The organism is Saccharopolyspora antiqui (assembly GCF_052246905.1).
GTDB lineage: Bacteria > Actinomycetota > Actinomycetes > Mycobacteriales > Pseudonocardiaceae > Saccharopolyspora.
Map to the genome: position 1 here is coordinate 341008 of NZ_JBQQBO010000001.1, position 461373 is coordinate 802380.

Below are 461373 nucleotides of genomic sequence, written 5' to 3' on the forward strand. Positions count from 1 at the left end.
TGTCGACGGCTTCCGCGATCTCGTCGTAGCCGAGATCGAACACCTCGCGCAGCACGAACACCGCCCGCTCGGTCGGCGCGAGGGTCTCCAACACCAGCAGCATCGCCATCGAGACGTTGTCGGCGAGCTCGACGTCCTCGGCCACGTCGGGCGCGGTCAGCAGCGGCTCGGGCAGCCAGGGGCCGACGTAGGACTCCTTGCGCCGGTCGAGGGTACGCATTCGGTTGAGCGCCTGGCGGGTGGTGATCCGCACCAGGTACGCACGCTGGTCCCGCACCGTGTCCAGATCGACGTCCGCCCACCGCAGCCAGGTCTCCTGCAGGACGTCCTCCGCGTCGGCGGCCGAGCCGAGCAGTTCGTAGGCGACCGTGAAGAGCAGGTTGCGGTGGGCGACGAACGCCTCAGTAGCGGGGTCCGGGCGGCCGTCCTCGCTCATGGGTGCCTCCTGTCTCGGCGGTTTGCCGGTGTCAACCACGAGACACCGGACCCCACCGAGTTGTGACAGCGCCGGTGCGTGACGCATGTCGCGCACCGACATATTGACCGGACTACGGCGCGACACACCTGCGTGTCGGCGGTGGTGACGAGAACTCTCCCGATATGAGTCGTGCAGCCGAGTTGGAGGAAGCTGCATGGTGCTACCGGTCGATCCCGAGCGCGAGATCGACACGCTGCTTCTGCCGCAGTGGGGACGCGTCGCGCCGGTACCCGATGCCGTCGTGTCGTTCGTCGTGCTGGACGACGAGGGCCGGCCGATCGATCCCGTGCGGCGGTTTCTGCGTGACTTCGTTGCCCGTGGACGCCGACAGGGCAGCGTCCACAGCTACGCCTACGCGCTGCTGCGGTGGTGGCGCTGGCTGATCGTGACCGAGGTTGAGTGGGACCAGGCGACGACCGGTACCAACCTCGGACGGTGCGGCACAGCAACGCGGTGTTGCGCGCGTTCTACGAGTTCTGGATCGACCGCAGCGAGGGTCCGCTGATCAATCCGGTGCCGCAGGAGCGGAAGAACGGGCGGCGCCCGAACCCGCACCACAACCCGCTGGAGCCGTTCCGGCCGCAGGGCAGGCTGCGCTACAACCCACCGGTCCCCAAACGCCGGCCGCGGGTGATCTCTGACCAGCGCTGGGCGGCATTGTTCGCGGCACTGCGATCGGACCGGGACCGCGCGATCGTCGCGATAGTGATCAGCAACGGTGCCCGTGCGGCCGAGCTGCTGGGCATCCGTCTCGCCGATGTGGACTGGGGCGATCAGCTGGTCCGGGTGCGCCGCAAAGGCACCGGCGCCGAGCAATGGCTTCCGGCCAGTGCGGAGGCCCTCGTCTGGCTACGCCTGTACCTGGATCAGCTCGGTGAGCTGGACGCGAGCGATCAAATCTGGTGGACCTTGCGCCGGCGGCGCCGAGCCGGCGGCCCACTGGGCCGACAGCCCCTGAACTACGACGCACTGCGAGCGGTGTTCCGACGGCTCAATGAGGCGCTGGGCACGAACTACACAGCACGACCTGCTGCGCAAAGCCCACCCGCCCACGGTCGTGACCGACGAGGACGCCGCCACCCTCGCCCGGGACTATCCGCAGCTGGTCGCCGGGCTCGGCCTGGATGACACGGTGATCACCGAGCTCGTCGGCGGACAACGCGATGTGTTCACCGCGGCCTGCGCCGACCAACTTTCCGGCCTGCACGGCCCGAAAAGGCAAACCCTGCCCGGCCCGGCCGTGGGTCTGCCTGCTCTGCCCGCTGGCGGTGTTCGCGCCCCGGCACGCGGCGAACCTGTTGCGGCTCAAGGCGTTCTTCTCCTGCCAGTGGCAGCAGATGCCCGCCGGCCAGTTCATGGCCGTGTTCGGCCCTTACTCCCAGCGGATCGGCGACGTGCTGGACCGTTTCGCCCCCGCCGTCGTGGCTCGTGCTTCTGCCCAGATCGGCGACCGTGATGACGAAGTTCCCCTGCGCCCGGAGGAGTCCACTCGATGACCACCGCATTCGGCTTCGGGCAACGCGGCTCAGTGTTCGCCGGCCTGGACATCTGTGATCAGGCTGGCTTGACACTGCCCGACGGGACACATCGGCCGGTGTTCGAGGACGTTTTCTGGGATTTCACCGCGGTGATCGGCTTGCCGAACCAGATGTCCAAGGTCAGCCGCCGGTTCGACTTCACCGCGATCACCAACCCTCGCTGGCAGGTGGTCGCCAAGGAGCAGATCACGGCCATGCTCGCCCCCAGGCATGAGGCGGTGATGCCCTTGCCACGCGCCTACCGGACTCCGCTGCACCTGCTGACCGCGGCCGCGCGCCTGGCCGAGCTGACCCGGTTCCTGAACTGGCTCACCGACCAGGGCGTCACCAGTCTTGGCGAGGTGGACGCCGACCGCTGCGAGGCATACCTTGCCCACCGGCGCTACCTGCTCGACGAGAACGGCCAAGTCGTCGGCGAACGCAGTCCCGCGACCCGCCGCGCCGCCGCCCAGACCGTCGTGGACCTCGTCAACCATCGAGAGCTGTTCAGCGGCGATCGCGTTCCCGAGGACCTACAGCCCTGGGGAGACGCCGCCCCGTCGGTCGTCGCCGAGATGCCCTGCGGCCACGGCCAGAACAAAACCCCCGCTACAAATGGTTCCGCAATTGGGTCAACGGGCCAGCCAGCCAGCGCCTCGGTCTGGCTCCCATCCCCGAAACCCCAGTCAGTCTTCGGGCTCTACGTCGCACGCTGGCGATCGAGCTGGCCTACCGTCCCGGGGGCCTGCTCGCCGCGAAACTGCACCTCAAGCACATCGTGACGGCAACAACGGAGGGATATGCGTCTCGACCGGGCGGGGCGCAAGCCGAGCTGTTGGCTGAGGTCAACAAGCACGAGACCGAGCGCAACCTGGATCTGGTCTGGGCTGAGTTCCGCAACTACCAGCAAGGCATCATGCCCGCTGGGCCAGGGGCTCACGAACTGACCGAGTTCTTCGCCCACATCGACGGCAAGCTCACCACCAGTGAGACGGGGCCGCCGAAAACCCAGCGCAGCGACCGGGAAGTGCTCAACCTGCTCACCAGACGCGCCCAGACACTGCACTTGGGCACGGCCAACTACTGCTGGTTCAGCGACCCGTCCCGGGCGCTCTGCCTGAAACTCGCCGGCACCCCGAACGCCGACCGGCCCCTGGCCGGTATGTGTGACTCCGCGCGCTGCCCGCAAGCCACCCACCACCCCTGTCACCGGCCGGTCTGGGCCGAGCACGCCGCGCAGACTAAGACTTTCCTCGGCAGCCTCGGACCCACCCGCAAGACCGAACGAGCCCGCCTGCAAGCCGATTTCAACCGAGCGCTGGGCGTCCTGGACGCAATCGACACCGCCATCAACCAGACCAAGGAATGACATGCGGATCACCGCAGCACAGCGCATTGCCAACGAAAACCGCATCCGCGCCGCCATCGACCGGCTCCTACGCGGTGAGATCCGATCCGGTGGCCGATGCGACATCAAAACCCTCGCCACCGAAGCCGGGACCGCACCGCCTTCTACGGCAACCGCCCCTACGCGCACCTCAGAGTAGAATTCGAACAACGCTTGCGCGCGATGCAACAGGCTGGCGACATCCCGGACCCCCGCGACGCGCAGATCTTGCGTCTCAAAGCCGACAACCGCGCACTCAGCGAGCGACTCGCCGAGGCCACCGGCACGATCGACGAACTCACCGACTTCCGCGCACAAGCCATCGCGCGCCTGGCCGCCCAACACGAGGAAATCACCCGCCTACGTCAGGCGGCTGACGACGCCAGAACATCGATCACACGCCTGCCGCGGCGAAACGCGGTCATCGGTCCCTGCTGAAGAGGCGCCGAGGACCAAAACCACCAGTACGACAGGCAAATCCAACCCGAACCAACAGAATCGAGCCGACAATGACATGGTCGATACCACGAATCACCATCGGCGCTGAACGCCGTTTGCTCGAAAGCATGCTCGACCGCAACCGGGCCGAATTAATCAACACGGTGCGCGGCTTGTCCGAAGAAGACACCCGCCGCCGCCTCGTTGCGTCGATGACCACGCCGATCGGATTGCTCAAGCACGCCGCAGTCGCCGAACGGATCTGGTTCCAGCACATCCTGGCGGGCCTGCCCAAGAGCGAATGCGACGGCGGCGCGACATCGGGCGACGCCAGTTTCGTCGTCGACGACAACGAGACCCTGGCCGACGTGATCGCCGAATTCGAGCGCGTCAGCGAGCGTTCCCGCGCGATCGCCGCCGACTTCAACCTCGACGAAACCCGGACACACCCCCGCCTCGGTGACGTCAACCTGCGGTTTATCTACCTGCTCTTGATCGAGGACTTCGCGCGTCACGCTGGCCACGGCGACATCCTCCGCGAGCAGATCAAGCATCCCGCTGCGCCCACCCCCGACGTTTCATAACAGCGATAGCTGGGTGATCTGTGTCACGCCATCCAGGCAGAAAAGCAACACACGCACTCGTTTGCGTCGCACATCCGTGCGGCGCAAATCGAGGCAGCTCAATCGCCACACGAACCCAGCCGCACACGGCGACTGCGAACACAAGCCGAATGCTGGCCACGGACCTGGTGAACAACGGCCTGCCCATCCATATCGGTGCGGCACTACTCGGACACTTGAACCTGCAAACCACTCGCGGATACGTCGCCGTGTTCAACGAGGATGTCGTACGCCACTACCAGGAATTCCTCGACCGCCGACGGCAGTCACGATCAGTTGATGAGTACAAGCCTGTTACTGACAGCGAGTGGTCCGAATTTGAGGAACACTTCGACCGGCGAAAAGTCGAGCTGGGCGGTTGCACGCGACCATACGGTTCCCCTTGCCAACATGAGTATTCGTGTTTACGTTGCCCCATGCTCGCCATGCACCCGAAAATGCTGCCACGGCTCGACGAGATCGAAGAAGACCTGCTTGCCCGCCGCGCCCGCGCCGAGCACGAGGCATGGCTCGGTGAGGTGGAAGGCATCGACCTCACCCTCACCTTCCTCCGACAGAAACGGGAGGAGACCAAGCGGTTGGCCCGGGTCGCACCAGTTGACCTGGGCCTACCAACGATCACCGCGTATGGATGACCGGCCCGGCTGGATCCCTCGAATGCACTGCGGCGGCGGTCCAGCCGACGGCATCATTGAACGCCCTCATCGCGGCATGAGCGGACGTTGAGAAACATGACGACAATTGCCCGTCGACAAACGATGTGTTGGGCAAGGCCCAATGGGCGATCGGGAACATCAACGGTCAGCGGACAAGAATTGAGACATCCATCCCGTTGCACGATGCGGCATTTCATGGCCTGTGCGGGTGGAGTTGGCCCACTGTCGGCGCTGTGACCTGCGGTGGGCCACCTTCGGTGGTAGAACGAGTGCGCGACTTCGTCGGTGAAGGTGGCCCGTTCGGCCTCCCTGTTGCGCGAACCGGAATTTCGTGTCCTCTGTGGCAGGCCGATAGCTTCGGATTCATGGAGTGGAGCTTTCAGACGGCCGAAGAGCTCGTTGCCGCGTTGCGCGCCGGTGCGGTGACATCGGTGGAACTGACCGACGAGGCGATCGCCCGTATCGAGCGCGACGACAAGGTGATCAACGCGATCTGCGTGCCGGACTTCGACCGCGCGCGGGCCGCCGCACACCGTGCCGACCAGGCACGCACGCGTGGTGAGGACCGGCCGCTGCTCGGCATTCCGGTGACGGTCAAGGAGTCGTACAACATCGCCGGGCTGCCCACGACCTGGGGCATGCCGCCGCACCGGAACTACATGCCGGCCGAGGACGCGGTACAGGTGTCGCGACTCAAGGCCGCGGGCGCGGTGGTGCTCGGCAAGACCAATGTGCCGTTGGGGCTGCAAGATATACAGAGCTTCAACGAGATCTACGGCACCACCAACAACCCGTGGGAGCACGGTCGCACGCCGGGCGGATCCTCCGGCGGGTCGGCGGCGGCCCTGGCGTCCGGGTTCGGCGCGCTGTCCATCGGCTCCGACATCGCCGGCTCGCTGCGCACCCCCGCGCATTTCTGCGGCGTCTACGCGCACAAGCCGACGCTCGGACTGGCGGCTAACCGCGGTATGGTCCCGCCGTCCGAGCCGGCATTGCCGGCCGACCTCGACCTCGCCGTCGTCGGTCCGATGGCGCGCACCGCCCGCGACCTCACGCTCCTGCTCGACGTCATGGCCGGACCGGACCCGCTGACGCTCGGCGTGGCGCACCGTTTGGCACTGCCGCCCGCCCGCCACGAGCGGCTCTGCGATTTCCGGGTCTTGGTCCTCGACGAGCATCCGCTCATTCCGACCGGGTCCGCCGTGCGGGCGGGCGTGAACCGGGTGGCCGCCGCGCTCGTCGACGGCGGAGCCCGAGTCGAACGGCACAGTCCGCTGCTGCCCGACCTGGCCGAAGCCGCGACGCTCTACATGCAGTTGCTGATTTCGGGCTCCGTTGCGCGTTTTCCCATCGAATCGCACGAGCAGCTGCGGACCCGCGCCGCCGGACTGAGCGCGGACGACCAGAGTCTTGACGCCGTGCGGCTGCGCGCCATGGTGTTCAGCCACCGCGACTGGATTGAGGCGAACAACCGCCGCGAGGTCCACCGCCACGGCTGGCGGCAGCTGTTCGCCGAGTTCGACGCCGTGGTGTGCCCGATCACGCCGACGCCCGCGTTCCCGCACGACCACAACCCCAATCCGTTGGAACGGCGCATCGACATCGACGGCGTCGAGTACCCGTACTTCGACCAGCTCGTCTGGGCCGGCCTGGCCACCATGCCCGGCCTGCCCGCCACCGCCATACCCGCGGGCCGGTCCCCCGAGGGCCTGCCGGTCGGAGTGCAGCTCATCGGTCCGATGTTCGAGGACCGCACCCCGCTGCGGCTGGCCGAACTGCTCGAAGGCCCGCATCATCGAGGCGAAACGCGAAGGCTGGCTGGGCGAGGTCGAGGGTCTGCAGGTCAGCTACAGCGGCGTCAAGGACAAGCTGGCCCAGATTGACGCCACCCTCCAACGGAAAACCGCCGCGACCGAGCTCGGCATGCCATCTTTCGATCAAGTTGCCGGACGATCCGCTTCCACGACACCACGCAACGGAAGAACTGGTTCAGGGAAGCCCAGCGGCTCTGAGCCACCGTGACCGGATTTCGCTAGCCTGACCTTTCCCTAGCTCTTGAATGAGAAGGTTGGACCGTGGCTGTGTTCGAGGACCGGTACGTCGCCCACTCCTGGGTCGAGCGGAACGGGAAGCTGCTGTTGCTACGCAGGCGTGTGGGCCGGTATCTGGGCGGGCGGTGGGATATCCCTGGCGGAACCGTCGAACCTGGAGAGCAGCCCGAAGACGCCGCCGTGCGCGAGACCCTCGAAGAGGCCAGGCTGCGGGTGGCCATCACCAGCCAGCTCAGCCATTACACCAATGTGGACACCGAGGGACGACCACTGCGCTTTCACACCCTGACCTACCGCGTGGTCGAGCAAAACCACAGCGACGTCGTATTGAGCGAGCCTGAGCACGACAAGCATGTGTGGCTTTCCCTGGAAGAGGCGGCGAGCTTGCCCCTGGTATGGCATGTCCAGGCCACGGCTCAGTCGATCCTCCAACAGGAACTTTGAGGCATTTGCCTTAGTTCAGAGAAGCTTGTGTCAGATGCTCACTCCTTCGGCCTGACCCGTCCCAACGGGCACGGCTGGCCGAGATCCGCGACAACTTGATCGCCCGAATCGCCGAAGCCGAGCGGGAGGGCTGGCTCGGCGAGGTCGAGGGTCTCCAGGTCAGTCTGGCTGGTGCCGAGGAGAAGCTCCGCCAGCTCGATAGGGGCCACGGGCAGCATACGGCCGTAGACCTTGGCATCCCCACCACGCGTGGTAATCGATGAACCCACGAAGGTGGGCTTCTGCATGGCCCTCAACCAAGATCGAGAACAGGTTCAAAGAAGCGTGCATCAAACGCCCTTCAGAACACGATCAAGTGCCGCCCGGCCTGCAGGTCCCCAGTTCGGCTTGCCGCCGGGAAGGCCCCGATCTCCGTTCTGTCCCATGAGCATCAGGAAGAGGCTCTTCATAGCGGCCAGCCCGCGGGCGCGCCGGATCGCCGCCTCGTCTGCATGCGCGTACATGTCGAAGAACCGTGAGGCCGTGCCCGCGGGTAGCAACACCCATGCGGCGGCGAGGTCCCACGCCGGGTCGCCGGCGAATATGTCACCGAAGTCGACGATGCCCGAGAGCGTTCCGTCCGAGACGACGACGTTCGCGGGATGGAGGTCGCCGTGCACCCACACCGGCAGGCCCTCCCACGCGTGGGCCGCAACGGCGTCGTCCCAGACGGACCGGACGTCGGCAGCGATGTCGTCGGGGGCAACGGCCTGGAAGAAATTCTCAAAGCCGTCCGTGCAGTTCCTGGGATGGGCGCCGCGGTCCGTAGCGATCGGCGCCTCGGCGGGCGCCTCCACATGGAGCGCCCGGAGGAAGCCCGCCAGCGCGTCGGCCGCGTGGGCGCCGCGGCTGATCGAGCCGTGGTCCAGCGGCTCGCCGGGAACCCACGTCATCACGGTCCAGTGTTTGGGGAAGCGCTCGGACGGTTCGCCGAACCGCACCGGGGTCGGTACTGGGAGCGGCAGGCGCGGGGCCAGCACGGGTAGCCACCGCCGCTCCTTGAGCTGGAGCTCCGGGGTGGGGTCCATGCGCTGCATGCGCACGGCCAACTCGTCCCCGAGGCGCCACATTTGGTTGCCCCAGCCGCCCGCCACCTCGCGGATGGCCAGCCCTGCAAGGTCTGGATGTTGCTCCTGCAGCAGGTCGCGGACCAGGTCTGCGGTGATCTCGATCTCGGTGTCGGTCATGCGAAGTCACAGTACCGAGGCGGCAGGGGGAGCGGCTCTCGCTCTCCGGAACATCTCGCAGTGATTCCGCTGGCATCACTGATTCGGTTTCAGAGAGCTGCAGATCAGGGGCTTTGGGGCGGACCGGCCCCAAAGTTCAGAGAAGCCTGTATCCGCTGTCCCATGCTGCGCATGGAGCCCCGGCAGCGAGCCCGGCTGGTGGAGATCGCCCGCAACCTCACTGACCGTATCGCTGAAGCGGGCTTCTCCAGGGACTCCAGGTCAGCCTGGAGGCGGCGCGCACGAAACTAGCCTCGCTGGACAGGCTGGCCCGCAACCGCACCGTCGCCGGTCCTGTCGACATCGGCATGGGAATAGCGCGGTCAGCCGCGCCGCCGCCGGGGTTTGCTCTTCGCCGTGGTGGGCGATCAGCGTGTACCGGGTCGCGGCCTCCGTGCGGGCTTGCAGGCCGGTCACGGTCTTCAGCAGTGCGGGGTTGGCGAGGTAGTGGTCGGCCGCGGTGGTGGCGAGCTCGGCGATGCGGGGGTCGTCCGGTTCCCAGTCCGCGGCTTCGGCTGCGCGTTCGGTCAAGGCGACGAGCCGGGTGTCGTCGAGAGCGTGCTCGAAATGGGTGAGGTAGTCGTCGAAGCCTTCGGGGACCAGGGCCTTGGCCAGTACCCAGCCCTCCCTGGTGGCCGCCACCTCGTGCGCGGGGAATCCGAGGCCGAGCATCCGCTCCAGCAGCGCCACAGCGCGGTCGGGCAGCAGCGCACGGTCACCATCGGCAAGCCGGTGCAGCGTGTCACGCCGCGCGATCAATTCTTCGATCCGTTCGGTGAGCTGCCGCTCGACGTCGGCGAGCGCGGCGGCGAACCCCGCAGCGTCGGCGTCGAGCAGGGTCCCGATCTCGGCCAGCGGCACCCCGGCGGCGGCCAGTGTCCGGGCCTGCACCAGCCGCAACAGGTCGGCCGATCCGTACCGCCGGTAGCCGGAGTTGTCGCGTTCCGGCTCCTCGACCAGGCCGAGCTTGTGATAGTGCCGCACCGTCTTCACTGTGACGCCGACGAATGCCGCCGCCTGCCCGATCGTGACCCCGTTCCTCATCTGCTCAGCTTGCCTTGTGCTCGTCGAATTCGGCGACTACGCAGACCGCAGCCGAGCATGTGGACGGGCCACGCCGAGCTCGTTGAGCTCGGCGTGGCCCCGGCTCGCGTGCTGCCTGATGCACGACCGGAAGGGGTCTCGCCCACACCGAAATAACCGGATCCGGGTGAACGGGACTCTGGCCCGGTAGATCCGGGTGAACGGGACTCTCACGGAATTCGGAACCGGGTCGAGGCGTACGGGTCGCAGGTGCTCAGTCCGTCGGCTCAGCCGGATCGGCCTGCCCGCCGCAGAACACCTCGTTGACGAGCCTTTGTTGGGCGTTCTGGAATGCTGTTCCGATGGACAAGTCGGCGTCGTCCACGCAGTTCAGCGCGGCGGTCACGGTCTTGCTGCCGTCGGGTGTGCTGAACATTAGCGCCGAGTGGCCCACGGAGGCGCCGTTGTGGGAAATGACGGTGCCACCGGCGTCCGTGGTCAGCACGAACACTCCCAGGCCGTAGTCCATGTTCGGGATGCCCGTCGGGTGCGGGGTGCACATCTCGGCCAGCAGCGGGGCCGGCAGGAGCTGGCCGCCCAGCAGCGCGGAGATGAACGTGGCCAGGTCCTGGGTGGTCGAGATCATGTCCCCGCCGCTGGAGACCCAGGAGGGGTCCTGGCGGGTGATGTCGATCGTCTTCTGCTCACCGGCGTCCTCGTACCGGTAGTAGGCATGGGCGTACGGCTCGGGGATCTCCGCGCCGTCCGGCACCACGGTGCCCGACAGCCCGAGCGGCCCCAGGATCAGCCGCTGCATCTCCTGGGCGAACGAGCGGCCGGAGACCTTCTCGATCAGCAGCCGGGCCAGCGCGTAGTTGGTGTTGGAGTAGCTCCAGCCCGTCCCCGGCTCGAACCGCGCCGGCCTGGACAACGCCAGCTCCACCAGCTCCCGCGGCCGGTAGGCCTTGAACCGGTTGTCCAGCCACTCTTTGCCCGTGGTGCTGTAGGGGATGGGGATCCCCAGCACGACCGTCCCGTCGTCGTAGACCTCGCCGGTGTAGTTGAACAACCCGCTGGTGTGCTGCAACAACATCCGCACCGTGATCCGCTCGTCCAGCCCGAACTCGGGCAGGTAGCCATTCACCGACGTGTCCAGCCCGACCTTGCCCTCGGCCACCAATCGCAGCACCAGCGTCGCGGTGAAGGTCTTGGCGTTGCTGCCGATCCGGACATACCCGTTCGTCGGCGGCTTCGCGGTCCCGTCCAGTTCGGCCGTCCCGGCGCTGCCGACCCACTCGCCCCGCTCGTCGTGCACGCGCAGCGACACCCCGATGAAGCCGGAGTCGACGATCTCCTCGATCGCCTTCCGCAGCTCCGGGCGGTCCAGCCCGGCAGCAGCCGCCGGCGCAGCCCCGCTGTCCGCACTGGCACTCCCGGCGACGTCGAGGGCGGCGGTGATCTTGCGGGCCATCTCGGCCATGGTTGGGCTGGGCCTGTCCTGGTGGGTCTGGGCGGCTTCGATGGCGAGCAGGACGGTGTCGCGGAAGTTGTCGGCCTCGGCCGGATCTTGCTGGTTCAGCAGGCGCATCGCCGCGGTCAGGGCCGGCAGCACCTGGTCGGCGAGTGCGGCGGCGGACTTGCCCTTCAGATCGATGTCCTTCGACTTCGCGGCGAGCACGTGCCCGAGCAGTCCGGTCGCCGACGCCAGGGCGATGCCGCCGTCGGTGGCGATCTTGACAGGCTTGCTGGCGGCACCGGCGGCGGCCATCAGCGAAACTGCGCCATACGCGGCGGTTCGCAGGGTGCTCCGGTCCTGATCGGTCAAGGTGATGGACATGCGGTTTGCTCCTTCGACTCTGTTGTTCCTGGCCGGCGCGACGAGCTTCCGGCCTGACCCAAGGTCAACCTCAACCGTGATCTATTCCACAGAGCCCAAGATCACCGCCCGTGACTACTTCCATGCTCCAGGCGGGCAAGCAACACACGACGCCGCCGAACTGGCCGAGTTCGAGGAAGCCGCGCTGCACCCCGAAGCCTCCGAGCACGGCCAAGCTCCGCCCGGCAAGCAGGCGCGGTTGCGGGTAGTGGATCGGTCGTGATCGAGTCGTTCTCGTGGGATCTGCTCGTCGGCATCGCCGCCGCGCTGCCGCTCGCATGGCTGGCTTTGGTCATCGTGCTGCGCCTGGTCCGCCGACTCGCCGCGGACAAGACCCTGCCGCGCGGGGTGCGCGTCTGGCTCGGCCTGCTGCTGGCCTACCTCGGATTCCCAATCGATCGGCGTCACCGCCGTGCTCCGCGGGGTCGTCCGCCTTGCAGGCTCGACGCCGTCCGCGCATTGGCCAGGCATCGACCACGGATTCGCCGTCATCGCCAGCCTCACCGGACTCAACCATCCGGCGCGATGACCGAACCGGTACTCACCGCGCTGGCCGCCTCGGCCGCCGCGTTCGCGCTCGTCCTGATGTCGGCGGTCGCCCGCTTCGGCGTTGGGTGCCGTTGCTCCCGGCGTCCACCGTCTGTTCGGACTCCACGCTGCGGTTCCGATGCCGACACTGACCCAGTTGCCCACCAACGGCTCTCCGGTCTGTGGCTCAACCGCCGCGAGCTGCGCTGGCCACTGATCGGCTGGTTAGCTCTCGGCGGGTGCCCTTGCGCCGTCGCCGGTGGACTCCTGCTCGCCCACACCCTGCTCACCCCGCTCAAGTGGGTTCTCGGGGTGTTTCTGATCGGCGTGGTGACCTGGCGTGCGGTGCAGCGGACACCGCGCCCGCCCACCGAACCGGGCTTCGCCGCAGTCGAGGCCGCATCTGGAATTGGGGCGGCGCTGCTGGGCTCGGTCTGATCGTTGACCGCGTCGTTCTTCCTCGCCGTCGGCTTGACCCGCGCGGCCTACATCGACACCGAGGCCGCCAGCGCGCGGGGATCTGCTGACCGGCCAGGTCTGGCTCGACGGCGCCGTGCTCACCCCGGTCCCCTGCCTGGGGCCTGGGCGGCAAGAAGACCGTCGGCCGGATCAAGCAACCTCTGGTTCGTCCCGCTCATCGAGACCGGTCTGCTTACTGCGGGCGCGCTCTTGCTGATTGGCCTCAGGACAGGACCTTTCGGATCGGCTACATAGGACAGAGGGATAGTCCAGTAAAGGTGCTGTCACAAACTTCGCGTCGTCGGCATCTCGTGTTCGAACAGTTACCCCGGATAGGAGCGGGACGCGATCGCCACTCCCGCTCCAAGACGGGAGTCGCCTACAACCTCAAGGAGAAACCCCGTGAACCTTGCGCTGTGGATCGTTGCCGGACTGCTGGCCGTCGTCATGCTGGTCGGCGGCACCTTGAAACTGTTCGTGCCGAAGGAGAAGCTGGCCTCGGCCCCCGCCGGGGGATGGATCGGCGACGCCAGCGTCGAGTTCGTCAAGACCCTCGGAGCCGTCGAGGTCCTGGCGGCGGTGGGCATCGTCCTGCCTGCCGCGGTCGGTATCGCGCCGGTTCTGGTGCCGGTGACGGCTGTCTGTTGGGTGTTGCTGATGATCGGCGCGATGATCACGCACCTCCGCCGTCACGAGAGCAAGGCGGTCGTGGCGAACCTGGTCTACCTCGCCATGGCCGCCTTCGTGGCGTGGGGCCGCTTCGGTCCCGAGTCCTTCACCGGTTGACCGGTGTGCGGTCCTGCGAGGTGATCCCGGGAACGCGGCAGGGCACCTTTCGCCAAGCGGGTTGGCGAAAGGTGCCCTCGGCTCGTCACTTGATGCCGCGACGACCAGTTGGGTCGGGTCAGTCGGCGTGTTCGGTGGCTGCGGCCTGCGGGATCGGTTCGCCGCGCGGCGGGATCTTGTCGGCCTCGGCCGGGTCGACGGTGTTCAGGGAACCGTCCGCCGCGCTGGTGGCGATCGCCAGCATGGACCGCAGCGCCGAGTTGATCTGCGCCTGCTCGTGCTCGGTGCCCATGTCGCTGAGCTCGATGAGCACGCTGCCGCTGCCGAGCAGTCCGTAGCCGTTGCGGGCGATGCCCTCGTAGTCGTCGCCGGGGTACTGCGACACGATGGCGCCGCCATCGGTCATCGACCGCTGCGCCACCACCGAGATCTGCTTGGCCAGCGCGACATCCTCGGGCGTCACACCCGGGTTCGTCGGCCACAGCAGCGATGCGTTGATCTCGCGGCCCTGGTCGTCGAGGTAGCGGCCCTGCATGTGGTAGTCGACCACGATCTGCGGCTGGAACCGCGCGTATTCGCGCTGGATCAGACCGGACTCAGTGGACGGGTTGTCCTCGGGTGCGACCGCCGGGTCGTGGTAGCGGTTGATGTCGTAGCCCTTGCCCGCCTCGCCGTACTCCGGGTCCGCGTCGGGATCGTAGTTGTACCGCCAGTTGTGCTCGTGGCCGTCGGGATTGGCCCGCACCACGATGTCCACGGTGACCTGCGACCGCAGCCAGCGCTGGTGGCTGCTCTGCCCGACACCGACCTGGCGCAGGAACTCCAGCGCCGCCGGAGTGCCGAGCGGCTCATCACCGTGCTGCTGGGTGATGTAGAGGATGCGCAGCGGCCCCTGGCCCACCCGCGCGCTCCACACCGGCCTGCCCTCATTGGACTTGCCGATCGGGGAAACCTGGATCGTGCCCCGGCTCCGCCACTGGAGTTCCAGCAACTCCCGGGCGAGCTCGGCGGTGCTCGGCCTGGGGTCGAGCTTGCCTCCCTGCGGTGCGGCCTGGGTAGGCGTAACGAGCCCCAGCACCGCGAGTGCGGTGACGAGGGCAGACAGTAGCGCGATGCGCATCGACTTCGCCATGAGGCAGGAGTTTGCCCGTCGCACGGGCGTGAAACAAGATCCGTTCAGCGCAATGAACCTGGGTTTAACACGACCAGGTCAGGCGGATGGATGCCGGTGCTCGCCGCAGTTTTCGTAAGGAGTCCTATTCGGACTTTCCCCGACGACTTCGCTCGCCGGACGCGTCAGTCCCGTTCGGCCCCATCTTGTGCGATGGGGCCGGTTTTGGATTCGACGGTGCGCTTGGCCCAGGAGATCTCCACCTTGCCGGTCGGTGTTCGGGGCAGGTTGGGCAGCAGCACGATGTGGCGCGGCACCTTGTACCCGGCCAGGCCGCGGCGAACCCAGTCCTGGAGCTCCTGCTCGGTCAGCGCACCGTTCGGTGTCGCGACCACGGCCGCGACCCGCTCGCCCCAGGTCTCGTCCGCGACGCCGACGACAACACCATCGGTCACGTCCGGATGGGTCAGCAGGGCGTCCTCGACCTCCTGCGGGTACACCTTCTCACCACCGGTGTTGATGACGCCAGATCCCCGACCGAGGAATCGGATGGCACCGTCGGCGTCGATCTCGGCGAGGTCGCCCGGTATCGCGTAGCGAACCCCGTCGATGGTGCGGAACGTGGTGGTCGTCTTGGCGGTGTCCTTGTAGTAGCCCAGCGGCATCGGGCCGCGGTAGGCCAGCACGCCCGACTCCCCGCTGCCCGGCGCGATCGCCCCGTCGTCGGAGCCGATGACCTTCGTGGCGGGCACCGGGAAGAAGCGGGCTGGCAGGTCGGCGACGGACGAGGTGATCGCGAAGGCGAAGGGGCCGCCTTCGCTGGAGGCGATCGCGTCGGTGATGGTGACGTCGGCGCGTTCGTGCAGGGCGTGTTTGAGCCGATCGCCGAACGCCGTGCCGGAGCTGAGGACCGACCGCAGCGAGCCGAGGTCGTGCGGTGTTCCGGCCTGCTCGGCGGCGATCAACTCGTCGACCAGCGGCTGGCACACCGCGTTGCCCGCGACGATGATCCGCCCGACGCGCTGTTCGGCCACGGTCTCCCAGACGTGCCGCGGGTTGAGCCTGCCGCGGCGCACGGTGACGATCCGGGCGCCGACCAGCAGGGCGCCCATCGAGTTGAACAGCCCGGTGCCGTGCATCAGCGGGACGATCGGCATCGTCGCCAGGGACCGACCTCCCTCGTGCGCCGCGACGGCGATCTCGACCGCCTCGTCCAGCGTCGCGGGCAGCGCGGCGACACCGAGCGGCTGGAAGATCGCGACCGCGATCGAGTGCAGCAGGTCGGACTGCCGCCAGATCACGCCCTTCGGCTTGCCGGTGGTGCCGCCGGTGTACATGAAGATCTGATCCGACCCCGGACGTTCCTCGGGCGGACGCGGCGGGGTCGCCGCGAGCAGGTCGGCGAGTTCGGCGACGTCAGGCCCCGGCCGGTCGGCGGGAGCCGCGCCCACCCGGACCAGCAGGCGCAGGGTCGGCACGTGCCGCGCGGCGTGCGTGACGTTCGCCGCGAGTTCGCCGCTGAACACGAGTGCTGCCGCGTCGGCGTCGATGAGCAGCGCGGACAGTTCGTCCTGGGTGTAGCGGTAGTTCGCGTTGATGGGGGCCGCGCCGATCTTGAGCGCGGCGAACACGGTTTCGAGGTATGCGGCGCCGTTGTACTGGTAGCAGGCGACCTTGTCGCCGGGGCCGACGCCGCTGTCGGCGAGCGCCGCGGCCAGCCGCGCGGAGCGTTCCTCGAACTCCGCGTAGCTGTAGTCCCGGCCGGGTTCGGAGATGGCCACGGCATCGGGCAGCCTGCGCGCCACGGCTTCCCAGATGGTGCTGTAGGAGACGTCCATCGGATCAGCACTCCTCGCGGATCAGCGGATGAACCTCGTCCCCGCTATCGAACGCGGCGAAATCCGGGCCGAACAAGGCCTTGTGCTTGAGCGGCTGCGCGAGAAGTGGCGGCGGGACGTGCTTCAGCCGGATTCCCCCACCACCGCGCCGACCGGCACCGGCCGCATTCTGTCCACTGTGGAATATCCTGGCCCGGCGGCTGGTGTCCATATCGGCGCTCCTCGTCGAGTCGATCCGACAGCCGTGTTCCATCGTAGGAATCCGGGGAAGCCGCCGACACGGCCGCTACGACCGAGCTGCCTGGGCTATCAGCCGCACCGCGACCGTGACAAATGACGTAGATCTGGGCCAGGTCTTCCGCGTGGCGGGCTTTTCTGATGACGCCGGATGACTCGATGTGCATGCTGGTGGCCAGCGGTGCCCCGTCGGTAGCCGCTTGCCACGCCCTCGGGGGAGCACGACATTGCTCGGAGGTTCGGAAATGTCCCGCGACGCGACGCCGGAGTCCGTCCGCGTGCTCATCGTCGATGACCACGCGGCCGTCCGGCGCGGGATCCGAACTTACCTGGAGGTGCTCGGCATCGTCGTGGTGGCTGAGGCGGCCGATGGCCACGAAGCCCTGCACGAGCTGGAAGTCATGGCCGAGCGGGGCGAACTCCCCGACGTGGTGCTGCTGGACCTCGTCATGCCGAACATGGACGGCGCGACCGCGACGGCCCGGATCACCCGCCGCTGGCCGCAGATCCGGGTGGTGATCCTGACCAGTTTCGGCCAGCAGGAGCGGATCCAGGCCGCGTTGTCCAACGGGGCTGCCAGGTACCTGCTCAAGGACGCGGAACCAACCGAGGTGGTGGCGGCGATCCGGGAAGAGGCGTTCCCGGATCCGGTGCTCGCCCAGCGGCCGAGCAGACGGGACCGTCCACCGCACTGAGACGCCGGAAACCACCGGATGAACCGCACAACCCGCAGTCAGCGTTGACGAAGGGGACGGCGATGCCGATGACCGGCACCCAGCAGGGCCTGCGCGGCAAGCCGGTCAGCGTCGCCGGGTGAAACCGCCTTCGGGGACGGCCGGGGCCGTCCCCGGGGGGCGCTACTTGCGTTCCTGCGGGTGGGTGGCCAGTGCCTCGACGGTCACGTCCATCCACTTCCACATCGGCAGCGAGGTCAGCGCGTCGTGCAGCGCGGCCGGATCGTCTGCCTCGTACAGCCCGACGGTGGCGTTGCGGCCGGGAACCCGCCAGAGCCGCTTGAGGATCCCGGCGTCGCGGAGCTGCTGCGCGCGTTCGCGTTCGCCCTTGCGCAGCTGCTCGCGGGTCTCGTCCGGGGTGTCGGCCGGGAGGAGGTTCTCGGTGCGGACCAGGAATTCCATCATCTCTCCAGGTTCTCGGTGCGCCACGTGCTCGGCGCGGTCGGGCCGATGATCAGCACTGCGGCCAGCCCGGCTCGACCGGCCGCGGCACTCACGATGCCTGCACCTCCAGCAGCAGTTCCGCCAGCTCCTCGGGCGCGGTGACCATCGCTTCGTGACCGGTGGCGATGTGGTGCACCGGCCAGCCGCGGGCCGCGGCGCGCTCGGCGTGCGGCTGGAACACCCGCATCCAGTCGGTGCACTCGATGAAGGCCGCCGCAACGCCCTCCCCGGCCCCGGTGAGCCGCAGCGGTTCGGTGTAGGTGAGCCATGGATGGGGCGTCAGGCGAGCGGTCAACCAGTCCACATCGGACTGATCGGTTACCCCGAGCACCTGCAGGGAACGCACCGGGACGAGCCAGCCGAACCCCGGCCCGGACACCGACTCCCGGTAGTGCCCGGCCACCTTCTCGGGCAGCAGGTCGATCGCGGCGTCCCCGTCGTCGCCGATGAATGCGTCGAGGTAGACGCGCTTGGCCAGGCGCTGCGGGATCCGGTCGGCGACGCCGGTGACGACCTGCCCGGCGTAGCTGTGGCCGACCAGCACGACGTCGTGGGCGTCGTAGGCCTCGATGAGCGCCACGACGTCCTGGACGTGCGTGCCCAGCCCGACCGACGGGTTGAGCAGGTGCGCGCGGTCGCTGAGCCCGGTCAGCGTCGGGGCGTGCACCTCGTGACCGGCCGCGCGCAGCGCGGGAACCACCCGCTGCCACGCCCAACCGCCGTGCCAGGCACCGTGCAGCAGAACGAAGGTGCTCACGCGGCCACCGATCCCTTGCCCTCGTCGCCGAGGTTCTCGAACAGCGCCAGTCCGGCGGCGGTGTTGGAGGCGGGCACGTGGTAGGTGTCGGTGATCCGCGCGATGTTCTTGTTCAGCGCGCCCCGCATGACCAGCCACATGATGAGCTCGATGCCTTCGGTGCCCGCCTCGCGGATGTAGTCCTCGCGGGTCAGCGCGGCGAGTTTGTCCGGATCGGACTCGATCGCTTCGAGGAACATGCGGTCGAACTCGGTGTTGATCAGGCCCGCGCGTGCTCCGGCCAACTGGTGCGACATACCGCCGGTGCCGAACACCGCGACCTTCAGGTCCGGCGGGAACGACCTGATCGCGCGCCCGAGCGCATGCCCGAGGGCGTAGCAGCGCGCAGCGGTCGGCTGGGGGTACTGGATGACGTTGACCAGCACCGGGACGACCGCGCATGGCCAGGCGTCGCCCGGCTCGGGGCAGTAGATCGACAGCGGGACGGTCAGCCCGTGGTCGACGTCGAGCTGGTGGAAGGTCGCGATGTCGAAGGACTCGTCCATCAGCTCCCGGATCAGGTGCTCGCTGAGTTCCGGAGCGCCGACGACCGGCGGCACCGGTCGGCGGCCCCAGCCCTCGTCGGCCACGTCGTAGGACTCGGCGGTGCCGATCGCGAAGGTCGGCACCAGGTCCAGGTCGACGGCGTTGGCGTGGTCGTTGTACACGATCACCGCGACGTCCGGCCGGTGCTCGGCCATCCACGTCCGGGCCGGTGCGATGCCGTCGAACAGTGGCTTCCAGTACTCGTCCGCGGTCTTCTCGTTGTCCATCGCGGCCCCGATGGACGGTACGTGGGAGGTCGCCAGACCCCAGATCACCTCAGCCAAACTTCCGCCCTCCCGAGCGCAGCGCCGCCGCGAACTCCTCCGTCGTCATCCCGGTGAACACGCCACCGAGGTACTGCATCGACTTCTGGTCCATCATGGCGAGCTTGAACGTGTAGAAGATGGACGCGCCGAGATCTAGCATGCCGGTCCAGTCGCGATCGAGGATCGCCTGCTTCTGCTCGGCGGAAAGCCCGTACGCATCGCAGTAGGCGGCCTCGTCCTCGCTGAACCGCTTCCGGTTCTCGGCGTGCTTCAACGACCCGCACATCCGGTTGAGCGCCAGGCCCTTCCGGTTCTGCGCCAGGTCTAGGACGTAGTTGTCTTGAGCCTTTCGCATGTCGCCTCCCTCACGGAATCCAGTTCGAGCACACGTGCATCGGGCGCCCGGGCCGGTGCCCAGCACCCGTCGCGGCAGCGGTGTTCGCCCACGACCGATGTCCCGGAGTCGTCGTACCCGGTCCGCCAGGCTCGATTCCGTCGAAATGGTAACCGCGGTAACCAGATTCGAGAACGTCGTCGAGCCGCTCCCCGGAACAGCGGGCTGGGACATCGGCCTTCGGCCACGATCATGGGAACGGCTCCTCACTCGCCGTCGGGGCGTCCGGCTTCGTGGTCCCGGGCCGCCCTGATCGTCTGCGCGAGCAGGGTGGCGATGGTCATCGGCCCGACACCGCCGGGTACCGGGGTGATGAACGAGGCCCGCCGCGCCGCCGCCGCGTACTCGACATCGCCGGTGTTGTCGGCGTAACCCGCGTCGACCACCACGGCTCCGGGCTTGATCCACTCGCCTTTGATCAGCTCCGGCCGGCCGACCGCGGCGACCAGCACATCGGCTTCGGCGACGTAATCGGCCAAGCCGGTCGTCCGGGAGTGGCAGTAGGTCACCGTCGCGTCGCGGGCCAGCAGCAGCATGCCGACCGGTTTGCCGAGGATGGGGCTGCGCCCGACGACGACGGCGTGCTTGCCCGCCAGCGGCACCTCGTAGGCGTCCAGCAGCGCCATGATCCCGCCCGGTGTCGCCGAGTGGAAGCCGCCCTCGTCGAAGGCCATCATCGCGAACGAGGTGCGCGTGACACCGTCGACGTCCTTGGCCGCGTCGATCGCCTCGAACGCCGCGCGTTCGTCGATGTGCTCCGGCACCGGGTGCTGGAGCAGGATCCCGTCTACCGCTGGATCCTCCGACAGCTCCCGGATCCGGCTCACCAGCGCGTCGGTCGTGGTGTCGGCGCCCAACTCGATCCGCCGGGACCGCATGCCGACCTTCGCGCTGCGGTTGGCCTTCATGCGGACGTAGGTGTGCGATGCGGGATCGTCGCCCACCAGCACCGCCGCCAGCACCGGCACCCGCCCGTGCGCGGCGACGAACTCCGCCACCTCCTGCTGCACGCGGTCGAGGATCGTCGCCGACACGGCGCGTCCGTCCAAAATCTGTGCGGTCACTCGTTCTCCTAGAACACGACTGTCGTGTTGCCGTCCCTGATGACGCGGTCGTCGCAGTGCCAGGCCACCGCCCTGGACAGGACCAGCCGCTCGACATCGGCGCCCTTGCGCTGCAGGTCGCGCGCGGACTCCTCGTGCGACACGCGGATGACGTCCTGCTCGATTATCGGCCCCTCGTCGAGGTCCTCGGTCACGTAGTGCGCCGTGGCACCGACCAGCTTCACCCCGCGTTCCTTCGCCCGCTGGTACGGCCCGGCGCCGATGAAGGCCGGGAGGAACGAGTGGTGGATGTTGATCACCGGCACGCCCAGCTCGGTCAGGAAGTCGCCGGAGACGATCTGCATGTACCGGGCGAGCACGAGCAGGTCGATGTTGCCCTTGAGCAGGTTGAGCTGCTCCTTCTCGGCAACGCCCTTCTTGTCCTTGTCCACCGCGACGTGGAAGAACGGGATGCCGAACTGCCGCACGTCGTCGCCCAGATCCGAGTGGTTGGAGATGACCATCGGGATGTTCATGTGCAGCTCGCCGCGCCGCTGCCGCCAGAGCAGATCGAGCAGGCAGTGGTCGGCCTTGGACACGAAGACCGCGACCCGCTTGCGGCGCTTGGCCTCGACCAGCCGGTACGTCAGGCCCAGGTCGTCGGTCAGCCGCTGCTCCAGGATCTGGTTCAGCTCGCCGAACCGCGTGGACAGGTCGGGCAGGTGGAAGACCGTGCGCTGGAAGAACCGACCGCCCGCCGGGTCGCTGGAGGACTGGCCCAGCGCGACGATGTTCGCGCCTTGCTCGGCCAGCACCGTCGACACCGCCGAAACGATGCCCGGCCGGTCCGCGCCCTGCACGATCAGGCGCCCGTAGTCCTCGGCGGAGATGTTCTCGGTCACAACCGGTCATCCTTCTTGGCGACTGAGGCCAGCAGTTCCTGCCGCCAGATCTCGGTCCTGCGGAGTTCGTTGAAGGTGAAGATGTGCAGTCCGCGGATGTTGGTGCGGACCTTGGGCGCGGCCGTGCCCAGCTGCTTGGCCAGCTTCGTCGGGTTGTACCCGCCGGGGAGCAAGAACCGCCACAGCAGGCTTTGCTGCTTCTGCAGGAAGCGCGCCGACTGGCCGAGCCCGATACCCGCCGAGATCCGCATCAGCTTCTGCCGGTTCACCGGCCCGGGAATCCCAACGTACACGGGCAGTTCGACGCCCGCACCGGCGATGCCAGCCGCCCACGAGCTCGTCGTGGTGGCGTCGAAGCAGATCTGGGTGAGGACGCGGGTGGCCAGCGGTGCCTTCTGCTTCAGCGCCAGCGCGATCGCCTCCTGCGGGATAACCGAGTGCCCTTCCGGGTACCCGCCGATGCCCACCTCCTGGAATGGGTGGTTGGCCGCCTCCATCGCCTGCAGCAGCGAGAACGCGTCGGCGAAGGCGCCGACCGGCTTCGGCGCGTCACCGCCGATGACGAAGACCGACGTCACCCCGGATTCGCCGAGCCGGGCCATCACGTCCCCGACGTGCTGGGCGTCGACGAACAACCGGGCAGGCAGGTGCGGTGCGACGCGGTAGCCGTGCCGCACCAGGCGCTCGGTGAGGTCCAGCGTGGTGTCGATCCCCTTCGCCTCGGTCACCGTGACGGTGAGCGGGACCGAGGTGGGCACGTGGTCGAGCACGTCCTGCTCGGTCTTCTTGAACGGCATCACCTCGTAGCTGATGTTGTGCACCAGGTCCGCCAGATCGGAGCGCCGACGCGAGCCGTCGGCGACCTCCTTGCGGGAGTTGGTCATTTCTCCTCGATCCCGTGTACGAATGCGGAAAGGTCAGGATTTGCGGTAGGAATCGCGGACTTCCCGGACATAGGGCGCGGGCGCGACGGTGGCCCGGATCTCGACCTGCCGGTGGCGCTCGACCGCTGGTTTGCCGGAGTTGGGCTGCTCACCCCATTCGCGGTATTCGCGCATTTCGGGACCGGAGATCGCGGGCACCGCAGTGGGAATCCAGCCCGACTCCTGGTCGAACAGTGCGCACGAGGTGCGCCACGCCTGCTGCTCGGAGCGCCAGTTGGTGAGCTCCGGCGCGACGGGGAACGTGTGGGGACGCACGGCCGAGTTGCGCAGCAGCTCCACCGGCGACCCGACGCGCCGGATCGCGGCCTCCAGGCTCTCAACACCCATCACGTGGACTTCCTCCCGCAACCGGACCCGTGCACCGAAGGGGCGGCGTCGACAACACCGCCGCTAGTCAGTAGAGCCGAACGGGGCCCGCGTTTTCCTCCGGCATCGAGGCCGAGTTGACCGCGACAAATGACCGAGGCGCGCAGGCGGCTTGCCGTAGCACCATGTCAGCCACCAGCGACTTCGCCCCGAATCGCCTGCGGCGGAAGCAGCCTTGCCCGCGGTGCCCGCCATGTGCACGATGCGGAGATCGTCCAGCCGGATGGCCCGTCGACCAACCGCCGCGCCGGTCGTGGCTGCCGCCGCCTCCCCATCGCGTCGAGCCGGTCGTGCTGCGTGCTCACCCGAATCACGCTATTGACACCGGTGGAGCCGCCAAAACAGGCTGATGTCGGCTCTCGTGAGGTCAATCCGCTGGCCCCAGGTGAGTCAAATGACGTAGGGCAGAGCGGACTGCGGGACCTCACAACACGCCTCCGCGGCTCCTACTGTCCTTGCTTGAGTGCCGATGACGATCCGAGGAGATGTCGCCAATGAGTTCGTTACTGGTGGTCAGCGCCCATGCCGGTGATTTCGTCTGGCGAGCGGCGGGCGCGATCGCTCTGGCCACCAGCCGTGGCCAGCGGGCAAAGGTGCTTTGCCTGAGCTTCGGCGAGCGCGGTGAGTCGGCCAAGGCCTGGCGCGAGGGCAAGTCGCTGGAGCAGATCAAGGAGATCCGGCGCGAGGAGGCCACGAACGCGGCCAACGCGCTGGGCGCGGAGATCGAGTTCTGCGACGCCGGGGACTACCCGCTGCGCGAGTCCGACGAGCTGATCGACCGGATCGTGCGCGTGTACCGCGAGGTGGAACCGGCGGTCGTGCTCACCCATCCGCTGGTCGACCCCTACAACCAGGACCACCCCGCCGCGGCCCGGATGGCGTTGCAGGCGCGGGTGCTGGCCCAGGCAGTCGGCTACGACGCCCCCGGCGAGCCGCTCGGTGCGCCGCCGGTGTTCTTCTTCGAACCGCACCAGCCCGAGCAGTGCGACTTCAAACCGAACGTGCTGCTGGACATCACGCCCGTGTTCGACCTCAAGCGCAAGGCGATGGAATGCCTGCCCGCGCAGCAGCACATGTGGGACTACTACACCGATCTGGCCAAGCGCCGCGGCGTGCAGGTCAAGCGCAACGCGGGCCCGAACCTCGGGCTGCCGCACAACACGATGGGCGAGGCGTACATGCGCCTGTACCCGCAAGTGACCGAGGAGCTCGCATGAGGACGGTCGTCGTCACCAACCCGCCCCGCGCCGCCATCGAAAAGGTCGACAAACTGGCGGAATACGGCGTGGCGACGGTTCACGAAGCGCTCGGCCGGACCGGGTTCCTGGGGCCGAAGCTGCGTCCGGTGCACCTCGGCTCGCGCATCGGCGGCACGGCGGTGACCGTGGTGTGCTGGCCCGGCGACAACCTGATGATCCACGCCGCCGTCGAGCAGTGCCAGCCCGGTGATCTCCTCGTCGTCACCAGCACCTCCCCCAACAGCGACGGCATGTTCGGCGAACTGTTCGCCACCGCGCTGCAAGTTCGCGGGGTGCGCGGCCTGGTCACCGAAACCGGTGTCCGCGACGTCGCCGACCTGCACGCCATGGGCTTCCCGGTGTGGACCTCCGCGGTGAGCGCCCAGGGCACCGTGAAGGCCACCGCCGGTGCGGTGAACGTGCCGATCACCGTCAGCGGGCAGCTCATCCGCCCCGGCGACGCGGTGCTCGCCGACGACGACGGCGTGATGGTCGTGCCGCGCAACGACGTCGACCGCGCACTCGACGCGGCACAGGCCCGCCTCGACAAGGAAGAGGCGACGCGGCAGGCCTTCCGCAGCGGCGAACTCGGGCTCGATCGCTACGGCCTGCGCGCCAAGCTGGAAGAGCTGGGCGTCGAGTACGTCACCGCCGAGGAGTACGGCCTCTGATCCGTTTCTTCCCCGGCTCGAAAACACGCAGCCGATCAAGCCACACCAGCGAATAAGCCACGTCATCCACCCCGGCCCGCACAGCCCGAGGCCTGGGCAATCGCCAATGACGTAGTAGGAGAACGGAAAACACATGAGCGCGAAGAACCTGCAAGACGTGTTGGACCAGGCCGGAAACACCGTCGACCTGCTCCGCAACTCGCAGCTCGGGGCATACATCTACCCGGTGGTCCCGGCGGAGTTCACCAACTTCCGCCGCGAGGTGATCGCCTGGAACGAAACGGCGGTGCTGTTCGACCAGACCCACCACATGGTCAACCTGTTCATCTCGGGCCCGGACGCGCTGCGACTGCTCTCCGACACCGGGATCAACAGCACGGCGAAGTTCCCGGTGGACACCGCCAAGCAGTTCGTCCCGGTCTCCCCCGAGGGCGGCGTGATCGGTGACGGCATCCTCTTCCGGCTGGCGGAGGAGGAGTTCGTCTTCGTCGGCCGCGCCCCGGTGGCCAACTGGCTGACCTTCCAGGGCAGCAAGGGCTACCAGGTCGACATCCACGAGGACCAGCGCTCCCCCTCCCGGCCCTACGGCAAGCCGGTCACCCGCGACCTGTGGCGCTTCCAGATCCAGGGCCCGAACGCGTGGCCGGTCATCGAGAAGGTGCACGGCGGTCCGGTGGAGCAGGTGCGCTTCTTCCGGATGGGCCACCTGAACGTGGCGGGCGAGCGGGTCCGCACGCTGCGCCACGGCATGGCCGGGGCGCCGGGCCTGGAGATCTGGGGGCCCTACGAGACCTACGACAAGGTGCGCGACGCGATCCTGGAGGCGGGCCGGGAGTTCGGCCTCGAACCCGCGGGCGCGCGGGCGTATTCGTGCAACACCCTGGAGTCGGGCTGGATCCCCTCGCCACTCCCGGCGATCTACACCAGCGAGGAACTGCGCCCGTACCGCGAGTGGCTGGGCGCGAACAGCTACGAGGCGACCAACGCCCTGGCGGGCAGCTTCGTGTCCGACAAGATCGAGGACTACTACCTCAATCCGTGGGAGCTCGGCTACGGCTCCTTCGTGAAGTTCGACCACGACTTCGTGGGGCGCGACGCGCTGGAGGCGATCACGCCGGAGACCCAGCGCCGCAAGGTGACGCTCGCCTGGAACGCCGAGGACGTCGCGAAGCTGCTGGCCTCCCCCGTCGACCCGAACGGTCCCGGGTACCAGTTCTTCGACCTGCCCAACGCCAACTACGGGTCGTCGAACTTCGACTCGGTCGTGGACGCCGACGGCAACGTGGTCGGGCTGTCCCTGTTCACCGGGTACAGCGCGAACGAGCGCACCGCGCTCTCCCTCGCGACGGTCAACCCGGACGTCCCGCTGGGTGCCGAGGTGAAGGTGGTCTGGGGCGAGCCCGACGGCGGCAGCCGCAAGACGACCGTCCAGCCGCACGAGCAGTTCGCGGTGCGCGCCGTCGTCAGCCCGGCGCCGTACTCGGCGATGGCCCGCGAGACCTACCGGCCCGGCTGGCGCACCGCCACGGCCTGAGGCCCGGTCCGGACGGGCGACAACCCGCTGCGGGTGGGACGGGCGATTTCGCGCGAAAACGCCACCCACTCACCACGGGAAGCGCCGATTTCGCGCGAAATCGGCGCTTCCCCGCGACATTCGTCGGCCGATACCGGCGCTGCGATCCGCATACCATTCCGCGGTCGGAAACTTGCCCAGTCAACGAAGACGGGAAGCCAGCAATGAGGACCAAAGCCGCCATCATCCGCGAACCGGGCAAGCCGTGGGAACTCGCGGATCTTGAGCTCGACGCGCCGCGCGACGGCGAGGTGCTGATCAAGTTCGCCGCCTCGGGCCTGTGCCACTCCGACGAACACCTGCGAACCGGCGACAGCACCTGCCGACTGCCGATCGTGGGCGGGCACGAAGGTGCCGGTGTCGTCGAGGAAGTGGGTCCGGGAGTCACCCGCGTCCAGCCCGGCGACCACGTCGTCTGCTCGTTCATCCCGGCCTGCGGTACCTGCCGCTACTGCTCGACGGGTCACCAGAACCTCTGCGACCAAGGCGCTCAGATGGCCACCGGGATGCTCTCCGACGGCACCTTCCGCTTCCACGACGACGCCGGTGCGGACCTCGGCGGCTTCTGCATGCTGGGCACCTTCGCGCAGCGCGCGGTCGTCTCCCAGGCGTCCTGCGTGCGGATCGACGCCGACATCCCCTTCGAAGTCGCCGCACTCGTCGGCTGCGGTGTCCCGACCGGATGGGGCTCGTCCGTCTACGCCGCGGGGGTGCGCACCGGCGACACCGTGGTCATCTTCGGTGCCGGTGGGGTGGGGTCCAACGCGGTGCAGGGCGCGCACTACGCGGGCGCCCGCTACATCGTGGTGGTGGATCCCGTTGCGTTCAAACGGGAAAAGGCACTCGACTTCGGCGCCACGCACGTCTTCGACAACGCAGCGCAGGCCCACGAGGCGGTCGTCGAACTCACTCGCGGGCAGCTGGCGGACCACGCGATCTGCACCGTGGGCGTGCTCACCGCGGACGTCGTTTCGCAGGCCACCGCGATCGTCGGCAAGGGCGGCCAGGTCACCGTCACCGCGGTGGGCCGCAGCACGGACACCCAGATCCAGCTCGCGGCCAACGGTCTGCTGGTCGGCTACCAGCGGCGGGTCCAGGGCCACGTGTTCGGGATGTGCAACCCGCTGCACGACATCCCGCGCCTGCTGGAGCTGTACCGGCTCGGCCGACTCAAGCTCGACGAGCTGATCACCCGCCGGTACACCCTCGACGAGATCAACCAGGGATACCAGGACCTGGAAGACGGCAAGATCATTCGCGGGGTCATCCGCCACGAGGCGTGATCGCCAGAACCGGACTGCCGCAGCGGTGCACGTGCCAGTTCGAACCGGGGCGCGGCGCGAACACCGCACTGCTCTCGAAAGCTAAAGCCAGCTCCGGCGACCATCGATCGCACTCGCTGATCCACGAGGTGCCGCAGCCCGGAAACGGCGCCGTGCAACAGCAACCCGAAGGAGGCCGACAATGGCCGTCGGCAGCGTGGCAGAAGACCATCGGGACGACCGGCGAATCCGCACCCAACGGCGCAGGATCCTGGTATCCGGCACCATCGGCACCACCGTCGAGTACTTCGACTTCCTGCTCTTCGGCCTGATCGCGCCGGTGGTCTTCGAGGAGCTGTTCTACCCGAAGACCAACGCGCTGGTCGCCACCATCGCCGTCCTCGGCACCTTCGCGGTCGGATATCTCGCCCGACCGCTGGGCGGCATCGTGTTCGGGCACTTCGGCGACCGCATCGGCCGCAAGCCGGTCATGTTCATCACGCTGATCGTCATGGGTGCCTCGACCACGCTCATCGGCCTGTTGCCGACCTATGCCGCGATCGGCGTCATCGCACCGATCCTGCTGGTGCTGCTGCGCTTCACGCAGGGAATCGCGCTCGGCGGCGAAACCGTGGGTGCGGTCATCCTGGCCACCGAGAGCGCGCCGGAGGGCAAGCGCGGCGGATACGCCGGGGTCATCCAGATCGGGGCGGCGGCCGGTTCGGTACTGGCCTCGCTGGGTGCCGGTCTGGTCGCCGCGATGCCCGCCGACGACCGGATCGAATGGGGCTGGCGGATCCCGTTCCTGCTCAGCGCCGTGCTGGTGCTGGTCGGCGTGTACGTGCGCGCCAAGATCGAGGAATCGCCGGTGTTCAAGCAGGCCGCGGCGCAAGCCCCGCGCAAACTGCCGCTGATCGCCGCGCTGCGCGAGGAACCGAAGGCCTGCATCACCATCTTCCTGTGCGTGATCACCGAAACCAGCATGCTGCAGATCTTCACCGTCTACGTGCTGGTCTACGGCGCCCAGGAACTGCACATCGCGAACTCGGTGATGCTCATCGGCGTGCTGATCGGAAACGTCTTCGGCATCGTGACGAACCCGCTGTTCGGCCGGATCTCGGACTTCGTCGGCCGCCGCGTCATGATGGCAACCTCGCTGATCATCGGGGCGCTCTACGTCGCGTTCGTCTTCTTCCCGCTGCTGGAGACCGGCAACAACGCGCTGATCATCCTGGCGATCGCGATCCCGCCCGCGATCATCCAGACGATGCTGTTCGCCACCGAAGGCAGCTTCTACACCGAACTGTTCCGCAGCGCGACCCGACGGTTCTCCGGCCTCGGCTTCAGCCGCCAACTGGGCGGCGTCATCGGCGGCTTCTTCCCGTTGATCGCCGCCGCACTGCTGGCAGCCACCGGCACCGTCTGGTCGGTCGTCGGCTACTACGCGGCCATCTCAGCGATCTCCCTGCTAGCCGTCCTGACAGCCCGAGAAACCAACCGCGAAACCCTCGCCTGACGCTCGGCGGACAGCTCCGCCGGGTGCACGGAGCAGGCGCTCCACCGCTGCCGAATCAGAATCCTGGCCATCAGCGGCGATCACGTCCCTAGCGGTTTCCGACATGCCCGCATCATCGCGCATTCGCACATCTTCGTGGCTCGGGATGATCGAAACGGTCCTTCATCGGGATGAGCGGAGTGCTTGCGGAGTCGCCCGTCCCGCGAAGTCCGTGACCGACAAAAGGAAGTAGCCACCGCGACCTGGTGATAACACACCGCAGAAAGGAAATTTGCTTCACATCGACCGCAGAACAGGACATCATGGTGATAGGTGCTTGACCAATACGCGCTGGACGCGAAGGAGCAGACGTCACCATGAACTTCTCGGTTGACGCCGAAGCAGGCGTCGCGTCGGAACTCATCGACCTCGGAACGATTCCGCTCTCAGAGCTGCGGACACTCGACCATGCGGCGCTGCATCAGTCGTTGCGGCACGTGGTGGAACGAGCTGCGGACATCGGGGCAACGGAATCTAGTAGTGGCCAAGGTAGCGGCGAGAGGGTCGACTGACGCCACGGTCCTCGCACTGCGCGCTCGTTCCGGTTCGGCACACCGTGTTCAACCGTCGAAGGAGTAGCCATGCCGGTCGGCCGCGAAACCGCCCCGGACGACTTCGAACTCCACCGCCTGTCCTGGGCCGACTTCGATGACCTCGCCCGCGGCAAAGGCGGTGGCCGCACCATTCGCCGGTTGCGCCGCGCCGAGCGCAGTCGCCGGTTGCTCCTGCTGCGAGCGCTGGTGGACGACGTGGCCAAGGTTCCGCATCTGTGCGGACCACTGCCTTCCCCGGAATCAGCCTGGGAACTGCTGGCGCGCGTCCAAGCGGAAGCGCCCAAGGTGCTTGATCTCGTCCTCGCGCATCCCTACACCGGAAGTTGGGTCGGCTACACCACGCGCTTGTTCCACCACCGAACCACCGGCGTCTGTCCACTGTGGGTGCACATCGGACACGTGCACGCGATCGCGGCCGCGGCGGCGATCCGGGCGGGGCTGCGGTTCCGGACTTCGGTGCCGGTTTGGCACGGTGGCGCGATTCTGCCGACCCTCGGCCTGGCCCGCCTGCCCTCGGAAGCGCCGCACGCCGTGGCTGACGTGGAGGGCGAGGTTGGGCAGGCGGTGGAGATCCGGAGCGGGACCACACGTGTGCACCTGCCGCACGACCACCGCGTGGACGCCCCGGGATGGTGGGGCATGCGGCAGGTCTCGATTCGGGCGCACGACCAGGTGCTCTCGGTGCGGCTGGACGACATCGATCCCTACCGGGGGATCTACGAACCGGTGCTGCCACAACGGCTCGGCACTGACGAGGTGGCATCCTGGTGGAGGCTGCTCACGGATGCCTGGCACCTGATCGTCCAACACGTACCCGAGATCGCCCCGGCCCTCCGTGCTGGTCTGGAGTCACTGGTGCCTCGCCCGGCCGTGCCGTTCCGGATGCCGAGCGCTTCCACCGGAGAAGCCTTCGGCAGCGCGATCGTCGGGCACCCCGACGACGCCGTCGCGCTGGCCGCCACGCTCGTCCACGAGTTCCAACACATCCGGCTGGGCGGACTGCTCCACTTGACGCGGTTGCGGGAAGAAGACCCGCAGGAGAGGTTCTACACGCCATGGCGGGACGATCCGCGCCCCCTGGCCGGAACGCTGCAGGGCGTCTACGCGTTCTTCGGCGTGACCATGTTCTGGCGAGCGCTGGCGCACGCCAGTCCCGGATTCGCCGATCGCCGCGCCGCATTCGAGTTCGCGTACTGGCGCAACGCCACCTGGCGCACCCTCCAGGTGCTGCGGGACGATTCAGCTCTGACCACGGCGGGGCACCGGTTCGTCAACGGCATCGCCGAGCGACTTGGTCCGTGGCAAGACGAGCCGCTTCCCGCCGAGGCGGCCGACACGGCTGCCGCATTGGCGGCGGATCACTACGCCGGATGGCGAATTCGACACGTGCGGCCGCATCCGGAGACCGTTGCGGCGGTCGCCGAAGCTTGGCTGGCTGGTCGGCAACGCCTGGCCGGGATCCGCGTGACCAGCGACCGAACTCCCACACCTGTGCCGGATGGCGCCTGGTCGCAGGCACGGATCGACCTGACCCGCCTTGGCCTCGTCCAAGAGTCGGGCGACACCCAGCACACGATGCCCGAAGCATGGTCGACCGTTCCAGATGCCACACCGGCGGATTTCGCGTACACCAGTGGTCGTCTCGCCGATGCCGCACGCGGCTACCGGGCGGAACTGGCCGCGGACCCGGACCGCCCGGCTTCCTGGATTGGGCTGGGCCTTGCTCTGTCGGGACTAGGCGTGCGGCCAGCCGCACGGGCGTTGCTGACCTGTCCCGAACTGGTCCGCGCGGTGGACCGGCGGATTCGAACCGGCGCGGCGCGCGTGGCCGCGCCGGACGAACTCGCTGGCTGGATCGGACGACTCCTGCCCTGAAACCTGGGCCATACGCCAAATCACAGCGGCGCGGGGTCGATGTCGCAGTCAGCTCGATTGCCGCTGACCGCAGCCAGCACGGCCGGATGCGCTTCACCGAGCACTCTGCGGTAGCGGCTCAGCACGTCGGCATGTTTGGACTCCGCCTCTTCGGCGCGATCCGCGGCGCGGAGGTCGAGAGACAGGTTGTGGGTGGCCGCGATCGTAGTGGGATGATCGACTCCGAGCGCCAGTTCCGCTCGTTGCACCATCTGGCCGCTCAGGTTCAGGGCCGTCTCGACCTCGCCGAGCGCCGCCACGTCGCTGGCCAGGTTGATCGCGGCCACCAGGGCGTGCGGCTGATCCGGGCCGAACATCGTTCGAAACTGCTCGGCGGATCGTTCGTCGAGTTGCCGTGCGCTGCCCGGCTCACCGAGCAGTCGGAGCGTCACCGCCAGGTCGACGGCCGCGGAAAGGGTGTGCGGGTGGTTCTCCCCCAGGTTGCGGCGGAACCGGTCGAAGGTGTCTTCGTTGAGCCTGCGAGCGGCCTGCAGCTCACCGGTCTGCCGGAGATCGATGGAATGCGATATCGCACAAACCATGGTGTTCGGGTGATCAGCGCCATAGCGGAAGCGGAACCGTTCCAGCGCATGCCCGGACAGTTCCAACGCTGCCTGGTGGTCACCGTTCTTGCGGGCGGCGATGGACAACTGGTGCTGGCGTTGCAGGGTTATTGCCTTGTCCTCGCCGAACAGTTGCCGACAGCGGTCGGCGAGGCGTTCCAGTTCGCCATGCGCCCAGGCGTAGTCGCCCAACTCAAGACGGTCCAGAATCAACCCGGCGTACGAGTGGTTGGCCGGGGCGCTGTCGAAGCCGCGGACCTCAACCTGCCGCCGAGAGGTGTCCTCGTCCAACTCCCGCGCCCGACGGTAGTCCCCGGACAGTCGCAGGCTCACGGCCAGATCGTGCGCGGCGCCCAGGGTGACCGGATCGTCCTCGCCGTAAAGCCCCTTGGCCTTGCGGTAGGTTTCGTCGTTCATGTCCCGGGCTACCAAGAATTCACCCTTGGCCTTCAGGTCGAACGCGACGCTGAGCTCCGCGACCAGCGTTTCCTCGCTGTTCTCACCGGAGGTCTGCTGGCGCAGGGCCAAGGTTCGCTCGTTGAGCGCCGCAGCATCCGCGTACCGGCCGAGGGTCCACAGGTAGAAGCCCAACCTGCCAGCCACTTGGAGCAGCTGCGAGTCGGTCTCCGCCAGCGTCTCTGACCACACGTCGATAGCACGCTGGCCCAGCGCCGCGCACTCCTCGTGGTCGCCCCAGAAGTACAGGTACTCGATCAGGTCGATGACCAGCTGCCGCACCCAGGGGTCATCGCATTCCAGGATTTCCGATGCGTACGCGTGCGGCAGGATGGCTTGATATCTCGGCCATTGCGTCGGCGCGGCCGGGTCGTTCGGATTGAGGTTGGCCAGCAGCAGATGGGCACCGTGCCGCATTTCCGCTCGGCGCTGCGGTGACATCCGGTCGCGGAGGACCAGTTGCACCAGCCGGTGCAGCTGGAGCGTGTCATTGCGATGGTCGATCTTCGCCAGGCCGAACCTGTTGATGTCGCGAATAGCTCGACCGAGCCGGATCGGATCGCGCAGCGCGGCGTCCAGCTCCGGCGAGATCGACGTGCCGCGAACGCCGGTGAACAAGCTGCGGGAAATCGGTTCCGGCGCGAAGAACGCGCACACCTGCAAGAGTTGGTGCGCAGCTGGGTTGCGGGACTCCAACTGGTCGAACGAGACGTTCCAAGCCGCGGCGAGCGACACCTCGTAGTCGTTGGTGGCCGACGCGTCGAGGATCTCGGCGACCTTCTCGTCGAACACCCGCAGGTATTCGCTGATCGGCATGCCGGTCTCCGCGCGCCAGGCGGCGGCTTGCGCGATGGCCAGCGGCAAGTCCCCCAGCTTGTCGGCCAGCGCGTCGGCCTCCGCATCAGTGATCTCCGGGCCGCGGCTGCGCAACAACTCCTTGCTTTCCGCCCTCTCGAACAGTGTGACCTCCAAAGGGCGAGCGACTTCGGCCCAGTCGGGATTTCGGGATGTGATCAAGATTTCCCCCGGCCCGTTGGCCGGGAAGAAGGGGCGTACCGCCTCCGGGCTCTCGGCAGCGTCGAATACCAGCAGCCATCTTCGAATGGGGTGACCGCGCCGGAGCGCCTCCCGCACTGCGGGCACCGCCGTGTTGGCTTCGGCGCTTCCGGGCAGGCGCAGCGCCTTGGCCAGTTCGGTGAGTCCGGCGCGGATCTGGGACGACTGCCCGGCCTCGACCCACCACACCAGGTCGTAGTCCCGCAAGTGGCGGTAGATGTACTCGACGGCGAGCTGGGTTTTGCCGATGCCGCCCATGCCGTGCAGCGCCGCGGGGAGGATCGCGGCGGCGCCGCCAGCCGTCAGCCGATTGTCCAACTCCGCAAGCGGCTCCTCGCGGCCGGTGAAGATCGGATTGCGCGGCGGTATGTCACCCCATATCGGCGGGACGTCATCCGGCTGCCGCTCGCGGAGAATTCGGGCGGCCACAGTGGATGGTGGACTGGCCGGATCCTCCGCGCCAGTCGCAGTCTCGCCCATCTCGGTCGACGCCACCACCCGCAGCGGCGAGTCGTCCGAGGCGCGGACCGATGGTTGTGGGTCATTCGTTGATTCGGTGCTCTGAATCGCCATCGTCTCACTCACCGTAGTTCCATTGCTACTGAAAGTATCGGACGCCGACGTGGTTGAACTGAGACCGCCGGTTTCCTCCGAAGGAGTGGCTTCTACTTGAGAGCGTTCTTCACCGAGGAGGGCTTCGCTCAGCTTTTGCGCGCGAGCGAGGTATGGACCGGAAAGAGCACGCATCAGAGTCCGCTCGATCTCGACGGACGCTCCCGGCGATGGACCGGGGATCGGCGTCGCGTCCGGATTTCCCAGGGCGTCGCGGAGTTGGCTGGCACCGACGAGGCGATCGGCAAAAGCATCAGCGACGAGACGCACGACGTGCGCCGTCTCCGAGCGGCGTCCGCCGCTGAGCAGGATTTCCCGGACTGACTGGTCGAAATCGAAGGCGGCGGTCTCCCAGCTTTCCGCGTCGGCACCCTCGACCGGCTGGAGCAGTCCGCTGGTGAACACCTCGGCCACGTGAGCGGGATCGGAGCCCGGCACGAGTTCGGCCTGGACCAGCCGGGCGACCGGCACGCTGACGGGCACCGCGGCCAACAAGGTCGCGAGCCGGAAGGCCTGCGGGGATGCCGTGCTCAGGAAGCTCGTGACGCGCTGCCGAGGCGACGGGGCACCGTCGCTCTCAGCACGGGCAGGGGCTTGGCCCTCGGTCGGCTGTGGCGAGCGAGCACGGGCGAAAACCACCATCGCGTTGGCGGATTGCGTCCGGGCGCCTGCGACCAACTGCGCCCAACGGGTCAGCCCGCTCGTTTCCAGTTCCAGGATCGGCACGGCGACCGCGTTGGCCGGAACTGGGTCGGGGTCCAGCCATGCGTCCGGTAGCTCCACCGTCCACTGTCGATTCGGCGCCACCGCGCGTGTCGCGGTCACCCTCGCGCGCTGCGGCCGCAAGCCGCCGCGGCGCCAGAGCCGCTGCGGCAGCAGATGTGCGACGGCCACCGACATCGACTCACCCCACTGCGCGAGCAGCGGCGAGATCAAACCTTGTCGCCAGCATTCGCCGACGCCGTCGGTGAGGATGAGAACGACCCGTCGACCAGACGAATCGTTCAGTTCGGCAGGGCTGCGGATGGGCGTTTCCGCTGTGCCGCCGCGCAACCGCGGGGTTTGGCGGGTGTCCAGCACGCGTCGCTGGATCGAGCGGAACGCGCCGAGCCGTTCCAACGAGGTGACGACCGCGTTGATCGTCGACCGCCACAGCGCCATGGACGGGCTGGTGTCCACGACCAGCGTCAAATCCAGCCAGCGCGTCATGTTCGGCCGGGTCATCGGCAACCACAGCCCATCTTCAACGGCCCGCTCCGCGGTCGCCTCCTCGTCGAGGAGCGCATCCTCCGCGTGCGGGGATGGAACCTGGCGTTTGAGCGGCCGGAGCGCGCGGGCGATGTTCGGCCCGGCGGCCGGTGGGCTAAACCTCGGTCGTGCGGTGTTGTCGAGCCGAATGGTTGTGCCGCTGACGGGTTCCGACGTCTCGGCCGACCGACTTGCCGTCGACCCGGCACCGACGTTGTCGTCGTGCTGTGCGGCGGTGTGCTGTTCAGAACTGTAGCCCGCGTCGTCGCGCTGGCTGGACCGCTGTTCGGTCGATAGTGGGTCGTGGCGGCCTGATTCGACCGCGGGGTCCGGGCGTTCGACGTCCGGCGGGCCTGGATCGCGTTGTTCTTCGCCAGGGGGTTGGGCGAGGTCGTTGCCTCGGTGTCGTCCCCAGGCGTACTGGGTGGCGGCGGTCAGCCAGACGGCATCGGCGACATCGGACCAGACCAGGTCACCGGCTGCGCGGCTCGGGGTGGCCGCAGAGTCGCCGGGCATCCGTCCCGCCAGCTGGGCGCGACCTGCCGACTGCTCGTCACCTCCGGCGCGCACGTCACGTTACCGAGTTCAGTTGCCGCCACAACGCGTCCAGCAGCCGCGACCACGAATCGTCGTCGTCGCGGTAGGCGCCTGAGGTCGCCAGGTAAACCGCGTCCAGCAGTTTGTCGGCGGGCAGGCCGCCACCGTCCGCGGCGCGGTCGAGGAATTCCTGGACCATCCGCTGCCGCTGCTCGTCATCGGAACCGGCCAGATGCGCCGCCACCATCGCGGCGAGTTGCTCGGTGTTGGGCTCCCTGATCGTCAACCGGAGGCAGCGGCGCAGGAACGCCTCGGGGAATTCCCGCTCCCCGTTGCTGGTGATCACGACCATCGGAAAAGCACGGCAACTCACCCGGCCGTCGACGACGGTCGCCGTCCTACCGGGGTCATCGGCCAACACGGACACCTCAGGTGATCGGTCCCGCATCCGCTCCAGTTCCGGAATGGTGAACTGGCCGTCCTCGAAGATGCTCAACAGGTCGTTCGGCAGGTCCACCTCGCTCTTGTCCAGCTCGTCGATCAGCAGCACGCGAGGGAGTTCGGCGGGCAGGAATGCGGTGCCCAACGGTCCGAGCCGCAGGAATTCACCCACCGGTGGTTCGGCGACGGACATCGCACGGTCCGCGGTTGGCGGTGGGGTGTCGGCGTCCACGCCCCACCGCGCCAACGCCTGGCGCGTCGCGGCCGCCTGCGCGCGTCCTATCGCGTCGTAGGCGTACAGGCCCGCTTTCAACTTGGTGCTGCTGGTGATCGGCCACCTCAGCACCCGGCCGAGTCCCAGCTCCCGGGCGATGCGGAAGGCCAGGCTCGACTTCCCGGTGCCGGGTCGGCCGGTGACCAGCAACGGGCGGCGCAAGTACAGCGCCGCGTTCACCATGTCCACCTCGTGCGGGTCGACATCGCGGTCGGACAGGTGCGACTCGGCACCGAGTCGCCGCCGGGCCTCACCGTCGTCCGGCGGGGGTGCGTCGCGGTCGGCCAGCGGGCCGCCGCGGAAATCCCGCCAGGGCGGCGGAGCGGGCAGCAGTTCGGTCAGCCGGATGTCGCGCAGCGGTCGGCCGGTGCCCCGGTAGATCCACCAGCCCGGCGTGCCGAAACTCGGCGACTGCCGCTGTGCCGCGCCGCCGTCGTGGTGCTCGTCGATGTCCATCGGCCTAGCCCGCGAGTTCGTCGAGAGTCAGCAAACGTCCCGGATCATCCCACAGCACAACCATTTCCTGCACCGCATTCACGTCGAACGGAGTAGGTGAAGGTGAATCGAGATGCGCATCCCGCCGGAGGGTCTGGGTCCGGATGGCCAGATCGCCCAAGCCACCCTCGTCGGCCAGCCATTCGACGATCGCCCGCAAGCTCGCCGAATCCGCGTCGCGACGATGCCACAGCACGGCTGGCAACCCGGACTGCAGCGCGGAAATCAACTGGTCACCGCTGCGGGGCTCCGGGCGCGGCGCAGCGGTGAGCACGATCGCCGCGCACCGCTGCTCCCGCTCCAGCACGGCGGCGACGGCGTGCGGGTTGTCCGGACTCGCCGGGCGGGCGAAATGGACCTCCGCCGTCCACGGATCGTCGCGCAACATCTGCCACCGCCGGTTCCACACCCGGTGCCAGTGATCCGACCTCATCCGTTCCAGCGAACGCACCACGACCGGGTAGTCCAGGCACAGCGGACGGGGAACCCCGGACTCCTGCTCCTTTCGCCACAGGTGGACGGGAAGGTTCAGCAGCGCTCGCGGCAGAACCACCTCCAGGGCCACCGTCCCGGCGTGGCCGCGCCACGCGCGCTCGGCGTCGATCACCAGCTCATCGACCCGCCGCTCGATCTCGTCGACCCGGACCGTTCGGATTTCGCCGCGCGCGGGTGGCCATTCTTCCGGATCGTCCTGCCGCCAATGGGAAATCACGAAATGGTCCGGGTCGATCCCGTCGTGTTGCACGACGATCATCAGGTGCAGCCGGGTACCGGCCGAGATCGGCTCGGAGCCAGCCTCCCGGAGCTTCGCGAGCTCGGAGCTGAGCTGGAGACGCCTGGCCTGCGCGTCGTTCCACTCCCGAAGCCGAACGCGCAGCGCGCTGTCGCCGACCTGCCGCGCCAGGAGTTCGACGAAGGACAACGCTGGCGGGAAACCGTCCGCACCCGCGTTGAAATCCGCCAGGTGCGCGAGGACATCCCATGCACTCGCGTCGGGCGGTGCGGGTGGCACGCCGGGACCAGCGGCTCGGCGCAACAGCGTGGGTAGTTGCGGGACGACGACCTCGTGCAGCGAATCCCGCAGCTGGTTCAGCTCACTGGCGGGCAACAGGTCGAGCACGCCCTGCGGTGTGCTCGACTCGGTGGAACTCACCGCGTCCACTGACCGGGCGGCATCGAACAGGCGCAACCACGCGACGGCGCTGGTTTCCTTGACCACCACGGAAATCTGTCGGAACAGGTCGGGCTCGGCCGCGTGGTCCTGCTCGATCACGTTCCGGAAGAAGTCTTCCGACGCGATCAGGGCCAACGCGCTTCTCGTGCTCGCCAACGACTTCTTCGCGTCCTGCGCGTCGAGGATGCGGGCCGCGAAATTGATCGCCGGGCTGACCTTGCCATTGGGACTCAGCCGGACATCGCCAGCGTGCAACGCGACCCTGAGTTGCATGACCGCCGCGGCGGAATGCACCGCGTTGTGCCGGCGCAGTCCGGCGAGCAGCCTGTTCCACAGCTGATCGGCCAACCGAATCCTGGGGATCTCCGGTGGCACCAGGATTATCTTTCCGTCGCCGCGATCCTCCACCTCGCAGGAACTCCATCCGACGCCTGCCTCGTCGAACGCCTGCTCCAGCAACTCCTCAAGACTGCGATGCACAGCTAGCTGACCGAGGGACTTCCGGCGCGAATCGCTGAAGCTCGCGACATCGACCAGCACGATGTTCCGGAATTGTGCCTCTGAGTACTGCGGCATGAGACCCCCTCCCAACCCGCGATACCCGTGCGCCGTTTCCCCCCGCGACTCCCATCAGAACTGGCAACGGCCCGGCGCAACACATCGGCCTACTACGCACTGTATCGCGACAGTAGGCCCTTGGAGATGACCCGTTTGATCTTCGGTCTGGCGGTGCGCATGCCTCCGGGTGGTCCATCGACGTCTGCCGCCTGCTCGTCAAGCGGCCGGGCGGCGGCGCGCGGAAAGCCACCTGGCGGCACCACATTCCACCAGTCGAGCAAGCTGCCGCTGAGCAGCTCACTCCGATCAGCGGTGGCCACTACTCCTGCCACGCCGTGATGACCGCTATCACCGCAGCGGCCATCACGCTGGCGAGCGCCACCTTGATCACGCCCTCGGGCTGGAGGTGCACCAGGAGAACGATCAGCGCCCACACCTGCACGACGGTGAACATCGCGCTGTAGAACAGCGTCGTCGGGCTCCGCCTCCGACGATGGCGCCTGGCGGTCTCCACCCCCGACGCGGCGGGCACCGACGTCGTACCTGGAGCATCCGGGCGAACGCGGTGCGACGAACGGCTTCTCGTCATGTCCGTCAACCTCCTCCTCAAAAGGTCCATGACAGACATGTACGGCAAACCGCCGCCGCCTAGTGCGTCACCTGACTCATTCGCCGAAAAGCGTTCGAGGATTCAGGAAACGAGCCGCTTCAGCTCCTCCAGGCGGAGGATCGTCACCTGTCGGCGCCCCGTCTTGATCAGACGTTGCCGCCGCAAGGCGGCCAGCACCCGCACCACCGACTCGCGGGACGCCGCGACCAGACCGGCCATGCTCTTCTGGGTGAGTGGTATCGAGATCGTGACCCCGTCCCCCGCCGTCACCCCGTACCGTCCCGCGAGGTCGACCAGCAGGGCCGCCACGCGTTGTTCGACCATGCGACCGCCGTGCTCCGCCCGTTGGTGGCTGATCTCCCGCAACCGCTCCACGATCACGCGCAGCACCGTCCACGCGAGCCGAGATCTGGCCTGGCACAGCGCGGTGAACCGTTCGGCGGGCACGACGATGGCCTCGACGGGATCGAGCGCCCGCATCGTCGCCGAGCGCGGTTTGCCGTCCAACGCCGCGAACTCCCCCACGATGTCACCTGGACCGCGAACGGCGAGCACGCCTTCGTACCCGGTGGCGACGTCGGTGACGATCTCGATGCTGCCCATCAGCAGGACGTAGACGTGCCGGGACGAATCCCCCTGCCTGCAAAGAGATTCACCTGGCTCGAACCTCCGAACCGTGCCAGCCCGCCGCATCAGCGCCTGCTCGGCCGGATCCAGCATCGCCCAGAACGTGCCGCGGTGCGGGCTCGGCTGGTCTTGAGGTTCGCCCATACCCGCCCCTGTCAGGAATGATCTCGGTATACCAAGAATGCTCATTCCGCAGGCATCCAACAACCGTCCGAAAGCGGTCGATGAAACGCAGGTGGCGGCCCTCCGAATGGCGGTCTCCTGGTTCGGCTGCGCTGGAAGGGGAGTGCGCAACCGGGCCGTGGCTCGGTTGCGCACTCGGCTGCGTGGTCAGGCCAGCTGAGGGCCTGGTTTGCCGTTCTCGATCACGAAGCGGGCTCGGTCGCGGATCGGGGCACCGGCGGTGTTGACGTAGTCCACGATGCGGTAGTCGGCCGTCCACTCCGTGGCGGTGATGACGTTGCGGACGTAGCCGCGATTGCGGTTGATGAACTTGATGTGCGGATTCTCCTGCAGCTGGACCAGATCGCCGGCGTTCTGGTCGGTCCCGTTGCCGCCCGAGGTGATGGACGTGCCGATCAGTTCGCTGCCCACGGTCGCCGAGGCCGGGTCGTCGAAGTCTGCCTTGATGTCCGCGGCGTAGTTGGCGTGCACGTCGCCGGTGATCACCACCGGGTTGGACGCCTCGGCCAGCCGGTCGCGCACCAGGTTGCGCTCCACCAGGTAGTTGTCCCAGGCGTCGTCGCTGAAGGAATCGGCGTCGCCCGCGGTGAAGTCGCGCTGCGAGAAGAACACCTGCTGCGCCAGGACGTTCCAGCGCGCGGTCCGACCGGCCAGGCCGCGCAACAGCCACTCGCGCTGGTCGGCGCCCAGGATGGTGCGCGAGGGGTCCGCCCGCTGGTCGGCCGGGACCTGGTCGCTGCGGTACTGGCGGGTGTCGAGCAGGTGGACGTCCACCAGGTCACCGAAGGTCAACCGGCGGTGGATGCGGATGCCGGGGCCTGACGGCCGCTGGGCGCGGCGCAGCGGCATGTGCTCGTAGTAGGCCTGGAACGCTTGGGCGCGGCGCTGGCGGAAGACCGCCGGGTCCTGGTCGGGCTCGGTGTCGACCTGCGAGATGTCCCCGGCCCAGTTGTTCTCCACCTCGTGATCGTCGAAGACGACCGCCCACGGGAAGGCCGCGTGCGCGGCCTGCAGGTTCGGGTCGGACTTGTACTGGCCGAGCCGGGTGCGGTAGTCGGCGAGGGTGAAGATCTCCCGCGCGGGCACGTGCGCGCGCCCGATGCTGCCTGCCGCGTCGCCCTCGTAGATGTAGTCGCCGAGGAAGGCGACGAGGTCGAGGTCTTCCTCGGCCATGTGGGCGTAGGCGTTGTAGAAGCCGTCGGGGTAGTTCTGGCAGCTGGCGAAGGCGAACGAGAACCTGTCGAGGCGGGCGCCCAAGCGCGGGGCGGTCTTCGTGCGGCCGACCGGGCTGAGCTCGCCACCGGTCCGGAAGCGGTAGAAGTACTCGGCGCCGGGACGCAGCCCCGACACCTCGACGTGCACCGAGTGCGCGGATTCCGGCCGGGCGAGCTCAGCCCCAGCGGCCACGATGTTGCGGAACTTCTCGTCCGCGGCCACCTGCCACTGCACCGGAACGATCCGAGCGGGCATGCCGCCGAGACCGTCTTCGGCGAGCGGTTCGGGAGCCAGGCGGGTCCACAACACCACGCCGTCCGGCAGTGGATCGCCGGAAGCCACCCCGAGCGCGAACGGCGCACGGATCGCCGGACCGCCAGCCCCGGCGGGGGCGGCGTTCGCCGCGGCACCGAGACCGGTGGTGCCCAGCGCTGCCGCGCCGATGGCGGCCGTTCCGGCCAACAGGACCTGGCGGCGGGACGGGGTTGATTCACGGGGGTCGGAATTCTCTGGCATGTGCCACCTTTTCGGCAGTGTGCTCCGGCCCCGGAGGGCTTCGGCACGGAGGAGGAAAGGCGGACAAACGCTAGTTTCGCCAGATGGACGGCAGGAGAATCGCCGTTGATCGCCCGATGTACCAACGGGATAGCTGCGGGGGCGGCGCAGCCGCGGCGCTATTCGAACCGCACGTCGGCGAAATCGATCGACACCATCAACGCGTCGAAGTCGGGACGGCCCGTGTCGTCGCGCAGGTAGGCTCGCCGCTTGGTCGGCAGGCGGATGCCGTCGGCCTCGACGTAGTCGTGCACGTACTGCGCGGCGGAACCGCCGCCGACCAGTTCGCCCTGGTAGTCGTGGCGGCGCAGCAGGAAATCCGCGCCGAAGTAGAGATCCTGCACCGCGCTGTGGCTCACCACCTCCGGCGGGAACGTCGCGCGCAGGCAGCGCCAGGTCTCGCCGTCGGCTTCGAGCGGATCGGCCTCGACCACCGAGAACCCCGGCATGGCCAGCAGGAACGGAGAGGTCAGATACGTCCACACGGCGTAGCCGTTGAAGAACGCCCGGTGCAGCGGATCCCACGAGGTGCCCGAGCCGTGCCCGGCGAACGAGGACGCCGGATCGAGGCGTTCGGCGACGACCCGCCCGTCCAGCTTCTCGATCGCCACCCGATGCGGGCTGAAGCTGGTCCGCTGGTCCGGGGCGCCGAACGGCTGGACCGAGGCCCACTGCCGGTGCAGAGCGACGGTCATCCGCCGGGGCGCCGGATCCTGCGGCTGGCCTTTCTTCCCGAACAGCTGACCACCGGTGACGATCGACGCGCGCACCGACGACAGCTCGTGCCACCGACGCACACCACCGTGCGCGGCGAGAACCGCATCCAGCAGATCGGTCATCCCGGTCTCCCTCGGTCCGAGCAGGCGTTCCACCAGCATCAAGTCGCGGCGGCCGCCCGCACTGTCAGTCTTTGTATGCAACTTACCAGTTCAACGACGTGGTTATGGGATACCCGGGGACGTTCTTCCAGCACGACACCCCAGCTGGCGTCGGCCAGCCGGGGTGTCGGCGCATCAGTTCGTCAGCGGCACGGGAGACGCGGTCGTCAGGGCGCGCCGCAGCGGTAGCTGGCGGCCGCATCGGGGTCACCGTGTCCGAGATACCTGGAGACCCGCGGGTAGCGGCACAGGTCGCGGGTGGTGGTCTTGCCCGTGGTGTCGGTGACGGCGGCGGGCAGGGTGTCCGGCGCCTGCTCGTGTTCGACCCAGTTCACCAGCGCACCGAGCGCGTCGGTGGGCACCGGACCGCTGCCGCCACCGCAGTGCGCGACGCCCGGCGCCAGGAACAGCCGGTAGAAGCTGTCGACCCGGTTGGTGCCGCCCATGGCCTGCGTCACCCGCTGGCGGTAGTCGATCGTGCCCTGCGGCGGGATCAGCGTATCGGCGAGGCCATGCCAGCTGATCATCTTCCCGCCCGCCTTCCGAAACGCGGAGAGGTCCGGATCGTCGGTGCCGATGATGCCGTTGTACTCCTGCTGGGACTGCTGGAAGAGCTCGGTGAACCGGCGGTAGGTGATGGTGGCGGTGTCGAACTCGGGCTGCCGCTCCAGGAAGGTCTGGACCCAGTTCTTGGCGATCGGGAAACCGGGTGCCGACATGGTTCCGTCCGGAGCGGTGACGGTGGCGGCCAGTCCGCCGAAATCCGCCCCCTTGGGCAGTCCGTACCACAGCGGCTGGGGTCCGTCCCAGATCTTGCGGACCACGTCGGCGTCCGCCGCCGAGATGGTCACCTGCTCGCCGTCGCAGACGATCGTCTTGCCGATGAGCTGGCGCGGGTCGTAGTCGCAGGTCTGCGGTTGGCCGATGATGCCGTCGGCGACGCCGTCGCGAGCGTCGCAGGCCTGCACGGCCGCGTCCTTGAACGCGGCGAACTCGCAGGCGGTGGGAAAGTTGTGTTCCTGGTTCATCACCACCTGCGGCCACAGCGTGGCGACCGCGAACCGATCCCAGTTGATGGCGGGCGCGTAGGCGAGGATGCCGTCGAAATCGTCGGGATAGCGCTGGGCCGCCAGATAACCCTGCCGCCCGCCCGTTGAACACCCGTTCCAGTACGAGTAGGCAGCTGGACGGCCGTAGAACTTGGCGGTCACCTCCTTGCCGACGACCGCCAGGTCGTGCTGCGACCGGGAGGCGAAGTTCTGCAGCAGCGGGAGGTTGACCTGCCCGTCCGGGGTCAACGCCCACGCACTGGTGTCGAGGAACGACAAGGTGACACCCGCGTCGGTGGACGCCGCGGCATAGCCGTTGCGCACCGCGGCGACCAGGGACGCTCCGAAATCGCCAGCCGCGTAGCCGCTGCCGCCGACCGCCTGGAAACGGCCCGTCCAACCGGTTTCCGGCAGCAGGATCTTGACGCGCGCGTGGTCGTTGGCGCCGGGATGGTTGAGGGTGACCGTGATGTCGCAGTACGCCGGGACGCCGGTGATGGGCGGCGGCGGTGCGGGCGCGGGCGGCTGGACCGGGAACGTCACGGTGCCGCCTTCCTGCCGGATGGCCGTCACCGACTCCACGTCGGCGCCGGGCGGGGCGGAGACCGACATGGCCGAACACGCCCGAGGTGCGGAACTCGCGGAACTCACCGCGGCGCAGGCCGACAGCGGCAGCAGCACGGGCAGCAGCGAAAACGCTGCGATGAACTTGAGAACACGTCTCATAATTGTCCTATTTGGATGGTCAGGCCGCTTGCGGTGCAGCCCGCCCGAGTGGCGGATGTGGTTTCCGGCAGTGGCTGCCCGGTGGAGGTCAGCGCCGGATGACTTCCCTCGCGAGGAACTACTCGACGCCGCAGCGCCGGGTTCAACAGGTCGATCCGATTACGGCGGTCCAGCGGGCTGGTGCATGCTGCGTTGGCGGGCTCATGAACCGATCGTGATGCCGCCGGAGGACCGCAAACATGTACTCCTGATCCCAGGATCCGCCACGCGGCATGCGAGCTGGATCGCGGCATCGGCAGATGCACGGATCCGGCCAGCCCTCGTCGCCGATGCCGGGACGCGGCTGGCGGAACACCGCTGGCCAGGGGTTCACCAACGATCCGGAGGAGAGTGGACACCGTGGACCGGGCACGGCTCGCCGACTTCCTGCGCTCCCGACGGGAGGCGCTGCAACCCGAAGACGTCGGGCTGCCCCGCGGCGGACGGCGCCGGACGGCCGGGCTGCGCCGCGAAGAAGTCGCCGTGCTGTCCGATATGTCCATCGATTACTACATCAGGCTCGAACAGCGACGCGGGCCGCACCCGTCGGAGCAGATGCTCGCCGCGCTCGCCCGCGGTCTGCGCCTCTCCCTCGAAGAGCGCGACCACCTGTTCCGCCTGGCTGGTTACGCCAACCCGCTGCGCGCCGCGCGCACCGAGCACATCAACCCGGGGATGATGCGCATCTTCGACGGTCTCGAAGGCGCAGCCGCCCAGGTCGTGACCTACCTCGGGGAGACCTTGCGGCAGACCCGGCTGTCGGTGGCGCTGCTGGGCGACGAGACCGCCTACACGGGGTTCGCGCGCAGCCTGCACTACCGGTGGTTCACCGACCCGGCGGCGCGGTCGATCTACCCCGAGGAGGACCACCCCAGCTACACCAGGCTGATCGTGGCGAACCTGCACCGCATGTACACGCACGACGGCAAGGAATCCCGCGCGGCCGGGATCGTCGACGCCCTGCTCACCAAGAGCCCGGAATTCGCCGCGATCTGGCGCGAGCACCCGGTCACCGACGCGTACTGCCCGCCGAAACGCATCCAGCACCCGCGGCTCGGCCTGCTCGAACTGCACTGCCAAACCCTGATCGACCCCGACCAGTCCCAACTGCTGGTGGTCTACACCGCGTCGCCGGGTAGCGAGAGCCACGAGAAACTCCAACTGCTGTCCGTCGTCGCCGACCAGCGCGAACCCAGGCGGTGACGTACACCGACAGCGTCACCCGACGGTCGCCGAGCTGCTCACCGGCTACTAACGTGGCTGCCGTGCCGCACCGGTCCACGCCACAACCACCGTCTCGCCACCAACCGCTCCCAGGCTCGGCACCGGGCCAGCGAATGCGAGTGGCGCGATGCTGAACAGGAGAGCGTTCTCCCGCGTCTTCGCCGCCGCGTCGGCTTCGGCCGTCACCGGCTGTTCGACGACTCCCGCCGCGGCGCCGTCCTCCGCCAGCACGACGGACCCACCTGCTCTCGGCCCGCTCAAACACGTTCGGACCGATGTGCTGGATGTCGCCTACTACGAGGCCGGGCCAGCCGACGGCGAGGTCGTGACTCTCTGGCACGGATGGCCCTATTCCATCGACTGCTACCGCGACGTGGTTCCCGAACTCGTCGAGCGCGGATTCCGCGTGATCGTCCCCTATCTGCGCGGAAACGGCCCGACGCGGTTCTTGCGCGCGGACACCGTCCGATCTGGACAGCAGGCCGCGCTGGGTCAGGACGTCATCGCTCTGCTGGACGCACTGCACATCCCCCGGGCCGTTTTCGCCGGATACGACTGGGGCGGTCGCGGCTGCTGCGTCGCGGCCGCGCTGTGGCCGCAGCGGTGCGCCGGTCTCGTATCGGTGAACAGCTACCTGATCCAGAACCTCGACGCCGCACTGACACCGGATCCTCCGGCCGTCGAATCCGCCCACTGGTACTTCTTCTACTTCCTCAGCGAGCGCGGCCGAACCGGACTGGCCAACGACCCCGAGGAAATCGCCCGGGTCGTCTGGACCAGGAACTCGCCGACCTGGCATTTCACCGAGGGCGACCTCGACCGCGCGGCGGATGCCTTCGACAACCCCGACTACGTCGACGTCGTACTGCACTCCTACCGACACCGCCTGCTGGCCGCACCTGGTGATCCCGGCTACGACCACTTGGAGGCGCGGCTGCTGGCGCAACCGCCGATCACCGTTGCGGCCGTCACCCTCGACGGCCTGGCCGACGGGAGCGTGCCCGCCACCGACGGCACCGCTTCGGCGAAGTACTTCACCGGACCGCGCGTGCACCACCAGATCCCGGGGGTCGGGCACAACCTTCCGCAAGAAAACCCGCGAGCATTCGCCGCAGCCGTTGTCGAGGTGACCGCACTCCGATGAGACCGCAGCCGAAAAATCCACTGATCCGCTGGCTGGCCAAAGGCGCCGTGGTCACCACGGGCGTGGTGATCGCCGCAGCCTGTTCCGCACCGGCCCCGCACCCCGCCAGCCCGCCCGGCGCCAGCCCCGCAGCGGCGAGCGAGTCGAGTTGGCCACCGGCGCCGGTGGTGCCGCTGCCGTCCCAACCAGCCCCCTTTCTCGTGGTGGACACACCCCTGCCCGACCAGCTGGCGATGGGCTTGGCCGTGATCCGCTACCGCGCCGAGAACCTGCGCATCGTCGCGGTCTACGGCCCGAACGCGCTCGACGTCTCGCCGCGGATCGGCCACATCCACGTCACCGTCGACGGCGCGGCCTGGCACTGGGCGGACGGCAGCGGCGAACCGCTCATCATCCAGGGCCTGCCACCCGGCCCGCACCAGGTCTTGATCGAACTCGCCGATCCCACGCACCGGATCATGGACCGCAAGACCGTCGATTTCGTCATCCCACCGCGCGACGGCAATCCCCACTGATTTTCCGAAAAACCCTAACCCGGAAGAGGAAAGACCCGCATGTCTGAAACCACCTACACCGCGGTCGTAACGTCCACCGGAGAGGGCCGCAACGGCGGCCGCGCCATTTCCGACGACAGCCAGCTCGACGTCCAGCTCGGCATTCCGAAGGCGTTGGGTGGCGCGGGCGCGGGCACCAACCCGGAGCAGCTCTTCGCCGCTGGGTGGGCGTCCTGCTTCGCCGGTGCGGTCAAGCGCGTCGCGGCCGGGAAGAAGGTCGCCCTGCACGACCTCGCGGTCATCGCGGAGGTCACCCTGCACCACGACATCGACGCCGACGAGTTCCACCTGAGTGCCGCCTTGCACTTGGAGCTGACCGGGATCGACCAGCAGACCGCGGACGAGCTCGTCGCTGGCGCGCACCAGGTCTGCCCCTACTCGAAGGCCACCCGGGACAACATCCCGGTCGTCCTGGACGCCACCGTCGCCTGAACCCGGCTCAACCCCCTCGACGCCGCCCCGGTGTCGAGGGGCGAAGGACTTCGCCGAACGTTCACGGAAGCGGCTGAGCCGCGAAAAATTTTGGCGCACAACGAATTCGTTGCGCCGTTCGGTTAGCGATTCGCGGTTCCAGCGCGTCGCCGCCGGACCGCGTTGATCGCGCTGTCGAGCGCGACGAAAGCCACCAGGCTGATGCCGAGCACCGCCAGCACCCAACTCAGCGCGACGGCGGTCAGCAGGACGAGAGCCACGGCCTGGCGCGACAACTGCCGCCACACCGGGGGCGGCAGGGAGGCCCACTTCCCCCGGTACGGGTTGTGCACCCACCACATGCGATAGCCCAGTCCGATCAGGACGAGGAGCCCGATCGCCAGCACCGCCAAGAGGAGTTGGTTGGCCAGTCCGAAAAGGGTGCCGGTGTGGAACTCCGCGCTCAACGTGGTCAGCTTCGCCGCCAAGGAGTAGTCCTCCCAGCCGATCCGCTCGGTCACCTGTGCGGTGTAGGGGTCGATCGCGATGCTGTCCCGCTGGATGGGTAGCCCCACCGAGCGTTCCGCGATGGTGAACACGCCGCCGTCACCGTTGGGTGGAGTGACGATCACCTCACCACCGAGTCCCGCGGCCCTGGCCACGGCCAGCGCGTGGTCGATGCCGATCCGCGCGGGGTTCGCCGCCGCTGGAAACGTCGGCGATGCCAGCAGAACCGGGGACGACCCCAATGGGATCGAGGGCAGCTCTGGTGGAATCGAGGGCAGCAGCGGTGGAATCGTCGGCAGCAGTGATGGGCGTTCCGGCTCTCGCGAAGGAGTCTCCGGCGTCGTCGGTTCCGGCGGGGTCGTGCCGGGTACCGTCGTGGTTTCCGGCACCGACGGCGGCGCTTCCGGCACGCTCGGCGGCGCTTCCGGTTTCGCAGCGGAACTTTCCGGGACTCCCGCTACTACCTCCGGTGTTGACCGCGGGGTTTCCGGTAGCAGCGGCGGCGTTACCGGAGGCGGGACTTCCGGCATCGCCGACGGACTCGTCGGTACCCGCACCGGTGCCGCGGTGAGCGTCGGCGCCCGGAAGTGCAACGGGTTGGCCGCCTGATCCGACCTACCGCCCGCGTACTGGGAAATGGTCAGGCCGGTGGTGCCGAGGATGAGCAAGCCGACGGCCAACCACAGCCCGAGCGGTCCGTGGACGCCGCGCAGCCGTGCCCATCGCTCGGTGGCTCCGCGCTGCGTCGGCACGAGCAGCTCACGCCACGTCACGCGCTTCCGGCGACGCGGCTGGGCGAGCCACAGCACCAGGCCGCCGAGGATGATGAGCGGCAGCCAGCTCGCGGCCAGCTCCGCGTACAGCCGACCCGGCTCGCCCAGGTGCAGGTTGCTGTGCAGCTTGCGCAGCCAGACATTGGCGGGCAGCAGATCGCCGACCGTGGTCAGTTCGCCGTTGATGTAGTTCGTGTACGGGTCGACGAACACCGTCCTGCCCTCCGCGCCGTCGCCGGTGCCCCGCAGGCCCGGGACCGACAGCACGACCTGGGTGGTCCGGTCCGGCCCGGACGGCGTGCTGACCGACCGCAGCGCGCCTTCCGGGTGCGCCACCAGCGCCGCCCGCACTTGCTCCGACACCGGCCTCGGAGAGCCGTTGGGCTCGTTCGCGTACAGCTGGGAGTGGTACAGGTCTTCGTGGATCTGCGGGCTGACCGCGTAGACGAGTCCCGTCAGGCACAACACCACCAGGAACGGTGCGACCACGATCCCGGCCAGGAAATGCACCCGACGAGCGAGCAGCCGGACGGCCGTGGCCGCGCTGCTGCGGGGCTGCTTCGCCCTGACTGCGCCGCCGGGCGGGCGGGTTTGCCGATCGGTACCGGGCGAGGACACGGCATCTCCTTGGGGATGTCGAGCAGGCGGGCTGGGGCTGGGTACGACGTCAGGCAACGCCGACCACGCCGTAGAAGGTCTGCTGCTTCCCGTCGGCCGACTGGGCCGTCAGCGCTAGCTCCCACTGGCCGCTGCTCGGCAGGTGCACCGAACCGGCCGAGTAACCCGCTGCCACCTTCCGGAGCGAGACCGGCACCGGCTTGTCGGACTGCGTCGGCGGGTTGAACACCGCGGTGATCGTCAGGTCGTCCTTGACCTCGCCCGCCGGGTCGAACGCCGAGACGTGCAGCTCCCTCTCCCCGGCCGCCGTCGGAACCACGATCAGGTCAAACGAGCCCTGCCCGTCCCGTCCTCCGGTGTCGAACGCCAGCCGGGCAGGCGGTGCCTGTTGCCGGTCGGTGACCGGTTCGGCCTGTGCGATGCGGCTGGGCTGCCCGATGCCGAGCATCGTCGTCGCGGCCACGATCGCCGCGGCAATTCCCGCTTGGACCAGCACCATTCTGCGCAATCGGCTCGGCAATCCGGCGGTCGCGGCACGCTTGGCGCGGCGTTGTTTCGCTGCGCCAACGGTTTCCGGTCCGAGCGGGCGCCCCATCCACCAGCGTCCGACCAGCCCGATCCAGGCGAGCACCAGGACGAGCGCGATCTTCGCGACCCAAAGCCAGTCCGCAGGGGTGCTCATCGTGGTGAATCCGCCGACTTGCTGCCAGATCTGGTAAGCGCCAGTGGCCATGAGCACACCCGTGCACACCAGCGCGGCGCGTGCGAACCGCGTCCCGATGGCGCGGAGGTCGGCGACCACGTCCTTGCGCCGCAGCACCGCGGCGAACATCACCAGCCCGCCAGCCAACACCGCCGCAGCGGTGAGATGGACGGAGTCGACGACGACCGAAAGCGGCACCAACGGCCCCACCGCGCTGTGGCTGGCGAAGCTCCACGTGGCCGCCAACGCCGCCGCGCAGCCCAGGACCGAACCGCCGCCCAGCGAGCGCGAGCGCGCCGTCTGCGCGGGCGCGCTGGACATGAACTGCGCGAGACCGATCCCGACCAAGGCGAGCACGGCGAACCGGGCGAGCAGCGTGGCGCCCATCTCGGACTGCAACGTGCCCACCAGGAGTCCGAAGTGGATGGATTCGGTCAGCGGTGCGTCGGCCGCGTAGGGCCCATAAGTCACCGCGACCGCGAGCGTGGCCGCGAAAAGCCCGAACCACGAGTACGCGACGAGCCGACGAGCAGCTGTGCTGTCAACAGCATTCGGCCAGACGATCGCGACGAACGCCACCGTGCCGACGAGCAGCGACAACGCGGCGAGCCCGCCGAACTGGGCCACCGCGTAGCAGATCGTCGCGACCGCGCTCGGCCCGGCGCCGAGTTGTGGGGCATCCGGCACCGGGCTGCGGGATGCCAGGTCGAAGGTGAACGTTCCGCCAACCGAGCCGAGCTGGTTGGTCGGCACGCGCCACGCCACGTGGTACGTACCGGCGTACTTCTGCTTCGGGATCGGCACCGAGATCGTGTCCGCGCGGCCGTCCGGGTGGGTGGGCCGACCCGGGTCGAACTGCCGGTCGTAGGGGTCGGTCATGCGTACCGTGGCCAGCCCCGCTGGAACCGGCCGGTCGAACCTCAGCAGCAGGTCGTCCGGCCGAGCCGTCGCGCCAGCGCTCGGGGAAGTCGACCGCAGCACGGGAACATCGGTGGACACCGGCGCTGCCACTGCCAGCAGCACCCCCCAGCAGGCCAGCACCAGCAGCACCCACGCGATCGTCCCTCCGGTGACGGCCGACCTGCGGGTGCCCGTTCTCCCGGTTCGGGGGCGTTGTTCAACGAGCGTCATCGGTCAACCACCTCCACGGCCTTCGGGGACGCCACGTCATCCGGTTCGCTCGTCGGCAGGGCTTCCGCTTCTGGTGCGGGTGTTGGGCGTCGACGCCGGTACACCCAAAGTCCGACGAGCGCGACGACCGCGGCGCCGCACGCGAGAGCACCCAGGCCGCTGTTGGTGTCGTCCCCCGTCTCCCCGGCCTGGGGCCGATCCGCTGGTCCTGGTGGCGGGGCGCCCAGGTCAGCGGCCACCGGCGGAGGCGGAGCACCGGGCGCGGCTCCCGAGTCGATGACGATCACCGGAGCACCGGGGGTGGTCCGTCCGCCGTCGTTGGTCCAGCGTTCGACGGCACCGTTGCTGAAGGTTTGCGTCGCCTCGAACACCATTCGACCACCGGTCGGCAGCGGACCCATCGTGATGAGGAAGGGTTCGAATTGGCGGGGTCCGACAGATCCACCTGTCAGGACGATCGAACCGACGACCTCGTCGATCACCCGATCGCCCACCCTGACCGGCGGATCCAGCGGACGGGGTGTGATGGTGGCCGTCCAGCCCTCGACCGGGACGACCTCGACGAACGCGATGGGAACGTCGCGGGGAAAAACGAGTTCCAGCCGGTTGCTCGTGGTATCCGACCGCTCGTTGGCCAGCCGGAAGGCGAAAGTCTCGGTACCGCCGCCCCTGGCGGTGTCGGGCACGATGGAGACCCGGGCCGCGGCGGATGGGGCCGAGCCGAGCGTGGTCATCAGCACCGCCACGAGCAGCCCGGCCAAGCGGGTGGGGAAGCAATTCGGACGATGAGCCATGGGATCTCCCGGGATGTCGCAGCCCGGGACCGGGCGAGGAAAACCCGGCCCCAGGCGCGATTTCACCTGCTGTCGTCAGATGGTTCGAGGCAGCTGAGTTGTTGCGGAATCAACTCAGCCGATCGGGTTCAGCTGCTGCGGAGTCAGCTTTTCCCGCCATCCAGCAGGAATCTGTTGCGACCAACCGTTGTAGACCAGCGGAATCGGCAACACACCTTGTCCGCCCATCCCGGCCTGCCCGGTGAGGGTGTCCTCCATCTTGGTGTCCGCAGTGGGTTCGAGCACCAACTGACCGGCGATGGTGGCATCCGAGATGTTGCCGTCACCGTTGGGATCGACGTCGATCACCTGCGCCGCGTCGGAGAACTTGTTCGACACGTAGGCGTAGTAGCCGCCGCCCTGCTTGGCACCGAAGTTGATGCCGTGGCAGCCAGCGTTGCACCCGAGTTCCTTGACCACCGTGTCGGTCTTCGGGTCGATGACCGAGATCGTGGCGCTGAAGGTGTTGGCAGCCAGCAGTGCCTTGCCGTCCGGACTCACCGGGAGCTGGATGGTGAGGCCACCCCACGGCTTGTCCCCGTCACGCCCCGAGACCGGGTCGTAGTTCTCCCACAGGTCGATGCTGGCGTTGTGGACCTTCTTGCCGTCCTGCACGCAAGCGTCCTCCGCGAGGGAGACGCAGGAAATGCTCGCACCGAGGAAGTCCGCCATGTAGAACTTCGACTGATCCGGCGTCATCCCGGTGGCGATCGGCAGCTCGCCGGTCGGTTCCTTGCGGTACGTTCCCGTCGCGTTGTCGATCACGCTGGCGTCGTAGGGATTGACGTTCGGTGTGACGGTGGTCTTCCCATCCCCGCTGAGCCAAAACGCGTGCGGATGCTGCGGCGGCTCGTTGGAGGGTCCGACCGGGATCCGCCGGTCGATCTTCGTGGCACCCGGCGAGAGTTCCACGACGTCCGTCCCACCGTTGATGGCGACCTGGACCTGGTCGGTATCGGTGCGGGTCATCACGTGGGAGGGATCCGGTCCGACCTCGATCGTGCGCAGATGTTCACCGGTGGCCCGATCGAAGACGGACAGCTCGTCGTCGAACCATTCCGTCTGGTACAGGTACTTGTAGTCCCGGTCCGTCCACATGTTGTGCGGGTTGTTCATGTTGATGCTCGAACCGGAGATCTTGCGGTCGATCGTCCAGTTCTCGACATTGATCTTCGTGGGCGCACCGACCTTGCTCTTGCCCGCGTACTCCTCCATCTGGGTGTCTATCCAAACTTCCCCCACACCAGGTGTTTTCGGTGGGGTCAGCTGGTCCAACGTCCTGGGGTACTCGAACTTCTTGTCGTAGTAGGCATCCAGGTTGGGCACCAGCAGCGGGTTCCCCTGCTCGTCGTACTGCAGGATCGGTGCTGGCGGGAACACCGGGTTCCACTCCGTCGGTTGGCTGTTGCTGAAGTGCTGCCAGTTGTCCGGCACGGTGGCCGTGAAGAAGATCCGGACCAGCTGCTGGATGACGTCCGCGCTCGACGGAACGGCCAGGTCCCGCGAGTTGACCTGGAGCTTCTTGCCGAAGTCCAGGCCGATGGTCAGCGGGTCGTCGACCACGGTCGCACCGAGCATGTACGGGTGGATCGTGCACGCCCAGGCGTACAGACCCGGCTCGGTCAGCTGAGTTGAATCCTCCCCTGCGAAGGCGCCCATCTGCTCGAAGAAAGGTGCCCCCTCCGGCCAGATCAACGAGGTGATGTCGTGCAACGACTCGTTGTCCGGCTGGGCGATCGCGAAGTTCGCGGTGATGGCTGGGCCCTTTTCCGCGAACATCGCCAGATCGTTCAGCGCCCGCTGGAGGTCGAGACCGACCGGCAGGCTGTTCAGGTTGATCGGCGCGTCGACCGGGAGGTTCGCCACCTCGGCCTGGAACTGGTTCAGCAGCCCCGCGGCCTGGGCGGCGTACGGCCGTGCCTCCGGTTCGGCGGCGGCGAGCGACTGCACCGCTGCCAGGGTGCTGTCCAGGTTGAGCGCATCGGCCAGGCTGGCCCCGGTCTGGCCCAGTGTCGGCGCCGACCTCGTCGGATCCTGCACCAGACCGGTGAGCGAGTCCACCAGGTTGACGTTCATCAGCCCGGCGGACTGGGCCGTGGCCTGGCTGCCCAGGGCGCCCCCGTCCGGCAAGCTGGGGACGATCCCGCCGTCCAGGGCCGACGTGCCGACCCGCGGCAACTCCGCGACCGCGAGCGACTTGCCGCCGAAGAGTTCGAGTCCGGAGTCGAACCAGTTGCCGTTGCTGTCGTTGAGGGTGAAGGTGATCGGCACCGGACCGACGCCGACCGGCAGGGCGGCCACCGGCGTCGCGGCGACCACCGTCGAGACGGTGGCCACTGCGACGCCTACCGAGACCACCGTGGTGAGGCGGAATCGTCGGCGCCCCGGGGGAGCGTTTGAGGACATGTGATTCCCTTCTGTATCCGTGCGATCTCCAGATCGCCAGCGGATGTTGCACTTCGGAAGGCGTCACGCACCGGCGGGACTTCCCCCGAACCAGCCGTGGTTCCGACCCGCCTCGAAGTGCGCCGCACAACAACGCTGCCCCGAAACGGATTAAGGTCGAACTCCGCGGCCATCCCTGGCACAACACGCGAATTCCGACGTCAGCGGTCGGCTACCAACGGCACCGTCCGAACAAGTCGAACGCAAAAATTAGAACATGATCATCGTTAAGGAACCAGATACCCAAGTAAACCGACCGTAAAACGCCGCTCACAACACAATTCGCTCGCCCCGTGAGAAACTGCGCAGATAACCGCTCGACATGCGTTTCAGCAAAATACTTCCCAGCCGTGCCGCGAACGAACGGCGCGGAATGTTGGCAATGGCGACCGGCACCGCGAAATGTCCGGTCAGGACACGAGAAGAGCGGCCTCGTTCGATTTGCGGCGCGGGCATTCCCAGCGGCGGTAGGTATTTGCGATCCAGGCGTTGACAGCTGGCTTGGCTGATTTCCGCCGATTTATCGACGGCGCGTGTTCGCCGGACCTGCGCGATTGAATCCCCACTTCGGAACGAGCGTCCCGCGAAGCGCCCCTTTTCCGCCGCTAACGCTCGGACCGCGACACCCAAGTGCGGACCAACTGCGCGCTCACCAGGGCGAGCAACAGCGCCGCCAGCAGCGCCACCAAGGGCGGGCGCTGCGCTTCCGTGGGCAACGGCTCCGCCCGTCCCGCCGACAGATCGGCCTGGGAGTTCAGCACGTCGGTTTCCCCACCACCCGCGCCGCGCGCACCCGGCTGGAGAACACCGACGACGGGATTGTCGGGCAGGAACCCGAACTGCCACGTGCCGGTGAGTGGAACGCCGAAGCGCACGACGTCGCCGCTCGACGAATCCGACGACGATCGCGGCGCATTCCAGTGCGCCTCATTGGACGGTGGCGGCGAGGTCGGAGGCCCCGGCGGTGGTGAGGCCGGGGGCTGCTCGCCACCGCCGGGAGCTCCCGGCTGGTCACCCCGGACGACCATGCCGCACGCCGTGCTCAGCGCCGAATGCGCGACGGGGATCAGCGGATCGAGAACCGGTGCCAGGGCTGGGATCTCCCGCAGCCGCGCGATGGCCGCGTCGGCGATCTGGGTCCCGGAGAACACCACCTCACCGCCTGCGACGGTGCCGATGGGGATCGGCGGTGCGGCGTTCCACGCCTGGCGGAACGGCTCCTGCAGGCCACCGAGCGGATCCAGCGGGCCGAGGGCTCCGGCGATCGGATCGGCCACCGCACGGGGATCCAGCAGGACCCCCTGACCGGCCACGCCGTCCAGGACCGCCGTGCAACTCGCGGCGATCATCGGGTCGGCGGCACCCGCGGCGCTGGCGGGCTCAGCGCTGAAGCAGGCGATGGTCACCGCGCCGACTGCGAGGTAGCGCCTGGTTCGCATGCGGTTCGCCTCCTGGTGCGAGCTGGGACGGATTCTCGACTTTCTCTCAGGTGTGCCGCGGCCCGATGTGGAACCCTCGGGCGAGGAGAAAACGGCTCCCTGGCATGGTGGCATGCCCGACCGCTTCTTCCCAGTGGCTCGAAAATCGTTGCCGCACTCGGGTTTCGTCCATGTTTCCAACCCCCGACGCGTGTTCTGAACTGGTCCTCAGCGATTTCCGGCACGAGTGGACAGGATTGGCTTCGATCATCGATCCGACGACCGCCGAGCAAATAGGTTACGGCCGCACCACGCCGCGACACCGACGGAGGGCGCACCCGGTGGAACATGTTTGCGTTTCCGGAAATCCCGACTCGGCGCACAACAACGAACCAGTCCGCGGAGATCCTCCAACACATTTAACAACAGCGTGACACGAATGAGGTTGGTCCACGCCGATCGAATTCGGCAAGCAGCCGTGGCGGTTCATTCACCGCCCAACACGATGTGCGAACCGCGAAAGGTGTGGAAACTGCGGCCGATCGCGAGTTCAGCGCGTCGCCACATGCACGACTACGCCCTGCTCGACGGTCCTCCAGTGCCCGAGCAGTTGCGATTGTTCAGTCGGCCACATCCGCACTACCACGGTCACCTCGCTCGCGAGTTGCACGCGCAGCCGTTTGCGGAAGTCGGCCAGCTGCTCGCCGTCGAAGGGGCGATCACTGAGCCGGAAGAACAGCACACCGCGATTCGTGACCGCCACCAGTGCGTGCAGTCGATCAGGCCCCACCAACGGGCGCGGGCACGTCCACGCCATCCAGAGCACTTCGCGGCCGACCAGGCCTCGTCGAGACTCGTCCTGCCCCGGCGCGAGTTGGTCGGATTTGGCGAGCAGTTCCCATCGGGACAGGTAGTGGTCGATCGTCGCCGGACTGAGCGTGATCGCGAACCGCGCGCGGATCAGATCGGCGACCGCCCGCCGGGTCCACAACAGGTGCGGCAGGCCCAACTCGTCCGGTGAACTGGCCGCGGCGGTCTCAACCACCCACTCCTGCTGCGCCGTGGAAAGCGCCAACCGCTCCCCGCGGCGGCGGCCCCGGCGCCGCGGGCGAAACGCCTGTTCGCCCTTCTCCTGGTAGGCGCGGACCCAGGTGCCAACGGTCTTCCTCGAAACGCCGAACGTGCGCGCGACGTGCGATTGCGAAACGCCGGACTCGACGGCGGCGACGACCTGGCGGCGAAGCCGCTCCAGCGCCTCAACCGGTAGGCTGCGCGCGCCTGCCTTGATCACGCTTGGGTGCTGGTCCATCCGGCATCCAGTCTCCCGGGGGTCAACGCGCGCCGACCGGAATCCGCACGACGGCCTGGTCGATTTCGGAAGTCCGCACCGTGACGGCGAGTTCCCACTGACCCGGCATCGTGATCGGCACGTCCGGCGAGATGGCGTGGGTGCCGCCGATGACCTGGAGATCGACGGGCAGCGGTCCGATGGAACGCGTCGGCAGTCGGAGTTCCGCACGCAGTTCGGGAACCTGCTTCGGTCTCCCGCTCGCGTCGAACACCGCGAGGTGCACCTCGTTCCGGCCCACCGCGCCGGGTGTCACCAGCACCGCCAGCTTGCCCAGGCCCTGTTCGCCACCACCGGCGTCGAACGGCAGCATGCCGCTGACCGGCCCGACGCGGGTCGGGATTTCCGCCGCCGCACGCATCCTGGCGAGTTCGGCGGCGGCGGGTTCCGCGCTCACCAAGGACACGGTCACCCCGAGCACCGCGGCGGCGAGTGCGAGCTCCACCGCGATCAACCGGCGGAACCTGCCGACTTCGCGAGCTTCGGGCCCGCTGCGGGCTCGCCGCTTTTCCTTGCGGCTCTGCGGTTTGTCGGCGACCGCGACGGCGTCGAACCCGTAGTGCCGACGTACCCAGTTGCGGGCCAACGCTCCCATGCCCACGAGCAAGACGACCACACCGAGCTTCAGCGCGAGCACCGCGCCGTAAGTCGTACCGAACAGGGCGGACGGCGTGCCGACCTCGCGCCATGCCTGATAGGTGCCCGTCACCACCAGGACGCCGACGCAGACCAGCGCGGTTCGGGAGAACCGGGGGATCGCCATTCGCATGCCCACCACGTCGTCCGAACGCAACAAGACGCCGAGCAGCACCGGCAGACCACCGAGCCAGACCGCCATCGCGAGCAGGTGCGTCGCGTCGACCGGCAATGCCAGCACGACCTGGACGCCGCTCGCGCTGTGGCTGGCCAGACTCCAGGTCACGACCAGCGCGACAGCACCGACGAGCACCAATCCGGTCCGCAGGCGCTGGTTTCGGGCGCCGTACTGGGCGAACGGCGCGCGCCGCCGCACGTGCACCAGTGCGGCGGCGACCAGCCCCAGCAGCCCCAGTCGCACGACGAGCACCACACCCATCCGACTGCCCAGGGTCGAACCGAGCAACGCCGGATCGGCGAGGTCACCGATGGATCCGCCTGCGGCGTACGGCCCGTACGCGACGAGGGCACCCGAGGTGCCCGTGAGCAGGATTCCCCAGGCATTCCAAAGCAATCGGCGCACCCCGGCCACCGCCTCGCCGCCCGGCCAGCACGCCGCGACGAAGAAGGCAGTACCCACCAGCAGCGCGAGTCCGACGTACGCGAGCCAGCGGGCGATGCCGTACAGCACCGATACCGCGCCGCTGGCACCACCGGTGTCCGGTCCCGCACCGGACGCGACGCCGCCCGTGACCTCGCCGACGCTGAACGCGAACGCGCCCGGCACCGGATGAGCATCGGCGGACACCACCCGGAAGGCGACCGTGTACGTCCCCGCAGCCAGTTCGGTCGGCAACCTCGCCGCCACGACATCGCGGCGTTCGGGCGGATGCGCCGGTCGGCCGATGCCCGCGACCTCGGCGCCACCTGGCCCGATGAGCCGGATCTCGGCCAGGCCGATGTCGACGGGTTCGTTGAACTGGAGGGCGACCTCGTGCGGCGCGGTGGCGAGCACCTCGAAGTTTCCCGGCGTGGTGCCCAACAGCACGGCGTGTGCCGAGGCGGTGCCGGGATTGGTGATCAGGAGGACCAGGAGCACGCCAAGAACGCCGAGCAGTCTTCGCAGTTCCACGGCAGTCCCTACACCCGCACCGTTTCCTCCTGCTCGGCTGTGGCCGCTCGCGCTCGCGCAGGCTTGCGCCTGGCAAGAGCTGCCCAGCCGAGCCCGGTCAGTCCGGCGAGGAGCCCGGCACCGCCGAGCAGACGGGCCGGTGTGTCCGAAGTGGACTCGGCGACGGCAGGAGGCTGTGGTTGCACCACCGACAAGGACGGCGCCGGGTATTCCGGCTCGGGCTGCCCCGCTGCCTCGGTGTCGATCCACCGGACAACCGCACCGTCGGAATATGTTTGCAGCGACTTGAAGACGAGCGGGCCCGCTTCGTGCGGCAACGAGCTGATGCTCACCGGAAATTCCTGGAACGTGTCCGGGGCGATCTGGCCGCCCTCCCAGACGATGGACGTCACCGCCTCGTCGAGGGTCCCGTGCTCGGTGCTTAACGGTGTGCTGAGCTGTTGCTTGTGGACGGTGACGGTCCAGCCGGGAACGGCCTGCGGCGTGGCGGAGGCCAACGGTCGATCCGCCGGGAAGTTCACTTCGATTCGCACCGTTGACGCGTCATCGCGTTCGTTCGGCACGCGGAAGGACACCGTGGACCGCTCACCGGCCACCACGGTATCCGGAGTGACCGAGACGTGCGCCGAGGCGGTGGGTGACAGCAGAAGCGCTGCCAAAACGCCGATTCCGACGGCGATGGCGAGCTTGCGGGAGCTGGGCAGAGCGGCGGAAGACATGGGAGCTCCTTCAGTGTCGTGCGAAAACCCCGGCCGGATGACAGCCGGATGCGAAGGGGATTCGACAGGAGGCGGGTGCGGTGTTCGTCGCCGTCACTCCGATGTCTTGGCGGGGAGCTCGGAAGAGGTCGCGGCCCAGCGGAGGGCTGGCGCCGGAAGCGCCCGGCCGGAAAACAGGTGCTGCAAATGCGGTGCGAGCATGCTGTTCCTTTCTGCGTTAAAGACCGAACAGCGACCGGTTCCCTCCGGTCGATCAAGGTGGCGGAACCTCGTTCGGCGGCCGCCCGCGACGGCGGAAGTCGCGGTCCCGCTATTACGGCCGGTATCCGTGTCGACCAGATGGCTGGCACATAACCGCCGCATCACGAGGTATTAATTCAACCTGCCTTCGCCGTTTTTTCGGCGGTGAATTCGACATATTATCCGGGGGCTTCCGCAATTGCGGGCACGCATATACCGGACACCGGAATGCACTTCCCGAACACCAGAAAAGAGCTGGTCAGAGCGCCACGACAGCCGCCCGAAGCGCCCCGGAAGTGTTACCTATTTGCCCGTCAGCCATTTCTCGGACACCTCCATGCGTGCCGGTACGAGCACTTGTCCGGTTGTTCCACGGCACGTCCGCGAACTGCGCGAACACCGCCACCACCCGATGTATCCCGCATGTTAACGCGTGTTCAAAAATCGGCCATGCGGCGCGGAACTCCGCTGGTCAGAAGCACAGCGTTGTGCCACGATTGCGCTGCCGAACAAAGCAACCGCTGCCACATCGGCACGCTCACCGACCGAGCGGACGGCGAGCAGCGGAAAGCCACTGAACGGCATTCAATCCCGAGAAACCAGGATGATCCTGGTTTCTCGGGGTGATTCTGGGCGCGCTGATCACGATCTGCGCACCGGCGTGAGTTCTCGCTGAGGAGGCGTTGATGACTGCGGGTGTCCTGTCCAGGACCGAGGTGGAGTTAGAGGTCCTGCTCGACCGGAAAGAAGTTGTCGCCGACGACGTGGTGCGGCTGACCCTGCGCCACCCGGCGGGAAAACAGCTGCCCGAATGGGAACCGGGTGCGCACCTGGATCTCGTGCTGCGCGAGGACCTGGTTCGCCAGTACTCGCTGTGCGGTGACCCGGCCGACCGTTCGGTGCTCCAGGTGGCGGTGCTGCGGGAATCCGCTGGCCGCGGCGGTTCCGGGCACGTGCACGACCGGCTGGCCGATGGCGACGTGGTGCGCATTCGCGGTCCCCGCAACCACTTCCGTCTCGTCGACGCCCAGCGGTACCTGTTCATCGCGGGCGGAATCGGGATCACCCCCATCGTGCCGATGGTCGCGCAAGTCCAGGCGCGGGGCGCGGACTGGCGGCTGGTGTACGGCGGTCGGTCGCGCACCTCGATGGCGTTCCGCACCGAGCTGACCGAGCACTACGGCGACCGGGTGAGCGTGTGGCCGCAGGACGAGGCCGGACTGCTGGACCTGGACGGACTGCTCGGGCGACCGCAGGAAGCCACCGCGGTCTACTGCTGCGGTCCGGAGCCACTGCTGGCCGCGGTCGAGGAGCGCTGTGCGCGGTGGCCGCTGGGCACCCTGCACGTGGAACGGTTCTCCCCGAAGACGAGCGCCGACACGCAGCAGAGCATCTCGTTCGACGTCGAGCTCGCACGCTCGGGGATCACCGTGAAGGTGCCGAAGGACAGGTCGATCCTCGAAGTCGTCGAGCAGGCTGGCGTTCCGGCGTTGTCGTCCTGCCGGGGTGGCATCTGCGGTACCTGCGAAACGCCGGTGCTCGACGGCATTCCCGACCACCGTGACTCGCTGCTCACGGACGAGGAACGAGCCGCGAACGACACGATGATGATCTGCGTGTCGCGATCGTGCAGCGACCGGTTGGTGCTGGACCTGTAGGAGGAGACCGGGCTTCCACCATCCACAGCGGACACTTTTGGGAGTTCTGGTCACCCCGGTCGAACCGCAGCGTTTGGTGTCCCACCGGAGTGCGCACTTTCGGCGCGACGTTCTCACAGGTTCCTCATGGCGCTTTTCATAGGTTCCCCACAGATATTCGGCCGCTCCCCGGCTACAGTGAGGGCGGCCCTGTAATGCGGACGGGGTCACCAATGGGGTCCAGCGGGCGGGCGGAACGCCCGCTGGACCCCGCGACACCTGCGCTCGGCAGGTGAGCGATTCTCCGGTGCAACAGCCGTGGCGACCGAATTCTCGGGTCTCGCGCAGTTCCCCGCGGACCGGTGCGGCAGGATTTTGGATCTTCCGATGGAGCGACATGGTGGCACGAGCACGGCACATCTGCCAACGCCACCGACCAGCAATCGGCGCCGCACGGCAATATTCGTTCACAGCGGAGAAACACAGCGCCAGGACAACCATTTTCGCAGCTCGCGGGCTCACGGAGGTTAACCGCGCGCCGAATTCGCGACGACGTTCCGACGGCCCCATCCGATATCGAAATAATGATCGGTGACGCAAATAGGTGACACGTGGCGAGCAGTGGGCACCGCACCTACCTCGGGCCGCTGAACAGTGCCTTCACCGTTCCTGATCAGGTCGGATCGATCGCCGCCGCCGACACCTCTATCCGTTCCGGAAAGTGCTGGAGCACCGCGCGAGAATGGGCCCGTCACCGCCAGCAGAAACACGGGGTGAATCTCTTGTGATGCACAGTTAACCAACGGGTCGCGCGGCCGAAACGGGTGGCATCCGTAATGTCCGTGCCGCGATGTTTCCGCCATCGCGGCGGATGGTTCGCCCTCGACAAAAGAAGAAGGGAACGCGATGCGCGCACCGCATTTGCAGCGCACGTTCAACTCCGCAAGATTCAGGCCACGCCGATCCCAGTTCGCGCACGCCTCTGCGACCGCCGCCGTGCACACCAGTCAGCCGGTGTCCACAGTGCTCAGTTCGAGGAAGAACGCGCCCGCTGATTCCAGCGGCCGCCGAACCGGTGGTCCGGTCGTTCGAACAGACGCCATGCGGGCGGTGTCCCCGACGCACCAGCCACGGCTGTGGTCTGCGCACCACAAGTGATCACCCATTCACTCACGGATGCCCGGCGTTGACCGGACATCCGGCAGACTTCGGGGCTTGAGCATGATGACCACACGTGACGCTCGCAATCTTTCCCCGGAAGCGCTGGAAGAGTTGCGCAGGCGGGCCGTGGCCGCAGTCGAATCGGGATCCTCCCGAACGGAGGTGGCGCGCCTGCTCGGGGTGTCCCGCAAGACGGTCGGGGCGTGGATGCGGGCCTACCGGCGAATGGGCGAGGAGTCCTTCCGCCCGAAGGTCCGCGGTCGGCGACCGGGTGAGCAGCTCGCGCTGTCCCCGGCGCAACAGGCGTGGACCGTCAAGGCGATCGTCGCAGGCACCCCCGACGAGCACGGCCTGCCCCACCTGCTGTGGACCCGGCAGGCCGTGGCCGAATTGGTGAACCGCGAGTACCGAATCCTGCTCAGCCCGGCCACCGTTGGCCAGTACTTGGCGCGCTGGGGCTTGATCGACGAGCCCTATCTGAGGGAAATGATGCGCGCTCGGGTGACGGCAGTGGTACCGCGCCAGCGGGATGTGGCGGCCGAGGACGAGGCGTGGATACCGGAGGCCGAGGTGCTCTGGGTGGCCTGGACGCTGCCGCGCGCCGTGCCCGAGCAAACCGGAGCCACTCGGAAGAAGAACCTCCTGACCGGGTTCCGGAACTACTTCGGCGACGTCAACGTGCTGCAGGCGATCTCCAATCGCGGCGCGGTGTTCTTCCAGGCCCGGGTCGGACCGTTCGACTCGGCGCACAGCGAGGGATTCCTGGTCCGGTTGATGGATCAGTTCGGACGCCCGCTCAACGTGATCATCTGCCGGTGGCCCGCGCAGCACCACGGGATCCTGCGGGCTTGGCCGCGGCGGCATTCGCGCCGGATCTCGCTGCGCTTCACCCTCAACTAGTCCCCCGTCAGAGGTTCTCGCCTCGTTCCAACGAAATCGGCCGTGTCAGAGCTCGTGGGTGGTTGTTCCGGTTTCCCGGGGTAACCACCCACCTTCGCCGCCACGGGCGGGCGCCCACCCGCGGCGTTCCCGCGCAGGTTGGCAGTTGCTTTTCCACCAGCGAACTGTTTGGCGCACAAGGGATTTTGGACATGAAATCAGACAACTGGTGCCAAACCCGTTGAAATCAGGTCATGTTCGGTTGATCCGCTCGCGAGCTAGGCTTGGCGTCGCAATGGGTGCACGGAAGGTTTGCTATGCCTGAGCTTGCGCGTCTTCTCGGCGCCGATGATCCCGTGGTGCGTCGAGGCTGGATCAGCGAGACCCTGGTCAGCACCTTTGCCGAGTTGATGGACCGGGATCCGGCCGCATTCCGGACGAAATTCCGAAAAATGGCCGCCGACCCGTTCGCCTTCTACCGGGGCAGCGCCTGCCTGTTCTACGCCGACGTGGTGCGCCTACCGGATCCGTGGGCGGACGAGCGGACGAGTCGCGTGTGGATCCAGGGCGACTTGCACGCGCAGAACTTCGGCACCTACATGGACGGATCCGGTGTTCTCGTCTTCGACGTCAACGATTTCGACGAGGCGTACCTCGGGCATTTCACCTGGGATCTGCAGCGCTTCGCGGCGAGTCTGGCGCTGCTTGGGTGGAGCAAGGCCCTGCCCGACGCCGACATCGTCGACTTCGTGGCGCGCGCTGCCGCGTCCTACCTGGACCAGGTGCGGATCTTCGCGCGATCCGACGGCGACTCGCGGTACTCGCTGCGGCTGGCGACCACCGAGGGAACGATCCACGAGTTGTTGCAGCAGACCCGGTTGAGCAGCCGGGCCGCGATGCTGGACCGGATGACCGAAGCCGAGGGGTACGACCGCCGGTTCCGGGGCGGCGCCGGGGTTCGGCGGCTCGACGCAGCCGAACGGGAGAAGGTCGAGGCGGCGTTCCATCGGTACCTGGACACGATTCCGGTCGAGAACCGGATGCGCGATGTCGCCTACACGGTCAAGGACGTGGTCGGCAGCAGCGGGTTCGGCATCGGCAGCGCGGGCCTACCCGCGTACAACATCCTCATCGAGGGGCCGACCGAGGCGCTGGAGAACGACACCGTGCTGTCGATGAAGCAGGGCAACGTGGCCGCCCCGTCACGGGTGGTGACCGACGAGCACATCCGCGACCACTTCCGCCACCACGGCCATCGCACGGCGGTTTCGCAGCGGGCGTTGCAGGCGCACGCGGACCCGCTGCTGGGCTACACCGAGATCGACGGCGTCGGCTACGTCGTCGACGAACTGTCCCCGTACGAAGCGGATCTGGACTGGCAGGACCTGACCGAACCCGAGGAGATCCTCCCGGTGCTGGACTTCCTGGGCAGGGCGATGGCGAAGGTGCACTGCGTCTCGGACGCCCAGTCGGACAGCAAACTGGTGCAGTTCCAGACCGAGGAAGCGATCGCGTCGGTGGTCAGCGGGCGGGAGGAGGAGTTCGCCGCCTGGCTGGCCGACTTCGCCCTGCGCTACGCCGATGTGGTGCGCGACGACTACCGGTTGTTCGTCGACGCGTTCCGCAACGGGGAGATCGGCGGCGTCAAATCCACCGCTGGCGTCGCCTGAGCATCCCTGCTCGGCTAGCATACCGCTCCGCCGGGTTTTGCCGTGCGGTCAGCGGGTTTCCAGCCGCCCGTCCGGAGTGACCTGGTCGGCGCGGGTTGACGGAGCGGCGCACGAGTCGCGCACCAGGAGCCTGGTGGGCAGCCGGACGTGCGGCTCGGCGAGCTCGCGCCCGGCGAGCACCTCGACCAGCATCTCGATGGCCCGCTGCCCCATCAGCTGGATCGGCTGGTCGACGGTGGTCAGCGCGGGTTGCGTCATCCGGCTTTCCGGCACGTTGTCGAAGCCGACGATCGACAGGTCGGCGGGCACCCGCATGCCCAGCGTCACCGCGACGTCCATGGTGGCGATCGCCGACAGGTCGTTCGCGGCGAAGATCGCCGTCGGCGGCTGCGGCAGTTCCAGCAGCCGCCGGGCGGCGTCCCGGGTCGTCTCCTCGTCATACCCGGCGACGCCGATCAGGTCCGGGTCGGGGGTGATGCCCGCGGCTTCCAGCGCGCTGCGGTACCCCTCCTCGCGCCGCCGGGCGGACTCCAGGTCGCGCGGCGGACGCCCGAGGAAGCCGATCCGCCGGTGGCCGAGGCTCAGCAGGTGCTCGGTGGCCAACTGGGCGCCGCGGAAGTTGTCCGAGTCCACCGTCGGCACACCCGCCCCGCCGACGCGCGGGTCGACGGCCACCACGGGTGCGCTGGATTCCGGCGTGAGCACGGTCGGCGTCACCATCACCGCCCCGTCGATCAGCGTGCCGGACAGCCGGGACAGGTAGCGGCGCTCCCAACCCACCTGGTCGGTGCCTTCCCGGCCAGCCGAGTAGACGACGAGTTCGTAGCCGGTGCCCTTGATCGCTCGGGCCGCGCCCTTGAGCAGTTCGGCGCTGAACGGCTCGATGTCCCAGACCAGGATTCCGATCACGTTCGTGCGGTGGTTGCGCAGGCTGCGCGCCACCAGGCTCGACTCGTAGCCGAGCTCGTCGATCACGGCGCGCACCCGTTCGACGGTGCTGGCCGCCACCCCGTGGCGGTCGTTGAGCACCTTGGAAACGGTCGCCACCGACACGCCCGCCTTCGCGGCGACATCGCGGATGGTCACACGGCTATTCCTCACACCGGAATCCTACGCGATGTAGAACGTTATCGATAACGTTGTCGATAACGATTGACAGTGCGTCCGGGAACCCTGCACGATGTTCGCGAATCGAGGCGAGCCGAGTCCTGTTCGCGGACACCCGGCCAACGGAAGCGCCTCGCGCACCGGCGGTGGTCCGCGCGGCGCGCCACGTTTCCCTCGGCCGGTCCACATAGGACTCCGCTTCGCCAGCGAGAGGCAAGGCACCGATGCCAGTCCCCTGGGCTCCGGGGCCGCGCTACGACTACGCCCCGGGCACGCCGCTGTGACCGGGGCAGGGAGGCGGACAGCATGAAGGCATCGCGCAGGACCGTACTCGCGGCCGGTTTCGCCGTGCTCCTGACGGGCGCGGCCGCCTGCGGCACAGCCGGGCCGCAGGCGGGCAACAGCGCCAGCGGAGCCGCTTCCGCGTGGATCATCAGCGGCGTAACCGAGCAGGCCTTCCGCAATTCCTTCAACGCCTGGAACAACGCCCAGCCGAACCGGCAGTTCGGCATCCAGGCCTTCGCCAACGACCCGTACAAGCAGAAGATCCGCACCGCGGTCGGCGCGGGCGACGCGCCCACCCTGATCTACGGCTGGGGCGGCGGCGTACTGAAGTCCTATGTGGACGCCGGTTCGGTCGAAGACCTCACCGACCTCGCCGCCGATCCCGCGCTCAAGGACCGCTTCCTGCCCTCGATCGCCGCGACCGGGCAGGTGGGCGGCCGGACCTACGCGCTGCCGAACAACGGCGTGAAGCCGGTGATGGTGTACTACAACAAGGACCTGTTCGCCCGCATCGGCGCCCAGCCCCCGAAGACCTGGGGCGAGGTGATGGCCCTGGTGCCGAGGTCCAGGCCGCGGGGATCGCCCCGTTCACCGTCGGCGGCCAGGCCAAGTGGCCGCTGCTGCCCTGGCTCGCGTACCTGGTGGACCGCATCGGCGGACCCGAAGTGCTCGACGACGTGGTGGCCAACAAGCCCGGCGCCTGGTCCGATCCGGCGGTGCTGGAGGCGACCCGCAAGATCCAGCAGCTGGTCAACGCCAACGGTTTCGTCAAGGGCTTCTCCTCGATCTCCGCCGACAGCGGGGCCGACGTCGCCCTGGTCTACACCGGCAAGGCCGCCATGAGCCTGGGCCTGCCCGCGACCTACCAGACGATCCAGACCGCCGATCCCGACTTCATCACCGCGGGCAAGCTCGGGTACTTCCCGTTCCCGGCCGTCGAAGGCGGCGCGGGCGACCCGGCGAACGTGGTGGGCAACCCGACCAACTTCTGGTCGATCTCCGCCAGCGCCACCGAGCAGGAGAAGCAGGTGGCCCGCGACTACATCAAGAGCAACCTGCTGGGCGAGCAGTACGCCGCCGATCTGCTCGCCGTCGGCAACGTGCCCCCGGTGGCCGGGATCGAGGACGAGATCGCCGCGTCCAGCGATCCGGCGTACTTCCGGACCGTCTACGAACTGGCCGCCAAGGCCCCCCACTTCCAGCTTTCACTGGACCAGGCGCTCAGCCCCGCGCAGGGCGACGCGCTGCTGACGAACCTCCAGCAGATCTTCCTCGGGCAGATCACCCCCGAGGAGTTCGCGGCCAACATGAACGCCACGATCAAGAGCTGAAGGCGGATTCGACGTGTCAGTCCTCAACCCCGGCGGGCCCGCGATCCGCCGCACGAACTCCAGCGCGAACGGCCTGCTGGCGTTGCCAGCGCTGGCGTTCTTCGTCGTGTTCGCCCTCGTTCCGCTCGCCGGGGCGGTGGTGCTGAGCTTCGTGCGCTGGGACGGGCTCGGCGCGATCAGCTGGGAGGGCCTGGGCAACTGGACCAGCGTGCTCAGCGACCCGGTGACCAGTGGCGCGCTGCTGCTCACGTTGAAGATCATGGTGGCGTCATGGCTGGTGCAGACCCCGATCAGCCTGCTGCTCGGGGTTTTCACAGCCGGAACGCAGCGCTACCGAGCGGTGCTCGCGGTGCTCTACTTCCTGCCGCTGCTGCTGTCCTCGGCGGCGGTGGCGATCGCCTTCAAAGCCGTCCTCGACCCGAACTTCGGACTGGGCGCCACGCCGGGTCTGAGCGTGCTGGCGCAGGACTGGCTGGGCGATCCGGATCTGGTGCTGTACGTGGTCGTCTTCGTCATCGCCTGGCAGTTCGTGCCGTTCCACACCCTGCTGTACCAGGCCGCGGTGCGGCAGATCCCGGACTCGCTCTACGAGGCGGCGACCATCGACGGTGCCGGTCGGCTGAAGCAGTTCCGCTACATCACGCTGCCGCAGCTGCGGTACACCATCGTCACGTCCTCCACGCTCATGGTCACCGGTTCGCTGACCTACTTCGACGTGGTCTTCGTGCTCACCGGCGGCGGGCCCGGCAACGCCACCCGGCTGCTGCCGCTGGACATGTACCTCACCGGGTTCACCGCAAACGACATGGGAGCCGCCAGCGTGCTGGCCGTCATCCTGGTCGTGATCGGGCTCGGTCTGGCGTTCGTGCTGACCAGGTTCTCCGGCTTCGCCCGGATGAGCAGCGAACAGGAAGGGCTCTGATGGCCGTCCCGACCACCGCCGTCGCACCGGGGCGTTCGTCCGCGCGCCCGGGCGCCGCGCGGCGCAGGCGCGGCGTGCGCCAACCCCCGAACGTGCTGGCCGGTCTCGGCGGATTCTGCTGGCTGGCCGTCATCATCGTGCCGATCTACTACGTGGTGATCTCCAGCCTGCGCTCCGAAAGCGGCTTCTTCGCCACCAATCCGCTGGCCCCGCCGACCAGCATCTCGCTGGACAACTACGCGCTGGTGCTGCGCAGCGGCTTCGGCCAGTACTTCCTCAACAGCGTCATCGTCACCGCGGCATCGGTGGTCGTCACCGTCGCGCTGTCGCTGATGGCGGCCTACGCCGTGGTGCGCGGGCAGGGCCGGTTCGTCCGCACCGCGTTCTCGGTCTTCCTGCTGGGCCTGGCGATCCCGGTGCACGCCACGATCATCCCGCTGTACTACATGATCACGCGTGCGCACCTGTACGACAGCCTGCTCGCCCTGGTCCTGCCGTCGATCGGTTTCGCGGTGCCGATCACCGTGCTGATCCTGGCGAACTTCATCCGCGACATCCCGAAGGAACTGTTCGAGTCGATGCGCCTGGACGGCGCCACCGACCGGCACGTGCTGTGGAGCCTGGTGCTGCCGCTGGCCCGGCCCGCCCTGGTGACCGTCGGCATCTACGACGCGCTGCACGTGTGGAACGGCTTCCTCTTCCCGCTGATCCTCACGCAGAGCCCGGACAAGCGGGTGCTGCCGATGGCGCTGTGGACGTTCCAGGGCGAGTTCACCGTGAACGTCCCGGCCGTGCTGGCGGCCGTGGTGCTGTCCACCCTCCCGATGCTGGCTGCCTACGTCCTCGGCCGCCGATACCTGGTACGAGGCCTAACAGCCGGTTTCAGCAAATGAGGTCTCCATGAACTCATTTTGCTTCGCGGTGCGGGCGGCGGTGCGAGTGCCGTAGGTGGGATAAGCGGCTGCGCCGCTTCAAAAACAAGACCAAAGACCGGCTCTGACAAGCCCGCCGCGCCGCGCGGGACTTTCCCGAGGAGTGATCGAAAGACCATGCACGACAAGTCAGCGATGGTCCGCGTCGAGGGCGACCACCTCGCCACCGCCGCCGGTGGCCCGGTGCGGCTGCGCGGGGTGGGGCTGGGCGGGTGGATGAACATGGAGAACTTCATCACCGGCTATCCGGCGACCGAGGAGTTGCAGCGCAAGGCCCTTCGGCGGGTCCTCGGCGAGAGCGTCTACGAGGCGTTCTTCGACCGCTTCCTCGACGTGTTCTTCACCGACGACGATGCGCGCTTCCTCGCGGAAATCGGCATGAACTGCGTCCGGCTGCCGTTCCACTACCGGCATTTCGAGGACGACGACCGGCCGATGGAACTCAAGGAGGATGGTTTCCGGCTGCTGGACCGGGCGATCGAGACCTGCGCCCGCAACGGCCTGTACACGGTGCTCGACCTGCACGCCGCACCCGGCTTCCACAACCAGCGCTGGCACAGCGACAACCCCACCCACCGGTCGTTCTTCTGGACCCACCGGCACTTCCAGGACCGCGTGGTGCACCTGTGGGAGGCGCTGGCCGACCGGTACAAGGACAACCCGTGGGTCGCCGGGTACAACCCGCTCAACGAGCCCGCCGATTCCGATGGCGCGGCGATCGGCCCGTTCTACCAGCGCCTGCACACCGCCATCCGCGCGGTCGACCCGGACCACGTCATCTTCCTCGACGGCAACCGGCACGCCACCGACTTCGACCTGTTCCGCGAGCCGTGGCCGGGCACCGTCTACACGGTGCACGACTACGCGCTGGCGGGCTTCGCCGACAGCGGTGACTACCCGGGGATCTCCCGCGGGCAGTACGTCGACCGGGACTACCTCAAGTCCCGGTTCCTCCAGCGATCCGAGTACATGCGCCGCACCGGCACCCCGATCTGGGTCGGCGAGTTCGGGCCGATGTACGGCGGTGTCCCCGACCGCGACGACGCCCGCTACCGGGTGCTCGCCGACCAGCTCGAACTCTACGACGAGCACGGTGCGGGCTGGAGCCTGTGGACCTACAAGGACATCGGCCTGCAGGGCATCGCGCACCTCACCCCGGATTCCCCCTACCTGCGGCGGATCGCGCCCGTACTGGACAAGAAGGCACGACTGGGCGTCGACGTCTGGGGCGGGGTCGACACCGGCGTGCGGCACATCCTCGACCCGATCGAGAGCACCTTCGCCAAAGAGTTCCCGGACTTCGACCCGCTGCCGTTCGGGCCGCAGCAGTGGATCCACGTGCTGGTGCGGCACATCATGCTCGCGGAGCCGATGGTCGACGACTTCGCCCGCTGCTTCGAAGGCATCGACGAGGAGCAGGCCCGCGCGCTGGCCGACTGCTTCCGATTCGACCGCTGCGCGCAGCGCTCCCGCCTGGTGGACCTGCTCAAGGAGTACGTGTGAAGATCGACAGCATCGAGACCCTGGTGCGCGGCCAACTGGCCATCGTCCGGATCCGCACCGAAGACGGCGCCGAAGGCATCGGGCAGACCGCCCCGTACGAGGCGGCGACCAGCGCGCACGTGCTGCATTCCATGGTGGCGCCGCACTTCCTGGGCAAGGATCCCTGGGATGTGGAGGCGCTGGTCGACGAGTGCCTTCGGGTGCACTACAAGTTCCCCAGCAGCTTCCTGCACCGGGCGCTGGCCGGGGTGGACACCGCGCTGTGGGACATCCTCGGCAAGGTGACCGGCCAGCCGGTGTCCAAGCTGCTCGGCGGGCACGCGCGGACCTCGGTGCCGATGTACGCCTCCAGCATGCGGCGCGACATCACGCCCGAGGCCGAGGCCGAACGCCTGCAACAGACCATCGCGGCAGAGGGCTTCCGCGCGGTGAAGATCCGCGTGGGCGATGCGATGGGCCGCGACGTGGACGCGGCCCCCGGTCGAACCGAGCGGATCATCGCGCACACCCGCGAAGTCCTCGGCGACGGCGTGGACCTGTCGGCCGACGCCAACGGCGGCTTCTCGGTGGGTCGCGCGATCCGGGTGGGCCGGATGCTGGAGGACCACGGCTACTTCCACTTCGAGGAACCGTGCCCGTTCCCGGAGATCGAGCTCACCGCAGAGGTGGCGGCGGCGCTGGACATCCCGGTCTCTGGCGGCGAGCAGGACATCTCGCTGCCGCAGTTCCACCGGATGATCAGCGGGCGCGCGGTCGACATCGTGCAGCCCGACATCGGCTACCTCGGCGGCGTGTCGCGGGCGCGCAAGGTCGCCGTGTTGGCCGAGGCCGCTGGCATTCCGTGCACCCCGCACTGCGCGAACGACTCGCTGCTCCAGGTGTTCACGCTGCACCTCGCCGCGGCGATGCCAGCGTGCACGCAGTACCAGGAGTGGAGCATCGAGCGCACCCCGTGGACGCAGGAGGTCTACGAACCGGTGCTGCGCGTCGTCGACGGCGCCGTACCGGCCCCCACCGCACCGGGCTGGGGTGTCGAACTCCACCCGACGTTCGTCCGCGAGGCGCAGCGCACCACGTCGAAGCGGTGAGAGCTCCCCGCCACCAGCGCGGAAAACCGGACGCGCTGGTGGCGGGTGACCGGCCGGAATGCGAGTGCCCCGGCACGCCCGCACCGGGAATCCGGGCGGTGCGCCGGGGAACTCGCGCTCGGTCGGCGGATTTTCGCGTCACTGCATGGTTTTCACCACGTCCAGCGCGCCGAGTCGGCGCGGCGCGGGCGCCAGCTTGGTGGTGACCGCGGCGGGGTCGCTCGGCCGACGGTGGTGCCAGTCGGTGACCGCCTGGTAGGCGGCCCCGACCGACAGCAACCGGTCCTCGGCGAACGGCATGCCGCCCAGGACGGTCCCGATCGGCAGGCCGTCGGAGGTGAATCCGATCGGCACCGCGAGCTCCGGCAGGCCGAGGATGTCGAACGGCACCGGCCCGGTCTGCACCACGACGTCGCACCGCGCGAACAGATCGGTCAGCACCCGGTCGAGCAGCAGGAGCTTGGCGCGCTGGCCGATCAGGAACTCATCGGCGCCCAGCAGAGCGCCCTGCAACCAGCCCAGCACCGACACCCCGAACTTGCGCAGGTCGTCGGCCAACTGCGGCAGGAACTGCTCACTGCGCTCGGGCAACCGGACGTTGTTGAAGACGTCGCCAGTCAGCAGCTCCCACTCATCCGGCAGCGGGACCTCGACCACGGTCGCGCCGGGGATGTTCCCGAGGGCGTCGAGGAACGCCGCGCGGGCTCGCGCGGTTTCCGTGTCCCCCGGGGCGTAGCCGGGAATCACGCCGATCCGGGTCGGCCAGCGCAGCTGGACCTGGCCGCGCTTGGTGACCGGCGTCGCCGCGCTGATCAGGTCGGGAACCGCCGGTAGGCCCTGGGTTCGGGGGTCGTCCGGGTCGGCTCCGGCCATGGCGGACAGCATGATCGCCGCGTCGAGGGCGTCCCGGGCCAGCGGGCCGGGGTGGTCGCGGGTGTAGCTCAGCGGGACGATCCCGTGCAGCGACACGCGGCCCATGGTCGGCTTGAGGCCGGTGAGGTTCTGCGCGTTCGACGGCGCGGTGATCGAACCACCGGTCTGGGTTCCGGTGCCGGAGGTCGCCAGGCGTCCGGCGACGGCGGTCGCGGTCCCCGTCGACGAGCCACCCGGGTCGACCTCGGGTCGGGCCGGTGCCCAAGCGTTGACCGTGGTGACCTGACCGTCCGGGGTGGTCGCCCGCGTGGTGGCCAGCGGACCCATCTGCGTCTTGCCGAGCACGATCGCGCCAGCCGCCTTCAGCCGCGCCACTGGGGTCGCGTCGTAGGGCGGGATGAAATCCGCGAACAGGTACGAGTTCGCCGTGGTGCGCGTTCCGGCGGTGAAGTAGTTGTCCTTGATGGCCAGCGGAATGCCGTGCAGCGGGCCGCGCGGTCGCTGCCGCCCGGCCGCCCGGGCCTCGGCCAGCGCCTGCGTCTCGCGGACGACGTTGAACGCCCGGTAGGTGCCATCGTGGGCGTGGATCCGGTCGAGGTATGCCGCGACCAGATCTTCGGGGCGTAATCGCCCTCGCCTGATCAGCGTGGCCGCCTCGGCGATGGTCAGCTCCGTGGGATCGGCCAGCGCTGCCGCGCGCGGCTCCACGTCGGGGGGTGCGGTGGGGGTGTCGGTGCTGGGCGCCGCCTCGGCGATGGCGGGCAACGCCACGGCTCCGGCGACGCCGAGCGCGGCGGTGCGGGCGAGAAAACCACGCCGGTCCACCCGCTGGTCGAGAGGTTCGTTCACGAGCGGGTCCAGGCGGTCGCGATGGACGGGTAGAGCTGTGGTGGCGCCACCTGCTGCGCCAGCGCGGCATCCGCGCCGAATCGGTAGGCGGCCAGCGGCAGAACGGTGGTGCGCATGAAGGAGCGCAGGCTTTCCAGCGCGGCGTCCCGGCCGGGTGCGCCGGTCTCGGGGTCCGCTTCGGTGCCCGGCGGCAGTTGGGTGAGATCGATGCCGAGCAGCGCCAAGCGCGCTTGGATGAGGGTGTCGAGTTCGTCGTCGGTTGGCGTCGCGGGCGCCATGCGGAACCTCCTCCATTCGGGGATTGCCAGCCTTGGCCGCCAAGATTTCGATCATGAATACGAAACGTTGCGACAGAGTAAAGTCCGTGCACGCGCAACAATCTCGGCAGTCGGAGGACATCGCGCGGCCCGGGAACTGGGGGCGATGTCCGGTCTGGGTGTTGGGCCCAGTTTCGGCCCGGGGTGCCCGTGCGCGAGAATCCCCGTTTTGATGCAACGGCCGCTCACGAGCTGCGGAGTGCACAGTGGAGTGTCAGTGGTCTTCCGGGTCGGTCGTGGTTTGGCAGGTTGGGGCTTGGTAGGTGCTGAACCGCAGGTACACGCCCAGATCGGCGTGCCGGTGCGACGCGATCGTGCGGTAGCTGAGCAGTTCCTGCAGTCCGGACACGGTTTCCAGTGCGGCGGGCGCGATCGAGTGGATCAGTTTCTGGTAGGGAATCGGATCGATGCCTTCGGAGCGCATCAGCGCGGCGATCCGGTCGTGGGCCTCGGCGTCGGATCGGGCGTTGTCCGGCAGGCGCAGGTAGAGGTTGGCCTCCTCGGGACCGGAGCTGCCCGAGCGGAACGCGAGGCAGGTCAGCGGTTCGTTGTCGATGGTGGTGTCGTGACCTCCACCGTAGATGGCCCGCCATGCGGATTTCGCCCGCTCGGTGTCGTGGCGGTGCGCGAGCGCGGCGATGAGGTCCATTTCGGACTGCCGCATCGGGTGGTGGCGGAAGTAGACCTTGACCCGCGCCCGCGCCCGCTCGTCCAGGTCCAGGCCGACGAATTCCATTTCGTGGCCGCGCTGGGACAGTTCGGGAAGGCGTTGGAGGACCGGATTCCAGGCGGCGACCATGTTGAGCCGACGCATCGCCTCGGTCACGACTTCGATGGCGCGATCCGGGCCGTGTGCCTGCGGGTTGAGGTAGACCTTGTAGGTCGGTGGGTGCGGCGGTTGCCAGGCCAGCGAATGCCACACGGTAGGCCGGTTCGGCAGCGGGCAGTCGGCCAGGAAGAGATCCGCGACGGCGTGAAACCGGTCCAGCGAAACACCACGGGTCTCGGCGAGGCGGTGGGTGAGCGCCAGTCCCGCTTCCTGGCGGCTGCGCGGAGTCGGCTCGGTTCCGAGCGATTCGAACAGCACGCGCAGCTCCGCGTCGCCGCCCTTCCAGCTCACCGACATCTCGGCGGGAAAGCCGTCCGCGGAGACGAACGAAGGGGGTGCGCAAGCCGAACCGATCGGCTGATCGCCCCACGGGGACAGCACGGCATCGAGTTCGGAGACTGATCTGTCGACTGCAGAGCTGGCGAATCCCAGTTGATGGGACATCTCTCTCCAGTGGCCGGTGAGGAATTCGGCGAAGGACAGCTCGGATACGCTGTAGATTCCCCATCTTTTTGTTACCAGGGGCACATCGTGATGACTGGACACTTCCCCGACCTCCATAGTGGGACTTACGCTGGATCAAGTCGGCGCAGATACATCATTAAATATCGCATTCGATTTGAGCAACCTTGACTGATCGTTACAGAAGAGGTGGGCTTCATGCGAAATTCGGGGGAACCACAGCGAAATCAAGACTCCAACAGGGGCCTGCCCGGTGAAGTTTGCGTTATCGGCGCCGGATTCTCCGGACTCGCCGTAGCACGCGCACTGCGGAGCCGCAATGTTCCATTTGCATGTTTCGATCGAGGCGTAGATTTGGGCGGCGTGTGGTGTTTCACGGGCGGAAGCGAGTCCGAACGCTCCCCCGCGTACCGATCCTTGCACCTGAACACCTCGGGTGCGGTGACCTCGTTCAGCGGTTTTCCGATGCCCGCGTCGTACCCGCCGTACCCGCGGCACGACGAAGTTGCCGCGTACCTCCGCGATTTCGCCGACCACCACGGCCTGACGCGGCACATCGAGTGCCGAACCGAGGTGACCGCGATCCGCGCCGAGCCGGACGGGACGTGGCGGGTGACCGCCCGCGACCGCACCGGCGGCGAAAACCACCGCCGTTTCAGCCACGTGGTGGTGGCATCGGGATATCAATGGGAGCCGAGACTCCCGGATCCCGCGATCACCGGGAGTGATTCATTCAACGGCGAGATCATCCACTCGGCCGATTACGTCGACCCCGCACCGTATTCCGGAAAGCGCGTGCTGGTGCTGGGCTTCGGGAATTCGGCCTGCGACATCGCGGTGGAACTGTCCCGTGTGGCCGAAAAGACGACGCTGGCCTGCCGCCGGGGCGCGCACGTGGTGCCCAAGCAGCTGATGGGCATCCCGATCGATGAGATCGCCGCGAGCCGCTGGTGGTCCTGGCTGCCTTTTCCCTTGCAGCGCAAGCTCATCGAGGTGCTGCTGCGGATCATCCGCGGACCGATCACCTCCTACGGAATCCCGGAGCCCGACCATCGGGTGCTGGAGGCCCCGGTCACGATCTCCGACGAGTTGCTCAGCCGCATCCGGCACGGCGCCGTCGCGGTGAAACCGATGATCGACCACTTCGGTTCCGCGCGGGTGCACTTCGCGGACGGCACCGCCGACGCCGTCGACGCCGTCATCTTCTGCACGGGATATCGCGTGTCGTTCCCGTTCGTGCCGCCGGATTCGGTGTTCTCCCGCAGCGGTCAGGTCGCGCTGTACCAGCGGGTGCTGCCGCCGCACCACCCCGGGTTGTACTTCGCCGGGCTCATCCGGCCGGTGGGCGCGATCACCTACCTCGTCGAGCAGCAGGCCGAGTGGATCGCCGAACTGATCGCGGGCGAGGCGGCGGTGCCGTCCACCGATGACATGGCGTCGGAAATCCACACCCATCTCGACCGGGCCGCCCACCGGTACGGCACCGCGGCGATCGACTCCATCCACGTCGACGTGCCGACCTACCTGCGCGCGATCCGCCGCGAGCGCAAGGCAAGCCGACACCGTCGGCGAGCACGACCCAACTCGGCCACCCGCCGTTCCCGACGCGAGAAACGAGTTCCGGCTTGAGTTCGCCGAAACCCACGGTGGATCTAGTCGGGCGTTCCGGTGCGGCGGACGTGGTCGATCGCGTGCTCCAGGATGTTGATCAGGACGGCTTTGCTGCTTTCGCGATCACGCGCGTCGAAGAGCAGCACCGGGATGTGGTCGTCGAGATCCAGCGCCGCGGCCACCTTCTCCGCGGTGTGCCGACGGGCGCCCTCGAACTCGTTGACCGCGACGATGAACGGGATCTGCCGGTCCTCGAAGTAGTCCAGGATCGCGAAGCTGTGGTCCAGTCTGCGCGTATCCACGATCACCACCGCTCCCAGCGCACCGTCGCAGACCGAGTCCCACATGAACCAAAAGCGTTCCTGGCCGGGTGTTCCGAACAGGTACAGCCGCATGGCTCCGCTGTTGAGGCTCACCCGGCCGAAGTCCAGCGCGACGGTCGTCGTCTTCTTCCCGTCCAGGCCCGCCAGGTCGTCCACATCGACGCTGGCCTCGGTCAGCACCTCCTCGGTCTGCATGGGCGGGATTTCCGAGAGGGTTCCGATCGCTGTCGTCTTGCCGACCCCGAACCCACCACCGAAGACGATCTTCGCCGACTTCGGCATTTCGGGGACAGCGGCCTGCTCCTCAGAGACCACGGACACCGTCGAGCACCTCCTGTAGAAAGTCCAGGGCCTTCGGGGAGCTCGCCTGCTCGCCGGTGCCGACCGTGAGGGTGCCGCGCTGGGTGAGGTCGCCGACCAGCACCCGCGCCATCAGGATCGGGATGTCCAGGGCAGCCGCGACTTCGGCAACCGAAAGCGGCTGCTCGCACAGCGCGATCACGGCCAGATCCTGGGCCGACAGACCAGGTTGGCCGCTCGCACCGGATTTGGCGACCACCTGGGTGGACACGTCCAGATCCATGCCAGCGGACTGGGTCCGCCCGCCGGTTCGCATGTAGGGCCGCACCAGCGGCCCCGCCGCTTCGTCAAACCATTCGTTGTCCATCATGCGTGCCCTTTGGGTTGCTCGTCGCCGTTCCCGCGCGGTGGTGTGCTCAGGCGTTCGCCGACGCGCTCGACGAGTGACGCCATCTGCTGCCCGATCATCTCGACATCCACCGCGTCACCGGCGAGGACCGCCAAGCGGGTGCCGTAGCCGACCTCGGCGAGGAACAGGAACGCGTAGTCCATCTCGATGATGGTCTGCCGGACCGATCCGCCGTCGAAGCTCGACCCGGTTTTGGTGGCCAGGGCCTGCATCGAGGCGGCCATGGCCGAGAGCTCTTCGGCCTTTTCCTCCGGCAGGCGTTCGGACTTCGCGACGCACAGCCCGTCCGCCGACAGCAGGACGCTGTCGCGGACGCCGACGACGTTCCGGCCGAATTCGTCCAGCAGCCAGCTCACATCGTTGCTGCTCATGTCATCCTTCGTGGTTCTGGGATTCAGATCCGTCGCCTAGGCCCCTGCGTGCGCCGCGGTAGAACGCGTAAGCGCGCGTCGATGGCTGCGTTGGCCGCTGGTCATCACCGACCTCGGCATCCGGCGATCCGGTCCGCTGCTTGCGCTTGCTCAGGTTCGTTCCTCGCCTGCGCCTGGGCAGCTCGGAATCCAGGTCGGCGTCCGGCAGCTGCTCGTCCTCGCCCGTGCTCGCGGGTGCGGGTGCCGCCGTGCGGTCGCGGGGGCTGCGCTGCCGGCTCGTGGCGCTGGCATCGCGCGGTGGAAAGGAATCCGCGAGGGCATGCCGTCGTGCCTCGTGGGGCGCCGCGGTTTTCCAGTCCGCGCCCGCCACCACGATGTCCTGCGGGAGTTGCACCGTGGCGACGATGCCGCCCCGGTCGGCGGCGCGAAGGGTCACGACGGTTCCCCGGCGACGCGCGAGCCGAGCGACCACGAACAGTCCCAGGCGCGCATTTCCCTGCAGGGTGAACGTGGCGAAGTCCGGTGGGTCGGCCAGCATGGCGTTGGCCTTGTACAGGCCTTCCTCGCTCATGCCCAGGCCGCCGTCCTCGATCTCCACGAGCACGCCGTTGCCGGTGCCCTTGGTGCTGACCCGCACCTGCTCGTCGGGCGGGGAGAACGTGGTGGCGTTGTCGATGAGTTCGGCCAGCACGTGGATGGTGTCCGTCACCGCCGGACCCTGCACGGCCACGTGCGGCACGGGGTCGATGTGGATTCGGGGATAGTCCTCGACCTCGCCAGCCGCGGAGTAGAGGATGTCGACCAGGGACACCGGATTGCGGTACTGCCGACCCGGTTTGCGGTCGGCCAGGATGCTCATGTTCTCGGCGTGCCGCTGCTGCTGGGTGGTGAGGTTGTCGATGAGCAGCAGCTTGGAGAACCGGTCCGGGTCCTTCTCCTCGCGTTCCACGACATCGATGGCCTCCAGTGCCCGGCGGGTCAGCGCCTGGTGGCGTCCCGCGATCCCGGCGAACACCTTCTTGATGCCCTCTCGGGCCTGGCTTTCCTGCACCGCGGCGTGCACCGCAGCGTTCTGCGCGATGTTGAACGCATCGGCCACCTGGCCGATCTCGTCAGGCCCGAAGTTCAGTTGCGGAAGCTCGGCTTCGACGTCGACGCGCTCGCCGCGCTCCAGCCTGGACATGATCTCGGGCAGCCGTTCGTGCGCGAGCCGCAGCACGGCGTCCTTGAGATCCGCCAGGCGGGTGACCAGGGCGCGATCCACCAGTTTCCGGGAGCTGCGCAAGGCGAATCCGATACCGAGGAGCACGGCCAGCAGTGCGACCAGGCTGCCCACCAAGACTCCGGTGAAGCGCGCGTTCCCGTTCGCCAGGCCGAGTGCGGCGCCGTGCTCGGCCTGCGCTTTCGCCAGGTCGATCAGCTGGGCGGCGACCCGGTCGGTGCTGTCCTGCCAGTCCTGTTCGGACATCGGGAAGTCGCGGTCGTTGGTCGCGCCGCGGATGAGCAGGGCGTTCTCGAAATCCGTGACGCGCTGCCAGTCGCCGCTCCCGATCAGCTGGCCGTAGCGGGCCTGGACGCTGTCGGATGCGAACGGCAGCGCCGTCGCCAGCCTGCCGTGGTAGGTCCCGACGAGATGGGCGAAATCCAGGTACTCATCGGGTGTGAGCCGCCCGGACGCCAGCGCGCCACCACCCAGCGATGCCACCCGGGACATCTGGTCCGCCGCACGGAAGATCTCGGTAGCCGTGATACCGGCTTGACCGGCCTCGGCATCCGGGACGATCCGCGCCTGCGTGTCGAACAGCACGGCTCCCGCGTCGAGCAACGAGTTGTAGTACCGGTAGATCTCTTCCCGGGCCGCCAGACCGACCTGCACCTGGGCGCGTTCTCGCGGCAGATCGTCCAACAGACCGATTAGGACACCGACCTGGGTTTTCACCTCGATGGGCGTCGCGCCCGATGCCGACAGGGAATTCAGCTTCGCCGTCAGCGCCGTCACGGCTTGGTCGGTCTCACCGCGCTGCTTCTCCAGCGCGGTCGGATCCGCACCGCCGCCCGTGAGGGTGCGCATGGTGAGCTCGCGTTCCCGCTGGATCGCCACGAGGCTCTGGACAGCCGGGATCGAGGCGTCCTGCACTTCGACCGCGACCTCGCGGACGTAGAACCCGTCGGCGATCTCATACGATGAGAACACCATCCACATGAGCAACAGGATCACGCTGGGTGCGATGATCAGGCGCGTGAGACGAGAGCGGATCGTCCGGTAATCGGTCTCGGTCGTTGACTTCACAATGCCCCATTTCCAGCGCGCGCCGATCCGGCCAGGGCAATATCACCCGCGGCATCCCAGCTGCGCGATGTCCACTCGCCGAGCCCCGAGGATCTCGTCGTGCCCCGCACCGCGAACGCGACTCGCTGTCGCGACTGGACTCGTTGGAGTGCAGCGATTCTGCGTCCCATGGCCTCTTACGTGTCACAACGTGATCGAAGTTCAAACAATCGGGCTGAGCGTAGCACCGGATGATCATCACCTCCGCCACACGGGTGACCCCTGAAGTGACCGGCCGCAATGCCGACCAACCCGACCGGAACCAAGCCCGCCAAGCGGCCGGAGACCCCGACCAACGCCCCGACCGCTCCCCGCGTCTACCTGGATCGGGGCGAAGACGGGGCGCCGGATCGACGAGCCGACCTCGTGCCGCCTGGCGGCATGTTCCACCGCCGTTAACGCGAGGTCACGTTGCCGGAGGCCCCGGTGACCGGAGCGTCGATCGACGCCGGTGCATTGAACGTGCCACGGCACCGGCTCGATCTCGAACCGCCCGAGTTCACCATGCGGATCGAACTGCCCAATCAACGAGTCCACTTTCGACGGAGGCGCGAGTAGCACGAAGCGGGCGAACGGTTGTGACGTGATCGATTGGTGGTTTCGCGCGCCCCTCGACAAAGTCGACGATTCGTCCACATCGGACGTTATCGTGATGTGCGAGAGTGTGGCGCATTCCGCACCAGAGGCACCAACCGCCGACTGAGGCCGCTCGGAATCACCGTGGCGCGAGGGCGGTTGCGGCTTCCGCGGTTGCTTCGAGCAGCTCCTTCGACGGATTGCCGCTCACGGCCTCGGTTTCCGCGATGGTGATCGTCTTGCCGTTCGCCTGGGAGTCGTAATGGTGTCCGGTGAACCGCACGTCCGCGAGGACCGGCAGGATGTCCCCGGTGTCGTGTTCGTCGATGAGTCGCCGGAATTTGCGGGCATCTGCGGCCGTTGCCATCTGGACCTGGGAAACCAGCACCGACATGGTGTTTCCGCCCTCGTCGCTGACCTGGAACTGGACCCGCCGCAGATTCCGGCAAGGCGTGCGCGCGAAGAACTCCTGCACCTCTCCGAAGGAGAAGGACCAGCACTCGACCGCGTCGACCGCCTCCTCGCGGGCTTGGCGCAGCCTCAACTGCCGCCACGCCTGTCTCGATGTCCCCTGCCGCGCAGTGGTTTTGGCCCTAGCGAGGTTCGATTGGATGTTGCGGACCACGGCCGACTCGGCGGCTGAGAGAGCTGTCGAACCACCTGCCGAACCGCTGACCGCTGTGGTGGCACCAAGGCCGCCGGAGGCGGATAGCGCCAATGCCGTCCCGGCCGCGACCGCGACCGGCCCGCTACGTCCTTTCGCCTTGTGGATGGGATGAACCGTTCCGTCTGGGCGCGTTCGAAAACCGTCCGCCATCGCGCTCCCCTCACTTCCGATCAGCTACGTGCCGACCATCCTGAGCATGCGACTGCGTTCTGTGAACAAGACTGACGCAAGGTCGCTTGCATGGAGCAGTGACTCCACTCGAAAAGATCAGTGCGGCGTCAACTGTCCGTAGCTCGTGCGCCGAGCTGTCGCAGGAAATGGCGTCTGGCGCGATGAGGGCCCCGAACCACGGGACTGGCGAAGGTCTTGTCGGAAGCCGGATCCCGGATGTGATATCAGGGGTTCGCGCAGTTCAACATCGCCGCAGGTTCAACAATCCCGCTCCATCGACGGCCTTCCGCACGGCAGCGGCGGCTGCCCTACTGAAGGTTGATCGCACACGCCGTCCGACCGGCGGATGGAAGGGGACGGCCTGATATGACACCAGGCGAATCGCTCGCCCCGACATCCGCACCCGGCTTCGCACGCGAGCGCACCGACCGGGCCAGTCGCGCGTCGGAACGCGCATCGAGCACCGAAAGCGCTCGCGTGCGCCAGCTCGCCGCCGCCACGACCGTGCGGACCTCTTGATGGACGCCCGAACCGTGTTGCTCGCCGCGCCGCGCTCGCGGCGGAATCCGATCTGGTACTGGTGGTCGGCTCGACCGAGCCCTCCGGCTGGCCGACGAACCGGACGGCTCGGATCGGCGCGCAACGCCATGAACAGCGTGGTCATCCGGCCACAGCTGACCGACGTGTTGGTGACAGGCGTACTCGCGCTGATCCTCAAGGCGGTCGACGCGCGGTTGCCGGTCCTCCCGCTACGGCGCGGCATCCACCGCGACAGCGCTCCCGCCGAGAGGATCTAGGGGCTTGAGCGTGGCGGTCGTTACGGACTGGGGAGTTGTTGGATCGGGGTGGGTTTGCCCAAGTAGTAGCCCTGACCTTTGTCGCAGCCGAGGCGGCGGAGGAGGTCGAGCTGCTGTTGTGTTTCAACGCCTTCGGCCACGACGTCGACGCCGATCGCGTGGGCCATGCCGACGATGCTGGTGACGATGACTTCGAGCTCCTCGCTGTCGGCGAGATCGGTGACGAACGACCGGTCGATCTTGAGGACGTCCATCGGCAGGCGGCGAAGCTGCGCCAGCGATGAGTTCCCGGTCCCGAAGTCGTCGATCGCCAGGTACACGCCGAGTTCCCGCAGTGCAGCCAGCACTCGTGCGGCTGCCAACGGGTCCTGCATGATCGCGTTCTCGGTCACCTCCAGGCAAAGGGCGTGGGCGGGCAGCCCGGACACGGCGAGCGCTTGCTGCACGATCGACTGCAAACGCGGATCTTCGAGTTGGCGCGGCGAGAGGTTCGCGTTGAGGTGCAGCTCCGACCCGTGCCGCTGGCGTTCGGCGGCGAGTTGGCCGGTCGCCGTGCGCAGCATGTGGGCGCCGATGGTGTTGATCAGCTCGCTCTGCTCGGCGAGCGGGATGAATTCGCCCGGCGAGACCGTCCCGTGGACCGGGTGCGTCCACCGCAGCAAACCCTCCACGGCCACCATGCGATCGGTGCGCAGATCGACGACCGGTTGGTAGGCCACCCAGAGCTGGTTGCGCTGCACGGCGTGGCGCAGGTCCTGTTCGAGGACCATGTGCCGCTGAACGCGTTCGCGGAGCTCCACGCCGAAGAACGCGTACCGCCCGCCACCCCGCGTCTTGGCCCGGTACATGGCCACATCCGCGTCGCGCAGCAACTCTTGGCCGGACCGGGCGTCCGCCGGTTCGGCCACCACCACTCCGATGCTTCCGTTGACGTGCAACTGCCTGCCCTGCACGTGGATCGGCTCGGTGAGCGCGCCGAGCAGGCGTTCGCTGAACTCGCCGAGCGCGTCGTGGCCGGTTTCGCAGCGGGCGACGACGACGAATTCGTCACCGCCGAGTCGGCCGACCAGGTCCGCGTCCCGCGTCGCGCGCACCAGGCGCTCCCCGATGGTGCGCAGCACGTCGTCACCGGCGCCGTGGCCGAGGGAGTCGTTGATGAGCTTGAAGTTGTCCAGGTCGAGGAACAGCACGGCCATCGGTTGGGTTCGCGACCGGCCCAGGTGCCGCAGGACCAGCGTGCGGTTGGCCAGTCCGGTCAGCGGGTCGTGGGTGGCCTCGTACTCCAGGCGCTCCCGGGCGGCGCGGCTCTCGGTGATGTCGGTGAACGAGCTGACGACCAGGTGCGGCGGGCGGTCCTGCGGATTCAGCGCGCGGGAGTTGACCGCCAGCCACACGCTTCGCCCGTCCGACCGCTGGAAGCGGACCACTCGCGAGTTCTCCGGCGCGCCACTGCGCCGCGTCGACATGGCGAGGTGGTTGTCCGGTCCGAGCGCATTCCCGGCTTCGTCGAACACCGGCCAGGAGGTCGGTGCGGAACCGATGAGCTCGGCCGCGCTCGCGCCGAGGATGCGCCGCGCGGCGGGGTTCGCCGACTCGATCCGGCCCGTCGAGCCCACCACCACGACGCCTTCGTCGAGCGCGGCGACGACGGTGGCGAAATCCTGCTCGGCCCGCCGACGCGCGGTCTCGTCCGCGCACACCAGAACGAAACCGGACTCCATCTCGGCGGCCGAGATCCGCACCACGAGGGCGGTGCCGTCGCTGCGCCGATGCCGTGCCTCGGTGACGCCGCCGTCAGCGGTCAGTGCTTCGGGCCGCAGCGGGACGCCCACCAGCTCCGAGACGTGCCTGCCCAGCGCCTGATCCGCGGGCACCCCGTAGACGGCTTCGGCGGCCGGGTTCCAGCTGGTGACCACGCCTTCCCGGTCGGTCGCGATGATCGCGTTGTTGACGTGCTGCAGCAGGGCCGCCTGGTAGCGCAGCGTCGCCTCGGCGGCTTTCTGGACGGAGATGTCCCGGCCGATGACCTGCTGCGCCGGGCGCCCTTCCCACGTCGTGCGCACCGAAACCAACTCCACGGGGACCGTGGTGCCGTCGACGCGCCGCAGTTCGGCTTGGGCTCGCGGGGTGGCCGCACCCTGGGTCGTCAGCAACCTGATCCGCTCGCGCATCGGGGGGATCGACTCCGGAGCCACGAAGTCGGTGACCCGGCGGCCGAGGAGCTGCTCGCTGGACCCGGCCCCGAGGATGGTGCCCATGGCCGCGTTGGCATACCTGATGATTTCGTCCTGGTGGACGCAGATCGCGTCTGGGCTGAGCTCGACGAGCAGCCGGTACCGGTCGGCGAGGTCGGTCAGCGCCTGCCGGTCCCGATGAAGTCCGGTCATGTCGCGGACCAGTCCGATCAGGCCGCCGGTACGTCGACTCCCCAGCGGTCGGGCGTGGAAGTGCAGGATCCTCGTTTCGCCCTTCGCGGTGACGATCGGCTGTTCGAGATCGAAGTCCCGCCACACCGCGGTCTCCTGCGCGACCACCAGCCACGGTTCGACGAGCTCGCGCAATCGGTTTCCGATGGTTTCGTCGGCTGCTTCCGGCATGCCGAGCAGCACGTCCATGCCGGGCATCCAGGTGACCTCGTCGGTGGTGAAGTCGAACGTCCAGCCAACCGCGCCATAAGCGGACAACGCGAGGTCCAGGAATTCGCGGCCGACGGCGGAACCGCCCGGGAACCCGCCGTCAGGATCAGCCTCCATGATCCGTCCAATGGCCGGGCCGCGCGCACTTGATCAGCGGGTGGACTGCCCGGTCATGGCCGTAGCACCGCGTCACCACCCCAGTCGACTTCCCATAAGTACTGGTCATCAACCCTGCGCACCGGGCACCCCGAGCCGCGGCTGATCAATGGTGAAAAAGCCGAGAAATGCGATCTTCACTCTTTCGTGTTAACAAAACGAGAACGCGAACACATTTCGTAGCAATTTGCCGAATTGTTCTTCACTCTAACGGGGAATTGAATCAAGATTCCCGTGACGGTGAGTAGTTCGATCTTAAAGGCCGCCTGCGTGTTTTCGATCGAGCCGAGCCGAACCGCGGCGATCCGAACCGCCACAGCCACCGGCAAGTGGTGGATCGAAACGATCACAACCCGAGGAGGGAGAGGAATGCGGGCACAGCACTGCGGAATCAGCGGCATCGGCGCGGTGACCGGATACGGCTGGGGTCGTGAGGCCCTCTGGGACGGCTTGGCCACCAGCAAGGTAGCCGCCCGCCTGATCGACGGGCACGGCCCCGACCGGGACCAGGCGGCGTGGGTGGCGACCGTGCCCGAGGGCGGTGACGAACTGGACGGGCCGAGCCGCTTCGCCAGAGCCATGCGGGCCGCGGCGCGCGAAGCGATCACCGACGCCGAGCGCCGGGGCTGGCGGCCCGGGCGGCGGGTGGGGCTGCTGCACGCGGCCGTGCTCGGGGACGTGGACCTGTGGCGGGACTTCTACGCCAAGCACGGCGCGGACGTGTCGAAACGCGACTACCTCGCGCTGATGCCCTCCACCCCGGTGTCGACGTTCATGCAGGAGTTCGGCTTCCACGGCCCGGCGATGAGCGTCTCGGCGACCTGCGCCTCCGGCAACGCTGGCCTGCTCACCGCGAAGGCCTGGCTGGACGCCGGAGTGGTGGAGGACGTGGTGTTCGTGGCCACCGACCTGTCCTCCACCCCCGAGATCGTGCTGCACTTCCAACGGCTCGGGGTCACGGTCACCGACGTCGAACCGCTGCGGGCCTGCAGGCCGTTCCAGGACGGCACCCAGGGCTTCATCATGGGCGAGGCATCGGTGGCGATGGTGCTGTCGAAGCGGACCCCGAACCCCTACCTCCACGTGCTCGGTGGCGCGATGTCCCACGACGCCCACCACGTCACCTCGATCGACCCGAGCCGGACCGAGATCACCCGGTGCTTCACCGAGGCGCTGGCGAACGCCGGGGTCAACGCGTCGCAGGTGCGCTACCTCAACGCCCACGGGCCGGGCACCGCACAATGCGACCGCGCCGAGACCACCGTTTTCGACGAACTGCTGCCCGCCGACGCCGAACTCTTCTCCGTCAAACCACTGGTCGGCCACTGCATGGCCGCGGCATCGGCGGTGGAGATCGCCGCGACCGCACTCGGCTACGACCGCGGGCTGCTGCCCGCCCCGCCGGTGTTCGGCCCGGGGCATCCCCGGCTGCTCAACGGCCCCACCCCGCCGGTCGACGGGCTCACCTTGAAGTCGTCGCTCGGCCTGGGCGGGCACAACTCAGCGGTCGTGCTCGCACCCCCGGCCTGAGTGGCAACGGCCGCTGCCACTCACGACCGATGGCCGCTCGCCGAGGCGCCCTGCTTGCGTCCGACGATCCACCACAGGAGCGGGCCGAGGAACGGCGCGCAGAAGGCGAAGATGATCCAAACCAGCTTCATCCCGCCGCTCTGGCTGCTGCCCAGGATGCTGATGAGCGCGCCGAGGAAGAAGACGACGTAGGCCAGGACGACGAGACCGGTCACGACGACGGCCGAAACTCCCCAGACCTGTTCGGTGCCGGGGGCGACAACGGTGGCTGCCAACGGAGAAGGCATCGGTGGGTTCCCTTTCGGTAGCGGGTGGAGGCGATCAGCGCGGTTTCCCGTCGCTGCTGTTGTAGATCAGCGTCGCCGTCGTCGGGGTCAGCGCACATCAGCTCAGCAGGTCGTCCTGGGTTATCCGGAAGTCGTAGTTCCGTCAGCCTGGAGGCTGATCTTCGGCCGGTGGCACCCCGAGGCCGGTCCGGCGGGATCATCGGCCCGGTCGGCGAAGAACGCGCCGCTGGGCGGATGCCCAAAACTCCCGCTGGGCGGATGCCCAAAACTGTTGTGCGGCAAGAGACATTTGTCGTAGCAAGCCTGTGACACAAGCAGCTGTGATCGCGATCGCGGCATGTGCAACGGTCGTCGTCAGGCGGTGTGGCGCGGTGCGCTGATTCCGCGCATCCGGGCCGAGCCCGGGTGTGCCTGGTTGCCGTTCGACACCGGTAGTCGTCTCCAGAGAGGTGGACACGGTCGAATGCGGTCACATCGACATTTGCGTTCTCCCCGGCACAGGGCTGTCGCGTTCGTCGCGGCGTTGGCGGCGGGCGCGGCCGCCATCACAGCCGCTGGCGGCAGTGCCGCTGCGCAGCAGGAATCAGCACCCAACACCCCCACCCGGTCGTGCGGCAGCCTGACCGAATTGGCGCTGCAGAACACGACCGTCGATTCGGCGATCGAAGATCCGGGAGACGCCAGCACGCCGCCGTCCTGCCGAGTCACGCTGACCGTCGCCGATCCCACCGATCAAGGCGCCATCACCGTGTGGGTCTACCTCCCCACCAGGACTTGGAACGGCCGGTTCCAGGGCGTCGGCGGCGGCGGATTCCTCGGTGGCGATCCCGCGCGCCTGATCGATCCGCTGCGAGCCGGATATGCCGCGGCGGCAACCGATACCGGCCACGCGGGCAATTCCGCGGAATTCGCGCTGGACGGCAGCGGCCGCCTCAACTGGCCCGCCATCCAGGACTTCGGATACGAAGGCATCCAGGACATGACGGTCACGGCCAAGGCGGTCGTCGCCGCGTACTACGGGCAGCATCCGGCCTATTCGTACTTCAACGGCTGCTCAACCGGGGGTCGGCAGGGCGTGATGGAGGCGCAGCGCCATCCCGACGAGTACGACGGCATCCTCGCGGGCGCACCCGTGATCAACTTCCCGGAGATGCAGACCGGTCAGATGTGGGGCCAGGTCGTGATGCTGGAGCAGCACAACCCGGTCGCGCCCTGCAAGTTCGAAGCGGCGGTCACCGCGATGGTCGACGCGTGCGACGCCCTCGGCGACGGGGTGCGCGACGGCGTCATCGGCGATCCGCTCGGCTGCGAGTTCGACCTCGGGACGCTCGTCGGCCGAGAAACACCGTGCGGCACGATCACCGCGGCCGATGTGGACGTCATGCGCAAGATCGGCGAAGGGCCGCGGCGCGCCGACGGCGAGCCCCTCTGGTACGGGCTGGCTCCCGGCGCACCGTTCGCGGGCCTCAACGACACGGTCGAAGTGGACGGCCGACTGGTGGGCGCGCCGTTCGACTACGACCTGTGGTGGTTCGGTCTCTTCCTCGCCCAGGACCGCTCCTTCGACTGGACCAGCCTGACCTACGCGTCGTTCGAGGCGTACTTCGACCAGGCGGTCCAGATGTATTCCGAGGTGCTCGGTGCCGCCAACCCGGACCTGTCGGCCTTCCAGGCGGCTGGCGGGAAGATGCTGCTGTGGCACGGAAAAGCCGACTTCGGCGTGCCGTTCCAGGGCACCGTCGACTACTACCAGCGGGTGCAGGACCGGCTCGGTCCGGGCCAGACCCAGCAGTTCCTGCGGCTGTTCCTGGCACCGGGTGTCGGCCACTGCGGCGACGGCGCCGGTCCGGCGCCCGCCGATCCGCTGGGCGCGCTGGTCAAGTGGGTGGAGCACGGCAAGGCCCCGAAGACGCTGGAGGCCACCAGGGTCGACGACGGCGGCCAGGTCACGCAGACCCGCCCGATCTGCGGGTACCCGTTCGTCGCCCGCTGGACCGGCCGGGGCGACGCGAACGATGCGACCACCTACCGCTGCGCGCCGGACACGCAGTTGGAGCGCCCGAAGGCATGAGTGCCGGTGAGAACCGGTGTTTTCACTCACGCCCCCTCCCCCGGCCGCGAGCCGATTTCCCGGCCGACGCACCCGCACAGCGGTGTGCGTCCGGCCGGGATCGGCGCCCCGAGCACCAGCAAGTGTCCGGGTTCGCACCCGTGACAACGAGGACGCGAGCGGGAAAGCTGGGATGGCATGAAGCGACTCGACGATGCCCCGCTGAGCGCGTTTCACGTGCGGGTTTGCCTGTACACCATCGGCGGATTCTTCTGCGATGGCTACATCCTCGGCTCGATCGGGCTCGCCCTGCCGCTGCTGTCCGCCGAGATGCACCTCGGTGCGTGGTGGGAAGGGCTGCTCGCGGCTTCCGCGCTGATCGGCATCTTCGCCGGTGCGGCCATCTTCGGTCCGGTCACCGACGCGATCGGCAGGCAGAAGATGCTGGTCGCCGACCTCGTGCTGTTCGTCGTCGCGTCGGTGCTGCAACTCTTCGTCACCGGTCCGGTACTGCTGCTCGTGCTGCGCCTGCTGCTGGGCGTGGCGATCGGCGCCGACTACGCCATCGGCCCCGCGCTGCTGTCGGAGTTCGTGCCCCGCAAGCAGCGCGGTCGCCTGTTGGCGAGCATGAACGCCACCTGGACGGTCGGATTCGTGGCCTCCTACGGGGTCGGATTCGGCCTGCAGGCCGCACTGGGGCCGGAGGCGTGGCGGTGGATGCTGGCCAGCAGCGCCGTGCCCGCCTTCAGCACGCTGCTGATGCGACTCGGCACACCGGAATCGCCGCGCTGGCTGATCAGCAAGGGCCGCGTCGCGGAGGCCCGAGCGGTCGTGACGAAGTACTACGGACCCGACTACGAGTTGGACGAGCCCGCCGATCCCGCCCGGCGGGCGAAGTACCGGGAGCTGTTCTCCCGCAAGTACCTCGGCCGCACCGTGTTCGCCGGGATGTTCTGGTTCTGCCAGGTGTTCCCGTACTTCGGCATCGGCACCTTCCTGCCCAAGATCGTCGAGGCGTTCGGCATCGGCGACGACCGGTTGGGCGAGGTCCTCTACAACCTGCTGCTGCTGTGCGGCGCGATCTTCGGCTGGTTGATCATGGATCACATCCGGCGCCGGTCGTTCGTGATCTGGTCCTTCGTCATCGTCGGCGTCGCGCTCCTGGTCCTCGGGCTCCAACCGGAAGCATCGCTGTGGCTGCTCATCCCGGTCTTCCTGGTCGTCGCCTTCGTCATCTCCGCCGCCGCGGACCTGGAGAGCGTCTACCCGTCGGAGGTGTTCCCCACCGAGGTGCGCGCCTCCGGCGTCGGCATCGCCTCGGCGATCAGCAGGGCCGGAGCCGCGATCAGCACGCTGCTGTTCCCGACGATCTTGAACGAACTGGGCATCGGCCCGACGATGCTCATCCTCGCCGGAGTCGTCGGCCTCGGCGTCGCGATCTCGGTGCTGCTGGCGCCGGAGACCCGTGGCGTCGCGCTCGACGAGGCCGGTCGAGCACCGGAAGCAGCCGCCAGGAGCGAGGAGGCAATGCCGTGAGCTATGACGTGATCGTCGTCGGACTCGGCGGGATGGGCAGCGCGGCCGCGCACCGGCTCGCCGCCCGCGGCCAGCGGGTGTTGGGCATCGAGCAGTTCCACGCCGCCCACGATCTGGGGTCCAGCCACGGAAATTCCCGCATCACGCGCCTGGCCTACTCCGAACATCCGTCCTACGTGCCGCTGATGCGCCGGTCGTACGAGCTGTGGCGGGAAGTCGAACGCGAGTCGGGGCGGCGATTGCTCACCATGACCGGGGCGGTGATGCTCGGTGATCCGGATTCGAGCGTGGTCTCCGGCGCGCTGCTCAGCGCCCAGCAGTGGGGGCTGCCGCACGAGGTGCTGGAGCCCGCCGAGGTGCGCCGCCGCTTCCCGACGTTGCACCCGAGGGACGACGAGCTGGCCGTGGTCGAGGACAGCGCCGGGTTCGTCCGACCCGAGCAGGCCGTGCTGGCCCACAGCGATCTCGCCACGCGGGCCGGTGCGCGGCTGCACTACGGCGAGCGCGTCATCGACTGGACCACCACCGCGAGCTCGGCGCAGCTGACGACGGATCGGGGAACCTACGTCGCCGACCGGCTGGTGTTCTGCCCCGGTGCGTGGGCCCCGGAACTGCTCGCCGACCTCGGGATCCCGCTGGTGGTCGAACGGCAGGTGATGCACTGGTTCCAGCCGCGCGGCGGTGTCGACCGGTTCGAGGACCACCCGGTCTACCTGTGGGAGGCCGATCCCGAGCACATCGTCTACGGCTTTCCCGCGCAGGACGGGGAGGAGTGCGTGAAGGTCGCCTTCTACCGGCGGCCGGGCATCACGACGCCCGACAGCATCGACCGGACCGTCCACCCGGCCGAGGTCGAGGAGATCGCCGCCTACCTGGCCGATCGGATCCCCGGGCTGGCCGGGCACCACCTCCGCTCCAAGGCCTGCATGTACACGCTCACTCCCGACCACCACTTCGTGATCGGCCCGCATCCCGGACACCCGAGGGTGGTGGTCGCGTGTGGATTCTCCGGGCACGGGTTCAAGTTCGTGCCGCTCGTCGGCGAGGTGCTCGCCGACCTCGTCGTCGACGGCGCGACATCCCACGACATCGCCCTGTTCGACCCGACCCGCGCGTTCACCACGCCCTGACGCATCCCTCGGATGGTGTGCGTCAGGCTCGCCTGGGGGTCTGCCTGTGATGTTTTCCACGGCGTCGGTCGGTAAGACCTGCCGCAGGCGCTGCCACCAACCAAATCAGCGGCCCGCCCGTGCGGGTCGCGGCACAGTCATGAGGAAGGGAACGCGATATGTCCGAGTCGGACATCGACTTCTACTTCGATCCGGTGTGCCCGTTCGCCTGGATGACGAGCAAGTGGGTCCGGAAGGTCGTGGCACAGCGCGACTACGCGGTGGACTGGCGGTTCATCTCGCTGCGGTTGATCAACGCCGAGGTCGACTACGACGCCCACTTCCCACAGGGGTACGAGGCCGGTCACACCGCCGGTCTGCGGCTGCTGCGGGTCGCGGCTCGCGTGCGGGCCGAGCACGGGCGAGCCGCGGTGGGGCCGTTCTACCAGGCGATCGGCAGCCAGGTGTTCGACTCCGACGTCGCGGCCGACCTGGAACCAGCACAACGGGGCAGCCGCGGCTTCGTCGAGCCGCTGCTCGCGCAGATCGGGCTGCCGGTGGAACTCGCCGACGCGCTGGACGACAGCGGCTGGGACAGCGAGCTGCGCGCCGAGACCGATGAGGCGTTGTCCTTGACCGGTAAGGATGTCGGTACGCCGATCATCCACTTCGGACCGCCGGAGGGCACCGCGTTCTTCGGACCGGTCATCAGCCGACTGCCCAGCGATGCGGACGCGGTTCGGCTCTGGGACCACGTCGTCGGGCTCGCGTCCTTCCCCGGTTTCGCCGAACTCAAGCGCAGCCTGCGCGAGCGGCCCCAACTGCGCAGCTTCGGCGTCCGCGACGAAGAAGTCGGCAGGCAGGAAGACTGGCACGGCGGCAGCCGACGGTTGAAGAAGTAACGCCGACCGCCCGAAGAAAGGACATATCGCGCGTGGCCGAGACGTTCACCGTGCGGCGCGACGGGCGGTGGCGCCTGCACACCCCGGACGGGCATCCCTTCCTTTCGATCGGTGTCGTGCACGCGGACGACACCAACCTGCGGATGGAGCACAACGCCAAGATCTTCGCCCAGCGCTACGGCGGATCACGACATCGCTGGATCCGCGAGGGCCTGGTCCCGGAGCTGACCTCGTGGGGCTTCAACACGATCGGCTGGACATCGGAGTACGTCAGCGGAACCGGCCTCAAGGATCCGTGGGACGAGCCCTACCGCGACCTCACCGACGCCGTGACCGAAACAAACCAGCGGTTGGTCGCCGAGTTCCGGTAGCCGCCCGCCCCGGACGTCGCCAGCGGCCGGTGGCGTCACCGGCCTTCGGGTCCCGGTGGGCCCTGCCGGTCGTGCGCGGGTCGCGGCCAGCAGGCTCGCCCACTCGATGGGGTGATGTGGTGCGTGGCGCGGGTGACTCGGCGGTGGTGGCATCGAAAGATGTCGGGCGCCGATGTTCCGCTGGCCGGGGCGTCGAGTGCCCGTTAGTTCCTCGCCAGGACCAGAACTCGGGCATCTCGTCGCAACGTGCCCGGAGCCTGTTCCCGAGCACCGAGGACTTTCCATGCAACCCGTTCGCACCGGTGTGGGAATCGAAGTGCGGCCGGTTCACCACCGGGTGCGGGCCGCATTCGTCGAACTGCCCTACCGACTCCATCGCGGTCACGGCACGGACGATCCTGTTCGGCACGCACCCGGATTTCCGGGGCCAGGGCTTGAAAACCGCGCTGCTGCTCGCGTCGCTGCGCGCGGGACGGCGGCTCGGCTTCGAATCGACCGAGTGCTCCTGGGCGCTGGAGGACAACGAGCCGGTCAACAGCGTCCTCGAATTCGTCGGAGCCCAACCCGCCAAGCGGTATCGGCTCTACCAAACCGACCTATGACCCCGCACGCGCTGGAGCCGCTGGGGTGTTCCGGTGGCGGCGCAGGAAGAGCACGGTGATCAGCATGGCGATCAAGTTCCTCGTGACGGGCGCGACCGGATTCATCGGCCGCAGGCTGTGCGAACACATCGTCGACCGCGGCGACACCGCGATCGCAGCAGTCCGACCAACTTCGCCTCGCCACGTGCTCGCGGGCATCGGTGCGCAGCTGGCCGAGGTGGACCTGCGAACCGGCGACGGGCTGCGCGAGGCGTTGTCGGACGTGGACTGCGTCATGCACCTGGCCGATGTGGTCAAGGCGTCGGATCTCGCCGCCTTCCGAGCAGGAAACGTGGCGACAACTCGCCTGCTGGCGCAGACCCTGGCCGGACTGGCACATCCGCCCCGGCTCGTGGTGTGCTCCTCGCTCGCCGCGGCTGGGCCCGCTGCCGCGGGCATCCCGCGAGCCGAAGCGGACCCCGTCCGACCGGTGTCCTGGTACGGGCGGAGCAAGCTCGCCGCCGAGCAGGCGGCTCGCGTCCACTCCGATCGCGTCCCGACCGTGTTGGTTCGTCCAGCCATCGTCTACGGCCCCGGAGATCCGGCTTTCCTCCCGTCCCTACTCGCGATGATGCGATTCGGAGTCGTCCTCAAAAGCGGCAGCGGGCAGCGCGCGTACTCGCTGATCCACGTCGACGATCTCTGCCGGGTCCTGCTGGCCGCTGCCGAGCGCGGGCGGACCGTCCGGACCGTCGATTCCGCCAGCGGGGTCTACTTCGCCTCGGACGGCTTCCCGTATTCCTGGGACGACCTGTGCGGCGCGGTGGCCTCGGCGTCGAGCCATGCGCAGCCGCGGACGGTGTCGCTGCCGGTCGCGGTGGTTCGCGCCGCGGCCGCCATATCCGGAATCGTCGGGCGCGCGCGGGGCGAGGTCTCGTTCTTCAACACCGACAAGGTTCGGGAATTGCGTTGTGCCGACTGGACTTGTGCTTCCGACAAGGCGCACCGGGAGCTGGGGTTCGTCCCGGAGGTATCGCTTTCGGACGGTTTGGCGACGGTCCTGGGCACCGCGACGCCGGTACCTCCTCACCAGCGCCGATGATCACTCCAAAGAGGACATCGGAGCTGCCGGATGTCGCGTCGCCCGCGATATCTTCCAGGCTCCGTCATCGATCCCGATAACGGAACGTCCGGAGATCCGTAAGCGGGGTTCCAGAACTGGACGTGCCGGACCTCGGCGGGTTGGCGCGGCAATCCGATTTCTCCGCTAACGCCGACATGCCGGTGGAACTCGATCCCGAACAGCCCGCGTTGATCCAGTTCAGCTCGGGCACCACCGGCGCGGTGTCGCGACGAGCCAAGGGGCCGATTCCGCCGAGGTGACGCGCATTTCAGCGCACGCCAGCGCGGGCCGCGGCGAGGGCTGCGGCGGCGGCGCGATCTGCCGCGGCCTCGTCCAGCGGGGCACCGGTGTTCAGGAGCGCGTAGTAGAGCGGGGCCGATACGGCGGCCACGACCCGGTGCGGATCCGTTCCGGGCGGGAGTTCGCCGCGTTCGACTCCGTCGGTGACGCAGCTGGCCCATTCCGCGATGCGGACCGCGTAGAAGCGGTGCAGCGCCTGGGCGGCTTGGTCGTTGCAGAGCGAGGCGGCGATCAGGGCCTTGAACAGGCGGCCCTGGCGGGGGTCGGTGAGGGTGCGGACGACCAGGCGGCCGTTCTCCCGCAGGTCGGTGTCGACGCTTCCGGTGTCGGCGCGGGGCGAGGACTGCTCTGCCATGGCTGCCAGGAGGTCGGCGGCGAGGACGCCGGGGGTTCCCCAGCGGCGGTAGACGGTGGTCTTGCCGACCCCGGCGACGCGGGCGATCTCGGCGAGATCCAGTGTGTCGAACCCGCCTTCGGCCAGGGCGTCACCTGCGGCTTCGAGTACGGCCTCACGGACCCGAGCGGTTCGTCCGCCGGGGCGGAGCGTGCCGGGCGGTGGCGTGCCGGTCATGTCTGACTCCTAGTTGACAGCGATCCTTATCGGAACCGCAGTTCCCTTACGGTCGCCAACGGTGCTACGGTCATCATCGTAACGGAACAATGGACCCATTTAGAGCGTTGACTCGCTCGTCCTCCGCTCGAACCTTCGCATCCCGGGGTTGGAAAGGATCGCCCTCCCATGTCCACAACCGAAGTCGCGGCACCGGAAACCGCCGATATCGCGGCCGCAGAACTCCCACCGAAACAGCTGACCGGCCGCCTCAAGGTGGTGCTCGCGGTCCTGCTGGTCGCCCAGTTCATGCTGGCCGTCGACTTCTCCATCCTGAACGTCGCGCTGCCCGCGATCGGCGACGGACTCGGCTTCAGCCTGGCGAACCTGCAGTGGGTCGCCACCGCGTTCGCCCTGTCCGCGGCGGGATTCACGCTCTTGTTCGGCCGCATCGGGGACCTGATCGGCCGCAAGCGGATCTTCCTGGGGAGCCTGGCGCTTCTCGGGCTGTCCTCGCTGGTCGGCGGCCTGGCAACGGCCCCGGCGATCCTGATCGTCGCCCGCATCGCCCAGGGCCTGGCCACCGCTGCCGCCACGCCAGCCGGACTGGCCCTGCTCACCACCGCCTTCCCCGAAGGCCCCCTCCGCCAGAAGGCACTCGGACTCAACGGCGCCCTGATGTCGGCCGGGTTCACCACCGGCGCGATCCTCGGCGGCGTCCTGACCGACCTGCTCTCATGGCGCTGGGCCTTCTTCATCAACGTGCCCGTCGCCCTGGTCGTCCTGGTCATCGCCCCAGCGGTCATCAGGGAATCCCGTCCCCAGCAGCGTCCCAAGATCGACCTGCCTGGCGCGCTGTCGGTGACGCTGGGCCTGCTCGGCGTCGTCTACGGCCTCACCCAAGCCGGTGAGCACGGCTGGACGGACGCGCACGCGCTCACCGGGCTGCTGGTCGGGGCCGCCCTGCTGGTCGTCTTCGCCTTCGTCGAGCGCAAGTCCGCCCAGCCGCTCGTCCCGCTGCAGGTGTTGGAGAAGCGCACCGTCGCATGGGGAAACGTGCTGGGGCTGCTCGCCTTCGTCACCGAGACGTCCCTGGTCTACCTGCTCACCCTCTACATGCAGAAGACCCTCGGCTTCTCCGCGCTGACCGCTGGCATCTCCTTCGGCGTCCTGGGCATCGGCACCGTGGTGGGCGGGCTGCTGGCCCCCAGGGTCATCGCCCGAACCTCCACCCTGACCACGCTGATCGCCGGTGGCGTGCTGCAGGCCGTGTTCACCGCCGTCCTGCTGCTGCTCGGTGACACGGCGGCCTCGATGGCGCTGATGCTGCCCGCGACATTCCTCGGCGGCGTCGGCAACATGCTCGTCATCGTCGGTTTCATGGTCACCGCCACCACCGGGCTGCCCAACGACGAGCAGGGCCTGGCCACCGGCCTGGCCTCCATGTCCCAACAGGTCGGCATCACCATGGGCACCCCGATCATGTCCGCGATCGTCACCGCCACCACGGCAGGCATGGCGACCGCTGCGGCGATCCTGCACGGCGTCACCGTCGCCATCGCCGCGAACGCCGCCCTGGTCGTCCTCGGCGTCCTGATCGCGGCCACCGCCCTCCGCCCCCACCGCACCTGACGCACGGCAATCCCGGCAAGGTGGGTGGCTCGCGAGGCCACCCACCGTCCGGATCGCCTGGGACCACCCGCACCTGCGCGGCGCCACCGTCGGCGAGTGGCCCCTGAACGCCTTCGACCAGGACCAGGCTTCCGAACTGATCCCGGTGCTGCGCGCCATCGCCGGAGCCGACCTGCACAACCTCGTCTTCCAACGCGACTGGCGCATCGTTCCCGCCCTCCACGAAAACCGACCTCGCACGTGAGTGATCCGAAAGAACCGCCGATCATCGCAGCTGGCGGTAGATGACCTCAACACCGATTCGGCAGCCGTCCATGGTGGAATGGACACCGGACCGCTTGCAGCTGGCTGGAAGGGAACGGGCCTGGTTCACTCATGGACTTCGACGAACTCGACCTGCTGCGCCGCAGCGACCCGGCGTGGAAGCTGTTGCGCGCCGACAACGCGCCACTCGTGCTCGGGTTCCTCCGGAAGGTCTTCGTCGAGGACAACGCACGTTCGATTTCCGCCGCTGAGCTGATCAGCAGACTGGACGACGAGCTGTACGCCCTCAACGAGCGGCTCGGCGACCGCACGTTTCCCAAACCTGCCAAGGCCTATCTCGACGACTGGGCCGCACCGGAGAACGGCTGGCTGCGCAAGTACTACCCACCCGGTTCCGACGAAGTGCACTTCGATGCGACTCCTGCCGTGGAGAAAGCCTTGACGTGGGTCGATTCACTGCGTGAACGCTCCTTCGTCGGCACCGAGTCGCGGCTGAACACCATCTTCGAACTGCTGCGGCAAATGGCCTACGGGGCGGAGACCGATCCGGACGTCCGACTCGCCGAGCTGCACCGACGCCGCGCCGCGATCGACGCCGAGATCAACCGGGTCGAAGGCGGTGACTTCGCCGTCCTCGACACTCCCGCCCAGCGAGACCGCTACCAGCAGTTCGCCACGACAGCCCGGGAGCTGCTGGCCGACTTCCGCGAGGTCGAGGCCAACTTCCGCACCCTCGACCGCGCGCTGCGCGCCCGAATCGCCGGGTGGGCGGGATCCAAGGGCGAACTGCTGGACGACGTCGTCGGCAATCGCAACACGATCGCGGATTCCGACCAGGGGCGCAGTTTCCAGGCGTTCTACGATTTTCTGCTCTCGCACGAACGGCAGACCGAGCTGGGCGAGTTGCTTGAGAAGGTGCAATCCCTCGACGCCATCGGGGAGACCGACCCGCGCATGCGGCACATCCACTACGACTGGCTCGACGCGGCCGAACGCACCCAGGCGACGGTGCGGCTGCTGTCCGAACAGCTCCGGCGCTTCCTCGACGACCAGGTGTGGCTGGAGAACCGCCGGGTCATGGACATCCTGCGCAGCATCGAGTCGACCGCGCTCAACCTGCGCGAGCACCGCGACCCGGCCATCACCTGCCAGCTCGACGCAACAGCACCGACGATCGCGCTGCCGTTGGAGCGCCCGCTCTACACGCCGAAGGCGAAGGTCCCGCTGGAGAGCACCGGCATCAGCGCGGCTGATGCGGATCTCGACGCATCCGCGCTGTTCGAGCAAGTTCACGTGGACCGCGAGCGCCTGTCCGGGATCGTGCGCCGCGAGCTGCGCAGCCGCAGCCAGATCGGACTCACCGCGGTGCTCGAACGCCAGCCGCTCGAACAGGGCATGGCCGAACTGGTCTGCTACCTCTCCCTCGGAGATCCCGCCTTCCAGGTGGTTTTCGACGAGACCAACCGCGACCAGGTGCACTGGATCGACGGCAGCGGCGCGCACCGAGTCGCGACCATCCCCCGCGTGACCTTCACCCGCGTCACGACCAGCGACAAATCGGTCGGTGGGGATCTCTAGCATGGCCAAGATGACCACATTTCCGCGCCGCGATGAACTCGACCTGTCGCTGGTGGTCACGCACCTGATGAAGGGCGTGGTGTACGCCGACAGCCACGAGAAGGTGTGGCGCCACCTCCTGCCGTTGCAGGCCCAGGTGCGCGACTACGTCGGCGTCATGGGCCTGACCATCGTCGTCGACGAGGCCGAGGGTTATGCCTTCCTTCGCTCGAAACCGGAAGGCGAGACCGACGATCGGCCCATCCCCCGGTTGATCCCGCGGCGCGCCCTGTCGTTCCACGTGAGCCTGCTGCTGGCGCTGCTGCGCAAGAAGCTGGCCGAGTTCGACGCCTCCGGAGCGGAGACGCGGCTGATCCTGACCAGGGACCAGATCGCTGAAATGGTGCGGTTGTTCCTGCCCGAGAGCAGCAACGAAGCGCGGCTGCTCGACCAGATCGATACCCAGATCGGCAAAGTCGTCGAGCTCGGCTTCCTGCACCGGATCAACGGCCAGGACGCCGCGTTCGAGGTTCGACGCATCCTCAAGGCGTTCGTGGACGGGCAATGGCTGGCCGAGTTCGACCAGCGGCTCGCCGAGTACACCGCCCAGCTCAGCAGCGCAGCGGAGGACTGATGGACGGGCACTCCAGCACCAGCGGACTCGACGTGACCGACCTCGCTGGCTACCGACTTGAACGCCTTGAGGTCTACAACTGGGGCACCTTCGACCAGCGGGTGTGGGTCTTCCGCCCTGACGGCCGCAACAGCCTGCTGACCGGCGACATCGGCTCCGGCAAGTCCACGATCGTCGACGCGATCACCACCTTGCTCCTACCCGCCCACCGCATCTCCTACAACAAGGCGGCGGGAGCCGAGGCGAAGGAGCGCAGCCTGCGCTCGTACGTGCTCGGCTACCACAAATCCGAACGCAACGAGGCGACCGGGGCGTCCAGACCGGTCGGGCTGCGGGATCGGCGGTCGTTCTCGGTCATCCTGGGCGTTTTCACCAACCACGGCTACGAATCGACCGTAGCGCTGGCGCAGGTGTTCTGGTTCCGCGACGCGTCGCTCGCCCAACCAGACCGGTTCTTCGCGACGGCGGACCGCGATCTGGCAATCGCGAGCGACTTCGCCGACTTCGGCGGCGACATCGCAACCCTCAAACGTCGGCTGCGCAAGCAGGACGTCCGCGTGCACGACCACTTCCCGGCCTACAGCAGGGATTTTCGCCGCAGGCTCGGAATCGACTCCGAGCAGGCGATGGAGCTGTTCCACCAGACGGTGTCGATGAAATCGGTCGGCAACCTCAACGACTTCGTCCGCTCGCACATGCTTGAGCCGTTCGACGCCGCTGACTGGACCGACAGGCTGGTCGACCACTTCGACGACCTGGCCAAGGCGTACGACGCCGTTCGCAAGGCCCGCGAGCAACTCGCCCAGCTCGATCCGCTGCTCGCCGACTGCGATGCCCACGACGAATTGGACGGGCGGATCGCCTCGGCCAGGGCCGAGCGCGACTCGTTGCGGTACTACTGCGCCGACCGCAAATCAGCGATGCTCGCCGCCAGGATCACCGCACTGAGCAACGAGATCGGGACGCAGCAGTCCGCTCTCGAACAGGCGAAGGGCGACCTTGAGCGGCTTCGCCGCAGGCAAACGGACTTGGTCCTGCGGCGCGCGGGCTGTGGGGGCGACCGGCTCGCGCAGCTCGAAACCGAGATCGCGACCGAGGACAAGGTGCGCGGCCAGCGGCGAGAACGGTTCGACCGGTACGACGCCCTGCTGCGGGAGGCCGGGCTTCCCGCGGTGGCCAACGCCGAGCAGTTCGCCGCGCGGCAGCGCGGTGTCGGCGACAACCGGGACAACCTCGACGAAGCACAGGCCGACCTGCAAAACCAGCTCACCGACATCAACGTGGCACGCCACGAGCTGGGCGCCGAGGCCGCGGAACTGAATGCCGAGCTCCGCAGCCTGCGCGAGCGGCGCAGCAACATCCCCAAACGCAGTCTCGACGTGCGCGACACGTTGTGCGCGGAGCTCGGCGTCGATTCCACCGCGTTGCCGTTCGCCGGTGAGCTCATCCAGGTGCGGGACGACTGCGCGGAATGGGAGGGTGCCGCCGAGCGCCTGCTGCGCGGCTTCGGCCTGTCCATGCTGGTTGCCAATGACCACTACACCGCGGTTTCCGACTGGATCAATGGGCGGCACCTCGACATCAAGTTGGTCTACTACCGGGTCCACGACCGGCCCAGCACCGCCCCGCCGACCCCGCTGTCCGACCGATCCCTGTTCAGCAAGCTGGAGATCAAGGAGTCGCCGTTCTCGGCCTGGCTGGATCGTGAGCTGACGCACCGCGCGGACTACGAATGCGTGGCGACGATGTCCGAGTTCCGACGCGCGGCGAAGGCCGTCACCAAAGCCGGGCAGATCAAGGGCGCCCGCGGCAGACACGAGAAGGACGACGCCCGCCGAATCGACGACCGCCGCCACTACGTGCTCGGCTGGGACAACCAGGCCAAGATCGACACGCTGCTGGACCAAGCCAACCGGCTGCATCGCCGACAGCGCGAGCTGGACGAACGCGCAGCCTCGGTCGGCGCGGAGCTGACCGGCAAGCACAAGCTCGCCACGACGCTGACATTGCTCGCCGAGTTCGGCCACTTCAGCGAGATCGACTGGCAGGCTTCGGTGAACCGCGTCGCCGAACTGAACGAGGAGAAGCGGCGCCTGGAGCAGCAGTCCGACGAGCTGAAACAGCTGACCACCGAGCTGGATTCCGTCGGCGAGCAGATCACGGCATCGGAAGCGGCCCGAGAGGCCGCGACTTCGCTGATCGGCGAGCTCCGCGGCAAGCGCGGTACAGCGGAGGAGCAGCTGCACGGCGTGCAGCGGACCCTCGCGGAGCCGGGGTGCGAACCGGCGAGGCGTTCCTTTCCGCTGATCGACGAGCGCGTCGGCAGCAGGCGCCTGGCCACTCCGGAGGACTGCGATGGCTGTCAGATCGAGCTGAGTGGTGAACTCAGCGGCGAAGTCGACAAGCTGACCGGACGGCAGGCCAAGGTGGCCAACCGGGTCGTCGCGAAGATGGGCGATTTCCGCAAGGCCTATCCGCTGGAGACCGCCGAATTCGACGACTCGGTGCAATCCGCGGGCGAGTACCGCGCGATGCACGACCGGATTGCCCGCGACGACCTGCCGCGGTTCGAGTCGGAATTCAAGACCTACCTCAACACCAACACGATTCGCGACATCGCGGGCTTCCACTCGCAGCTGAACAAGCAGGCCGAGCTGATCAAGCAGCGGATCGAGACCATCAACGACTCGCTGGTCGACATCGACTACAACCCGGGGCGATTCATCCGCCTCCAGCCGCACCCGACGGTCAACGTGGAGATCCGCGACTTCCGCAAGGACCTGCGCGAATGCACCACCGGATCGCTGGGCGGCGATGACTCCGACCAGTACTCCGAGCTGAAGTTCCTCCAGGTCAAGGCAATCGTCGAACGCTTCAGGGGACGAGAGGGCCAGACCGAGGCCGACCGGACGTGGACGCGCCGGGTCACCGACGTGCGCAACTGGTTCACCTTCTCCGCGTCCGAGCGGTGGCGTGCCGACGACACCGAGCACGAGAACTACACCGACTCCGGCGGCAAGTCCGGCGGTCAGAAGGAAAAACTCGCCTACACGATCCTGGCCGCATCACTGGCGTACCAGTTCAAGCTGGACTGGGGCGCCCAGCGGTCGAAGACCTTCCGCTTCGTCGTCATCGACGAGGCCTTCGGTCGCGGGTCCGACGAGTCCACCCGGTTCGCGCTCGACCTGTTCCGACAGCTCGGTCTGCAACTGCTGATCGTGACCCCGCTGCAGAAGATCCACATCATCGAGCCGTACGTGGCGGCGGTCGGCTTCGTGGACAACCACAACGGCGACAGCTCGCGGTTGCAAACCCTGACCATCGAGGAGTACCAGCAGCGCCAGCTCGCCCACGCCATCAAGACCGCGTCGGCTCCGGGCGGCTGAGATGGCCGCGTCCGGTTGGACCACGCCCGCCGATGTGGTGCGCAAACTCCGGCGACGGTGGGAGCGCGGCGAGTTCCTGTCGCAGTTCACCTCGGGTGTCCCCTGGGAGCCACTGGGTATCGGCCTGCGCGGGCCGAGCGCGGGCGATGCGGCCGCTCGCTTCGAGGAGGTGCGCTCATGGGTCGAGCAATGGCGACACGAGCGACGGCTGCGCATCGAGATGAAGTCGGTCGGCGGCCGAATCATCGGCGCCAACGAGATCCCCGCTCGCGCCTGGATAGACTCGTTCGACCAGTTGTGGGCGGTCCTCGGCACGCAGCGCGAGGTGCGCGGGTTCACGGACCTGCTGGCGGCCACGAAGCCGCTCGCACCAGCCATCGCCGACTGGATGATCAGCAAACCGATCGGGGTGCTCCAGCACGCCGACGAGTGGACCAGCCTGGTCAAGACCGTGCTGTGGATTGATGCGCACGCGCACCCCGACATGTACCTGCGCCAGGTCGACGTGCCTGGCGTGGACACCAAGTTCATCGAGCGACATCGCACGATCCTGTCCACCATGCTGGATCGGCAGCTCCCCGAGCAGCGGATCGACCGCGCCAGACCGCCGTCGGACTTCGTCGGCCGCTACCGGTTCCGCAGCAAACCCGCGCATGTCCGGTTCCGACACCTCGGCGAGAACACCGGTTTCAGCGAGCTGTCCGTCAGGGTGTCCGAACTCGCCGATCTGCCGCTGGACGCGCACACGGTGTTCGTCGTCGAGAACGAGGTCACCTACCTGGCCTTCCCACCGGCGGAGAACGCTGTCGTGATCTTCGGCGAGGGATACGCCGCGACCCGACTGGAGTCGCTGCGCTGGCTGGCCGACAAAGACCTCGTGTACTGGGGCGACATCGACACCCATGGTCTTGCCATCCTGAACCGGCTGCGCCGCACGTTCAGCCATGCCCGATCCATGCTGATGGACCGCGCTACGCTGCTGGCGCACGAAAGCCAGTGGGTGCGTGAACCGAGCCCCACCATCGAGCATCTCGAAATGCTGCTGCCACCCGAAGCAGCGCTCTACACCGATCTCGTCGACGACGCCCTAGGCCCCGCAGTCCGCCTCGAACAAGAACGCATCTCCTACGCCACCATCCAACAAGCCGTCGGTTGATCATTGATTTCGGATCGCACGGTACGAGCTCGCTGGGAGCGCTGTGCTTCACGGGTTTTCGGTCCAGAAGTTGTCCAGCTTTTCGCAGATGAAGTCGGGTTGCTCTTGGAACACCCAGTGGCCGCATCGGTCGATGACGCCGCCTTGCGCGTTTTTCGCGATGGCCTTGGCGCTGTCGATGCAGTGCGATCCGAAGGATGATCGGCCGCCCCACGCCATCATCGGCACTGTCAGCTGCTGCGCGGCCAATTCACCGGTTTGCTCGGCCATTTGCGGGATGTACCCGTAGAGGTTGAGGCTGGCGCGCAGGTTGCCCGGCTGGGCCATCTGCATGGCGTAGGCCTGGATTTCGGATTCCGGGACCGCGGTTGGATCGTAAGCGAAATCTCGGAAGAAGTGCCGCAGGTACTGCTCTTCGCGTCCCTCGACCAGGAAACGCGTGATGTCCATGTTCATGTGCATTCCGAGGTGCCAATACGCGACTCGCGGATCCACGTAACCCGGGTAATCGAGGCCGAAGAACGGCGTTTCAATCGTCGAGAGCGACGAGGCGCGATCGGTCGCCGTATAAGCGAGGGCAACAGCGGACGGTCCGCCGAGATCATGACTCAGAATATGAAAACGGTCCACGTCTTCGGCGTCGAGCAGGCCCAGCATGTCGGCCGCGATCGTTTTCGGCTCGTAGCCGCTGAACGGCTTGTCGCTGTCGGCGAATCCCCTCAAGTCAGGAGCGATGAAGCGATATCGGTGACCCAACTTCTCGATTGTGATCAGGTACTCGCGGTGCGTTTCCGGCCAGCCGTGCAGGCAGAGCACAACTGGCCCCGATCCAGCGGTGATGTAATGGAGCCGGACCCCGTTGGTCTCGGCACGATCGTGTTTGATGTCCATCAAATCCCCCCACACCGCATGAATGACCTCGATCTCGCCGCGGTCGGTCTCCCACCTCCCCACCGCATGCGAACCCCCGCTGCGGCGCCGCCGGTCAAATCAGTGTCGCACCGGGACGAGAAGCCTGCCAATGCACCAGGTTGAGTTACACCGGTTAGATTTCCCCGCCCGAAAAACCTGATCTTGAGGCCAACCGCTGGATGACCGCGGGTGTCCCGCAATCGGACCCGTCGAATGTGCTGATCGATGCAGTCCATGCTGATCACCGACAGCCAGTCCACGCACTCGGGGCAGGTCAAACGCACCTCGGAGGCACAAACATCAGCGTAATGTCTCCCAAGTGCCCGATCTTCAAGCAGACGAACACGTGCGCAGGTGCAGTGCACGAGTGCGCCTCGCGGATGGTCTCGGCACCGCTTTCTTCGTCGCCCCGGGAATCCTCGTCACGTGCTCGCACGTGCTGTTCGACCGTGCCGGTGGGCGAATCGCCGAGGACGTGCTCTGGCGCGGCGTGTCCTGGCGACTGGACTACGCACGAGTCGTGCGGTCTCGCGATCTCGACCTCGCGTTCATCAGCACGGATTTCGGCGCGACCCCCCATGTCGAGCTCGCCGAGGACCTCCAGATCGGCGACCAGCTCTACTCCTACGGATACACCAGGGATTTTCCCGATGGTGACTCGCTCACGGTCAGCTACGAGGGCCCGACCCGGGACGAAATGCTGGACCTGAAATTCAAGGCTGGCCAGGTCGTGCCCGGCATGAGCGGTGCGGCGCTGCTGAATCTGCGTTCTGGCGCGGTCAGCGGCATGGTGACCCGAACTCGGGACCGCCGCATCGACCTGGGCGGTCGGGGCATCTCCGCGAGCGCCATACTTCGCGAGCTCAAGGCACATCAGGTGCCGTTGGGACAGGCGGCCGCGCACGAGGACCGGGAGCGAATCGGTCGCCTGCTCGCATCCTTGCAGCAGGCACGTCAACGCCGCACCGTCGCCGGGTCGCGGACCTTGCGGTTCCACGACCTGTTGACCCAGCCCGGCCTGCTGGCCGAGGCACGCGGGCTGCCCAACGACCGCCACGCCACCCAGCCCATCAGCCTGGCCGAGACCGTGATAGCCGAAGCGCGGGAGGAGACCGACGCGGGTGTTTCCAGCCGACGCCTGGTCATCAGCCCGCCGGGGATGGGCAAATCGACGTTGGGGCAAGTCGTGGTGGCGCGGCTGACCGAGCAGTTCACACGATCGGCGAGCCCCACGATGCCGATCTTGGTCGACCTGCGCGACTACTCTGCGGAGATGCGCCACCCGGACTTCGCTACGGACGCGTGGCTACGCGCGTTGCTGGCCAGGATCTGGGGGCAACGATCGTCGGCGGCGGGGAACTGGGACAGCGAAAAGGGATTCGGGCCGTTCCCGATATTCCTCGTCCTCGACTCGCTCGACGAACTGCTCATCGGCCACGAGGCCGGGGAGATCCAGGCGGTGCTGGGGCGCGACCTGTTCCGCAGGGCGAATCTCGTGCTGTGCAGATCCGACTTCTTCGAGCGGTACCTCGTGATGACGCCCTTCGCCGCCGACTTCTCCGTGGTGTCGTTGCAGCCGATGGCCCAGGGCGAGGTCGAAGACCACGTCGCCGCCTACTACCGGATGATCCGGGCGAACGACTGGCGTCGGCCGACCGCCGACTTCCACGCCCACCTGGCGCGAGTGCCGGAACTGAAGATCATCTGTCGAGTGCCGCTGCGGCTGAACATGGCGTTGGACCTGTTCGAGCCGGACGGCGGCGGGCTGGAGGCCGCACGCGGACTGCTCACCCTCTACCAGCAGTACGTGCGCATGCTCCTCGCCAACGAGGCGGCCCACGTCGACAGCCTCCTCACCTGGGAGGAGAAACAGCGACTGCTCAAAGAGGTCGCGTGGCACTTCTACGACGAGGGCAACATGGGCGGACTGCGTGCCCCACCGTTCACCCCCGACGAACTGGAGCAGTTCCTCACGACCGCGGCCACCCTCCCCTCGCGGGGGAACGTGGCCCGAATCGCCGAGGACCTGCGCACCCGCAGCCTGCTCACGACCGGAAGCGACCCGAGCACGTTGCTGGCGCCCGGCGCGTTGAACTTCACGCACAAGTCGTTCCAGGAGTACCTTGTCACGTCCTACGTCTTCGACACGACGCGAGACGACGCCGATCGGACCGCAGTCGTGTTCCGGTCCAACATGTCCCCGGAAGTTTCCGAGTTCCTGAAGGAGTACATCACTTGGGCGCGCGAGTCCCCTCGCCTGCTGAACTCGGTTGCCGAGAACATGATGCTGGCCTACGACATCAACCGGTTCTCCCCCGACCGCCGCTGCGATCAGGACAATCACGTCAGCCCGGAGCGGGCCCGAATCGCCCGCGTGCAGCTGAGCTACTACCTCGGCAGCATTCGTCTCCCGTCGGTCGGCGATTTCCTGCGTGCCGCACTCGACACGGAACGGGACCCGTTGACCCGCAGGTCCATCGCACTGGGGTTTTCCTTCGGCGGGGACAGCAGCTTCCTCGACGACTACATCGCGATGCTGACCGCGGAGCGGCGGGCGGGCGGCGCGTGCCCGGAGAACGACGTCAACATCGGCTTCCACCTGTCGCTGTTCGGCGACCAGCCGCTGCACCCGCTGCATCCCGACGTCGACCAGGGAATCGCGCGATGCGACCGGACCGTCGCCCGACTGTCCTACCAGCTTGAGACGGAAACCGATCGCGGGAGCTGGCGGTTGAACCTCTACACCCTGGTCGACCTGTTCACCCATCGACCCGTGTCGCATCGGTCGTTCGTCGACGCGGCGCGGGAGAACACGTCCGCGTTATGGCGGGCGGTGGCGCGGCTGCGCGACGATGAGCGCTGTCGCGGATGGCCGGAGATCGAAGCGTTCGCGGCGGTTCTGCACGCCGTGGACGAGGCACAGTGACATCGCGCGCTGAGAAGACCATCTGGTAGCGAACAATCGAGCACAGCCTCAGGGAGAGAGTGGCATGAACTTGATCGGCCGGGTCGCGTTGGTCACGGGTGGATCACGCGGCATTGGACGTGCGACCGCGCTCCAACTCGCGAAGCGCGGAGCCGACGTCGCGCTGCTGTACCTGAAAGACGCCGACAGCGCCGAGCAGGTCGTCACCGAGATCGAATCCCTCGGTCGCAGGGGCGTGGCCGTGCGGGGGGACGTCGCCGAGCGCGACACCTTCGAACGACTCCGCGACGAGCTGACGTCGTCGTTCGGACAGGTCGACATCCTCATCAACAACGCGGGTGCGATCCTCCAACCCCCGGCGTGGGACGCATCGGGGGGCGACGTGACGGCCCGTACGATCAACATCAACCTGTTGTCCGTCATCAATGCGATCGAAGTGTTCGCACCGCCCATGGTCCGTTCCGGCTGGGGCCGGATCGTGAACATCACGACCACGTACTCGTTCAACGGGTCCGCGCCGGTCCTCGCCTACACGGCCGCGAAGGCCGGGGTCAACGCGGTCACGACCGCGATGGCCGCCGAACTCGGCCCCAGCGGTGTGCTGGTGAACGCCGTCGCGCCCGGCAACGTGGACACGGACATGACTCGTGCGGCTGGCAAGGACGTCGTCGACTGGGCGGTTGGCACGACGCCGGTCGGACGGCTGGGAGCACCGGAGGAAATCGCCGAAAGCGTGGGCTTCCTCGTCGAAAGCGACTTCATCTGCGGTCACGTACTCGTGGTTGACGGCGGTCAACTGCTGCGCATCTGATCTATCCAGGCACGACTCTGTCCGGGCACGACGTCCACAGCCGGAAGGTGGAGCTGACAAGTGAGCGAGAAACCGGGGATCACCGTTATCCCGTCCAACGACGCCGAGGTCCTCGACTTCGCGGACGAGAACATCAGCGGCATCCTCCTGTCGAACAGCCGATTCGGTTCCTCGACCGTCGCCTTCGTGGCGCCCCACCAGAAGCAAACCCTGCACGTGCATGCCCGGCCGGAAAACGGCATCGAGGTGATCTACCTCTACGAAGGGGTTTTCCGGCTGGCCACCGGCGACCACGCCGAGCAACTGTCCCGGGTCTACGACACCGCGGTGGACGGGCCGGTCTACCTTGAGGTGCCATCCGGCACTCCGGCGCGCATCGAGAACTGCGGCGATACCCGCGTTGCCTTCTTCACCGTCTTCACCCCGCCCTTCGAGCTGGGCGAGATCCGCTACCTCGAAGAACCGCCCGCGTGAAGCAGACCATGAACCTCGACGGGAGTGGTGCGGAAATCGTTGCGGTGCGCCTGGCAGACGGACGGACCGTCCAGGTGGAGGTCGACGCGCGCGGCGGTGAGGAAGAAGTAGCCGGTCGCGCGTTCTCGATGCCAGCGATGCTCGACGACGTGCGCGAGTTGTGCCGGGCGGTCGGGAACGCGGTGGGTCCCACGGTGGTCAGCAAGACGACCGTCACCTTCGGAGTCACCTTCAGCATGGAGTCGGGCAAGATCTTCGCCGTGCTGGCGAAGAGCGGAGTCCAAGCGAACATGTCGATTTCGATGGAGCTGACCGCACCGAACGACGGCGAGGAGACTTCCTAGAGAAGGTCGCGCAGCGAGCTCAGCACGGCGTTCTGCTGGTCGTCCGACAGGTACGGCCTCGCGTACGCCGCCGTTTCCGCCTCCTCGCCGAGGATCAGCGAGATACCGCTGACCGAGCCGGAAGTGAGGGCGAGCGTCGCGGCGAAACCCGTGCTGTCGACCGTTGTTTCGTGGAAGACGCCCGCCTCGATGCAGTGCGTCTCGCCTGCCGTCACGGTGCGCCGTTCGCGCTCGGCGATCTGGTACGCATCGCCGGACCGCTCGATGATGTCGGGTCGGCCGGGCTGGTACCTGATCAGGAAGCCGCGGAGCCAGCTCTGCGCTGAACCGGCGACGGGTGCGGCGTCGTACAGCACATCGGTGTACACCCCGGCCAGCACCCGGCTGGCCAGGTGCCATTCGTGGCAGTGCACCGAGGGGTGCTTCGGGCGGGCCACTCGCTCGATGGTCGGCCAGATGTGCAGGCGCAACCGGCCGCCGCCCGGCATCGTCCCGAGGTGGAACACCGCGAACCCGTTCGGATGCCACTTGGCGCGCAGCGCCGCCGCTCTGTCCAGCAGGGCACCACCCTCGATGTCCACATCGTCCAACTGTTCCGCGGCTAGGCGGGAGAAGGATGCGAAGTCAACGGTTTCCGGCACATCGCTGGAAGACATCCAAGAATCCCCAATCTCTTGTTGTGCGGTCGAAAGCCGTGCGGGTTCCGGCCTTGATCACGCCCTCCTCGTCACCATCATTTCGCCGATGAACAGGTAATCCAGCCCCATCCGCAGGAAGGCGTTGACCGCGTCGTCCGGGCTCTCCACGATCGGTTCTCCCGCGGGATTGAACGAGGTGTTGAGCAGCACCGGGACGGACGTGCGGCGACCGAACGAGGTCAGCAGGGCGTGGAAGAGCGGGTCGACGTCGGGACGAACCACCTGCGCCCGCGCCGATCCGTCGACGTGCACGACGCTGGGCACGAGGTCGCGGACGTCGGGTCGGACCGGCACGCTCATCAGCATGAAGTCGAGCGGGGATCCGGCCTGAGCCAGCTCGGCCGGTTCGACGTCGAACCAGTCGCCCGCGTGCTCGACGGGCACGGCCGGTGCGTACGGCCGGAACGCCGCTCGCCGCTTGATCGATGTGTCGAGTCGGATTTTCGCTTGCGGCGTTCGGGGATCCGCCAGGATGCTCCGATGTCCGAGGGCGCGTGGCCCGAGTTCGCTACCACCCTGGAACCACCCGACGATCGCGCCGTTCGCGATCACCTCGGCCGCGACGTCCGCGACGTCGGTGAGCTGGCACGCGCTGATCGTGTCCGAGTGGCGCCCGAGCGCGGCACGGATCTCGTCCGGGGAGTACTGCCGACCGAGGAAGGCGTGCGTCATCGTCCACTCGAAAGGCTCGGACGTCAGGTGGTGGTGGGCCCAGAGCGCGTTGCCGAGGCCCTGCCCGACATCGGAGGAGGCCGGTTGGACGAACAGCCGACCCGGACCGAGCTCCCGCGCCAACCGGCCGTTGGCCACGCAGTTGAGGGCCACACCACCGGCCAAGCAGACAGCGTCGTATCCCACCTCGGTGATGTTGTCGCGCACGATCTGGACGAGGGTCTGTTCCAACGAACGCTGCGCGACGTGCGCCACTTCGTGCTGCAGGTCGACGGGTTGCGCGCAATCCGGGAAGCCTCGATCGGGAAATCCCGGTGTGCCGACCGACGGCCACTCCGCCTGCTGGCCGTTGCGGCCCACCTCGGCGCGGAGCCAGTCGCCGACCGCGCTCGGTTTGTCATCGTTGCGCTGCGCTATCGCGCTGACGATTTCGCCGTCGACCTGCCGGAACAGCTCCACCCCCGACAAGCTGCCTCGGCCGAACGCCGCGAGCGCCATCGTCTGGCCCGCCTCGTGGTACCTGCCCAGCCCGAGCCACCGCGTCACGTACGCGTAGGCGGAACCGAGTCCCAACACGTCCGGCCCTGCGGCGTAGCGACGACTCGGCGAGATCGCGACACCACCGTTGCCGCCCGCCGTCCGGTGGCACCGGAAGGCAGAGGTCCGTTCGACCCGGTTGCGCCAGTAGTCGGGGTGGGTCCGAGGGCCGATGATGTTGCCCTCGTGGTCCGCGACGACCGAAAGCGAGGCACCGAAGGGGCTGGCGAAGAAAGCACTGGCCGCATGCGAAAGGTGATGAGATGGGCACACCGTGATCTGGTCGGGGCCGATGTCGAGCCCTTCGTCCCGCAGCAGGGCCGAAGCCGTCTCCGCGGTGGCAGGCGTGTCACAGCAGTTGCTCACCACGACGTGGTCGATCTCGGCGAGATCCGCCTTGGCAGCCGAGAGGCAGTACTGAACCGACCGCGCGACGCCCGGCGAGTGTTTGCGGCGGGTCAGCCGCTCCTCGGCGATGCCCACCACGGGTACGCCGTCGACCAGCAGTGCGCTCGCACCGTCGTCGAGTGGGCGGCCATCGGATGTTCGAGTCAGGTTCAGGCCGAGGATCTTCATCCGGTCCTCTCACGAAGCGCACTCATCTGGCGAGGAGCAGGCCAACGGTGCTGGCGCTGAACCGCGTGACGCGCCGGGGGACGAATCCGACCCGGGCAGCGGCGCGCACGAACGACTCCGGCGACCGCACGAGATCGACGACTTCAAGTTCGCGGTAGCGGCGAACCACGGCGTACCCGCCATCGACGGTGGTGCGCGCGACTTCACCCGCGTGACGACGGTCAGTGGCGTACGGCACGAGGAGTGCGACGGTGGCCTCGGGCCGCAGTTTCCGCGCGAGGTCGTGGAAGAAACCGTCGAGATCGGCGACGTGGCACAACGACAGAACAGCGCAGACCAGATCGAACGTTTCGCCCGCGTCGAGCGCGTCGAGACAGCCGTGCCGCAGGTCTCGTGCGGGTTGGTGTCGCCGACCCGCGCGCACGCTTCGGATGGACGGGTCGACGCCCACCGCCCGGCGGGCCCCGAGCCGCATTGCCTCGGGCAGCAGCCATCCCGTGCCAGCACCGTAGTCGAGCATCCGGGCGCCGACCCAACCGTCTCCCACCAGGCTGCGCAGCCTTTCCCAGTGCGTGGCACGCGAACCCGCACCGGTAATGCTCGTTTCGGTCTCCGTCCAACCGGATAGCTCATCGCGATCGTACTGGTTGGGATCGGTGGCGCGCGTGAACAGCGATACCATGTTCGAGTTCGGTGACATCGGCTCTCCCCACCACAAGTGGTTGCGCCGGTCCTCAAAAGGAGGGTTCAAATGTCGTCATTCCGCGAGAAAATGATAGCGGCAAAAGTTGTCTCTGCCAATATCCGGCGGTATGCCGACACCTCGATCGCGACGGACTATCTCGCGGAAGACCACCATCGAACCCGGCAGTCGCGCATGATCGACCTCGTCCGGCGGACGGCCCCGCAGCGCGGTGCGGCGCCGAGGGTGCTCGAAGTTGGCGCGGGGGCGCCGAATCTCGCACGCGCGCTGCGCGACCTCGGGTACCGGGTGACGGTCTCCGACGCCGATGTCCGGGCGCTCGCCGAGCTGGTACCTCCCGATATCGACACCCTTTCGTTCGATGTCACCGAACCGTGGCCTAGTTTTGCGTCGAAATTCGACGTCGTTGTCGCGGGCGAGTTGATCGAGCACCTCTTCGATCCGATGTCATTTCTCGACAGTTGCCGAAACGCGCTCGCCACCGGCGGACTGCTGGTTTTGAGCACGCCCAATCTCGCCGCTGTCCAAGACCGCCTGCGATTCCTTTTCGGAGCGAGTCCCCGGCATATCGACCCGACTCATCCCTACCTGCGGCTGCACATACGCCCGTTCACGATGGACCGGCTGGACGCGTGCCTGCGCCACAGCGGTTTCGAGCTGGTCCGATCGACCAGCAACGGCCTCGTGTGGCGCGTCGGCCATCGAGTTCTGCGCAGTCGACTGCTCGGTCGGCTGCTGCCGACCCTGGGCGATGCCCTCATCGTCGCCGCGCGGGCCGTCGACTGATCGTCCACATTATGGGAATGATTTCCCGATATGTGGTCGCGCATGTAGGGTTCGCCGCATGCGCTGGGATCCGCCGTTCTACGACTGGCAAACCGAGGTACCCGTGGCTGGGCCGTCGCTCGTGGAGCTGCTGAACCCGCAGCCGGGCGAGCGCGTGCTGGACATCTCGTGCCGCACCGGTCGGCTCACCGCCGCGCTCGCCGATCGCGGCGCTGCCGCCAAGGGAATCTGCGGCGATCCGGGGAAGATCGAGAAAGCGCGCAGCGCCTACCCGAACGTCGAGTTCGGCGCCACCAACATCTACGAGTTCGCCACCGACGAGCCGTACGACGCCGCGTTCTCCTTCGCCGCATGGCATTGGCTGCCCCGGCCAGCCGACGCGCTCGTGGTGGTTCACCGGGCTCTGCGGCCTGGCGGACGCTTCGTCGTGGAGATGGGCGTCGCCGGGAACTGGGCCGCCTTGATCGAGGGCTTGCAGGTCGCGGCCGACAAGCTCGGGCTCCCGGATCCCGTGCTGCCGTGGCAGCAGCCAACCCCGGCCGCCCAAGCCGCCTTCCTGGAGTCGGCAGGATTCCGAGTCCGGCTGATGGAATACGTGGACCGACCGGCACCGTTGGCCGATGGCGCAACCGGTGTGTCGGACTGGTGGCGGACGATCGGCGCGCCAGTGCTGAGGACCTACCCGCCGGACCGCGTGGACGAACTGCTCGCCGAAGCCACCGCATTCAGCCGGGACGCGCTGACCAGGCCCGATGGCACGTGGTTCGCAGACGGCGCGCGCCTGCGGTTCCGCGCCGAGGCGATCTGAAGTCCTGGCCGAAACGAACGCCCCTTGTCTGCCGCCGTTGCGGCGTCAGCGCGTCGCGGAGGAGGCCAGGAAGTCCGACTTCCGCGCGCGGCGCGTTCGGCGCCAGAAGGCGGTCGTGGTATCCGGCCAGAGCATGGTATTCCGACCCGTCCGCGGGTGCTGGTACCAGCTGTGGCAACCGCCGGACTGCCACACGGTCGCCATCATCCGGTCCTGAACCCAGTCCAGAAACGTCTGCTGCACCTCGGGCCGGACCTCGAACGCGTCGGTGCGCTGCCGCATCCAACGCAGGCAGCGCACGATGTAGCGGGCCTGCGCCTCGATCATGAAGATCTGCGAGTTGTGCCCGAGGCCGGTGTTCGGCCCGGCCATCACGAACATGTTGGGAAAACCGGAGACCACGGTGCCGAGGTAGGCTTCGCCGCCGTCGCGCCAGGCGTCGGTCAGCGACCGCCCGTCCCGGCCGAGGATCTCCACCCGGGTGATGTTGTGGTGCGCGTCGAACCCGGTGCCGAAGATGATCACGTCAGCCACTGCGACCGAGCCTTCGACGTCGACCACGGCATCCGGCAGCACCTCGGCCGCACCCGCCCGAACGTCCACATGGGACCGCGTCAGCGCGGGGTACCAGTCGCCGGAGATGAGCAGCCGCTTGCAGCCGATCGAGTAGTCCGGGGTCAACCGGGCGCGCAGGTCAGGATCGGGGACCTGCCTCGCCAGCTGCCGCCGGGCGAAGGCGGTGGTCTTGGCCATCTCGGCGGGATCCCGCACGAATCCGGCCGCACGCGCCTCGTGGCGCCAGAAGAGCCGTTCGCGGACGTACCAGCGGTAGGGCGGGAACCAGCGGGCGAGCCGCCGGTGCCGGGCGTCGAAGGCACGATCGGCCTTCGGCAGCACCCACGGTGGCGTCCGCTGGAAGACCGTCAAGCCCGCGACCCGGTCCACGATGGCCGGTACGAACTGGATCGCGCTGGCCCCGGTCCCGATCACCGCGACCCGCTTGTCCGCCAGGTCGACGTCGTGGTCCCAGCGCGCGGAGTGGAACACCGGGCCGCGGAAGGTCTCGACACCGGGCAGCTCGGGACTGGCCGGATGGTGCAGCAGTCCCATGGCGGTGACCAGGTAACGAGCCCGGTACCGCTTTCCATCCACTGTGGACACTTCCCAACGGTCGCCGCACCAGCGGGCCCGCTCGACCCCGGCGCCGAAGTCGATGCGGTCTAGCAGCCCGCGCCGGTGCGCGAACTCGCGCAGGTAGTCCAGGATCTCGCCCTGACCGGCGAAAAGCCGCGTCCAGCCGGGCTTCTGCGCGAAGGAGAACGAGTACAGCGGCGACGGGATGTCGCAGGCGCAGCCGGGATAGGTGTTGTCCCGCCAAGTGCCGCCGACGTCATCGGCGGCCTCCAGGATCCGCAACGACCCGATCCCGGCCCGGTCGAGCAGCGCGGCCACACCCAGCCCGCTGAACCCGGCGCCGATGATCAGCACGTCCGCATCAGTCATCGGCGGCGAGGCTCCGCTTGAGGACCTTTCCCGAGGGGTTGCGGGGTAGCTCGGCGACGAACCGGAACTCCACCGGAACCTTGTAGTCGGCCAACCGCTTCGCCGCATGTGCCCGCAGGTCCTCCACCGTGGGCGTAGAACCGGACCGAGGCACCACGACCGCGCGGACCCGCTCGTCGAAGAGCGGATCCGGCACCCCGACGACGGCGACCTCCGCGACGTCGGGATGGGTCGCCAGCGCGTTCTCGACCTCCAGGCTGTAGACGTTCTCGCCGCCTCGGATGATCATGTCCTTGAGCCGGTCGAGCACCCGGACGTGGCCCTCGGCGTCGATCGATCCCACGTCCCCGGTGTGCAGCCAACCGTCCACGAAGGTCTCATCGGTGGCCCGTGGATTGCCCCAGTAACCCGCGGTCACCACCGGGCCGCGCACGCACAACTCCCCGATCCGGTCCCGGAGATCCCGGGGCGGCGCCCCGTCGACGGAGATCGCGAGCTCGACACCGGAGACCGCCTTGCCCGCACTCCACGGATGGTCCTGGTACTCCTGGCCTTCGACGTAGGTGACGATCGACGTGGCCTCGGTCAACCCCCACACGTTGGCCAGCACGAGATCGGGCAGCTGCTTCGCCACCTCCGCCGGGAAGGTCTCCGGCACCGGTGATCCGCCGAGCACCACCAGGCGAAGCGCGGACAGGTCCGCGGTCTCCATCCGCTCCAGGGACAGCAGCAGGCGCAGCATCGCCGCCACCCCCGCGAAGAACGTGATCCGCTCGGCGATCAGCAGCTCCAGCACCGGTTCCGCCCGGAACGCCGGAATCAGCACGCAACAACCACCGGCCGCGATGAATCCGATGAACTGCGAAACCGTGCCCGTGGCGTGGAACATCGGCGCCGCGATGAGGGTGCGCTCCCCCGGCGCCGCCCCGAGCCGTTCCCGCACGGTGCCCGCGTTGAACAGCAGGTTCGCGTGCGTCTGCATCGCACCCTTGGGTCGGCCGGTCGTGCCTGAGGTGTACAGCAGGTGCGCGACGTCCTCGCACCGCCGCGCGATGCCGGGCGGTGCGCTCGGAACCTCTCGCGGGGTCGCGAAATCCCGGATCGCGATCGCACCGGAGGGCAGCCGCGCGGCGAACTCGTCGTCGGTCAGCACGAACCGGGCGCCGCTGTCGCTGAGCACGTGCTCTATTTCCGGTGTGGTGAGCCGGTTGTTGACCAGGACCGCGATGGCGCCGGAGAGCTGGATGCCGAAATAGCCGACCGCGTAACGCCATCCGTTGGGCAGCAGAACGGCGACCCGGTCGCCGGGTTCGACACCGAGCGCGGCGAGCCTGGCCGAGGCACCGGCGGCGTGGCGCAGCATGGCCGCGTAATCGAGCCGCCGCGCGCCGTCGACGAGCGCTTCGCGGTTGGCGTGTTCGTCGGCGACTTCCAGCAGCAGTTCGGCGAGGTTGTTGGTCATCGTCCCCTCAGCGGTGCAGGCCGGTCCGGGCGAGCCCGGCGCCGCCGTCGAGGCGAAGCGCTTGCCCGGTGGTGTATCCGGCGGCGGGTGACAGGAGGTAGAGCACCGTGCCGACGACTTCGGCCGGGGAGGCGACCCGGCCCATCGGCACTTCGGCGAGCATCCGGTCCCGCACCGAGGCGGGCATGCCCAGCACTTTCGGCGTCGCGATCAGTCCCGGTACGACGGCGTTGACCCGGATTCCATCGCCCGACCACTCCGCCGCCAACGTCCGCACCAGTCCCAGTACCCCAGCTTTCGCCGCGGCGTAAGCGGATTGGCCGGGCAGACCGTCCTGCGCCGCGGTGGACGACACGAACACGATCGAGGACCGGCGGCTGTCGCGCAGCGCCGGAAAAGCGGCCTGCGCAACGGCGAACTGGGCGACCAGGTTCACCGCGACGTCGCGGTGGAACGCTTCGAGAGGGAAGGTACCGGCGCGATGGATCGTGTCGACGACACCAGCGGCGCCGACCACCGCGTCCAGTCCCCTCAACTGGGCCACGGCGTCGGCGACCGCCTTCCGGGCGGCCTCGGGATCGGCGAGGTCCGCCGTCAACTCGGCCTGCTCCCCGGGCCGGTCAACTCCCACCACGTCGGCTCCGACCTCGACCAGCGCCGCGACCAGGGCCCGCCCCAGCCCGCCCGCCGCACCCGTGACGAGAACCTTCATCCGTGGCGCGGGCAGGGGTGACCAGGCCGGACTTTCGTCGGTCATGCGCCGAATCCCCCATGTCGATCGAATGATCGACACGAACACTAAAGGTCACCCCGGCGGGCGTCAAGCGATCTTGCCGAGGCAGACTCCGAGAGATCGCGGCACCGGAAGGGGGAGATCGTGGCCAGGAAGCGCTGTCTCGACGAGGGTCCGGTGCTGCGCGGGAAGATCATGGAACGCGCCAGCGAACTGTTCTACGAGCGCGGATACGCCGCGACGTCCATCCGCGACATCGCCGAGGCGGTCGGCATCTCGTCGTCGACGATGTACCACCACTTCACCAACAAGCAGGAAGTGCTGCACGCGATCATCGCGAACTTCATGGCGGATTTCGTCGCGGCGACCGTCCCAGTCCTGCGGGACCAGGGACGCACACCGACCGAACGGATCCGCGAGGTCGTGGCGCTGCACCTGAAGATCAGCGACGAGCGGCGGCCCGAGCTCCTCATCGGCAACCCGATCCGCTACGCGCTGAACCCGCGACAGCAGCGCGACGGCATCGCCGCGCAGACGCAGTACCACGACGCGGTCCGCGCCGTGATCGAGGAAGGCCTCGCCACTGGCGAGTTCGAGGTCGCCGACGTCGACCTCACCACCATGGCCATCCTCGACATGCTCAACGGCGTACGCGAATGGTTCCGACACTCCGGCCGACTAACCCTAGACGAGATCACCGACCACTACACCACAACGGTACTGAAGATCCTCACCACCACACGCTGAACAACCCTCCACCAGTGCGACTCTCCGACGCCCGAGGCGATTCGGCCGGATGGGCGTGCTGCATGTGCTGAGATGCGGGTAGCGGAGATGTGTTGTCGCCGGACCGTTCGGACGCTGTCGGGGGTATCGCTGTGCTCGAACCGTTGCGGCATCGCGACTTCCGTTACCTGGTGGCCGGTCGCACGATCACCTATCTGGGTAACGCGGTCGCGCCGGTGGCGCTGGCGTTCGCGGTGCTCGACGGGTTGGGGTCGGTTGTCGAGCTCGGCCTGATCGTCGCCTGCCGGTCGGCGGCCAACGTGGTGCTGCTGCTGTTCGGCGGGGTGCTCGCCGACCGGTTCCCTCGACAGCACGTCCTGATGGGATCGAGTCTGCTGGCCGCGGGCAGTCAAGGGTTCCTGGCGGCTGCGGTGCTGCAGGGATTCGCCTCGGTGCCGCTGCTGACCTGGCTGAGCCTGATCAACGGCGCGGCGTCGGCGGCTGCGCTGCCCGCTTCCGCTGCGCTGATCCCGCAGACGGTGCCCGCCGACGCGCTGCGCCCGGCGAACGCGCTGGCCCGGATGGGCACTACCAGCGCCGTGATCGTGGGCACGTCGGGAGGAGGACTGCTGGTCGCGCTGACGAGCCCGGGTTGGGGACTGGCCGTGGACGCCGCCGGTTTCGTCGCCGCTGCCGCGTGTTTCGCCGGTGTTCGGGTGTCGTCTGTCGCCGAGCGCGGCGCTTCGGCTTGGGCGGAGCTGCGGGTCGGCTGGCGGGAGTTCCGCGCCCGGCGGTGGGTGTGGTCGGTCGCGCTTCAGTTCCTGGTGGTCAACGCCGCGATCACGGGCGGGATCAACGTGCTCGGACCGAAGATCGCCCAGGACTCCATCGGGCGAGGCGCGTGGGGTCTGGTGCTGGCCGTGCAGATGGTCGGCGCACTGTGCGGCGGCATTCTCGCGGCCCGCTGGTCGCCCCAGCGCACGTTGCTGTTCGGATGCGCCGTCATAGCGGTGGAAGCACTCCCGCTAACCGTGCTCGCCGTCTCACCCGTGCTCTGGATGCTGACGTTGTCGATGTTCGTCAGCGGGATAGCCATCGAACAGTTCGCCGTGGCTTGGGAAATCGCGCTGCAGCAGAACATCCCCGCGGAACGGTTGGCACGGGTGTACTCCTACGACGCGCTCGGGTCCTTCCTCGCAGTGCCCCTGGGCGCGGCACTGATCGGTCCGCTCGCGCAGGGCCTGGGCGAACGAACCGCCCTGCTCGCCGTCGCGTCGTGCATCATCGTGGCAACCGCTGCCGTCCTGACCGTTCCCGAAGTCCGCCGCCTGCGCTCAGAAACCGGATGATGAAACGATGTTCGCGAGGCGGATCAGCATGCGGAGCGTGACGCGGTATGGATGAGTTTCTGGTGGAATTCTGCCAAAGCGGGACATTCGGACCGCTGACCTTGGGCATGTCCCCATCGGACGTGGTGCGGCGGATCGGGGAACCCAGACGCGTCAAGAACGGGCAAGGCGATGATTGCTTCCAGTGGTACCGCTACTGTCCGGCTGAACTCAGCAGGAACCGAGACTCCCCGCTTGAACTGCTAATGCGGTGTTTCAGCAGGGAACCCAGGACCCGACGCGGGGCCGGACTGGACCTCGTACTCGCCTCCATCAGCATCACATTCAGCGGCGGTGAACCGCTGATCCTGCCGGATGCGATCACCCGGACACCCATCGCATCCGCTGCATCGCTGCAACTGGCTGAAGCACACCACATCCTGACAAAGCACGGCGTCGAAATGACCCGCGACCACGAACAAGTCCTGAGGCGGCCCCTCAACGACGCACTCGTCCGAGTCGTCAGCGACGGCGACGGCTTCGTGTCCCAGATGAACCTCGGCTGGTTCCCCAGACCCGGCGGCTGGTTCTACTCCGAAGAAAACCTGGCGGGCAACCGGGTAACCGGCCCCCCGGAGCCGTAGCTCCAAACGCGCGTCATCGGCACCAACCCGGGCCGACGAAGGCTTGGGGGCACCGCCAATCGGCGGCTGTCGCGTTCCGGGCGACGCGACGAGTCCGCCAAGAGGGATCGGTCCTTCTGCGGTTTACCCGGCTTCAACCGGTTGTTGGGGTCGGCGTCCCGAAGCCAGCCATACGGTGAACGGTTCTGCCCGGTCCGGTTCGAAGAGCTCCGGTAGTGGACGTTCGTGGCGCACCAGTTCGGAGCCGACGTCGGTCACGTCGGGGATCCAGCCGTGCCGGGCGAACCAGTTGGCGGGTGGCTGCGCCGGACCGGACTTGAACAGGCTGATGACGAGTTCGGCAGCCGACACGTCGTCCGGGTCGGTCATCGCGATGTCGTCCAGGTGCGGAATGCGCGAGAAGTAGTCGATCGCAATGCGACTGCCCGGTGCCGACAGGGCGGCGATGCCTTCCAGGAGTCGATCGCATTCGGGCGCGTCCAGGTACATCAGGAGGCCTTCGGCGAGCCAAACCGTCGGCTCCTCCGGCCGGAAACCGGCTTCGAGCAGCGCGGCCGACCAGTTCTCACGCAGGTCAACCGCCACTGTCGTGCGCGCGACCCGGCCACCGGGCGCATTCCCGTCCTCGGGTCCGCTCTCCAGCAGCTTTCGCTTGAGGTCGAGGACCGGCTGCGTGTCGATCTCGAAGACGTTCGTCCCGTCCGGCAGCTCCAGCCGCAGGGCCCGTGCGTCCAGACCAGCGGCGAGGATGCAGACCTGCCGCGCCCCTTCTGCTGTGCCAAGGGCGACCTGGTGGTCGAAGAACGGCGTCCGCCCGGCGAAGTAGGCGCTGAACATGTTCCACAAAGCCGACGACTCGTCGTCGCGGGCAGGTCCCACCCGGGGCAGCTGCGATCGCGTGGACACCGCTGCTCCCGCCAGGGTGTCGAGGAATTCACCGGCATGCGGATCCGCGAAGAGCCGGTCTGCCCTCCGGCTCTCCTGCGCCCGAGCGTAGGCGGTGATGAGCGCGGTCCAGCCGACCCCGGCGGGCAACTCAAGTGACGTCATACTGCGCACTTTAGGAGATCCGATCTCGGGCGCGCACCCATCGTCGCCGAGTCGGGTCGATATACCGGCACAACCGCGCAAACCCGGCCAAAAGTCCACAACGGACAGTTGGCCGCCGACATGGACGAACGGGAATCCACCGGCCCGCACCCGCGCTTGCGAATCGAAACCGGTTGTCCACCAGCAGATCGGCGCTGGCTAGCGCAGTTCGACCTGGTCGCGGTAGGGGTCGAGGCGCGAATCGGCCGGGCTACCGCCAGGATGCGTGGCCGTGTGCGAGCCCGATCCGCTGCGCGACGCGACGATGAACTCACCTGCGCTGCTGGCCCGTGTCCTCGACGCGCTCGCTGCGGGTCGTGCGAGCGCTTGCGCGTACCGGGCTCGGTTCGGTCTGGGATGAGCTGACGGCGGAAGGGGCGTCGGGTTGTGGCGCCGGACGGCTGCCGTTGCTCGATGCGCTGTCGGTCTCAGCCGAGGTGGGTTCGGTGTAGACGAACTTGCCGCCGCGCAGTGCTGAGGCGAGTGCGGCGATCAGGCAGGCGGCGATCGCGAAGGCGAAGGCGAACCGCAGGCCTTCGGCGAAGGGACCGGAGATCAGCTCCGGGAAGAAGCTGTGACCGGTGAGATAGGCGGCGTGCCCGGCCGGGAGTTGGCCCAACACCTGCGGGCCGAGCAGCGACTGGATCGGGTTGTAGCCCAGCAGCGACGCGAACAGCACACCGACCGGCGGCAGTTCGGCGAGCCGGTTCGCGGCATCGGCGGGCACGCCCTGCGCGACGAGCCCGGTGGTCAACGTGTTCGGCAGCGAGCTGGCCAGCCCGGTGATCATCAGGGAGAAGAAGATGCCGATCGAGAGCACCATCGCCGCGTTCTGGAAGGTGTTGCTCATCCCGGCGCCCGCCCCGCGCCGGTTCGGCGGCAGGCTGTTCATGACCCCGGCCCGGTTCGGCGATGCGAACACACCCATCCCGATGCCGTTGATCAGCAGCGCCAGCGCGAACTGCCAGTAGCTGAAGTCGACCGGCAGGACGAGCAGCCATCCGAAGCTCGCGGCGGCGATGATCATGCCGCCAGTGGCGAACAGCCGCGCCCCGAACCGATCGGACAGCCAGCCCGACACCGGGCCCGCGATCACGAAACCGATGGTCAGCGGCAACATGTAGATCCCGGCCCACAGCGGGGTGGACTCGAAGCTGTACCCGTGTTGCGGCAGCCAGATGCCCTGCAGCCAGATGATCAGGATGAACATCAGCCCGCCACGGCCGAGGGCGGACAGCAGACCGGCTAGGTTCCCGGCGGTGAACGCCCGGATCTTGAACAGTCCGAGCCGGAACATCGGGTCGGTGGTGCGCACTTCCACCACGCAGAAGATCGCCAGCACCACCGCGCCGCCGATCATCGCGGCCAGCACCCACGGGTTGGTCCAGCCCATGGTGTGGCCACCGTAGGGCTGGATGCCGTAGGTGATCCCGGTGAGCACCGCGATCAGGCCGATCCCGAAGGTCAGGTTGCCCCACCAGTCCACCCGCGCCTGGTGCTTGATGCCCACGTCGTGCAGCTTCCAGTACGCCCACAGCGTGCCGAACACCCCGATCGGCACCGACAGCAGGAACACGACGTGCCATTCCAGCGGCGCCACCAGCCCGCCCAGGATCAGCCCGATGAACGAACCCGCGATCCCGGCGACCTGGTTGAGGCCCAGCCCCAGACCTCGCTGGTTGGTGGGGAAGGCATCGGTGATGATCGCGTTCGAGTTCGCCATCAGCATGGCTCCGCCGATGCCCTGTCCCACCCGCATGATGATCAACCACAGCGCCCCGGCCGTGCCGTGCATCCAGGTCACCGACAGCAGCACCGAGAACAGGGTGAACACCACGAACCCGGAGTTGTAGATGCGAACCCGGCCGAACATGTCGCCCAGGCGGCCGAAGCTGACCACCAGCACGGCGAGCACCACCATGTAGCCCATGACCAGCCACAGCAGCAGGCCGGTGTTGCTGGGCGCCAGCGGGTCGATCCCGATGCCTCGGAAGATGTCCGGCAGGGCTATCAGCAGGATCGACATGTTGATCGTCGCCATCAACACCCCGAGCGTGGTGTTCGACAGCACGATCCACTTGTAGTTCGGGTTGGCGGTGGCGATCGCAGCCCGCGCCTCCCGCCGCTGCACCCGCTCCGACGCCATCGACATCGCTCGCGCACGCTCCCCTCGCCCCAGCAATCTCATTATCCACGCTAACCTTATTGGTTGCTTCAGGCAACTATTGACCTTGGAGTGGGCGAACCGCCCGGTCCGGTCCCGATCTGCTGATCAGCGGCTGCGCGCCGCGAGCTCCCTGGCCTCCTGCCGTGAGGAGACGGTCGGCCGGGAACCCGGCATCGGCCTGCCCGCCGACTCCGGGGTGAACCAGATCGCGATGCCGCCGACGATTCCGGCCACCACCAGCAGCACCGCCGGGATGATCTTGCTGCCGGTCGCGGTGATCAGGGCCTCGGAGATCAACGGTGTGGTCCCGCCGAACAGCGCGACCGAGATGTTGAAGGCGATCGACAGACCGCCGTAGCGCACGCTCGTGGCGAACAGCGCGGGCAACGTCGAAGGCAGGGTGCTGTTGAAGCACAACAACATCAGCCCCTGCAGCGCCACCCCCACCAGCACCGGCAGCACAGCGCCCAACTGCACCAGCAGGAAGGACGGGAAGGCGAAGACCACCAGCAATCCGCAGCCGACGAGCACCACCGGGCGGCGGCCGAAGCGATCGGAGAGCCGTCCAACGAAGGTGATCGCCACCATCATCGCGGCCATCACCACCAGCACCAGGAGCAGACCGTGCGTTTCGCTGTAGCCGAGCACCGCGCTCAGGTAGGTCGGCATGTACGAGGTCAGCATGTAGTTGGTGACGTTGAAGGTGAGGACGAGCCCGATGCACAGCAGCATCGCCCGCCACCAGCGGACGATGATCGTGCGGAGCTCGCTACCCTGGCCTGCTTCCCGAGTCGAGGCCATCCGGGAGTACGCGGGCGTCTCCTCCAGCTTCAACCGCAGGTAGAGGCCGATCAGCCCCAGCGGACCGGCGATCAGGAATGGGATTCGCCAGGCCCAGCCGACCACGTCCTGCTCGGGTAGTGCCGTGGTGATCGCGGTGACCAGGCCCGCCCCCAGCACGTAGCCGGTCAGCGTGCCGAACTCCAGCCAACTGCCCAGGAACCCCCGCCGACGGTCCGGCGCGTACTCCGACAGGAAGGTCATCGCGCCCGCGTACTCGCCCCCGGTGGAGAAGCCCTGCACCATGCGCATGATCAGCAAGAGCACCGGCGCCCAGACACCGATCGTCGCGTAGCTCGGGATCAGGCCGAGGCAGCACGTCGCCACCGCCATCATGATCATCGTGGTCGCCAGGACGTTGCGCCGCCCGACGCGGTCGCCCAGCGGTCCGAACACCAGCCCGCCCAGCGGTCGCACCAGGAACGCCGCGGCGAAGGTGGTGAACGTGGCCAGCAGCTGCACGGTCGGCGTCGCCTCCGGGTAGAAGACCTTGCCGAGGGTGGCCGCGAGGTAGCTGTACACGCCGAAGTCGAACCACTCCATGGTGTTGCCGATCGCCGTCGCGCTCACCGCGCGCCGCAACGTCGGCGCCTCCACGACGGTGATGTCGGCCTCGGTCAGCACCGCCCGCCGTCGACGGCCGGGGAATCGGCGGCGACCGCGGTCCTCGGACGAGCCCTGAGCGGACATGTCGACCCTGCTCCCGTACCGGACCTGGCATTGGCACCTGGTCCCGTCGTACCGCTGGCCCGCAGGCGTGTCCACTCGGGCACGGGACAGCTCGCGTACGCGCCACCGCTCGACACCGACTGGGGGGCGAGTTCCGCGCCCGGCGAATTACCCGGTGCCCGGGGTGATTCGCATCCGGGTTTGGAGCTGGTTGTTGCCCAGTTCGACCGCGCGGGTCCAGGCGGCGCGGAGCTCGGCCAGGTCGGCGCGGGACAGCAGGGCACCCACCACGGTGTCCGCGCCAGCGACCAGGACGGCGCCGGAGATGTCTCGGGCGAGGGTGCGCGCCGCGGGGTCGCTCAGCTGGGTCGTCGCCAGTCCGGCCAGATCCAGCGGGATCAGCGATTCGACCGCGTGCCAGATCCCGGCGTCGATCGTCCCGGCCAACACCGCGCGTGGGATCGCGGTGAAGTCGGTTTCGACGAACTCGTGCTCGGCAGCCGGGAACTGGGCGCGGGTCAGGCGGCGGTGGTCCTCGGAGTGCGGGTCGATCCCGATGCGGTGCGAGGGCCCGGTGGCATCCCGGCGCGACACGACGACCAGACTGCCGTTCTCGTAGTAGGTCCCGGGCCCCAACTCGACGCGCACGTGCCCGGTGTCGGATTCCGGCATCAGCACGTGCGCGGCACCAGCCGAGACGACCGCGACATCGGCCGCCGCCTCGTCGACCGCGTCCACCCGGCCGCGCGCCCCGCCCAGGAAACCGATCGTGGTGGTGGCCCCGATCCGGCCCAACTGCTCGGCCAGCGCGTGCGCCACGCCCTGCGCCTCCACCGGACCGGGCGGCGGTAGCAGGATGTGCACTGGCGGCAGCTCGGCCGACCGCCACAGCTGCGCGGGATCGGCGGCGGTGACGAAGGTGCCCTGGTGGCCGCGGGAGACCAGGTCCACCGCGTTGCTCAGGCGCAGATCGCGCAGCGCCTTCTGGATCGTGCCCGATCCCACGCCCAGCCGCTGTTGGTACTGCATCGTGGTCGGCAGCCGACCACCGACGCCCATGCGGAGGATGTCCCTGGCGATCGCGGCGACCGGGGGTGTTTTGGCCCGCTCAGTCGTTGCTTCCATAACCAGCTCACCTCGACGTGATCTTAGAGGTTCCGCAGATCGGCGCGCCTGGCGCCCGGAGCTCGTGAGCGGTTGTTCCGGTGAGAACCGGCCACTCACGACCACCGAGCCCCAACCTGCGCGCCCGCTTACTTCCCGTTCCCGAACGCGTTTTTCGCGGCGGCGCGGGAGTCTCGACCCTGCCGATCCCCGACCGGACAGGCACTCATCGCCCCGGACTCGCGACCAGCTCGGCCGGGGTCCTGCCCTCGTGCACGACGGCGCCCAGCGCGGTCAGGACCGCTGCGGGGTCGGGTGCGCGGAACACCCGGCGGCCGAACATCACACCGCGGGCCCCGGCCCGCATGGCGTCGTGCGCCAGCCGCACGGTGGCGTCGAGGTCTTCGCCGCCCTTGCCACCGGCCAGCAGGACCGGCGCGTAGCAGGATTCGGTCACCTGCGCGAACGACTCCACATCGCCGGGCCACAACGCCTTGACCAGGTCGGCCCCCAGATCCGCGGAGATCCGGCAGTACATGCTCATCACGTCGGCGGACAGCGCTTGCGGGTCGTCGCCCTCCAGCGCGGAGCGCGGTTCGATGATCAGGCCGATCCCCAGCCGCTCGCAGTCGCGGGCGATGCGCGCGTTGCGCTCGATCTCCGCCCGCTCCAGCGCGGTGTCCCGCTGCCCGAGGTAGAGGTAGGTCATCACCGCGTCGACCCCTGCGGCGGCGACCGCGTCGAGGTCGGACAGCTGCGCGAGCACGCCCTCGGCACGCCCGTCCTTGCCGGGTGTGTAGATGCGACGGGCGTGGTTCTTCCAATCCAGGTGCAGCACCAGCGCGGGCCGGTCGCGACCGACGAAGGTGTCCTCGACGTTGCGGAGCATGCCGGGCGAGACCATCACGCCGTCGGCCGCCCGCAGCCGCGCGAACACCCGCTCGATCTCCACCCGGGTGCGCAGACCCGCGGGCGGACCGCTCATCACGCCGTGCGAGGCGGCGACCACGACCGCATGCCCGGTGTCCGGGCGTACCAGGCGGCCCAGTCGGATCTTCTTACCGGTTCGGGCGTCCATGGCCATCCACCTCTCAATATGCAGCTTGCGGCTTACTGCATAATAACCTAGGGTCGAGTCGCAAGCACTGTCAAACGCCGACTTCTGCTCGGGTGAGGGGACGCCATGGGCGACACCGCAGACATCGCAGCAGCCTCCGCCGCGCTCGTGGCCGAGGTGGGAGAACACGCGGTCCACACCGATCCGGACCACCTTCGAGCGGCCAGCCACGACACCTGGCCGATGTCCACCAAGTTGGACCGGCTCGGCGAACACCGGTACCTCCCGGACATCGTGGTGCGGGCCAGCGCGGACCGGGATGTCCCCGCGGTGCTGCGCATCGCGACCGCGCACGACCTGCCGGTGACGGTGCGCGCGCTGGGCTCCTCGGTCACCGGACAGCCGCTGCCCGCGCGCGGCGGCATCGTCCTGGACATCACCGATCTGCCCCAACGCTACGAACTGGACCCCGAGGACCTGACCGTCGAGGTGTCCGCCAGCTACCCCGGTGGCACGCTCGAAGACGAACTGCAGGCCCAGGGGTACACCCTCGGCCACTCCCCGCAGTCGCTGTACCGCTCGACCGTCGGCGGCTGGCTGGCCACGCTCGCCACCGGCCAGTTCTCCTCCTACTACGGCGGGATCGAGGACCTGGTCACCGCCTACACGGTGGTGCTGGGCACCGGCGAGACCGTTCGGCTGGCCGCCTCGCCGCGCGCCGCGATGGGACCCGACCTGCGGCAGCTGTTCCTCGGTTCGGAAGGCACCCTGGGGGTGATCACCTCGGTGCGGCTCAAGGTGTTCCCGCTGCCGCGGACGCGCCTGCTGCAAACCTTCGAGCTGCCTTCGGTGGCAGCCGGTATCGCGGTGATGCGCGAGCAGGCCGCCGCCGGACTTCGGCCGTTCCTGCTGCGGCTCTACGACCCGACCGAGGCATCGCACGCGCTGCGCGATGAGGGCGTGTCCACCCCGGTGCTGTTCGCGGGCACCCAGGGTCTGTCCACTGTGGCCGGTGCGGAGCTCGACGCGCTGACCGAGATCGTCACCGAGCACGGCGGAAAGGCGCTCGGCCCAGCCGGGGCGGAAGGTTGGATGGGCCGCCGTTTCGACTTCTCCACCGTGGAGAACCTCCTGTCGGTCGACGGCGGGTACGCCGAGACGATCGAGGTCGCGCACACCTGGCGGGGCATCCTGCCGCTCTACGACGACCTCACCGCGGCGCTCGCACCGCTGGCAGACGAGGTGCTCGGCCACTTCTCGCACGTCTACACCCAAGGCACGTCCCTGTACGTGATCCTGCTGGGCAAGTGCGACTCCGACGCCGAAGCGGTGCGGCGGCTGGAGAGCATCTGGGCCACCGCGATGGCGGTGTGCCTGCGACACGGTGCGGAACTGTCGCACCACCACGGCGGCGGACTGGCCCGCTCGCCCTACACCCGGCGTTCCCTCGGCTCCGCGCACCTGGTGCTGCGCCGACTCAAGAGCGCGCTGGATCCGAACGGGACCCTCAACCCCGGCAAGCTCGGGCTCTGACCCGGCCAACACCACTGGAGGCGGGAACAATGTGGTTCCTCGGTGTGGACATCGGCACCACCCACATCAAGGTCGTCGGCGTCACCGACGCCGGTGCGCCCCTGCCAGCCGCCCGACGGCGCACCCCGGTGTCCGAAGAGGACGGTCTGACCTTCCACGACGGCACGGCGATCTGGGCGGCCGTGGCCGAACTGATCACCGGCTACGCCACCGGACCGGCCGTCGCGCACGGTCCGCTGGGCGGGCTCAGCGTCGCGACCCTCGGCCAGGAGGAATCCGTGGCCGTGGACGCGACCGGCGCGATCGTGCACCCGTCCCTGGCGTGGTGGCAGACCTGGCCGGAACCCGCGCTGTCCGCCGAGACCGCCGAGTACTTCGACTCCTTCGAGCACTACCAGGTCTCCGGCCTGCGCTACCGCCCCATCCAGACGCCGGAGCGGATCGCGCAGTTGCGCCGATCGCGCCCCGAGGTCTGGCGGCAGGTCGACAAGTGGGTCGATCTCGGCAGCTACGTGCTGTGGCGGTGCACCGGGGCCTGGGCCGCCAGCACCACCCAGATCACCCACAGCCAGCTGTTCGAGGTGGCCGACGCCAGACCGCACGAACCCAGCATGAACGCGCTGGGCGTGAGCCCGCGCCTGTTCGCGGCCCCGATGGAGCCCGGCGGGATCGTCGGCGAGATCTCGCCCGCCGCACTGCCCGACGTGCGGCTGGTGCCCGGTGCGCCCGCCGTGATGGGCGGGCACGACCAGGTGTTGGCCGCCTACGCCGCCACCACCGCCGGGCGGGGTCGGCCGGTTGGCGCGTTCGATTCGATCGGCACTTCGGAGTACCTGATGGTGCTCGCCACCGAGCACTCGCCGCAGCGGCCCGGATACGACCGCGGGATCGACATCGAGCACGCCTGGCGCGACGGCGAATACCTGCTCGGCTGCGCCGTGCCATCGGGCAAGGTGCTGCAACTGCTCGCCGACCTGTTCTTCGGCGGTGACTTCGAGCGGATCTTCGCCCTGCTGGACTCGGACGACCTGTTGGACTCGGACGATCCCCCGTCCACGGCCCTGCCCGAGGTCACCGTCACCACCATGAGCGGAGCCGACCGCGGACTGCTGTCCCTGTCCGGAATTCCGGCGGAAGCCACCCCGACCGCCGTCGTCCGGCACTGCGTGGACGTCCTCGCCGACACCGCGCTCGCGGCGCTGCGGCTGATGCAGCGGCTGGCCGACGCGCCGGACGGGGACATCGCGCTGCTGGGCTCCCTGTTCGGCCGCGCTGAGATGGTCGCGCACCGGCGTCGGCGCTGGGCGCGGTCCCTGGTCGTCAGCGACGTGCCCGAAGCGGTCGCAACCGGAGCGGCATGGCTGGCCCGCGCGACGGCCACCGCGGGCAGGAGGTCGTCGTGACCGTTGTCATCGCCTCCCCGAACACGGCTGTCGAACGCCTGCTGGTGGTGCGCCGCAATCGGCCCGGCGAGGTCCACCGCCTGATCCGGGACGAGACGCTGGCCGGTGGCAAACCGGTCAACGTCGCCCGCGTGCTGGGTCGGCTGGCCGCGACCGACGACACCGGCACGGCCGCGAATCCCTGGCTGGCCGGTTTTCTCGGCAGCGCCACCGGCGCGCTTGCCGCCGCCGCGCTGGAACGCGAAGGCCTGCACGGCACCTGGGTCAGCACCCAGACCGACACCAGGATCTGCGAAGTGCTGGTCGACCTCGCCGACCCGGGCGGCGCCACCGTCTACAACGCTCCCGGCGCGCCGATCAGCGCCGCCGAACTGGCCGAACTGAACAGCGCGATGACCACCGCGCTGCCCACCGCGGCGGCGCTGGTGTGCGCGGGCAGCGTCGCGCCCGGTGTGCCGGTCGACCAGTACGCCCGGTGGGTGGCGCAGGCGCACCGACACGGCGTGCCGAGCGTGCTCGACGCCACGGGCGAGCACCTGCGCGCTGCCGCGGCCGCCGGACCTACCGTCGTCAAGCTGAACCGGACCGAACTGCTCGCCGCCGCAACCGATCCGAATGCGCTGCTGCGCGACTGGTCGGCCGCAGGCGTGCGGGCCGTGATCATCACCAACGGCGGCGGCCGCACCTTCGCCGTAACCCCGCGGGGCTGCTTCGCGGTGACCGCGCCCGATGTTGACGTCATCAGCGCCGTCGGCTCCGGCGACGCCTTCGCCGCCGGGCTCGTGCACAGCATGCTCCACAGTGGACACGACTGGCCCGGGCACCTGCGCGCGGCGGCGGCCTGCGGAGCCGCGAACGCCACCAGCGTCACCGCGGACCTCCCGCCCGAAGCCGACCTCGCCCGGCTGCGCGCCCGCACGCGCGTCACCGAGTTGGATCCGGCCGAGCTGGCGAACGCGCTCGCCAGCGACATCCACCCCTGAACTTCCCCGGTATCGCCGCAATCCACCGCATCCACGCCGAGATGGAGACTTCCATGGCGAACACCACGAACCCCCACCAAACCCGCACACCCGCCCGAACCGGCTCCACCACCGCCGTCGTGTTGATCACCCTGGTGACGGCCGTCGGCGGCTTCCTGTTCGGCTTCGACAACGGCAGCATCTCCGGATCGGTCAGCTACCTGCAGGACCGGTTCGCGCTCACCGCTGGCGGCATCGGCTGGGTCACCTCCAGCATCATCGTCGGCTGCATCATCGGCGTGATCACCGCCGGGCGACTCAGCGACGCCATCGGCCGCAAGAAGGTCCTGCTGGGCGCATCCATCATCTTCGTCATCGGCGCACTCGGCGAAGCCCTGGCCCCCAGCGCCGGACTGCTGGTGTGCGCGCGCATCCTGGTCGGCATCGGGATCGGCACCGAGACCACCATCGCTCCGCTGTACATCGCCGAGGTCGCACCGGCCCGGCTGCGCGGTCGGCTGGTGTCGTTCAACCAGCTGTTCAACACCATCGGCAACCTGGCGATCTTCTCCATCTCGGCGCTGATCGCCAACGCCCACAGCGACCAGTGGAACACCGATTACGGATGGCGGATCATCTTCGCAACCGGGGTGGTGCCCGCCGTGCTGTTCCTGCTGATGCTGCGATTCATCCCGGAAAGCCCCCGCTGGCTGGCCCGCCGACAGCGCCAGGACGACGCGCTGCGAGTGCTCACCCGGGTGCACGGCTCGCCCGAGCAGGCGAGGCAGGCGCTGGTCGAGCTCAACGGGACGCTGGATCCCGGACAGCGTCCGAAGGTGTCGGACCTGTGGAAACCCGGCTTGCGCAAGGCGTTGGTGATCGGCTTCGGGGTCGCCCTGTTCCAGCAGATCACCGGGATCAACGCGGTGTTCTACTACGCACCCGAGATCTTCAAGTCCGCCGGATTGGGCACCGACACCGCGATGTCCAGCACCGTCCTCATCGGGGTGGTGCTGGTGCTGGCAACGATCGTGTCGATGTGGCTGGTCGACCGGGTGGGCCGCCGTCCCCTGCTGCTCAGCGGCGCAACCCTGATGATGGTCTTCCTGGCGCTGATCGGCTTCCTGTTCCGCGCCACCCACCCCAACGGCACCGCGCTGCTGATCGCCCTGCTGGCCTACGTCGCGGTCTTCGCGGCGTCCTTCGGCACCGTCACCTACATCATCATCGCGGAGATCTTCCCCACCCACATCCGCGGTTTGGCCGCCTCCGCCGCCACCTTCGCCCTGTGGGGCGGCAACTACCTGGTATCGCAGTTCTTCCCGGTCCTCGTGGCGAACATCGGCCCGTCCACCACGTTCTTCATCTTCGCCGCGATCTCCCTGGCCGCGCTGGTCTTCACCGCCGCCCTGGTCCCGGAAACCAAGGGCCGAACCCTGGAACAACTGGAAGGACAGCTGCGCCACGCGCAGGTTTGACCGGGGTCATCTCGGGGTGCGAGACCTCGGTCGCCGCGTGCGCGTGGTCGCCGTGCGGTCGGTTAGTGTCGCTACCGTGAGCACCCCGCACGTGGAGGTTCCGGTCGGTATCAGGGCCGGTGAATGGAACACGGTGGCACCGGAACGCACCGTGCTGGTGGTCGCGCACAACGTCACGACGATCACGAGGCTGTTCGACGTCCTGCCGATCTTCGAAAGCGATTTTCGGGTGCAGGTCGTCGTCAGCTGGAGCGGTTCGGATCCGTTCCGCCACGGCGTCAGCGAATTGCTCAACCGCAGTGGGATGATCGTGATTCCCTGGGACCAGGCGAAGCACACGAAATTCGATCTGGTCATCTCGGCGAGCCACCACGGGGCGCTCACCGACCTCAGCTCACCACTCGTGATCTTGTCGCACGGGATCGGATACACTAAATACTCGCCCGGAAACCGGAAACCGGAAACCGGAAACCGGAAACCGGAAACCGGAAACCGGAAACCGGAAACCGGAAACCGGCAGACCTTCGGCCTTTCTCCGCAATGGGTTCTCTACGACGGGCGGCCCTTCGCCAGTGCGCTGGTGCTGTCGCACGACGAGCAACTCGATCGGCTCGCCGCAGCAGCACCCGAAGCGCTGCCGGTGGCACGGGTCGTCGGAGATCCCTGCTACGACCGGATCGTGGCCAGTGCCGAACAGCGTGATCGCTACCGGGATGCGCTGGGCACCGGTGACCGCACGCTGGTCATGGTGTCGTCCACCTGGTGGTCCAGTTCGCTGCTCGGGACGTGGCCGGGGTTGATCCGCCGGTTGCTCGCGGAGTTGCCGATCGATTCCTTCCAGGTCGTGGCCGCGCTGCACCCGAACACCTGGCACGGCCACGGTCCGGGGCAGATCCGGTCCTGGTTGGCCAACTGCCTCCGTTCCGGTTTGACGCTGCTACCCGAGCTCGATGGTTGGCGATCCGGTTTGGTCGCCGCCGATGTCGTGATCGGCGACCACGGTTCGGTCACGGGATACGGTGCGGCGATCGGAGTTCCCACCCTGCTGGCGGCGTTCCCCGATGATGACGTCGCGCCCGGCTCACCCATCGCGGCGCTCGGCGAGGCGGCACCGAGACTGGATCCCGCGGTCCCGCTGCGACGGCAGATCGAAGCCGCGATCAGACGGCACGCTCCCTCGGCGAGCGCGGCCGTTGCACAGCTCGTCACCTCCGCGGCGGGCGAGGCCCTGCACCGGCTGCGGGCGTTGTGCTACGAGCTGATGAGGCTGCCGGAGCCAGCAGACGAACTCCCGGTGGCTCCCGTTCCCAGCACCGCGGTTCCCGCCGAGGATCGGGCACCGTCGCTGCTGGCGTTTCGGGCCGAGCACGTGGTCGACACCCGGACTCGGACTGTTCGGTTCGTTCGCCACCCTGCGGAGCTCACCCGTGGTGGCCCCGAGTTCGCCGCCCCGGCCGAGCAGCCGGACACGCACCTGTGCTGCCCCTTCGACTATCCACTTCGGACGATTCGGCGCGCTGCCGCAGTGCTCGTGCGGCAGCGCGGCGACCTGCCGGAGCAGGCCGAGGGCTGGTTGTCGGACACCTTCGAACGCAACCCGTCCAGCCAGGTGGTCGCCGTCCTCGACGAGCGGTCCTGCACCGCGCACCACCGCGACGGCACGCGGATCGCGCTGCGGGCCGAGCGCCTACCGCCCGATGTGCAGGCTTGCGCCGCCTACGCCTGGCTTTCCGCCACGGACTCGACGCTGCCGGTGTCGATCACGGTCGAGCTCGACGAGCGACGGCACCGAGTCGACATCGAGGCGATCTGAGCAGATCACCCGCGAAGCTCGTCGGCGACGGCCCGCCATGCCTTCGCGTCGTCGGGCCTGCCCTCTATGTCCGCGATGCGCGCCAACTCCTCGGCCGCCTCGATCGCCTTGTCGCGCATGGACCGTTCGCGGAACGTGGCGAATGCCGATTCCAGCAGCGCAATGGCCTCGCCGCGACGGTCCAGCCCGGCCAACTCCCGGCCCAGGTCGAGGCCGGTGCGCGCCAGGTTGATCGGCTCGTCGCGTTCGGCGAAGTACTCGTGCGCGACGTGCAGCGCGGCTGCCGCTTGCTCGTGCTCGCCGAGCGCGCCGGAATTCCGGCCGACGTGCATGGCCAGCAATGCGCGTGCCCGCTGTTCGTGCACCGGATCGCCCATCAACGGCACGGCATCCGCGGACTGCCGCAGCGATTCGAGCGCACCGGCACGATCCCCGCGCGCCTCGCGGGCCAGTCCGTGCCACTCGTACACGCTCGCGAACCCGGGCTCGTACCCGGTCTGCAACGCCAGCGCCACATAGCGATCCGCCGCATCCGGTTCGCCACAGCGTTCGTGCAGCCCCGCGAGATCGCGATGGAGCTGCCACGCTTCGCCCGCCTCGGGACCGCGTTCCAGCGCCCGCTGATACGCGTCGATCAGTTCGGTGCACTGGCGGGTCTGGTAGCCGAAGGACCACAGCGCCAACGGGAACACCGCGGTGAGCTCGTCCTGCGGGTGGTCGCCGTCGGCGGCCATGGCGGCGATCATGTTCGGCCATTCCACCTCGGCCTCCGCCCACGCCCGGCGCTCGTCCGCGCTGGCGTAGGCGGGGTCGATCGCTTGGTAGTGCTGCTGCGCCCCCAGCGGAATCGGCCGGTGCGACAACGTCTTGTCCAACGCCACCTGCCTGCGGCAGTACCACCACCGCGCCCTGTGCGCGGTCGAGGCGATCTCCATCGGCGAGAAGGTCGCGCGAGCCCGGTCCTGCGCGTGCGCGCGCACCAGGGAGTGGAACCGGTACCGGCCCTCGCCGTGGCGTTCCAGCACGTAGCGGCGCGCCATCTCGCGCAGCAGCCGCACCGCGTCCGCTTCGCTGACGCCGAGCACTTCTGCCGCGACACCGGTTCCGAAGTGCGGTCCGGGCAGCAGGGACAGCAGCTCGTAGGCGCGCGCCTCGTCCGGTTCGAGCTCCTGGTAGGTGGTTTCGAACACGCGCAACACCGGACGATCGCCTTCGAGTTCCAGTGCCTCATGCGGTTTGGTGCGCAGCAGTGCGACGAGGTAGTCGGCGGGCGCGTCCGGTTCGCTGAGGTTGGCCGCCGCGATCGACAGCGCGAGCGGCAATCCCTCGCACACCTCGCGCACCCCGCGCAGCACGTCGGGTTCGATCTCGCCGAGGCGTTCTCCGGCGATCAGCGTGATCAGCTGCTTGGCGTGTTCGTCGCGGAACGGCCGCACCTCGACCGGGGTGAAACCCCGACGGCGCAACGCGGTCAACGGCCGCCTGGTGGTGATCACGACCGCCGCGGTCGGCGAGTCGAACAGCAGCCGCTCGACCTGGTCGGCGCGCGCGACGTCGTCCAGGAGCATGAGCACCTTCCGGCCAGCCAACCGCGAACGCAGCTCGGCGAATCGGTCATCGGCCCTTTCGGGTATCTCGTCACCGGTGTAGCCGAGCTGGCGCAGGAAGGATCCCGCGACTTCCTCGGCGCTGGCTTCCGCGTCCGATCCGCGCAGGTCGTAGTAGAGGTGGGCGTCCGGGTACTGGTCGGCCACCTCGTAGCAGGCCTGCACGCCGAGGGTGGTCTTGCCGACGCCCTCCGGCCCGGTGAACACCCGCAGCAGCGGGGCACCGCTGGCGATCGCGGCCTGCGCGTCGGCGGTGAACGCGCCGATCTCGTCTTCGCGGTCGACCAACAACACCGGTCGCATGGGCAACGACCGGGGTCCCCGGGACTGCTCGCGCACAGCGGAGTTCCTTCCGTCATGATCGGCCGACTGATCGGGACCCTATCGGCTCATGACTGCGAACGGTGAGCGGATCGCTACGAACCGCGAGCCGCTTGCACGAGCGTCCGCGCGGCCAACCGCGCGGTGTCGCCCCGCCGGATCCTGACCTGCACCTCCTCCAGTGCGGATCGCGTTCTGGGATCGGCGGCGAGTTGTTCGGCGGCTTGCCGCGCCGAACCGCGCAGCCGGGCGCCGAGTTCCAGTCCGACCAACCGCCGCGCCGTGGCGCGCTGCTCGCGGTTGCGGGGGGCCAGCAGCATCGGCACCGCCTCGGCGAGCGCCTCCTGAACCGAGTTCATCCCGCCATGGGTGAGGAAAACCGTCGTCTCCGCGAGCAGCGCGCGCTGCGGCAACCAGCGTCGAGCCAGCACGTTGTCCGGCAGCGGACCGAGTTCGGCTGGGGCGAGATGGCCGGTGGCCATCCGCACGGTCCACTCGCTGTCGGCGAACTCCTCGACGATCGACCGGAAGAACGTGGCCGTCCGGGCGAAAACGGTGCCCGGCGAGACCAACAACAACGGCCCGGGCAGGCTTGGTGCGCACCGCTGCGCGGGTGCGAGCAGGGGTCCGACGAAGTGGAACCGGTGGCCGAACCGGTGCCGCCGGGGTTGCAGTTCAGGCAGGCTGTTCACCAACACCGTCCCGGCCAGCCGCGGTGAACGGGCGTGCGTGGGGCTGAACCACACCACCGGGATGCCCAACCGCCGGGCGGCCTTCGCCGCCGCGGGCACCGCCGGATCGACGACGACCGCCGCCGGGCGCCGGGCCCGGAACTCCGCCGCGCAGCGCCGCGCGAGCGCCCGCAGCGCCACCGCGCGCCCCGACCGCACCCGAGCCAGCCGGGCCAGTTCACCTGGTCCCCACCTGGGCGGTGACCACACCTCCGATTCGCGATCCGCCGGAACCGCCGACGCTCCCACCCCGGCGATCCGGGCGGCGAACCGCGCTCCCGCGATCATCCGCACCGGCTCCCCCGCGGCCACCAACTCGGCCGCCACCGGCAGCATCGGATGAACATGCCCATCCGCCGAGTACGGCACGAACACGAACCCCGCCACCCGCCACCTCCCCTATCGTCTGCAGATCATGAACGCGACAATCCCGTGGTGGGGATCCGGCCTGTTCACCGTCGTCGGTGCTGCCGTCACGAGCATGATCACGCTGGTGCTGGGACTGCTCAACCGCCGAAGCGAACGGCGCAGGCTTTCCCGGGAGCGGAAGGTTGCCGACTACCCGGAGCTGGTCTCCGCCGCGAGCACCCTCGCCGAACTCCCGGTCTGGCCAGCCGAATCAGCGGATCCGCGCGCCCAGTACGACGAGCTCCACTCGCTCGCGCAACGGATCGCGTTCTTCAGCCCGCAAAAGGTCACCGGCACCCTGCCCGAACTGCTCAACGCCGGTGATCACCTCGTCAAGGCCATCACCGACATCCGGGCCGACAGCCGACCCGTCCACGGCAACAACGTCGACCAGCGGTACGCCGAGCGGCACGGCGCGGCGGTCAACCGGCTCGACGAGGCGATCAACGCCTTCGCCACGGCGGCCCGGACCGATCTGGAGATCAAGACGCCCTACACGCTCGTCCGAGCCGACCGGAGCTGGTCCGCGCCAGCCGCGAAGAAGCGTCCCAGCGCCTCGACCAAAAGTCCTAAGTAGACATTTCACGGCGCGAGCGGCTCGCTGAATCCGCGTGGCCGATCGGATTCAGCGAGCGCGCTGCGTTTTCCGGGACGGAAGTTCAGTGTTGCGATGCCGCGGCCGGGGCGGGCTGCGTGGCGTCGTCGGCGGTGCGGGCGTCGGTCCGGCGCTCCAGGGTGGCGGAGAAGACGGCCAGCACGAGAGCGGAACCGGCGAGCAGGGCGCCGACCCAGTTGGGCGCGGTGTAGCCCAGTCCGGCGTCGATGACGATTCCGCCGAGCCAGGCGGAAAGGGCGTTGCCGAGGTTGAAGGCGCCGATGTTGGCCGCCGAGGCCACGGTCGGGGCGCCGTGCGCCTGGTCCAGGACGCGCTTCTGCAGCGGCGGCACGGTGGCGAAGCCGAGCCCGCCCACCAGGGCGATGGTGACCGCCGACAGGATCTGGCTGTGGGCCGTGAGGGTGAACAGCGCGAGCACCAGGGCGAGTCCGCCGAGCGAGACGTAGAGCATCGGCATCAGGGCGCGTTCGGCGAACTTGCCGCCGAGCAGGTTGCCGGTAACCATGCCCAGGCCGAACAGCACCAGCAGCCAGGTCACCGAACCCTCGGCGAAACCGGCGACCTCGGTCATCATCGGTGCGATGTAGGTGATCGCGGCGAACACGCCGCCGAAGCCGAGCACGGTCATCGCCATGGCCAGCAGCACTTGGACGTTCTTGAAGGCGGCCAGCTCGTGGCGCAGCCGCACACCCGCGGGCTTGGGAATCTCGGGGACCAGCTTGATGACGCCGAGCAGGCCCACCACGCCCAGGGCGGCGACGAGGACGAAGGTGACGCGCCAGCCGACCGACTGGCCGATCAGCGTGCCGCCCGGCACGCCCACCACGTTGGCGATGGTCAGCCCGGTGAACATCAGGGCGATGGCGCTGGCCTTCTTCGCTGGCGCGACCAGTTCGGCGGCGACCACCGAGCCGATGCCGAAGAACGCGCCGTGCGCGAGCGAGGCCACGATTCGGCCGATCAGCATCACACCGAAGACCGGCGCGATCGCCGACAGCAGGTTGCCGACCACGAACAGGCCCATCAGCAGGATCAACATCTTCTTGCGGGACACCTTGGTGCCCAGCACGGTCATCAGCGGCGCACCGAGCACCACGCCCAGCGCGTAGCCGGTCACGAGCAGGCCGGAGGTGGGGATGGAGACCCCGAACTCCGCCGCCACCTGGGGCAGCAGCCCCATGATCACGAATTCCGTTGTCCCGATTCCGAAGGCCCCGATGGCCAGGGCGAGCAGGGCGAGAGGCATGAGAGATCACATTCTCCGACGAGGCGGGGCCGCGCTCTCCGACATTGCAGGCGCACCTTACGGGCATAGACAATACTTGCGCTCGCACTATATTGCAAACGACGTCAATTGCGGCCGATGCTCTATCCTGGGTCCAGTCGCCCCGAACAGAGGAGCCACGCACCCATGACCGCCACCGACCCCTCCCTCACCGCCCTCGCCCAGAGCTGGTGCGCACTCTCCCTGCTCCACGGCAAGATCGAGGCCCACATCGAGCGCATCCTGCAGGCCGAACACGACCTGAGCGTGCGCGAGTACTCGGTGCTCGACGTCCTCAGCCGCCAGCACGACGGCGAGGGAGGCCACCTGCAGATGAAGCAGGTGGCCGACGCCGTCGTGCTCAGCCAGAGCGCGACCACTCGCCTGGTCACCCGCCTCGAAGACCGCGGACTGCTCTCCCGCTACCTCTGCCCCACCGACCGCCGCGGCATCTACACCGACGTGACGAAAGCGGGACTCGCACTGCTGGAAGCGGCCCGGCCCACCAACGAAACGGCCCTGCGCGAGGCACTGGACGAAGCCGCGCGGCACGCCGAACTCGCTCCGTTCGTCAGGGCGGTCGAATCGGCCCACGGCGACTAGCGCACGCTGACCCTGTTTGCACTAAGCAGCGTACGCAACTATTGTTGATGCACGTAAGGGGTGTGCGCAACTAAGTGGCGCGGCAGCCATCGAAGGCCGCCGGAGCGCTCGGCCACCGCACCCCGCCGACAACGCTCATCACCGCAACAGGAGTCCACCGTGACCGCAGTCCCCAACATCGCGCTCAACAACGGCGTCGAGATTCCGCAGCTGGGCTTCGGCGTCTTCCAGGTACCGGACGACGAGACGACCGCCGCGGTCACCGCCGCACTCGCGGCCGGTTACCGCTCCATCGACACGGCCGCCATCTACGGCAACGAGGCAGGCGTCGGCCGCGCCCTGGCCGCCTCCGGCATCGCCCGCGAGAACCTGTTCATCACCACCAAGCTGTGGAACAGCGAGCAGGGCTACGACACGACCCTCAAGGCATTCGACGACAGCCTGGCCAAACTCGGCCTCGACTACGTCGACATGTACCTCATCCACTGGCCGACCCCGGCCCGCGACCGGTACGTGGACACCTGGAAGGCCATCGAGAAGCTGGTCGCGGACGGCCGCGTGCGCACCGCCGGTGTCTCCAACTTCCAGCCCGCGCACCTGCGCCGCCTGCTGGACAGCAGTGCGCTGGTCCCGGCCGTCAACCAGATCGAACTGCACCCGCGGCTCCAGCAGGCGGAGCTGCGCGCCTTGCACGCCGAACACGGCATCGCCACCGAGGCGTGGAGCCCCCTCGCCCAGGGCAGGCTGCTCGACGACCCGGCGCTGGCGGCGATCGCCGAACGGCACGGCAAGTCGGCCGCGCAGGTGGTGCTGCGCTGGCACCTGCAGCTGGGCAACATCGTGATCCCCAAGTCCGTCACGCCCGCCCGCATCCGCGAGAACATCGATGTCTTCGACATCGTGCTCTCCGACGACGAGATGACCGCGATCGCCGCGCTCGACCGCGGCCTGCGCGTCGGCCCGGACCCCGACACGGTCAACTGACCGGCCGCCGCGGGCAGTTCCAGGGCCAGCAACCGGTTTTCCGGGCGAGCACTGGAACTGCCCGCCTCCCGCGCTGGCTAGTCCTCGCGGCTGACGCGGATGGCGATCTTGCCGCGGACGTGCCCGGTTTGGTTCAGCCGCAAGGCTTCGGCGGCGTCTTCCAGGGCGAAGCTCTGCGCGACCGGGACGGTCAGTCGGCCAGCATCGGCGAGGTCGGCGAGCACCTGCAGATCCGCGCCGTTCGGACGCACCCACACAACAAGCCCACCGGCCTGCTCGACCGAGCCGTCCGCGATCGAGCCGTGCCGACCGCCGTCGCGCAAGACCGCGCGGGTGGTCTCCAGCACGCCTCCCACGAAGTCCGCGACGACATCCACCCCCTCCGGTGCCAATGCCCGCACCCGCTCGGCCAGCCCTTCTCCGTAGGTCACGGGCTCCACGCCGAACGAACGCAGGAACTCGTGGTTGCGTTCCGAGGCCGTGCCGATGACCCGCGCGCCGCGTGCTCGGGCGAGCTGCGCGCCGAGCGAACCCACTCCCCCGGCCGCGCCGTGGATCAGCACGGTGTCGTCGGCGCTGGCGTTGAGCCGGTTCAGCAGCTGGTAGGCGGTCAGCCCCGCGAGCGGCAGCCCGGCGGCCTGGTCCCAGTCGAGCGCGGCGGGACGGCGCGCCACCGCACGTACCGGCACGGAGATGAACTCGGCGAACGTTCCATCGTGGACGAAATCCTTGCGGGCGTAGCTGATGACCTCGTCGCCCGGCTGGAACTCCGGCGTGTCGTAGCCGACGGACTCGACGACACCCGAGACGTCCCAGCCGGGCACCACCGGGAAGAACGCCTGCATGACTTCGTCGAGGTAACCGGCCATCAACTTCCAGTCCACCGGGTTGACCGCCGCGCTGCGCACCCGGATCAGCACCTCGCCGGGCCCAACCTTCGGCATCGGCCGATCGGCCAAGGCCAGGACGTCCGGACCGCCGTACTCTTCGTAGATCATCGCCTTCATGCCTCAACCCAACCCGAGATTCTCGCTCGACATTCCGTGAAACACCTCACCCGATCAGCCGGGAGCGAGGAACCCGGTTCTCACCGGAACAACCCCTCACGACACCGCTTGATCGGCGAAACCGCCCTTGGGGTCGGTCATTTCGAGATCTGTACCGTCCGGGTCGTTGAAACCGGGTGGCGCGCGTACCGTGGCACGCGCCCGCGGTGAACGCAAGCGGAAAGACCCTTCGCGCAAGCACCCTCGGGGTCCGCGAACCACGCCGCGCGGAATTCTCGGCCATCGACGCGCATTCCAGTCATCACGGGTCGCCGGTGTCTTCCGTGGAGCCTTGGGATCCCGCAGCAGACACCGGCGCAACATCGCGCATCCCGCACTGGCCGGAAACCACCACGGCTCGTCCTCGCGGGGCGGCGCCGGTGGGTCAGCTGACCGGAACCGGCGCGTCGGCGGCGATGATCTCCTGCTCGCGCAGCGAATTCCAGAAGGCGGTCGGAACATCTTCGGCGAGTGCGCCGAGATCCTCGGCGATGCGGGCTTCGGCGTCCTGGATGTTCAGCGGGGCGACGGCAGTGGTGGTGCTCATCGGGGATTCCTCCTGCGAAGTTGGGACTGGGCGAGGGGATGTCGTCGACCCGCCGTTAATGCAAACGCCTCAAAGCGACAGCCCCTGGCGGGTGTCGTGCCGCCGAGCCGACCTGGCAGTACTGGCGGCTGGCGGGATCAACGCCGCACTGTCCACGATGGACCCGGAGGACAGCTGGCAACAGCACGCGGCGGACACCCTCAAGGAGAGCTACCCGCTGGCGCACCCGAAGACGGTGCGGATCGTGACGGAGGGCCCGGCCCGCGGTATCGAGGACCTGGTGCGGTCTCGTGAGTGATTGTTCCGGTAAGAACCGGATTTTCACTCACGAGCAAATCTGACGCCGCAAAGCAGTGGATTGCCCACTCCGGCAACATCACGCTGAGTGCCCCCGCGCTGACCATCTGCTCACAGCCGACACCTTGGACGACTATCCAAAGTAGATGCTGAGCACCACGGCGACTTCCGCGTGCCACGACTGGCCGCACTGCCGGGTATTGACAGAGTCTTTCGCATGCCTCATTGTTTGTTCGCCCAACGCACATCTGTACGTCTGTCGCACAGGAGACAAAGGTGTCGATGCGATCACTGCTGCGCAGCGCATTCACAACGAAGCTCTACGTAACCGTTCTCATCGCGATCGCACTCGGTGCCGCGCTCGGCCTCGTCGCGCCCGGAGTCGGCGCCGCACTCGAACCGGTCGGTACCGGGTTCATCTCGTTGATCCAGATGCTCATCGCGCCCGTGGTGTTCTGCACGATCGTCACCGGCGTGGCGTCCGCAGGTGAGCTGACCTCGGTGGGACGGGTCGGGGTGAAAGCCCTGGTCTACTTCGAGGTCGTCACGACGATCGCGCTCATCGCCGGTCTGGTCGTGATGGACGTGTTCGGGCCCGGTCGCGGGCTCAACGCCGATCCGAACGCGCTGCAGGTATCGGGTTCCGCGCAGAAGTACCTGCAGAGCGGCGAGAGCCAGCACTGGTACGACTTCCTGGTCAACATCATCCCGCACAGCGTGGTCGGCGCGTTCACCGAGGGCAACGTCCTGCAGGTGTTGCTGATCGCGATCCTGTTCGCCATCGCCATCAAGGCGCTCGGACAGCGCGGCGAGCCGTTGGTGCGCGGCATAGCCCGGGTCGGCGACGCGGTGTTCGGCGTGGTGAAGCTCGTGATGTACCTGGCGCCGGTGGGTGCCTTCGGCGCGATGGCCTACACGACGAGCAAGTTCGGGATCGGGACGCTGACCAGCCTCGGCAGCGTGATCGTCCTGTTCTGGGCGAGCGGCATCGCGTTCGGCCTGCTGGTGTTCGGGTTGATCGCCCGCATGTGCGGGCTGCGGATCCTCAAGATCTACCGGTACTTCAAGGACGAGCTGCTGATCACGCTGGGGACCTCGAACTACGAGGTGGTGATGCCGCAGCTGATGCGCAAGCTGGAGCACCTCGGCGCGCCGAAGCGGATCGTCGGGCTGGTCGTGCCCGCCGGGTACGCGTTCAACGGCGATGGCGTGTGCCTCTACCTCGGCTTCGCTTCCCTCTACATCGCGCAGGCGTTCAACGTCGACCTGTCGCTGTGGCAGCAGATCGCGCTGCTGGCGGTCTTCCTGATCACCTCGAAGGGCAGCGCGGGAGTCGCCGGTGCGGGCTTCGTCATCCTCGCGGCGACGCTGTCGACGACCGGGGTGGTCCCCGTCGTCGGGATCATGCTGATCCTGGGCATCGACCGCTTCCTGTCGACCATGCGCGGCCTGGTCAGCCTGTCCGGGCAGATCATGGGCAGCATCGTCGTCGCGCGCTGGGAACACTGCCTAGACGCCGACCGGGCGCGTGCGGTCCTGAACCGCGAACCCGTCGCGCCCCTGCCGAACGCCGAGACGCCCGCCGACGACGTTGCCAGTCGCGCAGGCGACCCCCGCTGACCCCGCCTCCTCGAAACGAAAGGAACATCGATGGCACGCCTGGACTACCAGAGCGGCGACGGCGAGATCGCCGACCGGATCCGCGAGCGCCGCGGCGGGCACCTCACGCCCTTGGACCAGATGCTGCTGCACAGCCCGCCGATCGCCGACGGCTGGAACAGCCTGCTCGGTGCGGTCCGCACCCGCGTCGGCCTGCCCGCCGACATCCGGGAACTCGCCATCCTGCGCGTCGCGGCGGTCAACGGCGCCGACTACGAGTGGAACGCGCACGAACCGATCGCGCACGCCGCGGGACTGACCCGAACCGGCGCGCTCCGCACCGACGCAACCGCCGACGCCGCCGCGGCGCTCACCGCACCCCAACGCGCCGCGCTCGCCTACACCGATGCGATGACCCGATCCGTAGCGGTACCCGACGAGATCTTCGACGCCCTGCGCGAGCACTTCAGCGACCAGCGCATCGTCGAGCTCACCGCGACGATCGCCGCCTACAACATGGTCTCCCGGTTCCTGATCGCCCTGCACGTCGGAAAGCAGGACGAACCGGGCAACCGGAACGGAGTGGTGGCATGAGCAGCCCTGTGTCAACCTCAGTCCTCCTCAACCGCACCCCAGGGGACCGTGACGCAAACCAGCCACCAGAAACCACGCAACGGGAGATCGGGCTGGACGCAACCACCACTGTGAATCGCGGAGAGGCGGACCGGGCATGAGCGGTCGTTTGGCGGGCAAGGTCGCGATCGTCACGGGCGCGGGCAGCGCCGGGCCGGGCTGGGGCAACGGCCGGGCGACCGCGGTGGTCTTCGCCCGCGAAGGCGCGAAGGTGCTGGTCGTGGACCGCGACACCGATCCGCTGCGGCCGACCTTGCAGATGATCTCCGACGGAGGCGGCACCGCGGTGGCGCACACCTGCGACGTCACGGACTCCGCGGCCGTCGCGGGCATGGTCGAGGCCGCCCTCGGCGCGTTCGGCCGGGTCGACGTGCTCGTCAACAACGTCGGCGGATCGCGCCACGGCGGGCCCGTCGAGCTCGACGAGCAGACCTGGCACGCCCAGCTCGACGCCAACCTCTCCAGCGCCTACCTGGGGTGCAAGCACGTCATCCCGGTCATGGCGGAACAGGGCGGCGGCGCGATCGTGAACATCGCCTCCACCTCCGGGCTGCGCTGGACCGGCTCGGCCCAGGTCGGCTACGCATCGGCGAAAGCGGGCGTCATCCAGCTCTCCAAGGTGGTCGCGGTGCAACACGCGCCGGATCGGATCCGGGTCAACACCGTTGTCCCCGGCCAACTGCACACCCCCATGGTCGAGGCCCGGCTCGCCGGTCAGCGCACCGGCGGCGACGTCGACGCGCTGCTCGCCCAGCGCCAAGCGCGCATCCCGCTCGGCTTCATGGGCGACGGCCGCGACACCGCCCACGCCGCGCTGTTCCTCGCCTCCGACGAAGCGCGGTTCATCACCGGCACCGAGATCGTCGTCGACGGCGGCATGACCGCCCGCTGCGACTGAACAGGAGGACCCGATGAGCACCCCCGCCAACCCGGGGCCGCATCCGTCCCCGCACGCCCCGACGATCGACCTGCCCGCGGGCGCCTGCGACTCGCACTGCCACATCTTCGGGCCCACCGACCGGTTCCCGTACGCCCCCGACCGCACCTTCACGCCGCCCGAAGCACCGCTGGCGGATCTGCGGAAGCTGCACGACCTGCTGGGATTTCGCCGAGCGGTGATCGTCCAGTCGGCGGCGCACGGCGCCGACCACGCCTCGCTGGTGGCCGCGCTGGCCGAAGGCGCCGGTCGTTACCGCGGTGTCGCGCTGATCCGCCCGGACACCAGTCCCGCCGAGGTCGCCCGGTTGCACGATGCCGGGGTGCGGGGCGCCCGGCTGCACTTCACCCCGCATCTCGGACCAGCCCCTTCGCCGGAGGCGGTCGAGGCGATCATCGAGCTGGTCCGGCCGTACGGCTGGCACATCGCGCTGCACGTGGCCGACGACGGGATCGCCGAACACGAGGACTTCGTCCGGTCGCTGCCGCTACCGGTCGTGATCGACCACATGGCCCGCGTCGACCTGCGGCAAGGCCTCGAATCACCTGCGGTGACAGCGCTGCGGCGCCTGTTGGACACCGGGCGCATCTGGGTCAAGCTCAGCGGCGCCGACCGCCTCGCCACCGCGCCGCCGGACATGGGTGACTCGGCCGCGCTCGCCCGCTTGCTGGCCGAGACGGCGCCCGAGCGGGTCGTGTGGGGCACCGACTTCCCGCACCCGAACACCCACGGTTTCGTGCCCGACGACGGCGACCTCGTCGACCTCCTCGCCGAGATCGCCCCCACCGCCGTGCGGCGGCAGCGCTTGCTGGTCGACAACCCCACCGAATGTTTCGACTTCCCGCGCTGAAAACCTGTTTTCGAGTCGCCTCGTGCGGCGCTGGCGAGGAACAACGTTCGTCGGCGCCGCGACGTGGCGGTAGATTTCGCCCGGCGGCGCAAGGTGCAAGACGATCAACGGGGGAGCCAGGAGTGTCACGCGAAGACCCGGATTTCATCGACTCCGTCGACAAAGCGTTCCAGGTGATGATGGTCTTCTCAGCGGAGCATCCGGAGCTGAGCATCAGCCAGGTCGCCGAACTCACCGGCCTGACCCGGGCCACCGCGCGGCGGCTGCTGCTCACCTTCACCCGGGTCGGTTTCGCCACCCAGCAGGACCGCCGATTCCGGTTGACCTCGAAGGTGATGCGGCTGGGCTACGGGTACCTGTCCGCCTCCCCGTGGTGGGAACACGCCGAGTCGCACATGCGCAGCCTGTCGAACTCCACCCGGGAATCCTCTTCGCTGGCGACCCTGGACGGCACCGAAATCGTCTACCTGGCAAGGGTTCCGAGCCCCCGGAGCGTGTCGATGACGCTCAACATCGGTTCCCGGCTACCGGCTTACCCGACCTCGCTCGGCCGGGTGCTGCTCGCCGCGCTCCCGGACGCCGCGATCGACGACTACTTCCGGGAAGTCGACCTCAAGGCGCTGACCCCGCAGACGATCATCGACCCCGGTGAACTGCGCGAAGCCCTGATGGCGGTCCGCGAAGACGGCTTCGCCCTGATCGACGGCGAACGCGAAGAAGGTGTCCGCTCGGTCGCCGCGCCCGTCCGGGACCGCGACGGCGTCATCGCCGCGCTCAACATCTCGGTCAACGCGGCGCGCATGTCGGCCGAAGAACTCCGCGAGCGGTGCGCTCCGCTGGTTCGCGAGCACGCGGACGCCATCACGGCCGAGATCATCCACACGTAACGGCGGCTACGCCGGGCAGCAGCACTCCGCGCAAGACCAGCGCCACAGGGAGAACCGATGGCTGAAGGCATGCTCTTCGTACTGTCCGAACCCGCACCCGGCCAGGAATCCGAGTTCCACGACTGGTACGACACCGAACACGCACCCGCCCGAATGGGCATCCCGGGCATCCGCACCGCACGCCGGTACCGCGCGGCGGACGGGCAGGCGCCGAGCTGGCTGGCCACCTACGAGCTGGCTCTCGAAGTGCTGGAAACCGAGCAGTACCAGCGGTTGCGCGCCGAACGAAGCGCTCGGGAACGCGCGGTCATCGCCACTTTGACCACTTTGGACAGACGTGTCCACGAGCTGTTGGCGGACCACGGCGAGCAGACCTCGCAACCCGCGCCGACGATCGTGGCCGTTTCCGTGACGGTGCCGACCGACTTCGAGGCCGAGTTGACCCGGTGGTACGAGCAGGAGCACATCCCGCTGCTGCTGGCGATCCCGGGGTGGCAGCGGATCCGCCGCTACCGCAAGGTCACCGGAGCAGGACCGGCGTTCCTCGCGCTGCACGAGCTCACCGACCCGGCGGCCTTCGCCACCGAGGAATACCGGACCGCGACCAACACCCCGTGGCGCAGCGAGATCTTCCAGCGGATAACCCAGCACGAGCGCCGAACCTTCACCTTCCACAAGGAATTCCACCAGCACGCCACGGCATGACGCACTACCCGGACCCTCGGTGCGTTTGACCTCGGCCCGGGCGGGTAGGAAGGCATCATGACGATGTCAGTGCGAACCGCCGGGCCAGCAGACCACCGCCGGATCATGGAATTGCTCGACAGCGCACGCGGGCTGGAGTTGTCGCCGGAAGAACGCGCCAAGCGCGGTTTCGTGCAGGGCAGCTTCGACGAGCGGAAGCTCGCGGCGCTGGAAGCCACCACGGGCGTCTACGTCGCCGAGAACGATGGCGAACTGGCCGGATTCGCGATCACCTCCCCCGCCGACGACCACGACGGCGGTCCCCCGCGACTGACGGTCGACGCAGCCCGCGCCGCTGGCCTGACGAGCGATTTCTTCCTCTACGGACCGGTCGTCGTGGACCCCCGCCACAGCGGCAAAGGCGTCCTGCGGCTCCTGCTCGCCGCGGTGGACGCCAACCTCGCCGACCGGTACGCCCACGCGGTGCTGTTCGTCGAGCACACCAACGAGAAGTCGATGTCCGTACACCGCCACCTCGGAATGACCGAACTGACCGAATTCACCAACAACGGCCGAAATTACGCGGTCTTCACCTTCCCCACCGGCACCTACACCCCCTGACCTCCCCACCCGGCTTCACCCGATGAGGCCGAGGTGAAGGGCACCTTTCGCCAAGTAAGTTGGTAAAAGGTGCCCTTCACCCCTCACTCGAACGAGGAACGGGACGCGGTTCGTGGTGCGCTTGGGGGCGGCGCGGCTCGCTGGTTCCGCCCGCGGTGGGGACCGGGGCAAGTTCTTTGCCCTGCGCGTTCCATGGCGGTTACTATCTCCACTAGGTGAATAGTCCTATATTGGAGGCCGACCGGTGAAGTTCGAGTACCTGTTGCTCGGCCTGTTCGCATTGCGCCCGCACAGCGGATACGACCTCAAGAAGTGGCTTGCCGGGGGCGGGAAGTTCTTCCGCTCCAACTCCGACCAGAGCCAGATCTACCGCCTGCTGGCGCGAATGGAGGGCAACGGCTGGATCACGCACAAGGTCGACCCGCGGGAGAAGCGGCCCGACGCCAAGCTCTACAGCATCACCGACGACGGCCGCGCGGAGCTGCTGCGCTGGGCCCGCTCGACGTACGTCCCGCCGTCGCGGTTCCAGGACGCCGACTTCCTGGTCCGCTTCGTCTTCGGCGGCATCGTCGATCCGGTCGGCTTGCGCGAGCTCATCACCACGGAACTGCAGGCCCGCAAGGACCAGGTGGCGCGGTACCGGGGCCGCGACCGCACCCAGCAGTACATCAATCCCATCCCCGAGGTCGACATCGACCGGGCGAACCTGCTCTTCGAGCTGTCCCACATCCGCGGCATGGCCGAGATCGACGCGTGGATCAACTGGCTGGAGGAAATGCTGGTCGCCCTAGACGCCGCGCAGATCACCAATCCGGCCGAGTGAGGAGAAGACCCCGCGTATGCGCGCCATCATGCTCATGTTCGACACGCTCAACCGCCGGTTCCTGCCGCCCTACGGCGCGACCGGGGTGCACGCCCCGAACTTCACCAGGCTCAGCGAGCGCACCGCGACGTTCGACACCTGCTACGGCGGCAGCATGCCGTGCATCCCGGCCCGGCGCGAGATCCACACCGGGCGCCACAACTTCCTGCACCGGTCGTGGGGCCCGCTCGAACCGTTCGACGACTCGGTGCCGGAAATCCTGTCCCGGCACGGGATCTACCCGCATCTGGTCACCGACCACCAGCACTACTGGGAGGACGGCGGCGCGACCTACCACAACCGCTACCGGACCTACGAGTTCTGCCGCGGTCAGGAAGGCGACAAGTGGAAGGGGCACGTCGCCGACCCCGACATCCCGGACACCATCAGCTGGCGTTCCGGCGCGACCTGGCGGCAGGACTGGATCAACCGCCAGTACCTGCGCGACCCGGCCGACCACCCGCAGACCCGCACCGTCGACGCGGGTCTGGAGTTCCTGGAGACCAACCGCGCCGAGCGGAACTGGTTCCTGCAGATCGAGTGCTTCGACCCGCACGAGCCGTTCTTCAGCTACGACGAGCACCGGGCGCACTACCTGCACGACTACGCGGGCGAGCACTACGACTGGCCGGACTACCGCAGGGTGGCCGAGGACGAGCGAACGGTGCGGCGCGTCCGAGCCGAGTACAGCGCGCTGCTCACCATGTGCGACGCCTCGCTGGGCCGAGTGCTCGACGCGATGGACCGGCACCAGATGTGGGACGACACGATGCTCATCGTGTGCACCGACCACGGACTGCTGCTCGGCGAGCACGGTTGGTGGGGCAAGAACGTGCAGCCCTGGTACGACGAGAACATCCACACGCCGCTGTTCATCTGGGATCCGCGCAGCGGGGTGCGCGGGCAGCGCCGGGCGAGCCTGGTGCAGACCGTCGACTTCGGACCGACGCTGCTGGACTTCTTCGAGGTGCCGGTGCCGGAACTGATGCGGGGCAGGCCGCTGGCCGACACCATCGCCGTGGACGCGCCGGTGCGGGAAGCGGGCCTGTTCGGCATGTTCGGCGGGCACGTGAACGTCACCGACGGCCGGTACGTGTACATGCGCGCGCCCGCGACGCCCGCCAACCAGCCGCTGTTCGAGCACACCCTGATGCCGACGCACATGGCGAGCCGGTTCGCACCCGAAGAACTCGCCGACGCGGAGTTGGTGCCACCGCTGCCGTTCACCAAGGGCGCCCCGGTGCTGCGGATCCCCGGCCGGGCCTGGGGCAACCCGTACGCGTTCGGCACCCTGCTGTTCGACCTGGAAACCGACCCGGGACAGCGCAATCCGCTCATCGACGACGAGCTGGAGCTGCGCATGGCTGGCCACCTCGTGGCATTGATGCGGGCCGCCGACGCGCCGGAGAGCCAGTTCGAGCGGCTCGGACTGCCCGCCGAGGGGCCGGTCACCGAGGATCACCTGCAGGTTCGGGCGCAGCGCGAACAGGCGGCCGCGTCGCAGCAGGAGCTGCCCGATGCGGCCGAGTTCGCCGGTGCCGGGCCCAACGTCACCACCCCGGTGCGGGAGTTGCTCGGCGAGCAGCGGACCCGGGAGGTCGTGCTCCGGCACCTGCCGATGCTGGCCAATCCGGGCTTCGCCGAACGCGTGGCCGGGCGGTCGCCGTGGCAGCTGGCGCTCACGACACCCGGCCTGTCGGCGGACGCGCTGCGGTCGCTCAACGCGGAACTGGTGGGCTGACCCGGCTCGGGCCAGCCCATCGGCCGGGTCAGGTGGCCAGCGCGCGCCGCGCCTTCCTGCGCGCCGCCTGCGCCGCCGGGTCCGGCACGGGCGCGGCGAGCAGCAGCCGCTTGGTGTAGGGGTGTTCCGGCTCGGTGGTGACCTTCGTGCCGCCGCCAGTCTCGACGATCTCGCCGCGGTACAGCACGGCCACCCGGTGGCTGATGTGGCGCACCACGGCCAGGTCGTGCGAGATGAACAGGTACGCCACCCCGGTCCGCTCCTGGATGTCGATCAGCAGCTCCAGGACGCGCGCCTGGGTGGACAGGTCGAGCGCGCTCACCGGTTCGTCGCACACGATCAGCTTCGGGCTCAGGGCCAGCGCGCGGGCGATGGCGATGCGCTGCCGCTGGCCGCCGCTGAACTCGCGCGGCAGCCGCTCCCCCGCACCGCCGGGCAGCCCGACCGAATCGAGCAGTTCGGCCACCCGGGCGCGCGCCTCCCGGCGGCCGGTGCCCGCGGCGGTCAGCGGCTCGGTGAGGATGTCCTCGATCGTCATCGCCGGGTTCAGCGAGCTGTACGGATCCTGGAACACCCCCTGGATCCGCGAGCCGAGCGCACGCCGCTGCTTGGGCGCGAGCGCTGAGATCAGCTGCCTGTCGAAGGTGATCGTGCCGCCGGTGACCCGCACCAGGCCGAGGATGGCGCGCCCCAGCGTGCTCTTCCCCGACCCCGACTCGCCGACCAGGCCGAGGCATTCGCCGGGCGCGATCTCGATCGACACGTCGTGCAACACCTCGACGGGTGGCTTCCGGAAACCCTTGCGAGGAAAGGAAACACCGATCCCGTCCACGGTCAGCAGCGGTTCGCTCACAGCTGGCTCCTCTCACCCGCGCCCGCCGCCAGCGGCGCGCGGGCGGGCATGTCCTCGACGTTGGCGTCCAGCAGCGACCGCGTGTAGGGGTGCTCGGGCGTGGCGAAGATGGACGCCACGTCCCGCTGCTCGACGATGCCGCCCTCGCGCATCACGGCCACCCGGTCGCAGATGTCGGCCACCACGCCGAAGTTGTGCGTCACCAGCAGCATCGCCATGTTCCGCTCCCGCTGCAGATCACGCAGCAGGTCGAGCACCTCGGCCTGCACGGTCACGTCGAGCGCGGTGGTGGGCTCGTCGGCGATCAGCAGGTCGGGATCGCACGAGACGGCACCGGCGATGAGCACGCGCTGCGCCATCCCGCCGCTGATCTCGTGCGGATACTTGGCGAACGTGCCAGCCGGATCCGCGATGCCCACCCGCTCCAGCAGTTCCAGCGCCCGGCGCCGGGCCTGGGCGCGCGGGATGCGCAGGGTGGCCACCATCGGTTCGACCAGCTGCGTGCCCACCGTGAAGGCCGGATCGAGGTTGGACATCGGCTCCTGCGGCACGTAGCCGATCCGCCGACCGCGGAACCGGCCGCGCTCCCGTTTGTCCAGAGTGGACAACTCGGTGCCGTCGAAGCGGATCCTCCCGGCGACGACGGTGCTCTCCGACGGCAGGAGGCCGAGCACGGCGAACGCGGTCTGCGTCTTGCCCGAACCTGATTCGCCCACCAGGCCGAGCACCTCGCCCTTGGCGACCCCCAGCGACACGCCGTGCACGACGGTCTTGTCACCGTAGGCGATCGTCAGGTCGCCGACTTCGAGCAGCCGCCCCGAATCCTCTGCGGCCGTCCTGGTGGGCTGCGCCGCGGCGGTGGTCCGCGCGAGCTTGGGCCGGTCCTGCACCGCGTCGCGCAAGCCGTTGCCCAGCAACGCGAGCGCGGTCACGGTCACCGCGATCACCAGGCCGGGCCAGATCACCAGGTACGGGGCCGAGTAGATGTTGGCGAACGCGTCGGCCAGCATCTGGCCCCAACTCGGCACGTCCTGCTCGCCGAGGCCGAGGAACTGGACGCCGGTCTGCATCAGCACCGCGAGCCCGGCGCAGATCGCGGCCTGGATGATCACCGGTGCGCGCACGACCAGCAGCACGTGCCGCGCGATGATCCGCGCGTCGCTCAACCCGGAGATGCGCGCGGCATCGATGTAGAGCTCGCCGCGCACGTTGCGCACCGCCGTGCGCACCAGTCGGAAGAACGACGGCGAGATCAGCACGCCGAACACGGCCATGATCGCGATCGTGTTGGGTCCGATCGCGGCGATCGCGGCCAGCAGGATCACCATCCCGGGCATCGCGATGATCATGTTCGAGACCCAGTTCGCGGCGGTGTCGAAGGCCTTGCCGAAGTATCCGGCGACGAGCCCGCTGGGGATGCCGATCAGCATCGCCACGACGGCGGTGACGAGTGCGCCCAGCAGGGTTTCGCGCCCGCCGTGGAGCAGCCGGGACAGCACGTCGCGGCCCGCGCCGTCACCACCGAGCGGATGTCCGGCGCCCGGGGATGACCGCGCGATGCCTGGGATGACGGTGTTCGGGTCGTAGGGCGCGAGCAGCGGCGCCAGCAGGCTGACCGCGATCACGGCGAACAGCAGCACCAGCGCCGTGGCGCCGAGCGGGTTGCGCAGCAGCCGCGCGGTGACGCCGTGGCGGGGCGGGGCGGTGGGCATCGGGGAAGTGGTCACTGCGCACGCACCTTCGGGTTGAGCCAGCCGATGGCGATGTCGATGGCGAGGTTGACGACGATCACGACGAGCACCATCAGCACGACGACACCCAGCACCTGCGGACTGTCGCCAGCGACCGTCGCGTCGAGGATCATCGAGCCGACCCCGGGCAGCGCGAAGACCTTCTCGATGACCACCGTGCTGCCGAGCAGGTTGATGAACTGCAACGACAGCACGGTCAGGGCGTTGGGCGCGGCGTTGCGCAGCGCGTGCCGGAAGATCACGCTGCGTTCGGGTAGCCCGCGGCTGCGCAGCGTGCGCACGTAGTCGGCCTCCAGGTTGATGAGCAGGGCGCTGCGGATCTGCTGCGCGGTGGCCGCCACCGAACTCAGCGCGATCGCCACGATCGGCAGCGTGATGGACAGCGCCCAGCCGCCCAGCGAGCCGGTCATCGGCACGTAGCCGGTGGCCGGGAAGAACTGGTTGTCGACGGCCAGCCACAGGATGAGCAGCAGCGCGAGCCACACACCCGGCATCGCGAACCCGGCCACGGCCAGGACCTGCACGATCCGGTCCACCCAGCCCCGCCGCACCGCGGCCAGCACGCCCAGGCAGATCGCCAGCAGAGCGGTGATGACCACCGAGCCGATCGCGATCGACAGCGTGACCGGCAGCCGGTCCAGCAGCGCCGTGGTGACGCGGGTGTTCGACAGCCAGGACGTGCCGAAGTCGCCGCGCAGGGCGTGGGCCAGCCAGTCTCCGTAGCGGACGAGCGGGCTGCGGTCGAGGCCGAGTTCGGCCATCTTCTGGGCGATCTGCTCCTGGGTGGCGGTTTCGCCGAGCAGCGTGCGCGCGATCGACGTACCGCCAGCGGCGAGCAGGAAGAAGGCCACCGTGGCGATCGCGAAGACGAGCAGCACACCCGCGATCAGCCTGCGCGCGATGAAGACGAGCACCGGATTGTCCTTTCGCGACGGTGTCAGGAGGCGGGTCGGTAGTTGTAGATCGACGGCACGATCTGCAACCGCTGCGCCGTGACCTCGACCTTCGGGGCGGAGAAGTAGACCGAGTCCGGGAAGTAGGCCGGTGCGAACCACGCCTTGTCCACGTACAGCTGGGAAAGCTTGTGGTATTCGGTGTTCCGCGCGTCCCCGGTGGCCTGCCGCACCCGTTCGATCTGCGCGTCGATGTCCGGGTCGTCGACCTTGAGCGGGTTCCAGGAGGCCTTCGGCGAGCCCCAGAAGTTCACCGCCTGCCAGGGTTCGCTGGACTGCAGCTGGTACCAGACGACGGCGTACTTCCCGGACAGGTACTCGGAGTTCGTCGCTTGGACGGGCACCTGCACGTAGTCGACCTCGATGCCGACCGCGCCGAGCAACTGCTTGAGGATCGGCGCCACGTTGGGGTACAGCGGCATCGGCATCGGCAAGGTGAAGCCGTCTGGATAGCCCGCTTCGGCCAGCAACTGCCTGGCCTTGGCCGGATCGTAGGGATAGGCGTTGTCGAGCGCGGGGTCGGCGGCGCCGGACTGCGGGTTGAACGGCTGGGCGGTCTTGCGGGCCGCGCCGCCGGTCATGATCCCGATGATCGCGTCGCGGTCCAGCGCGTAGTTCATCGCCTGCCGCACCCGGACGTCGGCCAACGCGGGCACGATCTTGCCTGCCCGGTCGAAGATGAACAGGCCCTGGAAACCGGGACCGGGGGTGTCGGTGACGGTCAGCCCGGCCTCGCGCGCGACCGCCGCGGTGAGCGGATCGCCGAAGCTGGCGTCGACCTGGCCGGAGCGCACCGCGTTGAGCCGCGCGGTGGTGTCGGTCATCGGCTTGAGCACCAGCTTGTCGTACGGGAACGCCTGCGGATTCCAGTAGTGCGGGTTTCGCACGTAGGTGTACTGGACCGTCGGCGTGGTCTGGGCGGGATCGAGCAGGTACGGCCCGGTGCCGACCGGAGTGGTCTTGAGCGTCCCGGCCTCGATCGCGGCGGGGCTGGCCATCATGCCGCCCGGCATCGCCAGCTGGTGCACGAGCCCGGGATCCGGCCTGCTCAGCAGGATGTCCACATCGGACGGTGAGTTGACCACGATGTCCTTGATCGAGGCGAATCCCGTGGCTCCCGTGCCGGTCCCCTTCTTGGTGGCTGCCAGGTTGGCCTTGACCGCCGCGCCGTCGAAGGGCTGGCCGTCGCTGAACTCGACGCCCTGGCGCAGGGTCAGGTGCAGCACCGTGTTGTCGGCGTTGTAGCGCCACGACGTCGCCAGCATCGGCTGGTACTCGCCCTGCGGGCTGATCTTGAGCAGCGAGTCGTAGACCGGTTGGTAGAACTGCACGTAGTGCGCGTCGCGGGAGTCCGCTGGCGCGAACGAGTTCACGTCCACGGCGGCCGCGAGCGTCAGCGTGGTCCCCTGCGAGGTGTCCACCGGCGCCGAGGCGCAGGCGCTCGCGGCGAACAACGTCGCCGCGAGGCCTGCCACCGCTGCGCGGAAGGACCAGCGATTGGGCATGCGTACTCCTTCGTACCCCGAAAAGCTGGCCCGAGTGTAGAGGCCAATCAACCTATGTGAAAGTGCACCTAGGTCCAGAATCGTCACGAAGCGGTTTCAACGGTGATCCGAACCGAAGACCGGAGGTCACGGCTGGACCGCCCGACCTGGAGGATGTACTCCCCCGCCGGAATCCGCCAGATGCCAGCGGACTCGTCCCACATTTCGAACGCCCGCTGCGGGACGTCGACCGCCACGGCGGCCGCAGCGCCGGGATCCACCTCGACCGCCGCGAAGCCCGCGAGCCAGCGGACCGGCCGGTCCTGGCCCGGCGCCGTCAGATAGGCCTGGACCACCTCGCGGGCGCGACGCGCACCGGTGTTCACCACCGGGACGGTGACCTGCCGCGGTCCTGTTTGGACGGCGTCGCCGTACTGCCAGGTCGAATACCCGAGTCCGAAGCCGAATTCGCGGGCCGGGACGCGGCCCAGCCGATCCCAGCCGCGGTGCCCCACGTCCAGTCCCTCGGCGTAGTCGACCACGCCGTCGACCGGGATCGCGTGCGGCACCGGCACATCCGCCGCGCGCGCGGGCAACGTCCACGGCAGCCGCCCGGTCGGCTCCACCGCCCCGGTCAGCACGTCGGCCAGCGAGCCACCGGCTTCCTGCCCGGGCAGCCACCACCACAGCGCCGCCGGAACCTCGTCGAGCCACGGCAGCAGCACCGGCGCACCGGCGTTGACCACGACCACGGTCCGATCGTTGACCTCGGCGACCCGCCGCACCAGGTCGTTCTGGCGGCCGGGCAGGTCGAGGTGCGGCCGGTCCCAGCCTTCGGACTCGGTCTCGTCGTTGGTGCCCACCACGACCACCGCTACGTCCGCCCGCCGCGCCGCGGCGACCGCCTCGGCGATCTCGTCCTCGACGCTCGGGCCGGGTTCCTGGTGGCGCACCTCGACGTGGGCGAACCGGACGAACGAACCCGGCGTCACGGCCTGGACCTCGGCGATCACCTCGACGTCGCGCGGCTCGGTGATCTCGACCGCGGTGGTGACGCCCTCGGGGTGATTGGCGGACGAGTCCAGTACCACCTCGGGGCCAGCGATCCGCTCGCTCTCGCTCAGGGTGCGCCCGTCGACCGAGACGTGGTGCCTGCCCACCGGCGCCACCTCGACGAGGTGGTCACCGGGTGCGGTCGGCCGCAGCGTGGTGCGCACGCGCACGGTGTCGGCCGCGTCCGGCAGCTCGGTGACGCGCCCGGACCACGGCGCCGATTCGGTCCGCCGCTGCACGACCGATCCGGCGGCGTCGAGGACTTCGATCTCGAACGCCCCGCCGTCGAACGCCCCGCCGTCAAGCAGCGGCAGGTGCCGCCTGGTCGTGCCGCCGCGATGCGCGGTCACCTCCGCATCCGGGAAGGCGCGCGCGATCTCCGCCAGCGGCGAGGCGACGTGCGGCGGCACGACGTGCGCGCTGCCGCCGCCCTGGACGAACGGATCGAGCGCGTTCGCGCCGATGAGCGCGATCCGCTGGATGTCCGGGCGGAGCGGGAGCAGGGAAGTCTCGTTGCGCAGCACCACGGTCGCGCGGGCCGCCGCCGAACGCAGCGTCGCGACGGTCGCCGGATCGTCGCCCGAGTTCCGTGGCGCGGCAGGCGGGGTGCCGTCGAGCGCACCGACGCGTTCGGCGAGCCGCAGCAGCCGACGCACCTTCTCGTCGATCGCCTTCTCGGGCACTTCCCCGCCGCGCACCGCGGCGAGCAGGTGCTCGCGCCACGGCCCGCCCGGGCCGGGCATGACCAGGTCCAGGCCGGTCCGGGCCGACTCGACCGTGGACTTGGTGGCCAGCCAATCGCTGACGACCACACCGTCGAAACCCCACTCGCCCTTGAGCACCCCCGCCAACAACCGGTCGTGCTCGGTCGCGGGCGAGGACTCGACGCCGTCGTCCACGGCGTTGTAAGCGGCCATCACCATCCACGGCTTCCCGTCGCGCACGACCTGCTCGAACGGGGCGAGGTAGACCTCGCGCAGCGCGCGCGGCGCGATCCGGGCGACGTAGCTGGTGCGCTCGGTCTCGGAATCGTTGCCGACGAAGTGCTTCACGCACACCCCGACGCCCTCGGCCTGCACCGCTTCGACGAACGCCGTGGCCATCCGGCCGGACAGCAGCGGATCCTCGGAGAAGCATTCGAAGTGGCGGCCCGCGACCGGGGTCCGCTGCAGGTTGACCACCGGCGCGAGCACCACGTCCGCGGCCTTCGCCACGGCCTCGGCGGCCATGATCCTGCCGAGGTCGGCGATCAGCTCGGCGTCCCAGGTCGCGGCCATCGCGGAGGGCGCGGGCAGCTGCGCCGAGGACAGCCGCTGCTCGGTGACACCGCGGACACCGATCGGACCGTCCGAGACGGTCATCTGCCGCAGGCCGATCTCGGGCAGCGCGTACAGCTTCCACGCGGTCTCGCCGGTCAGCAGGCGGACTCGGTCCTCCAGGGGCAGTCGTGCCAGCAGTCGTTCGATCCGTTCTTCGCTCATTCTTCGGACTCCCGCGGGTCGAGAACACTTACTTACAGGTTAGTAAGTGATTCGCGTAGGCTAGCCTGGCGGGGCTGATCCACCGGGAAGAGGAGGTCACGGCAGTGACGGACGGGGCCGGGCGGACGCGCGACACCAAGCGACGGGCGAAGCAGCGGACGCATGGCGCGGACGCGCCGCCCGCCCGCGGCAGCGCGGTGACCGAACCGCCTGGTGACGCCACCGCGCCGCGTGCTCACGTCGCACAGGCGGACAAACCGCGCACCGGCCCCAAACGGCAGGCCCGGACGGCGCAGCGGCGGGAGGACGTGCTGCGGGCCGCACTGGCGGTTTTCGGCGAGCGCGGATTCCGCAACGCGTCGCTGACCGAGATCGCGGAGCGCGCGGGGATGACGCACGCGGGCGTGCTGCACCACTTCGGGTCGAAGGACCAGCTGCTGCTTGCCGTGCTGCGGTATCGGGACGGCCAGGAGGTCGCCGGAGTGACGGGCCGGAGCAAGCCGCACGGCGCGGAGCTGCTGCCGCATCTCGTCCAGACGGTCGGGGAGAACGAGTCGCAGCCGGGCATCGTGCAGGCGTTCACAGTGCTGGCGGCGGAATCCGCCACGGAAGGGCATCCCGCCCAGAGCTACTTCCGCGACCGGATGGCGGGCCTGCGCGCGGCGATCGCGGCCGGGCTCGCGGAACGAACCGGCCGCGACGCCGCCGACCCCGAGGTGATCGATTCCGCCGCGGCGCTGATCGCCGTGATGGACGGGCTGCAGATCCAGTGGCTGCTCAGGCCGGACGCCGTCTCGATGCCCCGCTCCGCGAAGCTGGTGCTCGACGCCGTGATCGCCCACCTCGCCGACTGACCAGGCGAATTCGCCCGCACCGCAACGCGGCCGGGTCCGCTGGCCGACCGAGCAGTGGCGGGACCGTTGCCCCTCCAGATAATCGACTACGCCGCCGCTGGCGGAAGCCACTCCGATCTCGACGAATACGACAGGGTGATGGCCGCCGAGCTACAGCCAGACTGCGTTGCGACCACACCCAATCGACTCCCGCGTGAGGTGGATCAGTTCTCGGGATCTGGCCACGGTCTCCGCACCGGCTCAGTCGAACAGGCGGCTGGCCGCAAGGATCGAGCACCAGAACAAGATCCCAACGGCTGAGAACCGCCGTGGCTCCCCGCAGCCGATGCGGGCTTCACACGCTGCGCAGCACCGAGACGACGGTGCCCAGCACGACGGCGTCGTCACCGTCGATGACCTCGTAATCCGGGTTGCACGGCTCAAGGTGGACGTGGCCGCCGCGGCGGCGATACACCTTGACGGTCGCCTCGCCATCGATCATCGCGGCGACGATCTGGCCCGAGTGGGCCTCGGGCTGCTGGCGCACCACGACGATGTCGCCGTCGCAGATCGCCGCGTCGATCATCGAGTCACCACGCACCCGCAGGCCGAAAACGTTGCCCCGCCCGGTCAGTTCGCGCGGCAACGTCAGGATGTCATCGACGTGCTCTTCGGCTGAGATGGGCGTCCCTGCCGCGATGTCGCCGACCACGGGAACGGTCACCGAGTCATCGGCGGTCTCCCTCGGCTGGGTCTCCGACAGGAACATGCGCACGTCGATGGGCCGCGACATGGTGTTGCTGCGCCGGAGAAAACCCTTCTCCTCCAAGCTCGCCAGGTGTTTCGACACCGACGACGATGACCGCAGGCCGACGGCATCACCGATCTGCCGAGTGCTCGGCGAGTACCCGTACCTGATCACCCAGTCCCGGATCGTGGCCAGGATCAGCTGCTGGCGCAGCGGCAGGGTCGAGGTGTCCAAGTGCTCGAACGCATCAAGATCGTCGTAGGCGGCCACCCACCGAATGCTAGAGGTCGCTGCCCACGACCACGCCACCGACACGCACGGCCAACCACGTGGAGCTTCGCGCTCACGACGCGGGAACCCGGATGGCGGCGAAGACCAGGTGTTGCCGGAGGCGGAATCCCAGTGCCTCGTAGAGCCGGATGGCGCCGGTGTTCGACGCGACCGCGTGCAGGAACGGCGTCTCGCCCCGCGCGTGGATGCTCGCTGCCAGCGCGAGCACGAGCCGCGTCGCCAAGCCCTGCCCGCGAAACGCCGGATCGGTGCACACCGCGCTGATCTCCGTCCAACCCGGCGGGTGCATGCGCTCACCGGCCATCGCGACCAGCGCACCACCGCGCCGGATGCCCAGGTAGGTGCCGAGTTCGTGGGTGCGCGGCAGGAAGGGCCCCGGCTTGGTGCGCTCGATCAGGGAGTGCATCTCCGGAAGGTCGGCGGCGGTCAGCCGCACGGCCTCCGCGTCGGCTGCGCCGACCACGCGCTCGTCGACCAGCTGCACGCCCGGCAGCCGCTCCAACACGTCCCAGCCCGGCGGGGGCGTGCGCGGCCGACCAGCGAACACCACCGTGCCGCCCGGTCCGGCGAGCTCGGCGACGTCGCGCCAGCCGTCGTCGAATTCGTCGGTGACGGCGACGAACGGCGCGACGTCGGCGGAATAGCGCAGCACCTGTCCACATCGTTCGGCGAACCGGGCATGCGGACCGGTCAGCGAAGCCCACACGGGATCGTCCAGCGGCGAAGCGTTCACAGCCGCCCAGCCAAGCATTCGCGCTCTCCCCCGTCCTCCCATTTTCACCAGGTGGGACACCGGCCGTGCCGAACAATCCGGCGCTGTCGACGATGCGCTCCGGGGGCGATGCACTCCGGACGGTAACCGTTCGATCGCCTAGCGGAGTTGGAAACCCCGCTCGTGGAAGGCGTCCCGCAGCCGGTCGCGGCCGCGCAGTCCCGCGACGCTGCCGAACCGGGCCGCGACGCGCTTCACCCAACTCGATTCCAGACCGGCCGCGGCGTAGAAGTCGTTGAGCAACGCCTCGTAGCGCTCGACGTGCGGCGGCTGGACGTCGAGGTCGTAGCGCTCGTGGTGCAACACCGCCTGCTGCGGCAACCGCGGCTTGACAGCGGTCCGCTGCGCCGGATCGGGATGGCCGACGACCAGCCCGAACAGCGGGAACACGTTCGACGGCAGGCCCAATTCCGCCGCGACCTCCAGCGGTCTGTTGCGCAGCGCCCCGAGGAACACCGTGCCCAACCCCAGGGATTCCGCGGCCAGCGAGGCGTTCTGCGCCGCCAGCGCCGCATCCACCACCGCGACCAGCGCGCTCTCCAGGTAGTCCGCGCCGTCGGTGGCCGCCGCCAGTTCCTCGGTGACCCGCCGCGCCCTGGCCAGATCCGCCAGCCAGACCAGCAGCACCGGGGCGTCCACGACGTGCTGCTGACCACCGGCCACGTCCGCCAATCGCGCCCGCCGCTGCGCGTCGCGCACCACCACGACGCTCCACAGCTGCAGGTTGCTGGAGGTGGGGGCCGATTGGGCGGCAGCGACCAGCGCCGAAATCGTCGCATCCGACACCGGATCGGGCAGGTAGGACCGCACCGACCGGTGCGAGAGCTGGGTGGCGAGCACCTCGTTCCACACCGCGAACGCATCGGGGGCGGCTTCCGCCCCGTAACGACCGCGGTAGCCGACTTCTGACGATGCCGCCATGGAGACTCCAAACAGGTCCGCGAACACCGCGACACTAACCCCGAGCCAGCGGAACCTGGGCCGCCTCCCAACCGGCGGGACGAGCGTGATCAGGCGGTTCGCGCGCCGATGAACCGGATCGCCTCGTCACGCCAGTCGAGATCTCGATCGCCGAAACCGGCACGGCGGTCGCTGGCGGCTCAACCAGCCGCTGGACGACGTGCGACGGTGAGGACCCCGGTGAACGCACCGAGGAACGGAGCATTCCCCGCCGAGGCGGCCTGAGCGTCGAGCCAGGAGTGGAGTTCGGCAGGAGCGGTTTCCTGGTCGAGAGCAGTGCGCAAGGTGTCGTGCACGATCGCGCGCCACACGGTTTCGTTCACGCCGAAGGCGTAGGGGGTCGCCGTGATGTCCACCAACCCGCGCGACGCGAGCTCGACGGGGATCTTCCGGCCCGCCCAGGGCTGCGGGAGCGCGCGCTCAAGCACCGCTTCCAGCGCGTGCACCACGTCGTCGTCGCCGTGTCCGGTCGGCAGGATGTTCCCGCCGTAGTCGAGTTCGAACAGCACGAGTCGTCCACCGGGGCGCACCAGCTGGACCACCAGATCCAGCACCTGGCCGAACAGCGGGCCCGGCGAGTACATCAGCACCCGCTCGGACCGGACCACGTCGTAGGCCTCGCGCGTTTCGAAGTCCTCCAGCGCGGCGTGCACCCAAGTCAGGTTCGACACCGAGGCCGCCCGCGACTGCGCGGTGCCCAACAGCTCCGCGTTCTTGTCCAACCCGGTGAACTCGACGGCCGGGTGGTCAACGGCCAGCCGCGTCACCTCGGACCCGATACCGCACCCGGCATCAAGCACCCGCATGCCCGGGCGGAGCTCGACCGCCGCACGCATGGCCTGCCGGACGGCGCGGATGCCGGGCAGCCGGTCCACCTCGTCCAGGAACCCGGTCAGCGCGGCCGAAACACCGAGCCGCGGTTCGCGAAACCCGTCGTGCAGGTCAGAGCCAGACTCGTGCACAGCCACTCTCCCATCGGCGCTGCGGAACGAATCCGCGCAGGGGCCCGACGAACTCACGCAATCCTGCCACGACCAGCGCACCCGTGGCGCGAACCGCGCGGACCAACCGCCGCCCACCGATGCCGAGGCAGCTCCCCCATTTCGACGGCCTGGGCCGAACGGCGGTGCTGGAGAGCACGAATTCGGGGCCGCGCTCGGTGCTGCGGATCTGGACAGCATCTCGGTCGGCGAGAGATCCGCCGGGCCGGAAAATGCCCGCTGGACCGGTGATTTCACGCCGGGCCAGCGGGCTCTCAGCTGTGTCGGACCGTCAGGATTCGAGCTTTCACCCGCCTTGGACGTCCACTGGAGACGGTCGCCGCGGACTGCACCCCCACCGACAACGTCTACTTAGGACAAATGAGTCGAGAAGATACGGAGGACGTTGCCACCGAGTATTGCGCGGGCGCCGCCTCCGCTGCCGCATCCGAGTGAATTTCACCCAGTGGTGGCCACCCTTTTGTCTGTACTGGCGCGGGAAATGCGCCCATAGACTCGGGCACCGAATCCGGTTGGAATTCCAGATCATCAGGCGGGAGAACATTTCATGACAGCGCAGCACGAGATCAAGCCTGTTGATCTGATATCTCCTACGCGGCAACAATTTCAGCATTCCCGAGAGGAGACCAGAAAATTCGCCATCGGGACTGTGCCAACGCGGTGAGGTCGCACATCCCGTGATGCGACGGTCCGTCCGGTCCGATGATCCCCGCACGACCCAGCACGAACGTCACGGGGGGTTTCGCCGGTCGAAGAAGCCCTGAAACTCACCCACCACGAGCGAGATCACCGACTGGGAGGTTCGTGACGTGTCGTCACCCGTTGCCGAAACGTTCTTGTCCCTGCAAACCGAAGCGGCGCGGCTGCTCGCGACCACGACGAAGACGCCGCCGCAGATGCAGTCCATCAGTTCCCGGAACCTGCTCAAACAACTCCCGTGGGTCACCGTCGCCAGTGGCACGTACCGGGTGAACCGGCGGCTTCAGATCAAGGTCGGCCGCGGCCGCGTGTCCTTCATCCAGGACGGCGCCGACGTCCGCATCGTTCCCCGCACGCTCACCGAACTGGCCGCGCTGCGGGGCTACACCGACACCGGTGTCCTGGAACGTCTCGCGGGCCTGTTCGTCGCCCGTCAGGTCACGCCCGGTGAGATCCTGGCGGAAGAAGGCCGCCCGATCCGGGAAGTGTTCGTCGTCGCGCATGGCCGCATCGAACGCCTCGCGACCGGCGAGTACGACACCGTCGATCACCTCGGCGTGATCACCGACGGGGACCAGGTCGGCGACGAAGCCATCGGAGCCAGCAACCCCACCTGGTCGACGACGCTGCGGTGCGCCACGGCGGGGACGATCATGGTCCTGAACTGGAACGCCCTGCTCGAACTCCTCAACAACGAAGCGACGCTGCGCACGCACCTGGTGGACTTCGCGCGGCGTCGCGCGCTGCCCCAGAACCGCCGAGGCGAAGCCGAAATCGCCATCTCCGCGGGCCACCAGGGCGAAGCCCCGATCCCCACGTCGTTCGTCGACTACGAACTCGTGCCGCGCGAGTACGAGCTGTCGTTGACCCAGACGGTCTTGCAGATCCACACCCGCGTCGCCGACCTCTACAACGACCCGATGGACCAGGTCGAACAACAGCTCCGGCTCACGGCGGAGGAGATCCGCGAGACCCAGGAGCACGAACTGCTGCACAACCCGGATTTCGGGCTGCTGCACAACACCTCCTACGACCAGCGCATCGCCACCCGCACCGGCCCACCGACACCCGACGACATGGACGACCTGCTGGCGATGCGCCGGTCGACGGACGCGTTCTTCGCACATCCGAAGGCGATCACATCGTTCCTGCGGGAATGCAACCGGCGCGGGCTGACGGTGGATGCGACCACGCTCGAAGACGGCTCCAAGGCCCTGGCCTGGCGAGGCATCCCGGTCTTCCCACTGGGCAAGATCGGCATCAACGACCGCAACGCCACGACGATCATCGCCATGCGGCGCGGCGAGCAGCGGCAGGGCGTGGTGGGTCTGCAACCGGCCGCGCTGCCGGACGAGGTGCAACCCGGTTTGAACGTGCGCTTCATGGGCATCACCGACCAGGCCATCCTGCGCTACCTGGTCACCGCGTACTACAGCGTCGCGCCCCTGGTCCCGGATGCGATCGGGCTGTTGGAGCACGTGGAGATCGGCCGGGAGTCCTGATGATCGAGCTCATCGGACACGAAACCCCCGTCCCCGCCCGGCAACCGCACACCGACGGCGCCCGGGGCACGAGCGCGTGCACGGCACCGGGGCGGCAGCGGACAACGACCATCCTGCACTGCCCGCCACCGCCGCCCGAACGCCCGCAAATCGCCGCGGAGATCAACGACCGACTCGCCGCCTGGCTCGGTGCGATCGGCCTGGGCAGCGCGGAGAACATCGCCGGTGTCTACGCGCACGACCCGGGCCGCGGCATCACGTTGTGCCACCCCGGTAGCGAGGACGTCGAGCGCATGACGGCGGCGGGGAAGATGATCGTGGCCGAGACCGCCGTGGACGACTACTTCTGCGAAACCAACAGCCACCGCGCTGCCGACGACCAGACGACCGGGCCGAACCTGTCGCTGGCGCAATCCGCGATCGACGCACCGTGCCTGACGTCGACCTACCAAGCGCGGTGGGAGAAGCACCGCGACAACTCCCCGGTGCTGCGCGCCCAGCACGACGCGTTCAACGACCTCAAGCAGATCAGCAGTCCAGCGCAGGCCCAGCGCATCCGCCACGACATCGCCCAGCTCTACCTGGGCTACAACGCCGAAAACGGGTGGCGCACGATCAACCGGCTGCCGCCCGCCTGGCAGTACCTCGCCAACCGGCAGATGAACTCGTTCCGCCCCTGCCTCACCCTCACCGACGTCCTCGACGGCTACGAAATCCCGGCGGAGAGCTACGCCCACCCGCTGGTGCAGGACTGCACCGCGCGGGCGGCGCTGATCGCCACCCTGCACAACGACCTGGCCTCCTGCGAGCGGGAGATCCGCGAGCACGGCCTGCCGTTCAACCTCCCGGCCGTGCTCGCCGCCGAGGAGCGCATCCCGCTCGACGAGGCGTTCATCAAGGCGTGCGATGTCCACAACGAGCTGATCCAAGCGCTCGAAGAGGACACCGAACGCGCCGCGGCCGCACTCCCGGATCCAACGGTCGCCCGCTACCTGCTCGGACTGTGGTCCTGGATAGCGGGAAGCCGCCACTGGCACTTCACCACCGCACGCCACACCTGACGAAGGGACCAGGACCATGGCCGAGTCAACCCACCCGACCACCGCCACCATCAGCGTCTACCAGGGAAGCGTCGCGGACTACTGGAACCGGGAGGCCAACCCCGTCAACCTCGAACTCGGCAAGGTCGACGGCTACTTCCACCACCACTACGGCATCGGCGACCCCGACTGGTCGGTCACCGACGGCGACCCCGAACGCATCACCGAGGAACTGCATCGCTTGGAAACCCTGCAGGCCGAACTCCTGCTCGACCACTTGGGACAGATCGATCCCGACCAGCGGGTCATGGACGCCGGATGCGGACGCGGTGGCTCCAGCTTCATGGCGCACGACCGGTTCGGCTGCGCGGTGGACGGCATCTCGATCTCGCGCAAGCAGGTCGACTTCGCCAACGCCCAAGCCCGCCAGCGCGAAGTCGCCGACAAGGTCGCGTTCCACCAGATCAACATGCTCGACACCGGGTTCGAAACCGCCAGCATGCAGGCGATCTGGAACAACGAGTCCACCATGTACACCGATCTGTTCGACCTCTTCACCGAACACGCCCGACTGCTGGCGCGCGGCGGGCGGTACGTGACGATCACCGGCTGCTACAACGATGTTTACGGCCTGCCCTCCCGCGCGGTCTCCAAGATCAACGCGCACTACATCTGCGACATCCACCCCCGCTCCGGCTACTTCCGCGCGATGGCCGCGAACCGGCTGGTGCCCCGCGCCGTGGTGGACCTGACCGACGCGACCCTGCCCTACTGGTACCTGCGCGCCAAATCCCCACTGGCGACGGGGATCGAGGAGACGTTCATCGAGGCCTACACCGCCGGTAGCTTCCAATACCTGCTCATCGCCGCCGACCGCGTGTAGGCCAGCGCGGTGGACCTGGACGAAATTCGTGCGGAGGTCAACGCCACCCGCACTCGACACCGACCCGCCGATGCGCCGCGCGCCATCGGAAACCGAGCAGTGGAGCGTGACCGATGAGCAAACGGGTGCTACTCGCCGCCCCGCGCGGCAGCTGCGCCGGAGTTGACCGCGCCATCGAAACCGTCGAGAACGCCCTCGCGCTGTGGGGTCCGCCGGTATACGTGCGGCATCAGATCGTGCACAACACGCACGTGATCGCCGCACTCGAAGCCAGGGGCGCCGTCTTCGTCGACGACCTCGCGGCGGCGCCGGAGGGGGCTCGGATCATCTTCTCCGCGCACGGCGTGTCGCCCGAAGTGCACACCGCCGCCGCCTCCCGACGGCTGGAGGTGATCGACGCGACGTGCCCGCTGGTGACCAAGGTGCACAAGGAGGCCATCCGGTTCGCCGACGACGGGTTCACCATCCTGTTGATCGGGCACGCGGGCCATCAGGAGATCGTCGGCATCATGGGCGAGGCGCCCGAGTCGATCCGCCTCATCGAAACCGAACGAGATGCCGCCGCGGTTCGGGTGCCCGACCCGGAACGCGTGGTGTGGCTGTGCCAAACCACTCTCGCGGTCAGCGACGCGATGGAGATCGTCGGTGTCCTCCGGCGCCGCTTCCCCAACATCGCGGATCCGCCATCGGACGACATCTGCTTCGCCACCCAGAACCGGCAGAACGCCATCAGGGACATCGCAGCGGACTGCGACGTGGTGCTCGTGGTCGGCTCGGCCAACTCCTCCAACTCCAGGCGCCTCGTCGAAGTCGCCGCGGCCGCCGGGGCTGGTGCCGCGCACCTCGTCGACGGCGCGACCGAACTCGACCCGACCTGGCTGGACGGGGCGGAAACGGTCGGGGTGACCTCCGGAGCGTCCGTCCCGGAGATCCTGGTCGCCGACCTCATCGACCGACTGGCCGCGCTCGGCTTCGATCAGGTCCAGGCGCTGGAGGGCGTCCCCGAACCGGGGCGCTTCGCCGTCCCGCGCGCTGTCCGCGCCACCAGCCTTCCCGGGGCTTGAACCGCCCGTCTTTGATCTGGTGAAGCGACGGAGCGCGAGTTCGGAGACAGGCGCTCAGACCCAACCGCCGGTGCTGTGCAGCGGGCCGACGACTCGTTCGATCCGGTCCGCGACCTGGCGCAGCGCCTCGATGACTTCGAGCTGGCGTTGGTCGGTCAACCGGGCGATCGGGATGGAGGCGCTGATGGCGTCCGTCGGCGTGTCCGCGTAGCGGAGGGCGACGGCGAAGCAGCGCAGGCCGACGGTGTTCTCCTCGTTGTCCACGGCATAACCGCGCTCGCGGGTGGTGGCCAGGTCGGCGTCGAGCGCGACGCGGTCGGTGAGGGTGTGCGGGGTGAGCGGGGTGAGCTCATCGGGGATGTGCGCGTCCCGGTCCGCGCCCTCCCGGCTCGCGAGGAGGACCTTGCCCAGCGCGGTGCTGTAGGCGGGCAACCGGCGCCCGACCCGGCTGTAGGGCCGGAGGTACTGGCTCGACTCCTTGGTGGCCAGGTACACGACGTCGTGGCCGTCGAGGCGGCCGAAGTGGAAGGTCTCGTCGAGCTGCTCGCGCAGCTCGTCGAGGTACGGCGCGATCAGCGGCAGGTACGGGTCGGTGTCCAGGTAGCTCGTCCCGGCCAGCAGCGCGCGTATCCCGATGCCGTAGAAGGTTCCGGTGGTGTCCGCGCGGACCCAGCCGTATTTGGCGAGCGTGCGCAGCAGCGCGTGCAGGCTGCTGCGGGGGACGCCGAGCGCCTCGCTGAGCTCGCGGAGCCGCGCCGGACGGTTCTGCCGTGCGGCCAGGAACTCCAGAACCTCCACGGTCCGGGCCGCGGACTTGACCTCGCGGACCCCGCTGTCCGATCCGTCGAGCGCCTGGGCCGACTGTGCTGCCATGCGTCCCCCTTTCCGGATCACAGGGTAGCCATTCTGCTGGATGGCCGTCCACATGCGCGGATGGGTGCCTCATCCGCGCTGCCGCATCGACATCAGCTGCGATCGGCGCGGCTGGGTCCGGCCGGACGCGGCCGTGCTCAGGCCCGCGCGGCCGGAACGCCAGCCGACGCCTCCGGATCGGCGACCAGCGGGTGGTGGCACTCGGCGCCGTGCCCACCGCCATCGAGGCGCAGCGGCGGCGCCTCGGCCGCGCACACCTCCGTCGCCTTCCAGCAGCGCGTCCGGAACCGGCAGCCCGACGGCGGGTTCAGCGGCGACGGGATCTCCCCGTCGAGCACGATCCGCACCGGCTTGCCGTCCCGGTCCAACGACGGCGCCGCCGACATCAGCGCCGCGGTGTAGGGATGCCGGGGCCGGTTGAAGACCTCTTCGGTCGTGCCCGACTCCACGATCCGGCCCAGGTACATCACCACCACCCGGTCGGCGACGTGCCGGACCACCGACAGGTCGTGCGAGATGAACACGTAGGACACGCCCAGCTCCTGCTGCAATTCGGCGAGCAGGTTGAGCACCTGGGCCTGCACCGACAGATCCAGCGCGGACACCGGCTCGTCGCACACCACGACGTCGGGGTCCAGGGCGAGCGCCCGGGCGATCCCCAGGCGCTGCCGCTGCCCGCCGGAGAACTCCTGCGGGTACCGGTCGGCGTCGCCGGGCCGCAGCCCGACCAGCTCCAACAGTTCGCGCACCCGCGCTGCGCGCTCCCGCGAGGTCCGGTACATGCCGCGGTGCGTGCGCCACGGCTCGGCGATGATCTCGCCAGCGGTCATCCGGGCGTTGAGCGAGTCGTACGGGTCCTGGAACACCATCTGCACCCGGCGCCGCCAGTCGAGCAGTTCCTTGCCGGACAACGTGAACGGGTCGGTCCCGCCGAACCGGACGGTCCCCGAATCGGGGCGATCCAGCATCAGCAGGGTCCGAGCCAGCGTCGACTTGCCGCAGCCGGATTCGCCGACCAGGCCTAGGGTTTCGCCGCGGCGGAGGTCGAAGCTCACGCCGTCGAGAGCACGCAGCCGACCGGTGCGGCGGCCGCTGCGCACCGCGAAGGTCTTGGCGAGGTCGCGGACCTCGACCAGCGGATCAGGCACCGGACACCTCCGAGGAGTAGAAGCAGGCGGCAGCCCGGCCCGCCCCGGTCTCCACCAGCGGCGGCCGGGACTGCCGACAGCGGTCGCGCACCAGCGGACACCGGTCCTGGTACACGCAACCGGCCGGGATCGCCGCGAGTTCGGGCGGGGCGCCGCCGATGGAGCGCAGCGGTTCGCCCGGCCGGACGTGCTCGGGGACCGAGTCGAGCAGCCCCTTGCTGTAGGGGTGGCGCGGGTCGGCGAAGACGTCGTCGACCGGACCGGTCTCCACCACGTTGCCCGCGTACATGATCACGACCCGATCCGCTTCCTCGGCGACCAGCGCGAGGTCGTGGGTGATCAGCACGACCGCCATCCGGTGCTCCTCGCGAAGTTCCTTGAGCAGCTTCATGATCTGCGCCTGGACGGTCACGTCGAGGGCGGTGGTCGGCTCGTCGGCGAGCAGCACGGTGGGGCTCAACGCCACGGCCATCGCGATCAGCAGGCGCTGCCGCATGCCACCGGAGAACTGGTGCGGGTAGGAGTCCACCCGGGTCTCCGGCTCGGGGATGCCGACGCGGGCCATCAGCGCGATGGCCCGCTTGCGGGCGTCCTTGCGGGACAGGCCGCGGTGGATGCGGAAGGGCTCGGCGAGTTGCGTCCCGACCGGGTAGACGGGGTTGAGCGCGGTCAGGGCGTCCTGGAAGACGATCGCGATGTCCGGCCCGGCCATGGCGCGGCGGGTCCGCTCGTCGGCGGCGACGAGGTCGGTGCCGTCGACCCGGACCGCGCCACCGGTCACGTTCGCGACCGGCTCCAGCAGTCCGACGGCCGCCCGGGCCGTCATCGACTTGCCGCAGCCGGACTCGCCGAGCAGGGCGAGGGTTTCCCCGCGCCGCGCGCTGAAGCTGACGGCGTCGACGGCGCGCACGGTGCCCGCCGGGGTGCGGATGTCCACGGTGAGCCCGTCGACCTCCAGCACCGTTTCGGTGACGGTTTCGGTCACGCTGGCACCCCCTTCGGGCTGCGGGGCTTGCGGGCCGCCGGGCTGGTCAGCCGCCAGCGCTGCGCCGGGTCGGTCGCCAGCCGGACCCAGGCGGAGAGCACAGTCGCGGACACGGTGGTGATCACGATCGCGAGGCCGGGGAAGAACGACAGCCACCACGCGGTGCGCAGGTAGGTGCGGCCTTCCGCGACCATCAGGCCCCAGCTGACCTGCGGCGGCTGGATCCCGATGCCCAGGAACGACAGCGAGGACTCGGCGAGCGTGACGTAGCAGAAGTCCAGGGTCGCGACCGTCAGCAGGGTGGGCAGGATGATCGGGAACACGTGGCGGCGGATGATCGCGCCGCTGGGCGTGCCGAACGTGCGCGCCGCGTCGACGAAGCCGCGCCGCTGCAACTCGGCGGACTCGGCGCGGGCGGTGCGCAGGAACACCGGGATCCGGGTGATCGTCAGGACCAGCACGATCGTCGCGATGCTCGGGTCGAAGACGTAGAGCACGACGACCGCGAGCAGCAGCGACGGGAAGCTCATGATCACGTCCGCGATCCGCATCGCGAACGTCTCGCGGCGCCCGCGGTGGAAGCCCGCCCACATCCCGATCGCCGACCCGATGATCAGCGCCAGCAACACGGTCGGCAGCGCGATGGCGAAGGTGGTGGCGCTGGCGACGACCAGCCTGGCGAGCACGCTGCGACCCAACGGGTCCGTGCCGAGCAGGCCGAGCCAGCCGAGCTCGAAGCTCAGCGGTGGCCGCCGGGCGAGCGAGAGGTCCTGGCGCCGCGCCGCGCCGCCGAGCAGCCAGGGCCCGAGCACGGCGCACAGCGCGGCCAGCACCAGCACGCCCGCCGACACCGCGGCGACCCGGTCGGCCAGCAGCAACCGGCTCAAGCGCGGGGTGCCGCGGTTCGGGGTGGGTGGTCCGGAAGCGGGGGTGGGCGGCGTCTCCGGCGCCCGTTCGGTGTTGGTCATCCGGGGGGCTCCTCTACACCGGGGTGAAGTCGCGGACGCGTGGGTCGAGCAGGGCGTAGCCGATGTCGATGACGATGTTGAGCGCGAAGATCGTCACCGCCGTGAGCAGTACCGCGGCCTGCAGGACCGCGAAGTCCCGCTCCAGGATGGAGTCGATCATCAGCTTGCCGATGCCGGGCCAGCCGAAGATCGTCTCGACGATCACCGCGCCGTTGACCAGCGACACCGCCAGGTCACCGGCCACGGTCAGGGCGGGGGCCGCGGCGTTGCGCAGGGCGTGGTGGGTCACGACCCGACGGCTGCCCGCCCCCTTGCTGCGGGCCAGCCGGACGTACGGGGCGGACAGCGCGGACACCATGGCCCCGCGCACCACCTGGGTGAGCACGCCGAGCGGGCGGATCATCAGCACCAGGATCGGCAGGATCCAGGACAGCACGCCGTTGTCCACACCGGAGGTCGGCAGGATGCCGAGCACCACGGCGAAGATCCACACGCCGGTGACCGCGATCCAGAAGTCCGGCACGCTCGCCGCCGTCATCGACAGGAACGACGACACCCGGTCGGCGGGCGAGTTCGGCCGGTAGGCCGCCCAGCTGCCGACGACGACCGCGCCGAGCACGGCCAGCGCCACGGTGACGACGGCCAGTTCCAGGGTGTGCGGGAAGGCCCGCAGCGCCATCTCGGCGGCGGGTTCGTCGGTGCGCAGCGAGGTGCCGAAGTCCAGGTGCAGCACACCCCACAGGTAGTCGAGCAGCTGCTTCCAGACCGGTTGGTCCAGGCCGTGGGCCGCCGCGAACTCGGCCCGCTGGGCCGGGGTGGCCGACTCCGGCAGGTACAACGAGGTCGGGTCGCCGGTGAGCCGGGCCAGCAGGAAAACGCCCAGCAGCACGGCGAGCAGGGGGATTGCGCTGCTCACCACCCGCTTGCGGAGGAAGGTGATCATTTGGTGGTCCTCGGCGTCATCTCGGCCAGCCGCATCTCGTCGCCGGTCGCCGAGTTCGGCGTGTAGTCCACCGAGGGCGAGCGGGCGAGGATGCCGCGCATGTGGGCGATGTAGGCGTACTGGGCGATTTCGCGGGGCTCGTCGACGAAGACCTTCGCCAGGGCTGCCTGGCGGGCATCGCCGGTGAGCGCCTCGGCGGCGTTGATCTCGCGGTCGAAGTCGGGCGTGCCGTACGAGCTCTGGAAACCCTCGCTCTTCAGGTACTGGTCCATGCTGAACGCGGCGTCCCCGGCCTGGTTGCCGTGCTGGATCACCAGCAGGATCGGCCCGGTGTTCGCGGGGAAGGGCCGTTGCTGGTAGGTGAGCGCCTCGGACGTGTCCATCATCTGGATCTGGACGTTCAACCCGGCCAGATCCAGCTGGTACGCGATGGCCTGCACCACCTGCTCGATGCGCGGGAACAGCCCGGTGCGGGTGATCAGCCGGATCGGCGTGGTGGTGTCCACACCGTCGGCGCGGGCGGCGGCGACCAGCGCCCGCGCCCGATCCACGTCGAACCCGACCGGTGTCAGGTCCGGGTCGTGGCCGATCACGCCCTCGGGCACCAGTTGGGCGGCAGGTTGGCCGTCTCCGTTGAGCAGCGCCGAAATGATCCCGTTCCGGTCGATCGCCAGCCCGATGGCCTGGCGGACCCGGACGTCGTTGAGCGGCGGCTCGGTGGCCTGGATGCGCAACGCCGTCGTCTCGTTGTTGGGGTACGAGACCGCCAGGTCACCGGCGCCGTCCTCGGGTCCGAGTCCGGTCGAGATGTCGGCTTCGCCGTTGACGACCATCGCCGCGCGGACGCTGGAGTCCGAGCGCCACTGGTACTCGGCGTGGGCGTAGGCGGGCGGCGTGCCCCAGTAGTCGGGGTTTCGCTCCAGGTTCAGCCGGGTTCCGGCGTCCCAGCTCGCGACGCGGTACGGACCGGTCCCGATCGGGACGCGCACCTTGCCCGCCGCGTTGGTGCTCGTCGGCACCATCTCCACGAAGGACACCCGCAGCGGGAGGATCGGGTCGGGTTCGGGCGTGGACACCGTGAGCGTGGTCGGATCCGGCGCGGCGACCTGCAGCTCGGTGTCGCCGAAGACGTAGCCGTCGACGTTGCAGCCGAACGAGCCGTTGACCGCGCGATTGATCGAGGAGGCGGCCGCCGCGGCGTCGAACGGGGTGCCGTCGGAGAACCGGACTCCCTCGCGGATGTGGAAGGTCCAGGTGGTGGGGGTGGTTTGGACCCAGGAGGTGGCCAGCAGCGGTTCCAGGGCGCCGGTGGTGGGGTTCCGCTCCATGAGCGGCTGGGTGATGTTGGACCGGACGACGACACCGGTCGCGGTCAGCGAGGCGTCGCAGGGCTCCAGCGTGGGCGGCTCCTCGGGCAGCACGATCCGAACGGTGTCGGCGGGGTCGGTGCCCGCGGCGGAACCGGAGCACCCGGCCGCGGCCAGGCAGAGCACGGCAGCGAGCGCTGCGAGCACCGGCGTGCCCGCCCTCGGACGCGGCGCGGCTCTCCGTCGGGCAGAAGTCATCGTTGGTCCTCCGCGCACGGGGCAGGAAAAGCAAAAGACTGTCCACGTATGCAGACAGTGCGTGAATACGTGGACGTACGGTAAAAGCGGCAACAGCAGCCGTCAAGACCGTACACATATGAAGATAGTGTTCTCATTCTTGACGATCGGCTGTTAACGTGAGCCCACCCGGTGAACCCATGGCCGGAACCGATGCCCCACAACGAGGAGTCGTACCGCAATGACCAGCGTGAAGACCCGCTTCTCCCCTGCCGAGCTGCGCACCGCGCTCGGCTCTGGACTGCTCTCCTTCCCGGTCACCCACTGCACCCCGGAGTTCGAGTTCGACGAGGCCGCGTATCGCCAGCACGTCGAGTGGCTCGGCGGGTTCTCCGCTTCCGGACTGTTCGCGGCTGGCGGCACCGGCGAATTCTTCTCCCTCACCGTCGCGGAGGTCGCGCGCATCGTCCGCGCCACCGTCGAATCCGCGCCGGACGGGGTGCCCGTGGTGGCGCCCGCCGGATACGGCACCGCGACCGCGGTCGAGATGGCCCGCTCCGCCGAGGAGTTGGGCGCCGACGGCGTGTTCCTGCTGCCGCCCTACCTCACCGAGGTCGACCAGGAGGGCTTGTACCGGCACGTCGCCGCCGTCTGCCGGGCGACCTCGCTGGGCGTCACCGTCTACCACCGGGCCAACGCGCGGTTCACCGCGGCGACGGTGGACCGGCTCGTCGCCGAGTTCGACAACCTGATCGGGTTCAAGGACGGGATCTGCGACATCGACCTGCTCGCCCGGCTGCACGCCACGCACGGCGAGCGCCTGCTCTTCGTCGGCGGCCTGCCCACGGCCGAGACCTACGCCCTGCCGTACCTGGAGTTGGGCGCGACCACCTACTCGTCGGCGATCTTCAACTTCGCCCCGGCCTGGGCGAGCGCGTTCTACGCCTCGGTCCGGGCGCGCGACCGCGCGGACGTGTACGCGCGGCTGTCCGAGTTCGTGTTGCCGTACCTGGAGATCCGCAACCAGCGGGCGGGCTACGCGGTGTCGATCGTCAAGGCGGGCATGCGGGCCGCCGCTCGCCCGGCCGGGCCGGTCCGGCCGCCGCTGACCGACCTGACCGAGACCGAACTGGCCGCCCTGACCGAACTCGTCGAGAAGGTGATCTGAGCGCCTGTCCTCGACCTCGTCTCGCGTGCCGCTTCGGGTGGCCGAGTTGGTGCCGACTGACCGGCCCGGGATCCCGCCGCGGAAACCGCGCCTCCCGCGCGGGAGGCGCCGGTCGGACGTCGCTCAGCTCACCAGCGGGGCTTCGTCAGCTCGTAGGTCGGATCGATGCGCTTCATGTAGCCGGTGTCGTCCCGGTTGCGGATCCCGCTGCGCAGGTACTGCTCGTGCAGCGCACCCAGCTTGTCCCGGTCGAGTTCCACCCCGAGCCCCGGCGCCGTCGGAACCGCGACGGCTCCTTCGGTGAAGGTGAGCACGCCTGGTTTCACGACGTCCTCCCCCGGGTCCTTCCACGGCCAGTGCGTGTCGCAGGCGTAGGTGAGGTTCGGAGTGGCCGCGGCGAGGTGCGTCATCGCGGCCAAGCTGATCCCCAGGTGGCTGTTGGAGTGCATCGACAGGCCCATCCCGAAGGTCTCGCAGATCCCGGCGAGCAGCTTCGAGCGCTGCAACCCACCCCAGAAGTGGTGGTCGGAGAGCACGACCCGCACCGCGTTCTGCCGGATGCCCGGCTCCAGATCGGCGAAGCTCACCACGCACATGTTGGTGGCCAGCGGCATCGGCACCTGGCGCGCCACCGCCGCCATGCCCTCGATACCGGTGGTCGGGTCCTCCAGGTATTCGAGGATCCCGTCGAGCTCCTGGCCGACCCGGATCGACGTCGCCACGGTCCACGCGCCGTTCGGGTCCAGCCGCAGCGGACGGCCGGGGAACGCCTCGGCCAGCGCTTTGATCGCGGCGATCTCCTCGTCCGGCGGGAAGACCCCGCCCTTGAGCTTGATGGCGGAGAAGCCGTAGTCCGCGATCATGCGCTTCGCCTGCGCGACGACGCCGTCGGGGTCCAGCGCGGCGCCCCAGGCGTCCGGCTCGGCATCCGGGTGGCCCGCCCACTTGTAGAACAGGTAGGCCGAGTAGTCGACCTCGTCCCGGACCGCGCCGCCGAGCAGCGCGCTGACCGGCAGCCCGGCTGCCTTGCCCTGCACGTCCAGGCACGCGACCTCGAACGGCGAGAGGACGGCGTCGGCGGTGCTGGAGTTGGTGACCATGCCAGCCATCCCGTGCCCGCCGGTCGCGGTGTCGCCGTCGAGGGAAGTCCGCACCTGATGGGCGAGGCCGTTGAGGTCCCACACGTCCGTGCCGGTGACCAACTCGGCGGCGCGGCGGAGGCGGTTGAGGTGCTCGGCGTCGCCGTAGGTCTCGCCGAGGCCGGTCAGGCCCTCGTCCGTGCGAATCTCGACGATCGCGCGGATGGCGAACAGCTCGTGCACGCCGACCGCGTTGAGCAGGGGCAGGTCTTTGAACGCCACCGGGGTGATCTCAACGGCGGCGATCCGTTGGCTGCTGGGCACGACAGCTCTCCTCGTTCTCCTGGAATGGTTGGACAGGATGGCTCCGGCGGTGTCGTCGGCGTCCGAAGAGGACGGCGTTGCTGCCACAGCGGTCGGACCCCGCCCACGAACTCCGGCGCGACGGTGAGGTCCGCGCTGGTAGGCGATCAGCCACCCTCCGCTCGTCTTCATATGACTTGGCTCGTCGAATCATCGGTCGTGGTCCGCGAACCAGGACCGCTGCCGCCGAGCGTTGAGTTCGATCCGCTGGCCGCACCCGAATCGTCGAGCTGCCAGTGCTGCGGCCGGAAGATCGCCATCAGGCCGCGAGAGACCTCCCGGGCACGTGGTCCGACGCCGGTCGCCTCGCCAGGAGACCTACGGCTTTCTCCCCACTCCGCCGAGGATCAGGCGCTCGATCAGCGAGGTTTCCCGCATCTGCGGGCCGTTCGGCCACCAGTCGTGCAACTCCACGAGCCCCGGCTCCAGGAGTTCCAAACCATCGAAGAACTGCGAGATCTCCGCGCGCGTGCGGTACCGGCCGGTGCCCATGCTGGATTCCCGCCAGCGCAGTTCCAGTTCGCGGGCCAGGTCGTGGCCTGCGGGGTGCTCATCTGCGGGATCCCACCAGTGGGTCAGGGCGACGTAGGATCCGGCGGGCAATGCGTCGATGTAGTGGCGCATGACCGCAGCCGGGTCCGCATCGTCATCGACGTGGTGCAGCGTGGCGCACTGGATCAGCGCGAACGGCCGGTGGAAGTCCAGGTGGTCCGTCACCCCGGGCGAGGCGAGCAGGTCCGCTGGCCGGGTCAGATCTGCTGTCACGAAGTGCGTGTGATCGTTTTCCTCCAGCAGCGCCCGGCCGTGCACGGCGACGATCGGATCGTTGTCGACGTAGACCACGGTCGCGCCGGGGTTGCGGTGCTGTGCCGTCTGGTGGGTGTTCTCCGCGGTGGGCAGCCCCGAGCCCACATCCAGGAGCTGGTCGATCCCCGCGTTTCCCACCAGGTAGTTGATCACTCGGATGAGCCAACCGCGAATCGCGGTGGCGACCTTCTCACCCTCGGGGGCGATCGCCATGATCGCCTCGTAGACCTCGCGGTCGACCTCGTAATTGTCCTTGCCCCCGAGGAACTTGTCGTAGACGCGAGCGATGCTGGCCCTGGTCAGATCGATCGGTGGCGGCGCCGCCTGGCCCTTGTTCGACGGTAACGTCACGACATGCTCCTCGATCATGGTCGGCTCAGTCCATCGCGCTCGCCGCAGCGACGCCCGACACCATAATCACCAAGCGAAACACTGCCAACGGCAGGCAGGTGGGCCAGTGGAAATACGTTGTTGCTCTTGGCAATCGAGCTGAACCCGGAGCGGCCGGTGACCTCAACCGCAGCCCACATCCATCAAGACCCGGCCTCCGGCGCCGAGCGGCCGAATGATTTCGTACCCGAATAGACCAATCCCCCGGCACAACCACACGGCTCCCGACTTCGCTTCGCGGTGCTGTCGATTGCGGGTGGCCTCGTGCGCCGTAGTTGGTGAGGGTGTCGCCACCGATGCCCGAGCGCAGGTACCGGCGGAGGAAATGGCAGTCGTCTCGGCCGCCGGAGGCGTGATTCCCGTTGCGGGACAACCTCTGCGGTCTCTCGCGCGTCTGATTGTGGACAGGATTGGCTACCGAGGGAGAACGAGCGTTGATGCGGACGGCGAGTGCGCGGTTCCGGCTGGTCAGCGGTGTTGGCGGTGCGGTCGTGGTGGTGACGGCAGCGGCGGGGATCTCGTGGGCTCAGCCGGGCGGTCCACCGATGGCAGCGGCACTCCAGTGCGCGGTCCACGAGTTGCCCCTGCCGAACGGTCACAGCGCTGGAACGGTGCGGGGGGCCTCGCCGGACGGGGTGTCGTTGGTCGGGGCCTCGAACGACGGCGGTTCCGGTGGCGCGGCCGTGATCTGGCGCGACGGCGAGGTCGCGGAGATCGTCGAAGGCGCGCCCGGAGCCTTGGTCGACGTGAACAGCAGCGGCGTCGCGGTCGGGGATTCCGTCGATGACCAGCAAAACCACCACCCGTGGATTCACCAGGGCGGTGAAGTCCGCGAATTGACCGGCGAGGGAACGCCGTGGGCCGTCGGCGAAGACGAGCGGATCGTCGGGAGCAGGCTCAAGCCCACCCCGAACGGTCCGCCGGTCGCCGTGCCCGCGGTGTGGGAGCCGGGCGCGAACGATCCGGTCGATCTGCCCATGCCAGGCGAGCAAACCGGGCGGGCGAGCGACATTTCCGCCGACGGCACCATCGTCGGCACCGTCGCGCAGGACGCCTACGTGTGGCGTCCGGATGGCACCCACGGTCCGTTGAAGCGCCCGGACGGCATTCCCGCAGCGGAGGGTGTTTCCGCCAGCAGGATCGGCGGTCCGTGGGTGGTCGGTTGGACGATGTCCGCGGGCGTGGTGCGTTGGAACCTGGACACCGGCACCGTCGAGGCGGTTCCGGGACTGCAGGCCGCCGAATCCGCCAACCAGGCCATCAACGACGGCGGCGCCGTCCTCGCCAAGAACGGGTACGACGCGGTCGCGGTGGCCGATGGCGTGTTGACGACGTTGCCCGCGCTCAGCGGTGACCGGCCGATGAGCTACCCGTCCTCGATCAGCCCGGATGGCCGAATGGCCGCGGGCACCGCCCAATCCAACAGGAACCCGAGCCCGGTAACCGAACGGCCGGTCTACTGGACCTGTTCCTGACCTGGCCCAGAAGTCCGAGACGCGAAAAGCGACCGACCAGCAGCCCGAACGGCTCGTCTCCTCGATGGGAAGGCGAGCCGTTCGGGCTGAATCTCTTGACAGCAAAACCAGCGACGCGAATCCGCTGACCAAATCCGTCGGGATGCGGCGCTGAGCGGGTGCGATTCAGCGCGATCCGCTAAACGAAGGTTTCGGGATTGCCCCACCCGGCAGATGGGGTTAGCGCTACGTCGGTGCGGGGGACCCCACTCGACGAATCCGGGGGAATTCTCCATCGGCACCGGGGGACTCTTCGAGCACCTTTTGGGGCGGCAGTTGAACAAAGGCCGTCAGCCAGGACGATGCTCGCGGCCTTCGATAGCAAATCGAGTGAGCACCATGAGCTTTGACATCGCGAAGAAATTCCTCAGCGCGACGGTGGCGATTTCCACGTGCGCGCTGGCTCCGGCCACCGCGCTGGCCGCGACCGGTCCGGAACTACCGGCGTCCACAGTGCACAGCACTACCTACCGCGCCAGCGCAGCAGATCCGGACACCGGCTCCGGTGCGGCAACCCACGGTGACGGCACCAGCGAATCCACATCTACTGACGACACCAGCGGGACCACACCCACTGACAGAACCGGCGAAACCACATCCACTGACAGCTCCAGTGAGACCACACCCACCGACGACCCCGGCGACGGCGCGCCGGAGAGTGGGACCGGCGGCGACGGTTTGGGCTCCGGCTCAACCGGGCCTGACATCGATCCGGGGTTCAAACAGCCCGACGCGAGCTCGGCTGAAACCGACGGCACCAACCCGAGCTCTCCTCGGCAGGACAGCCTCTTGAGCTGACAGGTCATATCGGCAAGTACCCGGCATATGCCGTAGCAGGCGCCTACTCGATCGCCTACATCACCGGGGCGGTGTACTTCGTGATCATTCCGAGCTATATCGCCGACGGGGTCAGCGAAGCCGCGAGCTGGATCGGTGATCAGGCCGATTCGGCGTGGGATTGGCTCAGCGATGGCTTTGGTGGCCTCTTCGGAGGCAGCTACGTCCCCACTGCCGGAGATGCGCTGACCGGAGTCGGAGGCGCGGTAGCGGACGCGGGAGAGGCAATCGTGGACGGGGCCGGAGATGCCCTGGACGCAGTCGAGGACAACATGCCCTGGAACTGGTAATCGCCGTTTCGGCTCCTAACAGATCCGGTCGCGGGAAAGCTGGGCTGCGGGAGGGCGCACTTCCGGCAGCCCAACTTTTCGCGAGGTTGACAGGGGCTTCGCAAGTCCACAGTGGAGCATTTAGGCAGCTGGATCGATCGCCCGGCGGACAACGCAGATCGCTTCGACCAGCTCGCCGACGTCTCGGATCGCCGCGAACAGATCAACCCGAGACCGGTCCGCTGTGTCGACTCAGGTCGCTGCGCGGCTCGTCGCGTGCCGCGTCCGCACGATCGGGACCGTCCGCCGCGCCACCGTCGAACAGGGCGGCCGCGCGCGCGGCGCTGCCCAGCGCCCAGCTCCCGGTGCTGAGCAGTCCCAGGACCAGGATGCCGACGCCGAGTCCGCACACCAGCCACCACACGCCCCGCTCGGCGCTGGTGAACGCCATCCCACCGCTGGCCAGGGCCGATCCCACGATCGTTCCGGCGATCGCGACGCCCAGGGTGGTACCGGTCTGCCGACCGGCGGAGGCCAACGAGGCGGCCACCCCGGCCATCGAGCGCGGCATCCCGGCGACCGCCGTGTTGGTGATCGGCGGGTTCACGGTGCCCAGGAAGATGCCGAACAGCAGGTAGATCGCGAGCACGACCGGCAGCGGAGTGGCCGGTCCGAGCCAGCTCGACGCGGCGCCGCCCAGCGCCAACGCGCCCCCGGCGACCACCAGCGGCAGTCGAGGACCGTGCGAGCCGATCAGCCGACCGGTGAACGGGGAGAGCACCACGACCAGCACCCCGACCGGGAGCAGGCACAACCCGGCCGCTAGCGCGGCCATGCCGCGCACGTCCTGCAGGTATTGGGTGGTCACGAACAGGAACGCGCTGAACCCGCACAGGCCGAATAGCGCCATCAGGATCGCCGCGCTGAACGGCACGCTGCGGAACAGCCGCAGCTCCAGCAGCGGGTCGACGCGGCGCGGCTCGTAGCCGAGGACGCCCAGCACGCTGAGCACGGCGACGGCGAGCAGACCGAGGATGACCGGCGAGGTCCAGCCGAACGACTTGGACTCGATGATCGCGTAGACGACGCTGCTCATGGCCAGGATCACCAGCGTCTGGCCCACCGGGTCGAACCGGCGCGCCCGCGCGGCGCGGGACTCGGGCACGAACAGCGCGGTGCACACGATCGCGGCAGCCACGATCGGCACGTTGATCCAGAAGATGGCGCGCCAGCCGAAGCCGTCGACCAGGGCGCCGCCGAGGATCGGCCCCAGCGACAGCGACAGGCCGGACATCGAGCCGAACACGCCGATGGCCCTGGCTCGCTCGGCGGGGGCGGGGAACGTGGTGGCGACGATCGCCATCGCCACCGGATTGAGCATCGTGCCACCGACGGCCTGCAACGCACGCGCCGCGATCAACCAACCGATGCTCGGCGCCAGGCCGCACAGCAGCGAGCCGAGCCCGAAGGCGGCGAGGCCGACCTGGAAGACGCGTCGACGGCCGACCCGGTCGGCGGTCGACCCGGCCAGCACCAGGAAGCTGGCCAGCACCAGGGTGTAGGCGTCGACCGTCCACTGCAGGCCGGACACCGAGGCGTGCAGGTCGCGGCGAATCGTCGGCAGCGCGACGTTGACGATGGAGATGTCCATCACCACGACGACCACGCTGGCGCAGCAGATCGCGAGCACCAGGAGTCGGCGGCGTCGGCTGAGCTCGCCGATCGTGGTCTTCGGCGGCATTGAAGCAATCATGACCGCGACGCTATGTTTTAGAGCGTGCTCGAAGTCAAGCCGCAGCCAGAACCCACGCCTGCCAGCCCCCAGGCTGGCCTGAGCATCGCCGAGGCCGCCCGCCGCACCGGGGTCAGCGTGCACACCCTGCGCTACTACGAACGCGCTGGGCTGGTCGTCACCACCATCGACCGCACCACCAGCGGTCGGCGGCGCTACCACCAGCTCGACCTGGAGTGGATCACCGTCTGCACCAGGCTGCGGGCCACCGGCATGCCCATCAAGACCATCCGGCGCTACGCCCAACTCGTATCCGCCGGGCGCGGCAACGAGCAGGAACGGCTCGCCCTCATGGAGGCCCACCGCGCGGAGGTGACCGCCAAGATCGCTGAGCTGCGGGAAAACCTGGAGCTCATCGACCACAAGATCGACGTCTACCAGGGCCGCCTCGCCGCTGGCGACGCCGACCAGCTGTGGGCGCCGAACCGCCGAGCGGATGCTCGCTGAGCAACCGCAGCACAGCACTGATGTGAAAACCCCGGCGCGCCGTTGAGAACCCGATATAGCTCACAGCGGGGCCGCGCCCAGCCCGCACGTTCCATCCACTTTGGACAGCTGGCAGGCGGCACGCAGATCGGGGTCGGGCAGTGCGTGGTCATGAGTGAAAATTCCGGTTCTTACCAGAAAAACCCACTCACGAGCCCCAGGACCACGAACTCCGATCTGCGCGGCTTCAAAACAGGGAACGTCCCTGAAATCGCCGCCGCGACGCGATGAATCGCGCAAAGCGCTGCGGGGACGGGAAATCCGTGGAAAACGGCAACCCAACGCTGCCCGGACAGCTCCGACTCCGTCGCCGTCCGCACCCCTTCCGCACGGCTCTTGATCGGTCTAGGGTGCCCGCCAAGAGCGCTCTCACGCCTTTTTGTCCGTCTCAGGCTCCGCCTGGAGGTGCTTCTTGCCATGAATCCCGTCCCACAACGCCGTGGACGACGACGCCGATCACCGTGGCTCGCCGGTTTGGCCACGCTCGCCGTCGTTTCCGCCGTCGCGCCGAGTGCTGCGGCCGTCTCCGGCACGAACACGGCGCACGACGACAGCCGCGCACCGGCGGCCTGCGCGGGCTCCGACACACCGGATTTCGGCCCGAACGTGCGCATCTTCGATCCGAGCATGTCGCCGGAGAGCATCCAGGCGCAGCTGGACGCCGACTTCAACGCGCAGAAGGACACCCAGACCGACCAGTTCGCCGAGGATCGGGTGGCACAGCTGTTCAAACCGGGGAGCTACCAGAGCACGGTCAACGTCGGCTACTACACCTCGGTGGCCGGTCTCGGCCTCAACCCCGGTGACGTCACCATCAACGGCGACGTCACGGTCGACGCGTTCAACGAGTCCGATCAGGGCAACGCGACGCAGAACTTCTGGCGGTCGGCGGAGAACCTCGCCATCAACCCCAGCAGCGGCACCAACCGCTGGGCGGTGTCGCAGGCCGCGCCGTTCCGCCGCATCGACGTGCACGGCGGCCTCGCGCTCCACCCGGCCAGCTACGGCTGGGCCAGCGGCGGCTACATCGCCGACACCAGGGTCGAGGGCCAGACCGAGTCGGGTTCCCAGCAGCAGTGGTACACCAGGGATTCCAGCTACGGGAGCTGGTCGGGCGCGGTCTGGAACATGGTGTTCTCCGGTGTTTCCGGCGCACCGGCCACCAGCTTCCCGACCCCGCCGGTGACCACATTGGACACCACACCGGTGTCCCGGGACGTGCCGTACCTGTACGTCGACGCCGAAGGCAAGTACCAGGTGTTCAAGCCGGACCTGCGCACTGGCGCCACCGGACCGAGCTGGGCGTCCGGCAGCACCCCTGGCACCTCGGTGCCGATGAGCCAGTTCTACGTGGCGAAGCCCGGCGACACCGCGGAGACCATCAACAACGCGCTGTCCCAGGGCTGCAACCTGTTCTTCACGCCCGGGGTCTACCACCTCGACCAGACGATCCAGGTCTCCAATCCCGACACCGTCGTCCTAGGCATCGGCTACCCGACCCTGATCCTGGCGAACGGGGTGACCGCCATGCAGGTCGCCGACGTGGACGGCGTCCGGCTCAAGGGCCTGCTGTTCGACGCGGGCACGACCAATTCGCCCACCCTGCTGACCGTCGGGGAGGAGGGCTCCTCGGCCGAGCACGCCGCGAATCCGACCACCGTGCAGGACGTGTTCTTCCGCGTCGGCGGTTCGATCGCGGGCAAGGCGACGACGAGCATGGTCGTCAACAGCAACAACACGATCCTCGACCACATCTGGGCCTGGCGCGGTGATCATGGCAACGCGGGCACGGTCGGTTGGACGGTCAACACCGGCGACACCGGCGTGATCGTGAATGGCGACGACGTGCTGGCCACCGGCCTGTTCGTGGAGCACTACCAGAAGTACCAGGTGATCTGGAACGGCCAGCGCGGCAAGACGATCTTCTTCCAGAACGAGATGCCCTACGACGTGCCGGACCAGCCGTCCTGGATGAACCCCAACGGCGTGAACGGGTACGCCGCATACCAGGTCGGCCCGGACGTCACCGCGCACGAAGCGTGGGGTCTGGGCAGCTACAACTACTTCAACGTCAACCCGTCGGTCAACAGCTACCACGCGTTCGAGGTGCCGGACACCCCGGATGTGCGGTTCCACAGCCTGCTGACCGTGTCGCTGAACGAGCAGGGCAGCATCACCCACGTCATCAACGACACCGGCGCGACTACACCACCCGGAACCCAACCGTCCAATGTGGTCACTTATCCGTAAGGTGGCCGAGCAGTACCGGATTCGAGCAGGGCTTCGGCCTTGCTCGGATCCATCATTTCGGCGCGACGATACCGCCCGTCCCCGGCAAATCCGATTCACTCGCCAGTGCTGGCGAAAAGGCATGTGGCGAGAAGGGGACAGCCGCCGAGCATCCGGTTGACTTCGCGGCCGTTTCGCACGACGCTCGCTTTGAGAGCGCTTTCCCCAGTCCCGCAGGGATTCCCCGATTTCGGAGAGCGATCATGCCCACAACCGCACTGCCGCGGCGTTGGCGCCGCGGCACCCTCAGCCTGCTCACCGCTGCACTGCTGGCGGCCGGTTCCGTCACCGCCCTGTCGGCACAAGCCGCCGACGGACGAGGGTCGGCCCCGCCGCCGGAGGAGTTCTGGGGCGACACCACGAACATCCCACCCGCGCAGAACGTGCTCATGGTGAAGGTGCTCAACCGCACCAACGGCAAGTACCCGGACGACCAGGTGTACTGGACCTTCAACGGCGAGACCCACTCCATCGCCGAGCAGCCCTACCTGGACATGCCGGCGAACTCGGCCGGGCGGATGTACTTCCACCTGGGCTCGCCGGACAGCCAGTACTCCGACTTCATCGAGTTCACCGTCGGGCCGTCGACGTTCAACGGCAACACCACGCGAGTCGACGCGTTCGGGCTCAAACTCGCGATGCGGCTGCGCGCCCACGACGGCTTCGACGCGCAGTTCGGCGAGGACTACGAGACGTTCCAGGAGGACCGGGAGGCCACCTTCCAGAAATTCCGCGACGAGGTACCGGAGGAGTTCAAACAACTGGCGGATGTGGAGGCCCCGTACCGCATTCCCGCGCCGGGCAGCGCGCCCGCGTTCCAGGAAGGCGGCCAGTACGCCAACTACTTCACCGACTACGCGAACTCCGTCGGCGTGAACGAAACGACGCAGAACATCTTCGGCTGCGCCGGATCACTGGCGGGCGACCCGCAGATGTGCGCGGGGCTGAACCGGCACGTCGCCGAGTTGTCACCGGAGCAGCAGTTGGACCCGGCGAACTTCTACCAGTCCGCGCCTGCCAACTACTACGCAAAGTTCTGGCACGACCACAACATCAACAACCTCTCGTACGGTTTCCCGTACGACGACGTGGCCGACCAGGCGTCGTACGTCTCGCGCGAGAACCCGCAGTGGCTGCTGGTCGCAGTCGGCTGGTGACAGCCCGGGGCATGCCTTCGCCGCACGCGAGGGCATGCCCCGACGCTGACCTCTCGATCACGGCCGCGTTTCCGCTCCAACTGACCAGTCAGTCCGCACAGCGGTGCAGCGGCATGTTCAACGGCGACGGCCGGGTTCCGACTACTACCGCGCTCCTGACTTGGCTGCTGCTGTGCGGACGGCCGGTGCGACCTGGTCGGTGAAGGCCCGCAGGCTGTGGAGCGCCTCGTCGAAGGTCATGTCCCCGAAGAACGCCGACATCTCGAAGTAATTCGCGCCTGATGTTTCGACCTGGTGCACGACCTGGTCCCGCACCGAATCCGCGGTCCCGACGCACGCAGCGCCGCTGGCGAGGGCGGGTTCGGTCGCGAACGCCCTGTCGAACCGGTGGTCGCCGTTGCGGTGCCACAGATGCGTGATGCGCTCGCAGAACATGTCGTTGGCGCGCCCGAAGATGTCCCGCGCTCGCTCCTCGCTGGAGGCGATCACCACGCTGCCCGAGATGCCAGCACGCGGTGCCGTGACGTGGCCGCCCAGCCGGTCTTCCGCGAGCCGATGCGCCTCCCAAGCGTCCCAGTAGGTGCGCAGGGTGTCAGCGATCGTGCCACCGTTCCACCGCCCGACGAAGTTGATGGCGTTGCGTCCCGCCCATTGCGCGGTCGCGGAGTTGCTCGACGCGTACCACAACGGCGGGTACGGGCGCTGCACCGGAAGCACGGACAACTCGGCGTCGTAGGAACGCAGCAGCTGACCTTCATGACGCATGCGCCCGGTGCGCAGCGCGGTGGTCACCGCCTCCAGGGCCTCGGCGTAGATCGGCTTGGCCTGCGCCATGTCGATCCCGAAGATCGCCAGCTCGTACGGACTCACCCCCGACCCGACGCCGAAGTCGATCCGCCCACCGGTGAGCTGGTCGAGGACGGCGATTTCCTCGGCGAGGCGGAACGGGTCGTAGCTGGGCAGCACGTTGACCAGGGCGCCGATGCGCATGCGGCTGGTCCGCTGGCTCAGCGCCGCGAGGAACAGGTTCGGCGAAGGGCATACCGACAGCGGCGTGCCGTGGTGTTCGGTCACGTGGTAATGCTCGATTCCGAGCCGTTCGGCCTCGGTCGCGAACCGCAACCTGTCGTCGAGCACCTCACCGGGCGTGGTCTGGCCGAGGTCGAACGAATCGAAAATTCCGAACTCCATGGCCACCGCGCTCCTCTCGGATCAGGCGCCGGACACCCGGGCCAGGCATCCAGGGTGGCAACCGCTCCGGGATTCCTCGATCTCCGCTTTCCGCTACCCGGAAGCCGTCGTGTAAGCGCGTGGCCAGCGATGCCGCCTCGTCGAGAGCACTCACACGTTTGGGTTATATCCGATGAGTCGTCTTATACGCAGAGTGCTCGGGTTCACGCTTCACGAGGTGGACAACTGCCCCGTCGCATGTTGAGACTGGATACCAGACAGCCGATGACTACGTGTCGTGATTGCGCGGCTGTTCATATTTTCGATCTGTGCTGTATCGATCCAGGTGCTATCCCGCCCCCCCCGACGCGGGATAGCACCTACCGCAGCACCAAGACCCACCACCGCTTACCCGAGAGGAGAACTGTGCCCATCGCGCTGCTCGCACTCGCCATCGGCGCCTTCGGCATCGGCACCACCGAGTTCGTCATGATGGGCGTGCTCCCGCAGGCAGCCGCCGACTTCGGCGTATCCATCCCGACCGCCGGAAACCTGATCTCGGGCTACGCGCTCGGTGTCGTGGTCGGGGCGCCGATGCTGACGGTGCTGGGCGCGCGACTGCCCAGGAAGGCCGTGCTCATCGGGATGATGAGCCTGTTCACCGTCGGCAACGTGCTCTTCGCGCTGTCCCCGAGCGCCGAGGTTGGCATGGTGTTGCGGTTCCTGGCCGGGTTGCCGCACGGCGCGTTCTTCGGCGCCGGCGCCGTCGTGGCCGCCGGTCTCGTCGGCCCGGGCAATCGCGCCAAGGCCGTCTCGATGATGTTCATGGGCCTGACCCTCGCCAACGTCGTCGGTGTGCCGCTGGGCACGCTGCTCGGCCAACAGGTCGGCTGGCGAGCGACGTTCGCGGTCGTCGCGGCCGTCGGCGTCGTCGCGGTCGCCGCCATCGCGCGGCTGGTGCCCGAGCAGGGGCGGCCGGAGCCGGAACAGGCCACGATGCGCGGGCAACTCGCGGCTTTCCGCTACCCGCAGGTGCACCTGGCGCTGGCGATCGTCACCTTCGGACTCGGCGGCACCTTCGCCTGCCTGAGCTACCTGACCCCGATCCTCACCGACGTCTCCGGGTACTCGCCGACCAGCGTGACGCTGCTGCTGGTGCTGGCCGGGCTGGGCATGACGGTGGGCAACTTCCTGGGCGGCCGGGTCGCCGACAAAGCACTCATGCCGGGCCTGTACGCCGCGCTGATCGGGACCGCCGCCGTACTCGGCACGTTCACGATCACCTCCGGCGACAAGGCGGCCGCCGCGGTGACGGTCTTCGTGATCGGCGTCGTCGGCTTCATGGTCGCGCCAATCATGCAGTCGCTGGTCATGGCGAAGGCCGGTGGGGCACCGATGCTCGTGTCAGCGGCGGTGCAGTCCGCCTTCAACATCGCGAACTCGATCGGCGCCTACCTGGGCGGTCTGGTGATCGCCAACGGACTCGGGCTGCTGTCGCCAACCCTGGTCGGCGCCACGCTGGCGGGCATCGGCCTCGTGCTCGCCGTCCTGGCGGGCACCCTGGACCGCACCACGCAGCGCAGGTCGGCCGCCACCGACCGGGCCGCCGGGACAGCACCCGAACCCGCAGCCGTCCCAGCCTGACGGAACCGACGTCCGACCTCCGGCCAGCTGTCGGGCTGGTTTCCTGCGCTGTGCCACGTCATTCGCGATCGAGCACGTCGCGGGTGCTGTGCCGGACGACCAGGTTCGGGATGAGCGCGATGTGCGCCGAAGCCTCCGGCGCCGCTGATCCGCTCGCCGCCGCGAGCAGCCGGACCGCTTCCGAAGCGATCTTCTTCCTGGGTTGGTCCACTGTGGTCAGCGGTGGCTCGCCGAGCCGGGCGAACTCGATGTTGTCGTAGCCGGTCACCTGGACGTCGTCGGGCACCTCGATGCCGCGTGCCCGGCACGCGCGGGTCACGCCCAGCGCGATCAGATCGTCGGCGCACACGATCACATCGGGCATCCGCTCCGTCGCGGTCAGCCGCTCCAGCGCCGCTTCGCCCCAGGCGATGCTGTATTCGCCGAGCAGCAACCAGTCCTCGCGCACAGTCATCCGCAACGCCGCAGCGCGCTGCTGGAAACCGGCCAGCCGTCGTTCGGTCGACGAATTCGTCAACAACGACCCGACGAACGCCGCCGAGCGCGCCCCCGCCGCGTGCACGTGGTCGACCACCAGCCGCATCGCCGCGATGTCGTCCACCCCCACCCAGTCGGTGCTGGTTCCGCCGACGTAGCGGTCGAGTTGGACCAGCGGAACCGCCCGCGCCGCTTCGAGCACCGCCGGAGCGCTGTCGACGCCGTGCGTGGGGCTGACGATGATCCCGTCGACGTTGCGGGCCACCAGCGACCGCAGCCGCTCCGCCTCGATCGCCGGATCCGAACGGGCGTCGCAGAGGAACAACTGCTTGCCCGATCCGCCGAGGGCGTGTTCGACGTTCTCCACCAGTGACGTGAAGAACGGGTTCGAGATGCTCGGCACGACCATGCCGATGGTGTCGGTGCGGTTGCTGCGCAGCGCCCGACCGATCGAGTTCACCGAGTACCCGAGCTCGGCGGCGGCGCGCTGCACCCGGCGGACCGTCTCGGCGGCGACCGGGCGGGACCCGGTCAGCGCGCGCGAGACGGTCGCGGTGGACACCCCGGCCCGCGTCGCGACATCGGCGATGGTCACCCCATGCAAACGTTTACCTCTCCCTAACCAACCGAGAACCCGGTTGTCACGATCCAGGGAAAGTCTCCCTTGACCGCCAACGATTTGATCCATACCGTACACCTTCATCTCGATGCAATCGATTGCATCACCACCGCTCCGGTTGCCACGTCTCGTAGGGAGTTCCCGATGACCTCAACCCCTCCCGGGGTGTTCCCGCCGAAGCCGAACGCCGTGGCGGAGCTGTTCGGCACGACCAAGGTCGTGATCGGGGTCGTCCACCTGCCAGCCCTGCCCGGCAGCCCGCACTACGCCGGTCAGCCCATCGATGAGATCTCGACGTTCGCCGTCGAGGAGGCGCGCGGCTACCTCGACGGCGGCTGCCACGGCGTGATCGTGGAGAACCACTGGGACATCCCGTTCCTCAAGCCCGGCGAGCACGGCTACGAGACCGCCGCCGCGATGGCGGTCGTCACGGCGCGGGTGCGCGACGCCGTCGATCGCGCCGTCGGCGTGAGCGTGCTGTCCAACGCCGCCGAGTGCTCGATCGCCTCGGCGTGGTCCGGCGGGGCCGGATTCGTCCGGGTCAACCAGTGGGCCAACGCCTACATCGCCAACGAGGGCTTCATCGAGGGACAGGCGGCGCGGGCCACCCGCTACCGCAGCCGGATCGGCGCGAACCCCGTCAAGGTGTTCGCCGACGTGCACGTCAAGCACGGCGCGCACGCCATCGTCGCCGACCGGTCCCTGGCGGAGCAGACCGAGGACGCGGAGTTCTTCGACGCCGACGTGCTCATCGCCACCGGTTCGCGCACCGGGGACGCGGCCGCGCTCGACGAGGTGGTGGGCATCAAGGAGCACACCCGGTTGCCGGTGGTGATCGGTTCCGGCATCACCGCGGCCAACATCGGCGAACTGCTACCCGCCTGCGACGGCGTGATCGTGGCTTCCTCGTTGAAGGACAACGGGCGCTGGTGGGGTCGGGTCGACCCGGCGAAGGTTCGCGAACTGACCGCCGCGGCGCGGCGGGCCGGGGCGGAGCTGCCGTGATCACCTTCTGCGGATACGCCAACAGCGACCTCACGGTCAGCGTTCCGGCGCTGCCCGCCGCGGGCAACCGCGTGCAGGCCACCGCCATCGATCGCGGCGACGGCGGGATGGCGGCCAACGCCGCCGTGGCCGCCGCTCGGATGGGCGCCGACGTCCGCTTCGCCGGAGTCGTCGGTGACGACCCGCTCAGCGATGCGTTCCTCGCCGCGCTCGTCGCCGACGGCGTGGACGTCACCTGGACAGCGCGCACCGGAGAACTCACGACCTCGGTCATCCTCGTGACGCCCGACGGCGAACGATCGATCATCAGCCAGGACGACGCGATAACCGCGGAACATCTCGCGGCGGTGGTCGCCCGCACCGCCGGGTGTCAGAACTCGTGGCTCTACCTCGACGGATACCGCTTCCCGTGGGCTGCGTCGGTGCCGCACGGCGGGCGCACCATCGTCGATCTCGACGGCTGCACCCGAGCCGACGGCGCACTGGCGGCGCTCGACGTCGCCGACCACGTCATCGCGGGCCGTACCCTCGCCGGTGAACTGCTCGGCGACGACTCGGAACTGGCGCGAGCCGCCGTCCGGACCTCGACCCACCTCGTGGTCACCGACGGCGCACGCGGTTGGCGGATGTACGCACCCGACGGGACCGAGCACGAAGGTCCAGCCCTGCCCGTGTCGACGGTCGACGCGACCGGCGCCGGTGACTGCTTCGTCGGGGTCTACGCCGCGGAACTCGAACGCGGCATCACCCCGGTGGACGCGGCCCGCTTCGCCGCCGCGGCAGCGGGCCTGTCCTGCACCGAACCCGGCGCCCGAGCGGGCCTGCCCAGCAGGGACGCCGTCACCGACCACCGCACCGCACTGGTCAACCCGAACCCGGCAACAAGGAGTGTCCGATGAGACGAACGTGCACGGTCCTCGTCTCGCTCGCCCTCGTCATCGCGGTCGGCGGCTGCGATTCGGCGGTGCGGCAACAACAAGCGGCCGAGCAGCGCGCCGCCGAGCAGGGGCCGCCGCCACCCGCGCGGATTCCCCAAGCCTGCCAGGTGAACGGCCGGACGCCGAAGATCGGCATCATCACGATCAACCTGCAGGCGCTGTTCTTCAACCAGATCAACACCGGCGCGCGGCGGGTGGCCGACCAGGTCGGCGCGCAGGTCCAGATCGTCAACGGCAACGACGACTCCACGGTCCAGGCGAACGCGATCGACGACCTGGTGGCCAACGACTACGACGCCATCATCGTCGACGCGGTCGACACCGACGGGATCAAGCCCGCGATCCGCCGCGCCAACGCCGCCGGTGTTCCGGTCGTCGCGGTCGACGCGACGGTCGACGACCCGGCGGTGTCCGCGCAGGTCGGCACGGCCAACGCCGAGGGCGGCAAGCAGCTCGGCGAGGCGCTGCTCGGGATCTCGGGCGGGCAGGGCGAAATCGGCGTCGTCAGCGCGCTGGGCAGCACGATCCAACTGGAGCGGCAGAAGGGCTTCACCGACGAGGTCACCGCGCACGGGATGCGCATCGGCACCGTCGTCGATGGCCGCAACGTCCAGGAGAACGCGCAGGCCGCGTCCGAGAACCTGCTCACCGGCAACCCGAACCTGCCCTACGCGTACGCCACCGGGGAGCCCGCCCTGATCGGCCTGGCCGCCGCCGTCGGCAGCCAGGGCCGGACCGACCGGATCAAGGTCGTCGGCTGGGACCTGTCCGCCCAGGCCATGGACGGACTGCGGGCGGGCTGGATCAAGGCGGTCGTGCAGCAGAACACCTTCCAGTTCGGCTACGAGTCGATGGCCGCGGCGATCGACCTGGCCTGCGGGCGCCCGGTACCGCGCGACATCCCGGTGCCCACCCAGATCGTCACGCCCGAGAACGTCGCGCAATACGCCTACTACCTGGAGCGCTGATGGCACCGGACACATTGGTCGAACTCCGCGACATCACCAAGTCGTTCGGCGCGGTGCAGTCGCTGCGCGGAGTGGACCTGACCTTGCGGGCCGGGGAGGTGCTCGGGCTCGTCGGCGACAACGGCGCCGGGAAGTCGACGCTGATGAAGGTGCTCGCCGGGGCGCTCCAGCACGACGGCGGCGAGATCACCGTGAACGGCCGCAAGGTCCGGTTCGCAAGCCCTGCCGACGCCCGGCAGGAGAAGATCGGGATCGTCTACCAGGACCTCGCGCTGTGCGACAGCCTCGACGTCGCCAGCAACCTGTTCCTGGGCCGGGAGCCCCGGCGCGGCCCGTTCCTGGACCGGCGCGCGATGCACCGGATGGCGGCCGAAACGCTGTCGAACCTGCACGTGCGGGTCAAGTCGACGTACCAGGAGATCGGCGCGCTCTCCGGCGGGCAGCGCCAGGCCGTCGCTATCGCCCGCGCGGTGTCGTTCGACCCCGCCGTGCTGATCCTGGACGAACCCACCGCCGCCCTCGCCGTCGCGGAGGTCCGCTCGGTGCTGGCGATGATCCGCGACGTCGCCAGCCGGGGCGTCGGCGTCATCCTGATCACCCACCGCCTGCAGGACCTGTTCGAGGTCTGCGACCGAATCACGGTCATGTACGAGGGCCGCAGCGTCGCGGACGCACCGGTGTCCGAACTCGACATCGAGCGACTCGTGGCCATGATCACCAGATCCGACACCGAGGAGGTGCAGCCAGCTTGAGCGCGCACGTCGATACGGCACCACGAGCGGTCACCGCCGATAGCCCGTCCTGGTGGGAGCGGGTGAACAAGGCGACGTTGGCGATGTTCGGCGTCACCGTCGTGCTCTTCCTGGCCTTCGGGCTCGCCGCACCGAACTTCCTCACCTTCGACAACCTGTCGAACCTGGCGACCCAGGTCGCCATCACGCTGATGGTCGCCGTCGCCATGACGTTCGTGATCACGACCGGTCAGATCGACCTCTCGGTCGGTTCCACCCTCGCCTTCGTCGCCGCCACCACCGCGCAGCTGCTGGAAGCGGGCTGGGACTCGTCGGTCGTGATCGTGATCGGGCTGGCCGCGGGACTGTTCTGGGGTGCGGTCAACGGCTGGCTCTCGGCGTACCAGAAGATCCCGCCGTTCATCGTCACGTTGGCCGCCATGTCGGTGATCCGCGGTCTCGCGCAGCTGTCCACGCAGGGTTTCTCGGTGCCGATCGACAAGCGGTTGTTCGTCGCGCGCATCGGCGAAGCGAAGTTCCTCGGATTCTCGGTGCTCGCCTGGATCGCCCTGCTGACCGTCGTGATCGGTGTCGTGCTGCTGGCCAGGACCCGGTTCGGCAGCTACATCACCGGGATCGGCTCCCAGGAGGAGTCGGTGCGCCGCGCCGGGGTGAACACCAACCGGATCAAGATGATCGCGCTGATGCTCACCGGGCTCGCCGCCGGAGCAGCCGGGATCCTCACCGCCGCGCGGCTGGGGTCGGGGTCCGCGAACTCCGGCGAAGGCTTCGAGCTCACCGTGATCGCCGCGGTCGTGCTCGGCGGCACCAACCTCTTCGGCGGTCGGGGCACCATCACCGGCACCATCGTCGGGGCCGTGATCACCGGGATGATCGCCAACGGGTTGACGCTGCTCGGGGTGAGCCCGTTCCTCACCCCGATCGTGACCGGGCTGGTGCTCATCCTCGCGATCTGGGTCAACCTGCGGGGCCGCAGCCTCGCGCAGCTCGTCGGGCACCTGGCCGGTAGATCTTGAACACCGAGGTCATGACCGTCACCGGTCCGGTGCCCAGTAGCGAACTCGGGCTCACGCTCAGCCACGAGCACCTGGTCAACGACATCCGGCCGGTGGTGGCGGAGCCGAGCGATCCGGACCTGCGGTTCCTCCGGGAAGCGAAGACCTCGGCGGACATCGCGTGGTTGCTGCGCGAGCAGCCCTACTCGTGCCTGGACCACTGCGTCCTGGACGAGCCGGAGCCCATGCTCACCGACCTCATGGCCTTCGCGGCCGTCGGCGGGAAGGCCATTGTGGACGTCACGCCCGCGGGCATCGGCCGGGATCCGCAGCGGTTGCGGATGTTCGCCGAACGCACCGGGCTGCGGATCATCATGGGGTCGGGGTGGTACCTGCAGCGGTTCCACCCGGGCCACCTGTCCTCGACCGGCGAGGCGGACTTGGCCGCCGAGCTGATCGGCGAATTCGGCTCGGGCGCGGGCGAAACCGGGATTCGGCCGGGCGTGATCGGTGAGATCGGCGTCTCCCCCGATTTCACCGCCGACGAGCAGAAGGCGCTGCGAGCGGCGGCCAGGGCGCAGCGGGACACCGGTGTGCCGCTCTACGTCCACCTGCCGGGCTGGCAGCGCCGCGGCCACCAGGTGCTGGACATCGTCCTCGGCGAGTACGGCGTGCGCCCCGGCGCGGTCGTGCTCTGCCACCTGGATCCCTCCGGCACCGACCCGGACTACCAGAACTCGCTGGGGGATCGCGGTGTCTGGCTCGAATTCGACATGATCGGCATGCCGTTTCGCTACCCCGGCGAAGGTCAGTCCCCCGCGCCCGAGCAGACCGCCGTCGCGGTCGCCGAGCTCATCCGGCGCGGGCACGGCGACCGGCTGCTGCTCAGCCACGACGTGTTCCTCAAGAGCATGCTGACCGCCTACGGGGGCAACGGGTTCTGCTACGTGCCCCGGTTGTTCACCCAGCGGCTCGTCGAGCACGGCGTTGCCGAGCGCATCGCCGCCGACCTGTTGCGCACCAACCCGGCCCGGCTGTTCGAGTCCGCGGCCGATCGAAAGGAGTTGTCGTGAGCCGCGTCCTGATCGCAGGCGAGAGTTGGGTGACCCATGCGACGCACATCAAGGGCATGGACACCTTCACCACGAGCTCGTACGAGGTCGGAGCAGAGCAGCTGCGACGGGCGCTCGAAGCGCGCGGCCACGACGTGGCGCACCTGCCCGCGCATTCGGTTCCGATGGAATTCCCGGCGGATGATCGGGAGTTGTCGCAGTACGACGTCGTGATCCTCTCCGACATCGGAGCGAACTCCATCCAGCTGGCCCCGGCCGTGTTCGAGCGCGCCCAGCGCGGTGCCGACCGGTTGGCGGCCCTGCGGGCGTGGGTCGGGGGCGGCGGCGGCCTGCTCATGATCGGCGGTTACCTCTCGTTCTCCGGAATCGAGGGGAAAGCCGCCTACCGCAACACCGTCCTGCACGACGTGCTGCCGGTCGAACTGCTCCCTGAAGACGACCGGGTGGAGCTGCCCGCCGGAGCGCAGGCCATCGTCGAAACCGCCGACCACCCCGCGCTCGGTGGTGTCGACACGCCGTGGCCGCACCTGCTCGGCTACAACAGGGTGCTCGCCCGACCCGGCTCGACGACGCTGGCCACCATCAACGGTGACCCGCTCGTCGTTGTCGGCGAGCACGGGAGGGGGCGAGCCGCGGCGTTCACCTCGGACTGCTCGCCGCACTGGGCGCCGACCGCTTTCTGCGAAGACTGGCCCGGTTACGGCCAGGTCTTCGGCGGTCTGATCGAATGGTTGGCCCGGTGAAGCGTTCGTCCTGGCTCGTCGAATCAGCTGCCGACGCCCTCGCCGAAGCGCTCGACGTGCGGTTCGTCCGCGAGGTCTCCAACGGCACCATCGGCGACCAGCCCTACGCGAACTACCTGGAGATCGAGGAGTCCTTCGTGGCAAGCGCGTGCCGCCTGCACGGTCTGGCGGTGTGGCACGCACCGTCCTGGGCCGCGATGCAGCGCCACGCCCGGGCGGTTCACGGCCTGACCACGGAGCAGTCCGAGTACTTCCGGACCGCGCGAGCGGCCTGGCCGGTGGCGGCGCGGCTGGACGACGCCGCACGCTGCCGCGCCGACCAGCTGTCGAAATTCGCCCTGTCGGCCGCGGAAATCGGCGGCTACGCGGCCGTGGTGACCGTGATGTTCGCGGCCGAACACCTCTACCGCACCTGGTGTTCTCGCGCCCTCGCGCCACCGGCCGGACCAATCGCCGCCGGACCGATCGCTGACTGGGTGGCGCTGCACACCCGCGCGCCGTTCACCACCCAGGTCGACGCACTCGCCGCCGAGGTCGACGACCTGCCCGGCTCGGTGCCGGGCGATCGGCTGCAGGAATGGTTCACCGGGATGCTGCGAGCGGAAATCCAGTTCCACGACGCGATCTACGGGCCGTAGCCGTCGGAGTCCCGCGCTAGCGGTGCGGGCACGGTCAGCATCGCGGGGCCGAGTCGCAGGCGGCCGTCGTCGAGCGGTTCGCGCCGCAGCCTATGGTTTGCGGCCCACCGCGCCGGCGGCGTCCAACGGCTGGCTCGTGCCGGGCTGGTCGGCGTCGGCTCGCCAGTGATTGATCGCGACCAGGCCGGGGTCGACCAACTCCAGCCCGTCGAAGAAACCACCCACCTGCTCCACCGAACACAGCCGGTACGGGATCGCGCCGCTCTTGGCGTACTCCGCGGCGGCACTGCGGGCGGTCTCGGTGACGTTGGTGTTCTCCCAGAGGATCAAGTAGCTGCCGGATGGCACCGCCGCCATCACCCGACGCGTGATCGACACCGCGTCCTCGTACTCGGCGACATGTCCGAGGACGCCCATGAACATCACCGCGATCGGCTGCGAGAAGTTCAGGATGGCGCGGGCATCGGAGATGATCGACTCGGGGTCGTGGTAGTCGGCGTCGATGCAGCTGGTGACGCCCTCGTCGGTGGTGTTCATCATCAGCGCACGGGCATGCGTCAGCACCAGCGGGTCGTTGTCCACGTAGACGATCTTGGAGTCGGGTGCGACCTCCTGCGCCACCTCGTGCGTGTTCTGCAGGGTCGGCAAGCCGGTGCCGATGTCGAGGAACTGGCGGATACCGGCCTCGGCGGTCAGCTGGCGCACGGCCCTCATCAGGAACTGCCGAGACTCCTTGGCGATCGACACGATCTCCGGCTGGAACGCGATCCACGCGTCGCCAGCAGCACGATCGACGTCGTAGTTGTCCTTGCCGCCCTGCCAGTAGTTCCAGATCCGCGCCGACTGCGGCGCGTCGTAGTTGATATCAGCCATTGGCTACCACCCCGATTTTCACCACGGTCACCCGCATACCGTAGCGCGTTGCTCCCACGCGGTGGAAAGCGTTCAACGCCTGCGGAAAGGCACTTCGTCCGATACGTCCCGTCCAATGTGGACAACAGCGGGGCGGTCAGCGGATCCGCCGTCCGGTCTCCGCGCAGGAGTAACCGCCGAGGGCTTCGACGGTGGCGCGGAAGTCCTCGCGTTCGAGCAGCTCCCACAGCGGCGCCAACAGTTCTCCGGACAGCTCGCTGGTGCGCAACACCAGGTCGTAAGGCTCCCGGGCGACCGGGACGAAGTCCAACCCGAACGCGCGGGCGGCGGCCAGGATCCCCATCCCGGCGTCCGCCCGGTCGGCGGCGACGGCCGCGGCGACGGCGAGATGGGTGTGTTCCTCCCGCGAGTAACCGGAAACCGCGGCCGCGTCGATGTCACGGCGGTTCAGTTCGTGATCCAGCAATGCCCGGGTGCCCGCGCCGCGCTGCCGGTTGACGTAGCGCAGCCCCGGCCGGGTCAGGTCGTCGACGCCGGTCAGGCCCAGCGGATTGCCCGGGGCGACGATGAGCCCCTGATCGCGGTGCACCAGCCGGACGACGGCGACATCGGAGTCCGCCCCGAAAAGCCTGTCCACGTAAGGCAAGGTGTACTCGCCGGTCGACGGTTCCAGCAGGTGCGAGCCCGCGATGTGGCACAGCCCGTCGCGCAGCGCCACGAGCCCCCCGAGCGAGCCGACGTTCGAGGAGGCCAGCGTGATCAGCGGATCGGCCGCTCGCAGTTCGGACGCCACCAGATCCAGCAGCAGGTCGTGCGAGCCGATCGCGACGATGGTGCGTCCGATCTCCCCGAGCCCGCGCAGCAGTTCCACCCGGACCTCGGCACCGGCGTGGTGACCTTCCAAACCCGCGGGCACGACGAGCAGGCCATCGGCGCGCACCAGCGAGGTGAGCACCCCGGCGCCGCGCGGCAGCGGGGTGGCGACCACCTGGTCCTGCACGCGGCCGAGCCGGACCCGGACCCAGTCGTCCATGCCGATCGCGGAGGGCAGTTTCCGGGCCAGGCGCGCGGTCGTGAACGGGCGTTCCCGAGGTGCGGCGCCCTCCAGTTCGGCCAGCAGCGGGGCGGCGAAGATGTCGAAGGTGAGCGCTGCCGACACCGGGTAGCCGGGCACCCCGAGCACGGGAGTCCCGGGTTCACCGGCCACGGTGCCCAGCACGACGGGGTGACCGGGACGCACCGCTACGCCGTGCACCGCGACCGAACCCGCGCTGGCGACCACGCGCGCCGTGTAGTCGTCGCGGCCCGCACTGGAGCCCGCGATCAGCAGGACGAGGTCGGCCTCGGCCGCGGCGGCGAGAAGCGCGGCGGTGATGGCTTCCGGGTCGTCCGGGATGATGTCGGTGACGCGGGCGTCGCAGCCCACCTCGCGCACCTGCGAGGCCAGCATCAGCGAGTTCGTGTCGAGGATCTCGCCGGGAGCCGGTTCGGTCCCGATCGGCCGGATCTCGTCGCCGGTCGGCACGATCACCACGACCGGCGCGCGGCGGACGCCGAGTTCGGTGACCCCCGCCGCCGCGCAGGCGGCGACGTCGACCGGCCGCAGCCGGTGGCCTTCGGGAAGCAGCAGCTCGGTGGCGCTGATGTCCTCTCCGATCGACCGGACGTGCTGGTACGGCGGGACGGCGGCCCGCAGCTCGGCTTCGCCCGCATCGGTGCGGTGCACCTGCTCGCGCATCACCACGGCGTCGTAGCCCGGGGGCAGCGGGTCGCCGGTGTCGACGACCTCGAAGTCACCAGGGGCGAGCAGCACCGGGGTGGTCTCGGCCGCGCCGACGGTGTCGGCGGCCCGAACCGCGATCCCGTCCATGCCCGCCGAGTCGAAGGCTGGCGAGGATCGCCGCGCCCACACCGGCTCAGCCGTCACCCGGCCTACCGCGGCGGCGACCGGTACGCGCACCACGTCGACCCGGGCGGGACAGCCCGCCGCCGCCCGTGCGTCCACCCAGGCGGCAAGGGCCGCGGCGGCGGGGACGTCCGAGACGAAGGGGCTGTTGGCGGTCATGGCGTGAGTATCCACGCGGGCTGTGCTGGTCACGAGGCGCTCCGTCGGCCTGTCATCGGTACAGGGTGATCTCGACCTCGGTTCCCGCGTCCAGGCCGGTGGCGGGCTCCGGGATGATCAGGTAGCCGTCGGCGCGGGTCAGCACCGACAGCAGGGCCGACGGGCCGAACAGCGGCTCGGCGACCCCGTCGCGAACCCTGACCTGGACCACGTCGAGCCGCCCGGCGGCCGAGGCCAGGTCACGCGACAGGCGGGCGCGGGTGTTGGGTTCGGGCGGCGGCGACTCGCACCCGGCGACCAGCCGCAGCAGCGGCACCCCGACCTGACCGAACACGACCAGCGCGGACAGCGGATTGCCCGGCAGCCCGATGAGCGGGGTCCCGCCGCATTCGGCCAGCAGAGTGGGTTTTCCCGGTTTGATGGCCAGCCCGTGGCACCAGACCGCACCGATGGCGGCCACCGCGCCCGCGGTTTCGTCGCGGGCGCCCACCGAGGAGCCCGCCGAGACGACGACCAGATCGGCGTCGGGGAGCACTTCCTCCAGCCGTTTCCGCAGGGTGCCCGGCTCGTCGGAGACGATGCCCGCGATGACCGGCTCGCCGCCCGCGTCGGCGACCAGTCCGGCCAGCGCCGAAGCCGTGGCGTCGCGCACCTGACCGGCGGCGAGCTCCGCGCTCTCCGGCGGAACCACCTCGTCGCCCGTGGAGATGATCGCGACGCGGGGCCGGGCGTGCACCGCGACCGTGGTCACCCCGGCCGCGGCGAGCAGCCCGAGGTCGGTGGCCCGCAGCGGCCGACCGGCGGGCACCAGCACGGCACCGACCGCGACATCCTCGTCGGCACGCACGAGACCACCACCCGGCGCGACTGGCCGGGTGATCTCGATCGTGCCCGGCATCGTCTCGGCGGTGTACTCCACCATCACCACCGCGTCCGCGCCTTCGGGCAGCACGCCCCCGGTCGGCATCGCGACGCAGCCACCCGGCCGGACCGCGACCGCGGGGGCGGCGCCCATCCGCACCGCGCCGAGCAGGTCGAGGTAGCTGGGCAGGCCGTCGGACGCGCCGTAGGTGTCGGCGGCCCGGACGGCGAAACCGTCCACAGTGGAGCGGACGAATCCGGGCAGCGCGGACCGCGCCGGTACCGCCGCGGCGGGAACGCGGTGCAGTGCCTGCGCCAACGGGACGTTCTCCACCGGAGTGCGGTGGGCGGGCCGAAATCCCGCAAGGGCCTCGGCGACGGTGCGGGCGGCGAAGAACTCCCGCCCGCTCAACTCCCCGACTGTCCCTTCGGGTCCGACTGGTCGCTGGCCGAGCCGTTGTCCATGCGCAGCACGGAAACCACCGGCCCGAGGGCGACCTGCCCGAGGCCGCAGATGGAGGTCTTGCGCATGGCCTCCTCCAGCTCCAGGATGCGTGCGCGCTGCGCGTCGTCGAGGGTCGACGAGCCCGATTCCAGCACGCCGCTGAGCAGGCTGTGCGCCTTGGTGGACCCGACCCGGCACGGCACGCACTTGCCGCACGACTCGTTGCGGAAGAAGCGGAGCACGTTCGTCGACGCGGCCAGCAGATCGGTGCCCTCGGCGAGGACAACCAGCGCGCCGGAACCGAGCATGGTGCCCGCCTCGGCGAGCGTCCCGAAGTCCAGTCGCAGGTCGAGCTGGTCGGGGCCGATGAAGTTCGACGAGGCACCACCCGGCTGCACCGCGGCGATCGCGGCACCGTCGCGCACGCCACCAGCCAGGTCGATCAGCTCCCGGACGGTGGTGCCCATGGGCACGCAATAAACGTCCGGGTTCTCGACGTGCCCGGACACGGCGAAGAACTTCCAGCCGATGGAGTCTCCGACGCCCTGCTCGGCCCACCACTGCGCGCCGCGCTGGACGATCACCGGCACGTCGGCGAAGGTCTCCACGGAGTTGATCAGCGTCGGGCGGCCGTGCAGGCCGTAGTTGCCGGGGAACGGCGGCTTGTTCCGCGGCTCGCCGCGGTGGCCTTCCATGGCCTCCAGCAGCGCCGTCTCCTCACCGAGGATGTAGCCGCCCGGCGAGACGAAGATGTCGAGCTGCAGGCGACGGCCGCTGCCGCACGCGTCCGCGCCGATCACGCCCGCCTCGCGCAGCGCCGCGATCTCCTCCCGCAGCACGTGTTCCTCGGGACCGTACTCGTGGCGGATGAACACCCAGCCCTCTTCGGCCCCGACCACCACCATGCCGATCAGCAGGCCCTCCAGCACCAGGTGCGGCTGGTCGGCCAAGATCTGGCGGTCCTTGAACGTGCCCGGCTCGGACTCGTCGGCGTTGCAGATCGCGTACTTGACGCTGCCCGGTTCGGCGGCGGCGACCAGGTCCCACTTGCGTCCGGTGGGGAACCCTGCACCACCCATCCCCCGCAGCCCGGATGCCTGGAGCGTGGCCACGACCTCGTCGGTGGTCAGTTCCCCGGCGAGCAGCGCCCGCAGGGTGGCGTAGCGCTGCTCGACCCCGGAGCCCGCCGGGTACGGATCGTTCGGCCACGGCTCGGTCCGCTCCGTCCCGGTCGGGGCCGCGTGCCCCACCCCGGTACCCCGTGCGGCGGTAACCAGATCGTCGACGTCGGACACCGACGCCGGGTGCTCGTTGACCGCCAGCGCCGGGGCGATGTCGCAGCGTCCCAGGCAGGAGACCTCGACGACCTCGACATCGGTCTCGTCGCCGTAGCGCTGTCGCACCTCGGCGACCCGGTCCGCACCGGAACGCAGCCAGCACGACAGGTCGCGGCACACGTGCACCGACACCTTCGCCGGGGGCGTGGTGCGGAAGTGCGGGTAGAACGAGATGATGCCCTCGATCTCGTACCTCGGCCGCCGCACCTCCCGCGCCAGCTCCTCCAGCTCCTCGCGGGGCAGCCAGCCCAACCGCGCCTGGATCGCGTTCAGCGCTGGGATCAGCGACGGTCCGGGGAACTTCCCATTGCGTCCCTCGACACCGGGCACGCGGCGGGGCGGCACGTACGGCGCCCGCTCCGAACTCAGGGTCATGCACTAACTCCCAGGGTTGATGAGTGCTGCACGCCGTGTGCCGCGCCCAGCGCCTCGACCTGAACAGCACAGAACTTGAACTCGGGGATCTTGCCGACGGGGTCGATCTCGTCGATCGTCAGCAGGTTCGCCGCCGCCTCCCGGAAGTGGAAGGGGATGAAGCAGTTGCCGAGCTGCTCGCGGTGGGATATCCGCACCTGCAGTTCGATGGTGCCGCGCCGCGACCGCACCCGAACCCGTTCGCCGTGCGACAGGCCCCGGTCGGCGGCGTCCTTCGGGTGCATGTACACCTCGGGCACCGGCGAGATCGAGTCGAGCGCGAAGGACCGTCGGGTCATCGACCCGGTGTGCCAGTGTTCGAGCAGCCGACCGGTGTTGAGCACCAGCGGGTACTCCGCGTCGGGCAGCTCCTTCGCGGGCAGCCACTGCGCCGGTACGAGGTGGGCGAGGCCGTCGTCGGTGTTGAAGCGCTCGTCGAAGAGCACCACGGTCCCGTCGGAGTGCTCGGGGTCGTTGTTCGGGTAGAGCTTGCCGGACCAGCCGAGGTTGTCGTGCCGCAGGTTCGCGTACGACGGCATGAGCTCGACCATCTCGTCGAACACCTCGCTCGGCGAGGAGTAGGACCAGTTCAGCCCGATCCGCTGGGCGATGTCCTGAACGATCTCCCAGTCCACCCGCGCCTGGCCCGGCGGGTCCATCACCTTGCGCCCGAGCTGCACCCGGCGGTCGGTGTTGGTGTAGCTGCCTTCCTTCTCCAGATAGGAGGAGGCTGGCAGGATCACGTCGGCGAACTCGGCGGTCTCGGTCATGAAGATGTCCTGCACGACCAGGAAGTCCAGCGATGCCAAGGCCTTGCGCACCTTGTTGATGTTGGGGTCGGACAGGAAGGGGTTCTCGCCCAGCATGTACATGCCGCGCACCCCGTCCGGCTTCAGCACCGAACCGATGATCTCGGTGACGGTCAGGCCGCGGTTCGGGTCCAGCGAGGTGCCCCACGCCTCCTCGAACCGCCGCCGCGTCGCGTCCTGGTCCACCCCCTGGTAGTCGGGGTAGAACATCGGGATCAGCCCGGCGTCGGAGGCGCCCTGCACGTTGTTCTGCCCGCGCAGCGGGTGCAGTCCGGTACCAGGCCGACCGACGTTGCCGGTGATCGAGCACAGCGCGATCAGGCAGCGGGCGTTGTCGGTGCCCGTGGTGTGCTGGGAGATCCCCATCCCCCAGTAGATGACCCCGGCGCCAGCCTCGCCCCAGACCTTGGCGACCTCGCGGATCAGGTCCGCGTCCACCCCGGTGATCTGGGCGGCCCGCTCCGGCGGGTAGTCGGCGACGGTGCGGGCCAGTTCGTCGTAGTTCGAGACCCGGGCCGCGATGAACTCGCGGTCGATCAGGCCGAGGCGGATCACCTCGTGCATGATCGAGTTGTAGAACGCCACGTCCGTGCCGGGCTTGACCTGGCAGTGGTAGTCGGCGTGCTCGGAGACCGTGCTGGCCCGCGGGTCGACGTAGACGATCTTCGTACCGCGCCGCCGGGCCTGCTTGAAGAACGAGCTGGCGACCGGGTGGTTCGCGGTCGGGTTGGACCCGGTGATGATCACCACGTCGGCGTTGGCGACATCGCCGTAGGTGGTCGACACCGCGCCGGAACCGACGCCCTCGAACAGCGCCGCCACCGACGAGGCGTGGCACAGCCGGGTGCAGTGGTCGACGTTGTTGGTGCCGAAGCCCACCCGGATCAACTTCTGGAAGAGGTAGGCCTCTTCGTTGGAGCACTTCGCCGAACCGAAACCGGCGATCGAACCGGGGCCGCCCGCGGCGTGGATCTCCATCAGCCGTCGGGCGATGAGGTCCAGCGCCTCGTCCCAGGTGGCCTCGCGGAAGTGCGGCAGCACCTCGTCGTAGTCGACGAGTCCGCCCGGCTTGCGCCGTCCGTCCCGGCCGGGCTTGCCGCCGCTGCGGTTTCCGCCGCCATCGGCACGGCCGCGGTCGTTGTCGCCACCGGCATTGCCGCGGACGTCAGCGGACAGCGCGCCCTTCGGGTAAGCCGACTCCTCGCGGATCAACGGCACGGTGAGCCGCTGCGGCGAGGCCGCGTAGTCCCACCCGTAGCGGCCCTTGACGCACAACCGGCTCTTCGAACCGGGCTGGTCGCGGCCTTCGGCGAAGGCGATCGCACCGCGCGAGCGGTCCACGTAGTAGGTCAGCGCGCAGCCGACACCGCAGTACGGGCACACGCTGTCCACCGCGTCCAGCTGCTCGCGGGGCTGGATCGGGATGTTGTTGATCGGCTTGTTGGTGAGCGCGCCCGTCGGGCAGGCCTGCACGCACTCACCGCAGGTCACGCAGGAGCTCGCGCCCATCGGGTCGTCGAAGTCGAACGCGATCTTGGTCGAGTAGCCCTTGCCGGAGCGCCCGATGACGTCGTTGCCCTGGATGTCGTCACAGGCCCGGACGCAGCGGTCGCACAGGATGCAGGCGTCGTGGTTGACGTCGATGACCGGGTTCGACGAGTCCTGACCGCGGCCGGAACCGCAGGGCAGCTCGGTCGTCTCGCGGGCGACGTCGAAGCGGTCGGCCAACTCCAGCAGCAGGTTGTCGCCGGTCTTGTTCTGCTTCGGGTCCTCGGCGCGCGGCGGCTGGTCGGAGACGAGCAACTCGGTAAGGGTTGCCCGGCTGCGTTCCAGTTCCGGCGTGGAGGTCTTGACCTCCATACCGTCCTCGCACGGGCGCACGCAGGACGCGGCGAAGGTTCGCGCGCCGGTGTCGACCACGCACATCCGGCATACGCCGACGGGGTCGTAGCGTTCGTTGTGGCACAGCACCGGAATGTCCACGCCGACCTGCTTCGCGGCGTCGTAGATGCTGGTGCCTTCCGGGACCGTTACCGTCTGACCGTCAATCGTGGTCGTCACGGTCCGCACGGAAGTGATCGGCTCCTCGACAGCCGTCATCGGAACCCCCGTCGTTTCGAGCGGTATACCTCATACAGCATACACACGTGCCTCAACCGTCACTAGGCGCCGCGTCGCGGCGCCCGGCTGGTGAAACCTCAAGCAGGAGATCCGCCAGATCCGCAGTGGGCACGCGACCTGCCTCGTCCAGACCTCGGGCGAGGTAGTAACCGGCCACCATGGACCGCAACCGGTCAGCGCTGAGCGCCGCACTACGACCCGACGCCAACTCAAGCGGTGTCTCCAACATCCGCGCGGGAAGCGTGTCGTCGGCCGCGGTCGCGCCCTCGCGCAGGTTGAACGCGCGCTTCGCGCGGACGATCCGCCGTGCGGTGGCGCGCAGCTCCTCGGAGTCGACCTGCCAGCCGGTGACCAGGCGGAGCAGCTCGGCCCACTCGGTGAACGGCTCGGTGAAGACCCCGCGCAGGAACTTGCACAGGATCATCGAATCCATCACGGCCGCCCGGTCCTCGGTACCGATGGCGGCGGCGACGTGCGCCGCGCCGCCGTCGAGGCGGTCCACCTCGCCGGACAGGTCGGCCTCGTAGGCTCCGGACCGGTTGTGGTCGGCGCCCCTGGCGTTCACCGCGAGGCCGAGCGCCATGGACTGCAGGCTTCTCGGCTCGTAGCCGGGCAATTCCAGGCCCTTGACCTGCGGAGCGAAGTCGATCGAGTCGTGTCCGACGATTTCGGCCGCACGGCGGGAGCCCTGCGCGAGCAACTCCCCCAGGCCCGGCGCACGGGTTCCGATCGCATCGAGTGCCCGCAACAGCGCCGCACCGTCGCCGAAACGCAGCCACGGCGCGTCGATGAGGCCGCGCTCGACGCACTCCATCGCCCAGGCGATCGTGCCGCCCGCGGAAATCGTGTCGAGACCCAGCTCGTCGCAACGCGCGCTCGCGGCGAACACGTCGTCCGGATCGGAAACACCGCACAGCGGACCGAGCGCGAAAACGTTCTCGTACTCCATCCGCTGGCTGCCACCGCCCTTGCGCGAGTAGATGTGCTCGCAGCCGATGGAACAGGACGCGCAGCTGTTGCGGGCCACGCCGCGCATCTCGTGCAACTCCTCGGCGGCCAGCTTCGGTGCCTCGTCGAACGTCGCCGCGGTGAAGTTGCGCGTTGGCAAAGTGCTAACCGCGTTGAACGCCAGCAAATTGGCCAGCGTGCCCAGTTCCCGGTACTTGGCGGTGGCCGGACCGAAGCTGCGCTTGCGCAGCTCGCGGGCCGCGGCGAGGACGCCCGCCTGGTCGGCGACGGACACCTTCGTCGCCGCTCGCACCAGCACTGCCTTGATGTTCTTCGCACCCAGCACCGCACCCAGGCCACCGCGCCCGGCGTGCCGACCGTCGTGGCTGATCGTCGCGTACCGCACGCCGCGCTCACCGGCCGGACCGATCGCCGCGGTGCGCCAACCACGGCCGAAACGCTGCCGTACCGCCGATTCCGCCTCGGCGGCGGGCAATCCGGCGAGTTCCGGAGCAGGTTCGAGACGCACCCCGGCACCGTCGATGAGCAGCACCGACAATTCGTCCGCGCGCCCGCGGATCACGATCGCGTCGTGCCCGGTGAGCTTGCCGGAGATGGCGAACTGGCTGGACGCGAGCGCGTCGGTCAGCAGTCCGGTCAACGGCGACTTCGCCACCACCGCGAACTTCGCGCTGGTCGTCAGCGGAGTCCCGACGAGCGAGGAGAACACGAACGCCAGCGGGGCTTCGGGGGCGAGCGGATCGCCCCCCGGCGGTGCGAGCCGATGCATCAGCCAAGTCCCCAGGCCCACCCCGCCCAAGTAGGACCGCAGCACCCGCTCGTCGAGCTCGAACGGCGTGCCGGTTGCTGTTCGCCCGCTGACCTCGGCGATCAGCGCCTGCCCGAAGAAACCACCCGGTGCCATATTCGAAACTCTAAGCCCGCGGCGCGACATACCGGTCGTTCAGCCGCCCGCGTCCGCCGACAGGAACGCGACGGTATCCCCCGCCACCAGCGGCAAAAGCGCGTCGCGAGTGACCTGGTCGCCGTTGAGCGCGGCCACGATGTATCGATCCAGCGCCAGCTCCACCGACGCCGCTGCCGCACCGAGCGTCGCCGCTCGCACCTTGCGGGGACGGTGCCTGCCACCGCGAGCGAGAGCACCGAAGCACTCGACGACGATCTCCGGTGCCGGACGTTGCCTCGCCGCCGCGTAGTCCGCCGGGGTGTTGGCGTTCACCACGGACTCCAACGTCGGGTCATGCCGCGCGAGTGCGGTGTCCGCCAACAGTCGCGCGTCGTCGAGCTCCGCCACGTCGCAATGCTTGAACAGCATGCCGGGACGAAGTTCGCCTTCGGCGAGGAGATCCGCGATCAGCCCGGACAGCGCCGTCCGGTACCCGGCCGCCAGCGGTTGGCGGAAACCGCGTGCCACCGGCAACAGCATGTCGGCCCCGGTCTCGGTCAGACCGCGCAGCACGCGCCGGATGAAGTCCGGGTGCAGGAACGGCATGTCCGTGGAACAGACGAACGCCGTCTCTGCTTTGTCCTCGACAGCCGCGAGCCCGGCGGCCACACCCTGCATCGGGCCAAGCCCTTCCACCGGATCCTCGACAACACCGACCCCAGCAGGCAACGCGGGCAACTCCTGGCCGGGCGCGGCCACCACGATCACCGGGCCGTCCACCGTCCGGGCCAGCACCGCGGCGGTGCGGTACAGCAACGTCGATCCGTGCCATTCCAGCCCGGCCTTCGGCCTGCCCATTCGCGTGGAGCGCCCGCCCGCGAGCACGACACCTGCCGTAGTCTGCACGCGGCGATGATAGGCCAGCGCCGAAGTTCACCGCCGTCGCCGAAGGATTCGCCGCTTCCCCCAACGTTTTCCGATCAGGCCGAGCTGGGGATCGCGCAGATCGAATCAGCGGGGAGCGTGACCGTGACCTCGGTGCCCGCCGGGGGCAGGCGGTCGAGGTCGCGGTGCAGCACCATCGCGGTGATCAGCGGTGTGGTGTCCAGCAGCACGCGGGCGAGCGGGAGCGTCGGCACCACCTCGCGGACGCGGGTCCGTGCTCGCAGCGCGGGCGCCTGCTGGTCGTCCGCATCGATGCGGACGTCCTCCGGCCGGTAGTACAGCGTCTTGGTCGCGTTGTTCGGGGCGAGGTTCATCCGCAGCTCGCCGACCCGGCAGCCGTCGGCGTCGCGGTCGACCGGGCCGAGCTCGGTCCAGCCGAGCAGCCGCGCGGCGATCGCGTCGGTGGGGTGCCGCGCGACGTGTCCCGTCGCGCCGGTCTGGCGCAGTGTGCCAGCGGCGATGATGGCGATGTCGGTGGCGATTCCCAGCGCCTCGTCGCGGTCGTGGGTGACGTGGACCGCGGGCACCGCGAGCTCGCGCAGGGTGTCCCGCAGCACCTCGCGGAGCTCTTCGCGAACGGGTTGGTCCAGGGCCGAGAGCGGTTCGTCGAGCAGCAGGGTCGCGGGCCGGGCGGCGAGCGCGCGGGCCAGTGCGACGCGCTGGCGCTCCCCACCGCTGAGCGATCGGGGCGACCGCTTCGCGAGGTGGGCGATGCCGAACACGTCCAGCAGGTCGTCGACCTGCCGACCGCGGCGGTTCCCGCGCAGCGACGGTGCGAAGCCGACGTTGTCGCGAACGGACAGGTGCGGGAACAGCGCGGCGTGCTGGAACACCACGCCGATGCGGCGTCGCTCCGGTGGCAGTCCGGTGATGTCCTGGCCGTCGAGGAGCACGCTGCCGCTTCGAGGGGCGCGGAAGCCCGCGATGGTCTCCAGCAGCACGCTCTTACCGGCACCGGAGGGGCCGAGCACGGCCAGCACCTGTCCGGCCGGAACGGCCAGGTCCAGCGGACCGAGGCGGAAGTTGCCCGCCTGGGCGAGCAGTCCGGAGACCGACAGCACGGCTACCTCCTGGCACGTTCTGCGCCGGTGACGAGCCAGCCCGACGCGAGGGTGCGGAAAACCAGGAACGTCGCCAGCGCCACGACGAGCAGCAGCACGGCCGCCGCCGAAGATTCGTCGAGCCCGGCGGACAGGAAGAGGTCGTAGATGGCGACCGGCGCCGTGGCCGGGTAGTAGGCGAGGATGGCGACCGCTCCGAACTCGCTGATCGAGCGGGCGTAGACCAGCACGGCACCGGTCAGCACGCCCCGCCACGCCAGCGGCATGGTGATCCGCCGGAACGTTTGCCAAGGCGTGGCTCCGAGACTCCGCGCGGCGCGTTCGACGTCGTGGTCGAGGGTCTCGAACACGACGCGGGCGCTGTTGACCGCGAAGGGCGCGCTGACGAACAGCATCGCCACCACGATGCCGAGCTGGGTGCCGTAGAAGGACACGCCGGTGGCCTCCAGCGGGCCGCCGATCCAGCCCGTGCGGCCGAACACGAACAGCAGCGCGATCCCGGCGACGGTGTGCGGAATGGTCAACGGCAGGTCGACCACCGCTTGCACCAGCGCCCGGCCGGGGAACCGGTGCCGGGCGAGGAGGTAGGCCAGCGGAACCCCGAGGACGGTGGCGATCACGGCGGTGACGGCCGCGGCTTCGACGCTCAGCAGCAGCGCGTCGCGGATCTGGGCGTTGGCGATCGCGGCGTTCAGGCTGCTGGGCGGGCTGGCGGTGACCAGTCCGAGCACCGGCAACAGGATGAACCCCAGCAGCAGCCCGCTGGCCAGCCACACCAGCGCCGGGAACGCCCCGGCCGACAACCGCGCGGCGAGGCCGGTCACTCAGCCTCCGGGCAGCGTGGTCGGCTTGGTGACCGCGGCCAACGAGCCGGGCAGGTTCGCGCCGCCGGACACGGCGGGGTTGACCACGGTGAAGCCGTTGTCGCTCATGATCTGCTGTCCGGCCGGGCTGAGGACGAATTCGATGAACCGCAGCGCCGCCGTCGGATTGGGTGCGTTGGTGGGGATCGTCAGCGCGTACACGATCGGCCGACCGGTTCGGACCCCGGAGGCCGTCGGCAACTGGACGGCCTCGTACGCCGCGGCCTGAGCCGGGTCGGACAAGTCGATTTGGGCGGGAAGATCGATGAACCGCAGGTCGTGCTGCAGCGCGTCGGAGCGGTAGATGCCCAAGTAGTCGATCTGCCCCGAGGTCACGGCGGGCAGCAACTGGGTCTCGGTGCCGACCATGGTCTCCGGCGGGGAGTTGGCCAGCACACCGGACGCGAGATTCGGTGCGCCGTAGTAGTTCTGGGCCAGGTTCAGCATCTGCAGCACCTGGTAGCCCGACGGGTCGGTGTCCGGGTTCGACCGGCCGATGCGCACCCCGGGTCGGGACAGCACCTGGTACCAGTTCTCCGGGGTCAGCTCGGCGGCACCCGCGCTGCGGTCGGTGTAGGCGAAGGTGATCCGGTTCGAGGCGAAGCCGACGTACCAGTCGGCGAACCTGGCGCCGTCGTCGGCTTCGAACATCTCCGACGGGATCAGCGTGTAGTCGGCGACGCCGACCACGTCGACCGGTGTGCCCAGTTCGGTCGCACGACGAACCACCTCGACGCTGCCCGCGAACCGGGACTGCACCGTCACGTCCGGGTTCTGCGCCTTGAACGCGTCGATGACCGCGCCGAAGGGTCGCGCCAGGGTGCCCGCGCCGTTGACGACGAGCGTGCCGGACACCGGTCCCGCCTGATCGGCGCCTGGCGACGACGGCGAACCGCAGGAGGCCACCAGCGCGGCGGAGCACAGCAAGGACAGCACTATCGTCGAACGGAAACCGCGCCGCATGCCTGACTCCTTCTGTGGCAGCACAGATGCGGTACAAGGCTAAGCGGCAATGGATCTTTAGGACAACACCGGATCTTGAGGACAACACCCGATGACGCGCTACCTCGAACTCAGCGCCGAAATCGCGCGGGCCATCCGGGCCGGGGAGCTGGCGCCGGGCGCGGAGTTGGCGAGCGTCCGCGACCTGGCGCAGACCCGGTCCACCACGGTCGCCACCGCGAGCCGCGCCTACCGCCATCTCGCCGAGCACGCGGTGATCCGCATCGAGTCGCGTCGACGTGCGACGGTCAGCCCGGACGGTCCGATCGCCGCCCAACGCCTGCTGGACGGCGCGCTGGTGTTCCGGCTCGCCGGTAGCGATGATCCGGCCCTGGACTGGCTGTTGCGCCACGTCGGCGAAGCGGTGTCGGTCGTCCCCGCGCCCGGCAGCCTGCAGGGCCTCACCGCCGTGGCCAAGGGCACCGCCGATGGCGCCACCGTCCACCTGCGCCACCACTCCGGCGTCTACAACGCCCCGTTCGCGCGGGCGGTCCTGCGCGGTAGATCTCCGACGCTGGTCCACCTGTGGCGCCGCGAGCAAATCCTGCTGCTGCCCGCGGGCAATCCCCGTGGCATCACGGACATCCGCCAGGTCGGTGGCCTGCGCATCGCCAAGCGGAGTCCCGGCACGGGCACCAGGATGCTGCTGGACGACGTCCTCACCACCGCCGGGCTGTCGCCGGATGACATCCCCGGCGCGGAACTGGGCTCGCACCTGGAGGTCGCGCTCGCGGTCGCCACCGGCGCGGCGCACGCGGGCCTCGCCGTCCGCGCTGCCGCCGCCGACCTCGACCTGTCGTTCCTGCCGGTTGCGTGGGAGGACTACGACCTCGTCCTGCCAGCGGCGGCTCTCGGCGCCGCCGCCCCGCTGATCCACGCGGTGCGGGACCCCGCCGTGGCGGACGCCATCACCGGCTTCGGCGGCTACGACCTGTCGCGAGCCGGTGCCATCGAGGAACTCGGCGGCTGAACGCCTGCCGAGAGGGCCCGCGGTGATCGCTGGCTTTTCCAGACAGACCAACGGAGACGAAAAATGCGGTGGAGTGGGCGCGCGGGCCCCGCCCGCCCGCCCACTCCACCGTCCCCCTGCCCCCCCGGGCTGATGGCTCGCTAGTCGTCGAAGCGACCGGCGACCATCTGCTCATCGAAGCCGATCGCGTCCAGATCAGCGTCGCCGTCCGTCCCCCTCCGAAGCTTCACCGGACCACCCCTCGTCAGCCTTCGACACCAGCTACACGCATGCCCGCCGGAGGACGGTTCACCGAACGTCCGTGACCGCGATCACAAAGCAAGCGGAACGCGGGACCGCTACGGCGGCGGGTGCCAGCGCGGGATGTCAGGTGAGTGCGTGTGCAGCGCGGTAGCCGAGAAGCGAATTGACCTTCTCCGCCCCGCGCATCACCATCTCGGCCAGGGTCTCCTTGGCGTCCTCCTGGAAACGCACCTTCGGGATGGTGAGCGTCAGGCTGCCGACGGCGATCCCGTCCGCGTCGAGAATCGGCGCCGCGATGCCGCGGGAGCCGGGAATCTTCTGGCCGCGTGAGAACGCCCAGCCCTGCTGCCGGATGAGCTCCAGCTCGCGCCGCAGTGCGCTCGCGCTGGGCGGTCGCTCACCCGTGCCGGGGGCGGGCGAGCGGTCGGCCAGGACGGTGTCGATCTCCTCCTCGGGCAGGAAGGCCAGGATCGCGCGGCCGGAGGCGCCCCAGATGACCGACGCCGGGGAGTTCAGCTCGATCCGGTACGACAGCGGATTCGGGGAGGTGTGCTCCGCGGCGTAGATCATCTGACGTCTGCGGGGCAGGTAGACGCCGAGCAAGCAGGCTTCTTGGCTGCGCTGCACGACTTCGGCCATGATCGGTCGGGCGAGCTTCACCAGGTCGCGTCGGCTCGTCAGCAGCGCACCGAGCCGCTGGTATTCCACGGTGGGACGCCATCGCCGCGTCACCGGGTCGGCTTCGAGCATGTCCTCCTTCGCCAGCAGGTCCAGCAGGCGGTGCACCGTGGGACGCGGCAGTCCCACCGTCTCGGCGAGCTCGGCGACGCTGATGTCCTCGCCTGCTTCGACGACGGCGCGCAACACCGCGACGACTCGGGCGACGGTCCCGGTGGGCGCGACGGAATCGGTTCGCATAGCGAAATATCTTATCACTCAGCGGACACCAGACGAGTCGCTCACCCGATTGACAACCCCTCGTCACGGACCTACTTTGAACGACACCAAGTCCACTGAACGATGAGCGTGTCCACTCAGCGGACACTCGATCAGAGTTGATCGTAGGAGTCGAGCGAGATGACCTCAGCCCCACCGGCCAGCGCACGCCGGACACGACATCGGGCGGCGCTTGCCGCCGGTGTCGGCAACTTCATGGAGTGGTTCGACTTCGCCGTCTACGGCTTCTTCGCGCCGACCATGGGGAAAGTGTTCTTCCCGGACAGCAGCGCCACGATGGGTCTGCTGTCGTCGCTGGCCGTGTTCGGCGTGGCGTTCTTCTTCCGACCCGTCGGAGGGCTGGTCCTCGGCTCGCTCGGCGACCGCCGCGGACGGCGGCTCACGCTGTCGGTCTCCGTGCTGATGATGGGCATCACGACCACCCTCATCGGCGTGCTGCCCAGCTATCAGGCGGTCGGCGTGCTCGCACCGGTGCTGCTGGTCGTCTTCCGCTGCTTGCAGGGGTTCTCCGCGGGCGGCGAGTGGACCGGATCGTCGGCGTTCCTGCTGGAGATGACCCCGAGCCACCAGCGCGGCCTGTTCGGCAGCGTCATCTCGGCGACCGCGGCGCTGGCCACGGTCGTCGGCAGCTTCGTCGCGCTGCTGGTGCAGTCGCTGGTGAGCGCGGAAGACATGGTCTCGTGGGGCTGGCGGATACCCTTCCTGATCGCCGCGCCGCTGGCGCTGATCGGCCTCTACGTGCGGCTGAAGCTGGCCGAGACGCCGGTGTTCGAGGAGCTCAAGGCGCGCGGTGAGGTGGTTGACAAACCGCTGCGGCGCGCGGGCAGCCGCGATCTCAAGCCGGTCCTGCTCACCCTCGCGATCGCCGCGGTCCAGGGGCTGGGTTTCTACTACCTGGCCACCTACGTGGTGAACTACCTGTCCCAGACCGTGCAACTCTCGCGCACCGACGCACTGGTGCTCAGCGCGATCGGCCTGGCCGTCTACATGGCGCTGTGCCCGGTCGCCGGGGCGATCTCCGACCGGTTCGGCCGCCGCCGGGTCAACCTCACCGGCAGCGTCGGCTACATCGTGCTGGGACTGCCCGCGTTCGTCCTGATGGGCCAGGGCGGCGTGGCACCGGTGCTGCTCGGCATGCTGCTGCTCGTCGTGCCGCAGTCGCTGGTCAGCGTCACCACCGTGGTCATGCTGGTCGAACTGTTCCCGGCGGCGACCCGCTCCAGCGGCAGCGCCACCGGGTTCAACATCGCGCTGGCCTTCATCGCCGGGCCGGGACCGTTCGTCGCCAGCGCGATCGCAAGCGCCACGGGCAGCAGCGTGTGGCCAGCGTCTTACCTGGTGCTGGTCGCCCTGATCGCCACGGTTTTCCTGTGGAAGCACCTGCCCGAGACCGCGGGTCGGCACATCGGTGCCGATGAACACGTTGCGCAACCCTGCCGGGTACCGGAGGTGAGCTGATGACCGAGGACACCTACGAGGTTCTCGCGGTGCGCTTCGCGACCCGCCAGACCGTCGCGAGCCAGGTCTACCTCAACTACCACGTCTACGGCGAACCCGACCGTCCACTTGGGATGGACTACTTCTTCTGGGTGCTGCGCGGCACCGAACGCACCATCATCGTCGACACCGGTTTCACACCCCAGGTCGGTGACCGCCGGGGCCGGACGATGACCTGCCCGGTGCCCGAGGCGCTCGGCCGACTCGGCATCGATCCCGCCGGTATCGACCAAGTCGTGATCACGCACGGACACTACGACCACACCGGTAACATCGACCTGTTCCCGCGTGCGGAAATCCTGATTTCCGCACGGGAGCTGGACTTCTGGACCGGACCCTACGCCCATCGCGTCCAATTCGGACACTCCGCCGAGCCACCCGACATCGTGGCGATCAGCAATGCCGACCGGGACGGGCGGGTCACCCGGCTGCCCGAGCGGCACCAGCTCGCACCGGGCATCGAGCTGCGGGAGATCGGCGGCCACACCCCCGGCCAGTTGGCCGCGCTCGTCCGCACCGACGGCGGCACGGTGGTCCTGGCATCGGACGCGGTGCACTACTACGAGGAGGTCGAGCTCGACCGGCCGTTCCTGGTGGTCGCCGACCTTGAGGCGATGTACCGGGGGTTCGACGAGCTGGCGGCCCTCGCCGCCGAACCCGGCACGGTGCTGCTGCCAGGCCACGATCCGCTGGTGCTGGAGCGGTTCGAGCCGCTGGACCCCGCCGACCCCGGCTTCGCCGTCCGGGTCCGGCCCGACGCGGAAAAGGAGGACCGATGAGCCGTTCGCTGCAAGGCAAAGTCGCGGTGGTGACCGGCGCCGCCCACGGGATCGGCGCGGCGAGCGCACACCGGCTCGCCCGCGAAGGCGCCAGCGTGGTCGTGGTCGACCTCGACCACGATGCCGTCCGCGAGCTCGCGGACGAACTGCCCGGCCCGGCGGTCGCCGTCGCTGGTGACGTCTCGCGGGAGGAAGACGTCGAGCGCTACGCGCGGGTCGCCGTCGAGGAGTTCGGCCGCCTCGACCTGCACCACCTCAACGCTGGCATCGTTGGGGCGTTCACCGAGCTGCCCGATCTGAGCGTCGACGACTTCGACCGCGTCCTGGGCGTCAACCTGCGCGGGCCCTTCCTCGGCGTGCGCGCGGCGTTCCGCCGGTACCGCACCCAGGGCGGGGGTGGCGCGATCGTCATCACCGCGTCGATCGCCAGCCTGCGCGGCAGCCACGACCTCCTGCCGTACCAGGCGTCCAAGCACGGGGTGCTCGGCCTCATGCGCGCAGCGGCGATGTACGGCGGCCCGATGGGCGTGCGGGTCAACGCGGTCGCGCCCGGCCTGGTCCCGACCGGGTTGTTCAGCGCCGCCCGGGGCGAGTCCGGTGGCGGGGACGACATGATCCGCCGCGGCACCACGGTTCCGTTGCGCCGCACCGGGACCCCGGACGAAATCGCCTCCGTGGTGGCCTTCCTGCTCAGCGATGACGCCGCATACGTGCACGGCGAAGTCGTGTCCGTGGACGGCGGATCCGCGATCGTCAGCACCGTACGGCCGTCGGGCGGCGCGGGCGCCTGGGACACCACCGCCGTGGACCGACGGGAAGAGGGAACGGAGACAACATGAGTACGCCACGAATTGGCGTGATCGGGCTCGGCAACATGGGCGGCCGCATCACCCGCCGCATCGTCGACAGCGGGCAACCGGTGATCGGCTACGACCCGGTGCCGGGACGCGCCGACGCGGCGGGCGCGACCGCCGCGTCGTCGATCGCCGAGGTCACCAACGCCGCCGACCACCTGCTGCTGTCCCTACCGGACAGCACCGTCATCGAGAAGGTCGTGCTCGGCGACGACGGTGTGCTGGCCAACAGCCGGGACGGGCAGATCGTGGTCGACCTCAGCACCGCGGCGCCGTCGTCGACCGTGCGGCTGCACGCCGAGTTCGCCGAGCGCGGCGTCGAATACGTCGACGCGGGCATCTCCGGCGGCGCGGCGGCCGCCGAGAAGGGCACGCTGACCCTGATGGTCGGCGGCTCCACCGAGGCGCTGGCTCAGCTGGCGGAGACGCTGAAGCCGTTCAGCGCCAAGGTGATCGCGATGGGCGCCAGCGGTGCCGGGCACACCACCAAGGTGCTCAACAACTTCCTCAACGCCGTCAGCCTCGCCGCCACTGCCGAGGTGATGGTGGCCGGGCGCAAGGCAGGTCTCGACATGCACCGGCTGCTGGAAGTCCTCAACTCCAGCAGCGGCGTCAACTTCGCCACGCTCAACCGGTTCCCGCACATCGTGGACGGCGACTACCTCGAAGGCGGGCTCACGAGCACGCTCATGATGAAGGACGTCGTGCTGTACGTGAACCGGCTGCGCGAGCTCGGCGTGCCCGCGCTCAACTCCCCCGGCCCGATGGCGAGCTTCGGCCTGGCCAACGCACTCGGCTACGCCGACCAGATCAGCAACCGCGTCGTCGACGCGATCGGCGATGCCGCTGGCGGAATCCGGCTGCACGACGAGGAGGCGCGGTGAAGCTCATCCACGGCAGGCCCGAGAAGGGTGCGACCGAGCAGCGGGGCGCGACGTTCGACGGCACGGTCTGGGCCGATCCGGTCCTGCCCACGACAGATGGCGTCACGATCAACTCGGTGTTCTTCACCCCGGGCGCGCGCACGCACTGGCACCGGCACGAACGCGGCCAGATCCTGCAGGTGACCACCGGCAGCGGTTGGGTGTGCAGCGAGGGCGAAGCGCCGCAACGACTTCAGCCCGGTGACGTGGTGTGGGTGCCGCCGGGCGAGCGGCACTGGCACGGCGCGAGCACCGGGTGCGCCCTCGCGCACGTGGCCATCTCGCTCGGCACCACGGAGTGGGAAGAACCGGTGGACGAGGACGAATACCTCGGCGCGCAACGGCAGTGAACGACGAAGGGAAGACCGGACATGGACCAGGCACGATTCGACGAGGGACTCAAGGCGCGGAAGGAAGTGCTGGGCGCGGACCACGTTGAACGGTCGCTGGCGAAGGTCACCGAATTCAGCAGGCCCGTTCAGGAACTCGTGACCGAGTACTGCTGGGGCGAGGTGTGGACCCGCGAAGGCTTGGAGCGCAAGACGCGCAGCCTGCTCAACCTCACGATGCTCACCGCCCTCAACCGGATGCATGAACTCGCGGTGCACGTCCGAGGGGCGGTGCGCAACGGCTGCACGCAGACCGAAATCCAGGAGGCGCTGCTCCAGACGGCGATCTACTGCGGTGTGCCAGCCGCGTTGGAGTCGTTCCGCGTCGCCGAGCGGGTGCTGACCGAACTGCGGGCGGAAGGGATCGACGTCCCGTGACCACCCCACTGGCCCCCGGCGCGGTGCTCGGCTTCATCGGGCTCGGCAACATGGGCACGCCCATGGTCCGTCGGCTCGTCGAAGCCGGTTACACCGTCCGGGGTTTCGACACCGACCCGGCCGCACGCGACCGCATCGCCGGACTGGGCGCCGAACCGGTCGCCGAACTGGCCGCGGTCACCGAAGGCGCGGCCGCGATCCTGCTCATGCTGCCGAGCTCCGACGTCGTGGAGCACGTGCTCGACGAAGCGGGACTGCTCGACGCCGCCACACCCGGCACCGTGCTCGTCGACATGGGCTCGTCGCGCCCGCACTCGACGCGGATGTTGGCCGACCGGGCAGCAGGCCGAGACCTGCGAATGGTCGACGCACCGGTGTCCGGCGGAGTCGGCGGCGCCGAAGCGGGCACGCTCACCATCATGGTCGGCGGTGCCGCCGAGGACGTGGCGCGGGTGCGCCCGCCGCTGGACTGCCTGGGCGGCAAGGTCACCCACGTCGGCGGTATCGGCGCGGGCCACGCGCTCAAGGCGCTGAACAACCTGATGTCGGCCACCCACCTGCTGGTCAGCTCCGAGGCACTGCTGGCAGGCCGGGAGTTCGGCCTCGATCCCGCCGTGATGCTGGAAGTCGTCAACGGCTCCAGCGGCCGCAGCGGGTCCACCGAGGCGAAATGGCCGAATTTCGTGCTGCCCGGCACGTTCGATTCCGGGTTCGGCCTGCGCCTGATGCTCAAGGACATGCGGATCGCGGTCGACCTCGCCGAGGAGACCGGATGGCCCGCGCTGCTCGGCGAGGCAGCGGTCGAACTGTGGGCCAAGGCGGCTGAGGAGCTGCCCGCCTCGGCCGATCACACGGAAATCGTGCGGTGGCTGACGGACACGCACGAGGGAAAGGAAGAACGAGCATGACGTCGACGGGACTGACCGAGCACCAAGAGGAGCTCAAGGCCGAGTTCATCCGGGTCCGCGGGACCTGGAGCGACGCGTGGCAGAGCATCCTGCGGCTGGACCCGGACTTCCTGGCGGCGTACCTGAAGTTCTCCGCCGTGCCGTGGCGGAAGAACCACCTCGACAACAAGGTCAAGGAATTCATCTACATCGCCGCCGACGCCGCGGCGACCCACCTCTACACACCCGGTATCCGCCAGCACATCCGGGCCGCCCTGGCGTTCGGCGCGACGCGGGAGGAGGTGATGGAGGTCCTCGAACTGACCTCCACCCTCGGCATCCACGCGGCCAACATCGGGGTGCCGCTGCTGCTGGAAGTGCTCGAAGAAGAGGGACTGCGCACCGGGCCGAAACCGCTGGACGAGAACCAGGAGCGGATCAAGGCCGAGTTCACCGAGAACCGCGGCTACTGGCACTCCTTCTGGGACGGGATCTTGGAGGTCGACCCGGAGCTGTTCGAGGCCTACACCGAGTTCTCATCGGTGCCGTGGCGCACCGGTGTGCTCGAACCCAAGGTGAAGGAGCTCATCTACACGGCCTTCGACGCCTCCGCCACGCACCTGTACGTCCCAGGTCTGAAGCTGCACATGCGCAACGCCGTCCGCTACGGCGCGACGCAGGAAGAGATCGTGGAGGTGCTGGAGATCGTCAGCGTGATCGGCATCCACGCCGCCACCGTCGCCGTACCGATTCTCGCCGAGGAGCTCGAACGCGCCGAACAAGCTTGACCGGGGACTGTTTCGAGAAACGACGTTGATCAGGTCGTGCCGAGGAGTTGGTGGGCCTCGGCATCCGGATGCTCACAGCGCGGGGTCGAACTACTACAATCCGATGCGCCAGATCGGCCGTCTTGGGCAAAGGATTGTCGCCATGAGCGAGCAGGACCCGTTCCTCCCGCAAGGAGTCGACCTCAGTCGGCCGAGCGTAGCCCGGGTCTACGACTGGTACCTGGGCGGTAACGCCAACTGGGCCATCGACCGCGAATTCGGGCAACGCGTGCTCGCCGAGTTCCCGCTGCTGCGCCCCATCGCGATCGCCAACCGGCTGTTCCTGCACCGGGCCGTGCGCCAGCTGCGCAAGCAAGGCATCCGGCAGTTCATCGATATCGGCTCCGGCGTGCCCACCATGGGAAACACCCACGCCGTCGCCGACGAAGCCGCCCCGGACGCACGGGTCGTCTACGTGGACAACGAACCCGTCGCCGTCGCCCACTCCCAAACGCTGCTCGAACAGCACGGCGACCCCGCTCGCCACGCGGTCATCAACGCGGACCTGCGCAATCCCGAGCTCCTGTGGCAACGGGCGATCGAAACCGGCGTACTGGACTTCGAAGAGCCGATCGCGCTGCTGTTCATCGCCGTTCTCCACGTCATGCAGCCAGGCCCGGACGGCACCGACATCTCGCCGACGGTCCTCACGCGGTACCGCGAGTTGCTAACACCCGGTTCCTACCTGGCCATCTCGCACATCACCGACGACGGGGTGCCCGAGCAGATCTCCGGAAAGCTCGTCGAACTCAAGAAGCTGTACGACACGGCGAGCAGCCCGGTGATCTGGCGCTCCCGGACGCAAATCGGCGAGCTCTTCGGAGACTTCCAGCTCATGGAGCCAGGAATGACCTGGACACCCCTGTGGCACTCCGAAGACAGCAGTCCGAACTCACCCGAGATCGACTTCAGGACCCCCGAGGAGTCCGTCATCTGGGCAGGAGTCGGCCGCAAACCCTGAACCGCCGGTCGCGGACGGGCAGCATCCGCAACATGAACCACCTTCACCTCGCGACGGCCCTTCGCCAACGGATCGGTCAGGGCAGTGGTTGCAGCAGAACCGAGTAGCTGTGCGGTTGGTCCGGGCGCACCCGGTACTGCTCCTGCACCGGCACCGGGGTGTCACCGAGGCCGGTCACCGCGGCACTGACGTGCAGGTTGACGAACCCGTCCCGGCGCAGCTGCCAGCCGAAATCGGTGCGTTCGGTGTTGGAATAGCGGTTCACCGCGACGTTGAACGCGTCGCCGGAGACCAGCAGCCCGCCGTCGGTGGCGGACAGCGCCGCCCACGAGGTCTCCGTTTTCACGCCGTTGTCCTGCGGCGGCAGGAAATCGAACCATTGCGCGTCCACCGACCCGGACCAGCGGCCGAGGTGCGCGGAGTTCTTGCGGTCCGGGTAGGACTCGCCCGGTCCCCTGCCGTACCAGTCCAGGGTGGCGAACGATTCCGGTACCCGGAGCGAGAAACCGATCTTCGGCAGCCAGGGCAGTGACCGCAACCGCTCGCCATAGGCCGCCACCCGGTGATCCAGCCGGATCCGCCCGGCACCGTCGATGGTGTAGGTCCACCTGCTGGTGAAGCCGTTGTCCGCTACGTCGGGGGCGGCCGAATCGGTGTCGATCACGACCCGGACCTGTTCTGGCGCCGGTTGATCGACCTGGACGGATCGGGTGGTGGTGCGCAGCCGGTCCAGCCCGACGGCGCGGAACTGCGCCTCCGGCTCGATCCCGCTCCATTCGCTCCACTCGTTGCCGATGGGCGCCCGGAACACGTCGAGCTGGGGGCCGCCGACGAGCCGCTCGACCCCGCCCGCGTTCAGCGACGACAGGGTGCCAGCCTGCCGGTCGAAGGTGTAGTTGAACTCGGCTCCCCGGACCGTGATCGCCGCATCGGTTTGCTCGAAGGTGGGGTTGGCCGCTGGTGGGGCCGGATCGACCGGTGGCGGCGGAGGTTTCGTCCCACCGGCGCGGAGTTGCTCGGTGGCCACGACATGCCCGGCGGGGATGCTCGGAGCAGCCACCTTCAGCGCCGCGTCCAACACCAGGAACCGTTCGGTCTCACCGGCGGGCGGGAGATCGAGGGCGACCTCCGCCGCACCGCCCGGCGGCACGTCGACGTCGATCGGGCCGCTGGCGAGTTCCCGACCGCCCTCGACCAGTTTCCAGCGCAGGTCGTACGCGGTGGTTGGCAGCGTGTGGTTGAGGTTGCGGACGACGAACCGGCCGACCCCGGAGTCCTCGAACCGGATCGGGGCGTGGCTGTAGGCCATCTGCGCCAGTTCGGGCTGCGGAACCCGGTCGGCGTTGATCACCCCGTTGGCGAGGAAGTTCGACGATCCGTAGTCGAGGAACTCGCCCCGCTGTTCCTCGACTTCGAAGTCCAGCGCCAGCACGGCCTCGCCGCTGGGGTCAACGCCTGCTGCGATCCGTTCCGGCGCCAGCGCCACGTCGTACACCCGCGCCGAGTCGACCACGGCGTGCGCGGTGCGGCCCGCGTACTGGTCGCGGTGCTTCTCCTGATTGCGCCCGACGGAGACGGTGTACATCGTGTTCTGCGCGATCTCGCCGCGGTACGGCTCCGTGGCGACCTGCTCGCCGTCGATGAACAGCCGCACCTGGGAACCGTCGTAGGTGCCGGTCAAGCGGTGCCAGTTCCCCCACCAGTCAGGCGGCACGGCGACCCGCGCGGTGTGCCAGGAGTCGTTGCCGTAGACGAAGAACTCGACGTGGTCCGCATCCGGCATCTGCAACGCCCACTGCTTGTCGCCCTTGGTCAGGAACGCCGCGGAGCCCGCCCAGGACAGCGGTTTCACCTGGATGTCGAGGGTGACGGCACGGCCGCCGATGTCGAGCTTCGGGTCCCGGTACGCCTCCGCCCAATCGTCCAAACCGGACAGTCGCAGGCCGTTGCCGTCCGCACCTGGCACGGTCACCGGATTCCCGCCCAGGTGAGCGGGAAGGTTGTTGCCGGAGGAATCCGGGGAGATGCGCAGCGGCCGCAGCAGGCCCTGATCCACCCAGTCCCACACGAAACCGCCCTGCAGCGACGGTTCCCGGCGGATGGTCTGCCACATGTCCTCGTAGTGGCCGAGGCTGTTGCCCATCGAATGCAGCCACTCGCCCATGATCACCGGTTTGGTGGTTTCCCGGGCGATCTCTTCCAGCGACTGCGGTGACGGGTAGCGCGGACCCCAGATGTCCGCGAAAGGCGCGTCCCCGTCCGGGACGTTGGACTGGTGGTACAGCGGCCGGGTCGGGTCGGTGGCGCGGGCGTGTTCGGCCATCGCGTAGTGCGCCTCGCCGAGCCCGGCCTCGTTGCCGGTGTCCCAGAACATGACGCTCGGGTGGTTCTTGTCGCGTTCCAGCAGGGCGTTGAAGCGGTCGGCGAACGCCGACTGCCATTCGTCGCGGTCGGCGAGGCAGTCCATGCCCGGTTCGGTCGCCTCGCAGTCCTCCCGGTAATGGGTTTCGATGTCGACCTCGTCGGCCAGCAGCAGGCCGTTGCGGTCGGCCAGCCGGTACCAGAACGGGTCGTCCGGGTAGTGCGCGGTCCGCACCGCGTTGACGTTGTGCTGCCGCATCAGTGCGACGTCTTCGCGTTGCCGTTCGCGGCTGACGGTGCGACCGGTTCGCGGGTCGTGCTCGTGCCGGTTCACGCCGCGCAGGTCGACGCCTTTCCCGTTGAGCAGGAACTGTTCACCGCGAACCTCGACTTCCCGAAAGCCCACCGGTTGTTCGGTGACGTGGATGAGGTTGCCGCGGGCGTCGAGCAGTTCGACCACCACCGTGTACAGCTCGGGTGTTTCGTCGCTCCACAACCGGGGTTGCGGGACGGGCGCGGTGAGTTCGACCGCCGCACCGGCGCCCTCGATCTCGACCTGCCGACCGAAGCTGGTCACCGCTGCCCCGGCCGGGTCGTGCAGGGTGGCCCGCACGCTGTGCGGACCGCTGCTACCGCCGTCCACGCGGCGTAGTTCGACGCCAAGTCGCAGGTCGGCGTTGCGATAGCGGTCGTCGAGGTCGGTGCGGACCGTGATGTCTTCGAGGTGGGTGCGGGGCACGCTGTAGAGCTGCACGCCGCGGAACATCCCAGCGAGATGCCAGAAATCCATGTTCTCCAGGTAGGAACCGGAACTCCACCGGTGCACCTGGACGGCGATGGTGTTCGTGCCTGGTCGCAGGTGCCTGGTCACGTCGAATTCGGCAGGGGTGTAGCCACCCTGGTCGTAGCCGACGTATTGGCCGTTGATCCAGACGAACCAGCCGCTGGTGACCCCTTCGAACCGGAGCAGCTGGCGTCGCCCGTTCCAGTCCTCGGGTACTTCGAAGGCCCGCAGATAGGCGCCGGTCGGGTTGATGTCGTCGGGAACCCGTGGTGGATCGTAGGGCGCGATCTCGGACGGGACGTTGCGGTAGATCGGCCGGTCGTAGCCCTGCTGCTGCCACACGCCGGGAACGTTGATCTCGCCCCACTGCTCGGAGTTCCCGCCGGTCTGCCAACCGGACGGGAGGTCGCGGTAGTGGTCGGCGTACTGGAATCTCCAGCGCCCGTCGAGGGAGCGGGTCCAGGGGGTCGGGGTGTCCGCCGGGGCGTCGGTGTCGTGGCGGGCGCCGTCCAGGGCCTGCTGCGGACCGGCGTAGGGGCGCAGCAGCGCGTGCTGGGGTTCCTGGTTCTCCCCGGTGCGCCGCGGGTCTTCCAGGTAGGACTCGATGGTCGCGGGATCGAGCGGGCCGTTGATCTGCTGGGCCTGGGCCGCGGTCAAAGGCAGTCCACCGATCACGATCGCCACGGCGGTGGCGGCGACCAGCCTCCGCCGGGCAGTCCACCGGGACTGGCCTTCGAACCGGCTGCCACGTCCGCCGACCGACATGGGCGCCTCCGCTCGCGCACACGACGGTGCATCGTGTGCTTTGTTGTTCGAAAACGAACGCCGATGTCGGAGTTTGTCCGGTCGCAAAGGGAAGATCAATGAATTGTGGGCGAATTGCCCTGAACGGCTCATGCGGGCGATGCGTGCCATTGGTCGCCCCAGGTCGGCCGCAGCCCACCGGCGCCACAACCGCATCGAGTAACCTTCCGGATGGGTCCGAACGGCGCATTGCCGTGGCCCACGCCGTACTCGGGCCAGCCGACCCCACGGAACCACTCGGCACATCGCGGTTTACGAGGAGAGAGCACCGTCCATGAACGCCGTACGCGGAACTTCGGTGGACATCCCCACGCCGGATGGCGTCGCTGACGCCTACCTTGCCCACCCCGACACCACCGGGCCCCACCCTGCAGTTCTGTTCTACATGGACGCCTTCGGCCTGCGTCCCCACTTGATCAAGATGGCCGACCGGCTGGCCTCGTCCGGCTACACCGTCTTGGTGCCCAACGTCTTCTACCGGCACGGGCGCACGCCGGTGATCGAGGTGCCCGAGTTCATCGACCCCGGCCAACGCCCCGAGATCTTCCAGCAGATCGGCCCGCTCATCCAGGCGCTGACCCCCGAGCTCGCGATGCGCGACGCCGGGGCCTACCTCGATTGGTTGGCCACCCGCCCCGAGGTGACCACCGGGCCGGTCGGCATCACCGGCTACTGCATGGGAGCGGTACTGGCCCTCCGCACCGCCGGTGCCTACCCCGAGCGCGTCGCCGCCGCGGCGGGCTTCCACGGCGGCAACCTGGCCACCGAAGCCCCCGACAGCCCGCACCTGGTCGCCGACCGCATCACCGCGGAGCTCTACTTCGGACACGCCGACCAGGACGCGTCGCTGCCCACCGCCCAGATCGACCGCCTCGACGAAGCACTCACGGCGGCAGGTGTCCGCCACCGCTGCGAGGTCTACCAAGGCGCCCACCACGGCTACACCCAAGCCGACACGGCCGCCTACCACCCCGAAGCAGCCGAACGCCACTGGACGGCGCTCCTCGACCTGCTCGACCGCACCCTCCGACCCACCGCGCAGTCGTAGCCGATCGCGGGGCGCGGCTGACCGTTCGGTGCGCGGCCCGTTCTTCCGGTACAGCCAGGCGGAAGTGCCGCTCACCGGCTGTCGAGCTCGTTGTTTCGGGTGCCCTTCGCGGTACGGACGCGGCTGATCAGGAGTGGACGACGACCATCTTGCCGCGGGCTTCGTTGGCTTCCATCACGCGATGCGCTTCGCGTACTTCCTCGAAGCCGAACACCCGTGATGGCTTCGCCTTCAGGCGACCGGCCGCGACCTGTTCCGCGATCGTCTGCAGCGGCACGTCGGAGAGCGGGAAACCGGGGGTTCCGAACACGAAGCTGCCGAAGAAGGTCAGGTACACGCCGCTTGCCATCTGCAGCAGCGGGTTGAAGTCGGCGATCGGGTCGAGACCGCCCAGCCACCCGGCCAAGCATGCGCGGCCGCCCCGGCGCAGCAGGGCGAGGGAATCGAGGATGGTGCTGTTGCCCACGAGGTCCAGCACCGCGTCGAGTTGCTTGGCCTCGGCGATCCGTTGGGAGAGCTCCGGGCCCTCCAACTCGGCGCGCTCCGCCCCGAGTTCGCGCAGCATCGCGAACCGCTTCGGGTTGCGGGTGGTGGCGATGACCCGAGCACCGGCGTTGACCGCCAGGTTGAGCGCGGCCTGACCGAAGGAGGAGGTCGCGCCCCGGATGACCAGTGATTGCCCCTGCTCGATCTCCAGATTGCGGAACAGGCAGGTCCAAGCGGTGGCGTAGGTTTCCGGGATGGCCGCGAGTTCGGCCCAGGGCAGGTCGGATTCGATGAGTGCGACATTCGACACCGGTGCCCGGGTGTATTCGGCGTAGCTGCCGTTGATGGTGCGCCCGAGTCCGCCCATCAGGGCCGCGACCTTGGCGCCGACCGGGAACTCACCGCCGGGGCAGGATTTCACCAAGCCGACGCATTCGATGCCGCTGACCTCGGCGGCTTCGGCCCATTCACCTCTGCGCAGGTGCATTTCAGCGTGGTTGATGCCGAACGCCTTGACCTCGATGACGACGTGCCCGGCCGTTGGCTCCGGCTCCGGAATTTCTTTGTAGACGAGGCACTCCGGCCCGCCGAACCGTTCGATGACGATAGCGCGCATGACATCTCTCCAAGCGATGGGTCGCCCGACTACGACGCGAAAGTGGTCTTGCGGGTTGCTTGGTCGCGGGTTGCCGCGTCGAGGAACTCGCGGATCGCCGCCGCGATCTCCGCACGATGGGTTTCCAGCGCGAAGTGCCCGGTGTCGAAGAAGCGGATGTCCGCACCGGGGATGTCGCGGCGGAACGCTTCGGCCCCTGGCGGCAGGAAGAACGGGTCGTTGCGGCCCCACACCGCGAGCAACGGCGGCTGGTGGGTGCGGAAGTACTCCTGGAAGACCGGGTAGCGCGCGACGTTGCTGGCGTAATCGAGCAGCAGGTCAAGCTGAACCTCGTCGGCGCCGGGACGCGCGAGGTAGGCGTTGTCGAGCGCGTACCCGTCCGGGGAGACGAAGGCCTCGTCGGGAACACCGTGGGTGTATTGCCAGACCGTGGTCTCCGGGGCCTGGAAGACGCGGACTGCTTCCCTGTTGGCCGCCGACGGATCCTGCCAGTAGGCCCGGATGGGGTTCCAACCGTCGCTCAATCCCTCGACGTAGGCGTTGCCGTTCTGGGAGATGATCGCGGTGATGCGCTCCGGGTGCCGCACGGCGATCCGGAAGCCGACCGGCGCCCCGTAGTCGAAGACGTAGATCGCGAAGCGATCGAGGCCGACCACTTCGGTGAACCGATCGATCACATCGGCGAGGTTGTCGAACGTGTACGTGAATTCGTCGCGCGCGGGCATGTCCGACTGGCCGAACCCCGGGAGATCCGGGGCGATGAGGTGGAAGCGATCGGACAGCAGCGGGATGAGTTCCCGAAACATGTGACTCGACGTGGGGAACCCGTGAAGCAGCAACAGCGCGGGCGCGTCGGATGCCCCGGACTCGCGGTAGAAAACCTTCTGACCATCGACATCGACGGTGCGGTACGTGACGGCATTCATGATGATCTTCCTCGCAGACGTAACCAGATGAAGTCGTCGCTCTGGTTATGGAGATCGACAAATAACCCCAGCAAAAGATCTAGTGGGGTTACTCGATGATTCTTGTGGCATGGCGTCACCGAAGACGGCACGGCGGCGGGATCCGCGACCCGGCGGCCACGTTCCACTTCGATCCGCCGACCCAAGCGCAGCGCACGAATACCACGCTGTCATCACTCCAGGGTATTCCGGCATCCTCCTCTCAGCTCACCCCCGCGCGGAGCGCGACGTTCGCCAGGTTGCCCACAACTAACCGCCTCCAGCGACACTGGCAGGTTACTGCCCTAGAAGTAACTCCTCAAGAGTCGGTGAGGAGGTTATTCTGATCGGGACGTTCGTCGGCACGTCGCGAAGGTGGTTCAGATGGCTCAGCACCCCCCGGCCCTGTTCGTCGCCGAGTCCCGAGGCCTGGATTTCCTCAATTCGATCGCCACCCCGGCAGGCAAGGAGTTCGACTGGATCGACAGCGGCGATGGGCTCCTTGCCTGGCTGGAGCAGGCAGACCTGGTGCCCAGCGACGCGCTCGAAACGCTGCGGGGGCAGGCGATGCCAGGCGAGCTCGACCGGGTGGCGGCACAGGCGCGAAGCCTGCGGGAATGGTTCCGGACCTTCGTTCGCGACCGCCGGGGCAGGCCGCTGACCGCCGACGACCTCCAGGACCTGGAGCCGTTGAACCGGCTGCTCGACCGCGACGAGGGTTACGGGCAAATCGTCGCTCGGGACTCGGCCGAAGACACCGGCCTTGAGTTGCGGATGATGCGGCGGTGGCGGTCACCGGAATCGCTGCTGCTGCCGATCGGAGCGGCGCTGGCGAAATTCGTGTGCGAGGAGGACTTCTCCAACGTGAAGGCCTGCGAGGGCCCGGCGTGCAGGCTGATGTTCGTCGACCACACGCGAGGTCGTGCGCGCCGGTGGTGCAGCATGGCGATGTGCGGCAACCGCGCGAAACAGGCCGCGCACCGAAACCGACGCAGAACACAACGCACCCCCGGCTGAACGCCCGCGATCAGCCGAGGGTGCGAACTATTCGCGACGGTCCTCCGTTTTCCCGTGCTACGAACCGAAAATCCCGAGCTCCACGATGCGCGAGTAGTCGTTCGCGCCGTTGCCCGCCAGCGTCAGGATGCGCACCGCGGTGGTCTGCACCGGGTTGAACGTCGAGCTGACCAGGCCTTCGCTGTTCCCGCGCACCGACGCCACGGTCTGCCATTCGGTGCCGGAGAGCACCTGCACGTCCCAGTCCTTCAGGCCGTTGGTGGCCGCCGGGTAGCGCGTGGAGTTCAGCGTGTAGAGGTCGGCCCGGCCGACGGTCTGCGGCGCGTCCCACCGCACCTCGTACCAGTCCGGCCACACCTTGGAGTTGCCGTCGTTCCAGCCGGTCGACGTGGACCAGTGCTCCGAATCGGCGTCACCGTCCACCGCGCCGCAGACCCGGAAGTTCTGGTGGGTCGAGGACGCCGAGACGTTCGTCGCGGACATCGCGAGGTTCCCCGGCACCTCCGGGCTGCTGGCGGTCACGGACACCGGCAGCGTCGCCGTCGATCGTCCACTGCGGACGGTGATCGGATATGTTCCGGTCGCGGTGCCCAGCGGCGAGGTCACCGGGATGACCACATCGCGGGTGTACCCGGCTGGGAGGTAGGTCGAGATCGCGTTGCGCTGCAACTGGAGTTCGCGCGGCGCGGACAGCGCGGCGTCGGCGTAGACCGCCTCCCGGGAGGTGTTGGTCAGCTTCACCGTGAAGCTGCCGCCGTCGCACTGTCCTGTTCGGATGTCGAGCTGAGCCGGATCGGTCGCGACCGTCACACCGCCGTCGCGGTCGCCCTGCGCCAGCGCGCGGAGCGGTTGAGCGACCGCCACCACCGCGAGCACCGCGGCGATCAGAGCGAACAGTCGGGCGTGACGGCGAACCATGGCGAAAACACCCATCGAATTACCTCTGTGCTCCTCGGGGCATGCGGGTCATGCCGGTTGCAGACCGGGATTGGCGCGCTCGGACACGAACGACGCACGGGTGGACAGCGGCGCGTTCGGCCGTGAGATGTACGGGATGACGAGGTAGTCGGCGCGCATCAGGTCCCGGTCGAGCTCGCAGCGCACGTACCCGCGCTGGAAGCTGTTGAACTTGATGTGCGGATTCGCCGCGAGCTGCAACGCGAGCTGGTCGTTGCTGTCGGAGCCGTCGCCGCCGCTGGTGATGGAGGTGCCGACCAGTTCCACGCCGAGTGTCGGGGAGTTCAGGTCGTCGAAGTCCAGCTTGAGATCGGCGGCGTAGTTGGTGTGCGTGTCGCCGGTGATGACGAAGACACCCTTGATGTCCCGCTGGCTGATCTCGTCGAACAGCTGCTGCCGCTCCGCGGTGTAGCCGTCCCAGGCGTCCATGTTGACCAGCGGCGGGTCGGTGAGGCTGTTGCGCTGCTTGGCCACCATCACCTGGTTGGCCAGCAGGTTCCATCGCGCCCCGGAACCGGCCAGGCCGTCCGCCAGCCAGGTCCGCTGGGCGGCGCCCATCAAGGTCCGGGCCGGGTCGTCGGCCTCGGTGCAGCCAGCCTTGACGCCGTCACCGCAGGACTGGTCGTCGCGGTACTGCCGGGTGTCGAGCACGCTGACCCGCATCAGGTCGCCGAAGTCGAACCGCCGGTAGAGCTGGGCGTCCGGTCCCGCCGGTTCCTGCAACGGCCGCAGCGGCATGTGCTCCCAGTACGCCCGGTAGGCGTTGGCCCGCTGCACCAGGAAGTCCTCGACCGGCTTGTTGCCCCGGGAGACACCGGCCGCGTAGTTGTCCTCGACCTCGTGGTCGTCCCAGGTGACGATCCACGGGAAGGCCGCGTGCGCCGCCTGCAGATCCGGGTCGGACTTGTACAGCGAGTACCGCAGCCGGTACAGGTCGAGGGTGTCCGGCGCGACCTGGAAGATGTCCGGGATCTCCAGCGCGGCGTCGTTGCGGTTGCCGCCGACCGGGTTGATCGCGTTCTCGTAGATGTAGTCGCCCAGGAAGAAGACCGCGTCGAGATCCTCGTTCACCATGTGGCGGTAGGCGGTGTAGAACCCGTCCGGGTAGTTCTGGCACGACGCGACGGCGAACCGCATCCGCGACGGCTTCGCCCCCGCTGCCGGTACGGTCCTGGTGCGCCCAACCGGGCTGAGGTACTTGCCCACCTTGAACCGGTAGAAGTACTCGCTGGCGGGCTGCAGGCCACGCACGTCGACGTGCACCGCGTGCCGGTATTCCGGCCGCGCGGTCGCCGTTCCGTCCCGCACGACCTGCCGGAACCGGTCGTCCCGGGCGACCTGCCACTGCACCGGGACGTTGCGGTCGGGCATGCCGCCCATCGGGTCGAAGATCTGCGGGACGAGCCTGGTCCACAGCACCACCGCGTCCGGCAGCGGATCACCGGAGGCGACCCCGAGCGTGAACGGATCCGACCGCACGGACGCCTCGTCCGCGAAAGCCGTCGATGAAATGGGCAGGTTCGTGCCGAACGCCACCGCCGCCGCGGCACCGGTGAGCGTGACGAAACGGCGGCGGGTGACCGCCGCGGCGCGCCGCACCTCGTCGTCCACACCCGTGAAATCTCCAGAACGCAACGCCCGACCTCCCGCGAATCCCCTGCTACAGCGGCAAGATTCGAACAGCGCGACATTGCGCACGGGCGACGGGACGACGACCAGCAGCCGACTCGACCGCTAACAGCGAGCACCGGAGTGGTGCGGATCACCGGCCGCGCGGCTTTCGGGTTTCTGCCGGTCACCACCCGGATTCAGGCGCGTACGCAGCGCGATCGGAGATCAGCGACACAACGATCTTTGAAGCCCCAGACCGCCGAGCCCGAATCCACCGAGATCTGTCACCGGCTCCAAAGCCGATCCCCATTGCGGCTCGCCTAGCGCGCCGTAGGCGAGTTCCTCACGCGCCTATCACCTGTGCTGCCGGGTGGCGTCGGTTTTGCACGCACGTGGTTTTGTTGGTCTTGATCACTCCATCTAGCGATCGAATATTTGTTCGACCAGTGGGATAGTTGTGGGTATGGAACCGATGACGTTGGTGCCGGAGTCGACCGTGGACGAGCCGGGTCCACAGTCGACGATGGTGGCGTGCTCGGATGCCGAGATCCGTGCGGTGATCCGCGAGACCGAAGCGGCGATGCGCGCGGCCATGGCAGCGCAGTTGCGGGCGATCGCCGAAGCCGAGCGTCGTGGTCTGTACACCGACAGCAGTGCCCGCAAGACCGAGGTGTGGTTGCAGGAAATGCTGAACATCTCACCCGGCGAAGCACGCAGCCGCACGCTGGTCGCACGCCGCGCCACCCCGCACACCACGCTGTACGGCGAGACGTTGCCCGCTGACCTGCCCGCCACTGCCGAGGCGATCCACACGGGTGCGATCACTGTGCAGCACGCCCGCGTCATCATCGACGCCATGGCCCGAGTGGCACCGATCTGCACCTTCGACCAAGAAGCACAGGCCGAAGCGATGCTCGCCGGGTACGCCACCGAGTTCCCACCGCACCACCTCGCCCAGCTCGCCGAGCGACTGCGCTACCACCTCGACCAAGACGGCGCCTTCCACGCGGAGGAGACCCAGCACCAGGTCCGCGAACTGCACTACGGCTCGACCACCGACGGCATGATGATCATCAAAGCCCGACTCGACCGCGAAACCGGCGCGAAGTTCACAGCCACACTCCAACCCCTCGCCGCCCCACGCCCCGCAGAAGACGGCACATCCGACCCGCGAACCCCGGCCCAACGCAACGCCGACGCGTTCGACGCGATGCTCGACATCGCCGTGGGCTCCGACCGACTGCCGCGAGCCGGGGGACAGCGCCCACACTTGGCGATCACCATCGACTTCGACGACCTCCAGCGCGGCCTGGCCTCCGCTGGCCGCGACGGCCTGCCCGGCACCATCACCACCACCGGCCAGCCCATCACCGCGGACAACGCCCGTCGGCTGGCGTGCGACGCCGAAATCCTCCCGATACTGCTGGGCAGCGACGGGGTACCGCTGGACGTCGGACGCACCGAACGCACCGCACCCCCACACATCCGGGCAGCACTGCTGCACCGCGATGACACCTGCGCCTTCCCCAGCTGCGACCGCCCGCCGGGCACCCCCGACGCCCACCACATCGTGTCGTGGATCGACGGCGGCCCCACCACCCTCACCAACATGGTCATGCTCTGCGGCCACCACCACCGAGCCATCCACCACCAACACTGGCACATCACAATCGAGCACAACCGCCCGATCTTCATCCCACCGTCCTCAGTGGACCCGACCCGAACACCCAGACCCGGTGGCCGACCACACCACCAACAACACACCACCCTCCTCCGCCAAGCGATCCCAACACCACGCCAACCGGAGACCACCCCCACACGCCCATAACCAGGAGGTTGGTGTCGTGAGCGCGAAAGCGGGCTGGAGCCATCGAATTCGTGCGCTTGTTGCGAGCGCCGCCAATTGCAGCAGATGTGAATGCGCGACCGTCGCCGGGCATGTCAGGCGGACAGCGGTGTCAGGACAGGAAGTTCAGCACCGCGTCGACGAACGCGCCCGGATTCTCCTCCGGGATCCAGTGCGCCGTGCCTGGCACGCGCACGCCGGTGACGTCGTCGGCGACCTCGCGCGCCATCTCGGCCATGAGCTCGCCGGTCGTGCTGGTCATGCCGCCCATCGCCAGCACCGGCACGGCCAGCTTGCCGTTGCGCTGCAAGGCGGCGCGGTTGTCCGCGGCGTCCTGGTCGAAGGAGCGGTAAACCTCAAAACCGGCCCGCATCGCGCCCGGTGCGGAGTACGCGTCGACGTAAACGTCGAAATCCTCCGGGGTGATCGCCGACGGATCGGCGATCCGGGCGTTGAAGAACGCCTGCAGGTAGGCGCGTTCCCGCCCGGCGACCAGCATTTCGGCCACGTCGCGGGCGCCGTGGAAGGCGAAGTGCCACACCCGGGGATCGACTCGGATCCGGTCGAACACGGCGGTGCCGGGCAGCGCGCGTCGGCGAGGACGAGGTGGGAGACATCGTCGCGGTAGGACTGCGCGTAGGCGTAAGCGACCATCAGGCCGATGTCGTGGCCGACCAGCACGACCGGGCCGTCCACCCCGAGGTGCTGGTGCAGCAAGGTGTGCACGTCCGAGGCCATCGTCCGCTTGTCGTAGCCGCCGACCGGGCGCCACGACTCCCCGGCACCGCGGTAGTCCGGCGCCACCACCCGGAAGCCCACCTCGGCCAGCGGCCCGATGACGCGGCGCCACTCCCACCAGGTCTGCGGAAAGCCGTGCAGCAGCACGAGCGTGCGCGGCCCCTCCCCCGCCGCCGTTACCCCCGCCCCGGCCGTCACATGGTGCAGCCGCAACCCGGGTTCGATGTCGGCCATCCCGTGCACGAGGTCCGCAGGGCCACTGGACACGTTAGTTCTCCCATCGCTCGTCCCAGCAAAGCAACCGCCGGGCCCGCGCGGGCCCGGTCGGCAGCCATTGCGAGCCAACACCCCGCCGCTCACACGCATTCCCGCGCAGCGCACCCGGTGGGTTCAACAACCCGGCTGTGCGATGCGACCTGCGGGTTCGGTGCGGGCGCCCAAGGTGGACAGACGCTACTCGCTCTTGGCGGGGAAGGGATCGGAACGGGCGGGCTCCGTCGTGGCGCTCGACCCGGTGCGCCGGTTGCGGTGGCCCAAGTACAGCACGATGATCGCGGAGATCAGCATCGGAACGGCCTGCGCGTAGAACAGCGCGCTCGCCGACCAGCCCGCCGTCCAGGCCGCACCCACCACCAGCGGCCCGATGATCCCTCCGACGCGGCCGATGCCCAGGGCCCAACCGACGCCGGTGGACCTGACCGCTGCGGGGTAGAACATCGCGGCCAGGGCGATGAGGCTCTTCTGCCCGCCGCTGACGCTGCATCCGATGAGGAACGCCGAGAGCAGCAGGACCCACAGCGGCGAGTTGAACGCCAGCGCCATGATCACGAGGAAGACGGTGCCTGCCAGGTACAGGATGCCCAGCGACCCGTAGGCGCCGAGCCGGTCCATGGCCGGGCCGACGAGGAAGGCGATCACGATGCCGCCGACCGTGGTCAGCGTGGTGGCAGTGACGACGGTCGTCAGCGGGTAGTCCAGGTCGGTCATGATGGTCGGCAACCAGCTCTGCAGCGCGTAGAACTCGCCGAGGTTGATCGCGAACACCAGCCACAGCAGCAGCGTGCCCAGCACCCATTCCCGCGAGAGCAGCTCCCTCGCCTTGACGCGGCCGGCGGCCGCCTGCTCCGTGACCGCGAACTCCGGCCGCGCGTCGCGGGGCAGGCTCCGGTCGATCCGGCAGCAGTAGCGGTAGGCGCGTCCTGGATTTCCGCCCCGCCCGATCAAGAAGGTGAGCGACTCCGGCAGGAACTTGACCATGATCGGGACGAGGACCAAGGGTGCGAGTGCGCCGACGAGGAAGACCGAACGCCAGCCGTGCACGGGAATGAGCCACCCGGACACCAACCCGGCGACCACGAAACCGAGTGAGAATCCGCAGTAGATCGCGAGGACGAAGCTCGCCCGGAAGCGTTTGGGGCTGTACTCGGCGGTCAGTGCGATGGCGCTCGGTGCGGCCGCGCCGAGACCCATCCCGGTGATCAGCCGGAGTACCACGAGTTCCGTGACGCCGGTGGACCAGACGGAGAACAGGGTGCTGACCGCGAAAACCGTCGTGCCAGCGATGATCAGTCGCTTGTGGCCGAAGCGGTCGGACAGCGGGGACAGCAGCAGGTAACCGATCATCAGACCGACCAGGGCGGCCGAGAAGATCGGCCCGAGCAACTGCTTCGACACGCCCCACTCCTGGGCGATGTGCGGCGCCAGGTAGTTGATGGACTGCGTGTCGAAGCCGTCCAAGAACATCACCAGCCCGGTGAGGCTGATGGCGCCGTACTGGAATCGGCTGATTCGTCTGCCGTCGATGAACTCGGGCAGGCTCAGCGGCTGCGTCGATGAAGACACTGGAACCTCGTTTCGGAAAACAGCGGGGAGGAGGGAGATTTCGGCAGGTCGTCGAGCTCGGTGGTCGCCGCGGGAATGGCCTGGGCGCCTGTTCACGCGGTCGCGAGCGAGCCCGCTGCGGGGATGAACGCGTCGGCGTGGAAGTGCTCCGCGGGCAGGCCCGCTCGGCTCGTGAACGTGGTGAGCGCGTGCGTGGTCATCGCTTCGCTGCCGCAGGCGTAGACCCGATGGCGCCCGAGATCGGGGTGGTCGGCGAGGACGGCCTGCTGGACCCAGCCGGTGGCGCCACGCCAGCCGGGCGCTGGGCGGGACAGCACCGGGGTGAATCGGAACCAGTCGTGCCGGGCGGCCCACTTCTCCGGCAGTTCGCGCAGGTAGAGGTCTTCCGCAGTGCGGCAGCCCCAGTAGAGGTGCAGCGGCCGGGTCTGCCGCCGGGCGATCTGGTCCAGCACCATCGACTTGATCGGCGCGAAGCCCGTGCCGGTGGCGAGCAGGATCACCGGGGCATCGGCGTCGTCGAGGACGAACTCGCCGAAGGGCGTTTCGACCGCGATGATGTCGCCGCGGCGCAGCTCACCGACGATCTGCTCGGAGAACCGGCCGCCCGGCTCGGTTCGGACGTGCAACTGCGCGGCATCGTTGTGCTGGGGGGAGTTCGCCAGGGAGTAGGGCCGGGTGTCCCCGTCGGGCAACGTGACGTTGAGGAATTGGCCAGCCTCGAACGGGGCCCGTCGGCCGATCGGGAACCGCAGGTCGAGCACGGTCACCCGAGGTGCGGGACGGCGGATGCGGTGGACGATCGTAGTGAGCGTCTTCCGGCGCGGCGGATCGCGGCGTTCGATGCGACGCGGCTCGATCTCGACCGGTCCGAGCGGTTCGGCCCGGCACAGCAGCACGTTGCTGGATGGCCCGCTGATCGTGCCGCGGCCCCGCACGGCGAGTTCGCCCGAGCGCAGCCCGCCGGTGCACGTGGTGCACACGCCCTTGCGGCACGAGTACGGGATCGACCAACCCGCGGTCTCGGCCGCTTCGAGCACCGTCTGGCCCGGCTCGCACGGGAACTCGATTTCGGTGCCCGCGACGGTGATCGGCTGGGTCATGCCGTGCTCTCCTTCGAAGGTTGGAACAGCCGCAACGCGCGGATCAGCGCGGTCGGGTCCGCCACGCCGCGTCCGGCGATGTCGAATGCCGCGCCGTGCCCGACGCTGCAGAACGGCACCCCGGCCCCGATGGTCAACGCCGTGGCCGTCCTGCCAGCCAGCAACTTCACCGGGACGTGGCCCTGGTCGTGGTACATGGCGACGAATCCGTCGTAGCCGCCCGCGGTGAGCAGCACGTCCGCGCCGACGGGTCCGTCGACCGACAGGCCGCGTTCGGCCAGTTCGGCCACCGCCGGAGCGGTGATCCGGTCGTCCTCATCGCCGAACAGGCCACTCTCACCGGCATGCGGGTTGATGCCGAACACGCCGATGCGGGGTGCGCCGACGCCGAGCGCCACCAGCGCGTCGTGCAGCGCGCGACCCGCGGCGCCGACCAGGTCGGGCGACAGCCGACCGATCGCGTCGGCGAGGCTCTCGTGCAAGGTGGCGTGCACGATGCGCAGCCCGCCACCGGCGAGCAGCAGGAACACGCGATCTTCGGCCACCCCGGTGAGTCGGGCGATCAGCGGCGGATAGCCCCGGAACCCGATGCCAGCGGCATGCACCGCGGTCTCGGAGTGCGGGCAGGCCACCACGCCGCGGAAACCACCGGCGAGCGCCAGGTGGACAGCCCTCGTCACGTACTCGATCGTCGCCGCACCGGCCTCGGCGCTGACCACGCCGGGCAGGTGCTCGCCCGGCGGGAGGTGGTCCACATCCACCAGGTAGAGCACGCCGTCCTTCGCGGGGGCATCCGGCGAGTAGTCGCGCAAGGTCATGCCGTGCTCGGCGGCCAGCGGCTCAAGCACGGAACGGTCACCGACCAGCACGGGCGCGTCGCCCGCGCAGGACTTCGCCGCCTTGACCGCGATCTCGGGGCCGATCCCGTTGGGATCGCCGATCGCGAGCAGGGTCCGGTCACCGCTCATAGCGGCAACGCCAGCAGCGTGTCGATCTCGGAGCTGTCGCAGACGACGACCCGTTCGCGCAGCAGGGCTTCGCCGTCGTCGATTCGGTAGCGATCCACGTAGCGACCGCTGGCGAAGATGTCGGTCGGGCCGTGCCCGGTGATCCGCAGGACGAGGAACGAGGTTTCGCTTTCAACGTCGTCGCCTGATTCGGCGACGACGGCTGGCTGTCCCAGCATGTGCCGGTAGCTGTGCGGCTCGTAGATGTTGGCCTCGCGCAGCGCCGACACCCGGTCCAACAGCATTCCCCTGCTGTCGGCCCAGATCAGACCGGCGGGCAGGTTGCGGCGGTAGTTGTCGGCGGTGGTGACGCGGTAGCGGCAGTCTTCGGTGAAGAAGTCGGGCCAGTCCTCCAGCGCCCCGTCGTCGATGCAGCGCACGTAGCGTGCCTGGGCCCGCGCGATGATGACCGAGTTGTCCATCAGGCTTCCTCCTGCCCGGCGTGCGGGATGCGAACGCGCTCGGGGTGGCGGTTCTCCCCCTCGTAGCGGTCGGGCGCGCTGTCGGTCAGTTCGAATCCCATGGCGTCGCGGTAGGCCTTCCAGAACCCGCGAACGGAGGCTTCGGTGACCCGGCTCTCGCTCGACGTCGGGCTGTCGCCGCCCATCTGCAGGGTCGCGTACTCGCTGCTCGCGCCCGCGATCCCGCGCTGCACGAACCCACCGATCCCACCGTCCTCCATGGACACGTACCCCGCGGGGCCGACCAGGTTGGACTGCTTGAGGCGGATCAACCGCTGCTCCTCGGTGTCCTCCTCGAAGCCCAGGTACGTCCAGTTGAGCTTCGTGCGGTCGATCGAACGGGGCAGGATCTGGCGCACCGCCACCGAGTTCTGGATCTGCTGCAGCACGAAACCGGGGAACACCGACAGGATCTGGAGCGTGATGTCGTCGCCGACCTCGCTGAACCCGGCGAGCATCGACGGGTCGGCCAGCTGGTACTCGCTCTCCGAGCGGATGTTCTGCTTGCTGTACTCGCTGTCGCTGACCGCCGACCGGTCGATGGCCGAGTAGCTCACGTGGTGTCCGCCCGAGGGATCCACGATGATCCCGCCGCGCTGGGACAGGCGGTTGATCCCGAACGTGGTGAAGAACAGGTGCAGGATGCTGGCGTGGTAGGAGTCCTTGACGTTCTCGACGTAGAGCTTCCAGTTGTTCGGCAGCATCTGCGTGAACCGGCCCAGCACCACAGGTCGTCGCCCGCCGAGCACCCGGTCGATCCGGTCGAGGATTTCCTCGCCCAGGTACTCCTCGATTTCGGGGACGTCGTTGGAGAGGGTCCCGAACACGAGCCCGTGCACGATCGCGAGCCGTAGCTTGCGCGGCCCGTGCTTGGCCATGCAGAACTCGGGTGGCATGCCGCCCTTGCCGTTGACGCCTTCGGAGAACGCGACTGCGGTGAGGTCGCCCTGGAGGTTGTAGGTCCAGGCGTGGTAGACGCAGGTGAAGTCCTGCGCATGGCCGTGGTCGGCCATCGCGATCAGCGCACCGCGGTGCGCGCAGCGGTTCTCGAACGCGTAGACCTCACCGTCGACGTCTCTGGTCACCAGGACCGGCTGTTCGCCGATGAACGTGGTGCAGAAGTCGCCCGGCTCGGCGAGCTCGGCCTCCAAGCAGAGATAACTCCAGTAGGGGCCGTGGAACAGCCGGTCGTGCTCCTCGCGATAGATCGCCTCGTCCTGGAAGACCCAGTAGGGCACCCGCGTCAGCGATCTGGGCCAGCCGCGATCGCGTGTCGACTCAGCGGTCGTACCGATCAGGCGATCCATGGACCCTCCCTCTCCTCGACAGCCCGAACGAACCCTGCTATCGTTCGATATCCGAACACATGTCTGCTGTGCGAACAGTGAAACCGCGTCCCCGCGGTCGTGTCAAGCCGTCGAGAGGAGCGCGCATGCCCGCACCGGAGGGAATGGCCGGGCTGGCCAAGGGCTTGGCCGTGCTGGAGGCGTTCAGCGGCACCACCCCGAAGATGACCATCAGCGACGCCGCTCGCCTCACCGACCTCAACCGAGCGGTCGCCCGCCGATGCCTGCTGACCCTCGTCGAGCTCGGCTACCTCACCTACGACGGCAAGTACTTCCGCCCCACCCCCAGATTGCTGCGACTCGGCGACACCTACCGCGAGAGCGCGGCTCTCCCGCAACTCGCCCAGCCGCACCTGGCGGCCGTGCGCGAACAACTCGGGGAATCGGCATCCCTCGCGGTGCTCCAGGACGACGAATCGCTGTTCGTCGCCCGCAGCGAGGTGATGCGGATCGTCAACACCGGTGTGCGGGTCGGGTCGAGCCTGCCCGCCTACGCCTCGGCGACCGGTCACGTCCTGCTCGCCGGTCTCCAGTCGGAGGAGTTGGAGTCCTATTTGGACCGTTGTCGTCCGGAGGCCCGCACATCGAAAACCCCCGTACGCCAAGAGGAAATCCGGCAGCGCATCGAACAGGCCCGAGCCGAACTCCTCGCCATCACCGACGAGGAACTGGAAGTAGGCCTGCGCTCCATGGCCGTGCCCGTGCCGGACTCCAGAGGACGAGTCGTCGCGGCCATGTCCATCAGCACCACAGCGGCACGCGTCTCAATCGACCGCCTCCGCACCGACTTCCTACCAACACTCCGCGACCACGCCCAACAACTCGGCCGCATCCTCTGACCCGATGAGGTCGAGGTGAAGGGCACCTTCTACCAAGTAAGTTGGCGAAAGGTGCCCTTCACCTCTCACCCGAATAGGGAACCTATGCGCGGATGGTGAAAGCAGTCGCCACGGCGGCCGGGCGCTGCTAACTTGCCGCCGTGGATCTCTTCTCGCGCTCTTGGGCGGCGTTGCGCACGGCGGTCGCCGGACTCCCGGACCAGGACTTCGAGCGGCCGTCCGGCTGTACCGGCTGGCTCGTGCGGGACCTGGTGTGTCACCTGATCATCGACGCGCAGGACGTCCTGATCACCCTCGTGACCCCCGCCGAAACGGAACCGACCCGGAACGCGGTGACCTACTGGGACGTCGTCGAAGCCCCGACGGGCGATGACCCGCTCGACGCACTGATCGTCCGGCTGGCCGCCGCGTACGAGGACCCGCGGCTGCTGAAGTTCCACCTCGACGACGTCGGCTCCGCCGCCGGTCGCGCCGCCGAACTCGCGAATCCGGGCGTCCGGGTCAGCACCCGCGACCAAGTGCTCACCGTGGGCGACTACCTCTCCGCGTACGTCCTGGAGTGGACATTGCACCACCTCGACCTGATCGCACACCTCCCGGACGCCGCCGAACCGCCCACCGAAAGCCTGGCTCGTTCCCGCGAAATGTTGGAAGAGATCGCCGGGACCCCGTTTCCCGAGTCGTTGTCCGACGAGGACGCGCTGCTGGTCGGCACCGGGCGCCGGGTCCCGACCGACGTGGAGCAGGCCGAACTCGGCGAGCTGGCCGCGAAACTCCCGCTCGTCCTCGGATGATCGTCTGGCTGAACGGGACCTTCGGCGCGGGCAAGACGACGACGGCGCGGGAACTGGTCACCCGACTTCCCGATTCGCGGATCTTCGACACCGAACCCCCCGCCTCACCCTCCCTCGCTCGATGGCGCCGAGGCGGGCCAGAACTTGCTCGGCGATGGTGCGCGTCGACCTGCGCCGCGGTGAGGTGGTCGAAGACCAGGTCGGGCTGCTCGGTCGCCGACTTCGGCAGCGGGATCGCGGTCCGCTACGGTTTGCGCGCGACGCCGCCGAACTCCCATGTCTTCTTCTGTCCGGCGGGAATGACCGGCAGGTGCTCGAACGGGGGTTGGAGCGAGTGCAATTCCGAGGCGGGCTCAGGGCGCCAGGTCGCGATGTCGACCAGGCCCGGTTCGAGGATCTCCAGACCGTCGAAGTAGCGGGCCACCTCGGCGGGTAGCCGCATCCTGCCCCATTGCGACCGGCTGGTCATGAACTCGGTGAACTCGTCGGCGATGGCCTTGTCATCGCTGACCACGTGCGAGATCACGAGGTAACTGCCCGCGGGCAGCGCGTCGAGCATGCGGGTCACGACCTGTTCGGGCTGGGCCGCGTCAGGCAGGCAGTGCAGCACGGACACGTAAAGCGCGGCGACCGGCTCGTCGAAGTCGATGAGTTCGCGGGTGCTTTCCGCGGTCAGGATCTGCTCCGGCTTGGACATGTCGGCCCGGAGGACGACGGTGTTGCCGTTGTCCGCTAGCAGTGCCCGTCCGCGAGCGAGCACGGTGGGATCGTTGTCGACGTACACAACGCGCGCGTTGGGATCGACTTCCTGAGCGACCTGGTGGACGTTGCGCTGGGTGGGCAGGCCACTGCCGTTGTCGATGAACTGCCGAATCCCGGCCTCGGCGGCGAGATAGCGCACGACCCGCTGGAGGAAGGCCCGGTTCTCCAGCGCGAATTGGATCGATTCCGGGTAACTCCGGGTCATCGCGTGGATCGCCGCCCGATCCACGTCGAAGTTTTCCTCGCCGCCGAGCATTTAGTTGTACATGCGGGCGATGCTCGGGACGGATGCGTCCACTGATGGCGGCGTCGCCGTGTCGTCCCCGTTTACCGGCATGAGGAATTCCTCCCAGCCTGCGCGAACTCATCCTGGAGCTATCGCATCGTCCTGATCAACCGAGATCGGCGCAGTGCCCCGGACGAGGCGATCCTGAAGCAGTCGATGTTAGTCGACCAGCGATGTCGCACGGCTGTTCATCGCACCAAAAAGACCGAATGGCCGATGCAGCGCGGCGGCGGTGCCCCATTCATCCCGATGACGGGTGGAGTCGTGCTCACCCGCCAGCGCGGTCCGGGCGGCTGGACTTGCCCGCGTCGTCGGACTCGGTGGCGTCGAGGCGGGCCATGACTTGCTCGGCGAGGGTGCCCAAGACGTCGACCTGCTGCGCGGTGAGGTGGTCGAAGACCAGGTCGCGGACGGTGTTCACGTGGGCCGGAGCGGCCCGCTCGATGGCGTCGCGTCCGGCTGGGGTGAGTGCGACGAAGGCCCCGCGCGCGTCGTCCGGGCACTCCTGGCGCTCAACGAGCCCGCGCCGTTGCATGCGCGCCAAGTGGTGGGACAGGCGGCTTTTCTCCCATTGCAGAGCGTTGGCCAGCTCCAGCACCCGGGAGCGCTCGTCTGCTCTGTCGGTGAGTTGCACCAGTACGTCGAAGTCGGTCAGCGACAGCCCGGAATCCGCCTGCAGTTGCCGGTGCAGGCGAGCGGTGAGGCGGGCGTGCATGTCGAGGTAGCCGCGCCAGGCGCGTTGTTCGTGTTCGTTGAGCCAGCGAGGGTCGGTCACGCGGAACAGTCTAGGCGAATAGTTGACACGTCACCATTGTTTGTTCTAACTTATGGATGACACGTCAACTACTTGGAGGTTCCGATGACCACCACCGCCGACTACACCCAGCTGACCGGCGAATACGCACTCGACCCGGCGCACACCCGGATCGGGTTCGTCGCTCGGCACGCGATGGTGACCAAGGTTCGGGGAGCGTTCAACGAGTTCAGCGGCACCGCCCACCTGGACGGGGAGAACCCCAACCGATCCTCGGTGCAAGTGACAATTCAGGCGGCCAGCATCGACACCCGCAACGCCGATCGCGATGGACATCTGCGCAGCAGCGACTTCTTGCAGTTGGATGCGCACCCGGAGATCACCTTCCGCTCCACCGAGATCGTCTGGACCGGCGAGAACGCCTTCGACGTCACCGGCGACCTGACGATCAAGGGCACCACGCGGCCGGTGACGGTGCCGTTGACGTTCGAAGGTCGAGCGACCGACCCCTTCGGCAACACCCGCGTGGGCTTCGAGGGCTCGACCACTATCAACCGCAAGGACTTCGGGATCACCTGGAACACCGCGCTGGAGACCGGCGGGGTGCTGGTCAGCGACAAGATCGTGCTTGAGTTCGAAGTCTCGGCGATCAAGCAGAGCTGACCCGACGGAGTTCTTCCCGACTCGAAGAGAGGCTGTCATGACACTGTCGACCAGTGGGCTGCACCACGTCACGGCCATCGCCGGCAACCCGCAGCGAAACGCGGAGTTCTACCTGCACACCCTCGGGTTGCGGCTGGTCAAGACCACGGTGAATTTCGACGCGCCGGATGTTTACCACCTCTACTACGGCGACGAGTCCGGCCAGCCGGGCACGCTGCTGACGTTCTTCCCGTTCGGCGAGGTGTCACCTGGTCGACGCGGAACCGGACAAGCCACCAACACGGCCTTCTCGGTACCGGCGGCGTCGATCGGCTGGTGGCAGCAACACCTTCGCGACCTGGGTGTCGAGGTCAGCGAGGTCAGCGAGCGCGACGGTGAACAAGCGCTGATCTTCCACGACCCCGACGGGCTCGAACTCGGCCTGGTCGCGCACCCCCAAGGAGATCCGCGTGCGCCGTGGGACAACGGGATCATCCCGCCGGAGCACGGCGTCCGCGGGCTGCACTCGGTGACGCTGTCCACGGCCAGCGAAGACGGCACGGTCGCGATGCTCGCGGAGTTGGGCCTGCGGTCAACCGGGCGAGAGGGCAACCGGCTGCGCTTCGCCGCCGGTCAAGGCGGCCCGGGAAACATCGTGGATGTTCTGGTGAACCCGAACGCACCACGTGGCCTGGTCGCTGGCGGTACGGTGCACCACGTCGCCTGGCGCGCCCCGGACGAGGCAACCCAGCAGCAGTGGCGCGAGGAACTCGTCGAACGCGGTGTGCAGGTGACCTCGATCCTGGACCGCCAGTACTTCCGGTCCATCTACTTCCGGGAACCCGGCGGCACGCTGCTGGAGATCGCCACCGACCAGCCCGGTTTCGCCGTCGACGAACCGCTGCTGGAACTGGGCCGGGCGCTGAAACTGCCGCCCTGGCTGGAGCCCAGCCGCGAACAGATCGCGGCGAACCTGCCGAAGCTGTCGTTGCCGGTTGAGAACAATCCCGCACTCGCCGGAGGGAGCACGACATGACCGGCACGCTGGACCGCCCGCACGTGTGGCTGCCGGGCGCCTCGCACCCCGAGGAGCCACCGTTGCTGCTGCTGCACGGCACCGGCGGAGACGAGCACGACCTCCTGCCGCTGCGGGAACACCTCGCGCCCACCGCGCCGGTGCTGTCGGTACGGGGGTCGGTGCTGGAGAACGGGATGCCCAGGTTCTTCCGCCGCCTGCGGGAGGGCGTGTTCGACGAGCACGACCTCCGCGCCCGCGTCGACGAACTCGCCGATTTCCTCACCACAGCCGAGCAGGAGTACGGCGTCGAACCGGGCAGTTGGCGCGCGGTCGGATTTTCCAACGGCGCCAACATGGCCTCCGCCATGCTCCTGCAACGGCCGTCAATGCTGGCCGGGGCTGTGCTGCTGGCCGCAATGGTGCCGTTCCGCGATCCGCCGACCGCGGACCTGGCGGGCAAGCGGATCGTCATCGCCAACGGGCGGCGCGACCCGATGGCCACCCCCGCTGGCACGGAAGTCCTCGCCGGTCAGTTCCGGGACCGAGGTGCTGACGTCGTGGTCATCGCCCACGCTGGCGGCCACACCATCGACCCGCACGTGCTGCCGCGCATCGCCGAATCTCTCCGCGACCGAGCCGGACGAGCGGGCTGAACCCGAATCGCCGACGGAAAAGCCAACAACGATGGGCGAAAAATGCGGCGGAGCCGGAGCGCGCCCCCGCGCACGCTCCGGCTCCGCTTTTCCCCCTACCCCCCCGGATAGTTGGCTTATTCGTCGCCGAAGCGAATGGAGACGACCTGCTCGTCGAAGCCGATCATGTCCAGGTCGGCGACGCTGTCGGTGATCACGGTCGACTCGCCGGTGCAGTTCGGCCCCTTCCAGAGCTTCACCGGACCACCGCTGAGCTGGATCGACCGCACCAGGTCGGGCTGCGGAACCTCGACGCATCCCGGCCCGGCCACCCCGAAGGAGCCGTTGGGCTCGCTGAAGTCCTTGCCGCTGTCCAAGATCGCGCTGCCGTCACCGAGCCGCACCGCCGACTCCGGCGCACTGGACTCCTGGCCGGTCTCGCCGCCATCGTTGTCCGACACCACCTTGCCGCCAGTGGGCGAGACGGCGAACCAGGTTCTGTTCACACCCTGGCCGTTGATGTCGCCTGGCTTCTCGTCGCCTTTGAAGGTGTAGAGGCCCCAGCCGTTCAGGGTCAGCTGAAGGGTATCGTCAGCGCGTTTCAGGACGCCGACCTCTTCTGCTGGAACATCCTTGACGAAAACCCGCGAGCTCGGTTCGACGAGCACCGGTCGCCAGGTCTTGGCGCAATCACCGTTGCAATTGGACTTCGGCGGGTTGTTGTCGTCCTCGTCGAAGCGGTACAGCGTCCTACCCGCGGCGTCCTGCACGATCGGGCTGAGCCCTCCGGCGGAGCCGCGGGTGAGCTGCACCCACCGCTTGGCCGGTTTGTCGTCGCGCGGCCCCGCGTACATGTCACCCGTGGTCATGTTCGCGCCGTTGTCCCGCGCCGTACCGGTGAAGAAGCCGACCGCGGAACGCAGGTTCTCCGCGGGCCCCGTGTCGCCGAGCGCGGCGCCCAGCCCGTCCGCCGCGCCGCACCCGGTCAGTGCCGCAGCGCCCGTCGCCATCAGGGCAGCAAGAATCGCAACTCGTTTGCGGAGCATTTCGGTTTCTCCCTGTGAGAGCCGGTTTCCCGGTTCGTCGTGAAGCCTTTGACACCATCCACACGGACCCCACCGGGGGGCGGTTCACCGGCCATCCGTGATCGCGGTCACAACATCGTTCGGCAATTTCCGCTGCACGCAAGAAAAAGCGCCTCCCGTCTCTCCAGTCCAAAATGGAGAGACGGGAGGCGCCCGGGTACGACCGCTACAACGCGGCGGATACGAACTGGTGCCCGTCGGTGTTCTCCACGAGCACCGACGACACGTTCGCGGGATCGATCGGAGCCGAACCGTCGAGGTTCACGCCGTCCTTCTCGGCCTTCTCCGACACCACCCAGCCGCCTGCGACCTCACGGCTGCCGTCCTTGCCTATCACCACGAGCCGACACTTCTCCCCCGCCGGGATACCGGCGACCGACGCGTTCACCTGCACCCAGCCGGCTGCTGGGGTCATGCGGAACGTGAGCCGCGCACCGGTGGCGGAGTTCGTGCCGCTGGCGAAGCGGATTCCCGCCTGCTCGTTCGTCGGCGCGGACGTGGGAGGCGCGGCGAGGTGCGGACTGGCGTCGTCCCCCGACCCGCCGATCAGCACGCCCGCCCCCAAGGCGGCGGCCGCGACCAGCACCGCCGCCGCCGACGTCAGCAACCGAGTGCGCCCCCGCGCACCGGAGGACTCCGACCGCATCTGCCTCAAGGTGCGCTGCAGCAGCAAGTCCGCGTCGTCCGGCGGCCCGTCCAGCAGCGCCTCGGGCGGCAGTGCTCCGAGGAACTCCTCCATCTCACGCAACGACTCCACCTCCTCCCGGCACTCCGCGCAGGTCGCCAGGTGCTCCTCGACATCCCGCCGCTGCGCCACGTCCACGTCGCCGGTGACGAACGCTTCCAGGTCGAAATGGTGGTTCTGCGACGTGCTCATCACGCGACCCCCGCCCCGAACTGGTGTGGCTGGAAATGTTCCCGCAGTGCGCGCAGTCCGTAGTACGACCGCGACTTCACCGTTCCCGGTGGTATTCCCAGCGCTTCCGCTGTCTCCCCGACGGACCGACCGTGCAGGTAAACGTGTTCCAGCACCTCGCGGTGCTCGGGAGACAGGTTGTCCAAGGCCGCCATCACCACCATCGTGTCGACCACCCGATCCGCGTGGTCGCCATCCACCGCAACGGTGGTGGGTGTCTCGGCCACTTCCGTCGGTCGTGCGGCGCGCGCTCGCACCTTGTCCGTGACGAGGTTGCGCACGACGGTCAGCAACCAGCCTCGTACCGAGCCTTTCCCGTTGACCAGGCTGTCGGGGTGCCGCCAGGCGCGCAGCAGCGCCTCCTGCACGACATCCTCCGCGGCAGCACGGTCACCGAGCAGCCTCGTGGCATACGCCAGCATCGCCTTGCCGTGCTCCTCGAACAGCGAGCGCACGAGAGCCTCGTCGGCGACCTGCTGACGATGACGGGTCCTCAACCCGGCCATCCATTACCACCCTCCTGAACCCCACCGATGCGGGATTTCCTCACCCCCGCCCGGCACACGGACGGCGGCGACATTCGGTTCAGCGCGACCGGCGGCCAACAACGAATGTGACCGGAGCCACTATCAGACGTTGCAATGGCGACCGCTGTTCACGCAGTCCACAACCGTCGCCATCGACTCCTCCGGCAGCACGTCGATGTAGAAGGCATGGTCGGTGACCGGACTGTCGAGCTCCTCCGGAAAGGTGTCGATGGCGTAGTCCTGGCCGGGCGGCACGGTGTAGGAGAGCTCGATGCGCAGCCGCGGCACCGGGAACGTGCCCTTCGGACACGCGCCGCTCGCAGCGGGGAACACCAGGTGCGACCGGTGGTCCGCGCTGTCCGTCGTGCGACCGTTCCAACAACTCGGAAAGTCGAACACGCGCACCACCTGTTGCCCCGGCGGACATCGGGGGTACTGCCTGCCGACGTACCCGCGCGTGCCCGAACAGCTCCACTGCACGTGCTCGGTGCCGACGCCGCCGCTGGTGTAGCCGTGCGGATTGCCGCTGCCCGCTCGGAGGAAGGGCGGCATCGGCACGACGTTGTTCACCGGGTTGCCCTGGTACTCGATCAGCACAGCGTCGGGAACCAGGATCTTCCCGTAGGCCCCTGGGCCGGTCTTCCCGCCGGGAATGCGCAGGACGGGCCAGAAGTAGGTCGACTTGTCTCCGGTCCCGCACGTGGTTCCAGCGGCGGCGAGGCTCTCATCCGTCGAGAACGCGTCGGTGGAGACGTTGCCGACGTAGTCGTGGACGTGGTGCGCTCCGCCGACCATGCCGGGACTGATCACGACGTTGTCGGAGTTGTGCCTTCCGTCCTGGTTTCGGCCGCAGTCGACGCGCCAGGAGCCGGTCGAACCACCGGGCCGCGCCGCGGGTGCTGGTGGTGCCACCGGGAAATCAGTGATGTCAGTGAAGTAGGCCGGGTCCACCGGGTGGTTCCCGTGCTCCGAGGCGTGCGACCGGTGCCTGGATTCCACCAGCGCCTGATAACCCACCGCGCCGAACACAATCACGGCGATGCAGCCGACGGCGGCGAACGCGATCCAACCAGGCGACCAACGTCGCCTGCCCGTCAGCCCGGCGGGCACATCCTCACGCCGCACGTGCACCGCGGTTCGGACGACCCGGCACGGCCGCCGGAGCATCGGGTTCCGGCAGGGCGACCGGGATTACCGTGATGACGCTCGGAAATCGTCCGGTTACCGTCCGCAGCGACTCCCGCGGCTGGCCGACCAGCGCAACGCACGCGCGCGCAGGAAGCGGCGCGCCTGGTCCGCCACCGCTGACGATGGCGATTTTTCCGGCCAGCGGGCGAGGAAGACCCTCGGCTGCATCAGCCATCAGTAGAAGCCAATCTTGTTGCGCATCAACGCCGTGGCGATGCGAGCGACGCCGACCGTCCTCGCAACCGCTCGGCCGCTGCCCCGACGGGCGCGAGGCTAGCACCTGAAGCACGAGCCGACGACCGGGCGTCCCCAGCGCCCGCCGCAAGTCACACCGTCTTCGAGACCGCCGATTGGCCGACCAATGATTCCGGCAGCGACGGCCTCTGCTCACCTTCGCTGGCGCGGAACTGGCCGGTGCCGCAGTCGGTGGTGCTGGCGCGGCGAGCACCTTCCAAGCGATCGCAGGACGCGCTGGCGTCGGTGTGGCCGTTCGAGGTGCGGTTCAGCGCAGGGCGGTTGAGCGAGCCGTGAACAGCAACCGCAGCGTCAACCAGGCGTTGTTCTTCGACGCCGAGATCGGGAACCCGTTGGGAGCGACGGACTCCGCGTCGAGGGCCTTGTCGAGGTTCGTGGTGGTGCCGAAGGAGAACTCACCGATTTGGTTCGTCCAGTCGCGAAGCTTGACCAAAGGGCTGCCGTAGACCGGTAGCGACCCGTCCGGCTCCGGGTGGATCCGCAGCGACGTGTAGGTCGCGCGGGCGAGCGGCGTGGCGCTTGCATCCGGCGTTACCTCGTAACCGCTCTCGGCTGTGATCGGCGCGTCCTTCACGAGTTTGCAGCCGTTCTGGGAGAACTCCTGGACCAGTGCCGGAGATGCCTTGGTCCCGTTCAGGAGGTGCTTCTTGCTCGCCGGGATGCCGAATCTCGGCGAGGTTTCGGCATCCGCGTAGACGTTCAGGTTGGCACCGGCCTGGCGGACGCGGTAGCTCCGCGGCGCGCCGGGATCGGTGCAGGCACCGTTGTTCAGCTTCCAGCCCTGGCGCGAGATGAGCTGCGGGCTGTTGCCGAGCGGATGGCCCGCAGCGGCGAACTTGGGTGCGAGCTGGCCGATGCCGCTCTGGGTGAGGTGCTGCTTGTCGTTCGGTGCGAGTTCGAACAGGGGGACTCCGAGGTCCAGCGCCACGGCCGCGTCGAGCAGCAGGACCGCGGTGAACTTGGCCTCGGTGAAGTCCGTTCCGAGCAGGAGCGCGCCCTCCAGGGAGCAGGGGCGGTGGCTCGCTCCCTGCCCGAGGGTGCTGCCGCGCAGTTTGGCCTGCACCAGCACGGTGGCGGACAGGTCTGCGCCGGACAGCTGCGCCTGGCTGAGGTCGAGGCTCGCGAGGAGACCACCGGCGAGGCTGGCGTCTTCCAGATCGGCGTGGGCTAGCGTCGCGGGCGCGCCGAACCAGGCGATACCGCGCAGGTCGGCGCCGACGAGCACTGCCTTCGTGGCTTTCGTGCGTCGGCAGACCGCGCCACGCAGCACCGCTGGGCGCTGCCGCTGCGTCGATCGGAACACGTCGATCCCGCCGCTGCGGAACACGAGGTCGTACGGGCCTGCGGGATCGGTGATGCGCCAGCGGGCGCCGCTTCGCACGACCGCCACCGGGGACTCCGGCTTGAGCTGCGCGGAGTGCTTCTTGAACTCGTCCTGCAGCGCCTTTTGCGGGTACGGCTTGGTGTCGAGGTCGGACTTGAAGCTCTCCGCGATCTGGAAGAGGAAGGTCCGCGATCCGAGTTGGGCTCGGCTGAGGTCGGCGTCGGTGAGATCGGCGTGGGCCAGGCAGGCACCTTCTCCTCGGATGTCTTGCAGCGAGGCGCTTCTCAGACTTGCTCCGGGCGCGATGACGTCGGTCAGCACGGCGCCGTCCAACTTGGTCTTGTCCAGGTTCGCGTCGGCCAGGAACGCCCCGGCGAGGGTGGCTTGGTTGAGGACGAGTCCGCTGAGGTTCGCCCCGCGCAGGTCTGCGCCCGCCAGGTTGGCCCCGGTGCAGTCGAGCGGGGTCGGTTGGCCCCCGAGCGTTGCGCCGACCGCCGAGCACTTGGTGAGGATGATGGACCGGGCCTGTTTCGGGGCGCCCCAGCAGGCGCCGTCGAGCTTGGCGCCGGAGAGGTCCGCTTGGTCCAGGTCCGCTTCGCGGAACGTGCTCTTGGCCAGAATCGCGTTGCGCAGGACCGTTTTCGCGAGGGTCGCCTTGGTGAACGTCGCCCCGGTGAGATCCGCGTCGGTGAAGTCCGCCGAGCTCGCGTCCACTCCGGTGAAGTCCGCATTGGTCAGCGGCGCACCGCGCAGGTCGTAGCCGCGAGCGGTCTTGCTGCTCTGGATCACCGTGAGCGAGGGCGTCACGACGGTCGGGGTGAAGGAGCCGCTGGTCCCCTCGTTTATGTTGAGGATGCTCCTGTCACCGCCGTAGGAGATGTCTTTCCAATTCGTCCCGTCGTAGACCTGCCAGGTCGAGCCCGCCGGGTTTCCGCCCAGCTTCAACGCGGATGCCTTCGCCGCGCTTTCGTCCAGCAGCAGCCATCCGGTGTCGGGATCCAACATCACCCAGTACTTCGCGGCGATCTGGACGTAGCAGTTGCCGTTGGGACCGGTCAGCAGCATGCAGAGCTCGTTGGGTCCGGCGGCGCTGGCGCTCATGGACGCGACCCGCTTCTTCGGCTGCTTCGACGTCAACACCGAGAGATATTTCGACGTTGTCGAACGGAACGTGCTCTTTCCACCGAACATCGCCTGCGACACGGACACAGCTGGTTTCCTTCCACCCGCCGATCGAAGTCAGGAACTCACCGCCGCGGATCACTGCTTGTACTGGACGTTCGCCCGGATCGCCACGTACTCCTGCTGAATGCTCAGATTGGCGCTGCTGAAGAGGAACTTGAAGTCCTTCATGATCGGGATGGGCGCACCCACCTTGCCCATCTTCTCCAGGATCTCCCGATACTTGGTTTCTCCGGACACCGGCCAAACCGTCTCTCCGAAACCCTTCGCGTTGAACTTGGGGATGGTGGTGGACAGGAAGTCGGCTTTGAACTTGGCCGCGGTGAACTTGTACTGCAGTGTCTGCACCTTCTGGTCGTTCGTGACCCCCAGCTGAAGCCCCTGCAAGACATCGTCGCGCTTGACCTGGAAGACGAGGTTGGGCAGCGGATTCTGTCCGGTTTGCACCGTCAGGGTGAACTTGAGATCGCTCTTGACGGCCATTCCGGGAGCTTTGGAAGCCTCCTTGATCTTGCTCAGGTACTGCGTCAACTTGGCTTCGGCAACGGTCTTCTCCAGATCGGCCACATCCACGTAGGCGTCGCCAACCCACCCGTCGAGCGTTGAATGCGTGTTGGTCGGCAAGGACGTCTTCAACGAGGCCACGACGGTGCCGGTGAAGATCCACACTTCCTGGAACTTCGTCCGGGGCCAATCTTGCGGATCGATGTCGGCGTGCATCACGTAACCCGCGTTCGCGTACGGCTTGAACCCGATGACGTTTTCGTACGTCTTGCACTTGAGGACGTATTCGTTCGGATGCAGGTCCTGGGGCTTCAGGCTCTTGTTGAGCAGCCCGGACTTCCAGTAGGCCCAGTGCAGGGCGTCCACCTCGTAGTCGCTGACGTAGACGTGCAGGTGCTCGGGGTCGGCAACGGTGGGCAACGGGACCTTGTTCGGCTTGGGCTGGGGGTACTCCGTCCCCTTGTAGGTCACCCTCCCCAGGACCCCGATCTGGATGCCGTTGTTGTTCGGGAAGGTGATCTTGTCGTCGCCCAGCCCGAAGTCGTACTTGATGTCCGCGGTCAGATTCCCGCTGGCCGGGATCGATTGCAGGAGTGTTTTGACCTCGTTGGTGAGCAGCTTCTTGAAGTCGATCTTCGTGGCGGCCTTGACCGTTCGCTCGTTCACCCCGCCCGAAATGAGTCCCCACTTCTGCATCTGAACGGCACTTTCTTTCGGAATGTTCGGCTTCAGACCTTCCGGGACGACCGTGGTATCAATCACTTTCAAGTCGTAGGTGTTGCTCGCCGATTGGTACTCGAACTTGGTCTTGATGGTCGCGGTGAGCTTGTCGTAGCGCGGCTCGTACTTGACGTCTTCGCGCTTCATCGGCATATTCGGGCCGCAACCCTTTTGTCCGCAGTTCATGACCTTGTAGTACTCGTCCCACCGAAACTTGATTCCGAAGTTCTTGGCCGACAGCTTGATGGCGAAGGTGCCGTCGGCCTCCTGAATGATGTCGTCGAGCTCGGGGTTGAAATCCTTCATCTCCCCCTTCGAGAGCTTCACCTTGAACTCCGTGTAGTGGTTGCTGAACCCGATTCCGGTCGCGGTGAAGTCCGGGATGGGAATCTCGGCGTCCTCCGGTTTGATGGACTTGAGGTTCGACGTCAAGTCCTTGGTGACCTTTTCCGTGAAGAACTTGATCCCCGGTTTTCCGATCGCGAGCGTCAGCGCCTGCATGGCAAATCCTCCAACAGCAGAAAGGGAAGCTCGATTCAGCGGTGTCAGGCGGGCACGGCGTAGACCTGGATTCCGTCCCCGGCGCGGTAGGCGTGGTAGATCGTCGTGTTGTCCTTTACCTGCCAGGAGCCCTCTTTGTCCTTGACGATGACGTAGGCATCGTTGCTGAGGCTGATCCCCTTCTCCTTGAACGCTTTCGCGACCTCACCGATGTTCTTGTCGTTGAGGTGCTGCTGCGCCGACAGCGGCAGTTCGAACAGCGGCGGGGTGGGTTCCCACGTCGCCAGCCCCGGTTGCGGGCCTTGTCCGGTCCGGGCCAGCTTCTCGAAGTTGAGCGCGAACAGGTTGCGGAACTCGTCGACCGCGATCTTTCCCGCGACGATGTTCTGCGGCTTCTTGGTCACGTTCTTGTCCGGTGTGCGGCAGACGAACTTCCCGTCTGGTCCGTAGATGTCGAGCAGGTAGTCCTCGCTGTTCAAGCCCTGGTTGAGCTGGGCGAGGACGTAGATGTAGCCGCGGTTTTCGACCGCCATGTCCAGGTACAGCGCCGAGATGGCGCCCTGCTTCAGGGGGAAGTAGGACAAACAGGTCTGCACCAGCGTCTTCCCCGGCTCGGCGGTGGACGGCGTGAGCCGCCACGCCTGCCCCTTGTCGTGGTCGATGACCAACCACTGGCGGCCCGGCTGCTCGGTCCGGACCTCGACCTGGGCCAATCGCTCGTTGACGGTGAGCGCGGTGTCGTTCTTGCTGATGTGCCAGGCGCGTCCGCGCGGATCGGTGATCTGCCAGGATTCGCTGGTTTTGAGGACCGTCAGCTTGGTGTTCTGCTGCGGATCGGTGGGGGCGTCGTTGTCGAAGGCCAGCTCGATCCCGAGCACGCTGAGCGCGATGTCAACGGCGTTGTCCGGCGAGATGCTGCCGCTGTTGAGGGACGTTGTCAGCTTGGCGTCGGTGTCGGAAACAGCGCCGACGGACAGCACGCCCGCGTCGATGAGCTTCGACTCCAGGACGGCAGGGACCTTGCCGGTGTCCAGGTCCGAGCTGACGTCGCTCGTGTTGAGGCTGAACAGCGGCTCGGTGGGGGTGAAGGAGGGAACCGGGTTGCCCTTCGTGTCGAAGGCCTGGACGCGGTGGTTCTCGGACTCCAGAACCAGGATGCGACCGTCGGGGGTGACCGAAAGCGCCTTCGGCCCCTGCATGAGCCCCTGCCGCAGGCCCTGCCCGGACACCACGAGCGCCTCGGGAGCCTTGTTGTCGTCGACCGCTGCGGACGGCAGTTCCAGCAGGGCGAGCTTGTGCTCCCGCCACGAACAGCCGATCACCATGCGGTTCGGGTGGATCGCGAGCGCGTCGATGTTGGTGAGCGGAAAACGCCCCCAGCTCTTGGGGTTTCCGCTCAGCCCCATACCGCTCTTGCCGTCTCCCAGCAGGACCTGTCGCAGGTGCATGCCGCCATCTCGGGGGTCGAGGATGAAGTTGGTCTGGTCGATTTCCTTGGGTTTGGCCGGGTTCGGCTGCGGCGAGTAGGCCACTGCGGGCTGAGCCGTGAAACCGAGGTCACTGGTCTGCAGCCGTGACGCCGGGTCCGTCAGCGCGGAGATGTTCTGCACCCGGTAGAGCTGCTTGTTGCTGACCGGTTGCTTTCGGTTGTCCGGGTGAACGTTTTGACCGGACGCCCGCCATGCGTAGCCGAGTTGGAAACCCGTGTTGTTGATCGTGAGCCCCACGAGGTCGCACAAGGTGCCGGAGTCACCGCAGTCCAGCCCTTTCCGGGTCGTGCTGGCCGGGTCGCCGGTTTGCCAGGCGAGCTTGCCGCTTTGCTCCACGAGGCGCTGCTTGTGCACGTACTGGGTATCGGGGGCCAACGGCACGAGACGTTCCGTGATCGTCTGCTCACCGAAGTCCAGCTCGGTGTTCTTGTTCGGTTTCGCGTCGACCCAGTCGCTCTGCCATGAACCTGCCAGCCAGCCCTTCTCGCTGTAGACCCCGGCGATGATCCGGCACTTGCCCCCGGCGGGCACCTTCTTGAAGGACACCTTGATGGGCGTGTTGTTGGTCGTCGCCGACATCGATCCGGTGACCTCGTGGTTCGTGCCGTCCTTGTACTGCAACGTCACCTGGTATCGCCGCGCCACCGAAGGCCAGACCGCGGTTCCCGGATTGCCCGCCTCGCCGTGCCTGGGGTCCGGTTTGAGCGTGAGGGAAACGTCCAAGGCCCGGGTGATGCGCACCCGCACGCAGGCGGGCGAGGACAGCACCTCGCCGGTCGTGACCGCTAGATCAACGGCGTTGATACCCGCGGTGATGAGCTGCATCGCCCACCCGGCCGGGCCGAACGCCTTCGTGAACGCCGCGCTGCCGAGCTTCGCCGCCAGGTAGATGCCGAGTTTTTCGGCCGCTTTGGTGGTGGCGAAGCTGAGCACGAAGTTGCCGAGCCCCAGCAACATCTGCTTGGTCAGCCCCAGGGCGTACCCGGCCAGGACCCCGCCTCCGGCGATCGGAAGGCCGAACGTGATCGCGGCTTTGGTCAGGGTTTCGTCCTTCAGGATCTTCTTGAGAATGCCGCTGTTCTTGAACGCGGCACCGGCCACCATGAACACGATGGGCAGCCCGTACTGCCACAAGCCCGTCAGGATGGCACCCCGCCAGCTGACCTCCTTCTCCCAGTCGGTGCTGCCGAGACTGCCGAACAGCAGCTCGACCGAGGTCGCGCCGTTCATGTCGAACTTGAGCTCGGTCGGGCTCGTCGGAATCGGGACCCCGAGCAGCGAATCGGTGGCCGACACCGAGCAGAGCGTGGTCAGGTTCCCCTGCGGCTTGCCGTTGGCGTCGTAGAGCTGGTAACCGGCGTACAGGGTCCGCAGGTACGAGTTGTAGGCATCGATGCGGAACTTGTCGGAACCGTCGATGCTCAGCTTGGCGAGGTCGATCCCGTGGTGGTTGGTGCGTTCCTTGATCGTCCAGTGGTAGGCCGTTCCACCAGCTTCTTCCACCGCGTCCGCAACATCCCCCGACTCGGCGAGAAGGCCGTATCCCCCACTCGTGCTCGTGCTTGCCGCACCCACCACGACGGTGCTGACCGTGCCCGCCTCGCGGCGCAGCGCGCTCGTACCAGGCGTCGGGGTCCAGACCTTGTTGCGCAGCCGGAGATCGTCAGCGGCGGTTCGACGCGCACCGCGGCTGGCGGCTGCCGCGGCGTTGAGGACGTTGTCGGCCAACTTGTAGGTGTAGAGCTGCTGTCCCGCGGCGAACTCGCCCACCTTGATCTCGGACTTGACCTTCTCGCCCTTGGGGTTGGTGCACTCGACGGTCTTGGACCAGTTCGCGCCCGCCTTGGTGATCTCGTTGGCCAGCAGCTTCATCGCGTTGTACTGGTTGGGGTTGACCTCGGCCCCGGGCTGGATGTGATCGTCGAGCACGATCCGCACCGTGCCCGGCCGCACGCTCGCGATCTCCGGATGGTGCGCGACCAGTGCTCCGGCGGTGCTCATCGCGGTGATCACCTGTTGGCTCTCGACCAGGCACCGGACGACCGCCGCCGGGTCGCTCGGGAACGCGGTGATGCCCAGCCAGTTGAGCCTGCCGTTGAGCAGCACGGCGCGATCGTCCCCGGGCAGTGCCGAGATCCCCGGGTCTGCCAGCACACGGGCGTAGTGCTCGTGCAGCAGATCTCGCGGGAGGAGAACTCCCATCGCGATCACGTCGTCCAAGTGAACTCCGGCCGGGCCGGGGCGGACCACGTGGACGAACCCCACCGCGTCGCCGTCCAAGTGGTGATCATCGATCTCGGCGAAGTGGGACAGTCCGGGACCCGGGGTCTGGTCGGGAGTCAGCGGAACATCGAGCATGGACAAAAGCGGGTGATCGTCGTGGGCAGCCTGGAGAGTGGTGTTGCCGTGGGCCTCCAGCTCGTATTCGGTCCCCTGCACGGAGACGCGAAGATCGCTGGTGTCTGCCAGATGGGTCAGATCGAAGTGGAAGCGGACCACGCTAATCTCCTTGCGGCTCGAACACGGAGCAGGGCAGCAGAAAACTCCGGCAATTCGCATCATCGATCGATGAGGACAGGTCGTCGGGGAAACTCACGGCAAGTCTCAACATGGCACACGCAGCGAAGATCAGCAGACCCACACCGAGTCCTTGACCGACACGAGTGAGAAAACGGGCTGACTCGGGAAATTCATATTAAGGACCCGTACAACAACGACTCTCGCGAAAAGAATTCAGAACGCGACGCAAAGGTCCGACGCACCCGATCGAAATCGCCAACTACGTCTACGCATTCCTCCCACTCGCCCCCGAAGCCGCGACCATCGCGCTGGCCTGTCGACCCGGGTGCTCGCCGCCCCGCCGCACGACGTCGCGCGAAGGCGGTCCGGCGGGGGTTCTCGAACTAAACGACAATGGTTATCATTGTGTTTTAGCTTGCTGGAAGACACGAGGGGGGCGGGCATGGATCGGCAGCCACGTCGCAACGGCGCAGACGTCGCCGGGTTCACGGTCGTGCTGTGCGACAACTGCGAGCACGGTGGGGATCTGCCCGTCCTGTCGAACCTGCGGGAAGTCATCCGCCGCTGCCCCCACGGCGTGCTGATCCGAGCCCGCTGCCCGCTCGGCCGCCTGTGGTGCCACACCAGGAAAACCGCAGGACCATCCGCCGGGCACGTCGTCCTGGTGCAGCCGTGCACCAGCACCCGCAGACCGGTGGGCGCGGTCATCCCGGTCGGCCCGGTGCGCAGCACCGAAGACCTGGCCGCGCTGGCCCGCTGGCTCGAATCCACCCCGCTCAGCCCCGCCGAGCTCCCCCGGCGGCTGCGTGAAATCCCGCGCCACACCAACTCGAACTGAAAGCACAGCGAGGAGTCTCGTGACCGACGAATACGCCGAATCAGCGGAGTTCATCGATATCCTGATCGGCCCGCACTGGAACCACCTCGGGCCCGCGCTGACCGATGCGATCAAGGACATCGGTCCGGGCACCGGGCCGGTTGTGGACATCGGCGCCGGTAGTGGCCGCGGAACCGCTGTGATCGGGGATGCGCTGCCCGATGCCGAGATCTTCGCGGTGGAACCGTCCGCCGGAATCCGCTCGGCACTGCTGGCCAAGGTCAACGCGCACGACGCCCTGCGCTCCAGAGTTACCGTCCTGCCGGAAGAATTCCTGGACAGCCGCCTGCCCGACCGCATCGGCGTGGTGGTCGCGATGAACGTCATCGGCCACTTCTCCCCCGCCGAGCGGGCCGAGATCTGGTCGCTGCTGGCCCGGCGGCTCGCACCGAACGGACGCGCGGTGCTCAACCTCCAGCCCCCGTCCGACCCCGTGTCCGTACCCGACACCCTGACCAGCACCGTCCACATCGGACGGCGGAGGTACGAGGGCTGGGCGCGGGCCGAGCCCGCCGAAGACGGCACGCTCACCTGGCACATGACCTACCGCACTTTCCAGGACGACGAACTCGTCGACGAGCGCGAGGTCAGCTACTCCTGGCACCCGATCTCCGAACCGCAGCTGCGGGCAGAACTCGACCAGGCGGGTTTCCGCCTTCTCGCCCTGCAACCGGCGGATCTCGGCATGTACGCCATCACCTGGACCGACGCGTAGCACCCCGGCGCGGAAAGCCGGGGGCAGCAGCCCTGCCCCCGGCACCGTTCACGCCAGGCCCTCGGCGTTGCCGAGCGCGGCGACCTGGGAGCTCATCCACCGCAGGTAGCTCTGCCCGGCGGGCAGGGTTTCGGTCACCGTGACCACGGGAATGCGCGCTCGTTCGGCGCGCACGCGAAGTCCGACGGTCACCGCGGATTCCGTCTGCGGGTTGAACAGCAGCGCGGTGACTTGCCGCGCATCCAGCGCGTCCTGGATTTCGGCGACGGCCGCGGCAGGTGGATCGTTGCCGACCTCCACCGCGTCGACGAAGCTGTCCGGCGTGATGTCGCTGAGCCCGGATTCCTCGATCAGGTAGAACGCGACCGGCTCGGTGGCGACCACTTTGGCGCCCTGGCGCGCGGTCGCGATTCGGTGGGCCTGGTCGTCCAGTTGTCCCACACCGGCGCGGAAGCGCGCCGCGTTCGCGGTGAATTCCGGCGCTTTCGCGGGTTCCAGCTTGCTCAGCTCGGCCGCCACCTGGTCGGCCACGGCGTCGACGGAGCGGAAGTCGTACCAGAAGTGCTCGTTGATCGAGTGATCGTGGGAGTGACCGCGGTCTTCCGCCGACTTCGGCTCGACCGCAGGTCGCGCCGGTTCGTGCGCGAAAGCGGCGGCTTCCACGGTCGGCTTGCCGCGCGGGCCCGCACCCAGGATCTTCTCGACGAACTCGTCATACCCGCCGCCGTTGAACACCACGAGATCAGCCTCCGCGACCTTCGCCGCGTCTTCCGGACTGCTCTCGTAGGCGTGCGGGTTGACGACCGGGTTGCTGATCAGCGGCTGGACGTCGACGGCGCCCCCGCCGACTTCCCGCACGACGCTCGCCCAGACGTTGGTGGAGGTAACGACGACGAGCCTGCCATCGTCGGCGCCAGGCGCGGGTTGGGTGCCACCGCATCCGGCCAGCGCCAGAACCGCACCAGCGGTCACGACGGCCGCGGACCTGCGACGTTCCCGGATCCACATGAAGTTGCTCCTCGGATCTTGATCCCCCAGTGAACGGTTTGCACCCCGAAGCCTATATGAAAATGGTTGTCGTTATCATCTAGGCTGTGGTTGCCGACGGGTGCGAGGTGCGATGAGCGAAGCGTTGAACCGACTCCTGGGACGTTCGAGCCGACCCGACCCGGCGCGCGCGGACCAAGCCGCGGAAATCGCCGACCTGGTGCGCGTCACCCTCGACCTCGCCCCGCAGGCGGCGGTGACCGTCCAGCAACTGGCCTGCGCCGAGCCCGGATGCCCGCCCATCGAGACCAAGATCGCGGTCCTGGGCGATGGTTCGGGGCGCCGCTGGACGATTCACGCCCCGATGTCCGAAGTGGACGAACAGGCCGTCCGCGAAATCCTGACCACCCAACCCGAAGGGGAGAACTCACCACGATGAGCATTACCGACGCCCGAGTACCAGTCACCGTGCTCACCGGATTCCTCGGATCCGGCAAGACCACGCTGCTCAACCGGATCCTCACCGAGCACCACGGCATGCGCATCGCCGTGATCGAGAACGAGTTCGGCGAAGTCGGTATCGACGACGGCCTGGTGCTCGACGCCGAAGAAGAGGTCTTCGAGATGAACAACGGCTGCATCTGCTGCACCGTGCGCGGCGACCTGATCCGCATCCTGGGCGCGCTGCTCAAACGCAAGGACCGCTTCGACGCGATCCTCGTCGAGACCACCGGCCTCGCCGACCCGGCCCCGGTCGCGCAGACCTTCTTCGTCGACGACACGCTGCGCACCCGGCTGCGCCTGGACGCGATCGTGACGGTGGTCGACGCCAAGCACATCATCGCCCACCTCGACGATGAGAAGCCCGAAGGCACCGAGAACGAGGCCGTCGAGCAGCTCGCCTTCGCCGACCGGGTGGTGCTGAACAAGACCGACCTCGTCGGCGCGGCCGAGACCGAGGAGGTCCGGCGCCGGATCCACGGCATCAACGCCGGAGTGCGGATCCTGCCCGCCCAGCACGCCGACGTCGATCTCAGCGACGTGCTGGGGGTGCACGCCTTCGACCTGGACCGGATCCTCGCGGACGAGCCGGAGTTCCTCATCGACAGCGATCACCAGCACGATCTCTCGGTGACCAGCGTGGGCATCGAGGCCGACGGGGCGGTCAACGTCGAGAAGCTCAACGAGTGGCTGGGCGCGCTGCTCGGCGAGCGCGGCGCGGATCTGTTCCGCAGCAAGGGAATCCTGAACCTGGTCGACTCCGAGCAGCGCTACGTCTTCCAAGGCGTGCACATGCTGCACGACGGCGATCTCGGCGCGCCCTGGCGGGACGGAGAACCGCGGCGGAACCGGATGGTGTTCATCGGCCGCAACCTCGACCGCGAACAGCTGGAACAGGAGTTCCGAGCATGCCTGGAACCGGATACCTCGGGAGCGTCCGCATGACCGCGCTCGCGAACAATTCGTCGCTGCGGCCCCGCTGGCAGGTCGAAGTCGGTGAGCCCGTGGTCGCTCTCGACGTGCTGCCGGGCGGCCCCAGCACGCCGGATTCCCTGGTGGCCGGTGGTTCCGAAGGCGTGCTCCGGGTCTTCGACCCCGACGGAACGCTGCGATACGAGCGGGACCTCGACGACGCCCTGCTCGCCATCGCCGCCAGCCCGGACGCGACGCGGATCGCCGCGCTGGGCATGGGCAGCCTGCGGCTGTGGGGCGCCACCGACGGCGCGGTGCTGCACAGCGAGGGCGCCGGGTGGTCGGCATCGGCGGCATGGGACAGGCGCTCGCAGTACCTCGCCGTCGCCGACGGCCGACGAGTTCGGGTGCTGGATCGCTCCGGCACGACGCGCTGGAGCTCCGCGCCGCTGACCAGCACCGTGACCAACGTGCTGTGGCCCCGGGGTCGCCGTCGCGTCGCGGCGTCGACCTACCGGGGCGTGACGATCTTCGAGCCGGAAACCGGCCGGATCACCAACACCCTGGACGCGCCGGGGGCGATCTCCGGGCTGACCGCCGCGCCGAACGGGCGCTGGGTCGTCGGCGGCAGCCAGGACGCGACGCTGCACGGCTGGAAGGTCGCCGACGGCTCGGACTTCCGGATGTCGGGCTTCCCCGCCACGGTTTCCCAGCTGGCCTTCGAAGACGGCGGCCGGTGGCTGGCCTGCGAATCCGCGGAAGTCCTCACCTGCTGGGACTTCTCCGGTGCCGGACCGACCGGCCGTCCCGGTGTCGTGCTGACCGGCCACCAGTCCGCGGTCACCGCGTTCGCCTGGGTACCGGGCCACCGGCAGACGCTCATCAGCGGCGACCAGGACGGCAACGTGCTGGTGTGGCGAATCGGCCCCGCCACCAAACCGGGCCACGAACTCCGCCCGGTCGGCGGGGCCCGCGACGACGACCCGGTCACCGCGATCATCGTGGACCACACCGGCCCGGCAACCGTCTACATCGGACGAAGGTCCGGCCGGGTCGATGCCCTGGCCATCAGCTGACCCGCATTGGCACGGTTACCTGGCGTTGACCGCTCCGCGACGCTGCGTTAACATCCTAAGCCGTTCAGCGCGTGAGAGGTTGTTCACACATCTGAATACGCGAGGTGCTGTTGTGCTCCGCTTTCCGTTCTCCCGCTGGCATGTTCTCCTCGCTGTCCTGTCGATGCTCTTGGTGCTCACCGCACTCTCGCCGACGACGCCACCTGCCGACGCGGCACCCGGCGGGCGCGAGCACGTCGATCTCAACGCGGACTGGCGATTCACCCGCACCGATGTTCCGAACGCGCATGCGCCGACCTTCGACGACCGGCAGTGGTCGACGGTCACCGTGCCGCACACCTGGAACGCCGAAGACGGCCAGGACGGCGGCGGCGACTTACCATCAGATCCCGAATCCCCACCTGTGGCAGGGAAAATCCGATCCGTACCTGTACCGCGCCATCGTCGAGGTGATCGACGCCGACAGCGGATCCGTCACCGAAGCCGTCACCAACCCGCTGGGCCTGCGTTCGTACCGCATCGACGCCAACTTGGGATTGTTCCTAAACGGTCGGCACGTCCCGCTGCACGGCGTCAACGCACATCAGGACCGCCTGGACAAAGGATGGGCGGTTTCCGCGTCCGACCGGGTCCAGGACTTCGACCTGATGGACGAGATGGGCGTCAACGCGCTGCGAACCGCGCACTACCAGCAGGCGCCGCAGGTGTACGAACTCGCCGACCAACGCGGTTACCTCGTGTGGACCGAGGTGCCGTTGGTCGACGAGATCACCGACGGCGACGCGTTTCGCGCGAACATCCAGCAGCAGCTCGTGGAAATGGTGCGGCAGAACTACAACCACCCATCGATCCTGTTCTGGGGCATCGGAAACGAGCAGCGGACCAACGACGCGGCGACGAACGAGGTCCTGGACGGCTTGGCGGGGCTGGTGCGCAGCGAGGATCCCGACCGCCTGTCCACCTACGCGACCAACCAGGGCGACACCGACGAGCTGGCCAACCACACCGACGTCATCGGCTACAACAAGTACTACGGCTGGTACGACACCTCGGAGCTCGGGCCCGGCGCGTGGGCCGATCAGCTGCACGCCAAGGATCCCGGCCGAAGGATGAGCATCAGCGAGTACGGCGCCGGGGCGAGCGTGCTGCACCACGAGGAGGATCCCGAGCCCCCGGTGACCGACGGCGAATGGCATCCCGAGGAGTACCAGAGCCTCGTCCACGAGCAGTCCTGGAAGGAGATCGCGAGCCGCCCCTTCCTGTGGGGGACGTTCGTGTGGAACATGTTCGACTTCGCTTCCGACGGCCGCGCGGAAGGCGACACCCCGGGGCGCAACGACAAGGGTCTGGTCACCTTCGACCGGGCCACGAAGAAGGATTCGTTCTTCTGGTACAAGGCGAACTGGACGACCACCCCCTTCGTCCACCTGACCAGCAAGCGGTGGACCAACCGCAGCGATGCCACGACGACCGTCAAGGTCTACGGGACGGTTGATTCGGTGACCCTGACGGTCAACGGCGTCTCGATGGGCGCGAGGACGTCGTCGGACCACATCTACACCTGGCCTGACGTGCGGCTGTCGACCGGGGCGAACGACGTCGTGGTCACCGGAACCCGCGACGGGGCAACGCACACCGACACCGCGACCTGGTACGTCGGCGAGTGATCGTCCACAAAGGATCGATGTGCCCGCGCGGCGGCCGCGTCTCCAGAGCATCATGGCCGTGGTGATCTTCCGCTGCCCGGCTTCGTGCTGTTCGACTTATCGCCCACCATGGTCTGGGCGCTGAAGACCCGTCTCAACCGGGAGGATGCCATGAACGCCCATGCGGACCGAGCCGAAGCCGAGCTGACCGTCGACCCCGCCTTCGCGGTGGGCGAGGTCGATCCGCGCCTGTTCGGCTCCTTCGTCGAGCACCTGGGCCGATGCGTCTACACCGGACTCCACGAACCGGAGCACCCCACGGCTGGCGCGGACGGCCTGCGCCGGGACGTGCTGGAGCTGGTGCGTGAGCTGGGTGTGACGCTCGTCCGGTACCCGGGCGGCAACTTCGTGTCCGGCTACCGGTGGGAGGACGGCGTTGGACAGGTGGCCGAGCGGCCGCGCCGCCTCGACCCGGCGTGGCGCTCGATCGAGACCAACGAGTTCGGGCTCAACGAGTTCATGCGGTTCACCGAAGTCGCCGGTGTGGAGCCGATGATGGCGCTGAACCTGGGCACCCGCGGTCCGCAGGAGGCGCGCGAACTCCTGGAGTACTGCAACCACCCCGGCGGCACCGCGTGGTCGGAGCTGCGCCGCTCGCACGGCGTGCCCGAGCCGCACGGAATCCGCTTGTGGTGCTTGGGCAACGAACTGGACGGACCGTGGCAGCTGGGCCACAAGACCGCCGAGGAATACGGCCGGGTCGCCGCCGAGGCAGCACGCATCATGCGGATGACGGACCCGAACGTCCGGTTGGTCGCCTGCGGCAGCTCGAACTCGTCGATGCCGACGTTCGCCGCGTGGGAAGGCACCGTGCTCCAGCATGCGTACGAACACGTGGACTACGTCTCGTTGCACGCTTACTACGAAGAGGTCGACGGCGATGTGGACAGCTTCCTAGCGTCGGCCGAGGACATGGCGCACTCCATCGACTCCGTGGTCGCCACCTGCGATCACGTCCGCGCGAAGCTGCGCAGCAAGAAGCGCCTCCAGCTGTCCTTCGACGAGTGGAACGTCTGGTACCGCAGGCGGCGGGATCCCGCGACCGAGCCGGCGTGGGAGATCGCCCCGCGCCTGCTGGAGGACAGCTACACGGTCACCGACGCGGTCGTGGTGGGAAGCCTCCTGGTGACCCTGCTGCGGCACTGCGACCGGGTCGCCGTCGCCTGCCTCGCGCAGCTGGTCAACGTGATCGCTCCGATCATGACCGAGCCCGGCGGCGCGGCGTGGCGGCAAACCACCTTCTACCCCTTCGCGGACGCGGCACGGCACGGACGGGGCCGGGTGCTGCGAACCGAACCGCGCTCCACCCGCCACGAGACCGCGGATTACGGCGAGGTCGACCTGCTGCACTCCGCCGCGGTGCAGGAGGACGACGACACGATCACGCTGTTCGCCGTCAACCGCAGCACCAACCGACCGCTCGACCTCGTCGCCGACCTGCGCGCGGCGGGTGCCTCGCGCGTGCTGGAGCACCGCGTGCTCACCGACACCGACCGCCATGCCCGCAACACCGCGCGGCAGCCCGACCGGGTCCGGCCAACGCGGCTCACCGGCGCGAGCATCGACCGCGGCGTCCTCACCGCAGCGCTCCCGCCGCTGTCCTGGAACGTCCTCCGCATCACCGCCGCGACCTGACCGCTGGTGCGGCGTTGGCCCCACGACGTCAGTGCGAGTCGGCTACTGGTCGGAGGTCTCGCGGGCGCGAACCTCCGGCGCGCCGGTGTCCTCGGCGCGATTGTTCTTGCGCAGCTTGGCCTTCCTGCGGCGGCGTCGGGAAACGACGATCACGACGACGAGCCCGCACAGGGCGACGACGAGCAGCAGCACCCAGGTGATGGCCCAGGCGTGCGCCGTGGTCTCGACGGCGGCGAGGGGGGCGGTCGAGCCCGACGCGTCGGTGAGCAGCGGGACGAGGCTGACCGTCCCGGTGAGCAGCAGAGTGGGAGCCACGCCGTGGACCGGCGCGGAGACCTTCCAGGTGTCGCCCGGCAGCAGCTCGGGCGAGTCGTCGACCTGCTCCGAAGAGACGCCCCAGAGCCCGAAGGGGCCGGAAACGGACGCTGCTTGCCGAGCCTTGACGATGGCGTTGCCGGTGTTGCGGATCGTGTAAGTGACGGTGGCGTCGCCGTCCCCGACCGGGTTGGGCGTGCCCGGGTAGTGCACGCGCAGGTCCTCGACCGACAGGCCCGGGTTGAGTTCCCCACCTACGCGCAGCCGGATCCGGATGCCGCGACGTTGCTCCACGTTGCCCCGATCCCCAGCACCGGCCTGCGTCAGCGAAGTGACGATGCCGCCCATGTGGTCGCCGGGCGTGGCGTTGTCCGGAAGCGCGACGGTGAACGGCACCTCGACGGTCTCGCCGGGCTGGATCGTCAGGTGGTCTCGGCCCGGGTGGACCCAGGCGCCCACACCGGTTGACGTCGCGTCCTTCGGGACGAGGTCGAGCTGGCCCGCGTCGGTGGTGAACGCGTCGGCGGCGTACACGGCCAGGTCCAGCGGCGTGGTGCCGTGGTTGACGACCACCAGACCGTCAGCGAGCTGCCCGCCCGGGTTGAGGGTGTAGCTGTAGTTCTGCCGGTCGGCCCCGAAGTCGTTGGAGCCCGTCCGGACCGTCCATGGGACGTCGCCGTCCGCCGCCGAAGCGGGTCCCGCCCCCAATCCGACGAGGCTGATCGCAGCCAGCAGCACAACGGCGGCGGCGTGGACGAGGGTTCCGGCTGATGTGGTCGGACGCGGTCTGAACGGGTGCATCTGGTGATCCTCGGGCAGTTCGGGAGCGGCGGGATGGAAAACGCGCGGTGGGGTGGGCACTCGACGGTGCCCACCCCACCGGGTGGAGCGGCCGGATCAGCTCAGCGCGGTGAGCGCGGGAGTCCCGGCGCCGCTCCTCGGTCGTTCTACTGAAGCCAGGCGGATTCAGCAGGGGCGGGCGCCTGCGCACCGGCCTGGTTGCCGTGGTTGCCGTTGTTGCGGTGGATCACAACCTTGTCGACGGCGGAACCGACGGGCTGAGCAGCGCTGGCGCCGCTGTTCGGGCCGCACCACGACTCCTGGCCCAGCTCCACCGCGGCGTTGGGGGCATCGCAGGTGCCGCTGCGGAGGTTCTCGACGACGAGCTTGTCGCCGAGCACCTGGACCTTCACGTAGGTGCGGACGTGCTCCTGGTTCTCGACCGAGTTGGCCCAGTGGCTGTTGGGGTTCAGCGGGTCGGGGCCGTAGTTCGGGTCCTTGGTCGGGTCCGGAGCGGTGAGGTCGTAGTACTTCGAACCCGACGCGGAGTTCGCCGTCACGTAGATGACGCCGCCTGGGCCCTGCTGCACCTGGGTGGCACCGGGCTGCTCGTCCGGGTTCGCCTTCTGACCGTTCTTGATCACGTAACTACGGGAGTAGCTGTGGTCGTGCCCCTGCAGGACCAGGTCGACGCCGAGCTTCGAGAACGCGGTCGGGAAGTCCTGGCGGCGCAGCTGGTTGTCGCCGTCGTTCGCGTGCGAGGCTGGCGAGTAGATCGAGTGGTGGTAGACGAGCACCGTGTGCTCGGCTTCGGCGCCGTGCGCGTTGATGACGTCGGTGACGTAGCCGATGTGCGCCGCGTCAGCGCCGTTGGCGTAGGCGTTGCTGTTGAGGTCGATGAACAGGACGCCCTTGTAGATGTACCAGTAGTCGCCGCCGGACCGGGTGTCGGGGCTGCCGTTGTAGAACGGCGCCGAACGGTCGGTGTTCGGGGTCCAGAAGTGCTGCTCGTAGGCCTTGCCGCCGACGTCGTGGTTGCCGATGGTGGCGGCCCACGGGTACTGGCGCAGCTTGTCGGGGGCGAGGAACGCGTTCCACTGCGTCTCGGTGTTGGCGGACTCGACCTGGTCGCCACCCGAGACCAGCAGCTCCGCGTTCGGGTTCGCCGAGAGGGCGACGTTCAGCGTGTCCGCCCAGCCAGCGCCGTCCTTCGCCACGTCACCGGACGAGCCGATCTGCGGGTCGCCGAAGAACAGGAAGTCAAAGTTGCCCTTGAAGTCCTGCGTCTTGAAGGAGTACGCCGGGGACCAGCTGTCCGCGGTGCCGACGCGGTAGGAGTACGAGGTTTTCTGCTGCAGGCCGTCGATCGCCGCGTGACCGTTGAAGCCGCCGTTGACGCTGTTGGCGGCGATGGTGGCCGGGAAGGTGACCGCGTCCGCGGGGAACTGGCCGTCGACGAGCTTGGCCGTCGGAGCGATCTGCACGACCTGCGGGGTGCCGACCGAGGAGTACCAGCTGACGACGCGCTGGGCCTCGGTGGCGCCGACGCCCAGGACGATGCCGGTCGGCGTCGCGGCATCGTCGGCGTGGGCCGCGGTCACCAGGCCGCTGCCGAACGCCACGGTGACACCCATGACTGCCGCGACGGCGCCCCGAGCGACGCGTCGTCGAACAGGCCCGGAGACCTGTGTCGAATTGATGAACTTCATCGAGTTTCCGCTCGTTCCGAATCGGAGTGATGTTGAAAAGCGTTGCCAGCGTTAACGGCGTCGATGTGGTCCAGGTGAATTTGGACGGTCGGGCGGGTTGCGCGAGCCGGAAGACCGGAAGTGTCAGACTCCGAGAACGCGCTGCACGAACCACGCCAGGCCCATCGCGCAAACACCCGCTGCGATCACCCCGGTGGTCCACCGCGCCGCGACCGGTGCGCGGCGGCGCAGCAGTGCGAGCAGCGGGAAGACGGCCGCGATGATCGCCAGCTGCACGACCTCGATACCCACGTTGAAGACCAGCAGCGACCACAGCAGCGACCACGACCAGGCCGCCTCGATCCCCAATGCCCCGGCGAAACCGAGTCCGTGCACGAGACCGAAGCAGAAGGTCACCGCCAGCCGGGTCCAGCCCACCCGGTCCAAGCTGAGGTGACCCGCCGTCCCGAGATCGTTGGTACCCCGCCAGAGCCGCCACAGCGGCCAGCCCGCGACGACCGCGATCGACAGGGCGATGACCGGTTCGACGAACGAAGCGGGCACCCGCACGAAACCGAGAGCGGCGATGATGAAGGTCACCGAGTGGGCGAGCGTGAACGTCGTCGCCGCCAGCACGATCTCGCGCAGCCGGCGTGATCCCGCGATCAGCGCCAACAGGAACAGGATGTGGTCGAGCCCGGTGAGCAGGTGCTCCGCTCCGAGCCGGAAGAATTCCCAGAACCGCTCGGGCAGGGATTGCTGCGTGGAAAACGATGGCTGCTGCGCGTCGAGGGCGGCGCTGCCGGATTTCAGGTCGAGGTCGTAGGTGACGATCGTCTTGGTGTCGCGCACGTAGCCCTCGGAGTCCGGGAACAGCCCGCTGCGCACCTCGTGCGCATCAGCGGATTCCGGGCACCGGTAATCGAGGATCAACTGCGCGTACGGGACGCCGTCGCGTTGCTCGATCGCGAAGTCGCCGTCCTGCGCCGGGGTGCACGCCGCCCCCGGAACTGCGACGCCGAAGCGCTCGGTCACGTACTTGACGACCGAGTCGGCGTGCGCGTCGAGCGCGGCGGCCTGCGCGGCCGAGTCCCGAGCCTCGAACGCCGCGTTGCCCTCCCGGAAGAGCGGATCATCCCGCTCGTAGTCGGCGGCCGAGACGACGAGCAGGTCGTACTCCAGCCCGAGTTCGACGCGGACGTGCCCGGTCTCGGCGGAGGTGACATCGACGTAGGCGGTCGAGGTGAAGCCGTGCGCGAGAGCGGGCACGGCGTTCAGCACGACGGCCGCGGCCGCGACAGCGGTCGCGACGACGACGTGAGCACGACGTCGGAGAAGGCGCGGCATGAACTCCTCTTCCTGTTGTCCGACCGCAGACTGCTCCAAGTAGGTGAACGAATGGCGGTCCAAGAACGAACAAGCGGCGACCGGATCTCGACGGAGACACGCAGCGCATCGCAATCGGCTGGCAATCGGGGTAGGAAGGAGGCGACCTTCTCACCACCCCTCGGAGGACGATCTCCTTGCGCTCGCGACTTCGAGTCGCCGGGACGCTGGCCGCGGCAGCCGCGGTCGCCGTGCTCGTCAGCGGATGCGGCTCCCCCGACGACTGGTCCCGACCGCACGCCAAGCCCACCCCGGTCGGCGCCCTCGGCCCCGGATTCGTCGACCCCGCCGCACCGCCCACCCCGGAGGCGACGATCACGCCGAGCCCCGGCTCCTGGACCGGGGTCCATCCGTCGCCGGGCTACCGCGTGGTGCTGCTAACCGCAGGAGACGACCCCCAGACCAAGACCCTCGTGACCGCCGTGACGGAGTGGGCCGAGGCGGAGCACGTCAGCCTCAAGACCATCACCGCCGCCGGGTCCGAGAAGTTCATCCCGAGCATCACCCAGGCCCTCGACCTGGCGCCCGACCTCATCATCAGCGCGGGCAACGACCTCATCGATCCGCTGGCCATGGTGACGCCCAACCACCTCGATCAGCAGTTCCTCGTCGTCGGCGCCGAATTGGCCGAACCCACCGCGAACGTCACCGCGGCAGACTGGGCGGGCGCTTCCTACCGCGGTGAGGGTCTCGGCATGTCCTCGACGTACGACCCCGACTCGTTCACCCCCGAGCGCACCGCAGCCGCCGTCCGCGCTGGCGTCGCCAGCGTGCTGAACGGCCTGACCGGAATCGTCATCTGGCTCGACTGAGAAGGCGCGCCGGGAAGGCGATTCGCATGACCACGGCCCTCGACGATGTCCGCGCGCTCGACGAGCAAGACCTGCTCGGCCGTCGGATGTCGGGGCGCGGACGTAGGGTTCGATGAGTTCACGACGCGGATGGGGTCGATACGGTCATGGCTGCACAGATGCTTGAAACTCCCGAGGTCGACCTCGTCTACGACGTCCACGGCCCGTTGCCCACCGCTGACGGGCGCCCACCGCTGGTCATGATCGGCCAGCCGATGGACGCCACCGGATTCCGCGAGTTGGCCTCGCACTTCCCCGACCGCACCGTGGTCACCTACGACCCGCGCGGCCTCGGCCGCAGCACCCGCAAAGAAGGCCGGATCGACCACGACCCCAGGATCCAGGCCACCGACGTGCACGCCGTCATCGAGGCGCTCGGTGCGGGCCCGGTCGAGATGTTCGCCAGCAGCGGCGGTGCGGTGACCGCACTCGCCATCGTGGCGGCATACCCCGACGACGTGACCACCCTGGTGGCGCACGAACCGCCGCTCATCCCACTGCTCCCCGACGCCCGGGCCGTCGAGCGCGCCCAGACCGGTATCCGCGACGCCTACGAGAACAGGGGCTGGGGTGCGGGTATGGCAGCCTTCATCACGATGACCTCGTGGCAGGGCGAGTTCACCGACGACTACTTCGCGCAGCCCGCGCCGGACCCCGCCGCGTTCGGAATGCCCACCGAGGACGACGGCTCCCGCGACGACCCGCTGCTCTCCGACCGGTCTTCGGCGGTCACCAGCTACCGACCCGACGTCGACGCGCTCGCCGCGGCGCGCACGCGGATCGTGATCGCTGTCGGCGAGGAATCCCGGGACGTCCTCACCGGACGCACCGCGGTGGCGACGGCCGAGCTGCTCGGCCAGCAGGCGGCGGTGTTCCCGAGCCACCACGGCGGCTTCCTCGGCGGCGAGTTCGGCTACGCCGGGCAACCCGAGGCCTTCGCGCGCAAACTCCGCGAAGTCCTCGACGACGCCAGCTGCGATCAGGGTCTGTAATGGGAACGGTGTTTCCTCGATGGCATCGAACACACCGCATGATCGTAGTGAGCAGAGACCCCGCGTAGATATGGCCGAAGTGCCAAGAAACTGCCAGTAATCGATCACTAAAGACGTGCGCCAACGACAAGCAACGCGTCTTTCAGTTCCTGCTTTTATGCAGGTGACGGCAGGTGGGCAAACAACACCAAGTGTCGGCGACCATGGATACGAGATCAGAAGGTTTGGTGTTCGCGTCTGTTCCAGCCGGTCGGAGTTGGCGACGGCCGGAGCTCGCAGGATGTCGGGTTCTAGTGCACTTTAGGTGCACAAAACAATGTAAAAATTCCGAAGGCTCTCAAGATCATTACGGGACAGGATTCAGGGACTTGAACCTTTTCTACTCAGCTGCTGCCGAAGCGAAGCGCGGGATGCGCGCCTCGCGGTTACCTCGGCTCGCCGAGCTTGGCTGCAACCTGCCGCGCAAGGTCACGAGTAGTCGCCTCGTGCTCGGCTTGTGGAAGGTAGTCGTTGCCGAAGCCGCGACTTCCCCATCCGCGGTATTCGACCGTGACGTGGGCGTTCGCACAGCGGAAATCGACGGTGGCCACCTGGCTACCGGATGTCGGCTCCGGTCTGCCCGATCGGAAGCCGTGCCGGGACTCATCACAGATCACATCCGGCGGCTTGTCCGGAACCTGGCCGACGCGCCCCTTCATCCGATACCCGTCCTCCGCGGCACGGATGTCCGGGTCGCCGTCCTCGCTCACCGACACGCGGACAGTCACGCCGATCACCGCGTTCGCCGGAGGACTTCCCCATCGGGGCGGGTGGAAGGACTCCCATTCGCAGGTGCTGGACCGGGTCGTGTCCGTGTCTCCTGTCTTGGCGGTATTCGGGAACTGGACGGCCTCCGGACCGAGCTGCCCGACGATGCTGTGCTCCGGCAGCAGCGAGCAGGCACCCGGATCTTCGCGGTATCCCTTCGCAGGCTGCGAGCACGACGTGAGGAACACGACCATCCCGGCGAACAGCACGCCGAACCGGATGCCGCGCCCACCGACTGCGTATGCCCTCAGCTTGCTCATCGGAGCCACGCCAGGGGCCCCTCGTCCTCGTCCGGAAAGCCGCGCCGGGCAGCGCCGGGTTCGCGATGGTCTTCCGCCTCGTCCTCGAACTCCAGGTTCTCGGCCTTCCGACGCGCCTTCCTGGTCGCCTCCTGGAACGCCTGGATCAACCGCGCCTCGTCGCCTTCCAGAACACTGCCGGGTGTGATCCGGCAGCGTTCCGTCCTCCCGAGCGCATCCACCCACACCGTGATGTTCCGCGACGTCCCGGAAAAGCTCCCCTGCAGCACGGCTTCCGGATTGCGACGAGCCTTTTCGATGTTGCTCTCCAGCTGCCGCATCGCCTGGGCGAGCCGGTCTTCGATATCCATAGCCATGGCCCTCGATTTAAGCCAGCACCGTCAGTTCTTGATCGTCCGCATGACGACCGTGCACTCGTTGACGACTGCCTCAGCAGCCTTCTGGCGATCCTCGACCGCTTTGATCTGCGCTCCGGCGTAAGCCACCAAGGCCACCAGCGCACCGACGATGGCGACGATAATGCCGATCACCTTAGTCACAACCGGCTCCGGAGCGACGAGCAACGCGGTCAAGATTCCACCAATCGAAGTAAGAATCCCTCCTACCCCGGCAATCGTGGTCATCACATCGCCGACGGACTGCTCGAACTTGTCCGCCATGCCCGTCAGCGCCTTGGTGAGCTCGGCCAACGGTTGGGAGACGTCGTCCAAGGTGTTCTTTGCCTTGTCCGCCGCCGAGTTGAAGGCGATGAACGCTTCACCTTCCCAGCCGTTTTCGATGTAGCTCTTCGCAGAGACCTGTTGCGCTCTTGCGCCGCGTGTCACGTCTCGGCTACTACTCGTGACATGGTGACTGTCTGCGAGAGGTCAGAAGCTACGAGCGCTTTCACCGCTGCCACAACAGGATTCGCCGAGCTGGTAGCCAGAGTCCTGCCAAAGACCCGCAACGGCCGCAACGTCGTCTGAGCACCGGAGCGACCAGTGTCGATGCTCCAGGAAGACGCTTGCCAACGACACATGGAGAAGGTCGCACCGTACGGGCGATGGCCGACTTTTCACATTGTTTGCTGTTTCGCAGCTCCTAGCGCACTCGCTGCCTTGGTGAGGTTTGTCGACGGGTATTCGATTAGGCAGACGGGACGACACGCGGACGCCCCACTCATGACGATCGTCCTGAACGTCGCGGTTCACCAGTCAACTGTGCGCAGGTAGTCGTAGCCGACCCTGGCGGTCCGCAGCGGGTCGGTTGGGTTGTCGTGTTCGACGATGTACTCGCCGACCCGTGCGTGGTCGAAGATCGCCGGGAAATCGATGGTCCCGGTTCCCGGATCGGTCATGCCGCCGTCCTCGGCGCGGTCCTTGACGTGCAACTGGCGGATGCGGTCGCGGTTTTCGTCGATCAGCGCCAGCGCGTCCTGCCCCGCGTGCACCGCCCAGTAGATGTCCAGTTCGAAGTGGACTAATTCGGGATCGGTGCGCCGCAGCAGGATGTCGTACGGGCGTTCGCCGTCGACCGGGGTGAACTCGTGGTCGTGGTTGTGGTAACCGAGCCGCAACCCCGCCGCGCGGCATTTGCGTCCCGCGTCGTTGAGCTGGTCGGCGAAGTCGCGCCAGCCGTCGGCGGTGCCGAATTCGGCGAAGGGGACGACGAGGAAGCGGTGGCCGAGGGTGCGCGCGTCGTCGATCAGCGCGTCGATGTCGCCTTCCAGTCCGGCATGACCGGAACTCGCCCGCAAGCCGCAGTCGTCGAGGATCGCCCGGAACTCGGCCGGACTGCGACCGTGCGTGCCAGCGGTCTCGACCACGCGGTAGCCGATGTCGGCCAGCTGGCGCAGTGTTCCCGGGACGTCCGCGTCCAGCAGCGAACGCAGGGTGTAGAGCTGGATGCTGATGGCCTTCGGTGGGATGCGGCCCGGGCGCGTGGCGCCGACGCCGGACACACCGGCAGCGGCGAGCAGGGCGGCGGTCTGCAACAGGGTTCGACGGGGCAGTGGCATAGCTCGTCCTCTCGGGTAGCTCGGTTGTAGAACTTGCCTTCTCAGTTGATCCCCGACAGCTGCAGCACCAGGTCGTGCACATCGGTTGCCGCCAATCGGCCGGTGCGTTCCACATCGGTCGGGACGCGGGGATCGGAGCACAGCAGGACCGGGCCGTCGTCCGGGTCGTCCGGAAGGCGTCCGTGCGAACCTCGGACGAAACGGCCGTCGAGCGGCACGACGTTCATCGCGTAGCGCAGACCGGTCTTCTTCTTGAGCAGGTTCATCGCGGCCTTCGCCCGCACCCAGCGGTCGTCGGGGTCGAGGAACAGCTCGGCGGGGTCGTATCCGGGTTTGCGGTGGATCTCCACTCCTCTGCCGAAATCGGGTGCTCGCTGGTCGTCGAGCCAGTAGTAGTAGGTGAACCAGGAGTCCGGCTCGGCGACGGCGACGAGGTCACCGGCTCGCGGGTGGTCCAGCCCGAAGCTGGCCTGTCCCGCGCGGTCGAGCACCTCATCGACACCCGGCTGCGCGGTGACCAGGTCGCGGACGCGTTCCAGGTCGGCATCGTCGCGGACGTAGAGGTGCGCGACCTGGTGGTCGGCGACGGCGAACGCGCGCGAGGTCCAGGGGTCCAGGTATTCCATGCCAGCCTGGGTGTAGACCTCCAGCATGCCTTCCTGGCGCAGGGCTCGGTTGAGGTGCACCTGTCGGCGCACCGGGGTGATGCCGTACTCGCTGAGCACCACGACGGTCGCCCCGGCGCCGCGCGCATCGGCGAGCAGTCCGGCCAGTGCTCGATCGACCTCGACGGCAGCCGCGCGGGCTTGCGGGCCGTGCGGGCCGTACCGCTGCAAGTCGTAGTCCAGGTGCGGGATGTAGCACAGCAGCAGATCGGGCCGGTGGCGGTGCAGGATCCGGCGCGCCGCGGCGACGATCCACCGGGTGGAGGTGATTCCGGCGGTCGGACCCCAATAGTTGAACAGCGGGAACGCGCCGAGCTCCGCGGTGAGTTCGTCGTGCAGTTCCGGCGGGCGGGCGTAGCAGTCCGGGGACTTGCGGCCGTCGGCGTGGTAGATCGGGCGCGGCGTGATCGTGAAGTCCGTGGTCGCGCCCATCGCGTACCACCAGCAGACGTTCGCGGCGGTGTAGCCGGGACGGCTGCGGCGCGCGGCTTCCCACACCTTCTCGCCACCCACCAGGCCGTTGTGCTGCCGCCACAGGAAGACCTCGCCCAGTTCGCGGAAGTACCAGCCGTTGCCGACGATGCCGTGCTCGGCGGGGGTCGTGCCGGTCAGGAAGGTCGACTGGACACTGCACGTGACCGCGGGGAGCACGGTGCCCAGCTCGGCCCGCCAACCGTCTTGGGCGATGGACCGCAGGTTGGGCATGTGGGTGAGCAACGCCGGGGTCAGGCCCACGACGTCGAGCAGTACGACCGGTTTCACCGGACCTCCAAGGTGTCGAGGAGCCGCTGGGTGAAGGAGAGCTCGGCGGCGATGCCGTCGGCCAGGTCGTCGGGCTGTTCTGGCAGCACGTTCCAGGTGTAGGTCTCCACCTCGATGTCCGGCCGCCGATCCGGCAGTGCGGCGAGGGCAGCCCGCAGCACGTCGGTCGTCGGGCGCAACGCGGAGTCGGCCGCCCAGTGCACCGGTACGTGGAAGTGCACGCGCCACGGCCCGGTCCCGGGAAGCTGGTCGAACGCCTGCGGGAGGTCGTCGGCGGCGAGGATCCCGTCGGTGGAGCGCTCCCGCACCTGGTGCAGGTAGCGGGGTTCGGCGTAGCGGGCGAGTTCGTCCCGGGCCGCGACCGGGTCGTCGACGTGCAGCGCGGCCGACGCCTGGACCTTGACGATGTCGATGCCGCTGGCCGCGATCGCGTGCACCGTCGCTGTCGGGTCGGCGAACGACACCGCGAGGTGGCAGGTGTCCAAGCACAGTCCGATGTGGTCGGTGTCGCAGCCCGGCAACCAGTCCAGCGCGTCGGACACGCTGTCCAGCAGGCACCCGGGCTCGGGTTCGACGGCGAGCCGGATCCGCCGACCAGTCCGGCCTGCCAGCATGCGCAACTGCGCCGCAGCCTCGTCCAGGTGACGGCGGGCCGCGGCCTCGTCGCGGGCCGACCAGGGCTCCCGCCACCCCAGCGGGAGGGTCGAGATGCTGCCGGAGCTGCCTTCGGGGAGCAGCGCGGCCAGCACCTCCGCGCAGTGCACGGTGTAGCGCAAGCGATCCGGTTCGGTCCAACGCGGCTGGTACACCCGGTGCTTCACGACCGGATCGTGGAATCCCCGGTAGGGAAAGGCGTTGAGGGTGACCGCGGCGAGCCCGTGGGCGTCCAATTCGGACCTCAGCCTGCGCAGCGCCGCGCGATCGGTGGCCAGTTGCTCGGCCAGGTCCGCAGCCAACCACAAGCCCACGCCGAGCGTGTCGACGCCGAGGGCGCGGCGAGCGGGCGCGGCGAAGCGCGCGAGTTGTGCGCAAACCCCGGGGAGGTCTTCGGCCGGGTGGACGTTCGTGCAGTAGGACAGCATCGCCTCACCCCTGGGGCCGGGCCCCGCGCAGCACGGAGTTGCCAGCGAAAGTCGTTGTCTCGGCGGCGAATCCGGGCAGCGGATCGAGGTTCAGCCGCCCGCTCTGCCCGTAGAAGGCGACCGGATTGCGCCACAGCACCTCGTCGACGTCGGCTTCGGTGAACCCCGCGCGCAGCATGGCGTCACCGGTGGCGCGGGTCTTCAGCGGGTCCGAACGTCCCCAATCGGCAGCGGAATTGACCAGCACGCGGTCCGGGCCGTACTCGCGCAGCAGCGCGACCATGCGTTCCTCGTCCATCTTGGTGTCGGGGTAGATCGAGAAACCCATCCAGCAGCCGGTTTCCACCACCAGATCGATGGTGACCTCGTTGAGGTGGTCGACGAGCACCCGCTCCGGCGGCAGCCCGGATTCGCGCACCACATCGAGGGTTCGGCGGGTGCCAGCCGGTTTGTCGCGGTGCGGGGTGTGCACCAGAACCGGCAGGTCGGCCTCGACGGCCAGTTGGAGCTGGTGGGCGAACGCGTCGTCCTCTTCCGGCGTCATCGAGTCGTAACCGACCTCGCCGACCGCCACCACGCCGTCCTTGGCCAGGTAGCGGGGCAGTACGTCGAGCACTTCGCGGCAGCGCGGATCGTTGGCCTCCTTGGGGTTGAGCGCGATGGTGGCGTGGTGGCGGATGCCGAACTGCGCGGCGCGGAAGCGCTCCCAGCCGATCAGCGAGTCGAAGTAGTCGGTGAACGATCCGACGTTGGTGCGCGGCTGGCCGAGCCAGAACGCGGGCTCCACGAGCGCGCGGACCCCGGCGGCGTGCATCGCCTCGTAGTCGTCGGTCGTTCGGGAGGTCATGTGGATGTGCGGGTCGAAGATGCGCATCAAGCCTCCAGGAGTGCGTGGGCGTCATCGGGCACGCTGCGCCCGGCGGCGCGGCGCTCGGCGGCGAAGTCGGCGACCATCCGGCGCAGTTCATCGTCGGTGCGCCGCGGCCAGTCGGCGACGGCGGCCAGCGGCACACCGGTGAACAGGCACTTGAGCACGCCGTGCCGCCACGAGTGGTCGTCGAGGTGCTGGGCGAACGAGCCCAGGGCCGCGGCGATGAGCCGAACGTCGTTGGTGCGCAACGCGTCTCGCACCAAGTCGACACCAGTTTCGACGAGCTCGGGTGACGCGTCGAGCTGGCCCAGCGCGCGCAGCACGCCGCGGCGTTCGGCGTCGTCGCCGTAGCGGTACAACGTCGCGATTTCCGCCGCGAGCCGGTCGGGTTCGGTGCTTTCGGCGAGGGTTCGCAGCAGCTGCCCGCGTGCCCGGTCGTCGACGGTGCCGTGCACCAGCCCGTGCGGATCGGTCCGGTGGACGGGATGGCGGCCGACGTGGCGACCAACCGCCGGGAACAACGTCGCGATGCGCACCGGGTCCCGATGCACCTCGGCGAGCGCTTCGGCCAGCCACGGCTGCCACGCCTGGCGCAGGGCGTCCATCGCGCGGCGGGCGACCTTCGGGGCAGCGTGGCCGTGCCTGGGGAGTTCGACGGCCGCGAGCCCGGTGAACCCGACCTCGTCCAGCGCCCGCAGGGTGTCGACCAGGTCGAGTTGTCCCGCGCCGAACTCAAGGTGCTCGTGCACTCCGGGCCGCATGTCGTCGAGCTGCACGTGGACCAGCAGGTCGCGCAACCGACGCGCGCATTCGGCAGCGGTGTCCTGTTCCACCGCGACGCAGTGGCCGACGTCGAGCGTGATGCCGAGCGGCTCCGGATCACCGAGCCGCCTGCGGACCTCCAACGCGTCGTCGACGGTTTCGACGAACATGCCGGGTTCGGGCTCCAGCCCGAGCCGCACGCCGCACCGCCCGGCTTCCTCGACCACGCGGGCCGTTCCGTCGGCCAGCTGCCGCGCCGCCGCAGCAGCGTCCACATCGGACGGTCGGATCCCGGACCAGAACGACACCACCTCCGCGCCGAGGTCGGCGGCGATGCGCACCGCCAGCCGCAGGAACTCCACCCGGCGTCCGCTGTCCGCCGAGACCAGCGTCGGGTGGTGCTTGACGTGCGGATCCAGCAGGTAGCGCGCACCGGTCTCGACCACCACCGACAGGCCGAGCCGGGTCAGCAGGGCGCGCATCCGGCGCACCTGTTCGGCCAGGTCCTCGGCGAACGGATCCAGGTGGTGGTGGTCGAGGGTCAGCGCCACCCCTTCGTAGCCGAGGTCGGCGATCAGGTGCACGGCGTCCACCAGCCGGTGGTTGGCGAATCCGTTGGTGCCATAGCCGAAGCGCAGTCCGGTCACGTCGCCGACACCTTCCTCCCGAAGTACCGGACCGCTGGCAGCACCGCCGCGAGCAGCGCCGCCGATCGGATGTCGCGGCGTGCGATCAGGGCGATCTGCAGCGGAACCATGCCGTGGATGCCAGCCCGGGTCGCGTCCCGGACGTTGCCCGCCACCGGATTCCGGTACGCGCGGAGCTGGGCGGTCCCGACTTGCGCCGCGTACAGCACCGACGCGCCGAGTGCGGCGATGCGGTGGCGGCTGGACGCGCAGTCCCCGGCGGCAGCCACCGCCGCGGTCAGCGCTGTCGTGCCCAGTGCGGCGGCGACCGTGCGGTGGTCCGCACCGCTGACCTCGCCGCGCGACAGCGCGGTCACCGAGCAGGTGTGCGCCGCGAGGACACCCGCCGCTGGCCACGATTCGCGGGCTCCCCCCGCGCCGAGCAGCACGTCGAGTCCGCGGCACGCGGCCATCGCGGCGGGACCGGCCGCACCGCCTTTGAAGGCCGTGTCGTAGCCGATCACGGCGGCGGCCAGGGCCGCTGCCAGTCGTCCTTCGGCCCGCCCCGCGGTCGCCCCGGCGATCAGTCCGCAGGATAGGAGCACCGCTGCGACGCCGAGCGCTTCATCCGCGCTGACCAGTCCGGAGGGGATGGGCCGTTCCGGGCGCTCCACGGCGTCGAGTTCTCGATCCGCCCAGTCGTTGAGCGCCATCCCGGTCCAGTAGAGCGCGACCGAAGCCACCGGCAGCAGCACGCGGCGCCCCCGCAAGGGCCGCCCTGCCGCCATGGCGCCGACCGCGGTGTCGCCCAGCACCGTCAGCGCGGCGGGGGCGCGGGTCAGCGCGACCAGCTTCCGCAGCCGGTTCATCGATGCCCCCGCAACGCGGCGGTGGTCGTCCGCACCCACTCGTGCAAGGTGCGCACCTGGTGGTCGAATCGGTGCTCGGTGGAGCCGAAGGGGTCCTTGAAGAAGCACGCCAACGCCGTCAGCGGTCCGCTCTGCCCGGCGTGGTGCGCCAGCGCCACCAGCCGGGTCAGGTCCAGCACCAGCGGGGCGGCCAGGGCCGAATCGTAGGCCGACCACGTCAGTTGCAGGGTCACCGGCGAGCCGAGGAAACCTTCGGCGTGCACGTGGTCCCAGGCGACCTTGGTCTGCCCGAGGTCGGGCACGTTGTCGATGTGCAGCGGCGCCGTCACCTCGCCACCGAGCAAGGCGTGCAGGCCGCGGGACTTCGACTCCAGCTTGCTGGCGGCCGTGGTCGGGTCGGCGAGCGTCGCGCCGTCGCCGCCGCCGAGCAGATTCGTGCCCGCCCACGAACGCACCGCGAGCGCGCGCTCGGTGAACATCGGCGCGAGCACCGTGCGCAGCAAGGTTTCGCCGGTCTTGCCGTCGCAACCCGCATACGGCAGACCACGTTCCTCGGCCAGGTTCCGCAGCGCTGGAACCGTGATGCCGGTCGATGGTGTGAATTCCACGTACGGGCAGCTGGCGCGGACCGCAGCGTAGGCCGCGACGACGCTGGCCGGAACCGCGTTGCCGCCGGACAACGCGGATTCCAACCCGGCGACGTCGTGGATCTCCGCGCCGTCCGGCCACGGCGGCTCGGTCGAGGCGACGTTGACCACCACGACTCGCTCCAGCGCATGCCGACGGGCGAACGCCGAAACTTCCGCCGCCAACCGCTCGGCGACGTCGAGCTGGCTGCGCCGCCGCGCTGCCGGGTCGTAGCCATGGCGCAACTCCGACTCCACCACCGACAACTGCTCGCCGAGCGCCGCGACCACGCCAGCGGGCAACACCCCCGCGGCCACGAGGGCCTCGGCGTTCTTGTGCAGCTCGGCACCGGAGATGTCGTGACCGCCGACGACGATTTCGTCCCAGTCCGGCAGCGGCACCGAAGCGAAGGCGGGCAGCTCGGTGACGCAGCCGGTCGGCCGCACCAATCCCGACCGCAGCGCGCAAAGCCCGACGATCGTCGTGGTCGCCACCGATCCCCGCGCACCGATCAGCCACAACCCGGTGCGGCCCGGCCCTGATGCACCGTCCACGTGGTCACCTCCTGGAGCCTGTTTCCAAACGCGTTTTGCGTAGCGGTGCAGGTAGGTGCGGTGGTCCGCTACGCGCGGACCACCGTCACGCGATCAACGCGGAACGTCGCCTTGCGCTCGCGCCGACGGGTCGTCCGGTGGAACGGGTTCGGAGACCCCGGCGCCAGCGAAGTGCAGCGCGTCGAGTTCGAACAATTCAGCACCTGCGCCTCGGAACACGAAGAACAGCGGTCCTGAGTTGCCCGGATTCGTCACCGGAATTGGCTCCAGGTCCAGGTAATCGCCACCAGTGGTGGGCACCTGGACGGTCTGCAGCAGCTCCCCGTCCGGAGCCCCGGCGCGGACCTCGATCGATCCGCCCGGCCCGGCCGCCGACACCCGGTAGCCGATGCCGTCCACCCCGGTCAGGTTCACCGGGTCCAACGAGATCCAGTCGCCTTCCTCGATCGCGCCGACCTTGCGACCACCGGCGGCTGCCGGATCTTCCACCACCTGCACGCCCTCGGAGCCGGCGAAGAACTCCGCCTGCTTGTCCTTGGGCTGCAACAGCACCCGGCCGCTGCCGGTCACGGGCGGCAGTCCCTCGGCACCGTCATCGGTGTATTCGGCGGTGATGACGCCGAAGACGTTGGCGTCCAGGCCGTGGCCCTCGTCGGCCGGGGTTTCGATCACGCCCTCGCAGCCGCTCTCCTCGCTGAGCGGGTGCGCGTGCGAGTCGTGGCCGAGCGCGTAGCTGACCTCCACCCGCGAGCAGTCGATCTGGCCGTCCTCGGCGTCGGTGACGCTGATCCGGAACGGCACCTGCTCGCCGAAGGCGAAGGCACCACCGGTAGGCGGCAGCTCGACCCGGACCTCCGGCGGCGTGTTGCCGACGACGATCTGCACGCTGGCGTACCCGGTCTTACCGGTCGGATCGGTCACCGCGAGCCTGGCGGTGTAGGCGCCCCGCTCGGTGTAGGTGAACGACACGGGTCCGGCCGTGGTCGAATCCACCGTGCCGTCACTGGTGAAGTCCCACGCGTAGCTCAGCTCGCCGCCGTCCGGGTCGGTGGTGCCCGCGGGATCGAAGTTGACCGTCAGCGGCGCCTGCCCGGAAGACGTGACGTCCGCGTTCAACTGGACCCGCGGGGTCTTCGCGCCCGGGCTGTGCTCGATGCGGTACAGCGCCGAATCGTCCGCTCCGCCGAAGTAGCTGGACCCGTAGTCCAGCACGTACAGCGCACCGTCGGGACCGAATTCGAGGTTCATCGGGCGGATCAGCTCCATCGACTCGAAGAAGGGCCGGATCGCCGCCAGCTGCCCGTCCTCCGCCAGCTCGAACTCCTTGATCCAGCCCCGATCCCACTCGTAGTTCAGCACCTTGCCGTCGTAGTGCTCCGGGAACTTCACCGGCGAGTCCGAATTCGGGTCGAAGTGGTACACCGGTCCGCCCATCGGCGATTCCGGGCCGGAGCCGAGCTCGGGGACGGAGTCGTCGTCGTAGGCCAGCCAGGCGGGTTGCACCGGCGGCAGGTCCACCAGCCCGGTGTTGTGCGGGCTCTCGTTGCGCGGTGCCGCGCAGTCGAACGGCTGCCCGGACTGGCCGGTGCCGAAGTCGTAGTCGACGAACGGCTGGTTGTCGCCGATGCAGTACGGCCAGCCGTAGTTGCCCGGCGCCTTGATCAGGTTGTACTCCACCGTGCCGCCGGGGCCCCGGCTCGGGTCGGCGGCACCGGCATCGGGCCCGTACTCGCCGAGGTGGACCCACCCGGTCTGCTTGTCGACCGCGAACCGGAACGGGTTGCGGAAGCCCATCGCGTAGATCTCGGGACGCGTTTTCTCGGTCCCCGGCGGGAACAGGTTCCCGTCCGGGATGGTGTAGCTGCCGTCCGGTTCGACGTGGATCCGCAGGACCTTGCCGCGCAGGTCGTTGGTATTCCCGGCGGAGCGCTGGGCGTCGAACGCGGGGTTGCGGTCCGGCCGCTCGTCGATCGGGGTGAATCCGTCCGAGGCGAACGGGTTGGTGTCGTCCCCTGTGGACAGTAACAGGTTGCCCTGCGCGTCGAAGTCGATCTCACCACCGGCGTGGCAGCACATGCCGCGCTGCGTCGGGACCCGCAGGATCTCCTGCTGGGTCGCGAGGTCGAGCGTGCCGTTGTCGGCGAGCTGGAAGCGGGACAGCACGTTGTACCCGTCGAAGGGCGCGAAGTCCTCGGCCGTGCCGGTCTCCGGCGCATCGCCCTCCGGGGTGTCCAGCGGCGGTGCGTAGTACAGGTACACCCACCGGTTGTTGGTGAAGTCGGGGTCGATGGCGATGCCCTGCAGGCCGTCCTCGTCGTGGTTGTAGACCGGGATGTCGGCGGCCAGCGTCGTGGTCGCCTCCGGCGTGGTGAGGAAAACGGCGCCGTCGCGGGAGGTGTGCAGGACGCGGCGGTCGGGCAGCACCGCCAGCGCCATCGGCTCCCCCGCCTTGGCTTCACCCATGGCCAACGCGATCTGGTCGAACGCCGAATCGGGTGGTGGTTGTGCGGCGTGTGCGGTGGGAACGGTCAGGGCGGCCGCCGTGACGACCGCGGCGGCCGCGCAGGCCGCCATTCTCAAGGAAGGCACCAGGTCACTCCTCGTCGCTCGCATACCCGGCGGATCTGCCGGGACGACTTTCAGCTCGCGCGGATTGGTGTCGTGAGTGCGAAAGCCGGTTGGAGGCCGCTTTCGCACTCACGACCCCACCGTCGCTACCTGCACCGCGGCGCAAGCCAATTTGCGCTCTCTCAGCAGGGGGCCTGCCCGAGGGCGGTTCGGATGCCGCCGAGCAGGTGACGCAGGAATTCCGGTTCGTTGAAGGACTCCACGGTGTGCCCACCGCCGGTGTAGTAGGCGCGTCCGGCGTCGACGGTGTGGCACCAGGCGATCGGGTGGTCACCCATCGCGCCTTCTCCGGGGTCGTAGCTGGATTCGTCGAGAGCGGCCAGCACGTGCACGTCCGCCCGGGGATTGGTGGCGAAGTTGTACCACTCGTCGGTGCGGGGCCAGTTCAGCGGCAGGTGCGCGGTGGAGTCGTGGTCGTGGTCTTCCACCCGGACCGTGGCGGATTGGATCTCCGGGTGGCTCGCGAAGTACGCCCCGACGAGTTCGCCGTAGAACGGCCAGTCGTACTCGGTGTCGGCAGCGGCGTGCACCCCGAGGTAGCCGCCACCACTCCGGACGTAGCGCTCGAACGCGTCCTGCTGGGCGGGGTCGAGCACGTCCCCGGTCGTCGACAGCCACACCACGGCGTCGTAGCGGGCCAACTCGGTATCGGTGAACCGCGACGAGTCCTCAGTGGACTCCACGGTGAAACCGTTGTCGCGACCCAACTGCTCGATGGCCGCGATGCCCGCTTCGATGGAGTCGTGCCGGTATCCAGCGGTCTTGGAGAACACCAGCACCTGTGCTTGCTCGGGTCGGCCCGGCTGGCTCGCCCAGCCCGGGATGGTCATCGCTCCTACCGCCAACACGGCGAGCGCCAAGCTCACGATCTTCACCTGCGGCCTCCTCTCAAAAACCTGTCTTCGAACTCCTTCTACGTAGCGATACGAAAAACCCGTCCCTGATCCCGCCGCCCAAAACGGGCGCACCCCCGGCTCGCCCCCAGATCTTTCGGGGTGAAGGGCACCTTTGACCGGCTATGTGGGTAAAAGGTGCCCTTCACCCACCACCCCACAGAGCGAACCCGGACCAACCCCGCAGGGCGGGGAAGATCGCATTCGGATCGGTCACGAGGCGAACCCGACGTCGAGGTACTGGTCGACGTTCGCGCCGGTCACCACTGCCGAATAGGTCGTGATCGAGCGCGGCACCTCGTGCTCGGCCAGGTCGGACATGCCCCGGGCCTGGCCGAGCAGCCGCGCCAGCGCGATCGCCGACGAGCACATCGAGGGGTTGTAGAGCACCGTCGCCTGCACGACGCTGCCGCCCGCCTTGATGCGGTCCATCATCTGCCGCGAACCCGCGCCGCCGACGAGGAAGAACTCGTTGCGGCCAGCGGCCTCGACGGCGGCCAGCACCCCGATGCCCTGGTCGTCGTCGTGGTTCCACACCGCGTCCAGGCGCGCCGCGGCCTGCAGCAGGTTGGTGGCTTGCCGCTCACCGGTTTCAACGGTGAACTCGGCGGCGACCCGGCGGGAGACCCGCAGGCCGTGCCGGGCCAGCCCGTCGCGGAATCCCGCGCTGCGTTCCTGGGTCAGCGGCAACGAGTCGGTGCCCGCGATCTCGGCGATCACCGGGTCGGCGACATTGCGGCGCCGCAGTTCGGCCGCGATGTAATCGGCGGCGTTGACCCCCATGCCGTAGTTGTCGCCGCCGATCCACACCCGGTAGGCGTCCGGCGAGTCGAAGACGCGGTCCACGTTGATCACCGGGATCCCCGCCTGCATGGCGCGGCGGGCCACGTCGGTCAGCGCCTTGCCGTCGGCCGGGAGCACCACCAGCACATCGACCTTCTCGTTGATCAACGTCTCGACCTGGGCGATCTGCTGGTTGACGTCGCTGCTGCCCTCGGTGGGGCGGAAGGTGACGTCGGGCAGCGCCTCGGCCTGGGTCCGGGCGTTGGTGGTCATCGCCGCCATCCAGCCGTGGTCGGCGGCGGGGGCCGAGAACCCGATGGTCACCTGCCGACCCGGGGTGGCGTTGTCGCCGCCGGTGGCGACGGTCGCCGGATTCTGCTGCTGCGGTGGGTTGTTCGCCAGGCACCCGCTCAGCAGCGCGGTCGCGCCGAGCGCGCCGGTGCCGAGCAGGAACCCGCGACGAGGAGTTGCGGACATGGCGGTCTCCAGGGGGAGGTGGATTTCAGTGGAGGGAGGTGCGGCGGCGAGTGCGGGCCTGCAGCAGCACGGCGAACACGATGATCGCGCCCTTGGCGATGTTCTGGATGTCGGTTTCGAGGTTGTTGAGCGTGAACACGTTGCTCAGCGTGGTGAAGATCAGCACCCCGAGCAGGGTTCCGGTCATGCTGCCGCGGCCACCGGAGAGCAGGGTGCCGCCGATGACGACCGCGGCGATCGCGTCCAGCTCGTAGTACAGGCCGTTGGTCGAGGCCCCGGAGGTGGTGCGCGCCACCACCATGATCGCCGCGATGGCGCAGCAGAACCCGGCCAGCGCGTAGACCAGCGCGGTGTGCCGCCGCACGTCGATACCGGCCAGCCGGGCGGCTTCCGCGTTGCCGCCGACCGCCAGGGTGCGGCGGCCGAAGGTGGTGCGGTTGAGCAGGATCCAGCCGCCCGCGAACACCGCGGCGAAGATCCAGATCAGGACCGGCACCCCCAGCAGGTCGGCCTGGAACACCGCGCCGAAGGCGGGATCGTCCACCACCTGGGTCTGCCGCCCGCTGATGCGTTCGGCCAGCCCGCGCGCGGAGGCCATCATCGCCAGCGTCGCGATGAACGGCACCACCCGGCCGTAGGCCACCAGCAGTCCGTTGACCAGGCCGCAGCCGGTGCCCACCAGCAGCGCGCAAAGCACCATCACGACCACCCCGTAGGACTGGGTGGCCCAGGTCGTCATCCACACGCTGGACAGCGCCACGATCGAACCGACCGACAGGTCGATACCGCCAGCCGAGATCACGAACGTCATGCCGACGCTCACCACCCCGATGGCGGCGGCCAGCCGCAGCACGGTGGAGATGTTGGCCTCGGTGAGGAAGGCGTCCGGGCGGGTCGCGTAACCGACCACGCACAGTCCGATGAGGACGACCGCCAGGGCGGTCAACCTGATGTCGGCGCGCGCCCACCAGCGGCCCCACCAGCGACGGCGTCGCGACGGGTGCGTCGCGGCGGCTGCCGCGAGGGTCGGCTCGTTCATGCCGCGGCCTCCATGACCAGGTCGAGCACATCGGATTCGGTGAGCTCACCGGCAGCCGCGGTGCGCACCGCCGCACCGTCGCGCAGCACCAGCACCCGGTCGGCCAGCGCCAGCACCTCCGGGATGTCGCTGGAGACGACCACGATCGCGATCCCGTCGGCCGCGAGCCGCCGCATCAGCGCGTACAGCTCGGCCCGCGCTCCCACGTCGACACCGCGCGTGGGTTCGTCGAGCAGCAGCACCCGGCAGCCGCGCAACACCCACCTGCCGATCACGGCTTTCTGCTGGTTGCCACCGGAAAAGGCGGCGATCGGCCGGGCGGGCTCGGCGGGCCGCAGCTGCAACTGCTCGGTGATCTGCCGCGTCTCGGCGGTCTCGGCGGCGCGCCGGATGAAGCCGAACCGGCTGAAGTGCGGCAACGACGCCAAGGTCACGTTGGCCGCCAACGGCATCTGCGGCAGCAGCGCCTGGCTCTTGCGTTCTTCGGGCGTCAAACCGATTCCCGCGGCCACGGCCGCCGGTACGCTGCCCGACCGGACCCGGCGCCCGGCCACCCGCACTTCCCCGGAATCGGGCGTGCGCGCGCCGAAGATCGCCTCCAGCAGTTCGCTGCGGCCGCAGCCGACCAGACCGGCGAGACCGAAGATCTCGCCAGCGTGCACGGTGAAATCCACGTCCGCGAATTCGCCGCGGCGGCTCAGCCCGCGCACCTCCAGCACCGGCTGGTCGGTCGCCGAGCTGCCGACTTCCGCCACTTCCGGCGGTGCGCCGCCGGTCATGAGCGCGACGAGTTCACCGGTCGTGGTGTCCGCGACGGGCAGCCCGGTGGCGACCGTGCAGCCGTCCTTGATGACCGTGACCCGGTTGGCGATGCGCCGGATCTCCGCCATGCGGTGGGAGATGTAGATCACCGCCACCCCGTCCGCGGTGAGCTCGCCGATGACCCGGAACAGGTTGTCGACCTCGCCCGCGGACAGCGCGGCCGTGGGCTCGTCCATCACGATCAGCCGCGCCCGGTGGCCCAGCGCCCGGGCCATCGACACCAGCTGCCGCTGCGCGGCCGACAGCGTGCCCACCTCGCGATCCGGGTCGATTTCCGGATGCCCGAGCCGGGCCAGCAGTTGCGCGGCCGCATCACGGGCCTGGCCGCGGCGGCTGAAACCGGCGGTGGCGCGCTCGTGCCCGAGGAAGATGTTCTCCGCGACGCTCAGCCCGGGAACCAGGTCCAGCTCCTGGTACATCGCCGCGATCCCCCGCCGCAGCGCGGCGGCAGGCGAGGCCAGCTCGATCACCTCGCCCTGCCAGCGGATCGTGCCGCCGTCCGGGGTGAGCGCCGCGGACAGCACTTTGATCAGCGTTGATTTGCCTGCCCCGTTCTGCCCGAGCAGGCAGTGCACTTCCCCGGCCCGCACCCGAAGGTCCACCCCGTCGAGCGCGCGAACGCCCGGGAAGAGCTTCACGATGCCGGTCATCTCCAGCAGGTCCGGCTGGGTCATCTCGTCTCCTCCACCGGTAACCACCTGCTGTGGTGGGCGGCGCTGCGCTGCACCGCGTCCAGGACCCGCTGCACCCGCAGTCCGGCGGCGAAATCCGGACTCGGGGTGGTGCGGCTGGCGATCGTGGTGACCAGATCCCGCAGCTGGTGGGTGAAGGTGTGCTCGTAGCCGAGCAGGTGCCCCGGCGGGTACCAGGCGCTCAGGTACGGGTGGTCGGGTTCGGTGGCCAGGATGCGCCGGAATCCGGCGGTGCCAGCGGGTTCGGTGGCGTCGTGGAAGGACAGCTCGTTCATCGACTCGAAGTCGAACGCGAGGCTGCCGGTGCTGCCGTTGATCTCGATGCGCAGCCCGTTCTTGCGCCCGGTGGCGTAGCGCGTCGCCTCGAAGGTCCCGAGCGCGCCGTCGCGGAACCGCGCGGTGAACACCGCCGCATCGTCCACTGTGACCGGTCCGAGGCGGTCGGCATCGCCGACCAGCGGGCGTTCCGGCACGAAGGTGTCGACCAACCCGCAGACGCTGATGATGTCGTCGCCCAGCAGGAACTGGGCGAGGTCCACCAGGTGCGCGCCCAGGTCGCCCAGCGCCCCGGAACCGGCACGTTCGGCCTGCAACCGCCAGGTCAGCGGCGCCCGCGGATCGACCAGCCAGTCCTGCAGGTACTGGGCTCGCACGTGCCGGATCCGCCCCAGCCTGCCCTGCTCGATCAGTTCTCGGGCCAGCGCCAACGCGGGCACCCGCCGGTAGTTGAAGCCCACCATCGCCTGGATCCCGCTGCGCCGCGCGCGATCCGCCGCTTCGGCCATCGCCACCGCCTCAGCGACCGAGTTCGCCAGCGGTTTCTCGCACAGCACGTGCTTGCCCGCTTCCAAGGCGCTGATGGCGATCTCGGCGTGGCTGTCACCCGGGGTGCAGATGTCGACCACGTGCACGTCGTCGCGCAGCAGCACGGCCTTCCAGTCGTCGCTGGCTTCGGCCCATCCGAAGCGCGCCGCGTCGTCGTGCACGGCGCCCTTGCGCCGCCCGCACAGCACCACCATCTCCGGTCGGGCCGGGAGTTCGAAGACCCTTCCCACGGTTCGCCACGCGTGCGAGTGGACCGCTCCCATGAAGGCGTGGCCCACCAAGGCGACACCGAGTGTGTTCATCCCGTCCTCCTGCCGTTGTTCATGCGGGGCTGACGCCGAGCACGTGATCGCTGATCAGTCCAGCGGCTCCGACGATTCCGGCGCGCTCGCCCAATTCCGACAGCACCACCGGGAGACTGCTGGTGGCCAGCGGCGTGGACCGCCGGTACAGCTCGCTGCGCACCTCGGCGAGCAGCGGGTGCCCGAGACCGGCTACGCCGCCGCCGACCACGATCAGCGCGGGGTTGACGAAGTTCACCAGACCGGCCAGCACCCGGCCGAGCCGCCGACCGCCGTCCCGCACCAGTCCGAGCGCCTGCGGGTCACCGGCCCGCATCGCGGCGTCCACCTCGCGCGCGGTGAGCACGCCCCGCTCTCCGAGGAGTTCTTGCAGGCCAGGGGATTCGCCGCTGCGGGCGAGCGCGGTGGCGTCGCGGGACAGGGCCGCACCGCTGAACCACGCCTCCAGACAACCGGTCCGGCCGCAGCTGCACACCGGCCCGGTGTCGTGCACGGCGATGTGCCCGATGTCCCCGGCGCTGCCGTTGCTGCCGCGCAGCACCCGGTTGCCGGTGATGATCCCGCAGCCGATACCGGTGCCGATCTTGACGAACAGGAAGTCCCGCACCGAACGGGCCAGCCCGCAGTACATCTCGCCGAGGGCCATCACGTTGACGTCGTTGTCGACCAGCACCGGGCAGTCCAGCAGTTGCATGAAGTGCTCGCGCACCGGGTAGCGGTGCCAACCGGGCATGATCGGCGGGGAGACGGTGAAGCCGTCGCGGAAGCTCACCGGTCCGGGTACGCCGATGCCGACGCCGTCGAGTGCGGGCAGGTGCCCTTCGGCGCGCAGCTTGTCGATCGCATCCGCGGCGCGGCCGAGGATCGGCTCTGGTCCGTCCTTGATGTCGATGGCTTCGCTGGTGTGCGCGACGAGTTCGAGCCGACCGTCGGTGACGCCGACGTCCAGCGAGGTGGCGCCGATGTCGACGCCGATGAACCGCAGCCGCCGGGACAACCGCACGAGCCCGGATCGCCGACCGCCCTGCGACGCGGCTTTGCCCGCCCGTTCCACGAATCCCAGCTCCTGCAGCCGGGCGAGCTCCTGGCCGATCTTGGAGCGGGAAAGCGATACCTGCGCGGCCAGTTCAGCCGCGACTTGCGGTCCGTTGAACCGCAGGGACGTGAGCAAGCGGGCCTGGTGGGCGTTCTCCGGTTGCACCGACTACTCCACTTCTTGCACGGAGCGTATGAAGTCGGTCACAGAGTAGGGGAACTGTTTTCCGCGCAGTCAAGTGAAATCCGCGAAGTCGCCCGGATGTCTGCTGCCCGACTGGCGGCACCGCGCACGACCGTTCGGAGTCTCGCCGCACGCTCGCGAAATCGCCAACGGATCCGCTCCACTCCGCTGCGCCGCGACCGGAATATCCACAATGGACACGGCGTAACGCTGCGGATACACCGTTTACCGGAAGGATCGCATAAATCGGTCAAATGCCCCATTGAACCTACCGGCCACTGCCCCGAACAGCCCCAACACGACGCGTCCGAACGACAACCGCGGCGTTCCCGGAAAACATGCCGATCAAGGGCGCCGAATTGCCGCCCGCGATCAGCGGAATTCCGGCCCGGCATCGCCTTCGGCCGGTGCGACGCCGCGACGACGAGCGGCTCATGGCCCGCGCAGGCCATGAGCCGCTCACCGCATCAGGTTCGGCGTTGTCACATGGACGGTTTCGGCAGGCGACCGGTGTGATCGCGCGGCGACCGGGGCAGGTCGACGACGGAGGCAGTACCGTCGGCGCCGGTCGCGACCGCGACGATGTTGCCCACCTGCGACACGATGTCGTGCAGGTTCTGCTCGAACACCGGGTCGGTCACCTCGGTGGGGTTGTCCGGCGCGAAGGTGAGCACCGGCGTGTGCACGTGACCGCCGCGCAGCTGCACACCGAGGGCATCTCGCAGCAGGGTCGTCCGGTACGCGATCTCGTTGGACAGGTAGGAGCCGCCACCGCCGGCTCGCGCCGCCGAGCCCGGCGTCGGGCCGTCCGGCTGGTCGACCGGTTCCGTCTGGCCCGCCGGGATCTCGGTCACCTCCGTGTTGTGGTACGCGGGGAACCGCCCGGTGTCCGCCCGCACGATGTCGGCGTATGCCTGGGTCGTCGGCACGAACTCCGGCGCCGGAGTGACGGTCGGGATGCCCGCCGGAACGCTGATGGTTCCCAGCCGGGTTTCGTCGTTGTTGTCGGTGCCCTCGTGCCAGCGCCCGTTCCAGTGCTCGACGTCGAAGCGGTCCGGGCGGCCTTGGCTGACCGTGACGAAGATGTCGACCTGGCGCGGTCCGGGCACCAGGTGCGGCAGGAAGGTCTGTTCCACCATGCCCTGTTCGAACGGGGTCCACAGGACGGGGAACATCGCGGTTTCGATCCGGGCCGGACCGGAGTCGGTCATCACGACGGTGCCGTCGAGGGCGAGCGCCGAAGCGCCCGACGGGTTGCTCCGCCGGATGTCGTCGTTCAGCTGGAACGGGTCGAAACCGCTGACCAGGACCCGTTTGATGCCGTCGCCCCGGGGAAAGTCGATCGAGGTCTGCCCACGCGAGTGCTGTTCCAGCGACCAGAGCAGGGCGTCGCGTTCCCCTTGCGCCAACGAGAACTCCGACTTCCACTGCCGCAGGGCCTTGCTCATCGTCAACCGCGCCCAGTACAGCGGGCGATCGTCCCCGGCGGGCAGCCCGCCCGCGGCCGGTCCCTGGGCCTGCGCCACGGCACGTGTCCAGAGCCGGTCGCCCTCGATCGCGATCAGCTTCTCGGCCTCGGTCTGGTTGGTCACCGCGCAAAGTTGCGCCGCGAACCGGGGACCGACGTCGTCGAACCCGCTCGCGCGCAGGATCTGCTGGGGGACATCCGCGGTCAGCCGCTGTTCCTCGACGGTTGGCTGGACGCTGGGATCAGCGCAGTCCGCTCGGGGTGCCGCGGCCAGCGCCGCGGGCGAGAACAGCGTCAGGGTCGCGAGCATGGCCGAACAGGTTGCGCCAAGGCGAATCAACGGTCGCACATGAGGTCCTTCCGCAAACCTCGGGCCGATGATCAGCCCGACCAACGGGCTCTATTTGACCTGAAAGATCGACACAAAACCAGGCTCGACAACACCTGAGCCCTCGCCAACCAGCCAAAGAGGGACTTACCAGGCAAATCACCGGTCGATCTTGGGCATTCAGAACCCTGCTCGCCGTTCTCGCGCCGCTGAACAATGCCCCCATGCCGGGCCGAGTGGTCGGGGCCAACGGGAAACGCAAGCCGCTCCCCGCCGCCATCGTTCCCGCTGTCCCCTGTGGACGAGCACCCGATCGCGCTGGGAGGGAACTAGATCATCGAACACGCCGTTGAGGGATCATGGGCGTTGCCGAGGTGATGACGTGGCGCGGGGACCCGGACCGGCTGCGCGCGAAACTCGCCGCGCAGCCGGGCATGCGCACGGTGCGCCGACCTGTTACGCCGGATGGCCGTCGCGAGTTCGACTTGAGCTACATCCGGTGTGGACCGCGCACGGACCATCCGGTGCTCGTCATCCCGGGCGGGCCCGGATTGGCCTCGGTGTGCCCGTACCAGTCGTTGCGCGCCAACGCCATCGCCCGGAATTTGGATGTGCTCATGGTGGAGCACCGGGGTGTCGGACTGTCCCGCGAGGACGCCGACGGCGTTGACCTGCCGCCGTCGGCGCTGACCGTTGACCAGGTGGTGGCCGATTTGGCCGCCGTGCTCGATGACTGCGGCGTGCGGCGGGCCGTGGTGTACGGGTCGTCCTACGGCTCCTACCTCGCGCAGGGATTCGGTGCCCGCCATCCCGAGCGGGTCGCCGGGATGGTGCTGGACTCCCCGATGCTCACCGCCCAGGACGGGCAGACCGCGCGAACGAACCTGCGCCGACTCTTCTGGCAGGGAGCCGAGCCGCACACCGCTGCGGTCGCCAGGAAGCTGCGGGCTCTCGTTCGCGACGGCGTGGTGCCGACCGAGGAGACCGGCACGGCAGTCCAAGTCGTATACGAATTCGGCGGCATCCAACACTTGGAGCGGTTGCTCGACCTGCTCGGGTCCGGGCGCGGGCGGCGGACCTGGAACTGGCTGGCCGGGCTCGGTGTCCAGGAGATCGGCCAGGTACACCGCTTCACCATGGAGCACGACCTGGTCGGGGTGATCTCATTCCGCGAACTCGGCTACCAGCCGGACCCGGACGGACTCGCCCTGGATCCGAATCTGGTGTTCCTCGCACCGTCGGAAGCATTCCCGCCGTTCGAGGGCGAACCCTACGACTTACCGGCCGAGCTGCCGCGGTTCGACTGGCCAACGGCGGTGATCTCCGGCGACCGAGATCTGCGCACGCCACGTCCGATTGCCGAGCGCATCGTCGACTTGCTGCCCGACGCGGTGCTCGTCCCCCTGGCCGACCTCGGCCACAGCGCCCTCGACACCCACCAGCTCGCGGCCCTGCACGTGACCCATGCCGTTGCCAACCGCACCCACCGGCGACTGCCCCAACTCGCGGAACGGATCGGCGCACTGCCTCGACGTGGCACGTCCAGGCTGCTGGGAACATTGCTCGGGGCCCGGCTCGCCACCGAAGGACTGCTGCCCGCACGCAGCCAGCCGCAGGCGCACGAATGACGCCCAGCAGGGCCGGACAGGTGCTCGCCGATCGGCGCAACCGCAGTCGCCAGCGCGAAGCGACGCAAATCACAGCCAATTAGCACGGCGCGAACTGTGATGACTGCCACTCGATGAAAGGCCAGCGCGGTCCTTTTCCCCAGCATCCTGATCCATTTCCGGGTAATTAGTCCTCAACATCCCGGGACTTTATCCCCTACGGCGACAACCCACCCGTAAAAATCAGCCGATCGACCCGATATTTACGAATAACAGCCCGACGATGCGGGAATGCTTTGGCGGTCTAACTGCGTTAGACGCGCTGCGAGCTCCCATTTCCCCAGCGCCGTGGAGGCTCAGAGCTCGCGTCGATAAACATCTCCACTCGTAGGACAGGGGAACTGAAATGCGTAGGATTGCACGAGCAATGGTTGCATTCGCACTGGCCGCTCCGCTTGCGCTGGGAATCGGCGGAGCCGCGTCGGCCGCCACAACAGCCCAGCTGGGAGCACCGGCGACGCTGCTACTCGCCGACCACGGCCACAGTCACTCCCACGGACACAACGACGCGGGCAAGACCGATAGCAGCGACAGCTCCGGCGGCCACAGCGGGGTGGATGGATAAGTTGACACAGCAACGGACCGCAAACTCCTCGGTGCGCAGTCCGCACGAGCAGCCGGTCCGCGCTGGTTTCGTTTTTGCGCATCCCCACATCACCCACGATGTGGGGATGCCCATGCCATGGGTGACTGGCGCCACATCGAATCGGATTTCAACACCTGTTCGACAATTTCACGGCACCACCCACGGCGAAACATGAGCAATTCGGCCAACCGATTGGAGATCTCTCCACGGCGCCGAGACGCCACATTCGAAGCGCGGTATTCACCAATCCGAATTGCTGGCGCATCCGAGCCCAAATCCGGGCAACCGGGACATTCTCAGACAATCGGCGCGCCCGGTGGCCCAGCTCCACCCGCGCCAACTCGTGTTCCGGTATGCGCTGGCGATTCGGCGCGGTCAGCTCGATTCGTCCGCTTCGGGTTCGTCGGTGAACTCGGCCTGCTGCTTCGCCCGCCGGTGCGCGGACGCGAGGCGTATCGCGTAGAGCAGGGCGCTGGCCGCGAACAGGCCGAGGGTGATCAGCAGCCAACGGGCCAGGAAGGGTGCCTGGGTCTGCCCGGTCGCTGCGAGGTAGGTCGGGGCGCCTTGCTGGATGATGCCCGGGAGGAACAGCAGCAACAGCAGGCCAGCCGCCAGGATCGGGACCCGGATGTAGTTCACCGGTGACACCCGGGGCCGGGGCGTGCTTCGCGACCGGTGCACCGCGCTCGTCAGCGCGCGGTCGCCGAGGGCGTACAGCGGGAAGAACACCAAGTCGTGCAGGATGATCGCGGCCGCGAACCAGACGAGGATGCGCACCAGCAGCGGCTCGGCCAGGAGTTGCCAGAAGACGTAGCCGGTGAGCGCGAAACAGCCCAGCAGGACCACCAGGTGCAGCGGACCGGCGCCGTAGCACCGCGTCCAGCGGGCGAGCAGGCGAGACATCTCAGCCGCCCCGGAATTCGATCGATCGCACCCACTTCGTGTTGTGCACACCGGGTAGCGCCGGGACGATGACCCGCGCCGGATAACCGTGGTCGAGGGAGAGATCGACTCCGTTGACCCGCAACGCCAGCAGGGAGTCCGGGTCGAGGACCTGGTTCGCTTGCAGGGTTGCCTGGTTGAACGCTCCGGCCTGCTCCACCGACCGCACGTGCGCGCTGCCGGGTTGCGGCACGCCGACGAGCACCGCCAGGTCCCGGAGCCGTACGCCGCTCCAGGTTTGGACCGTGGACCACCCCTCGACGCACGCGATGGGCAAGGTGGCCGAGTGTTGCGGCAGCGACAGCAGGCTTGCCCGGTCCAACGCCAGAGGTCGCTGGCCGCCGACGAGCGCTATCCGCCAACTCGGGCCGACATCGCGAGGATTGATCGCGGCTGCGGCGGCCGTGCGATTGACCTGGAAGTCGTTCGGGCCTTGCCCGCGGGAACGGCCACGCGGCAACAGCACCGCGAAGCTGCGGGTGATGCCTCCGATCGTTTGCCCAGCGGTCACCACCGCCACCAACAGCGCACCGCCGCCCACCAGCAGCAGCGCACCGCGTCGGCTGAGCGTGGCGTCGGCTGGCTCGGCGGCGACCAAACCGTTCTCGTCCTGGTGCTCCGGGCGCGTCTGGGCGCGCGAGGTGCGCATCTCCGCGCGGAACGACCGCGATCGCAGCGCGGTGACCATCCGGGGCAGCTTCACGGCCACGTGGACCACGAAAGCACCCAGGAACACCCACGCGCCGAAGTAGTGGGCGGTGTAGAAGCTGAACCCGAAGACGTAGTCGTACTGGATGTTCAGCACGCCCGTGGCGATTTGGAACAAGATCCCGCCGACGAGCAGCAACAACGACAGCCTCTCGACGACCTCGGCCGCGGACCGAGCGGGGGGCCACGCGAACAACCTCGGCACCACTGACCACAGCTTGGCCAAAACCACCGGAATCAGGACCAGCCCCAGACCGACGTGCACGCCCTGGGTCAGGCGGTACAGCCAGGACGGTCGAGTGGGCCAGTCGAAGTAGGGCAGGTGCAGCCAGCCGACGTTCGCGGGAATCGCCTGCCCGAACCGAGGTCCGTAGGCGATGTAGGACAACATGCCCGTGACGATGACGATCGGCAGACCCACCAGGAGCACGGCGCCGAACACCGATGTCAACCACGGGCCGCGCAGCGGGCTGCGCCACAGCCGCGACCTTCCCAAACCCGGCGGACGATGCCGCTCCAGCAGCCGCCACAGCCCAGCGGGAAACCCGTACGAAGGCTCGGCACGACGCGCCTGGTCGGGCTCGGCGTCCACATCAGGAGGCGGCACCGCGAGATCGGGTGGAGTCTCGGCGGCAACGGGCGGCCCATCCTCCTGCGGCCCAGCCTCCTTCGGCCCATCCTCCCGCGGCCCAGCCTCCTGCGGCCCAGCCTCCTGCGGTGCAAGGGGCTCGTTCGGTGCTGCGCCATCGTCCGCGCCAGGTGGCTGCTCGTCGGCTGGAGGTGTGGTCACCTGCGCCACCCCCTTGGCGTTGAAACCGTCGGCACGTACCGCGTGCGCGGAGCAGGGCCAGCTGCGAAGGGCGTACCGGCGGAGGCCGAAACGTGCTTGCGTGCACAAGGGTAGGGCGATGCTCGGCTCAGCACTCGCCGAGCAGTCACAATCCCGATGCACGCGGCGCCCGCCCCACGGCCGAGCGGTGGCGCGCACGGCCCCGCGGACCAGCCACGAGCGCTGCGCGGGCGGTCGCGAGCACGATGCTCCTGGCCACGTTGCGCCGCCCGATCAGGAAGGGCACTCGGGTCTGCCCGGTTGCTGCGAGGTAGGTCGGGGCGCCTCGCTGATAGATCTGGTGCGAGTGATCGGCACCGGGCACGGCGGTCCGGCGCTGCGGGCGAATGCCTGGTGGGTCAAGCGATCAGGACGGCGATGACCTCGCCCTCATCAACGGTGCCACCTTCGGTCACCTTGATCTCCGATACGGTGCCGGATTCGTCCGCGACGACCGGGATTTCCATCTTCATGGATTCCAAGATCGCGACGGTGTCGCCGGGCTGCACCGACTCCCCCGGGCTGACGACGACCTTCCACACGTTGGCCGTGATGTCGGCGACGATTTCGGACATGGGCGCTCACCTCTCCTTCGACTGGATGCGGGTGACGATGTCAGTTCCGTAGTCGCCGCTGGCGAACTCCGGGGTCGCCAGCAGACGGGCCAGGAAGGGCAGGTTGTGCTTCGGTCCGCTGATCCGGAAACCGGCAACCGCGGCAGCGGCTTTCCGCAGCGCTTCCGCGCGGTCGGCGCCGTGCACGATCACCTTCGCCAGCAACGGATCGTAGTGCGGCGTCACGGTCGTGGCCGGTCCGTATCCGGCATCCACCCGCACCTCGGGGTCGGCGGGCGGTTGCCATTCGGTGATGGCGCCCGGACCAGGCAGGAAGCGCACCGGATCTTCCGCGTTGACCCGCAGTTCGATCGCGTGGCCAGTCGGAACCAACGCTGCCACGTCGACTGACGGAGCCAGCCCGGCGGCGATCCGGAGCTGCTGCTCGACCAGATCGATGCCGAAAACCCGCTCGGTGATCGGATGTTCCACCTGCAGCCGGGTGTTCATCTCCAGGAAGACGAACTCCGCACCGGAGACCAGGAATTCAACCGTTCCGGCATTGCGGTAACCGACCGCCTCGCCCAGCCGAACAGCGGCGGCCAGCATCCGCCGCCGCAACTCCGCGGGGAGTCCCGGGGCCGGTGTTTCCTCAACCACCTTCTGGTTTCGTCGTTGCACCGAGCAATCCCGCTCGCCCAGTGCGAGCACCCGCCCATCCGCCAGTCCGAGGATCTGGACCTCGACGTGGCGGGCGCGCGGGAAGAACCGTTCCACGATCAGCTTCGGACTGTCGAACATCCGTCCGGCGAAGGCTTGCAGCCGCTCGAACCCGGCACGCAAAGCCGCCTCGTCGGCGACCTGCAAGATGCCCGTCCCCCCGCCGCCCGCCGCAGCCTTGAGCATCACCGGATAGCCGATGTCGGCGGCGATGGCCACTGCCTCCGCCACGTTTCCCGGTGGCTCGGCGCTACCTGGGGCAACGGGAACGCCAGCCCGCATCGCGATGTTGCGAGCGTTGACCTTGTCGCCCAGTTGATCGATTACGAAGGGGTCCGGGCCGACCCACAGCAGTCCGCTCTCCTGCACTTGCTGCGCGAACTTGGCGTCCTCGCTGAGGAAGCCGTAGCCCGGGTGCACCGCCTGACTCCCAGTCCGCCGCGCCGCGTCCAGCAGCGCGCTGATGTTGCAGTAGGAAGCGGCTGGCGGGGCCGGGCCGAGGTGTACGGCCTCGTCGGCCTCGCGCACGTGCGGCAAGTTCTCGTCGACATCCGAGTACACGGCCACGGTGCGGATTCCCAGTCGCTTGGCCGTGCGGATGATTCGTCCAGCGATCTCGCCGCGGTTGGCCACCAGCAAGGAATCGATCATCAGGCCCCTCCGGTCGACGCGGGGTCCCAGGACTCCAATGCCGTGGCCAATCCGACGATCTCGATGTCTTCCTCGGCGAGCCGCTCGCGCACCCGGTGCGCGACTTCCAGCACGTTCGGCATGTCACCGTGCAGGCACAGCGTGGGTGTCAGGACTTCGAGTTCCGAACCGTCCAATGCCTTGGCGCTGCCGTGCTTGACGATGTCGATCGCGCGGCGCACCACGTCATCCGGATCGTAGGACAACTTGGCGGACTCGACGCGGGGATAGCCGTCCGGCTGGTACTCCAGGTCGATGTATCCCTCGTAGACGACCGTCAGCCCGTACTCGGCGGCCAACCGCTGCGGCCAGCCCTGCCCCACGATCACCACGAGATCCTTGTTGTAACCGGCGACCGCTTCCAACAGCGCTCGCGCGTAGTCCTCGTCCCGCCCGCACATCGCGTAGAGCGAGCCGTGCGGCTTCACGTGCCGCAGCACACCACCCTCGGCCCGGACGAAGGCGTCCAGCGCGCCGATCTGGTACAGCACGTCATCGCGGAGGTCCTCCGCGGCGATGGCCAGCGGGCGGCGACCGAAGCCCCGCAGGTCCGGCAGCGCGACGTGCGCACCGATGTCCGCGCCCGCGGCGACAGCGGCGGCGGTGACCCGGTGCATGATGCGCGGGTCACCGGCGTGGAAACCACACGCGATGTTCGCGGTCGGCACGAGCGAGATCAGCTCTTCGTCGGGACCGAGTTGCCAGCGCCCGTATCCCTCGCCCATGTCGGAGTTGATGTTGATCTTCCAACTCATGACGCCTCCATGCCATATTCAAGCCAGATCGGCCGCGGTGCCCACGCCGCGGGCGGCAACGTGCAGCTCGTGCGCTTCGTCGGGGTCGACGGCGCGGAACCGCGCGACTTCGCCGGGACGAAGCTGGGCGAGCCGGGAAAGGTCGGGACTGATCACGGTCGCGATCTTGGCGTAGCCGCCGAGGCTGGGGCCGTCCACACCCATCACGATCGGTTCCAGCCCGCTGGGCACCTGGATGGATCCGATGCAGATCGAATCGTCGACGATGTTGGACGGATCGGCTCCGGCCTGCTCCACCAGATAGTCCGGCCGCGGCTGGAAGTGCAGCGCCGGTCCGATGAACCGGCAGCCCATCCGGTCCGATGTGGTCGACAGCTCCCAGTCGGTGTCCAGGAACGTTCGCACGCTCTCCGCGGTGAACAGGTAATCCTGCGGCCCGAGCACGACGCGCAGTTCCGCCGGTGTGGCGTGGACCGGAATTCGATCCGCGCGGATGCGCCGACCCGAGAGATCCGCCAGCGCTCCCGCCGCCCCGATGGGCAGGATGTCCCCGGCCTTGAGCACCCGCCCGTCGACACCGCCGATACCGGCCCGCACGTTGGTCGAGCGGCTACCGAGGACCGGCGGGACATCGATTCCGCCCGCCACCGAGAGATAACCTCGCACGCCGTGCCGCGCCACCCCGAAGGAGATCTCGTCGCCAGCGCGGACGCTGATCGCGGTCCACATCTCGATCGGTTCGCCGTTGACCGCCGGTTGCATGTCCGAGCCGGTGACGGCGATGACGTTGTCCGACAGCACCTTCAGCCTCGGACCGCGCAGCGCCATCTCCAATCCGGCGGCTCCCGGATGCCCACCGACCAGGACGTGGTCCCCCACCTCGTTGCCCACCAGCAGATTCGCCAACTTCAAGGCGGTCGCGTCGAAGGCGCCCGACGGCGGGATGCCCTCGGCCAGGTGGCCACCGCGGCCGAGGTCCTGCACAGTGGTCATCACACCAGGCCGAACCACTTCGAGTTTGCCGTTGTCAGGCATGGTCTTCCTCCAGCCGGTGCACGCCATCCTCGATCTGGTACTCGTAGGTGCCAGCCTCCACCTGGGCGCGGATGGCGTGGTACTGGTCGCCGTCGATGGCCACGTACCGGTGCCGGTCGCCCACTCGCGGCAGGACTGGCCCGGCGGCGAACACGGCATTGCGTTGCAGCGGGTCGAACAGGTCGAGCGGGGTACGCCCCAGCAACTGGTAACCACCGGGACTGCGCACCGGGTAGTACGACGTGATGTTGCCCGCCAGGCACACGATGCCGGGATCTGTCCACTTGCGAGGCCGCTCGTACTTCGGTCCGGACAACCGCATCTCGCCCAGCGGCACGGCCTGGTAGGTGCTGGGTTGGAAGCCCACCGCGGACACCCAGTGCAGCACGCCGGTGTGCCGGGCGATCACCTCGGCCGCGGAAATGCCGTGGGTCTCGGCGAGGTACTCGACGTTGTTCGGCACCCCGTGTTCCCGCGCGCAGTTCTGCGACCACGGGTCGTCGTACCAGATCGGGATCGTCAGCAGCCTGGAGGGGAACTCGGTCAGTTCGGCGAGGTCGTCGAGCAGTTCGGTGATGAGGGTTTCCAGATCGCGGCGGCGGATCCGCATCGGGTCGTAAACCACGCCCAGCGATCGATGCGTGGGCACGGTTTCCCGCACTCCAGCCACCTCGGCCGCCCGCAACGCGCGTTGCAGTGCGAGCACCCGGAAGTTCAGGGCGAGGTCGATCCGATCACCGAATTCGACGGCCAACTCCAGGTCGCCGAGCGATCGGAACACGGCACGTTCGTAGCCCATGCGGTCCGCTCCTTTCTCCTGCTGCTTCACGCTGTCGTCACGCTGGCTTCTCGGATCCCTTCGAGTCGGCGCCGTTGGTGACCGCGACAACCGCCAGGTGCCGCCTGATCTCGTCGTCGGACGGCACGAACGACTCGGTCTTGCACCGTTCCCCGCAGGTGCGGTGCGCACCGCAACACACCGAGCACAGCACGTGGCTGTCGGTGACCGGGCAGGTCACGAGGTCCTGCCGCATGACACGTTCCCCGCAGTTGCCGCAGGGCAGCATGTTCTCGTCGTGCTCCATCTCCTCGTCGGTTCGGGAATGGTCGTCGATCCACTTCGGATCCGGTTGCCGGACGAGCCGACGCATGCGGCTGCCGGTGAGCCACTCCACCAGAATCGGCCCCAGAAATCCAACCCCGAGGGCCACCACATCACCGAGCAGCGCCCCGGATTCGGAGGTCGGAATCCCACCCAGCGACAGGGTCGCGCCCAGCACCGCGCCGACCAACAGGCTGATCAGCGCCGGAAATCCCCAGCTGGCCAGATATCCGCGACGGTGCTCGACGTGCAGCGCGCTGCGCCGCTTCGGCCTGATCACGCAGATGTCGGCGATGAGCACGCCGAGCCAGGCCAGGCAGAAGATGCCCATGAAGCTGACCACCGACACGAGGTGCTCCTCGACGTGGAGGACGGCGCCGATGAACGCCACCACGCCGGTGATCAGGACCCAGAACCGCCGACCGGGCACCCAGTGCAGGATCCGCGCGGCGAAGTTGGCCAGCGACAGCGACGCGCTGTAGTAATTCATGTTGTTGATGCGCAATTGGGTCGCGACGACCCAGATGATGCCGAACATGCCCAGCAGACCGTTGATGTAGTCGCCCGGGTTGTCGCTTCCGGTGTAGAGCGCCAGCGTCGCGCCGATCGGGAACGAAATGAGGTAGACCGCGGCGATGACCACGAACGGTCCCACCACCATGGCGCGTTTCACTTCGGACTTGCGGATGAACCGGGAGAAGTCGCCGGTGCCGAGCACCTGGATGACCACGTTGGGCAGCAGGGCACCGAGCGCACCCGCGAAACCGATCATGCTGAAACCCGGCGTGCTGAAGGAGTGTTCAGCGGTTCCGTGCTGGATTCCCGCGATCAGCAGCCAGAACAGGCCGATCACGAAAATCGGGCTCAGCCAGCGCTGCACGAAATCGTTCTGGGTGAACCCGTACCAGCAGATCGGCACCGAGATGAAGGCGCAGACCAGGAACCACGCCCAGGAGGGCAGCACCGGCCATTGGGCATGCAGGGCAGTACCGAGGTAGGCGGCCTCGATCGCCGCGTACATCAACCAGTTCATCCCGTAGATCAAGGAAGTGACCGCAGAGCCGAGGAAACCGAACCCGCTGCCGCGGGTGATCAGGTCCAGGTCGAGGCCGGTCATCGCGGTGACTCGGGCGATCACCGCGGAGCCGAGCCAACCGAGCACGGTGGCGACGCCGAAGGCGGCCATGGCGGAGGGAAAACCGAACAGCAGAGCCAACTGTCCGCCGAGGGCCAGGAAGAACACCGACGAGGTCAGCCCGCTCAACGACATCGCGAAACTGAGCGAAGGGCGCTTCCAGTGCTCCGGAACCTTGCGCAGCGCGTAATCCTCAGCTGCCTCGCGGCGGGCGTCGGCCCCCTTGGGAATCAACGAAGCCTTGTGATTCGAACGGGGTGTGCCCGGTCCTTTCGCTTCGGCGCTGGGTGATGTCGACATGCTACCTCCGCGTTGTCTGCCGACCCGGGGTGCGCGGACCGGCAGTACTAGGTTCGGTTTCCGTTGTGGCGGCCCTGTTGCCGATTCATTACTTGTCCATCGGGTGTCAGAGCTGGCTCGCCGCCGCGTCCAGCGCCTCCACCACCGCGTTCGCCAAGATCTTCAAATCGGCTTCGTCGGTGACGAACGCCGGTGACACCTGCAACGCCGATCCGGCGAGAAAACGGGTCAGCACACCGCGTTCGCGGAGCTCCGCGATGATCTGCGCGGGCAGTCCCGGCTTCGATTGGACCGCAGCCGGATCGAGTTCGATTGCGGCGAGCAATCCGACGCCGGAACGCACTTCGTTGACCAGCCCGTGGCCGGACAGCGGTGCCAGGGACCGGGTCAGCTGCTGCTCCAACTCGCCAACGCGGGGCACCAGGCCCTCCCGCTCCAGGATGTCCAGATTGGCCAGCGCGGCGGCGGCGGCCGTGGCGTGGCCGGAATAGGTGTATCCGTGCCGCCAGAGCACGCCGCGACGGGTGAAGAAGGGCTCGGCCACACCACCGGAAACGATCACTGCGCCCATCGGCAGGTATCCGGAGGTGAGTCCCTTGGCGCACGTGATGATGTCGGGTTCGAGGGCGAATCGGGTGCTGGCGAACCACTCGCCCAACCGGCCGAAGCCGCAGATCACTTCGTCGGCGACGAACAGCACGCCGTTGCGGCGGCAGACCTCCCTGGCGGCGGTCAGGTAGGACTGCGGCACCGGCCGAACACCACCCGCACCGATCACCGGCTCGCAGAAGAACGCGGCGACGCGGTTCGGTCCGATTCGCCGGATTTCGGCGTCGAGTTCTTCCGCTGAGTCGTAGGCGACCCGAACCACGCTCGGCAGCAGTTCGGGGTAACCGGCGTGATTGTCCGAAATTCCGGCCAGCCCGGTCCCGCCCACGTGCATCCCGTGATAGGCGTGTTCTCGGACGATGATCACGTTCCGGTCCGGTTCGCCGCGTTCCACCCAGTAGCGCAACGTCAGCTTCACCGCGGTGTCCACGGAATCCGAACCGCCGCTGGTGAAGAACACCTTGGCATCGGGTACTGGCGCGAGGGCGGCGATCCGGTCGGCGAGGTCCAGCGTCGGGCGGGTGGCGAAGTCGCCGAAATTGGAATACGCGCACAGTCGGCGCAGCTGCGCCGCGGCAGCTTCGGCGATCTCCGCCCGGCCGTATCCGACGCTGCAGTACCAGAGTCCGCCCGCCGCGTCGAAGTAGCGCCGCCCGAGTTCGTCGACCACGTAGGCGCCAACGCCGGAGTCGATGACCAGTTCGCCGGTGTCGCCGATCGACGCCATGTCCGCGAACGGATGCCAATAGCTGCCCATGTACATCCGCGCCTCCAAGTCACTCCGGGTACACGCCCGGACACGAACAGACGTCTTCGGTGGTCTTCTGCGCCGCTTATGTCGAGTTCGTCCGCTGTGTTGCTGCCCTAGGGACCGCCGCGGCACCGCGGCGGCCCGCGTCGCAGCCGAACACCACGGCCAGGACCGCACTCCCGTGCTGGTCACCTGCCGCAGCGTGCTGTGCGGGTGTCGAAATCCAAGCAACCCGGAGGACCACAAAACAAGAGGTGGATGCCCTGCCTGGGCACTGTTAAATTGTGCTGGTGCACAAGTCCTCGATCGACGGCGCCCGCGGATACGAGGCATCCCTGACCCAAGCCGCGCACGCCATGCTCGCCCGGGTTTCCGAGCTCGGCGACATGGCCGCAGCGGAAACCAGCGCCAGCGAGCCTTCCTACCGGGAGCTGGTGCCCGCGGAGGATCTGCGACGAGCGTGTCACGAGACGGTGACGCTGCTGCTGACCAAGCTCGCGGGGCTCGACACCGCCGAGTTGGACGGCGTGCTGGACGATCTCGGTCGGCGGCGCGCTCGACAGGGAGTCGGCCTGGACACCCTGCTCCGCGCGTTCCGCATCGACTTCCGGATCGTCTGGGAACTCCTGATCACCTGGCTGGAGACCCGTCCACCCAAGGTCCAGCAGTACTGGACGGAGTTCGTCCTGCCGCTCTGGCACGTGGTGGACGAGATCTCGGTCCGCATCAGCGAGGTGTATCGCGAGGCGGAGGTCGAACTCTCCGATGAGCGCGAACGCGACGTGCGGTCGCTGTTCGAGGAACTGCTGTACGGCACCGGTCCCGTGAGCACGGTGGCCCGCAAAGCGGCATCGCGCTACGGACTCGGCGAGCACGGCCCGTACGTCGTGGTTCGAGCGGACCGGCATACCGAACCCACCCGGCCCGAGGGTCCGCTCCGGGAGAACGGGGCGCATTCGGTCTGGTCGCTGGACAGCGACGTGCTGACCGGAATCGTGGCGCTGGAGAAGAACCCGCAACAGCTGGCCGACTGCCTGCGCCGGGTCCTGCGCACCCGGGCTGGGGTCAGCCCGCCCTATCTGTCGCTGCAGGACACCCGGCGCCAGGTGTGGCTGGCCGACGCTGCCCGGGATTCGACGCATCCGGCGAGCTGCGACGTGGTGTTCGCCGCTGACGACATCCCGTCCCTGTTCGTCGGCGGCGCTCGCGAGATCAGCGACCACCTCGGCGCCACCCTGCTCGACGGCCTCGCCTCGATCAAGGAATCCGAGCGCCAGCGCCTGCTGGAGACGCTGCAGGTGCACCTCGAAGGATCGGGGTCGCCCACGGAGACGGCGCGACGACTCTACTGCCACCGCAACACCATCCTGAATCGCCTGCGGCGCTTCGAAGAACTCTCCGGGCTCGACCTGACCCGCCCGAAAGATCTCGCCACCGCCCTGCTGGCGGTCCGGTCGGTACGACGTCTCGGGCTGGACAGCGCGGGAACGTCCGTCTGACGGAATGAGCAGCCTGCCCGTTCACATCAATTGACGTCCTCGCCTGATCGACGAGACCAATCGTGGAATACCGTGCGAGGGGCTATGGTCGTGCTTCGATGATCAGGTTGAAGGACGTCTCCGCAGCTCGCCGGACGCGTGTGAAACCGGCATCGTGAAGGAGCTCGGTCAGCCGCGTTTCGCCCGCCTGGGCACCCAGCGCGGTGCGTGGTTCCTCGGTCATCGAGTGCGCTACGCAAACCACCGTTGATGCCGTGTAGTACTGCCGACCGACCGGGTTGAGGTTGTCCTCGACGGTGTCGCGGGCATAAGGCTCGACGAGCAGGAACGTCCCGTCCGGCTTGAGCGACTGGCGGATGTGCTGCGCGGCGCCGAGCGGGTCTGGCATGTCGTGCAGGGCGTCGAAGACGGCGACGAGATCGTACTCGGTGCCCGGGAAGTCGGCGGCTGCCGCCACTTCGAACGACAGCCGGGCTGCGAGACCGGCCTCGGCCGCACGTGTGCGCGCCAGGTCGACGGAGCGGTCGTGGTAGTCGAAGCCGGTGATCTTCGACATCGGATACGACTCGGCGAGCAGCAGCGTCGAGGCGCCGTGGCCGCAGCCGACGTCGGCGACCTTCGCGCCAGCTGCCAGCTTCGCGTCCACCCCATCGAGAGCGGGAATCCACGACGACACCAGGTTCGCCAGGTACCCCTGCCGGAAGAACCGCTCGGTCCCCTCGAACAGCGCAGGATCGTGTTCGTGCCAGCCGAAACCTGTGTTGGTCCGAATCGCGTCGGTGATCCGCTCGACGTTTTTCCCCGCGGCCACCAGGGCACAACGACCCCTGCGAAGCAGGAGCTCGCCGTGACGGCGGTTACCGGCTCGGGACTACCGGTGCTCGTCGGGGCCGGTGGTGCGCTGCGTCGAGGGACGAAGCCGCAGCGCGGGGGTGACCACAACGGCCTCGGTGGGCGTCGCGGCGCCAGCGAGTCTGGTGAGCATGAGTTCGACGGCCTGCTCGGCGAGCCCTTCGTGGTTGAGGTCCATCGCGGTGATCGGCGGATCGGACAGCCGTGAATGTTCGGAGTCGGTCAATGCGGCGATCATCAGGTCGTCCGGCACGCGGAGCCCCTGGGCCGCGGCGACTTCCGCGGTGATCGCCGCGAAGTCGCTGGTGGCGACCACCACCGCCGCCGGGCGTTCGGGGCCCGCGAGCAGTGGGCGGATCACCGCTGCCGCACCCTCGGCGCTGAGTCCTTCGCTGAGCGGCTCGGTGCGCGCCGTGCGGCCGTGCCGTTCGCACCAGGCGAGATAGGTCTCCCGGGTCCGTCGGTTCCAGGCGTTGTCCTCGGTTCCGGTGAGCAACGCGATGTCCCCAGCGCCTTGATCGCGGAGGTGGTCCAGCAGGGCCGAAACCGCCGTGGCGTAGTCGAGCCGAACCGCCCAGGTGAACTCGGGCCGTTCCGGGTCTTCCTCGATGGTGACCGCTGGGACGCCCCGGCGGAGCAGCTCGGTCAGCACCTCATCCGCGCCGTACGGATGGGCGACGATGCAGCCGTCCATCGGCACGCTGGCCACCGACGGGTCGTGCAGATCGGGTACGTGGATCAGACCGACCTTGCGGCGCAGCATCTCGGTGGCGACCGAGCCCACCAACCGGTTGAAGGTCTCGGCGCGGTCCGGGGTGCCGACGAGGGCGAAGCGGGGTCGGAGGATCAACCCGATGATGCCGGAGCGTCCGGTGCGCAGTGAGCGAGCGCTCGGGTTCGGGTCGTAGCCGAGTTCGGCGGCCGCGCGGAAGATGCGGTCCCTGGTGGCCTGGGAGATCGGCCTGCTACCGGAGAACGCGTGCGAGACGGTGCTGATCGACACCCGGGCCCGTTCGGCGACGTCACGAATGGTGGTGGCGCGCTTGGCCGTCCTGCCGTCCAACGGTGTCCGCTCCCTCCACTTCCCCGCTCGGTCGGTCCAGTATCGCCTACCCGCGCGTGGCGCCGCGAGGCATCGTCGTGTGTGCGAAAACCGGCTCCACCGGGCCTTCGCACTCACGACCGCTCTTGACATCGATCGACCGCACGCGTTCGATGTGGCGAATCGTCAAAACGTTTTGACAAACGGAGGCGTGATGGCACCTTCATCAGGCGGCTCGGGCCCGGCCGATGTCGGTCGCTCCTCGGCCCGCGGGTCGGTGGGCCAGGTCTTCGACGAGATGTCGGTGGGTCGGGCACATGTCGTCGCCGGTTCGGTGTTGTTCATCGCCTTCGTCGTCGAAGCGTGGGAGCAGGTCGGCCTCGTCTACGTCTCGGACGGCATCGCCGCGGAATTCGGTGTCGGCGATGCCCAGCTCGGGTGGGCGCTGTCGGCCGTGGCATTCGGAATGGTGCCGGGCGCGTTGCTGTGGGGCGGCTTCATCGACAAACTCGGCCGCCGCAAGGTGGCGGTAGCCAGCTTGCTGGTCTACGCGGCGCTGGCGTTGCTGGCGGCGTTGTCGCCCTCGTTCTGGGCGTTCCTCGTGCTGCGGTTCCTCTCCGGTGTCGCATTCGCCGGTGTTTACACCGTGACGTTCCCGTATTTCCTGGAACTGCTGCCGACCAGGTGGCGTGGTCAGGGCGCGGTCGCGCTGTCGATCGGATTTCCGGTCGGAACGCTGCTGTGCATCGGGGTCAGCCAGACGCTGGGCGCGGTGAGCTGGCGCGCAGTGGCTGTCGTGGCCGCACTCGCCGGGCTTTGGGCCTTCGCCATCCTGCGGTGGGCACCCGAATCACCGTACTGGCTCGCCAAGCAGCAACGGCACGCCGAGGCCGCGCAGGTGCTTCGCCGATTGGGCGGCGCGGTCGCCGCGGACGCCCGGTTCGCGGTCGACGACAGCGGACCGAGTGGCGACATCCGGAGCCTGTTCAGCGGCGGGGTGCGGCGTCGGTTCCTGCTCCTGCTCGTCGTCTCGTTCACCTTCAGCTGGGGCTACTGGGGTTTGCAGACGTGGCTGCCGGTGCTGTTGCAGGGCAAGGGGCTCAGCGTCTCGGACGCGCTGTGGTTCGTCGCGGTCACCCAACTGGTCTCGGTACCCGGCTATCTGCTCGCGGCGTGGTTGACCAGACGATTCGGCCGCAAGAGCATCTTCCTGGCGTTCGTGTTCGCCTCGGCCGCGGGCGGCGCGCTGTTCGGCTTCGCTACCGGCGCGGTCCAGATGTACACCGGAAATCTCATCCTGGCGTTCTTCTCGCTCGGGGCGTGGGGCATCTGGAACACCTGGTCCGGTGAGGCTCTGCCGACCGGTCTGCGCGGAATCGGCTATTCGTGGGTCACGGCGGCGATCCTGCTGGCCAACACCGTCTCGGTACCGGTCATCGGCGCGCTGATGGACGGCGGCGTGGCGTCCTCCCTCACCATCGGCTCGATCATGGTCTTCCTGGTCATCGCACTGCTGTCCGCCATTCCGATCCAGGAGACCGAAGGTCGCGCGCTCGCATGACACCCGCACCGCGGTTTCTGCCCAGTGGCAAGGAGTTTCCATGACATACCGGGTCGCCATGGACATCGGCGGCACGTTCACCGACGTCGTCGCCTACGACGCGGCCGCGCGGCGGGTCCGTGCGGGCAAGGTCCTGACCACACCCGACGATCTGGCGCGCGGGGTGTTCGAAGCGCTCGGGGGGTTCCGGATTCCGTTCGACGAGATCGGTTTCTTCGTGCACGGCACGACCCAGGGGCTCAACGCGCTGCTGGAACGCCGGGGCGCGAACGTGCTGATCATGACGACGCGCGGGATCGGCGACGTCTACCAGATCGCCCGCGGCAACCGGGAGCGGCTGTTCGACCTGCACTACCGCAAACCGACCCCGCTGGTCGCGCGCAACGCCATCGCCGAGGTCGGCGGGCGCTTCGACGCGGCGGGCGCGGAACTGGAGCCGCTGGACGAAGACGCGGTCCGACTCGTGGCCAAGCGGGTGCGCGAGGACGGCTTCGACGCCGTGGCGGTGTGCTTCCTGTTCGCCTACCTCAACGGAGATCACGAACGGCGGGCCAGTCGGATCCTGCGCGAGGAACTCGGCGACGACGTGCTGGTCGTCCTCTCCCACGAGGTCGCACCGGAGTGGCGCGAGTACGAGCGGATGTCGACGACGGTCATGGCGGCATACACGGGGCCATCGGTGCACCGGTACCTCGACAAGATCGAGGCACGTTTCGCCGAACGGGGCCTGCACGTCCCGGTGCACGTGATGCAGTCGTCCGGCGGCCTGGTCAACGCCGACTTCGCCCGGCGGCACCCGCTGCAGACGCTGCTGTCCGGTCCGGTCGGCGGCACGATGGGCGGTGTCGCGGTCAGCAAGCTGCTGGATCGACCGAACGTCATCTGCATCGACATGGGCGGCACCTCGTTCGACGTCTCGCTGGTCATGGACCACGAAGCGGACGTGTCCCAGGACGGGGTGTGCGAAGGCTTCCCGCTGCTGATGCCACTGGTCAACCTGCACACCATCGGCGCGGGCGGCGGATCGCTCGCCTACGCCGAGGGCAACGGACTTCGCGTCGGCCCGGAGTCGGCGGGAGCGGTTCCCGGACCGGCTTGCTACGGGCGGGGCGGTACGCGAGCCACGGTCACCGACGCGAACTGCGTACTCGGCAGGGTCGATCCGGATGCGTTCGCGGGCGGCGGGATGCGCCTGGATCTGGCCGCGGCGAACCGCGCCGTCGCCGAGCTCGCGGGCGAACTCGGCATGGACCCGATCGAGCTCGCCTCCGGTATCTGCGACGTGGGCAACGCCAAGATGGCGCAGGCGATCCGCACGCTGACCGTCGAGCACGGCCGCGAACCCGCGCAGTTCGCGCTGCTCGCGTTCGGCGGCGCCGGGCCCATGCACGCGGCGTTCATCGCACAGGAGATCGGGGTGTCCGAAGTGGTCGTTCCCCGGTTCCCCGGCGCGTTCTCCGCATGGGGCATGCTCGAAAGCGACGTCCGCCGCGACTTCACGATGCAGTTCTTCGCGACCAACCAGACCCTCGACACCCCAGCCCTGTCCGCGGCACTGGACACGCTGCACGGCCAAGCAGTCGAGGCCCTGACCGAACAGGGCATCGGCGAGGACGACCAGTTCGTGACCCACGGCATCGACATGCGCTACGAAAGCCAGGATTACACCCTCACCGTGCCGATCTTGGACACCGACGACGTGACCAGCGGGGAATTCGTCGACGTGATCGAGCACCGCTTCGCAGCCGCGCACCACAAGCGCTACGGACACGCGACTCCGGGCGCCCCGGTCCAGTTCGTCACCATCCGAACGACCGGCCACGGGCGGGTCGACCGAGCCTCCGCTGAAGTCGGTCGCGCTGCGGAGACCGAGCCGGAGCCCGTCATCCGCGAAGTCGTGTTCGACGGCAGAGCACTGCCCACGACGATCGTCGCGCGGTCCGCGCTGCCGGTCGGCGCACGGCTTGCCGGACCTGCCGTCGTCCACGAGGAAACGTCGACCACGGTCGTCCCACCACGCGCGGAACTGCGGGTCGACGACAACGAGTTCCTGATCATCACCCTCGCGCCGCAGCCCGAAATGGAGCAGTCATGACACCCCCTGTGTCAACCTCAGTCCTCCCGAACCGCACCTCAGGGGACCGTGACGCAAGCCAGCCACCAGAAACCACGCAACGGGAGATCGGGCTGGACGCGACCACCACTGTGAATCGCGGAGAGGCGGTACTGGAGGCGGAACTGGAGGCGGACCAGCCATGAACATCAGCCCGGTGACCACCGAGATCATCCGCTCGGCGCTGATCCAAGCCGCCGAGGACATGAACACAACCCTGATCCGATCCTCCTACACACCAACGATCTACGAGGGCAAGGACTGCGCGGTCGCACTGCTCGACCGCGAGCACCGGGTGCTCGGCCAGTCATCCGGACTGCCGATCTTCCTGGGCAACCTCGAAGAGTGCTCCCGACGCACCGAGATCGAGTTCGGTCCGCAGGTGTGGCAACCCGGCGACGTCTGGGTGCTCAACGACTCCTACATCGGCGGCACGCACCTCAACGACTGCACCGTGTACGCCCCGATCTTCGTGGCCGACGAACTCGTCGGATTCGCCGCCTCACGCGCCCACTGGATCGACATGGGGTCGAAAGACCCGGGCGGCTCGATGGATTCGACCTCCATCTACCAGGAAGGGCTGCGCATGGGGCCGACCCGGATCGTCGCGGGCGGCGAGGAATGCGCCGACATCCTGCGGCTGATCGCGACCAACGTGCGGTTCCCGGACGTGACGCTCGGCGACATGCGGGCGCAAATCGCCTGTGCCCGCATGGGGGTTCGGCGGCTTGGCGAACTGTTCGCCAGATACGGCGCGGCGACGATCGCGCAGGCCCGCGAGGAGATCTTCGCCCAGACCGAACGCGTCGAACGGCAACAGGTGGCCGAGATTCCCGACGGCACCTACGAGGCCACCGGTTACCTCGACAACGACGGCATCGACCTGGACACACCGCTGAAGGTCACAGTGCGGATCATCGTCGACCGCGATCGCATGATGATCGATCTGACCGACTGCGCCGACCAGACCACCGGACCGGTCAACTGCGGCCGGGCACAGGCGATCTCGGCCGCTCGCGTCGGCTACAAGCTGCTGATCTCACCCGCGCACAGCCTCAACGGCGGCGCCTTCGCCCCGCTGGAAGTCGAGGTCCGCGAGGGCTCCATGCTCGGCGCACGCGAACCCGCCGCCTGCCAGTACTACTACTCCAGCCTCGGCATGCTCATCGACCTCATCGTCAAGGCACTCGCCCCCGCGATGCCCGACAAGGCCGCGGCCGCCAGCTACGGCGACTCGATGATCGTGCAGTTCGCGGGTGAGAATCCGCGCACCGGAAGGCCTTTCGTCACGTTGGAGGCGACGGTCGGCGGGTGGGGCGCGTGGCACGGCGGCGACGGCGCGACCGCATTGATCAACAACGTCAACGGCTCGCTGTGCGACCTGCCCATCGAGGTTTTCGAAACGCTCTACCCCGTGCGCGTCAGCGAATACCGCATTCGACCGGACTCCGGCGGCGCGGGCGAGTGGCGCGGCGGCAACGGTGTCGTGCGCGAGTACGTCATGGAAGCCGACCAGGACCTCTCGCTGTGGTGGGAACGCTCCACCACCCCGGCTTGGGGACTCGACGGAGGACAACCGGGCGCCCCGCCTCGCGTGGTGCTCAACCCCGGCACCGAGCACGCACGCGAAATGCTCAAGGTCAACAGCCTACGAGTGCGCAGGGGCGACGTCCTGCGATGCGAATCCGGCGGCGGAGGCGGCTTCGGCGAACCCGCCGAACGCAACCCCGCCGCGACCGAATTCGACCTCGCCCAAGGTCTTGTCACACAACAGACCTGAGCAACTTGGCGCGCGACCTGACGGCGGGCGCTAGTCGGGCGGTCGTGGGTCGCCGGTCATGGCGAGCGGATCGCACCACTCGGCGAACTGCTCGCGGGAGACGCCGTGCCGGGCGGCGACCGTCTCGACTTCCTCGTCGCTGTCCAGCGCGTCACGGGTGATGGCGGCGGCCGCGGCGTAGCCGATGTGCGGTGACAGGGCGGTCGTGAGCATGATGCTCCTGGCCACGTTGCGCGGCCCGATCTCGGTGGCCTCGATGCCCCGGATGCACTGGCGCGCCAGGTTCGACGCGGCCGACGCCAGGAGCTGGACCGACTCCAGCGCGGCTGCGGTCACGACCGGCATCATGACGTTCAGTTCGAGGATGCTGCCCGTCTGCGAGAAGCGGAGCGTGGCGTCGTTGCCGACCACCCTCGCCACGACCATGGTCAGCGACTCGATCACCGATGGCGGCACCTTGCCCGGCATGATGCTGCTCGACACCCGCACGTCCGGGACTCGCAGCTCGCCGAGCCCGGCCCGGGGGCCGGTCGCCAGCAGCCGGATGTCGCAGCCGATCTTGTGCAGGGCGAGCGCGGTGGTCGTGACGGCGGCGTGCGCGGAGAGCACGTCGTCGAGCGTGCTCTGCGCGCAGAAGTGGTTGTCGGTCTCGACGAACTCGATTCCGAGCTCGTCCGCGAGGTGGGCGCAGGTCCGGCGGGCGAACTCCGGGTGCGCGTTCAGCCCGGTGCCGACGGCCGTGCCACCGAGCGGGAGCACGGCCAGTTCGCCCAGTGCGCGCTGGAGCCGCTGGCGGGCTCCGGCCAGCTGGCCCGCGTAGCCGTGGAACTCCTGCCCCAGGCGCATCGGCGTGGCGTCCTGCAGGTGGGTGCGCGCGACCTTGAGCACGTCCCAGAACGCGAGGGCTTTGGCCTGCAACTCGGCGTGCAGTTCCTCGATCGCGGGGAGCAGTTCGTCGCGCAGGGCCACCGCGGTGGCGACGCGCATCGCCGACGGCACGACGTCGTTGGACGACTGGCAGCGGTTGACGTGCTCGTGCGGGGCGACCTCGACCGAGCCGTCCTGCTCGGTCGCCAGCGCGGCGATCACCTCGTTGGCGTTCATGTTGCTGGAGGTGGCGGAGCCGGTCTGGTAGAGATCGACCGGGAACTGGTTCCACATGTCGCCGACGAGGAGCCGATCGGCCGCGGCGACGATCGCATCGGCCTGAGCGCCCGTGATCAGTCCCAGCTCACCGTTCGTCCGGGCCGCCGCCCGCTTGAGCCGCACGAGGGCGGCGAGGAACGGCGTCGGCATCTGCTGGCCGCTCACCGGGAAGGCGCGCAGGGCGTGCTCCGTCGCCTCCCCCCACCGCGCGTGGTCACCGGACGAGATCGCATTCACCTGCTGTCAGCCTTTCAATCCGGACATGATCACGCCTTGCACGAAGTACTTCTGGGCGAGGAGGAACACGACGAACACGGGAACGATGATGATCGTCGCGGCCGCCATCAGGCCCGGTACGTTGCTGAAGAACTCCCCCTGGAAGAGGGCCAGAGCCACCGGAACCGTCTGCAACTCCTGCGAGTTGAGGAAGATCAGCGGACCGAGCAGGTCGTTCCACGAGTCGACGAACGTGAACAGCGCCACGGCCGCGAGCGCCGGTTTGGCCAGCGGCAGCATGATCCGGCTGAAGATCGTGAACGTGTTCGCCCCGTCGATGCGCGCCGATTCCTCCAGTTCCTTCGGGATGCCGAGGAAGAACTGCCGCATGAGGAAGGTGCCGAACACCGGCGTCATCGCGCGCGGGACCCAGAGGGGGAAATGGGTGTCCACCCAGCCGTACTCGCGGAAGACGACGTACTGCGGGATCAGGTAGACGATGTGCGGGACGAGTGCCGAGGCGAGCACGACCACGAAGATCACATCGCGACCGGGGAACCGCAGGCGAGCGAACGCGAAGCCCGCCAGCGACGCGACGACGAGCAGCCCGGCGACGTTGAGGAAAGCCAGCTTGACGCTGTTCCAGAAGTACGTGGGAAGCACCTCCAGCGCCGCCCAGTAGTTCTCCGCGGTGGGGTCGGCCGGGATGACCGACGTCGGCGAGGACAGCGCCTCCGAACCGGTCTTGAGCGACGTCGCGATCATCCAGATCAGCGGGAAGAGGAACCCGAAAGCCAGCGTCGCGAGGAACAGGTAGTAGACACCCAGCAACACCTTCTTGCGTTGCAGCACCTGGGACAACGTGCCCTGGCCGGGCTTGGGGATCGCGCTCAACCGTAGAACACCCACTTCCGCTGAAGTCGCCATTGGAGCGCGGTGAGCGCCGCGATCACCAGGAACAGCAACCACGCCATCGCCGAGGCATAACCCAGTTGCCCGGCCCCGAACGCGGTGTTGAACAGGTGCAGCAGGAACACGTCGGTGTCGTTGCCCGGTCCGCCCTTGGTCAGCGCGTACACGATGCCGAAAACCTGGAAGCTGGCCACGAATTGGCTGATGCTGACGAAGAACAACGACGGGGTCAGCAGCGGCACCGTGATCCGGGTGAACCGGCGCCATCGCGAAGCCCCGTCCAGGCTCGCGGCCTCGTGCAACTCGGTGGGGATGGCCTGGATCCCGGCCATCAGCACGATCATCGGGTAGCCGACGCTCTGCCACGTGCTCGCGATGATGACGGCCACCATCGCCCACGGCGAGGTCACCAGCCAGTCCGGCCCGGTGATGCCCAGCCAACCGAGCATGCCGTTGACCGCGCCGTCCTCGCCGGAGAACAAGCGGAACCACACCATGCTGATCGCCACGACGTTGGCCACGTACGGGACGAAGAAGGCCAGCCGGAAGACCACCATGACGCGGCGCTGCGGGCTGACGAGCGCGGCGAGCACCAGGGCCAGCGCGATGGTCAGGGGAATCGCACCTGCCATGTAGACGAACGTGTTCACGACCACCTGGTGGAACATCGGGTCGTCGAAGAGGAGTTGAACGAAGTTCTCGAACCCGACGAAGGTCGGTGGTGTCAGGCCGTCCCACTCGGTGAAGGAGGCCACCGTCGTCGTGATCATCGGATACGCCTGGAAGACGGCGATACCGATCAGCAGCGGGGCGACGAACACGAATCCCGTGACCGCCTCCTGGACGCGGTCGGGGCGGCGGGATGCGCGTTTCGCCATCTGGGCGGGAGGAGGAAGCGACGTAGCCATCGGTTACCTGATGATCTCCTCGATCTGGGGCCGGAGGCCGCCCAGCACTTCCGGCGCGGTCGCCTGGCAATTCCGGACGTCGTCGAGGGCTGGCCGGTAGACCTCAAGGGCCTGTTGCGCCGCGACCACCCGACTGGGCAGCACCGCGTTGTCGGCGGCCTGGAGCACCAGCCCGAGGCTTCGCGGCATCTCGGTTCCGCTGGCCGTCGTCCGCTCGGCCGCGGAGCGCAGGCCGGGAACGAACGCACCGTCGTCGGCGAAGAACCCGGCGCCCGGCATCGTCGTGAGGAATTCGAGCAGTTCCCAGGCGCCCTGCTTGTTCGCGGCGGCCTCCGGAATCGCGAAGACGATCTGGTTGCCGTAGGTCCGCTGCGTGACGTTGCCGGGAATCGGGGCGATGTCCCACTCGAAGTCCTGCACGTTCTCGCGGAAGTAATTCACGAAACTGGAAACCCGCTGGATCATGCCGACCTGACCGGCCGCGAACAGTTCCGCGCCGCGGCCGCTTTGCTGGAGTTCCGACCACCGCGGCTGCGCACCGTACGCGCAGGTCAGGTCGGCGACCCACTGGAAACCGGCGGCATCCGCCGGGTCGGCGAGGGCGAACCGGCGGCCGTCGGCCGACCAGCGGCCCGTGCCGCCGTTGTTCACCGTGTAGATCATCTCGAAGCCGGAGTCGTCCAGCACGCAGGCGCCCCAACGCTTCCCGGGAATGGACAGGGCGCGCGCGGCGGACCGGAAGTCGTCCCACGTCCAGCCGTCGGCGGTCCAGGTCGTGGGCGGTAGCGGAACCCCGACCTGCTCGAACATCGTCTTGTTGTAGAAGATGACGCGGGGCTGGATCCCGAGGCTCCAACCGGCCACCGATCCATCCGGCTGGCGGGTGTTGCCGAACACGGCCGGGAAGTAGTCGCTCTCCCGCAAGCCGCTGGCCGCGATGAAGTCCCGCAGGTCGTGCAGGCGCCCGGTCCGGGCGTAGGACGCCACGAAGTCATCGTCGATCCGGATGAGATCGGGCGGATTGCTGGCGCCCAAAACGGTTCGGGTCTTCACCCAGTAATCGCTGCCGGAGGCGGCGAACTGGTACTTGATGCGCTTTCCCGAGGCCTTCTCGAACGCGGCGAACACGTCCGAGTAAGCGGATCCGTCGAGCGCCTCCCAGTTCATCACCGTGACCGTCGAGCCGTCCGAGGCCGCAGGCCTCGCGCAGCCTCCCAGGGCCACGGCCGCCGCGGTCCCGCCGATACCGGCGATCAGACTTCTTCGGCTGAGTCCTGTCATGCCGTTCCCACCCCACATCGTCGTGCAGTTGGCCACGCCATGGCCCGCTCCGGCGCCGACCCGGCGGACCGCCGAGTACCCGCGCCGAGGCGGACGATCGATAGTTGTTGACAACGTTTTCAAACCGGGCCGACGAGACGTCTCCGCGCAGCTGTGCCGGATCAGGCTCGTCGGAGGTCATGGGGCGCCCGCGCAGCGCTCGCCGTTCCGGTCGATGCTCGACACCTGCCGGGTCGCGCCCGCCAGGAACGAATCGAGGATCGTCACACCCCACCCCGGGCTGTCGTCGAGCTCGATCGCCCCGTCGCGCACCACCGGGATCGGCGCGTAGATCTGGGCGTCCTGCTCCTGGTCCTCGATGCTCCACTCCTGGAACTGCACGCACGCCGGGCTCGCCGTCACGAGGTGCGCGGTGAAGATCTGGACCATCGAGCGGTTCGAACTGTGCGGCGTGCAGGGGATTCCCGCGATGTCCGCCATGTCGGCGACCCTCCGGGCGCGGGTCATGCCGCCGATGTAGCAGACGTCCGGCTGGATGACGTCGACCAGCCGCTCCGCCACCATGCGCCGGATGATCTCCATCGAGAACTCCTGCTCACCCGCGCCGATCGGCAGATCGAGGTGTTCCGCGACGTAGCCGATGTTGTCCAGCTCCCAGCTGGGGCACGGCTCCTCCAGGTGGTAGAAGCCGTGGTCCTCCAGGAAGCGACCCATGCGGACGGCCTGTCCCGGCGAGTACGCGCCGTTCGCGTCGCCCGCGAGATCCACTCCGTCGCCGAGAACCTGGCGCGCCAGCGGAACGAGCGCCCGGGTGCGGCCCTGGAAGACCTCCGCGTCGCGCCCGTTTCGGACACCGATCTTGATCTTCCCGCCCTTGAAGCCGTACTCGTCGATCAGCCGCCGCAGGCGTTCGACCTCCTGCTTCGGGTCCGTTTCGCGGCTCATGCTCGACGCGTAGACGGGGATGCGGCGGCGGGCGCGGCCGCCGAGGAGGTTGAACACCGGCTGCCCGGTCGCCTTGCCCTGCAGATCCCAAAGCGCGGTGTCGACGCCGCTGAGCGCGCGGAACAGGAAGGTGCCGAGGTACTTGTACTGGGCCCGGATGCACCGGTCGACCAGCACACCGAGTTCCCACGGGTCCTGACCGAGGAAGTGCTCCGCCACGAGGTTGTGCAGGACGTGCGCCGCGATGTCCGGCTGCGCCGGGGCGGTCTGCCCCCAACCTTCCAGCCCGTCGTCGGTCGTCACGTGGACGACGCACACCCGGCCGCCGACGTAGGTCTCGATCGAATTGATCCTGCTCATGACTCGACCGGCTCCCGCGTCGTCGGAGTGGCCCGCAGGCCGGTGCGGCCGAAACGAATGCGTTGCATCGCAGCGTCCCTTCAATCGGCGTCCTTGCCGCTCGCCACGTCGATCCATATCTAGTCAATCGATTGAGCAATCTAGGTACGCCATGTCGCTCATGTCAACAACCGCTTGTGCCCAGGGCCATTCCGGCTCCCGCTGGCGGCTACGATGAATCAGCACGTCGCGGCCAGGTCGACGCGTGCACCCACCACCGCACACGACGAGCGCCCGGAAGGAACACGCATGGTCGAGGGCCGGCCGCCGAAGCCGACCCGGCGCAGCACCATCGCCGACGTCGCCGCGCGAGCGGGCGTCGATCGGGCGGTCGTCTCACGGCTGCTGAACGCGGATCCCCGGCTGAGCATCCGGGACAGCACCCGCCAGCGAGTGCTCGACGCCATCGAGGAACTCGGTTACCAGCCGAACGCCGCGGCTCGAAGCCTGCGCACCGCGCGCACCCGCACCATCGCGCTGCTCGTGCCGGACTACATCAACCCGGCCTACGGCGAGATCATCGAGGGCGCGGAGGCTGCCGCCGCCAGGGTCGGTTGTTCTCTGATGACCGCGTCGCTGCAGTCCGCCGACGACAGCTTCGAACGCTACGCCGAGCGCCTCGGGCACGGCCGCGTGGACGGGCTGCTGCTGGCCGCCGGGGGTGTGCACGGCACACCCGAGGACGAACTGGAGCGCCTGGGCCTTCCGTGGCTTTGCGTGAACCGAACCGGCCCCGGTCGGCGCCGCTACGTGGTGCTCGACGACGAGCGCGCCGCAGCCGTGGCCGTCGAACATCTCGTGCAGCTCGGACACCGCGGGCTCGCCTTCATCAGCGGCCCGCAGGACAGCGACTCAGCGCGTCGACGCCGAATCGGCCACCTCAAGGCGATCAAGGCCGCCGGATTGGCGCGGGGACCCATCGTCCGCGGAAACTACACACCGCGCGGCGGTGCGGAAGCCATGGCGAAGATCCTCGAAGCCGAGCAGCGACCCACCGCCGTGCTCGTCGCGAACGTCGCGTCCGCGACCGGCGCGCTCCACACCGCTCGCCGGATGGGCGTGCGGGTTCCTCAGGACATCTCGGTCATCGCCGTGCACGACCTCACGGTCGCGCCGTACCTGGACCCACCGCTGACCACCGTCCGAATGGCACTCGACGGTCTCGGCGCCCGAGCGGTCGAGCTGCTGCTCGAACGATCCGCGAACGCCGAGATCCGCGAGACCGTGCGAGAGCCGACGGAGCTCGTCATCCGCGAGTCCACGGCCCCGCCTTCCTGACGCGGGGCTCGAAGTCGACAGGAAGCGGCGCGCCAGCAGGCTCTTGTCCTTGCGCAGTCGACGGTCCCGCGCCCGCGAACGTCAAGAACCGGTGGCAACACCACAATGGATGGACCGCACCGCTTGCGGCCAGAAACGGGTTGTATCCGGCAAAACTTCGGAACTCAGCAGCCAACCGCCGGACCCGAGAACCAGAAGATAGACCTCGCGCGGACAATCGCAGTCGGGCGCCCCCTGACGCCCCGCCCCGCTCCAACGGTGGTTTTCTCATCACCGGACGCATCCGGGATCTCTTCGGAAGGAACGACTTTGAGCAGCACCGAGACCGCCCCGCCGCGCTGGAGCGACCAACCGGGTCCAGCCACCGCCGAGGAATGGATCAGCCGCGCGCGCGAGGTGGCCACGATCCTGGCTGCCGACGTCGTAGCTCGCGACCGGGCCGCCGCCACCCCGTACGACGAGGTGCGGCTGCTCAGGGACGCCGGGCTGGTCACGCTGCTCGGTCCACCCGAATTCGGTGGTGCCGGGCAGAATTGGGCCACCGCCTGCCGGGTGGTCCGCGAGGTCGCCGTCGGCGACGGCTCCATCGGACAACTGCTCGGTCACCACTACGTTTGGTCGTGGGCGATGCGACTGGTCGGCACACCCGAACAGATCGCCGAGGTCGAGCGGCTCTACACCACCAACAACTACTTCTTCGGCGGCGTGGTCAATCCCCGCGACAACGAGCTGACCATCAGCGACGAAGGCGAGACACTCGTCTTCCGCGGCAAGAAGTACTTCTCCACGGGCAGCAAGATCTCCGACCTCACCGTGCTCGAAGGCGTGCTGGAGACCAGCGGCCACAAGCTCTTCGCGATCGTGCCTTCGAGGCAGGACGGCATCGTCTTCGGCGACGACTGGGACAACCTCGGGCAACGGCTCACCGAGTCCGGCAGCGTGGAGATCAACGACGTGCGCGTGCCGTGGTCGGCGGCGGCCGGATACGTCGACAAGCAGTTCCAGCCGTCGGCCTACGGCACGCTCCACGTGCCCGCGCTGCACCTGGTGTTCGCGAACTTCTACCTCGGCATCGCGCAAGCCGCCCTGCGCGCCGGAGCGTCCTACACTCGCCGACACACCCGCCCCTGGCCTTACGGCGGGGAGAACAAGAATTCCGGGACCGAGGAGCTCTACATCCTCGACGGGTACGGGGACCTGCAAGCGAAGCTCTGGGCCGCCGAGGCACTGACCGACAGCGCGGGCGCGAATCTCGCGCGGTTGCTGCACGCCGATCGGCGATCCGTCACCGCTGAGCAGCGCGGCCAAGCCGCGGTCCTGGTCGCCGCCGCGAAACAACGCGCCATCGATGTCGGATTGGAGACGAGCACCCGCATCTACGAACTCACCGGGGCCCGCGCCACCGCCAGCTCGGTCGGCCTGGACATCTACTGGCGAAACCTGCGCACGCACAGCCTGCACGACCCCGTCGCCTACAAACGCGTCGAGGTCGGCCGCTACACCCTCCTCGGCCAACTCCCGGAACCCACCCCGTACACCTGATCCGACTCCGCCCGGCCGCAGGCATCGGTGCACGGCCCCGTTGTTCTCGTAGGCGATGAGCGGATCGGTGAATTCGTCCACAAAGGCCTGAAGATCCGGATCGTCCCCCGCCCGCACCGACGCGATGTTCGGCACGTCGCTTCGTCGCTGAGCCGGGCGGTGATCGTTGACACTTCAGCCAAACACCCGTAATACTACGGAAACACAATTCCATATTACGAAAGAAGGGCCAGATGCAGCGCAGACGGAGCACCGTCGCTTTGGGACTTGTTCTGGCAGCATTCGCCTTGGTCGGCACGCCCGTGTCCGCGGGTGCGGCGCCGAAGGCGCATGCCGAGCCCTTGGAAACCACCGATCACTACGTGGTGCACACATCCGAGATCCCCGTGATCAAGGGCCAGGTCGACCACATCTACGTGCAGCAGACCCGATTTGCCAAGGACCAGCGAGCCACCCGCGGCTCCATCGTGCTCGTGCACGGCGCGACATACCCGACCGAGACCGCGTTCAACCTGCGTTACCAGGACTACAGCTACACCGATTTCCTTGCCCAGCAAGGCTTTGACGTGTACACGATGGACATGGAGGGCTACGGCCCCTCATCGCGCCCGTGGCCGATGGAAGATCCGTGCAACCTCAGCGCGAGCGACCAGCAGCTGGTCGGTCCGGTCACCACGCAGCCCTGCGGCGACCCGAGCTACGCCCAGGTGCTCAGCACGAACCAGGCCGAGTGGAGCGCGCTCGACTCGGTGGTCGACTGGGTCCGGGCCCGCGACGGCGTGGCCAAGGTCAACCTCGTCGGCTGGTCGATGGGCGGCATGCGCACCGGCGGCTACGCCTCGTCGCACCCGGACAAGGTGAACCGGCTGGTGCTCTTCGCACCCGCGTACTCGCCCACCTCGCCCGACGGGCCGCCCGCCGAGCAGCCGGACGGAGCGCCGTACACGGTGTCCAACCACGACCAGTTCCTGACCCGCTGGAACGCCGAGGTGGACCTGACGCAGTGCCCCGGCCAGGTCGATCCGGGCGCGCAGGAGCAGATGTGGCAGCAGAACCTCGCAGCGGACCCGGTCGCCGCGACCTGGGGCGAGGGTTTCTTGCGCCGCCCGATGTCGGTCAACACCGGGTGGAACCAGCCAGCCGCGGCCCGGGTCGGCGCCCCGACGCTGCTGATCGCTGGTGACCTCGACCGCACCGTCCCGCCGGAGTCGGTGTACCAGCTCTACTCCGACCTCGGTTCGCGGGAGAAGCTGTACTTGCAGGTGCACTGCGGTTCGCACTTCATGCTCGCCGAGTCGCAGTACCGGATGCTCCAGCAGGTGACGGCGGACTGGCTGGAGCAGCAGCCGATCGCGGGTCAGCGCACCGGCGTGGTGCAGTCCGCACAGGTGGTCGGCGGCCGCTGAACGACAAAGTCGTTGTCGCAGTCCGGAAAAGTAGTCCACAAGAGACGTCTTCCTGCGAAGACCCCCGGCGCAGCTCGCTTTCGTTCAGTGCACCGCAACGCGGTTCGCGGTATCACATCCCGCCCATTTACGTCCCGCTCCCCGCTGTAGCGCCCCCCAGACGGCCGCGCATCACAACGACCGGGGCAAGCTGGATGTAGCCCCTGGAAGCCGCCCGGGACCTGCCACATCGGGCGCGGCTTTCTCGTGCACCTCCGGGAACGTGCTCGAACGCGAAGCACTGGGTCAGGGGTGCGCGAACCGTTGCGTCGCAATGCCTTGCCCGGCTGGGCCGGTCGGATCGTTACCGGACCGGGAGCTGGGACGATCAGCGCAAGCGCCGCTGCGACGAATCGCAGCGCGGCGGCGACCTGATGGCCCAATTCTCCGACGACGACCTCGGCACCGACAACACCCTGCCAAGATCCGAACACCAATGGACGCTTGACTGCACCGACCAATCATCCAATGATCCCTCTGCTCAGTTCCCCGCCGATGCGGAATGGGTGATCCCGGCGATGAACGAAATATCCGACCCGGAGGAGTCGAACTCCCCCAGGTCTGGCTCAGACCTCGCAAGCTCCTCGCGGCGAAGCGCGCTGAAGATGTTCGGCCTCGGCGGCGGTGCCGTCGCTGCCAGCGCCCTGCTGGCCGCCTGCAACGGGGTGCAGGACAGCTCCGGTGCGGCGGGCGGCGCGTTCCCGCAGACCCCGCCGTGGCGGTTCGTGTTCATCAACCACGTCACGACGAACTCCTTCTTCGTGCCGACCAGGACCGGCATGGCCGACGCCGCCAAGCTGCTCGGCATCCAGGCTCCACAATGGACCGGATCGACGGAGGGCAACGTCGCGGAGATGGCCAACGCCTTCGCGACCGCGATCAACAGCAACGCCGACGGCATCGCGGTCTCGCTGACCGACAGCAACGCCTTCGTCGACCTGACCAAGCAGGCGCTGGCCAAGGGAATCCCCGTCGTCGCCTACAACGCCAACGCGGCCAACAACTACGCTCTGACCTACGTGGGCCAGGACCTGTACCACTCCGGCTTCCTGATGGGGCAACGCATCGCCAGGGACATCACCTCCGGTGACATCCTGGTCGGCATCTCGCAGCCCGGCGGCAACAACGTGCAACCACGGCTCAACGGCATCGTCGACGCGCTGAAACAGCACGCTCCGGCGGTCAACGTCATCTCCATCAACACCGGTGCCGAGCAAGCCGCCGAACTCAACGCGATCACCGCGGCCTACGACGGACATCCCGGCGTCCAGGGGATCTACGCGGTCGACGCCGGTAGCACCGCCTCGATCGCACAACTGCTCACCAGCCGCGGCCAGCAGGGCAAGGTGCACGCCGGGGGTTACGACACGCTGGCCGACACGCTCAAGGGCATCGACTCCGGGGCGCTGGACTTCACCATCGACCAGTCCTCGTACCTGCAGGGATTCCTGTCGACGATGTACCTGTACCTGTTCCGGATTTCCGGCACGCTGGTCTTCCCGCCGTCCACCGACACCGGTCTGGTGTTCGTGACCAAGGAGAACGTCGGACCCTACGTGTCGGCCGACAGCAAGTTCGAGGGCGGGTCGAAGAACGAGCTGGTGCCCATGCCGCAATCGATCCCGCTGCCGTCGCCCAACCAGTGACGCTCCTCTGCTGTCCGGACTGGAGGTTCAATGACGGACGCGCCCGCGCGGCACCGCCGCTCCGGCCCCGCAGCCGACCAACCACCCGCCAGCGGCGAAAGCCCGCTCGCCCGGTTGATCCACATCCGCGAACTCAGCATCGTGCTCGTCACGATCGCGGCGGCGATCTACTTCAGCCTCACCAGCGGCCCGGGCTTCAACACCGTGAACAACTACCAGACGATCGCGCAGTACCTCGCGCCGTGGGCCATCGTCGCCGCCGGTGAGGTGATGCTGCTGATCTGCGGCGAGATCGACCTGTCCGCGGGCTTCGTGTTCACGCTCTCGCCGTTCGTGCTGATCCTGTTCGTCAACAACTACACCCCACTACCGCTGGCGCTGCTCGCAACGCTGGTGGTGTGCGCGCTGATCGGCATGACCAACGGCCTGATCCACACCAGGCTGAAAATCCCGTCGTTCATCACCACGCTGGGCATGGCGTTCCTGCTGTGGGGCCTGTCGCTGATCATCTCCAACGGTTCACCGGTCGCCGCACCGAGCGGGAGTTGGGTGACGAACGTCTTCGGTGGCTGGCGGTGGTCGGAGCTGCTGTGGTGCCTGGTGGTCGTCGCGGTGATGCAGATGGTGCTGTCGACCACCAGGTTCGGGATCTTCGTCAAAGCGGTCGGCGGCAACCCGGTCGCCGCGGCCGAATCCGGGATCCGCACCGCGCGGGTGAAGGTGATCAGCTTCGCGATCGTGAGCACGCTCGCGGGACTGGCCGGGATACTGCAGGGCATCCGGGTCGGCTCGTTCGATCCGACCAACGGTGGCTTCAACACGATGTTCTTCGCGGTGGCCGCGGCGGTCATCGGCGGCACCGCGCTGCTCGGTGGTTCCGGCACGGTCATCGGCGCGCTCTTCGGCGCCCTGCTGCTGGGCCTGGTCTACGACGGGTTCAACCTGACCGGCATCAGCGCCAACGGCTTCTACGTCGTGCTCGGCGTCGCGATCCTCGTCGCGATGGCGCTGAACGTGTACCTGGCGCGGCTGCGCGGACGCTTGAACGCCGCTGCGCGGAGGCGCCATGAGTGACGACCTTCCGCCGAGCGAGCAGCCGACCGGAGCACTGGAGCCAGGCATGACTGACGAAGTGATGCGCGTCGAGGACATCGGCAAGCGATTCGGGCCGGTGAGCGCGTTGCGGGGCGTTGATCTCGTGGTGCGCCGGGGCGAGATCCTGGGACTCATCGGCGACAACGGAGCCGGGAAGTCAACGCTGATCAAGATTCTCACCGGATACCACCAGCCGGATTCCGGTCGCCTGCTGTTCGAGGGCGAGCCGATGCAGTTGAAGTCCGTCACGCATGCGCGCTCGCTGGGCATCGAGACGGTTTTCCAGGACCTCGCGCTGGTCAACGATCTCCCGGTGTACCTCAACCTGCACCTGAACAAGGAGCTGACCCACAAGCCGCTGCCGTTCCTGCGCCGCGCCGAGATGAAACGCCGCGCGCGCGAGGCGCTGGACGCGATCGGGATCTCGATCCCGTCGGTGACCGCCGAGGTCGGTCAGCTCTCCGGTGGGCAGCGGCAGGCAATCGCGGTGGCCCGGTCGGTGTACTCCAGCGACGTCAAGCTGCTGCTGCTGGACGAGCCGTTGGCGGCGATGGGCGCGAAGGAGGGCGGGATGATCCTGCGGCTGCTCACCCAGCTCAAGCAGCGCGGGGACATCGCGATCATCCTGATCGCGCACAACTACGCCCAGGTGCTCGACATCTGCGACCGGGTCAACCTCCTGCAGCACGGCGAGATCACCTTCGACAGAGCCGCGAAGGACACCTCGGTCACCGAGCTGCTGGAACGGGTCCACACCGAGTACAAAGTGGACACCGCATGATTCTGTTCGCCACACCGTAGAAGCACTCCGGGCGCACGATCACGTCGGGTGTGCTCACCGAGGTGTTGCCGCTGCCCATGTTCGCATCAGCAGTTCGGCCGCGTCGACGATGACGTCGTCGGAGATCTCGTCCGGGAAGAGCATTCGCTGGACCATCAGCCCGTCTTCCAGGGCGTGCACGATCAGGGCGAGGAATCCGGGGTCCGCGGGGGGCTCCTTGCCCAGCGAGGTGAAGGTGGACTCGATGCTGTTCGCGTGGGCGTCGAGGGCCACGCGTTCCCGTTCGGCCAGCTGCGGTTGGAAGGAGGGGTTGCGCAGCGCGTACTGGATCAGCTCGATGCGCAGTGACAGCCACCCGGCGAGGTGCTCGGCGCGCGCCTTGTGCCACTCGCGCAGCGCCGCGTAGGGGTCCGGCCGCTGCGCGATGTCCTTCACCTCGTCGAGTTCGTGCAGGGTCCGCTGCTTGAGCAGTTCGACCACGAGCTCGTGCTTGTCGGTGAAGTTGCCGTAGAACGCGCCCCGGCTGTAGCCGGCCCGCTCGGCGATCTGCTCGACCGACGTGCCGTTGACACCGCGATCGGCGAAGAGCTCCGCAGCGGCGGCCAGCAGCAGCGTTCGGGTCTGCTGCCGTCGTTCCGCCTGGTTGAGTCGCTTCCGCATCACTCGACCAGTTTCTCATGAAATTCAATGGTGTCTTTATATACAGATCTGTATTTTTCTGAAGCATGTGGAAGATGACAGCTCTGCAACACGCCGCTGCGGTCCGCTCGGGCGAGATCAGCGCGGTCGACCTCGTCGAGGCTCACCTGGAGCGGATCGCCGAGGTCAATCCGTGGGTCAACGCCGTGACCGCCGTGCTGGGCGACAACGCCCGGGCGACCGCAGCGGACATCGATCGACGGCGCGAGGCCGGGGAACCGCTGGGCCCGCTCGCCGGTGTTCCCTTCACGGTCAAGGAGAACATCGACATCGCCGGAGTGCCCACCACCCACGGAGTCCCGCGCTTCCGGGACAACGTGGCCGGGGCGGACTCCCCATCGGTGGCGCGGCTTCGAGGGGCCGACGCCATTGCGATCGGGCACAGCAACATGCCCGACCTGACGATCGGCGGCGGCTTCACCAACAGCCAGTTGTTCGGGGAAACCGTCAACCCGTGGGGCACGATCCGAACACCGAGCGGCACCAGCGGCGGCGACGGCGCGGCGGTCGCCGCGGGGATGGCGGCGATCGGGCTCGGGAACGATTCCGGAGGATCGGTTCGCGGACCAGCGCTGTGTTGCGGGATCACCGCGCTGAACCCCACCTACGGTCGCTTTCCCGTCGAGCACAAAGTAGGCGGCCGCGAACCGACGCTCGCCTCGCAACTGTTCCCCAAGGACGGTCCGCTGGCCCGTTCGGTCGCCGACCTGCGCGCTGCGTTCGAGGTGCTGGCGGGCACCGACCCCCGCGATCCGCGCGCCGTGCCAGCCCCCCTCGACGGACCGGATCTGCCCCGGCCGCTGCGGGTCGCGGTGGTGGCGGACCCGGGCGGCTTCGGGGTGCATCCACTGGTCCGGGACGCGGTCGAGAAGGCCGCCGGAGTCCTGTCCGACGCCGGATACGCGACCGAAGTCGCCGACGTACCCAGGATGGCCGACGGCATAGCCGCATACCTGAAGATGATCAGCAGCGAGTTCGCGCTGGTGTGGCCGCGCATCCGGCCGCTGCTGACCGAGGACAGCGCCCGGCACATGGAGCTGAACATCCAGCAGCAACCGCCGCTCGGACTCGGGGACTACCTGCAGGCCACCGCCGACCGGCACGCGATCATCCGGGACTGGCTGCACTTCCTGGCCGATTACCCGCTCGTGCTCGGCCCGGTGACCACCGAACCACCGGGAGACGCGCCTGCGGAGTTGGACGCCGAACAGAACGCGCGCATGGCCGTCGCGGTCCGCCTCTGCTCGGTGACGACCTTCGCCGGACTGCCAGCCGTGGCCGTGCCGACCGGAACCCACGACGGAATCCCGCAAGGGGTCCAGCTCATCAGCCGTCCCTTCCGCGAAGACCTGTGCCTGGCCGCTGCCGCCGAGATCGAAGCCGAAGTCGGCGTCCTCACCCCCGTCGGCTGAACCCATCTCGGCGGTAAATCCTGGCGTGTGCCGCCTGGCAGGCCGAAGGGGTGCGGAATCGCTGGAAACTCCGCTGCCACCCCGAGGACGCGGGCCGCTCGATCAGTACGACGCGCTGAAGCGACGGCTAGGTCGGCACCACCGCCGAGAACGGTTCGCCCGCGGTGAGCCGGGTGACCACCTCGGTCCGGCCGCCGCCGTGGGCGACGAGCGCGGTCGGGGCCGCCTCACGGCGGGTGGCCCCGACCGCCCGGCAGCCAGTTCACCGGCGACGGCGCGGCCCGCGTCCACAGTGGACGATGTGAACCGTCGGCCGACGTCATACCTGGGTCCGGCTGCGGTCGTCCGCGGAGTCGCCCCGCGCCTGCGCGCGGCGTCGCGCCAGGGTTCTGCGGAGCATCGGCAGCAGCGGGATGAGCAGCAGCAGGACGATCACGGCCAGCAGCGCCTGCGACGCACCGCGCGTGACGAAGATGTCGAAGCTGCCGCGGGAGATGATCATCGTCTGCCGCAACGTCTCCTCCGCCAGCGGGCCGAGGACCAGGGCGATCACGAGACCGGCGACCGGGAAGCCGAAGACCCGCATGAAGAACCCGAGCACCCCGCAGGCGAGCATGATGCCGACCTCGATGATGCTGCCGTTCACGGTGAACGTGCCCAGCACGCACAGCACGACGATCACCGGCGCGAGCACCCGGAAGGGCACCCGGGCGATGCTCGCGAACGCCGGGATGCAGAAGATGTTGATCAGCAACAGCATCACGTTGCCCAGGTACATGCTGGCGATCAGACCCCACGCGAACTCCGGGTTCTGCTCCATCAGCAGGGGTCCGGGCTGCAGGCCCCAGATCAGGAACCCGCCCAGCAGCACCGCGGTGGCGGCGGAACCGGGCAGGCCCAGGGTCAGCAGCGGCACCATCGCCCCGGCCGAGGCCCCGTTGTTGGCGGCCTCCGGACCCACCAGTCCGGCCATCGCACCCTTGCCGAACTTCTCCGGTGTCTTGGACAGCGACTTCTCCAGGCTGTAGGACATCAGCGACGCCACGGTCGCACCGGAGCCGGGCGAGGTGCCGACGAAGAACCCGAGGATCGAGCCGCGCAGCATCGGCGCGGTGGATTCCCGCGCCTCGGACCTGGTGGGCCAGAACCCCTTGGAGCGAGCGCTGACGTTGAAGTAACCGAGCTTCTCCAGGTGTCCGCCGCGGTAGAGGCTGTAGAAGATCTCGCCGAGGCCGAACAGCCCGATGGCGACGGGGATGAAGTCGATGCCGTTGATCAGGTCGGAGGAGCCGAAGGTGTACCGCTGCTCCCCACCGCCGACGTCGACACCGACGGTGGCGATCCCGAAGCCGAGCAGCGCCGAGATGGCGCCGCGGAGCCGGTTCTTGCCCACCACGACGATCAGGGTGAGCAGACCCGCGACCACGACCAGGAAGAGTTCGGGCGGACCGAAGCTCGACGCCACGGACGCGGTCACCGGAGCCGCGACGCTGATCAGCACCGCACCGATGGTCCCGGCGACGAACGACGCGACGGCCGCCATCACCAGGGCGGCTCCGGCCCGACCTCGCTTGGCCAGCGGGTAGCCGTCGAACGTGCTGGCCACGGTGGCCGACTCACCAGGGGTGTTGATCAGCACCGAGGTGATCGTGCCGCCGTACATGGCGCCGTAGTAGACGGCGGCCAGCATGATGATGCCGCCGACCGGGTCCAGGCCGAACGTCATCGGCAGCAGGATCGCCAGGCCCGCCGACGGCCCCAGCCCGGGCATCACGCCGACAACCATGCCGATCAGCACACCGGCGGCGAGCAGCAGGATGTTCTGGATCGACAGGATCGCGAGGATCCCCTGGCCGAGATCGTTGAAGACATCCACGTCGTGCCCCCTGATCCGGGTCTAAGTGCCCTTCTTTGATCTTGTTCTTGAGTTCGAAGGCAGGTTCTTAGAAAGCGGGCAGGATGCCGCTGGGTAGGCCAGCGTTGAGCGCGACCTGGAACAGCAGGTACAGGCCGACCGGCAGCAGCACGGCGACCGCGATGTTGCGGATCGGGTGGCCCCGGTCCAGCAACGACAGCGTCGCCAGCAGGAAGATCCCCGAAGCTGCGATCGCGCCCAGCGGGAGCAGTGCCAGGACGAAGACGACGCCCGCGCCGACGAACACCAGCAGCGCCTGGGGATGGCGACCTGACGTGGCGCCCGCGCCGTCGTCTTCCTCACCGGGCCGCAGGCTCCGCACCGCGGCGACCACGCAGAGCGCGATCGTGCTGAATCCGATGATGCGCGGGAAGAATCCGGGGCCGATCCGGCCGGCCGCGGTCCGCCACTGCATCTCCATGGCCATCAGGGTGTAGCCGACCATGACCACCACGAGCAGCCCGAGGAAGACCGTCAGCGCCGTGGCCCGCAGCGCTGGTTTGGCCCGCTCGGTCACAGCACGCCCTTCTCGGTGAGGATCCGCCTGAACTCGTCGGAGGTCGTGGTCAGGAACGTGCCGAAGTCCGCACCCCAACGCAGGTCTTCGGTGAGGTAGTTCGACTTCAGGTACTCCTGCCACTCCGGCGTCGCGACCACTGCCTTCATGGTGTTGATCCACCACTCCTGCGCGAATTGCGGCGCCTCCGGCGGGAGGATGAGCCCACGCGGCATCGAGGGCAGGCCCGCGAACCCGAGCGACTCCCCGGTGGGCACCTCGGGCAGCGCTGGCAGCGGCTGCTTCCCGCTGAACAGCAACGGGCGGACGGCGTTCGCCTTCACCTGGCCCAATATCGAGCCGGGGTTCGAGACCATGCCGTCCAGTGCGCCGGACAGCAGTGCCGTCTGCATCTGGCCCTCCTCGTTGAAGGGCACGTAGTCGATCTGGTAGCCAGCCGTGTCCGCGAGGATCGCGTGGATGATGAAGTCCACGTTCACGGTGCCGATGCCGCCGACCGCGACGGTCCCCTTCCGCTTGGCGAAGTCGACCCACTGCTGCCACGAGGTGATCGGGCTCGTGCCGGGGACGATGAACAACGTGTCGTCCGTGGCGAACAGGCCCACCGGGGTGAAGTCCTTCGGCGTCCAACCGGTGTTGGCCTGCAACGGGGTGGTGATGAACGATCCCGAGGTGGTGGAGATCGCGTAGCCGCTGCCTTCCTGCCTGCTCAGGTAGCCCCAGCCGGTGGCACCGCTGCCGCCCTCGCGGTTCTGCACCACGATCTTCCCGCCGGGGTACAGCCCCTTCTCGTTGATGATGTCGACCATCGTGCGGGCCATGATGTCGTTGCCACCGCCCGGACCGAAGGCGACCGTCCAGTCCAAGTCGTCCGAGGGGTAGTTCGCGGCGGTTTCGTTGGAGTTCTCGGCTGTCCCGCAAGCGGTCAGCCACGCTGCGACCGCCAGAGCGGCGAGGAGTGCTATTCCCTTACGCATGTCGAACCCTTCCTCCACGGTTGGGAAACCTGATCGGTCTGTCCGAGCGGTCGGTCATGCCAGGGTTGGGCCTGCGGCCTGCACCTCCGGGGTGGGGACGTCGAGGCGGTACCGCGACCCGGTGGACGAGGCGAATCGGCAAGCCACGTCAGGACCAGGTGAATTCGGGGGCGCGCTTGCCGAGGAACGCCGCCACGCCTTCGGCGTAGTCCGCCGTGTCGAACGAAGAGTTGCGCAGCTGCGTGGTGAACTCGTCGTCCGCCACCTGGCCGGTGAGCACGCGCCCGACGATCGTCTTCGCGCTCCGCACGCTGAACTGGGCACGGCTGGCGATCAGGTGCGCGAAGTCGTACGTCATCCCGGCGAGCTCATCGGGCGTGGTCAGCTCGTCGACGAGGCCGAGTTCGAGGACCTTCTGCCCCTGCATCTGCTGACCGGACATCAGGATCCACTTGGCCCTCGACGGGCCGACCAGGTCCACGACCCGCTTGGTGGATTCGAGGCTGTAGACCAGGCCGAGCTTCGACGGGGTGATCGCCATCCGCACCCGGTCGTCGGCGAACCGGAGGTCGCAGGCCAGGGCGAGACCCGTCCCACCGCCGATGCAATAGCCGTGGATCATCGCGATGGTGGGCTTCGCCAAGCCTTCGATGGCGCGCTCCGCGGCGGCGACCCGCTCGTTGTAGGACCTGGCGCTGCGCGCATCGCCGCGGACCTCGCGGAACTCGCTGATGTCGGCGCCCGAGGCGAAGGACCGCTCACCAGCACCGCGCAGCACCAGCACTTTGATCTCGGGGTCCTTCGCCACCGCCTCGATCACGTCCGGGATCGCCTCGTACATGCCGAGGGTGATGGCGTTGTGGCTCTTCGGCCGGTTCAGGGTCATGGTGGCGACAGCACCATCGTGCTCGACGACGATGTCCTCGGTCATCTCTCAGCTCCTCGGCAGGTCGGGGTGGGCGTCGAACAGGACGCCTTCGGCGAACAGCTCGTCGATCGATTCCTGGCTCATCCCGCTCTCCGCGAGCACCTCGGCGGTGTGCTGTCCGAGCCAGGGCGCCGGGCCGCGGACGGCGAAGTCGAGGTCGCTGAACTTCACGGGCGGGCCGATGGTGCGCATCGGGCCGATGATCGGGTGCTCCAGTTCGACGATCATGTCGCGCGCCCTTACGTGCGGATCGACGAGCGCTTGGTCGTAGGTCAGCACTTGCCCACCTGGAACGCCAGCCTCGTCCAGCACCGCGATCCACTCGTCGGTGGTGCGGGTGCTGGTGATCGCCTCGATCTCGTGCTCCAGTTCGTCGATGTTGGCCATCCGGTCGGGCAGGGTGCGGAATCGCGGGTCCTCAAGCCAGTCCGGACGGTCGAGCACCTCGATCACGAGTCGTTTCCACAGCCGATCGTTCGCGGCGCCGATGGTGACGTAGCCGTCGGCGGTCCGGTAGGCCTGGTACGGCGTTGAGCGGCGGTGCCGGGTGCCGGTCGGCTGGGGCACCTCACCACCGCCGAAGAAGGCGCCGGATTCCCACACGGTCCAGGCCAACGCGGCGTCGACCAGGGAAATATCGATGTACTGCCCCTGGCCCGAGCGCTGCCGCAGCAGGTGCGCGCCGAGGATCGAGTAGATCGCCGTGGCACCGGCGGCCAGGTCGTTGATGGCGATGCCGACCTTGGCCGGTTGTCCGTCCGGCGCGCCCGTCATGCGCAGGAAGCCGACGGTGCCCTGCGCCATGATGTCGAAGCCGGGCCGGGTCTTGTAGGGGCCGGTCTGCCCGAAACCGCTGATCGAGCAGTAGATCAGGTCGGGCTTGACCGCCCGCAACGCCTCGTAGCCGATCCCGAGGCGCTGCGCCACGCCGGGCCGGAAGTTCTCGATCACCACATCGGCGTCCCGAACCAACTCGACGAAGATCTCCCGGCCCCGATCGGTCTTCAGGTCCAGGGAAACGCTCCGCTTGCTGCGGTTGGGCATCGTGAACGGGTAGCTCTCGCCGTTCACCTTGGGCGACATCCGGCGCGAGTCGTCCCCGCTGATCGGCTGTTCGAACTTGATCACGTCTGCGCCGAGTTCGGCGAGCACCATCGTGCAGTAGGGGCCGGAGAGGAAGCGCGTCAGATCGAGGATGCGAAAACCGTCCAGAGGGAGCATCGAATCTCACTTTCCCGCTTTGTGGGATACTATGCCGCAAAGCAGGAAGAGTAGGACGGTCGACGCCGCATGGTCAATGATTCGATGCAACAGATCGGAAACACGGAGGCGTTTGAATGACATCTGGCGCGACCCCGCATCGCTCAGACCGCAGCTCGGTTCAGTCCATCGACCGCGCAGTCGCGATCCTCCGGTGCTTCGACGTTCGCCGCCCCGATCTGGGCATCAGCGACCTCGCCCGCCGCACCGGGCTCTCGACCAGCACGGTGCACCGCCTGCTGCTCGCGATGCAGGACAACGGGTTGGTGCGCCAGACCGCCGACCGGCGTTACGCGCTGGGGCCGCTGGTCGTGCAACTCGCGCGCAGCGGCGGGATTCCGGACACGCTGCGGGACGCGGCGATGCCGGTGCTGCGCGGGCTTCGCGACGTCCACGAGGAAACCGCAGCGGTGCACGAACTGCTGCCATCCGCGCAACGGGTCGTGGTCGAGCAGGCGGAGAGCCACCACGAACTGCGCCGGACCTACACGGAGTTCGGCATGCCGGTGCCGCTGCCGCAGGGCGCGCCCGGCAAGGTGCTGCTGGCCTTCCTGCCCTGGGACCAGCAGATCGCGGTGCTGGCCGAACCGATCCAACAGATCACCCCGCAGACCATCACCGACCCCGAGACGCTGGCCGCGCAACTCGCCGAGACCCGGGTTCGCGGCTTCGCCATGTCGATGTCCGAGCGGACCCCGGGAATCCGGACGGTGGCGGCCCCGATCTTCGACTTCAGCGCTCGCGTCGTCGGTTGCCTCAGCATCTCGGGCCCGGAGATGCGGATGCCGCTGAACCGGATGGAACAGCTCGGCCCGGAGGTCTCCGCCGCCGCGTGGTCGGTGTCCGAACTGCTCGGCGCGACGCCCGAGGAGCGCGATCGCTGCACGGCGCGGGCTTCGGCGTCAGCCCGGTGAGCACGTCGACACCGGCGAACCTGTGGTCCATCGGACCCTCGGTCTTCCTGCCCACGTTGCTCTTCGGCATCGGGCAGGGTGCGATCGCTCCGGTCGTGGCGCTGTCCGCGCGAGACCTCGGCGCCTCCGTGGCGACGGCGAGCCTGGTGGTCGCGGCCACCGGACTGGGACTGGTGGTGGGCGACATCCCCGCAGGTGCGCTGACCGCGCGAATCGGGGAACGCAAGGCCATGCTGCTGGCCTCGGGGCTCGCTTCGGTGGCACTGCTCGCCTGTCTCACCGCGCCGGCCGTTTGGGCCCTGGCACTGGCGATCGGGACGACCGGGCTGGCGTCGTCCGTCTGGGCCCTGGCCCGGCAGGCTTATCTCAGCGACGCCGTACCGCTGCAGTTGCGAGCGCGAGCGCTGTCGACGCTCGGCGGCTTCCAGCGGATCGGCATGTTCGTCGGGCCCTTCCTGGGCGCCGCGGCGATGGGCGTCCTCGGCACCGACGGGGCCTACTGGGTGCACCTCGTCGCGGTACTGCTCGCGGCCGTCGTGCTGCTCCGGCTGCCGGAGCCCGAGCAGCTCCGGCCGTCCGGCCCCGGAACCGTCCGGGCATCAGCACCTCCGACCACGCTCGGTGTCATCCGCGCACACCTGCCGATCCTGCGCACGCTCGGCACCGGCGCGCTCCTGCTCGGCGCGGTCCGGGCATCCCGTCAGGTGGTGGTCCCGCTCTGGGCGCAGCACGTGGGGCTCGACGCGGCGACGACGAGTCTCATCTTCGGCCTGTCGGGCGCTGTCGAGACCCTGCTGTTCTACCCCGCCGGTTTCGTGATGGACCGGTACGGCCGGAAGTGGGTGGCGGTCCCGTCGATGCTCATCCTGGGGACCGCGCACCTCCTACTCCCGCTCACCCACGAAATCGTCGCGTTGGCCTGCGTCGCGATACTCATGGGTGTTGGCAACGGGCTAGGCAGCGGCATCGTCATGACCCTCGGCGCGGACGCCTCTCCCCCGGTCGGGCGCGCGCAATTCCTCGGGGCCTTCAGACTCTGCGCCGACATGGGCAACGGTGCGGGTCCGTTCCTGATCGCGGCTGTCACCGCACTCGGCGGGCTGGCCCCGGCCATCCTGATGATGGGCACCGTCGGGTTCGCCGGAGCCGCGGCGCTGAACCGCTGGATCCCGCGCCCACCACCGAAGGCCGGGAGTGTCGATCTTTCGGTGTGACTGCTGTGCCCGACAGGCTCAGCCCGAGCTGGTCTGGCCAGGCGCGGCTTACCTCGCCGTCGAACACTGCGATTAGCGTGTGGCGGACCCGCTACGTGACTGGGAGGTCCTGATATGACCAGTAAGTTCACCGAGCTTGCGATCGACTGCGCCGATCCCCACGGTCTCGCCCGGTTCTGGTGCGCGGTCCTCGACTACGAGGTGCAAGACGAAGACGACGGAATTGTCACAATTGGTTCCCCTTTGGTGCCTGAAGGCAAGAACCGCCCTGGCCCGGTGCCACCGACGTTGACATTCGCGCACGTGCCCGAGGGCAAGACCGTCAAGAACAGGCTCCACCTCGACGTCAACCCAACCGACGGGGAGCAAGACGAAGAGGTCCGTCGCCTGCTCGACCTGGGTGCTCGACACGCCGACGTCGGCCAAACCGGCGATGAGAGCTGGGTCTGTCTTGCCGACCCGGAGGGCAACGAGTTCTGCGTCCTTGCGGGCCGCCACCCCTGATCGGAGGCCGCACACCGCGCCAGAAGTGCGCCGTTGCCGCGGATCGCGCCCGCCGCATCGACGCACTTCCCGTCGTTGCCAGTGATCAGGCCGTTTCAGCGGCTGTCGTTGGTGACGCGGACGTAGTCGACGGTGATCGTGTTGGGGAACGGGGTGCTGCCGTCCGGGTCGCCCGGCCAGTAGCCGCCGACCGCCAGGTTGAGGATCAGGAAGAACGGCTTGTTGAACACCCACTCGCGCCCGCCGAGGTCGGCGGGGGTCCTGGTCTGGTAGATGTTCCCGTCGACCGACCAGACGATCCTGTCCGGCGACCAGTCGACGCGGAAGACGTGGAAGTCATCGGCGAACGCGCCGGGGATCGAGTACCCAGCGCCGATGGCGTCGCTGCCGGAGTAACCGGGACCGTGGATCGTTCCGTGCACTGTGGACGGTTCGAACCCGACGTTCTCCATCACGTCGATCTCGCCGCTCTGCGGCCAGCCGACGTTGCCGATGTCGTTGCCGAGCATCCAGAAGGCGGGCCACATGCCCTGCCCGCGGGAGATCTTGATGCGGGCTTCGTAGCTGCCGTAGGTCTGGGTGAACCGACCGGCCGTGTTGAGCCTGGCGGAGGTGTACTCGCACGGGCCGTACCAGCACTGGTAGTTGTTCGGGTTCTCCCGCCTGGCGGTGATCACCAGGTTGCCCTGGCCGTCGTGCACCGCGTTGCTGGTGCTGTTCGTGTAGTACTGCCGTTCGTGGTTGTTGACGTTGTCGCCGGTCTCCATCTGCCACTTGGAGGTGTCGACCGGGGTGCCCGCCGGTTGGTTGAACTCGTCGGCGAACGTGACGGCCGCGGTCCCGGCATCGGATGTCGCCGCTGGCCGTGGGGTTCCGGCGGCTGGGGCGGTTATCGGGATGCCGAGCGCCGCGGCGGCCGTCGCTGTGATGAGCAGGACGGATCGGAATCGTCTGGGGAGGAGCCGTGTGGACATCAGGTCACCACCGACCGTAGTGTTTTGTTGGCATGGGCAACAAATCATGGTCCGGTCTAGACCAAAACAGCAAGCGGCCATTCCGCGTAATCGTGCCGGTGGCTTTTAGGTTCTGCGCGCTGGACAGCAGTTTCTGCAGGTGCCCGATGATCTGCCCGCCGTATTCCGCGGCAACCCGCACGGCTTGCGGGATCGCGGCCGCGACGCTCGCGCCGAAGGTCGCTTGCGCCGCCGCGAGCCTGGTTCAGGATCAAGATGATCTTGCCGGTGGCCTCGTTGACCAACCTCGTGACCTCCTGGAGGGTGCTCGCGACCGCCTCGCCCGCACCGGAGGTCGCTTCGCCCAACGCGATGGTCGCCTCGCCGAGTCCGGCGATCCCGCCCACCAGCTCCGCGCCGGTCTTCAGGTACTCCAGCGCGGCCGCACCCGACCAGCCGCTGGTTTCCTGGCCGGTCGACTGCTGGTACGAGTCGGCGAGGGAAGCCCAAGGCGTTGGTGGTGCCGTTCGGAGCCGGATTCCAGGGCGCGTGCGGTATCCGCGAGCGGCGACGGTGGATTGCCCTGTATCAACCCGAACCCCGGGGAAGATCACCTAGCCTCGTCTCTCATGGAGCTTGACTTTCAAGGTGAAGTCCCCGTACTCGTCGCGCGAGCGTTGCGGGACGAGGAACTTCTCAACGCTCTTGCCGCAGAGCACATCACAGCCGAAGACGCCATGGCGGTTCTGCGTTCCGACACCGAACTGATCGAGAAGTTGAAGCTAGCGGCCGGTCAGGCGGCCTTCTGGGGACCGGGTGTTCCGGACACCACGAGGACATTCGTGGTCGACCCGTACGAGCGGATCTCGAATCTCACTGCGGCGGATTTCGCGTGGCTCGTGCTGGCATTCGGCAGTCAGCTCGGCTATCAGATGTTGCTGAACCAGGTGTGGCCGAACCTTCCCGGCATGGTCGTCGCACTCAGAGTGGTCGGGTACATCGCGGTGCTGCTGCTGGTCATCCGGATGGCGTACCGTCACGTCCGTCCACTGCGCCAGCTGCTCGACCGCGTTGTTGATCGCGCCTTCGAGACCCCGGATGAATTTCCTGCCGAGTTGTGGCGTGTGCACGCCCTTGACGAGGTTGTCCGGCCCGCAGTAGCAGAGTTCATCGCGAACAAGCGAAAACCGCACTACAGCACGATGTTGTCCTTTCGCGCGGTTCAGGACCTGGACGTCGACGCTCCGGCCGGATCGCCGGTAATCACGAACGCAGCAGCCCGCTTGCGCGCCTCAGTCGCCCGTTCTCGCACCGGCGCGATAGCTCTGGCGGGGCATCGCGGTGTCGGTAAGACCACTGCGATTCGGTACGTGGCGGCCGGTGTGCTCGGCGACCCGGACCAGACGCCGCCGTTGGCTGTGATCGCCTCGGCGCCCGCTCGTTACGATGCGAGGGACTTCGTGCTGTATCTGCACGCCTTGCTGTGTCGAGAAGTCATCACCCGGACGCGCCACGAACCGGCCACCAAGCGGGAATTCGATCGATGGTCGGCGTTCACTCGGATGGCCTTCCCGGTCCTCCGACGGGAACGAACGCTGGGCGCGGTCCGCTCGCTGCTGGCCAGGGGACTCGTCGTCATCGCAATCACGCTGCTGGGCAGTTGGGCCTGGGGCAGGTCACCGGTCGCGTTCGTGAGCGAGCTGCCCACGATCTTCGCCGACCTCAACGGCTGGCGGATCGCGGTCCTCGTTCTTGCCGGTCTGGTGGGGTTGAAGCTGGCTTTGGACATCGTGGGGCTGGTGTTGCGCACAGCGCGTGATGGCGTGGTCGGCGTCATCCAGATACTGCGAAAACCGCGGAACCCGCTCCTTCTGGAGCTGCGAGCAGTGGCCGGAAAGCAGCTCCGCCGCATTCGCTTCCTGCAGACCTACACCACCGGCTGGTCCGGCAAGCTCACGCTGCCGTTGAAGAGTGAAGCCGGTTGGTCCCGCTCGAACCAGAGCGCTGAGCAACAGCTCACCTATCCAGAAGCCGTCGACGAGTTCCGCAGGTTCGCCGAGTACGCGGTTGAACGATTACGGCAGGCCGAGGTGAACGAACGACTCGTCATCGCGATCGACGAGCTGGACAAGATCGCCGAACCGGAAAAGGCGCAGGAACTGATCAACGATATCAAGGGCATCTTCGACGTACCTGGCTGCCTCTTCCTGGTTTCGGTGTCCGACGATGCCATCATCGCCTTCGAACGCCGCGGCATTCCCGCCCGCGATGCGTTCGACAGCGCGTTCTCCGAGATGATTCGGATGGACAACTTCACCCTCGACGACACCCGCAACTGGATTCGCCCGCGCATCATCGGACTGCCTGAGCAGTTCATCGTCCTGTGCCACTGCTTGTCAGGTGGGTTGCCCCGAGACTTGCGGCGTTGCGTGATCGAACTGCTCGACCTCGCCGCAGCCGACCGAAGCAGCGGCGCCGAGCCGACGCTCAGCGCGGTCGTCTGGGACCTGGTACGGCTGGAGTTGGACCGCAAGGCGCACGCTTTCACAGGCGCCGCACGGAATCTCGACTCCTCGCCCGAGCGCACCAGCCTCATCTTCGATCTGGTGGCGCTCCCGAGCCTGGCAGAGCACGCCGAACTCGGCGGTTTGGCAGCCCGGGTCCAACCGGGCGAAGGCGATGATCCGGTCACCGCGCTGCGTCGCCAGGTTGCCACGTACGTGTTGTTCTGCGCGACGATCTGCGAGGTGTTCACCGATGAACTGACCGAGGAGCGACTGCACAGTGTCTTGGATGGCGAGCCGGAACTCCTCGCCCTCGCGCGGCAGCAGATGGCCTTCGATCCGGGAGTTTCCTGGGACTTGCTTGAGAAGTTCCGCGCCGCACGCCGCCTCGAACCGTTGCGGGAGGAGTAACCCCGCCCGCCCTAGGAGGCGCTGCTTGCGGTGCGGTGCTGTTGCGACGTCCTACGTTCCTTGCGCCACCAGCACCAAGGCGTTGGTCTTGGGGTCCAGGTAGGCATGTGAGTCCCAGACGTTCTGACTGAACGCCTCGTCCAACGCGGTGCTCGTGTGGAACGGCCCGGACGGGAGATTTGGCTTCAAGCCGTCCACCACGGCGGGAATGCCTGGGGCGGCGGTTGGCGCGTAGGCCGAGATCAGCTCGGCGACCTTCGCCTGGTCCAGGATGACGACGGCGTCGATCCAGTAGAGGGATGGGCCGGGATTGCGCGGATCTCCGTAGGTGCCCGACATCCACTTCGCCTGGAACGACGAACCGAGCGCGGTGAACCGCTTGGTCAACGGTTCGATGTCGGTGCGCAACACACCGGTCCCGTTCTTCGGCGCGGCCTGCTGTGCGGCCGGTGTCGTCAAACGGTCTCCCCCGCCACCACTCCCGCCGCACCCGGCGACCAGCACAGCGACGGCGGTCAGCAGGATCGCCACGGAGGACTTCCACCGCACCGAAAGCCGATGATCAATCGCCACGCCTACCTCCGTGCTGGTTCGGTTCGCACCGCGCAGCGGGCGTACGCCGGACCAATTTCCCATAAACGGCTGCGGGCCGTTCTGGGGTGCCCTGTAACGCGGCCCAGCCGCAGGGGTTCTGCCGGTCCTTCTCCCAAGACCGTGTTCGGGTGCCCGTGCAGTAGACCTCGCCGTCGCCGGGAGCGGTCCAGGCATCGATCATGTCGCACGACACGTATGGATCCGTCCTTTGCGGACGTTCACCAGCGTGGCCAGCTCAGGGTCATCTCGATCACGAGGTCAGGTCTGCATCGTGTCGCCGTTCACCGCTGCGTCCAGCGCGCTCAACTGCGCCTGTCGGTAGGAACGCGAGACCTCGGCTTTCTTCTCCAGCACGTCGAAGCCGTGATAGGCGCCGGGCACAACTTCCAGGGTGGTCGCCACCCCGGCCTGCCGCAGTCGGTCGGCGAAGGTGACGACCTCGTCGTGGAACAGGTCGTGGGTGCCGACGCCGATCCAGGTGGCGGGCAGGCCCGAGAGGTCCTCGTAACGGGCTGGGGCCGCCAGTGGCGGGACCTCGTGCCGAGCCTGCGAGCCGAGGTATGCGCCCCACCCGAACCGGTTGTTGTCCTGGCTCCACATGCGCAGTTGGCGCGGATCGATGTCGGTGCGCGTGGCGGTCCGGTCGTCCAGCATGGGATAGGACAGCACTTGCAGCACCGGGTGAACCTCACCGCGTTCCTTGGCCAGCAGCGCCAGCGCGGCTGCCAGCCCGCCGCCCGCGCTGTCTCCGCCGATGGCGATGCGTTCGGGGTCGACCCCTGGCTGCCGGGCCAGCCAGCGCAGCGCCGCGTAGCAGTCCTCCAGGGGTGTCGGGAAGGGATGTTCGGGCGCCAACCGGTACTCCACGGCCACCGCGACGGTCCCCAGCCGGTCGGCCACCTCGCGGCTACTCGGTTGATCGGCTTCTCACCCTGCTCGTGGCAACGAATCTCACGGTGCGGCCCACTTCCGGACGCTCAGTCGAGATTGCACGATGTCCCAATGGAGGTCAACTTCGCCGAAGACCACATCCGCTTCCTGCGCTACGACTTTCCCGGCGCCACCGTCCACCCCACCGGAACGCTCACCCCCGCGCAGATCCGCGACGCCGACTGGAAGACCTGGCCACCCGAGATCCGAACCACGCTCGGCGAAACCCTGTTCGTACCCCACGCGCAACAGCAAGCACTCGAACAGTTCTGCCAGCGCAACAACATCCCCAGGAAGCACCGACCCGACACCTGGTCGGACCTGCTCGAACCGTTCCTCGACACCTGGTTCGACCCCGAATACGAACGAGCCACCGACAACCGCCTGCGCGAAGCCGGGTTGTCCCAGGAAGAAGTGACCGAGATCCGCCAGCGACTCACCCCGCTCATGGAGGCCTACAACTTCGACAGCATGCTCTGGGAGTGGGTTGATCTCGGCCTGTTCGACCTCCTCAGCGCCAGCACCGGCCCGCTGGTCAAACCCAGCCTCCAAGCCACGCTCGGCAATCCCGCGAAGCTCTACGCCTGGGCGATGAGAATCGCCGAACGGCACCGCTGAACACCCAACCCCACCGCTGCTGCGATCGGCACGACACTCCCTCGGCGGCTGCGACAGCCCTCACTCCATCGGGGTGGCCAACGAACTCGGTTATCGGTGGTGCGTGTGTCGAGGTCTCCACTTTGGACGTCGCCGACAGTGATGGGTTGACGAACGGGTGGTAGCCGTTGTGCGAGCGGGCCCCCTTTTGTACTTTTCGTCTTGCTCACCGCATACCACAGCACCAGGAGGGCGGATGTCCCGAAACAGACTCCGAAGCCGAAGGTGGTTGTTCGGTTCGGTCGCGTTGACCACAACACTCGTCGCCGGACTCGCAGTGCAGATCTCGCCTGCGACCGCGCAGGGCGCATTCAACGACCTGCGGGGTTGGGAGCGTGCACTGCAGCAGGAGGTCGACGCGGACAGCGCGGCACGGATGAGCGAGGCGATGTCGACCTACCCCGGTCTGGTCGGCACCGAGGGTGCCGCGCGCAGAGCGCAGTATTCGGTGGACAAACTGGCCGAATGGGGTCTTGAGCCAAGGCTGGAGAGCTATCGCGTCCACGCCTCGGTGCCGAAGGATGTTTCGGTGGCCATGACCGGGCCCGAGCAGCGGGAACTGGCGGTGAAGGAATCGCCTTACCCGTGGCACGAGAACTTCGAGGACGTGGTCGTCGGCTACAACGCCTATTCACCGCCGGGAAACGTCACCGCGGACGTGGTCTACGTCAACTACGGCCTGCCGGATGACTACGCCAGGCTGGCGGAAATGGGCGTCGACGTCCGCGACAAGATCGTGCTGGCGCGTTACGGGCAGAGCTTCCGCGGGGTGAAGTCGAAGGTCGCCGAAGAACACGGCGCCGCTGGGGTGATCCTGTACTCCGACCCCGCGGACGACGGTTTCACCCAGGGCGCGGTCTACCCGGACGGACCATGGCGCAACGCCGACGGCATCCAGCGCGGCAGCGTGCAGTACATCTTCCAGTACCCGGGTGACCCGCTCACACCTGGCGAACCGTCCACACCTGGCACGCCGCGTCTTGATCCGTCGGAAGCGGACAACATGACGAGCGTACCGACGACACCGATCTCCTACGGCCAAGCCCAGCACCTGTTGGCGGCGTTGCAAGGCCCGCAGGCGCCAGAAGAATGGCAGGGCGGTTTGGACCTGACCTACCGGGTGGGTCCCGGGCCGACCCGGGTCAACCTCGATCTGGACATCGACTACCAGCAGATACCGGTCAACGACGTGATCGTGGAGATCCCCGGTTCGAAGCACCCGGAGCAGAAGGTCGTGCTCGGCGCGCACTTCGACTCGTGGACCTACGGCACCAAGGACGACGTGTCCGGGTGGGCGACCCTGATGGAAGCCGCTCGGGCGATGGCCGCGTTGCGCGATCGCGGGTGGCAGCCGGAGCGGACCATCGTGCTGGCCGGGTGGGACGGCGAGGAGTACGGGTTGCTGGGGGCGACCGAATGGGTCGAGCAACACCGCGCCGATCTGCTGGAAAACGCCCTGGTGTACCTGAACATGGATGGTGCTGGCGGCGGCAAGAACTTCTCCGCCAGCGCGGTTCCGGCGCTCGATGACGTGCTGGCCGACATCGCCAAGGACGTCAGCGACCCCGAACACGGCACGCTGTACCGCAACTGGCAGCAGGCGTCGGGCGAGCAGCAGCCGGTGCCGGACCGGTTGGGCAGCGGATCGGACTACACCCCGTTCTTGGACCACCTCGGCATCGCCTCGGCCGATTTCGGCACGTCGACGCCCAGCGGTGAGTACCACAGCGCCTACGACGACCTGCACATGATGCGCAACTTCCTCGACCCCGGTTACCGCTACCACGAGGCAGCCGCGGCATACGCGGGCACTTTCGCGTTGCGCATGGCCGGTTCCGACGTCGCGCCGATGCTCTATTCCGACTACGCGACCGCGGTCGTGGGCCACTTGGAAGATCTCGACGCCAAGCAGACCGACGGGCGAGTGGTCGACCTCTCCCCCGCCTACGCCGCAGCTCGGGAGTGGAAAGCGGCTGCCGAACGGTTGGAGGACGAAGCGCGCGGTATCGACGACGGACGCGGCGATGCCATCACGGATGCGTTGATAGCCCAGGAACGCGCGTTGACCCAACCCGAAGGTCTGCCTGGCCGGGACTGGTACAAGCACATGGTCTACGCACCAGGCCTGTACACGGGTTACGCGGTACAGCCGTTGTCGGCGATCGATGACGCGATCACTAACGGCGACACCGCGACCGCCGAGAAGTACCGCGACCTACTGGTCGATTCGCTGTGCAAAGCCGCCGAAGCGGCCGGAGAACCGCTGGCTTGACGATTCGACCCGAACCGGCCCGCCTTCCCATCGGGGAGGCGGGCCGTGCCGTGTTCCCGGCGGGCGCTCACGCCTTTCATTCCGGTCACTTGCCGGGGTGGGCAGCCGCAATCTGGTATATCGTGGGCGAGGTGCCCACGGCAATTTCGCCTGAAGTGAAGATTTCTCCATCAGGGCGGCCGTGATACCGCAGGCTTCTCAGATGAAACTCGGCATTGCCGGAGCTGAAGTGGCCGACCTCCGTCAGATAGCGACGCACGTCCTCTCGATGACCGATCGGTCCGGCGGCGACCTTGTCGCGGGCAGCGAGGAATTGTCGTTCCATGTCGTCCAAAATCTCCACAAGTTTCTTGACCGCGTCCTGCAAGCTCAACTCTGGTTCGTCCCTGAGCAGAAGCCAGATGACGTTGAGAGAGTCGCGCGCGGAGATTTCCCTGCTGAGCGAGTACAAGTCGTTGGCAAGAACGATCGTGTTGAGCGAGCGTTCCACTGCGTGTCGAAGATCCGGATCTTGCAAGGCGTTCGTCATGTCGACATCGATTCCGTATTCGGCAATGAGAATATTTGCCCAGTCGGCGAAGATGTCCGTCCTGCGAAAGGCGAGGTACATTTCGATGTCGGCAAAGCTCTGAATGGTAGGACGATTCCCCGAAGCCAGACTCTCGACCCGTTCGGAAATGGCTTGTTTGAGTCTTGCATCGACCCTGGGATTGATATCTCGCCCGATAGTTCGGAGATGTAGCCAAAGAAGTCGTGCGATGGGGAAGTTTCCAGGCGGTTCAACGCCGTCCAGAGCAGCCAGATAGTGGATTCGCAGTTCACCGGCAGTCTCTTCGCTGGCAAGAACCTCAGGGCGCGAGAACTCGTCATCCATGAGCGTCATGAGATCCATCGCCTGCGCAACTGAAAAGATGCGATCCGCGCGCCCATGGGGGCAGCAAAGCGCGCCATAAACGGGCATGTTGTACGCAAAATATGCTTCTGCCGCTTTGCGGCTACCGAAAAGATCGAGTATGAAAGGCCAATCGGCGTCGTTCACCTGCGGTACGACTTGATCGCTGTCCGGATGCTCCAACACCGGCAGAGTTAGGCCATGCGGAGGCAGGTGAATCGTCGTCCCCGCTGCAACATGAATGCGGTGTTCTACGCTGGTTGGTTTAGCCGACATGTGCTATCTCCGTAAATCGTCTTTTGATTGCCGCTCGCTCGAAGTGGGTGCACACCCGGGGAGGATATGGCCGGTCGAGCGCAACTCGTAGTTGTTGTTCCGGTCTCTGGAACAACCTTTCGCACCGGCGCTGATCTTGAGCGGCTGGCGCATCGCATGGACCGGTTCGGGCCATCCCCCTCGATAGCGCCGGACCGGCCGCTCGGCCGCCCCGGTACGCGCGAATAAACTGTTCCGGAGCACGGAACACCCGGCTGCCGCACCGGGCCACCTTCAGGTATGCCTATCTAGCGACGGACCGCACGATGGCCGGGCAACTTCAATCCGCTCAACCGCGAATTTGAGCCGCGCGCACTCACCGGCCTGATGGATCAGCGCTCTGGAATGGACGCAGCGATACCGGCTGCGCGACCGGCGAGCCACTGGCCGTCCCCTACCGCGCGTGGTGGTCGCAGACCGGACAGCCCGCCACTGACGACCGCCACCATCAGCGACAGCCAAGGAGCAGCACCATGAGCGACCTCCTCGAACACGACCGCCGGTTTACCGTCATCCACGGTCCCGTGGCGGATGCCTACCAGGAGAAGGTGGTTCACACCTACGGCGACGACCCGGAGTCCTGGCGCAAAGCGCTGGGGGACACGCTGATGTTCGAATGGGGCTGCTACGACCATCCCGACTCGCCCCGCCCGGTATCGCTCGGGGAATCCGGGATCCGCTTCTTCGAACGGCAGCTGGACCTCGCTGGCCTGGCCGGGCCAAAACGGCCCCCGTTGTCACGCGTCCTCGACATGGGCTGCGGCTGGGGCTACCTGATCAGCTACCTGGCACACCGCTTCCCCGACTGCCCGCGAATCGATGGACTCAACATCAGCCGCCGACAACTCGAATACTGCTCGACCTATCTGAACGATCAGGGCGTCAGCGACCGCACCAGCCTCTACCTGTGCAACGCCCGCGACATCGGCCTGCTCCCCGACCCGCAGCGGCTCTACGATCTGGTCAACATCCGCGGTGTCATCACTCATTTCCCCAACGAACTGTACGAGACCTCGATGGCAGCGCTGGCCGGACGGATACGCCCAGGCGGAACCGTCATCATCTCCGACACCCTCTACAAGGTGGACCTGGCCGAATACCAGTCGGCCATACCCGACGAGGTGGACCGGCTAGCCGTGGGCCACCGCAAAACACCGGGGTACTTCGCCAAAGTGCTGGAAGACAACGGATTCACCATCGCCGACATGCGGGTGCTACCCAAGAACACCGACGTCGCCCACTGGTTGCTGGAGGTGCGCAGCAACATAGAAACCCACTTCCCCCAAGGGATCACCGGCCCCCTGGAGGAACTGCGCATCCTGGCGGTCAACCTGTCGGTCGCCCTGCTCACCGACAAAGTCTCCGCATACAGCATCATCGCCCACCGCAACGGTTTACTGGCTCCTCCGACCGCAGCCAGATCCACTCCTCCGCTCCGAAGCACGTAGTAGCGCACTGGCCCGGTGCGGATCCAGCGCATGGCGGCAGTGCGTGAAACATGGCCGGAGGTTCAACAACCGCGCCCTCCCCGGAGGCTTCCCGGCGGCGGCCACCGGGACGCTTACTGGGTGGACGGCCACGGCATGCCGACGACTGCGCGATCGGAGCTGAATCGTGAATAGCCGGTGGATGCGGTGGGATTCACACGATCAGCACGTCGAGCATGGCTCACCCGCCGCGCTGGGTGCTCGGTTCCCTACCAGGATTGCCCGCCCAGAGTCCGGTCGTTGCAGAAGGCCCTCGACATCCTCGACGAGCTGGCATCGGGCGGGTCGCCGAGCCGTCTTTCCGCACTGGCCCGGCGGATCGGCCTGCCGAAGACGACCGTCCACCGGATCCTGCACGATCTCGTCGGCTACCGGCTGGTCATCAGGACCGACGACGGCTACGTGCTCGGTGAGCACCTCTACGAGCTGGCCCAGTGCGCTGGCGCGGTCCGGCCACGTCAGCTGAGACGACTTGTCACGCCATTCCTGCTCGATCTGTGCAGACAGACCGACGCGACGGCGAGCCTGGGCGTCCTGGCCGGTCGAAGCGTCTGGTACCTCGACACGGTTTACGCCCACCGACACGCCGATGTCATCAGGCAGACCTCGGAGCAGGCGTCGGCGCACTGCACGTCTGCGGGAAAGGCACTGCTGGGCTACCGGCCGGACATCGTGAACGCGCTGTCCTCGGCCCGGTTGCCGGGCATCACTCCGGCGACGATCACGGATGTCAATGCGCTGCGGTGCGAGCTGGCGGACATCCGCAGGCGTGGCGTCGCGTACAGCCGTGAGGAATACGTTCGTGGCATCGTTGGGATCGCCGCGCCGATATATTCGACCGACGGTCTGCCCGTCGCCGCCGTCAGCGTCGCCGGACGGGCCGACGAGATCGATCAGCTGCGGGACTCGCGGGCGGTACAACGAACGGCTCAGGCGGCAACAAGGCTGCTGCGGGACCGTTTCGCCGCGTCCGGCAGGTGAGCGGCGACGTGCCAGGGGCAGAGCGTGGAAACAGCGGGAATCCGCATTGCTGGGACGTCTCCCAACCTGCGGCGCAGGTCGTGGTTGACATTGCGTCGCGCTGGATGACATGATCTCCGCCAATCTCTTGGAAACGTTTCCAGTTTGCCGAAAACCGAGCTGGAAACGTTTCCAGCAATCGGGAACGGCCGTTGCCACAACGAGGTGGAGGGACGATGACGTCATCACGGGCCACGCTGTTGCAGGTGGCCGAGCGCGCCGGGGTTTCCCTGGCGTCGACCTCCCGTGCCCTCCACGGGACCGGCGCGAGCAAGGCGATGGTCGAACGCGTCCAGGCGGCGGCGGCTGAGCTCGGCTACAGCCCGGACGCGATCGGGCGATCGCTTCGGATGAAGAAGACCTTCCAGATCGCGTTCGCGGTGGACGACATCGGCAACCCGGTCTACGTCGAGATGATGCGCGCGATCCACGAAGTGCTGGCACCGCACGGGTACCGGGTCGTGGTCATGACCACCGGTGATACCGCGACGTCGACAGCAGCACTGGTGAGCAGCTTGAACAGCGGCTTCGTCGACGGCATGATCGTCGCCCCGCTGCGCACCGACGACCGGCTGATCCGTGAGATCCGGCAGGCACCCGTGCCGGTGGTGGTGCTCGGCCGCACGCTGAGCGACCACGGCGTCAGCTCGGTCTCCACCGACTCCGCGGGTGGTATCGGCGCGGCGGTTCGTCACCTCTGCTCGATCGGCCGCCGCCGCATCGGATTCCTCAACGGCCCGCTCGACACGACGCCGGGTGAATCCCGCCAGCGCGGCTTCGACGCGGCCATCGCGGCGGACGGCTGCACCGCCGAGCGCACCGAGATCGAGATCGCCGGGAACTTCACCGTCGCGGCAGGTCTCGCGGCCGCGCGTCGACTCCTCGCCCGGATGCCCGGACGGGCCGAACGGCTCGACGCCGTCGTGGCGGCCAACGATCTGCTGGCCATCGGTGCGATCCGCGCGGTGCGTGAACTCGGCTTGGCGGTGCCGGAGGACGTGGCCGTGACCGGGATGGACGACACCGAGATCGGGCAGGTGTTCCAGCCCAGCCTCACGAGCGTGTCCCTCGGCGCTGCCGAACGCGGGCGCGCGGCGGCGCAGCTGATGCTCCAGCTCGCCGACGATCCCGACCTCCAGACGCAGCAGGTCACCGTAGGCCCGACGCTCGTGGTGCGGGAGTCCACGGTTTCAGCGGGCGCGGAACGGGGTGGGCGATGACCATGCCGCCGCTGACCGAGGGAACTCGACCGTCGTCTGCACCGACTTCGCGGCGTGGACCCGCGCGCCGCCGCGGGACCAGCTTGGCGCACGGCCGACGGCGCGAAGCGATCGCGCTGGTGATCCCCTCGCTGCTCCCGATCCTGGTGCTCAGCGTGGCGCCGCTCGTCATGGGTGTCGCACTCGCGTTCACCGGCGCCCGGCTGGTGCGTCGTCCGGACTTCGCATTCGTGGGACTGGACAACTTCGGGCAACTCGCGGGCAATTCGCTGTTCTGGGATTCGCTGCGCATCGGCATGATCTGGACGGTCGGCGTCACGCTGCTCCAACTCGCCGCCGCGATGGGCCTGGCGCTGCTGCTCAACTCGGGTCTGCGCCTGGAGGGCTTGACGCGGGTGCTCGCGCTCATACCGTGGGCGATGCCGCCGGTGGTCGTGGCGATCATGTGGCAGATGATCTACTCGGCCAACGGTGGTCCGCTCAACGCTTTCCTGGGCGGTGTCGGGCTTCCCGACGACATCAACTGGCTCGGGAACTTCTCGACGGCGCTGCCCGCGGTGATCGTCGTCGGTGTCTGGGTCGGGATGCCGCAGACGACGGTCACCCTCCTGGCCGGGCTGCAGCAGATCCCGGCCGAACTGAGCGAGGCCGCGGCGGTGGACGGCGCCGGGGTGTGGCGGCGGTTCACGGCGGTCACCTGGCCCAGCCTGCGGCCGATCGTCACATCGATCACGTCGCTGAACTTCATCTGGAACTTCAACTCGTTCTCGCTGGTCTACGTGCTCACCGAGGGTGGTCCGGGCGGAAAGACGATGGTTCCGGTGCTCTTCGTCTACCTGGAGGCTTTCAAGAACCGCGAGATCGGTTCCGCGGCGGCGATGGGTCTCGTGCTCGTCATCGTGATCGTGTTCCTCCTCGCCGTGTACCTGCGATCGCAGTTCCGCGGCGATCGCGTGGAAAGGGGGCGGTGAGCCATGCGCGTCCTGGTGCGTCCAGCCCAGTACCTCGCTCTCGCGCTGTACATCGTGTTCCTCGGTTTCCCGTTGCTGTGGCTGATCTCGGCCTCGGTGAAGTCGTCCGGTGAGCTCAACTCGCTAGCGGTGAGCCTGCTGCCGCGGGACTGGCATTGGGCGAACTACTCGGAGGCGCTCGCCCGGCAGGGGCTCATCCGGTCAGCCTGGAACAGCCTCGTGGTGGCGCTGGCGTCCACTGCGCTGGCGGTCCTCATCGCGGTCCCGGCGGCTTACGTGCTGGCCCGGCTGAAGGGGAAGGCGCGGATCGCCGGAGTGGGTTGGATCCTGGTGAGCCAGGTGTTCCCGGTGGTCTTGATCATTCTCCCCCTGTTCCTGATCCTGCGGACGCTCGGCCTGGCCGACAACCTGCTCGGCCTGACACTGGTGCACACCACTTACATCCTGCCGTTCGCGCTGTGGCTGCTCCAGGGCTACATCTGCGCGATCCCGGTGGAGCTCGAAGAGGCCGGGGCCACGGACGGGGCCAGCCGGTTCACCGTGCTGCGGGCGATCGTGTTCCCGTTGCTCGCCCCGGGCGTGGCCGCCACGGCGATGTTCAGCTTCGTGTCGTCCTGGAACGAATTCTTCTTCGCGCTCGTGCTGTTGCAGTCGCCGGAGAACTACACGCTGCCCATCACGCTGAACATGTTCGTCGGCGGTGAGGGCAAGGTCGCGCTCGGACCGCTGGCCGCTGGCGCGGTACTCGCCGCGATTCCGAGCATCGTCTTCTTCGCGATCCTGCGGAGAAGGCTCACCAGCGGACTCATGGCCGGGGCGGTGAAGGGATGAACCCAGCGCCGATCCCACCCCACATCGGAAAGTCGAAAGGTCGGTCGATGAAGATACGGCTCTTGGTGATCCCCGCCTGCCTGATGCTGATGCTCACCGCCTGCGGTGGTGGCAGCGGTGCCGGTGGCCCGGAGACCCTCACCTTCCAATCCCTGTCCGACCAGCCCGGGGCGATCGCGGCGACGCAGTCGATCGTCGACGAATGGAACGAGACCCACCCCGATGTGCAGGTCAAGGTCGTGCAGGCGGGCTGGGACGGCGCCTACGACAAGCTCATCACCGCGTTCAACGCGGGGGCTGCGCCGGACATCGTCCACTACGAGGCGGCGGCGATCACCCCGTTCGCGCTCGACGGCTACCTCGCGGATCTCTCGCCGCACCTGTCCGAGCAGAAGCGCGCGGACATCCCGAAGGGCGTCCTCGACTCCGTGACGGTCAACGGCGAGGTGATCGCCTACCCGACCGAGCTGCAGTCCTATGTGGTCTTCGCGAACAAGACCATGCTCGAACGCGCGGGTGTGGCGATTCCGACTGGGCCGACGATGACCTGGGACCAATTGCGGGAGATCGCCAGGGCGACCACCAAGGACGGCGCGTACGGCCTCGGCTGGGGACTGTCGAGCCCGACTGCGACCTTCATGGCCCTGGCGCCGGGATTCGGCGGGACCTACTTCCAGGGCACCGGTGACAACGCGACGATTTCGGTCGGCAACGGCGAGATGGCGCTGCCCGCGCTCGTCGACGCGATGGCGTACCAGGACCGCTCGATCCTTCCGGTGACGTTGACCCAATCCGGCTCGAAGGCGCTCGCGCCCTTCTACGCGGGCCAGGTCGCCATGACGGTCCAGGGTTCTTACCAGGCCGCGAACATCGCGAAGGACGCGCCCGAGGGCTTCGACTGGATCGTGCTGCCGCCGCTGGCCGGTTCGGCGGGGCCCGCGCAGGCCGCCAACCCGCAGACCCTCTCGGTGAACAGGGACTCGGCCCACGTCGAGGACGCCGCGCAGTTCATCGATTTCTTCACGAACACCGAGCACCTCGCCGCGCTCAACGAGGCCGACGGGCTGATTCCCGCGACGACCTCGGCCCAGCAGGCACTGGCCGCGAAACTCGGCACCCAGAACGGCTGGGACGTGATCCTGTCGTCCGGTCAACACCTGGTGTCCGCGCCCTACCTGTTCATCAACAAGTACGCGCAGTGGAAGGACACCGTCGCAACCCCGGCGTACCAGCAGTTCCTCGCACGGCAGATCGACGCGGACGGCCTCGCGAGGCAACTCCAAGACGGCTGGAAGAACGTCAACAACTAGAGAATGTTTCAGAGTGGCTTGCGTGGCGGTTTGGCAATCGGGACAGGAGTGGATTCGTTGACCTGGCTGGAAGACCGGGCGGTTGCGGTGATCGCCGGTGCGGCAGTGGGGGACGCGCTCGGTGGCGCCACCGAGGGGTGGACTCCGGAGCAGATCGAGGAGCGGCACAGCGGTCGCGTCACCGGCATCGTCGGGCCCTGGTACCCGGACTGGCGAGACGCTCGCCCGATAGCGCCGTACCACAAGGGCGACGGCCACGTCACCGACGACACCCTGATGACGCGGGCGCTGGTCGAGGTGTACGCGAAGCGCCGCGCGCACCTCGACGCGTACGCGATGGCGGAGGACCTGGTGCCGCTCATGATCGGCGAGCCCCGGTGGGTTCCCGAGCTCGAATCGACCGCACTGCTGTTGCAGCGGGTTTTCCTCGCCGAGAAGTGGATCGTGGCAAGACTCCACTATGGACACGTGGATCCGCGCGAAGCGGGTGTGGGCAACGTGGTCAACTGCGGGGCGGCGATGTACGTCACGCCCGTGGGGCTGGTGAACGCCGGAGATCCGGGTGGCGCCTACGCCGAGGCGATCGACCTCACCGGTGCGCACCAGTCGAGCTATGGCCGCGAGGCGGCGGGCGTGATGGCCGCGATGGTCGCGGCCGCGGTCGCCCCGGGCGCGGGTGTCGACGACGTGGTCGTGGCGGCGCTCGACGTCGCGCACGATGGCACCGCTGCGGCGATCCGCGCGGTGGTCGACGCGTTCGGCGGGTGGACCGAGCCACCGCGCACCGATGACGAGGAACGTGCTCTCGCCCGCCTGGTCCGGGAAACGGTGGCGCCCTTCGACTCGGTGGGTCCGCACTATCGGCAGATGTCGCTCGACGCGCGGCGCCCGTCGCGCACCAAGTCCATCGAGGAACTGCCCGCAGCGCTCGGATTCGTGCTCGGTCATGCGGGTGACTACCGCGGCGCGGTCCTCGCCGCCGTCAACTACGGCCGGGACGCCGACTCGATCGCCACCATGGCGGGCGCGATTTGCGCCGGGCTCGGCGGAACCGCGGCCGTGCCCGCCGAATGGCTCGACGCGGTCAGCGAGGCCAGCCGCATGGACATCCGGGAGACCGGGCGCCTCATGTCCTCCGCCGCGGCCGACATCCTCCAGGCCGACCGGGAGCGAGCACACGCCCGCCTCGCCGCGCTCGACGCGCTCGACGGCGCGCGGGTGACCGTCGCGGCGCGGGAGCCAGCATGAGGCTCACCTGGGCACAACCCGAGGACCTGCTCGCGCACGAGCTCGTCCAGTCCGCCCACGAGGGCAAGGACATCACCGCGGTGCGAGCGCGCTGGGTCGTGGCCGGAGGTGACCCGACGCCTGCGGTGAGCGGCGCTGGTCCGCACCCGGCAGCACCGGAGCTGCGCTCGCTCGCCCGCGAGTTGCTCGACGAACTGGACGCGCTTCCCGCCGCGCCCGCGCCGGACGAACCGGATGACTGGGACGCGATCGTCGGATTGCTCCCGTCCGCGCGGGACCTGCCGCGCCAGGTATCCGCCGACCGGGTCCACGCGGCGTGGACCGGTCGCGCGGCCGGGTGCCTGCTCGGCAAGCCCGTGGAGAAGATCCCGCGCGAGGGCATCGAGGAGATCCTCCGCGCGACGGGCCGCTGGCCGCTGGACCGGTGGTTCACCGCCGTCGGGTTGCCCGGCGACGTCGCGAGGCGCTGGCCGTGGAACCGGCGTTCCGCGGCCACTTCGCTGGCGGAGAACATCGACGGGATGCCGGAGGACGACGACCTCAACTACCCGATCCTCGCGCTCACGCTGCTCGAACAGCACGGCCGCGACTTCACCACGAACGACGTCGCGCAACTGTGGCTCGACAACCTCCCGGCTGGGCGCGTGTTCACCGCCGAGCGCGCCGCCTACCGCAACGTGCTCGATGCCCGCCCCGTGCCCGAGACCGCGACCCACCACAACCCGTTCCGCGAGTGGATCGGCGCGCTCATCCGCGCCGACGTGTTCGGCTGGGTCGCACCGGGCGACGTGCGCGCGGCCGCGCGGCTCGCGTGGGCCGACGCCCGGCTCAGCCACACCCGCAACGGGGTGTACGGCGCGATCTGGGCGGCGGCGTTGGCTTCCGCGGCAATGGTCTGCCGAACCGTCGACGACGTCCTCGACGCGGCCGAGACGGTCCTGCCGCCGCGCGGCCGACTCGCCCATGCCGTGCGGTTCGGACGCGAAGTGGCCGCCGAGGGCGGAGTGCGCGCCGGGCTGGACCGCCTGCACGCCGAATTCGGCCACCTGCACTGGGTCCACGTGCTCAACAACGCCGCAGTAATCGCGTACGCGCTCACCAAGGGCGGCGGCGAGTTCGGCCCCAGCGTGTCGATCGCGGTGACGGCCGGGTGGGACACGGACTCCGCGGCGGCGACGGTCGGCGGCGTGGTCGGTGCGCTGCGCGGCGTACCCGGCATCGGCGAGCAGTGGACGGCACCGCTGCGCGGACGCATCGCGACCTCGTTGCCCGGCGGGGACCAGCGCATCGCGGACCTCGCGGCGCGCACGGCCGCGCTAGCCGGACGAGGAGTGTCGTGATGGCCGGTGCGCCGACGATCACCTGCTCTGGCGCAGAGACTGCCCACCGCTGACGAAGTCGCGGCGTTCGCGTCCGAAGGAAAGGCACGATGACCTACACGTTCGACCCGCTCGTCCCGCGTCCGATCGACCGGCCGACCACGGTGCCCTCCGACGGTCCGCTGGCCTCGCTCGACGAAGCGAAGATCTTCGCTGGCCCGGCCGACCCGGCCGAGCGCCCCGCGTGGCGCGAGCGGCTGCGCGCGTGGCGCGAAGACGCGCGGTCTCGCCACGGTTACACGGGTGCGGCGTACGACCGCCCGGCGGCGGGCTGGGCGGCACGTTGCCACACCGTCGCACAGGTGTGGCTGTGGGACGAGCTGCTCTACTCGTTCGACCAGCGACGGTTCACGCCCGAGCGTTTCCTCGCCGACGCGCAGGAGCGCTTCGGCGGGCTGGACGCGGTCGTGCTGTGGCACGCGTATCCCGTGATCGGCCTCGACGAGCGCAACCAATGGGCCTTCTACCGCGACGTGCCCGGCATCGTCGGCCTCGTGGCGGCACTGCACGACGCGGGCCTGCGCGTGTTCGTCGACTACAACCCGTGGGACGTCGGCACCCGGCGTGGCGAGGACGACGTGACCGAGCTGGCGGCGCTCGTCGCGGACCTCGATGCGGACGGCGTCTTCCTCGACACCCTCAAGAAGGCGGAACCGGAACTCGTCGCGCGGCTGGAACGCGCGCGGACCGGCGTGGTGCTGGAGGGCGAGTCCAAGCTTCCGGTCGAACGCATCGAGGACCACGCGTGCTCGTGGGCCCAGTTCTTCGCCGATTCCTCCGTGCCCGGCGTACTGCGCGCCCACTGGTACGAGCGTCGGCACATGCAGCACCACGTCCGCCGCTGGCACCGCGACCACTCGGAGGAACTGCGGTCGGCGTGGCTCAACGGCGTCGGCGTCATGGTGTGGGAGGTCGTCTTCGGTGTGTGGGTGGGATGGTCGCGCCGCGACGCCGCCACCGTGCGCCGGATGGTCACCGTCCAGCGAGCGGCCGGTGACCTCCTGCTCGACGGCGCCTGGACACCGCTGGCGGATCTCGCGCCCGAGGCGGAGGCCGCCGGGGTGTACGCGTCGCGCTGGGAACTGGACGGTTGGACACTGTGGACGGTCGTCAACCGCGACGAGCAGGATTACCGCGGCCCGGTGGTGCCACCACGGGATGGTGGCGAGCTCGTCGACCTGTTCGCGGGCGGACCCGCCGGGGACTCCGTCACGGTCCCGGCGCGGGGCATCGCGGCGGTTCTGCACATCGCGGCAGGGACCCCGGAACCGAGCTGGCTGCCGGGTCTGCTCGACGCACTGCGCGGCATGCCGCACGACCCGGATGCCCGCTTCCCGCACCGCCTCGCGGCTCGCCACCATCCACGGAGGACGAATGGCGAGGCCGAGCCGGGCGCCGTCGTCGTACCCGCCGGACCCTACGTGCTGACGGTGCGCTACCGCGCTCGTGAAACCGGGATGTACCAGGGTGCGCCGTACGTGGACGAGTGGAAGCCCCTCCCCCCTAGGTTGCACGACGCTCGAACGCTCCAGCGCGAAGGCGAACTGGCCGCTCCCGTGGCCGTTGCGGCGACCGAGGTCACGAACGCGGAGTTCGCGGCGTTCCGCCAGGCGACGGGATATCAGCCCGCCGAACCGCACCGCTTCCTGACGCACTGGGTGAATGGTGGCCCGGCGTCCGGAACGGACGACGAGCCGGTGACGTTCGTGGACCTCGACGACGCGCGCGCGTACTGCACGTGGCGCGGCGGCCGGTTGCCGACCGAGGACGAGTGGCAACTCGCCGCCGAGACCGGTCGGTTGCGGCGTGGCGAGCCAGCCGTCTGGAACTGGACCGAAAGCGAGCACTCCGACGGGCGGACGCGGTTCGTCATGCTCAAAGGCGGCAGCGACTTCCGGGCCGAGGGCTCCGAGTGGTACTTCGACGGCGGGCGCCAGGCGCCGGAGTTCAGCGCGAAACTGCTCTTGCCGGGACTGGGATTCGCGCGCAGCGCAACTGTCGGCTTCCGGTGTGCCTGGGACTGCTCGACGCGGCGGTGACCGCCCGATGACCGGCGCGGATGCTGCCGCAGGGGTCTTCGAGATGTTCCAGATCGGGGCCGCCCATCGCGCCGCGTGACAGCGGTCCACGGACCGTCGCGGCGATCCACGCCCTGCGTGGCTGACAACCCGAGCGCGGACTTGCTCGGTCGAAATCCCACTGGCCCGCAAGACAATCTTCGAGTCTTCCGCCGGGCGAGATGGATTTGCGCGCGCGATGCCGGACGTGCACTGAGGAAGGCACCAAGTCCAGGAGCGACTCGATGTCCATTGATCTGACGGAAAAACGATTACCGACGCGGTGCAGCAGACCTTCACCGGTGTCGAGGACAAGCGGGTGCGGGAGGTCTTCGTCGCCCTCGTCCAGCATCTGCACGACTTCGCCCGCGAGGTGCGCCTGACCGGCGACGAGTGGTTCACCGCCGTGGACCCGGCGATCCCGGGGCAGGTCCAACAACGGCGTGCCGGGAAGCTTGCGATAGGCCATGCAGCCCAGCTCCGCGACCGTGAACGTCGGTTCGGGGACGGGCAGCGGCGCAACAGCGGCGACGGCGGCGAGCAGGCGGGCCTCCCGATCGAGCCGCTCCGGGTCGGGCTCCTTGCCAAAGCGCACGATCAGCTCGCCGTTGACCTCGTACACCACGTTGTCCAGACCCTCACCGACACACACCACGGAGCCGATCCGGTAATCGGGCAGGCAAGCGGCAACGACCCTGCGGACTTCCGCGACGCCGTGGCGGTGAACGGCCATGCCCCAAACCTATCGACCTCGAATGAACAGGTCGCCGAGTATCCATCCCAATTCCACTGTGGACCCCGCTGGCGGTCGGCGGAGAAGCCGCTTCGCAGAACATGCTCAGGCGCCTGCTTGCCGGAACAGCACTCGACGGGTTCGTGCCGCTGAGCTGACCGACCGAGGACCAGGGCTGCGCTGTTCGGGCTCAGCTCTGGTTGCCGAAGCGGTCGAGGGCCTCACCTGGCGGTAGCGCGGTTCCGAAGAGGTCGCCGGTGGCCCGGTGCGCTCCGGCCTCGTGCCACCAGGCCGCCTGTTCGGCGGTGTTGATACCGTTGACGATGGTGGTCACACCGGCTCGGTGAACCAGGGGCAGCATCGCGCTGATGCACTCCGTGTCCGATCGCGCCTGCCGTTGGACGAGCCGACGGGAAAGCCGCACGGACCGCACCGGCAGGTCCGCCACCGCAGCCATGGCGTCGGGGCCGAGGTCGAAGTCGTCGAGCACCGGGTGGGTGCCCAGATCGGCCAGCACCGCGAGGTTGTCGACCGCCTCGTTCGTCGACAGCGTCCCGAGCGGCACGCCGATCTCCAGTTGGCCCGGTGGCAGACCGGTGTCGTCCAGCAGGCGGATCACCCGCGAGACCAGGTCGGCGTCGCAAGCCTGGTGCTTGGTGAGGCCGATGGTCAGCGGGAGGTCGAAACCCCTGCGGCGCCACCATTCGGTTTGCCCGCACGCGGTGCGCATCAACCACTCCCCGAGCGGCAAGATCAGACCGGTCCGCTCGGCCAGTTGGGCGCACCGCTGGTGTGGCAGCGGATCGAGGTCCGGACGTTCCCAGCTCAGCAGCGCTTCCACACCTGCGACCCGGCCGCCGGCCAGGTCGACCACCGGCTGGTAGACCACCTCGATTTCGCCGTTCTCCCACGCACCTGGCATCCCGACGGCGACCGAGTGGGTGCGCCGGTCGTCGGCGTCCTGGCCCGGGTGGAACAATTCCCACTGCCCGCGACGTCCTGCTTTGGCGCGGCGCAGGGTCACGTCCGCGGCGCGCAGCAGGTTGTCCGGGTTCGAGTCCGCCGGTGGCCGGTGCACCACGCCCACGCTCACCGACGCGGCCAGCCCGTGACCGTCCACGTAGATCGGTTCGGCCAGCTCCGCGTGGATCTTCGCGATGGTGGTGGCGATCTCGGGTGTGGTGGCGGAGTTCTGCACCAAGATGGCGAACTCGTCGCCGTCGAACCGGGCGATCATGTGCTGCTCGTCGGCCATGGCGACCTTCAGCCGCTGCCCGACGTGCACCAGCAGCCGCTCGCCCGCGCGTCTGCCGAGCCCGTTGCAGACCATGCCGAACCCGTCGAGATCGAGGTAGAACAGGGTGATCCCGTGCTCCGCGTCGGCGCGGCGCAACGCGCTCTCCAGCCGGGTGGTGAAGTACTGCCGGTTCGGCAGGCCGGTCAGCACGTCGTGCAGGGCTTGCCGATTCAGCTCGCCCTGCAGCATTTCCAGATCGGTCTCGTCCTCGACCACGATGACGAGTTGTCCGGGTTGGTCGTCGCTGCGCAGCATGGACGCGGTCAACGAAATGCGCGCGAGGTAGCCGTCTTTGCGGAACAGCCGCTGCGATTGCCGGATCCGGTCCTGCTCGCCATCGATCAGCACCCGCACCGCATGCCGCAGGAGGGTGGCGGAGTCCGGGTGCACGAGGTCGAACAGCGTGGTCTCGGCCAGCTCCGCCGGGGGATATCCGAGGATGTCCGCGATCGCGTCGTTGGCTCGCACGAGCCGCCCATCCAGATCGGTGATCAGGATGCCGCTCGTGGAGGACGTGGCTACCTGCTCGAAGCGCGCCTCACTTTCCGCCAGGTGCGACTCGGCGTCACGAAACGCTTTGCGCAGCGACAGCTGCATGGACTCCTGCTGTTCGAGGACGAAGCGCTGGTTCACGACGACGAAACCGCCCGCCAGCGCCCCCAACCCCGCCACGATCCGTTCGGCGAACCGGTCACTGGGCTGGAACTCGGGCAGCGCCAGCAGTCCCTTCCCGAGCACGTTCAGGGTGCAGCGCAACCCCTCGTCCCCCACGTACCCCAGCACGGCCAGCCGTTCGCCCACCTGCTCGGCCGGTTGCGCGGTGAACGGCTCACCGTGCAGCGCATCGCAGAAGGCGTCCAGCTGGTCGCGGAGTTCGCGCCCGAGTTCCTCGTTGGTCAGCGGCACCACGACAGCGCGGCTGAGCAAGTAGGTCCACTTCCGGGCGAGGACCGTCCGCCCGCGGTCGTCGTCGGGGGCCGCGGGCGTGAGATCCGGTCTGCGACTTGGCTTCTGCATTCGCTCGCCTGTATTGATCTTGTGATGTGGGGAGGCAGTCTATCCATCCCATGTCGGTACGGGCTCGACTATCCGTGTGAAAGGACGCTGCGCTCAGTCATCTTCCGCCGCGCTCGCCAGATTCTTCCGCCCGACGCCCGCGTAGACCAGCATGTTCATGTCGGGCAGCTCGGCGATGTCGGCCGGCCCGGTGGGCCGCCACTCCCCGCACCCGACGAGTCCCGGCTCCACCAGCTCGAAACCGGCGAACAGCTCGGAAACCTGGGCGTGCGTGCGCAAGGCGACCTGGTCCGGACTCTTGCTCCGCTGGATGGCGTCGGTCGCCTCGACGAGGTTCTCGCCCTGGTGGTCGTCGGTGACGTGCGAAATCGCCAGGCAGCTCCCGGCGGCCAGCGCGTTTCCGTACCGGGTCATCAGGCCCAGCGGGTCCGACTCGTCCGGGATCCAGTGCAGCATCAGCAGCATCAGCAGGCCGACCGGCTCGTCGAGATCCAGCAGCCGCCGCGCCTGCGGACTGGCGAGGATTCCCTCGGGATCGCGCATGTCGGCGCGCACGATCGCCGCGCGGTCGTTGTCCGCGAGCATCAGCTCGCTGTGCGCGACCGCGACCGGATCGCGGTCGACGTAGACCACGCGGCATTCCGGGGCCGCCGCCTGGGCCACCTGGTGCACGTTGGCCAGGGTCGGGATTCCCGAACCGATGTCGAGGAACTGACGAATTCCCTGATCCACCATGAACCGCACCACGCGGCTGAGGAAAGCGCGGTTCACCCGCGCGGCCATGCGGAGCCCGGGCATGGCTTGCTCGATCTGCGCACCTATTTCGCGGTCGACCGCGAAGTTGTGCGCACCGCCCAGCATGTAGTCGTACGTCCGAGCCATGCTCGGCACGGATATGTCCACGTCCAGCGGGACCCATCGCTGCTGCGCCAAGAAAGCTCCTCCATGCTCCTCGGGGAACACCGCCCGATTTTAGGCGCGGTTCGGTTTGCGTGGCGGTGCGGGTAGCGGAGCCTCGGTGCCTGTTTTTGAAGTGGTCGTGTCGGGCCGTCCACCTCGGGTGAGGTAGCCCATTTCGCGCGAAATCGCCGTCTCCCACGCGGGGCGGGTGGCGATTTCGCGCGAAATCGCCAGGTCTGCCACCCGCACCGCGAAGCAAAACGAGTTCGAAGACAGGCCCTCAGACGCCGTCTCGACTCCGGGATCCCCGACATCATGCATGTCCGGGTCGACGGGCATTCGCATGTGCGCATGCCACCCGATCGGGGACTAGTGGATTCAGCCCAACGGGTTCTACGGTGATCATCCCTTCCCTCTGGAGAGGAAACAGGATGCCCGTCCCGGTGGCGCCCGGTCGATGGCCACTCCTCGGACACACCCCGGCAATGCTGCGGCACCGCTCTGCCTTCACCTCGGCGCTGCGCGAGCACGGCGAGGTGGTCAAGATCTACCTCGGCCCGAAACCGACCTACTTCGTGACCAGTCCGCGGCTGGCGCACCACGTCCTGGCCACCGCCGGGAGCAGCTTTCGCAAAGGCGCCATGTTCGACAAGTTCAAGCCCTACCTCGGCAACGGGCTCGTGCTGTCCGACGGTGCCTTCCACCGGCGCCAGCGCAAGCTGATCCAGCCCGCGTTCCACCGCGAGCGCATCGCGCAGTACGCGCAGACCATGGCGCGGGCGGCGGCGGATCTGGCCGACTCGTGGCGCCCCGGCGAGGTTCGCCTGATCGACGAGGACATGCAGGGCCTCGCGGTCACCATCGTCGGCGAGGCGCTGTTCTCCACCGAGATCGGCAAACGCGCGATCGCCGAGGTGCGCCGGTCCATCTTCGTGGTGATCAAACAGGGGATGATCCGCGCGCTTTCCCCGGGATTCGTCGAGCGGTTGCCCATTCCCGGCAACCGGGCGTTCGACGACGCCATCGAACGCATGCGGGCCATCGTGCTCGATGTCATCGCGAGTTGGCGGGCCGACGGCACCGACCACGGCGACGTGCTGTCGATGCTGTTGATGGCGCAGGACGAGGAAACCGGCGGCGGGATGACCGATCAGCAGACCTACGACGAGATCCTCACCCTGCTCACCGCCGGGATCGAGACCACAGCACTGGCGTTGGCGTGGACCTTCCACGAGATCGCCCGCAACCCCGACGTGGCGGCGCGGGTGCAGACCGAGATCAACGGGGTGCTCGGCGATCGCCCGGTGGACTTCGAGGACATCCCGAAGCTGACCTACACCACGCAGGTGATCAACGAAGTTCTGCGGATGTACCCGATCTGGATCCTGATGCGGCGCGCCACCGAGGAGGTCGAGCTCGGCGACGTGCGGCTCGAACCGGGCTCCGAAGTGATCATCAGCCCGCACGCCCTGCACTTCGACCCGGCTTCCTTCCCGCGGCCGGACCGCTTCAACCCGGATCGCTGGGCACCGGAGGGCGGCGGAAATCCGCCGAGGGGCGCGTTCATCCCGTTCGGTGCGGGCGTACGGCAGTGCGTTGGTAACGTGTTCGCCCAGACCGAGATCGTCATCGCGGTAGTCACCGTCCTCGCGCGGTGGCGGCTGGTTCCGGTGTCCGAGCGGCCGGTTCGCGTGAAGTTCACCTCCGCCGCCTACCCGAGCAGCCTGCCGATGACCGCGATTCCCCGGAACTAGCTGGAGGTTCTTCTCCTTGCGTCGACTAGCTTTTCGCCGGATCTGCGCCGCCGTGCTGCTCACCGCGGCTGCCGTCGTGCCCACCACCAGTTCGGCCGCAGCGTCCCCGGCGACCTGCCAGGACGTGCACGTGCCCGTGGTGGTGGCCGGACTGCCGCAGACCATGTACGGCAAGCTCTGCGTGCCGCCGGGAGCGAAGACGGTCCAGGTGCTCGTCCCCGGCGGGGCGTACCGCAGCGACTACTGGGACATCGCCTACACGCCGGAGATCCGCTCCTTCCGCCTCGCGATGAACCGGGCCGGGTACGCGACCTTCGCAGTGGACCGGCTCGGCACCGGGCAGAGCTCGAAACCGCCGAGTGTCACCGTGACCGCGACCGCCCAAGCCGAAGCGCTGCACCAGGTCGTGCGGACGCTGCGCCCGCAGTTCGACAAGGTGATCCTCGGCGGCCACTCCATCGGATCGGCCATGGCCATGATCGAAGCGGGGACGTACCACGACGTCGACGGCGTGCTGGTCACCGGGATGACCCACCGGATGAACCTGATCACGGTCGCGCCCGTGCTCGCGAACATGATCCCGGCGCCGCTGGATCCCGAACTCGGCGACCGGGGCCTCGACGCCGGCTACCTGACGACCAAGCCGGGCACCCGGTACGCGGCGTTCCACACGCCGGGCCCGTACGACCCGGCGGTCGTCGCCGCCGATGAATCCACAAAGGACGTCTTCGCGGCCACCGAAGCGGTGGACACGCTGCTGCTGGTCAACGTGGTTATCCCGGCGACCCGCCAGATCGACGTGCCGGTCATGATCGCGGTCGGCAACGACCAGCACTTCTGCAACGCCCCGCTGGGCAGCGACTGCTCGACGGCGGATGCCTTGCACCGATCCGAGGCCCCGTTCTTCTCAGCAGCCGCCCGACTGCACACCTACGTCCTCAACGGCTACGGGCACTCGATCAACTTCGCCCCCAACGCACCGGAATACCACTCGGCAGTCGTCGACTGGATGCGCACCATCGCCTGACGCCGAAACACACCCGAGGTCGGTTCTGGCGAGATCGGTTCTGGCGAGATCGGTCCCGGCCGACCCGGTACCTCGACGCCCGAAAGGGACAGCGCGCTACCCCAGATCACCTGACCCGCTACCGCCCGAACCGGGCAAGAGGTCCAGCGCTGCGTTGACCTGGCCCTACGAACGGCGGCGCGGTCTCCCGGGTTTGCCGCCTTTACGAGCGCGGGAACCCGATTGTCGGTTCCCGCCGGTCGACTTGCGGACCGCGGCCGTCTTCCCATCGCCATCGGGACGTTCGCGCTTCGCCGGTGCAGGTGGGCGCCCGCGCGTGCTGTTGACGGTCCGCCCGCGGACGATCCCGATGAACTGCTCCATCAAGTCGGTGGTCTCGTCCTCCAGCCACGACAGCGCGACGCGCGACTGCCGGACGTCCGTGACCGGCCGATAGGTGAGATCCCTGCGGTGGTGCAGTCGGGCGAGCGACTGCGGGACGACGAGCAGCCCCACTCCGGCCGCCACCAGTTCCATCGCGGCAGCAGTCGTGGCCGGGCGCTCGATCGCCGACCGACCGGGCGGCTGTTCCCAGGCAAGGGTGTCGTCGAGGGGGTGCAGCACGACGAGGTCGGCCAAGTCTTCGACGGACACATCTTCGGCCGTGGCGAGCAGATGGTCCTTCGGGACCACGACCACAGTCGTCTCGGTGTACAGCGGAATCGCATGCAGGCCCGTCGACTCGGTCGGCAACCGGAGGAGAACCGCGTCGGCCTCGCGGTCCCGCACCACGTCGGCGGCCTCAGCGGCGGGCACCTGGACGAGGCGCAGCGGAACCTCGGGCACCCGCTCGTTCCATTTCCGCACCCACTTGTCGGGCGTCACACCCGGGACGTACGCGAGTGTGAACGACGGATGCTCGCCCGAACCTGCCACGCGGTCAGATTACCGGGCGTGACCGCAGGTCAAGCACGCACGGTCGATACCCTTGACGGCATGACGTCGCACAAGACCCCGCAGACGATGAAGCCCGCGACCGCGGCCAAGAAGCTGAACGTGTACCTCGAAGCCACCCCCGCGGAGTTCCAGCAGGATGTCGTCTCCCGCGACGAGTTGAACGCCCTCCAGACCAACCCGCCCGAATGGCTGCGGGAACTGCGCCGCAACGGCCCCCACCCGCGACAGGTCGTCGCGGCGAAGCTGGGCATCTCCATCGGAGGTCTCACACGCGGCGGAATCACCGACCCCCTCACCACTGAGCAGATCAACGCTTTGAAGGCGGACAGCCCCGAGTGGCTTCAACAAGAGCGCGCCACCCACGCCGAATTCCGGAAAGAAGTAGCGCGCGTCAACGAGAAGAACGCGGAACAACTCCGGCGGCCACGTACTTGACAGCCGCATCAGTTCACTTGTTTTTCGCTATTTGCCATCCGCGGTCTGGCCGAGCTTTGACCAGTTCTGCAGGTCGGCAAGGCGGGCCTGGAGCGCGGCGCGCATGTCGCTCTCGGCCTGAGCGCCCAGCGCGTACCGGCGCGGCGGCTGCTCGCAGTCGACAACCCGCATGATGGCCTGCGCCGCATCGGCGGGCTGCATGAACGCCTCGGCGGGCAACTTGCCCAGCGCCTCCTGGACGGCGCGGACCGTGCCGTCGTACTCGTCGATTTGCTCAGCGAAGTCGAGGTTGGCCAGGAAAGCGGTCGCGGTAGGACCGGGTTGCACGAGCGTCACCTTGACGCCGAAGGGCTCCACCTCGCCGACGAGGGCGTCGGTGAGACCTTCGACCGCGTATTTGGTGGCGGCCAGCAGGCCCACCCCCGGGTGCGCGGTCTGCCCGTAGAGCGAAGAGCCCTGCAGGATGTGGCCGAACCCCTGTCGACGTAGGACGGGCAGGGTTGCCCGCAGGACGTTGAGCACTCCGAAGACGTTGGTGTCGAAGATGGCCCGGGCCTGGGCGTCGGTGGCCTCTTCCACCGCGCCGAACAGGCCGTAGCCCGCGTTGTTCGCCACGACATCGATGGAACCGAAGCGGCGGACGGCTTGATCCACAGCCTGTCGTACGGACTGCTCGTCGCGCACGTCGGCGGCCAGCGACAACAGCGCGTCGCCGAAGCGTTCGCTCAGATCCGACAGCGCATCGACACGGCGTGCGATCGCGGCGACACGGTCGCCGCGAGCCAACGCCGCCGCAGTGAGCTCGCGGCCGATACCTGACGTGGCACCGGTGATGAACCAGGTTTGGGTAGTCCCTTTCTTCGTCATGTTGCCATCATAACGTCTACACCGACAACATCACAAGTAAGTGACGGGACAAGTTGTCGTCTAGATAGTTTTGCCGCTTAATTACGTGTATGGTGGAGGGGTGACCGCACGTAGCCCGCTCGAACCGTCGAGCACCGTCCAACTGGTGCTCGACTTCGTCAACACCCACCCCGACGGCACAGGACGGACCGAGCTGTTCAGCGATGGCGAAGCCCTCAGCTCCTGGCTCGGCACGGTCGGCCTGACCCCCAACGACACCCTCGTGACCGACGCCGACGCGGCCGCCGCCCGCGAGCTGCGCGACGCGTTGGTGACGATCCTGCTCGCGCACTCCGACGACGACCCGGCCATGGCACCGGCGGTACAAGCCGCGCAGCAGTACCTGCACGAGATCGCAGACCGCTATCCGCTCGTACCGATCATCACCGCCGATCAGATCCGCCTCATCTCCGCGCAGACCGGCGTACCGCGCGCGCTCGGCACCGTCCTGGCCGCGGTCACCGAATTCGCCCGCAGCGGCGATTGGGCCCGCATCAAGGCATGCCGGAACCCGCCATGCCACTTCGCGTTCTTCGACCGCTCCCGCAACGGCTCGGCCGGTTTCTGCTCGCCGGGCTGCCGATCCCAGGCGTCGATGCGCGCCTACCGGGCGCGCCACAAGACCTGACCGAGCGCGAGTTCCGCAAGCGCCAACGGGAACAAAGAAGTCCTGCATCGGCAGGTCCGAAGTGGACAGAGAGATGCGACGGACGGAAAGGTCGCTGAGACCTGACTTGTCACCAGTGGCGATCGGCGAGCCGACTGATGGCGACCAGGTCTGCGATGGGCCAGCCGCCGACAAGGCCGGGGGGCGATCATCGTCTCGCTGTTCGGCTAGCGGTGCCGCTCCCCCGCTATGCGCTCCCGAGCAACCAGATCGTTCTGGCCGCTGTTCGCCTGCCTGGTGCTGGACCGCCGCGCGCAGCCCCGAGTGACGGAGCACACCTGACCGCACTCCCTTCGGGCGCCATGAAGTAAGGTTTGCGGTGTCGATGGCCAGCGCGCCGGGGCAGGTGTTCACCCTGATCTCGCCGGAGGACTTCGCGGTCAAGCAGATCGAGCAGCTCCGCCTTCGGCTGACGCCCGCGCTGGTCGGCACCGAGCAGGCCAGCGGCAGCCCCACGGGCGTGCTGGGACCCGAACAGCTGGACCGGCTCAACACGGACCTGGTGGTGATCGCGTTCGCCTCCCCGCAGGCCCGGCAGGCCTTCGAGGGCAATCCCCTGGTGCGGAACATGCCCGTGCTGGGCAGCGGCGCCTACCTGGTCGCGGACGTGCAGCTGATCACCCAGCTGCGGTACCCGTCGGTGCTCGGCATCCCGTGGGCGCTGGACAGGCTGCGTCCCGGCCTGGCAGCAGCGGCCACCGCACCCTGAGGCCTGTCCTCGAACTCGTCGCGCGTGCCGCTGCCAGTGGCGAAGTTGGCGATATCGCGCGAAATCGCCAACCAGAACGTCCATAGAGGACGGACATGACCAGGGCTGCCGCCCGGACGCCACCGAACAACGCGGCAAGGTCATCCACCGCTGTCGTGGACGCAAGCCCCACCACGCGTTGATCAGCCCTGCGAAAGCTCTTCACAGCGCAATGGGTGCCGCTGTTCAGCGGGCAGCCGATTGCACTGTCGATACTCGCCCGATCACCCCTAGTGATTACTCCATTTGGCGGAACGCTGCATTCGTCCTGATGGGGATTATCCCTGGATAAAGCACAGCTCCCAGCTTCTGGCACCACCCCTCCCCCGACACAGAGCTGGGCGCGGAAGGAGAGAGAACATGCCCCGAGGTTCTCTGCGCCGAGGCATCCTCGCGTTCGCCGCGACGATGCTGGCCAGCCTGGCGCTCGCCGCGCCAACCGCCGGTGCCGCGGCTACGCCGTTCATCATCGGAGGTACCGACGCGACGCAGACCTACAGCTTCATGGCGTCAATGCAATCCAGCGACGGCGAACACCACTGCGGCGCCTCGCTGATCGACAAGCAGTGGCTGGTCACCGCCGCGCACTGCGTGGACGGGAAAAAGCCCAGCGACATCCAGTACCGGATCGGGTCAACCGACCGCACCAGCGGCGGTGAACTCGTCAAACCGGACAAGTTCATCGCCCACCCCAAGTCGAAGCAGAAGCAGGCAGGCGAAGACGTCTCCACCGGCTACGACATCGCCATGGTCCACCTGTCGGAGCCGGTGCAAGCCGAGCCGATCAAGATCGCTGCCACGTCACCGAAGCCGGATACCGCGCTGGAGCTGCTCGGTTGGGGCCAGACGTGCGGGACGAAAGATTGCGGCGACCCGCCCCAGACCTTGCAGGAGTTGGACACCAAGGCGGTCGACCCGGCGAACTGCACCAGCTCGGAGGTCGCCTTCGATTCGGCGCGCGAGCTGTGCATCGACAACCAGGACGGCAAGGTGAACGCCTGCTACGGCGACTCCGGCGGCCCGGCAGTGGTGCGAGAGGACAGCGGTTTCGCGCTGGTCGGCGCGACCAGCCGCGGCCTGGCCGAGAAGTGCTCGGACAAGCCCGGCATCTACAGCAACCTCGTGGCGCACACCGACTGGATCAACGAGACCATGAGCTCCGGCGGCTCATCCGAACCCGACGGGTCGTCCGACGGGTCATCCGGCAGTCTCCCCGATCGGCCCTCTGCGACCAAGCCCGGCATGCCGCCGTTCCCGCCGGGGAGGTCGCCCAACCGGTGATCCCATCGCCTGCGGCGGACGCCCTCAACGGGTAGCGGGGGTCGTGAAACCCATCTTGGATGGTTTCACGACCCCCGCACTCATGCCCGCATCCACCGGGAAGGTACTCGCGGTAGTCCCGCCGGTCCGTCACGTGAGTTGCCGACGACGCACCGGGTGGCGGTACGGCCTTGACACCCGCAGCGATCAGCGGGGCGGCGCCAACGGAGGCGCCGCTCCCAACCTGGTCCTAAAAGGACACTCACCTGCGAAAGCACGGAAACCGCATTGTCTCTTGAACGTTTCAACAGGTCGCAATGCTCGGCTTGATCGGTAGCAGGCCGAGCTTCGCGCAGCTGTTCGTCGCCGCCGCCCTCGCCTGATGGATGCAGCGTGGGTCCGCCTGAATCCGAGACCTGGCGCAACCACAACACCACCGGGCTAAGTCCGTCTCCTCCCTCGACGGTTCGCGCGATCACGGTCCGGGTGCGCCGCAAGTTCGGCCGCCGCAGGCGTTGACGACGCGCTCCGCGACCGACTAGATTTCCATGAAACGTTTCATAACGTTCACATCGCTTCGCCGATACGCATGCGTCGCCGGGTCCGGTGCGTTCGGACGTGTTCGACGTCCCCGCTTCCACGTGCGCAGTCCTTCCAATCACGGAGGTGCGAAGTCATGCTCAACCGCAGGCGATTCATGTACGGCGGAGTACTGGCAGGTGCGGCACTCGCGAACAGCTCCTTGCTCCCCTCGGCCACGGCGGTTCCCGGTCCGGACGTCCTCGGCGATTCACCTGACCTGCAATGGCCTGCTTTCGATCAGGAGACGCGACCTTGGACCCGCTGGTGGTGGCACGGCAGTGCGGTGACCGAGAAAGGGTTGCGGCGTGAGCTCGACGACCTCGCCAGGAGCGGTTTCGGTGGCGTCGAGGTGCAACCCATCTACGAAGCCCAGGGCTACGAAGACCGCGTTCTCCCCTACCTGAGCCAGGAATGGCTCGACGCGCTGGACACCACGATCCGGCACGCCGACATCCGGGGCTTGGGCGTCGATCTGACAACGGGATCGGGCTGGACGTTCGGGGGTCCGTGGATCAGCCCGAACCAGAGCGCCGGACGCGTCCTGGTCGAACGCTGGGAACTCCAGGCTGGCGAACGGCTCGACGCCGAAGTCAAGACCGTCCACCCGCCGCACCCGGACCTCGTCGACGAGGAACGCCTGTCCCGCCCGGACCTCCGGCCGCCGATGGAACCGATCCCCGAACCGCCGCTGGCCGCGCTCGTCGCCCGCGAGGTCGGCACGGGGCACACCGTTGATCTGACGGGTCGGGTGGGTGCGGACCGGAAGCTGGACTGGACCGCGCCGCCGGGGACCTGGCAGCTGACCGGGGTGTTCAGCGGCTGGGTCCTGAAGCGGGTGGAGCGGGCGGGGCCGGGCGGCAAGGGTCTGATGGCGGACTACTTCGACGCCGACGCGATCGACCGCCACCTGGCGCACTTCGGCGATGCGCTCGGGCGATCACGGCGCGGCATCCGGGCCCTGTTCCACGACTCCTTCGAGCTGGAGCGGATGAACTGGACCCACCGGATCGTCGATGAGTTCACGCGCCTGCGGGGTTATCCGTTGACGCCGCACCTGGCCGAGGTGTTCGACGCGCAGAACACGTCCGACACCCGCGCTCGCGTCTTGTCGGACATCCGCGAGAGCTTCTCGGACCTGTTCCTCGAAAAGTTCGCGCGGCGCTGGGCCGGTTGGAGCGTCGATCGGGGATGGCTCACCCGCAACCAGGCGCACGGATCGCCCGCCAACCTGCTCGACGTGTACGCGGCGGCCGACATCCCCGAGACCGAGTTCACCGGCGGCAAAATCATCCCCGTCCCGGGGCTGCGGGCCGGGGCGGAGCCCCGCCACCCACCGAAGTCCTTGGTTTGGCGCATGGCGGCGTCGGCGGCGCACCTGTACGACAGGAAACTGGTCGGGGCCGAGACGATGACGTGGCGCGATGAGCACTACCACGTGTCGTTGTCCCAGGGGAAGCCCGAAGTCGACGTGCTGTTCTCGGCGGGGATCAACCACGTGGTATTCCACGGCACGACGTATTCCCCCGAGGACGCCCCGTGGCCGGGGCTGTCGTTCTACGCCAGCACTCAGTTCCGCCGGGCCAACACTTGGTGGCGTGACCTGCCAGAACTCAACGCGTACATCACCCGATGCCAGTCGATCCTGCAGAACGGCAAGCACGGCAACGACGTGCTCGTGTACTGGCCGCAGCACGACCTGTGGGCGCAACCCGACGGCGGTGGTGGTGCCGCGGAAGAGGTCGAACTGACACCGGACTACACCTGGGAAGGCAACTCGTGGATGTACCCGCATCCCACCGGGGCCGATGCGGTCGCGAGTGCGTTGGAAACCAGCGGCTGGCAGTTCGACTGGGTGTCCGACCGGCAGCTCGGCGAGTTCTCCGCGAGCGGTTCGGAGGTTTCGAACGGGCACGGCTCGTACTCGGCCGTGGTGATCCCCGGCGCGGAGTTGGTTCCGCTGGAAACCGTCGAGCACCTGTACGCACTGGCGTCCGCGGGTGCGACGATCATCTTCGTCGACGGTTTGCCCACCGACGTCCCTGGTTTGGCAGACCTGGACCGCCGTCGGGCACGCTTGCGCGAACTGCTGACGAAGTTCACCGCTGCGGGCCGTGTCGTGATCGCCACCCGCGACGGTGAACTCGATCAGCGCTTGGCCGGGGCCGGTGCGGTCCGCGAGCCATTGGCCGACTCCGGGCTCAACGTGCTGCGCCGACGCCATGACGCCGGGGATTACCTCTTCCTGGCGAACCTGACCAGCGCCGCCGTGGACGGGTGGTGGCCCATCGGGAACGAAGCAGCCTCGGTCATCGCCCTCGATCCGTTGCGGGACGAGCGCGGTGCGGCGCAATCCCAGCCGCGAAGCGGGGAAACCCTCGTCCGGGTCTCGCTGGCCCCCGGAGAAAGCCTCTTCCTGAAGACGTTCCGGCGACAGCGGCTGAGCGTTCCCGCCTATCGGATGACGGTTGCGACCGGACAGCAGCACGACGTGGCGGGGTCCTGGTCGGTCGAGTTCCTCGAAGGTGGGCCGAGCATCCCGCAGTCGCGCACCCTCGAATCCCTCATCTCCTGGACCGAGCTCGGCGCCGAGGAATCGGAGTTCTCCGGAACCGCTCGCTACACCGTGCGGTTCCAGGCGCCGCAGGCAGCCGACGAGCGAAGCTGGGTGCTCGACCTCGGCGACGTGCGGGAAACCGCGCGGGTCCGGCTGAACGGACGTGATCTCGGGACCGCCTGGGCGATCCCGTTCCGGCTGCCGGTCAACGGCGCTGTCGAGCCCGGCGAGAACGTGCTGCAGATCGAGGTGACGAACCTGGCCGCGAACCGGGTGCGCGCACTCGCGCGGCGCGGCGAGCTTCCGAACCCCGCCTACATGCGGTGGCGGACGACGCCACCACAGGAATGGGACCCGCAACCGTCGGGGCTGCTCGGACCTGTGCGCCTTGTCGAGGTGGAAGACTGAGCTCGTCCTACCGCACGGTTGGCGTACCCGGCGGCCGCGAGCGTCCTTCGTGGACGATGCGCCGCGCCGTGAGCATCGTCAGCCGGTGACTTGGTATCGGTTCGATCAGCCCGGCAAGCGATCCAGTCGTCGGACCACCACACCCACCAGACACCGCACTCGCGGGGTTGCTCAGGCCGCCAGGAATCTTGCGATGGACCTCGCGGACGCGGGTTGCACAGCGCGGTTCCTGATCCGGGACCGGCTGACCTCGATGGATGACATTTCCGGCAGGCACACCGCTTGAAGTACAGCGGGAACGACCTGCACCGCTCGATTGAGGGGGATTCGGATCACCGTCGGGGGAAAGCCGGTTCCGGCCTCTGGTGTCCCTTCCGCAGGCGGCCGTAGTCAGGAGAGGGGCGTGATATCGGCAGGGACGTCCCCTGATCCATCGGGTGCAGGAGGTGGGGAGATGGCGTCTTCGGGTCTTCCGGACGGTTACGAACATGACGGGGTCGCGGAGGGGAACGGGTGGCCATCGGCCGAGTACGCGGCTGACCTACGCAGCCACCTGCGAGGACGAACGGGCGAGGTGTCGCTGTGCGGTGCGAGCGCCGAGGCCCAGGAACTGCACGTGTGCATGGGGTTGAGCGCGTGCAAGGGCCTGGACGCGGACGGGAAGGCGTACATGGCCGGTACCGGTAGCTGCGCGACGGTCCGCCACGTCTGCCACGGCGAGGGGCATTGCCGAGGGCAGGGCGGGTGCGGCTACGCCGGTGGTGACTACGAGCAGTTCATCCCAGGAGCCCAGGCATGCCGGTTCAACGGCAGCTGCGCCAGCCCGATCAACGTGAGTCGGGTGTTCTCCGCCGGACCGATGAAGGGCAAGAGCGTCTGGAAGCAGGCCCGCCGGATCTTCGAGGAGCGCATGTACGAGGCGAAACTGGCCTTCGGCCCGCCGCGTGGTGAAGGCATCCCCGACGATCTGCTGCCGCGCTACGACGTCATCGACGAATCGAAGATCCCGCCGCGCCCGGACGAACTCAAGTCGGTGCGGGAAGACCGCTCGTGACGTCGGAAGCCGCGGACACATCCTCGGTCGGGCGGCTCGGTTTCGGACTGGGGCTGCGCACGCAGCACGTCGAGCACATTCGCCGGAACCGGCCCGACGTGGGGTTTTTCGAGATCATCTCGGAGAACTACCTGGACACCGGTGGTCTCCGGCGTCGTCTCCTGGACGAGATGGCAGAACGCTATCCGGTTGTCCTGCACGGGGTTTCGATGTCCATCGGCAGCACCGACCCGCTGGACCTGGTGTACCTGACCCGGCTCCGCAGGCTGGCCGACTCGGTCCGCGCGCGGTGGGTGTCCGACCACGTGTGCTGGACCGGGGTGCTCGGCGTCAACACCCACGACCTGCTGCCGATGCCGTTCACCGAGGCGACGCTCGCCCACGTGACGCGGCGGGTGCAGATTGTGCAGGACGTCCTCGGCCGTCAGCTGGTGCTGGAGAACCCGAGCAGCTACGTCGAGTTCGCCGGATCGACGATGCCCGAGTGGGAGTTCCTCACCAGGCTGGCCGAGGACAGCGACTGCGGACTCCTGCTGGACGTCAACAACGTCTACGTCTCGTCGGTGAACCACGACTTCGACGCGGCGGAGTACCTGCGGGCGTTGCCGTACCAGCGGGTGGTGCAGATGCACCTGGCCGGTCACCACGATTACGGCACGCACATCATCGACACCCACGACGCGCCCGTCGCCGATCCGGTCTGGGAGTTGTACCGGTTGGCGGTCCGGCTCACCGGTGGCGCGCCGACGCTGCTGGAGTGGGACGACAAGCTGCCCGAGTTCGCCGTGCTCGAAGACGAGCTCGCCAAGGCCCGTGTCGTCGCGGAGCAGGCGCTCGGTGGTGCGGATGGCTGAGGACGTGCGCGACCTCGCGTGGATCCAGTGCTGGATGCAGCGCGCGATGCTGGCTCCGGAAGGGCTCCCGCCGGACGTCGAGCAGATTCTCACCCCGTCGTCCCGGCAGAGCGCCAGGGAACGGTTGGCGGTGTACTGGCGGGGGTATCGGCTCCGGCTGCTGGAGACGATGCGCGGCCTCTACCCCGCCGTGTGCCAGCTGCTCGGGCGGGAGCTGTTCGACGAGTTCGCATTGGACTACCTCAACACCAGCCCACCCGGTTCCTACAGCCTGTTCCGGCTCAACGACGGATTTCCGGAACACTTGGCGAGAACCCGGCCCGACGCCGACCTGCCCCCGGAAGATCGCGAGTCCTGGCCGAACCTGGTGATCGACCTCGCCGCGTTCGAACGGGCCTTCAACAACGTCGCCGACGGGCCCGGCGTCGAGGACGACCCGGTGCCCGACATCGGGCTGGCGACGGACCGAGTGGTGGCCGCGCCGTGTCTCCGGCTGGTCCCGGCTCGGTTTCCGGTCCACGAGTACGTCACCGCGGTGCGGGGCGGTGCGGAACCGCTGCTTCCCCAGTCGCGTCCGACATTTCTCGTTGTCAGCCGACGCGACTACCAGGTGTTCACCCGGGAGCTCAGCGCGGTCCAGTTCCGGGCACTGCGTGCCCTGGTGTGCGGCGAGTCGGTCCGGTCCGCGCTGCGGGAAGTCGATTCCGCCGTTGCGTCGGAGTGGCTTGCGGAGTGGACGCAAGCCCGATTCTTCGCCGCCCCGCACCCGCCGCCGACCAGCGAATCCGAACCGACCCAACCCGAAGCCCTCGCAGGAAGGAACTCCCGATGACCACCTACCAGGCGGAAGAAACGCTGGAAGCCACTCCGATCCAGGAACTCAACCCGGAGGAGGACATCAAGGACGTGGACGACCTGGCGGCGCACCTGCACGTCGCGGGCCAGGTCGAGCTGTCCACCATCCCCCTCTACCTGTACTCGGCCTACTCGATCAAGACCAAGGGCTACTCGCAGTGGGCACCGCCGCAGGGCGCGCTGCGCACCATGATCGGTGTGGCGATCGAGGAGATGCTGCACCTGACGCTGGTGCGCAACCTCATGCTCGCCATCGACCGCGGCCACCTCATCCGGTTCTACAAGAAGGAGTTCATGCCGACCTTCCCGAGCTTCATGCTCAACCGGACGCCGGATCTCAAACTTGACCTCAAGCGGCTGTCCACCAGCCACGTCGACACCTTCATCGAGCTTGAGAAGCCCGACAAGATCGAGACCGGCGACATCTTGCGCGCGCAGACCACGAAGATCGGTCAGTACACCAGTCTTGGGGCCTTCTACCGCAAGATCTGGAAGGGCTTCCAGGACGTGTTCCCGGAGCGCATCGCCAGCTGGCCGAACGCCAACGAGGAGTACCAGTACTCCCGCGGGTTCTGGAACCAGTTCGGTGCGGGCAAACCCATCGTGGTCAACAGCCTGGGGACGGCGAAGCAGGCTCTCGACATCATCATCGAACAGGGCGAGGGCAGCGCAACGGATCACAAGATGGTGCCCAAGCGCCCCGACAAGCCGGTGCCGGGCCATGAGGAGTTCACCCACTACGAGAAGTTCCTGCGGATCAAGAAGAACGTGGAGGGGATCGGCGCGGGCAACGCGGAGCAGGACTACGACTTCACCATCGACGACAAGGACCGCGCGACCTGGCCGGTGCTGGATAACCCCAAGATCACGGACTTCGCGCAGCAGGGCAAGTACTCCAGCCCGCGAGTGCACAGCCTGATGAACCTGTTCAACGCCACGTACTGCTACATGCTGTGCGTGCTGGACAGGATCTTCGAGACCTCGACCAACGACATGCGCTGGGGCAGGGCACCCGGGACGGATCGCTACGAGCTGTTCAGCCATCGGTACGGCCTGGAGCGCAACGGAATCGCGGCGATGCAGGGCATCCTGTACCCGATCGCGGAATTGCTGGCCCGCACGCCGGTCGCCGATACCGGACTCGACGACCGCGGCACCGCGGGGCCGTCGTTCGAGTACTACGAGTTCGGGAAGATCGGCGCGGGAACCAGGAAGCGGGAGTTGGAAGAACTTTGTGAACACGCGATCCGGTGGTTCCCCGAGCTGGGTGGTGAGGACGGCGTGCGCAGGCAGATCTCGTTGCTGATCGACATCGACGAGGAGCACAACGGGTAGCGCCGAGCACGGCTTGCATCGAGGGGACTCGGCGGAATCTCAGGCGCCGAGCCGAAGAAGATACGGCTGCACCAGATCACCGATCCCGGCGATCAGCTGCGGTGTGGATTTCCGTGCCGGGATTCCGCGGTGGGAATGCCGTGGAGTCCCCGCGCAGGGTGAGGGCGCTCGCACCGCGGGTGGCTCAGAGCGCCACCGCGATGTAGAGGATCTGCTCCGGGATGCGCTGCCACAGCGGCGGCACGGGCTCGCCGACAAGCGTGATGCCCGCGATGGCGTCGTAGATGTTCGCCGGCAGCATCACGACGAACAGCAGCGCCAGGCCCTAGCCTGCCGCGCGGCGGGTCCGCGAGATGATCAGCCCCAGAGCGCAGGCCCCTGGGAACAACGTGAGCGTCCACACCTGCGATACGGGCACCGCGACTCCCCCACATCACGTCAAGCCATCGACTTAGGTCCACTGTGGACGATCGCGTTTCCGTCCTGCGCCCTGCGATTCCGACGGCATGCCGCGAGCCTGCTGGACACGCCTTCCCTGGTCCTGAACAGGCAAGTTTGTTTTTCAAATTTAGTGTGGCATGCTCTAGGTCGGATCACGGCGGTTGTCTCGATCGCCGGTCTGCGGCTTCCGCTCAACTACTTGAGCAGGAGCGGGAAGGAGCGTTGTTGAGCGAGGTTGTCATCACTGGGCTAGGTGTGGTGAGCCCGCTGGGGGCTGGTGTCGACGACACTTGGTCGGCGCTGCTAGCTGGCCGGTCGGGTGTCGGAGCGCTCGACGAGGAGTGGGCGCAGGCGCTTCCCGCGCGACTAGGTGCCCGAATGGCGGTGAATCCGGCCAGCAGGCTGGACCGGGTGGAAGCAAGACGGATGGATCGGTGTACGCAAGCCGCGGTAGTCGCGGCACGCGAAGCATGGCAGCACGCTGGCCTGCACACCGGCGGCATCGATCCGGAGCGGGTAGCGGTCTCGATGGGCACCGGGATCGGCGGTGTGACCACGCTGTTGGACAACTTCGAGACGTTCAGCGCTGCGGGATATCGGCGCGTGTCGCCCCGGATGATCCAGATGAACATGCCCAACGGACCCGCTGCCGCGATCAGCATCGATCTCGGAGCGCGGGGGGTGGCCGCGACGGCAGCGAGTGCGTGCGCCTCGGGAGCCGACTCGTTGGCGCGCGCCCGTGATGCGATCAGACTCGGCCGGGCCGACGTGGTGATCGCCGGTGGTACCGAGGCGTGCATTCACCCGCTGACGATGGCTGGATTCGCCCAGGCCCGGGCCATGTCCACCCGCAACGAAACCCCGGCACTCGCATCGCGGCCGTTCGACAAGGCCCGCGACGGTTTCGTTCTCGGCGAGGGGGCTGCGGTACTCATCCTCGAACGCGCCACGACCGCTGCCGCCCGGGGTGCGCGGCCGTTGGCCGTGCTGGCCGGATCGCACAGCACGGCGGATGCCTATGACATGGTCGCACCCGAACCCAGCGGGATCGGGCAACGTCGCGCAATGCTCGGTGCGCTCGCGGAAGCGGACTTGACCGGACGCGACATCGCGCACGTCAACGCGCACGCCACCTCAACTCCTGGAGGCGATCTCGTCGAAGCCGAGGCGATCCATACCGTTGTCGGCGAGACCGCAATCGTCTCAGCGACCAAATCGATGACAGGCCATCTGTTGGGCGCTTCGGGCGCGCTCGAAGCCCTGATCACCGTGCTGTCCGTCCAGCACGACATCGCCCCACCCACACCAACGTTGGAAGATCCGGACAGCGCGCTCCAGTTGCAGGTCACCCGGCGAGAACCGCAGTCGCTGCGCATCGAAGCCGCCCTGAGCAACTCCTTTGGTTTCGGCGGACACAACACCGCGCTGGTCTTCACCAAGCCCTGATCATCTTGACGGCGCACGGCTACGACGGATATCCCGCTTCAGCGAACTGCCCCGACAGCCTTTCCGGCTGGCGAACGGAGGTGTTGGCACAAGGGCCGCGCTGCACGATCCTCCGATCAAGAGAAACTCTTGATAACGCGGTGCATCGACGATTCGCCCGTGCTAGGACCGAACCAGTGTGCACGGCGTGATGCACGATCTGCTTGTGGCGCGGAGGAAAGGTCGACGAGCCGATTACCCGAGCGCGCGACTGCGAAGCCGTGGAAGCGTCACAGCGTGCTAAATTGGGTAGTCCAATTTACAGAGTGCGTGCATCGGAGGGAGGTCAGATGGGAGGCCAGGCCAGGCAATGCTCCATCGCCAACGCCCTGTCTGTTGTCGGTGAGCGCTGGAGCTTGCTCGCGCTTCGGGAGATCTTCTTCGGTCAGCGCCGATTCGACGAGATCGCTCGAAACACCGGCGCCAGTCGCGACATCCTCGCTGCCCGCCTGAAGACGTTGGTCAACGCCGGTGTTCTGGCCAAGCGTCAGTACGAGATCCATCCGCCGCGCTACGAATACACCCTGACCCAGGCTGGACAGGCGCTGCAACCCATCCTGCTCAACCTCATGGAATGGGGAGATCGTTACGTGACAGCCGGGGAACCACCAACTGTTTGGCGCCATACGTGCGGAGCGGAGTTTCACCCGCAGACCGTCTGCGTTGATTGTGGCAAACCCGTCGCCGCGGGCGAACTCGTCGCCGTCCGTCTTGGCGCGGTTCGCTAGGCGGATTGGCTGCACGCGGTCGAACTCCGGCTAGGCAGGTCGCCGACCACGACCTCGGCGCCGAGCGCCGCCAGCTCGCGTGGTCGTCGAAATTCCGGACCAATGCCCGCATGGGAACGCCGTTTTCCGGCGGTGGCGCGGGACATGCCCGCCCGTGCCACCGCAGCGTCCCGTAGCCCCTGTGACCAGGACACGGCCCGGCGATGCGGATGTGGTCATCGTGGTTCGCCGTTTCCCGGACTGTTCTCGGGCGCCATGATGAGCAGGGTGCCGTACCCGCGCGCAACGACAGCGCCACGTGCGTCGGCGACTTCTCCTTCGGCGAAGCTGACCCGGCGGCCCGCTTTCGTCACGCGCCCGACAGCGGTCAACGGGCCTGATGTAGCGCGGACTCCGCGCTGGAACTGGACATTCGTGTCGATCGAGGTGTATCCGTGCCCAGCGGGAAGGGTGCTGTGCACCGCGCAGCCGAGTACCGAGTCGAGCAGGGTGCAAACCACGCCGCCGTGGATCGTGCCGATCGGGTTGTACATCGACTCGTCCAGGTCACAGGTGAACGTCGCGGAGCCCTCGGTGACGGCGATCATGCGGCAGCGCAGCAGTTCCGCGATCGGCGGCCCCGGCAGCTCACCATCCACAATGGCCTGCAGGAACGCCAGTCCGGACAGGCGCATCGCGTCCTGCGCGGACGCGGCGGGGTCCGACCATTCCACCAGGCGCCGACGTGGCGAGGTGTCCGCAGTCGTCATCGACAGTTCCTTTCTGGGCTATCGCGGATCGCGCAGCCGCCGGTGACTTCGACGGCCTGTTTGTGCGGGAAACGGCGCTCCACATGGCTTTTGCCAGTGAGTCGGCGAGTGCGTAGACCGTTTCGGCCTCGTCCTGCAATCGATCGGCTGGCAGGTGACCGGATCACGCGGACTGCCGCGAAGCGCGCGCACCGACGTCTGGTTCGCCGGGCATGCAGGAATCACGCTCACCTCCAGGCACTGGGTCCAAAATGCCTCCCGGCAGGGTGCCACAATAAGTTGGAAAACACAACTATGCACGTCAAGTGCCATGATCGAGACAGACGGGCGCAGTGCGCGCTGCGAGACCCCGGACGGATGGTTGGCGACCGAACGCTCCCCCAGTAGGTTGGATTTTCCAACTAACGTGTGCCATGCTCTCCACCTGAGCCTTGCGCCCGGTCTCGCGTGTTTCGCCAAGTTCGTGGTGGACCGGCACGGCCTGATCGGAAGGCGTTTGCCAGCCCTGCGAACCGAGCATTCAGCGCACGGCCAGCTCGAAAGTCACCAAACTCAGGAATGAGGAGATCCACCATGTCGTCTGTACTCATCACGGGCGCATCCAAAGGCATCGGCCGGTCGGCGCACCCGCCAAGCGCGCCCTGCGGGCCCGCAAAGAGGCTCCGGAGAGCGAGCCCTTCCTGACGACCGAGATCAATTGGTAGTCGTGGAGCAGCCAGGCGTGTTTCCGACTCACCGCTACGTGCCATCCGTCCAGGACGGCCGCCCCGGACCGCACCGATCATCGGCGTCGACTTCGCCGACTGACTGCGTCCGCCACGAGGAGGCGCCGTTCCTCCCGTTCGAAATCAACTGGTAGTGCTACGAAAGGTGTTGAGATGACCCACGATGACAGGCTGTTCCTGATTACCGGCGCGACCGGAAAGACCGGGGGCGGCGCGATCGACCTGCTGCTGGAGAGCGGTCACCGCGTCCGGGCGATGGTGCACCGCGAGGATGGGCGCTCCCGTTCGCTGGCCGAGGCCGGTGCCGAGGTCGTCGTATCGGACTTGCACGACCTGGACGGCGTGACCGCGGCGGTGCAGGGCGTCACCGGCGCCTACCTGTGCCACCCGATCCTCCCCGGCCTGATCGAGGCGACCACCTACTTCGCCCAGGCGGCAACCGAGGCGGGTGTCCGGTCCGTGGTCAACATGTCGCAGATCTCTGCCCGTCGAGAGGCGGGCAGCAACGCCGCCCGGCAGCACTGGCTGTGCGAACGCCTGCTGGACCGGACCAACCTGCTCACCACGCACATCCGGCCGACCTTCTTCGCCGAGTGGCTCAAGATGTGGTGGGAACTGCGCGATGGCGAAGGGTACCTCCGGCTCCCGTTCGGCGAGGGCCGCCACGCCCCGATCGCCGCGGCCGACCAGGCCCGCGTGATCGCCGCCCTGCTGCTCGACCCCGAACCGCACGACCGCGCTGTATACACCCTGCACGGCCCGGTCGAACTGAACCACCACGACATCGCCCGGGCCATGTCCACCACGCTCGGCATCCCGGTGCACTACGAGCCGATCAGCGTCGAGGAGTTCGGCTCGGCCATGGCCGAACGCGGGCTGTCCGCGCACCTCATCCAGCACCTGAGCAACGTCGCGGTCGACTACCAGAACGGCGTGTTCGCTGGCACGAACGACAACGTCGAGACGATCGGCCAGCACACACCGCTGTCAGTCGAACAATTCGTCATCGACAACAAGCCCGACTTCGCCACCAGCGGCCCCAACTTCGTCCCCGCCACCTGACGTGGGTGACTGAACACGTGGGCGTGTATTTGAACCTGCGATCCTTGACCTACATCGTCGTCGACAAGAGGCAGTTACCAGCGGGGATGGCGCCATGCGGATTCACAGCTGTCCTCGGGCATATCGGGCCAGCTGCCGCGCGGCTGCCTCGATGGCGCGCGCCCTGCCCTGAAGTGTCGCACCAGCCACGTGCGGGGAGAGGAAACAACCTGGTGCCGTCCACAGTGGATGTTTTGGGGGCAGCGGCTCCGGGTCGGTGACGTCCAGCACCGCCAACAGCCGTCCCGAGAGCACTTCGGCGGTCAGTGCCGCGGTGTCGACCACGGTGCCGCGAGCCGCGTTCACCAGCACAGCCCCGTCCGGCATCCGGGACAGCAGGTGCGCGTCCGCAAGACTCGCGGTCTCGGCGGTCGCGGGCACCAGCAGCACCACAGCGTCGGCGTCGACCACGAGCTTGCCCAGATCTGCGACCGGGTGCACGCCGTCGCGGCCCCTGCGGGCGACAACGGTCACGTCCACCCCGAGTGCGACGAGCTTCGCCCTGGTCCGCACCCCGATCGAGCCAGCCCCGACCAGCACCGCGCGGGCACCGGCCAGCTCGGAGCTCACCGCGCGGCGCCACCTCCGGTGCTGCTGGTCGCGCACAGCGGGCAGCAGTCCGCTGGCGAGCCCGAGCAACGCCGCCGCCACCCACTCGGCGACCGCGTTGTCCCGCGCGCCAGCCGGACGGGCGACCCGCACCCCCTCCGGCAGACCGGGTTCGAGCCACTCGGTGCCAGCGATCAGCGTTTGCACCACCCGCAACGCGGGCAGATCCGCCAGCAGCGGGAGCAAATCGGTGCGGTCGTGGTCGAGCACGAGGAACTCGACGTCACGCAACGCCGCCGCGGCGGCCGGCCCGCCTCGCGCGGGTACGGGGATGGCCCGGACCCGGCCCGGCGCCGCCGCCCGCAGTGCGGACAGCGCCTCGTCCGGTCCGGCGGCCACCACCTCGTGGACCATCAGCCGAACTCGGCCAGGCGCTTGTCGAACTCGTGCAGCTCCGCCACGCCGTCGTCGCCGATGATGACGTTGTCGCACACCCAGTGGCAGAAGCCGTCGAGCACGTACCGCGGGTGGCAGGCGATGTTCATGCCCGCCGCCAGCGGCATCGGCTCCTCGGCCCGGATCAGCGGCCGTTCGACCAGATCGGTGCCCTGGCCGTGGCAGTGCAGCCGCAGCTCCTCCGGCCGTCCGTTGTCGCGCAGGTACTGGTTGTACTCGGCCCAGACGTCGGCGGGGGCGGCGCCTGGCCTCAGCAGGTCGTAGCAGAACCGCTGTGCCTGCAAGCAGAACTCGTACTCCTCGGCGATGCGGGCCGGTATCTTTCCGACGATGCCCGAGCGGCCGATCTCGGTGTACATCCCGCCCGGCCCGTTCACCTCCACCATGAGGTGGAACGCGTCGCCCTCGCGGATCACCCGGTGCTGGCTGTGCGGGTGCGCGATCCGGCCTGGTTCGCCCAGCGGGGTCGAGACGCACCAGTAGATGCCCTGCTCGCTGCCCAGCGACTGCGCGGTGTGCTGTGCGACGGCGGCGACGTCGCTGTCCCGCATCCCCGGCTGCAGCGCCTCGAACGCCGCCGCGACCGCCGCGTCCTGCAGTTTCGCGGTGGCGCGGATCAGGCTCAGCTCCTCTTCGGACTTCACCGCGCGCACGGTGTCGACGACGTCGGCGGCCTCGGTGAACGTAGCCGCGTGCAGCTCGCGCTGCAGGTATTCACCGAAAGCCATCGGAATCGTGCCCGTGCCGACCCAGCCGACGCTGCCGGTGGTGAACGGCCGCAGCGCGTCGAGCGCGAGCTCGGCCCCGTCGTAGCGGGTGTAGGGCACCGAGCTCATGTACGGGCTGGCGAGCACCCGGCCGACACCGCGCAGGACCGGGTCGTGCTCGGGATCGATCTCCAGGTCCTCGCCCCGCGCGCCGTGGCGGATGATCGTCATGGGTTCCTCGCGGGGGAACACCACGGTCACCGGGTAGCCGTTGGTCGCCGGAACGTCGGTGAGGTAGCGGATGTAACCGCCGACGTAGTCGTTGTCGGTCTGCGCGACCAGCACGTCGAGACCGCGGGCGGCCATGCCCTCGCGGATCGCGGCCCACCGGCGCCGCAGCTCGGCCGTGCTGACCGGATGGTTCAGCCGTTCGGACAGTTCGGTTCGGGTCATCGGGCCGCTCCCGCATTCGCGCCGCTGATCAAGGTGAGCACTTCGGTGCGCAGCTCGGTGAACCGCGGCAGGGCCTTGGTCGTCACTTGGCTGCGGGGTCGGGGCAGGTCGACGTCGAGCGTCCGCAGCACGGTCGTCGGGCGGCCGGACATCACGATCACCCGGTCACCGAGGTACACCGCCTCGTCGATGTCGTGGGTGACGAGCACGATCGTCAGCCCGGCATCGTGGCGCACCCGCAGCACCAGGTCTTCGAGGTCGGCCCTGGTCTGGGCATCGACCGACGCGAAGGGTTCGTCCATGATCAGGAACTGCGGCCGGTAGGCGATGGCCCGCGCGATGGCCACCCGCTGCTGCATCCCGCCGGATAGCTGCCACGGGTAGCTGTCGCCGAATGCGCCGAGCCCGACCTCGTCCAGTGCCTGCCGCACCACCTCGCGGCGGGCTGTCCGGTCGCGGATCTTGTTCTTCAGCGGTATCGCGACGTTCCGGCTGACCTTCGACCACGGCATGAGCGACCGGCTGTAGTCCTGGAAGACGCAGGCGACCTCGGGCGGTGGGCTCTCGATCACCTTGCCCGTCTCGGTGAGCGCGACCTTGCCCCCGGACCGCGGCAGCAGGCCGGACAGGCAGCGCAGCAAGGTGGTCTTCCCCGCACCGGATGGGCCGACGACGGTTAGGAACTCGCCAGCCCGCACGGTGAACGAGATGTCCCTGAGCACCTCCAGCTCGCCACCGGCCGAGCGGTAGGACTTCCTGAGATGTTCCACGGTCAGCATGTCAACCCTCTCGGTCCTTTGTGTACCAGCGCAGCAGGCGGCGTTCGACGAGCACGAACGCACCGTTGAAGAGGACGCCGAGGATGCCGAGCAGCAGCATGCCCGCCCACATCTCCGACACCTCGAAGCTCTGCTGCGCCTGCAGCGTCACGAACCCGATCCCGTTGGTCGCCGCCACCAGTTCGGTGACGACCATCATCACGAACGCGACGGTCAACGCGATGCGCATCCCGGCGAGGATGTTCGGCGCGGCGGCGGGCAGCTGCACGTGCCACACCCGCTGCGCGCGCGTCAACCGGTACGAGCGCGCGGTGTCCGCCAGCTCCCGGTCGACCGCTCGCACCCCGTCAATGGTGTTGAGCAGCACGGGAAAGACCGTGACGAATGCGGTGAGCACGATCTTCGGCGCGTCTCCGATCCCGAGCAGCACGATGCTCACCGGCACCAGCGCGGTGGCGGGCAGGGCGCGGCAGAACTGCAGCATCGGGTCGAAAGCCCGGTGCAGCACTGGCAACCGTCCGAACAGGACACCCAGCGCGACGCCGATCACCACCGCCGCGCCGTAGCCGATCAGCATCCGGGCGAGGCTCGGCAGCACATCGGAGGTGAACCGGCTGAACAACCACAACCGCTGGAAGGACACGAGGATCGACTCCAGCGACGGCCAGAACGGGGACGTGCTGCCAGCCGAGGCGAACCACCAGGTGAGCAGCACCGCCACCGGCACGACGAGCGAGACGAGCCACGCCGCGACCTTGCGGCCCACCTTGCGCGGCTGCATGATCGCGGCCATCAGGCCTCCTCCCGGTAGGAGACGTGCCAGCGCAGCAGTCGGCGTTCCAGCGCGAGCAGCCCCACATTGACCAGCACGCCGAACACCCCGACGACGAACACCAGCGCATACATCCGCGGGTAGACGGCATTGGACGCGAAAACGGCGATGTCGGCACCGATCCCGCGCACCGACGCGATGATCTCCACAGCCACCACCACGACCAGCACGTGCGACGCGGCGAGCCGCACGCCGGTGGCCACGAACGGCAGCACGGCCGGGAGCACCACGTGCGACAGCCGCTGCAACGGGCGCAGCCCGAACACCCGGGCGGTGTCGCGGAGCACGTCGTTGATGCCGCTGACCCCGTAGAAGGTCTGGAACAGCATGGGCCAGAACGCACCCACCATGCCGAGAAATGTGGCCACTCGCGGCCCAGCGCCGAGCAACAGCAGCAACAACGGCAAGTACACCACGGCGGGCACGAAGCGCAGGAAGTCGAGCGGGTAGTGCGCGAGGCGGTGCAGCAGCGGCACGGCGCCGAGCGCCACGCCGAGGGCGAGACCGGCGACCACCCCACCGACCAAGCCGACGGCGAACTGTTCAAGCGTGGCCACGAGGCCGTCGACGAAGCCCGCGGTCGGCGCCAGCTGAACGAACGCGGACCCGATGATGCTGATCGCGGGCACCTCCGGGGGTAACAAGCCAGCGCGAGCGCTCAGCTCCCACAGGGCGAGGACGGCGATGGTGGTCAGCCACGGGAGGCCGCGGAGCAGCCACGGCTTCGCGACGCGGCGGCCGGGTGCTGCGGGGGCGTCGAACGCGCCGGGCGCGGTGGCCGCGGAGGTCTGCTCGGTACTCATGGCACGACATAGGTTTCGTAGCCGGGCACGGCGTCGAGCACGCCGTATTTGACGGCGAAGGCCGCTTCCTTCTCGATGACCTGCCGGTTCAACTCGGCGGTGTAGAACGGCAGCGGCGCCATGGCCACGAGCGCGGGATCGGCCGAGGTCTGCTGCACGATGGCCTTGCGGGTTTCGTCGGGATGTGCGTTGGCGTACTCGCTGGACTCTCGCACCGCCTTGCGCCACCTTTCCACGATGCCGGGATGCTGGTCGATGAAGGACTTGGCCATGAAGAACACCGTGTTGTCGGCGTTCGGATCGGCGTAGGCGACGGCCGGTGAGTCGCCGATGTCCCGATATCCCTTCTGCCGCAACGCGGTCGCGTACGGCTGAGCGGTGCTGATCGCGTCGACCTTGCCCTGTTCGAGCGCGGTGACCTGGTCGGGGAAGGACAGCTGCACCAAGTGGACGGAAGCCGGGTTGCCCCCGTCCTTCTCGATGGCCTCCCGGATCCAGAACTCCCAGCAGCACTTCAGCGAGTTGACCGCCACGGTCCTGCCAGCGAGGTCGCGGAAGGAGCGGATCGGGCTGTTGCCCGCGACCATGGTCTGGTACTGAGCCCCCTGCGGAGAGGGGCGGTCGGCGACGGCACCCGACACGATCTGCACCGGGATGCGCGAGCTCGCCGCGATCACGACCGGCGAGATGCCACCAAGCGCGACCTGCTGCTGGCCGTTGATGACCTGCGTGATTGCGCCGGCTCCGGTGGCCGCGCGGCCCAGGGTGAGGTCGATGCCGTTGCGCGCGAAAAAACCGCGTTGCAGGCCCACGAGCACGGCGGTGGACGACTGCGAGGCGGCGACACCGGCAGTGATCGGCACCAGTCCGGACTCGGTCGCCCCGCTACCGGGGACGTTGGTCGCGCTCAGCGCCCCGCACCCGCCGAGCAGGAACACCGCCGCGGTGAGCAGCAGGCATACCGCCTTGCGTCGATACTTCACGGTTGGCTCCGTTTCGCCGTTGAAACGAGTCGGGGTGCTGTCGCGGACCGGCACGACCGCGCGAGGAAGGGTGCGGTCCAAGCCGCCGTTGGACAGCTTCTTCGTTGCGGCGCCTAGGAAAAGCGTGCCGTGGAGGCGTTGGCCAGTCGAGGTAGCAGGGCGAGCGCGTTGTCCCGGTTGATCGCCGTGCGCTGGGTTTCGGTCAACGGGTAGGAGTCCAGCTGGGCGGTGAAGTACTGGGAGTTGTCACCACGTGCGTAGGGCCAGTCGCTGCCGTAGAGCACGCGGGCGGGATCGGCGAAGGAAAGCAGGCTCGGCAGCGTGTGCGGGTTCGCCGACAGCGCCGTGTCGAAGTAGAAGGTCCGCAGGTCGCGCAGGAAGCTCTCGCGGGTGACGACGTGTCCGGCCGCACCCTCGGTCAGGCTGGCCATCCGGTGGGCCGCGTACGGCACGAAACCGCCCGCGTGGGACAGGATCATGCGCAGCCGCGGCAACCGGGCCACCACGCCGTGGCGCACCAGGTTCAGTGCCGCTCGGGTGGTGTCGAGCAGGAAGTCCGCGCTGAACGGCGGCACGCCCGGTACGGCGGGGCCAGGTGGAGCGGTGGGGTGGATGAACACCACTGCCCCGCGACGGTCCAGCTCGGCCATCAGCGGGTCGAACACCGGGTCGCCCAGGTACGTACCGTCCACATTGGCAAGCAGGATCACGCCGTCGGCGTGCAGCTCGTCGAGCGCGTAGCCGACCTCGGTCAGGGAACCGTCCACATCGGGCAGTGGCACCGACGCGAAGAACCCGAACCGGCCGGGATGTTCACGGGCCATGTCCGCGGCGAACTCGTTGACCTGCCTGGCCAGCGCACGGGCCGCGGCGTCGGTGCGGCCGAGGTGCACGCCCGGTCTGCCGACCGAGACCACGGCCGTGTCGATGCCGAGTTCGTCGAGCAGCTCCAGCGCGGCGGCTGGGCTCCACGCGGGGGTGGCCTGCCCGCCGAAGTATTCGCTCGCGCGCAGCGCGTCCGCCCACACCGGCGGGACGATGTGGTGGTGGGTGTCGATCCTGCCGGTGGTCATGACCGGTCCGCCTCCAGTTCCGCCTCTCCGCGATTTGCAGTGGTGGTTGCGTCCGGCCCAATCTCGGCGTTTCGTGGTTTCTTGTGGCTGGTTTGCGTCACGTTCCCCTGGGATGCGGTTGGGGAGGACTGAGGTTGATACAGGGGTGTCATGTCAGCACCTTGCCTTCCGCCGCATAGGCGCCGAGCCTGCCTCGTGCTCTGGTGAACTGGCGTGGGCTGTTCCAGCCGAGGACTCCGGTGACCCGGCCGTCCGCCGAATGCGTTGCGACGAACTTCCGCTCGGCGAGTGCGCCGTCGACCACCGCGAGCTCGCCGCCCTCGGGGAAGGTGCCCACGGCCTGGATCCGGATGTCGCCGACGTCGGTCCAGAAGAAGTGCGACGGCGTGACCGGTTCGGTGCGCCCGAGCAGGTTCAGCGCGGCGCGGCGGCCCTGCTCAGTGGCGTTCATCCGATGCTCGAACCGCCGGTGGATCCCGGTTTCCGGCTGGTGGTCGCTAGCCACGTCACCGGCCGCGTAAACCCCTTCGGCGGCGCGACCGTGCGCGTCGCAGCGCACCCCGTCGCGCAGGTCGAGCCCCGATCCGTCGAGCCAGTCAGTGGCGGGCACCGCCCCCACCGCAGCGACCACGAGGTCCGCCGCGAGCGTCGTGCCGTCGTCGAGGTGGACCGCCCCGGAGCCCGCGCTGACGACCCCGACCCCCATTCGGAACACCGTGCCCCGCTCCTCGCACGCCGTGCGCACGAGCTCACCGAGCACCGGGCCGAACTGGCGGATCATGGGGCTGGGCAAGGGATCCACGACCGTGACCGCCGAGCCGAGGCACCGCGCGGCGGCGGCGATCTCGATGCCGAGGAACCCGGCGCCGACGACGACGGTGTGCCGCGCCGACGCCAGCTTTTCGCGCAGTGCGAGCGCATCGTCGAGGGTGCGCAGGTACACCGCGTCCGGTGCCCCGGCCAACCGCCGGGGATGGACCCCGGTGGCGATGATCAGCCCGTCGAAGCGCACCGCCGAGCCGTCGTCCAGCACGACCCTCCTGCCCGGCATGTCCAGCCCGGTCGCCGCGTGCCCGAGCCGGAGCTGGAGCCCGAGCTCCGGGTATCGCTCGGGGGCGCGCAGCGCCACCCGGCCAGGCTCCCACGTGCCGAGCAGGACCTGCTTCGACAACGGCGGCCGGTCGTACGGCAGGTGGGCCTCCGCACCGATCAGCGTGATGCGGCCGTCGAAGCCCTGCTCCCGCAGCGTTTCCGCCGCGGTGAGCCCGGCCGCACCGGCACCCACGACCGCCACCTCGCGCATAGCCGCGCTCACCCGCCCGATCCGGCCACCCGGATCGCCCGTGCCGGGCAGATCCGCTCCGCATCGCGCACGGCGTTCTCCTCGGACGAGGGCACTTCGCTGGTGCGGAGCACTACGGTGCCGTCTTCGTCGTCCTGGTCGAACACCGCGTCGGACAGCAGCACGCACTGCCCGGACGCGATGCACTTGTCGGCTTCCACTTCGACCTTCATCGCAGCTCCGTTACCACTCGACGGGCATCGAGAACAGCCCGTAGAACACCATGTGCGTCTTGAACGGCAGCTCGCTCACCGGCACCGCGACCCGCAGTCCCGGCAGGCGCCGCAGCAGCGCCGGGTACACGACCTGCAGCTCGACCCTGGCCAGGGGCTGGCCGAGGCACTGGTGCACGCCGTACCCGAAGGTCAGGTGGTGGCGGGCGGCCCGGCCCAGGTCCAGTTCATCGGGATTGCCGGGGAACGCGTCGGGGTCGCGGTTGGCCGAGTCGTTGGCCGCGACCACACCCTCACCGGCGCGGATCAGCGTGCCGCCGATCTCGACGTCCTCGGTCGCCACGCGCCGCCTGCCGTAGTGCGTGATCGTGAGGTAGCGCAACAGCTCCTCCACCGCGTTCGCCACCGCCGCTGGCGAGGTGTCCGCCTTGAGCGCGGCGAGCTGGGCTGGATTTTCCAGCAGCGCGAGCGTGCCGAGCGCGATCATGTTGGCGGTCGTCTCGTGCCCGGCCCGCAGCAGCAGGCCCAGCATGTTGAGCAGCTGGTCACGAGTGATGCCGCCCGCGCGTTCGATCTCGATCAGGTGGCTGATCACGTCCTGCGCGGGTTCCACGGCCTTGCGCTCGACCAGGCCGCGCAGGTACTCGCGGATCTTGTCGAAGGCGATCAGCGCTTCCTCCGGGCCGATTTCGCCGGAGATGAGCAATCCGCTCTGGCGCTGGAAGAACTCGTGGTCCTCGTACGGGACGCCGAGCAGTTCGGAGATGACCGACGACGTCACCGGCAGCGCGAAGCCCGTGACCAGGTCGGCGGGCTGCGGCCGGGCGGTGAACTCGTCGAGCAGTTCGTCGACGTGCTGCTGGATGCGCGGGCGCAGCGCCTCGACCCGCTTGATCATGAAGTCCCTGGTGAGCAGACGGCGGTGCGCGGCGTGCTCGGGGTCGTCCATGTTCAGGAACGTCGGGTGCTTCGCGCGGGTCACCGCCATGGCCTCGCTGTGGCTCGGGAAGCCCGGCTTGGTCATGTCGGAGCTGAACCGCGGATCCGACAGCACCGCGCGGACGTCGTCGTAGCGGGTGACCAGCCAGGCGGGCTTGCCGTTCCACAGCCGCACGCGTGAGATCGGCTCCTCCGTCCGGAGGGCGTTGAATTCCGCGGGCGGGTCGAACGGGCAGCCGACCGGTCGGGACAACGGGTACTCGGGAATCTCTGCAGTACTGATGACACACCTCCGACTTGGCTAGAGCGGCCGAATGAAAAGCCGGGTCAGCGGTCCGCCCGCACGCGGACCGGGGTGAGTTCGGCCGGTGGCACCGGTCCCGCGCCCAGGGTCGGGCAGGCCACCGCGCCTGCGGCGCTCCCGCACCGCGCCGTCGACGACGGCGCCCCCTACCCCACCGTCAGCACGCGGGTAACTGAGCAACTTCATTGTTGGCTCCTCGGTTTCGCGTCGCCGGTCAGGCGGAGGCGGCGCTGGAATCCGCCGCGTACAACCAGTCCAACTCGCTGTAGTCGTCCGGCTCTCGGGCGCACATGTACCGGTCGCGCAGCCCGAGGGTCACCGGATCGTTGGTGTGCCACACCTCGCCCCACATCCGCGCCCTGGTCTGGCAGAGCCCGGCACGTGGCACGCGAACGGAGTCGTAGGCCTTCACCACCTCGGCGATGTCGCCGCCGCACGTGCCCACCACGTCGCCGAGCACCAGCGCGTCCTCAAGCGCCTGGCACGCGCCCTGACCGAGGTACTGCAGCATCGGGTGCGCCGCGTCGCCGAGCAGCACTGCCCTGCCGTGCACCCACGTCGGGATCGGGTCGCGGTCGTAGATCGGCCAGCTGCGCGCGGTCTCGATGCGCGACACGTGCCGCTGAACTTCCTCGCAGGTCTCGGAGAACCGGCCGAACAGCTCTCCCACCGGGCCGACCACCTCGTCGCCGCGGCGGAAGCTCTCGCTGCGGAACACCGCGACCTGGTTGTAGAGCTCGCCGCGCCGCACCGGGTACTGGATGAGGTGCAGCCCCGGACCCACCCACAGCACGACGTCGTCGTTGTCGACTTCGGTCTGGACCTCGTGCATCGGCAACGCGCCGCGGTAGGCGACGTAACCGCTGGGCACCGGCTCGTCGGCGGAGACGAGCGTGCGCACCACGGAACGCAGCCCGTCGGCACCCACCAGCAGCGCCGCGCGGTAGGCGCTGCCGTCCGCGCAGCGCACCCCGGCAGCCTCGCCGTCGGCCCACGCCTCGACGACCGTCTTGTTGTTCTCCAGTTGGATCCCGGGTTCCGCGCGGCACGCGTCGACGAGAATGGACAGCAAGTCGCTGCGGTGCACCACCACGTACGGATAGCCGTAGCGTTCGCGGAACGCACTGCCGAGGTCCAATGTGGTCAGCGGCTCGGCGGTGATGGCGTGCCGCATCACGCCATGCCGGGGCAGCACCGCGACCGCAAGCAGCTCGTCGAGCAGGCCCAGCCGGTCGAGCATCCGGATCGCGTTGGGCCCGAACTGCAGGCCCGCGCCGATCTCGGTGAACTCGGCAGCCCGCTCCAGCAGGTGCACCGCACGACCCGCTCTGGCGACGGCAAGCGCCGCGGCCAGCCCGCCGATGCCGCCGCCGACGATCAGGGTCGGCACGGTCGTCGTCGCCATGTTGTCAGCACTCCCGTTTGCCGTAGAGACTCGGCGCTTCCAGCACTGGGGCATCTCTCGCGCTGATGCCAGCCAGCTCGCCGTGCAACTCATCCAGTCGAACGTCCGGATCGGTGAAGCGAGATGTCGCCATGGGGGTGGCCCTTCCGCACGCACGAGCTCGAACCGAATTAGTACGTATACGGACTATGTCTTCCGGAATCTAGGCCCTCATTTCCACGCAGTCAAGGCCATGACGAGGAAGGGGCTATCATTCGGCATCATGAGATGGTCCGTATACGTTCCATTTCGGTCCGCTGGAGCAACTTGGGGCAGGAAGGGACACCTGTGCGAAACCCCGCGATCGGCAGCAGTCCACCGCCACGCGCGCCGGAACCGGTCGCCATCGCGCTGCCACCCGACACGACGGTCGGCCACCTCATCCGCCGCGCCCAGCAGATGCACACCGCGATCTGGTCGGTCGAGGTCGGTAACGACATCACCGGCCCGCAGTACGCGATCCTGAGCGCGTTGAGCCGAAAGTCGGGCGTCGATCAGCAGACGGCGGGCCGCCTGGCGTCGCTGGACAAGTCGACCACGGCCAACATCGTCGAGCGACTGCAGCGCAAGGACTGGATCCGCAGGGATCGCGACGCGGGCGATGGCAGGCGCAACCAGCTGTGGCTGACGCCGTCGGCCAAAGCGATGCTGCACGATCTCACCGCCCGGGTTGGGACGGTGCAGGACCGCCTGTTGCAGCCGCTGGGCCCCAACCTGCGGCGCAACTTCCGCAAACTGCTGGGCCAGGTGGCCTACGCGGGGCAGGTGCCCGCGGCGGGCCAGGACGCGGACGAAGGCATCGACGTGCTGCCGCTCAGTTCAACGGCGGGGCACCTGATCCGGCGGGCCGAACAGGTGCACGGGATGCTGTGGAGTCGCCACGTGGGCGCGCTGCTCACGCCGTCGCAGTACGCGCTGCTGTGCAGTCTCGCCTGGCGCCCGGCAATCGACCAGACGGCCGCTGGTGAAATGGCGTCACTCGACAAGTCCAGCGCCGCGGACATCCTGGCGCGGCTGCGCCGCCGGGGCTGGGTGCTCGACACCAGGGACGAAACCGATCGGCGGCGCAAACTCCTGGTGCTGACCGACCTCGCGCGCGACGCCCTCGCCGAGGTGACCCCCGCGGTGCGGGCCGTGCAGCGCGACCTGGTCGCCCCGCTGTCTCCGACGGAGCAGGACAAGCTGATCAGACTCCTGCGCCGCATCGCCTACCGCTGACGCGATCAGCAGCGCCAGGGCTCATGATCTCGCGGATCCCGCCGATCGGCTCAGCGGTCGGTCAGCGGTTGGATGCGGATGTCGCGGAATTCGACGCGACTTTCGGGGTCGTGGTTCTGCAGGCCGACGAAGCCTTCCGGGCCGCGTGCCGGGTCGGTGCTGGTGAAGTCGTTGACCAGCACGTCGTTCAGCCACACCTCGTAGCGTTGGCCGGTGACCCGCAGCCGGTAGGTGTTCCACTCGCCGACCGGGTTGGACGCCTGCCGCAGCGGCGGCTGGAAGTTGTAGATCGCGCCCGTTTTCTGCGGATCTCCACCGGGATTGTCGTTGATCTGCACCTCGTAGCCGTGGTCCACCGCCACCCACGGGTCGTCACCGGGGTCGGGGAAGCGCAGGAACACACCGGAATTGTTGGTCTCGGCGGTGACCCGCCACTGCAACCGCAACTCGTAGTCGGCAAAGCTGCGGGCCGAGTACCACAGCAGACCCATGCCGCCGTGGCTGACCAGCTTCCGGTCGACGATGTCGAACCCGCCAGGGCCCGCCTGCGACCACCCGTCCAGACTGCTCCCGTCGAACAACGTGATCGGCGGCCCGCACGGCCGATACGCCGTCGGCCCTGCCGAGGAATCCGCCCGCGAGGCGGCGGCACCCGCCACGCCCGTGGACATCACCGCCAACATCGCCAGCACAACGAGCAACACACCCCGAACACGCATCCCTGTCCTCCTTGTCAGTGACGGGCTCACAGCGGTCGAATCCGGATGTCGCGGAACCTCAGTTGGTTGTCGGCGTTCTCCAGCCCGATGAACGGCCCTTGGCCGCGACCGGCATCGCCGGTGTACTCGGTGACGACCTGGTCGTTGAGCCGGACGACGTAGGTGTTGCCGCGCACTTCGATGGAGAAGCGGTTCCACCCGCCCAGCGGCGGCTTGGCGGCCAGGAACTCGGCGGCCTTGACCCCGCGCAGCGAACCCGTCCGCTGGTCGACGGAGTCCACCCGATCCAGGATCGCCACCTCGTAGCCCTCGCGACCCGGCAGCGTGGCGTCGCCACCGGGATCACCGAAGCGCAGCATCAGCCCGGAATCCGCGCTGACGCTGAACGTTTCGTACTCGGCCTCCAGCACGAAATCACCGAACTGCTGCTGGGCGTACCACAGCACGCCACGACCCGATTCCGTTGGCCGCAGCATCCCGTCGGCGACGGTGAACCCGCCCTGGCCGACCTGGCTGAATCCGGCCAAGGTGCGCCCGTCGAACAACCGCAGCCATCCCTCGGCATCCGGGGCCGGACGCCACAACACCTGGCCCCGCCCGGTCGGCACGTCATCGCGCACGTTCACCGGCACGCCGTCCACCACGACCAAGCGCCCGTCACCTCGGCTGCACGAGTCCCGCAGCGCCGCGCACGCCAACACGATCTCCGAAGCCGCAACCGGACTGCCGTAGGAAAACCGCGCGAGACCGCCCTGATCGGTGTTGACCACCTCCCGATCGGCCAGCATGAACGGCACACCCGCCGAGTGGCCGGGCGGCAGCCCCGCAGCGGGTGCCCGCCGGTAGACCTCGAAGGTGATCGCCTGCCCAGCGCGGTCCGGCCCGCTCAACGTCGCAGTCACCTCATGCGGCTGTCCGACGTACAGTTCCACCGATCCGGGCGACACCGCCAGCACACCTCGCACCGGCTCGGTAGCACTGACCACAGTGGACGCCGATCCCCGTTCGAAGCCCTGCGGATCCACCACCGCCACGGTCGCGGTGTACTCGCCGAGCGCGGTGTAGGTGTGGCCGACCCGCGCGCCGACACCGGTGGTGCCGTCGCCGAAGTCCCACTGGTAGCGCGATCCGGCCGGGGCGCTGTCGGCAACGGCGGACAACGTCACCTCCAGCGGTGCCGGACCGCGCGCGAGGTCACTGGCGGCCGACACGTTGAGCGGACCCGCCGCGCCCAGCCCGGTGAACCGCACCGCGTCGAGCCGGAACAGATCGGCTCCCTGGCCACCGAACACCGCGAACAGCTCGTGGCTGCCGCCCGGATCAACCACCGGCACCGCAGGAAGATCCACATACCCCGCGACACCTCCGGGTACCGATGCGGCGGCCACCGGCGGCCCATCCGGGGCGCCTGCCCGCAGCTCGATCGTGCCGCCCGCACCCGGCGCGGCCACCCGGAACGCCGCGGACTGCACGGATTCCAGGCTCGTCGGCCGCCACGACACGGCGTCCCCGGGATCGATGTCGCCGATTGCCGCACCGCCCTGGGCCCCCTCGTCGGAAACCACCGACACCCCGTGCAGTGCGGTGCCGTGCTCGGCCTGTTTGTTCTTGGGCTGCAAGCGAATCTCGTGGCTCACTTCGGCAGGCGGCACGTTCGGCCCACCTCGGTCGGTGTAGGTGGCCCGCAGGACGATGAACAGGTTCGCATCCGAGCCATGCCCGTCGTCCTGCTGGATCGGGATCCGCCCCGAACAGCCCTGAACTTCGGTCTGCGGGTGCGCGTGCTCGTCGTGCCCCAGCGCCACCTGCACCCGCACGTCGGCGCAACTGATGCCCTGCCCGATCATGCCGTCCTCAGCGTCGGAAACCCCGACCCGGTAGGAGATCTCGTCGCCGAAGTCGATCACGGAGCCGTCCGGCGGCAATTCCAGGTTCACCACCGGTTCGTGATTGCCCACCGAGATCGGTACCCGGGCCACCGTGACCCGGCCGGTGACGTCGGTGAGGATCAGCTTCGCGTCGTAGGCGCCGTTCTCGGTGTAGGTGTGCTGAACCCGTGCGCCTTCGGCGTCGATGGTGCCGTCTCCGTCGAGATCCCACTGGAACCGCAGCTCGTCCCCGTCCACGTCCGACGATTCCGACGCGTCGAAGGAAACCCCCAGCGGCGCGTTGCCGGAACGCGGGGTGGCGGTCACCCGGGCGGTCGGAGAACGCTGGCCGTTGGTGTGGTCGATGCGGTACAGCCCGGCGTTCGGGCCCGGGGTGAAGAATCCGCCGCCGTACTCCAGCACGTACAGCGATCCTTCCGGCCCGAACTCCATGTCCATCGGCTGGTCGAAGTCAGCGTTCGGCATGAACGGGGAGATCGACACCAGCCGCCCCTGGTCGTCCACCCGGACATCCTTGACGAACCCGCGGGAGTACTCGTAGAAGAACGCCGCCCCGTCGTACTCGGCCGGGAACTTCGTCGGCGACGCCAGATCGGGGTCGAACCGGTACACCGGACCGCCCATCGCGGTCCCGCCACCGGGGCAGTCGATCTGCGGGAAGACGTCGAAGCACTCGTACGGGTACCAGATCAACGGGGTTTGGGCTGGCGGCAACTCGGTCAATCCGGTGTTGTTCGGTGAATCGTTCGTGAGATTCGCGCAGTCGAACGCCGGGCCCGGGACGCCGGTGGCGAAATCGTAGTCGCGGTAAGGGATGTTGTCGGCGATGCAGTACGGCCAGCCACCGTTGCCCGGTCCTTTGACCAGGTCCAGTTCGTCGTACTGCCGCGGCCCCCGATCCGGGTCGTCCGCACTGGCGTCCGGCCCCACGACCCCCACATACACCCAGTCGGTCGCGCGGTCCACGCTGAACCGGAATGGGTTGCGCAGCCCCATGAAGTAGATCTCCGGTCGGGTCGACGGCGTGCCCGGCGGGAACAGGTTCCCGTCCGGAATCGTGTAGGAACCGTCCGGCTGCACGGTGATCCGCAACAGCTTGCCGCGCAGATCATTCGTGTTCGCCGAGGACTTCTGGGCGTCGAACGGGGCTCGCCCCGGCCGCTCGTCGATCGGTGAATAACCGTCGGAAGCCCACGAGTTCGTGTTGTCTCCCGTGGACAGCAGCAGGTTGCCCTTCGAGTCGAAGTCGATGTCGCCTCCCACGTGGCAGCACAGGTCGCGCTGCGTGGGTACTTCCAGAACCACCTGTTCTTCGGCCAGGTTCAGTTGAGCGCCGTCGAGCCGGAAACGTGACAACCGGTTCTTCGGCTCCGGTCCTGCGGGCGAGTAATAGGTGTAAACCCAGCCGTTCTGCGTGAAGTTCGGGTCCAGCGCGATGCCCTGCAACCCGTCTTCTTCGCCGGTGTAGACTGGAATCCTGCCTGCCTCGGTGACGTTGTAGGTGACCGGGTCGAACAACCGCACGACACCGCGCCGGTCGGTCATCAGCACCCGTCCGTCCGGCGCCACCGCCAACGCCATCGGCTCCCCGACATCATCGGTGAGCTTGATCTTCTCGAAGTTCTCTTCCGGCGCGCCGCTGACGTTTCCGGCCAGCACCCGCACGGGATCGGGCGGCGGGGGCGGCGGCGCGGGATTGGCGTTGACGGGTCCGATCAGCGCGGCGAGCACCGCGAGAACCACGCCGATCACGAACAACGGATTCCGGACAGCACGAGGTGACACCGACATCGCGGCCTCTTTCGAAAGCACCGAACATCGTCCAGCAAGCACCAAAGCCAGGTAAACAGATGATAAAGGCGGTCGGCGCGGGTAAGTCGAAATCTGTCCGGTCCTGTCATCGAATTGCGGCACACGACGCAGAATTCACCCGGCGATCGGACGACCGACCACCGCACAATGCCCGATCAAGACCCAAACGGATGAGCGCGCACCTCTCGCCATGGCCGAGAAGTGCGCGCTCGTTCCCCCATAGGTTACGGAAGGAATTTGTCCAACGTGAGCGGCTTCGGAGAAGAGAAGCGCCCGGGTGAGCCCGAGATGCGGATCTCCTGGTCCATCCGGCGGCTCCTGGATCTACTCGGCGGGCGCGGCGTTGGCCTCGATGGTCGCGGTGAGTTCCGGAAGGCGATTGGATGCGCTGACCGCCTGGTCGACGACGTTGCGCGCCTGATCCCCGAGGCCCTCGACCGCAGCACCGAACAGGCCCATGTCGATCAGCTGGAGCCGCTTGAGGTGCGCGGCGTTCTCCGAGGTGACGGCCCCGCCGAACGCCTGGAGGGCGAAGCTGGTCGCCGATCCGGAGCGCAGCACCTCGATCAGCGGCTGGAGCGGCAGGTCCAGCTCGGCCGCCACTTCCAGCACCTCGGCGATGTTGCGCTGATTCAGCATCATCAGCGCGTTGTTGAACAGCTTGCCGAACTGGCCTGCACCGACCGGGCCCATGTGGATCACGATCTTCGAGAACGTCTTGAAGATCGGGGTGATCTTCTCGACCGCCGCGGCCGGGCCTCCGACGATTGTCGTCAGCTGGCGCGCGACGGCGACCGCGTGCCCGCCGCTCACCGGCGCGTCGAGCACAGTGATGTCGTACGGCGCCGCGAGCTCCGCGAGCTTCTGTGCCTCCGAGGGCAGGCCGGTCCCGTGGTTGACGAGGATCGTGCCCGGCCGCATGTTCTCCAGCAGGCCGCCGTCCACGGCGACCTGCACGTTGTCCGAGTCTTCTGGGAGGCACAACGCCACCACGTCGCTCGCGGCCGCCAGCTCGGCGACCGAGTTCGCGGCGGTGAACGGTACGCCGTCGAGCGCTTCGAGCGAGGCCGGGCGGCGGGCCCACACGAGCAGCGGGTATCCGGAGTCGCCGATGGCTTCTGCGATGGGGGCGCCTTGATCACCGAGACCGATGAAGCCGACCGTGGGCCGGGTTTGGTCTCCGGGTGTTGCGGGCATGGTTTTCTTCCTTCGTGGTGGTGCGGGCGGGTGTGGCCTCGCCCGGTGGTGAGGTTGGGTGTGGGTCAGGGCTGGGTGGTGGCGATGGTGTCGAGCTCGGTGATGGCGTCGGCGGGGAGGGTGAGGGTGGCGGCGGCGATGTTGTCGCGCAGGTGGGTGCGCTTGGAGGTGCCGGGGATGACGACGGAGGTCGTGGAGCGCTGCAGCAGCCAGGCGAGGGCGACCTGCTGGGGGGAGGCGCCGACCCGGGCGGCGACGGAGTCGAGGATGCCGTGCTGCAGTGGGCTGAACCCGCCGAGCGGGAAGAACGAGGCGAATGCGATGCGCTCGCGGGCGGCGCGGGCGACGAGTTCGTCGTCCTCCCGGTTGACCAGGTTGTAGAGGTTCTGGATCGCCACGACCGGGGCGATGCCCTGGGCCTCGGTCAGCTGCGCCGAGGACACCCCGCTCAGCCCGAGGTGCTTGATCTTGCCCTGCGCACGCAGCTCGGCGAGCGCCTCGAACTCGGCCTTCAGCGAATCGTCGGTCGTTCCCTCGTGCGAACCCAGCCGCAGGTAGACCAGGTCGAGCACGTCCACCCCCAGGTGATCCAGGTTGTCGTGCACCTGCGCCTGCAGATCCTTCGGCTCCAGCGACGGGATCCACGCCCCGTCATCACCACGACGCGCCCCGACCTTCGTCGCGATCGTGATGCCGGAGTAGGGGTGCAACGCCGCACGCACCAGCCGGTTCGTCACCTCCGGGCCGTAAAAATCCGACGTGTCGATGTGGGTGACCCCCGATTCGACCGCCTCCCGCAGCACGGCCAGTGCCTCACCGCGGTCCCGCGGCTCACCGAACACATTCGGCCCCGCCAGCTGCATCGCCCCATATCCCATCCGCGTGATGGTCAGACCGCCGGTCAGGGTCACGGTCTCCAGGCCATGGTTGTCAGACATGATGCTCCTCAGTGCTCGGATTAGTAACTACAAGGTTACCGATGCCGTGGCATTAAGTCAAAGAACAGTTACTTAAGGGTGCGCCAACGCTTGATCGCGGGCAACGCTTCGATCGTCAGGAAGCTGGCGATCAGGACCAACGGAATCGCAGGCAGGAGCCGGTCGGCCAGCCAAGCCAGGACCAGGAACAGCAAAAGGTTGGGCAGCAACCAGGAAAACACCCGTCCGAGCGGGTAGCGCATGACACGCAGGCCGATGAACCCGTTGTTCAGCAGGTAGACCGCCAGCGCGGCCACGCAAAGCCGCAGTGCGTCACCCGCGTGCTGGCCACTCGCCCCCGCGGCGACCAGGCCGCCCAGTCCGGCCGCGAACGCGACGAGTGACACCACGGGCAGGAAATGTCCGATCAGGAAGATCGAGCGGGTGAGCCGAAACGCGTCCTCGCGGCGCGCACTCATCGTCCGCCCGGCCACTGCCGAGCCGAAGTCGAAGTACAGCCACCAGAGCATGGCGACGACCGCGAACGCCGCGAGGCCGGTGATCACCGCGGGCGGTGCGGCGTCCGCATCCGCGATCGCGGCGACGATCTGCGCGATCGCCTCCCCGAGCACGATGATCATGAACAGTCCGAACCGCTCGACGAGGTGGCCGATCTCCACTCCGCCCGACACGAGGCGCTGACGCAGCGGGGAACCGCTGCGGGTGCCCAGGAGCCAGGGAGCGATCTCCACCGCAAGCCCGGCGAGCCACAGGAGGTACGTCGCGGGCGGTTCCACGGCGATCGAGCCCGCCCACAGCGCGGCCGACAACAGCAGCGGCCAGTTGGCTCCGCCCGCGGGCCATTTCCCGCGCACCACCAACCTGAACGTCAGCACCGCGAGGCGCGAAGCCGCGTACGCGCTCGCGAAAACGGCCAGGTGACCGTGCGCCGCCGGTGTCGCCGCCCCGGCCATCACCAGCAGGATCGCCATCTGGACCAGCACGTCGATCCGCCGCTCGGCGCCGATTTCGCCGGTCAGGTTGGTGTAGAGCGTCGAGCCGACCCAGACCCACCACGCGGGTAGGAAGAGCACGAGCAGTCGGAGCCCGGACTGCCAGGTCGGATGGTCCACCATCGGATGCGCGAGCTGTGCCACGAGCACGACGAAGAGCAAGTCGTAGAACAGCTCCAGCCACCCCGCGTGCCGCTCGACGCTCTTGTCGGTGCCTTCGCTCGTCACGTCGATCTCCTCGGTCTGAAGTGGACATCCGCGGCGAGGCTAACAGAAGTAACTGTTCTTTGACTTGATCCAGCAAGTAGTAGTAACATTGTAGTTACCGATCCCCCATACTGAGGAGCATGACCTGGCGATCAGCACAGCCCCGATCGACGGTCCGACAGCGCACGGATGGGATGACCATTCCAAGAACCTCGCCTCTGTAGGTCCATTGTGGACGAGCTGGGCTCATCGTCGCCCGATCGACCCGGGGCGGGGCCGGAGTCGCCGCACGGCCTTCGCGGCGCCTTGACGTAGCTGTACGCCTACTGGCGCTGAGGGCGCTGATATGTCGACTACTTGGCTTGCGGAAAGGGTGCTTCATGGCCGAGACATTGGTACTCGGAGGCGGCGGAATTGCCGGTATCGCATGGACGACCGGATTACTTGCAGGAATGGCCGATGCGGGCCTAGAAGCAAGGGCGGTCGATGAAATAGTCGGAACCTCAGCAGGGGCAACGGTAGCCGCACAGCTGGGCAGTGGATTGGATCTGCACGTGCTCTTCGCCAGGCAGACCGAGCCGGATCTGCAGGCCGCGGAGATCGCCGCTCAGGTGAACTTGACGACCTTCGCAAGGGACATCGCCGCAGTGCTCGGAGAAGTTGATGTGCATCCACCGGAGAGGCGCCGCTCGCTGGGCAGGTTCGCCCTGGATGCGGAAACCGTTACCGAGCGGGAAAGGCGTGCGGTTGTCGAATCGCGCCTGCCATCGCACGCATGGCCATCGCTTGGGCCAGAACTGAAAATAGTTGCGGTGGACGCAAATAGCGGCGAGCCTCGGGTCTTCGAAAAGGCAACGGGCGTCGGCTTGGTCGAGGCTGTCGCCGCGAGCTGTGCCGTGCCGGGGATATGGCCGCCCGTCACGATCAATGGAAGCCGGTACGTGGACGGGGCAGTCCGGTCGAACACGAGCGCGGACTACGCTCTCGGGGCATCAAGAGTCCTCGTGGTTGCCCCTCTCGGGAACACGGAGCTCTTCCCGGTCGAGAAAACACTGGACGAAGCGATCGAGGAACTTCGCGTCAGCGGTGCCCAAGTCGCACTCGTCACTCCAGACGCGGTGTCGACCGAGGCAATCGGGACCAACCCGGCGGATCCTTCCACCCGCAAGCCCGCCGCCGAGGCTGGGCGCATGCAGGGCCGCGACCTGAAGATCGAGTGGAGCGGCGCCTGAACGGCGGGCTCGCACGAACTCGGGCGACGTGCCGACAGAGCCATGGGGCAAGTGCAAATCCGGTTGGTCGCGGACGATGCAGCCCGCCTCGCAAAGCCGGAAGGTCGCGCGGCGTCGAGTTCGCAGGCGGCGAAACGCCAGAGCGCGCGGCAAACGACCCACCTGCCGGACTTCGCCGCATCCCCTGCTGGATGGGATTGCTGGCCGAGCAGACATCCCCGCAAGCTAAGTAACAATCGAGTTACTCCATCTCAAGCCAAGTAACTACTTAGTTTACTTATGTTATTCTTGACGGCATGCCAGCGACACCCGATTCGAAGGTGTATCGACCGCGAAACCCCGAGGCGACCAAGGAATTGCTGCTCGCGTCGGCAGGTGAGGAGTTCGCCGAGCACGGGTACGCCGGAGCTCGGATCGATCGGATCGCAGACCGCGCGCACACGAACAAGCGGATGATCTACGCCTACTTCGGCGACAAGGACGGGCTGTTCAGTGCCGTTCTCGAACGGCAGATCGGGTCGCTGGTCCAGGCCGTCCCTCTCGTCGATGGCGACCTCGTGGGCTTCGCGGCCGCCAGGTTCGACTACATGCTCGCCAATCCCAGGTCGCGGATGCTTGCGGCCTGGCGCACGTTCGAGCGCGCCGAGCCGACGGCCGCCGAACGCGAGAGTTACCGGGCGCGGGTCGACAGTGTCGCGGCTGCGCAGCGGGCGGGACGGCTCACCGGCGACATTCCCGCCGTCGACCTCTTCGCGCTGGTCTTGCGGATGACCGAGAGTTGGCTCAGCGCGCCGCCCGGCATGCGCAGCGCCGCCGACGGTGATCCTCAGTCCAAGGAGCGACTGGAAGAACATCGCGCTGCGCTGGTCCTAGCGGTGCGCCGCCTGGTTGAGCCGAAGCCGCAGGCCCTGTGACGCTGTGCTGCGCCGCAACCTGCTCGCACACACCACCCGGCTCCATTCCGGCGATTTGACGTTAACGAACTAGTTTCGTATAACGAAAATATGGCGACATCATCGGGCAACCCGGACGAGACCCGGCAATCCGGCGCTTCGCCCAAGCCCCGGCGCGAGGTGGTGGGCGGGCTCGCGAAGGGGCTCGCGATCATCGAGGCGTTCGACGCGCACCGGCCGAAACTCACGGTCAGCAGCGCCGCCGCGATCACCGGCACGACACCGGCCGCGGCCCGCCGCTGTCTGCTGACCCTTGAGGAGCTCGGCTACGTCACCCATGACGGCAAGTACTTCCGGCCGACCCCTCGCATCATGCGCCTGAGTGCGTCCTACTCTCGTACGGCGTCCTTGCCGATGCTTGCCCAGCCGTGTCTCTCGGCGGTGCGCGACGAGCTCGGCGAGTCCGCGTCCATCGCAGTCCTGGACGACGGGTACGCGTTGTTCATCGAGCGGGCGGAGGCCACCCGACTTGCCTCGGCGGGGGTGCGGGTGGGCACGCGGCTCCCCGCGTACGCCTCCTCCACCGGGCGCGTGCTGCTGGCCGCGTTGCCCGACGAGGAATTCGAGGCATATCTGGAAAGCTGGCGGCCGCAACGCCTTACGCCGAACAGCCCAGCGACCATCGCCGAGATCCGCCGACGGGTCCAGCGGACCCGCGACGAGGGAATGGCCTTCACCGAGGAGGAATTGGAGCCGGGGGTGCTCACGGTGGCGGTTCCGGTCCGGGACAGCCTCGGCCGGACCCACGCCGCGATGAGCGTCAGCACCTCCACCGCCCGAGCTTCCCTCGACGTGCTGCGCGAGAAATTCCTGCCCGTGGTCCGGCGGGAGGCCGCCCGGCTCGGCAACACGCTCTGACCTGAGGACTTGCCTGCGGCGCGGCGGTTTTGAGGCCGCGCCCGACAGCGGGTGCGCGGCGTAGCGACTTTCGCCGCCCGGTTGCCCCGTCGGTTCGCGTTCGAGGCATCCAGCGTGGGATCCGTTGTGTCGCAAGCATTGACAGTCGATCTCGGCCCCATTAACTTTCACGCCACCAAATAACGAAAAGTTTTCGCTTAACGAAAATCAAAGAAGGGGTTGGGTATGGGCTCGCCCGGGCTTCGGGTCGCGATCGTGGGTGGCGGGATCGGCGGCATGGCCACCGCGAACGCCCTCGTGCGGCACGGCATCGAGGTGACGGTCTACGAACAGGCTCCGGAACTCGGGGAGATCGGCGCCGGGGTGTTGATGACGCCCAACAGCGTCCGCCTGCTCGAACGGATCGGCATGGGGTCGGCACTGGCCGCGGCAGGCGCGCGCATCGGCGACGGGTCGCAGTACTACCGCAAGGACGGCACGCTGGTCGCGCCCATCCTGACGACCGATTCCCGTGGTTGGAACGGCATGTACGGCATGCACCGCGCCGACCTGCTCACGATCCTGGCGGACGGGCTACCCACCGGGATCATCCACACCAACCACCGGTGCGTGGGCTTCGACCAGGACGAAGCAGCCGCGCACCTGGAGTTCGACAACGGCGCGTCCGCGACCGCCGACGTCGTCATCGCCGCGGACGGCATCCACTCCGCTCTCCAGCGGTACGTGGTGGCCCCTTCGCGTCCGGTGCACTCCGGTTCGGTTGCCTACCGCGGCCTGATCCCGGCCGAACGACTGCCGTGGTGGCGTCGCGGCGTGTCGCAGCTCTGGATGGGCGAGGGCAAGCACTTCCTGGTGTACCCGGTGCGCTCCGGCGAACTGATCAACTACGTGGGCTTCGTGCCGAGCGATGAGCGGACCACGGAATCCTGGTCCGCCGCGGGCGATCCGGTTGCCTTGGCCGCGGCGTTCGCGGGCTGGGACTCGCCCGTCGAGCGGCTGCTGACCCAGGTCGACGCCACCTTCTGGTGGGGTCTGTACGACCGGGAACCGCTGAGCACGTGGACCAACGGCAGGCTCACCCTCCTCGGGGACGCCGCGCACCCGATGCTGCCGCATGTCGGACAGGGCGCGAATCAGGCCATCGAGGACGCCGTAGCGCTCGCCGCCCTGCTGGCCACCCGCGACGGGGCCACCGCACGCGAGGCATTGCAGGCGTACGAGTCGCTCCGGCGGCCGCGCGTCGCCGAGGTGCAGCGCGGAGCGCGCGCGAACGGACAGCGGTACGACTCCGCGTACGACGACCTGAACGAGCGCGACGCCGAGATCGCCGCTTCCGTCACCTTCCGTTCCTGGCTCTACGACTACGACGTCGAGGCCGACGCCGACGAACTCGCGGGGACCTAGCCGGGCGCCGTGACCGCAGCGCATCCAGACCGCCAGACCCGTGATCGGAGGACGCATGGGAGAAGCGCTCGTCGAGAGCCTGACGCAGGTGTTCCAGCCATCGACGCTCCTGCTGATGCTGGTCGGTGTCGCCGTGGGCTTCCTGGTCGGGATCCTGCCCGGCCTGGGCGGCGCCGTGACGCTGGCCCTGATGCTGCCCTTCACGTTCGGCATGGAGCCGGTCCAGGCGTTCGCGTTCCTGCTCGGAATGCTGGCGGTCACCTCCACCGCGGGGGACATCAGCTCCGTCCTGTTCGGCATCCCGGGAGAGGCGACCTCGGCGGCCACCGTGCTGGACGGGCACCCGCTCACCAAACGCGGGGAGGCCGGTCGCGCGCTGGGAGCGGTGCTGTCCGCGTCGGCGATCGGCTCGGCGATCGGCGCGGTGGTGCTGGTGGCCGCCATCCCGATCATGCGGCCGTTGGTGCTGTCGTTCGGCCCCGCCGAGTTCTTCGCGCTCACCGTGCTCGGGCTGACGTTCGTGGTGACGTTGTCCGGCGGGAACATGCTCAAGGGCTTCATCATGGCGACGTTCGGCGTACTGGTCGCGATGGTCGGGATCGACCCGCAGGAAGGTGTCCCGCGCTACGCCTTCGGGGATCTCTACCTCTGGGGCGGAATCGGGCTGGTCCCGCTGGTCGTGGGTCTGTTCGGCGGCGCCGAGGTGCTGCAACTGATGTTGACCAAGCGCGGCATCGCGCAGCCCACCGACGACTCGGCGACGCGGAACCTCACCGGCATCGGGCAGGGGATCCGGGACACGTTGGCGCACTGGTGGCTGGTCGTCCGGTCGAGCGCGATCGGTGTCGGTGTCGGCATCGTGCCCGGGGTCGGTGGCTCGGTGGCGCAGTTCCTGGCGTACGGCCACGCCCAGCAGACCTCCAAGCACCCGGAGGAGTTCGGCAAAGGGTCGATCGAAGGGGTCATCGCCGCGGGGTCCAACAACAACGCCAAGGACAGCGGCAGCCTCATCCCCACGGTCGCGTTCGGCATCCCGGGCGGCGCGGCCACCGCGGTGCTGCTCAGCGCCTTCCTCATCGTCGGGCTCGACCCCGGGCCGCAGATGCTGACCAGCGACCTCCCGGTGACCCTCTCGATGGCGTGGGTGACCATCCTCGCCAACTTCGTGGCGGTCGCGGTGGGCTTCCTGCTGATCCGGCCGCTGGCCAAGCTCACCCAGATCCGCGGCGCGTTTCTCGTTCCGGTCCTGCTGATGCTGCTCACGATCGGCGCTTACACGGCGAGCAACAACTTCGCCGACGTGCTGGTGATGCTCGCCGCGGCGGTGATCGGCGTGCTGTGCGTCCGGTGGAACTGGCCCCGCGTCCCGTTCCTGCTCGCCGTGGTGCTGGGAGCCATCGCCGAGCGGTACCTCTTCCTGTCCTACTCGCTCTACGGACTCGGGTGGCTGACGAAGCCAGCGGTCCTGATCATCGGCGCGATCATCGTGCTCACCGTGGCGCGCCCACTGTTGTGGCCCCGGCTGCGGAGAAGCCGCTCCGCCGACGAAACCCGCGCGAAGATGGGAGCCCGGTGATGACGAGCTTGTCCAAATCGGACGGTGCGCGCAGGCCGGACCTGTGGATCACCGGGGTGCTGCTGGTGGTCTTCGTGGTCGCCTTGCTGCTCGCCCGGCAGTGGGGATTCCGCGCTTCGCTCGTCCCCACGTTGGTGTCCGGGCTCGGCGTGGTGCTCAGCGCGTTGAACCTGGTACTGCTCGTCGCGCGGCGCGGCACGGTCCAGGCCCCGGAGCCGGACCCCGAGCCGGAGCCGGATCGGCAGCACGAGGCCGACTACGTCTTCGCGACGGCCGGGGCCGCCGCTTGGCGCGGCAGCCTGGGCTGGCTCGCCGCCTTCTTCGTCGGGCTTTTCGTGTTCGGTCTCATCCCGACCGCGGTGGTGTTCGCCCTCGCGTACCTGAAGGCAGGCGCGCGGGTGTCCTGGCTTCCGGCCCTCGGCTACGCGGCTGGCCTCGGACTGGCGCTGTGGCTGGTGTTCGTCGAACTGCTCGCGATCCCGATACCGGAAGGGCTGTTCTCCTGATGTCCACGGCGTGTGGCGGCGACAGCGGTAGGCGACCCTCAAGGAGGAGTCACACATGAGCGCGTTGGGCGGTCCGCGCGGGCGGTTCCGGAAGCTCGTCGCCGGGGTGGGCGTGCTCGGCGTGGTCGCGGGCTGTGGCGGCGGGAAACCGGTGTCCCCGGCCGAGTTCTACGCGTCGGAGACCCTGGAATTCGTCGTGCCGTACGAGCCGGGTGGCGGCTACGACCTGTATGCCCGTGACGTCGCCCCGTACCTCGCCAAGTGCGCGGGCACCGAGGTGACGGTGATCAACGAGCCGGGGGCCGGTGGCCTGCTCGCGACGTCGCAGACCGCGGTCGCCGAGCCGGACGGGCTGCGGATCCAGATCCTCAACACCGTCGGCGCAGTGAGCGCGGAGGTGGGACAGGTGGAGGGCCTGAATTTCCGGCTTGCCGAATTCTCCTGGCTGACCCGGATGTCCGACGAGCCGAACGTGGTGGTGGTCGCCGCCGACAGCGAGTACCGCGGTTTCGAGGACTTCCTGCGGGCCGACGAGCCGGTCAAGTTCGTGTCGACGGGCCCGGGGGCGAACGACCACATCAATCCGCCGCTGCTGTCCAGGATCTACGACTTCCCGGCCCGCGTCATCACCGGTTTCTCCGGCTCCGGCGAGGCGAGGTCGGCGATTCTGCGCGGCGACGCGGACGCCGACGTCCTCCCGCTGAACACCGCGCTGAGCGCCATCCGGACCGGCCAGATGCGCCCGGTCCTCGTCATCGGACGGACCACCGACAAGGCCGTGGCCGAGGTACCGACGACGGCCGACTTCGCTCCGGCGACCCCGGACCGCCAGCGGCTCCTGGACTCCCTGGTCGGTCTGGTGGAGACCAGCCGGACCGTGGTGGCGCCACCGCGCCTGGACCCGGCCCGACTGGCATACCTGCGCGAGGCGTTCAAGTGCGCGTTGTCCGATCCGGAGTTGCAGTCGCGGTCGAAGCAGCAGCGGCGGCCGGTCAGCTACCTGCCGGGAGCGGAGACGGGCGCGCTCGTGAACTCCGTGCTGCGCGCCGACCCCGCCTTCCAGAAAGTGCTTCAGTCGATCTCCTGAGCAACGCGGAGTCGGCCCCTTGAGTTGAAAGGAAACCCCACCCATGTCAGACCAACGCCTTTCCCTGGCCATCGCCGACTACGACCGGGTGGCCGCGCTCGCCGACGGTCGGGTCACGGTCCCCGGAGCCGAGCTCGACGTGCGGACGCTGGCGCCGTCGGAGACCTTCTACCAAATGCTGCACGAGGACGCGTTCGACGTCAGCGAGATGTCCTTGTCCAGCTACCTGATAGCCCGGCAGCAGGGCCGGGCGTGGACCGCGATCCCGGTCTTCCCCTACCGCAACGCGTTCCACCTCGGGCTCTACGTCGGCGAACGGTCCGGCATCCAGCGGCCGGAGGAGCTGCGGGGGCGGCGGATCGGCCTCACCGAGTACCAGGTGACGGCCGCGGTGTGGACCAGAGGAGTGCTCGCGCACGACTTCGGTGTGGACCCCACGACGGTCGAGTGGTACGTGGAACGCACGCCCGAACTCAGCCACGGCGGCGAGACCGGTTTCCGGCCTGCCCCCGGGGTCCAGGTGCATCCGGTGCCGCCGGGCCAGACGCTGGAGTCGATGCTCGTCGCGGGCGAACTCGACGCCGTGCTGCCCAGCCCATACCCGGGGATGGCGTCCCGGCTGAACCTCACCAGCGCGCACGACCTGAAGCGGATCCCGGGCGTTCGGCGGCTGTTCGCCGACCCTTGGGCCGAGGCGGCGCGCGTTTACCGGGAGCACGGGTTCCTGCACTGCAACCACACCGTCGTGGTGCAGAACCACCACCTGGAGCGGGACCCGGACCTGGCCCTGAACCTCTTCCGGGCCTTTGCCGAGGCGAAGCAATCCGCGTACGACAACCTGCGGCGGCTGGAGCGCTCCAGTCTGCTGCTGGGCGGGCCCCGGCTGGACGATCAGCAGGAGGTCTTCGGGGACGATCCGTTCCCGTACGGATTCGCTGGATCCGCCAAGGCATTGCGGACGCTCGTCGGTTACTCCCACGAACAGGGCTTGATCAGCGCGGAGCCAGCGGTGGAAGACCTGTTCGCGACGAGCACATTGGACACCTGACCGGGGCACGGTCCCCGCTGTGGCGGTGCCGGGCCGAGTGTCTCGGGTAGGGCGGGCGATTTCGCGCGAAATCGCCGTATCCCATGGGGAGCGGGTGGCGATTTCGCGCGAAATCGGCAGATTCGCCACCCGCACCGCCACGCACAACGAGTTCCAAGACAGGCTCTAAGGGCGGAGTTCACGCTCTGCCTCTGCGGCGTACCTGATCACGGTGTCGCGCTCCACACCGCTGAAGAGCCCAGCGGAAACCCAGTCGTCCGCGGTCTGTTTCACCCGGCGTACGAAGTCGCCGTGGCTGGCGAACGGTGCGGCGTCCCAGACTACGTCGAGGAAGGTCAGGCCATCGTCGCCGGGCGAGTCGACGCCCTGGACTGGTACGTCGTAGTTCGGCAGGTTGTCGTCGCGCTTGCGGTTGGGCACACCGGTGTTGATGGTGCCGAAGACCACGTCGGGCTCGACCCTCCTGAAGTACGGGGACTGGGGCTGGGCGTCCCCCACGTAGTGCGGGCGCAACGTGAGGCCTGCCGTGGTGAAGGTCTGGTCGCCGCTCGGTGTGATCGCCGCTGTGGAGTAGTCGCCGTCCAGCTTCAGGTAGCGGTAGAGCGTGAGTTCCCGGAAGCTGCCCGCGCCTGGGTCGCCGAGGATCGGCATCAGCAGCGGGCCCCAGAAGATCGACTGGGTGTCCGGCCGGTCGATGGCCCGCTCGATGCGGATGGCGAACGGCATGGAGACCTCGATGGTGTCGCCCGGGCTCCAGGTGCGGCTCAACGTGAGGTAACTGCCGGGTCGTGCCGGGGAACCGGCCGCGGGACGGCCGTTGACCAACACCACGAAGCCGCGAGGGGTGTCGGACACCCAGCCGGGAACCCGCAGCTTGATGTCCAGCGGGCCGCTGCCGTGCACGGTCAGCGTCGTGCGGTGGTCGCGGGGAAAGTCGGTCCGTTGGGTGACCGTGAACCCTCGGTCGGCCCAGGTGAGGGTCGACGCGGCGTACAAGTTGACCCACAGGGTCGATCCGTCGGCCGAGCGGAAGTAGATCGTCTCCTGGTACTTCGTGTGGTTCTCCATTCCGGTGCCGCCGCAGCAGGTTCCGGTGTTGCCGTAGTCGCGGCTGGAACCGGGGGTTAGCGGCTGGAAGTACACGAGCTGCGGGTCCTCGACGGTGTCGGTGTCGGCGCGCTGCCCGGCGATCATGTTGACCAGGCCGCGCTCGTAGTAGTCCAGGTACGCCGGATCGGGGTCGAAGAAGAACAGGTTGCGCGCCAGCTTGAGCAGGTTGTAGGTGGTGCATGACTCGGCGCCGGTCGAGCCGATGGCGTTGGCGACGTTGTCCCGGTTCTGGAACATCTCCGGGTTGTCGTTGGACCCGGGGTAGTTCCCGCTCGTGCCGCCGTGCGCGAACATGCGATGGGGAACGACCATGCCGAAGAAGTTCTTCGCCGCGACCCGGTACTCCTCCTCGCCGGTCCGCTCGAAGATCCGCAGATAGCCGACGAAGTTGGGGACGTGCGTGTTGGCGTGCAGGCGATTCGGCCGACGCCGGCCCGGGCGAGTCGCATCGGTGGTGACAAGAATGTCGCGGTTGTCCACGCAGGCGCCGAACAGGGACTCCCGGTTGTCGAAGCACTTGGCCGTCTGCAGATGCCGGTCGTCTCCGGTCAGCGTGCAGATCTCGGCGAAGACCTCATTCGCGCCGCCGTATTCCCCCGCGATGTAGGTGTCCCACATGAGGTTCAGATCGTCCCTGGTGACCGACCCTGGGTAGTCCGGGTGGCGAACGTCGCCGAGCGTCAGCGCCAGGTGCGCCCAGTCCGCCATCCCGAGGGCGATCTCCAACGCCCGCTGGCTGCCGGTGAGCGCGAAGGCGTCCAGGAGCCCCCGCATGATCTTGTGCTGGGTGTACCACGGCGCCCAGGTGTTGGTGCTCAAATCGCCGCCGTACTGCGCGAACCGTGGCGGGCCGGCGCGCAGCACCACGTCCTCCGGCAGGGCGCCCAGGTAGCCTGGGTGGACGGTCTTGCCCATCAGAGCGTCCTGGCACTCGCCGAGCTCGCCCACCATCCAGTCGAGCTTGTCCTTGAAGACCTGCTCGTCCTGGTCGACGTGGGATTGCGCCAGCGCGGTGAGGTAATGACCCGCCCAGTGGCCGCTGAGCAGACCGCCGTCCTCCCAGCCGCCCGGGACGGCGAGACCGGGCGGATTGGGCCGCCCCGCGGTGTTGTTGAACAACACGAGGAACCGCCGGTGGTCGTAGTGCCTGATGAAGTTCTTCATCAGGTCGCGCTTCTGCTGGAACAGGCCAGGTCCCAGGGCCACCTGGTTCAGCGTGAAGGGCCGTATCGGCGCGGTGCTACCTGCCCCGACATCGGGCGGGAGGTTCTGCCCGAGCACGCGAGCCGCCGCGGCGCGCGGCGTTTCCGCGGAGGCGACCGGGGAGGATCCGGTCGCAGCCACGGAAGCCATGCCGACGGCGGACGCGCGCATGAAATCACGCCTCTTCAATGGCCGCGTCATGTCGCCCCCTTTTCAGCTGTCCAGTATTTCGGACATGATCTGATCAGTCGAACACGCTTGTCCGATCATGCTCGGGCGAACGGCTCGTCGACACCGACAAATGGCGGTATGACAGGGAAAACGAGCCCGCTCCTATCCCTGTGAAGGCCTACTACGACGTCAACCTGCTGGCCGCTCCTGGGCCTTCGGACGTCGTAGGTTTTGCCAGGGCAGGAACCATCCTGGACTCCCCGAACGTCAGTCCCATCACCGGCGCTTGGTACCCCGGGACCACCTGTGGCGACCACCAGTCCTCCGATTTGTGGCGCGAGGTTTTCGTGCCCGGAACCCAGCGGCTCGGCTACGCGCCTGCCTACTGCATCATGTAGCCATCTCTGATCTGGCGGTGGTGCCCAGGCGTCACGGCAGCATCCGACGGACTCACCGAACTAGTCAGACCGCGCCAAAAGGCGTCGACCTCGCGAACAGGGCGACGCCTTCGAGCCGCTGACGAAGGCCAGCGGCCCGCTGCCGCACCTGGTCGAGGAGTAAACCGCGTTCACGATGACCTTCTTGCGGTACCGCTCTGACGTCGTCTTTCGCGATCACGCATCTCCAGTGCGGCGACGGGTGCTGGCGGGCGGGGAGGATCTTCGCAGACCCGTGAAAGTGCGGTGAACGGCAGGTAGTTCCGCTGGTCACCGTTTGATGGCGACGCCCCCGAGCATGTGGACGTGGGCGTCGATGAATCTCGCCGCGGCGTCGTCCGGGTGCCAATGGTTGATCAGCGTCACGCCAGGAGGCAGTAGTTCCAGGCCGCCGAAGAGGTCCTCGACCTCAGTCTGGTCCATCGACCTGGCCGCGATACCTTTGGCGTTGTAGGAGGCAATACCTTTGTGCACCTCTTCGGGTGCGCTGATGTGCGTCGTGGTCGACAACACCAGGGCGCTGCCCTGGGGCAGCGGCTCCATGAGACGGGCGATGATGTCCCGCGCCTCCCCCTGGTCGAGGATGTAGTGCATGACCGCGAGCAGGGTCAGCGCAACCGGCCGGTCCAGGTCGAGAATCTCCCGGTACTCCTCAGAATTCAGGATCGCGTCCGTGTCACGCAGATCCGCGTCCACGTAGGCGGTGCGCCCCTCCGGTGTGCTGGTGAGCAGAGCACGCGCGTGCACCAGCACGATGGGATCATTGTCGACGTACAGGATGCGCGATTCCGGGGCCACCTCCTGCGCGACCTCGTGCAGGTTCGGCGAGGTCGGTAGTCCGGTGCCGATGTCGACGAACTGCCGGAAGCCCAGCTCGGCCGCGAGGTACCGCGTCACCCGCACCAGGAAGTCGCGGTTCGCGCGCATCGACTTCGGCAGGTTCGGCCAGCCCTCGGTGATACCGCTGGACGCTTCCCGGTCCGCCGCGAAGTTGTCCCGACCGCCCAGCAAGTAGTCGTAGATCCGCGCCGGATGCGGCTTGTCCGTGTGGAGATCGGGGGGAGGACGGTAACCATCCTCATCCGCTTTCGACCCCAGCCAATCCGTGCCCGACATGACGCCCTCCAACGACGATCACCAAAACCCGTGCGCACTCTATCGCCCACATCTGGTGCATGGTCGAGCCGACCAAAACTGTCGCCAGCATGAGCTCCGTCCCGTCGCTGACCACCACAGCATCACCAGCGCGGAGCTCGCCGAAGAGCACAAGGAAAGCGGAAGGGAACGCACTACAACGGAACTCGCAGACCGGTGCGCCTCCGTTGCTTGGCCTAGCGGAGCAGTTCCTCGGCAGCTCGTTCGGGCCCCGCCCCGCGCTCATCCGTTCACGGAGTGAGACGCGTTGTCGGGTCCCCCCGGGACACCACGAGGGCCGCCGAACTGCTCGTCCTGCGGTACGAGAATGCGGATCCCCATAACCAGCGCCTGGCATCTCCATCGCGTCCTTGCCGGTTGCCCAGCCCGCGTCAACGGGCGTTCCGGACGCGTCGTGGCCGGGCGTGCGGGAGTTCAGCCAGTCCACCACCGACTTGGCGCCGATCGACTCGTTCTCGGTGCCGAACGCCTGCTCCGACTCTGCTGTCCGACGAGCGGAGGTTTCACCCGCTGGCCAAGAAGATCGGCGCCTAGCCGTCGGTGTTCGCGGTCACCGGTGCGACGGCCGTCGCCGCTCACCTGCTGGTAAAGCGCCGCGGGTGAGCAACAGCAGCACCAACGGGATCGCCGCAGTCACCAGCAGCGCCACAACCAGCGTCGATGCCGCGGTGTGCGGCTGGTGCGCCGCGTGGAACACCAGGTGCGGAACCGCCCAGACGAGGTTCGACGTCAACGCGACGTAGACCAGGGTTCGTCCCAGGAAGACCGCGGCTGCGCAGAGCACCACCGCCATGGCGAGGTTCATCGCGCCGTAATCGCGGAAGAGGTGCTCGTTGAACGGCGGATAGTCGTCCACCGTCGGAATTGCGCCGTAGAACGAACGCGGGAAGAACAGCGTCCAGAAACCCACCGCGACGTGCACGAACGTCAGGAAGAACAAGCCCGACCGCAGGAGAGCGCGCATCTTCACGCCTTCCGCTCGGTCCGGAACTCGTCGAACCCGGCATCGAGCAACCGGCGCACCACGGCCCTGCCCAACGTGCCCGTCCCGCCTGTCACCAAGATCGACTTCTGCATTCGTTCGTCCTCCCTGCGTCTTGTCGTCGATAGCCCGGTGTGACGATCATTCGCCCGGTGGGTGCCGCGGCCGCGAACGGGTCACAACGCGCATGTGATCGACAGCATCCTGACCCACGTCGCCCCGGAACTCGGCTGGCGCTGACAACCGAACCCGCACCGGCAGTCCGCCCTGCTGCCCACGGTTCGACTACCTGTGCCACGGCGACCTCAAGAGCACCTATCCCTCGTCGGTTCCGCCGCGCAATGCTATGGTTCTGCACATGGGTGGCATTTAGACCTCTCCGAAGTGATCGGCTCCGCGGGCTGAACTGGCGCGGGGTCGATTGTCGCGATGCTCGCGATTTCCCGGAGACCGGAGCCGCTCCCACCCCTTCTCGCTGACCGCACAGCCCTCTTCCGGCCGTGCGCCGGGGTTGTCACGGCGTCCCTCTCCCCCGCCCCGCGTACCCCGGAGAGAAGCCATGATCATCTGCACCGACCTGTCGTTCTCCTGGCCGGACGGCACGGTGCTGTTCGACGACATCACCTGCTCGATCGGCCCCGGCCGCACCGGCCTCGTCGCACCCAACGGCACCGGCAAATCCACCCTGCTCAAGCTCATCGCGGGCGAGGTACCGCCGACGCGCGGCACGGTCACCGTGGACGGGTTGCTCGGGTACCTGCCGCAGACGCTGCCGCTGGACCCCAGCACAGAGGTCGCCGACGTGCTGGGGATCGCCCCGGTCGTTCGGGCGCTGCACGCCATCGAGTCCGGCGACGCGGACGAGGCCCACTTCGCCGTGATCGGCGCCGATTGGGACGTCGAGGAACGCGCCACGGCCGAGATGCACCGGCTCGGCCTCGGCGACGTGGCGCTCGACCGGCGGCTGGGCACGCTCAGCGGCGGCCAAGCCGTCGCGCTCGGCCTTGCCGCGCAACTGCTCAAACGCCCCGAGGCGCTGCTGCTGGACGAACCGACCAACAATCTCGACCGGGAGGCCCGCTACCGACTCTACGACGTCCTCGACGAGTGGAAGGGCAGCTTGCTGCTGGTCAGCCACGACCGGGTGCTGCTCGACCGGGTAGACCAGGTCGCCGAACTGCGCCGCAACGGAGTCTCCTTCCACGGCGGCAACTTCACCGACTACCAGGCAGCCGTTCAGGCCGAGCGCGAAGTGGCGGAGCGAAACGTGCGCACCGCCGAGCAGGAGGTCAAGCGGGAGAAACGGGAGCTGCAGCTGGCCAGGGAGCGTGCCGCGCGGCGGGCGGGCAATGCCGCGCGCAACACCAAGTCGGCGGGCAACGCGCGGATCGCGGCGGGCAATCTCAAACGTTGGGCGCAGGCATCGGCGGGCAAGACCGTCACCAAGCACAACGACCGGGTCGACGACGCCAAGTCTCGGTTGGACGAGGCCGAGCGGGCGCTGCGCGACGAGCAGCGGATCACCTTGTCCCTGCCTGCGACGAACGTCCCCGCCGGGCGCACGGTCTTCACCGGCACCGGGATGCGGGTGTGCTTCCGCGGTCGGCCGGTATTCGTGGGCGGCGGGGTGGACCTGATGGTTCGCGGGCCCGAACGGATCGCGCTCACCGGGTCGAACGGTGCGGGGAAGTCGACGCTGCTGCGCGCCATGGCGGGCGAAGTTGCCCTGGACGGCGGGGAGATCGTCCGCGCCGACGGGCGGGTGGCGTATTTGTCGCAGCGTCTGGACCTGCTCGACCTCGACCGGTCCGTGCGGGACAACCTGCGGCAGTGGGCGCCGTCGATGCCGGAGTCCGACGCGATGAACCTGTTGGCGCGCTTCCTGTTCAAGGGGCAGCGCGTGCACATACCGGTGTCCGCGCTCTCGGGCGGGGAGCGCATGCGCGCGACGCTGGCCTGCGTGCTCAGCAGCGAACCCGCGCCGCAACTGCTTCTGCTGGACGAGCCGACGAACAACCTCGACCTGCAGGGCCTGCAGTGGCTGGAGAACGCGTTGAACGCCTACGAGGGCGCATTCGTGGTGGTCAGCCACGACGACCGGTTCCTCGAAGGGATCCGGGTGGACCGCTGGCTGCGACTGGCTGACGGCGTGCTCTCCGAGGAAAGGGGGCTCACCGGTGTCTGACCGGAGCACGGTGCTCGCGCGCGACCGCAAGGCCGCCTACTTGGCCGCCGTGGACGTGCACTGCGCGCTCGGAGAACGCCTGGTGCTGCACGGGGTTTCACTGACCGTGGCGCACGGCGAGCGGGTCGGCCTCATCGGGGAGAACGGCCGCGGCAAGTCGACGCTGCTGCGGGTGCTGGCGGGCGAGGTCACCCCGCAGCGCGGCGCGGTGGTGCGCGCGGTGACCGGCTCGGTCGGGTTCCTGCCCCAGGAACCCGACTTCCTGCCCGGCACCACGGTCGCGGACGTGCTCACCACCGCGGCGGCGGACATCCACGCGCTAGCGGACCGGATGCGTGACGCCGAGGCCCGCATGGCCGAGCCGGACGTCGACCTCGACCGGCTGCTGGTCGAATACGGGGTTCTCCAGGAGGAGTTCACCCGGCGGGGCGGCTGGGAGGTCGACGCCCGCACCGGCCGAGTGTTGGAGGTGTTCGGCCTGGCACACGTGGAGCGCAACCGTCCGACCGGGACGCTGTCGGGCGGGGAGCGGGCCCGGTTGGCATTGGCTTCCCTCGTACTGGCCGAACCAGCCGGGCTGCTTCTGGACGAGCCGACCAACCACCTGGATGAACGGGGTGTCGACTGGTTGGTGGGGTGGCTCGCCGACTATCCGGGGCCGTGTCTGATCGCCAGCCACGACCGAGTGCTCCTGGACGCCGCGGTCACCGCAATCGTAGATCTGGACGGCCCGGCCGGGGCCACTGTCCGCTACGGCGGCGGCTACCGCGACTACCTGGCCGCAAGCGCCGCGGCCGACCTCCGGTGGCGGCAGCGCTACCGCGACTGGCGGTTCGAACTCGCCGAGGCCAAACGAAGATTGGACGGCGCGGAGCGCACGGGCGGGCACGCCAGTGAAATGACCGACCGCAACAAGATGTCCTACGGCAAGCGCGGCGACATGGCGCAGGCCGCCGTGGCGCGGGCGGCTCGCGCCGCCCGCCTGCACCTGCGCAGACTCCTGGAGGACGAGGTCCCGCGACCGCCGGACCCGTTGGCGTTCACCGCACCCGTGCTGCCCGCCGCCGAGGACGGCACACTGCTCACCGCTACCGGGCTGGCAGTGGGCAGCCTTTTCGCGCACATCGACTTGGTCCTGGCTCCGGGGACCCGGCACATCGTGGTGGGCGACAACGGGGCGGGCAAGTCCACGCTGCTGGGCGTGCTCGCTGGCCTGCGACAGCCGGAGGCGGGGCAGGTCGATCGGGCGCCCGGCATCGAAATCGGGTTCTTACCGCAGGAGAGCAACTTCGCTGCCGAAGGCAGGCCCCTGCTAGCGGCGTTCACCGCGCGGCGGGCGTTGCACCTTGAGGACGCGACTGTCGAGTTGAGGCGGTTCGGACTGTTCACCGATACCGACCTGCGCACCCCGGTGAACCGGCTGTCCATCGGGCAACAACGGCGGCTGGACGTGGCGCTGCTGTTCGCTGCTCGCCCGGACGTGCTGCTACTGGACGAGCCGACCAACCACCTCAGCCTCGCACTTGTGGAACAACTTCAGGACGCGCTGGTGGAGTTCCCCGGTCCGGTCGTGGTCGCCACCCACGACCGGACCACCAGGGAGCGCTTCCCGCACTCCCTGGTGGAGTTGCGGGCGTGACGCGCCCGGTCAGGCGCGTTCGCCGATGCGCGGTACCGCGCGCAACCGCAGCGTCACCAGCGCGGTCACCGCCCCGATGCCAGCCGCAGCCCACGCAGTCGCGGCCAGTCCGGACGACAGCGCCTCGCGGGCAGCCTCCAACAACGGAGCACCGGTCTCGGCGGGCAGTCCGGCCGCGGTCTCGCGCACCCCGCCGGGGGACGCGACGGCCTCCGGGTCCACGCCCTCTGGAGTGCCGAGTTCAGCGCGGTAGACGGCGGTTCCCAGGCTGCCCAGCACCGCGACGCCCAGTGCGACGCCGAGTTCGCCGCTGCTCTCCGACAACGCCGACGCGGCACCCGCCCGGTGCGCGGGGGCCGCGCTGACGACGAGGTCGGTGCACAGCGCGATCATCGGGCTCAGGCCGAGCGCGACCACGACGTATCCGGTCATCAGCACCGGCAGATCGTCCACTTTGGTCTGGGCGATGATGGCGAATCCGGCTGCGGCGACAGCGACGCTGGCGGTGACCACGATTCCCGGTCGGAAACGGCGCGCGAGCACCGGAGCCGCGAGGGAACCGACGATGGTGCCCACCGACGCGGGCACCATCCATGCGCCCGCCGCGAGCGGCGACAGGCCCAGCACCTCTTGCAGGTACAGGGCGATGAACAGCTGCGTGCCGCCCATCACCAGCAGTCCGAGCAAGTAGGTGCCGAGCGAGGTGTTGATCACCTTGTCGCGCAGCAGGGCCAGGTCGAGCAGCGGGTCGTCCAAGCGATTCTGCCTGCGCGCGAACAGGATTCCGAGCGCCACGCCCACGACGGCGGCGATGACGACGACGGCGTCGAACCCGCTCTCGGCGACCCGCTTGATCGCGTAGACCACGGAGAGCAAGGCCACCAGCAACAATGCGGCACTCGCCAGGTCGACGCGGCCGCCGGCCGGATCGCGGTATTCGGGCAGCAGCACCGGTCCGAGTGCGAGCAGGAGCAGCATCACCGGAACGCCGAGGAGGAACACCGAGCCCCACCAGAAGTGGTTCAGCAGCAGCCCGCCGAGCAGCGGGCCCACCGTCGTGCCCACGGAGAAGCTGGTCATCACCACGGCCACGGCGAACGCGCGCTGGCCCGCGTCGGCGAACATCACCCGTACCAAGGACAATGTGGACGGCATGAGCGTCGCGCCCGCGGCGCCGAGCAGTGCCCGCGCCGCGATCAGCAGCTCGGCACTGGGCGCGTAGGCAGCGAGAACCGATGCCGCGCCGAACAAAGCAGCCCCGATCAGCAACAACTTGCGCCTGCCGATCCGGTCCCCCAGCGCCCCCGCGGGCACCAGCATCCCCGCTATGACGAAGCCGTAGATATCTGTGATCCACAACAGCTCGGCGCCAGACACCTGCAGGTCGGCGGCCAGTTTCGGCGCCGCGAGGTACAGGACCGTCATGTCCATGGCGATGAGCAGCGTGGGCAGGGCGAGCACGAGCAATCCGATCCATTCCCGGCGACCGGCCCGGGTTCCCACTTCGGCGGTCATTGGCTGGCGTCCTCCGCGAAACGGCTTGTGGTGACAGTGATTACGGCACCAGGAGCAGCCCACCACCGGCATCCGGCGGCCACCTGCCCGCGCGGATCGCTTGCCCGCAAACGGTTTTGGCATCGCCCGGCGCGGCACTGGCCCGGTCTCCCGGTCGTACGGCTGGTTGCGCGTCAGGGATCCTAGCCCATCCGGGCGGTGTCGCTTTCGACGCAATTGCACGTTTAGATAACCGATGATAGCGTCAAATTCGAGCGTCTTCCAACGTCGTTACTTCGCACGGCGGGGGTTCGCACAGTGGATGACTCCACGATTCCCGAACGACTTATCCGTTCAGCGCAAGACTTTCCGCACGCTCCAGCCCTGTCCGACGGTATATTCCAGCTGGATTACCGCGGGCTGGAGGCCGCCGTGGCCGCGGTGGCCAATGGCCTGGCCAGCGACGTGGTCGAGGGCGACCGCGTCGCGCTGCACCTGCCGAGATGCGCGGAATACGTGGTGCTTTACCTGGCAGTCTTGGCTTTGGGCGCGTCCGTCGTGGCTTTCTCGCCGGAGCTCAGCGAGGCCGAGACGGCGGCCGACCTGGCCGATACCCGGCCCGTCCTGCTGGTGCGGGGCACAAGCGTGCGTTCCCGGCTTCCTTCAGCGGGCCCGCGTGTTGTCGACGTCCCAACCACAGCCGCCCGCGACGGCGATTTGACGGGTCTGCTGAGAGCTTGCGGCAGCAGTGCGGGAGCGTTTCCCCGTCGGCGGATCGATCCGGGGGACGTGGCGGTCATGCCCGCCACCTCGGGCTCCTTTGGTTTACCTAAAAGGGTGATGTTGACGCACCGGGCTTTGCTGGCCAACGCTCGGGCACACCGCCGCTCGCTCGACCTGGACGGTGTTCAGGAGACGGCGCTGGTGACCGTCCCGCTCAACTTCGGTTACTGCAACACCGTTCAGCTCGTCGGACAGCTCGACTCCGCTGGCCACATCGTGCTGCTGGAAGGCGACTTCCTGCCGAGCAGGTTCGGCAGGCTGGTGGCGCGACACCGGGTCACCAGCACACTGCTCGTCCCCGCGATGCTGCGGCTGATGGCGATGGGCGGCTGGCAGCGCGACCACGACCTCTCGTCGTTGCGGCACATCGTGTACGGAGGCGCCCCGACACCGCCGGACGTGCTCGCGGCGATCGGCGATCGACTGCCCGGCGCCGAACTGGTCGAGACCTACGGCCAAACGGAGGCCGGACCACGGGTTACCACCATGCGCCAGCGCGACCGGGCCAGGCATCCAACCTCTGTGGGGACACCGGTTCCCGGTGTCGAGGTGGTGGTGCGCGACAGCGCGGGCGTGCCGCTCCCGCCGGGCCGATCTGGCGAGGTGACGGTACGCGGACCAAGTCTCATGACAGGCTACTTCGGACGTCCACAGGAGACCGTCGCGGTCCTGCGCGACGGCTGGCTGTGGACCGGCGACATCGGCAGGCTCGACACCGACGGCCACCTGCACCTGACCGGGCGCACCCGCAACATCGCGATCGTCGCCGGGATCAACGTGGCGCTCGAAGAGGTCGAGCGGGCGCTGGTCGCGCACCCGACCGTGGTCGAGGCGGTCTGCGCGGTGGTCGCCGATGAGCGGGCGGGCGAGGCGCTGGTCGCGCACGTGCGGCTGGTTCCGGGCGCGGACGCGGCGGGCCTGCGCGAGCACTGCCGCACCGAACTCAGCCCGCACAAGGTACCGCGGCGGATCGTCGCGGTGGACGACTTCCCGCGCACCCGGACCGGCAAGGTCGATCGCGCGGCGGTGGCGGGGCTGGTCGCTGCCGCGCCCACACTCACCGAAAGGACGTAGACCATGACCACACCCGAAGCGCCCCTGGCGGACACCGGCAGCGCGGGACCGGGATGCGCGTGCTCGGGCGACACGAGCTGCGGTGGAACGGGCACGGCGAACATCGGCGCGGATAGCGCAGCCGCCGCGGGTGCGGGCGGAAGTGCCGGTTCCGTCGCGGAGTGGACGCGGGGCCGGCTGGCCGCGTTGAGCGACCCGGTGCGCTCCCCGGCGGAGCTGTCGGGGTCCCTGTGCCTCGTCGACGATCTCGGGGTCGACTCGCTGGGTTTCATCGAGACCCTGGTGGCCTACGAGGAGGAGTTCGGCGTCCGGCTCGACGAGGAACGGCTGCTGTTGTCCGCCTACGGCACCGTCGCCGACCTCACCGAGCACCTGGCCGCGGTCGCCGACAGCGCCCGCGCGGCGCGGTGACGGGGGCCGCCATGGGCCCCGAGGACTACCGGGCCGCGCTGCTGGCCGCTGTCGGCGATTTGGACATGGACGAGGTGCGCGGCGCCGCCGACCGGCTGGCGGCGGCGTGGGCACGGGGGGCGACCGTGTTCGTCGTGGGCAACGGCGGCAGCGCGGCAACCGCGTCGCATATGACGTGCGACTTGGCCAAATCGGCAACGGTCGGCCTGTCGCCGGGGGTGCGGGCGGTGTCGCTGCACGATGCGGCCGCGGTGACGGCGTGGGCCAACGACGTCGCCTACGAGGCGGTGTTCGCCGCGCAGTTGGCCACCCAGGCGCGGCCGGGAGACCTGCTGGTCGTGATCAGCGCGAGTGGTAACTCCCCCAACGTGCTGCAGGCCCTGGTGACGGCGAAGGCGCACCGGGTGGAGACCCTCGCGCTGCTCGGCTTCGACGGCGGGTCGGCGCTCGCGTTGGCCGACCACGCCATCGTGGTCGGGTCAGCGCACTACGGCGTGGTCGAGGACGTGCACTTGGCGATCAACCACATGGTCACCGAGATCCTGGGCGCTCGGTTGGCGGCGTTGGCCTCGGCCGCACAGCCCGGAGGTCCGCGGTGACCGCGCCTTGGGACGAGCGGGCGGGCAGGCCCGGTCTGCACTCGGTGTTGTCCAGCCGGTGGACCGACGACCAGTGCGCAGCGGTCGACCGCGAGCAGAAGGACCTGATCGCCAGGATGGTGCCGGGCCTGGCCGAGGGTGCGGTGCTCGACCTCGGCTGCGGTGTGGGCAGGCTGACGGCGTGGGCGGCCGGGCAGGCACCGTGGACGCTGGGCGTCGACCAGTCCCCCGTCATGATCCGGCGGGCGCGCGCCGCCGTGGCCGGGTTGCCGGGGTGGGCCGCGGTGGCGGGCACCGACCGCCTTCCCGTGGCCGACGGCTCGTTCCGCACAGTGCTGGCCGTGTTCACACTGCAGCATGTGGTCGACGACGAGCGGTTCGCGCGGTCAGTGCGGGAGATCGGCCGGGCGGTCGCGCCCGGTGGGGATGTGCTCGTGGTGGACGGCTGCGCCCCCGACGGGGCGTCCAGGGACGTGTCCAGTTCGAGCACGTCGACCGTGGTGCGGCCGTTGTCGGCGTTCACCGCGCTGGCGGAGGTGGCCGACCGAATCGCGGTCGAAGGAGTGGATTACGTCGGCGACCGGTACCTCGCCCAACTGTGGCGGGCGCGATGAGGAGGCTGCCGTGCGGATCTGGTTCCTGACCCCGACCTTCCCCCCGGTGTGCGGGGGTTCGGAAACGCAGGTGCTGACCCTGGGCGCAGGTCTGGTCCGGGCCGGCCACGACGTGGGCGTGCTGACCGAGCGGTATCCGGGGTCGGCCGCCGAGGAGGTGGTGCGCGGTGTGCGCGTGCACCGGGTGCGCACCGACTCGCGGGAGTGGGACGCGGCGGACCGGGTGCCGTGGGAGGAGCGGGTGTTCGGCCTGCTCGGCGCGGCCGAGACGCTCATCCGGCCGGGCGAGGTGGACGTCCTGCAGACGTTCTGCCAGGTAGGTGCCCTGCTGGGGGCGATGATGAAGGACGGGCTCGGCTGTCCCCTGGTGTCCACGATGAACGAGACGACGCCGCACACCGACCCCTTCGGCGCCGCCCGGTCCCGGTTGGTGTTCGCTGCCCTGCCGCACGATGCCGTGGTCGCGGGGAGCCTCGCCTACCGGGACCAGGCGCTGGGGTACGGAGCTGATCCCGACCGGGTGCACGTGGCCCGCTTCGGTGTGGAGGAGGAGCACTTCACCGATGCCGATGTGCGGGCGGCCCAAGCGTGGCTGGGCGCGGGCGACGGGCCGGTGGTGCTGCTGGTGGGCCGCTACAAGGCCCGCAAGGGACAAGCGGAGCTGGTGCGGGCCATGGCGCGGGTCGCGCGGAGGCATCCAGCGGCGCGGGCGGTGCTGGTCGGGTCGCTCAACTGCGCGTCGGAGTCCTACCGGGACGCCCTGGTCGCCGAGATCGACGCCCTCGGCCTAGCGGACCGGGTGCTGCTGCGCACGTCCGACCGGCCTGCCGGGTCGATGGCGGCCCTGTACGCGGCCGCCGACGTCGTCGTGCAGCCCAGTCACGCCGAGGGACTGGGCCTATCGGCGATTGAGGCCGTGATGGCCGGTGTGCCCCTGATCGCGTCGACCATTCCGGGCCTGTCCGAGGTGCTGGACTCGTGTCCCGGCACGGTCGGCGTGCCCGCTGGCGATGTGGACGCACTGGCCGAGGCGATCGGCGCAGTGCTCGCCGATCCCGAGGCCGCCGCGCGAAACGCCGCCAAAGCACGCGCGGCGGCGCGCGCGGAGTTCGGTGCGGACGGAATGGTGGAGCGCTACCTAGTGGTGTACCAGCAGGTACGTGGCGGTGCCCGGTGATGCGGGCAACCCGCCGCTCCAGCGCGAAGAGGCGGGCCGCCCTCGCCGGTGCTAACCCTCGCGGGCTCGCAGGCCCGCGAGGTCCTTGACCTGGGACGCGATGGCCGGTGTCGCGATCACCACGCAGCCGCGCCGGTAGCCGGTCTCCCGCTCAGCGGGGCAGGCGGGCCAGAACACCTGCGCGCCGCGGAGCGCCTGCTCGCCGAGGTAGTCGAGGGAGAGTTCGACCTGGCCGTAGGTATCGAAACCGTAGCCGGGGTCGTCCGGGACTTTGAAATCGTCGACGACGATGATGGCCATCGGCCACGTGGCGGTGATGAAGTCCACTTCCTCGCGCAATGGGAGATCGGCGTTCCAATGCGCGTCGAGGTAGAACAATACTGGGCGCGAATGCGGCAGCTCGCCGGTGCGGGAAAGCGCGCGCAGCGCTTCCCTCGAATCGAGATTAATCACGTTCACTTCGTCCAGGTGGCGGAATTGGACGGCCGCCGCCCTGGCGAATGAAGTGTTTTTCTCCGCCGTGTAAACTCGTTTACCGAAAATGTGCCACAAAAACCGCGTCGTGGCGCCCCGGTAGGTGCCGGACTCGAATACCGCGGCGGGCTCGGTCGCGGCCACCAGGTCGCGCATGAGCTGCTGGCGGGCGTGCTGGCCGTTGCATGGCTCCAGCCACGGACCGTCGAGCCAGGGCACGGCCTGGCCGATGGCTTCGGCCACCGCGGGAGGCAGCGGCCGGGAGACCGTGTCGTAGATACGGATTATGGTCGATTTCACCGGCCGAGGGATCATCTGGCGTGCCACGAAACTCCGCCTTTCACAATGGGCATGGAGCTGGACAGGTGTCACGAGCGTTCTCTTGCTAATCGATTCCACGGACGGGTGTCAAGTCGATGCATCACCCGGAAAGCGGGTAATCACGCCGCGGCGCGGCTGATATGTTCGACGACGGGACAAATCCGGCACTTCTGCGGAATTACCCGCGAAAACCCACCCGACCATCGGGCAAGTGGAGGTGCGCATGTTCAACGTCCCGGCTGTCGAAATCGAGGTGGACGACGCCCAGCGCGCCGCGGTCATGTCGAAAGTGGGCGGACTGCTCGCGGCGGGCCGGTTCTCGCAAGGCGACAACGTCGCCGCCTTCGAGACCGAGTTCGCCGAATTCACCGGGGCTGGCGAGGCGGTCGCGGTCGCCAACGGGACCACCGCGCTGGAACTCGTCTTCCGCGCGGTCGACGTGGCTGGCCGGGAGGTACTGGTGCCCGCGGGCACCAACTTCGCGACTTACGTCGCCGCCGAGCGGGCCGGGGCCAGAGTGCGCCTCGTCGATGTCGACCCCCGCACTCTCGCGCCCACTGTGGACGGAGTGCGAGGAGTGTCCACATCGAACACCGCCGCGGTCGCGCTGGTGCATACCGGCGGCATCGTCTCCCCGGAGACGCCCGCGCTCGCGAAGTGGTGCGCCGACGAGGGGATCGCGCTGGTCGAAGACTGCGCACACGCGCACGGCAGCACCCTGGACGGGCGGCACGCGGGCCGGTTCGGGGTCGCCGGGGCGTTCTCGTTCTTCGCCACGAAGGTGATGACGACCGGCGAGGGTGGCATGGTCGTGACCGATGACCCGGCGCTGGCCGCCGAGGTGCGGCTGCTGCGCAACCTGGGCAAGGAATCGCCGTGGGTGAGCACGCACGCCCGGATGGGCTGGAACGCCCGCTTGCCCGAACTGGCAGGTGTGCTGGGCCGCGCCCAGCTGGCGGCCCTGCCCGCCGCCGTGGCCGCTCGCAGGCGTGTCGCGGACGGGTACGCGGCGGCGCTGCGTGACATCCCAGCAGGCGAGTTCCTCGATCCCGGCCACCCCTACAGCGGGTACAAGGCGATCCTGATGCTGGCCCCCGACCTCGACCGGGAGGCGATCAAGGCGGCGCTACGCGAACGGGGTGTGCAGGCGGCGGGTGAGGTGTACGCGACCCCACTGCACCACCAGCCGGTACTGGCCGACCGCCACCGCGGCGAACAGCACGCGGGCGCCGAGCTGGCCTGCGCCCGCCAGCTGTGCCTGCCGATCTACCCGACCCTCGACGACGCACGCCTGGCGCACGTGGTGGCCGCGCTCGCCGAGGCGGTCGCCCACGCCCGCGCTGCTTGAGCTCCACACCGGAGGTGCACACATGACCCACGCTGTTCCGGCGGACGCGCCCGGCGTCAGCGCCCGGACCGCATTCGAGTCGCCCTGGCTGACGGTGCGGGCGGCTCGGCTCACCGGTGCGGACGCCGACGGGCGCACCTGGTACTACGTCGTGCACCCCGGTTGCGCCCAAATCCTCCCGATCACCGCGACCGGGCGAGTGCTGCTCATCCGCTCGTGGCGGATCGCGGTGCGCCAGTGGTGCGTGGAGGCCCCCGCCGGGCGCCTTGAGCCCGGCGACTCCCCCGCGACGGCCGCGCGCAGGGAACTGGCCGAGGAGGTCGGCGCAACCGGCGGCGAGCTGGTTCCGCTCGGTCCGGTGTTGCCGTCCAGCGGGAGTTCCACGGAGGTCGTGCACCTGTTCGCGGCGATCCGCGTCCAAGAAGGGCCGCCTCGACCGCATGGCGGCGAACGCATCGAGCCCTTCCCGGTCTACCCGGCCGAGGCCGTCGCCATGGCCGCCGACGGGCGCATCTCCGACGGCCCGACGGTGGTGGCGCTGCTGCGGGCGGAGCGGCTGGGCCTGCTGGGTGGTACCCGGTGACCGCGCGCCAGGCCGTCGTGTTGGCAGGCGGGCTGGGCACCCGCTTGGGGCCGTTGGCCGAGCGGGTGCCGAAGGTGCTGCAGCCCGTGGACGGACGGCCGTTCCTGCACCTCATGCTGGAGCCGGTGGTGCGCGCGGGCCTGCGTCGCTTTCACTTCTGCCTCGGTCATCTCGCCGAGCAGGTGTTGCCCGAACTGGCGAAGGTGCCCGGCACCGCGACCGCGACGGTCGACCCCGAACCGCGCGGCACGGCGGGCGCGTTGCGGGCCGCGCGGTCAGCGTTGGACGAGACCTTCCTGCTCGTGCTCGGCGACACCTACCTCGACGTTGACTACGCCGCCGTCGCGGCCGCGCTGCCCGGTGACGCTGGCGGGCTCATGGTCGTCACCTCCGCCGACAGCGGGGTCACCCGGAACACGATTGTGCGGGCGGGGCGGGTGACCAGCTACGACAAAAGTGCGGGCGGCGCCGGATGGACCGACACCGGGGTGTGCGTGCTGCGCCGTACTGCGCTCGACGGGCTCGACGGGCTGCCCGATCCGCTCGACCTCAGCACGCTGTTCCGCGCTCTGATCGCCCACCGAGAACTGGCTGCATGGCAAGTGGCCGCCCCCTTCATCGACATCGGCACCCCGGAGCGCTACGCGCGGCTGCGCGACGCCGTGGACACGACGGGGAGCCCCGTTTCCACCCAGAGCTGACCCGAGGAGGCAGCGTGCGCATCCTGTTGATCGAACCGTCCGTGTACACGCCGGACGGACTGGACAAGCGGGAGATGCGGCCGTCCCAACTGATCTCCCTGACCCTGCCGTACCTGGCCGCTCTCGCCCCGAAGGACTGGACCGTCGAACTCGTCTACGAGATCTGCGAAGATCTCGACGACTACGACCTGGGCAGCTACGACCTGGTCGGGATCACGACTCAGACCATCCAGCTCAGGCGGTCCCTGGAAATCGCCAGGATGGTGCGGCGGGCGGGGACCCGAGTCGTCATCGGCGGACCGGTGACCGTGGAAGACGGGCACGGCCTGGTGCCGGTGATCAGCCGGTTCGCCGACTCCGTCGTGGTCGGCGAGGCCGACGTGCTGTGGCCCGTCCTGCTGGCCGACCTCGCCCGAGACGAGCTGAAGCCGCTCTACCAGAGCGACGAACTGGTGCCCATGGCGGGCCATCCGCTGCCGCGCTTCGACCTGGTCGACTTCAGCAAGATCGAGCAGCCCTACTTCCTGCCGTCGTTCACCGCACGCGGGTGCCCGCGCCGCTGCAGCTTCTGCAGCGAGTTCCTCTACAGCAAGTGGCGCTACCGCCCGGTGGACGACGTCCACGCCGAGCTCACCGCCTACCGGGACGTGTTCGACATCCCGCGCGTGGTGTTCCGCGACGACGACTTCTTGGTCTTCCCCAAGCGTTCCAACGAACTGCTGGGCAGGCTCAAGGACGAGGGCATCGAGTGGGGCTGCCAGACCGACTTCAACCTCTCCCGCCACCCCGACGTGGTCCACTCGGCACTCGACGGCGGGATGCGGGTGGTCTCCTTCGGGGTGGAGAGCGTGCGCGAGGAGAACCGGGTTTTCACCGAGAAGACGTTCTTCACCATCCCCGAGGCCGAGGACCTGCTGCTGCGGCTGTACGAGGCCGGGGTGGAGACCCAGGTCAACGTGATCTTCGGGTTCGACTGGGACGACCCGGAAGTCTTCGACGAGACCTTCGAGTTCGCCATGCGCACCAAGGTGTCGCGACTGTTCCTGAGCGTGCTCTACCCGATCCCCGGCACCCCGCTCTACCAGCACCTGGCCGAGGAAGGACGATTGCTGGAGAAGCGTCCACAAGGGATAGACGACCCGCTCGCGGTGACCTTCGTGCCCAAGCGGATGAGCGCAGCGCAGTTGGTGGCGGGCTACCTCGACGTGGAGCGCCGGTTCGCCGAGGCCGACCTGTCGGACCGCAACTACTGGCTGGGTCGCGACATGGTCGTGGTGTGAGCCGTGTCCACCGTGCGGACCAGCGTGGTGGTGCCGACCCGCGACCAGGCGGGCAGGCTGGCGGTGACCCTGGCGGCGTTCGGCGCCCAGGACGCCGACCCCGGCTCGTGGGAGCTGGTGGTGGTCGACGACGGCTCGGTGGACGCGACGAGGGCCGTGCTGTCCGCCGCCGCTGGCGACCTCCCGCTGCGGGTGCGTTGCACATCCGGTGTCGGTCGGGCGGCGGCCCGCAACGTGGGCGCGAGCGCGGCGGTCGGCCGCCTGCTGGTGTTCTGCGACGGCGACCGCGCGCCCGTTCCGGGGTTCGTGCGCGCCCACGAACAGGCCCACGCTGGCGCTGACAGCGCCGACGTGGTCGTGGTGGGCGGTATCCGCGAGCGCTACCTGTCGGACTTCGACGCCCAGATCGACCTGCTACGGGCGCAGTTCGCCACGGGCGCGGGCGGGCCGCGGGCGCGTACACCCGCGTTCGTGCGCCGGGTCACCGCCGTCTACGACGCCGACGGCCGCACCGGGCACCCGGCCCGGTGGCTGACGTTCCTGGCCGGGAACGTGTCGCTGCCCGCGCGGTTGTTCGATCGAGTGGGCGGGTTCGACGACGACTTCACCGAGTGGGGGCTCGAACACTTCGAGCTGGGCTACCGACTGGCGCGGCTGGGCGCGGAGTTCCGGTTGTGCGAGGCCGCCCGCAACGACCACTTCGCCCACCGCCGCCCGGACGGCTTCTACCGCGACAACCTGGCCGCCTCGGCGGCCAGGTTCCAGCGCCGCCACCCGGAGGTGCCCGCCGACCTGCTGCTCGAACTGACCCTGGGTGGACTGACCCCCGACGACTTCGACCGGAGGCTCGCGTGCGCACCGGAGTGAGGCAGTACTTCATCGACCCCGGCCCGGTGTGCGTCGTGCGGCACGACGCCGCCCCGGACGCTCCGACGGTCGTCTTCGTCACCGGCCTGGGCACCGGGATGAGCGAGCCCCGCTACCTGTGGTCGATCCTGGCCCGCGACCTGGCCGCGCGGGGGGTCAACGCGGTGCAGTACGACCACCCCGGGCACGCCGACAGCATGCTGGGCGAACGGCCGCCGCTGCTGGACGACCTGCGAGCCGCCGCGGCGGCCGTGGTCGCGCACGTCCCAGGTCCGGTGCACGTCGTCGGATACGGCGTGGGCGCAGTGCTGGCCGCCGAACTCACCGCGCGGGGCGCCGTCGACTCGTGCGTGCTGGTGTGCCCCGACACCGCCGCGTGGGCGGCCGGGTCCGCGCACCTGGCCGGGCGGGTGCGGGTGCCACCGGAAGCCCTGGCCACCCACCCGGCGAGCCGGGCCCTGGTCGACGCAGCGGTGGGCGAGCCGTACCAGCCGCCGCAACCGGCGGGTGCGGTCGTGCCGGACCTGCTCACCGCGGCCGCCCGAGCGTCCGGTCCGGCCTTCGCCGACCTGCGCGACACCTGCACCACCGTCGTCGCGGCCTCCGAGGCCGACACCTCGTACGCCCGGTCGACGGGGTTGCGCTGCGTTCGAATCGACCACGAACCAACGGCGTCCGCGCCCTCGTGGCACTGGGAGCACGGCCCCCGCGCGGCCGTCGCCGACGCCGTGATCCGGCACGTCGCGGAGGGCGGCGGCACGACGCGGCCCGCCGTCCCCGCGCATGTCCAGGAGTCCGTCGCGGCCCCGGACGGGAGCCGGGTGTCGTCGGTGGCGTTCGAGTCCGACGGCGATCGGCTGTTCGGTGTGCTGCACCAGCCCCCGGGCGACGGACCGTGGCCGGTGTGCCTGGTGTACGAGCCGGGCAACCCCGGTCAGCGGGTGGATATCCACGAATGCGGCGTGCTGCTCGCACACGCGGGCGCGGCTGCGGGCCTACCGGCGTTCCGCTACGACAGCCGGGGCACCGGGGTCAGCGAGGGCACCTTCACCCATTCGACATGGGCACGGCGGATGGACGACTTGCGCGCGGCGGTGGCGCGACTGCGGGCCGACGGTGTCGCCGAGCGGTTCGTCGTAGTCGGCAACAGCGCGGGCGCGCGGCTGTCGGTCATGGCCGCCGCCGAGCCGTGGTCGGCCGGGGTGGTGCTCTGGGGGCCGATCCTGGCCGAAGAAGACGACGCCGGTACCCCGGCTCGCCTGCACCGGGTGGACGGCACCGTCGCCGCGTCGTGGTGCGGACTGTGGCTCGGCGTGGCGTACCAGCGCGACGACCGCAGCCGCGACTACCTGGCCCTGCTCCGTGCATCCCCGATGCCGGTGTGCGCGGTCTTCGGCACCGAGGAACTCGACGTCCCCCTCATGCGGCCGGTCATCGACGAGGTCGCCCGGCATCCGGAGTGGCCGCTGGTGGTCGTCGACGGCAGCCACGGCTTCAGCGCCGCAGGACTGGCCGACGCAGTCGCCGCGACCGTCTCGTGGGCCGCCGCCTTGCCAGCCCCGATCACCAGTGGAGGTGCGCCCTGATGCCCAACCAGCCGAAGCAGTCCAAGGACTCCCCGCGCGGACAGCGCGTCGCTGACAGAGAACGCCCGCGCCAGTGGCGCAAACCCCCACTGCGCATCGAACAGTCCGAGTGCATCAGCTGCGACGCCTGCGTGGAGGCGTGCCCGTCGCAGTTCGGCGCCGTGTTCAACCTCGGCGACGGCATGGCGATCCTGCCGGAACTGTGCTCGGGCTGCGGGCAGTGCCTGCCACCGGTGTGCCCGGTGGACTGCATCTACCCGGACGAGGACTGGTCGCCCGCGCCGGAGCAGTGGTGGCGGGAGCCGTTCAGCCCGCATGACCCGTACGTGCTGGCGGACGGCTCGAAACGGCCGCCGGTCAACCCGCCCCGCATCCGTCGCTGGTGATCGGGATGGACGCGGACGAGTCGGGTCTGTTGGGCGCGGTGGTACGCAGCTACGACGTCCGGGGGGTCGCGGACGCGGAACTGGACGAGGACCTGCTGCACAGGTTCGGCGCGGCGTTCGTCCGGCTGACCGGGGCGAGAGCGGTCGTCGTCGGACAGGACATGCGCGCGTCGTCGCCGCGGTTCGCCGACGCGTTCAGCGGCGGAGTGCGCGAGCGGGGCGCCGATGCGGTGCGGATCGGGCTGGCCAGCACCGACCTGCTGCACTTCGCCTCGGGCGTGCTCGGATTGCCCGGCGCGATGATCACCGCCAGTCACCACCCGCCGCGCTACAACGGGGTCAAGTTGTGCCGGGCAGGCGCGATTCCGGTCGGCGCCGACAGCGGGCTGGGCGACCTGGCCGCGCTCGTGCTGGCAGGGCAGCGGCCCGCCGCCAGGGCGGGCCGGGAGTTGACCGCCAGCGTGGTCGACGCCTACCGGGAACGGCTGCTGTCGCTGGCCGCACCGCCGCAACGGCCGCTGACCGTTGTCGTGGACGCCCTCAACGGGATGGGTGGTATGACGGTGCCGCTGGTGCTCGATGGGCTCGGGGTCAAGGTCGTACCGCTGCACTTCGAAGTGGACGGCGCGTTCCCCGGCGCCGACGCGGACCCGACCGCATCCGCCAACACGGCCTGGTTGCGGGCAGAGGTCCAGCGCGTGGGCGCCGACCTCGGGTTGGCGTTCGACGGCGACGCCGACCGTTGTGTTGTCGTGGACGAGACCGGCACCCAGGTGCGGCCGTCAGCGGTCGGCGCGGTGCTGGCCGAACGGGCGCTGGACCGCGTGCCCGGCGCGACCGTGGTGTCCACTGCGGCCACCTCCCCTGCCCTCGCCGACACCGTGATCGGGCTCGGCGGCAGGCACGCGCTCAGTCCCGTCGGGCACTCCAACGTCAAGCGGACCATGGCCGAAACCGGCGCCGTCCTGGGTGTCGAACACTCGGCCCACTACTACTTCGGGGAGTTCTTCAACCTCGACTCCGGCCTGCTGGCCGGACTGCACGTGCTGGGCGCGGCGGACGGCGGCACCCCGGTGTCGGCGCTCACCCGGCGCCACGTCCGCGGCGCCGCGCTGCCGGAGACCACGATCCCGGTCACCGACCCGGTCGAGCGGCTGCGCGCCGTGCACGCGGTGTTCGCGGCCGTGCCGAGCGCGGCCGTCTGCGTGGTGGACGGCGTCTCCGCGCGCCTGTCCGACGGCGCCTGGTTCAACCTGCGGTCCTCGAACACCGAGTCCCGCTCGCGGCTGCGGCTCAACGTCGAGGCCGCCACCGAAGAATCGGCGCGCGCGCTGGGCGACCGGGTGCGCGGGCTCGTCACCGACGACCAGGAGGAACAGAGCCGATGAGCACGACGGAACAGCCGACCGACACCGCACAACCAGCCGACACCGCCGACTCGATGGGCAGGCTGTGGCAACTGGCCTTCGGGTCCATGCCCGCGCAGATCATCCACGCCGCCGTCCGGCTCGGGGTGCCCGACGCGCTCGCGGCGGGCGCGCGAACCAGCGCCGACCTGGCCGGGCGAACCGGTGCGCACGAGCCGTCGTTGCGCCGTCTGCTGCGCGGGATGGCGGCGGTCGGGATCGCGGCGGCCACCGAAGGCGGCTACGAACTGACCCCCATGGGCCGGCCGTTGTGCGCCGACGCACCGGACTCGGTGCGCGACATGGTGCTGCTATTCGCCGGTGAGGCGATGTGGCGCAGCTGGGGCGAGCTGGCCGAGACGGTGCGCAGCGGCCGCAACGGGTTCGAGCGCATCCACGGTCTCCCCTACTTCGAGTACTACGCGCAGCAGCCCGACGAGTACGCGGTGTTCAACGGCGCCATGGGCGCCGACACCGCCGGGGCGGCGCCCAGCCTGGCCAAGGGCTACGACTTCAGCTGGTGCACCACGGTCGTGGACGTGGGCGGCGGCAACGGGGCGCTGCTCGCCGAGGTCCTGTCCGCGCACCCGCACCTGCGCGGCATCGTGTTCGACCGGGCTGAGGGCGTCGCCCAGGCCGCCGGGCACCTCGACGCCAAGGGGGTGGCCGACCGGTGCGCGGTGGCCGCGGGGAACGCCTTCGAGAGCGTCGTCGCGGGCGGCGACTTGTACGTGGTCAAGAGCGTGCTGCACGACTGGGACGACGACAGCGTGCGCAAGATCCTCGGCAACATCCGCGCCGTGCTGCACGACCAAGGCCGGGTCGTGGTGATGGAGCCGCTCATGCCCGGCGATGACGCCGACCTCGGGCCCGCCCACGGCATCGTCACCACCGACATGGACCTCCTGGTCACCACTCGGGGCCGGGTCCGCACCGAAGCCGAGTTCGCCGGGCTGTTCGCCGACGCGGGCCTGCGCCTGACCTCGGCGCGCAAGCTGGCCGACCACGGCTACCTGGAAGCGCAGTACCACAGCCTGATCGAGGGCGTGCCAGCGTGACCGCGCCCAGGACGGAGAGGAACGCCATGACAGAGCACCCCTACGGCGGGCCGTCGCCCGCCGACTACGCGCTGACCGTGCAGCGCGCCAGCGCCGCCGGAGCGGCGAGCGTGGCGGGCGCCGACCCTACCGATGCCGGGCGCGCTACCGCGGCGCTGTGGCGGCACGTGGTGGCCCGGACGTTCCAGCGGCCCGGCCCGGTCCCCGAATGGCTGCCTGCCGCCCACGTGGATTCGGACGTGGGCGTGCTGCAGATCGACGGCGGCGACACGATCATCCGGCCGGAGATCGCCGAGACCCGGCGGTGGGAGGCCGATGAGGACGCCGCCATCCGCCGCATGGTCAAACCCGGCATGACCGTCCTCGACATCGGCGCGCACATCGGCTACTTCACCCTGCTCATGTCGCGGCTGGTGGGCCCGGAGGGCCGCGTGGTCGCCATCGAGGCCGACGCGTGGAACCACCAGTTGCTGGTGCAGAACCTCCTGCGCAACGGAGGCTCCAACGTCACGCCGGTCTTCGCCGCCGCCGGGGCCGCGCCCGGCGTAGCACACCTGCGTCGCGACCCGGAGGGCAACACCGGCGATCACCGGGTCCTCGACCATCCGTCCGACCTCGGCCACCCCGTGCCGATGGTGGCGCTGGACGACGTGCTCGCCGACGTCCCCGACATCGCTTTCGCCAAGGTCGACCTGCAGGGCGGCGACCACCACGCCCTGGTCGGCATGGAGCGCACGCTGCGCCGGTGCAGGCCGGAACTGCTGGTCGAGTTCTGGCCACCGGGCATCCGCGAACGCGGCGAGGACCCCGTCGACGTGCTCAAGACCTTCACCACGCTCGGCTACGAGCGCTTCGTCCTCGACGACCGCTACGTCCCCGACCCCATCGATCCGAAGCTGCCGGACGAGGAGTTCGTGCGGGCGGCCGAGACCACGGAACGGGAGTTCGTGAACCTGTTCCTGATCCCCGCCGACTGACCGGGGCCTGGCCGTGCCCCGCAGAATGCGCCAGCCCGCGCTGCTGCTGGATTCCGGAGGCGTGCTGATGCTCATCGACGGCGACGTCGTAGCCGTCCAGGCGGCCAGGGCAGGGGTGCGGGTCAACAGCTCGACCGCCCGCCGCGCCGTCTCCTTGGCCGCCCGCGACCAGGACTTGGACCCCGGGGCCCGCGCCCGGCCGTTCGCGCACGCCTGGGCCGCGCACGTCGGCTGCGCGCCCGAAGCAGCCGACCGCATGTGGGACACCATCCGGCGGGAGGTGGACGACACCGTGCTGTGGGGTGTGGTCAACCCAGACGCCCTGCGGCTGTTCGACGCCCTCCCGCGCGGTGTCCAACGCTACGTGGTCAGCAACGCCAACGGCCGTGCGCACGCCGAGCTGGCGGCGGCTGGTCTGCTGTCGCGATTGGACGGTGTACTCGACTCGGCCGTCGTCGGGATCGCCAAACCGGACCAGCGCATCTTCCGCATGGCCGCCGTCGCGCTCGATCGGCCGCTCGACGAGTGCCGCTACGTCGGCGACACCCTCGACGGGGCTCCGGCGGACATCCCGTCGACCATCCTCTACGACCCCTTCGACATCTACCCGGAGCAACCCGGCCGCTACACCCGAATCCTGGCCCTCGGGCAGCTGATCGACCTCATCTGACCCTCCATCCACAAGGGACTTGCCTCATGGACACACCAGGAGAGACCCCTGGCGACACACCGCGCACCGTGGTCACCGGTGCGGCGGGCTTCATCGGGGCGCACTTGGTGGCCGCGTTGCTGGCCGACCGGGTGCCGGTCACCGCCGTCGACCGGGTTCCGCGGGCCGCCGCGCACCGGTTGCCGTCCGACCCGCTGCTGCACTACTACGAAGCCGACATCAGGGACACGCGCGCCATCCGGCAACTGGCGGGCGGCGCGCACACCTTGTTCCACCTCGGCGCCAACACCGAGAACCGGACGTGGGCGCAGGCCGCGCGCGCGGACCTGGACACGACCGTGGGCGGCACGGTCGCCCTGCTCGAAGCCGTCGCCGACGATCCTCCGCGCACTGTGGTGATGACCTCCAGCCAACTGGTGTACGGGCCGCTGGCCGAGTCGGACGCCGACGAGTCCGCGCGCTACCCGCGCCCGGTGACCCGGTTCGGGGCGGGCAAGGCCGCCGCCGAAGCGTTCCTGTCGGCGGCGGCGCACGAGAACGGATTCCGCGCCATCGCCGCCCGGCTGTCCAACGTCGTCGGCGGCGGCATGCGGCGCGGCATCGTGCACGACTTCGTGACCCGCCTGCGCGCCGACCCCAGCAAGCTCGCCGTGCTCGGCAACGGTGCCCAAACCCGCAGTTTCCTGCACGTGTCGGACTGCATTGCGGCGCTGCGCCTGCTGGCCGACGGGGACGGCCCCAGTCCCGGCTTCGCGACCTACGACGTGTGCAACACCGACGCCACTTCGGCGGCGGACGTGGCGAGGATGGCGACCGCGGAGTTCCCCGGACCGACCGGGGCGGTCGTGCTCGGCGCGGGCGAACGGGGCTGGCTCGGCGACATCCCCACCGTGCGGATCACGCCCCAACGGCTGTGGCGGCTGGGTTGGCGCCCCCAGCTGGACTCGGCGGGCGCGGTGGGCGCCGCACTGCGCGAACTGATCGCCGAATCCGAGGTCGGGGCGCACGATGGGTGACGCGCCGCTGGACGCCGTGTTGCTCGACCGCGACGGCGTCCTCAACCGCAACCGCTCCGACTACGTCACCAACGTCGACCAGTGGCACTGGCTGCCCGGCGCGGTCGCCGGGTGCCGCGCGCTGGCCGGGATGGGCCTGCGGATGGCCGTGGTCACCAACCAGTCGGCCGTCGGCCGGGGCCTGCTCAGCGTCGCCGGGCTCGAACGCATCCACCAGCGCATGGTCGCCGACCTGGCCGCGGCGGGCGTGCCGCGGCCGGTGGTCGTGTACTGCCCGCACGTGCCCGGCGGGGGCTGCGAGTGCCGCAAACCGAAAGCGGGCCTGCTGCGGCGCGCGGTCGCCGAACTGGCGGCCGCGCCCGAGCGGACGCTGCTCGTCGGCGACCACGACTCCGACCTCGCCGCGGCCGAGGCGCAGGGCTGCTGGTCCTTGCACGTGCGGTCCGGGCGCGGCGGTCCCGGCCGCCCCCGCGTCGGCTACCTCGGCAGCGTCCCCGCGCTGCGGCACGCCGCCGAGCTGGTGCGCGCCCTGGCCGCCGCGGGGTGGGTGGCTGGCCCGCGGCCGACATCGAAGGAGGAGAGCGCATGAGGCGCGCATTGATCACCGGGGTGACCGGGCAGGACGGTTCCTACCTGGCCGAACACCTGCTCGCCGAGGGATACCAGGTGTGGGGCTTGGTCCGCGGCCAGGCCAACCCGCACCGCGACCGGGTCATCGAGGGAGTGCGCGTGGTGGAGGGCGACCTGCTCGACCAGAGCAGCCTCGTCGCCGCCGTCGACCGAGCACAACCCGATGAGGTGTACAACTTGGCCGCCATCTCCTACGTCCCGATGTCCTGGCACCAGGCCGAACTGACCGCCGAGGTGACCGGCCTCGGGGTGCTGCGCATGCTGGAGGCCATCCGGATGGTCAGCGGCATCGGCCGCGCCGGGGCCAGTCCCGGCGCGGGCATCCGGTTCTACCAGGCTTCGTCGTCGGAGATGTTCGGCAAGGTCAGCGAGGTGCCGCAGAACGAAGCCACCACCCTGCACCCGCGCAGTCCGTACGGCGTGGCCAAGGCCTACGGGCACTTCATCACCCGCAACTACCGCGAGTCCTTCGGCCTGCACGCCGTCTCCGGCATCCTGTTCAACCACGAGTCGCCCCGGCGGGGCCGCGAGTTCGTGACCCGCAAGATCACCCTGTCCGCGGCCCGGATCAAACTCGGCCTGCAGCGGGAACTCCGGCTGGGCAACCTGGACGCCGTGCGCGACTGGGGCTTCGCGGGCGACTACGTCCGCGCCATGCGCCTGATGTTGGCCCAAGACCGTCCCGCGGACTACGTCGTGGGCACCGGGCACATGCACAGTGTGCGCGACGTGGTGCGGATCGCGTTCGACACCGTCGGCTTGGACTGGCACGACCACGTGGTGATCGATCCCCAGTTCGTCCGGCCCGCCGAGGTGGAGTTGCTGTGCGCGGACTCCACCCGAGCCCGCGTCGAACTGCGGTGGACCCCGACGGTCGAGTTCGAGGACCTCATCCGCATGATGGTCACCGCCGACCTCGAACGCAGCGCCCGCGAACAGCAAACCCCGGTAGCCACCCCGCAGGAACACCGCGCATGGTGAATCCGGCGGGCTTTGGAACAGCGGACAGATCGCACCGGCCGTCGACATCGATGGCGCTCCCGTCCACGTCGAGACCAACGGAGCAATGCCATCGACCGTCTCATGTGAACGGTGGGATCCGGATGCGCTGCTGACCGCACGCAGAGGTTCGAGTCGCCCTGGCGAATTGATTGATAGGAGTTTCTGATTTGCAGATCAACGAGGACGGCAAGGCGTGGTTCGAGCTTCCCAAGCTCGAAATGGGGCAGGGAATCAGCACGAGGATGGCGATGATCATCGCCGAGGAACTCGACGCGCGGCCGAGCGATGTTGTCATCGAGCAGTCCTACGACGACTCGGCGGCCCGCCGGATGCCGGGTGTCGCGGCCGTGGCACGGATCCCCTCCGGCATCGCGGTGTGCGCGGAGGACACCTGGCAGGCCATGGAAGCGGCCAAGAAGGTCGAGGTCACCTGGAACCCTGGCCCGGGTGCGAACAGATCCGACGAGAACATCTTCGCTGAGCTGGCCGACAACACCGGGAGTCTGATCGAGGCCGCGCAGATCTCCAAGGCGAACCTGGTGGCCTCGGCGACAGTTGTGGCCCCGGCTCGGCCGCCGCGGTCGCGAACGCCTACGCCCGTGCGACCGGGACCTCGCCGACTACGTTCCCGGTCAACTTCTAGCAGGGAGATCGACTACACATGCCGAAGTACGAATTCACGGTCAACGGCGAGGGTGTCGATGTCGATGTCCCGGCCGAGATGCCGTTGTTGTGGGTGTTGCGGGACAAGCTGCGCATCACCGGCCCGAAGTACGGCTGCGGTGTCGGGGTGTGCCGGGCCTGCACCTGCCTGATGGGCGATGAGGAAGTGCAGACCTGCATGGTGCAGGTCAAGGACGCCGACGGCACCGAAGTCACCACCATCGAGGGCCTGGCCGACGGCGACGAGCTGCACCCCAAGAATCGGGGTGTGGGCCAGGAAATACACCCAATTGCCCTGCTACAGCTGGCCACACCGCTGCCCTGGTCCGTCGAGGCCCCGCCCCGGTGGCCCAGGCAGCGTAGCTCACCCTGGATTCGGACGACGCCCCAGGTCGGGTGACGTTCAACGATCACATCGTGCCCATTGTGGCCGAGACCCGTGGGCTGTGATGATGGACAGGTTCCGCGGGTGCCTGTTCCTCGTGGATGGTCTGCGCAACGTTTGTCGCCCATCAGCGATGCACGTCGCACGGATCCCGATCGTCATGTCCCTTCTCGACCGCACCCGCGGCAGGTGGGACGGAGAAGGGACCGCATGACCTTGGCACGACACTCCGGTCCGCCACGCGAGCAGGGAAGGTTCTCTGAGGCGCGTGCTAGCGGGCAGCGTCAGGAAGCGATCCAGAGCGGCAGAGCCGCGCGCACGGTCGCCGATCATGCTGTCAGCGCCCAGGACTGCGACGAGCTGCTGGCGATGCTCGGTCTGAAGGCGGTGGACGGCAAACGGCACGGACGGGCCGCTGGCACCACGGTGTCCTGAAGTGGCCGTCTCGGCTTCTGCTATCGACGGGATCGGTGCTTGACGCGACCGTCGAAGCGTCAGGCTGTCACGATGAGCGCCGTGCGGGGATGGACCGTGTGCATTCGCGGCCCGCTCGACACGCGCCGAAGGCTTGAACCTCTACCCCAGCCGAGCTGTCGAGCGTGGTGAGGCGCTGTCGTGGTGAGGCGCTGTCGTGGTGAGGCGCTGTCGTGCCGAGACCATCATCCGCTGCCTGTCAGTATTCGCGTCAACGGTGGGAGTGGGAGGAAAACGGGAGAATAGCGCCGGTCAACTGCATCCAGGATCAGTCTGCCCGATCGGGCACCGATGATCTGCGATGCCCGCCGACCTCGGCTAGTCCGTCCTGTTCGGACAGTCGGTGGACCTTCATGCGAACGGCCGCCAAGTTGGCACCAACCCGCTGAGCAGTCCCAGCCAAGTCCGGTGGCCGAAGCTGTTCTGGGCACGGCGCAGCGGGAAGGGGTCACCGCCATGGCATCCGCTGGACGCCAGGTCACCATGACCCGGTGCTCGATATGACCCGTGCTCGATATGCCCCGGTGCTCGATGCAGAACGGCTCCACTCGTGCGCCGAGGTACTGCGAGATGTGTCCGGTTGGTCCAGTACCAGGCGGGACGACCGCACGGGGGACACTGACATGACGAACGAATTCACCGCCACCAACGAAGCCGCACCGCTCGACCCGGGCGAGCACATCGCCATAGTGGGGATGGCGGGCCGCTTTCCAGGAGCAGCCGACATCGCCGAGTTCTGGCGGCACTGCGTGGACGGCGCCGACCGCGTGTCGACCTGGCACCTGCCACCGGATTCCGGCCGAGTCGGCGCGGGCGGCCTACTCGCCGACATCGACCGGTTCGACCCGGCGCCGTTCGACATGACACCCACCGAAGCCACCGTCATGGACCCGCAGCACCGGATCTTCCTGGAGCTGTGCTGGCACGCGCTGGAGTCCGCGGCGGTAGTCCCCGGGGACGACGAGTTGATCGTGTCGGTGTACGCGTCGGCCGCGCCCAGCACGTATCGGCTGGCGGGGTCCGCCGATCTCGGCGCGAACGAACGCTACCTCCGCATGCTGGCCTCCGGTGCCGACTTTCTCGCCACCAGGGTCAGCCACCTGCTCGACCTGCGCGGTGAAGCCGTCTCGGTGCAGACGGCGTGCTCTTCCTCCCTGGTTGCGGTGCACCTTGCCGCGCAGCAGGTGCGCGCCGGTCTCAGCGACGTGGCCATCGCGGGCGGCATCTCCGTGGACGTCGACCAGGACCTCGCGCACCCGCGCCAGGACTGGATGATCACCTCGCCGGACGGTCGCTGCAGGCCGTTCGACACCTCGGCCAACGGCACCGTGCACGGCTACGGCGGCGGCGTGGTGGTGCTACAACGTCTCGGCGACGCGCTCGCCCAGGGACGGCGGGTGCACGCGGTGCTGCGGGCGACCGCGACCAACAACGATGGTCGGACCAAGGCGAGCTTCATGGCGCCGAGCGTGCGTGGCCAGTCGGAGGTCATCGCCAAGGCCCTGGCCGCAGTTCCGGCGGAGTCGATCGGCTACTTCGAGGCGCATGGCACCGGCACGCGCACCGACGACCACATCGAAATCGAAGCGGCGCGGCGTGCCTACGCCCAGCACACGCAGGCGACCGGTTTCTGCGTGTTGGGCTCGTTGAAGTCGAATTACGGCCATCTCGGCCGGGCGGCGGGCATCGCTGGACTGATCAAGGCGATCTGCGCGGTACGCGACGGCATCCGCCCGCCGCTGTCGGGCTTCCGCGAACCGAATCCGGACATCGACCTCGCGCGGTCGCCGTTCCGGATTCCGCTCGCCGCCGAGCCGTGGCCGGACACGCCTCGACGTGCCGCGATCAGTTCGTTCGGGGTGGGCGGCACCAACGCGCATGCGATCGTCGAGCAGTACGTCCAGGAGGACACGGCGCGGCCAGCGGACATCCCGGTGGTGTTGCCACTGTCCGCCGCCGACGCCCCAGCGCTGCGGCGCACCGCGGACGCGCTCGCCGAGCGCTTCGACCGCGACGCCGGTCTGGCACTCGCCGAGGTCGCGCACACTCTGGCGGCGGGACGGTACGCGCACCGCGGTGCCCGGTCGGCCGTCGCGGTGCCCTGCCGCGCGCAGGCCGCCGCAGCCTTGCGAACGGTGACACCGATGGCGCCAGCCGCAGCGGGCGGCCTGGTGTTCGTCTTCCCGGGCCAGACCGGTGGCGACGACGACTTCACCGGCATCTACCGCGCCATTCGGGTGTTCCGGGCAGAAATCGACGCGTGCGCCGCCGCGCTGGACATCGATCCGATGTTGCTGCTCAGCCGGGCCGTTGACGCCATGCCGCCGTACCAACCGGCACTGGTGGCCGTCGAAATCGCGTGTGCGAAGGTGCTGCTCGCCGCTGGCATCCAGGCGCACGCAGTGCTCGGCAGCAGCCTCGGTGAGTATGCCGCGGCGCATCTTGCCGGTGTGTTCGAGCGCGGGCCGCTCATGCGGTTGCTCGACACCCGGGACGCACTCATGCGCCGCTGCGAACCGGGAGCGCTGCTGGCCGTCGCCGCCGGTGCGGATGCCGTCGCAGACCTGCTCGGGCCGAATCTCGTGTTGGCGGTGAACGCCGCCGAGGACCGCGTCGTGCTCTCCGGTCGCCCCGAAACGGTGGAGAACGCGCACCGCGAACTCGGCGAACGCGGAATCCGGTCCCGACTCCTGCCCGGCGACATCGCGTTCCACTCACCGCTGGTGGCCACCGCCGCGGCCGAGTACGAGAAGGCGGTGCGATCGGCCCGGCCAGCGCCCGCGACGGCCCCGATTGCCTCCACGCTGACCGGAGCCGTGCCGGACGCGGACGCATGGTCCGACGCGGAGTACTGGTCGCGTCAACTCGCCGAGCCGGTCCGTTTCGCCGATGCGGTGCGGGCCACGACCGCGCGCGGGAACCGGCGGTTCGTTGAGCTGGGCCCCGGCAGGGCGCTCGCCGCGCTCATCCTTCGCGGCTCACAGGCGGAACCGGTGAGCGCGGTCTCCATCGGTGGCCATGCTGACGGTCCCTTCGCCGGGATGGCCACCGTGCTCGGCCGGATCTGGGCCGAGGGCACGCCGGTTGACTGGGACGCGGTCAACGGCACCAACGATCAGCGCTTCGCCGAGCTGGCCGGATACCCCTTCGCCACCAATCGGTTCTGGGACCACGACCCGGAGTCCGCCTGCCCCGAACTGGCCGAGCCGGTCTGATCTCCGGCGCCACTGCCTGGCTGGAAGGCTAGCTACCGGGCCAGAACAACGCCCCCGGCGAAGAGGCCGGGGGCATGTGCTGCTGGTGCGAGACGGCATCGGCCGTCCCGGCCAGGTGATCCTCGTTGTTAGAGCCTGTCTTTGAAGTGGTCGTGTCGGGCTGTCCGCCTCGGGTGAGGTGGGCGATTTCGCGCGAAATCGCCGTCTCCCACGCGGGGCGGGTGGCGATTTCGCGCGAAATCGCCAGGTCTGCCACCCGCACCGCAACGCAAAACGAGTCCGAAGACAGACTCTTAGATCAGTGCCTGGCCGGGCTGGTAGGTGCCGTCGGTAGGCAGCTGGACGATGACGTTCATGCGGTTGAAGGCGTTGATGATGGCGATGGTGGCCACCAGCGCGGCGAGCTGCTCCTCATCGTAATATTTGGCCGCGTTCGCCCAAGCCTCGTCCGTGACACCACCGGCCGCGTCGGCGGTGCGGGTGCCCTGCTCCGCCAGCTCCAGAGCAGCACGTTCGGCTTCGGTGAATACCGTGGCCTCTCGCCAGGCCGCGACCAGGTTGAGGCGCACCGCGGTCTCCCCGGCATGCGCGGCCTCTTTGGTGTGCATGTCGGTGCAGAAGCCGCAGCCGTTGATCTGACTGGCCCGGAGCCTCACCAGTTCCTGCGTCGTGGCTGGCAGCTTCGAGGCCGCGACCGCATTGTGCGCCGCGGTGAGGCACTTCAGGACCTTGGTTGCGACCTGGCTGCCGAAGAGGTTCAAGCGGGCATCCACGGTGAGCTCCTCTGCCGTTGCTGATGTTCAAACATCGCTGACGGGTTACACATCTCCGACGAGGTAGCTCGGCAAGATGTGAGCTGGACGAATGTGATCCTGGATATTGGCCGACTCGGTCAGAAGCGGGACATGGCTTCGGCGATGTCCTTGAGGAACTCTCGTTCCGCGCCGGTCGGGAGCATGATCACGACGCGATCAGCACCGGCCGCCTGGTAGTCGTCGAGCCGGTCGAGCCGAGCGAGGAAGACGGTGACCTCCATGCGCCCACGACCCGCTGCTGCGGCACGCTCGTGCAGCTCGGAGATCCGCGCCTGGAAGAAGCCCATGTCGTCGTGGTGACCGGGCATCCACCCGTCGCCGAACGCCAGCACCCGGTCCAGAACGGTGGGGCCGTCCCCTCCGACGAGTACCGGCGGCCTCGGGGTCTGAAACGGTTTCGGCCAGGAGTAGATGGGGTCGAACTCGACGAACTTGCCGTGGTACTCCGCTTTTTCGTTCGTCCAGATCCGCTCCATCGCCTCCATCCGCTCGGCCATCAGCGTCATCCGGGTGCGGTAATCGGTGCCGTGGTGATTGATCTCCTCGCGGTTCCACGGCGAGCCGACCCCGACCCCGTACAGCAGCCGCCCACGCGACAACTGGTCGAGGGTGGCGACCTGCTTGGCCAACCAGATGGGATCCCGCTGCACCACTAGGCAGATCCCGGTGCCGATCCGCAGGGTCGAGGTGACGGCGGCCATCGAGGCCAGAGTCACGAACTGCTCGCGGTTGCGGTAGAAGTCGCGGGGCATATCGCCCCCCGCGTCCTCGAATCCCGCGCTCAGGTCCTTGCGCTCGGCAATGTTGGCGGTCTTCTCGTTCCCGGCACCGAAGGGGACCCGGCGGGTCACCGGCACGTGGCTGTGGTCTTGCACGAAGATCGACTCGATGCCAAGCCCCTCGGTTTCGCGGGCGAGCTCAAGCGGGTCGAGGCCCTCGTCCGAGTTCATGGAGAAAACACCGAACTTCATTCTTCTTCACCTCTGCCTCTCCGGTCGGACGTCGAGTCCGGCCGGTTCAGGTCATGTTCTGGGTCACGAATGCCGAATGTGGTGGGCGATCGGGACCGGACAGCCGCGTTCAGCCACCGCAGGACACGAGGATCGGCACCGCATCCGGGTATGAGATCCCGCGCCGCGTAGCTGCCTTTCGAACCTGGTCGGATGAAACCCTGAGTAGGTCTCACCCTTCCAGGTCGGAAAGCATCTACCAGCTATGGCGATACCTCGCATCGCTTCTCACCGGTAGATCCAGGCTCAACAGCTCGCGCAAATTGGGACTGACCGCAGGCTGGTATCAGGCAAGCGGCGAAGCCGCTTTCCACCACCTACGCAACCGGCACCGCTGAGGTTCCGCCACCCGCACCGCCACGCAAACCAATTTGCGCACTCTCCACTCGACTGATCATGCGGTCTTCGTCGCGCACAGGATGGCCTGTACGGGGATGACATCCGGCGGGATGTCGGCAGCATCCTTGGTAATCGCCTTCGTGACCTTGAACCCGCACTCCTCCAGCCAATTCTGGTACGTCGACAGCTTCTGCGGCCCGCCCTGCCCCATCGTGGAGCCGAGGAAGAAGGCCGGGAAGAAGTCAACGTTGTAGTTGTCGGAATCTTTGATGTCTTCGGGGTACACCGGCACCAGAATGTTGACCTGCCCACCGACCTCCAGCGACCCGTTGACGCCTTGGAGGATCTTGAACACATCATCCTTGTCGAACATGTCCAAGAAGTGCTTGATCAGCACGACGTCGAAGCCCTCGGGGACGCCATCGAAGACGTTGCCGCCGATGAAGGAGCAGTGCTCCGCCACGCCGTTAGCCCGGAAGTTCGCCAGGCATTCCTTTTCCTTTTCGGGCAGGTCGAACGTGGTCACCCGAAGCCCCGGCGACACCTTCAGCTGGTAGGTGTGAATCGCCCCAAGACCGGTGTTTCCGGCGAGGTCGAGAACCCGTGAGCCGGATGGGATGTCGACGTTCTCGAAGAACCACGGATCCATGCGGGCCGTGACGGTGTCCATCAACGTTGCCCAGGACTCGCGCAGGTCCTGGTGCTCCGCCACCGCGCCGTACAGGGTTCCATCGAATCCGTAGAGCTCTTTGAGACCGACGACCGTGCCGGTCCGCACGCTGTCGGTGAGATAGAACAACTGCCGGAGCGCGACGACCTTGATCATGTTCATGTAGGTGACTGCTCGCTGGAGGTCGGCCTTGGCGACATCCGCGAGCTCGTCGAGGGAGTAACCGTCGGACCCTGCGTCGTAGGCGAGGAAGCGCTCCTTGACCAGCAGCTGCAGCAGCTGCTCCACGTGGTCCGGTTTGGCGCCGACGGCGTCACCGAGCTTGACCGCGGTCATGCCGGGGTTTTCCCGAAGCTTGTCGATGATGCCGAGTTCGAAAGCGGACAGCAGGTTCATGAATAGCCCGGGCCCCACCATGTATTCGCGGAGTCGTGCGAGCGTGGCTTCAGGTGTCATTCAAGTAATCCCTTTACGAGGCCATGAGGTCAGCTGATCATGCGGTTTTCGTCGCGCACAGGACGGCCTGCAGCGGGAACGCGTCCGGCGGTATGGCGGCGGGGTCCTCAACGGTTACCTTGGTCATCTCGAAACCGCACTCTTCCAGCCAGCTCCGGTACGTCGACAGCTTCTGCGGCCCGCCCTGCCCCATGGCGCAGCCGAGGAAGAACACGGGGTAGAAGTCAACCGAGCGCGAGTCGAAGTCCCTGACGTTGTCCTGGTACACCGGAACCAGGACGTTGACCTGCCCGCCGACGTCCAGGGACTTGTTGACGTTGGCAAGGATCTTGCACGCATCGCTCTTGTCGAACAAGGTCACGAAGTGCTTGATCAGCACGACGTCGAAACCTTTGGGGACCTCCTGGAAAACGTCACCGCCGATGAACGAGCAGTGCTCCTCCACGCCATGAGCCCGGAAGTTCGCCAGGCATTCATTTTCCTTCTCGGGCATGTCGAAGGTGACCACCCGAAGCCCCGGCGACGCCTTCAGCTGGTAGGTGTTGATCGCCCCGAGACCGGTGTTTCCGGCGAGGTCGAGAACCCGTGAGCCGGATGGGATGTCGACGTTCTCGAAGAACCACGGATCAACGCGCGCGGTGCCCAAATCCATACTCGTAGCCCAGGTCTCACGCAGGTCCTGGTGCTCAGCCACGGCGTCGAACAGGGTTCCCTCGAATCCGTAGAGCTCTTTGAGGCCGACGACCGTGCCGGTCCGCACGCTGTCCGAAAGATAGAACAACTGCCTGAGCATGGTGACCTTGACCAGGTCCATGAAGGTGAGCACTCGCTCGATATCGGCCTTCGCGACGCCCGCGAGCGCGTCGAGGGAGTAGCCGCCGGACCCTGCGTCGTAGGAGACGAAACTCTCCTTGACCAGCAGATGCAGAAGCTGCTCCACGGCATCCGGTTTGGCGCCGACGGCGTCACCGATCTCGACCGCGGTCATGCCGGGGTTTTCCCGAAGCTTGTCGATGATGCCGAGTTCGAAACAGGACAGCAGGTTCATGAATCGCGCGGGGCCCACCATATATTCACGAAATCGCGCGAGTGTAGCTTCTGCGGTCATGCACTAGTCCCTTCGGGTTGGTTGTCTCGACTACCGCGGCGCACCAGATGAAGCCGATGCCCACCTCGATGAGGAACATTCGGTCGCCAGTTCCGGTGTGGCCAACATGGCTACCGCGAGGCCAGGTTGAGCGTTGCAGGGGAAAGTCAGCGGCGCGGGGTTAACCCCGCTCGGTGATCCTGGGTCTGACGCAGCCGTATTGATCGAACGGATCGGCACCATCCCTTCCCTCCCGCGACTTGGAAGCGAGTCTTCCGGATGAGCCCTAGCTACCTCAGTCATGATCAGTCATGGCGGTGTCCCTTTGCCGCTGCTCCATGCGCCGAGCAGCATCGGGCACCGGACTTGGCTGGGACTGTTTGGTCGGTTGGCGTGGACTTGGTGGTTTGCGGTTGCGTGGTGCGGATGCTGTCGCGGGTTTGTTGGCAGTTGGGTGCCAAGTCGGTGGCAAGTGGGGTGGGTGAGGCTGGGGGGTGGCTGCGTTGGCCTGTTGGGGAGTCGGGTGGAGTTTCTACAGAAGGTAGATGCTGGTTATGGCTACGTTGTGTAAGCCGTCGGTTAGTGTGCCGGAATATGTTGTGACGATGGACGAGACGTTGGATTTCGCGGAGCGGTTGCATGCGGGCAAGTCGCAGTTGCCGTTGGCGCTTCGGTTGATTCGTAACACCGGGGTCCGGAAGCGGCATATTGTGCAGCCGATTGAGGAGACGTTGCGTCATCCGGGTTTTGCGGAGCGTAACCGCATCTACGAGGTGGAGTCGAAGAAGCGGTGCCCGGAGGTGATCGAGCGGGCCCTGGGGAATGCCGGTGTGACAACACAAGATATCGACGCGATTATTTATGTCTCGTGTACCGGTTTTCTGATGCCGTCGTTGACGGCGTGGCTGATCAACACGATGGGGTTCCGGTCGGATGTGGTGCAGATCCCGATCGCCCAGCTGGGGTGCGCCGCCGGTGGGGCGGCGATCAATCGCGCCCATGACTTTTGCACGGCCTACCCCGAAGGCAACGTGCTGATCGTCTCCTGCGAGCTGTGCTCGCTGTGCTACCAACCGGACGACGACGGAGTGGGGTCGCTGCTGTCGGACGGGTTGTTCGGCGACGCGGTCGCGGCCGCGGTGGTACGGGGCCGCGGCGGTGAGGGCATGGTGCTGGAACGCAATGCCTCGTATCTCATTCCCCACACCGAGGAATGGATCTCCTACGCGGTGCGGTCCACCGGCTTCCACTTCCAGCTCGACCGGCGGGTGCCGGGCACGATGGAACCACTGGCACCTGTGCTGCGGGAGCTGGCCGCCGACCACGGCTGGGACATCGCCAACCTCGGCTTCTACATCATCCACGCCGGTGGCCCACGGATCTTGGACGACTTGAGCAAGTTCCTCGGCGTCGACGAACACGCCTTCCGCCACAGTCGAGCGACCCTGACCGAATACGGAAACATCGCCAGCGCAGTCGTGCTCGAAGCACTCCGCGCACTCTTCGACGAAGACACCACCACGCCCGGCGCCCCCGGCGTCATCGCCGGTTTCGGCCCCGGCATCACCGCCGAAATGGCAGTCGGCACCTGGACCACTGACACACCACACACCACCGACGACAGGACCGCGGCACGAATCGCCGTGCCGTGAGCAAGAACGTCACGGCCCTGCCGTGAACGAGAACGTCGTACCAACACACGAGGAGACCATCGTATGGACGGTGTGGTCGTCCCACCCGGCCAGGGCCGGAAACTGATCACCAAAGCACAGGAAGTCACGTTCAAAGTCACTGGAGCACAAGGCGCCTTCGCCTCATGCTTCGAAGTCGTCGTGCCCCCCGGTTTCGACGTGGGAGCCCACATCCACCAAAACTCCCAAGAATTCTTCTACGTCCTCGACGGCGAGCTCGACCTCTTCGCCTTCGAACCCACCACGCAAAACCCCGCACGATGGCAAGACTGGGAATCCCCCAACGGAGACCGACCACTGCGCGCCGGCCCCGGCAGCTGCATGTTCGTCCCCCCCGGATGTCCCCACGCCTTCACCAACCCCACCACCACACCCACCCGCATGCTCTTCCAAAGCTACCCAGCACCCGATCACGAACACTACTTCGAAGAAATCGTCGAAATCTTCTCAACCGGCCGAACCATCGACCCCCACGCCATCCAACAACTCCGCGACCGCTACGACATCAACCAACTCACACCACTCCACCACACACCACCTACTCCCCTGAATTCCTATCGAGAAACGGAACGTGGAGCGTAGCGGTGACCACACTGGACAATGTTCCCCTGGTTCACGCAAGTTTGGGGGAGAAGGAACTGGCAGCCGTCGCGGAGGTGTTCGCCTCAGGCTGGCCAGCCGGTCAGGGCCCGAGGGGACCGGCACTGGAGATGGAGCTGGCCAAACGTTATGGGGTTGCTGGCGCGGTCGCGTTGAGCAATTGCGGCGCCGCGCTGCACCTGGCCATGCTGGCGCTCGGCGTCGAGCCAGGCGACGAAGTGATCGTCGCCGACTACACCTTCCCGGCTCCTGCCCACGCGGTGCGCTACGTCGACGCGGTCCCCGTCTTCGCTGACGTGCGTGCCGATACCGGCACCGTGGACCCGCAGGCGGTGGCGGACTTGGTCGGTCCGCGAACCGTGGGTGTGATCGCGGTGGACACGGTCGGTCTGCCCGCCGACTACGCGGAGCTGAAGTCGATCACAGACCGCCACGGACTGTTTCTCGTCGAGGACGCCGCATGCGCAGTTGGCGCCACGTACCAGGGCCGCCAGGCTGGCACGCTGGCACCGGTAGCCTGCTTGTCCTTCCACGGACGCAAGGGAATCACAAGTGGTGAGGGCGGGGCTTTGCTCACTGCCGATCCAGCACTCGCGGACGATGCGCGGCTGCGGTCGTCCTTCGGTATTGAACCGATCTTCGGTCAGGCACGGGTCATCGGCCTGCCGATCCCGGAGTTCACCAAAATCGGCTACAACTTCAAGCTGTCCGACATTGCCGCCGCGATCCTGCAGGTGCAGTTGGGCCGGATCGATGAGCTGCTGGACCGGCGGAACGCGTGCGCAGCGCGCTACCGCGAATTGCTCGCCGACGAAGAACTCATCACGCTGCCGCACGTGCCGCCGGACCGCACCCACGCGTGGCAGTCCTACCAGGTGACGTTGGATCCGAGCGTCGACCGTGCGGGCGTCGCCGCCGACCTCCGTGCTCAGGGCATCGGCTGCGGGCACGGTACATGGGCGTGCCACCTGCAGCCGGTGTACGGGACGAAGCAGTCGTGCCCGGTCTCGGCGGACCTCTTTCAGCGCACTCTCGCCATCCCCATGCACGCCGAGCTCAGCATGAACCAGGTCGAACGGGTCGCGGAAACCCTGCGTAGCACGCTCCGGACCCACGCGCGTCCACAGCGGACCTAGGAAGGGCAGCATGCAAAACAGCCAACCGACGCCGGATCGGATTCTGCGGCTCATCAACGGCTACTGGGCCACCGGCATCCTCGGCGCAGCGGCGAGCCACTCGCTGTTCAATCACCTCGACGCCGGCGCGGACACCGCCGACCAACTGGCTGCCCAAGCCGGGATCTCCGAGCGGGGCGCGCAAACCCTCCTCGACGGGCTCGTCAGCCTGGGCTTGGTCGAGCTGCGGGACGGCAGTTACCGCAATGCCGCCGAAGCAGCCGCCTTCCTGGTCGAAGGCCAGCCCGCCTGCTTGAGCAACTTCGCCAAACTCAAGCAGGCCCAGATGGGCAGCTTGGCGGACCTGCCTGATGTAGTCCGCACCGGGGGGCCGGTGACGGACGCAACGGTGGAGGTGGCCGACAACCCCCATTGGGAGAATGTGGTCCAGGCCATCGCCGCGCAGTCTGTTCCGGTGGCGACGATCGCCGCCGACCTGCTGCGACTGGCAGCGGCTGGAGAGATCTCGATCCTCGACGTAGGCGGTGGATCAGGCATCTACTCGGCCACCTGGCTCGGGCTCAACCCGGCCGCCCGCGCGACTCAGCTCGACTGGGGACCGATTAACGCGATCGCCCGTCGGCTTGTGGCCGAGCGAGGCGTGGCTGACCGATTTACCTGCATCGACGGTGATTTCCACACCGCCGACTTTGGCGCCGCCGCTTACGACATCGCGGTGTACTCCCACATCGCCCACCAGGAGGGGCCGGAGGACAACATAGCGATCTTCACCAAACTCCGGGCGGCCCTCAAACCCGGCGGCACGTTGGTCATCAACGACTACATCGTCGACGACGACCGAAGCGGCCCACCCTTCGCACTGCTCTTCGCCTCGGAGATGCTGCTCAAAAGCAAGCAGGGCGGAACTTGGCGGCGAGCCGATTACCACGCCTGGCTCGCCAAGGCGGGTTTCGAAGACATCTCGTTCCAGCCGACATCTTCGCCAGCCACATTGGTCTTCGCCCGGTAGCAAGCTCGCAGCGCGGATGGAAAGTGTGGCGGCCCCGGCGCACATGCCGGGGCCGCCGCCGCAACAGACCCTAGGCGGCGCGGCCAGCCTTGAGTGCCGCTGCGGTGCCGACGGCGCGCCGGGCCTGGTAACTGGCTGCTTCCAAGGCCACGTCGCTGGGCTCTCCATCGCCGCTCACGTGGGAGGTACCGTACGGATTGCCTGACTTGAACTGGACGGGGTCGGTGTAGCCGGGCGGCACGATGATGCCGCCCCAGTGGTAGAACGTGTTCGCCAGCGCCAAGAGGGTGGACTCCTGTCCGCCATGGGCGGTGTTGCTGGCGGTGAAAGCCGAGTACACCTTGTCGGCGAGCTTGCCCGCGAACCACAGGGGGCCGGTGGTGTCGATGAACGCCCTGAGCTGGCTGGTCGGGTTGCCGAAGCGGGTGGGGGTGCCGAACAGCACCGCGTCGGCCCACTCCAGGTCGTCGTGGCTTGCCTGGGCGACGTCGGCGGTTTCTTCTATGTGCTGGCCCCAAGCGGGGTTGGCACTGATCGCCTCCGGTGGGGCCGTTTCGGCGACCTTGCGCAGTCGCACCTGTGCGCCGGTCTTTGCCGCGCCCTCGGCGGCGGCTTGCGCCAGGGCGTGCACGGTGCCGGTAGCGCTGTAGTAGATGATCGCGACGTTCACGGAATCCATGATCAGTTTTCTTCCTTCGCAGTGCCGGAGGGGACGGTCGGACGAGTGGGCTGGGCAGCGCCGGTGCGGCGGTTGCGGCCATGGCGATTCGCATCCCGACCAGGGGCGAAGCGGATCTCCACCAGTACGACGACGCAATCCCTCGCTTTGTGAGGTGACGCGCCGACCTCACAGTTCGCCGCGTTGTCTCGTCGAACTGGTGAGGGAGGCGTGACCAAGGGAGTTGGCGACACCATGACCACGCAACGCGAGCCAGGAGACGGTCGGCTCGATCCGGGCCTGACCGCGATCATGAGCGAGCGGCGTCACCTGATCAATCTCGCGTACCGGCTCCTCGGCTCCCTGGCCGATGCTGAG

398 protein-coding genes and 4 pseudogenes (2 of these 402 cut by a window edge) are annotated in these 461373 nt (G+C 68.4%); 205 read left to right on the forward strand and 197 right to left on the reverse strand.

The genetic code is table 11. The features are described 5' to 3' along the window. Both ACTWQN_RS01555 and ACTWQN_RS01560 read right to left on the reverse strand, forming a co-directional pair. On the reverse strand, positions 1–436 hold the 5' end (the start) of the coding sequence (locus ACTWQN_RS01555) for an RNA polymerase sigma-70 factor (protein ID WP_443201464.1). Its footprint begins 461 nt before the window's first position; 436 of the gene's 897 nt are visible here — the first part of the coding sequence; the start codon lies at positions 434–436; the stop codon falls past the left edge of the window. Between the two features lie 202 nt (positions 437–638). Next, on the reverse strand, positions 639–821 hold the full coding sequence (locus ACTWQN_RS01560; protein WP_443201465.1) for a hypothetical protein: 183 nt from the start codon (positions 819–821) through the stop codon (positions 639–641). A gap of 92 nt (positions 822–913) precedes the next feature. Between ACTWQN_RS01560 and ACTWQN_RS01565 the strand changes: the two genes are divergently transcribed. The 9 genes from ACTWQN_RS01565 to ACTWQN_RS01605 all read left to right on the forward strand — a co-directional run bounded on the left by ACTWQN_RS01565 (position 914) and on the right by ACTWQN_RS01605 (position 7594). Continuing rightward, positions 914–1606, forward strand: coding sequence for a tyrosine-type recombinase/integrase (locus tag ACTWQN_RS01565; RefSeq protein ID WP_443201466.1), 693 nt, complete (start codon positions 914–916; stop codon positions 1604–1606). A 35-nt stretch (positions 1607–1641) separates the two neighbouring features. Further along, entirely contained in the window at positions 1642–1974 is a 333-nt protein-coding gene (locus tag ACTWQN_RS01570; RefSeq protein WP_443201467.1) for a hypothetical protein, read from the forward strand. After that, positions 1971–2777, forward strand: coding sequence for a hypothetical protein (locus tag ACTWQN_RS01575; protein WP_443201468.1), 807 nt, complete (start codon positions 1971–1973; stop codon positions 2775–2777). Before ACTWQN_RS01570 ends, ACTWQN_RS01575 begins: the two co-directional genes overlap by 4 nt. After that, on the forward strand, positions 2774–3364 hold the full coding sequence (locus tag ACTWQN_RS01580) for a hypothetical protein (RefSeq protein WP_443201469.1): 591 nt from the start codon (positions 2774–2776) through the stop codon (positions 3362–3364). Before ACTWQN_RS01575 ends, ACTWQN_RS01580 begins: the two co-directional genes overlap by 4 nt. A gap of 201 nt (positions 3365–3565) precedes the next feature. After that, a complete protein-coding gene (locus ACTWQN_RS01585) occupies positions 3566–3820 on the forward strand; it encodes a hypothetical protein (protein WP_443201470.1) in 255 nt (84 codons plus the stop codon). 128 nt (positions 3821–3948) lie between these two features. Beyond that, entirely contained in the window at positions 3949–4404 is a 456-nt protein-coding gene (locus ACTWQN_RS01590; RefSeq protein WP_443201471.1) for a DinB family protein, read from the forward strand. Between the two features lie 149 nt (positions 4405–4553). Continuing rightward, positions 4554–5078 (forward strand): site-specific integrase, encoded by a 525-nt coding sequence (locus tag ACTWQN_RS01595; RefSeq protein ID WP_443201472.1) that lies wholly within the window; start codon positions 4554–4556, stop codon positions 5076–5078. A 386-nt stretch (positions 5079–5464) separates the two neighbouring features. After that, complete coding sequence (locus ACTWQN_RS01600) at positions 5465–6982, forward strand: amidase (protein WP_443202002.1); 1518 nt, start codon at positions 5465–5467, stop codon at positions 6980–6982. 192 nt (positions 6983–7174) lie between these two features. After that, positions 7175–7594, forward strand: coding sequence for an NUDIX hydrolase (locus ACTWQN_RS01605; RefSeq protein WP_443201473.1), 420 nt, complete (start codon positions 7175–7177; stop codon positions 7592–7594). Positions 7595–7632: 38 nt separating this feature from the next. On the opposite strand, the gene ACTWQN_RS01610 is transcribed toward ACTWQN_RS01605, so the two are convergent. The 4 genes from ACTWQN_RS01610 to ACTWQN_RS01625 form a co-directional block, all read right to left on the reverse strand. Then, entirely contained in the window at positions 7633–7881 is a 249-nt protein-coding gene (locus ACTWQN_RS01610) for a hypothetical protein (RefSeq protein WP_443201474.1), read from the reverse strand. Between the two features lie 42 nt (positions 7882–7923). Beyond that, positions 7924–8820, reverse strand: a complete 897-nt coding sequence (locus ACTWQN_RS01615) for an aminoglycoside phosphotransferase family protein (protein ID WP_443201475.1) — start codon at positions 8818–8820, stop codon at positions 7924–7926. Between the two features lie 261 nt (positions 8821–9081). Beyond that, positions 9082–9903: a MerR family transcriptional regulator gene (locus tag ACTWQN_RS01620; protein WP_443201476.1), complete on the reverse strand. Its 822-nt coding sequence runs from the start codon at positions 9901–9903 to the stop codon at positions 9082–9084. A 253-nt stretch (positions 9904–10156) separates the two neighbouring features. Continuing rightward, positions 10157–11719 (reverse strand): serine hydrolase domain-containing protein, encoded by a 1563-nt coding sequence (locus ACTWQN_RS01625; protein ID WP_443201477.1) that lies wholly within the window; start codon positions 11717–11719, stop codon positions 10157–10159. 76 nt (positions 11720–11795) lie between these two features. Between ACTWQN_RS01625 and ACTWQN_RS01630 the strand changes: the two genes are divergently transcribed. From ACTWQN_RS01630 to ACTWQN_RS01640, 3 genes are all read left to right on the forward strand, one after another. Then, positions 11796–11981, forward strand: a complete 186-nt coding sequence (locus ACTWQN_RS01630; protein ID WP_443201478.1) for a hypothetical protein — start codon at positions 11796–11798, stop codon at positions 11979–11981. Then, entirely contained in the window at positions 11978–12724 is a 747-nt protein-coding gene (locus ACTWQN_RS01635) for a TSUP family transporter (protein ID WP_443201479.1), read from the forward strand. Before ACTWQN_RS01630 ends, ACTWQN_RS01635 begins: the two co-directional genes overlap by 4 nt. Before the next feature lie 423 nt (positions 12725–13147). Further along, a complete protein-coding gene (locus ACTWQN_RS01640; protein ID WP_443201480.1) occupies positions 13148–13531 on the forward strand; it encodes a DoxX family protein in 384 nt (127 codons plus the stop codon). A 118-nt stretch (positions 13532–13649) separates the two neighbouring features. Here the strand turns inward: ACTWQN_RS01640 and ACTWQN_RS01645 are convergent, their stop codons facing one another. The 3 genes from ACTWQN_RS01645 to ACTWQN_RS01655 form a co-directional block, all read right to left on the reverse strand. After that, positions 13650–14663: a M14 family zinc carboxypeptidase gene (locus ACTWQN_RS01645; protein WP_443201481.1), complete on the reverse strand. Its 1014-nt coding sequence runs from the start codon at positions 14661–14663 to the stop codon at positions 13650–13652. Between the two features lie 164 nt (positions 14664–14827). Then, positions 14828–16480: an AMP-binding protein gene (locus tag ACTWQN_RS01650; RefSeq protein WP_443201482.1), complete on the reverse strand. Its 1653-nt coding sequence runs from the start codon at positions 16478–16480 to the stop codon at positions 14828–14830. Positions 16481–16484: 4 nt separating this feature from the next. Then, complete coding sequence (locus tag ACTWQN_RS01655; protein ID WP_443201483.1) at positions 16485–16691, reverse strand: hypothetical protein; 207 nt, start codon at positions 16689–16691, stop codon at positions 16485–16487. A 271-nt stretch (positions 16692–16962) separates the two neighbouring features. On the opposite strand from ACTWQN_RS01655, the gene ACTWQN_RS01660 reads away from it, so the two are divergent. Further along, the gene (locus tag ACTWQN_RS01660) at positions 16963–17412 is read left to right on the forward strand and encodes a response regulator (RefSeq protein ID WP_443201484.1); all 450 of its coding nucleotides are present in this window, start codon (positions 16963–16965) and stop codon (positions 17410–17412) included. Between the two features lie 162 nt (positions 17413–17574). Here the strand turns inward: ACTWQN_RS01660 and ACTWQN_RS01665 are convergent, their stop codons facing one another. The 8 genes from ACTWQN_RS01665 to ACTWQN_RS01700 form a co-directional block, all read right to left on the reverse strand. Continuing rightward, positions 17575–17856 carry a muconolactone Delta-isomerase family protein gene (locus ACTWQN_RS01665; RefSeq protein WP_443201485.1) on the reverse strand — a complete coding sequence of 94 codons (282 nt, stop codon included), beginning with the start codon at positions 17854–17856 and terminating at the stop codon, positions 17575–17577. Between the two features lie 88 nt (positions 17857–17944). Beyond that, positions 17945–18652 (reverse strand): alpha/beta hydrolase, encoded by a 708-nt coding sequence (locus ACTWQN_RS01670; RefSeq protein ID WP_443201486.1) that lies wholly within the window; start codon positions 18650–18652, stop codon positions 17945–17947. Continuing rightward, positions 18649–19512, reverse strand: coding sequence for a class III extradiol dioxygenase subunit beta (locus ACTWQN_RS01675; protein WP_504230360.1), 864 nt, complete (start codon positions 19510–19512; stop codon positions 18649–18651). The genes ACTWQN_RS01670 and ACTWQN_RS01675 overlap by 4 nt, the downstream gene beginning before the upstream one ends. Position 19513: 1 nt before the next feature. Beyond that, complete coding sequence (locus ACTWQN_RS01680) at positions 19514–19858, reverse strand: protocatechuate 3,4-dioxygenase (RefSeq protein WP_443201488.1); 345 nt, start codon at positions 19856–19858, stop codon at positions 19514–19516. A gap of 245 nt (positions 19859–20103) precedes the next feature. Then, complete coding sequence (locus ACTWQN_RS01685) at positions 20104–20961, reverse strand: bifunctional 5,10-methylenetetrahydrofolate dehydrogenase/5,10-methenyltetrahydrofolate cyclohydrolase (RefSeq protein WP_443201489.1); 858 nt, start codon at positions 20959–20961, stop codon at positions 20104–20106. Between the two features lie 8 nt (positions 20962–20969). Next, positions 20970–21842, reverse strand: coding sequence for a formyltetrahydrofolate deformylase (purU, locus tag ACTWQN_RS01690; protein ID WP_443201490.1), 873 nt, complete (start codon positions 21840–21842; stop codon positions 20970–20972). Next, on the reverse strand, positions 21839–22726 hold the full coding sequence (locus tag ACTWQN_RS01695) for a methylenetetrahydrofolate reductase (protein WP_443201491.1): 888 nt from the start codon (positions 22724–22726) through the stop codon (positions 21839–21841). Before ACTWQN_RS01695 ends, purU begins: the two co-directional genes overlap by 4 nt. A gap of 33 nt (positions 22727–22759) precedes the next feature. Next, positions 22760–23116, reverse strand: coding sequence for a hypothetical protein (locus ACTWQN_RS01700; RefSeq protein WP_443201492.1), 357 nt, complete (start codon positions 23114–23116; stop codon positions 22760–22762). Positions 23117–23646: 530 nt separating this feature from the next. On the opposite strand from ACTWQN_RS01700, the gene ACTWQN_RS01705 reads away from it, so the two are divergent. The 7 genes from ACTWQN_RS01705 (at position 23647) to ACTWQN_RS01735 (ending at position 31880) form a co-directional block, all read left to right on the forward strand. After that, positions 23647–24369: a PIG-L deacetylase family protein gene (locus ACTWQN_RS01705; protein WP_443201493.1), complete on the forward strand. Its 723-nt coding sequence runs from the start codon at positions 23647–23649 to the stop codon at positions 24367–24369. Next, complete coding sequence (locus tag ACTWQN_RS01710; protein WP_443201494.1) at positions 24366–25061, forward strand: 4-carboxy-4-hydroxy-2-oxoadipate aldolase/oxaloacetate decarboxylase; 696 nt, start codon at positions 24366–24368, stop codon at positions 25059–25061. Before ACTWQN_RS01705 ends, ACTWQN_RS01710 begins: the two co-directional genes overlap by 4 nt. A 133-nt stretch (positions 25062–25194) precedes the next feature. Next, the gene (ligM, locus tag ACTWQN_RS01715; RefSeq protein WP_443201495.1) at positions 25195–26595 is read left to right on the forward strand and encodes a vanillate/3-O-methylgallate O-demethylase; all 1401 of its coding nucleotides are present in this window, start codon (positions 25195–25197) and stop codon (positions 26593–26595) included. 203 nt (positions 26596–26798) lie between these two features. Continuing rightward, positions 26799–27917, forward strand: a complete 1119-nt coding sequence (locus ACTWQN_RS01720) for an NDMA-dependent alcohol dehydrogenase (protein WP_443201496.1) — start codon at positions 26799–26801, stop codon at positions 27915–27917. Between the two features lie 181 nt (positions 27918–28098). Further along, positions 28099–29412, forward strand: coding sequence for an MFS transporter (locus ACTWQN_RS01725; protein WP_443201497.1), 1314 nt, complete (start codon positions 28099–28101; stop codon positions 29410–29412). Between the two features lie 356 nt (positions 29413–29768). Beyond that, positions 29769–29963 carry an FxSxx-COOH-like cyclophane-containing RiPP peptide gene (locus ACTWQN_RS01730; protein WP_443201498.1) on the forward strand — a complete coding sequence of 65 codons (195 nt, stop codon included), beginning with the start codon at positions 29769–29771 and terminating at the stop codon, positions 29961–29963. 69 nt (positions 29964–30032) lie between these two features. Next, positions 30033–31880, forward strand: coding sequence for an HEXXH motif domain-containing protein (locus ACTWQN_RS01735; protein WP_443201499.1), 1848 nt, complete (start codon positions 30033–30035; stop codon positions 31878–31880). 20 nt (positions 31881–31900) lie between these two features. Here the strand turns inward: ACTWQN_RS01735 and fxsT are convergent, their stop codons facing one another. From fxsT to ACTWQN_RS01775, 8 genes are all read right to left on the reverse strand, one after another. Next, positions 31901–36424, reverse strand: a complete 4524-nt coding sequence (fxsT, locus tag ACTWQN_RS01740; RefSeq protein ID WP_443201500.1) for an FxSxx-COOH system tetratricopeptide repeat protein — start codon at positions 36422–36424, stop codon at positions 31901–31903. Between the two features lies 1 nt (position 36425). After that, entirely contained in the window at positions 36426–37562 is a 1137-nt protein-coding gene (locus ACTWQN_RS01745) for an AAA family ATPase (protein WP_443201501.1), read from the reverse strand. A gap of 4 nt (positions 37563–37566) precedes the next feature. Continuing rightward, a complete protein-coding gene (locus ACTWQN_RS01750) occupies positions 37567–39351 on the reverse strand; it encodes a VMAP-C domain-containing protein (protein WP_443201502.1) in 1785 nt (594 codons plus the stop codon). Between the two features lie 301 nt (positions 39352–39652). Continuing rightward, positions 39653–39922 carry a hypothetical protein gene (locus tag ACTWQN_RS01755; RefSeq protein ID WP_443201503.1) on the reverse strand — a complete coding sequence of 90 codons (270 nt, stop codon included), beginning with the start codon at positions 39920–39922 and terminating at the stop codon, positions 39653–39655. Between the two features lie 102 nt (positions 39923–40024). After that, entirely contained in the window at positions 40025–40714 is a 690-nt protein-coding gene (locus ACTWQN_RS01760; protein WP_443201504.1) for a Crp/Fnr family transcriptional regulator, read from the reverse strand. 186 nt (positions 40715–40900) lie between these two features. Further along, on the reverse strand, positions 40901–42484 hold the full coding sequence (locus tag ACTWQN_RS01765) for an alkaline phosphatase D family protein (RefSeq protein ID WP_443201505.1): 1584 nt from the start codon (positions 42482–42484) through the stop codon (positions 40901–40903). A gap of 158 nt (positions 42485–42642) precedes the next feature. Continuing rightward, entirely contained in the window at positions 42643–43362 is a 720-nt protein-coding gene (locus ACTWQN_RS01770) for a hypothetical protein (protein ID WP_443201506.1), read from the reverse strand. A 206-nt stretch (positions 43363–43568) separates the two neighbouring features. Then, positions 43569–45176 carry a tannase/feruloyl esterase family alpha/beta hydrolase gene (locus ACTWQN_RS01775; protein WP_443201507.1) on the reverse strand — a complete coding sequence of 536 codons (1608 nt, stop codon included), beginning with the start codon at positions 45174–45176 and terminating at the stop codon, positions 43569–43571. Between the two features lie 399 nt (positions 45177–45575). On the opposite strand from ACTWQN_RS01775, the gene ACTWQN_RS01780 reads away from it, so the two are divergent. From ACTWQN_RS01780 to ACTWQN_RS01795, 4 genes are all read left to right on the forward strand, one after another. Then, positions 45576–46418, forward strand: coding sequence for a helix-turn-helix transcriptional regulator (locus tag ACTWQN_RS01780; protein WP_443201508.1), 843 nt, complete (start codon positions 45576–45578; stop codon positions 46416–46418). 148 nt (positions 46419–46566) lie between these two features. After that, positions 46567–47583, forward strand: a complete 1017-nt coding sequence (locus tag ACTWQN_RS01785) for an alpha/beta fold hydrolase (RefSeq protein ID WP_443201509.1) — start codon at positions 46567–46569, stop codon at positions 47581–47583. Continuing rightward, on the forward strand, positions 47580–48098 hold the full coding sequence (locus ACTWQN_RS01790) for a DUF6130 family protein (protein WP_443201510.1): 519 nt from the start codon (positions 47580–47582) through the stop codon (positions 48096–48098). Before ACTWQN_RS01785 ends, ACTWQN_RS01790 begins: the two co-directional genes overlap by 4 nt. Positions 48099–48137: 39 nt before the next feature. Beyond that, positions 48138–48569 carry an organic hydroperoxide resistance protein gene (locus tag ACTWQN_RS01795; protein ID WP_443201511.1) on the forward strand — a complete coding sequence of 144 codons (432 nt, stop codon included), beginning with the start codon at positions 48138–48140 and terminating at the stop codon, positions 48567–48569. A gap of 122 nt (positions 48570–48691) precedes the next feature. Here the strand turns inward: ACTWQN_RS01795 and ACTWQN_RS01800 are convergent, their stop codons facing one another. From ACTWQN_RS01800 to ACTWQN_RS01840, 9 genes are all read right to left on the reverse strand, one after another. Next, positions 48692–50446: a PepSY-associated TM helix domain-containing protein gene (locus tag ACTWQN_RS01800; protein WP_443201512.1), complete on the reverse strand. Its 1755-nt coding sequence runs from the start codon at positions 50444–50446 to the stop codon at positions 48692–48694. Between the two features lie 49 nt (positions 50447–50495). Further along, positions 50496–52280: a copper resistance CopC/CopD family protein gene (locus ACTWQN_RS01805; protein WP_443201513.1), complete on the reverse strand. Its 1785-nt coding sequence runs from the start codon at positions 52278–52280 to the stop codon at positions 50496–50498. Beyond that, the gene (locus ACTWQN_RS01810; RefSeq protein WP_443201514.1) at positions 52277–53074 is read right to left on the reverse strand and encodes a DUF1775 domain-containing protein; all 798 of its coding nucleotides are present in this window, start codon (positions 53072–53074) and stop codon (positions 52277–52279) included. The genes ACTWQN_RS01805 and ACTWQN_RS01810 overlap by 4 nt, the downstream gene beginning before the upstream one ends. 114 nt (positions 53075–53188) lie before the next feature. Beyond that, positions 53189–55450 (reverse strand): copper oxidase, encoded by a 2262-nt coding sequence (locus ACTWQN_RS01815; RefSeq protein WP_443201515.1) that lies wholly within the window; start codon positions 55448–55450, stop codon positions 53189–53191. Positions 55451–55828: 378 nt separating this feature from the next. Further along, entirely contained in the window at positions 55829–56188 is a 360-nt protein-coding gene (locus ACTWQN_RS01820) for a hypothetical protein (RefSeq protein ID WP_443201516.1), read from the reverse strand. Next, complete coding sequence (locus ACTWQN_RS01825; RefSeq protein ID WP_443201517.1) at positions 56164–56997, reverse strand: hypothetical protein; 834 nt, start codon at positions 56995–56997, stop codon at positions 56164–56166. The genes ACTWQN_RS01820 and ACTWQN_RS01825 overlap by 25 nt, the downstream gene beginning before the upstream one ends. A gap of 529 nt (positions 56998–57526) precedes the next feature. After that, the gene (locus ACTWQN_RS01830; protein WP_443201518.1) at positions 57527–58285 is read right to left on the reverse strand and encodes a helix-turn-helix domain-containing protein; all 759 of its coding nucleotides are present in this window, start codon (positions 58283–58285) and stop codon (positions 57527–57529) included. Between the two features lie 22 nt (positions 58286–58307). After that, on the reverse strand, positions 58308–60092 hold the full coding sequence (locus ACTWQN_RS01835; RefSeq protein WP_443201519.1) for a copper resistance CopC/CopD family protein: 1785 nt from the start codon (positions 60090–60092) through the stop codon (positions 58308–58310). An 8-nt stretch (positions 60093–60100) separates the two neighbouring features. Next, entirely contained in the window at positions 60101–60811 is a 711-nt protein-coding gene (locus tag ACTWQN_RS01840) for a YcnI family copper-binding membrane protein (protein WP_443201520.1), read from the reverse strand. A 926-nt stretch (positions 60812–61737) separates the two neighbouring features. Between ACTWQN_RS01840 and ACTWQN_RS01845 the strand changes: the two genes are divergently transcribed. The 3 genes from ACTWQN_RS01845 to ACTWQN_RS01855 all read left to right on the forward strand — a co-directional run bounded on the left by ACTWQN_RS01845 (position 61738) and on the right by ACTWQN_RS01855 (position 66398). Then, entirely contained in the window at positions 61738–62709 is a 972-nt protein-coding gene (locus ACTWQN_RS01845; RefSeq protein WP_443201521.1) for a PDR/VanB family oxidoreductase, read from the forward strand. 1200 nt (positions 62710–63909) lie between these two features. Further along, a complete protein-coding gene (locus ACTWQN_RS01850; RefSeq protein ID WP_443201522.1) occupies positions 63910–64749 on the forward strand; it encodes a helix-turn-helix domain-containing protein in 840 nt (279 codons plus the stop codon). Between the two features lie 296 nt (positions 64750–65045). Continuing rightward, positions 65046–66398 (forward strand): DUF2252 domain-containing protein, encoded by a 1353-nt coding sequence (locus ACTWQN_RS01855; protein WP_443201523.1) that lies wholly within the window; start codon positions 65046–65048, stop codon positions 66396–66398. 48 nt (positions 66399–66446) lie between these two features. On the opposite strand, the gene ACTWQN_RS01860 is transcribed toward ACTWQN_RS01855, so the two are convergent. Then, positions 66447–67484 (reverse strand): LacI family DNA-binding transcriptional regulator, encoded by a 1038-nt coding sequence (locus ACTWQN_RS01860; protein ID WP_443201524.1) that lies wholly within the window; start codon positions 67482–67484, stop codon positions 66447–66449. A 327-nt stretch (positions 67485–67811) separates the two neighbouring features. On the opposite strand from ACTWQN_RS01860, the pseudogene ACTWQN_RS01865 reads away from it, so the two are divergent. From ACTWQN_RS01865 to ACTWQN_RS01885, 5 genes and pseudogenes are all read left to right on the forward strand, one after another. Continuing rightward, positions 67812–69121, forward strand: a pseudogene (locus ACTWQN_RS01865) (extracellular solute-binding protein). A 13-nt stretch (positions 69122–69134) separates the two neighbouring features. Then, complete coding sequence (locus ACTWQN_RS01870; RefSeq protein ID WP_443201525.1) at positions 69135–70043, forward strand: carbohydrate ABC transporter permease; 909 nt, start codon at positions 69135–69137, stop codon at positions 70041–70043. Beyond that, a complete protein-coding gene (locus ACTWQN_RS01875; protein ID WP_443201526.1) occupies positions 70043–70936 on the forward strand; it encodes a carbohydrate ABC transporter permease in 894 nt (297 codons plus the stop codon). Before ACTWQN_RS01870 ends, ACTWQN_RS01875 begins: the two co-directional genes overlap by 1 nt. Positions 70937–71092: 156 nt before the next feature. Further along, on the forward strand, positions 71093–72478 hold the full coding sequence (locus ACTWQN_RS01880) for a glycoside hydrolase family 5 protein (RefSeq protein WP_443201527.1): 1386 nt from the start codon (positions 71093–71095) through the stop codon (positions 72476–72478). Continuing rightward, on the forward strand, positions 72475–73566 hold the full coding sequence (locus ACTWQN_RS01885) for a mandelate racemase/muconate lactonizing enzyme family protein (protein WP_443201528.1): 1092 nt from the start codon (positions 72475–72477) through the stop codon (positions 73564–73566). The genes ACTWQN_RS01880 and ACTWQN_RS01885 overlap by 4 nt, the downstream gene beginning before the upstream one ends. A 138-nt stretch (positions 73567–73704) precedes the next feature. Here ACTWQN_RS01885 and ACTWQN_RS01890 read toward each other — a convergent pair whose 3' ends face one another. The 3 genes from ACTWQN_RS01890 to ACTWQN_RS01900 form a co-directional block, all read right to left on the reverse strand. After that, complete coding sequence (locus tag ACTWQN_RS01890) at positions 73705–75288, reverse strand: amidase (protein WP_443201529.1); 1584 nt, start codon at positions 75286–75288, stop codon at positions 73705–73707. After that, entirely contained in the window at positions 75285–75566 is a 282-nt protein-coding gene (locus ACTWQN_RS01895) for a hypothetical protein (protein WP_443201530.1), read from the reverse strand. Before ACTWQN_RS01895 ends, ACTWQN_RS01890 begins: the two co-directional genes overlap by 4 nt. Before the next feature lie 253 nt (positions 75567–75819). Further along, entirely contained in the window at positions 75820–76980 is a 1161-nt protein-coding gene (locus ACTWQN_RS01900) for a tryptophan dimethylallyltransferase family protein (protein ID WP_443201531.1), read from the reverse strand. Between the two features lie 114 nt (positions 76981–77094). Between ACTWQN_RS01900 and ACTWQN_RS01905 the strand changes: the two genes are divergently transcribed. Then, on the forward strand, positions 77095–78525 hold the full coding sequence (locus tag ACTWQN_RS01905) for a flavin-containing monooxygenase (protein ID WP_443201532.1): 1431 nt from the start codon (positions 77095–77097) through the stop codon (positions 78523–78525). Positions 78526–78548: 23 nt separating this feature from the next. On the opposite strand, the gene ACTWQN_RS01910 is transcribed toward ACTWQN_RS01905, so the two are convergent. From ACTWQN_RS01910 to ACTWQN_RS01925, 4 genes are read right to left on the reverse strand one after another with little or no spacing between them, the layout of a single operon-like run. Next, a complete protein-coding gene (locus ACTWQN_RS01910) occupies positions 78549–79112 on the reverse strand; it encodes a GTP-binding protein (RefSeq protein ID WP_443202003.1) in 564 nt (187 codons plus the stop codon). Between the two features lie 22 nt (positions 79113–79134). Further along, on the reverse strand, positions 79135–79500 hold the full coding sequence (locus ACTWQN_RS01915) for a DUF742 domain-containing protein (protein ID WP_443201533.1): 366 nt from the start codon (positions 79498–79500) through the stop codon (positions 79135–79137). Then, on the reverse strand, positions 79497–79910 hold the full coding sequence (locus tag ACTWQN_RS01920; RefSeq protein ID WP_443201534.1) for a roadblock/LC7 domain-containing protein: 414 nt from the start codon (positions 79908–79910) through the stop codon (positions 79497–79499). Before ACTWQN_RS01920 ends, ACTWQN_RS01915 begins: the two co-directional genes overlap by 4 nt. Before the next feature lies 1 nt (position 79911). Next, on the reverse strand, positions 79912–82128 hold the full coding sequence (locus tag ACTWQN_RS01925; protein WP_443201535.1) for a sensor histidine kinase: 2217 nt from the start codon (positions 82126–82128) through the stop codon (positions 79912–79914). Between the two features lie 351 nt (positions 82129–82479). Here ACTWQN_RS01925 and ACTWQN_RS01930 point away from each other — a divergent pair, with 351 nt between their 5' ends. Then, on the forward strand, positions 82480–82638 hold the full coding sequence (locus tag ACTWQN_RS01930; protein ID WP_443201536.1) for a hypothetical protein: 159 nt from the start codon (positions 82480–82482) through the stop codon (positions 82636–82638). Positions 82639–82954: 316 nt separating this feature from the next. Here the strand turns inward: ACTWQN_RS01930 and ACTWQN_RS01935 are convergent, their stop codons facing one another. After that, complete coding sequence (locus tag ACTWQN_RS01935; RefSeq protein WP_443201537.1) at positions 82955–83359, reverse strand: hypothetical protein; 405 nt, start codon at positions 83357–83359, stop codon at positions 82955–82957. An 812-nt stretch (positions 83360–84171) separates the two neighbouring features. Between ACTWQN_RS01935 and ACTWQN_RS01940 the strand changes: the two genes are divergently transcribed. Next, the gene (locus ACTWQN_RS01940) at positions 84172–84450 is read left to right on the forward strand and encodes a hypothetical protein (protein WP_443201538.1); all 279 of its coding nucleotides are present in this window, start codon (positions 84172–84174) and stop codon (positions 84448–84450) included. A 20-nt stretch (positions 84451–84470) separates the two neighbouring features. Here ACTWQN_RS01940 and ACTWQN_RS01945 read toward each other — a convergent pair whose 3' ends face one another. After that, the gene (locus ACTWQN_RS01945; RefSeq protein ID WP_443201539.1) at positions 84471–87203 is read right to left on the reverse strand and encodes a sensor domain-containing protein; all 2733 of its coding nucleotides are present in this window, start codon (positions 87201–87203) and stop codon (positions 84471–84473) included. Positions 87204–87611: 408 nt separating this feature from the next. On the opposite strand from ACTWQN_RS01945, the gene ACTWQN_RS01950 reads away from it, so the two are divergent. After that, positions 87612–88772: a beta-ketoacyl synthase N-terminal-like domain-containing protein gene (locus tag ACTWQN_RS01950; RefSeq protein WP_443201540.1), complete on the forward strand. Its 1161-nt coding sequence runs from the start codon at positions 87612–87614 to the stop codon at positions 88770–88772. A gap of 20 nt (positions 88773–88792) precedes the next feature. Here ACTWQN_RS01950 and ACTWQN_RS01955 read toward each other — a convergent pair whose 3' ends face one another. Then, positions 88793–89059, reverse strand: a complete 267-nt coding sequence (locus ACTWQN_RS01955; RefSeq protein ID WP_443201541.1) for a PLD nuclease N-terminal domain-containing protein — start codon at positions 89057–89059, stop codon at positions 88793–88795. 481 nt (positions 89060–89540) lie between these two features. Here ACTWQN_RS01955 and ACTWQN_RS01960 point away from each other — a divergent pair, with 481 nt between their 5' ends. The 8 genes from ACTWQN_RS01960 to ACTWQN_RS01995 all read left to right on the forward strand — a co-directional run bounded on the left by ACTWQN_RS01960 (position 89541) and on the right by ACTWQN_RS01995 (position 96991). Continuing rightward, positions 89541–91130, forward strand: a complete 1590-nt coding sequence (locus ACTWQN_RS01960) for a tannase/feruloyl esterase family alpha/beta hydrolase (RefSeq protein ID WP_443201542.1) — start codon at positions 89541–89543, stop codon at positions 91128–91130. A gap of 177 nt (positions 91131–91307) precedes the next feature. Then, the gene (locus tag ACTWQN_RS01965) at positions 91308–92645 is read left to right on the forward strand and encodes an MFS transporter (RefSeq protein ID WP_443201543.1); all 1338 of its coding nucleotides are present in this window, start codon (positions 91308–91310) and stop codon (positions 92643–92645) included. After that, positions 92642–93775 (forward strand): N-methyl-L-tryptophan oxidase, encoded by a 1134-nt coding sequence (solA, locus tag ACTWQN_RS01970; protein ID WP_443201544.1) that lies wholly within the window; start codon positions 92642–92644, stop codon positions 93773–93775. Before ACTWQN_RS01965 ends, solA begins: the two co-directional genes overlap by 4 nt. A 158-nt stretch (positions 93776–93933) precedes the next feature. Then, entirely contained in the window at positions 93934–94656 is a 723-nt protein-coding gene (locus ACTWQN_RS01975; RefSeq protein ID WP_443201545.1) for a mycothiol-dependent nitroreductase Rv2466c family protein, read from the forward strand. A 32-nt stretch (positions 94657–94688) separates the two neighbouring features. Beyond that, a complete protein-coding gene (locus ACTWQN_RS01980) occupies positions 94689–95027 on the forward strand; it encodes a hypothetical protein (protein WP_443201546.1) in 339 nt (112 codons plus the stop codon). Between the two features lie 302 nt (positions 95028–95329). Further along, a complete protein-coding gene (locus tag ACTWQN_RS01985; protein ID WP_443201547.1) occupies positions 95330–95629 on the forward strand; it encodes an N-acetyltransferase in 300 nt (99 codons plus the stop codon). 64 nt (positions 95630–95693) lie between these two features. Further along, positions 95694–96710, forward strand: a complete 1017-nt coding sequence (locus ACTWQN_RS01990; RefSeq protein ID WP_443201548.1) for an NAD-dependent epimerase/dehydratase family protein — start codon at positions 95694–95696, stop codon at positions 96708–96710. A 122-nt stretch (positions 96711–96832) separates the two neighbouring features. Beyond that, positions 96833–96991, forward strand: coding sequence for a hypothetical protein (locus ACTWQN_RS01995; RefSeq protein ID WP_443201549.1), 159 nt, complete (start codon positions 96833–96835; stop codon positions 96989–96991). Between the two features lie 8 nt (positions 96992–96999). On the opposite strand, the gene ACTWQN_RS02000 is transcribed toward ACTWQN_RS01995, so the two are convergent. Beyond that, positions 97000–97602 carry a TetR/AcrR family transcriptional regulator gene (locus ACTWQN_RS02000; protein WP_443201550.1) on the reverse strand — a complete coding sequence of 201 codons (603 nt, stop codon included), beginning with the start codon at positions 97600–97602 and terminating at the stop codon, positions 97000–97002. Between the two features lie 168 nt (positions 97603–97770). Between ACTWQN_RS02000 and ACTWQN_RS02005 the strand changes: the two genes are divergently transcribed. From ACTWQN_RS02005 to ACTWQN_RS02025, 5 genes are all read left to right on the forward strand, one after another. After that, positions 97771–99213, forward strand: coding sequence for an MFS transporter (locus ACTWQN_RS02005; RefSeq protein WP_443201551.1), 1443 nt, complete (start codon positions 97771–97773; stop codon positions 99211–99213). Positions 99214–99588: 375 nt separating this feature from the next. Beyond that, positions 99589–101055: a DUF3375 domain-containing protein gene (locus ACTWQN_RS02010; protein ID WP_443201552.1), complete on the forward strand. Its 1467-nt coding sequence runs from the start codon at positions 99589–99591 to the stop codon at positions 101053–101055. Positions 101056–101065: 10 nt separating this feature from the next. After that, complete coding sequence (locus tag ACTWQN_RS02015) at positions 101066–101668, forward strand: DUF4194 domain-containing protein (RefSeq protein ID WP_443201553.1); 603 nt, start codon at positions 101066–101068, stop codon at positions 101666–101668. Beyond that, positions 101668–105054 carry an ATP-binding protein gene (locus ACTWQN_RS02020; protein WP_443201554.1) on the forward strand — a complete coding sequence of 1129 codons (3387 nt, stop codon included), beginning with the start codon at positions 101668–101670 and terminating at the stop codon, positions 105052–105054. Before ACTWQN_RS02015 ends, ACTWQN_RS02020 begins: the two co-directional genes overlap by 1 nt. Before the next feature lies 1 nt (position 105055). Then, positions 105056–106210, forward strand: a complete 1155-nt coding sequence (locus ACTWQN_RS02025) for a DUF3322 domain-containing protein (RefSeq protein WP_443201555.1) — start codon at positions 105056–105058, stop codon at positions 106208–106210. Between the two features lie 48 nt (positions 106211–106258). Here ACTWQN_RS02025 and ACTWQN_RS02030 read toward each other — a convergent pair whose 3' ends face one another. Then, positions 106259–107164, reverse strand: a complete 906-nt coding sequence (locus ACTWQN_RS02030; RefSeq protein WP_443201556.1) for an alpha/beta fold hydrolase — start codon at positions 107162–107164, stop codon at positions 106259–106261. 325 nt (positions 107165–107489) lie between these two features. On the opposite strand from ACTWQN_RS02030, the gene ACTWQN_RS02035 reads away from it, so the two are divergent. From ACTWQN_RS02035 to ACTWQN_RS02050, 4 genes are all read left to right on the forward strand, one after another. Beyond that, positions 107490–110048, forward strand: coding sequence for a trypsin-like peptidase domain-containing protein (locus ACTWQN_RS02035; RefSeq protein ID WP_443201557.1), 2559 nt, complete (start codon positions 107490–107492; stop codon positions 110046–110048). A 64-nt stretch (positions 110049–110112) separates the two neighbouring features. After that, a complete protein-coding gene (locus ACTWQN_RS02040; protein ID WP_443201558.1) occupies positions 110113–110859 on the forward strand; it encodes an SDR family NAD(P)-dependent oxidoreductase in 747 nt (248 codons plus the stop codon). Between the two features lie 60 nt (positions 110860–110919). Beyond that, the gene (locus tag ACTWQN_RS02045) at positions 110920–111333 is read left to right on the forward strand and encodes a cupin domain-containing protein (RefSeq protein ID WP_443201559.1); all 414 of its coding nucleotides are present in this window, start codon (positions 110920–110922) and stop codon (positions 111331–111333) included. Next, positions 111330–111677 (forward strand): CU044_2847 family protein, encoded by a 348-nt coding sequence (locus ACTWQN_RS02050; protein WP_443201560.1) that lies wholly within the window; start codon positions 111330–111332, stop codon positions 111675–111677. The genes ACTWQN_RS02045 and ACTWQN_RS02050 overlap by 4 nt, the downstream gene beginning before the upstream one ends. Here the strand turns inward: ACTWQN_RS02050 and ACTWQN_RS02055 are convergent. The 3 genes from ACTWQN_RS02055 to ACTWQN_RS02065 are packed head-to-tail and all read right to left on the reverse strand — an operon-like array spanning position 111674 to position 114860. Continuing rightward, a complete protein-coding gene (locus tag ACTWQN_RS02055; protein WP_443201561.1) occupies positions 111674–112333 on the reverse strand; it encodes a hypothetical protein in 660 nt (219 codons plus the stop codon). The genes ACTWQN_RS02050 and ACTWQN_RS02055 overlap by 4 nt on opposite strands. A 57-nt stretch (positions 112334–112390) precedes the next feature. Further along, positions 112391–114160: a carbamoyltransferase family protein gene (locus tag ACTWQN_RS02060; protein ID WP_443201562.1), complete on the reverse strand. Its 1770-nt coding sequence runs from the start codon at positions 114158–114160 to the stop codon at positions 112391–112393. A gap of 22 nt (positions 114161–114182) precedes the next feature. Beyond that, complete coding sequence (locus tag ACTWQN_RS02065) at positions 114183–114860, reverse strand: class I SAM-dependent methyltransferase (protein WP_443201563.1); 678 nt, start codon at positions 114858–114860, stop codon at positions 114183–114185. A gap of 51 nt (positions 114861–114911) precedes the next feature. Between ACTWQN_RS02065 and ACTWQN_RS02070 the strand changes: the two genes are divergently transcribed. Both ACTWQN_RS02070 and ACTWQN_RS02075 read left to right on the forward strand, forming a co-directional pair. Continuing rightward, positions 114912–115649 (forward strand): class I SAM-dependent methyltransferase, encoded by a 738-nt coding sequence (locus ACTWQN_RS02070; RefSeq protein ID WP_443201564.1) that lies wholly within the window; start codon positions 114912–114914, stop codon positions 115647–115649. 58 nt (positions 115650–115707) lie between these two features. After that, positions 115708–116457: a class I SAM-dependent methyltransferase gene (locus ACTWQN_RS02075; RefSeq protein WP_443201565.1), complete on the forward strand. Its 750-nt coding sequence runs from the start codon at positions 115708–115710 to the stop codon at positions 116455–116457. Positions 116458–116502: 45 nt separating this feature from the next. Here the strand turns inward: ACTWQN_RS02075 and ACTWQN_RS02080 are convergent, their stop codons facing one another. The 3 genes from ACTWQN_RS02080 to ACTWQN_RS02090 are packed head-to-tail and all read right to left on the reverse strand — an operon-like array spanning position 116503 to position 120179. Beyond that, positions 116503–117960: a flavin-containing monooxygenase gene (locus ACTWQN_RS02080; RefSeq protein WP_443201566.1), complete on the reverse strand. Its 1458-nt coding sequence runs from the start codon at positions 117958–117960 to the stop codon at positions 116503–116505. Next, positions 117953–119422: a class I adenylate-forming enzyme family protein gene (locus ACTWQN_RS02085; RefSeq protein ID WP_443201567.1), complete on the reverse strand. Its 1470-nt coding sequence runs from the start codon at positions 119420–119422 to the stop codon at positions 117953–117955. The genes ACTWQN_RS02080 and ACTWQN_RS02085 overlap by 8 nt, the downstream gene beginning before the upstream one ends. 7 nt (positions 119423–119429) lie before the next feature. Further along, complete coding sequence (locus tag ACTWQN_RS02090; protein WP_443201568.1) at positions 119430–120179, reverse strand: SDR family NAD(P)-dependent oxidoreductase; 750 nt, start codon at positions 120177–120179, stop codon at positions 119430–119432. Between the two features lie 120 nt (positions 120180–120299). On the opposite strand from ACTWQN_RS02090, the gene ACTWQN_RS02095 reads away from it, so the two are divergent. The 3 genes from ACTWQN_RS02095 to ACTWQN_RS02105 all read left to right on the forward strand — a co-directional run bounded on the left by ACTWQN_RS02095 (position 120300) and on the right by ACTWQN_RS02105 (position 122853). Beyond that, positions 120300–120902 carry a TetR/AcrR family transcriptional regulator gene (locus tag ACTWQN_RS02095; protein WP_443201569.1) on the forward strand — a complete coding sequence of 201 codons (603 nt, stop codon included), beginning with the start codon at positions 120300–120302 and terminating at the stop codon, positions 120900–120902. A gap of 131 nt (positions 120903–121033) precedes the next feature. Further along, positions 121034–122230 carry an MFS transporter gene (locus ACTWQN_RS02100; RefSeq protein ID WP_443201570.1) on the forward strand — a complete coding sequence of 399 codons (1197 nt, stop codon included), beginning with the start codon at positions 121034–121036 and terminating at the stop codon, positions 122228–122230. Between the two features lie 47 nt (positions 122231–122277). Continuing rightward, positions 122278–122853 (forward strand): hypothetical protein, encoded by a 576-nt coding sequence (locus tag ACTWQN_RS02105; RefSeq protein ID WP_443201571.1) that lies wholly within the window; start codon positions 122278–122280, stop codon positions 122851–122853. 123 nt (positions 122854–122976) lie between these two features. On the opposite strand, the gene ACTWQN_RS02110 is transcribed toward ACTWQN_RS02105, so the two are convergent. The 5 genes from ACTWQN_RS02110 to ACTWQN_RS02130 all read right to left on the reverse strand — a co-directional run bounded on the left by ACTWQN_RS02110 (position 122977) and on the right by ACTWQN_RS02130 (position 129800). After that, complete coding sequence (locus ACTWQN_RS02110) at positions 122977–123903, reverse strand: SAM-dependent methyltransferase (RefSeq protein ID WP_443201572.1); 927 nt, start codon at positions 123901–123903, stop codon at positions 122977–122979. Positions 123904–124213: 310 nt separating this feature from the next. Continuing rightward, the gene (locus ACTWQN_RS02115; RefSeq protein ID WP_443202004.1) at positions 124214–126088 is read right to left on the reverse strand and encodes an MFS transporter; all 1875 of its coding nucleotides are present in this window, start codon (positions 126086–126088) and stop codon (positions 124214–124216) included. Between the two features lie 126 nt (positions 126089–126214). After that, positions 126215–127639 (reverse strand): MFS transporter, encoded by a 1425-nt coding sequence (locus tag ACTWQN_RS02120; protein WP_443201573.1) that lies wholly within the window; start codon positions 127637–127639, stop codon positions 126215–126217. A gap of 147 nt (positions 127640–127786) precedes the next feature. Beyond that, positions 127787–128743 carry a YhfZ family protein gene (locus ACTWQN_RS02125; protein ID WP_443201574.1) on the reverse strand — a complete coding sequence of 319 codons (957 nt, stop codon included), beginning with the start codon at positions 128741–128743 and terminating at the stop codon, positions 127787–127789. A gap of 205 nt (positions 128744–128948) precedes the next feature. Continuing rightward, positions 128949–129800, reverse strand: coding sequence for a class I fructose-bisphosphate aldolase (locus ACTWQN_RS02130; protein WP_443201575.1), 852 nt, complete (start codon positions 129798–129800; stop codon positions 128949–128951). Between the two features lie 105 nt (positions 129801–129905). On the opposite strand from ACTWQN_RS02130, the gene ACTWQN_RS02135 reads away from it, so the two are divergent. From ACTWQN_RS02135 to ACTWQN_RS02155, 5 genes are all read left to right on the forward strand, one after another. Continuing rightward, entirely contained in the window at positions 129906–131312 is a 1407-nt protein-coding gene (locus ACTWQN_RS02135; RefSeq protein ID WP_443201576.1) for an FAD-binding oxidoreductase, read from the forward strand. Positions 131313–131341: 29 nt separating this feature from the next. Continuing rightward, positions 131342–132715, forward strand: coding sequence for an FGGY family carbohydrate kinase (locus ACTWQN_RS02140; protein WP_443201577.1), 1374 nt, complete (start codon positions 131342–131344; stop codon positions 132713–132715). Then, positions 132712–133698, forward strand: a complete 987-nt coding sequence (locus ACTWQN_RS02145; protein WP_443201578.1) for a 1-phosphofructokinase family hexose kinase — start codon at positions 132712–132714, stop codon at positions 133696–133698. Before ACTWQN_RS02140 ends, ACTWQN_RS02145 begins: the two co-directional genes overlap by 4 nt. A 53-nt stretch (positions 133699–133751) precedes the next feature. Next, entirely contained in the window at positions 133752–135155 is a 1404-nt protein-coding gene (locus ACTWQN_RS02150) for a sugar porter family MFS transporter (RefSeq protein ID WP_443201579.1), read from the forward strand. Between the two features lie 76 nt (positions 135156–135231). Beyond that, entirely contained in the window at positions 135232–136968 is a 1737-nt protein-coding gene (locus tag ACTWQN_RS02155; RefSeq protein WP_443201580.1) for a hypothetical protein, read from the forward strand. Positions 136969–136973: 5 nt separating this feature from the next. Here ACTWQN_RS02155 and ACTWQN_RS02160 read toward each other — a convergent pair whose 3' ends face one another. Together ACTWQN_RS02160 and ACTWQN_RS02165 are read right to left on the reverse strand one after the other, a co-directional pair. Then, positions 136974–138914: an NB-ARC domain-containing protein gene (locus ACTWQN_RS02160; RefSeq protein ID WP_443201581.1), complete on the reverse strand. Its 1941-nt coding sequence runs from the start codon at positions 138912–138914 to the stop codon at positions 136974–136976. Positions 138915–138991: 77 nt separating this feature from the next. Beyond that, positions 138992–140014 carry a nucleotide disphospho-sugar-binding domain-containing protein gene (locus ACTWQN_RS02165; RefSeq protein WP_443201582.1) on the reverse strand — a complete coding sequence of 341 codons (1023 nt, stop codon included), beginning with the start codon at positions 140012–140014 and terminating at the stop codon, positions 138992–138994. Between the two features lie 28 nt (positions 140015–140042). Here ACTWQN_RS02165 and ACTWQN_RS02170 point away from each other — a divergent pair, with 28 nt between their 5' ends. Next, on the forward strand, positions 140043–140612 hold the full coding sequence (locus tag ACTWQN_RS02170) for a hypothetical protein (RefSeq protein ID WP_443201583.1): 570 nt from the start codon (positions 140043–140045) through the stop codon (positions 140610–140612). Between the two features lie 82 nt (positions 140613–140694). Here the strand turns inward: ACTWQN_RS02170 and ACTWQN_RS02175 are convergent, their stop codons facing one another. Beyond that, positions 140695–141897 (reverse strand): MFS transporter, encoded by a 1203-nt coding sequence (locus tag ACTWQN_RS02175; RefSeq protein WP_443201584.1) that lies wholly within the window; start codon positions 141895–141897, stop codon positions 140695–140697. 165 nt (positions 141898–142062) lie between these two features. Here ACTWQN_RS02175 and ACTWQN_RS02180 point away from each other — a divergent pair, with 165 nt between their 5' ends. Then, entirely contained in the window at positions 142063–142518 is a 456-nt protein-coding gene (locus ACTWQN_RS02180) for a MarR family winged helix-turn-helix transcriptional regulator (protein ID WP_443201585.1), read from the forward strand. Positions 142519–142677: 159 nt separating this feature from the next. After that, entirely contained in the window at positions 142678–143502 is an 825-nt protein-coding gene (locus ACTWQN_RS02185; RefSeq protein ID WP_443201586.1) for an aldo/keto reductase, read from the forward strand. Positions 143503–143579: 77 nt separating this feature from the next. Here ACTWQN_RS02185 and ACTWQN_RS02190 read toward each other — a convergent pair whose 3' ends face one another. Together ACTWQN_RS02190 and ACTWQN_RS02195 are read right to left on the reverse strand one after the other, a co-directional pair. Further along, positions 143580–144509 (reverse strand): NADP-dependent oxidoreductase, encoded by a 930-nt coding sequence (locus ACTWQN_RS02190; RefSeq protein WP_443201587.1) that lies wholly within the window; start codon positions 144507–144509, stop codon positions 143580–143582. Between the two features lie 424 nt (positions 144510–144933). Continuing rightward, positions 144934–145095: a hypothetical protein gene (locus ACTWQN_RS02195; RefSeq protein ID WP_443201588.1), complete on the reverse strand. Its 162-nt coding sequence runs from the start codon at positions 145093–145095 to the stop codon at positions 144934–144936. A gap of 91 nt (positions 145096–145186) precedes the next feature. On the opposite strand from ACTWQN_RS02195, the gene ACTWQN_RS02200 reads away from it, so the two are divergent. From ACTWQN_RS02200 to ACTWQN_RS02245, 10 genes are all read left to right on the forward strand, one after another. Then, complete coding sequence (locus tag ACTWQN_RS02200) at positions 145187–145393, forward strand: FAD-binding protein (protein WP_443201589.1); 207 nt, start codon at positions 145187–145189, stop codon at positions 145391–145393. 281 nt (positions 145394–145674) lie between these two features. Further along, positions 145675–147012 carry a cation:dicarboxylate symporter family transporter gene (locus tag ACTWQN_RS02205; protein ID WP_443202005.1) on the forward strand — a complete coding sequence of 446 codons (1338 nt, stop codon included), beginning with the start codon at positions 145675–145677 and terminating at the stop codon, positions 147010–147012. 30 nt (positions 147013–147042) lie between these two features. Then, positions 147043–147585: a carboxymuconolactone decarboxylase family protein gene (locus ACTWQN_RS02210; protein WP_443201590.1), complete on the forward strand. Its 543-nt coding sequence runs from the start codon at positions 147043–147045 to the stop codon at positions 147583–147585. A gap of 136 nt (positions 147586–147721) precedes the next feature. Next, positions 147722–148522 carry an SDR family NAD(P)-dependent oxidoreductase gene (locus tag ACTWQN_RS02215; protein WP_443201591.1) on the forward strand — a complete coding sequence of 267 codons (801 nt, stop codon included), beginning with the start codon at positions 147722–147724 and terminating at the stop codon, positions 148520–148522. 13 nt (positions 148523–148535) lie between these two features. Beyond that, on the forward strand, positions 148536–149411 hold the full coding sequence (locus tag ACTWQN_RS02220) for an amidohydrolase family protein (RefSeq protein ID WP_443201592.1): 876 nt from the start codon (positions 148536–148538) through the stop codon (positions 149409–149411). Positions 149412–149533: 122 nt separating this feature from the next. After that, positions 149534–150298, forward strand: a complete 765-nt coding sequence (locus tag ACTWQN_RS02225; RefSeq protein ID WP_443201593.1) for an IclR family transcriptional regulator domain-containing protein — start codon at positions 149534–149536, stop codon at positions 150296–150298. Positions 150299–150355: 57 nt separating this feature from the next. Further along, complete coding sequence (locus tag ACTWQN_RS02230) at positions 150356–151003, forward strand: hypothetical protein (RefSeq protein ID WP_443201594.1); 648 nt, start codon at positions 150356–150358, stop codon at positions 151001–151003. Between the two features lie 57 nt (positions 151004–151060). Further along, positions 151061–151603: a GNAT family N-acetyltransferase gene (locus tag ACTWQN_RS02235; RefSeq protein WP_443201595.1), complete on the forward strand. Its 543-nt coding sequence runs from the start codon at positions 151061–151063 to the stop codon at positions 151601–151603. Positions 151604–151847: 244 nt separating this feature from the next. Then, a complete protein-coding gene (locus ACTWQN_RS02240; RefSeq protein ID WP_443201596.1) occupies positions 151848–152426 on the forward strand; it encodes a PadR family transcriptional regulator in 579 nt (192 codons plus the stop codon). A gap of 16 nt (positions 152427–152442) precedes the next feature. Further along, a complete protein-coding gene (locus ACTWQN_RS02245; protein ID WP_443201597.1) occupies positions 152443–154206 on the forward strand; it encodes a sulfatase family protein in 1764 nt (587 codons plus the stop codon). A gap of 28 nt (positions 154207–154234) precedes the next feature. Here ACTWQN_RS02245 and ACTWQN_RS02250 read toward each other — a convergent pair whose 3' ends face one another. The 5 genes from ACTWQN_RS02250 to ACTWQN_RS02270 form a co-directional block, all read right to left on the reverse strand. Next, a complete protein-coding gene (locus ACTWQN_RS02250) occupies positions 154235–155059 on the reverse strand; it encodes an ATP-binding cassette domain-containing protein (RefSeq protein ID WP_443201598.1) in 825 nt (274 codons plus the stop codon). Further along, positions 155056–156786: an ATP-binding cassette domain-containing protein gene (locus tag ACTWQN_RS02255; protein ID WP_443201599.1), complete on the reverse strand. Its 1731-nt coding sequence runs from the start codon at positions 156784–156786 to the stop codon at positions 155056–155058. Before ACTWQN_RS02255 ends, ACTWQN_RS02250 begins: the two co-directional genes overlap by 4 nt. Continuing rightward, positions 156783–157724 (reverse strand): ABC transporter permease, encoded by a 942-nt coding sequence (locus tag ACTWQN_RS02260; RefSeq protein ID WP_443201600.1) that lies wholly within the window; start codon positions 157722–157724, stop codon positions 156783–156785. The genes ACTWQN_RS02255 and ACTWQN_RS02260 overlap by 4 nt, the downstream gene beginning before the upstream one ends. Before the next feature lie 23 nt (positions 157725–157747). Next, the gene (locus ACTWQN_RS02265; RefSeq protein ID WP_443201601.1) at positions 157748–159268 is read right to left on the reverse strand and encodes an ABC transporter substrate-binding protein; all 1521 of its coding nucleotides are present in this window, start codon (positions 159266–159268) and stop codon (positions 157748–157750) included. A gap of 83 nt (positions 159269–159351) precedes the next feature. After that, on the reverse strand, positions 159352–161781 hold the full coding sequence (locus ACTWQN_RS02270; protein ID WP_443201602.1) for a beta-glucosidase family protein: 2430 nt from the start codon (positions 161779–161781) through the stop codon (positions 159352–159354). Between the two features lie 104 nt (positions 161782–161885). On the opposite strand from ACTWQN_RS02270, the gene ACTWQN_RS02275 reads away from it, so the two are divergent. Then, positions 161886–162635: a TetR/AcrR family transcriptional regulator gene (locus tag ACTWQN_RS02275; RefSeq protein ID WP_443201603.1), complete on the forward strand. Its 750-nt coding sequence runs from the start codon at positions 161886–161888 to the stop codon at positions 162633–162635. A gap of 334 nt (positions 162636–162969) precedes the next feature. Here ACTWQN_RS02275 and lexA read toward each other — a convergent pair whose 3' ends face one another. The 4 genes from lexA to ACTWQN_RS02295 form a co-directional block, all read right to left on the reverse strand. Then, positions 162970–163632, reverse strand: coding sequence for a transcriptional repressor LexA (gene lexA, locus ACTWQN_RS02280; protein ID WP_443201604.1), 663 nt, complete (start codon positions 163630–163632; stop codon positions 162970–162972). 73 nt (positions 163633–163705) lie between these two features. Continuing rightward, positions 163706–164386, reverse strand: a complete 681-nt coding sequence (locus ACTWQN_RS02285) for a GNAT family N-acetyltransferase (protein ID WP_443201605.1) — start codon at positions 164384–164386, stop codon at positions 163706–163708. A gap of 138 nt (positions 164387–164524) precedes the next feature. Further along, a complete protein-coding gene (locus ACTWQN_RS02290; RefSeq protein WP_443201606.1) occupies positions 164525–165346 on the reverse strand; it encodes an NADPH-dependent oxidoreductase in 822 nt (273 codons plus the stop codon). Positions 165347–165525: 179 nt separating this feature from the next. After that, positions 165526–166347, reverse strand: a complete 822-nt coding sequence (locus ACTWQN_RS02295) for a methyltransferase domain-containing protein (protein WP_443201607.1) — start codon at positions 166345–166347, stop codon at positions 165526–165528. Between the two features lie 848 nt (positions 166348–167195). On the opposite strand from ACTWQN_RS02295, the gene ACTWQN_RS02300 reads away from it, so the two are divergent. The 4 genes from ACTWQN_RS02300 to ACTWQN_RS02315 all read left to right on the forward strand — a co-directional run bounded on the left by ACTWQN_RS02300 (position 167196) and on the right by ACTWQN_RS02315 (position 171574). Next, complete coding sequence (locus tag ACTWQN_RS02300; RefSeq protein WP_443201608.1) at positions 167196–168587, forward strand: family 2B encapsulin nanocompartment shell protein; 1392 nt, start codon at positions 167196–167198, stop codon at positions 168585–168587. After that, positions 168587–169648, forward strand: coding sequence for a family 2 encapsulin nanocompartment cargo protein terpene cyclase (locus tag ACTWQN_RS02305; RefSeq protein WP_443201609.1), 1062 nt, complete (start codon positions 168587–168589; stop codon positions 169646–169648). Before ACTWQN_RS02300 ends, ACTWQN_RS02305 begins: the two co-directional genes overlap by 1 nt. 16 nt (positions 169649–169664) lie before the next feature. After that, complete coding sequence (locus ACTWQN_RS02310; protein ID WP_443201610.1) at positions 169665–170510, forward strand: geranyl diphosphate 2-C-methyltransferase; 846 nt, start codon at positions 169665–169667, stop codon at positions 170508–170510. Positions 170511–170623: 113 nt separating this feature from the next. Then, positions 170624–171574, forward strand: coding sequence for a 4-hydroxy-3-methylbut-2-enyl diphosphate reductase (locus tag ACTWQN_RS02315; protein WP_443201611.1), 951 nt, complete (start codon positions 170624–170626; stop codon positions 171572–171574). A gap of 54 nt (positions 171575–171628) precedes the next feature. Here ACTWQN_RS02315 and ACTWQN_RS02320 read toward each other — a convergent pair whose 3' ends face one another. From ACTWQN_RS02320 to ACTWQN_RS02345, 6 genes are all read right to left on the reverse strand, one after another. Next, a complete protein-coding gene (locus ACTWQN_RS02320; RefSeq protein ID WP_443201612.1) occupies positions 171629–172447 on the reverse strand; it encodes an IclR family transcriptional regulator in 819 nt (272 codons plus the stop codon). Between the two features lie 137 nt (positions 172448–172584). Beyond that, positions 172585–173595 (reverse strand): ABC transporter ATP-binding protein, encoded by a 1011-nt coding sequence (locus tag ACTWQN_RS02325; protein WP_443201613.1) that lies wholly within the window; start codon positions 173593–173595, stop codon positions 172585–172587. After that, complete coding sequence (locus ACTWQN_RS02330; protein WP_443201614.1) at positions 173588–174580, reverse strand: ABC transporter ATP-binding protein; 993 nt, start codon at positions 174578–174580, stop codon at positions 173588–173590. The genes ACTWQN_RS02325 and ACTWQN_RS02330 overlap by 8 nt, the downstream gene beginning before the upstream one ends. Further along, complete coding sequence (locus ACTWQN_RS02335; RefSeq protein ID WP_443201615.1) at positions 174577–175548, reverse strand: ABC transporter permease; 972 nt, start codon at positions 175546–175548, stop codon at positions 174577–174579. Before ACTWQN_RS02335 ends, ACTWQN_RS02330 begins: the two co-directional genes overlap by 4 nt. Positions 175549–175561: 13 nt before the next feature. Next, a complete protein-coding gene (locus tag ACTWQN_RS02340) occupies positions 175562–176491 on the reverse strand; it encodes an ABC transporter permease (RefSeq protein WP_443201616.1) in 930 nt (309 codons plus the stop codon). After that, on the reverse strand, positions 176488–178056 hold the full coding sequence (locus ACTWQN_RS02345; RefSeq protein WP_443201617.1) for an ABC transporter substrate-binding protein: 1569 nt from the start codon (positions 178054–178056) through the stop codon (positions 176488–176490). The genes ACTWQN_RS02340 and ACTWQN_RS02345 overlap by 4 nt, the downstream gene beginning before the upstream one ends. A 220-nt stretch (positions 178057–178276) precedes the next feature. Here ACTWQN_RS02345 and kdgD point away from each other — a divergent pair, with 220 nt between their 5' ends. After that, entirely contained in the window at positions 178277–179203 is a 927-nt protein-coding gene (gene kdgD / locus ACTWQN_RS02350; RefSeq protein ID WP_443201618.1) for a 5-dehydro-4-deoxyglucarate dehydratase, read from the forward strand. Positions 179204–179331: 128 nt separating this feature from the next. Here kdgD and ACTWQN_RS02355 read toward each other — a convergent pair whose 3' ends face one another. Further along, positions 179332–180606 (reverse strand): glucarate dehydratase family protein, encoded by a 1275-nt coding sequence (locus tag ACTWQN_RS02355; protein WP_443201619.1) that lies wholly within the window; start codon positions 180604–180606, stop codon positions 179332–179334. Between the two features lie 357 nt (positions 180607–180963). Further along, a complete protein-coding gene (locus ACTWQN_RS02360) occupies positions 180964–181803 on the reverse strand; it encodes an SAM-dependent methyltransferase (RefSeq protein WP_443201620.1) in 840 nt (279 codons plus the stop codon). Between the two features lie 476 nt (positions 181804–182279). Here ACTWQN_RS02360 and ACTWQN_RS02365 point away from each other — a divergent pair, with 476 nt between their 5' ends. The 3 genes from ACTWQN_RS02365 to ACTWQN_RS02375 all read left to right on the forward strand — a co-directional run bounded on the left by ACTWQN_RS02365 (position 182280) and on the right by ACTWQN_RS02375 (position 184483). Next, a complete protein-coding gene (locus ACTWQN_RS02365; protein WP_443201621.1) occupies positions 182280–183317 on the forward strand; it encodes a hypothetical protein in 1038 nt (345 codons plus the stop codon). Between the two features lie 378 nt (positions 183318–183695). After that, positions 183696–184154, forward strand: a complete 459-nt coding sequence (locus tag ACTWQN_RS02370; protein ID WP_443201622.1) for a hypothetical protein — start codon at positions 183696–183698, stop codon at positions 184152–184154. A 71-nt stretch (positions 184155–184225) separates the two neighbouring features. Continuing rightward, positions 184226–184483: a hypothetical protein gene (locus ACTWQN_RS02375; protein WP_443201623.1), complete on the forward strand. Its 258-nt coding sequence runs from the start codon at positions 184226–184228 to the stop codon at positions 184481–184483. Between the two features lie 202 nt (positions 184484–184685). Here ACTWQN_RS02375 and ACTWQN_RS02380 read toward each other — a convergent pair whose 3' ends face one another. Continuing rightward, on the reverse strand, positions 184686–186215 hold the full coding sequence (locus ACTWQN_RS02380) for an MFS transporter (protein WP_443201624.1): 1530 nt from the start codon (positions 186213–186215) through the stop codon (positions 184686–184688). Positions 186216–186239: 24 nt separating this feature from the next. Here ACTWQN_RS02380 and ACTWQN_RS02385 point away from each other — a divergent pair, with 24 nt between their 5' ends. The 3 genes from ACTWQN_RS02385 (at position 186240) to ACTWQN_RS02395 (ending at position 190186) form a co-directional block, all read left to right on the forward strand. Further along, positions 186240–186701, forward strand: a complete 462-nt coding sequence (locus tag ACTWQN_RS02385; RefSeq protein WP_443201625.1) for a MerR family transcriptional regulator — start codon at positions 186240–186242, stop codon at positions 186699–186701. Positions 186702–187157: 456 nt separating this feature from the next. After that, entirely contained in the window at positions 187158–188990 is a 1833-nt protein-coding gene (locus ACTWQN_RS02390) for a pectate lyase-like domain-containing protein (protein ID WP_443201626.1), read from the forward strand. Positions 188991–189232: 242 nt separating this feature from the next. Beyond that, positions 189233–190186 carry a glycoside hydrolase family 64 protein gene (locus ACTWQN_RS02395; protein WP_443201627.1) on the forward strand — a complete coding sequence of 318 codons (954 nt, stop codon included), beginning with the start codon at positions 189233–189235 and terminating at the stop codon, positions 190184–190186. A 144-nt stretch (positions 190187–190330) separates the two neighbouring features. Here ACTWQN_RS02395 and ACTWQN_RS02400 read toward each other — a convergent pair whose 3' ends face one another. Continuing rightward, positions 190331–191377 carry an LLM class flavin-dependent oxidoreductase gene (locus tag ACTWQN_RS02400; RefSeq protein ID WP_443201628.1) on the reverse strand — a complete coding sequence of 349 codons (1047 nt, stop codon included), beginning with the start codon at positions 191375–191377 and terminating at the stop codon, positions 190331–190333. Positions 191378–191782: 405 nt separating this feature from the next. On the opposite strand from ACTWQN_RS02400, the gene ACTWQN_RS02405 reads away from it, so the two are divergent. Continuing rightward, positions 191783–193000: an MFS transporter gene (locus ACTWQN_RS02405; RefSeq protein WP_443201629.1), complete on the forward strand. Its 1218-nt coding sequence runs from the start codon at positions 191783–191785 to the stop codon at positions 192998–193000. A gap of 58 nt (positions 193001–193058) precedes the next feature. On the opposite strand, the gene ACTWQN_RS02410 is transcribed toward ACTWQN_RS02405, so the two are convergent. Beyond that, entirely contained in the window at positions 193059–194072 is a 1014-nt protein-coding gene (locus ACTWQN_RS02410; RefSeq protein WP_443201630.1) for a LacI family DNA-binding transcriptional regulator, read from the reverse strand. A gap of 168 nt (positions 194073–194240) precedes the next feature. On the opposite strand from ACTWQN_RS02410, the gene ACTWQN_RS02415 reads away from it, so the two are divergent. From ACTWQN_RS02415 to ACTWQN_RS02450, 8 genes are read left to right on the forward strand one after another with little or no spacing between them, the layout of a single operon-like run. Beyond that, a complete protein-coding gene (locus tag ACTWQN_RS02415) occupies positions 194241–195101 on the forward strand; it encodes a BtpA/SgcQ family protein (protein WP_443201631.1) in 861 nt (286 codons plus the stop codon). After that, a complete protein-coding gene (locus tag ACTWQN_RS02420) occupies positions 195098–196000 on the forward strand; it encodes a carbohydrate kinase family protein (protein WP_443201632.1) in 903 nt (300 codons plus the stop codon). Before ACTWQN_RS02415 ends, ACTWQN_RS02420 begins: the two co-directional genes overlap by 4 nt. Continuing rightward, the gene (locus ACTWQN_RS02425) at positions 195997–197007 is read left to right on the forward strand and encodes a substrate-binding domain-containing protein (RefSeq protein WP_443201633.1); all 1011 of its coding nucleotides are present in this window, start codon (positions 195997–195999) and stop codon (positions 197005–197007) included. The genes ACTWQN_RS02420 and ACTWQN_RS02425 overlap by 4 nt, the downstream gene beginning before the upstream one ends. Further along, positions 197007–197759, forward strand: a complete 753-nt coding sequence (locus tag ACTWQN_RS02430) for an ATP-binding cassette domain-containing protein (RefSeq protein WP_443201634.1) — start codon at positions 197007–197009, stop codon at positions 197757–197759. Before ACTWQN_RS02425 ends, ACTWQN_RS02430 begins: the two co-directional genes overlap by 1 nt. Further along, on the forward strand, positions 197756–198775 hold the full coding sequence (locus ACTWQN_RS02435) for an ABC transporter permease (RefSeq protein ID WP_443201635.1): 1020 nt from the start codon (positions 197756–197758) through the stop codon (positions 198773–198775). Before ACTWQN_RS02430 ends, ACTWQN_RS02435 begins: the two co-directional genes overlap by 4 nt. 11 nt (positions 198776–198786) lie before the next feature. After that, positions 198787–199827: a phosphotriesterase family protein gene (locus tag ACTWQN_RS02440; RefSeq protein WP_443201636.1), complete on the forward strand. Its 1041-nt coding sequence runs from the start codon at positions 198787–198789 to the stop codon at positions 199825–199827. Next, positions 199824–200570, forward strand: a complete 747-nt coding sequence (locus ACTWQN_RS02445; protein WP_443201637.1) for a glutamine amidotransferase — start codon at positions 199824–199826, stop codon at positions 200568–200570. The genes ACTWQN_RS02440 and ACTWQN_RS02445 overlap by 4 nt, the downstream gene beginning before the upstream one ends. Further along, positions 200567–201208, forward strand: coding sequence for a TenA family protein (locus ACTWQN_RS02450; RefSeq protein ID WP_443201638.1), 642 nt, complete (start codon positions 200567–200569; stop codon positions 201206–201208). Before ACTWQN_RS02445 ends, ACTWQN_RS02450 begins: the two co-directional genes overlap by 4 nt. Before the next feature lie 90 nt (positions 201209–201298). Here ACTWQN_RS02450 and ACTWQN_RS02455 read toward each other — a convergent pair whose 3' ends face one another. The 10 genes from ACTWQN_RS02455 to ACTWQN_RS02500 form a co-directional block, all read right to left on the reverse strand. Continuing rightward, on the reverse strand, positions 201299–202081 hold the full coding sequence (locus tag ACTWQN_RS02455; protein ID WP_443201639.1) for an SAM-dependent methyltransferase: 783 nt from the start codon (positions 202079–202081) through the stop codon (positions 201299–201301). 136 nt (positions 202082–202217) lie between these two features. Further along, on the reverse strand, positions 202218–204146 hold the full coding sequence (locus tag ACTWQN_RS02460) for a molybdopterin biosynthesis protein (protein WP_443201640.1): 1929 nt from the start codon (positions 204144–204146) through the stop codon (positions 202218–202220). Positions 204147–204198: 52 nt separating this feature from the next. Beyond that, positions 204199–205419 (reverse strand): molybdenum cofactor synthesis domain-containing protein, encoded by a 1221-nt coding sequence (locus ACTWQN_RS02465; RefSeq protein WP_443201641.1) that lies wholly within the window; start codon positions 205417–205419, stop codon positions 204199–204201. Next, positions 205416–207164, reverse strand: a complete 1749-nt coding sequence (locus ACTWQN_RS02470; protein WP_443201642.1) for an NAD(P)H-dependent oxidoreductase subunit E — start codon at positions 207162–207164, stop codon at positions 205416–205418. Before ACTWQN_RS02470 ends, ACTWQN_RS02465 begins: the two co-directional genes overlap by 4 nt. Then, positions 207161–210073: a formate dehydrogenase subunit alpha gene (gene fdhF / locus ACTWQN_RS02475; protein ID WP_443201643.1), complete on the reverse strand. Its 2913-nt coding sequence runs from the start codon at positions 210071–210073 to the stop codon at positions 207161–207163. Before fdhF ends, ACTWQN_RS02470 begins: the two co-directional genes overlap by 4 nt. A 91-nt stretch (positions 210074–210164) precedes the next feature. Then, on the reverse strand, positions 210165–212006 hold the full coding sequence (locus ACTWQN_RS02480) for an aldehyde ferredoxin oxidoreductase family protein (protein WP_443201644.1): 1842 nt from the start codon (positions 212004–212006) through the stop codon (positions 210165–210167). A gap of 39 nt (positions 212007–212045) precedes the next feature. Then, positions 212046–212894, reverse strand: a complete 849-nt coding sequence (locus tag ACTWQN_RS02485) for an NTP transferase domain-containing protein (protein ID WP_443201645.1) — start codon at positions 212892–212894, stop codon at positions 212046–212048. A gap of 74 nt (positions 212895–212968) precedes the next feature. Continuing rightward, positions 212969–213994, reverse strand: coding sequence for an ABC transporter ATP-binding protein (locus ACTWQN_RS02490; protein WP_443201646.1), 1026 nt, complete (start codon positions 213992–213994; stop codon positions 212969–212971). 2 nt (positions 213995–213996) lie between these two features. Continuing rightward, positions 213997–214818, reverse strand: a complete 822-nt coding sequence (locus ACTWQN_RS02495; protein ID WP_443201647.1) for an ABC transporter permease — start codon at positions 214816–214818, stop codon at positions 213997–213999. Then, positions 214819–215820: an extracellular solute-binding protein gene (locus ACTWQN_RS02500; RefSeq protein ID WP_443201648.1), complete on the reverse strand. Its 1002-nt coding sequence runs from the start codon at positions 215818–215820 to the stop codon at positions 214819–214821. 91 nt (positions 215821–215911) lie between these two features. Between ACTWQN_RS02500 and ACTWQN_RS02505 the strand changes: the two genes are divergently transcribed. Continuing rightward, complete coding sequence (locus ACTWQN_RS02505) at positions 215912–216829, forward strand: substrate-binding domain-containing protein (protein WP_443201649.1); 918 nt, start codon at positions 215912–215914, stop codon at positions 216827–216829. Positions 216830–217195: 366 nt separating this feature from the next. Here ACTWQN_RS02505 and ACTWQN_RS02510 read toward each other — a convergent pair whose 3' ends face one another. Continuing rightward, positions 217196–217990 (reverse strand): IclR family transcriptional regulator, encoded by a 795-nt coding sequence (locus ACTWQN_RS02510; protein WP_443201650.1) that lies wholly within the window; start codon positions 217988–217990, stop codon positions 217196–217198. 159 nt (positions 217991–218149) lie between these two features. Between ACTWQN_RS02510 and ACTWQN_RS02515 the strand changes: the two genes are divergently transcribed. The 9 genes from ACTWQN_RS02515 to ACTWQN_RS02555 all read left to right on the forward strand — a co-directional run bounded on the left by ACTWQN_RS02515 (position 218150) and on the right by ACTWQN_RS02555 (position 225524). Beyond that, positions 218150–219487, forward strand: coding sequence for an MFS transporter (locus ACTWQN_RS02515; RefSeq protein ID WP_443201651.1), 1338 nt, complete (start codon positions 218150–218152; stop codon positions 219485–219487). Continuing rightward, positions 219487–220305, forward strand: a complete 819-nt coding sequence (locus ACTWQN_RS02520; protein ID WP_443201652.1) for an N-acyl homoserine lactonase family protein — start codon at positions 219487–219489, stop codon at positions 220303–220305. The genes ACTWQN_RS02515 and ACTWQN_RS02520 overlap by 1 nt, the downstream gene beginning before the upstream one ends. Further along, the gene (locus tag ACTWQN_RS02525; protein WP_443201653.1) at positions 220302–221144 is read left to right on the forward strand and encodes an SDR family NAD(P)-dependent oxidoreductase; all 843 of its coding nucleotides are present in this window, start codon (positions 220302–220304) and stop codon (positions 221142–221144) included. The genes ACTWQN_RS02520 and ACTWQN_RS02525 overlap by 4 nt, the downstream gene beginning before the upstream one ends. Next, positions 221141–222043: an NAD(P)-dependent oxidoreductase gene (locus ACTWQN_RS02530; RefSeq protein WP_443201654.1), complete on the forward strand. Its 903-nt coding sequence runs from the start codon at positions 221141–221143 to the stop codon at positions 222041–222043. Before ACTWQN_RS02525 ends, ACTWQN_RS02530 begins: the two co-directional genes overlap by 4 nt. Then, entirely contained in the window at positions 222040–222432 is a 393-nt protein-coding gene (locus ACTWQN_RS02535; protein WP_443201655.1) for a cupin domain-containing protein, read from the forward strand. Before ACTWQN_RS02530 ends, ACTWQN_RS02535 begins: the two co-directional genes overlap by 4 nt. Before the next feature lie 21 nt (positions 222433–222453). After that, the gene (gene pcaC, locus ACTWQN_RS02540) at positions 222454–222849 is read left to right on the forward strand and encodes a 4-carboxymuconolactone decarboxylase (RefSeq protein ID WP_443201656.1); all 396 of its coding nucleotides are present in this window, start codon (positions 222454–222456) and stop codon (positions 222847–222849) included. After that, on the forward strand, positions 222846–223757 hold the full coding sequence (locus ACTWQN_RS02545; protein WP_443201657.1) for an NAD(P)-dependent oxidoreductase: 912 nt from the start codon (positions 222846–222848) through the stop codon (positions 223755–223757). Before pcaC ends, ACTWQN_RS02545 begins: the two co-directional genes overlap by 4 nt. Continuing rightward, positions 223754–224524: a carboxymuconolactone decarboxylase family protein gene (locus ACTWQN_RS02550; RefSeq protein ID WP_443201658.1), complete on the forward strand. Its 771-nt coding sequence runs from the start codon at positions 223754–223756 to the stop codon at positions 224522–224524. The genes ACTWQN_RS02545 and ACTWQN_RS02550 overlap by 4 nt, the downstream gene beginning before the upstream one ends. 142 nt (positions 224525–224666) lie before the next feature. Continuing rightward, positions 224667–225524 carry an SAM-dependent methyltransferase gene (locus ACTWQN_RS02555; protein ID WP_443201659.1) on the forward strand — a complete coding sequence of 286 codons (858 nt, stop codon included), beginning with the start codon at positions 224667–224669 and terminating at the stop codon, positions 225522–225524. 76 nt (positions 225525–225600) lie between these two features. Here the strand turns inward: ACTWQN_RS02555 and ACTWQN_RS02560 are convergent, their stop codons facing one another. Continuing rightward, positions 225601–229434: a glycoside hydrolase family 2 TIM barrel-domain containing protein gene (locus tag ACTWQN_RS02560; protein WP_443201660.1), complete on the reverse strand. Its 3834-nt coding sequence runs from the start codon at positions 229432–229434 to the stop codon at positions 225601–225603. A gap of 313 nt (positions 229435–229747) precedes the next feature. On the opposite strand from ACTWQN_RS02560, the gene ACTWQN_RS02565 reads away from it, so the two are divergent. Beyond that, a complete protein-coding gene (locus ACTWQN_RS02565) occupies positions 229748–230521 on the forward strand; it encodes a dienelactone hydrolase family protein (protein WP_443201661.1) in 774 nt (257 codons plus the stop codon). A 127-nt stretch (positions 230522–230648) separates the two neighbouring features. On the opposite strand, the gene ACTWQN_RS02570 is transcribed toward ACTWQN_RS02565, so the two are convergent. Further along, positions 230649–231623, reverse strand: a complete 975-nt coding sequence (locus ACTWQN_RS02570; RefSeq protein ID WP_443201662.1) for a zinc-binding alcohol dehydrogenase family protein — start codon at positions 231621–231623, stop codon at positions 230649–230651. A gap of 29 nt (positions 231624–231652) precedes the next feature. Beyond that, a complete protein-coding gene (locus ACTWQN_RS02575; RefSeq protein WP_443201663.1) occupies positions 231653–232549 on the reverse strand; it encodes an alpha/beta fold hydrolase in 897 nt (298 codons plus the stop codon). 402 nt (positions 232550–232951) lie between these two features. Between ACTWQN_RS02575 and ACTWQN_RS02580 the strand changes: the two genes are divergently transcribed. Next, complete coding sequence (locus ACTWQN_RS02580) at positions 232952–233584, forward strand: CGNR zinc finger domain-containing protein (protein WP_443201664.1); 633 nt, start codon at positions 232952–232954, stop codon at positions 233582–233584. Between the two features lie 57 nt (positions 233585–233641). Here ACTWQN_RS02580 and ACTWQN_RS02585 read toward each other — a convergent pair whose 3' ends face one another. Together ACTWQN_RS02585 and ACTWQN_RS02590 are read right to left on the reverse strand one after the other, a co-directional pair. Beyond that, positions 233642–234517, reverse strand: a complete 876-nt coding sequence (locus ACTWQN_RS02585; protein WP_443201665.1) for a discoidin domain-containing protein — start codon at positions 234515–234517, stop codon at positions 233642–233644. 33 nt (positions 234518–234550) lie between these two features. After that, on the reverse strand, positions 234551–236176 hold the full coding sequence (locus tag ACTWQN_RS02590) for an alkaline phosphatase D family protein (RefSeq protein ID WP_443201666.1): 1626 nt from the start codon (positions 236174–236176) through the stop codon (positions 234551–234553). A 439-nt stretch (positions 236177–236615) separates the two neighbouring features. Here ACTWQN_RS02590 and ACTWQN_RS02595 point away from each other — a divergent pair, with 439 nt between their 5' ends. Then, positions 236616–237980, forward strand: a complete 1365-nt coding sequence (locus tag ACTWQN_RS02595) for an HNH endonuclease (RefSeq protein WP_443201667.1) — start codon at positions 236616–236618, stop codon at positions 237978–237980. 130 nt (positions 237981–238110) lie between these two features. On the opposite strand, the gene ACTWQN_RS02600 is transcribed toward ACTWQN_RS02595, so the two are convergent. The 7 genes from ACTWQN_RS02600 to ACTWQN_RS02630 form a co-directional block, all read right to left on the reverse strand. Further along, complete coding sequence (locus ACTWQN_RS02600; protein ID WP_443201668.1) at positions 238111–238260, reverse strand: alpha/beta fold hydrolase; 150 nt, start codon at positions 238258–238260, stop codon at positions 238111–238113. Further along, a complete protein-coding gene (locus ACTWQN_RS02605; protein WP_443201669.1) occupies positions 238257–239102 on the reverse strand; it encodes an alpha/beta fold hydrolase in 846 nt (281 codons plus the stop codon). The genes ACTWQN_RS02600 and ACTWQN_RS02605 overlap by 4 nt, the downstream gene beginning before the upstream one ends. 87 nt (positions 239103–239189) lie before the next feature. Continuing rightward, on the reverse strand, positions 239190–240578 hold the full coding sequence (locus tag ACTWQN_RS02610; protein WP_443201670.1) for an MFS transporter: 1389 nt from the start codon (positions 240576–240578) through the stop codon (positions 239190–239192). 92 nt (positions 240579–240670) lie between these two features. After that, positions 240671–241678: a 2Fe-2S iron-sulfur cluster-binding protein gene (locus tag ACTWQN_RS02615; RefSeq protein WP_443201671.1), complete on the reverse strand. Its 1008-nt coding sequence runs from the start codon at positions 241676–241678 to the stop codon at positions 240671–240673. Then, the gene (locus ACTWQN_RS02620) at positions 241675–242646 is read right to left on the reverse strand and encodes a PdxA family dehydrogenase (protein WP_443201672.1); all 972 of its coding nucleotides are present in this window, start codon (positions 242644–242646) and stop codon (positions 241675–241677) included. Before ACTWQN_RS02620 ends, ACTWQN_RS02615 begins: the two co-directional genes overlap by 4 nt. Next, positions 242643–243107: an aromatic-ring-hydroxylating dioxygenase subunit beta gene (locus ACTWQN_RS02625; RefSeq protein ID WP_443201673.1), complete on the reverse strand. Its 465-nt coding sequence runs from the start codon at positions 243105–243107 to the stop codon at positions 242643–242645. The genes ACTWQN_RS02620 and ACTWQN_RS02625 overlap by 4 nt, the downstream gene beginning before the upstream one ends. Next, on the reverse strand, positions 243107–244453 hold the full coding sequence (locus tag ACTWQN_RS02630; RefSeq protein WP_443201674.1) for an aromatic ring-hydroxylating dioxygenase subunit alpha: 1347 nt from the start codon (positions 244451–244453) through the stop codon (positions 243107–243109). Before ACTWQN_RS02630 ends, ACTWQN_RS02625 begins: the two co-directional genes overlap by 1 nt. A gap of 125 nt (positions 244454–244578) precedes the next feature. Here ACTWQN_RS02630 and ACTWQN_RS02635 point away from each other — a divergent pair, with 125 nt between their 5' ends. Together ACTWQN_RS02635 and ACTWQN_RS02640 are read left to right on the forward strand one after the other, a co-directional pair. Next, positions 244579–245331, forward strand: a complete 753-nt coding sequence (locus ACTWQN_RS02635; protein ID WP_443201675.1) for an IclR family transcriptional regulator domain-containing protein — start codon at positions 244579–244581, stop codon at positions 245329–245331. A 140-nt stretch (positions 245332–245471) separates the two neighbouring features. Beyond that, positions 245472–246125 (forward strand): maleylpyruvate isomerase N-terminal domain-containing protein, encoded by a 654-nt coding sequence (locus tag ACTWQN_RS02640; RefSeq protein WP_443201676.1) that lies wholly within the window; start codon positions 245472–245474, stop codon positions 246123–246125. A 244-nt stretch (positions 246126–246369) separates the two neighbouring features. Here the strand turns inward: ACTWQN_RS02640 and ACTWQN_RS02645 are convergent, their stop codons facing one another. Next, positions 246370–247143 carry an SAM-dependent methyltransferase gene (locus ACTWQN_RS02645; RefSeq protein WP_443201677.1) on the reverse strand — a complete coding sequence of 258 codons (774 nt, stop codon included), beginning with the start codon at positions 247141–247143 and terminating at the stop codon, positions 246370–246372. A 298-nt stretch (positions 247144–247441) separates the two neighbouring features. Beyond that, positions 247442–247888: a MarR family winged helix-turn-helix transcriptional regulator gene (locus ACTWQN_RS02650; protein ID WP_443202006.1), complete on the reverse strand. Its 447-nt coding sequence runs from the start codon at positions 247886–247888 to the stop codon at positions 247442–247444. Between the two features lie 144 nt (positions 247889–248032). Here ACTWQN_RS02650 and ACTWQN_RS02655 point away from each other — a divergent pair, with 144 nt between their 5' ends. The 3 genes from ACTWQN_RS02655 to ACTWQN_RS02665 are packed head-to-tail and all read left to right on the forward strand — an operon-like array spanning position 248033 to position 250240. Then, complete coding sequence (locus tag ACTWQN_RS02655) at positions 248033–248590, forward strand: YceI family protein (protein WP_443201678.1); 558 nt, start codon at positions 248033–248035, stop codon at positions 248588–248590. Between the two features lie 37 nt (positions 248591–248627). After that, the gene (locus ACTWQN_RS02660; protein ID WP_443201679.1) at positions 248628–249605 is read left to right on the forward strand and encodes a ring-cleaving dioxygenase; all 978 of its coding nucleotides are present in this window, start codon (positions 248628–248630) and stop codon (positions 249603–249605) included. Further along, positions 249602–250240, forward strand: coding sequence for an alpha/beta hydrolase (locus ACTWQN_RS02665; RefSeq protein ID WP_443201680.1), 639 nt, complete (start codon positions 249602–249604; stop codon positions 250238–250240). Before ACTWQN_RS02660 ends, ACTWQN_RS02665 begins: the two co-directional genes overlap by 4 nt. A 116-nt stretch (positions 250241–250356) precedes the next feature. Here ACTWQN_RS02665 and ACTWQN_RS02670 read toward each other — a convergent pair whose 3' ends face one another. From ACTWQN_RS02670 to ACTWQN_RS02700, 7 genes are all read right to left on the reverse strand, one after another. Beyond that, positions 250357–251229, reverse strand: coding sequence for a COG4315 family predicted lipoprotein (locus ACTWQN_RS02670; RefSeq protein ID WP_443201681.1), 873 nt, complete (start codon positions 251227–251229; stop codon positions 250357–250359). 241 nt (positions 251230–251470) lie between these two features. Further along, complete coding sequence (locus tag ACTWQN_RS02675; protein ID WP_443201682.1) at positions 251471–252181, reverse strand: anti-sigma factor family protein; 711 nt, start codon at positions 252179–252181, stop codon at positions 251471–251473. Then, positions 252181–252726 (reverse strand): sigma-70 family RNA polymerase sigma factor, encoded by a 546-nt coding sequence (locus ACTWQN_RS02680; RefSeq protein WP_443201683.1) that lies wholly within the window; start codon positions 252724–252726, stop codon positions 252181–252183. Before ACTWQN_RS02680 ends, ACTWQN_RS02675 begins: the two co-directional genes overlap by 1 nt. Before the next feature lie 123 nt (positions 252727–252849). Then, on the reverse strand, positions 252850–253872 hold the full coding sequence (locus tag ACTWQN_RS02685) for a DUF1996 domain-containing protein (RefSeq protein ID WP_443201684.1): 1023 nt from the start codon (positions 253870–253872) through the stop codon (positions 252850–252852). A 565-nt stretch (positions 253873–254437) separates the two neighbouring features. After that, positions 254438–256654: a pentapeptide repeat-containing protein gene (locus ACTWQN_RS02690; protein WP_443201685.1), complete on the reverse strand. Its 2217-nt coding sequence runs from the start codon at positions 256652–256654 to the stop codon at positions 254438–254440. Positions 256655–256774: 120 nt separating this feature from the next. Next, a complete protein-coding gene (locus ACTWQN_RS02695; protein WP_443201686.1) occupies positions 256775–258421 on the reverse strand; it encodes a hypothetical protein in 1647 nt (548 codons plus the stop codon). A gap of 44 nt (positions 258422–258465) precedes the next feature. Then, positions 258466–262410 carry a hypothetical protein gene (locus ACTWQN_RS02700; protein WP_443201687.1) on the reverse strand — a complete coding sequence of 1315 codons (3945 nt, stop codon included), beginning with the start codon at positions 262408–262410 and terminating at the stop codon, positions 258466–258468. A 463-nt stretch (positions 262411–262873) separates the two neighbouring features. Here ACTWQN_RS02700 and ACTWQN_RS02705 point away from each other — a divergent pair, with 463 nt between their 5' ends. Next, positions 262874–263269 (forward strand): hypothetical protein, encoded by a 396-nt coding sequence (locus ACTWQN_RS02705; RefSeq protein WP_443201688.1) that lies wholly within the window; start codon positions 262874–262876, stop codon positions 263267–263269. Between the two features lie 19 nt (positions 263270–263288). Then, positions 263289–264023: a methyltransferase gene (locus tag ACTWQN_RS02710; protein WP_443201689.1), complete on the forward strand. Its 735-nt coding sequence runs from the start codon at positions 263289–263291 to the stop codon at positions 264021–264023. 48 nt (positions 264024–264071) lie between these two features. On the opposite strand, the gene ACTWQN_RS02715 is transcribed toward ACTWQN_RS02710, so the two are convergent. Further along, positions 264072–265031 (reverse strand): metal ABC transporter solute-binding protein, Zn/Mn family, encoded by a 960-nt coding sequence (locus ACTWQN_RS02715; RefSeq protein WP_443201690.1) that lies wholly within the window; start codon positions 265029–265031, stop codon positions 264072–264074. 112 nt (positions 265032–265143) lie between these two features. Here ACTWQN_RS02715 and ACTWQN_RS02720 point away from each other — a divergent pair, with 112 nt between their 5' ends. The 5 genes from ACTWQN_RS02720 (at position 265144) to arfA (ending at position 270840) form a co-directional block, all read left to right on the forward strand. Then, positions 265144–265449, forward strand: a complete 306-nt coding sequence (locus ACTWQN_RS02720) for a hypothetical protein (RefSeq protein WP_443201691.1) — start codon at positions 265144–265146, stop codon at positions 265447–265449. Beyond that, entirely contained in the window at positions 265446–266456 is a 1011-nt protein-coding gene (locus tag ACTWQN_RS02725) for a CobW family GTP-binding protein (protein WP_443201692.1), read from the forward strand. Before ACTWQN_RS02720 ends, ACTWQN_RS02725 begins: the two co-directional genes overlap by 4 nt. Beyond that, positions 266420–267499 (forward strand): WD40 repeat domain-containing protein, encoded by a 1080-nt coding sequence (locus ACTWQN_RS02730; RefSeq protein ID WP_443201693.1) that lies wholly within the window; start codon positions 266420–266422, stop codon positions 267497–267499. The genes ACTWQN_RS02725 and ACTWQN_RS02730 overlap by 37 nt, the downstream gene beginning before the upstream one ends. A gap of 287 nt (positions 267500–267786) precedes the next feature. Continuing rightward, a complete protein-coding gene (locus ACTWQN_RS02735; RefSeq protein ID WP_443201694.1) occupies positions 267787–269166 on the forward strand; it encodes a glycoside hydrolase family 2 protein in 1380 nt (459 codons plus the stop codon). A gap of 150 nt (positions 269167–269316) precedes the next feature. Beyond that, complete coding sequence (arfA, locus tag ACTWQN_RS02740) at positions 269317–270840, forward strand: arabinosylfuranosidase ArfA (protein WP_443201695.1); 1524 nt, start codon at positions 269317–269319, stop codon at positions 270838–270840. A 42-nt stretch (positions 270841–270882) separates the two neighbouring features. Here arfA and ACTWQN_RS02745 read toward each other — a convergent pair whose 3' ends face one another. From ACTWQN_RS02745 to ACTWQN_RS02755, 3 genes are all read right to left on the reverse strand, one after another. Then, entirely contained in the window at positions 270883–271956 is a 1074-nt protein-coding gene (locus tag ACTWQN_RS02745; RefSeq protein ID WP_443201696.1) for a WxL protein peptidoglycan domain-containing protein, read from the reverse strand. Positions 271957–272102: 146 nt separating this feature from the next. Then, positions 272103–273557: a purple acid phosphatase family protein gene (locus ACTWQN_RS02750; RefSeq protein ID WP_443201697.1), complete on the reverse strand. Its 1455-nt coding sequence runs from the start codon at positions 273555–273557 to the stop codon at positions 272103–272105. A 210-nt stretch (positions 273558–273767) separates the two neighbouring features. Next, the gene (locus ACTWQN_RS02755) at positions 273768–274970 is read right to left on the reverse strand and encodes a HupE/UreJ family protein (protein ID WP_443201698.1); all 1203 of its coding nucleotides are present in this window, start codon (positions 274968–274970) and stop codon (positions 273768–273770) included. 176 nt (positions 274971–275146) lie between these two features. Here ACTWQN_RS02755 and ACTWQN_RS02760 point away from each other — a divergent pair, with 176 nt between their 5' ends. Together ACTWQN_RS02760 and ACTWQN_RS02765 are read left to right on the forward strand one after the other, a co-directional pair. Further along, complete coding sequence (locus ACTWQN_RS02760) at positions 275147–275821, forward strand: type 1 periplasmic-binding domain-containing protein (RefSeq protein WP_443201699.1); 675 nt, start codon at positions 275147–275149, stop codon at positions 275819–275821. A gap of 158 nt (positions 275822–275979) precedes the next feature. Then, complete coding sequence (locus ACTWQN_RS02765) at positions 275980–276852, forward strand: alpha/beta fold hydrolase (RefSeq protein WP_443201700.1); 873 nt, start codon at positions 275980–275982, stop codon at positions 276850–276852. Between the two features lie 425 nt (positions 276853–277277). On the opposite strand, the gene ACTWQN_RS02770 is transcribed toward ACTWQN_RS02765, so the two are convergent. From ACTWQN_RS02770 to ACTWQN_RS02855, 18 genes are all read right to left on the reverse strand, one after another. After that, entirely contained in the window at positions 277278–277919 is a 642-nt protein-coding gene (locus ACTWQN_RS02770; RefSeq protein ID WP_443201701.1) for a hypothetical protein, read from the reverse strand. Beyond that, on the reverse strand, positions 277916–278269 hold the full coding sequence (locus tag ACTWQN_RS02775; RefSeq protein WP_443201702.1) for a YbaB/EbfC family nucleoid-associated protein: 354 nt from the start codon (positions 278267–278269) through the stop codon (positions 277916–277918). Before ACTWQN_RS02775 ends, ACTWQN_RS02770 begins: the two co-directional genes overlap by 4 nt. A 30-nt stretch (positions 278270–278299) precedes the next feature. Next, a complete protein-coding gene (locus ACTWQN_RS02780; protein ID WP_443201703.1) occupies positions 278300–278743 on the reverse strand; it encodes a WXG100 family type VII secretion target in 444 nt (147 codons plus the stop codon). 362 nt (positions 278744–279105) lie between these two features. Next, positions 279106–279915 (reverse strand): sugar phosphate isomerase/epimerase family protein, encoded by an 810-nt coding sequence (locus tag ACTWQN_RS02785; RefSeq protein ID WP_443201704.1) that lies wholly within the window; start codon positions 279913–279915, stop codon positions 279106–279108. Between the two features lie 41 nt (positions 279916–279956). After that, entirely contained in the window at positions 279957–281342 is a 1386-nt protein-coding gene (locus ACTWQN_RS02790) for an alkaline phosphatase family protein (protein ID WP_443201705.1), read from the reverse strand. Continuing rightward, positions 281339–282424 (reverse strand): metabolite traffic protein EboE, encoded by a 1086-nt coding sequence (gene eboE, locus ACTWQN_RS02795; protein ID WP_443201706.1) that lies wholly within the window; start codon positions 282422–282424, stop codon positions 281339–281341. The genes ACTWQN_RS02790 and eboE overlap by 4 nt, the downstream gene beginning before the upstream one ends. A 4-nt stretch (positions 282425–282428) precedes the next feature. Next, complete coding sequence (locus ACTWQN_RS02800; protein ID WP_443201707.1) at positions 282429–283298, reverse strand: TatD family hydrolase; 870 nt, start codon at positions 283296–283298, stop codon at positions 282429–282431. After that, positions 283298–284704 carry an EboA domain-containing protein gene (locus ACTWQN_RS02805; RefSeq protein WP_443201708.1) on the reverse strand — a complete coding sequence of 469 codons (1407 nt, stop codon included), beginning with the start codon at positions 284702–284704 and terminating at the stop codon, positions 283298–283300. The genes ACTWQN_RS02800 and ACTWQN_RS02805 overlap by 1 nt, the downstream gene beginning before the upstream one ends. Further along, positions 284701–285543 (reverse strand): SCO3242 family prenyltransferase, encoded by an 843-nt coding sequence (locus ACTWQN_RS02810; protein ID WP_443202007.1) that lies wholly within the window; start codon positions 285541–285543, stop codon positions 284701–284703. The genes ACTWQN_RS02805 and ACTWQN_RS02810 overlap by 4 nt, the downstream gene beginning before the upstream one ends. A 5-nt stretch (positions 285544–285548) precedes the next feature. Further along, positions 285549–286733, reverse strand: a complete 1185-nt coding sequence (locus ACTWQN_RS02815) for an inositol-3-phosphate synthase (RefSeq protein ID WP_443201709.1) — start codon at positions 286731–286733, stop codon at positions 285549–285551. Positions 286734–286826: 93 nt separating this feature from the next. Next, the gene (locus tag ACTWQN_RS02820) at positions 286827–289307 is read right to left on the reverse strand and encodes a PQQ-dependent sugar dehydrogenase (RefSeq protein ID WP_443202008.1); all 2481 of its coding nucleotides are present in this window, start codon (positions 289305–289307) and stop codon (positions 286827–286829) included. Between the two features lie 176 nt (positions 289308–289483). Continuing rightward, positions 289484–290236 carry a ThuA domain-containing protein gene (locus tag ACTWQN_RS02825; protein ID WP_443201710.1) on the reverse strand — a complete coding sequence of 251 codons (753 nt, stop codon included), beginning with the start codon at positions 290234–290236 and terminating at the stop codon, positions 289484–289486. 231 nt (positions 290237–290467) lie between these two features. Next, the gene (locus ACTWQN_RS02830) at positions 290468–291514 is read right to left on the reverse strand and encodes a substrate-binding domain-containing protein (protein ID WP_443201711.1); all 1047 of its coding nucleotides are present in this window, start codon (positions 291512–291514) and stop codon (positions 290468–290470) included. A 25-nt stretch (positions 291515–291539) separates the two neighbouring features. After that, positions 291540–292553, reverse strand: coding sequence for an ABC transporter permease (locus ACTWQN_RS02835; RefSeq protein WP_443201712.1), 1014 nt, complete (start codon positions 292551–292553; stop codon positions 291540–291542). Beyond that, the gene (locus tag ACTWQN_RS02840) at positions 292550–294049 is read right to left on the reverse strand and encodes a sugar ABC transporter ATP-binding protein (protein WP_443201713.1); all 1500 of its coding nucleotides are present in this window, start codon (positions 294047–294049) and stop codon (positions 292550–292552) included. The genes ACTWQN_RS02835 and ACTWQN_RS02840 overlap by 4 nt, the downstream gene beginning before the upstream one ends. Then, positions 294046–295194: a Gfo/Idh/MocA family protein gene (locus tag ACTWQN_RS02845; protein WP_443201714.1), complete on the reverse strand. Its 1149-nt coding sequence runs from the start codon at positions 295192–295194 to the stop codon at positions 294046–294048. The genes ACTWQN_RS02840 and ACTWQN_RS02845 overlap by 4 nt, the downstream gene beginning before the upstream one ends. Before the next feature lie 19 nt (positions 295195–295213). Continuing rightward, on the reverse strand, positions 295214–296395 hold the full coding sequence (locus tag ACTWQN_RS02850) for an ROK family transcriptional regulator (protein ID WP_443201715.1): 1182 nt from the start codon (positions 296393–296395) through the stop codon (positions 295214–295216). 500 nt (positions 296396–296895) lie between these two features. Then, complete coding sequence (locus ACTWQN_RS02855; protein ID WP_443201716.1) at positions 296896–298191, reverse strand: PA0049 C-terminal domain-containing protein; 1296 nt, start codon at positions 298189–298191, stop codon at positions 296896–296898. A 377-nt stretch (positions 298192–298568) separates the two neighbouring features. Between ACTWQN_RS02855 and ACTWQN_RS02860 the strand changes: the two genes are divergently transcribed. Beyond that, positions 298569–299837, forward strand: a complete 1269-nt coding sequence (locus ACTWQN_RS02860; RefSeq protein ID WP_443201717.1) for an alpha/beta fold hydrolase — start codon at positions 298569–298571, stop codon at positions 299835–299837. Positions 299838–300837: 1000 nt separating this feature from the next. Here ACTWQN_RS02860 and ACTWQN_RS02865 read toward each other — a convergent pair. The 9 genes from ACTWQN_RS02865 to ACTWQN_RS02905 all read right to left on the reverse strand — a co-directional run bounded on the left by ACTWQN_RS02865 (position 300838) and on the right by ACTWQN_RS02905 (position 310604). After that, a complete protein-coding gene (locus ACTWQN_RS02865) occupies positions 300838–301365 on the reverse strand; it encodes a hypothetical protein (protein ID WP_443201718.1) in 528 nt (175 codons plus the stop codon). 1 nt (position 301366) lies between these two features. Next, complete coding sequence (locus tag ACTWQN_RS02870) at positions 301367–302902, reverse strand: molybdopterin-dependent oxidoreductase (protein WP_443201719.1); 1536 nt, start codon at positions 302900–302902, stop codon at positions 301367–301369. 398 nt (positions 302903–303300) lie between these two features. Beyond that, positions 303301–303516: a biotin/lipoyl-binding carrier protein gene (locus ACTWQN_RS02875; protein WP_443201720.1), complete on the reverse strand. Its 216-nt coding sequence runs from the start codon at positions 303514–303516 to the stop codon at positions 303301–303303. Positions 303517–303522: 6 nt separating this feature from the next. Then, positions 303523–304866, reverse strand: coding sequence for an acetyl-CoA carboxylase biotin carboxylase subunit (locus ACTWQN_RS02880; protein ID WP_443201721.1), 1344 nt, complete (start codon positions 304864–304866; stop codon positions 303523–303525). Continuing rightward, positions 304866–305660: a LamB/YcsF family protein gene (locus ACTWQN_RS02885; protein WP_443201722.1), complete on the reverse strand. Its 795-nt coding sequence runs from the start codon at positions 305658–305660 to the stop codon at positions 304866–304868. The genes ACTWQN_RS02880 and ACTWQN_RS02885 overlap by 1 nt, the downstream gene beginning before the upstream one ends. A gap of 18 nt (positions 305661–305678) precedes the next feature. Further along, positions 305679–306695, reverse strand: coding sequence for a 5-oxoprolinase subunit C family protein (locus ACTWQN_RS02890; RefSeq protein WP_443201723.1), 1017 nt, complete (start codon positions 306693–306695; stop codon positions 305679–305681). Continuing rightward, entirely contained in the window at positions 306688–307494 is an 807-nt protein-coding gene (locus tag ACTWQN_RS02895) for a 5-oxoprolinase subunit B family protein (protein ID WP_443201724.1), read from the reverse strand. The genes ACTWQN_RS02890 and ACTWQN_RS02895 overlap by 8 nt, the downstream gene beginning before the upstream one ends. Before the next feature lie 37 nt (positions 307495–307531). After that, entirely contained in the window at positions 307532–309166 is a 1635-nt protein-coding gene (locus ACTWQN_RS02900) for a purine-cytosine permease family protein (RefSeq protein WP_443201725.1), read from the reverse strand. 172 nt (positions 309167–309338) lie between these two features. After that, complete coding sequence (locus ACTWQN_RS02905; RefSeq protein WP_443201726.1) at positions 309339–310604, reverse strand: aminotransferase family protein; 1266 nt, start codon at positions 310602–310604, stop codon at positions 309339–309341. 278 nt (positions 310605–310882) lie between these two features. Here ACTWQN_RS02905 and ACTWQN_RS02910 point away from each other — a divergent pair, with 278 nt between their 5' ends. Beyond that, a complete protein-coding gene (locus tag ACTWQN_RS02910) occupies positions 310883–312091 on the forward strand; it encodes a PucR family transcriptional regulator (RefSeq protein ID WP_443201727.1) in 1209 nt (402 codons plus the stop codon). A gap of 82 nt (positions 312092–312173) precedes the next feature. Here ACTWQN_RS02910 and ACTWQN_RS02915 read toward each other — a convergent pair whose 3' ends face one another. Then, a complete protein-coding gene (locus tag ACTWQN_RS02915) occupies positions 312174–312902 on the reverse strand; it encodes a class I SAM-dependent methyltransferase (RefSeq protein ID WP_443201728.1) in 729 nt (242 codons plus the stop codon). Positions 312903–312962: 60 nt separating this feature from the next. Further along, complete coding sequence (locus tag ACTWQN_RS02920) at positions 312963–314006, reverse strand: LacI family DNA-binding transcriptional regulator (protein WP_443201729.1); 1044 nt, start codon at positions 314004–314006, stop codon at positions 312963–312965. A gap of 193 nt (positions 314007–314199) precedes the next feature. Between ACTWQN_RS02920 and ACTWQN_RS02925 the strand changes: the two genes are divergently transcribed. The 3 genes from ACTWQN_RS02925 (at position 314200) to ACTWQN_RS02935 (ending at position 319439) form a co-directional block, all read left to right on the forward strand. Next, positions 314200–315546 carry an MFS transporter gene (locus ACTWQN_RS02925; RefSeq protein ID WP_443201730.1) on the forward strand — a complete coding sequence of 449 codons (1347 nt, stop codon included), beginning with the start codon at positions 314200–314202 and terminating at the stop codon, positions 315544–315546. 40 nt (positions 315547–315586) lie between these two features. Then, entirely contained in the window at positions 315587–317641 is a 2055-nt protein-coding gene (locus ACTWQN_RS02930; RefSeq protein WP_443201731.1) for a hydantoinase/oxoprolinase family protein, read from the forward strand. Between the two features lie 160 nt (positions 317642–317801). Next, positions 317802–319439 (forward strand): hydantoinase B/oxoprolinase family protein, encoded by a 1638-nt coding sequence (locus ACTWQN_RS02935; RefSeq protein ID WP_443201732.1) that lies wholly within the window; start codon positions 317802–317804, stop codon positions 319437–319439. A gap of 30 nt (positions 319440–319469) precedes the next feature. Here ACTWQN_RS02935 and ACTWQN_RS02940 read toward each other — a convergent pair whose 3' ends face one another. From ACTWQN_RS02940 to ACTWQN_RS02960, 5 genes are all read right to left on the reverse strand, one after another. Then, a complete protein-coding gene (locus tag ACTWQN_RS02940) occupies positions 319470–320822 on the reverse strand; it encodes a lyase family protein (protein WP_443201733.1) in 1353 nt (450 codons plus the stop codon). A gap of 6 nt (positions 320823–320828) precedes the next feature. Then, positions 320829–321695, reverse strand: coding sequence for a carbohydrate ABC transporter permease (locus ACTWQN_RS02945; protein WP_443201734.1), 867 nt, complete (start codon positions 321693–321695; stop codon positions 320829–320831). Further along, positions 321692–322591 carry a carbohydrate ABC transporter permease gene (locus ACTWQN_RS02950; RefSeq protein ID WP_443201735.1) on the reverse strand — a complete coding sequence of 300 codons (900 nt, stop codon included), beginning with the start codon at positions 322589–322591 and terminating at the stop codon, positions 321692–321694. The genes ACTWQN_RS02945 and ACTWQN_RS02950 overlap by 4 nt, the downstream gene beginning before the upstream one ends. A 33-nt stretch (positions 322592–322624) precedes the next feature. Beyond that, the gene (locus tag ACTWQN_RS02955; RefSeq protein ID WP_443201736.1) at positions 322625–323902 is read right to left on the reverse strand and encodes an ABC transporter substrate-binding protein; all 1278 of its coding nucleotides are present in this window, start codon (positions 323900–323902) and stop codon (positions 322625–322627) included. A 177-nt stretch (positions 323903–324079) separates the two neighbouring features. Continuing rightward, on the reverse strand, positions 324080–325207 hold the full coding sequence (locus ACTWQN_RS02960) for a mandelate racemase/muconate lactonizing enzyme family protein (protein WP_443201737.1): 1128 nt from the start codon (positions 325205–325207) through the stop codon (positions 324080–324082). A gap of 288 nt (positions 325208–325495) precedes the next feature. Between ACTWQN_RS02960 and ACTWQN_RS02965 the strand changes: the two genes are divergently transcribed. The 6 genes from ACTWQN_RS02965 to ACTWQN_RS02990 all read left to right on the forward strand — a co-directional run bounded on the left by ACTWQN_RS02965 (position 325496) and on the right by ACTWQN_RS02990 (position 333033). Beyond that, positions 325496–326524 carry a LacI family DNA-binding transcriptional regulator gene (locus ACTWQN_RS02965; protein WP_443201738.1) on the forward strand — a complete coding sequence of 343 codons (1029 nt, stop codon included), beginning with the start codon at positions 325496–325498 and terminating at the stop codon, positions 326522–326524. A gap of 309 nt (positions 326525–326833) precedes the next feature. Further along, positions 326834–328066 carry an acyl-CoA dehydrogenase family protein gene (locus tag ACTWQN_RS02970; protein ID WP_443201739.1) on the forward strand — a complete coding sequence of 411 codons (1233 nt, stop codon included), beginning with the start codon at positions 326834–326836 and terminating at the stop codon, positions 328064–328066. A gap of 233 nt (positions 328067–328299) precedes the next feature. Beyond that, positions 328300–329472: an alpha/beta hydrolase gene (locus ACTWQN_RS02975; protein WP_443201740.1), complete on the forward strand. Its 1173-nt coding sequence runs from the start codon at positions 328300–328302 to the stop codon at positions 329470–329472. 644 nt (positions 329473–330116) lie between these two features. Beyond that, positions 330117–331157 (forward strand): substrate-binding domain-containing protein, encoded by a 1041-nt coding sequence (locus tag ACTWQN_RS02980; protein WP_443201741.1) that lies wholly within the window; start codon positions 330117–330119, stop codon positions 331155–331157. Positions 331158–331187: 30 nt separating this feature from the next. After that, positions 331188–332231: an ABC transporter permease gene (locus ACTWQN_RS02985; protein WP_443201742.1), complete on the forward strand. Its 1044-nt coding sequence runs from the start codon at positions 331188–331190 to the stop codon at positions 332229–332231. A 46-nt stretch (positions 332232–332277) separates the two neighbouring features. After that, entirely contained in the window at positions 332278–333033 is a 756-nt protein-coding gene (locus tag ACTWQN_RS02990) for an ATP-binding cassette domain-containing protein (protein ID WP_443201743.1), read from the forward strand. A gap of 54 nt (positions 333034–333087) precedes the next feature. Here ACTWQN_RS02990 and ACTWQN_RS02995 read toward each other — a convergent pair whose 3' ends face one another. Further along, entirely contained in the window at positions 333088–333693 is a 606-nt protein-coding gene (locus tag ACTWQN_RS02995) for a TetR/AcrR family transcriptional regulator (protein ID WP_443202009.1), read from the reverse strand. A 74-nt stretch (positions 333694–333767) separates the two neighbouring features. Here ACTWQN_RS02995 and ACTWQN_RS03000 point away from each other — a divergent pair, with 74 nt between their 5' ends. Next, on the forward strand, positions 333768–335144 hold the full coding sequence (locus ACTWQN_RS03000) for an amidase (RefSeq protein ID WP_443201744.1): 1377 nt from the start codon (positions 333768–333770) through the stop codon (positions 335142–335144). A gap of 319 nt (positions 335145–335463) precedes the next feature. Here the strand turns inward: ACTWQN_RS03000 and ACTWQN_RS03005 are convergent, their stop codons facing one another. The 5 genes from ACTWQN_RS03005 to ACTWQN_RS03025 all read right to left on the reverse strand — a co-directional run bounded on the left by ACTWQN_RS03005 (position 335464) and on the right by ACTWQN_RS03025 (position 340702). After that, complete coding sequence (locus ACTWQN_RS03005; protein WP_443201745.1) at positions 335464–337020, reverse strand: tripartite tricarboxylate transporter permease; 1557 nt, start codon at positions 337018–337020, stop codon at positions 335464–335466. 67 nt (positions 337021–337087) lie between these two features. Next, on the reverse strand, positions 337088–337576 hold the full coding sequence (locus ACTWQN_RS03010) for a tripartite tricarboxylate transporter TctB family protein (protein ID WP_443201746.1): 489 nt from the start codon (positions 337574–337576) through the stop codon (positions 337088–337090). Beyond that, positions 337573–338553 (reverse strand): Bug family tripartite tricarboxylate transporter substrate binding protein, encoded by a 981-nt coding sequence (locus tag ACTWQN_RS03015; protein WP_443201747.1) that lies wholly within the window; start codon positions 338551–338553, stop codon positions 337573–337575. Before ACTWQN_RS03015 ends, ACTWQN_RS03010 begins: the two co-directional genes overlap by 4 nt. A gap of 148 nt (positions 338554–338701) precedes the next feature. Continuing rightward, complete coding sequence (locus tag ACTWQN_RS03020; RefSeq protein ID WP_443201748.1) at positions 338702–339484, reverse strand: enoyl-CoA hydratase-related protein; 783 nt, start codon at positions 339482–339484, stop codon at positions 338702–338704. A gap of 3 nt (positions 339485–339487) precedes the next feature. Continuing rightward, a complete protein-coding gene (locus ACTWQN_RS03025) occupies positions 339488–340702 on the reverse strand; it encodes a CaiB/BaiF CoA transferase family protein (RefSeq protein WP_443201749.1) in 1215 nt (404 codons plus the stop codon). A 116-nt stretch (positions 340703–340818) separates the two neighbouring features. Between ACTWQN_RS03025 and ACTWQN_RS03030 the strand changes: the two genes are divergently transcribed. From ACTWQN_RS03030 to ACTWQN_RS03040, 3 genes are all read left to right on the forward strand, one after another. After that, positions 340819–341655, forward strand: coding sequence for an IclR family transcriptional regulator (locus ACTWQN_RS03030; RefSeq protein ID WP_443201750.1), 837 nt, complete (start codon positions 340819–340821; stop codon positions 341653–341655). Further along, the gene (locus ACTWQN_RS03035) at positions 341652–342869 is read left to right on the forward strand and encodes an MFS transporter (protein WP_443201751.1); all 1218 of its coding nucleotides are present in this window, start codon (positions 341652–341654) and stop codon (positions 342867–342869) included. Before ACTWQN_RS03030 ends, ACTWQN_RS03035 begins: the two co-directional genes overlap by 4 nt. Positions 342870–342983: 114 nt before the next feature. Beyond that, positions 342984–343373, forward strand: a complete 390-nt coding sequence (locus tag ACTWQN_RS03040; protein WP_443201752.1) for a VOC family protein — start codon at positions 342984–342986, stop codon at positions 343371–343373. Between the two features lie 95 nt (positions 343374–343468). Here ACTWQN_RS03040 and ACTWQN_RS03045 read toward each other — a convergent pair whose 3' ends face one another. Together ACTWQN_RS03045 and ACTWQN_RS03050 are read right to left on the reverse strand one after the other, a co-directional pair. Beyond that, entirely contained in the window at positions 343469–344347 is an 879-nt protein-coding gene (locus tag ACTWQN_RS03045; RefSeq protein ID WP_443201753.1) for a glycoside hydrolase family 16 protein, read from the reverse strand. A 56-nt stretch (positions 344348–344403) separates the two neighbouring features. Next, positions 344404–344940, reverse strand: coding sequence for a hypothetical protein (locus ACTWQN_RS03050; protein ID WP_443201754.1), 537 nt, complete (start codon positions 344938–344940; stop codon positions 344404–344406). 63 nt (positions 344941–345003) lie between these two features. Here ACTWQN_RS03050 and ACTWQN_RS03055 point away from each other — a divergent pair, with 63 nt between their 5' ends. Continuing rightward, positions 345004–347241 (forward strand): P-loop NTPase fold protein, encoded by a 2238-nt coding sequence (locus ACTWQN_RS03055; protein ID WP_443201755.1) that lies wholly within the window; start codon positions 345004–345006, stop codon positions 347239–347241. A 51-nt stretch (positions 347242–347292) separates the two neighbouring features. Here ACTWQN_RS03055 and ACTWQN_RS03060 read toward each other — a convergent pair whose 3' ends face one another. Beyond that, positions 347293–347814, reverse strand: coding sequence for a hypothetical protein (locus ACTWQN_RS03060; protein WP_443201756.1), 522 nt, complete (start codon positions 347812–347814; stop codon positions 347293–347295). 279 nt (positions 347815–348093) lie between these two features. After that, positions 348094–348735, reverse strand: a complete 642-nt coding sequence (locus ACTWQN_RS03065; RefSeq protein ID WP_443201757.1) for an alpha/beta hydrolase — start codon at positions 348733–348735, stop codon at positions 348094–348096. A gap of 102 nt (positions 348736–348837) precedes the next feature. Here ACTWQN_RS03065 and ACTWQN_RS03070 point away from each other — a divergent pair, with 102 nt between their 5' ends. Together ACTWQN_RS03070 and ACTWQN_RS03075 are read left to right on the forward strand one after the other, a co-directional pair. Next, complete coding sequence (locus ACTWQN_RS03070; protein ID WP_443201758.1) at positions 348838–349383, forward strand: hypothetical protein; 546 nt, start codon at positions 348838–348840, stop codon at positions 349381–349383. Positions 349384–349618: 235 nt separating this feature from the next. Further along, positions 349619–351694 carry a M28 family peptidase gene (locus ACTWQN_RS03075; protein WP_443201759.1) on the forward strand — a complete coding sequence of 692 codons (2076 nt, stop codon included), beginning with the start codon at positions 349619–349621 and terminating at the stop codon, positions 351692–351694. 85 nt (positions 351695–351779) lie between these two features. Here ACTWQN_RS03075 and ACTWQN_RS03080 read toward each other — a convergent pair whose 3' ends face one another. Then, the gene (locus ACTWQN_RS03080) at positions 351780–352862 is read right to left on the reverse strand and encodes a terpene synthase family protein (RefSeq protein WP_443201760.1); all 1083 of its coding nucleotides are present in this window, start codon (positions 352860–352862) and stop codon (positions 351780–351782) included. Between the two features lie 512 nt (positions 352863–353374). Between ACTWQN_RS03080 and ACTWQN_RS03085 the strand changes: the two genes are divergently transcribed. From ACTWQN_RS03085 to ACTWQN_RS03130, 10 genes and pseudogenes are all read left to right on the forward strand, one after another. Next, positions 353375–354349: an SAM-dependent methyltransferase gene (locus ACTWQN_RS03085; RefSeq protein ID WP_443201761.1), complete on the forward strand. Its 975-nt coding sequence runs from the start codon at positions 353375–353377 to the stop codon at positions 354347–354349. 279 nt (positions 354350–354628) lie between these two features. Continuing rightward, positions 354629–355369 (forward strand): IclR family transcriptional regulator, encoded by a 741-nt coding sequence (locus tag ACTWQN_RS03090; RefSeq protein ID WP_443201762.1) that lies wholly within the window; start codon positions 354629–354631, stop codon positions 355367–355369. A gap of 215 nt (positions 355370–355584) precedes the next feature. Further along, entirely contained in the window at positions 355585–356628 is a 1044-nt protein-coding gene (locus ACTWQN_RS03095; protein ID WP_443201763.1) for a LacI family DNA-binding transcriptional regulator, read from the forward strand. Beyond that, positions 356625–357599 carry a carbohydrate ABC transporter permease gene (locus ACTWQN_RS03100; RefSeq protein ID WP_443201764.1) on the forward strand — a complete coding sequence of 325 codons (975 nt, stop codon included), beginning with the start codon at positions 356625–356627 and terminating at the stop codon, positions 357597–357599. Before ACTWQN_RS03095 ends, ACTWQN_RS03100 begins: the two co-directional genes overlap by 4 nt. Positions 357600–357602: 3 nt before the next feature. After that, the gene (locus tag ACTWQN_RS03105) at positions 357603–358430 is read left to right on the forward strand and encodes a carbohydrate ABC transporter permease (RefSeq protein ID WP_443201765.1); all 828 of its coding nucleotides are present in this window, start codon (positions 357603–357605) and stop codon (positions 358428–358430) included. Between the two features lie 47 nt (positions 358431–358477). Then, positions 358478–359740, forward strand: coding sequence for an ABC transporter substrate-binding protein (locus tag ACTWQN_RS03110; RefSeq protein ID WP_443201766.1), 1263 nt, complete (start codon positions 358478–358480; stop codon positions 359738–359740). 48 nt (positions 359741–359788) lie between these two features. After that, positions 359789–360988 (forward strand): ADP-ribosylglycohydrolase family protein, encoded by a 1200-nt coding sequence (locus tag ACTWQN_RS03115; RefSeq protein ID WP_443201767.1) that lies wholly within the window; start codon positions 359789–359791, stop codon positions 360986–360988. Beyond that, positions 360985–362328, forward strand: a complete 1344-nt coding sequence (locus tag ACTWQN_RS03120) for an ADP-ribosylglycohydrolase family protein (protein ID WP_443201768.1) — start codon at positions 360985–360987, stop codon at positions 362326–362328. Before ACTWQN_RS03115 ends, ACTWQN_RS03120 begins: the two co-directional genes overlap by 4 nt. An 89-nt stretch (positions 362329–362417) precedes the next feature. Further along, a complete protein-coding gene (locus ACTWQN_RS03125) occupies positions 362418–364406 on the forward strand; it encodes an SUMF1/EgtB/PvdO family nonheme iron enzyme (protein ID WP_443201769.1) in 1989 nt (662 codons plus the stop codon). 337 nt (positions 364407–364743) lie between these two features. After that, positions 364744–364788 (forward strand): annotated as a pseudogene (locus tag ACTWQN_RS03130) (hypothetical protein); the annotation flags it as partial. Between the two features lie 33 nt (positions 364789–364821). Here ACTWQN_RS03130 and ACTWQN_RS03135 read toward each other — a convergent pair. The 3 genes and pseudogenes from ACTWQN_RS03135 to ACTWQN_RS03145 form a co-directional block, all read right to left on the reverse strand. Continuing rightward, positions 364822–365157, reverse strand: a pseudogene (locus tag ACTWQN_RS03135) (phosphotransferase); the annotation flags it as partial. Positions 365158–365347: 190 nt separating this feature from the next. Then, the gene (locus ACTWQN_RS03140) at positions 365348–367471 is read right to left on the reverse strand and encodes a putative bifunctional diguanylate cyclase/phosphodiesterase (RefSeq protein ID WP_443201770.1); all 2124 of its coding nucleotides are present in this window, start codon (positions 367469–367471) and stop codon (positions 365348–365350) included. Positions 367472–367564: 93 nt separating this feature from the next. Then, complete coding sequence (locus tag ACTWQN_RS03145) at positions 367565–368404, reverse strand: SAM-dependent methyltransferase (protein WP_443201771.1); 840 nt, start codon at positions 368402–368404, stop codon at positions 367565–367567. Between the two features lie 398 nt (positions 368405–368802). Here ACTWQN_RS03145 and ACTWQN_RS03150 point away from each other — a divergent pair, with 398 nt between their 5' ends. Then, a complete protein-coding gene (locus tag ACTWQN_RS03150; RefSeq protein WP_443201772.1) occupies positions 368803–370125 on the forward strand; it encodes a cytochrome P450 in 1323 nt (440 codons plus the stop codon). Positions 370126–370141: 16 nt separating this feature from the next. Beyond that, the gene (locus tag ACTWQN_RS03155) at positions 370142–371152 is read left to right on the forward strand and encodes an alpha/beta fold hydrolase (RefSeq protein WP_443201773.1); all 1011 of its coding nucleotides are present in this window, start codon (positions 370142–370144) and stop codon (positions 371150–371152) included. Between the two features lie 165 nt (positions 371153–371317). On the opposite strand, the gene ACTWQN_RS03160 is transcribed toward ACTWQN_RS03155, so the two are convergent. Then, entirely contained in the window at positions 371318–372067 is a 750-nt protein-coding gene (locus ACTWQN_RS03160) for a LysR family transcriptional regulator substrate-binding protein (protein ID WP_443201774.1), read from the reverse strand. 60 nt (positions 372068–372127) lie between these two features. Between ACTWQN_RS03160 and ACTWQN_RS03165 the strand changes: the two genes are divergently transcribed. Further along, positions 372128–372523: a DUF5997 family protein gene (locus ACTWQN_RS03165; protein WP_443202010.1), complete on the forward strand. Its 396-nt coding sequence runs from the start codon at positions 372128–372130 to the stop codon at positions 372521–372523. 27 nt (positions 372524–372550) lie between these two features. On the opposite strand, the gene ACTWQN_RS03170 is transcribed toward ACTWQN_RS03165, so the two are convergent. After that, positions 372551–373390 carry an SDR family NAD(P)-dependent oxidoreductase gene (locus ACTWQN_RS03170; protein ID WP_443201775.1) on the reverse strand — a complete coding sequence of 280 codons (840 nt, stop codon included), beginning with the start codon at positions 373388–373390 and terminating at the stop codon, positions 372551–372553. A 100-nt stretch (positions 373391–373490) separates the two neighbouring features. On the opposite strand from ACTWQN_RS03170, the gene ACTWQN_RS03175 reads away from it, so the two are divergent. The 10 genes from ACTWQN_RS03175 (at position 373491) to ACTWQN_RS03220 (ending at position 386400) form a co-directional block, all read left to right on the forward strand. Next, positions 373491–374057: a CGNR zinc finger domain-containing protein gene (locus ACTWQN_RS03175; RefSeq protein WP_443201776.1), complete on the forward strand. Its 567-nt coding sequence runs from the start codon at positions 373491–373493 to the stop codon at positions 374055–374057. 364 nt (positions 374058–374421) lie between these two features. Beyond that, complete coding sequence (locus tag ACTWQN_RS03180) at positions 374422–374805, forward strand: hypothetical protein (protein ID WP_443201777.1); 384 nt, start codon at positions 374422–374424, stop codon at positions 374803–374805. 399 nt (positions 374806–375204) lie between these two features. Beyond that, a complete protein-coding gene (locus ACTWQN_RS03185; RefSeq protein ID WP_443201778.1) occupies positions 375205–376125 on the forward strand; it encodes a S1 family peptidase in 921 nt (306 codons plus the stop codon). A 676-nt stretch (positions 376126–376801) separates the two neighbouring features. Further along, the gene (locus ACTWQN_RS03190) at positions 376802–379648 is read left to right on the forward strand and encodes a glycosyl hydrolase (RefSeq protein WP_443202011.1); all 2847 of its coding nucleotides are present in this window, start codon (positions 376802–376804) and stop codon (positions 379646–379648) included. A gap of 454 nt (positions 379649–380102) precedes the next feature. After that, a complete protein-coding gene (locus ACTWQN_RS03195; protein ID WP_443201779.1) occupies positions 380103–380702 on the forward strand; it encodes a hypothetical protein in 600 nt (199 codons plus the stop codon). After that, positions 380699–381556 (forward strand): MNIO family bufferin maturase, encoded by an 858-nt coding sequence (gene bufB / locus ACTWQN_RS03200; RefSeq protein ID WP_443201780.1) that lies wholly within the window; start codon positions 380699–380701, stop codon positions 381554–381556. The genes ACTWQN_RS03195 and bufB overlap by 4 nt, the downstream gene beginning before the upstream one ends. Next, positions 381549–382388 carry an HvfC/BufC family peptide modification chaperone gene (locus ACTWQN_RS03205; protein ID WP_443201781.1) on the forward strand — a complete coding sequence of 280 codons (840 nt, stop codon included), beginning with the start codon at positions 381549–381551 and terminating at the stop codon, positions 382386–382388. The genes bufB and ACTWQN_RS03205 overlap by 8 nt, the downstream gene beginning before the upstream one ends. Continuing rightward, positions 382385–383746, forward strand: a complete 1362-nt coding sequence (locus tag ACTWQN_RS03210; RefSeq protein WP_443201782.1) for a ferritin-like domain-containing protein — start codon at positions 382385–382387, stop codon at positions 383744–383746. Before ACTWQN_RS03205 ends, ACTWQN_RS03210 begins: the two co-directional genes overlap by 4 nt. Positions 383747–384409: 663 nt before the next feature. Continuing rightward, positions 384410–385633: a beta-ketoacyl-[acyl-carrier-protein] synthase family protein gene (locus tag ACTWQN_RS03215; protein WP_443202012.1), complete on the forward strand. Its 1224-nt coding sequence runs from the start codon at positions 384410–384412 to the stop codon at positions 385631–385633. Positions 385634–385962: 329 nt separating this feature from the next. Then, the gene (locus ACTWQN_RS03220) at positions 385963–386400 is read left to right on the forward strand and encodes a winged helix-turn-helix transcriptional regulator (protein WP_443201783.1); all 438 of its coding nucleotides are present in this window, start codon (positions 385963–385965) and stop codon (positions 386398–386400) included. A 215-nt stretch (positions 386401–386615) separates the two neighbouring features. Here ACTWQN_RS03220 and ACTWQN_RS03225 read toward each other — a convergent pair whose 3' ends face one another. Further along, positions 386616–387149 carry a PaaI family thioesterase gene (locus ACTWQN_RS03225; RefSeq protein ID WP_443201784.1) on the reverse strand — a complete coding sequence of 178 codons (534 nt, stop codon included), beginning with the start codon at positions 387147–387149 and terminating at the stop codon, positions 386616–386618. 878 nt (positions 387150–388027) lie between these two features. On the opposite strand from ACTWQN_RS03225, the gene ACTWQN_RS03230 reads away from it, so the two are divergent. Beyond that, on the forward strand, positions 388028–388936 hold the full coding sequence (locus ACTWQN_RS03230) for an NmrA family NAD(P)-binding protein (RefSeq protein ID WP_443201785.1): 909 nt from the start codon (positions 388028–388030) through the stop codon (positions 388934–388936). Between the two features lie 102 nt (positions 388937–389038). Here the strand turns inward: ACTWQN_RS03230 and ACTWQN_RS03235 are convergent, their stop codons facing one another. From ACTWQN_RS03235 to ACTWQN_RS03285, 11 genes are all read right to left on the reverse strand, one after another. Then, complete coding sequence (locus ACTWQN_RS03235) at positions 389039–389938, reverse strand: NAD(P)-dependent oxidoreductase (protein ID WP_443201786.1); 900 nt, start codon at positions 389936–389938, stop codon at positions 389039–389041. After that, positions 389938–391140 (reverse strand): M24 family metallopeptidase, encoded by a 1203-nt coding sequence (locus ACTWQN_RS03240; RefSeq protein ID WP_443201787.1) that lies wholly within the window; start codon positions 391138–391140, stop codon positions 389938–389940. The genes ACTWQN_RS03235 and ACTWQN_RS03240 overlap by 1 nt, the downstream gene beginning before the upstream one ends. After that, positions 391137–391919 (reverse strand): ABC transporter ATP-binding protein, encoded by a 783-nt coding sequence (locus ACTWQN_RS03245; protein WP_443201788.1) that lies wholly within the window; start codon positions 391917–391919, stop codon positions 391137–391139. The genes ACTWQN_RS03240 and ACTWQN_RS03245 overlap by 4 nt, the downstream gene beginning before the upstream one ends. 1 nt (position 391920) lies before the next feature. Next, positions 391921–392712: an ABC transporter permease gene (locus ACTWQN_RS03250; protein ID WP_443201789.1), complete on the reverse strand. Its 792-nt coding sequence runs from the start codon at positions 392710–392712 to the stop codon at positions 391921–391923. Beyond that, on the reverse strand, positions 392712–393554 hold the full coding sequence (locus ACTWQN_RS03255) for an ABC transporter permease (RefSeq protein ID WP_443201790.1): 843 nt from the start codon (positions 393552–393554) through the stop codon (positions 392712–392714). Before ACTWQN_RS03255 ends, ACTWQN_RS03250 begins: the two co-directional genes overlap by 1 nt. Further along, on the reverse strand, positions 393551–394537 hold the full coding sequence (locus ACTWQN_RS03260) for an ABC transporter substrate-binding protein (protein ID WP_443201791.1): 987 nt from the start codon (positions 394535–394537) through the stop codon (positions 393551–393553). The genes ACTWQN_RS03255 and ACTWQN_RS03260 overlap by 4 nt, the downstream gene beginning before the upstream one ends. 113 nt (positions 394538–394650) lie before the next feature. Then, positions 394651–395610, reverse strand: coding sequence for an amidohydrolase family protein (locus ACTWQN_RS03265; RefSeq protein WP_443201792.1), 960 nt, complete (start codon positions 395608–395610; stop codon positions 394651–394653). 148 nt (positions 395611–395758) lie between these two features. Next, a complete protein-coding gene (locus tag ACTWQN_RS03270; protein WP_443201793.1) occupies positions 395759–396925 on the reverse strand; it encodes an NAD(P)/FAD-dependent oxidoreductase in 1167 nt (388 codons plus the stop codon). Next, the gene (locus tag ACTWQN_RS03275) at positions 396922–397125 is read right to left on the reverse strand and encodes a ferredoxin (RefSeq protein WP_443201794.1); all 204 of its coding nucleotides are present in this window, start codon (positions 397123–397125) and stop codon (positions 396922–396924) included. Before ACTWQN_RS03275 ends, ACTWQN_RS03270 begins: the two co-directional genes overlap by 4 nt. 10 nt (positions 397126–397135) lie before the next feature. Then, positions 397136–398347 (reverse strand): cytochrome P450, encoded by a 1212-nt coding sequence (locus ACTWQN_RS03280; protein WP_443202013.1) that lies wholly within the window; start codon positions 398345–398347, stop codon positions 397136–397138. A 235-nt stretch (positions 398348–398582) separates the two neighbouring features. Further along, positions 398583–399773, reverse strand: a complete 1191-nt coding sequence (locus tag ACTWQN_RS03285; RefSeq protein WP_443201795.1) for an FAD-dependent monooxygenase — start codon at positions 399771–399773, stop codon at positions 398583–398585. A 327-nt stretch (positions 399774–400100) separates the two neighbouring features. Here ACTWQN_RS03285 and ACTWQN_RS03290 point away from each other — a divergent pair, with 327 nt between their 5' ends. Beyond that, a complete protein-coding gene (locus ACTWQN_RS03290) occupies positions 400101–401030 on the forward strand; it encodes a MarR family winged helix-turn-helix transcriptional regulator (protein WP_443201796.1) in 930 nt (309 codons plus the stop codon). A 50-nt stretch (positions 401031–401080) separates the two neighbouring features. Here the strand turns inward: ACTWQN_RS03290 and ACTWQN_RS03295 are convergent, their stop codons facing one another. The 5 genes from ACTWQN_RS03295 to ACTWQN_RS03315 all read right to left on the reverse strand — a co-directional run bounded on the left by ACTWQN_RS03295 (position 401081) and on the right by ACTWQN_RS03315 (position 408805). Next, positions 401081–401749, reverse strand: coding sequence for a 3-keto-disaccharide hydrolase (locus tag ACTWQN_RS03295; RefSeq protein ID WP_443201797.1), 669 nt, complete (start codon positions 401747–401749; stop codon positions 401081–401083). A 26-nt stretch (positions 401750–401775) separates the two neighbouring features. Further along, entirely contained in the window at positions 401776–405429 is a 3654-nt protein-coding gene (locus ACTWQN_RS03300; RefSeq protein WP_443201798.1) for a PQQ-dependent sugar dehydrogenase, read from the reverse strand. 345 nt (positions 405430–405774) lie between these two features. Continuing rightward, positions 405775–406647, reverse strand: a complete 873-nt coding sequence (locus ACTWQN_RS03305; RefSeq protein WP_443201799.1) for an NAD(P)-dependent oxidoreductase — start codon at positions 406645–406647, stop codon at positions 405775–405777. Positions 406648–406712: 65 nt separating this feature from the next. Then, positions 406713–407585 (reverse strand): oxidoreductase, encoded by an 873-nt coding sequence (locus ACTWQN_RS03310; RefSeq protein ID WP_443201800.1) that lies wholly within the window; start codon positions 407583–407585, stop codon positions 406713–406715. A gap of 68 nt (positions 407586–407653) precedes the next feature. Further along, positions 407654–408805, reverse strand: coding sequence for a low temperature requirement protein A (locus tag ACTWQN_RS03315; RefSeq protein ID WP_443201801.1), 1152 nt, complete (start codon positions 408803–408805; stop codon positions 407654–407656). A gap of 359 nt (positions 408806–409164) precedes the next feature. Between ACTWQN_RS03315 and ACTWQN_RS03320 the strand changes: the two genes are divergently transcribed. The 8 genes from ACTWQN_RS03320 (at position 409165) to ACTWQN_RS03355 (ending at position 417448) form a co-directional block, all read left to right on the forward strand. Then, positions 409165–410016 carry a patatin-like phospholipase family protein gene (locus ACTWQN_RS03320; RefSeq protein WP_443201802.1) on the forward strand — a complete coding sequence of 284 codons (852 nt, stop codon included), beginning with the start codon at positions 409165–409167 and terminating at the stop codon, positions 410014–410016. 296 nt (positions 410017–410312) lie between these two features. After that, positions 410313–410930, forward strand: a complete 618-nt coding sequence (locus ACTWQN_RS03325) for a TetR family transcriptional regulator (protein ID WP_443201803.1) — start codon at positions 410313–410315, stop codon at positions 410928–410930. Between the two features lie 90 nt (positions 410931–411020). Next, positions 411021–411827, forward strand: a complete 807-nt coding sequence (locus ACTWQN_RS03330) for an IclR family transcriptional regulator domain-containing protein (RefSeq protein ID WP_443201804.1) — start codon at positions 411021–411023, stop codon at positions 411825–411827. Between the two features lie 225 nt (positions 411828–412052). Next, positions 412053–413231, forward strand: coding sequence for an FAD-dependent monooxygenase (locus ACTWQN_RS03335; RefSeq protein ID WP_443201805.1), 1179 nt, complete (start codon positions 412053–412055; stop codon positions 413229–413231). A gap of 55 nt (positions 413232–413286) precedes the next feature. Next, positions 413287–414807, forward strand: coding sequence for a tripartite tricarboxylate transporter permease (locus tag ACTWQN_RS03340; protein ID WP_443201806.1), 1521 nt, complete (start codon positions 413287–413289; stop codon positions 414805–414807). After that, on the forward strand, positions 414807–415313 hold the full coding sequence (locus ACTWQN_RS03345) for a tripartite tricarboxylate transporter TctB family protein (protein WP_443201807.1): 507 nt from the start codon (positions 414807–414809) through the stop codon (positions 415311–415313). Before ACTWQN_RS03340 ends, ACTWQN_RS03345 begins: the two co-directional genes overlap by 1 nt. A 55-nt stretch (positions 415314–415368) precedes the next feature. Further along, the gene (locus tag ACTWQN_RS03350; RefSeq protein ID WP_443201808.1) at positions 415369–416400 is read left to right on the forward strand and encodes a Bug family tripartite tricarboxylate transporter substrate binding protein; all 1032 of its coding nucleotides are present in this window, start codon (positions 415369–415371) and stop codon (positions 416398–416400) included. 43 nt (positions 416401–416443) lie between these two features. Beyond that, positions 416444–417448, forward strand: a complete 1005-nt coding sequence (locus ACTWQN_RS03355; protein WP_443201809.1) for a substrate-binding domain-containing protein — start codon at positions 416444–416446, stop codon at positions 417446–417448. Positions 417449–417613: 165 nt separating this feature from the next. On the opposite strand, the gene ACTWQN_RS03360 is transcribed toward ACTWQN_RS03355, so the two are convergent. The 4 genes from ACTWQN_RS03360 to ACTWQN_RS03375 form a co-directional block, all read right to left on the reverse strand. After that, positions 417614–419932: a glycoside hydrolase family 127 protein gene (locus tag ACTWQN_RS03360; RefSeq protein ID WP_443201810.1), complete on the reverse strand. Its 2319-nt coding sequence runs from the start codon at positions 419930–419932 to the stop codon at positions 417614–417616. Positions 419933–420639: 707 nt separating this feature from the next. Next, positions 420640–421485: an SAM-dependent methyltransferase gene (locus tag ACTWQN_RS03365; protein WP_443201811.1), complete on the reverse strand. Its 846-nt coding sequence runs from the start codon at positions 421483–421485 to the stop codon at positions 420640–420642. A gap of 589 nt (positions 421486–422074) precedes the next feature. Next, on the reverse strand, positions 422075–422488 hold the full coding sequence (locus ACTWQN_RS03370) for a hypothetical protein (RefSeq protein ID WP_443201812.1): 414 nt from the start codon (positions 422486–422488) through the stop codon (positions 422075–422077). Between the two features lie 2 nt (positions 422489–422490). After that, entirely contained in the window at positions 422491–422601 is a 111-nt protein-coding gene (locus ACTWQN_RS03375; RefSeq protein ID WP_443201813.1) for an NAD-dependent epimerase/dehydratase family protein, read from the reverse strand. 464 nt (positions 422602–423065) lie between these two features. On the opposite strand from ACTWQN_RS03375, the gene ACTWQN_RS03380 reads away from it, so the two are divergent. Continuing rightward, a complete protein-coding gene (locus ACTWQN_RS03380; RefSeq protein ID WP_443201814.1) occupies positions 423066–424691 on the forward strand; it encodes an ABC-F family ATP-binding cassette domain-containing protein in 1626 nt (541 codons plus the stop codon). Beyond that, a complete protein-coding gene (locus ACTWQN_RS03385; RefSeq protein ID WP_443201815.1) occupies positions 424684–426330 on the forward strand; it encodes an ABC-F family ATP-binding cassette domain-containing protein in 1647 nt (548 codons plus the stop codon). The genes ACTWQN_RS03380 and ACTWQN_RS03385 overlap by 8 nt, the downstream gene beginning before the upstream one ends. A 9-nt stretch (positions 426331–426339) precedes the next feature. Here ACTWQN_RS03385 and ACTWQN_RS03390 read toward each other — a convergent pair whose 3' ends face one another. Then, positions 426340–427845 (reverse strand): MFS transporter, encoded by a 1506-nt coding sequence (locus tag ACTWQN_RS03390; RefSeq protein ID WP_443201816.1) that lies wholly within the window; start codon positions 427843–427845, stop codon positions 426340–426342. 297 nt (positions 427846–428142) lie between these two features. On the opposite strand from ACTWQN_RS03390, the gene ACTWQN_RS03395 reads away from it, so the two are divergent. Genes ACTWQN_RS03395 through ACTWQN_RS03415 form a run of 5 tightly spaced genes read left to right on the forward strand, consistent with a single transcriptional unit; the run spans position 428143 to position 432482 of the window. Then, the gene (locus ACTWQN_RS03395) at positions 428143–429681 is read left to right on the forward strand and encodes a class I adenylate-forming enzyme family protein (RefSeq protein ID WP_443201817.1); all 1539 of its coding nucleotides are present in this window, start codon (positions 428143–428145) and stop codon (positions 429679–429681) included. 3 nt (positions 429682–429684) lie between these two features. Then, entirely contained in the window at positions 429685–430092 is a 408-nt protein-coding gene (locus tag ACTWQN_RS03400; protein WP_443201818.1) for an acyl carrier protein, read from the forward strand. Positions 430093–430103: 11 nt separating this feature from the next. After that, positions 430104–430691: an SIS domain-containing protein gene (locus tag ACTWQN_RS03405; RefSeq protein WP_443201819.1), complete on the forward strand. Its 588-nt coding sequence runs from the start codon at positions 430104–430106 to the stop codon at positions 430689–430691. Beyond that, the gene (locus ACTWQN_RS03410; RefSeq protein ID WP_443201820.1) at positions 430688–431305 is read left to right on the forward strand and encodes a class I SAM-dependent methyltransferase; all 618 of its coding nucleotides are present in this window, start codon (positions 430688–430690) and stop codon (positions 431303–431305) included. The genes ACTWQN_RS03405 and ACTWQN_RS03410 overlap by 4 nt, the downstream gene beginning before the upstream one ends. 10 nt (positions 431306–431315) lie before the next feature. Continuing rightward, on the forward strand, positions 431316–432482 hold the full coding sequence (locus tag ACTWQN_RS03415) for a glycosyltransferase family 4 protein (protein ID WP_443201821.1): 1167 nt from the start codon (positions 431316–431318) through the stop codon (positions 432480–432482). A gap of 51 nt (positions 432483–432533) precedes the next feature. Here ACTWQN_RS03415 and ACTWQN_RS03420 read toward each other — a convergent pair whose 3' ends face one another. Continuing rightward, entirely contained in the window at positions 432534–433283 is a 750-nt protein-coding gene (locus ACTWQN_RS03420; protein ID WP_443201822.1) for a hypothetical protein, read from the reverse strand. Between the two features lie 217 nt (positions 433284–433500). Here ACTWQN_RS03420 and ACTWQN_RS03425 point away from each other — a divergent pair, with 217 nt between their 5' ends. The 18 genes and pseudogenes from ACTWQN_RS03425 (at position 433501) to ACTWQN_RS03510 (ending at position 451524) form a co-directional block, all read left to right on the forward strand. Continuing rightward, on the forward strand, positions 433501–434625 hold the full coding sequence (locus tag ACTWQN_RS03425) for a DegT/DnrJ/EryC1/StrS family aminotransferase (RefSeq protein WP_443201823.1): 1125 nt from the start codon (positions 433501–433503) through the stop codon (positions 434623–434625). 22 nt (positions 434626–434647) lie between these two features. Further along, complete coding sequence (locus ACTWQN_RS03430) at positions 434648–435208, forward strand: NUDIX hydrolase (RefSeq protein ID WP_443201824.1); 561 nt, start codon at positions 434648–434650, stop codon at positions 435206–435208. Then, the gene (locus ACTWQN_RS03435; protein WP_443201825.1) at positions 435205–435909 is read left to right on the forward strand and encodes a sugar phosphate nucleotidyltransferase; all 705 of its coding nucleotides are present in this window, start codon (positions 435205–435207) and stop codon (positions 435907–435909) included. Before ACTWQN_RS03430 ends, ACTWQN_RS03435 begins: the two co-directional genes overlap by 4 nt. Positions 435910–435923: 14 nt before the next feature. Further along, entirely contained in the window at positions 435924–437189 is a 1266-nt protein-coding gene (locus ACTWQN_RS03440) for a B12-binding domain-containing radical SAM protein (RefSeq protein WP_443201826.1), read from the forward strand. A gap of 3 nt (positions 437190–437192) precedes the next feature. Then, positions 437193–438056: a glycosyltransferase family 2 protein gene (locus tag ACTWQN_RS03445; RefSeq protein WP_443201827.1), complete on the forward strand. Its 864-nt coding sequence runs from the start codon at positions 437193–437195 to the stop codon at positions 438054–438056. Further along, entirely contained in the window at positions 438041–439642 is a 1602-nt protein-coding gene (locus ACTWQN_RS03450) for an alpha/beta fold hydrolase (RefSeq protein ID WP_443201828.1), read from the forward strand. The genes ACTWQN_RS03445 and ACTWQN_RS03450 overlap by 16 nt, the downstream gene beginning before the upstream one ends. Then, on the forward strand, positions 439642–440028 hold the full coding sequence (locus tag ACTWQN_RS03455) for a ferredoxin family protein (protein ID WP_443201829.1): 387 nt from the start codon (positions 439642–439644) through the stop codon (positions 440026–440028). Before ACTWQN_RS03450 ends, ACTWQN_RS03455 begins: the two co-directional genes overlap by 1 nt. A gap of 5 nt (positions 440029–440033) precedes the next feature. After that, a complete protein-coding gene (locus ACTWQN_RS03460; protein WP_443201830.1) occupies positions 440034–441416 on the forward strand; it encodes a phosphohexomutase domain-containing protein in 1383 nt (460 codons plus the stop codon). After that, positions 441413–442492 (forward strand): methyltransferase, encoded by a 1080-nt coding sequence (locus tag ACTWQN_RS03465; protein WP_443201831.1) that lies wholly within the window; start codon positions 441413–441415, stop codon positions 442490–442492. The genes ACTWQN_RS03460 and ACTWQN_RS03465 overlap by 4 nt, the downstream gene beginning before the upstream one ends. Positions 442493–442518: 26 nt before the next feature. After that, entirely contained in the window at positions 442519–443469 is a 951-nt protein-coding gene (locus ACTWQN_RS03470; protein ID WP_443201832.1) for an FkbM family methyltransferase, read from the forward strand. Between the two features lie 13 nt (positions 443470–443482). Next, positions 443483–444139, forward strand: coding sequence for an HAD family hydrolase (locus ACTWQN_RS03475; RefSeq protein WP_443201833.1), 657 nt, complete (start codon positions 443483–443485; stop codon positions 444137–444139). A gap of 26 nt (positions 444140–444165) precedes the next feature. Beyond that, on the forward strand, positions 444166–445155 hold the full coding sequence (locus ACTWQN_RS03480) for an NAD-dependent epimerase/dehydratase family protein (RefSeq protein ID WP_443201834.1): 990 nt from the start codon (positions 444166–444168) through the stop codon (positions 445153–445155). Continuing rightward, entirely contained in the window at positions 445148–445744 is a 597-nt protein-coding gene (locus ACTWQN_RS03485; RefSeq protein WP_443201835.1) for a D-glycero-alpha-D-manno-heptose-1,7-bisphosphate 7-phosphatase, read from the forward strand. Before ACTWQN_RS03480 ends, ACTWQN_RS03485 begins: the two co-directional genes overlap by 8 nt. Then, the gene (locus ACTWQN_RS03490) at positions 445741–446766 is read left to right on the forward strand and encodes a GDP-mannose 4,6-dehydratase (RefSeq protein WP_443201836.1); all 1026 of its coding nucleotides are present in this window, start codon (positions 445741–445743) and stop codon (positions 446764–446766) included. Before ACTWQN_RS03485 ends, ACTWQN_RS03490 begins: the two co-directional genes overlap by 4 nt. 239 nt (positions 446767–447005) lie before the next feature. Next, positions 447006–447173: pseudogene (locus ACTWQN_RS03495) on the forward strand (hypothetical protein); the annotation flags it as partial. 275 nt (positions 447174–447448) lie between these two features. Continuing rightward, complete coding sequence (locus tag ACTWQN_RS03500) at positions 447449–447850, forward strand: (2Fe-2S)-binding protein (RefSeq protein ID WP_443201837.1); 402 nt, start codon at positions 447449–447451, stop codon at positions 447848–447850. Positions 447851–448045: 195 nt separating this feature from the next. Beyond that, a complete protein-coding gene (locus ACTWQN_RS03505; RefSeq protein WP_443201838.1) occupies positions 448046–448270 on the forward strand; it encodes a hypothetical protein in 225 nt (74 codons plus the stop codon). 662 nt (positions 448271–448932) lie between these two features. Further along, positions 448933–451524 carry a type I polyketide synthase gene (locus ACTWQN_RS03510; protein WP_443201839.1) on the forward strand — a complete coding sequence of 864 codons (2592 nt, stop codon included), beginning with the start codon at positions 448933–448935 and terminating at the stop codon, positions 451522–451524. Between the two features lie 293 nt (positions 451525–451817). On the opposite strand, the gene ACTWQN_RS03515 is transcribed toward ACTWQN_RS03510, so the two are convergent. The 4 genes from ACTWQN_RS03515 to ACTWQN_RS03530 form a co-directional block, all read right to left on the reverse strand. Then, a complete protein-coding gene (locus ACTWQN_RS03515; protein ID WP_443201840.1) occupies positions 451818–452297 on the reverse strand; it encodes a carboxymuconolactone decarboxylase family protein in 480 nt (159 codons plus the stop codon). Between the two features lie 119 nt (positions 452298–452416). Beyond that, the gene (locus ACTWQN_RS03520; RefSeq protein ID WP_443201841.1) at positions 452417–453310 is read right to left on the reverse strand and encodes an LLM class F420-dependent oxidoreductase; all 894 of its coding nucleotides are present in this window, start codon (positions 453308–453310) and stop codon (positions 452417–452419) included. A 433-nt stretch (positions 453311–453743) separates the two neighbouring features. Then, positions 453744–454814: a methyltransferase gene (locus ACTWQN_RS03525; protein ID WP_443201842.1), complete on the reverse strand. Its 1071-nt coding sequence runs from the start codon at positions 454812–454814 to the stop codon at positions 453744–453746. Between the two features lie 37 nt (positions 454815–454851). Continuing rightward, positions 454852–455922, reverse strand: a complete 1071-nt coding sequence (locus ACTWQN_RS03530) for a methyltransferase (protein ID WP_443201843.1) — start codon at positions 455920–455922, stop codon at positions 454852–454854. Between the two features lie 584 nt (positions 455923–456506). On the opposite strand from ACTWQN_RS03530, the gene ACTWQN_RS03535 reads away from it, so the two are divergent. From ACTWQN_RS03535 to ACTWQN_RS03550, 4 genes are all read left to right on the forward strand, one after another. After that, the gene (locus tag ACTWQN_RS03535; protein WP_443201844.1) at positions 456507–457553 is read left to right on the forward strand and encodes a type III polyketide synthase; all 1047 of its coding nucleotides are present in this window, start codon (positions 456507–456509) and stop codon (positions 457551–457553) included. A gap of 63 nt (positions 457554–457616) precedes the next feature. Further along, positions 457617–458174 carry a cupin domain-containing protein gene (locus ACTWQN_RS03540; protein ID WP_443201845.1) on the forward strand — a complete coding sequence of 186 codons (558 nt, stop codon included), beginning with the start codon at positions 457617–457619 and terminating at the stop codon, positions 458172–458174. A gap of 2 nt (positions 458175–458176) precedes the next feature. Beyond that, positions 458177–459328, forward strand: a complete 1152-nt coding sequence (locus ACTWQN_RS03545; RefSeq protein ID WP_443201846.1) for a DegT/DnrJ/EryC1/StrS family aminotransferase — start codon at positions 458177–458179, stop codon at positions 459326–459328. Between the two features lie 10 nt (positions 459329–459338). Beyond that, on the forward strand, positions 459339–460337 hold the full coding sequence (locus ACTWQN_RS03550) for a methyltransferase (protein WP_443201847.1): 999 nt from the start codon (positions 459339–459341) through the stop codon (positions 460335–460337). 70 nt (positions 460338–460407) lie between these two features. On the opposite strand, the gene wrbA is transcribed toward ACTWQN_RS03550, so the two are convergent. Next, on the reverse strand, positions 460408–461016 hold the full coding sequence (wrbA, locus tag ACTWQN_RS03555) for an NAD(P)H:quinone oxidoreductase (RefSeq protein ID WP_443201848.1): 609 nt from the start codon (positions 461014–461016) through the stop codon (positions 460408–460410). Between the two features lie 234 nt (positions 461017–461250). On the opposite strand from wrbA, the gene sigJ reads away from it, so the two are divergent. Then, on the forward strand, positions 461251–461373 hold the 5' end (the start) of the coding sequence (gene sigJ, locus ACTWQN_RS03560; RefSeq protein WP_443202014.1) for an RNA polymerase sigma factor SigJ. The gene runs 807 nt beyond the window's last position; only the first 123 of its 930 coding nucleotides appear in the window; its start codon is at positions 461251–461253; its stop codon lies off the right edge, out of view.

Excerpts from the sequence above, each read along its gene's own strand:
- ACTWQN_RS01830 (WP_443201518.1), bottom strand. The coding sequence starts at position 58,285 with ATGGACCAGCACCCAAGCGTGATCAAGGCAGGCGCGCGCAGCCTACCG.
- ACTWQN_RS02765 (WP_443201700.1), top strand. The coding sequence starts at position 275,980 with ATGCTTGAAACTCCCGAGGTCGACCTCGTCTACGACGTCCACGGCCCG.
- ACTWQN_RS01770 (WP_443201506.1), bottom strand. The coding sequence starts at position 43,362 with ATGACCGATCTGCTGGATGCGGTTCTCGCCGCGCACGGTGGTGTGCGT.
- ACTWQN_RS01940 (WP_443201538.1), top strand. The coding sequence starts at position 84,172 with ATGGACGCCCGAACCGTGTTGCTCGCCGCGCCGCGCTCGCGGCGGAAT.
- eboE (WP_443201706.1), bottom strand. The coding sequence starts at position 282,424 with ATGCTGTCCTACTGCACGAACGTCCACCCGGCCGAAGACCTCCCCGGG.
- ACTWQN_RS03350 (WP_443201808.1), top strand. The coding sequence starts at position 415,369 with ATGAGCGCGTTGGGCGGTCCGCGCGGGCGGTTCCGGAAGCTCGTCGCC.
- ACTWQN_RS02525 (WP_443201653.1), top strand. The coding sequence starts at position 220,302 with ATGAGCCGTTCGCTGCAAGGCAAAGTCGCGGTGGTGACCGGCGCCGCC.
- ACTWQN_RS03120 (WP_443201768.1), top strand. The coding sequence starts at position 360,985 with ATGAGGCTCACCTGGGCACAACCCGAGGACCTGCTCGCGCACGAGCTC.
- ACTWQN_RS01625 (WP_443201477.1), bottom strand. The coding sequence starts at position 11,719 with ATGTCCATCACCTTGACCGATCAGGACCGGAGCACCCTGCGAACCGCC.
- ACTWQN_RS01915 (WP_443201533.1), bottom strand. The coding sequence starts at position 79,500 with ATGATGGACAACGAATGGTTTGACGAAGCGGCGGGGCCGCTGGTGCGG.
- ACTWQN_RS02085 (WP_443201567.1), bottom strand. The coding sequence starts at position 119,422 with ATGACCAACAACCTCGCCGAACTGCTGCTGGAAGTCGCCGACGAACAC.
- ACTWQN_RS02400 (WP_443201628.1), bottom strand. The coding sequence starts at position 191,377 with ATGGAGTTCGGAATTTTCGATTCGTTCGACCTCGGCCAGACCACGCCC.
- ACTWQN_RS01805 (WP_443201513.1), bottom strand. The coding sequence starts at position 52,280 with ATGACGCTCGTTGAACAACGCCCCCGAACCGGGAGAACGGGCACCCGC.
- ACTWQN_RS02830 (WP_443201711.1), bottom strand. The coding sequence starts at position 291,514 with ATGTCCGCAACTCCTCGTCGCGGGTTCCTGCTCGGCACCGGCGCGCTC.
- pcaC (WP_443201656.1), top strand. The coding sequence starts at position 222,454 with ATGGACCAGGCACGATTCGACGAGGGACTCAAGGCGCGGAAGGAAGTG.
- ACTWQN_RS02985 (WP_443201742.1), top strand. The coding sequence starts at position 331,188 with ATGACGGACGCGCCCGCGCGGCACCGCCGCTCCGGCCCCGCAGCCGAC.
- ACTWQN_RS03100 (WP_443201764.1), top strand. The coding sequence starts at position 356,625 with ATGACCATGCCGCCGCTGACCGAGGGAACTCGACCGTCGTCTGCACCG.
- ACTWQN_RS02635 (WP_443201675.1), top strand. The coding sequence starts at position 244,579 with ATGCCCGCACCGGAGGGAATGGCCGGGCTGGCCAAGGGCTTGGCCGTG.
- ACTWQN_RS02380 (WP_443201624.1), bottom strand. The coding sequence starts at position 186,215 with ATGATTGCTTCAATGCCGCCGAAGACCACGATCGGCGAGCTCAGCCGA.
- ACTWQN_RS02040 (WP_443201558.1), top strand. The coding sequence starts at position 110,113 with ATGAACTTGATCGGCCGGGTCGCGTTGGTCACGGGTGGATCACGCGGC.
- ACTWQN_RS01855 (WP_443201523.1), top strand. The coding sequence starts at position 65,046 with ATGCCTGAGCTTGCGCGTCTTCTCGGCGCCGATGATCCCGTGGTGCGT.
- ACTWQN_RS03225 (WP_443201784.1), bottom strand. The coding sequence starts at position 387,149 with ATGACGACTGCGGACACCTCGCCACGTCGGCGCCTGGTGGAATGGTCG.
- ACTWQN_RS02130 (WP_443201575.1), bottom strand. The coding sequence starts at position 129,800 with ATGGACGCCCGAACCGGTAAGAAGATCCGACTGGGCCGCCTGGTACGC.
- ACTWQN_RS03430 (WP_443201824.1), top strand. The coding sequence starts at position 434,648 with ATGACCCACGCTGTTCCGGCGGACGCGCCCGGCGTCAGCGCCCGGACC.
- ACTWQN_RS03025 (WP_443201749.1), bottom strand. The coding sequence starts at position 340,702 with ATGCTCCCTCTGGACGGTTTTCGCATCCTCGATCTGACGCGCTTCCTC.
- ACTWQN_RS03365 (WP_443201811.1), bottom strand. The coding sequence starts at position 421,485 with ATGTCGGGCACGGATTGGCTGGGGTCGAAAGCGGATGAGGATGGTTAC.
- ACTWQN_RS02570 (WP_443201662.1), bottom strand. The coding sequence starts at position 231,623 with ATGCGCGCTATCGTCATCGAACGGTTCGGCGGGCCGGAGTGCCTCGTC.
- ACTWQN_RS02705 (WP_443201688.1), top strand. The coding sequence starts at position 262,874 with ATGGATCGGCAGCCACGTCGCAACGGCGCAGACGTCGCCGGGTTCACG.
- ACTWQN_RS02895 (WP_443201724.1), bottom strand. The coding sequence starts at position 307,494 with ATGGGCTACGAACGTGCCGTGTTCCGATCGCTCGGCGACCTGGAGTTG.
- ACTWQN_RS02600 (WP_443201668.1), bottom strand. The coding sequence starts at position 238,260 with ATGACCAGCACGACCGGCGAGCTCATGGCCGAGATGGCGCGCGAGGTC.
- ACTWQN_RS02530 (WP_443201654.1), top strand. The coding sequence starts at position 221,141 with ATGAGTACGCCACGAATTGGCGTGATCGGGCTCGGCAACATGGGCGGC.
- ACTWQN_RS03345 (WP_443201807.1), top strand. The coding sequence starts at position 414,807 with ATGACGAGCTTGTCCAAATCGGACGGTGCGCGCAGGCCGGACCTGTGG.
- ACTWQN_RS01570 (WP_443201467.1), top strand. The coding sequence starts at position 1,642 with ATGTGTTCACCGCGGCCTGCGCCGACCAACTTTCCGGCCTGCACGGCC.
- ACTWQN_RS03460 (WP_443201830.1), top strand. The coding sequence starts at position 440,034 with ATGGACGCGGACGAGTCGGGTCTGTTGGGCGCGGTGGTACGCAGCTAC.
- ACTWQN_RS02725 (WP_443201692.1), top strand. The coding sequence starts at position 265,446 with ATGAGCATTACCGACGCCCGAGTACCAGTCACCGTGCTCACCGGATTC.
- ACTWQN_RS02745 (WP_443201696.1), bottom strand. The coding sequence starts at position 271,956 with ATGCACCCGTTCAGACCGCGTCCGACCACATCAGCCGGAACCCTCGTC.
- ACTWQN_RS03320 (WP_443201802.1), top strand. The coding sequence starts at position 409,165 with ATGGCCGAGACATTGGTACTCGGAGGCGGCGGAATTGCCGGTATCGCA.
- ACTWQN_RS01875 (WP_443201526.1), top strand. The coding sequence starts at position 70,043 with ATGGCCGTCCCGACCACCGCCGTCGCACCGGGGCGTTCGTCCGCGCGC.
- ACTWQN_RS03310 (WP_443201800.1), bottom strand. The coding sequence starts at position 407,585 with ATGTCTGACAACCATGGCCTGGAGACCGTGACCCTGACCGGCGGTCTG.
- ACTWQN_RS03095 (WP_443201763.1), top strand. The coding sequence starts at position 355,585 with ATGACGTCATCACGGGCCACGCTGTTGCAGGTGGCCGAGCGCGCCGGG.
- ACTWQN_RS02980 (WP_443201741.1), top strand. The coding sequence starts at position 330,117 with ATGTTCGGCCTCGGCGGCGGTGCCGTCGCTGCCAGCGCCCTGCTGGCC.
- ACTWQN_RS03030 (WP_443201750.1), top strand. The coding sequence starts at position 340,819 with ATGACATCTGGCGCGACCCCGCATCGCTCAGACCGCAGCTCGGTTCAG.
- ACTWQN_RS01810 (WP_443201514.1), bottom strand. The coding sequence starts at position 53,074 with ATGGCTCATCGTCCGAATTGCTTCCCCACCCGCTTGGCCGGGCTGCTC.
- ACTWQN_RS01845 (WP_443201521.1), top strand. The coding sequence starts at position 61,738 with ATGACTGCGGGTGTCCTGTCCAGGACCGAGGTGGAGTTAGAGGTCCTG.
- ACTWQN_RS03070 (WP_443201758.1), top strand. The coding sequence starts at position 348,838 with ATGGAGGTCAACTTCGCCGAAGACCACATCCGCTTCCTGCGCTACGAC.
- ACTWQN_RS02960 (WP_443201737.1), bottom strand. The coding sequence starts at position 325,207 with ATGAGCAGGATCAATTCGATCGAGACCTACGTCGGCGGCCGGGTGTGC.
- ACTWQN_RS03325 (WP_443201803.1), top strand. The coding sequence starts at position 410,313 with ATGCCAGCGACACCCGATTCGAAGGTGTATCGACCGCGAAACCCCGAG.
- ACTWQN_RS02120 (WP_443201573.1), bottom strand. The coding sequence starts at position 127,639 with ATGTCCGCTCAGGGCTCGTCCGAGGACCGCGGTCGCCGCCGATTCCCC.
- ACTWQN_RS01575 (WP_443201468.1), top strand. The coding sequence starts at position 1,971 with ATGACCACCGCATTCGGCTTCGGGCAACGCGGCTCAGTGTTCGCCGGC.
- ACTWQN_RS02835 (WP_443201712.1), bottom strand. The coding sequence starts at position 292,553 with ATGAACGAGCCGACCCTCGCGGCAGCCGCCGCGACGCACCCGTCGCGA.
- ACTWQN_RS02555 (WP_443201659.1), top strand. The coding sequence starts at position 224,667 with ATGAGCGAGCAGGACCCGTTCCTCCCGCAAGGAGTCGACCTCAGTCGG.
- ACTWQN_RS03505 (WP_443201838.1), top strand. The coding sequence starts at position 448,046 with ATGACCTTGGCACGACACTCCGGTCCGCCACGCGAGCAGGGAAGGTTC.
- ACTWQN_RS02655 (WP_443201678.1), top strand. The coding sequence starts at position 248,033 with ATGACCACCACCGCCGACTACACCCAGCTGACCGGCGAATACGCACTC.
- ACTWQN_RS02645 (WP_443201677.1), bottom strand. The coding sequence starts at position 247,143 with ATGCTCGGCGGCGAGGAAAACTTCGACGTGGATCGGGCGGCGATCCAC.
- ACTWQN_RS01720 (WP_443201496.1), top strand. The coding sequence starts at position 26,799 with ATGAGGACCAAAGCCGCCATCATCCGCGAACCGGGCAAGCCGTGGGAA.
- ACTWQN_RS02890 (WP_443201723.1), bottom strand. The coding sequence starts at position 306,695 with ATGCCTGACAACGGCAAACTCGAAGTGGTTCGGCCTGGTGTGATGACC.
- ACTWQN_RS01950 (WP_443201540.1), top strand. The coding sequence starts at position 87,612 with ATGCGGGCACAGCACTGCGGAATCAGCGGCATCGGCGCGGTGACCGGA.
- ACTWQN_RS03240 (WP_443201787.1), bottom strand. The coding sequence starts at position 391,140 with ATGACCCGAACCGAACTGTCCGAACGGCTGAACCATCCGGTCAGCACG.
- ACTWQN_RS03265 (WP_443201792.1), bottom strand. The coding sequence starts at position 395,610 with ATGACCACCGGCAGGATCGACACCCACCACCACATCGTCCCGCCGGTG.
- ACTWQN_RS02615 (WP_443201671.1), bottom strand. The coding sequence starts at position 241,678 with ATGACCCAGCCGATCACCGTCGCGGGCACCGAAATCGAGTTCCCGTGC.
- ACTWQN_RS01965 (WP_443201543.1), top strand. The coding sequence starts at position 91,308 with ATGAAGCGACTCGACGATGCCCCGCTGAGCGCGTTTCACGTGCGGGTT.
- ACTWQN_RS02865 (WP_443201718.1), bottom strand. The coding sequence starts at position 301,365 with ATGTCTCGCCTGCTCGCCCGCTGGACGCGGTGCTACGGCGCCGGTCCG.
- ACTWQN_RS02605 (WP_443201669.1), bottom strand. The coding sequence starts at position 239,102 with ATGCGTGTGAGCGGCGGGGTGTTGGCTCGCAATGGCTGCCGACCGGGC.
- ACTWQN_RS02885 (WP_443201722.1), bottom strand. The coding sequence starts at position 305,660 with ATGAGTTGGAAGATCAACATCAACTCCGACATGGGCGAGGGATACGGG.
- ACTWQN_RS01680 (WP_443201488.1), bottom strand. The coding sequence starts at position 19,858 with ATGCGAAAGGCTCAAGACAACTACGTCCTAGACCTGGCGCAGAACCGG.
- ACTWQN_RS02520 (WP_443201652.1), top strand. The coding sequence starts at position 219,487 with ATGACCGAGGACACCTACGAGGTTCTCGCGGTGCGCTTCGCGACCCGC.
- ACTWQN_RS02060 (WP_443201562.1), bottom strand. The coding sequence starts at position 114,160 with ATGAAGATCCTCGGCCTGAACCTGACTCGAACATCCGATGGCCGCCCA.
- ACTWQN_RS03150 (WP_443201772.1), top strand. The coding sequence starts at position 368,803 with ATGCCCGTCCCGGTGGCGCCCGGTCGATGGCCACTCCTCGGACACACC.
- ACTWQN_RS02205 (WP_443202005.1), top strand. The coding sequence starts at position 145,675 with ATGCGATCACTGCTGCGCAGCGCATTCACAACGAAGCTCTACGTAACC.
- ACTWQN_RS02875 (WP_443201720.1), bottom strand. The coding sequence starts at position 303,516 with ATGTCCGAAATCGTCGCCGACATCACGGCCAACGTGTGGAAGGTCGTC.
- ACTWQN_RS01825 (WP_443201517.1), bottom strand. The coding sequence starts at position 56,997 with ATGCGAACCAGGCGCTACCTCGCAGTCGGCGCGGTGACCATCGCCTGC.
- ACTWQN_RS02785 (WP_443201704.1), bottom strand. The coding sequence starts at position 279,915 with ATGCCACTGCCCCGTCGAACCCTGTTGCAGACCGCCGCCCTGCTCGCC.
- ACTWQN_RS03470 (WP_443201832.1), top strand. The coding sequence starts at position 442,519 with ATGACAGAGCACCCCTACGGCGGGCCGTCGCCCGCCGACTACGCGCTG.
- ACTWQN_RS02015 (WP_443201553.1), top strand. The coding sequence starts at position 101,066 with ATGACCACATTTCCGCGCCGCGATGAACTCGACCTGTCGCTGGTGGTC.
- ACTWQN_RS02005 (WP_443201551.1), top strand. The coding sequence starts at position 97,771 with ATGTCCACAACCGAAGTCGCGGCACCGGAAACCGCCGATATCGCGGCC.
- ACTWQN_RS03140 (WP_443201770.1), bottom strand. The coding sequence starts at position 367,471 with ATGCAGAAGCCAAGTCGCAGACCGGATCTCACGCCCGCGGCCCCCGAC.
- ACTWQN_RS02080 (WP_443201566.1), bottom strand. The coding sequence starts at position 117,960 with ATGACTGATGCGGACGTGCTGATCATCGGCGCCGGGTTCAGCGGGCTG.
- ACTWQN_RS01895 (WP_443201530.1), bottom strand. The coding sequence starts at position 75,566 with ATGGCGCCCGCGACGCCAACCGACGACGAACTCGACACCCTCATCCAA.
- ACTWQN_RS02140 (WP_443201577.1), top strand. The coding sequence starts at position 131,342 with ATGTGGTTCCTCGGTGTGGACATCGGCACCACCCACATCAAGGTCGTC.
- ACTWQN_RS02695 (WP_443201686.1), bottom strand. The coding sequence starts at position 258,421 with ATGCAGGCGCTGACGCTCGCGATCGGAAAACCGGGGATCAAGTTCTTC.
- ACTWQN_RS03425 (WP_443201823.1), top strand. The coding sequence starts at position 433,501 with ATGTTCAACGTCCCGGCTGTCGAAATCGAGGTGGACGACGCCCAGCGC.
- ACTWQN_RS02995 (WP_443202009.1), bottom strand. The coding sequence starts at position 333,693 with ATGCGGAAGCGACTCAACCAGGCGGAACGACGGCAGCAGACCCGAACG.
- ACTWQN_RS02440 (WP_443201636.1), top strand. The coding sequence starts at position 198,787 with ATGACCGTCACCGGTCCGGTGCCCAGTAGCGAACTCGGGCTCACGCTC.
- ACTWQN_RS02800 (WP_443201707.1), bottom strand. The coding sequence starts at position 283,298 with ATGCGCATCTTCGACCCGCACATCCACATGACCTCCCGAACGACCGAC.
- ACTWQN_RS03195 (WP_443201779.1), top strand. The coding sequence starts at position 380,103 with ATGGCGTCTTCGGGTCTTCCGGACGGTTACGAACATGACGGGGTCGCG.
- ACTWQN_RS03490 (WP_443201836.1), top strand. The coding sequence starts at position 445,741 with ATGAGGCGCGCATTGATCACCGGGGTGACCGGGCAGGACGGTTCCTAC.
- ACTWQN_RS02290 (WP_443201606.1), bottom strand. The coding sequence starts at position 165,346 with ATGGCGGCATCGTCAGAAGTCGGCTACCGCGGTCGTTACGGGGCGGAA.
- ACTWQN_RS02210 (WP_443201590.1), top strand. The coding sequence starts at position 147,043 with ATGGCACGCCTGGACTACCAGAGCGGCGACGGCGAGATCGCCGACCGG.
- ACTWQN_RS02000 (WP_443201550.1), bottom strand. The coding sequence starts at position 97,602 with ATGACCGGCACGCCACCGCCCGGCACGCTCCGCCCCGGCGGACGAACC.
- ACTWQN_RS02065 (WP_443201563.1), bottom strand. The coding sequence starts at position 114,860 with ATGTCACCGAACTCGAACATGGTATCGCTGTTCACGCGCGCCACCGAT.
- ACTWQN_RS02965 (WP_443201738.1), top strand. The coding sequence starts at position 325,496 with ATGGTCGAGGGCCGGCCGCCGAAGCCGACCCGGCGCAGCACCATCGCC.
- ACTWQN_RS02415 (WP_443201631.1), top strand. The coding sequence starts at position 194,241 with ATGACCTCAACCCCTCCCGGGGTGTTCCCGCCGAAGCCGAACGCCGTG.
- ACTWQN_RS03040 (WP_443201752.1), top strand. The coding sequence starts at position 342,984 with ATGACCAGTAAGTTCACCGAGCTTGCGATCGACTGCGCCGATCCCCAC.
- ACTWQN_RS03370 (WP_443201812.1), bottom strand. The coding sequence starts at position 422,488 with ATGCGCGCTCTCCTGCGGTCGGGCTTGTTCTTCCTGACGTTCGTGCAC.
- ACTWQN_RS02025 (WP_443201555.1), top strand. The coding sequence starts at position 105,056 with ATGGCCGCGTCCGGTTGGACCACGCCCGCCGATGTGGTGCGCAAACTC.
- ACTWQN_RS02775 (WP_443201702.1), bottom strand. The coding sequence starts at position 278,269 with ATGGATATCGAAGACCGGCTCGCCCAGGCGATGCGGCAGCTGGAGAGC.
- ACTWQN_RS02115 (WP_443202004.1), bottom strand. The coding sequence starts at position 126,088 with ATGGCGTCGGAGCGGGTGCAGCGGCGGGAGGCGCGGGCTGCGATCGCC.
- ACTWQN_RS01650 (WP_443201482.1), bottom strand. The coding sequence starts at position 16,480 with ATGGACGTCTCCTACAGCACCATCTGGGAAGCCGTGGCGCGCAGGCTG.
- ACTWQN_RS02560 (WP_443201660.1), bottom strand. The coding sequence starts at position 229,434 with ATGTCGGTCGGCGGACGTGGCAGCCGGTTCGAAGGCCAGTCCCGGTGG.
- ACTWQN_RS03400 (WP_443201818.1), top strand. The coding sequence starts at position 429,685 with ATGACCACACCCGAAGCGCCCCTGGCGGACACCGGCAGCGCGGGACCG.
- ACTWQN_RS02460 (WP_443201640.1), bottom strand. The coding sequence starts at position 204,146 with ATGACCGCCAACAGCCCCTTCGTCTCGGACGTCCCCGCCGCCGCGGCC.
- ACTWQN_RS02565 (WP_443201661.1), top strand. The coding sequence starts at position 229,748 with ATGAACGCCGTACGCGGAACTTCGGTGGACATCCCCACGCCGGATGGC.
- ACTWQN_RS03480 (WP_443201834.1), top strand. The coding sequence starts at position 444,166 with ATGGACACACCAGGAGAGACCCCTGGCGACACACCGCGCACCGTGGTC.
- ACTWQN_RS02930 (WP_443201731.1), top strand. The coding sequence starts at position 315,587 with ATGACATACCGGGTCGCCATGGACATCGGCGGCACGTTCACCGACGTC.
- ACTWQN_RS02675 (WP_443201682.1), bottom strand. The coding sequence starts at position 252,181 with ATGAGCACGTCGCAGAACCACCATTTCGACCTGGAAGCGTTCGTCACC.
- ACTWQN_RS02820 (WP_443202008.1), bottom strand. The coding sequence starts at position 289,307 with ATGGCGGCCTGCGCGGCCGCCGCGGTCGTCACGGCGGCCGCCCTGACC.
- ACTWQN_RS01945 (WP_443201539.1), bottom strand. The coding sequence starts at position 87,203 with ATGGAGGCTGATCCTGACGGCGGGTTCCCGGGCGGTTCCGCCGTCGGC.
- ACTWQN_RS03015 (WP_443201747.1), bottom strand. The coding sequence starts at position 338,553 with ATGCGTAAGGGAATAGCACTCCTCGCCGCTCTGGCGGTCGCAGCGTGG.
- ACTWQN_RS02180 (WP_443201585.1), top strand. The coding sequence starts at position 142,063 with ATGACCGCCACCGACCCCTCCCTCACCGCCCTCGCCCAGAGCTGGTGC.
- ACTWQN_RS03330 (WP_443201804.1), top strand. The coding sequence starts at position 411,021 with ATGGCGACATCATCGGGCAACCCGGACGAGACCCGGCAATCCGGCGCT.
- ACTWQN_RS01975 (WP_443201545.1), top strand. The coding sequence starts at position 93,934 with ATGTCCGAGTCGGACATCGACTTCTACTTCGATCCGGTGTGCCCGTTC.
- ACTWQN_RS03360 (WP_443201810.1), bottom strand. The coding sequence starts at position 419,932 with ATGCGCGCGTCCGCCGTCGGCATGGCTTCCGTGGCTGCGACCGGATCC.
- ACTWQN_RS02595 (WP_443201667.1), top strand. The coding sequence starts at position 236,616 with ATGGAACCGATGACGTTGGTGCCGGAGTCGACCGTGGACGAGCCGGGT.
- ACTWQN_RS02990 (WP_443201743.1), top strand. The coding sequence starts at position 332,278 with ATGACTGACGAAGTGATGCGCGTCGAGGACATCGGCAAGCGATTCGGG.
- ACTWQN_RS01785 (WP_443201509.1), top strand. The coding sequence starts at position 46,567 with ATGCTGAACAGGAGAGCGTTCTCCCGCGTCTTCGCCGCCGCGTCGGCT.
- ACTWQN_RS02755 (WP_443201698.1), bottom strand. The coding sequence starts at position 274,970 with ATGCCGCGCCTTCTCCGACGTCGTGCTCACGTCGTCGTCGCGACCGCT.
- ACTWQN_RS02505 (WP_443201649.1), top strand. The coding sequence starts at position 215,912 with ATGACGCGCTACCTCGAACTCAGCGCCGAAATCGCGCGGGCCATCCGG.
- ACTWQN_RS01920 (WP_443201534.1), bottom strand. The coding sequence starts at position 79,910 with ATGAGCAGCAACGATGTGAGCTGGCTGCTGGACGAATTCGGCCGGAAC.
- ACTWQN_RS02190 (WP_443201587.1), bottom strand. The coding sequence starts at position 144,509 with ATGAAGGCGATGATCTACGAAGAGTACGGCGGTCCGGACGTCCTGGCC.
- ACTWQN_RS02425 (WP_443201633.1), top strand. The coding sequence starts at position 195,997 with ATGAGACGAACGTGCACGGTCCTCGTCTCGCTCGCCCTCGTCATCGCG.
- ACTWQN_RS02150 (WP_443201579.1), top strand. The coding sequence starts at position 133,752 with ATGGCGAACACCACGAACCCCCACCAAACCCGCACACCCGCCCGAACC.
- ACTWQN_RS02395 (WP_443201627.1), top strand. The coding sequence starts at position 189,233 with ATGCCCACAACCGCACTGCCGCGGCGTTGGCGCCGCGGCACCCTCAGC.
- ACTWQN_RS02905 (WP_443201726.1), bottom strand. The coding sequence starts at position 310,604 with ATGTACATGGGCAGCTATTGGCATCCGTTCGCGGACATGGCGTCGATC.
- ACTWQN_RS03455 (WP_443201829.1), top strand. The coding sequence starts at position 439,642 with ATGCCCAACCAGCCGAAGCAGTCCAAGGACTCCCCGCGCGGACAGCGC.
- ACTWQN_RS01590 (WP_443201471.1), top strand. The coding sequence starts at position 3,949 with ATGCTCGACCGCAACCGGGCCGAATTAATCAACACGGTGCGCGGCTTG.
- ACTWQN_RS01755 (WP_443201503.1), bottom strand. The coding sequence starts at position 39,922 with ATGACGAGAAGCCGTTCGTCGCACCGCGTTCGCCCGGATGCTCCAGGT.
- ACTWQN_RS01795 (WP_443201511.1), top strand. The coding sequence starts at position 48,138 with ATGTCTGAAACCACCTACACCGCGGTCGTAACGTCCACCGGAGAGGGC.
- ACTWQN_RS01645 (WP_443201481.1), bottom strand. The coding sequence starts at position 14,663 with ATGGCGAAGTCGATGCGCATCGCGCTACTGTCTGCCCTCGTCACCGCA.
- ACTWQN_RS02730 (WP_443201693.1), top strand. The coding sequence starts at position 266,420 with ATGCCTGGAACCGGATACCTCGGGAGCGTCCGCATGACCGCGCTCGCG.
- ACTWQN_RS01910 (WP_443202003.1), bottom strand. The coding sequence starts at position 79,112 with ATGCCGAAGTCGGCGAAGATCGTCTTCGGTGGTGGGTTCGGGGTCGGC.
- ACTWQN_RS01790 (WP_443201510.1), top strand. The coding sequence starts at position 47,580 with ATGAGACCGCAGCCGAAAAATCCACTGATCCGCTGGCTGGCCAAAGGC.
- ACTWQN_RS03080 (WP_443201760.1), bottom strand. The coding sequence starts at position 352,862 with ATGTCGGCTAAACCAACCAGCGTAGAACACCGCATTCATGTTGCAGCG.
- ACTWQN_RS02310 (WP_443201610.1), top strand. The coding sequence starts at position 169,665 with ATGGCCGAGTCAACCCACCCGACCACCGCCACCATCAGCGTCTACCAG.
- ACTWQN_RS03465 (WP_443201831.1), top strand. The coding sequence starts at position 441,413 with ATGAGCACGACGGAACAGCCGACCGACACCGCACAACCAGCCGACACC.
- ACTWQN_RS03045 (WP_443201753.1), bottom strand. The coding sequence starts at position 344,347 with ATGTCCACACGGCTCCTCCCCAGACGATTCCGATCCGTCCTGCTCATC.
- ACTWQN_RS03230 (WP_443201785.1), top strand. The coding sequence starts at position 388,028 with ATGACCCACGATGACAGGCTGTTCCTGATTACCGGCGCGACCGGAAAG.
- ACTWQN_RS03305 (WP_443201799.1), bottom strand. The coding sequence starts at position 406,647 with ATGCCCGCAACACCCGGAGACCAAACCCGGCCCACGGTCGGCTTCATC.
- ACTWQN_RS01655 (WP_443201483.1), bottom strand. The coding sequence starts at position 16,691 with ATGGACACCAGCCGCCGGGCCAGGATATTCCACAGTGGACAGAATGCG.
- ligM (WP_443201495.1), top strand. The coding sequence starts at position 25,195 with ATGAGCGCGAAGAACCTGCAAGACGTGTTGGACCAGGCCGGAAACACC.
- ACTWQN_RS02110 (WP_443201572.1), bottom strand. The coding sequence starts at position 123,903 with ATGACGTCACTTGAGTTGCCCGCCGGGGTCGGCTGGACCGCGCTCATC.
- ACTWQN_RS02020 (WP_443201554.1), top strand. The coding sequence starts at position 101,668 with ATGGACGGGCACTCCAGCACCAGCGGACTCGACGTGACCGACCTCGCT.
- ACTWQN_RS03355 (WP_443201809.1), top strand. The coding sequence starts at position 416,444 with ATGTCAGACCAACGCCTTTCCCTGGCCATCGCCGACTACGACCGGGTG.
- ACTWQN_RS03245 (WP_443201788.1), bottom strand. The coding sequence starts at position 391,919 with ATGCTGACCGTGGAACATCTCAGGAAGTCCTACCGCTCGGCCGGTGGC.
- ACTWQN_RS01610 (WP_443201474.1), bottom strand. The coding sequence starts at position 7,881 with ATGCAGAAGCCCACCTTCGTGGGTTCATCGATTACCACGCGTGGTGGG.
- ACTWQN_RS03550 (WP_443201847.1), top strand. The coding sequence starts at position 459,339 with ATGCAAAACAGCCAACCGACGCCGGATCGGATTCTGCGGCTCATCAAC.
- ACTWQN_RS02455 (WP_443201639.1), bottom strand. The coding sequence starts at position 202,081 with ATGGCTGATATCAACTACGACGCGCCGCAGTCGGCGCGGATCTGGAAC.
- ACTWQN_RS02320 (WP_443201612.1), bottom strand. The coding sequence starts at position 172,447 with ATGGCAGCACAGTCGGCCCAGGCGCTCGACGGATCGGACAGCGGGGTC.
- ACTWQN_RS03110 (WP_443201766.1), top strand. The coding sequence starts at position 358,478 with ATGAAGATACGGCTCTTGGTGATCCCCGCCTGCCTGATGCTGATGCTC.
- ACTWQN_RS02500 (WP_443201648.1), bottom strand. The coding sequence starts at position 215,820 with ATGCGGCGCGGTTTCCGTTCGACGATAGTGCTGTCCTTGCTGTGCTCC.
- arfA (WP_443201695.1), top strand. The coding sequence starts at position 269,317 with ATGAACGCCCATGCGGACCGAGCCGAAGCCGAGCTGACCGTCGACCCC.
- ACTWQN_RS03295 (WP_443201797.1), bottom strand. The coding sequence starts at position 401,749 with ATGCGTGTTCGGGGTGTGTTGCTCGTTGTGCTGGCGATGTTGGCGGTG.
- ACTWQN_RS02580 (WP_443201664.1), top strand. The coding sequence starts at position 232,952 with ATGGCTCAGCACCCCCCGGCCCTGTTCGTCGCCGAGTCCCGAGGCCTG.
- ACTWQN_RS02660 (WP_443201679.1), top strand. The coding sequence starts at position 248,628 with ATGACACTGTCGACCAGTGGGCTGCACCACGTCACGGCCATCGCCGGC.
- ACTWQN_RS03380 (WP_443201814.1), top strand. The coding sequence starts at position 423,066 with ATGATCATCTGCACCGACCTGTCGTTCTCCTGGCCGGACGGCACGGTG.
- ACTWQN_RS03205 (WP_443201781.1), top strand. The coding sequence starts at position 381,549 with ATGGCTGAGGACGTGCGCGACCTCGCGTGGATCCAGTGCTGGATGCAG.
- wrbA (WP_443201848.1), bottom strand. The coding sequence starts at position 461,016 with ATGGATTCCGTGAACGTCGCGATCATCTACTACAGCGCTACCGGCACC.
- ACTWQN_RS03235 (WP_443201786.1), bottom strand. The coding sequence starts at position 389,938 with ATGGTCCACGAGGTGGTGGCCGCCGGACCGGACGAGGCGCTGTCCGCA.
- ACTWQN_RS02245 (WP_443201597.1), top strand. The coding sequence starts at position 152,443 with ATGCGCGCCATCATGCTCATGTTCGACACGCTCAACCGCCGGTTCCTG.
- ACTWQN_RS02515 (WP_443201651.1), top strand. The coding sequence starts at position 218,150 with ATGACCTCAGCCCCACCGGCCAGCGCACGCCGGACACGACATCGGGCG.
- ACTWQN_RS03275 (WP_443201794.1), bottom strand. The coding sequence starts at position 397,125 with ATGAAGGTCGAAGTGGAAGCCGACAAGTGCATCGCGTCCGGGCAGTGC.
- ACTWQN_RS02270 (WP_443201602.1), bottom strand. The coding sequence starts at position 161,781 with ATGAGCGAAGAACGGATCGAACGACTGCTGGCACGACTGCCCCTGGAG.
- ACTWQN_RS02230 (WP_443201594.1), top strand. The coding sequence starts at position 150,356 with ATGGCTGAAGGCATGCTCTTCGTACTGTCCGAACCCGCACCCGGCCAG.
- ACTWQN_RS02265 (WP_443201601.1), bottom strand. The coding sequence starts at position 159,268 with ATGCCCAATCGCTGGTCCTTCCGCGCAGCGGTGGCAGGCCTCGCGGCG.
- ACTWQN_RS01840 (WP_443201520.1), bottom strand. The coding sequence starts at position 60,811 with ATGTCTTCCGCCGCTCTGCCCAGCTCCCGCAAGCTCGCCATCGCCGTC.
- ACTWQN_RS03485 (WP_443201835.1), top strand. The coding sequence starts at position 445,148 with ATGGGTGACGCGCCGCTGGACGCCGTGTTGCTCGACCGCGACGGCGTC.
- ACTWQN_RS02880 (WP_443201721.1), bottom strand. The coding sequence starts at position 304,866 with ATGATCGATTCCTTGCTGGTGGCCAACCGCGGCGAGATCGCTGGACGA.
- ACTWQN_RS01775 (WP_443201507.1), bottom strand. The coding sequence starts at position 45,176 with ATGAGACGTGTTCTCAAGTTCATCGCAGCGTTTTCGCTGCTGCCCGTG.
- ACTWQN_RS02855 (WP_443201716.1), bottom strand. The coding sequence starts at position 298,191 with ATGCTCGCGACCCTGACGCTGTTCTCGCCCGCGGCGCTGGCCGCGGCA.
- ACTWQN_RS02335 (WP_443201615.1), bottom strand. The coding sequence starts at position 175,548 with ATGACCAACACCGAACGGGCGCCGGAGACGCCGCCCACCCCCGCTTCC.
- ACTWQN_RS01905 (WP_443201532.1), top strand. The coding sequence starts at position 77,095 with ATGCGAAATTCGGGGGAACCACAGCGAAATCAAGACTCCAACAGGGGC.
- ACTWQN_RS02550 (WP_443201658.1), top strand. The coding sequence starts at position 223,754 with ATGACGTCGACGGGACTGACCGAGCACCAAGAGGAGCTCAAGGCCGAG.
- ACTWQN_RS02075 (WP_443201565.1), top strand. The coding sequence starts at position 115,708 with ATGCGCTGGGATCCGCCGTTCTACGACTGGCAAACCGAGGTACCCGTG.
- ACTWQN_RS03000 (WP_443201744.1), top strand. The coding sequence starts at position 333,768 with ATGACAGCTCTGCAACACGCCGCTGCGGTCCGCTCGGGCGAGATCAGC.
- ACTWQN_RS02315 (WP_443201611.1), top strand. The coding sequence starts at position 170,624 with ATGAGCAAACGGGTGCTACTCGCCGCCCCGCGCGGCAGCTGCGCCGGA.
- ACTWQN_RS03405 (WP_443201819.1), top strand. The coding sequence starts at position 430,104 with ATGGGCCCCGAGGACTACCGGGCCGCGCTGCTGGCCGCTGTCGGCGAT.
- ACTWQN_RS03340 (WP_443201806.1), top strand. The coding sequence starts at position 413,287 with ATGGGAGAAGCGCTCGTCGAGAGCCTGACGCAGGTGTTCCAGCCATCG.
- ACTWQN_RS02860 (WP_443201717.1), top strand. The coding sequence starts at position 298,569 with ATGGGCGTTGCCGAGGTGATGACGTGGCGCGGGGACCCGGACCGGCTG.
- ACTWQN_RS02925 (WP_443201730.1), top strand. The coding sequence starts at position 314,200 with ATGGCACCTTCATCAGGCGGCTCGGGCCCGGCCGATGTCGGTCGCTCC.
- ACTWQN_RS02735 (WP_443201694.1), top strand. The coding sequence starts at position 267,787 with ATGCGCCGACCTTCGACGACCGGCAGTGGTCGACGGTCACCGTGCCGC.
- ACTWQN_RS02390 (WP_443201626.1), top strand. The coding sequence starts at position 187,158 with ATGAATCCCGTCCCACAACGCCGTGGACGACGACGCCGATCACCGTGG.
- ACTWQN_RS02950 (WP_443201735.1), bottom strand. The coding sequence starts at position 322,591 with ATGGCGAAACGCGCATCCCGCCGCCCCGACCGCGTCCAGGAGGCGGTC.
- ACTWQN_RS03125 (WP_443201769.1), top strand. The coding sequence starts at position 362,418 with ATGACCTACACGTTCGACCCGCTCGTCCCGCGTCCGATCGACCGGCCG.
- ACTWQN_RS03105 (WP_443201765.1), top strand. The coding sequence starts at position 357,603 with ATGCGCGTCCTGGTGCGTCCAGCCCAGTACCTCGCTCTCGCGCTGTAC.
- ACTWQN_RS03500 (WP_443201837.1), top strand. The coding sequence starts at position 447,449 with ATGCCGAAGTACGAATTCACGGTCAACGGCGAGGGTGTCGATGTCGAT.
- ACTWQN_RS03210 (WP_443201782.1), top strand. The coding sequence starts at position 382,385 with ATGACCACCTACCAGGCGGAAGAAACGCTGGAAGCCACTCCGATCCAG.
- ACTWQN_RS03180 (WP_443201777.1), top strand. The coding sequence starts at position 374,422 with ATGGCCAGCGCGCCGGGGCAGGTGTTCACCCTGATCTCGCCGGAGGAC.
- ACTWQN_RS01600 (WP_443202002.1), top strand. The coding sequence starts at position 5,465 with ATGGAGTGGAGCTTTCAGACGGCCGAAGAGCTCGTTGCCGCGTTGCGC.
- ACTWQN_RS02105 (WP_443201571.1), top strand. The coding sequence starts at position 122,278 with ATGGATGAGTTTCTGGTGGAATTCTGCCAAAGCGGGACATTCGGACCG.
- ACTWQN_RS03165 (WP_443202010.1), top strand. The coding sequence starts at position 372,128 with ATGACGTCGCACAAGACCCCGCAGACGATGAAGCCCGCGACCGCGGCC.
- ACTWQN_RS03530 (WP_443201843.1), bottom strand. The coding sequence starts at position 455,922 with ATGACCGCAGAAGCTACACTCGCGCGATTTCGTGAATATATGGTGGGC.
- ACTWQN_RS02665 (WP_443201680.1), top strand. The coding sequence starts at position 249,602 with ATGACCGGCACGCTGGACCGCCCGCACGTGTGGCTGCCGGGCGCCTCG.
- ACTWQN_RS03285 (WP_443201795.1), bottom strand. The coding sequence starts at position 399,773 with ATGGCGACGACGACCGTGCCGACCCTGATCGTCGGCGGCGGCATCGGC.
- ACTWQN_RS03170 (WP_443201775.1), bottom strand. The coding sequence starts at position 373,390 with ATGACGAAGAAAGGGACTACCCAAACCTGGTTCATCACCGGTGCCACG.
- ACTWQN_RS02195 (WP_443201588.1), bottom strand. The coding sequence starts at position 145,095 with ATGAGCACCACCACTGCCGTCGCCCCGCTGAACATCCAGGACGCCGAA.
- ACTWQN_RS02340 (WP_443201616.1), bottom strand. The coding sequence starts at position 176,491 with ATGATCACCTTCCTCCGCAAGCGGGTGGTGAGCAGCGCAATCCCCCTG.
- ACTWQN_RS02220 (WP_443201592.1), top strand. The coding sequence starts at position 148,536 with ATGAGCACCCCCGCCAACCCGGGGCCGCATCCGTCCCCGCACGCCCCG.
- ACTWQN_RS01615 (WP_443201475.1), bottom strand. The coding sequence starts at position 8,820 with ATGACCGACACCGAGATCGAGATCACCGCAGACCTGGTCCGCGACCTG.
- ACTWQN_RS02845 (WP_443201714.1), bottom strand. The coding sequence starts at position 295,194 with ATGAACACACTCGGTGTCGCCTTGGTGGGCCACGCCTTCATGGGAGCG.
- ACTWQN_RS02305 (WP_443201609.1), top strand. The coding sequence starts at position 168,587 with ATGATCGAGCTCATCGGACACGAAACCCCCGTCCCCGCCCGGCAACCG.
- ACTWQN_RS01730 (WP_443201498.1), top strand. The coding sequence starts at position 29,769 with ATGAACTTCTCGGTTGACGCCGAAGCAGGCGTCGCGTCGGAACTCATC.
- ACTWQN_RS03335 (WP_443201805.1), top strand. The coding sequence starts at position 412,053 with ATGGGCTCGCCCGGGCTTCGGGTCGCGATCGTGGGTGGCGGGATCGGC.
- ACTWQN_RS03525 (WP_443201842.1), bottom strand. The coding sequence starts at position 454,814 with ATGACACCTGAAGCCACGCTCGCACGACTCCGCGAATACATGGTGGGG.
- ACTWQN_RS01745 (WP_443201501.1), bottom strand. The coding sequence starts at position 37,562 with ATGGACATCGACGAGCACCACGACGGCGGCGCGGCACAGCGGCAGTCG.
- ACTWQN_RS02175 (WP_443201584.1), bottom strand. The coding sequence starts at position 141,897 with ATGCCTCTCGCCCTGCTCGCCCTGGCCATCGGGGCCTTCGGAATCGGG.
- ACTWQN_RS01990 (WP_443201548.1), top strand. The coding sequence starts at position 95,694 with ATGGCGATCAAGTTCCTCGTGACGGGCGCGACCGGATTCATCGGCCGC.
- ACTWQN_RS01880 (WP_443201527.1), top strand. The coding sequence starts at position 71,093 with ATGCACGACAAGTCAGCGATGGTCCGCGTCGAGGGCGACCACCTCGCC.
- ACTWQN_RS03540 (WP_443201845.1), top strand. The coding sequence starts at position 457,617 with ATGGACGGTGTGGTCGTCCCACCCGGCCAGGGCCGGAAACTGATCACC.
- ACTWQN_RS02125 (WP_443201574.1), bottom strand. The coding sequence starts at position 128,743 with ATGGAAGCAACGACTGAGCGGGCCAAAACACCCCCGGTCGCCGCGATC.
- ACTWQN_RS03535 (WP_443201844.1), top strand. The coding sequence starts at position 456,507 with ATGGACGAGACGTTGGATTTCGCGGAGCGGTTGCATGCGGGCAAGTCG.
- ACTWQN_RS02365 (WP_443201621.1), top strand. The coding sequence starts at position 182,280 with ATGCGGACGGCGAGTGCGCGGTTCCGGCTGGTCAGCGGTGTTGGCGGT.
- ACTWQN_RS02480 (WP_443201644.1), bottom strand. The coding sequence starts at position 212,006 with ATGGCACCGGGTGGTTTCTTCGGGCAGGCGCTGATCGCCGAGGTCAGC.
- ACTWQN_RS02975 (WP_443201740.1), top strand. The coding sequence starts at position 328,300 with ATGCAGCGCAGACGGAGCACCGTCGCTTTGGGACTTGTTCTGGCAGCA.
- ACTWQN_RS02715 (WP_443201690.1), bottom strand. The coding sequence starts at position 265,031 with ATGTGGATCCGGGAACGTCGCAGGTCCGCGGCCGTCGTGACCGCTGGT.
- ACTWQN_RS02345 (WP_443201617.1), bottom strand. The coding sequence starts at position 178,056 with ATGACTTCTGCCCGACGGAGAGCCGCGCCGCGTCCGAGGGCGGGCACG.
- ACTWQN_RS02470 (WP_443201642.1), bottom strand. The coding sequence starts at position 207,164 with ATGACCCTGAGTTCGGAGCGGGCGCCGTACGTGCCGCCCCGCCGCGTG.
- ACTWQN_RS02935 (WP_443201732.1), top strand. The coding sequence starts at position 317,802 with ATGAACATCAGCCCGGTGACCACCGAGATCATCCGCTCGGCGCTGATC.
- ACTWQN_RS03185 (WP_443201778.1), top strand. The coding sequence starts at position 375,205 with ATGCCCCGAGGTTCTCTGCGCCGAGGCATCCTCGCGTTCGCCGCGACG.
- ACTWQN_RS02840 (WP_443201713.1), bottom strand. The coding sequence starts at position 294,049 with ATGACCCAGCCGGACCTGCTGGAGATGACCGGCATCGTGAAGCTCTTC.
- ACTWQN_RS03300 (WP_443201798.1), bottom strand. The coding sequence starts at position 405,429 with ATGTCGGTGTCACCTCGTGCTGTCCGGAATCCGTTGTTCGTGATCGGC.
- ACTWQN_RS01695 (WP_443201491.1), bottom strand. The coding sequence starts at position 22,726 with ATGACCAACTCCCGCAAGGAGGTCGCCGACGGCTCGCGTCGGCGCTCC.
- ACTWQN_RS02010 (WP_443201552.1), top strand. The coding sequence starts at position 99,589 with ATGGACTTCGACGAACTCGACCTGCTGCGCCGCAGCGACCCGGCGTGG.
- ACTWQN_RS01930 (WP_443201536.1), top strand. The coding sequence starts at position 82,480 with ATGCCGACCAACCCGACCGGAACCAAGCCCGCCAAGCGGCCGGAGACC.
- ACTWQN_RS02625 (WP_443201673.1), bottom strand. The coding sequence starts at position 243,107 with ATGGACAACTCGGTCATCATCGCGCGGGCCCAGGCACGCTACGTGCGC.
- ACTWQN_RS01665 (WP_443201485.1), bottom strand. The coding sequence starts at position 17,856 with ATGATGGAATTCCTGGTCCGCACCGAGAACCTCCTCCCGGCCGACACC.
- ACTWQN_RS02170 (WP_443201583.1), top strand. The coding sequence starts at position 140,043 with ATGAACGCGACAATCCCGTGGTGGGGATCCGGCCTGTTCACCGTCGTC.
- ACTWQN_RS01955 (WP_443201541.1), bottom strand. The coding sequence starts at position 89,059 with ATGCCTTCTCCGTTGGCAGCCACCGTTGTCGCCCCCGGCACCGAACAG.
- kdgD (WP_443201618.1), top strand. The coding sequence starts at position 178,277 with ATGACCAGCGTGAAGACCCGCTTCTCCCCTGCCGAGCTGCGCACCGCG.
- ACTWQN_RS03085 (WP_443201761.1), top strand. The coding sequence starts at position 353,375 with ATGAGCGACCTCCTCGAACACGACCGCCGGTTTACCGTCATCCACGGT.
- ACTWQN_RS02630 (WP_443201674.1), bottom strand. The coding sequence starts at position 244,453 with ATGGATCGCCTGATCGGTACGACCGCTGAGTCGACACGCGATCGCGGC.
- ACTWQN_RS02720 (WP_443201691.1), top strand. The coding sequence starts at position 265,144 with ATGAGCGAAGCGTTGAACCGACTCCTGGGACGTTCGAGCCGACCCGAC.
- ACTWQN_RS02955 (WP_443201736.1), bottom strand. The coding sequence starts at position 323,902 with ATGACAGGACTCAGCCGAAGAAGTCTGATCGCCGGTATCGGCGGGACC.
- ACTWQN_RS03255 (WP_443201790.1), bottom strand. The coding sequence starts at position 393,554 with ATGAGTACCGAGCAGACCTCCGCGGCCACCGCGCCCGGCGCGTTCGAC.
- ACTWQN_RS01750 (WP_443201502.1), bottom strand. The coding sequence starts at position 39,351 with ATGCCGCAGTACTCAGAGGCACAATTCCGGAACATCGTGCTGGTCGAT.
- ACTWQN_RS02430 (WP_443201634.1), top strand. The coding sequence starts at position 197,007 with ATGGCACCGGACACATTGGTCGAACTCCGCGACATCACCAAGTCGTTC.
- ACTWQN_RS03190 (WP_443202011.1), top strand. The coding sequence starts at position 376,802 with ATGTACGGCGGAGTACTGGCAGGTGCGGCACTCGCGAACAGCTCCTTG.
- ACTWQN_RS01710 (WP_443201494.1), top strand. The coding sequence starts at position 24,366 with ATGAGGACGGTCGTCGTCACCAACCCGCCCCGCGCCGCCATCGAAAAG.
- ACTWQN_RS03520 (WP_443201841.1), bottom strand. The coding sequence starts at position 453,310 with ATGAAGTTCGGTGTTTTCTCCATGAACTCGGACGAGGGCCTCGACCCG.
- ACTWQN_RS02680 (WP_443201683.1), bottom strand. The coding sequence starts at position 252,726 with ATGGCCGGGTTGAGGACCCGTCATCGTCAGCAGGTCGCCGACGAGGCT.
- ACTWQN_RS02090 (WP_443201568.1), bottom strand. The coding sequence starts at position 120,179 with ATGACCGACGAAAGTCCGGCCTGGTCACCCCTGCCCGCGCCACGGATG.
- ACTWQN_RS03075 (WP_443201759.1), top strand. The coding sequence starts at position 349,619 with ATGTCCCGAAACAGACTCCGAAGCCGAAGGTGGTTGTTCGGTTCGGTC.
- ACTWQN_RS01705 (WP_443201493.1), top strand. The coding sequence starts at position 23,647 with ATGAGTTCGTTACTGGTGGTCAGCGCCCATGCCGGTGATTTCGTCTGG.
- ACTWQN_RS03250 (WP_443201789.1), bottom strand. The coding sequence starts at position 392,712 with ATGGCCGCGATCATGCAGCCGCGCAAGGTGGGCCGCAAGGTCGCGGCG.
- ACTWQN_RS02070 (WP_443201564.1), top strand. The coding sequence starts at position 114,912 with ATGTCGTCATTCCGCGAGAAAATGATAGCGGCAAAAGTTGTCTCTGCC.
- ACTWQN_RS02055 (WP_443201561.1), bottom strand. The coding sequence starts at position 112,333 with ATGTCTTCCAGCGATGTGCCGGAAACCGTTGACTTCGCATCCTTCTCC.
- ACTWQN_RS03220 (WP_443201783.1), top strand. The coding sequence starts at position 385,963 with ATGGGAGGCCAGGCCAGGCAATGCTCCATCGCCAACGCCCTGTCTGTT.
- ACTWQN_RS01660 (WP_443201484.1), top strand. The coding sequence starts at position 16,963 with ATGTCCCGCGACGCGACGCCGGAGTCCGTCCGCGTGCTCATCGTCGAT.
- ACTWQN_RS02370 (WP_443201622.1), top strand. The coding sequence starts at position 183,696 with ATGAGCTTTGACATCGCGAAGAAATTCCTCAGCGCGACGGTGGCGATT.
- ACTWQN_RS01595 (WP_443201472.1), top strand. The coding sequence starts at position 4,554 with ATGCTGGCCACGGACCTGGTGAACAACGGCCTGCCCATCCATATCGGT.
- ACTWQN_RS02215 (WP_443201591.1), top strand. The coding sequence starts at position 147,722 with ATGAGCGGTCGTTTGGCGGGCAAGGTCGCGATCGTCACGGGCGCGGGC.
- ACTWQN_RS02670 (WP_443201681.1), bottom strand. The coding sequence starts at position 251,229 with ATGGCGACGGGCGCTGCGGCACTGACCGGGTGCGGCGCGGCGGACGGG.
- ACTWQN_RS03510 (WP_443201839.1), top strand. The coding sequence starts at position 448,933 with ATGACGAACGAATTCACCGCCACCAACGAAGCCGCACCGCTCGACCCG.
- ACTWQN_RS02620 (WP_443201672.1), bottom strand. The coding sequence starts at position 242,646 with ATGAGCGGTGACCGGACCCTGCTCGCGATCGGCGATCCCAACGGGATC.
- ACTWQN_RS02575 (WP_443201663.1), bottom strand. The coding sequence starts at position 232,549 with ATGAATGCCGTCACGTACCGCACCGTCGATGTCGATGGTCAGAAGGTT.
- ACTWQN_RS03390 (WP_443201816.1), bottom strand. The coding sequence starts at position 427,845 with ATGACCGCCGAAGTGGGAACCCGGGCCGGTCGCCGGGAATGGATCGGA.
- ACTWQN_RS03375 (WP_443201813.1), bottom strand. The coding sequence starts at position 422,601 with ATGCAGAAGTCGATCTTGGTGACAGGCGGGACGGGCACGTTGGGCAGG.
- ACTWQN_RS01620 (WP_443201476.1), bottom strand. The coding sequence starts at position 9,903 with ATGAGGAACGGGGTCACGATCGGGCAGGCGGCGGCATTCGTCGGCGTC.
- ACTWQN_RS01850 (WP_443201522.1), top strand. The coding sequence starts at position 63,910 with ATGATGACCACACGTGACGCTCGCAATCTTTCCCCGGAAGCGCTGGAA.
- ACTWQN_RS02135 (WP_443201576.1), top strand. The coding sequence starts at position 129,906 with ATGGGCGACACCGCAGACATCGCAGCAGCCTCCGCCGCGCTCGTGGCC.
- ACTWQN_RS01760 (WP_443201504.1), bottom strand. The coding sequence starts at position 40,714 with ATGGGCGAACCTCAAGACCAGCCGAGCCCGCACCGCGGCACGTTCTGG.
- ACTWQN_RS02585 (WP_443201665.1), bottom strand. The coding sequence starts at position 234,517 with ATGGGTGTTTTCGCCATGGTTCGCCGTCACGCCCGACTGTTCGCTCTG.
- ACTWQN_RS03020 (WP_443201748.1), bottom strand. The coding sequence starts at position 339,484 with ATGACCGAGGACATCGTCGTCGAGCACGATGGTGCTGTCGCCACCATG.
- ACTWQN_RS02650 (WP_443202006.1), bottom strand. The coding sequence starts at position 247,888 with ATGCACGCCCGCCTCACCGCTCGCCTGCACCGGCAACTGCAGGCGGAT.
- ACTWQN_RS02770 (WP_443201701.1), bottom strand. The coding sequence starts at position 277,919 with ATGAGCAAGCTGAGGGCATACGCAGTCGGTGGGCGCGGCATCCGGTTC.
- ACTWQN_RS01735 (WP_443201499.1), top strand. The coding sequence starts at position 30,033 with ATGCCGGTCGGCCGCGAAACCGCCCCGGACGACTTCGAACTCCACCGC.
- ACTWQN_RS01765 (WP_443201505.1), bottom strand. The coding sequence starts at position 42,484 with ATGCCAGAGAATTCCGACCCCCGTGAATCAACCCCGTCCCGCCGCCAG.
- ACTWQN_RS01725 (WP_443201497.1), top strand. The coding sequence starts at position 28,099 with ATGGCCGTCGGCAGCGTGGCAGAAGACCATCGGGACGACCGGCGAATC.
- ACTWQN_RS01585 (WP_443201470.1), top strand. The coding sequence starts at position 3,566 with ATGCAACAGGCTGGCGACATCCCGGACCCCCGCGACGCGCAGATCTTG.
- ACTWQN_RS02510 (WP_443201650.1), bottom strand. The coding sequence starts at position 217,990 with ATGCGAACCGATTCCGTCGCGCCCACCGGGACCGTCGCCCGAGTCGTC.
- ACTWQN_RS02235 (WP_443201595.1), top strand. The coding sequence starts at position 151,061 with ATGACGATGTCAGTGCGAACCGCCGGGCCAGCAGACCACCGCCGGATC.